Raw genomic sequence first — 446,435 nt, 5'->3', positions numbered from 1 at the left:
GTGTTAGGCCTGCCGCCAGCGTTCAATCTGAGCCATGATCAAACTCTTCAATTTAAAAGTTTGATGCTCAATGAATTAAACTTCGTAATGAATTACGTGTTCACTCGTTGAGACTTGGTATTCATTTAGTGTCCGAAGACATTAAGAATCCATGTCACTTTGAGTGCCCACACAGATTGTCTGATAAATTGTTAAAGAGCAGTGCCGCTTCGTTTTCGCTGCGGCGCGGGGTGTGCATATTACGCTTTCCCGCTACAGAGTCAAGCGTTTATTTTGCTTTTCTCTGCTGACCCGGCGGCGTGTGTGCCGTTGTTCCGTGTCAGTGGAGGCGCATTATAGGGAGTTATTCCGAAGCCGCAAGGATAAAGTGAAAATTATTTTCCAACCGCTCACTTTCCAGGCGAATCACATTCCAGACCTCAATTTTCGCCTGGTTTTTAAACAAAAACGAGCCGCAAGCGGCTCGTTTTTTGGTTTTGTGACTTACTGCACTGCCACAATGCGATCGTCGTTGGCTTCCAGACGGATAACTTTGCCTGGAATTAACTCTCCGGAGAGGATCTGCTGCGCCAGCGGATTTTCGATCTGCTGTTGGATAGCACGTTTTAATGGACGCGCACCATACACTGGATCGTAACCATTTTCGCTCAGCAGCTTCAGTGCCTCGTTGGAGATGTGAATTTCATATCCACGCTCTTCCAGACGTTTGTACAGACGCTGCAACTGGATCTGCGCAATCGACGCAATGTGTTTCTCACCCAGAGGATGGAATACCACCACTTCATCAATACGGTTGATGAACTCAGGACGGAAGTTATGGCTCACGACACCGAGCACCAGATCCTTCATATGGCTATAGTCCAGCTCACCGAAACGTTCCTGAATCAAATCGGAACCCAGGTTCGAGGTCATGATGACAACCGTATTACGGAAGTCGACTGTTCTCCCCTGCCCATCGGTCAGACGACCATCATCCAGCACCTGAAGCAGAATGTTGAAGACATCTGGATGCGCTTTCTCTACCTCGTCCAGCAGAATGACGGAATAAGGACGACGACGCACCGCTTCTGTCAGATAACCACCTTCTTCATAACCCACGTATCCCGGAGGTGCCCCGACCAGACGCGAAACAGAGTGCTTCTCCATAAACTCGGACATGTCGATACGCACCATCGCATCATCGCTGTCGAACATAAAGTTAGCCAGCGCTTTACACAGCTCGGTTTTACCGACACCGGTTGGCCCCAGGAACAGGAACGAGCCAATTGGGCGATTCGGATCGGACAGCCCTGCACGGCTACGACGAATAGCGTTGGAAACCGCTTCAACCGCCTCGTTCTGACCAATTACCCGGTTATGTAAATCCTGCTCCATACGCAGCAGTTTTTCACGCTCACCTTCCAGCATGCGCGCCACTGGGATACCGGTCCAGCGCGCCAGCACTTCGGCAATTTCCGCATCCGTCACTTTATTACGCAACAGACGCATCGTTTTGCCTTCGGACTGCGTAGCAATCTCAAGCTGTTTTTCCAGCTCAGGAATTTTGCCGTACTGCAGCTCTGACATCCGGGCCAGATCGCCCACACGGCGTGCCTGCTCAATGGCAATTTTTGCCTGTTCGAGTTCCGCCTTTATGGTCTGAGTGCCGGAAAGGGATGCTTTCTCGGCTTTCCACTCTTCTTCCAGCTCAGAATACTGGCGTTCTTTATCGTCCAGTTCTTCATTGAGCATATCCAGGCGTTTCTTACTGGCTTCATCAGACTCTTTCTTCAGCGCCTGCTGTTCCAGCTTGAGCTGGATGATACGACGGTCGAGCCTGTCGAGCTCTTCCGGTTTCGAGTCAATCTGCATACGAATGCTCGAAGCCGCTTCATCGATCAGGTCGATTGCTTTATCCGGCAACTGACGATCGGCAATATAACGATGCGAAAGCGTCGCCGCCGCAACGATGGCCGGGTCAGTGATCTGCACGTGGTGGTGCAGCTCATAACGCTCTTTCAGACCACGCAAAATCGCGATGGTATCTTCAACGCTTGGCTCAGCCACAAACACTTTCTGGAAACGACGTTCAAGTGCAGCATCTTTTTCAATGTACTGACGATACTCATCAAGCGTAGTGGCACCGACGCAGTGAAGTTCACCACGCGCCAGCGCAGGTTTCAGCATGTTCCCGGCATCCATCGCGCCGTCCGCTTTACCCGCACCGACCATAGTGTGCAGTTCGTCGATAAACAGGATAACGTTGCCTTCCTGCTTCGCCAGATCGTTAAGCACGCCTTTGAGGCGCTCTTCAAACTCGCCGCGGTATTTCGCCCCGGCCACCAGCGCGCCCATATCCAGCGCCAGTACACGACGGCCTTTTAACCCCTCCGGCACTTCACCGTTGACGATACGCTGCGCCAGCCCTTCAACAATGGCGGTTTTACCGACACCCGGTTCGCCAATCAGTACCGGGTTGTTCTTGGTACGACGCTGCAATACCTGGATAGTACGGCGGATCTCTTCGTCACGGCCGATAACCGGGTCAAGTTTGCCCTGTTCAGCACGTTCGGTCAGATCGACCGTAAATTTCTTCAAAGCCTGACGTTGGTCTTCGGCTCCCTGATCGTTCACGCTTTCACCTCCGCGCATTTTCTCAATCGCCTGAGTCACATTGGCGGTGGTCGCACCGGCAGATTTCAGCAGGTCGGTCAAGGTACCGCGTGATTCAAGCGCCGCCAGAACAAACAACTCTGACGAAATAAAGTTGTCCCCACGTTTTTGCGCCAGCTTGTCGCAAAGGTTCAGCACACGCACCAGATCCTGCGACGGTTGAACGTCGCCGCCGGTACCTTCTACCTGCGGTAAGCGGCTCAGCGCCTGATCGATGGCTGTGCGTAACTGGCCAGCATTAATGCCAGCGGACGTTAATAAAGGACGTACCGATCCCCCTTCCTGATTCAGCAAGGCGCTCATTAAATGAAGAGGTTCGATAAATTGGTTGTCGTGCCCCAGTGCAAGGGACTGGGCATCGGCGAGAGCAAGCTGGAATTTATTAGTAAGACGATCCAGACGCATAACTCCTCCCATAACAGGTCAAATTTGCTACTGGAGATTAAATGAGGTCATCCCTCAATTATTCAAGGTTAATGACCTGAATTATGTGAAAAGAAAACGGCACGTGCCGGATCGTCTTGATTCTTTAGGTTATATCAGCCAAATAAAACTTGCCATACGACCCGTCGTCTTGTCGCGGCGATAAGAGAAAAAATCACCCTTTTCGGTGAAGGTACAGCGATTGCCACCGAAGATCTGCGTCACACCGACATTATTTAGACGCTGGCGAGCAAGCTGGTAAATATCAGCCAGATATTTATCCCCCGAAGGCAGGAAGGCGTCCACTGCTTGCGGATCTTTATCCATAAATGCTTCACGGACCTCAGGCCCCACCTCAAAAGCGCGAGGACCAATGGCCGGGCCAAGCCAGGCCATGATATTGGCAGGTTCATCTTTAAAGCAGGAGACGGTCTCCTCCAGCACCCCTTCACACAGGCCACGCCATCCCGCATGCGCTGCTGCGACCTCGGTGCCTGCACGATTACAGAACAGCACAGGCAGACAATCAGCAGTCATTACGGCACAAACCGTTCCCGGAATATTACTATAAGAGGCATCAGCGCGTTTTGAAGCGTAGGGTTCTCCCGTCAGCTTCAGCACCGTTTTTCCATGAACCTGTTCCAGCCAAACCGGTTTTGACGGCAAGTTCCCCGCAGCAAACAGACGCTTGCGGTTTTCTTCAACGTGCTCCAGGTTGTCGCCACAGTGTGCACCGAGGTTCAGTGACTCCCACGCCCCCTGGCTCACACCGCCAATACGGGTTGAACTGCAGGCGGCCACACCTGCAGGCAATGGCCATTCCGGGACAATCAGTTTGGTCATAACCAGTCCACTTGATCCTTATGTTCTTCGAAATCGGCACGCATGGCGTCAATAAGTTCCACCATATCCTGCGGGATAGGTGCATGCCACTCCATCTGAATACCAGTGATAGGATGGTAAAGACGCAGCATGGTCGCGTGTAGCGCCTGACGATCGAATTTACGTAGTACGCTGATGAACTCATCCGATGCGCCTTTTGGCGGACGTGGACGGCCACCGTATACCTGATCCCCCACCAGCGGGTGGGTAATGTGGGCCATATGCACGCGGATCTGGTGAGTACGCCCGGTTTCCAGACGCAGACGCAGACGCGTATGGATACGGAAGTGCTCCATGATGCGATAGTGCGTCACCGCGGGTTTACCCATCGGATGCACCGACATATGAGTACGTTTGGTTGGGTGACGGCTGATTGGCTCTTCCACTGTTCCACCAGAGGTCATATGCCCAATGGCTACCGCTTCATACTCTCGAGTGATTTCGCGCAGCTGCAGCGATTCCACCAGACGGGTCTGAGCTGGAACGGTCTTCGCCACCACCATCAAACCGGTGGTGTCTTTATCCAGACGGTGAACGATTCCCGCGCGCGGGACATCTGCGATCGGCGGATAATAATGGAGAAGTGCGTTAAGAACTGTACCGTCAGGATTCCCCGCCCCCGGATGAACAACCAGGTCGCGCGGCTTGTTGATCACCAGAATGTCATCATCTTCATAGACGATGTCCAGTGGGATATCCTGCGGCTCGAAGCGGATTTCCTCTTCGATTTCAGCATTGATGGCGACAGCTTCCCCACCTAACACTTTCTCTTTTGGTTTGTCCCAGATCTTGCCGTTTACCAGCACGCGCTGGTCAAGGATCCATTCTTTTATGCGTGAACGCGAATAATCAGGGAACAATTCGGCCAAAGCCTGATCTAAGCGTTGACCGAGCTGATTTTCGGAGACTGTTGCGGTGAGTTCTACTCGTTGTGCCATAAACTGCTTCTTCGTTTAACGTTGGGTTTTACGGCTTTGCCGTTTAATATAGTGTGCTATTGTAGCTGGTCTTAATCGGGAGCAGGAACAGAGTTTCTCCCGGACAAACATTTGAGGAAAGTCAAAACGTCATGACGCGCATGAAATATCTGGTGGCAGCGGCCACGTTGAGCCTGGCTTTGGTGGGCTGCTCCGGTTCAAATGAACAGGTCCCTGACAATCCGCCGAATGAAATCTATGCGACTGCACAACAAAAGTTGCAGGACGGTAACTGGAAACAGGCGATAACGCAACTGGAAGCGTTGGATAATCGCTATCCATTTGGTCCGTATTCGCAGCAGGTACAGTTAGATCTCATCTACGCATACTACAAAAATGCCGATCTGCCGCTGGCTCAGGCAACCATCGATCGTTTCATGCGTCTGAACCCGACTCATCCTAACATCGACTATGTGATGTACATGCGCGGCCTCACCAACATGGCGCTGGACGACAGTGCGCTGCAGGGCTTCTTCGGCGTGGATCGTTCCGACCGCGACCCACAGCATGCACGTGATGCCTTCAATGACTTCTCCAAACTGGTGCGCGGCTATCCGAACAGTCAGTACGTGACTGACGCGACCAAACGTCTGGTGTTCCTGAAAGATCGTCTGGCAAAATATGAATACTCCGTGGCGGAATACTATACCCGCCGTGGCGCATGGGTTGCCGTGGTTAACCGCGTAGAAGGTATGTTGCGTGATTATCCGGATACTCAGGCAACGCGTGATGGTCTGAAGCTGATGGAAAATGCTTACCGTCAGATGCAGATGACCGCTCAGGCTGAAAAAGTAGCGAAAATCATCGCCGCAAACAGCAGCAACACCTGATATTGCCTCAATGTAAAACGGCAGCCCGAAGGCTGCCGTTTTTTTATTCATTCTGGATATAAGCTGAAGCGGTTTAGCCTCAACACATCCTATCAACTATGACCGCAATTTTTACCTTCCACAAGGTAAATCTCACCTCTTCCTGCCCTGCCTCACAAAAAAGATTCCCTGACAAAAACCGACAAAATAACGTGATCTAAATCACACATTTAGACATTAGGTCGGGTATGCTGGAATCACCAAGACGGAAAGACAAGAGGTAAAATTTATGACAATGAACATTACCAGTAAACAAATGGAAATTACTCCGGCAATTCGCCAGCACGTCGCAGACCGTCTCGCCAAACTGGATAAATGGCAAACTCATTTGATTAACCCACATATCATCCTGTCCAAGGAGCCGCAGGGTTTCATCGCTGACGCAACTATCAATACTCCAAACGGCCATCTGGTCGCCAGCGCAAAACATGAAGATATGTACACCGCAATTAACGATTTGATCAACAAGCTGGAACGGCAGCTCAATAAAGTGCAACACAAAGGTGAAGCCCGTCGCGCCACAACATCGGTGAAAGACGCCAGCTTCGCGGAAGAAGTTGAAGAAGAGTAATCCTTTAAATTGAGTGTACCGCCAACGCGCCTTCGGGCGCGTTTTTTATTGACAGGGTGAAAACAGTACGGGTACTTTAACGGTATCAAACACAGGATGATTTCATGAAACTAACGCCGTTTTTCTTCGCATTCTTTTTTACCTTCCCCTGAATGGGAGGCGTTTCGTCGTGTGATAAAGAATGCGAAGACGAACAACAAGGCCTCCCACCCCGGGAGGCCTTTTTTATTGATAACGATAAAACGAGACAGGCAACACTATGACACCGGAAAACCCATTACTGGATCTACGCGTTAAAATCAGCGCGCTGGATGAGAAATTACTGGCGCTGCTGGCAGAACGCCGCTTACTCGCCGTCGAAGTGGGTAAAGCTAAACTGGATTCCCACCGCCCGGTACGTGATATCGACCGCGAGCGTGACCTGCTGGAGCGCCTGATTCAGCTCGGCAAAGCGCATCACCTGGATGCGCATTACATCACCCGCCTGTTCCAGCTCGTCATCGAAGATTCCGTTCTGACCCAGCAAGCGCTGTTGCAGCAGCATCTGAACAAAACCAATCCGCACTCTGCCCGTATCGCGTTTCTGGGTCCGAAAGGTTCGTATTCACACCTGGCGGCACGTCAGTATGCAGCCCGCCATTTCGAAGAGTTTATTGAAAGCGGATGCGCGAAGTTTGCCGATATTTTCAATCAGGTTGAAACCGGCCAGGCTGATTACGCCGTGGTCCCGATTGAAAATACCAGCTCCGGTGCCATCAATGATGTCTACGACCTGCTGCAACACACCAGTCTGTCGCTGGTTGGTGAGCTGACCATTCCAATTGACCATTGTGTCCTGGTCTCTGGCTCCACTGACCTGAGCAAAATCGAAACGGTGTACAGCCATCCGCAGCCGTTCCAGCAATGTAGCCAGTTCCTGAACCGCTATCCGAACTGGAAAATTGAGTACACCGAAAGCACCTCTGCGGCGATGGAAAAAGTGGCGCAGGCAAATTCCCCAACCGTTGCTGCACTGGGTAGCGAGGCCGGTGGCGCGCTGTATGGCCTTCAGGTACTGGAACGAAACCTGGCAAACCAGACGCAAAACATTACCCGCTTCGTGGTGCTAGCCCGCAAGGCAATCAATGTGTCCGATCAGGTACCCGCGAAAACCACGCTGCTGATGGCCACCGGCCAACAGGCTGGTGCGCTGGTTGAAGCTCTGCTGGTACTGCGTAACCACAACCTGATCATGACGAAACTGGAATCGCGCCCGATTCATGGAAATCCGTGGGAAGAGATGTTTTATCTTGATATCCAGGCCAACCTGGAATCTTCCTCAATGCAAAAAGCCCTGCGTGAACTGTGCGAAATTACCCGTTCAATGAAAGTGCTGGGCTGTTACCCGAGTGAAAACGTCGTTCCGGTCGACCCAACCTAACGTTCGATAAAGCGGCTTTTCTTCATCCCTGCCACGCTGACTGGCAGGGTGAAGATGGCCCCGGAAAGCGGATATTGCGCTATCTCCGCTTCGTCCATATTTTCCCGGGTGGTCGTTATAAATAACGTCTTCATATCGTCACCGCCAAAGCAGACCATCGTCGGGCAACGAACCGGTAGTCTGTATTCCTCGAGCTGTTCGCCCTCAGGTGAAAATCTGGCGATACGCCAGCCATCAAACAGCGCGGTCCAGTAACAGCCTTCCTCGTCCATCGCTGCACCGTCAGGTATCCCCTCACCTTCCTGAAACCGTCGGAAAACGTCTCGCTTGCCAGGCTCTCCCTGTTCATCCAGCGGCGTACGATAGATAACGCCGTTTGGCGTATCAGAGGTAAACATCCATTGTTTATCCGGACTAAACGCTAAACCGTTGTGCCCGTGAATATCGCACTGGATCACTTTCGGTGTCAGGTCGTTGTCGATGCGCATCAGCAGGGCACCGTTGTAATCTCCTGGCCCCCAAAACGTTCCCGCGTAGAACCGCCCCAGATAATCGGTGCCGCCGTCGTTAAAACGTGCGAGCTGCGGGTTAGAGGGGTTATCACACACCTTGCGGCGCAGCAGGCCGTGTTTATCGGTCAGCCAGATACCCGTTCGCATCGCAACGATAAAACCACCCTGCTCGCGCAGAGCAAAACAGCCCACCTCTTCATGGAATGAAAGCACGGTGTGTTCTGCCGTCAGCAGATGATATCGGTGGATCTCCCCTTCCAGAATATCAGCCCAGTAGAGCGCACTCTCTTCGGCACTCCACGTTGGGCACTCAGGCAGATGTCCGGTGTAATTCAACAGTAGCTGCGGTTCAGCCATGACAGTTCCCCAAAATGAAAAAAGCCAGCGTTGCTGGCTTTTAGTATATACATCATCGCATTACTGGCGACTGTCATTTGCCTGACGCAACAACGTACGGCTCTCACTCTGGAAACGCTGTGCGTAATCGCCAAACCAATGCTCCACTTTGCGGAAGCTGTCGATAAACGCCTGCTTGTCTCCGTGTTCCAGCAGCGTAATGGCTTCACCAAAACGCTGATAATAGCGCTTAATCAGTGCCAGGTTGTTCTCAGACGACATAATAATGTCGGCGTAAAGCTGGGGATCCTGCGCAAACAGACGCCCGACCATCGCCAGCTCCAGCCGATAGATGGGTGAAGAGAGTGCCAGCAGCTGTTCAAGCTGCACATTCTCTTCCGCCAGATGCAGCCCATAAGCAAAGGTCGCAAAGTGGCGGAGCGCCTGAATAAACGCCATGTTCTGATCGTGCTCAACCGCGCTGATACGGTGCAACCGTGCGCCCCATACCTGAATCTGCTCCAGGAACCATTGATAGGCTTCCGGCTGACGACCATCACAGTAAACAACTACCTGCTTCGCCAGACTACCGCTGTCCGGGCCAAACATGGGGTGCAGTCCCAGCACCGGACCTGTATGCGCCGCCAGCATCGCCTGAAGCGGACCATTTTTAACAGATGCCAGATCGACCAGGATGCAATCTTTCGGTAATGGAGGAAGCTTCCCGATAATCTGCTCCGTCACATGGATCGGTACGCTGACGATCACCATTCCGGCATCTTTCATGAGTTCCGGAGCTTTTGACCAATCCTCTTTTTCCAGAATGCGCACCTGGTAACCGGAAAGCGCCAGCATTTTTTCAAACAGACGTCCCATCTGGCCGGCACCACCCACAATGACCACCGGACGCAGGGACGGACAAAGGGTTTTGAAGCCCTTGTCATTTTCACTCGAATAAGATTCCCGCATCACACGACGCAAGACATCTTCAATCAAATCCGGAGAGACACCCAGCGCCTGAGCCTCTTTGCGACGAGAGGCCAACATTGAGGCTTCACGCTCCGGCACATAAATCGGCAGGCCGTATTTGCTTTTAACCTCACCGACTTCAGCAACCAACGCCATGCGGCGCGCCAGCAAGTCCAGCAGCGCCTTATCCACTTCATCTATTTGATCGCGTAATGCGGTCAATTCAGCAACCATACCTAACCTCTTAAGCCAGACGCGTCGCCAGCTGGCCGTTTAAATCTTTATGGATCTCACGCAGCAGTGCATCGGTGGTTTCCCAACTGATGCAGGCATCCGTCACGGATACACCATGCTTCATTGCGCTGCGCGGTTGTTCAGATGATTGATTGCCTTCATGAATATTGCTCTCAATCATCAGACCGATAATCGAACGGTTGCCATCTTTGATCTGCGCGACCACCGATTCCGCAACCGCAGGCTGACGACGGTAATCTTTGTTCGAATTACCATGACTGCAATCTACCATCAGTGCAGGACGCAGTCCCGCCTGCTCCATCTCTTTTTCGCACTGCGCCACATCCGCCGGGCTGTAATTTGGTGCTTTACCCCCGCGCAGGATCACATGACCATCCGGGTTGCCCTGCGTTTGCAGAAGACAAACCTGTCCTGCCTGGTTAATACCGACAAAACGGTGCGGCATTGCGGCGGCGCGCATCGCGTTGATCGCGGTAGCCAGGCTGCCATCAGTACCATTTTTAAAACCAACCGGCATCGACAGGCCTGACGCCATCTCGCGGTGAGTTTGTGATTCCGTGGTGCGCGCACCAATTGCGGACCAACTGAACAGATCGCCCAGGTATTGCGGGCTATTCGGATCCAGCGCTTCCGTCGCCAGCGGCAGCCCCATGCTGACCAGTTCCACCAGCAGGCGACGCGCAATCTTCAGCCCCGCTTCCACATCAAACGAGCCATCCATGTGCGGATCGTTAATCAACCCTTTCCAGCCAACGGTGGTACGTGGCTTTTCAAAATAGACGCGCATCACCAGATAGAGGCTATCGCTGACCTCCTCCGCTAATGCTTTAAATCGATGAGCGTACTCAATGGCGGTTTCAGGATCGTGAATGGAGCAAGGACCACATACCACCAGCAGGCGCGGATCGCGGCCAGCGATGATGTCAGAAATGGTCTGGCGAGAATGCTCAATCTGAGCCTCCTGCGCAACGCTCAGCGGGAACTCCGCTTTCAGTTGATCCGGCGTAATTAAAACCTGTTCGTCAGTGATATGTACGTTGTTCAGCGCGTCTTTTTGCATGATGGCGATCCTGTAAAACTCGTTTGCGATAGTTGTTTTCCTCTAAGAGGTGAGACCACCATACCATAAAAAGTAAACATTTCAATCCAAAATTCGTACACTTTAATTTACACAAGCCAATTTATTGCCATTATCATGGTGCAAAAACGTAAACTTTAAATTACACGGCAACTTTCTTTAGCCAGGCTATGCTGAAGAAAAAAGGAGAATGGCTATGCGTTCAATTGCTCTCGCGCTGTTGTCGCTGTTTTTATCGGGCTGCCAGATCAATCCTTACACCTTCCAGCCCGACTGGACCAGTCCATCCTGGTTTGATGCAGGTAAAGAAGACGCCATGAACGGCCTGCCGGTTAAAGATAACCAGACCCTGGCCGATAGTTTTAACGACCCACACGTTGATCGTAGTGAATATCTCCGTGGCTATGCCGATGGTCAGAAGAAAGTCTGTGAAGAAGGTTTTATTCACGCCTGGGGATTAGCAGGCAAATCTTTTCCAGCCAGTTGCGATACTGCCGAAAACGCAGCAAAACTGCATGAGTCATGGCAAAAAGGGATGGATGAAAGTATGCGTTCCAGCAGACTAAATTAAGTCTGTTTTTATCCATCGGAAAATAAACAACAGTAGGATTTAGCTTAGGTCGGCCTCGGGTTATTTCTGACATAATGACGGCTTTGATAAACAATGGTATTCTGCCCGCAACTCTCAAGGACATCTATTTCCGGAGCGATGTGGCGGATTCTGGTGAGAAATTCATTCTTGATCTCTTTTTTCCGACTCACTCTGGCACTAATGCTGTTCCTTATGGTGGGCCCAGCGACGGCAGGCGCGCTTACGGAAACGGATAAATCGGTACGCTCTATTGTCTCAGGTATTGTGAGCTATACGCGATGGCCGTCACTATCCGGGCAGCCTAAACTCTGCGTTTATGCCTCTTCTCACTACACACATGCACTCAGCGACGAAGAAGGGCAGAACAGCGGGTTACCTTATACTCCTGTGATTGTACGTAACGATCAGGAAGCCCTGGCCGAAACGTGCTATGCTATTTATTTCGGGTCTGAATCGCCTGCAAAACAACTTGAATTAATAAGTCAATATCAGGGCAGAGCATTGCTATTAATCTCAGAGCAAAATCCGGAATGTGCTATTGGCAGTGCCTTTTGCCTGATAATCGATCGCGGTCAGGTACGGTTTTCTGTCAATCTTGATGCGTTGACTCGCAGTGGCGTGAGAGTCAGTCCGGATGTATTAATGCTTGCACGGAATAAGCAGCATGGATAAAGATTTCACGTCAACACCACGCCCGACGTTTAAAAGAACATTGAGGCGAATCAGCATGATAAGCGTCATCATAACGATGACATTAATATGGTTATTGCTCTGCTTTGCATCCGTCGTGACATTAAAGCAATACGCACAAAAAAATCTCGAATTAACCGGCGCAACAATGAGCCACAGCCTTGAAGCTTCCCTGGTTTTCAATGATTCACTGGCGGCCAATGAAACACTTGCTACCCTCGGTAAACAGGGTCAGTTTGCCGTGGCAGAAGTCGTGAACGTGCATAAAAAGCGGTTTGCTTACTGGTCATGGAATCCGGAAGATAATACCGACACGCTGGGCGCGCTGGTCAGCCGCTGGCTTTTCCCCGAACCCGTTTCGCAGCCCATCATGCACAATGGTTCGATGATCGGCGAAATTCGCCTTACCGCGCGTGACAGCCTCATCAGCCATTTTATCTGGATGTCATTTGCCGTTCTCACCGGCTGCATTCTTTTTGCTACCGTCGTCGCGCTCACCATTACGCGATCGTTACATCATGGCATGGTAACGGCCTTGCAAAACATTACCGACGTTGTTCATGACGTACGCACTAACCGCAACTTCTCCCGCCGGGTGAAAGACGGCCGTATCGAAGAATTTCACCAGTTTGGTGAAGACTTCAACAGTCTTCTGGATGAGATGGAGGAGTGGCAGTTGAAGCTACAGGCGAAAAACGCCCAGTTGCTACGTACCGCCATGCACGATCCATTGACCGGTCTTGCCAATCGGGCGGCTTTTCGTAACAGCATCGCGGCATTAATGAACGACATCTCCGCGAAAACAAACTCTGCTCTGCTGTTCCTTGACGGCGATAATTTTAAGTTTATTAATGACACCTGGGGGCATGCGGCAGGCGATTGCGTTCTAATTGAAGTCGCCAGCAGGATGGTTGAATTTGGCGATAAACGTTATCAATCATACCGCCTCGGCGGTGACGAATTCGCCATGGTGCTATACGGCGTGCATTCTGAACTCGAGGTCCAACACATTTCTGCTGCACTATCGCAGCAGTTTATCCGTCCGTTTGATCTGCATAATGGGCACACTGCATCAATGTCACTCAGCATTGGTTATGCTCTGGCGTGGGAAAATACCTCAGTAGAGGCATTACTGGAGCATGCCGACCGCAATATGTATCTGGTGAAAAACCAGCGTTCGAAAACAATATCCTAAAAGGAATACGATATGTTAAAGCGATACTTCGCGCCGTTGTTACTGGCATCACTTGTCCTGGCTGGCTGTCAGACTCCGCCAAAAGGGAAATTCACTCCAGAGCAAATCGCGGCAATGAAGTCATACGGCTTTAACGAATTAAATGGCGACTGGTCTCTGGGGCTGTCGGACAAAATCCTGTTTGATAAAAATGACGCCACACTGCGCCCGGAAAGTGAAACCCAGATCCAGACGATGGCCTCACGACTGGCAGCGACCGGCTTAAACCATGCCCGCATGGATGGTCACACAGATAACTATGGCGAGGATGGCTATAACGAGGCGCTTTCATTAAAACGCGCGAACGTCGTGGCAGACGCGTGGGCAAAAGGGGCAAATATCCCGCGCAGTAATCTCACCACGCAGGGATTAGGTAAAAAATATCCGGTTGCGAGCAACAGTACCCCGCAAGGGCGTGCTGAAAACCGCCGGGTGGCAGTCGTTATCAGCACACCATAAGGTTATTTAGCGGATGATTCGGCGAGCGACACGCCAGTTGCCGCTCGCCAGCGCAGCCAGTCAACCAGAACAAACAGAGCCAGACTCACGCCCATTACTGGCAACGCCAGCCCCAGCAGTATACTGATTATCGCCGTGACGACCTTTCCCCATCCCGAAAGCGCAAGCCAACTCTGACAAAGCGTCTGGACCGGATTTGCCGTCGATTGCGCTGGACGACGCATCCACCACATCCGGTATCCCCAGAGAATTAGCACACACAACGCCAGGCCAAACGCCACAAGAAGCAGCTGATTAACCAGCCCGAATAAGATCCCCATATGGAAATCCACCCCCCAGCGGGTGAGCTTCGCCATCAACGGGAAATCCTCGAAGCGGGTTCTGTCCAGAATCTGCATCGTATTGGGATCAACCGCCACGGCGTCGACCTGAGTCGGCCAGCTGCGATCGATTTCCGTCACAGTCCAGGCTTGACTCTCTGCTTTCGCCGGGCGGATCTCCAGCTTATTGGCCTCAATCCCTGCGTTACGTGCAGCGCTTAACACACCGTCAAACAGAGTCAAATCCATCGCCATTTCAGGCATCATCATTCCGCCGTGATGACCATGATGTTCAGCATGCTCATCCACGATCTCCTGCTGACCGGAAAGTGTCGTGTTCACCTGCGGAGTTAGCCAGTTCATCTCAGCACGCAGCTTATCAACGTTTCCCCCTGCCCACTGAGACCAGGTCAGGCCAGTCACTGAGAACAGCAGCATTCCCCCCAGCAACGTCCAGCCTAACGTCACATGCACGCGACGCCGATTCTGGAAACGATTGTTAATTCGGCGTTTTGGTCGGGTATAAAACCACAGGGCAATTCCTCCCAGCGCGGCAACCCACATCCACGAGGCCGCCAGCTCGCTATAGAGCCGCCCGACATCACCCAGCATCAGCGAGGTATGCAGATAATCAATGGTCTGGCGGAGCGGTAAAATTCCGCTGGTGCCATACACCGTCATATCGCCACGCACCGCAAGGCTGACTGGATCGATAAAAATAGCGCGGGTCTCCGATGGGCCAAGCGCAGGGTCAGCAAACATCACACGGGTGGTTTCACCCGCCACCAGGCCAGGACGAACGGCGTGTAGACGCAGATCGGTGCCAACGGTTTTTTCAGCCACGGCAATTTGTTCCGCCAGCGGCTGCGGCTCGCCCACGGAATTCGTGTGGAGCGCATGCCGGTAGAGCGCATTCTCCAGCTGCGGCGTTGCCACATACAGCGTACCTGTCAGAGCAGCGAAGAAGATAAACGGACCGACAAACAGCCCGATATTGAAATGAAGGCGACGCAGCAGGTTTCCCCATGCCGCGTGCGAGGTGCAGGTAGTCATACTTTTCCTTTTTAAGGTAAAAAGTTATCGATATTTTTTTAAAGGGAAAAAGCAGACTGATGCGGCGGCGCGCGGGTATCAGGATAAAGCCAGGGGAAAAAGTGCCAGTGACTGACCGCCTGTCGCGGTGGTTTAACACGAAGCCTCTGCAGCACCACACTGAGCAGGACGATCAGAGCCAGCATCACGCCCGGAACATGGGCTAATAGTACGCAGTAGCCGCACGCTTCCGCATGGTCGACTGGCATGGTGTGCTGCATATCACCGTGATGTTCATCCATCGACATCATGCTCATGTCATGATGCATGCCCGGCATGGCACTCATGGGATCTTTTTGCAGCGAGACAGAGATAAGCGGCGCCACCACGATCAGCAGGATCGCAAACAACGCGGTCAATGCCGCTGCGCGTTTCCAGTTGTTCTGATGCAGTACGTTATCCACTTACCCTCCACGGAAGAGGCAAGCATTGTAAATGATTTATGACAAAAGAGTTAACGCGAGAGATGCGATGAGATAAAAAAAGGGCCAGCCTTTCGGCCAGCCCTTTCTAACAGGATGTCGCTTAAGCGAATCTTAGTTCAGACGCTCTTTAATACGAGCAGACTTACCAGTACGCTCACGCAGGTAGTACAGTTTAGCTTTACGTACAGCACCACGACGTTTAACAGCAATGCTGTCAACTACCGGAGAGTGAGTCTGGAAGACACGCTCAACGCCTTCGCCGTTGGAAATTTTACGAACAGTGAATGCAGAGTGCAGACCGCGGTTACGAATAGCGATAACCACGCCCTCGAATGCCTGCAGACGTTTTTTGGAACCTTCAACAACCCATACTTTCACTTCCACGGTGTCACCTGGACGGAAGGAAGGTACGTCCTGCTTCATCTGCTCTTGTTCAAGTTGCTTAATAATGTTGCTCATAATTTAATCTCTTATCCTGGGTAAACTGATATTCGGGAGCGTATTACGCATTCCCATCATGTTCATGCTGCTGTTGCGCGTGTTCAGTTTTGAACTCGGCCAGCAACTTTGCTTGCTCTTCAGTCAGAGCCAGGTTTTCCAGAAGTTCAGGTCTTCTAAGCCAGGTTCGGCCCAGCGACTGCTTCAAACGCCAGCGACGTATCCCGGCATGGTTTCCAGACAGTAACACTGCCGGTACTTCCATCCCTTCTAACACTTCAGGACGAGTATAGTGTGGGCAGTCCAGCAATCCATCAGCAAAGGAATCTTCCGTTGCCGAAGCTTCGTGACCCAGAACCCCCGGAATGAACCGGGCGACGGAGTCAATCAGCGTCATTGCGGGTAACTCACCACCGCTGAGAACGTAATCGCCGATAGACCATTCTTCGTCAATCTCGGTTTGAATTACGCGCTCATCTATCCCTTCGTAGCGCCCACAGACCAGAATCAGCTTTTGATTCGTCGCCAGTTCGCTCACGCCCGCTTGATCAAGCTTGCGTCCCTGAGGTGACAGATAAATCACCTTTGCGCCTTCACCTGCCGCGGCTTTTGCTGTGTGAATGGCGTCCCGTAAGGGTTGCACCATCATTAACATCCCCGGTCCGCCACCGTAAGGACGATCGTCCACGGTACGGTGCCGGTCATGAGTAAAGTCACGAGGACTCCAGCTCTGGATGCTCAGCAGGCCATTCTTTACTGCCCGGCCAGTTACCCCGTAATCGGTAATCGCGCGGAACATTTCAGGAAACAGGCTAATTATGCCAATCCACATAGCGCCGTCTTTTACCGTTTATCCGGAGAATTTAAAAACCAGGATCCCAATCTACTTCAATGGTTTGAGTAGTGAGATCGACTTTCTTGATAACCTGTCCATCGAGGAACGGAACCAACCGCTCCTTGATGCCAAATGCATCTTTCAGGTTTGCCTTGATGACGAGAACGTCATTTGACCCGGTTTCCATCATATCGATGACTTTCCCCAGGCTGTAGCCTTCGGTGGTAACGACCTGGCAACCCATAAGGTCTTTCCAGTAGTAGTCACCCTCTTCCAGCGCCGGCAACTGCGACGAATCCACGACAATTTCACAATTAGTCAGCGCATTCGCGGCATCACGATCATCAACGCCTTTCAGCTTGATGATGATGTCCTGATTGTGGTGACGCCAGCTTTCCAGCTCGACCTCTTCCCACTTACCGCCTTTCTGGATAAACCAGGGCTGGTAATTAAAAATGCTATCAGCGTCTTCAGTGGAGGAAAACACTCTGAGCCAACCACGGATACCGTAGCAAGAACCCATTTTTCCCAATACGATCGGTTCAACAGGTGCTTTATTGCTCATCATGACCACCGTGACAGATTAAGCTGCTTTGTTTGCTGCTTTGATCAGCGTAGCAACGCGATCGGAAACAGTAGCGCCCTGGCCAACCCAGTGAGCGATACGATCCAGATCCAGACGAGTTTCTTCTTCTGCGCCAGCGGCCAGTGGGTTGAAGAAACCAACGCGCTCGATGAAGCGACCGTTGCGTGCATTACGGCTGTCAGTCACAACAACCTGGTAGAACGGACGCTTTTTAGCGCCGTGACGTGCTAAACGAATAGTTACCATAACATCCTCTTGTGTGAATAAAACAACCGGGCCCCATCGAGGAACGGAGCCCGGGTGTCATATTAAAAGCCCGAAAATTTTACTCATTTTCGGGCAAAAAGCAATCTCAAAAGCGATTAACGCCCTGGAAAACCGGGAGGCATCATCCCTTTCATCCCGCGCATCATCTTCGCCATGCCGCCTTTCTTCATTTTCTTCATCATGCGCTGCATGTCGTCGAACTGTTTCAGAAGGCGGTTAACGTCCTGCACCTGCATGCCACAACCGGCTGCGATACGGCGTTTACGGGAACCTTTGATGATATCCGGGTTAGCACGTTCTTTAAGGGTCATCGAGTTGATGATCGCCTCCATACGCACCAGCACCTTGTCATCCATCTGCGCTTTCACATTGTCAGGGATCTGGCCCATGCCCGGCAGTTTGCCCATCAGGCTGGCCATGCCGCCCATGTTTTTCATCTGACGCAGTTGCTCAAGGAAGTCGGTCAGATCGAAACCGTCGCCTTTTTTCAGCTTGCTCGCCAGCTTTTCAGCCTGCGCGCGGTCAACCTTGCTCTCGATATCTTCGATCAGCGACAGCACGTCACCCATGCCGAGAATACGGGAGGCAATACGATCCGGATGGAACGGCTCCAGCGCTTCAGTTTTTTCGCCCACGCCGAGGAATTTAATCGGCTTACCGGTGATATGACGAATCGAGAGGGCTGCACCGCCACGGGCGTCACCGTCCACTTTGGTCAGCACTACACCGGTTAACGGCAGCGCTTCATTAAACGCTTTCGCGGTATTTGCCGCATCCTGACCGGTCATGGCGTCGACAACAAACAGGGTTTCTACCGGATTGATAGAGGCATGCACCTGCTTGATTTCGTCCATCATCGCTTCGTCAACGTGCAGACGACCGGCGGTATCCACCAGCAGCACGTCGTAGAATTTCAGCTTCGCTTCTTTCAGCGCGGCATTAACGATGTCGACAGGTTTCTGAGCCACGTCTGACGGGAAGAAATCCACGCCAACCTGCTCTGCCAGCGTTTCCAGCTGTTTGATCGCCGCCGGGCGATAAACGTCCGCAGACACCACCAGCACTTTCTTCTTGTGCTTCTCGCGCAGGAATTTACCCAGCTTACCGACGCTGGTCGTTTTACCCGCACCCTGCAGACCCGCCATCAGCACCACGGCCGGTGGCTGAGCCGCCAGGTTAAGCACCTGGTTCTCTTCACCCATCGCCGAAACCAGTTCGTTACGAACGATTTTGACGAACTCCTGACCCGGGGTCAGGCTCTTGTTAACTTCATGACCAACCGCTTTCTCTTTAACGCGGTTGATAAAATCACGCACAACCGGCAACGCCACGTCTGCTTCCAGCAGCGCCATGCGCACTTCGCGCAGCGTTTCCTTGATGTTGTCTTCGGTAAGGCGTCCTCGGCCGCTGATGTTGCGCAGCGTGCGCGACAAACGATCGGTTAAATTATCAAACATTGTCTCTCGCCTGAGTAGAAACGTTGGGCCGCCATGAGCGACACATACACAGAATTTTGCCGGAGTATAACATGAAGGCGCCTTTGTTGTTATGCAACGGTTGGAGCAGGCGTCACGTAACGTTATACTGCTTCTCTTTCTTATTAAGACAACTGTCGATGCCTATATGCCTGTTTTCGCACTGATCGCCCTTGTTGCCTACTCTGTCAGTCTCGCGCTGATCATTCCCGGACTGCTGCAAAAAAACAGCGGCTGGCGGCGCATGGCTATTCTTTCCGCGGTGATCGCACTGATAAGCCACGCCTTTGCGCTGGAATCACGCATCATTCCCGGCGACGGAAGCGTGCAAAACCTGAGCGTCCTCAACGTCGGCTCGCTGGTCAGCCTGATGATTTGCACGGTGATGACCATTGTGGCCTCTAAGAATCGCGGCTGGTTACTGCTACCGATTGTCTATACCTTTGCGCTGATCAATCTGGCTTTAGCCACCTTTATGCCCAATGAGTTCATTACGCATCTGGAGGCGACACCGGGTATGCTGGTGCATATTGGCCTGTCGCTTTTTGCCTACGCGACGCTGATTATCGCCGCGCTCTACGCCATGCAGCTCGCCTGGATTGACTACCAGCTCAAAAACAAAAAGCTGGCGTTTAACCACGAGATGCCGCCGCTGATGGTCATTGAACGTAAAATGTTCCACATCACCCAGGTGGGCGTGGTTCTGCTGACGCTCACGCTCTGCACGGGCCTGTTCTACATGAAAAACCTGTTCAGCGTGGAGAATATCGATAAAGCGGTACTCTCTATCGTTGCGTGGTTTGTCTATATTGTCCTGCTCTGGGGCCATTATCATGAAGGCTGGCGCGGTCGTCGCGTGGTCTGGTTCAACGTCGCGGGTGCGGGCATTCTCACCCTTGCCTATTTTGGCAGCCGCTTCATACAGCAATTTGCTGGCTAAGAAACAAAGGAGTTCCCCCTGGAACACATCTCTACCACCACGCTGATCGTTACGCTGATCGTCATGGTGGTCATCTCCGCCTATTTCTCTGGCTCGGAAACCGGCATGATGACCTTAAACCGCTACCGGTTACGTCATCGTGCTAAGCAAGGTAACCGGGCTGCCCGTCGCGTCGAAAAACTGCTCCGCAAGCCGGATCGCCTGATAAGCCTGGTGCTCATCGGCAATAACCTCGTCAACATTCTTGCCTCTGCGCTGGGTACCATCGTCGGGATGCGCCTGTACGGCAATGCCGGGGTGGCGATTGCCACCGGCGTGCTGACGTTCGTGGTGCTGGTGTTTGCCGAAGTGCTACCGAAAACCATCGCTGCGCTTTACCCTGAGAAAGTCGCCTACCCGAGCAGCTTCCTGCTGGCACCGCTGCTGATCCTGATGATGCCGCTGGTCTGGCTGCTGAACATGGTGACGCGCCTGCTGATGCGGATGGTGGGTATCAAAGCAGACGTCACCATCAGCAGCGCGCTCAGCAAAGACGAACTGCGCACCATCGTGAATGAATCCCGTTCACAGATCTCCCGACGTAATCAGGACATGCTCCTGTCGGTGCTGGATCTGGAGAAGGTGAGCGTGAACGACATCATGGTGCCGCGTAACGAAATCGTGGGTATCGACATCAACGATGACTGGAAAGCCATCGTCCGCCAGCTGACGCACTCCCCGCACGGGCGCATTGTGCTGTATCGCGACTCTCTCGATGACGCCATCAGCATGCTGCGCGTGCGCGAAGCTTACCGCCTGATGACCGAGAAAAAAGAGTTCACAAAAGAGGTGATGCTGCGTGCCGCCGACGAAATTTACTACGTACCGGAAGGAACACCGCTCAGTACGCAACTGGTGAAATTCCAGCGTAACAAGAAGAAAGTCGGCCTGGTGGTTGATGAGTACGGCGATATTCAGGGGCTGGTGACGGTCGAAGATATTCTGGAAGAGATTGTCGGGGACTTTACCACCTCAATGTCTCCTTCTCTTGCGGAAGAAGTGACCCCACAAAACGACGGCTCGGTGCTGATTGACGGTAGCGCCAACATTCGCGAACTCAACAAAGCCTTTAACTGGCATTTACCGGAAGATGAAGCGCGAACCATGAATGGCATGATTCTGGAAGCACTGGAAGAGATCCCGGCTGCGGGCACGCGGGTGCGAATTGAACAGTACGATATTGATATCCTGGACGTGCAGGACAACATGATTAAGCAGGTGAAAGTCCTTCCCGTTAAACCCCTGCGCGAAAGTATCGCGGAATAATGTTGTAGTGCCGGGCAAGGCGAAACCACCGCCCGGCACTAGAGGGCGGCAAATTACGCTTTCGCTTTCGCCACGGTCACCATCGCTGCGCGAATGGTACGGCCGTTCAGGGTGTAACCTTTCTGCATCACGCCCAGCACTTTACCGGCTTCCACCTCTTCGGACTCCACCATCGCAATCGCCTGGTGAACGTTTGGATCCAGCGGAACGTTGGTATCGGCAATCACTTCCACGCCAAACTTACGCACCACGTCGAGCATGGATTTCAGCGTCAGTTCGATACCTTCGATCATCGCCGCGTTGTCCGGATTCGCTTTATCCGCTACTTCCAGCGCGCGATCGAGGCTATCAATCACCGGCAGCAGTTCGTTGACGAATTTCTCCAGCGCAAATTTATGCGCTTTTTCAACGTCCAGTTCGGTACGACGACGCAGGTTTTCCATTTCAGCCTTGATGCGCAGAACACCATCGCGTTCGCGATTCTGTGCTTCTACCAGCTGGGCTTCCAGATTCGCAATTTTTTCATCGCGCGGGTCCACCTGCTCAGCAGATGCGTCTGGCTCTACAGCCTCAACTTCATCGTGCTGTTCCGTGATAATTTCTTCAGGGGCTTGCCCCTCAGGCGTTTTCTGTTCTTTACTACTCATGAATTTCTCCGCGTTTTTCTGCATTCATCTCGCTAACTTCGCTTATTATGGGGATCAGTTTCCGGGATTCAAGGGAACAAGACAGATTGTCATCATTCATCAGGCACAAGGACCTCCAGAAAATGAATAATCATTTCAGGTGTATTGGGATCGTCGGGCATCCGCGTCACCCTACCGCATTGACGACACATGAAATGTTGTATCGCTGGCTGTGTAGCAAAGGCTATGAAGTGATGGTTGAGCAGCAGATTGCACAGGAGCTGCAGCTGAAGAGCGTCAAGACCGGCACGCTGGCGGAAATAGGCCAACAGGCGGATCTCGCCGTGGTGGTCGGCGGTGACGGCAACATGCTCGGCGCGGCCCGCACGCTGGCGCGTTATGACATCAAGGTCATCGGCATCAACCGTGGCAATCTCGGTTTTTTAACTGACCTCGACCCGGATAATGCCCAGCAACAGCTGGCTGACGTTCTGGAAGGCCACTATATCAGCGAAAAACGCTTTTTACTGGAAGCGCAGGTATGCCAGCAGGACTGCCAGAAGCGGATCAGCACCGCAATAAACGAAGTGGTTCTGCATCCCGGTAAAGTGGCGCACATGATTGAGTTCGAAGTCTATATCGACGAAATCTTTGCCTTCTCCCAACGTTCTGACGGCTTGATTATCTCCACCCCGACCGGCTCAACCGCCTACTCGCTTTCTGCCGGTGGCCCGATCCTGACCCCTTCCCTGGACGCCATTACGCTGGTGCCAATGTTTCCGCACACGCTTTCCGCCCGTCCGCTGGTCATCAACGGTGACAGCACCATTCGTCTGCGCTTCTCCCACCGTCGAAATGACCTGGAGATCAGCTGTGACAGCCAGATAGCGCTGCCGATTCAGGAAGGGGAAGACGTGCTGATTCGTCGGTGTGATTACCACCTGAATCTCATTCACCCGAAAGACTACAGCTATTTCAACACATTAAGCTCGAAGCTTGGCTGGTCAAAAAAATTGTTCTGATTTTGCATCCAGCGCTTTACTGTATATAAAACCAGTTTATACTGTATGAAAACACAGTTATGGTTTTTCATACAGGAAAACAATTATGCTGGCACAACTGACCATCAGCAACTTTGCCATTGTTCGTGAGCTTGAGATCGACTTCCACAGCGGCATGACGGCGATCACCGGGGAAACCGGTGCAGGTAAATCCATTGCCATTGATGCCCTCGGCTTGTGCCTTGGCGGCCGTGCCGAGGGAGACATGGTGCGCATGGGCGCAAACCGTGCCGATCTCTGTGCCCGCTTCTCCCTGAAAGACACCCCTGCCGCCCAGCGCTGGCTGGAACAGAACCAGCTTGAAGATGGACGTGAGTGTTTACTTCGCCGCGTGATCAGCAGCGACGGTCGTTCACGTGGCTTTATCAACGGTACGGCGGTTCCACTCTCCCAGCTCCGCGAGCTCGGCCAGTTGCTTATCCAGATCCACGGCCAGCACGCACATCAGCAACTCGTCAAACCAGAACAGCAGAAAGCCCTGCTTGATGGCTATGCGGGTGAGTACGCGCTTACTCAGCTTATGGCAGAACATTATCGCCAGTGGCATCAAAGCTGCCGTGAGCTTGCCCAGCACCAGCAGCAAAGCCAGGAGCGCGCAGCACGCGCCGAGCTTTTGGAATACCAGTTAAAAGAGTTGAACGAATTCAACCCGCAGGCGGGTGAGTTTGAGCAAATCGACGAAGAGTACAAGCGTCTGGCCAACAGCGGTCACCTGCTTTCAACCAGTCAGAACGCCCTCAACATGCTTGCGGATGGCGAAGACGTGAACCTGCAAAGCCAGCTGTATAACGTTCGTCAACTGCTCACCGAACTGGCAGGCATGGACAGCAAACTTTCTGGCGTACTGGATATGCTGGAAGAGGCCGCGATTCAGATTTCAGAAGCCGGTGATGAATTGCGCCACTACTGTGAACGTCTGGATCTCGACCCGAACCGTCTGTTTGAGCTGGAACAACGCATCTCCCGTCAGATCTCACTGGCCCGTAAGCATCACGTTACGCCGGAAGAACTGCCAAATTACTATCAGTCTCTGCTGGAAGAACAGCAGCAGCTTGACGATCAGGCTGACTCGCAGGAAACCCTCTCTCTGGCGGTGAGCCTGCATCATGAACAGGCGCTGGCAACGGCGAAAAAACTGCATGAGATTCGAGTGCATTATGCCCAGGAGTTAAGTCAGCACATCACCGACAGTATGCACACGCTGGCGATGCCGCACGGCGTGTTTACGATCGATGTCCGCTTTGAAGAGAATGCGCTGACGGCTGAAGGTGCGGATCGTATCGAGTTCCGCGTCACCACTAACCCCGGTCAGCCGCTGCAGGCCATCTCCAAAGTGGCGTCCGGCGGTGAGCTGTCGCGTATCGCACTGGCGATTCAGGTGATTACCGCGCGTAAAATGGAAACCCCGGCGCTGATTTTCGATGAAGTGGATGTTGGGATCAGCGGTCCAACGGCGGCGGTAGTCGGTAAGCTGCTGCGTCAGTTAGGTGAATCAACACAAGTCATGTGTGTTACCCACCTTCCGCAGGTGGCTGGCTGTGGTCACCATCACTTTATCGTCAGTAAAGAAACCGACGGTGAAATGACGGAAACGCACATGAAACCGCTCGATAAACGTGCGCGTCTGCAGGAGCTGGCTCGTCTGCTTGGCGGCAGTGAAGTCACGCGTAATACGCTCGCAAACGCGAAAGAACTGCTGGCGGCATAAACTTTTTCGGGATCTCAGGGTCATAGAGAACAACAAAAACGCCGCCAGACCGGTTTCAAAGTGGGGCAAGGTCTATTATCATCGGCATATTACATATGAGCCGCGTTCTGCTCGGGCCCGAAAAGGAATCAAATCACTATGCGTTGTAAAATGCTGACCGCTGCCGCAGCGGTTCTTCTGATGTTGACCGCAGGCTGTTCCACTCTGGAGAAAGTGGTTTACCGTCCTGACATCAACCAGGGGAACTACCTTACCCCTAACGATGTGTCCAAAATCCGTGTGGGGATGACACAACAGCAGGTCGCTTATGCACTGGGAACCCCGATGATGTCCGATCCGTTCGGCACAAACACCTGGTTCTATGTATTCCGTCAGCAACCGGGCCACGAAGATGTGACCCAGCAAACCCTGACGCTGACCTTCAGCAGCGCTGGTGTGTTGACCAACATCGACAACAAGCCTGCCCTGACCAAATAATCAGGCGTCAGAAATGCAAAAAGGTGCTCAATGAGCACCTTTTTTGTTTCTGAATTCTTGCACAGAAACGTAGCCCCGGTAAGCGTCAGCGCCACCGGGGAAGAAAGCGCTACTTAGCCGCTTTCTCCGCACGCTGACGACGCAGCTCTTTCGGGTCGGCTATCAACGGACGATAAATCTCCACCCGGTCACCTTCTTTCAGCACATCACCCAGCTTAACCGGGCGGCTGTAAATCCCGACTTTATTCTTCGCCAGGTCAATATCACTGCGAAGCTCAAGGATGCCGGAAGCGCGGATAGCCATCTCAACAGTCGCGCCCTCTTCCAGCGTTACACGTTGCAGATACTGCTTCTCCGGCAGCGCGTACACCACTTCCACAGCAATCTTATGCGACACTGTAAACCTCTTTGGCGCGGGTGGTGAACGCCTGAACCATATTTGAAGCCAGCTCTTTAAAGATACGACCAAACGCCAGCTCAATCAGTTTATTCGTAAACTCAAAGTCCAGATGGAACTCGATACGACAGGCGTCAGCGCTCAAGGGCGTAAACTTCCAGCCCCCCATCAGCGTTTTAAACGGACCATCCACCAGATGCATCAAAATACTCTGATTACTCGTCAGCGTATTACGCGTGGTGAACGTCTTACTGATCCCCGCTTTGGAGACATCCACCGCTGCGGTCATCTGCGTTGGACCAGACTCCAGAACACGGCTCCCGGTACATCCAGGAATAAACGCTGGATAAGACTGAACATCGTTCACTAACTGATACATTTGTTCCGCGCTGTAAGGCACAAGCGCAGTACGGCTAATCTGAGGCATAGCATTTCCCATGGTCACACAACGGACAAATAATAACATTTATCACCTGTTAAAAAAACGCTAAGCCTCATCTCGTGCTAAGATAGCGCGTTAGACCTCACAGGACGCAATGAGGTGACTTTTTGAAATCAGATTACCGACGGCTTTACGACACTTATGACGAAGAAAAAAGCACATAAACCAGGCTCGGCGACCATTGCGCTCAACAAGCGTGCTCGCCATGAGTATTTCATTGAAGAAGAATTCGAAGCTGGCCTTGCGTTGCAGGGCTGGGAAGTAAAATCGCTGCGCGCCGGGAAAGCCAACATCGGCGATAGCTACGTGATCCTGAAAGATGGTGAAGCCTTCCTGTTCGGGGCGAACTTTACGCCGCTGACCGTTGCCTCTTCACACTACGTTTGTGACCCAACACGCACACGTAAACTGCTGCTGAACAAGCGCGAGCTGGAATCCCTCTACGGTCGCATCAACCGTGAAGGCTTCACCGTCGTTGCTCTGTCGCTGTACTGGAAAAATGCCTGGTGCAAAGTGAAAGTTGGCGTTGCGAAGGGTAAAAAACAACACGATAAACGGACTGACCTGAAAGAGCGGGAGTGGCAGCTCGACAAAGCGCGCATCATGAAAAATGCAGGGCGTTGATTCTGCACACTTATTGTACTATTCAATAAGTTAGCGTTCTGGGCTGGTATCCAGGAAGTGAAATCTGGTATACTGAGTTCAACACTATTGGGGCTGATTCTGGATTCGACGGGATTTGCGAAACCCAAGGTGCATGCCGAGGGGCGGTTTGCCTCGTTAAAAGCCGCAAAAAAATAGTCGCAAACGACGAAAACTACGCTTTAGCAGCTTAATAACCTGCTCTGAGCCCTCTCTCCCTAGCTTCCGCTCTTAAGACGGGGATCAAAGAGAGGTCAAACCCAAAAGAGATCGCGTGGAAGCCCTGCCTGGGGTTGAAGCGTTAAAACTAATCAGGCTAGTTCGTTAGTGGCGTGTCTGTCCGCAGCTGGCGTGCGAATGTAAAGACAAACTAAGCATGTAGTACCGAGGATGTAGAAATTTCGGACGCGGGTTCAACTCCCGCCAGCTCCACCAAATATAACGGCCTGATTCTCTTAGAGTTTCAGGCCGTTTTTCTTTGGGCGTGTGGCACAACTGTGACTCAGGAGTGTACCATATGCCATCAAACAGCATCCCCCATTACCTCTACAAGCGTAACCACGTATGGTGGTTCAGGAAGCGTTTCGTCGCTCAGGGCAATGCAATCGAATACAGACTGAGCCTGCAAACAGCAAGCTTTCAGCGTGCTCGTCTTCTTGCCCTGCGTTTACAAACGCTTTGCCAACAGATGGTTGCTTCTTTGGGGGCCCCCAAGAAACTGAAGAATGGCGTGATGGAAAAATCAGCACAAGAGCAAATCAGAGCAAAACTTCGAGCAAAAATTGCCGAGTGGACCGCCAAGGAAACAGAACATTGGTTCTGCGGCTCTAAACGTAATGAAGGCGATCTGAACGATTATCTTGAGACATTAGATATGGTTGTCTCTGATTTGAAAGAACGCATCGCTTACGATGATAAACCATCTCTGCACCGGGCCGAAGCAAGTACCGTTCTGGACGAACTGCCACACCTCAAAGCTACTCTCAGTGAGTACGATTACCAAGTCATTGCTCCCATGGTGGCACAAGCCAAGGTCAAATCCTTACAGGATAAAGGAGGGAGATAAACGTGTCTGATCAACTCTGAAGAACCAAGCTCTGATCCATTGGTGTCGAAACGTCCAGCCCACACGGTAGTCTTACCACGGGGAGCATGTTCGGAACGCGATTCATATCGATAACCGAAGGTAGCCTCACTCTTGGTAGGATCGGGAACTGCAGATATCAATAGACCTTTGAGGGTATCGCTTAGACCTTGGAAAGCCCCTTCGATTTGAAAACTTGGGATGGTCGAATAGCGACGCACATCCTCATCTTCTGGGTATCGTTCGCGGCGTCCGCTCAATGGTAGAGTAAGTAATCTGATTGCGTCTACAACATTGGATTTTCCACCATTGTTTTCACCGACCAATACAGTCAAATCAGGGCGGAGGCTAACAGTCACATCATCACAAGACCGAAACCGCGAAATTTTTAGTCTACCTAAATACATAAATATCCTTATGTAAGTCTCTTGGATTTATTCATTCACATCAGTCTCAAACTGTATGACAACGGACGGCGCTTCAAGCAATCCACCTAACCTGATCCCATTGGTAGGGATGACATTGGCACAATTAACCGGATCAAAAATGAGCCTGATTTCATCGGTCTGGCCGGTTTCAAGCCCTGATACCAGGGCGAGAATGAAATTATTACCCCGTTCTTTTGCTCGCTGATACTCATTGTTAGACATCTCTATCTGACTCTGAGGACCACGCCCAGTGGCTTTCATCTCGATGAACAGTTTCCAGTCAATAACGCCATCGGCGCCGACGCCATGATTGCGCCGGAAGTCAATAATCCTCTGGTCGTTGGTCGTGTCCAGTGCCTGGGAAAGTAGCTCCCAACCTCTCTGCTCAAGATCCGCATTGGTATAAGCCACTGGAGTGGAAATTGACGTGTTGGTTCCTGATTTTACCGGGGGCGGTGTCGTTTTCAGTCCACGAGCGCCTTTGCTGGTGGTGGTTGTCTTGGCCGTTCCTGTACCTGTTTTGACAGAGGCACGGACCATCGCACCAACTGATGGTTTCAGCGTTCTTGGTTGTACTTGTGCAGAACGACTTTTGGGGGCCGTAACGTTAATTTTGTGTTTTAAAGCGGCATTAATATTTGTAGCGATATCTTCCATGGCTTCAGTACGTGCCTCATCACTTGCCAGCCGGATTGGCTCAGCGACTGAATCGAGACTCTTTTTCCATGCAATAGTCCACTCGGCATCAATGCGTCGACGTTCTTTCGATGGAAACAGTGAAGCGATGACTCGGCCACCGAAATCGCGGTCTCCAATAGCATCTTGATAAAAATGGAAAGCCTGAAAATTATCTAAACTCACGGCTTTGAGCGAAAGGTCAACAAATCCGCCCGGGAATTCTGGTGCTAAAGCGCGGATGGTGGCGGGTGAATCGTAAATATAGAGCGTTGTATTTTTGAACTTATCCCAACTGATAGGCAGCTTATCACGCAGATCAGGCATACTTTTTGCTAGTTCATTTGAAAGATGCTCAATTGCGTGGCCAAAGCGCAATCTTTCCTGCTCTCCACGTTCTTTCGAGTCGGTATTATCGTTGACACTCTGAAGCTGGGGATTCAGTTCCACAACACGTAGTGCTTTAACCAGTCCTGGAAAATACTGGATATCGCAAGGAGGCACCCAGCACTGGAGGTCGGGAAGCGCTTTGCCTAATTGCTCTCTGAGTTCTGGATTATCAAGCGAGTAAATGGGCCGTTGTGTCACCCAGCCTGAAGAGCAGAAGAGTGGTAACGTGCGTAATTTATCTTTTGGGCCTCGCTCCTCCTTCTCGAGCCGTGTCTCCATGTAACGATAAACGTCCATCAGTTGGGATTCTGTTTCAGTGCTATACGGCTTGTGAGACAGTTCACGGCAGTACTGAATACAATCAGCAAGGCTCGGTTCGGGAATATTCAGGGCATACCAAAGGTTCTGGCAATGCGATGTCGTACCTCCAGGTACAAATGGCCGCTTTCCATGGAAAATATCGAGTCCTCTGAACAATTCATTGGGTCTGGACCAGCCTCTGCCAGAAACATAGATTAACCCGCTCCCCTCAATAAATCGGGTCCTGAGTTCTTGGATACTCAATTCGCCGACTCGTGTTGCGAAGGTAACCGTTGCGGGGCAGTGCTTTGCAATGGCCCTGTATATTTGCTGTGTCTGTGCCTGAATAACAATTTCTTCGTTCGTTCGTATCGTTTCCAGTGCGGTCAACAAGTCCCCAATCCTGACATCCGTAATGATATTTAAAACACGTAAAAATTCCTTATCGAGGTCTTTTGCATTCACGCCGCAGATGAAGGTCTGATAAAGCGTCTGAGTTTCAGGTGTTTTCAGCACGGCGGAATGGGGTAAAACCGTTTCCCCTTTACCGACTGCAACCCAACTTACATCTCTTAACGTATTCAGCCACGCTGCGGTGACATTCGCTTTAGGATAAAAGTATTTAATGGCTTTGTGTGCGGAGGGAACCGATGAGGTTGGAACATACAGGCGTTGCCAGTTTTTGGTGAGAGTCGTGAGTAGGGCAGGACTCCGCCGTTTTGCGTGTTGTTTGCTTGTTGCTTTGATGCTTTGAATCACGCGTTCGAGATCCGGGGATTCGAAGTCGTAATAAACCAGTTCGGCACCATTAGCCCGAAGTTCTGCTCTCCGACGTTCGGTTACTCCGTAACGATGTTCATCAATTTTTTGTACCCGAGGCGAATATTCAACCCCAAGTAGTAGCAGGAACTTTCTGGCACCACGAGATTGTGTTCCATCCTCGCGCTTGCGCTTCGCTCCTCTAGTTATGTTGGTTTTTAAAATGGCTTCGTATTTTGCTCCAACCCACTGGATACCCGGCGTGTTGTCTGCTGCATCAGGCCAGGTAGAGTTTTCGCTATCCAGAGTTTTACACAGGTAGCTTTCTGAAAGCCGCACTTTTTGCCGTACGATCTTGCCGTTTTTATAGACATAACCATCCAGCTTAAGAATCGCGCCTATTTTGATACCTAAAGCTTTTGCTTCTGTATCCCGCAGTTTATCAAACATGTCCCGCAGCGAGCGAAGATCGTCTTCTGATATTTCGATGCTGTCTTGTTCATATTTTTCAGCAAAGGCTGAGAGCTCAATCACCGTGTTAGCTTGACTGACAAAGGCGGCATTAGCATCCAACCAGGTGATAACCTGTTCGCCTGCATCCCCATCCTCGTATGCCACATGCAGGCGCTGTAAAAGTTGCCAGCGTTGCGCAAATTCAGAAGGTGGGTTCAGCACCAAGGGAATGTCGGTTACATCACCAGAGTTACAAGAAATCGGCTCATTAAGATGTGAGAGTAAGAAAGCGCGGTCAAATAATTCACTCTCTTCATGATGTTCCACCAAGAGTGCGCCCGCCCGGACCCACCATGGTGCAGGTTTAAAATTGAAGAGTTTGTTCTCCAGGGAGTCAAGTAACTCATCTGTGCTGACAAGACTTGAGACGTTGAGTTCTTTAATGACTTCGCGCCAGCGGTCCTGAGTATCCCGGGCACTTCTGTGCAGAGCATGCTGTCCTTGATGGATACGTTCGACATCGTCCTCGCTAAGAAATGCTTTCAACGTTTGCGCTTCATAACTCAGTGCTGAAAAAGGGTAATGGCCAGAGGGTAACTGGACTACAGCATGCTGAGCTAACCAGGTACGGGTTTTATTCAGTGCAGTTGAAAAGCAGCGGTTAAGTACCGAGTTACGCTCTGGATCGACAAGTTCGGTGGTGAGCGGAATGAGGCGCCAGGCGGTTTTCGGGACGGTAGCGAGCATTCCCGCTGCAATATTTCCCACCACTTCGGCGGTGCGCTCAATGAGCCATCGGTTCCAGTCGTTTTCTATAATAGATTCGCGGGAGGTACTTGGATCGAACTGCGCATCCAGTGAAAAGGTGAGGGTTGTGGGAATGTCAGTACGAAAACCGATATAGACCCCGGATTGGGTTCGCTGTGACGAAATAGCAATGGAAATATCGGTGACTTCGCTGCGCGCTTTATGCGCTGGATGTAAATGTTCAGGAACTGCGACTGATGCTCGCCAGATGGTCCAGTCATTCTCTTGTGCTTTGGTGAATCGACACTGGAGTTTGTGCATTCCTGAGTGGTGTAATGTATAGCCCGTATCTGTCCAGTCTGAAAAAGTCAGTGCACGCTGGCTTTTTATGCTGCCATCAAGCTCGCACCATGTTAACTGGCTTACCGAAGCCAGAAACAGCAACCCGTCGTGGCGCCATGAATCAAACCATGCGGTGAGCTCTGACTCATCAAAGGCAGAATTCAGGTCCGCAACAATAAGCGTATGCTGCATCGGGTCGTAAAATCCGGGAAGGGCCGGTTCTGGTGGCAGGCGGTCAAAATCTAACTGATTACAGGAGAAATGATACGGGGCAGAGTGCACTGCAAGCGTGTCGGCAATACGGAGAAGGGTTTTCATACCGATACCAAAACGCCCGCGCTGATCGGTTCGATTAGTCTTGGAAGTCTGATAGGGGAGGACCATGCCGAGCACATTAAGACAGGTAACCGGGGCACCGTCGTGAACTAGCAAAAGTTGTTTACCTGTTTTCGTCTGCCTGAGTGCAAACCATACCTGTGTGGCCCTGACATCATCGGCGTTCTGTATCACTTCGATGATCCCCTGAAAGGTGGCCACGGCAAGATCTTCTGCGCCTGCTGTTGCGCGTTCAACCAGATCTTTAAATATGCCGGCCGCATTTTTAAGTTCGCTGGCCGCAGTATCCATCATGGCGTTCGCAAACTCAGTGGTTCGGGGATCGTGAATATGTACTGCTGCAGGATCATTATCAATGATAAGTCGGGCGGCATTTTCCCCTTTAAGGGTATCTGATAGGTCGGGTGCTGTGCTGGTGTGCTGGGAAAGGGACATAGAGCAAAAGACTCGCTGGAAGTGATGACAAAGGCTGTAAGCCTGTTATCAGGCCTTTGCAGCCGTACCCTGTTTGATGAGAATGATAGTGGCGTGGCGCACCGCAGACGGCACTATCAACGATGTCTCGTATTGATAAGCGAGGGGCTCGCTTGGTACTGGTTAAGTGCCCACTCTGATTGGATTAAGCTAGCTTACCATTTTGTTGTTTGCTAGTGGATGATTTCCCCAGGACGAGATAAGTGGACGTTCTTCGAAAGAAATATAGCCAGCAGTTTTCTGCATGCCCTGAGTATTCGTTAGCGAACGTGGAGCACTTACTGGCTCGAAAGCAAAGCGGCAATCATCAAATCACATGATTCTGGCACAATATTCGTAACCAGTAAGCGCATACCCTGAATCACTTAAAAGTGTAACTCTCAGGGTTCGAATGACTATATTTGGTGCAGAACGGCCTGTCAGCATTATAAAAGTATTCAGATATATATCATTCCTCTGAACATACACGATTAACGGTGGAATCTCACGATTCTGCCGTTTTTTTTATTATTTTTCAGAGGAGTAGTAATGAACAATTCTGAAGGTTTGAAGTCGTTTCAGCAATCGCTTGCTGGTCTGCCACAGTGGGTATCAGAGCGGATTCTGCAGCAAATAAACTAGTTACCAAACTACGAGCCAGTTATTGGCGTTAAGGGTAAATCCGGAGCCGGGAAATCCAGCCTGTGTAATGCACTGTTTGCCAGTGAGGTATCACCAGTCAGCGATGTGGCGGCCGGCAACCGGCTGCATTATCTGGCTAACCGGGCTAGCATCATCGGTAGATTCAGTGACGCCGAATGCCGGAAGCTGGATGAAACATTCCCGCACTTTATCCGCCAGATGGAATCGATGCTGACCATCGGTGAACTCAGCCCCCACCACGCCCACTGCGTCACCCTGTACCACAATGATTTCACCTGCGAAGCCGATACTCTTGGCAGTTGCGGCTACGTATACATCGCCATTTACCCCACTCAGAGTTAATAACCTTCACGAGAGCAAATATGAAAACTTTACCTGCAACAACTCAGCGGGGGGCGAAACCCTGCCTGTCACCCGTGGCTGTCTGGCAAATGCTACTGACACGCCTGCTGGAACAACACTATGGTCTGACCCTCAACGACACACCGTTCAGTGAGGAACGTGTTATACAGGAACATATCGATGCTGGTATCACGCTGGCTGATACTGTGAATTTTCTGGTGGAGAAATACGAACTGGTGCGTATCGACAGGAAAGGATTTAGCTGGCAGGAACAGACTCCGTATATTTCCATAGTAGATATTCTGCGAGCAAGGCGCTCTACCGACTTGCTAAAAACTAACGTGAAATGAACGATTAAATACAGAGCAGACTAAAGGAAAGCAAAATGCTAATCTCACAGACCAATAGGCTCCTGCTGTAACCTTCCCTCCCCTGCAAAAAACCTGACATTTTCTTTTAGGACCAACAATGGGACCAAAATGAAAATTGAATTGAAGGTTATCAGCTATTAAACAAAAAGTTACACAACCAATTCAGACTCCGCCAGCCCAAAATTCTCCATCGGTGATTACCAGAGTCATCCGATGAAGTCCTAAGAGCCCGCACGGCGCAAGCCCTCAATTTTTCCCGCGAAGTCCAAAGAGAACTAATTAAATCCGAATGTAAGTATCCCTGCAAAACGTACCATTCACTTTTAGAGATCTTCCGACATACTGATTATGTCCCCGGAGGAGATCGCCTTTTGATTCAGTGCCGAAATACGTGAAACGAGACATCGGGCTGAAAAAATACATGACGCTATCCACCTCGCCGGCCAATTAGCCACTCATATTGACAAACATCAACGACACCGCCCTTCCCCTATGAAAAATTAAAAAGCACACCCAGCGCTACGGATTAGCCACTCCAACCCGGAAGGAAGCCCGATATGTACAGACCCATAACCGTCATAATATTCATTCTCCTGACCCTCGCCGCCCTCGCTGAAATAGGTGTTTTATCCTTTGGATAATCCTCATGCGAAATACTCCACGTCAGGGTACGTTGATCTCATTACAGTTTTTTCCTAAAGCCACCCCGCTTCGTCTGTGCCATGCTGAATCACGCTCATAACCGATAACGTTAAATGAGGATATTATGAAAAAAACAATTATCGCATTATCTGCCGTTCTGCTGGCGTCTCCAGTATTTGCTGCGACCACACATGCAACTGACGATACCGTCGCTGCGGCGAACGCAAACGCCAACGAGGCGAAGCAAAAACTGCACGAAGAGCAGAACAAAGGTGAAGAGCTGAAGCTGAAACAAAAGCATGCTGCGGAAGGTAAAAGCGAGAGCTTTGGCAGCAAGGTCAGCGAAGATTCCCAGAAAGCCTGGCATAAAACCAAAGAAGGTACCGAGAAAGGGTGGGATGCCACTAAAGAAGGTGCTGAGAAGGGCTGGAACAAAACCAAAGAAGGTGCCAGCGAGCTGGAAAAGAAAGTCACTGAATAACCCCTTCGAAAGGCCGCAAACGCGGCCTTTTTTATTCCCACCTACTTTGCTTCCTGAAGACTAAACTTGTCACAGGGGGGCATCATCATGAGCCACAAAGAAATCGCACCAGAAACCCAGGGCGTCACCGTTGAACTACTCTCCATCGTCGATCTGGGCCCGGAGATCGCTGGCATGGACGGGCGACAACTTCGCATGCGCAGGGTGACACTCGCTCCCGGCGCGGTCTTTGGTCCGGTGCATGATCATATCGATCGCCCCGGTACCGTGTTTATCCTGGAGGGGACGATCACCGACCATCGTAATGGGATCGCCACCGATTACGGTCCCGGTGTCGGCTGGCCGGAGGATCACAATACGGTTCACTGGCTGGAAAACCGTGGCCAGGTTACCGCCGTCGAAATCTCGGTTGATATCATTAAAAATCCCGACGCATAAAAACCGAATAGATCCCTGGAGTGTCGCGTTTACTCCCAGTTCCCCAAAAGAGATCCTGAGATGCTACGACGCCTGCTTATATTGCTTGTTTTAGTCTGCCCGTGGGCGCTAGCCGTTCCGCAGAGCTACATCATCGACACCAATAACACCACCATTCGGCTATCCTGGCATGCTTTCGGCGGTATCCTCTCCTGGGCGACATTCAGTGGCGTGACGGGTGCCGTGACGCTTAACCCGAATAACGATGTCGATGACTATATTCACGTCACTATTCCCGTTGCGACCCTGGTGGCCTCAAACAGCCTGCTCACCTGGCAGCTAAAAAGCGATATGTTTTTTGAATCTGAGCGCTATCCGACGATTGAGTTTGTCAGCTCTCGCGTGGTCGCCCAGGGCGCAGGACGATTCAGAGTGTTCGGCACGCTAACCGTGCGAAACATTGCCCGCCCGGTGATTCTGGAAGCCGTTGTGGAAGACCCGCATGCGCAAGCCCTCACGCTGAATGCCACCACAGCGATTTCGCGCGCGTCCTACGGGATGGATAAATTTGCCCTGGTCGTTGACGATCGTATTGCCATCGCTATTGCGATTCAGACGAACACAATCCCCTCATCCTGAGATCAGGCGTTGCAGCTGTTCTGCGTTGCTTTGCAAGTGAGACGACGGGTTTCGGCCTATCAGGACAAACTGATAGCCCGCATCCTGCCACCACACCAGGTTCATACTGTGCCGCTGCTCCTGTTGAAGAGAAGCCGTCGTCTTCTCATCAACAGGAGAGATACAGAGCGCCATTGGGCCGTAGTCGGCGTTGATCCAGGCAATCTGCGCGATAGAGGTGGTTTCATAGCGCAGCATGCGCACCATTTTGAGTTCTGCACCCTGCAGAATAAGCTGCGACATCTGCAATTTCATGCCGATATCCTGTGCGGCCCGTTCCAGGCCGCGTTGCAGAACAGGCGGTGCGCTGTCCATATCCAGCAGTGTTTCTACGCTATACAAAGACATGTATTGCGCTTCGAGGTCACGAATATGGGCGTTTTCATCATCAGGGGCGGAGGCTGGCCGCAACAGATACCCCAGCCCGGAACCGACCATCAAAAAACTGACCGACGCAGCAATCAGTGCGCGTCTGCTTACGCCCACCGGCGTGGAAGAGTGTGGTTCGGGAAGTGCCGCCAGACGCGCCTGCATCTTCTCAAGGGGTGCGTCATCCAGCAGGGAAGCAAAAGCCCCGGAGTAGTCCTGATTGCTTTTCATTAGCTCAGCGGTTCGCCCGGAGAGGTGTTCATCACTTCTCAGCTGTTCTTCAAAGTGTTGTGCGTCTGCACGGCACATCTCGCCATCTATCCATGCCACGATAGCATCGTCGTTATAAGGCGGTGTAAAACGGTGCGAATTCAAGAGCGCTTCTCCTTTACCGGAGGCATTGCCTCGGCAGACTTCGCAAGCGTTGCCCGCGCCGTTGCCAGTCGGCTCATTACAGTACCAATCGGCACCGCCAGGGTATCCGCTGCCTCCTGATAGGTAAAACCTTCGACATAAACCAAAAAAACCGTGTTGCGCTGGGCTTCAGGTAACGCATTGACGCGCTGCATCACCTTCAGATAATGCAGGCGCGTTTCATCCTGCTCACGGGTGTCTGGTGCCAGAAGTTCGTCGCTGGCGACAAATCCCTGCCCCTGGCGGACATGTCGTGCCCGAAGCTCGGAGATCCAGATGGAGTGCAATATCGCAAACAGCCACCTGTCGATGCGCGTGCCAGGCGTATACTGGCTACTCCTTTCGAGCGCACGCACGCAGGTGGACTGAACCAGCTCTTCGGCGATATCCCTGTTGCGCGACAACACCAGCCCATAGCGCCAGAGACGCGCCAGGTGTGCCGCTAACTGTTGACGAACCTCACTGGTAGCGATGGGTTTTCCCTCCACGAGAAACTCAGGATTCCGGCTGTCCGTTGATGGCTGACTGCAGATCGCGGTACTCCTCGCAGGACTGGCCACATATGCCTGCTATTACCTTCAACTGTTCTTTCGCGAGGTCAGGCCGTCCCTTGACCATCCATGCCTCACCCAGGTATTCACGGGCTTTGGCATAATCCGGGGCGATCGCCAGCGCACGCTGGTAATAACCAATACCCTCATCTGTACGTCCCAGTTTGCGTGTGGCATAACCGCGATAGTTCCACGCTTCAGCCGTATTGCCATTTTTCAGCGAATCAAGGAGATTCAGCGCCGCCTGATACTCCCCTTTCTTAGCAAGATGGTACGCATAGTTGGTTTTGTCCTGATCGCTCAGGCTGCTGCTCTTGTCGGGTACACATTTCTGGGTTGCACTGTCATACACCTGCCCTGATGGGCAGTCAGGCGTTTTGCTCTCGGTACTATTATTGCCCATTGCCAGCGCCAGTGGGGACAGCAGGGTAAAAATCAGTACCGGGATCAAACGAAGAGAGGTCGTGTTCATATAAAGCTCCAGGGTAAGAAGGGGGTGACGTCAGTAAACGCCCGACTCACGATTTTTATTCATTCTCCCCGCGAGTTTTTTGCTGTCCAAAATCATGCTGATGTCGTCGGACTCATGACAATGAATAAGCTTATTTCACCCTTAACTTAATGTTATTGTTTGCGGGTGATAGCAGAATTTTAACTCCGCACAACAATATATTTTATCCTTCAAGCGACATAATATATCTTACATCAAAAATGTTACCCTAACTTAAATGAATATTAAGCACACTTAAACAACCACGTTTTTCATTATATTAAAAACATTCCCTACCAATTATCGCACTGTATAAACCTCATTAAAAATAACATTGCACAGCAAAAAAATAACCATCAAAAACAAATATTTACATAAATTAAATCATTGGAAACCACAATATATAAATGCCACGTTATTGTTTCGACCTTTATTTACAAAAGCCAAAGTTGCACAACCCGTGTTTTCTGTCTATATCATTTTTATATCTCAAAAATAATTCCTCTATTAATTACAGGGTTATATAAGACACTAAACACCCATAAAAACGGTTCTGTTTTATAAGTCATTAGATTCGCTCTGATGTTGCCACTCTGAATACTGGCGGGCATCGTGCGCGCTAAAAACAACGGTCAGTGCTGCGTATAACAGCGACTGCGCCGGGGCGCCCTTTACCTTCTGCAGAGATGGCTCGTCTTACTCGCCGTTCATGACACACCTGCTGGAGTAATAACTAAATGAGCCAAATCTCTGTTATATCGAAACTTACTGGCGTGGAAACGACCACGGAAGGCACACAGGTTACGCTGAGCCATTCCTCTATTGTTGAACTTCATGTAGAGCGGGCCGATGTCTCCCACTTCGCGCGCAGTGGAAACGATCTGCTGGTGACGCTGCATTCCGGCGAGGTGATCACCCTTAAAAATTTCTACGTCACTGACGCGCAGGGAGCAAGCCAGCTGGTTCTGCAGGACAGCAATGGCGCACTATGGTGGATTGAAGACCCTACCGGGGCCGCCTCGTATGAATCCATAGCCTCCACGGACGTGTTGCTTGCCGCATCAGGGAGTGATGCCGGTGGTGCCGCCATCTGGCCATGGGCACTGGGCGGCATTGTCGCAGCAGGTGGCATCGCAGCGGCGGCAAGCGGCAGCGGTGGTGGAGGTGGCGGCAGTGATCATAACAGCAGTACTGACCCCACCACGCCCACTGACCCGACGGACCCGACCGATCCAGCCGACCCGGATACGACGCCGCCGAATGCGCCTTCCAGTCTCCAGTTCTCATCAGACGGTAAAACCGTCACCGGTACCGCAGAACCCGGCAGTACAATCACCCTGAAAGATACTAATGGCAATGTGGTTGGCACAGGTAAAACCGGCAGTGACGGCTCGTTTACCGTCACCCTCGGAACACCGCTGACCAACGGGGAACAGGTAACAGCCACCGCAACGGACAGCGCCGGGAATACCAGTCAGGGCACAAATGTGACCGCACCGGATCTCACCGCACCTGATGCGCCAACGATCGGCAGCGTGATCGACGATATCGCTCCTCAGACGGGGGCGGTAACCAACGGCGGCAGCACTAACGATCAGCGGCCGCAGCTCACCGGCACCGCCGAACCCGGCTCCACCGTGACGATTTATGACGGCGGTATCGCCATTGGCACGGCGGTCGTCGCCAGCAACGGTACATGGACATTCACCCCGTCAGTCGACCTGAGCGAAAGCACCCACCAGATTACCGTCCGTGCAACCGACGTCGCGGGCAATACCGGACCCGCCTCACCGGTTTTCACCCTCACAGTCGATCTGACGCCTCCGACTACACCGACCGCGATTCTGCTGACCGACGACACGGGGTCTGTCAGAGGAGCTATCACTTCGGGCACGCTGACCGATGCGACGCAGCCGCTCCTGGCAGGAACAGGGGAGCCCGGTGGAACCATCACCATTTACGATAACGGCGTGGTCATTGGCACCACGACGGTGCTCCCCAACGGTACCTGGAGCATCACACCCAATGGACCGCTCCCGGAAGGAACGCACTCCATCACCGTCACTGAAACCGATGCCGCCGGAAACCAGAGCACGGCATCCGCGCCTGTCACCTTCACCGTAGATACCACCCCGCCGTCTGCTCCTGGAAATCTCGTGGTATCAAATGATGGCGGCACCATCAGCGGTACCGCAGAGCCGGGCAGCACGGTGACCATCCGTGAAGGCGGCGCACTCGTTGGCACTCCAGTTGTTGCCGATAGTCAGGGTAACTTTAGCGTGACGCTGAACCCACCGAAGCTCAACGGCGAAATCCTGACCGCTGACGCCACCGACACGGCAGGCAACACCAGTCCAACCACTTCCGCGGCGGCACCGGACATTACCCCGCCGCAGATCCCGATCATCGTATCGGTGATTGATGACGTACAGGCCACCACCGGCCCCGTGGGCCCGAATGGACTGACCAATGACCGGGCCCCAACCATTAATGGTACGGGCGAGGCGGGCTCGACCATTACGATTTCTAACGGCAGCGATGTTCTCGGCACGGTGGTTGTTCCACAATCCGGCCTGTGGAGCTTTACGCCGCCCTCACCGCTGGTCGATGGCACTTACGTGCTCACGGCAAAGGCGACGGATCCCGCCGGTAACCAGAGCGGAATATCTGCCTCCTGGACAATTAACGTCGACGGGACGGCACCTGCAGCCCCGGTGATTTCCCAGGTCGTGGACGATGTGCCCGGGGGAATTGTTGGCTCGCTCGGCCAAAATGCCACCACCAATGACACGACCCCAACGCTCAGCGGTACCGCTGAAGCAAATGCAACGGTCACCCTCCGCGTGGACGGTGTGGCTATCGGTACAACCGTTGCCAATGGCCTCGGCGTATGGGTCTTTACGCCGTCCTCGCCAATCGGTGAGGGGCCTCACGCTCTGACCGCTGTTGCAACCGACGCGGCAGGTAACTCAAGCGGCGCCTCCAACACCTGGACTCTGACGATTGACAGCGTCGCGCCTGCGGCTCCGGTGATTACCCAGGTGATAGATGATGTGCCCGAGCGTCTCGGTGCGCTCAACGCTAACGACAGCACCAACGACACCACGCCGACGCTCAACGGCACCGCTGAACCGGGCTCGAAGGTCACCATCCGTCTGGATGGTGCAGATGTTGACACAGTAGTAGCGGACAGCAACGGTGCGTGGACCTTTACCCCAACCACACCGCTCGGTAACGGCGCGCATACCTTTACCGTCGTCGCAACCGACGCGGCGGGTAACACCAGTCTCGCCTCAGACGGCTTCACCTTTACTGTCGACACCACTCCCCCTCTGGCAGCGACCATCGCCAGCGTGACCGATGACGTCGGCAGTATTAAAGGCCCACTCAGCAACGGGGATACCACGGATGACACCCAGCCGCTGCTGCAAGGTAGTGCCCCTTCTGGAGCAACGATCACCATCTATGACGGCACAACCCTGCTCGGCACCGCTATCCTCGACGGCAATGGTGGCTGGAGTTTTACCCCCATTACCCCACTCACCGATGGTCCACATTCGCTGACCGTTCACGCCACGGATGCCGCAGGTAATACCACCGTCTCCAGTCCGTTTGTACTGACGGTAGATACCGTGGCACCTGCCACGCCGGATACCCCGGCCATCACCGTCAACCCTGACGGCGGCGCAGTACAAACGCCGCTGAACCCGGGCGAAATCACTCGCGATACCACGCCAACCCTGAGCGGAACCGGCACGGCGGGTGATACCGTGACCATCTACAATGGCGGCGACAAAATTGGTGATACCGTGGTAGACGGCAACGGCAACTGGAGCTGGACGCCACCAGACCCGCTGCCCAGTGGAACCTATGACATTACCCTTACCGTCACCAACATGGACGGTACAGGTAATGAGAGCGCGCCTTCCCAGCCGGTCACCATCACCATTGATACAGACCCGCCGGCTACGCCTGCGCCACCGATCGTCACCGACAGCGTCACCCAGATAACCGGACCTGTTGCCGATGGCGGAACGACCAACGATCCCCGTCCGGTTCTGAGCGGTACCGGAACGGCAAACGACGTTATCACCATTTATGACAGCGTAAATGGCGGCGCGGCGTCAGTCGTCGGCACCGCCACGGTAGACAGCAACGGCAACTGGAGCTGGCGCCCTGGCAGTAATATCGCTGAGGGGAACCACGAATACACCGCAACCGCCACCGACGAAGCGGGCAACGTCTCTGGTTCATCGCCGGGGATAACGATCACGGTGGATACCGTAGCACCGGCTACGCCGGTGATTGGTGCCGTGGGCGGCGCGCTGGATGGTGGCTATACCACGGATGCAACACCACTGGTCGGCGGAACCGGCGTCAACGGTGAGACGGTAATCGTCTACAACAACGGCGTGGAGGTAGGACGTGTCGTCGTCGCGAATGGTGAATGGACCCTGACGCTACCGACACAAAACGACGGTCCGCTGCATATCACCGTTGCGGGTGTTGACGCGGCAGGTAACGTTAGCGCCCTTAGCCCGGTCTTTGACGTCACGGTGGATACCACTGCACCTGAAATACCGCTGATAGATGCCATCACCCCCAGCTCTCTTTCAGGCAGCGTGCTCTACACCAATGACGGTACGCCGACCCTCACCGGGACCAGCGAACCGGGAACCACCGTTATTGTCTCCGTCGATGGTACTCCGTCGGGGGTGCCAGTAACCATACAGCCGGATGGCAGCTGGAGCTGGACCGCCGGGAGCACGCTGTCCGACGGCCAGCACACCTTCACCGTTTCTTCCAGCGATCCGGCAGGTAATCTCTCCGGAAATTCAGCACCACTCAGCGTCACCGTGGATACTGTCGCACCGCCAAACCCGAGCAATATGAATCTGGCAACAGAAGGGACACCGCTGACCGGTACCGGTGAGGCGGGAAGCATCATTACCGTGAAAGACGGTAGTGTGGTCATAGGTACCGGCGTTGTTGCAGGCGATGGCAGCTTCTCTATTGCGCTGAGCCCCGCGCAACTGGATCCTGCCACGCTGACCGTAACCGCCACCGATGCCGCAGGTAACAGCAGCCCTGGCGCGACGTTTATCGTCACCGATTCACCGCTCGATTTGCCTCAGGTACCGGTTATTACGGCGATCAACGATGACGTTGCCCCTGTCACCGGCGACGTGAAAGACAAAACCACCAACGACACCACGCCAACGCTTACCGGCACGGCCGAAGCCGGCAGCCTGATTACCATCTACCTGGACGGCAGCGTGACGCCCGTGTCGACGGTCACCGCAGACGGCAGCGGAAACTGGAGCTATACGCCGCCCGCGCTGGGCGAAGGGCTGCATACCTTTGAGGTAACCGCGACCCTCAATGGCCTGACAAGCGGTCGCTCTCCGGCCGCTGCCGTAACCGTCGACCTCACTGCGCCAGGTACCCCCACCATTGGCTCGGTACTTGACGATGTGGGTCCCGGCACGGGCCCGCTGACCAACGGTCAGACCACCAACGACAATCAGCCGACGCTGACCGGTACGGGTGCTGTGGGAGACACCATCTCCATCTACAGCAACGGAACGCTGCTGGGCAGCGTAGTGGTTGGCAATACGGGAACCTGGAGCTATACAACGTCGCCCCTGGCGGAGGGGAATAACGTCCTGACCATCCGCGAGACCGATCCGGCCGGGAATCAGAGCGCCCCTTCGGCGGGCTTCACCGTTGTGGTGGATACGGTTTCCACCACGCCGGTCATCACTAATGTTACGGACAACGTTGGCAATACCGCCACTACCGTGATTAGCGGCGACCCCACTAACGACGCCACGCCAACCCTTTCAGGAACCGCAGAAGCAAACAGCGTGGTGACGATTTTCGACGGTGGCACGCAGATTGCCGTGGTTACGGCTGATAGCGCTGGCGCCTGGAGCTTCACTCCTGACACCGCGCTCGGCGAAGGCTCGCACAGCTTTACCGTTCGGGCGACCGATCCGCTGGGCAACGTCAGCCAGGTATCAAACACCTGGAGCGTGGTGGTTGACCTGACAGCACCGACGGTTCCCACGCTGGATACGGTGAATGACAACGTCCCGGGCGGCGTCACGGGCGACCTTACCAGTGGGCAGATCACCAACGACAACACGCCGACGATTAGCGGTACCGGACAGACGGGCAGCACCATCCACATCATGAATAACGGTACGCCGATTGGCCTGGCTACCGTTGATGGAAACGGAAACTGGTCCTTTACCCCGAGTACGCCGCTTGTCGATGGCAGCTACGCCCTTCGCGCTTATGCAACGGATGTGGCAGGCAACGCCTCGGCTAACTCGTCGGTCTTCACCTTTACTGTGGATACCACAGGACCCGCTGCGCCAGTGCTTACCAGCGTCATCGACGATGTCGGTCCGGTCACCGGTACGCTCACGACGGGCAGCAGCACCAACGACGCACGCCCGACCATCAACGGCACGGGTGAAGTGGGTGCCACGGTTCATATCATTGTCGACGGCAACGAAGTTGGCACCGCAGTGGTGAATGCTCAGGGCAACTGGACCTTTACCCCGGGTACCGATTTGAGCGATGGGCCACATGCTATCACCTTCAACGCGACCGACACGGCAGGCAACACTGGCAGCACGACGGCACCGTTTAACCTGACCGTGGATACGGTCGCGCCGTCTGCGCCGGTCATTTCGACCGCGGCAGACAACGTGGGCAGCATACAAACTCCGCTCTCTTCCGGGCAGAGCACCGACGACACCACGCCGACGCTGAACGGCACTGCGACCGCCAACGCCACGGTGACCGTTTATGAAAACGGGCAGCCGGTTGGCACCGCGCAGGCAGATGGAAGCGGCGCGTGGAGCTTTACGCCGTCAACGCCACTGGTCAACGGAAGCCATACCTGGACCGCCACCGTCACCGATGCAGCGGGCAACATCAGCCTGCCTTCACCTGGCTTTACGTTGATTGTTGATACCCTCGCGCCAAACGCGCCGGTTATCAGCCAGGCGATAGACGACGTGGGCACTGTCACCGGCCCGCTCACGTCCGGACAAACCACCGACGATACCGTACCGCGGCTTGTCGGAACCAGCGAACCGTTTGCCACCGTGAAAATCTACGAAGGCACGACGCTGGTCGGAACAGGCACCGCGGATGCCAGCGGCAGCTGGAGCATCCTGCTCACCACCACGTTGACAACCGGTCCGCACAGCTTCACCGCCCAGGCCACGGATGCGGCTGGCAACACCAGCGTGTCCTCAACAAGCTTCAGCCTGACAATTGACACCACGCCGCCTGCGCTGCCGGTGCTGACCAGTATCCTGGATGACGTGGGCAATGCGGCGACGCCGGTTGCCAACGGCGGGTTCACCAACGATGCCCAGCCAACTATCACCGGCACGGCGGAAGCCGGATCGACGGTGAAAATCTTTGATAACGGCGTACAGATCGGCAGCGTGACGGCGACCGGCGGGGCGTGGAGCTATACGCCATCTCCGGCGCTGAGCAACGGTGCACACACGCTGACCTTTACCGCCACGGATGCGGTGGGCAACGCCAGCGCGCCAACCGCCGGGTATGTGATTAACGTCGATACCGCTGCGCCAGGTGCGCCGGTCATCAGTTCAGTGATTGATGATGTCGGCAGCGTTACCGGTCCGGTGACCGGTACGAATCCGACCAACGACACGCGTCCAACGCTGACCGGGACTGCCGAAGCGAATGCCACGGTCCGGATCTACGATGGCATCACGCTGGTGGGCACGGTGACCGCCGATGGCAGCGGCAACTGGACCCTGCCGCAAACCACCACCACGCTGACGGAGGGTACGCATAACTTCACCGCCACGGCTACCGATGCGGCGGGCAACACCAGCGTGGCGTCAGCCGTGACGACGATAATCGTCGATACGACCGCCCCCACGGCGCCGACCGGAACCTTTAACGTCGACGGTAGCGTCCTGACCGGGAATGCCGAAGCCGGCAGCACCGTCAGTATCCGCCTTGCGGATGGCTCGACGGTGACCACTATTGCGGGCAGCAACGGTACATACAGCTATACCTTTGTTAACAAACAGATCGAAGGCCAGACGCTGCAGATCACCGCCACCGATGCGGCAGGCAACACCTCGCTGTCTGGTTCGGCTCTTGCGCCGGTGCTGCCGCTCTCCGCCAGCAACAACGTCGAAGAGCTGAACCTCAGTACCACGGCAACCGTCACCAATACTCAGTACAGCGATTACGGCTTCCTGCTGGTTGGCGCCGTGGGCAACGTCCTGACGCTGCTGGGGAATGACACCGCCCAGGTGAACTTCACCGTAGTCAGCGGCGGCAGCGCAGATATCGTGGTGAATGCCAACGCTACGGGCGCTGTACTCTCTCTGCTCAACACTCTTGAGCTGGTGGTGCAACACTGGAACGGCAGCACCTGGACCACCGTCGTCGACACCGGACAACCGCAGTTTGCCGATCTGTTGACCCTCGGGGCCACCGGCGTATCACTGAACCTGAGCGGGTTGGCTGACGGCAACTATCGTGTCCTCAGCTATAACACCAACCTGCTGGCAACCGGCTCTTACACCAGTCTGGATGTCGCGGTGAAAGAGACCGGCCCGGGTACGGTCACGGGTGAGACCAGCCTGAACGGGAACGTGATCCTCGATACAGACCCAACCGCTGGCAGCGACAACGCCCCGGCCGGGACCACGGTCTCCGCAGTCACCAACGCGCTGGGCGTCACCACCAGCATTAACGCCGACGGCACCGTGATCCAGGGCAAATACGGTACGCTGACCGTTAACCGCGACGGCAGTTACACCTACAATCTGACCGATACCAGCGCCGCGGTCATTGGCCGGACGGAGAGTTTCAGCTACACCATCACCCATAACGGTGCCAGCGCGTCGGCGAACCTGGTGCTGTCCCTGGGTGCCGGTACCGTCGTCAACGGTATTGTGGCGGTGGACGACACTGCCTCGCTGACCTTTGACACTACCGTAAGTGAAATCAATAACGGCGCTTCGTCACAGGGTGGTTTTACGGTGGTGGGGGTGAATCTCGGCAGTACGCTGGGGCTTAACCTGCTGGACGATATGACCAACCCCATCATCTATAACGTGGAGGAAGGCACCACTCGCACCATGACCATCCAGGCCTCCGTGGGTGGCGTGGCCCTGGCGTCGGTGTTCGATCTGTATGTCTATAAGTTCAACAACGCCACCCAGACCTTCGAGCAGGTCCGCGTTGAGCCAGGCTGGCTGCGCGCCCCGCTGTTGGGCGGTACCTCGCAGCAATTGACGCTGAACCTGCCCGCCGGGGAGTATCTGTTCCTGCTGAATACCGCATCCGGGATCGCCGTCCTGACAGGCTACACGCTGAGCGTCCTGCAGGATCACGTTTACAGCGTGGCAAGTATCAGTGAAACGACCACGGGCGACGTGCTGGCGAATGACCCTGTGCCGGCAGGCACGGTGGTCACGGAAGTGAACGGCGTGGCGGTCAACAGCAGCGGCCTGACCACCATTCAGGGTGAATACGGCACGCTGACTATTAATTCGTCCGGCCAGTACACCTATACCCTGAGAGCCGGTGTGGGTGCAGACCATATCAGCACGCCTGATACCTTCGTCTACACCGTGACCGCGCCTGACGGCTCGAAGGATACGGCATCGCTTAACATCACCCCAACCGCTCAGGCGATGGATGCGGTCAACGATGTCAGCGCCACGATGGATGTGACGTCAGTGCACCACACAACCGCCTATTCAGATACGACCGTAGGAAGCGCAAGCTGGACCACGCTTGCGCTGCCCTCATCGGGAAGTGGCAGCGGTACCTTTGTGGTGGATCCGAACACCGCCCTGCACAATGCCGTTCTGCATTTCAACGTAGCCTCGCTCCTGTCGCTGGGAGGATTGACGGTTAACTGGACGTTGTCTCTGGACGGAACAACGATCCGTACCGGTTCATTTAACGGCGGAATATTGCTGGGCGGTAATGCGGATGTCCCTTTAACAGGTCTTGACCTGAACGCAGGCACTTACACCCTGAGTTATACCGGTAGCGTGGGTGCACTAGGAATAGGAACCATCACTATCACCCCAAGCGTCACCGGCACCAGCTACTCTCTGTCACAGTTCGACGCGACAGGCACCCACACCGTCAACGGCAATATCTTTGACGGCACCGATTCCGGTGGCGTGATGGACCAGCTGCACTCGGTGGATACCCGCCTGAGCGTGACCGGCTACAACGGCGTGACCACCACGCTGGATCCGTATACCGGCAGCGCAACGGTGAACATCACCGGCCATTACGGCGTCCTGGCGATCGGCGCTGACGGCCATTACACCTATACCCTCAACAGCGGTGTATCGCTCTCATCCATGACCTCGAAGGAGACCTTCAACTACACCCTGACCGATGCGACCGGGAAGACGGACAGTGCCACGCTGACCATCAACATGGCGCCGCAGTTCATCAGCTCTGAACATAACGACGTCATCACCGGCACCGCCTACGGCGACACGCTGATTTACCAGGTGCTGAACAATACGGTGGGGAATGCCACAGGTGGGAACGTCAGCAGCACCGTGGGCGACCACTGGACCGGCTTCTCGCTGGCGCAGGGGGACAAAATCGACATCGGCGATCTGCTGGTGGGCTGGAACGGTAGCGCCTCAACGCTCGGAAATTATCTCCATGTCACTAATAGTAATGGCAATACCGTGATCTCCATCGACCGTGATGGTACAGGGAGCACCTACACTAATACTACGCTCGTTACGCTTGATGGCGTTCAGACCACCTACGACGAGCTTGTGAACCAGCAACACATCATTACCTGATAGCACCTGCAAGAGATGACCCGGGCGCACAGCGCCCGGGCATAAATAATAAAGCTGTACATATTTATTAGGGACATGACATGGGAATGAAGATGCCTTACTGGTGGCTCTCGTGCTGCCTGATATCTGTGCCCGCTCTCAGCGCGAACCCGGCGGCGACAATCAATACCGGACAACTCCGCGAAACGCAGGAACTCCCCTCACTCAATGGTCGCGTGGCCCCTGTGGCCGGTAAAGCCGCGCCCGGCTCATTGCAGCTTGGCGAAGCCGTCAACCGTGCCGTCACCTGGCACCCGGCCATCAGCGAGGCCGTGGGAAAACTCTACCAGCAGAGCGAAGAGGTGGACGTTGCTAAATCAAAATACTATCCGCAGATAAATGCCGGCGTGGACAACGGTTATTCCCATGACGGCGACCAGAACGGCTTTACGCCGTCGATGGTGCTCTCCCTCTCACAAATGCTTTACGATTTTGGCAAGGTAGCAAGTCAGGTGCGTGCCGAAAATGCCGGGGTTGCCCAGCAGCAGGCCAACGTGTTGGTCAGCATCGACACCATCGCCCACGATACCGCTGTCGCCATGGTGCAGGTACAAACCTGGCAGCAGATGGTTGAGACCGCGAAAGAGCAGCTTGAGGCTCTCTCCTCCATTGGCACACTGACCCGCCAGCGTAACGACGAAGGGGCCACGTCGCTCTCTGACGTCGTACAGACCGATGCGCGTATTGAAGGCGCTCGCGCCCAGTTGATGCAGTACCAGGCCAGTCTCGACAGCGCCCGCGCCACGCTGATGAGTTTTCTCGGCTGGAACAGCCTGAACGATATCAGCAATGATTTTCCGCAAAAGCTGGGGCGGAGCTGCGATATCGCCGAGCCGGACGACCGTCTGGTTCCCGCAGTACTCGCAGCCTGGGCACAGGCTAACGTCGCCCAGGCAAACCTTGACTACGCCGACGCGCAAATGACGCCGACTGTCTCGCTGGAGCCAGAAGTGCGCCATTATATGAACGATCGCTATGCGGGGAGCGAAACGCGGTATCGTACCCAGTATTCCGCGTGGGTGAAGGTGCAGATGCCGCTCTATCAGGGCGGCGGCCTCACCGCCCGGCGTAACGCTGCCGGACACGCGGTAGAAGCGGCGCAATCCACCATTCAGCGCACGCGTCTTGACGTCCGCCAGAAACTGCTCGAAGCCCGCAGCCAGGTGATGAGCCTGCAAAGCACGCTGCAAATCCAGGGTCGTCAGGAAGCCCTCAGCGCCCGCACCCGCGAGCTGTACCAGCAGCAATATCTCGATCTCGGCTCACGCCCACTGCTCGACGTACTCAACGCCGAGCAGGAGGTCTACCAGGCGCGCTTCACCCAGCAGCAGACCCTCGGTCAGCTGCACCAGCTGCAGCTCAACTGCCTTTATAACACCGGGCAATTGCGTCACGCGTTCGATCTTGATAACCGCACCATCCAGACCGTGGAGATCCAGCCATGAAGCAACGCGAAATCCCGCAGGGTGAAACGATGACGGATGAGGCGCTGGCCCAGTGGGCACAGGCCTTTGGTTTTGTCGCCACGCGCTACCGCGTCGCCTGCTCTCCTGGCGCACTGCTGGCGGGTGCGCCGTGGCTGAAAGGCAAAACGATGGTGCCCGCCCTCACCCAACTGGCACGAGATGCGGGGCTATCGTTTCAGTTGCTTACCGGCGGCCAGGAGGCTATCAACAGCTGGCGTCTGCCGGTGGTGGTGGCGATGAATGACGGCAGGATCGGCGTGATCGAGCATTTCAACGGCGAAGATACCCTGGAGGTCAGCTTTTTCGACGACGAGACCTACACCAACCGGCTGTCGATGACGGCGATGCTGCCCGCTATCCGCCACGTCATTGCCCTGCGTCCACTCGCCGCGCTAAAGGACAGCCGCGTGGACGCGTATATCTCAAAATACCGTCCGGACTGGCTTTACCGGCTGGTGATGCGCGACTTGCGCCCCTACAGCTGGGTGATGCTGGCCGCGCTGTTTATCAACGTGCTGTCGCTTTCCGGGATCGTCTTTTCCATGCAGGTCTACGACCGGGTGATCCCCGCCCAGTCCTACCCGACGCTTTACGTCCTGACGATTGGGGTGTTGATCGCCACGCTGTTTGGCTTTGTGCTGCGCGTGGCGCGCGGACACATTATGGATCTGCTGGGCAAGCGCTCGGATATGCGCGTTTCGGATCGCGTATTCGGCCACGCCCTGCGCCTGCGCAACAGCGCGATCCCCCGCTCCACCGGCAGTTTTATCTCTCAGCTGCGCGAGCTGGAGCAGATCCGCGAGATGGTGACCTCCTCCACCATTTCCACGATTGTCGACCTGCCATTCTTCCTATTGTTTGTAGTAGTGCTGGCGATCATCGCCCCGCAGCTGGCGTGGATCGCGCCGGTCGCGGCGGTGATCATGGTTCTGCCCGGCCTGCTGCTGCAGAAGAAGCTGGCGGAGCTGGCGAAACAGTCGGCCCATGAGTCGACCCTGCGCAATGCCGTGCTGGTAGAGAGCGTGCAGGGGCTGGAGGACATCAAGCTGATGCAGGCGGAAAACCGCTTTTTGCAGCAGTGGAACAGTTATATCCAGATCACTGCGGAATCCGGCCTGCGCACCCGGGAACTGACGCAGAACCTGATCAGTTGGGGGATGACGATTCAGAGCCTGGTCTACGCTGGCGTGATTGTGGTCGGTGCGCCGATGGTGATCGACGGCACCCTGACCACCGGTTCCGTGGTTGCGGCGTCTATGCTGGCCTCCCGCATGATTGCCCCCATGGCGATGCTGTACGGCGTGCTGGCCCGCTGGCAGCAGGTTAAAGCGGCAAAAGAGGGGCTGGACAGCATCATGCAGCTTCCCACCGAAAATCAGCGCGAAGAGACGCCGATCCGCCAGGACGTGTTGCGCGGTCACTATCTCTTCGAGCAGGCGCAGTTCCGCTATCAGCCGGACGATCCGCGCATGGCGCTGCGCATTAACCGGCTGGAGATCCGCCCGGGTGAGAAAGTGGCGATCCTCGGGCGCAACGGCGCGGGCAAATCGACCCTGCTGCAGGCCATGGCGGGGGGGATGGATCTGGCGGCCGGCGAGCTGCGGCTTGATAACTTCAGCCTGCCGCATCTCGACGTCGCTGACGTCCGGCGCAACGTCGGCTTTATGACCCAGAACGCGCGGTTGTTTTACGGCACCCTGCGCGAAAACATCACCCTCGGCATGCCGCGCGCCACCGACGAAGAGATTTTCGAGGCGCTGGAGCTGACCGGCGCGGCCGGCTTCGTGCAGAAGCTGCCCAAGGGGCTGGACTACCCGATCATGGAAAACGGCGTGGGATTATCCGGCGGACAACGCCAGTCGATTTTGCTGGCGCGGATGCTCCTGCGCGATCCGAATATTGTGCTGATGGATGAACCCACCGCGTCGCTGGACGAGCACACCGAGCGGGAATTTATCCAGCGTCTGGGGGACTGGCTCGGGCACCGCACCCTGATTGTCGCCACGCACCGCGTACCGGTGCTGGAACTGGTAGAGCGGGTGGTGGTGCTCAAAGAGGGAATGCTGGTGATGGACGCGCCAAAAGCACAGGCGCTGAGCAACAGCCGCATGCAGCAACAGCAGCAGCAGGCAGCAACCGGACGGGAGTGGAAAAATGAAAATCAGTCAGCGTGACGTCGCCGCAATGGACGATCTGGATAACGCCCTCGACTCCGAAAGCGGCTACACCGGTGCGCGACGGATCGTGATCTTCTCGCTGCTGATGTTTGTGGTGCTGGGCGTCTGGGCGTGGTTTGGCGTGCTGGATGAGGTGTCAACCGGCTCGGGTAAAGTGATCCCCAGCTCGCGCGAGCAGGTATTGCAGTCGCTTGACGGCGGGATACTCACCGAACTGAACGTCCACGAAGGGGATCAGGTGCAGGCCGGGCAGGTGCTGGCGCGGCTTGATCCGACGCGTTCCGAATCGAACGTCGGCGAAAGCGCAGCGCGCTACCGCGCTTCACTGGCCTCCAGCGCGCGCCTGTACGCCGAAGTGAACGATCTCCCGCTGAAGTTTCCCCCTTCGCTGGCAAAATGGCCGGATCTGATTGCCGATGAAACACGACTCTACAACTCCCGCCGCGCACAACTGGATGACACCCAGCGAGAGCTGCGCGCCGCGTTAGACCTGGCGAATAAAGAGCTGGCGATCACCCAACGTCTGGTGAAAACCGGCGCTGCCAGCCACGTAGAGGTGCTACGGTTGCAGCGGCAAAAAAGTGACCTGGAGCTGAAGCTCACCGATGTGCGCTCCCAGTATTACGTTCAGGCCCGCGAGGCGTTATCCAAAGCCAACGCGGAGGTGGATATGGTCTCCGCCATTCTTAAAGGCCGCCAGGACTCCGTCACCCGTCTGACCGTAAAATCCCCGGTGCGCGGGATCGTGAAAAACATCAAGGTCACCACCATCGGCGGCGTGATCCCGCCCAACGGCGAGCTGATGGAGATTGTCCCGGTGGACGATCATCTGCTGATTGAAACCCGCCTCTCGCCGCGCGATATCGCCTTTATCCACCCGAACCAAGAGGCGCTGGTGAAGATCACCGCCTACGATTACGCCATTTACGGCGGGCTGCACGGGGTCGTGGAGACGATTTCCCCGGACACTATTCAGGACGAGGCCAAGCCGGAGGTGTTCTATTACCGGGTCTTTATCCGCACCAGCCAGGACTACCTGGTGAATAAAGCGGGCAGGCACTTTTCGATTGTGCCGGGGATGATTGCGACGGTGGACATTAAGACCGGAGAGAAAACGGTGCTGGATTATCTGATCAAGCCGTTTAACCGGGCGAAAGAGGCGCTGAGGGAGCGTTAAGCCTGGAGTGCCGGGTGGCGGCTTCGCCTTACCCGGCCTACGTTCCCGCAGGTACGCGCAAGCGCAGCGCCGCCGGGCATTAAACCGCACGCCAGAAGCGGAATCCACCTCGAAGAATTTACCTTTAGTCATGCATCCCACTTCCCTTCAGCCATCACGAGGGTAATATTACCCGCAGACAAAATGCACTTGCACACAGTGCAAGAGTGCACTACTATTCACTCAGCTTCATGGACTGGAGCTCACCAGCATTATGATTAATCATTTTCGGGATCAATGGCTTGAGGATTTTTTTCTTTACGGTAGATCGAGCAATGTTATTCCTTCAAATCTGGAGACAGCGCTTGCGAGAAAGCTCGACATCATCAACGCAGCTACTTCTCACCGGGATTTGCGATCGCCACCGGGTAATATGTATGAAGCATTGAATCCTCCTCTGAAGGGATATTCCTCAATCCGGGTAAACAGGCAATACAGGCTTGTATTTCTCTGGACAGAGGGTAAAGCAGACGATCTCTACCTCTCTCCACACAGGTACACGCAACACAAGTGAGGCATCACCTATGACACTTCAACAGGCACTCCGCAAACCCACCACGCCGGGCGACGTGTTGCAGTACGAGTATCTTGAACCGCTCAATCTGAAAATCAGCGATCTGGCGGAGATGCTTAATGTACACCGCAATACCATCAGCGCGCTGGTCAATAACAATCGCAAACTTACTGCCGATATGGCGATAAAACTGGCAAAAGCCTTTGATACCACTATTGAATTTTGGCTGAACCTACAGCTGAACGTCGATATCTGGGAAGCGCAATCTAACTCCCGGACGCAGGAGGAGTTAAGCCGTATAAAGACCGTTGCGGAAGTCATGGCTAAGCGAAAATCTGGCCAGCCGGATGTTGCCTGATTCGGCATAAAATTTACCTACTCAATACTTTTTCAGGAAGAAATCATGCGCCAACGAACCATTGTCTGCCCCATCATCCAGAACGACGGGGCCTATCTGCTGTGCAAAATGGCCGACGATCGCGGCGTGTTCCCCGGCCAGTGGGCTCTCTCCGGTGGCGGAATGGAGCCGGGCGAAACCATGGAGCAGGCGTTGCGTCGTGAGATCCGTGAAGAGCTGGGCGACGCACTGGAGATCGTCTCGGTCACGCCATGGGCTTTTCGCGATGACATCAGGGTGAAAACCTACCCCGATGGCACCACTGAGGAGATTTATATGATCTATCTGATCTTTGACTGCCTCAGCGCCAACCGGGCAGTCACTTTTAATGACGAGTTTCAGGAGATCGCATGGGTTAGTCCGGAATCGTTAAAAGAGCTTGATCTCAATGAAGCCACGCGCATTACCTTCGCGCAGAAAGGCCTGCTGTAAATTCAGACCGGAACACGGGCGACATACACGCCAACATAGCGCGCAAATTTCCCGAGAAACACACCAGCAAACACACCGCCAGAGACGATCGCCAGCGCGCTCATGGCGGGCTGCTGCATCGTCTGCGGAGAAACCGCGCTCATCACGCCCAGCACATACTTCACCCCAAACGCCAGCATCATAAACGGCAGTGCGGTGTAGTCTGCCTGGCGGTAAAGGCTGCGCGGCGCCTCTGCGCGAGTGATAACCGCATGCTTAATCAGGAAATACCCCAGCGCAGCACCGGCAAGGATCCCCGCCGTCCACAATATGACAGTCTCGGGAGTCAGCGTGCGATAGACCACCAGATCGTAGATATCCCAGATAAGAAAGATCGCCGGAATGACAGCAAGCCTCTCCAGCGTGACGGTAGTCGGCTGGCGGGCTTTAATGCCGCGGGAGATAAGAAAGATAAACAGCACCCACACCCAGACGGGCGTGTGCGTAACGACACCGATCAGAAATTCAAACATGGAGATCACCATGAAAGATAGCGGCTTTGGCCGCGCTGCAAGAATGTTACGCATAACGGCGGAGACGCCATTATGCGCAGGTCTTTTACAGCGATTTTTTCAGGCGTTGAACCGCCTCTTTCAGCTCTTCATCCGTTGGCGTGACAAACGACATACGCAGCGTCGAATGGTCTGGCTCATTGCAGTAGAAAAATTCGCCCGGAACAAATACTACGCCGTTACTTAACGTTTTTTCCAGCCAGCGAGTGGTATTACTCCCATTTTTCATAGTCGCCCACAGGAACATGCCGCCCTTCGGCTTGTGGAATGACATCACATCACCCAGCTCGGCTTCCAGTTCTGTTGCGAACGTCTGGTATTTCTGGCGATAGGCTTCGCGGATCATTTTAATCTGATCGGCCAGACGACCGGTTTTCAGGTATTCGTACGTCATCAGCTGCGACAGCGTGCTGGTGTGCAGATCGGTGGTTTGCTTGAGATTCACCACCGCGCGCTTCAGCCACTCCGGTACCAGCACCCAGCCCACGCGGGTGCCTGGCGCAAGAATTTTAGAGAAGGTTGAGGTATACACCACGTTCTCTTCGTTGCCGATATCTTTGGCGTGGGCAATTAACGGGCGGAAAACTTCATCGGTGTAATTAATTTCGCTGTACGGATCGTCTTCAATAATCACGAAGTCATAACGCTTCGATAATTCCACCAGCTGTTTACGACGCGGTTCAGAAAGGGTTACCCCACCCGGGTTACCAAATGTCGGCACAATATAAACCGCTTTAATGGGTTTATTGGCCACCAGCGCTTCGAGCTCATCCACTTTCATTCCGTCAGCATCGGTACCCACGGATTCAAAATTCGCCTGCGCCAGGCCAAATACCTGCAGCGCGGCAAGATAGGTTGGACGCTCGACGACGACGGTATCGCCAGGGTTAATTAATGCACGCGCCAGCACGTCAAGTGATTGCTGTGAACCAGAGGTCACGACCACATCATCCGCCTTACAGCGGATCCCACGCCCTTCACAGATGCGCTGAATTTCTTCCCGTAGCCCAGGAACACCTTCGGTCAGACCGTACTGGAAAGCTTCGCCAAAATGCTGGGATAATACGGCATCAGCGGCCATTTTTAGGCCTTCATGATCGAACAATGCAGGGTTAGGAATACCCCCGCCCAGCGAAATGACCCCTGCCATTTTGCTATGTTTTAATAATTCACGGATGGCAGATGATTGCAGGCCCTGCGCGCTGCTGGCGAGTTTATTCACAGACATTCTTTGCTTACCTTCTTTTATTATATTGTGCCCAATCTTAGCAGAATATGGGCGATAAATTCTGTTAGCTTAGGGAGCGGTCGTAAATCCTGACGCCACAACAAATGCACCGGTCTTGGCTCTGGAATGTAATCCTCCAGCACCCGCACCAGCCGACCACTTTCCAGCTCTTCCGCGACCAGCACTTCCGGTTGTAATAACAGCCCCGCCCCGGCTCTTGCGGCCATCCGTAGCCCGTAGCCGTCGTTGCATCTTAGGATGGCATCACGCTTCCAGCGCACCTCCCCTTCGACACCCGGCAGCCGCCATTCATTGCGTGCAGTCCACACGCTGTGGGACAGGCAAAGATGATCCACCAGATCGGCAGGCGTTTGTGGCGTACCGTAGTGCGCCAGATAATCAGGCGCGGCGCAGATCACCATTCGATAAGGACAGAGGTATTTCGCGACCAGGTCGTCGTTGCGAATGTCGCCAATGCGGATGGCCAGATCGACGCCCTCCTCCACCAGATCCACCATCCGATTGGTCAGATCCAGCTCCACGCGCACTTCCGGGTAGCGTTGCAAAAAGGTGGCGGTGAGCGGTGCAATCACGCAGCCGCCAAAGGACGTGGGGGCCGTTACCCGCAGAGTGCCAGCAGGTGTTGCGCGCAGGCGCTCAACCGCGCTTTCGGCGATGGCAACCTGCTCCAGTACCCGCTTCGCCTCGTCGAAATAGACCCGTCCGGCGTCGGTCAGGCTCTGGCGTCGCGTATTACGCTCCAGAAGACGCGTACCAAGTTGAGACTCCAGCAACGCAATATACTTCCCCACCATCACCGCCGACATCTCCAGTCGCGCCGCCGCACCGGTGAAACTGCCGCTTTCAACCACGGCAATAAAGGTTTCCATGCTGCGAAGCTTATCCATATTCCAAACCTCTGGTTAGTAATCTTCTAACTTTAGCCCAGTTTATCTGCATTTTTATTTATTAAAGAATGAAGGCTCACAACATTAAGGAGTCAGCGATGAAAATTGTCATTATTGGTGCCAGCGGTACAGTCGGTCGGGCAGTGACGGAAGAGTTGAGTCGTCGTCACGAGGTTATCCGCGTAGGTCGCACGCAGGGCGACTATCAGGTGGATATCACTTCCCAGGCGAGCGTGCAGGCGCTGTTTGAGAAAATCGGCCCGGTGGATGCCATTGTCTCTGCCAGCGGGGGTTTGTACTTCGGTCCGCTCGCCACGATGAAAGACACTGATTTCAACCAGGGCCTGCAGGATAAACTGCTCGGACAGGTGCGCCTGGCGCTGACCGGCCAGCATTACCTGAACGAAGGTGGATCAATTACGCTAATCAGCGGAATTGTGGCGCACGAGCCGATTGCGCAGGGGGTGAATGCCACCACGGTAAATGCCGCGCTGGAAGGGTTTGTTCGCGCCGCAGCCTGCGAACTGCCGCGCGGGATCCGCATCAACCTGATTAGCCCAACGGTACTCACCGAATCTGCTGAAGCCTACGACGGTTTCTTCCCGGGCTTTGAAAGCGTGCCCGCCGCGACCGTCGCCCAGGTCTATCGTCGCAGCGTAGAAGGCGTGCAGAGCGGGCGGGTGTATAAGGTGGGTTATTGACCCTTTCGGGCGGAAATGAGTACCAGCATCGGACGTTCCGCCTCTTCGGCCAGTGCAGGCCAGGCGTCAATTTGAGCCTGCGTTGGCCCCCATTCGTTGATTTCGCTCAGAGTTAATCCGGCCTTGATCAACGCGTTAAGCGTGGTGCCCAGCGTGCGGTGGTATTTGATCACCCCGTCTGCCAGCCAGTTGCTGACGCGCTGGCCTTCGTCCTGATAATGGTTCACACCCCAGAACCGCTCTCCGTTATCGTCGGTCAGCCAGCCCTGACGCGTAGCGCAGGTGTAAATCGGGTGTTCCATCGAAAAGACCAGGCTGCCGCCGGGCTTGAGCGCGCGCTGAACCTTAGCAAACAGGGTGTCCAGCTCCGGCAGGTAGTGCAGCGCCAGGGAGCTATAGACCAGATCGAGGCTGTTCTCGTTAAGCGTCAGCGATTCAAGATCGCTACGCTGATAGTGGATCCGGGCGTCATGCGTCAGCTCCGCCGCGCGGGCGAGCATCTTTTCCGAGATATCCACGCCGGTCACTTCAGACGCGCCCAGTTCACGCGCGGCGCGGCAGAACCAGCCGTAGCCACAGCCGAGATCGACAATCGATTTACCGGTTAGGTCGGGCAGCATGTTTTTCAGCGCGGGCCACTCCGGCGCGCCGTCCAGACCCTGCACCGAGCGCGGAAGCTGGGCGTAGCCCTCGAAAAACGCCGGGTTGTCGTAGATGTTTTGTGCCATGGCAGATCCCTCTTTAAGAATGTGATTCCCAGTATAAAGCATTCCCTGCGGCCTGATGCCCTCACCCCAACCCTCTCCCACCGGGAGAGGGCGAAATGCACGTCAACCCACAACGCCCCAAACGAGGTTGCCATTATGGAACGTCGCGGTGCGCGGGGAAATACGCGCTACGGCTTCGGCGGAGCAGGAGGCGTCCACCAGCACAAAGCTGGCGTCGTCCTGCGCTTTCGGCCACACGCGCTCGCCTTTGTCGTTCAGCGGCAGCACGTCGCCGGTGGCGATACCGAGCGCGCGGGAGAGCGTCTGCTCGTTTGGTCGAATATAAAGCTGAGCGTACAGGTTGGCTTTTTCCAGCATGTCCCCCAGGCCATACGGAGACCAGTGGTCGATTACGCTGTCGGTACCCGTCATCACAAACACGCCTTTATCCCGCAACTGCTTTAGCGGCATATGTAGAGTGCCAATCGGCACGGTAGAGGCGATGGTTACCTGCTGTGCTGCCATGCGGGTGGCGATCTCATCCACCTGCTGTTCGTTGAGCGTGGCCAGCGCGAAAGCATGGCTGATGGTCAGTTTGCCCTTCAGCTCTGGCGTTTTCTCCACGGTTTCCACCATGTAATTCACCGCTGCCACACCCGCCGGGCTGGTTTCGTGCAGGTGAATGTCCACTCCTTTGTCGTAGTCCAGCGCAATCTGGAACATGGTGTCGAGGGATTTCTCCATCGCGCCATCCACGTTGGTGGGATCGAGTCCACCCACGTAGTGCGCGCCGGCCTGCATCGCCTCACGCATCAGTTTTTCAGAGTTCGATAGCAGCAGGCCGTGCTGCGGGAAGGCGACGATTTCGCAGTCGAAACCGGGCTTACGACGCGCCAGTACCGCCTGTAAATTTTCCAGGTTTTTCAGGCCGGAAACCGGCTCAATATTGCAGTGGCTGCGGGCGATGGTAGACCCTTTGGACTGGATCAGGTCGATCAGCTTTTCCGCGCGCTCCTGGGTGTAGGGCTGTAATTCCGGCAGCAGCTTCTGCTCAAGGCGGATCATGTCCTGAATCGTGGTGCCCGCCGGGCGGTTCAGGGAGCGCCACGGGCCGCCATAGAAGGTTTTATCGAGATGGATGTGCATGTCGCGCATCGCCGGCAGCATCAGTTTACTGCCCGCATCGTAGTGCGGCAGCGTGGCATCAGCGTGGCTTTTGTTATCCCGCAGGGTGACGATCTTCCCGTCTTTAATTTCCAGCGTTTTCAGCTCGGTGCGGGTGCTGGTCGCCACGCCGCCGTCGAAATTGAACCCGGCTTCCAGCAGGACGTTATCCAGATAATAGTGTTTTGCGGTGATGCTCATCAGTTTGCCCGTCTCGCAGGTTGGCTTCGCAGTATCCGCAGCATACGCGACAGATCCGGTCGCACCAAACAGTGCGCAGGCGGTGACCATTTTGCCGCTCTGGCTGATAAACTCACGTCGGCTTTTGTTTTCACTCATCTTATCTTCCTTCATTAACAATATGGGTGCCGGTTTCACCGCGCAGCGCCGCAGGCAGGCTGTCCGGCGAGGTGATGATCACCCGCTTGCCGCCGTGGTTTAAAAATTCCAGCGAGGCGATGATTTTGGGCAGCATGCTGCCCGCCGGGAAATGGCCTTCATCCATATACCGCGACATCTGCGCCACGTTGACGGTGTCCAGCGCCTGCTGATTTGGCTTGCCGAAGTTGATACACACTTTTTCCACGCCGGTGGTGATCGCCAGCACATCAGCGCGGATCTCACGTGCCAGCAATGCGGTGGAGAGATCCTTATCAATCACCGCATCGACGCTCTGGTAATCACCTTCAGGTGTGCGAACCACCGGAATACCACCGCCGCCCGCGCCAATCACCACAAAACCTTTCTGCGTCAGCGTCTTGATGGCATCGGCTTCGACAATCCGCAACGGCTGTGGAGACGCCACTACGCGGCGATAACCCCGGCCAGAGTCCTCAACAAAATGCCAGTCCGGGTGGGCGAGTTGCAGCTCATCGCGCTGCACTTCACTAAAGAACGCGCCGATGGGTTTAGTGGGATGGGTGAAGCCCGGATCATTTTTATCCACCTCCACCTGAGTAACGACCGTGACCGCTTTTTGCTCCCCGCGTGCGGTAAGGCGGTTATTTAACGCCTGCTGGATCAGGTAACCAATACCGCCCTGCGTATCTGCCACACAGTTCGCCAGCGGAGTCAGCGGCAGCCCTTCCCGCTCGTGGGCGATTTCGGCGCGGCGCAGATCCAGCCCCACCTGGGGGCCGTTTCCGTGCGTGAGCACAATGTCGTAGTCGGATGCCAGCATCTCCAGCACCGACTCTGCCACCGCTTTGACCGCCAGCGACTGATGTTCAATCGACTGGCTGGCGTTATCTTTGATAATGCTGTTGCCGCCGATGGCGACGACCATAAGCTCTTTCATACGTGTTCCTTCGCAACAGTAATTTCAGCGCTCGCCGCTTCCCGGCTATCAAGGAAATGTTTCACCACAAACATGCCGCCCATCATCAGATACGCCGTGACGAACATCAGCGAACTGCCTTCGGCAAAGCCCACCACCGGGGCGTGGATCACCCCAAACAGCGCCAGCAACGCACCGACAGCCGCCGCAACGGCACCGCGCAGCGGTTTATTGATGATTGCGAAGATGGCGATACAACCCCACAGCATGCTGGCAAGCGGTGCGCCATTCCCCAGATGCACCAGCCCTTCGTAGTAGATGCCTTTGCTGTGCAGCACATCGGTACCGATTTTTGCCGCGCTGGTGCCCGCCGCCCCCATCACGCTGTTCATCATGGTCAGCGCCCAGTTGGCGATCCACGGGAACAGACAGATGAAGATCACGGGCACTTCCACTTTGGGGGTTTCTCTCACCACCTGGTTGGCGGTCACCACGCCGATAAACACCAGAATCGGCACGATGGCGGTCATCGGAATGATGGCGAGCATAAACGCCCCCAGCCCGAACAGCGGCACGATGAACATGGTCACACCCGACGCCAGCGTATAGCCAATGCTGGCTCCCATCGCTTTCCAGCCCGCATGGCCAACATAGACCGTCACCGGGAACGGGTTACCCATCAGGCAGCCAAGCATTGATGCCAGACCATTTGCCAGCATCACTTTGCGGGTTGGGTATTCATCCCCTGCTGCGTGAGCACTCTCAATGTTTTCCAGGTCAAAGATGTAGTTTGCCAGCCCCAGAGGAACCGCCGAGGCAAGGTACGGCAGCGCGTGCGGCAGGCCCTGCATAAAGCCTTCGATATGCACGGACGGCGGGTTAAAGCCGAACGATGACATCGACGCCTTGATCGCTTCCGGGCTTTGCAGGCCAGAGATCCACGCCAGGGCCGTACCGGCAACCAACAGCAACAGCCCTGTCGGGATGCGGGCGAAGATCGGCTTTTTGCCAAACCAGTTGATGAAGATCAGCAGCAGCACGATGAATGACACCGTTGGCGCCTCAAACGCCTGCAGCATCGGGTTCATCGCCAGCAGCAGCAACCCTAAACCAGACAGGCACGACAGCAGCACGGTACGCGGGATCATCTTGCGGATGGTTTCTCCTAAAAATGAACCACCCGCCAGGATCATCGCTTCCACGAAGCACCACACCAGACCGATCTGGATGGCAAATTCCGCATCACCGGTCTGCTGATAAACCGGCATTAATACCAGGAAGGTCACGGTAAAAATCGACGGCGCGCTCGGGCCGGACGGCAGCGCAGTGACGTCAGTACGCCCGGTCTGGCGTGCCATCTGCAGGCCAAACCACGCATAGCAGACGCTCGCTACCAGTACCGCCAGCCCGAAGGCTGGCGCGATGCGTCCATAAACAATCTCCTTCGGGATGCCGACGACAAAAATGAGCAACCCCATCATGGTCAGCAAATTGGTTAGGTTGTTGGTCATGAGCCCGAAATAGGCCGCCCAGTCACCTCTTTTCCACTCCAGTTTCATGTTTTTCATGGATGCATGCCTTATAAAAAGTAGCGATCGCGGAAGGTCAACAGCGCCTTTTCAAAACAGCTAAACGGCGGGTGAACGATGCCCGCCCCAATCATGCCGATTCCGGCGTCCTTGTGGGCAATCGCGGTGTTGATCACCGGCAGAATGCCGCTGCCCGCCACTCTGGTGATGTCGATGGCAGTAGGAATGCCCATAAACGACAGCAGCGGAATGGTGACATTCGGGTTTTCACCAAGGGTGATTTCGCGCATCTGGCGAGAGAAGTCGATGGCTTCCTCAACCGTACCGCCCACCAGCGCCACAATCGCCGGGGCGGTTGCCATCGCAAAGCCGCCAATGCCGTAGGTTTCGGTGATGGCGCTGTCGCCGATATCCAGCCCGGAGTCTTCCGGTTTGTAGCCCGCGAACATCGGGCCAATGACCTGCTGCGCCGGGCCGGTAAACCATTGTCCGGGCAGGCCGGAAATACGCAGGCCGAATTCATAGCCGTTACGCGCCATGGTGGTCACTACGGTGCTGTATTCAATGCCGTGAGCGGCGTCCAGCGCGGCTTTACACATCGCCATCCACGTCGGGCCGGAGAAGTAGTCGCTGCTGGCAACAAACTCAAAGACCTCGCGCTGCTGCTCTACCGGGTAGCCCGCCTGAATCAACCCCGGCGTCAGCGCCTGGATCAGCAGCGTGGTGCCCGCGTTGTTACGGTTGTGGCACTCGTCGCCCATGTGCAGTGCCTGCGCCAGCATTAAGCGCAGATCGATTTCACCGATGATGTTCATGGCGTCGCGCAGCATCGGGCCGAGCACGTCGCGCATCCAGTTCAGGCGGTCAATCACGCTCTGATCATTCGCGCCCATACGCAGAATTTTCGCCATCTGCTCGCTTAAGTTGGTGAACGCGCGGTTGCCGTAGGTTTTGTTTTCGACGATGTGCATAAACATTGAGGCAGAAGTGACGCCCGCCATAGAGCCTACACAGTCGTGTTCGTGGCACGGCGAGAAGGTGATTTCTCCGGAAGCCGCCACGCGTTCGGCGTCGCGGATATCTTTTGCCAACCCTTCAAACACCAGCGCGCCGGTAACAGCACCTTTCATCGCGCCACACATGTTTTCCCACGTCACCGGTGGACCAGCATGCAAAATAGTGGTGCGGGTCATGCCTGGCACGACGTTGATCGCCTGGTCGTAACCTACCAGCACCGGATGGGACTGAATAATGCGCTCGAGGGCGAGGGTGTTGGCCGCGGCAATTTTTTCCGCCAGTGGTTTACTCGCCAGCTGGTCCAGCGCTTCCACCACCTGCATATTGCCCTGCCCCGGCGGTGTCCAGTCGAGTTGGGTGACGGGCACGTGCTGTTTTTTGAGGTCGTCACTGAACATCGCAATACCAACGTTAATCACGTTCAGCGGCTGGTTAAATAAAGTCGTCATTATGCTTTCTCCCCTTTGCAGACAAATTCACGCGCCAGTAATCCGGTATTGGTGCTGCTGCTGGCCCAAATCACACCGGCATCGGTCAGAAGCTGGCACTGCTGCACCAGCGACTGTGGATCCTGGTCAGTGCCCAGCACATAGCCCAGAATTTCCAGCGGTCGGTTGTCAGCTTTCGCAATTGCCTGCGCCTCGTTAATGGCGTCGAGCATCACCCCTACCGGATCGTCGTGTGCGCCAAAGCCCAGCACGAAGTCCATAACGATCACCCCCACCTCCGGATCGCGCGCTTCCTGCAACAGGCGGCTGATGCGGTTGGTCGGGTCGATCATCGGGTGCGGTTTGCCGTTAGTGAAGTCGTCGTCACCAAAGTCGAGGAAGGTATGGGCTTTACTGACGTTGATGTCGCTCAGGCGTTTTGTTGGATCCGGCTGAATGTTGCTGTAGACGTTGTCGAATTTCTCCAGCGCGGCAAACATGGCTTCATCGCACAGCGTGCCGCCGCAGAATAGCCCGCGAATGTACTTCTGCTGTGGAGTCAGCCGGGTGCGCACCTCTTCGATCAGCGGCCAGTTGAGAGGATGCAGATCAAGCGACTCTTTTTTGATGCCGGTGAGCAGGACAGCTTTCAGGGCGGCTTCTTTAGTGCCACGGGCAAACTGCAGCCCGTCTTCATCGGCAGGTGGTTCATTGCGGCCCAGGAAACAGACAACCACAGGCTTACGGCAGGCTCGCGCGCGGGCCAACACCTTTTCAGCGACCGCTGGTGCAGGCGGTTTGGAGATGAGTGCAATCACCTGCGTGGCGTCGTCCGCCTCCAGCATCTCAATGGCATCGAGCATCATCAGGCCGCCGATTTTCTCGCTGAGATCGCGCCCTCCGGTGCCAATCAACTGTGACACGCCGCCGCCGAATTCGTGAATGCGCACGCTCAGCTCCTGGCTGCCGGTACCGGAGGCGCCGACAATACCAATCGGTCCGCGGCGCACCGCGTTGGCAAAGCACAGCCCCGCGCCGTTGATAATGGCGGTGCCGCAGTCCGGTCCCATCATCAGCAGCCCTTTCTGGTGCGCCAGTTGCTTCAGCGCCAGCTCGTCGTCGAGTGACACGTTATCGGAAAACAACATCACGTTGAGATCGTTCTCCAGCGCCTGGCGCGCTTCGCGAGCGGCGAAGGTGCCGTTGACGGAAATCACAGCAAGGTTGCTGTCCGGACGATGGGTTTTGGCGCTGGCAATCGTCGCATAGCGCGCTTCATGGGATCCCGCGCTCTCTTTACGCGTGAACAGCGCTTCAATGGCCGCCAGCGTTTCTTCATTTGCCGCATCGCCTTTAATCACGATCATCAGGTCGCCGTTTTTGGCCTCATTTAATTCCGGCGTTAATAATCCGAGATTTTTTAAGACGCCTTTGTTCATCTCCGTCGCCATGGCCACAAAGGCCTGCTCAACGCCCGGCAATTTATTGGCTTTGGTGGAAACGGACATTAATGAAACCGAATCGAAGTAGGTATTCTTTTTTATGACGATTTTCGTTGGCATTATTTTCTCCTGAAAGAGGATAAAAGGGGGCCGCCGTCGTGCAAAATGCACACCGGTAAAATGCTTAATGTCAGGGTTGCCAGCCGGCTAAGGCTGGCCGGATAGGTTACGCGCCCGCCGCCAGCAGCAGGTCAGCGATTGCGGTGAAGCCTTTTTCTCGCGCCAGTTCGAGCGGCGTTTTTCCGTATTTATCGGTCATGTGCGGGTTCGCGCCGTGATTCAGCAGCAGCTTTACAATTTCCTGCTGCTTCGCGCCGCCGTCATTTAAAACGATGGCTTCCAGCAGCGGTGTCCAGCCAACAAAGTTGGTGTGGTTAACGTTAATATCGGTTTTCTCCAGTAATTCGCGCACTATTTCCACGTGCCCTTTTTCACTGGCGGGTGTAATACCCACGCCACCGAAACGCGTCAGACGGTCGAGATCCGGATTTGCCGGAAGGACGATGCGCAGCAGGGTTAAATCGTTCGTCAGGCAGCTAATCAGGAAGGGGTTAAAACAGGTCTGGTCTTGTTTATCAATATCCGCGCCGGCGGCAATTAATAACTCCACACAAGAATAATGCTTTTTCAGGCTGGCAATAATAACCGCGGTTCTTTTCTGACGGTTGGTGGCGTTAATATCCACGCCTTTCTCCAGGCAGGCTTTTAGCGCATCGCTATTGCCCTCTTCTGCCGCCAGCAGAAATTCAGTAACGAGTTCAGTTCCAGACATATTCAGACTCCCGATGTTTTTATTTCTGTTGACCTGAGAATAGCAACAGCCTGGTCATAAAAGAATCCGCTTAAAAATGATTCATCGACAGTCAATTCATTATTGAGTTAAATTCAACAATTCAGCCAAAACGTGCGGCCGTGCAATCTTTTCCTTATGTTTTCGCGCTTTTTAACGCGTAAGGCTGCATTCTGCTTATGCCTGACAAAGCCTTGCTATGCGCGACTTGCAGTAAAAATTCAGAACTGTGATCGGCTTCAAATGCGTTGTAACAACGCTGTTAAAATATGTTCAAAACTGATGGCTCACAGGAGCAGTGATATGAATTCTATCTTTACCGAAGAGAACCTGCTGGCCTTTACCACCGCCGCACGCTTCGGCAGTTTCAGCAAGGCCGCTACCGAGCTGGGCGTTACCACCTCGGCCATCAGTTACACCATCAAGCGGATGGAGACCGGCTTAGACGTTGTGCTGTTTGTGCGCAACACGCGCAGCATTGAGTTGACCGAGTCCGGCTTTTACTTTTATCGCAAAGCCACCGATCTGTTGAATGATTTTTATGCCATCAAACGCGGGATAGACACCATTTCTCAGGGCATTGAAGCGCGAGTACGCATCTGTATCAACCAGCTTTTATACACCCCACGCCATACCGCGCGGCTGCTGCAGGTGCTGAAAAAGCAGTTTCCCACCTGCCAGATAACCGTGACGACCGAGGTGTATAACGGCGTCTGGGACTCCATCATCAACAACCAGGCCAATATTGCCATTGGCGCGCCGGACACGCTGCTCGACGGCGGTGGCATTGATTACACAGAGATTGGCGCTATCCGCTGGGTATTCGCCATCGCGCCGGAACATCCGCTGGCCTTCGTCCCGGAACCAATAGCAGAGAGCCAGCTACGCCTGTACCCCAACATCATGGTGGAAGATACCGCCCATACCATTAACAAAAAGGTCGGCTGGTTGCTGCACGGGCAGGAGGCGATTCTGGTGCCGGATTTCAACACCAAATGTCAGTGTCAGATCCTGGGGGAAGGGATCGGGTTCTTGCCCGAATATATGGCCCGTGAGGCGGTGGAAGAAGGGTTGTTGGTCACCCGGCGCATTAATAATCCACGTCAGGACTCACGCATGCTGCTCGCCACGCAGCATGCGGCGACAGGCCAGGTCACACGCTGGATCAAACAACAATTTGGCCCTGCGGGGGTGCTGACCCACATCTATAGCGATCTCTTGTGGCGCGAAGCAATAAATTAGTTTAGCATTTGCTTAATTAAGTAAACTCTAAACTATTATGACTGAACTCGAACAACTTCAGGCCAGCGCTGAGCAGGCCGCAGGACTCTTAAAAGCGATGAGCAACCCGCGTCGGCTGCTGATCCTCTGCACGCTGTGCGGTGCACCCGGCACCAGCGCGGGGGAGCTGGCTCGCGCAACGGGACTTAGCCCCTCCGCCACGTCGCAGCATCTGGCGCGTATGCGTGAAGAAGGGCTTATCGACAGCAGCCGCGAAGCGCAGCGCATTCTCTATTTCATTAAAAACGATGCCGTGTATCAGCTTATCAGTACCCTGAAAACCCTTTATTGCCCGTAAGGAGCCGCCATGTCACTTCCTCTTCTATCACCGCAGCAGGCCAAAGCGCGCGTTGCCGAAGGTGCAAAACTGATTGATATTCGTGATGCCGATGAGTATGCCCGCGAGCATATTCCGGCGGCACAGTCCATACCGCTGGACACCTTACCCGGCGGGCTTACTACACGGGCGGGTGAAACCGTGATTTTTCACTGTCAGTCCGGCGCCCGGACGTCCGGAAATGCTGACCGCCTTGCACAGGCTGCTGCCCCCGCTCAGGCATTTGTCGTCGAAGGTGGCATTCAGGGCTGGAAGCAGGCTGGACTTCTGACTGTTGAGGACAAATCGCAGCCGCTCCCGCTGATGCGTCAGGTGCAAATTGCCGCCGGGCTGTTGATTCTCTGTGGCGTGGTGCTGGGCTATAGCGTCTCAAGCAGCTTTTTCCTGCTCAGCGGTTTTGTGGGGGCCGGGCTGCTGTTCGCAGGTCTGACAGGTTTTTGCGGTATGGCACGACTGCTGAAAGTGATGCCATGGAACCGGCGTACCTCATAAGCAGTAATCCGTGAATTACACTGTACCCGGCAGCGCGCGTGGGCTAAGGTGAAGTTCACTAAAACGATGAGGAGGTAATATGTTTTCTGTCGGTGATTATGTGCAACCGCGTAAAGGCGGTCCGAAACTGAAAGTCATTGAAGTTGAGGGTGACAGCGTTGTGGCGGTACAGGCCAGCAATGAACAAGGCGAGAAATATACCCTGAAAGCCAGCGATCTGGCTCTGTATACCGAAGACGGTGATTTCGGCGTCTGCTGAACAGACAACCGGACGGAGTGATCCGTCCGGCTCACGGATTAGATCAGAAAATCATCCAGTGATTTACCATTTGCCAGCGCACTGGCAATTGGCTTCGGCGTACGTCCCTGGCCAGTCCACGTTTTTTCTTCACCGTTCTGGTCAATAAAACGATATTTTGCTTCACGCGCTTTACGTTTTTTCGCCGTCTTTCCTGCCTGCGCCAGATCTGAACCCAACAGGTCAGTCGGTGAAATACCATCGGCTTTCATCCGTTCCAGCAGAGCGTTAATTTTTTCCTGCTGCTCAGTACGCTGCTGCTCTAATTCCGCCAGCTCACTACGTTTCTCTTCAGCAACGACCCTGACCTTTTCCAGCATTTCCTCAAGAACGTCCAGGGATAATTCACGCGCCATGGCGCGCAGAGTTCGGATATTATTAAGATTCTGTAACGTCAAAGACATATTATTTGGAAACCTTTTCTTTGGGGTAAATAGATAAATCACAGTCAGAATAATTCATTTCTGTCTAAATATCTACCCACAGGACTTTCCTGACAATAGTGTAAATATCTTTAAATATCGACAATAATAATATTCGTGCACAACCTCAACACCGACAGAAATGGTCAACGTTAAGCCAAATTACAGCATACTGCTCCAAAAAAGCTCCTCCTGGCACCACCCTTCAGACCAACAGAATCAACCATCTGATTTTTATAAAAAAATACCCCACAAAGACACAATATAACGAACCGAACAAAAAACAATCAATTTTAGAGAATTTTGTGGACAAAACGCGACTAAATAAAAATTATTCACTAGTTGTTAGTTTAAACGCAGAGATATACGCTATACACGTCAAACAAACCAACCTAAAGCACTAATCGCTGCGGGAAAATCGTTTTTATTGTGTTCTTCTCAAGGAGTTCAGACATGTTCTCACCGCAATCACGCCTTCGCCATGCGGTAGCGGATACTTTCGCGATGGTTGTCTACTGTTCTGTCGTGAACATGCTGATTGAAATATTCCTCTCCGGAATGACCTTCGAGCAGTCACTTTCTTCTCGTCTGGTGGCAATCCCGGTCAACATTATTATTGCCTGGCCTTATGGATTATACCGTGATGCGGTCATGCGCCTCGCACGCCGTATCAGCCCCGCTGGCTGGGTCAAAAACCTGGCCGACGTTCTGGCGTATGTGACATTCCAGTCCCCGGTTTACGTAGCTATTCTGCTGACAGTCGGCGCAGACTGGCACCAGATCGTCGCGGCGGTCAGTTCGAATATTGTGATTTCAATGCTGATGGGTGCGGTGTACGGCTATTTTCTCGACTACTGTCGCCGCCTGTTCAAGGTCAGCCAGTACAATCAGGCCAAAGCGTAATGTGAGGCGACTGGCGCACGCCAGTCGCTGATTTACTGTACGTCGCCAAACAGTCCTTTCAAAAACCGCTCCAGTGCCATACGTGAACTGAAGCCATGCGGAATACCATAATGTTCATGCGTCTCGCCGCCTAAATAGAGCGGAAATTGCTGATAATGATCGCAGGTTTTAATATCCGAGGCTGGCTCAGCAAATGACAAACTTCTGTCTTTCAGTGTCGGGTGAATAATGAGCGCGGTACGTCCCATTCTGGCTTCACGATTAACGTAAACATAATTCTCACCACGGCGATATCCATACGCTTTTGATGTCACCTCATCCATGGTGAATCCCTCTTTTTCAAGAACGCGCGCCACCTCATCAGGTCGTAAATACATATCTTTTCCTCGTTATCTTTTCCTGCCCGGCAACCTTACAGTATTCAGCATTAGCAGGGCTTTCAGAATATTCCATAAACTGCCGGATAACGCGTGATGCACTTCAGATATTACATTTCTGAACTAAACTAAGCGGGAACACAAAATTACGGAGGATCGTATGTTTAACAGAACGAACCGAAACGATATTAACGACGACGCTCAGGATATTCGTAATGATGTCAGCCAATTAGCTGACTCACTGGAAGAGGTATTGAAATCCTGGGGAACTGACGCGAAGGACGAAGCGGATGCCGCAAAACGTAAGGCTCAGTCTCTGCTCCGTGAAACCCGTGCGCGGATGAACGGCCGTTCACGTACGACTCAGGCAGCCTGTGATGCCGTCAGCTGTGCAAGCACCTTTGTTCGCGAAAGACCGCTCTGTACGCTGGGCACAGTAGCCGCCGTCGGTATCTTTGTGGGTGCCCTGCTTAACTTGCGTAAGTAACCCGCCTGAAAAACCCGCACAGCCCACCCTGCCCCGTTGTGCTCATCATCGGGGCAAAATCAATCTAAATTTCCCATATCTTGTATGGTTGAAACTTAAGATAACTACATCTAGTATCTCCTTTAGCAAGACACACAAATCTGACGCGTACATTCGCGCCGTGCTCTCATTTTAAATGGAAATACGAATCATGAGCATTATTATTTACACACGTAACGATTGCGTTCAGTGCCATGCGACTAAACGTGCGATGGAAAACCGCGGGGTGGCATTTGAGATGGTGAATATCGACCAGCAGCCAGAAGCAGCCGATATCCTGCGCGCGCAGGGTTTTCGCCAGCTCCCGGTGGTGGTTGCCGGGGAAACCAGCTGGTCAGGTTTCCGTCCGGATATGATCAACCGCCTCGCCGCTCAGGCCGCCAGGGCATGAGCGGACTGGTTTTCTTCTCCAGCAGCTCGGAAAACACGCTCCGCTTTATCGAGCGCCTCGGGCTGCCTGCGACCCGCATTCCGCTGAACGAGCGAGAGCGGATCCAGGTAGAGGAACCTTACATACTGGTGGTGCCCAGCTATGGCGGCGGCGGTACGGCGGGGGCAGTTCCCCGCCAGGTGATCCGCTTTCTTAACGATCCCCATAACCGACAGCGTATTCGCGGCGTGATCGCGGCGGGTAATCGCAATTTCGGTGACGCCTTTGGTCGCGCCGGGGATGTTATCTCTCAAAAATGCGGCGTGCCGTATCTCTATCGTTTCGAACTGATGGGGACACAGCAGGACGTAGAGAACGTGCGTAAAGGAGTGAAGGAATTTTGGCAACGACAACCGCAGAACGGGTAATTCAGGCAACACCGGATTACCACGCATTAAACGCGATGCTTAACCTCTATGACCGCGAGGGGCACATCCAGTTTGGCAAAGACCACGAGGCAGTGGACGCCTTTTTCACCGCCCATGTCCGCCCCAATAGCGTAACGTTTGAAAGCCAGAATGCGCGGCTCGACTATCTTGTCAATGAGGGCTATTACGAAGAACGCGTCCTCACCCGTTATGATCGCGCCTTCGTGGTGAGGTTGTTCGAACGCGCGCACGCCAGCGGTTTTCGTTTCCAGACCTTCCTCGGCGCGTGGAAGTATTACACCAGCTACACGCTGAAAACGTTCGACGGTAAACGCTACCTCGAAAGTTTTGAAGATCGCGTGGTGATGGTGGCGCTGACGCTGGCTCAGGGCGATGAAGCACTGGCTGAACGGCTGATGGCGGAGATCCTCTCCGGCCGCTTCCAGCCCGCCACACCGACCTTCCTTAACTGTGGCAAAGCCCAGCGCGGCGAGCTGGTTTCCTGCTTCCTGCTGCGTATCGAAGACAATATGGAGTCGATTGGTCGAGCGGTGAATTCAGCGCTGCAACTTTCCAAACGCGGCGGCGGCGTGGCGTTTTTGCTCTCTAACCTGCGTGAAGCCGGAGCGCCAATTAAGCGCATTGAAAACCAGTCCTCCGGCGTGATCCCGGTGATGAAAATGCTGGAAGATGCCTTCTCCTATGCCAATCAGCTTGGCGCACGCCAGGGCGCAGGCGCGGTGTATCTGCACGCGCACCATCCGGATATTCTGCGTTTTCTCGACACCAAACGCGAAAACGCCGATGAAAAAATCCGCATCAAAACGCTGTCGCTCGGCGTGGTGATCCCGGATATCACCTTTGCCCTCGCCAAAGAGAATGCCGACATGGCGCTGTTCTCGCCTTACGATATCGAGCGTATCTACGGGAAAGCGTTCGGGGATGTCGCTATCAGTGCGCTGTACGATGACCTGGTAGCCGACGAGCGCATTCGTAAAACCTACATCAACGCCCGCGATTTCTTCCAGACGCTTGCCGAAATTCAGTTTGAGTCCGGCTATCCATACATCATGTATGAAGATACGGTGAATCGCGCCAACCCGATTGCCGGCCGCATTAACATGAGCAACCTGTGCTCGGAGATTTTGCAGGTCAACAGCGCGTCGACCTATGATGAAAACCTGGACTACGCGGACATCGGCAAAGATATCTCCTGCAACCTCGGGTCGCTGAATATTGCCCACACCATGGATTCCCCGGATTTTGGCCGCACGGTTGAAACCGCCATTCGCGGCCTGACGGCGGTGTCAGACATGAGCCACATCCGCAGCGTGCCTTCTGTTGAAGCGGGAAATACCGCGTCGCACGCCATTGGTCTCGGGCAGATGAACCTGCACGGTTATCTGGCACGGGAAGGCATCGCCTACGGCAGCCCGGAAGGGCTGGATTTCACCAACCTCTATTTTTACACCATCACCTGGCATGCGCTGCATACCTCAATGATGCTGGCGCGCGAGCGCAACCAGCGCTTCGCCGGTTTTGAACAGTCGCGCTACGCCAGTGGCGAATATTTTAGCCAGTATCTGGAAGGCGACTGGCAGCCAAAAACCGGGAAAGTACGCCAGCTGTTTGCTCGCTCCGGTATCACCCTGCCCACGCGCGCGATGTGGCAACAGTTGCGTGATGACGTAATGCGGCACGGCATTTACAACCAGAACCTGCAGGCGGTGCCACCGACCGGCTCGATCTCTTACATCAACCATGCCACGTCGAGTATTCATCCGATTGTGTCGAAAATAGAGATCCGCAAGGAAGGCAAAACCGGGCGCGTTTATTACCCTGCTCCGTTTATGACCAACGACAATCTGGCGCTGTATCAGGACGCCTATGAAATCGGGCCGGAAAAGATTATCGACACCTACGCCGAGGCAACAAAACACGTGGATCAGGGACTGTCGCTGACGCTCTTCTTCCCGGATACCGCCACCACCCGCGATATCAACAGGGCGCAGATTTATGCCTGGAAGAAAGGCATCAAGACGCTGTACTACATTCGCCTGCGTCAGCTTGCGCTGGAAGGCACCGAAATCGAAGGCTGCGTATCCTGCGCGCTGTAAGGAGAAAGGATGAAACTATCACGCGTGAGTGCCGTTAACTGGAATAAAATTCAGGACGATAAAGATCTGGAGGTGTGGAACCGGCTCACCAGCAACTTCTGGCTGCCGGAAAAGGTGCCGCTCTCCAACGATATCCCGGCCTGGCAAACGCTGAACCACGCCGAACAACAGCTGACAATCCGCGTCTTTACCGGACTCACGTTGCTGGACACCATCCAGAACACCGTGGGTGCGCCTGCCCTGATGACCGACGCGCTGACGCCACATGAAGAGGCGGTGATGTCGAACATCAGCTTTATGGAGGCGGTGCATGCTCGCTCCTACAGTTCGATTTTCTCCACACTGTGCCAGACCAAAGACGTGGATGCGGCGTATACCTGGAGCGAAGAGAGCGAGTCATTACAGCGCAAGGCGAATCTGGTGCTGGCGCATTATCAGGCTGATGAGCCGCTGAAGAAGAAAATCGCCAGTGTGTTTCTGGAATCTTTTCTTTTCTATTCCGGCTTCTGGCTGCCGATGTACTGGTCCAGCCGGGGCAAATTGACCAACACTGCTGATTTGATTCGCCTGATCATTCGCGATGAGGCGGTGCATGGGTATTACATTGGCTATAAGTATCAGAAAGGACTGGAGAAAGTCAGCGAGCAAAAGCGCGAGGAACTCAAAGGCTTCGCGCTCGATTTACTGATGGATTTGTACGATAACGAGCTGAGCTATACCGAGGAACTGTATGCCGGAACCGGCTGGGAGGAAGACGTGAAGGCGTTTCTCTGCTACAACGCCAACAAAGCACTGATGAATCTCGGTTACGACGCGTTATTCCCACCAGAGATGGTGGAAGTGAACCCGGCGATCCTGGCGGCGCTGTCACCCAACGCTGACGAGAACCACGATTTCTTTTCCGGATCGGGCTCCTCGTATGTAATGGGTAAAGCAGTAGAGACAGAAGATGAGGACTGGGATTTTTAATCACCACTAACGTTCGTTAATTTAATATAAATAGATATTTTTCTCGTCACTATTTGCATAGCAACTACACTGTAATGTCCATGCCATATTCGCCTGAATTGCTCCATTTCAGGCGAAATTCCCCGATACCGCAACAAAAAAATTGAGAAAAATTCAAATCACGCTCAGCCCTTTGCTCATGGGAAATTCAGCCGTTTCGCTTATGGCAAAATTCATGCCATAAGCAAACCCAGGGTTGTCTCAGATTCTCAGTATGTTAGGGTTATGCCCGTTAACAATTTACCATGGTAATCATATCGGCATAAACAAATAACAGGACACTCTCTATTGCATGGCAATTAAATTAGAAGTGAAAAATCTTTATAAAGTATTTGGCGAGCACCCGCAGCGCGCATTCAAATATATTGAGAAAGGCCTTACGAAAGAGCAAATTCTGGAAAAAACCGGGCTATCGCTTGGCGTTAAAGACGCCAGTCTGGCCATTGAAGAAGGCGAGATTTTTGTCATCATGGGATTATCCGGTTCGGGTAAATCCACTATGGTTCGCCTTCTCAATCGCCTGATTGAACCCACCCGCGGACAGGTACTGATTGACGGCGTGGATATCGCCAGAATATCAGACGCCGAGCTTCGCGAGGTGCGCAGAAAGAAGATTGCAATGGTGTTCCAGTCATTCGCGCTGATGCCGCACATGACGGTGCTGGATAATACCGCTTTCGGCATGGAATTAGCCGGCACGCCGGCTCAGGAACGCCAGGAAAAAGCCCTTGATGCACTGCGTCAGGTAGGGCTGGAAAATTATGCTCATGCCTACCCGGATGAACTCTCCGGCGGTATGCGTCAGCGTGTGGGATTAGCCCGTGCATTAGCCATTAATCCAGACATATTATTAATGGATGAAGCCTTCTCAGCGCTCGATCCTTTAATTCGCACCGAGATGCAGGATGAGCTGGTAAAATTACAGGCCAAACATCAACGTACGATTGTCTTTATTTCCCACGATCTCGATGAAGCGATGCGTATTGGCGATCGTATTGCCATTATGCAAAATGGCGAAGTCGTACAGGTCGGTACGCCGGATGAAATTCTCAATAATCCGGCGAATGATTATGTGCGAACCTTCTTCCGCGGCGTGGATATTAGCCAGGTCTTTAGCGCCAAAGATATTGCCCGCCGTACACCGAACGGCATTATCCGTAAAACGCCTGGATTTGGCCCACGCTCCGCACTGAAGCTGTTGCAGGATGAAGACCGGGAATACGGTTATCTGGTTGAACGCGGCAATAAATTTGTCGGCGTGGTTTCCATCGACTCCCTGAAAACCGCCCTGAGCGAAAACCAGGGAATTGATGCGGCGGTAATCGACACTCCGCTTGCCGTCGATGCCGAAACGCCGCTCAGCGAGTTGCTCTCTCACGTGGGTCAGGCGCCGTGCGCCGTACCCGTCGTCAGTGAAGAACACCAGTACGTCGGCATCATCTCAAAACGCATGTTGCTGCAGGCTTTAGATCGCGAGGGGGCAAACAATGGCTGATCAATCAAACCCGTGGGGCACCACTGAGGCCGCAGACAGCGCGGCACAATCTGCCGATGCGTGGGGTTCCACGCCAGCACCTGCCGATGGCGGCGGCGCGGCAGACTGGCTTAATAGCGCACCGGCACCGGCGCCAGAACACTTCAACATCATGGACCCGTTCCACAAGACGCTGATCCCGCTGGACAGCTGGGTGACGGAAGGGATCGACTGGGTAGTCACCCATTTCCGTCCGGTATTCCAGGGGATCCGCGTCCCGGTAGATTACATTCTCAACGGCTTCCAGCAGCTGATGCTGGGCATGCCCGCGCCGGTGGCGATTGTGCTGTTTTCCCTGATCGCCTGGCAGTTTGGTAGTGCCGGTATGGGGATCGCCACGCTGATCTCGTTGATTGCGATTGGAGCCATTGGCGCGTGGTCGCAGGCGATGATCACCCTGGCACTGGTGCTGACCGCCCTGCTCTTCTGCATTGTCATCGGTTTGCCGATGGGGATCTGGCTGGCACGCAGCCCACGGGCGGCGAAGATCATTCGTCCATTGCTGGATGCGATGCAGACGACACCTGCATTCGTCTACCTGGTGCCTATCGTGATGCTATTCGGCATCGGTAACGTGCCGGGCGTGGTGGTGACAATTATCTTCGCCCTGCCGCCGATTATTCGTCTGACCATTCTGGGGATTAACCAGGTCCCTGCCGACCTTATCGAAGCGTCACGCTCTTTCGGCGCCAGTCCGCGCCAGATGCTTTTTAAGGTTCAGCTTCCGCTGGCGATGCCGACCATCATGGCAGGCGTCAACCAGACGCTGATGCTGGCCCTGTCGATGGTGGTGATCGCCTCGATGATCGCCGTTGGCGGTCTGGGGCAGATGGTTCTGCGCGGCATCGGCCGTCTCGATATGGGGCTGGCGACCGTCGGCGGTGTCGGGATTGTGATCCTCGCCATTATTCTTGACCGCCTGACTCAGGCTGTCGGTCGTGATTCACGCAGTCGCGGCAACCGTCGCTGGTATACCACCGGCCCTGTCGGGTTACTCACCCGCCCATTCATAAAATAAGGAACAACGATGCGACATAGCGTACTTTTTGCCACAGCGTTTGCCACCCTTGTCTCCACCGGCACCTATGCGGCCGACCTGCCGGGCAAAGGCATTACCGTGCAACCGGTTCAGAGCACCATTTCGGAAGAGTCCTTCCAGACCCAGATAGTCAGCCGTGCGCTGGAGAAACTGGGCTATACGGTGAATACCGCCAGCGAAGTGGATTACAACGTTGGCTACACCTCGATTGCATCCGGCGATGCCACCTTTACCGCCGTCAACTGGCAGCCACTGCATGACGATATGTATGCCGCCGCCGGGGGGGACAAGAAATTTTACCGCGAGGGCACCTTCGTGACCGGTGCGGCACAGGGTTATTTGATCGACAAGAAAACCGCCGATAAGTACCACATCACCAATATTGAACAGCTGAAAGATCCGAAGATCGCCAAACTGTTCGACACCAACGGTGACGGCAAAGCCGACATGATGGGCTGCTCACCGGGCTGGGGTTGTGAAGCGGTCATTAACCACCAGAACAAAGCCTATGATCTGGCAAAAACGGTCGATGTGAGCCACGGTAACTACTCGGCGATGATGGCCGACACCATTGCCCGTTTCAAAGAGGGCAAACCGGTTATCTACTACACCTGGACCCCGTACTGGGTCAGTGACGTGCTGAAACCGGGTAAAGACGTGGTGTGGCTGCAGGTACCGTTCTCCTCCCTGCCGGGTGAGCAGAAAGATATCGACACTAAACTGCCGAACGGTATGAACTACGGCTTCCCGGTAAACACCATGCATATCGTCGCCAACAAAGCCTGGACGGAGAAAAATCCGGCGGCAGCGAAGCTGTTCTCAGTGATGAAACTGCCGCTGGCCGACATCAACGCCCAGAATGCCATGATGCATGCAGGCAAATCGTCCGAGGCTGATATCAAAGGTCATGTGGATGGCTGGATAAAAGCCCACCAGCAGCAGTTCGACGGCTGGGTGAAAGAGGCGCTTGAGGCGCAGAAGTAATACTCCGAATTCCCTCTCCACCCGGAGAGGGAACCTAAACCGCACAATACAACACCCAACACTCCCCCAACTTTCACAATCATTGGGTATGATGGTTTCCGGAAAAATAATCACTCAACTAATGATTCCTGAAACCAATGACCAAAACAACGCAAGGGCTTAGCCCCGCACTCATCCTTTTAATGTCCGTGGCAACGGGTCTGGCTGTCGCCAGCAACTATTACGCACAACCTCTGCTTGATACCATCGCCCGCGCGTTCAATCTCTCCGCCAGTTCCGCAGGCTTTATCGTCACCGCTGCACAGCTCGGCTATGCCGCCGGGCTGCTGTTCCTGGTGCCGCTGGGGGATATGTTTGAGCGCCGAATGTTAATTGTCTCCATGACCCTGCTGGCCGCCGGCGGGATGCTGATCACTGCCAGCAGCCAGTCATTAACAATGATGATTATCGGCACCGCGCTCACAGGGCTGTTCTCTGTTGTGGCGCAAATTCTGGTCCCGCTCGCCGCCACTCTCGCCTCCCCCGAAAAGCGCGGTAAAGTGGTGGGCACCATCATGAGTGGCTTGCTGCTGGGGATTTTACTGGCTCGTACCGTTGCAGGGTTGCTGGCAAGCCTCGGTGGCTGGCGTACCGTTTACTGGGTGGCGAGCGTATTGATGGTCGTGATGGCGCTGGCCCTGTGGCGCGGCCTGCCGAAGGTGAAGCAGGAGAATCACCTGAACTATCCGCAGCTTCTGGCCTCCGTTTTCAGTCTGTTTACGCAGGATAAACTCCTGCGCACTCGTGCCCTGCTGGGGTGTTTCACCTTCGCCAATTTCAGTATTTTGTGGACGTCGATGGCCTTTCTGCTGGCCGCGCCACCGTTTAACTATTCTGAAGCGACGATTGGTCTGTTCGGTCTGGCTGGCGCCGCTGGTGCTCTGGGTGCGCGTCCCGCTGGCGGGCTTGCCGATAAGGGCAAATCCCATCTGACCACCTCCGCAGGGCTGATTTTACTTCTGCTCTCCTGGGCGGCGATTTGGTATGGGCACGTCTCGGTACTGGCGCTGATCGTCGGTATTCTGGTGCTCGACCTCACCGTGCAGGGCGTTCACATCACCAATCAGACCGTGATCTATCGCGTGAAGCCAGAGGCACGTAACCGCCTGACGGCCGGATACATGACCAGCTACTTTATTGGCGGCGCAGCGGGTTCATTAATTTCCGCCTCTGCGTGGCAGCATGCGGGTTGGTCAGGCGTATGTGGAATTGGGGCTATCGTCGCCGCGCTGAACCTGCTTGTATGGTGGCGCGGTTATCATCGTCAGGATGCGATTAACTAAGTTTTACATTGCGTTGGGCCTCTTAGGGTATAAAGAGGCCCTTCAGTCTGTTAATGTAAACGTAATCATTTATCCCAGAAATTTTAATGTGGGTGACATATTTACAATCGGCATGAATAGTTCAGACCCCCGTCCTCACATCCTCTCTTCAGCGGGTTCACACCCTACGCTTTCTGTGCTCACCGGGTCACGGACTTACCCGGCGCTTTCTGATGGTGACATAAGTTTGGCGGATATAACCGCACAAATAATTCATTTACATTATTTGTCACTATCGTTACTATATCGGCTGTAATTAATGAGGTTATGCCCAAATGGATAGTTCGTTTACGCCCATTGAACAAATGCTTAAATTCCGCGCCAGTCGCCATGAGGACTTCCCGTATCAGGAAATCCTGCTGACTCGCCTGTGCATGCACATGCAGGGTAAGCTACTGGAAAACCGTAATAAAATGCTGAAAGCTCAAGGGATTAACGAGACGTTGTTTATGGCGTTGATTACGCTGGAGTCTCAGGAAAATCACAGTATTCAGCCTTCCGAACTGAGCTGCGCACTGGGCTCCTCCCGTACCAATGCGACCCGTATTGCTGATGAGCTGGAAAAACGCGGCTGGATTGAGCGCCGTGAAAGCGACAACGATCGCCGCTGCCTGCATCTGCAACTGACCGATAAAGGTCACCAGTTCCTGCAAGAGGTGCTGCCACCTCAGCACAATTGCCTGCATAAACTCTGGTCTGCCCTCAGCACCACCGAGCGTGACCAGCTTGAGCACATCACTCGCAAGCTGCTTACCCGTCTGGACCAGATGGATGAAGACGGCGCTATTCTTGAGGCGCTGCGCTAACGCGACGACACGCTCGAACATCCAGATTTAAAAAAGAAAACTGACAGGCCAGCACGTCACACTGCTGGCCTTTCTGACAACAGGTCGGCTCAGCCGATGTGAAAATAAGAAGATCGTGGAGAACAACAATGAGCGCAAATGCGGAGAGCACTACCCCGCAGCAACCGGCCAACAAGAAAGGCAAACGTAAGAGTGCCCTTCTTCTGTTGACCTTGCTCTTTATCATTATTGCCGTGGCATATGGGATCTATTGGTTTTTAGTATTGCGTCATGCTGAAGAGACAGACGACGCCTACGTGGCAGGGAACCAGGTACAGATTATGGCTCAGGTGTCGGGCAGCGTGACGAAAGTCTGGGCTGATAACACCGACTTTGTGCAAAAAGGCGATGTGTTGGTGACCCTCGATCCGACCGACGCCCAGCAGGCCTTTGAGAAAGCACAGACCGCGCTGGCCTCCAGCGTCCGTCAGACTCGCCAGCTGATGATCAACAGCAAACAGCTGCAGGCCAACATTGACGTGCAGAAAACCGCACTCGCCCAGGCGCAGAGCGACCTGAACCGCCGTGTTCCGCTCGGTACCGCCAACTTGATTGGCCGTGAAGAGCTGCAACATGCGCGCGATGCCGTTGCCAGTGCTCAGGCCCAGCTGGATGTGGCTATTCAACAGTACAACGCCAACCAGGCGATGGTGCTGGGTACCAGCCTGGAAAACCAGCCTGCCGTGCAACAGGCGGCGACAGAAGTCCGTAACGCATGGCTTGCCCTGCAGCGTACTAAAATCGTCAGCCCGATGACCGGCTATGTCTCCCGCCGTTCCGTACAGCCTGGAGCGCAGATTAGCCCGACCACACCGCTGATGGCCGTTGTTCCGGCAGACAATCTGTGGGTCGATGCTAACTTTAAAGAGACGCAGCTTGCCCATATGCGTATCGGCCAGGCGGCGACAGTTATCAGCGATATTTACGGCGATGACGTCAAGTACACCGGGAAAGTGGTGGGTCTGGATATGGGGACCGGCAGTGCCTTCTCCCTGCTGCCAGCACAGAATGCCACCGGTAACTGGATCAAAGTGGTTCAGCGCTTGCCTGTACGTATTGAGCTGGATCCAAAACAGCTCGCAGATCACCCGCTACGAATCGGCCTCTCAACGCTGGTTACTGTGGATACCGCCAACCGCGAAGGTCAAATCCTGGCAAGCCAGGTGCGTAGCAGCCCGGCTTATGAAAGTAACGCCCGTGAAATTAGCCTCGATCCGGTCAACAAGCTGATCGATGACATCGTGAAGGCAAACGCTGGTTAATCCGAAGGTGAGCGTTATGCAACAGCAAAAGCCGCAAAAACCGTTGGAAGGCGCGCAGCTGGTCATTATGACCATCGCGCTGTCGCTGGCGACATTCATGCAGGTGCTGGACTCCACCATCGCAAACGTGGCGATCCCGACCATCGCCGGTAACCTTGGCTCGTCACTGAGCCAGGGGACCTGGGTAATTACCTCGTTTGGGGTGGCAAACGCCATCTCAATCCCCATTACCGGCTGGCTGGCGAAGCGCGTCGGTGAAGTGAAGTTGTTCCTGTGGTCGACAATTGCCTTTGTTCTCGCCTCCTGGGCGTGCGGCATGTCCACCAGCCTGACGATGCTGATTTTCTTCCGCGTCATTCAGGGGATTGTGGCCGGGCCGTTGATTCCCCTGTCACAGAGTTTACTGCTGAACAACTACCCACCCGCCAAACGCTCTATCGCGCTGGCGCTGTGGTCGATGACGGTGATCGTCGCGCCGATTTGTGGGCCTATCTTAGGCGGCTATATCAGCGATAACTATCACTGGGGCTGGATCTTCTTTATCAACGTACCGATTGGCGCCGTGGTGGTCATGATGACGTTGCAGTCGCTACGCGGCAGAGAAACCCGGACGGAACAGCGCCGTATCGACGCCATTGGTCTGGCATTGCTGGTTGTCGGCATCGGTAGCCTGCAGGTCATGCTCGACCAGGGCAAAGAGCTGGACTGGTTCAACTCCCGGGAGATCATCATCCTGACGATTGTCGCGGTGGTGTCGCTGAGCTTCCTGATTGTCTGGGAGTTAACCGACGATAACCCGATAGTCGACTTGTCGCTGTTTAAGTCGCGAAACTTCACCATAGGCTGCCTGTGTATTAGCCTCGCCTACATGCTCTACTTCGGCGCTATTGTTCTGCTGCCGCAATTATTGCAGGAGGTATATGGCTATACCGCAACCTGGGCGGGTCTTGCCTCTGCGCCAGTGGGATTGATTCCGGTCCTGTTGTCGCCGATCATCGGCCGTTTCGCCCACAAGCTCGACATGCGCAGGCTGGTGACATTCAGCTTTATCATGTACGCCGTGTGCTTCTACTGGCGCGCGTATACGTTCGAACCGGGAATGGACTTTGGCGCCTCTGCGTGGCCGCAGTTTATTCAGGGCTTTGCGGTGGCGTGCTTCTTTATGCCACTGACCACCATCACGCTTTCTGGCTTACCGCCTGAGCGCATGGCGGCGGCATCGAGCCTGTCGAACTTTACGCGTACGCTGGCAGGCTCCATCGGGACGTCGATCACCACGACGCTGTGGACCAACCGTGAGTCGATGCACCACGCTCAGCTCACTGAAGCGGTAAATCCGTTCAACCCTAATTCTCAGCAGATGTATGCCCAGCTTCAGGGAATGGGAATGACGGAACAGCAGGCTTCCGGCTGGATCGCCCAGCAGATCACCAACCAGGGGCTGATTATCTCCGCAAACGAGATTTTCTGGGTGTCGGCTGGGATCTTCCTCGTTCTGCTGGGTCTGGTGTGGTTTGCCCGTCCACCGTTTGGTGCCGGTGGTGGAGGCGGTGGCGCGCACTAAAGCGCGTTGTCCAAAACGCGACAGTTATTGTCAGTTTCGATAAAGCAGCGCTCCTGAAATCCATTCACGATAGTGAAAAGACAACAGGAGCGCATCATGCTGAACACACCCGCCGACAAATACCAGCCTTACCCCCCCCTTTCACTGCCCGACCGCCGCTGGCCGGAGCAACGCATCACCCGCGCGCCGCGCTGGCTCTCCACCGATTTACGTGACGGCAACCAGGCCCTGGCCGAGCCCATGGACAGCACGCGCAAGCTGCAGTTCTGGGAATTGCTGCTGAACTGCGGATTTAAAGAGATTGAAGTCGCCTTTCCTTCCGCCTCACAGACGGATTTCAACTTTGTTCGCCAGTTAATTGAAGAGAACCGCATCCCGGATGACGTCACCATTCAGGTGTTAACCCAGGCGCGGGAAGACCTGATCGTCCGCACCTTTGAATCGTTACGCGGCGCGAAACGGGCCACCGTCCATCTGTATAACGCCACCGCCCCGCTGTTCCGCCGCCTGGTGTTTGGCATGGAGAAAGCGCAAATCGTGGAGCTGGCAACACGCTCCACGCGGCTTATCCGCAAGCTCTGTGAAGAGAACCCGGAAACCCGCTGGCAGTACGAATACTCCCCGGAAACCTTCTGCTTTACCGAGCCGGAGTTTGCGCTGGAGATTTGTGAAGCCGTGGCAGAGATCTGGCAGCCCTGCAATGAGCGACCAATGGTGGTCAACTTACCCGCGACTGTCGAAGTCAGCACGCCGAACGTCTATGCCGATCAGATTGAGTATTTCTGTCGCCACTTCAGCCGCCGTAACGATGTCTGCATCAGCGTCCATCCGCATAACGACCGCGGTACGGGCGTCGCCAGCGCCGAGCTGGCCGTGATGGCCGGCGCCGACCGGGTAGAAGGGTGTCTGTTTGGCAACGGGGAACGTACGGGAAACGTCTGTCTGGTGACGCTGGCGATGAATCTCTACAGTCAGGGCGTTAACCCGAATCTCGACTTTAGCGAGATGAATCGGGTGGTGGAAGTGGTCGAAACCTGCAACCAGCTTCCCGTGCATCCGCGCCATCCATGGGCAGGACGGCTGGCCTATACCGCCTTCTCCGGCTCACATCAGGACGCGATCAAAAAAGGCTTTGATGCCCGCAAGCCTGGCGAACGCTGGGAGATGCCTTACCTGCCTGTGGACCCGCAGGATATTGGCTGCACCTACGAAGCGGTGATCCGCGTGAACAGCCAGTCCGGGAAAAGCGGCAGCGCGTGGCTTATTGAACAGAACCATGGTCTGAAATTACCCCGTGCGCTGCAGCAGGATTTCAGCCAGCACGTACAGCAGGAAACGGATCGCCACGGAAAAGAGATGACGCAAAATGCACTGTGGCAACTGTTCCGTACCCGTTACGGCCTGGTGGCAACGCCACCATTTGCCCTGCAATCGTACCGCAGCGACAGCCAGCAGGACGGGCAGTTGCGCTTAACGGCAAGCATCGCCACGCAGGGGGGAACACGCCAGCTGGAAGGTCAGGGTATTGGTTTGCTGTCCGCCGCTGCCAGCGGCCTGAGTCGCTGGGTCAACACGCCGTTTGTGATTAAGGATTACCACGAACATACCCTGGGTGAACGCAGTGACAGCCGCTCAGTGGCCTATATTCGCTGTTTGTTCCAGGACGGTTGCAGCCGCTGGGGCGTGGGTATCGACAGTGACGTCGCGCGCGCCTCTCTTCAGGCGCTCTTTAACGCCGTCAGTCGTTTTTAAAGTAATCGCTGGGAGAGACACCCATCACCCGACGAAACATCGCCGTAAAGGCACTGTGACTGCCGTAACCCAGTTCCAGTGCCACGCGTAGCACCGGCTGGCCCTGTGCCAGCCGCACTAACGCCTCCAGCAAGCGAGCCCTTCTCAGCCACTCAACGTAACGTAATCCTGTCTGCTGCTGAAAATGCCGGTTCATCGTGCGCTCGCTCATTCCAAGCGAACTCGCGGCCTGAAGGCTGTTCCAGCGATCTCCTGGTGACTGACGGATCTGCTGGCACAGGTGGCGTAACGGGGCGCTCTCCGGCTCAGGCAGATGAAATGGCAGCACAGGCATGATGCGAATTTCATCCAGAATGAGTTCATACACGCGCTCATCTCGACTCCCCGGCGAGTAAGATTCAGGCAGTGAGAGAGAAGCGAGGATCAGTTCGCGCAACAGTGGGGAGATCTGCACGATCTGGCACGCTGCGGGGAGATCGGCACGCGCCAGCGGATCGATAAACAGCGTGCGCGCCGCAACGTTCCCGGTGATACGAAGCGAATGACGCGTCCCCGCTGGCAGCCAGACGCCGCGGCCAGGAGGAACCACCCAACAGCCGGATGCGGTATCAACCCGCACCACCCCGCTCAAAGTATGCAGCAGTTGCGCGCAGTCATGCTCATGCCAGGGTTCGCTGTCGCCATGAACATAATCATGGGCAAAAGGAACGAGTGGACGATGGGTAAAGGTGAACGTTGAGGTTGTGGTCATGGGGTTAAACAACCCTCGCTCTCCCCTCTCCCGTATGGGAGAGGGAAAAGGTGCACTAGATGTGCAGTTCCTGCAGTTTTTCTTTCGGCAGAGCCAGCTCTTCATTGCTGTTCACGCGAACATCACGCTCAATGATGTGACGCGCAATTTCCTGTGCTTCTTCCAGGGAGTGCATCTGGTAAGTACCACACTGGTAAACGTTCAGCTCAGGGATTTGGTTCTGCTCTTTCACCTTCAGCACGTCTTCCATGGCTGCTTTCCAGGCATCTGCGACGCGTTTCTCTTCCGGCTGACCAATCAGGCTCATGTAAAAACCAGTACGGCAGCCCATCGGAGAGATATCAATGATCTCAACGCCGTTGCCGTTCAGGTGGTCACGCATAAAACCAGCGAACAGATGCTCCAGAGTGTGAATACCTTTCTCTGGCATCACTTCTTTATTTGGCACGCAGAAACGCAGATCGAAGACGGTGATCGTGTCGCCGTGCGGGGTGTGCATGGTCTTCGCCACGCGAACTGCAGGTGCTTCCATACGGGTATGGTCGACAGTAAAGCTATCTAATAACGGCATACGTCACCTCCGATAGTGATTTTTTTTAAAATAAACTGAACTCTTCTACAGAATGCGCGTCTGAGTATATGAAAGACGCGCATTTGTTATCATCATCCCTGAATTCAGAGATGTATATTTTGGCCACAGCGATGTGGCCTTTTTCTTTTCTGCTTAAGCCTGCTTCGCCAGAAACGCCTCAAACGACTCGGTATCCGCCGCTTCAACCTCTTTCTGACGCACAATAGATGCATCGCGTTCTGCTACAAAATCCGCTTCGCTCAGCACTTCTAACGGCTCCTGCATCAGCATCTCACGGTATTCTGCTCCGAGTGAACGCCCCGTGCCACCAATACCTTGATCAATCATTGAACGCAGAATGCGTGCTGAGAACGTCAGTTCCGGATTATCAAAACATTCCACCAGCTGGTCGCAGATATGTTGATATGCGTCGCCACCGTCGATGCTGTCCATTGTCCGGGCAACACGTTTAAGATCACGGAACAGATCTTTACCGACTTTCGTCAGCGGGAACTGTGCTGTTTCGCAGCCAATGCCCAGCGTCAGACCCGGTTTACGGCCTTCCAGAATTACGCGGTTCCAGTTTGTACGGGTACAAAGCAGCTCGTCTGAACTCATTTCAGGCGCATCCGCCAGAACGCACCAGACCATAAACAGATCCAGGAAGCGAATCTGCTGCTCATCAACACCAATCGGTGAGAACGGGTTGATATCCAGCGAGCGCACTTCAATGTATTCGATCCCGCCGCGCTGCAGCGCGTCCGACGGTGTTTCACCGCTGCGCGTCACGCGCTTAGGACGAATTGGCGCGTACAGTTCATTCTCAATCTGCAGCACATTGCTGTTGATTTGCAGGCGCTTGCCGTCTTTCTCAAGGCCGATTTTCTCGTACTCTTCCGACGGGGTTTTGATCGCCCGCTTCAATCCTGCCACATATTCGTGCAATTCGTTAAACGTAATACCGAGATTGCTTTGCGATTTATTGGTATAACCAAGATCGCTCAGGCGCAAGGAAGTCGCGTACGGCAGATAGTACATCCCGCACTCGGTTTTCTCGAACGGCAGCGTAGTCGGTTTCCCCTGCAGGAACGATGAGCAAATGGCAGGCGACGCACCAAACAGGTACGGAATCACCCAGCCGAAACGATAATAGTTGCGGATCAGGCGGAAGTAGCCCGCAGAGATCGCGTCCTTATCCGTTTCATCACATTTCGCCTGCCAGAACGCCATGGGCAAAGAGAAGTTGTAATGCACACCAGAGATGGTCTGCATTAACGCGCCATAGCGGTTTTTCAGTCCCTCACGATAGAGCGTTTTGAGCCGGCCAATATTTGATGTGCCATATTGAGCCAGCTCGATCTCCTGACCTTGCTCGATATAACACGGCATGCTGAGGGGCCACATACGCTCATCGCCCAGATTGCGCGCGGTATAGCGATGAATGTCGCGCAAGATCGTCAGCATATGATCAATATCACCCTCTACCGGAGTGATGAACTCCAGCAGCGCTTCAGCGAAATCGGTTGTGATCCATTTATGTGTCAGCGCCGAGCCTAACGCCTTCGGGTGACCCGTCGTCGCTAAACTGCCGTCCGCGTTTACGCGTAGCGTTTCACGCTCAAGACCACGCTGAATACCCTTCAATGCCTGAGGGTGGTTTTCCAGCCAGGCCAGCGCCTGAGATACGTCCGGGATCAAATTGACCTCCCGCCTGTCAAAGTAATGTTACTCAGCATAATTGTAATGGTTGACGATTGAAGGTCGCGTATTCATTCCACCAATTAGTGCCACCACGTCATACCCTGCAGAGTTGCCCATGCCACGAGGACATATCGCAACGCCTTGCCAAGGCACAAAAAAAAGAGCACTGGTCCCCAGGAGATGCGCATCCATCCCGCCAGCAGACACAGTAAATCACCTATTACAGGCATCCAGCTTAATAACAGCGTGGCAGCGCCATAGCGTTTTAGCCAGCCGACTGCCTTTTCCTGCCAGCGCGATTTTTCGCGCAGCGGAAAGAAACGCCCAAGAATAACGTTAGTCAGCCCTCCAAGGCTATTACCCATTGTTGCTATTAACACAAGCAACCAGGGCTGACTCACGCCGGACAACAGCATCGCCACCAGCACCACTTCCGAATTGCCCGGTAAGAGCGTGGCGCTTAAAAAACTGCTGGCGAATAATGAAGCAAGCGACAGCGCGTCACTCACAGTAAGCGCACATCCACCGCGGCCATGCCAGCATCACGTGCGGCCTGAATACCGAAATCAGCATCTTCAAACACGACGCATTTTGCCGCCGGTACACCCATTAATTCTGCGCAGAGCAGGAAGGTATCTGGTGCGGGCTTGTGATTTTTAACATGATCGGCGGCAACCACGGCAGAAAAATAGTGGCGCAGGCCAAGATGATTGAGCAAAGCCTCTGCAATAGCGCTTTCGCTGCCCGTCCCCACCGACATCGGGCGACGTCCGTGCCACGCTTTCACGACATCAATCAGCGGCAGCGGGCGTACGGTATCTAAAAGCATGGCTTTTACTGCATCGGTTTTTTCACGGGCGAGCAGGTGCGGGTCGAGATCGGCCTGATTCATTTCAATCACGGCCTGTGCAATACGCCAGGTTGGGGATCCGTTAAGGGCAATCATCGCCTGAAGGTCGAAACGCATACCGTAGCGGCCCAGGACGTCAGTCCACGCTTGACGATGCGTAGGTTCGGTATCAAGGAGGGTGCCGTCCATATCGAAGATCAGACCGTCATACTGTGCGTACATCGTGCTCTCGCTAAACGATTAACAAAGCATTACTTTATCGTAAAAGGTGATTTTTGTCGCTGACTGAGAGTGTGATTGCTGACGGAACGTCGAAGGAATAAACAAAGAAGGAGAATATGGTGCATCCGGGAGGATTCGAACCTCCGACCGCTCGGTTCGTAGCCGAGTACTCTATCCAGCTGAGCTACGGATGCATCGGGAAATGCTTTCAGAAACAGTAAAATGGTGCATCCGGGAGGATTCGAACCTCCGACCGCTCGGTTCGTAGCCGAGTACTCTATCCAGCTGAGCTACGGATGCATCAGGGTACTGCTTTCAGAAATAGTAAATGGTGCATCCGGGAGGATTCGAACCTCCGACCGCTCGGTTCGTAGCCGAGTACTCTATCCAGCTGAGCTACGGATGCATCGGGATTTACTATTGTACTACTCGATATTCATATCACTTCGAAAGCAATATGAAGTAATAGATGGTGCATCCGGGAGGATTCGAACCTCCGACCGCTCGGTTCGTAGCCGAGTACTCTATCCAGCTGAGCTACGGATGCAAAATGGCGGTGAGGCGGGGATTCGAACCCCGGATGCAGCTTTTGACCGCATACTCCCTTAGCAGGGGAGCGCCTTCAGCCTCTCGGCCACCTCACCACACAACGCCTCTTTCGAGTGCTTCGAGTAACTCGTTAAGAGCTTCTCGTCGCTGCGTGGCGCATATATTACTTTCTGGGACTTATAAGTCAAACAATTTTCCAAAAGCTTTTATCGTTTGCACAAATCACACGCAATTCGCATGTAAAAGCTGCAAAGAGGGTGTTTTATAAGCGGATTTTGCAGGCATCTTCACAGAAAACCTATGCAGAAATGGTGGCGTCAGGACGAGTTAAGAGTAACGGAGTGGTTAAAAAGAGAGCAACTGAAATTAAACGGTAACTTTGGGCAGGAAAAATGACAGGAGGGTTGCGTCTCGCCCGACAGCGAGACGCGACAATATCAGTAACTGGACTGCTGGGATTTTTCAGCCTGGATACGCTGGTAGATCTCTTCACGGTGGACAGATACTTCTTTAGGAGCGTTAACACCAATACGTACCTGGTTACCCTTTACCCCTAAAACTGTCACGGTGACCTCATCCCCAATCATGAGGGTCTCACCAACTCGACGAGTCAGAATCAGCATTCTTTGCTCCTTGAAAGATTAAAAGAGTCGGGTCTCTTGTATCCCGGCATTATCCATCATATAACGCCAAAAAGTAAGCGATGACAAACACGTAAAGTGTAAGCAGTCACGGCATCACATTCTGTTAAACGTAAGTTTAGCCGATATACACAAACTCAACCTGACTTTATCGTTATCGATAGCACAGTGAACAAGACGCCATAACGTTACCGCTATGGCGTCTGCTTGTGCTTTGTAATTATTACAGTTTCGCGCTTACCCAGCTTTCAACGCTGGCCAAAGCTTGCGGAAGTGCCGCCGCATCCGTACCACCGGCTTGCGCCATGTCTGGACGACCACCACCCTTGCCGCCCACCTGCTGGGCAACCATACCAATCAGTTCCCCTGCTTTTACGCGGTCAGTCACATCCTTAGAGACCCCCGCAATCAGAGAAACCTTACCTTCTGCCACTGTCGCCAGCACGATAACGGTAGAACCAAGCTGGTTCTTGAGATCGTCGACCATAGTACGCAGCATCTTAGGCTCAACGCCCGCCAGATCGCTGACCAGCAGTTTGACGCCCTTAATGTCTACAGCTTTGCTGGAGAGGTTTGCACTCTCCTGCGCCGCAGCCTGCTCTTTCAGCTGCTGCAGCTCTTTTTCCAGCTGACGCGTGCGATCCAGCGCAACGCGCACTTTCTCGCCCAGGTTCTGGCTATCGCCTTTAAGCAGCTGTGCGATGTCGTGCAGCTGATCGCTCTGCGCATGCAGGCTGGCAATAGCACCTTCACCGGTCACCGCTTCGATACGACGCACGCCTGCCGCCGTACCCGACTCGGAAACAATGCGGAACAGGCCGATGTCACCAGTGCGCGATGCGTGAGTACCACCGCACAGTTCAGTCGAGAAGTCGCCCATGCTCAGCACGCGAACACGCTCGTCATATTTCTCACCAAACAGCGCCATCGCACCTTTTTTCTTCGCATCCTCAAGATCCATGATGTGGGTCTCGATTGGCAGGTTACGACGGATCTGCGCGTTCACCAGATCTTCCACCGCGCGGATTTCAGACGGTTTCATCGCTTCAAAATGCGAGAAGTCGAAACGCAGCACTTTGTCGTTAACCAGAGAACCTTTCTGTGCAACGTGGGTACCGAGTACGTCGCGCAGGGCAGCATGCATCAGGTGAGTTGCAGAGTGGTTCAGACGAATGCGCGCGCGGCGAGCTTCATCCACGTTAGCCTGTACGCCCTCACCCACTTTCAGAGAACCGGAAACCAGTTTGCCCTGATGGCCAATCGCCTGGCCGTATTTCTGGGTGTCGCTTACGCTGAAGCTGAAACCATTGCCTTTCAGTTCGCCTTTATCGCCAACCTGACCACCGGATTCCGCGTAGAACGGCGTTTTGTCCAGAATGACAACCGCATCCTGACCTGCGCTGATGCTGTCTACGGCTTTACCGTCAACAAACAGGGCGGTCACTTTGCCGGTCAGTTCCAGCGCTTCATAACCTTTGAATTCAGACGCGCTGTCAACGCGGATCATCGCGTTGTAGTCTGCACCGAAACCGCTGGACTCACGCGCACGACGACGCTGCTCTTCCATCGCGGCTTCGAAGCCCGCTTCGTCAACTTTGATGTTGCGCTCGCGACAAACGTCCGCCGTCAGGTCAACCGGGAAACCGTAGGTGTCGTACAGGCGGAAAGCGGTTTCGCCGTCCAGCGTGTCACCCTTAAGTTTTGCCAGCTCTTCGTCCAGCAGCGCCAGACCGCGCTCCAGCGTACGGGCAAACTGCTCTTCTTCGGTTTTCAGAACCTGCTCTACCTGCGCCTGCTGGCGTTTCAGCTCATCACCGGCAGCACCCATCACGCCAATCAGTGGCCCAACGAGCTTATAGAAGAAGGTGTCCTTCGCGCCCAGCATGTTGCCGTGACGGATAGCACGACGAATGATACGACGCAGCACGTAGCCACGGTTTTCATTCGACGGGATAACGCCGTCGGCAATCAGGAACGCACAGGAACGAATGTGGTCCGCGATAACGCGCAGGGATTTGTTGTTCAGGTCGGTCGCGCCGGTCACTTCCGCAACGGCTTTGATCAGGGTGCTGAACAGGTCAATCTCGTAGTTGGAGTTAACGTGCTGCAGAACCGCGGCAATACGCTCCAGCCCCATACCGGTATCAACGGAAGGCTTCGGCAGCGGTTCCATGGTACCGTCGGCCTGACGGTTGAACTGCATAAAGACGATGTTCCAGATCTCAATGTAGCGATCGCCATCTTCTTCCGGACTGCCTGGAGGGCCACCCCAGATGTGGTCGCCATGATCGTAGAAGATCTCGGTGCACGGACCGCAAGGACCGGTGTCACCCATCTGCCAGAAGTTGTCAGACGCGTAAGGTGCACCTTTGTTATCACCGATGCGAATAATACGTTCGCGCGGGATACCGACTTCTTTTTCCCAGATTTCGTAGGCTTCGTCATCGGTTTCATAGACGGTAACCCACAGACGCTCTTTCGGCAGGTTGAACCAGTTTTCACCGGTCAGCAGTTCCCACGCATATTGAATGGCATCGTGTTTGAAATAGTCGCCGAAGCTGAAGTTGCCCAGCATTTCGAAGAACGTATGGTGACGTGCGGTGTAACCGACGTTTTCCAGGTCGTTGTGTTTACCGCCCGCACGTACGCAACGCTGTGACGTTGTGGCACGGGAATAATTACGCTTGTCGAGACCAAGGAACACATCCTTGAACTGGTTCATCCCGGCGTTGGTAAACAGTAAAGTCGGGTCGTTATTTGGTACCAGGGAGCTGCTGGCAACAACCTGGTGTCCCTTACTATGGAAAAAATCGAGAAACGCCTGACGGATCTCAGCGGTGCTCTTGCTCATAATTATCCTGAAATCAAGCTAACGAAATGTCGTAGCAAGCCTGTACCTGTAAACAGTTGGACAGACCAGCTACTGGAAAAAGTGGGAATAAGATAAGTTTTCTTTAGTGGGAAGTAAAATCCCGCATGCGTTCAATCGGCAAAATTACGCCAGATATCCTGAATATCTTCCATCAGGAAGCCACGGTAGAGCAAAAAGCGTTGGATTTTCACTTTTTCTGAAAAATCACGCGGCAGGGGTTCACCGTATTTCCGAATCGCCTGTTCTTTTGCCAGCTCGCACCAGTCGGTCTCGCATTCTCGCATGGCTTTTTCAATGGACTCGCGGGCTACTCCTTTCTGGTTCAGCTCCTGACGTATGCGCGCGGGGCCGTATCCTTTCCGACCACGGCTGGCGAGAAACCGGGAAGCGAAGCGCTCATCATCCAGATAGTGATGCTCGTAGCACCAGGCAATCACGCGTTCATAATCTTCCGCCGTGGCATCAATCTCTTCCGGGCCATTTTTGCTCATTACGGGAGCCGACAGTTTTCGCCGCAACTCTTGCTCACTGTGATCACGAACAGCAAGGATACGTACTGCCCGGTCCAGTAAGCGCGCGTACGCGGGTCGACGTGGGGTAGGTTCACTCATAAAAAACCTGCTGGTTCAGAAATGCAAAAAGGGCCGCATCAGCAGCCCTTCGTCTTTATACGAAGCATTAAAAATCTTCGTTGGTTTCTTCAGCATCCACGCTATCAACTGCGAAGTCGGGTGTGGAGTCCTGGTTGTTCAGCAGAAGCTCACGCACTTTCTTCTCAATTTCTTTCGCCGCAGCCGGGTTCTCTTTCAGCCAGGAGATCGCATTTGCTTTGCCCTGACCAATTTTGTCACCGTTATAGCTATACCAGGCGCCCGCTTTTTCAATCAGCTTCTCTTTCACGCCCAGGTCAACCAGCTCACCGAAGAAGTTAATCCCTTCACCGTAGAGGATCTGGAATTCAGCCTGTTTAAACGGCGCGGCAATTTTGTTCTTCACAACCTTCACGCGGGTTTCGCTTCCGACGACGTTCTCACCCTCTTTTACCGCACCGATACGGCGGATATCAAGACGGACAGACGCGTAGAATTTCAGCGCGTTACCACCGGTGGTGGTTTCCGGGTTACCGAACATTACACCAATTTTCATACGGATCTGGTTAATGAAGATCAGCAGCGTATTGGACTGTTTCAGGTTACCGGCCAGCTTACGCATTGCCTGGCTCATCATACGTGCCGCGAGGCCCATGTGAGAGTCACCGATTTCGCCTTCGATTTCGGCTTTTGGCGTCAGTGCGGCAACGGAGTCGACCACGATAACGTCAACAGCACCAGAACGCGCCAGCGCGTCACAAATTTCCAGCGCCTGTTCACCGGTGTCCGGCTGAGAACAGAGCAGGTTGTCGATATCAACACCCAGTTTGCGAGCATAAACAGGGTCCAGCGCGTGCTCAGCATCGATAAATGCACAGGTTTTACCTTCACGCTGTGCCGCAGCGATAACCTGCAGCGTCAGCGTCGTTTTACCTGAGGACTCTGGTCCGTAGATTTCTACGATACGGCCCATCGGCAGACCGCCAGCGCCCAGTGCGATATCCAGAGAAAGCGAACCGGTGGAGATGGTTTCCACGTCCATGGAACGGTCTTCACCCAGGCGCATGATGGAGCCTTTACCGAATTGCTTTTCGATCTGGCCCAGTGCTGCCGCCAACGCTTTCTGTTTGTTTTCGTCGATAGCCATTATTACTCCTGTCATGCCGGGAGAAGCAACGCTGCTTCACCGTGGATTTCTGTTCTGTTGGTGCAATTATACTGTATGGTCATACAGTATCAAGTATTTTGTAGAAATTGTTGCCAGAGCGTTTTTAACGCATATTCCGTTGCCTGACGGCGCACGCTTTCGCGATCGCCGCTAAAACACTCCCGGCGGGTGATCCCTTCACCTTTGGACGTGGCAAAACCAAACCAGACTGTGCCAACAGGCTTCACGTCGCTGCCGCCATCCGGGCCTGCGATACCGCTGATTGAAATGGCGTAATCCGCACGCGCCTCTTTGAGCGCACCAATTGCCATCTCAATCACCACCGGTTCGCTGACCGCGCCATGCTGTTCCAGCGTGGATTCACGCACGCCAATCATTTGCGCTTTAGCCTCGTTACTGTAGGTCACAAAGCCACGTTCAAACCAGGCGGAACTACCGGCGATATCAGTAATCACTTTCGCCACCCAGCCGCCAGTACAGGACTCTGCAGTGGTGATTGTCGCACCACGTTGCTTAAGCGCCAGCCCAACTATCTCGCTAAGCTGCATCAATTCATGGTCAGTCATTCTCGCTCCAGGCATCAGAAAAACGTGCAGCACAAGATAGCACTTTCTCGTCAGATATGGGGATGCGCTTCAGGTTTTACGAGGGGGCTTCAGAAAAAAGCCGATGCGGGCGCACCGGCCATTAGAGAATGTTATTTCATGCTGTCGGCGAGGGTATTCACATTGTGACGAAACGCCTTCACGTAGGTGTCTGCCACTCCGCCTTTTGCCGACAGGGCTTCCGGATAAAGTTCACCACCCGGCTGAGCGCCCGTGGCTGACGCAATCTGTTTAACCAGACGCGGGTCGAGCTGGTTTTCCATAAACCAGGTTTTCACGCCGTCCGCTTTAATCTGATTAATAATCTCAGCAACCTGCGCCGCACTGGCTTCGCTCTCTGACGACAGCCCCTGTGGCGCCATAAACGTGACGCCATAGGCCCTGCTGAAATAACCGAAAGCGTCATGACTGGTCAGTACGTTACGCTTCGCCTGTGGGATCTGGCTAAAGCGGGTTTTGGCCCAGTTATCCAGTTGAGTCAGTTGCGCGATATACGGCTTCCCTGAGGCCTCCAGTGCTGCTTTGTCTTCTGGATCGGCTTTTACCAGCCCGTTCAAAATATTTTGCGCATACAGCGCCCCGTTCGCCGCACTGTTCCACGCGTGAGGATCGGTCACGGTCTTTCCATCTTCCTCAAGCGTGTGGGTTTTCACCCCGGTTGAAGCGACGACCAGTTGGCCTTTAAATCCGGAGGCTTTCACCAGACGATCAAGCCAGCCCTCCAGCCCCAGGCCGTTCACCACCACCACATCGGCCTTGCTCAGCGCCGCGCTGTCTTTCGGCGACGGCTCGAAGGTATGCGGATCGCCGTCCGGCCCCACCAGCGTCGTCACCTTCACATGGTCACCGCCCACCTCCTGGGTGATATCCCCCAATATTGAAAAACTCGTGACCACATTAAGTGTTTTCGCCATCACGCCGTGCGACATCATCCCCAGCGCGAGCGCCACTGCTAATCCTGTACGTTTCATCGTTTCCCCTTGCGTTAAAAAAACACACGCAGGCTGCCAGCGAGCTGGCTTCGCGTGCCAAATAAAATAGAAATAAAGAAAAGTGCGCTGGCGGTGAGCACAATAGACGGCCCCGCAGGCAGGCTCACAGCCCAGGAAAGGCTTAACCCGAACCATGCACAGAAAATACCGCTCATCCCTGCCATCAGAAGTAATCCAGGTAGGGTGCGTACCCAGCATCGCGCGGCCACGGCGGGTAACATCATCAACCCGACGGCCATCAGCGTGCCAAGCACCTGAAAGCCCGCCACCAGGTTAAGCACCAGCAGCGCCAGAAACAGGCCATGCAACAGACCGGGTAACCAACGGGCATTCACCTGCAGCCACGCCGTATCAAACGCCTCTGTCACCAGCCCGCGATAAAAGACAGCCAGTACGATTAACGTGAAGATACAAACCCCAGCCACAAACAGTGCGGCATCGTTGTCCACGGCGAGAATAGAACCAAACAGCAAATGCAGCAGATCGACATTCGACCCACGCAGCGACACCAGCGTGACGCCTAATGCCAGCGATCCCAGATAGAACCCGGCAAAGCTGGCATCTTCTTTTAGCGGCGTGCGTCGGCTAACCAACCCGGCCACCAGCGCAACGGCAATCCCGGCGATAAAACCGCCGATACTCATCGCCAGCAATGACATGCCGCTGAGCAAATATCCCACTGCGACACCCGGCAAAATGGCATGAGAAAGGGCATCCCCCATCAGGCTCATCCTGCGTAGCTGAAGAAAAACCCCGAGCGCCGTGGTGCTGACCGACAGCGCCAGGCAAACCACCAGTGCACGACGCATAAAGCCGTACTCGATAAACGGCTGGAAAAAGAGCTGCCAAATCATGCCACCCTCACCCGCTCGGTTTTCCATTGGGGAACGTCAGCATCCAGCCGTAATGTCTGCGGGAAATGGCGCGAGACGCGTTCACTGTCGTGGAGTACCGCTAACAAGGTTTGTCCCTGCATATACATCTCCAGCATCAAATCCATCAGCACGTTGCAGGTGGCTTCATCGACGCCGGTAAAGGGCTCGTCAAGCATTACCAGCGGCGCCTGCTGTACCAGGACACGGGCAAAAAGCATGCGCTGAAACTGGCCGCCGGAGAGCTCATCTATGGTGGATAGCGCCATGGATTCCAGCCCGACTCGCTCAATCGCACCGGCAATCCGCAAGCGTGTTTCACGACGAAAGCCGGATAAAAGCGAAATGCCCGGCCAGCACCCCATACTGACGACATCCTGCACGGTCAACGGAAATTGCGCTTCCAGCGCGTGGCGTTGTGCCAGCCAGCCAATCACCGGGCGCTTTTCCTGCCAGCGCATACTCCCGCCCACGGGAGCGATAAACCCTGCGAGCGTTTTCAGGAGCGTCGATTTCCCGCAGCCGTTAGCGCCCACGATTGCGGTCATACTCCCGCGTTCAATGACGCCGGATAACGGCCGCGTGACGGGCTGACGTTCATAACCTGCGGTCAGTTCATTCATTACGATCATGGCAGCGCTACCGCCCAGCTCACCGCCAGGCTGAGAAACACAATAATGGCCAGCGCCAGCAGAAGGCGAACTGGCGCAGAGAGCGAAAAAAGGGAAATTGACATCTCGACACCCGAAATAATGTTATAACATAACAATAATGAAAGGTATTGACGTTGTAAATGGTGTGTTTGAAAAGGGAGTGTGGCGAAATGTTTCAGCGAAAAATAGGGGACCATCTTCAGCCCTCTCCACCAGGGAGAGGGCTGAATAAGACGAGTTACTGACTAAACGGCGACGCTGCAGGCACACGCGCCTGCGATACCGCCAGCCCCAGTTGCCACACGGCCATCGCATAGTGGGTGCTGTGGTTATAGCGGGTGATGGTGTAGAAGTTCGGCAGACCGTACCAGTACTGGTAACCGGTACCGATATCCAGACGCAGCAGGCTTGCCTGTTGCGCATTGCCCAGCGGCTGCGTTGGCGTTAAGCCTGCTGCTGCCAGCTGCGAAATGCTGTAGTTGGTTTTGAAGCCGTTTTCCAGCCCCGGCGCCTGGCCGTTAGCCTGCACCGCCACCTGGCCGCCCGGCACCCAGCCGTGCGCTTTGAAGTAGTTCGCCACGCTGCCAATGGCATCCACCGGATCCCACAGGTTGATGTGACCATCGCCGTTAAAGTCGACGGCGTATTGTTTATAGGAGGACGGCATAAACTGGCCATAACCCATCGCACCGGCAAACGAACCTTTCAGATCGAGCGGATCATCTTGCTCATTACGCGCCATCAGCAGGAAGGTTTCCAGCTCGGAAGAGAAATATTCGGCACGGCGCGGGTAGCTAAAGGACAGTGTCGCCAGCGCATCCAGGATGCGGGTTTTGCCCATCACGCGGCCCCAGCGGGTTTCCACGCCGATAATCCCGACGATAATTTCCGGCGGCACGCCGTAGACCTGCCACGCACGGTTCAGCGCATCCTCATACTGATTCCAGAACACGACGCCATTCTGCACGTTGTCCGGGGTAATAAACTGTTTGCGATAGCGCAACCATGCGCCATTTGGCCCGCTCGGCGCCTGGGCCGTCGGTGCCTGTCTGTCCATCAGGCGCAATACGTAATCAAGACGCTTCGCCTGAGATAAAATTTCGTGCAGTTGTTGCCTGTCAAAGCCGTGTTTGCTCACCATTTTATCAATGAACTGCTCGGCCGCCGGGTTATTCGCGAAGTCGCCGCCCATCTGCATCATATTGTGCTGCGGCTCCAGCAGGAATCCTCCGGAAGGCGCGCCTGCCGTTTGCTGAACGGTTTCGGTCTTAGGTTTGCTACTACAGGCAGACAGCAGAATAAGCGCAGGTAACAACGCTGCATAACGACGCTTGAACATGAGACATCCATTTAACGGGTTCGATAAGAGCTCAGTATGGTAAAGCATCCGCAACACCTCAAGGAAGCAGTACGCACCTCCCCCACGCAAATCCTCGCTTTTTTCCACCGAAAATCATTGACCCCATCAATAAACTTTCAAAATAATACATTTTTCTTTCATTGTGAGATCTAACTAACACTTTAAAACCTTTCAAGGTGATTATTATTAGCCCGGCCAGACAAAAACAAAAAAGCCCCACAGGAGAGAAGAATGATAGAAACCATCACCCACGGCGCCGAGTGGTTCATCGGGCTGTTTCAGAAAGGCGGAGAAGTGTTCACCGGCATGGTGACCGGGATCCTGCCCCTGCTGATCAGCCTGCTGGTGATCATGAACGCGCTGATCAACTTTATCGGCCAGCAGCGCATTGAACGCTTCGCTCAGCGTTGCGCGGGTAACCCACTGTCCCGCTACCTGGTATTACCCTGTATCGGTACCTTCGTTTTCTGCAACCCGATGACCTTAAGCCTCGGGCGTTTTATGCCAGAAAAGTACAAACCAAGTTACTACGCAGCGGCCTCCTACAGCTGCCATTCGATGAACGGTCTGTTCCCGCACATCAACCCCGGCGAGCTGTTTGTCTATCTCGGGATAGCCAGCGGCCTTACCACCCTTGGTCTGCCACTCGGACCACTGGCGGTGAGCTATCTGCTGGTTGGCCTCGTCACCAACTTCTTCCGCGGCTGGGTGACGGACCTCACCACCGCCATTTTCGAGAAAAAAATGGGCATCCAGCTTGAACAGAAAGTCCATCTTTCAGGAGCCACAGCATGAACCGGATCCGCATTGAGAAAGGCACGGGCGGCTGGGGCGGCCCGCTGGAGTTCGACGCAACAGAAGGCAAAAAGATCGTCTACATCACCGCAGGCACACGCCCGGCGATCGTTGACAAACTACGCGAGCTGACCGGCTGGGAAGCGGTTGACGGCTTTAAAGAGGGCGAGCCACCGGAAGCGGAAATCGGCGTGGCGGTGATCGACTGCGGCGGCACGCTGCGCTGCGGCATCTATCCTAAGCGTCGCATTCCGACGGTGAATATTCACTCCACCGGCAAGTCAGGCCCGCTGGCGCAATACATCCTGGAAGACATTTATGTGTCGGGCGTGAAAGAGGACAACATCACTCTGGTGAATGGCTCCCCTGCCCCACAAAAAGCCACACCGCGTGATTACGACACCAGCAAAAAAATCACCGAACAGAGCGATGGTCTGTTGGCAAAAGTCGGCATGGGCATGGGGTCCGCCGTGGCGGTGCTGTTCCAGTCCGGGCGCGACACTATTGATACCGTGCTGAAAACCATTCTGCCATTTATGGCATTCGTCTCGGCGCTGATCGGCATCATCATGGCCTCCGGTCTGGGTGACTGGATTGCCCACGGACTCGCCCCGCTCGCCAGCCATCCGCTTGGGCTGGTCACACTGGCGCTGATCTGCTCCTTCCCGCTGCTGTCGCCGTTTCTCGGCCCTGGGGCGGTGATTGCTCAGGTCATCGGCGTGCTGATTGGTGTGCAAATTGGTCTGGGTAATATTCCCCCGCACCTTGCTCTGCCCGCCCTGTTTGCCATTAACGCCCAGGCGGCATGCGACTTCATTCCCGTTGGGTTGTCGCTAGCCGAAGCGCGCCAGGACACCGTGCGCGTGGGCGTGCCGTCCGTGCTGGTAAGCCGCTTCCTGACGGGCGCGCCGACGGTGCTGATTGCCTGGTTTGTCTCTGGCTTTATTTATCAATAAGAGGTTCTTGTTATGACCGTGATTTACCAAACCACCATTACCCGCATCGGCCAGAGCGCGGCGGAGGCACTGAGCGACCAGATGTTGATTACCTTCCGCGAAGGTGCCCCGGCGGATATCGAAGAGTTTTGCTTTATCCACTGCCATGGCGTGCTGAACGGTGAACTCAAGCCCGGCAGCCAGCTGGAGCTGGGTGAAACGCGTTATGCCGTGACCGCCGTCGGTGAGGTAGCCGAACAAAACCTGCGCGAGCTGGGCCATATCACCCTGCGTTTTGACGGCCAGCCGCAGGCGGAATACCCCGGCACGGTTCACGTCGATGGCCCGGTTCCACAGGCTGTTACCCCAGGCTGTACATTAAAATTTGTTGCGTAATTAAGGAGAATCACATGAGTCAGGTTGCCGTTGTCATTGGTGGGGGACAAACGTTAGGTGAGTTCCTCTGCCGTGGGCTTGCCGCAGAGGGTTACCGCGTGGCGGTAGTGGATATTCAGAGTGAAAAAGCTGCCCGCGTGGCGGATACCATCAACACCGAGTTTGGCGAAGGGATGGCATACGGGTTTGGCGCCGATGCCACCAGCGAGCAGAGCGTAATGGCGCTTGCCCGCGGTGTGGACGAGATTTTTGGCCGTACCGACCTGCTGGTTTACAGCGCGGGAATTGCAAAAGCGGCCTTTATCAGCGATTTCGAACTGGGGGATTTTGACCGCTCGCTGCAGGTGAACCTGGTGGGTTATTTCCTCTGCGCCCGCGAGTTTTCCCGCCTGATGATCCGCGACGGCATTCAGGGGCGCATTATTCAGATTAACTCGAAATCCGGCAAAGTGGGCAGCAAGCACAACTCCGGCTACAGCGCGGCGAAGTTTGGCGGCGTCGGGCTGACGCAGTCTCTGGCGCTGGATCTGGCCGAATACGGCATTACCGTTCACTCGCTGATGCTGGGCAACCTGCTGAAATCGCCGATGTTCCAGTCCCTGCTGCCGCAGTATGCCACCAAGCTCGGCATCAAAGCTGAAGAAGTGGAACAATATTACATTGATAAAGTGCCTCTCAAGCGCGGATGCGACTATCAGGACGTGCTGAATATGCTGCTGTTTTACGCCAGTCCAAAAGCTTCGTACTGCACCGGGCAGTCAATTAACGTCACCGGTGGGCAGGTGATGTTCTGATCGAGCAGGCTGATGCCCTCACCCTAACCCTCTCCCTGTGGGAGAGGGAACACAACAAGGAGCCGATATGGTCACAGCACTCATCACCGTCGCCGCCCTCGCCTGGTTCTGCCAGATGGCTTTCGGCGGCTGGCAGATCCATCAGTTTAACCGCGCCTTTGATGCGCTGTGTCAGAAAGGCCGCGTGGGCGTCGGGCGTTCTGGTGGACGTTTCAAACCACGCGTGGTGGTTGCCGTTGCGCTGGACGAAGATGATAAGGTCTGCGATTCCCTCATTATGCGCGGCATGACCGTTTTCGCCCGCCCGGCGAAAATCCAGGCGATTAACGGACTGTCGTTGCAGGAATTGCAGCCTGATGTGATCTTTCCCCATGATCCACTCTGTCAGAATGCACTATCATTAGCGCTTAATCTGAAACATGGATAATTTCGTTGTGAAAGCTATAGACTTGCGAAATTATCATTTCGCAACCTAAGGAACGAAGCGCCTATGAAACCTCGTCAGCGGCAGGCCGCCATTCTCGAGCATCTGCAAAAGCAGGGAAAATGCTCGGTAGACGATCTGGCCCACTACTTTGACACCACCGGCACGACAATACGCAAAGACCTGGTATTGCTCGAAAACTCTGGCGCCGTCATTCGGACTTACGGCGGTGTGGTGCTCAATAAGGATGAAGCCGACCCGCCTATCGATCACAAAACGCTGATCAACACCCACCAGAAGGCGCTGATTGCCGAAGCGGCGGTGAAATTTATCCACGATGGCGATTCCATCATTCTTGACGCAGGCAGTACCGTGTTGCAAATGATCCCGCTACTCAGTCGCTTTAACAACATCACGGTGATGACCAACAGCCTGCATATCGTCAACGCCCTCTCTGAATTCGATAGCGAGCAAACCATTCTGATGCCGGGTGGCACCTTCCGTAAGAAATCGGCGTCATTCCACGGCCAGCTGGCAGAGAACGCCTTCGACCACTTCAGCTTTGATAAACTCTTTATGGGCACCGACGGCATCGACCTGAACGCGGGCGTGACCACCTTCAACGAGGTGTTCAGCGTCAGCAAAGCCATGTGCAATGCCGCGCGGGAAGTGATTCTGATGGCAGATTCATCGAAGTTTGGCCGTAAAAGCCCCAATATCGTTTGCAGCCTGGAAAGCGTCGACAAACTGATTACCGACGCAGGTATCGACCCGGCGTTCAAAAAAGCGCTGGAAGAGAAAGGCATCGACGTGATCGTAACCGGAGAGAAAGATGAGTGATTTTCTGTTAAACGCTGGCCGCCAGACCCTGATGCTGGAGCTACAGGAAGCCAGCCGCCTGCCCGAACGGTTGGGCGAGGATTTTGTTCGCGCGGCCAACACCATTATTCAGTGCGAAGGTAAGGTGATTGTCTCCGGAATAGGTAAGTCGGGTCACATCGGTAAGAAAATTGCGGCGACGCTTGCCAGCACCGGTACTCCGGCCTTCTTCGTTCATCCGGCAGAAGCACTTCACGGCGATCTGGGGATGATCGAAAGCCGCGATGTGATGCTGTTTATTTCCTACTCCGGTTCGGCCAAAGAGCTGGATCTCATCATTCCGCGCCTGCAGGAAAAAACGGTCGCTCTGCTGGCGATGACCGGCAAATCCCGTTCGCCGCTGGCGCTGGCAGCCAAGGCCACGCTGGATATTTCCGTTGAGCGTGAAGCCTGTCCGATGCACCTCGCCCCCACATCCAGCACCGTTAATACGCTGATGATGGGCGACGCGCTGGCGATGGCGGTGATGCAGGCGCGCGGCTTTAACGAAGAAGATTTCGCCCGTTCGCATCCGGCGGGTGCGCTCGGCGCACACCTGCTCAACAAGGTTCATCACCTGATGCGCATCGACGATGCCATCCCACAGGTCAAACTCGATACCAGCGTGATGGACGCGATGCTGGAACTGAGCCGTACCGGAATGGGATTGGTCGCCGTGTGTGACAGCGACAGCTTTGTTAAAGGTGTATTTACCGACGGCGATCTGCGTCGCTGGCTGGTCGGCGGCGGCAAGCTGGAATCGCCGGTTTCTGAAGCGATGACCCAGGGCGGGCTGACGTTGAACGCCGACAGCCGCGCCATTGAGGCCAAAGAGGTTCTGATGAAACGTAAAATCACCGCCGCGCCGGTGGTGGATGACAGCGGCAAGCTGTGCGGCGCCATCAACCTGCAGGATTTCTATCAGGCTGGAATTATCTAATCTTTGAGCCCAGGACACTTCGCCAGCCGGTGCAGGTTGGCGAAGTTCAAAAGTCTAAACGCTTTTTTTTACGCAATTTATTCATAAAGTAAATACAAATAAGATAAATCATCGCCATCAATCCTTTATTTATTATTCCCATCAATACTTAAAACCGGAACACCTGAAAAACATTGCCCTGTTTTATTCCCTAATAACAATCTACCCTGATCACACATTAACGCGAAAGGGGTATTTCATGGCACATTTCACCGAAGAGCTTAACTATCTCGCTCACTATTTTAAGCAGGTCAGAAAAGCAGAGCACATTTTATTTCGCTGGCTATGGTTGAGTCCTGAAGCTCGTATCGAGCGCCTGCGGGAGCTGATGATTCCGGTAAGCAAACGTGATAACTGAAGGTCTGGCGGCGCTTCTCCTTCAGTAAATGTGTGAAGCGCCACCAGCAAAAACCGGAACAAATAATAGAATGCATCATTGTTTATTTCAGGAATGACTCACCTGAGGAATATAATAAAAATTAATTTATATCGCATCACATTTTTATCTCCCCTGCTTCCACATTAAAATAAAAGCTGTTATTTTCCGATGTGAATTAAGTCTTTTTGGAATCCTCTCTCATGAATGCATTTAGTTATCTTCAACGTCTGGGTAAAGCCCTGATGTTGCCTATCGCCACCTTACCGGTTGCAGCCATATTATTACGCCTCGGCCAGCCTGACGTATTTAATATTCCGTTTATTGCCAGTGCCGGTGGCGGGATCTTCGACAGCCTGCCGCTGTTGTTTGCTCTGGGTATCGCCATTGGTCTGGCAAAAGACAATGCAGGTGCTGCAGCCCTCGCGGGTGCTGTCGGCTTTCTGGTCCTCACCAAAGCCACAGCGGTGATTAACGCCTCCATTAACATGTCCTTCTTTGCCGGGATTATTGCGGGTGTGGTGGCCGGTCACTGCTATAACCGCTTCTCCAATACTAAACTGCCGGATTTCCTTGCGTTCTTTGCTGGTAAACGTCTGGTGCCCATCATGACCGGGTTAATTTGTCTGTTCATCGCATGGATTTGCGGCTACGTCTGGCCTTCCGTGCAGCACGGTATTGATACCTTCAGTTTGCTGGTGTCCCGTAGCGGTGAGCCCGGCTGGTTTATTTACGGTGTCCTTAACCGCGCGTTAATTCCTTTCGGCCTGCACTACATACTGCATTCCGTCTTCTGGTTCAGCCTCGGTGACTGTCTGAAAGTGACTTACGATGCTGCCAGCGCGGTACATAACATCTGTCTCGCGCCGGACGTGGTGAAAGGTCTGGTCGTTGGCAGCGCGGTGCCAGGTATTGACGGATCCAGCATCACGCAGATTGCCACCGACTTTACCCGGGGCGATCTTAACCGCTTCTTCGCCGGTGACCCGCATGCGGGGGTCTACATGGCCTGGGCATATCCGATCTTTATGGGCGGTCTTCCGGGTGCAGCACTGGCGATGTATTTCGCCGCGCCAAAAGCACGTCGCTCAGCCGTCGGCGGGATGCTGCTCTCTGTCGCCCTGACCGCCTTCCTGACGGGCATTACCGAGCCAATTGAGTTCTCCTTCCTGTTCCTCGCTCCAGCCCTGTATGCCCTGCATGCGGTACTTGCTGGTGTGAGTATGGTAATCGCCAACAGCCTCGGCGTGCTGCATGGCTTTGGTTTTTCCGCCGGGCTTATCGACTTCGTCCTGAACTGGGGTCTTGCCACGAAGCCGTGGCTCCTGATCCCTCTGATTGCTCTGTTCTTCGCGATCTACTTTGTGGTATTCACGTTCGCGATTCGCTTCTTCAAGCTGAAAACGCCGGGTCGCGAAGACGACGACACGGTAACGGGTGATTCTGACGATCAAAGCGAGGCGATTGCCCAATACATCGCAGCATTGGGTGGCAAAGATAACCTGAAGATTGTCGATGCCTGTATAACTCGCCTGCGCTTAACGCTTACAGATAACAGCGTGCTGGATGAACCGGCGCTGAAATCACTGGGGGCGAAAGGCATTCTGAAAATGGGTACGCAGAACGCGCAGGTGATTCTGGGCCCACAGGCCGAAAGCATCGCGCTGAAGATCCGGGCGCAGATCGAAGCCTGACGCTGCACAATCCTGTTCCCTCTCTCACCGGAGAGGGAATAAAACCGGAACACTTTATATATCCCACCCTTATTTATTCCGCAAAACACCCTACACTCTCACCATTCTCCTTTTGTTACCGGTACGCCGTCATGCGCCAGCTTCAGAAAATCCGACAGTATCAACGGCTTTATCAGCACTACGGCACAGAGCCAAAGCCCACGACCATCGCGGAAGTGGCCGGTGTCGCGTTATGCAGTGAGCGCCATGCACGCACATTGCTGCGCCAGCTTACGCAAAGCGGATGGTTAAGCTGGCAGGCGCAACCAGGACGTGGGCATCGTGCCATCCTGTATTGCCTGACGACCACCAGCGAACTGAGCGCACCGCTGATGCATGCCTGCCTGGAAAAAGGGGACTACCAGAGCGCGTTGCAGCTGGCCGATGGCGACCCGGCTAGCCTGCATCACATCATTACTCCGTTTTTAGGGGGTAAATGGCTTAAACACCAGCCGACGCTCCGTATTCCATGGTATCGCCCGCTCACCTCGCTTCATCCCGCTCTCCAGCGTCGCCGTGCCGAACAGCATATTATCTGCGCGGTTCACGCTGGGTTGACGCGTTACCTCCCCGGCCACCCGCAACCGGTGGCCGATTTAGCCCATCACTGGGAGAGCAGTGACGACAAACTTCACTGGCGCTTTTACCTGCGTAGCGGTGCGCACTGGCATAACGGACAAGCGATCAGTGATGAAGATATTCTCGGCGCGCTGCACCAGTTGTTGGCCGATCCCGCACGTAATACGGGGCTAACTCACGTGAGCAAAGTGATACTTATCGCACCGTGGTGTCTGGAAATCACGCTTAACGCGCCAGACGCCATGCTGGCGCATCGTCTCGCGCATCATGTTTGCCGTTTGCCACATCCGCAACAACCGAATGTGGGTGCTGGCCCCTTTGCAATTGCTCATCATCACTCGCACTATCTGCGCCTTGAGCGTCAGCCGTGGTACTTTGCGACACATCCCCTGCTGCATGCAATTGAGTTCTGGCGAACCCGCGCCGGAACAGAAAAACCGGCATGGATAACCGTTGGTAAAGGAGAAAACGCCCAGGAGTCCATCACCACCACCAGCGGTGGGTTTTCCTGGCTGATGGTGAATGCCCGGTTACCACAACCGCTGGCCGCCTGGTTACGCCAGGAAATCCAGCATCTTAACCAGCAGTTCATCCGCCGGGATGATGTTGAAACCCGTACGGAAATACTGCCCGGGATCACGACACCCGCGTATCCTGAAGCGCCTGACGTGACGCTTCCACCAGCCCTTTCACTGGTCTGCTATCACACGCCGGTGCTGTGCGATCTCGCCGGCATGCTGCAAACTCGCCTGAAAAAGCGTGGCTGCGACGTCACGATTCACTGGAAAGATCGCGAAGAGTGGCATGCGCCTGACGCGCTGGCGCAAGCGGATATCTTACTGGGGGATTATCTTGCCGGTGAAGTACCGGTCTTTGCGCTGGCAGAGTGGTTTACTGAAGAACCCGCGTGGATCGCCGCGCTGGGTGAGAGCGCGTGGCAAAACGCAAAGCAGACGCTGATGGCGTATTGCGAAAGTGAGGAAACGCTAAGAGCACACTTGCCCGCCTTCTTTCATCGCCTGCTTGAAAGCGGCGCCTGTACGCCGCTTTTCCACTACCGCTATCGCATCAACACGATGGAAAATGTGCAGAACATTGTGCTGACTGCCAGCGGCTGGCTTGATTTCACCCGCGCCTGGCTACCGCCGGCTCAGGAGCGCACGACCAGCGCATCGTAGCCGCGCCAGCGGTAGTTGACCATGGAGATCAGCCAGCAGGCGACAAACAGCCCGACCACCACAAATCCGGCGTTGCCCAGGTTGTCGTTTACCGCGCCAATCACATCCCAGACGCCACCGCTGAGGGCGAATTTATCCATCAGCAGACCCAGCGCTTCCAGCCCGCCAATAAACAGCGCCACCACCACAGATGTCCCGGTAATGGTCATGTTGTAGTAGAGCTTACGTTGCGGTTTGTTAAACGCCCATCCGTAAGCACCGACCATCAACAAATTGTCGAGGGTATCGACCAGCGCCATACCGCTGGCGAAGAGCGCCGGGAAGATCATGATTGACCACACCGACATCCCGTGAGAGGCGCTGGCGGCAGAAATGCCCAACACGCCAATTTCGGTGGCAGTGTCAAACCCCAGACCAAACAGGAATCCGACCAGGTACATCTGCCAGCTTTTGTTGACCAGCCGGAAGGTTGCGCCAAATAACCAGTTCATGACGCCGCCCTGTGCAGGTAACTCTACTTCACTGCTTGTCGCGCGCCCCTTTTTCAGCGCCTGAAAACTGCGCCAGACGCCGCGTAAAATCACCATATTGACCAGCGCCATCGCCAGCAGGAAAGTCGCGGAAACGGCTGTTCCAATCAGACTCCCTGTCTCGTGAAACCATGCCATATTTTTCTGAAACGCCGTAGCGGTGGCAGCAATGGCAATGGAGGCCAGCACCACGATGGTGGAATGACCCAGCGAGAACCAGGCCCCTACGCCGGATGGGCGTTTGCCCTGCTGCATCATCTTACGCGTGACGGTATCAATAGCCGCAATGTGGTCGGCATCCACCGCATGGCGAAGTCCGTAACACCAGGCAAGCAGGCTTGCCGCCATCAACGCCGTGCTGCCGCTGAAGGTTTGCCATGCCCATCCCCAGGCCAGCAGGTTTGCCATTACCAGAGCCAGCAGCAGAAGCGCGGCACGAGGTTCATTGCGTAAGAGTCGTAACATTTTAAGTCCTTTGTGAACATGACCGGGCGGCGGCGACCACCGCCTGCCCGAAGGAGATCGCTCCGTCACCTGCGGGCAGGCGCGAAGGAAAAAGAAGCGTAAAGTCAGAAAGATAATGACGCAGACGCGCACGCAGCAGGCGGTTGTGTAACACCCCACCGCTGAAGCACACCGTGGAAAGTGATAAACGCATGGCATGCAATTTGACTAATTGCGCCAACCCTTTTGCCAGCGCATCGTGAAACGCCCATGCGCGTTCGCAGGGCTCCGCCTGCCAGTTCAGCCATTGCTGCCAGAAGAGGGAGAGATTATCCACCGAAAGCGTGACCGGGTGCGCGACACCGGCGCACTGTGAAGCCAGTGCTTCCAGCCGGCAAGCCGCTTCACTTTCGTAGCGTTGCGTTTCTATGCCCAGCGCGCAGGCGATTGCATCGAAAAGCCTTCCGCATGACGAGGCCAGCGGCGCATTGACGCCACGCCCGATTGCTGTCGCCAGCAGCGGCCAGTTTTGGCGCTGTACCGCACGCGTTTCCGGGTAGTGCTGCCAGTCAGGCACAAACGCCAGGCAATGTGCGAGTAAATTGCGCCACGGCTGAACGGCCGCCAGATCCCCACCAGGCAACGCCACGGCAGGTAATCCACCGAGATGCTCACAGTCGCAGTAGTTTACCCGCAGACATTCCCCACCCCACAGCGCACCGTTCTCGCCCATGCCGATCCCGTCCAGCGTCAATGCGATAACATCGCCACCGTCGAGCGGCCAGCCGTTTTCAGCCAGGCACGCCGCCGCGTGTGCGTGATGGTGCAACACGGTGTCGACCGGCAACGCCTGCTCCTGTGCCCATTGTCGGGAGTGGTAACCCGGATGGGCATCGCACACCACACGCTCCGGTTGAAAGGTGTAGATCTGCTGCATCACCGCCAGTGCCAAACGCCACTGGGCTTCGACACCCTCGTCACTGAGATCGCCAAAATGCTGGCTCAGCACGGCCTGGTTCCCGCGCACCAGGCAGAACGTATTTTTCATCTCGCTACCTGTACATAGCATGGCGGGGATATTGCTAAAACCTGCAGGCAACGTGATGGCATCCGGCACAAACCCGCGCGCACGGCGCAGCATTGTCCCGTCCTGAAGCAGGACCGAATCATCCATCCTCTGCACAATGTCGCGGTTGTGAAGCAGAAAACCGTCTGCAATCTCCCCAAGCTCGTCCAGCGCCTGCTGATTACTGATGGCGGGCGGTTTGCCGCTGAGATTGCCGGAGGTCATCACCAGCGGACGCTGGCAGTCGAGCATGAGCAAATGTTGCAGCGGGTTTGCGGGCAGCATGATGCCTACCGAGTCCAGGCCCGGAGCTATCTCGTCGGGTAACGCGGGCAGACACACCTTTGGCGTAAGCACAATGGGGGCTGCGGGTGAGCATAACAGCGTCTGAATCGCCGTCGGCAGCGCTTCCGCCTGCGGGATCATCACGGCCAGCGGCTTCGAGGGACGCTGTTTGCGCGTTCGAAGTCGCGCGACCGCCTGCGGAATGAGCGCATCACAGGCGAGGTGAAAACCCCCAACTCCTTTGATGGCAACAATGCCACCGTTTTTCAGCATCTCTACCGCAGCGCTTAACGCAGACTCGCGGGTAGTAATGATGTCCCCCGCACGCCATTCCAGCTCCGGCCCGCAGTCCGGGCAGGCGACGGGCTGCGCATGAAAACGGCGGTCTGCGGGGTTGCGATACTCCGTTTCACACGGTTCGCACAGGGGGAATGTCGCCATCGACGTGGCCGGGCGGTCATAAGGCATGGCGCGGATAATGGTAAAACGCGGACCACAGTGGGTGCAGTTGATAAACGGATAGCGATAACGGCGTTCACGGGGATCGCGCATCTCAGCCAGGCATGCCGGACAGGTAGCGGCATCCGGTACAATCTGGGTGTCCATCGCACCGCCCGCGCTGTGACGGATGGTAAAGTCCTCCGGCACACGCCTCCAGGTGAAGGGCTGCAAGTCGATCGCGTCAATACGCGCCAGCGGTGGGCAGTCCTGGCGCAGCCTCGCGGTAAAGGCCCCCCCATTACCCGCGAGCCGCACCAGCACGCCCTCTCCGTCATTGCAGACGTCGCCGGTTAACTGAAGCGACTGCGCCAGTTGCCAGACGAAGGGACGAAACCCGACGCCCTGCACTTTGCCGCGCACGCGCAGCTGTACGCCGTTACTGCACATGGCGGATCAGAACAGCAGAGATGAAGAGGTATCGAACACTGCACGACGGCGTTTTTCCGCACTCATCTGTTCGAGCTTATCGCGATCAACACACACCAGGGCGTGCGTCGGGCAGGCTTCCATGCAGGCCGGGCCCGCTTCACGGTGGTAGCAGAGGTCACACTTGTTGGCTTCGGCTTTGTCCGTGCGCACATTCAGTCCCATGCCGCTGTTACGCACAACCGGACGGACAACCACTTCCATCGCGCCATACGGGCAGGCAACCACGCAGGTTTTACAGCCGATGCAGCGCTCCTGCATCACGTGCACAAACCCTTTTTCGCGTTTAATCGCCCCGTTCGGGCAGACATTCGCGCACGGTGCGTCTTCGCACTGACGACAGATGGCGGCGGTGGAAATATTCACGCCTTTAATGACATGGATGCGCGGCAAAAAAGTATCAGGGGTAAGCGACGCGCAATCCTGCTCCGCCTGATGGGAAACCACGCACGCCACTTCACAGGTACGGCAACCAATGCACTTACTGGCATCGGCCATAATAAAACGGTTCATCTGCTTCTCCAGCATTACTGTTATGCGCGGAGATATTCATAAACCGTGCCAATTATTAAGGCATTGATTTTAAATAAATTTAAAAATTACGCTGGCACTGTCATCGTCACTTCTGACGATGACAGCTGTCGACATCAACGATGAGGGCCGTCAATGACGGAATCGCGCAGGACAAGCTCGCCGGAGAACGTTTGCTGATATTTAAACTCCCCGCCGTCGAGCATAAAGATCAGTCGGCTGATGGTTTCTTTGATCATCTCCGTCACCGGAATGCGAACGCTGGAAAGCGACGGCACGATATAAGGTGCGATGGCCACGTCGTCAAAACCGATCACCGATACCGCGTCCGGGGTGGCCACGCCGCTGTCGTACAGCTGCTTCATAGCACCGATTGCCATATCGTCGTTACTCGCCACCAGCGCCGTAAAGGTTGCCCCCCGAGCCAACAGCTCGGAAACCGCCGCGGCACCACTGGCCGGGTTCCACTTTCCCTGCGAAATCAGCTCAGGGCGTAGCGGGATCTGGTGCTGTGCCAGTGCGTCCTTGTAGCCGGAGAGACGTTCAACCCCGGTGGGTGAATCCAGCGAACCCGTGATAAATGCGATCTCTCTGTGCCCTTTCTCAATCAGCTGCGACACCGCCTCCTGACAGGAAGCTTTATGATCGGACCAGACGCTGTGGCTGCTGTTTTTCCGCAAGCGGCGGTTAAGCACCATAATCGGTTGCTCACACTTCTCGACGATCTCATCCATCTCATCCACGCTCAGGAAACGCGGGTAGATAATCACCGCATCGCAACGCATATCGAGTAAATACTGGATCGCCTCACGCTCTTCATCAGCGCTGTGCTTGCCGTCAGCAAGGATCAGCTGCCGCCCTTTTTCTTCTGTCATCCGCGCGGCGTTAAACAGCAGTTCGCTAAAGTAGACGCCGTGGTACAGGGTGTTTGTCACTACCAGCCCCAGCGTCTGGGTGCGTTTGGTCGCCAGGTTGCGCGCCAGTAAATTCGGGCGATAGCCGCTCTCTTCAATGGCCTGAAACACCCGGTCTTTGGTCTCCTGGCTGACATAGCCATTTCCCGACAGCACCCGGGATACCGTTGCTTTCGAAACGCCTGCCCGCTTCGCCACTTCAAGCATCGTGGTCATCTTGTTATTCCGTCTGAAACTGATGGAGCGCAGTGTACTGCACTGCAGAAAAATTGTCGCAGCGATGAAATCACGCTTTTTGCACCGCCTGGTGATCATCATCACGAAATGAAAAAATGGTCGAAATGTGATCTTGTTTCATTCAAAGAAACTCATGATGATTATGTGGAACCGGTTTCCTACATTTCTCACAACGATAACAGGATCTCATCCGATGGCCAAAAATTACGCTGCGCTGGCGAATGATGTCGTCAGCGCGCTGGGCGGCAAAGAGAACATCGTCGCCGTCACCCACTGCATGACGCGTCTGCGCTTCGTCCTGAAAGACGAAAGCCTCACCGACGCTGCGCGTCTGAAAAGCATTAGCGGCGTGCTCGGCGTAGTGCGCAACGACAACCAGTGCCAGGTGATCATTGGCAACACCGTTTCTCAGGCCTACCGCGAGGTAGTCAGCCTGCTGCCAGCCGACCTGCAGCCTGCATCACCGGAAGGTCCACAGAAATTGACATTGCGCCGCATTGGCGCCGGGATCCTGGATGCGCTCATCGGCACCATGTCGCCGCTGATCCCGGCGATCATCGGTGGCTCGATGGTTAAACTGCTGGCGATGATCCTTGAGATGACCGGCGTGCTGCCTAAAGGCGCGCCGACGCTCACCATTCTCACCGTGATTGGCGACGGTGCCTTCTTCTTCCTGCCGCTGATGGTGGCGGCCTCGGCAGCGGTGAAATTCAAAACCAACATGTCGCTGGCGATCGCCATCGCGGGCGTGCTGGTGCATCCGAGCTTTATCGAGTTGATGGCGAAAGCCGCGCAGGGCGAGCACGTTGAGTTCGCCTTCATTCCAGTAACGGCGGTGAAATACACCTACACCGTGATCCCGGCGCTGGTGATGACCTGGTGCCTGTCGTACATCGAACGCTGGGTCGATCGCATTACCCCGGCAGTGACCAAAAACTTCCTCAAACCGATGCTGATCGTGCTGATTGCCGCCCCGCTCGCCATTGTGCTGATTGGGCCGCTGGGGATCTGGATCGGTAGCGCCATCTCCGCGCTGGTTTACACCATTCACGGCTATCTGGGCTGGCTCTCCGTGGCGATCATGGGAGCACTCTGGCCGCTGCTGGTGATGACCGGGATGCACCGCGTCTTTACGCCAACCATCATCCAGACCATTGCCGAAACGGGCAAAGAAGGGATGGTCATGCCGTCGGAAATCGGCGCCAACCTCTCCCTTGGCGGTTCGTCTCTGGCGGTAGCCTGGAAAACCAAAAACCCGGAGCTGCGCCAGACGGCGTTAGCGGCGGCAGCCTCTGCCATCATGGCGGGGATCTCTGAACCCGCGCTGTACGGTGTAGCGGTACGGCTGAAACGTCCACTGATTGCGAGCCTGATCAGCGGTTTTATCTGCGGTGCGGTGGCCGGCATTGCCGGACTTGCCAGCCATTCGATGGCCGCACCGGGGCTGTTTACCAGCGTGCAGTTCTTCGATCCGGCAAACCCGATGACCATCGTCTGGGTGTTCGGTGTCATGGCGCTGGCGGTGGTGCTGTCGTTCGTTCTGACCCTGATATTAGGTTTTGAAGATATCCCGGTCGAAGACGATGCTGAAAAAGCGCGCGCCCTCCAGAGTGCCCCGGTACAGAGCAAAGCAGCAAAAGCATAAATTGAGAGTGAGGTAAGAATGTCTGTTTTTCCAAAAGGATTTTTATGGGGCGGCGCGCTTGCCGCCAACCAGAGTGAAGGCGCTTATCGCGAAGGCGGCAAAGGGCTCACAACGGTCGATATGATCCCCCACGGCGCGAATCGTCTGGCGGTAAAGGTCGGTAAGGAAAAGCGGTTTTCGTTGCGTGACGACGAGTTTTACCCAAGCCATGAAGCGATTGATTTTTATCATCGCTACAAAGAAGACATCGCCCTGATGGCGGAGATGGGGTTTACGGTGTTCCGCACCTCAATTGCCTGGAGCCGCCTCTATCCAAATGGCGATGAGCTGCTGCCCAATAAAGAAGGTATTGCCTTCTACCGCGCGGTGTTTGAAGAGTGCAAAAAGTACAACATCGAGCCGCTGGTGACCCTCTGCCACTTCGACGTGCCGATGCACCTGGTGACGGAGTACGGTTCCTGGCGCAACCGCAAGATGGTCGATTTCTTCGCCCGTTACGCCCGCACCTGCTTCGAGGAATTTAATGGTCTGGTGAAATACTGGCTGACCTTCAATGAAATCAACATCATGTTGCACAGCCCGTTCTCTGGCGCGGGCCTGGTATTTGAAGAAGGCGAAAACGAAGATCAGGTGAAATATCAGGCCGCACACCACGAGCTGGTGGCGAGCGCGCTGGCGACCAAAATCGCCCACGAGGTAAACACGGAAAATCAGGTCGGCTGCATGCTGGCGGGCGGGAATTTCTACCCGTACTCCTGCAAGCCAGAAGACGTGTGGATGGCGCTGGAGAAAGATCGCGAGAACCTGTTCTTTATCGACGTGCAGGCGCGCGGCAGCTATCCGGCCTACTCCGCCCGCGTGTTCCGCGAGAAAGGCGTGGTGATTGTGAAAGATCCTGGCGACGACGAACTGCTGAAAAACACCGTCGATTTTGTCTCGTTCAGCTATTACGCCTCGCGCTGCGCGTCGGCGGATATGAACGCGGGCAACACCAGCGCGGCAAATATCGTTAAATCCCTGCGCAACCCGCATATTCAGGTGAGCGAATGGGGTTGGGGTATCGACCCGCTCGGCCTGCGCATCACCATGAACATGATGTACGACCGCTACCAGAAGCCGCTGTTTCTGGTGGAAAACGGTCTCGGGGCGAAAGACGTTATTGATGAAAACGGCGAGATTAACGACGACTACCGCATCAGCTATCTGCGCGAGCATATCCGCGCGATGGGTGACGCGATTGAGGACGGCGTGCCATTGATGGGCTACACCACCTGGGGCTGCATCGACCTGGTGGCCGCCTCAACGGGTGAGATGAGCAAGCGCTACGGGTTTGTGTACGTTGACCGCGACGACGCCGGAAACGGCACGCTGGACAGGAAACGCAAGAAATCGTTCTGGTGGTATAAGAAGGTGATTGCGAGTAACGGGGCGGATCTGGAGTAGACTGTTTTGCCGGGTGGCGGCTTCGCCTTACCCGGCCTACAAAAGCGTAGGCCCGGTAAGCGTAGCGCCACCGGGCGCTGTTCAGAGCCGGGAAAATCCCCCGTCCCCACACCATCCGGCAAGCCGGGAATAAACCACTTCGACCGCCGCTTTCACCGGCGGCGTCATCGGGTAATAAAACCCAACAATGTCCGGCTGAATCCCCAAAAACAGCACCTCGCCCACGTCGTCTTTAATCTGATCGACCAGGTAGTTCAGCGGCATATTGTGGGTGGTCATCATAAACATCTCGGCGATGTCATCCGGGTCAATCAGGCGGATCTCGCCGGGGTTGAGCCCCATATCCGTGGCATCAACGATCAGCAGCCTGTCCGGGTGCAGCTCACGAATAGCAACCACGTCGTTTTCCGGCGCGCTGCCACCGTCGATGACCACCCAGTTGCCCTGAGAATTTGCCGCGCACATTTCTGCCAACAATGGGCCTGCGCCGTCATCGCCCATCATGCTGTTGCCAACACACAGTAAAACGTCAGTCACGTAATCTCCTCACCATCAGGTAGATGGCGCTCTCCTGATGAATATCGTGCAGCATGCTAAGCAGCGTTTTACTCCACGCCTGCTGCTCAGTGGTTTGCCTGTTCAGCGCCGCGTCAAACGCGTTCGCCAACATCGCAATGTGGTTGGCGTCGATAACGATCTCGCCGTACTTCGGCACGCCTTCCATCTTGCGCCGCGCCGTGCTGCCCTCCTCCAGCGTGGCGATCCACGCCAGATACTCGGGCCACGGGCAGCTTAACGCCGTTTCCAGGCAGTCAATCACCCCGAGGTGATGCCCAATCGCCAGGCTGTAATAGACCACCTGCTGCGCCGCATCCGGCGTGGCATCGTTCTCATCAATAAACTTACGGCTCAGCTGACTGAACACCACCGTTTCACTCATCGGATACGCGCCTCTTCCACGATGTTGTTCAGGTTTGCCACAATCTCATTCAAACGCGGATCGTTCTCCGCCTCCAGCCAGCGTGCCACCTGATGCTCACCCTGGCTCAGCAGACGCAGGAAATCGTCGGCAATCTGGCGACCATAGCGGTAACCCGCCAGTTTGCGCGCCGTGCGATCGACCTTCACCCGCAGCGGCTGCACCATGTCCGGGTGCAGGATGGTCGCAGGCTGGTTATCAAGCTCCCCAGGTTCACGAGCATGAATTTTCTGCTCCAGCAGGCCAAGCGCCATGGCAAAACCGTACAGCGTTGCGGCAGGTGTCGGTGGGCAGCCCGGAATGTAAACATCCACCGGCACGATTTTGTCGGTGCCACCCCAGACGCAATACAGATCGTGGAAAATGCCGCCGCTGTTGCCACAGGCTCCATACGAGATACAGATTTTCGGGTCAGGCGCAGATTGCCAGGCGCGCAGCGCAGGCGAGCGCATGGCGCGGGTGACGGCGCCGGTAAACAGCAAAATGTCGGCATGGCGCGGAGACGGTACAACTTTGATGCCGAAACGCTCGGCGTCAAACAACGGCGACAGGGTGGCGAAGATCTCAATCTCGCAGCCGTTGCAGCCGCCGCAGTCCACGCGGTAGACATAGGCCGAGCGTTTGATTTTTTTCAGCAGCGACGCCTTCATGCTGGCGATGGATTCATCCACCGTCATCGGCACCGGAATGCCGTTATCGTCGCGCGGGCCCAGTAGGTTTTCCATCAGCTGGCCTCTCTCATATGGCGGGTAATATCAATGCGGTCGGACGGTAGCAGGCACTTCTGGCGCTTACACTCCGGGCAGGTTTCAAAGCTTTCACGATGATGTTCTGCGCGAGCGTCTCCGTTGTGCTGCAACAGCGCGATGGCATAGTCGATCTCTTTTTGCACGGCGAATGGACGCTTGCAGACGCGACAGTTACACAGTTCAAAGCGCGACTGCTGGAGGAAATCTTCTTTCTTCCATACCGCCAGCTCATATTCCTGTGACAAGCGGATTGCGACAGTCGGGCAGACCTCTTCGCAGCGGCCACAGAAAATGCAGCGCCCGAGGTTAAACTGCCAGGCCAGTTCACCGGTTTTGAGGTCCGTTTCCACCGTCAGGGCATTCGACGGACAGGCGTTTACACAGGCCGCGCAGCCGATGCACTGCTGCGGATTGTGCTCCGGCTTACCGCGAAAGTTTTTATTCACCGGCATCGGCTCCAGTGGATAACTGCTGGTTACCGCGCCGGTTTTGATGACTTTTTTAATAAAGGTAAACATGACGAGTCCTTATTTCAGCGGCGAGTTCTTACGCTCAATGCTGTAGCGCTCAAGTTCTTTGTACGGCACCACCTGGCTTTTCTTCTTGCGCACATCCACCACCGTCATACGGTCGGTACAGGAGTAGCACGGATCGAGGCTGCCGATGATCAGCGGCGCGTCGGAAACCGTGTTTCCACGCAGCATATAGCGCAGGGTTGGCCAGTTGGCGTAGGTTGCCGCACGGCAGCGCCAGCGGTAGAGCTTCTGGTTGTCGCCGGTCATGCTCCAGTGGATGTCATCCCCACGTGGCGCTTCGGCGAACCCCAGCGCGAAGCGGTTTGGAATGTAGGTGAAACCTTCAACCATCAGCGGGCCGCCCGGCAGATTATCCAGACCGAAGTCGATCATGTTCAGGGCGGTGAACACCTCATTGATGCGCACTTTGAGGCGAGAGATAACGTCGCAGCCCTGCTCGCTGTGCACGGTCATCGGCAGCAGGCCATAACCGACGAACGGGTGATCGGCACGGGTGTCGCGGGCGTGGCCGCTGGCGCGCACCATCGGACCCACGTTGCTGAAATCACGGGCGATTTCAGGGTCAAGACGACCAATCCCGACGGTACGCTGCTCGATGTTTGGCGTACTGAGCAGCATATCCACCAGCTCCTGCACATCGCGACGCATCTGCTGCGCCAGCTGGCGGGTCTGGATCATGTCGTCTTTCAGCAGGTCACGGCGGATCCCGCCGATCAGGTTCAGACCGTAGGTTTTACGTGCGCCAGTGAGGATCTCCGCCATCTTCATCGACGCTTCACGCACGCGGAAGAACTGCATAAACCCGGAGTCAAAACCGACGAAGTGGCAGGCCAGGCCGAGGTTCAGCAGATGCGAGTGCAGGCGCTCCACCTCCAGCAGGATGGCGCGGATCATCTGCGCGCGCTCTGGCACCACAATTCCCATGCCATTCTCCACCGAGGTGGTGTAGGCGGTGCTGTGGGCAAAGCCGCAGATGCCGCACACGCGGTCAGAGAGGAACGTGACTTCGTTGTAGCCCATGCGGGTCTCCGCTAGCTTCTCCATGCCGCGGTGGACGTAGAACAGGCGGTAGTCGGCGTCGATAATGTTCTCGCCGTCGACGAACAGGCGGAAGTGGCCTGGTTCATCGGAAGTCACGTGCAGCGGACCAATCGGCACCACGTTGTTCTTTTTACTGCCCAGCTCGTTGATGAACTCGTAGGTTTCGCTGTCGGTGGTCGGGGCCGGACGCTGGCGGTAGTCCATGCTGTCCTTGCGCAGCGGATAGAGTTCATCCGGCCAGTCGTCCGGCAGCACCAGGCGACGTTCATCCGGCAGGCCTACAGGCACCAGCCCGTACATGTCGCGCACTTCACGTTCGCCCCATACGGCGGCGGGCACGCGCGGCGTGACGGATGGATACTCCGGTTTGTTTGGGTCCACTTCAACGCGTACGGTGAGCCAGCACTTCTCGAACTGCTCCATCGACATCACGTAGTACACCGCGTAATTGCCGCACAGCTGGCGTTCGTCGTTGCCGAACAGCACCGACAGCCAGCCGCCCTGCTGGTAATAGAGAAACTCCACCACTTCCGGCAAATAATTCACCTTAACGGTGACGGTGATCTGGTCTTTGGTTTGCCAGGACTCCTCCAGCACGACGCCAGGGAAAGCCTGATGCAACGCGGCGAGATACTGCTGACCTTTCTTTTCTTCAGACATAAAAACTCTCTTTAATCACGCCACCAGCAAGGAGACGAACGCTAAAAATGCGAAACCAAAACCGGCCCAGGTGATGCGCGATGTCGCGACAAAGCGCAGACGCGCCATGCTGTTTTCAAACAGGGCAATCACCAACACGCCGACCAGAAGTTTGAGCACCGCAACGACCACGGCCAGCACCAGACCACTCACCGAGAAATGCGTCATCTGTCCCCACGGGAAGAAGACACCGACAAACATCTGCAGCACCACCAGCTGTTTGAGGCTGATGCCCCACTTCAGTACCGCAAAGCCATAGCCGCTGTACTCCGTCAGCGGCCCTTCCTGCAGCTCCTGCTCCGCTTCCGCGAGATCGAACGGCAGTTTGCCCATCTCAATAAAGGTGGCAAACGCGCAGGCACACAGCGCCAGAACCAGCGGAATGGAACGGGCCAACGGCCAGTGATAAACGGTGTTAGTGATAAAACTGATGTGGGTAGAGTCTGCAACCTGCGCCGCCACCCAGAGCCCCAGCAGCAGGATCGGCTCGACGAGCACGCCGAGCATCGCCTCACGGCTGGCGCCAAGACCGGTAAACGGACTCCCCGTGTCCAGGCCCGCAATCGCAAAGAAGAAACGGGCGATGGCGAAGAGATAGATAAGCGTGATCAAATCACCCAGTACCGGCAACGGTGAACCCACCGTCACCACCGGCAGCGCGGTGGCGATGGTGAGCATCACGCCCACCATCACAAACGGTGTCAGGCGGAAGACCCAGCCTGCAGCATCCGGGGCCACGCTCTGGCGAGTGAGCAATTTGAAGAGATCGCGGTACTCCTGCAGCACGCCAGGCCCGCGACGGTTGTGCATTCGGGCGCGCGCCACGCGGCTCACCCCGGAAAGCAGCGGCGCAACGGCGAATAACACCAGCGCCTGAAGTAGTGCCAGTAACAAACTCATGTCAGGCTCCTCGTGAAATCACAATCACTACCAGCACCGCCAGCTCGATAACGGCCAGACGGCGGAACAGCGCAGGCACGGCAGCGCTCTGCCAGCCAGGGATCCAGGCCACCGGGTTCAACCAGTGGCGAAGCTTCAGCACGGCAGCAAAGTTCTCTTTCACCGGCATGGCAAAGCCGTGGGCGGTGATCACCATTGATTGTTCATGTTCATAACCGCAGGCCCACGCCGCACCGCGCGAGCGGGAGGCGAGTCGGTCGCGCTTGAAGAACAGCATCAGAATGAATGGCAGCAGCGGCGCGGCAATCAGCAGCAGCGCGATCATGGGCTGAGAGACGGTGGTATTCGCCACGGTCAGCGGCAGCGGAATAGCGCTTCCCAGCAGCGGCAACAGCCACGGCGCAGCGACGCCGCCCGCGATGCAGCACAGCGCCAGCGCAACCACGCTGGCACACATCAGTACCGGTGCGCAGCAGGCGTTTTCAGCTTCGCGGGTGCGCGGCGCGCCGAGGAAGGTGACGCCGTAGACTTTCGCCATGCACATCACCGCCAGCGCCCCGGTAATCGCCAGCCCGACCGCCAGAAGCGGCCCCAGTAGACGGGCGATAAACGCGTCGCTCTGGCCGAGCGCGAAGAAGGACTGATAGATCACCCACTCCCCGGCAAAGCCGTTGAGCGGCGGCAGCGCCGCCATCGCCATCAGACCGACCAGCATCGCCAGTGAAATCACGGGCATCTTTTTGCCAATGCCGCCAAGTTTTTCGATATCGCGATGGCCAGTGCGGAACCAGACGCTCCCCGCGCCCAGGAACAGCGTGCTTTTAAACAGGCTATGGTTAATCAGGTGATAGAGACCGCCGATAAAACCGGCGGCAATCAGCGCCGGTTGATTGAGCGCTAACCCGGTCACGCCCGCGCCAATACCGAGCAGGATGATGCCGATATTTTCCAGCGTGTGGTACGCCAGAAGACGCTGGATATTATGCTCCATCAGGGCGTACAGACCGCCGACGAAGGCGGTGATCATGCCCGCAATCAGCAGCACCACGCCCCACCACAGCGGCGGTTGTCCGCCGGTCAGCGTAATCGCCAAAATGCCGAACAGACCGACCTTCATCACCACCACAGAAAACAGCGCGGCAGCAGGTGCGGAGGCATTCGCATGCGCCTGCGGCACCCAGCCGTGCAGCGGGATGATCCCGGCGAGCAGGCCAAAGCCAATAACGCCCAGCAGCCAGACATCATTCCCCAGCGGATGACCGTTGAGTGCGGAGAAGTCCAGCGTGCCGAAGCGCTGCCACACCAGCCAGCAGGCCAGCGCCAGCAGCAGCGTCCCGAGACGGCCCAGCGCAAACCACAGTTTGCCGGAGGCGCTGCAGCCCGTCAGGAAGACACCACACAACGCCATGATTTCCGCCATCACCACCAGCGCCCCGAGGTTACTGGCAATAACGGTACAGACCGCCGTTGCCAGCAGCAGGTTAATCAGCAGGCCGTTGGCTTTAATATTCTGGTGGCGGTGCCAGTCAATATTGAACAGACTGATAAACAGACCGCACAGGCCAAACGTCACCAGCCAGATGGCATTTAGCGGCGTAATCTCCACGGTGTGGCGAATCAGCGGCATCACGGCCTCTACGGATTGACCACCGAGCAGGACGACACCGCCCGCCACCAGCGTCATCAGGCTACCGACCGCCCCGCCGATTCCGGCGATCCAGCCGCTCAGGGTTTTATGCAAAGAGAAGATCAGCGCCAGTACTGCGGCGGCGGTAAAGTACGCCACGGCGCTGTTGATCATGGTTATGGCGTTCATTTCGCCTCCTCATTAAGCGCCTGCAGAAGCGAAAGATCGCCAAAATCGCTATTGATGGTCAGCTCACGTTTACGCTTGCTGGTGCGGGCGATATCGCGGATGTTAACCAGAATCAGCGCTTTGGTCGGGCAGGTGCGTACGCACGCTGGACCTTGCTCATCAAAGCTGCACAGGTCGCATTTCACCGCGACGGCACGAATGCCGGGGACCCAGTCAAGCAGCGTACTTACCTTCGCGGGGGCCGGGGGCGCAGGAGGGGCTTTCGGCGTGTTGGCATTAGCCGGAATATGCAGCGGGCGGCTGCCGGAAAATTCAATCGCGCCGAACGGGCAGGCAATGCCGCACAGCTTGCAGCTCACGCACAGGCTTTCGTTCAGCTGGACAGCGCCATCAACGCGAGTGATGGCATTCACAGGGCAAACACCCGCGCAAGGGGCATCTTCACAGTGATGACAGAGCTGCGGGGCAGACTCTTTTTCATTACGCATGATGTGCAGACGCGGCATGGACTGCAACCCATGCAGGCGATGCGTTTCCGAACACGCCGCCTCACAGGTTCGACAGCCAATACAGACCGTCGAGTCAGCAATTACAAAACGGTTCACCGGGTTATCCTCTGGTGATAGTCATTTTTGACGAAAAACTGTCTTGTCGACATTTCTCGACACGTAAGAGTCAGGCCACATTCGCTGAGGCATGCCCATCCATCAACTGCGCCATATTGACCGGGAGATCGTGTTCAACGGCGGCGTATAAACCGTCATAAACTGGCGCAATTTTTTCCAGATAGTGCTCCAGCACCTGCTGGCGATCGCGGTTACTGACGTGACCATCCACCATGCCGTCTGCCATCAGCTGTGCCTTCGCAATACACTGTTTTTCACCGTCTTTTGTCTCGAGGTAGTACTCGATGGTGTGGCTGTTGAAGTTATCCGCCAGGGTAACGTTGATGGTGAAATGGCCGAAGAGGACAAAGCGCATATCACCTTGTGCCGCGCAGCTCATTGCGTGGTGAAGACGTGCTTTCGACAGGGTGATGCCCTGAACCAGAGAGTTGCAGTACAGGTGCCACTGGTCCTGTAATTGCTGATGGCGCTGCGCGATGTAATCCGCTTTTTCGCTGATTTCCCAAATAGTCATAAAAGGTATCCGGTTAATGGAGATAGCGGCTGTTAAGCAGATTCCATGCCAGTTTTTATTATGTTGATTTTAAATGATTTTCAACAAGAGACACCTGTCAACTCCACGGTGTCGACGTGTCATTTCGACAGCGTTGACATCGTCACCCCTTAACAAAAATCAAGCTGGCATTGTTATTGCATTACCGGGGCAATTCATTGAGGAGGCGTTATGCACGAAATCACCCTCTGCCAGCGGGCTCTGGAACTTATCGAACAGCAGGCAGTGCAAAACCACGCGAAACGCGTCACCGGTGTCTGGCTGAAAGTCGGGGCATTTTCCTGTGTCGAGACCAGCGCCCTGACCTTCTGTTTTGAGCTGGTATGCCGCGGCACGCTGGCGGAAGGCTGCGAACTCCATATTGAGGAGCAGCAGGCAGAGTGCTGGTGTGAACAGTGTCAGCAGTACGTCACCCTGCTTTCATCGAAGGTTCAGCGCTGTCCGCAATGCCAGAGTGCCGGGCTGCGCATCGTGGCGGATGACGGCATGCAGATCCAACGACTCGAAATCGAGAAGGAGTAAATTATGTGTAGCACCTGCGGTTGCGGCGAAGGCAACCTGTATATAGAAGGGGATGAACATCGTCCTCACTCCGCGTTTCGCTCCGCGCCCTTTTCACCCGCCCCACGCCCTGCATCGGCATTAACCGGTATCATTTTCACTCCTCAACAATCTGACGCGGGTGATCTGCATTACGGTCACGGCGAAGCGGGGACGCATGCGCCGGGCATCAGCCAGCGCCAGATGCTGGAAGTCGAAATCAACGTGCTGGACAAAAATAACCAGATCGCCGCCCGCAACCGTGCCCGTTTTGCTACCCGCAAACAGCTGGTGCTGAATCTGGTCTCCAGCCCTGGGTCCGGCAAAACCACGCTGCTGACAGAGACCCTCAAACGCCTGAACGAGCGTGTCTCCTGTGCGGTAATCGAAGGCGATCAGCAGACGGTTAACGACGCCGCCCGTATTCGCGAAACCGGCACGCCTGCCATTCAGGTCAATACAGGCAAAGGCTGCCACCTGGATGCGCAGATGATTGCCGACGCTACCCCGCGTCTGCCACTGGCAGATAACGGCATCCTGTTTATTGAAAACGTCGGCAACCTGGTTTGCCCGGCGAGCTTTGACCTCGGTGAACGGCATAAAGTGGCCGTGCTTTCGGTGACCGAAGGCGAAGACAAGCCTCTGAAATACCCGCATATGTTTGCCGCCGCGTCCATCATGCTGCTGAACAAGATCGACCTGCTGCCATACCTGAATTTTGACGTGGATAAGTGCCTGGCGTATGCCCATGAAGTCAACCCGGACATTAACATCCTGCTGGTGTCCGCCACGCGCGGCGACGGTATGGAAAGCTGGTTGAACTGGCTGGAGAGCGAACGATGTGCATAGGCGTACCGGGACAAATTCACGCCATTGACGGGAATCAGGCCAGAGTGGATGTGTGTGGATTATTACGCGATGTAGACCTGACGCTGGTCGGCAGTGTTGATGAAACTGGCGCTTCACGCCTCGGCCAGTGGGTGCTGGTGCACGTGGGGTTTGCCATGAGCGTGATTAACGAAGCGGAAGCGCGCGACACGCTCGATGCGCTGCAAAATATGTTCGACGTAGAGCCTGACGTGGGCGCTCTGCTGTACGGCGAGGAGCGATAGCAGATGCGTTACGTTGATGAATACCGCGCGCCAGAACAAGTGATGCAGCTAATCAAACACCTGAAAACGCGAGCAGCCCTGCTGGACTACAGCGCAGCAAAACCGCTGCGCATTATGGAAGTGTGCGGTGGGCATACCCATGCCATCTTCAAATTTGGTCTCGACCAGCTTCTGCCAGAGAACATCGAGTTTATTCACGGCCCTGGCTGTCCGGTGTGTGTTCTGCCAATGGGACGAATCGACAGCTGTATCGAAATCGCCAGCCAGCCTGACGTCATTTTTTGCACCTTTGGCGACGCAATGCGTGTGCCAGGGAAAAATGGCTCACTGTTGCAGGCTAAAGCGCGTGGAGCGGACATCCGGATCGTCTACTCGCCGATGGATGCCCTGACGCTGGCAGCGGATAATCCCACCCGTAAAATCGTGTTTTTCGGTCTGGGTTTTGAAACCACCATGCCGGCCACGGCAATCACGCTACAGCAGGCCAGAGCCCGCAACATCAAGAACTTTTTCTTTTTCTGCCAGCACATTACGCTCATCCCCACGCTGCGTAGCCTGCTGGAAGAACCGGGTAACGGCATTGACGCTTTTCTGGCACCGGGCCATGTCAGCATGGTCATCGGTACAGACGCCTACGGTTTTATCGCTGAACAGTACAATCGTCCATTAGTGGTGGCTGGTTTCGAACCTCTTGATCTACTGCAAGGCGTGACCATGCTGGTTGAGCAGAAAATAGCAGCCCTGAGTACGGTGGAAAATCAGTACCGCCGCGTCGTACCTGACGCAGGCAATACACGCGCTCAGCAAGCCATTGCGGAGGTGTTTAGCGTCGAAGGCAACAGTGAATGGCGCGGCCTGGGACTGATTGCCGAATCCGGCGTGCGTCTGACGCCTGCGTATCAATCATTCGATGCTGAAGCGCATTTCCATCCGCAACCACAACAGGTTTGCGACGATCCCCGGTCTCGCTGCGGCGAGGTCCTCACGGGCAAGTGCAAACCTCATCAATGCCCGTTATTTGGCAACACATGTAACCCGCAAACGGCGTTTGGCGCGCTGATGGTCTCCTCAGAAGGGGCGTGTGCCGCGTGGTATCAGTATCGCAATCAGGAGTGTGAAGCATGAGCACGGTGGAAATGGCGCATGGCAGCGGTGGGCAGGCAATGCAGCAGCTGATTAGCCGGCTGTTTATGGAGGCTTTTAACAACCCCTGGCTCGCTGAGCAGGAAGACCAGGCGCGTATTGATCTGGCAACCCTCACCGCGCAAGGCGACAGGCTGGCGTTCTCCACCGACAGCTATGTGATTGACCCGCTGTTCTTCCCGGGCGGCGATATCGGCAAGCTCGCCGTTTGCGGCACGGCAAACGACGTCGCCGTCAGCGGTGCCGTTCCGCGCTACCTCTCCTGCGGGTTTATCCTCGAAGAGGGATTACCGATGGAGACGCTCACGACAGTGGTTAACAGTATGGCGCAGACCGCTCGCGAGGCGGGAATTGCCATCGTCACAGGTGATACCAAAGTGGTGCAGCGCGGCGCAGCCGACAAGCTGTTCATCAACACCGCCGGCATGGGGGTTATCCCTGCCGATATTCACTGGGGGGCACAACAGCTTAACGTCGGCGACGTGCTTCTCGTAACAGGAACGCTGGGCTGTCATGGAGCGACTATCCTTAACCTGCGCGAAGGTTTAGGGCTGGATGGCGAACTGCGCAGCGACTGCGCGGTGCTCACCCCGCTTATTCAGACACTGCGTACCATTCCGGGCGTAAAAGCCCTTCGCGACGCCACCCGTGGCGGCGTGAATGCCGTGGTACATGAGTTCGCGGCAAGCTGCGGGTGGGGTATTGAACTTAGCGAGCGAAGTCTGCCTGTTAAGCCTGCCGTTCGCGGCCTGTGTGAATTATTGGGCCTTGATCCACTCAATTTTGCCAACGAAGGCAAGCTGGTGATCGGCGTTGAACGCCACGTCGCTGACGTGGTACTGAACATGCTGCATGCGCATCCTTTAGGGAAAGAGGCCGCCATTATTGGTGAAGTGGTTGAGCGCAAAGGGGTGCGCCTGACCGGGATTTTCGGCGTGAAACGTACGCTGGATCTGCCGCACGCTGAACCTTTACCCCGTATTTGCTAGGCCGCGCCATAAGCGGCCAGCGTGGAATTTTTGCTCGTTTCTACTGGAAAGCACTATGCCATATACACCAATGAGCGATCTTGGACAGCAGGGCCTGTTTGATATCACGCGCACACTTTTACAGCAGCCCGATCTCGGTGCGCTGAGCGATGCCCTGGCACGCCTGGTCAGACAATCGGCGCTGGCAGACAGCGCCGCGATTGTGCTCTGGCATAGCGGAACGCATCGTGCGAGCTATTACTCCACGCGTGATAATGACAAAACGTTTGAATACGAAGATGAAACCTATCTCGCTCATGGCCCGGTGCGCCGTATTCTCTCCCGGCCTGAAATCCTGCACTGTAATTTTCAGGAGTTCCGGCAGGCCTGGCCGAAGCTGGCGGAAAGTCCTCTCTATCACTCTTTCGGTCATTACTGCATGTTGCCGCTGGCCGCGGAAGGTCATATTTTTGGCGGCTGCGAGTTTATCCGCACAACCGACCAGCCCTGGAGCGAGGCGGAATACGAGCGTCTGCACACCTTTACCCAGATTGTGGCCGTCGTCGCGGAGCAGATCCAAAGCCGTGTCACCAATAACGTCGATTACGACCTGCTGAGCCGCGAGCGCGACAACTTCCGCATTCTGGTCGCTATTACCAACGCCGTGCTTTCCCGGCTTGATATGGATGAACTGGTCAGCGAAGTCTCGAAAGAGATCCACCACTATTTCAAAATCGATGCCATCAGCATTGCGCTGCGGGGGCATCGTAAGGGTAAGCTAAATATCTACTCCACACACTACCTCGATGAAGCCAACCCGGCACACGAGCAAAGCGAAGTGGATGAAGCGGGCACTCTTTCTGAGCGGGTCTTCAAAAGCAAAGAGATCCTGCTGCTTAACCTTGACGAGCAGGATCCGGTAGCACCCTATGAGCGGATGCTGTTTAACACCTGGGGCAACAAAATTCAGACCCTGTGCCTGCTGCCGCTGATGTCTGGCAATACCATGCTCGGCGTGCTGAAGCTGGCGCAATGTGAGGAAGGGGTGTTTACCACGGCCAACCTGAAGCTGCTGCGCCAGATCGCCGAGCGAATCTCCATCGCGCTGGATAACGCCCTGGCCTATCAGGAGATCCACCGTCTGAAAGAGCGGCTGGTGGATGAAAACCTGGCCCTGACCGAACAGCTCAACAACGTGGACAGCGAGTTTGGTGAAATCATCGGGCGCAGCGACGCGATGTACAGCGTCCTCAAGCAGGTGGAGATGGTGGCTCAAAGCGACAGTACGGTTCTGATCCTGGGCGAAACTGGCACGGGTAAAGAGTTGATTGCCCGCGCCATCCACAACCTGAGCAACCGCAATGGTCGCCGGATGGTGAAAATGAACTGCGCGGCTATGCCTGCGGGTCTGCTGGAAAGCGATCTTTTCGGCCACGAACGCGGGGCGTTTACCGGTGCCAGTAGCCAGCGCCTGGGTCGTTTTGAGCTGGCGGACAAAAGCTCGCTGTTCCTCGACGAAGTCGGCGATATGCCGCTGGAACTGCAGCCTAAACTACTGCGGGTATTACAGGAGCAAGAGTTTGAACGTCTTGGCAGCAACAAGCTGATCCAGACCGACGTCCGGCTGATTGCCGCCACCAACCGCGACCTGAAAAAAATGGTCGCTGACCGCGAGTTTCGCAGCGATCTTTACTATCGTCTGAACGTCTTCCCGATCTTCCTGCCGCCCCTGCGCGAACGCCCGGAAGATATCCCTCTGCTGGTCAAAGCCTTTACTGCCAAGATCGCGCGCCGGATGGGGCGAAACATCGACAGTATTCCTGCCGAAACGTTGCGCACACTCTCGTCTATGGAGTGGCCCGGCAATGTGCGTGAGCTGGAAAACGTCATTGAACGTGCGGTGTTACTAACGCGAGGTAGCGTGCTGCAACTGTCCCTGCCTGAGGTGACCCTTTCTGACATGACCGTGCCCACCGCCGAGATAGCGAAAGAGGGAGAAGATGAATATCAGCTCATTATGCGCGTACTGAAAGAGACCAACGGTGTGGTAGCCGGGCCAAAAGGGGCGGCCCAGCGTTTAGGGTTAAAACGGACCACTCTGCTGTCGCGTATGAAGCGGCTGGGAATTGATAAAGAGAGTCTGGTTTAAGCTGTCATTCCGGCGGTGTTTTCCTGACACCGCCTTTTATTACCCTGCGCAATTGTCCCTCATTGACACAAAATCGTTTCCTCTGTATAAAATTCCGCCTTAATAATGAGTTTCATTTGCATCAAAAAATAATGTTAATGATGGGTAGCATTTCATGAAAAAGATCTTCTGCGCGTTAGGCCTGGCGGTTGCGTCGGTCAGTTCTGCTCTGGCAACCACGTATCCTCTGACAATTGAAAACTGTGGCTATAAAGAGACGTTCACCAAAGCACCGGAACGCGTCGTGGCCCTGGGTCAGAACACCGTCGAAATTTTGCTTCTGCTGGGTCTGGAGGATAAGGTGAAGGCCAGCGCCTTCTGGCCGACCAAAGTGCTACCGCAGCTGGCGGAACAGAACGCGAAAATCAAAACCCTGACAGTTGAAATCCCTACCCTTGAATCCGTGCTTGCGCAAAATCCTGACTTTGTCCCCGCCCAGACGCCGCTGCTGCTGGGGCCGGAAAGTAAGGTCGCAAAACGCGAAGACCTGATGACCCTCGGCGTGAACAGCTACGTGTCACCGGGTATGTGCGCGACCAAAAAAGCCACCGGCGATATGTATGGCAGCCGCCAGAAGCTGTGGGATATGACGTATCTCTATCAAGAGATTGAGGATTTCGCCAAAATCTTTAACGTTGAAGATCGCGGCCAGGCGGTGATTGCCGATTTCAAAAAACGCGAGGCCGAGCTGCGTAAGGAATTCGGCAAGAATAAAAAAGACCTTTCGTTTGTCTTCTGGTTCTCCAGCTCATCCCCTTCTGCAGATGCTTACGTCGGTGGTAAAAATAGCCCCTCCGGGTTTATCGCCAGCCTGATGGGTGGTCATAACGCTATTACGTCCGAGACCGAATGGCCAACCGTAGGTTGGGAAAGCATTATTGCCGCAAATCCGGATGTCATCGTGGTGTCCAGCCTGGACCGCAACCGCTGGGCGCTGGATAACGCGGAAGAAAAAATCAAATTCCTGAAGAACGATCCGGCGGTCAGCCAGCTGGATGCGGTGAAAAAAGGTCATATCGTAGTGATGGACGGCCAGGCGATGAACCCGACGATTCGCACGATTTACGGGGCTGAGCAGGTCGGCGAACAGCTCAGAAAGCTGGGGCTGAACTGATGACCGTCGCTGTTCTTCAGGCCCGACAGGGCCTGGTTCTGACAACGTCATGTTTGCTCGCGTTTGTACTGTTATTTCTGGTCATCGCGCTTGGCGTCAGCGTCGGCGAGCTGTCCATCCCACTGCAAAATGTCTTTTATGCTATCAGCAATAAAATGGGGCTTACCCAGGTTCCGCTCAATCGCATCTATGAGAGTGTTATCTGGGACTTTCGCCTGAGCCGCGCGCTGGTGGCAGCCTGCTGTGGCGCGGGGCTGGCCATCTGCGGCGCAGTATTACAGAGCCTGCTGAAGAACGCGCTGGCGGAACCTTACGTGCTGGGCGTATCTGCGGGTGCGTCTACCGGGGCGGTTTCCGTCGTGGTATTGGGTATCGGCACCGGTGCGGTGTCGCTCTCTGCGGGCGCGTTTGCCGGGGCGTTTGCCGCCTTTGCCTTCGTCGCCTTCCTGACGAACGGTGCGCGTGGCGGTAATGAACGGACCATTCTGGCAGGCGTAGCCGCCTCTCAGTTGTTCAACGCCATTACCGCCTACACCATCAGCACCTCCGCCAGTGCCCAGCAAGCGCGTGATGTCATGTTCTGGCTGTTGGGCAGCTTCAGCGGCGTTCGCTGGCCTGAATTCCAGCTGGTGCTGGTGGTGGTACTGATTGGGTTAGCCGTTTGCCTCTACTATTCCCGGGCGCTGGATGCCTTTACCTTCGGTGATGATGCCGCCGCGTCCCTGGGCATTGCCGTCCCCTGGGTGCGCCTGGCACTCTTTACCACTACTGCGCTGATTACTGCCACAATCGTCAGCATGGCGGGCTCCATCGGCTTTGTAGGGCTGGTGGTACCGCATGTGATGCGTTTCCTGTTTGGGCCGCTGCACCGCACATTGCTGATTGCCAGCGCGCTGGCAGGGGCGATCCTGATGGTGCTGGCAGATATCGCCTCACGCATGCTGATTGCCCCGCAAAGCCTGCCCGTAGGCGTGGTGACCGCGCTGGTGGGTGTACCTTTCTTTGCCGTGATTATCTACCGCTCAAGGAATAAGTGATGAGCATCTGCGCTGAAAATATTACCTGGAAGGTAGGCAAAAAAGTCATCGTTAATGACGTCTCTCTGAAGGTCTCCCGGGGTGAAACCGTCGGGCTGCTAGGACCAAATGGCTGCGGTAAATCCTCGCTTTTGCGTATCCTTGCGGGCCTTCGTCGCCCGGACATCGGCAGCGTAACCCTGGACGGGCAAGATATTTCCCGGATAGCCAAAAAGCAACTCGCCCGCCGGGTCGCCTTCGTTGAACAACACGGGATGACCGATGCGAATATGCGCGTACGTGACGTGGTAAAGCTCGGTCGTATTCCGCATCACTCCCCTTTTTCAAACTGGAGCACGCACGATGACGAGACCGTCACCGCAGCCCTGCAACGCGTGGACATGCAGGATAAAAGCGACCAGGGCTGGCTGAGCCTGTCTGGCGGTGAACGCCAGCGGGTGCATATTGCCCGTGCGCTGGCCCAGACTCCCACTGAAATCCTGCTGGATGAACCGACCAACCACCTGGACATTCACCATCAGATGCAGTTAATGCATTTGATCAGTGAGCTGCCTGTCACCAGTATTGTCGCTATCCACGATCTCAATCATGCTTCGATGTTCTGTGATTCGTTGATTGTGATGCAAAAAGGGCAAATCGTGGCCACGGGAACACCGCAGGAGATCTTATCCGAAGAGCTGCTCTGGGACGTCTTCCGGGTAAAAACCAAAATTGAGATCTCGCCGTTCCATGGCAAAAAGCACATTCACTTTATCGTTTAGGGGCAAGTAAACAACGATGTCCCTTCGTCCTGCCACCACATTCTGGCCGTCCGTTTTACTGGGTAGCCAGTTTGTTTTTAACATTGGTTTTTATGCCGTTGTCCCCTTCCTGGCGATATTCCTGCGCGACGATATGCTGCTCTCCGGCGGGCTGATCGGGCTAATCCTGGGGCTACGCACGTTCTCCCAGCAGGGGATGTTTATTGTCGGGGGGGCGCTCTCGGATCGATTTGGCGCGAAAGTCGTGATCCTGAGCGGGTGCGTTATCCGCGTCGCGGGTTATCTGCTGCTGGCCTTCGGGCAATCTCTGTGGCCCATTATTCTCGGTGCATGTCTGACCGGCATCGGCGGAGCATTATTCTCCCCTTCCATTGAGGCTCTGCTGGCGAAAGCGGGCACGCACAGCGAGGCGAAAGGAAAACGTAGCCGGGCGGAATGGTTTGCTCTCTTTGCTGTCTGTGGTGAGCTCGGTGCAGTGCTGGGCCCGGTTGCGGGAGCTCTGCTGACGGGGCTTGGTTTCCGCCAGGTGGCGCTGGCAGGTGCGGGGGTCTTTATCATTGCGTTAGCGGTGCTCTACTTTTGCCTTCCAGCTTCACACCACCGTTCACAGACGCTAAACATACAGCCCTGGTGGACAACATTCCGCCAGCCGCGCTTTGTCGCCTTTATCATTGCCTACAGCTCGTGGCTGTTAAGCTATAACCAGCTTTATCTGGCGCTGCCGGTGGAGATCCAGCGTTCTGGCGGTAACGAGAAAGATCTCGGCCCACTTTTTATGCTGGCCTCCATTCTGATCATTACCTTACAGTTACCGCTGGCGCGTTTTGCCCGACGCGTGGGCGCGGTGAAGATCCTGCCTCTGGGCTTTTTACTGCTCTCCACCGCCTTTGCGAGCGTGGCGATGTTTGCCCCGATGACGCCGCCGGAAGGCTGGCTTCGCTTACTGCCCTCAGTCTGTTTTGTGACGCTGTTGACGCTGGGACAGATGCTGCTGGTGCCATCGGCAAAAGATCTCATTCCGCGGTTCGCCGTGGAATCAACGCTTGGCGCGCACTACGGCGCACTCGCCACCGCCGGAGGCATTGCGGTACTGGCAGGAAACTTGTTGTTTGGCAGCATGCTGGATCGCGCGCTGGTGCCCTCAACGCAGGCAATGTATCCATGGCTGCTGCTGGCCCTTTTCCCACTCTGCAGCGCGCTGGCCCTGAACGTGATTTGCCGCCCACTCAGAAGCTGAACCAGTCACTTTTTCGGGCGATACTTCACCGGTAGCTCCGGCACGGGACGGCGGTCATCAATCAGATGGCGGATAGTCAGAATGGGATGACGCCACAACATACGCGGGCCAGCCCAGCGCATGACCTGCTTCATCTCTTCACGTCTGGCAGGCTGATAGCAGTGCACCGGGCACTGCTTGCAGGCGGGTTTTTCTTCACCAAATACACACTTATCCAGGCGTTTATCGGCATAAGCCTTAAGCGCCTGATAATAATCCTCTTCCTGAGAAGCCTGTGGACACTGCTTTTCATACAACGCGATCATTTTCGCAATTGTCTCTTTTTCTCGTGATATGCGTTTTCCAGACATAACGACTTACCCAGCAATAAAGTGCATTAATAATACATTTTTAAACTCCAGATTTCAGTTGTTGCATTCCTTTTTCTGAAGCCTGATTCCAGTATTAAGCCTGCACCTCATGAAAATCACTGGTATTTTATACAGGCATCAGAAATGACTATTGTCCGTGCTGCCAGGAGGCCCTATGCAAGAGATCGTGATAACCAAACCCTACCGCCATTTGAAAGTGGGATATTTCAGAAAGCGTCATGAAGACCGTAAAACCAAGATACCAAAGCGTTACAGCGTACATGCAGCGCTGAGCTTAAAAGGTGACTGGCTTGAACAAGCAGGGTTTACCACAAATTCCCAGGTCAGAGTGGGCATAGAGCATGGAAAAATTGTCATTGAGTTAATGCCGGAAGGCACCTCGTAAAGCGCGACATTTTTCTGCGCCGTATCTTTTTTTCATGCGACAATAGAAGGAACAAACGGCCACTCAGCCGATCAAAACGGTTTATTTTCAAAGAAATGGACATCATAACTCCATGAGCACAATCGACAATTTCGACGCACATACGCCGATGATGCAGCAGTATCTGAAGCTGAAGGCACAGCATCCGGAAATCCTGCTGTTTTACCGCATGGGCGATTTTTACGAGCTGTTTTATGACGATGCTAAGCGTGCATCGCAGTTGCTCGACATCTCGCTGACCAAACGTGGTGCATCGGCGGGTGAACCCATTCCTATGGCAGGTATCCCGCATCACGCGGTAGAAAACTACCTGGCCAAACTGGTGAATCAGGGCGAGTCCGTCGCTATCTGCGAACAGATCGGCGACCCGGCGACCTCTAAAGGTCCGGTTGAGCGCAAAGTTGTACGCATCGTCACGCCAGGTACCATCAGTGATGAAGCCCTGCTGCAGGAGCGTCAGGATAACCTGCTGGCGGCACTCTGGCAGGACAGCAAAGGGTTTGGCTACGCGACGCTCGACATCAGCTCCGGACGTTTTCGTCTGAGTGAACCGGCTGACCGTGAAACGATGGCTGCCGAATTGCAGCGCACCAACCCGGCAGAATTACTCTATGCCGAGGATTTCGCCGAAATGGCGCTTATCGAAGGCCGTCGTGGATTGCGCCGCCGTCCGCTTTGGGAGTTCGAAATTGATACCGCGCGTCAGCAACTGAATCTCCAGTTTGGCACCCGCGATCTGATTGGCTTTGGCGTCGAAAACGCCCCGCGCGGACTGTGCGCAGCAGGTTGTCTTCTGCAGTACGTGAAAGACACCCAGCGCACCGCCCTGCCGCATATCCGCTCTATCACGATGGAGCGCCAGCAGGACAGCATCATCATGGATGCCGCTACGCGCCGTAACCTGGAGATCACCCAGAACCTGGCGGGTGGCGTCGAGAATACGCTCGCCTCGGTCCTCGACAGTACGGTGACGCCGATGGGCAGCCGTATGCTTAAACGTTGGCTGCATATGCCGATTCGGGATACCGATACGCTGGTTTGCCGTCAGCAGACGATTGCTGCGTTGCAGGATCGTTATACCGATCTGCAGCCGGTCCTGCGCCAAGTAGGCGATCTGGAACGTATCCTGGCCCGTCTGGCTCTGCGGACAGCGCGCCCACGCGATCTTGCGCGGATGCGTCATGCTTTTCAGCAGCTGCCGGAACTGCGTGCTCAGTTAAGCGACGTAGACAGCGCCCCCGTTCAGAAACTCCGCGAAACCATGGGCGAATTTACCGAGCTTCGCGAGCTGCTGGAGCGCGCCATTATTGATGCACCTCCGGTTCTGGTGCGTGATGGCGGCGTGATTGCCCCTGGCTACAACGAAGAGCTGGACGAATGGCGTGCGCTGGCCGACGGCGCAACAGACTACCTTGATAAGCTGGAAATCCGCGAGCGCGAGCGACTTGGGCTCGACACCCTGAAAGTGGGCTATAACGCGGTACACGGTTACTATATTCAGATCAGCCGCGGGCAGAGCCACCTGGCACCGATTCACTACGTGCGTCGCCAGACATTGAAAAATGCAGAACGCTACATTATTCCTGAGCTGAAAGAGTACGAGGACAAAGTTCTCACCTCGAAAGGCAAAGCGCTGGCTCTGGAAAAACAGCTGTATGACGAGCTGTTTGACATGCTGATGCCACACCTGGCCGACCTGCAGTTAAGCGCCAGTGCGCTGGCGGAACTGGATGTTCTGGTGAATCTTGCAGAACGCGCTGAAACGCTGAACTATACCTGCCCGACTTTTACCGACAAACCCGGCATTCGCATTACCGAAGGTCGTCACCCGGTAGTAGAGCAGGTGCTGAACGAACCGTTCATCGCTAACCCCCTGAACCTGTCGCCGCAGAGAAGGATGCTGATCATTACCGGTCCGAACATGGGCGGTAAAAGTACCTATATGCGCCAGACAGCGCTGATCGCGCTGCTCGCTTACATCGGCAGCTACGTCCCGGCGCAAAACGTGGAGATTGGCCCCATCGACCGCATCTTTACCCGCGTGGGCGCAGCGGACGATCTGGCTAGCGGCCGCTCAACCTTCATGGTTGAAATGACCGAAACGGCTAACATTCTGCATAACGCGACGGAACATAGCCTGGTGCTGATGGACGAAGTCGGACGCGGAACATCAACCTATGATGGTCTGTCACTGGCATGGGCCTGTGCTGAAAGTCTGGCGAATAAGATCAAGGCAATGACCCTGTTCGCAACCCACTATTTCGAGCTGACACAGTTGCCGGAGAAAATGGAAGGGGTTGCTAATGTCCACCTTGATGCGCTGGAACACGGCGACACTATCGCCTTTATGCACACGGTGCAGGATGGCGCGGCGAGCAAGAGCTATGGCCTGGCCGTCGCAGCGCTGGCGGGTGTTCCTAAAGAGGTGATTAAACGCGCGCGTCAGAAACTGCGTGAGCTGGAAAGCCTCTCACCGAATGCGGCTGCAACGCAGATTGATGGCACACAGATGTCGCTGTTAGCACCAGCGGAAGAGACGTCGCCAGCAGTAGAAGCCCTGGAAAACCTCGACCCGGATTCCCTGACGCCGCGTCAGGCGCTGGAGTGGATTTATCGGCTGAAGAGTTTAGTGTAGTTTTTTGCCGGGTGGCGGCTTCGCCTTACCCGGCCTACACAACCCGTAAGCCCGGTAAGCGCAGCGCCACCGGGCTTTTTTTTACAGCAACGGCGGAATGGTCGGCACCTGTGGTGCCTCGTCAATATCCTTCTGCGTCATGCGAAATGCTTCCGGATAGTGATCCCGACTGGTACGGCGCAGCGGTTCAGTATCACGCCAGGTATACAGGCAATGCTGGCACTGATACACAGTCCAGACCCCTTTCACGGGAGATGTCGCCATTACTTCAATGTGTTCATCGGCACAACGTGGACAAATCATCTTTTCCTCCTTATTGACGTGCAGCCAGCATCGCGGTCAGTTTTTCCGCCCAGGCTTTAGTTTCAGGTAAATCCTGTACCGGCTGGCTGTAGTGGCCACGGGTGTCCGGAGCAACTGGCGTCGTAGCATCAATAATCAGCTTGTCGGTAATACCCGCCGGGCTCGAACCAGGGTCAAGTTCAAGCACTGACATGTTCGGCAACTGCACCAGATCACCTGCCGGGTTCACTTTCGATGACAGCGCCCACATCACCTGTGGCAGGTTGAACGGATCGACATCCTCATCCACCATAATGACCATTTTCACGTAGCCCAGACCGTGCGGCGTGGTCATGGCACGTAAACCAACCGCACGAGCAAAACCGCCGTAGCGTTTTTTAGTAGAGATAATCGCCAGCAGACCGTGGGTGTACATCGCATTCACCGCCTGCACTTCCGGGAATTCCGCTTTTAGCTGCTGGTAGAGCGGCACGCAGGTGGCTGGCCCCATCAGATAGTCAATCTCGGTCCACGGCATGCCGAGGTAGAGGGATTCGAAAATCGGTTTGGTGCGGTATGAAACTTTATCAATACGCACCACTGTCATGTTACGGCCACCGGAATAGTGTCCGGTAAACTCACCAAACGGCCCTTCTATCTCACGCTTGCGGCCTTCGATCACCCCTTCGAGGATCACTTCTGACCCCCACGGCACGTCGAAACCGGTCAGCGGTGCGGTAGCAATGGGATACGGGCTTTCACGCAGCGCGCCGGCCATTTCATACTCGGACTGATCGTATTTAAGTGGTGTAGCGCCCATGAGCGTGATGATTGGATCGTTGCCAAGCGTTATCGCAATCGGCAGATCTTCCCCGCGCTCTTCCGCTTTGTGCAGATGCAGAGCAATGTCGTGCATCGGTACCGGCTGCAGTCCGAGCTTGCGCTTGCCCTTCACTTCCATGCGGTAAATACCGACGTTTTGCTTGCCAAAATGATCGGGGTCCAGCGGATCGCGCGAGACAACGCAGGCTTTATCAAGATAAAAACCACCGTCACCGTCGTTCAGGCGAAACAGCGGCAGAATGTCGAACAGGTTAATGTTTTCCCCATCTACCGTGTTTTGTGCCCATGCCGGATTAGCACGGCGCTCAGGTGCAATTGGGAATTTATCCCAGCGGCGGATAAACTCGTCGATCTGTTTTTTGACCGGGGTGTTCGCAGGCAGCCCCATCGAAATGGCGTGATTCTGCCAGGAGCCAATCGTATTCATCACGACACGGGCATCGGTAAACCCGCGAATGTTGTCGAACCACAGCGCGGGGGCACCGTCGCCAATACGTCCCGTTGCGTTGGCTGCCGCAGCCAGATCCGGCTCGGCGTTTACCTCTTCCTCAATTTTCAGCAGTTGCCCTTGCTCATCGAGCGCCTGCAGGAAGCTTCTCAAATCATCAAATGCCATCTTTATTCTCCTGTGAAAAATGTTTCGCCTCCTGCAACCCGTTCCAGCGGCGTGCCTTTTTATGCTCCAGACCAAACTGGTCAAGCACGCGGGTCACAATATGCTGGGTAATGTCATCGGCGGTTTGCGGGTGGTTGTAATACGCAGGCATGGGCGGCACCATCGCCACGCCCATGCGGGAAAGCGCAAGCATATTCTCCAGATGAACGGTGCTGAGCGGCGTTTCACGGGGAACCAGCACCAGCTTACGCCCCTCTTTCAGCACCACATCCGCCGCGCGCCCCACCAGCCCTTCGGCGTAGCCTGCGCGGATCCCCGCCAGCGTTTTCATGCTGCAGGGAATGACGATCATGCCGTCGGTGCGAAATGAGCCGGATGAGATGGTGGCGGCCTGGTCAGCCGGACTGTGGACAACGTCAGCCAGAGCAGCAACGTCCTGCGCGGCGTATGGCGTTTCCAGCTCAATGGTGGTTTTTGCCCACTTCGACATAACCAGGTGGGTCTCCACCTCCGGAATCTCCCGCAAGGCCTGGAGTAGCGCCACGCCCAGCGGAGCGCCTGTCGCCCCTGTCATTCCCACGATCAATCTCATTCAGCACCTCATTTTTTGTTCGTACACGAACATTAAAACTAAACTACTCCCGAACCATTTTCCTGACAAGATCGTTCGCACACGATCACACGAATCGCTAAAAAATGCCGCGTTAAAATCCGGAGCAATAGCGGCTATCATAGTGGGAGATTTTTTCCGTCGGAGTGTTCATGGAACTAAGACAAGAGGCGTTCCACCTGTTACGTCAGCTTTTTCAACAGCATACCGCGCAGTGGCAGCACGCCTTGCCGGAACTGACCAAGCCGCAGTATGCGGTCATGCGCTCAATTGCCGAGCATCCTGGCATTGAACAGGTGGCATTGACCGAAGTCGCGGTTAGCACAAAAGCGACGCTGGCAGAAATGCTAAGCCGCATGGAGGCGCGCGGGCTGGTCAAACGTGAACTCGATCCTGCGGATAAGCGCCGCCGGTTTGTCTTCCTGACGCCAGAAGGAGAAGCCCTGCTTGCAGGCTGTAAACCGGTTGGCAATGAGGTGGATGAGGCGTTTTTAGGACGTCTAAACAAGGCCGAGCGGGAGCAGTTCTCTGCGCTCATCAAAAAGATGATGCACGATTAATTCACGCTGGTGCGCATAAAATCGATAAAGCTGCGCACTTTTGCGGGTACATGCCGGGCATCAGGATAAACCGCGTAGATGCCCTGCCTCGCAAAGGTGTATCCCGGTAAAACCGACACCAGATTTCGCGCATCCAGTGCCTCACGCACCAGCCATTCCGGTAGTAACGCCACACCACTTCCTGCAAGTGCAAAGGCCATTAGCGCCTGCGCACTGTCCGCAAACAAACGCGGTGCTTTTTTAATCTCCAGCGTCTCTGATGCCCCGCTGGCATCTTTTACCTGCCAGTGCAATGGCGAGGCCAGACGCTCGTGAACGAGCCAGTCAGCTTGTGCCAAATGTTCCAGCGATTCAATTGGATTTTTCGCCAGCCACTCGGGCGTCGCGACGGGCAGGATGGAGAAGTGCGAGATCGCAGCTGCGTGATAGCGTGAATCGGCGAGCGTTCCCAGCCGGATGGCGACATCAAAGCGCTCTGAAATTAGGTCGGCATGCAGCGACGACGAAACATGTCTTACGCGAAGATCAGGATGCTGCTGGCTAAACCTGGCCAGCAAAGGAACCACGACCCTTGAACCATACTCCGGTGTGGTCGTGATCCGCAATTCCCCCGTGAGCCCCCCATGATTCGCGCGTACATCGTCCTGCAATTGCTCGGCATCCTTCAGAAGCGCGACGCTGCGTTGATGAAAAAGCGCACCTGCCTCGGTTAAGGTCAGACGTCGGGTGGAACGCAGCAACAGGGTGACGCCCAGCTCAGCTTCGAGCTGGCGGATATTGAAGCTAACCACGGCTTTTGTCAGCCCCATAGCGTCGGCTGCCGCAGTGAAACTGCCGGTATCAGCTACCGCTACAAACATCGCCGTCCGCTGTAAATTAATCATCGTCACTCTTTTTACTGTCAAAATGTGTTTGACAGTATATCTCGCTTTGTCGCATTTATCCGTACCTCCCGGGCCGCTACGATACGCCACCTCACGGGAGGAACCACCATGACGTATCGCAGCAAAGTCGCCGTTGTTTATCTACTGGGCTTTTTTCTTGATTTGATCAACATGTTTATTGCCAGTGTCGCCTTTCCGGCAATAGCGCACACGTTTAACGCTACGCCTTCAACGCTAGCCTGGGTCAGTAACGGGTATATTGCCGGGTTGACGCTGGTGATCCCTTTTAGCACCGTGCTGACACGCCGCATCGGGCCAAAGCGCGTCATCCTGCTCTCGCTTTTACTGTTCAGCGCAACCTCTGTTGCCGCAGGCTTGTCTTCCTCACTGGGAAGCCTGATTGCCTGGCGAGTACTGCAGGGAGTGGGAGGAGGCTTATTGATCCCCATCGGACAAGCACTGACCTGGCAACAGTATAAGCCCCACGAGCGTGCCAGACTTTCTTCAGCGGTCATGCTGGTGGCGTTGCTTGCTCCCGCTTGCTCGCCTGCAATCGGGGGAGTTCTGGTGCAGATGCTAAGCTGGCGGTGGATATTTTTTGCCACCCTTCCCGTTGCGGTGGTGACGTTTATGTTGGCCTCCCTGTGGCTGAAACACGAAATGCCACCGATGAAAGCGACCAGGCTGTTAAATCTGCCTTTGCTGATGAACCCACTTCTGCGTTTTTCCATGCTGGTCTATTTATGTGTACCCGGCATGTTTATTGGGGTGAACGTAACAGGTATGTTTTATCTTCAGAACGAAGCGAACATGACGCCTGCCGAAACGGGAATGCTCATGCTGCCATGGTCTCTGGCATCATTCATGGCGATCACAGCGACGGGCCGCTATTTTAACCGCATCGGCCCTCGGCCACTTATTGTCACGGGTTGCCTGCTGCAGGCGCTGGGCATTTTGCTGTTGCTCAACGTCAACTCAGCCACAACAGCGCTGTTACCCACCGTTGCGTTTGTATTGATGGGAGCAGGAGGCAGTCTTTGCAGCAGCACGGCTCAGAGTAGTGCTTTTTTGACGACGCGCCGGGAAGAGATGCCGGATGCCAGCGCCCTGTGGAATCTTAATCGCCAGTTGAGCTTTTTTGCCGGAGCCCTGCTACTGGCACAGATGCTGAACCTGGCCCAGATATATCTGACACCTCTCGCCGCGTGGCACGGGATGTTTATTTTTGCCGCAGGCATCACCTTATTGCCTGTACTGTATGCTTTTCGTCTTAACAATAAGCAGGTGCTAACACAACTGCGACAGGAGAATTCATGACGCTTTTCGAACAAGAGATTATCGACCTCCACATTGCGCTCGAAAGCTGGTTAGGTAATGGCGAAGGTGATATTGACGCACTGCTCGCCCGTTTCCGGCCTGATTTTTTGATGGTCCCGCCTGGGGGGACCCATATCGACTATGACGGTCTTGTCAGCTTTCTGGAAAAACAGCGCGGAAGCCGTCCCGGACTGAAGATCGTCATCGATGAATTAACAACTCGACAGACATGGAGCCACGGAGCGCTGCTTCACTACCGGGAGACGCAAACTCGTCCCGATCACCCGGTCAACGTGCGCTGGTCAACCGCCCTGCTTAATCTGGAAGGTGATTTGATCACGTGGCGTTTGCTGCACGAAACGGCACAGCCGTAGAAAAAAAGAAAAAGGCCCGTCTCACGACGGGCCTTTTTTTGACGAAAGGTTGCTTATTCGCGGAACAGCGCTTCGATATTCAGACCTTGCCCCTGCAGGATTTCACGCAGGCGGCGCAGACCTTCAACCTGAATCTGACGAACACGTTCACGGGTCAGGCCAATTTCGCGGCCGACGTCTTCCAGTGTTGCAGCTTCATACCCCAGTAAACCGAAACGACGCGCCAGCACTTCACGCTGTTTGGCGTTCAGTTCGAACAGCCATTTGACGATGCTCTGTTTCATGTCATCGTCCTGCGTGGTGTCTTCCGGACCGTTGTCTTTTTCATCGGCCAGGATGTCCAGCAGCGCTTTTTCGGAGTCGCCACCCAGCGGGGTGTCAACCGAGGTAATGCGCTCGTTGAGACGCAGCATACGGCTTACGTCATCAACCGGTTTATCGAGTTGTTCGGCAATTTCTTCTGCGCTTGGCTCGTGGTCCAGTTTATGGGACAACTCGCGTGCGGTACGCAGATAGACGTTCAACTCTTTGACGATGTGAATCGGCAGGCGGATCGTACGGGTCTGGTTCATAATGGCCCGTTCGATGGTCTGACGAATCCACCAGGTCGCGTAGGTTGAGAAACGGAACCCGCGTTCCGGGTCAAACTTCTCAACTGCGCGGATGAGGCCTAAGTTGCCCTCTTCAATCAGATCCAGCAGAGCCAGACCACGATTGCCGTAACGGCGAGCAATTTTCACGACCAGTCGCAAGTTACTTTCAATCATGCGACGACGCGAGGCAACATCACCACGCAAAGCACGACGTGCGAAATAGACTTCTTCTTCGGCCGTTAACAGTGGGGAGTAACCAATCTCCCCAAGGTAAAGCTGAGTCGCGTCCAGTACACGCTGTGTGGCACCCTGCGATAACAGCTCTTCTTCAGCCAAATCGTTATCACTGGGTTCCTCTTCTACTAAGGCTTTTTCGTCAAAAGCCTCTACTCCGTTCTCATCAAATTCCGCGTCTTCATTTAAATCATGAACTTTCAGCGTATTCTGACTCATAAGGTGGCTCCTACCCGTGATCCCTGAACGAGACACCCTGGCTGGCATGCCCCGTCAAATTATCGCTGCGGCAAGTACTGCAGCGGGTTTACGGATTTCCCCTTGTAACGAATTTCAAAATGCAAGCGTGTAGAACTGGTTCCGGTGCTACCCATAGTAGCGATTTTTTGCCCCGCCTTAACTTCTTGTTGTTCCCGGACCAGCATTGTGTCGTTATGGGCGTAGGCACTCAGGTAATCATCGTTATGTTTGATGATAATAAGATTACCGTAACCGCGCAGAGCGTTACCGGCATATACAACACGTCCATCTGCGGTCGCGATGATAGCCTGTCCCTTACTCCCTGCGATATCGATCCCTTTATTTCCACCTTCGGAGGAAGAGAAGTTTTCGATAACCTTGCCGTCAGTTGGCCAGCGCCATGTAGAAATTGGCGAACTGGACGTCATACTGCTGGCAGTCGGTTCAGTAGAGCTAACCACAGGTGCCGTCACGGGTGCTGTGACAACAGTCGCAGTCCCTTTATTATTCGGCAACATTTTGTTAGCAGTCTGATCACCTGAATCCTCAGAATACGTAATTACAGGTTGTGAAGCAACCACTGTGGTGGATTTTTGTGCAGGCTTAACGCTGTTATTTTGTGCAGTCACATCGGCCGCAGAAACGGTGTTACCTGGCGTAAGTGGCTTGCCTGTGGCGTTGCCAACCTGAAGCGTTTGGCCCACTTCCAGTCCATACGGCGCCTGAACGTTGTTACGCTGGGCGAGGTCACGGAAATCGTTCCCGGTAATCCACGCAATGTAGAACAGCGTATCCCCGCGTTTCACGGTATAGGTACTGCCGCCGGTATAGCTGCCTTTAGGAATGTTCCCATACTGACGGTTATAAACTATGCGGCCATTTTGGGTCTGGACAGGTTGTTCAACTGGCTGAACCTGCATTGGCTGTGTAACAGGATGTTGCACAGGCTGAATTTGTGGTGTTTGCTGCGGCGCAGCAGTACCCATTTTAGGTGGCGGCGTGATCAACATTCCGCTGGACGTGCTACCGGAGCCGCTGTTTCCGCCGACGGAACTGACGGGCGCAGGCGCGTTGTTAGAACTTGTACAGCCTGCCAGCCAAAGCGAAACCAGTGATAATGCCGCAACACGGCTGATGGTGAATTTAGGGCTTCCCGCGCTCATTTATCCCCCAGGAATGTGTTAACTACCAGTGACTTAAAATTTACCGTGAAGGCACGACTCTTTCGCGCCACACCATACGCTGAATTTGCCTTAATAACCCTGGATAATTCCGAGTCTCAGGCCAACTCCCCCTTTACCAGAGGCACAAAACGCACGGCTTCCACGGTGTCGATAATAAACTCGCCGCCACGTCGACGAACGCGCTTCAAAAGCTGCTGCTCGTCCCCGACAGGCAAAACAAGAATGCCCCCCTCATCCAGCTGCGACAACAGGGCTGCAGGAATTTCAGGCGGGGCCGCCGTCACGATGATAGCGTCAAACGGGGCGCGAGCCTTCCAACCCTGCCATCCATCACCGTGTCGTGTCGAAACATTATGTAAATCAAGTTGTTTCAGGCGACGACGCGCCTGCCACTGCAAACCTTTAATACGCTCAACGGAGCACACATGATGAACCAGATGCGCCAGGATGGCGGTCTGATACCCCGATCCGGTGCCAATTTCCAGTACACGGGAGTCGGGAGTCAGCTCCAGAAGCTCCGTCATGCGCGCCACCATGTAGGGCTGCGAAATCGTCTGGCCCTGCCCAATAGGCAGCGCCACGTTTTCCCACGCTTTGTGTTCAAACGCCTCGTCTACAAATTTCTCACGCGGAACCTGAGCGAGCGCTTCAAGCACGTGCTCGTCGCGGATCCCCTGCGCGCGTAGTTGTTCCAGAAGAGTTTGTACACGTTTGTTTACCATTGCGCGTTCACTCCTGCGCGATCCAGCCAGCCCGACACCACATCATGCGCGCTATACGCGGTTAAATCTACGTGCAGCGGTGTAACCGAAACATAGCCTTCATCCACGGCGGCAAAGTCGGTATCAGGACCCGCATCGCACTTATCGCCAGGAGGACCGATCCAGTAAAGCGTATTCCCACGTGGATCCTGCTGCGGGATCACCTGATCGGCCGGGTGCCGGCTTCCGCATCGCGTGACGCGAATGCCTTTAATTTCATTCAGCGGGAGATCCGGCACGTTGATATTGAGGATGCGCCCGGTACGCAGCGGCTCACGGCTGAGCGCGCGCAGGATCGAGCAGGTCACCACGGCTGCGGTGTCGTAATGCGTGTGACCGTTTAACGAGACCGCCAGGGCAGGGAACCCCAGATGTCGTCCTTCCATTGCGGCTGCCACGGTACCGGAGTAAATCACGTCATCGCCGAGATTTGGCCCGGCGTTAATACCCGAGACGACGATATCCGGGCGCGGTCGCATTAACGCGTTCACGCCCAGAAATACGCAGTCTGTCGGCGTGCCCATCTGCACGGCAATATCGCCATTTTCAAAGGTAAAAGTGCGAAGCGACGACTCCAGCGTCAGTGAGTTAGACGCTCCACTGCGGTTACGATCGGGGGCCACGACCTGCACATCCGCAAATTCGCGAAGGTGTTTCGCCAGGGTCTGAATGCCCGGCGCGTGGATCCCGTCATCGTTACTCAGCAATATTCGCATAATCACCCGATGTGTTGATAAGTTCCCTGACAACACTGGTGGCAAAGCTACCTGCCGGTAGCCAGAAGCGTAACTCGACGGTTACGTCATCCCACCAGTTCCAGCTTAACTGCTGCGGATAGAGCAGCATCGCGCGGCGTGCTGCGTCGACTTTTTCCCGCACCAGCAATGATTGTAATTCTTGTGCATTCGCAACGGCAGACTGCTCCGCAGCCAGCGCATCGCCCTGCGTCCCCCACTCGCCCGTACCGGGCAACGCGGCGGTAATCATCAGCGTTTTGGCATCCACGCGCGACTGAACATCGGCCATTTCTTCGGCCGTTGCCACAAACCAGCTTCCGCGTCCCGCTAATTGTAGCGCATCGCCAACAACAACTTGATTCGCGTCCGGTTTTTTCAGCCTTTCGCTCACAATCTGATTAAACAACGCACTACGCGCCGCAGACAACCAAAAACTGCGTTTATTCCTGTCACGGACGGGCGCATCACTTTGTGCCCAGCGCAACGCGCCCTGCAGGTTGCTGCCGCCAATACCAAAGCGCTGAGCGCCAAAGTAGTTAGGCACGCCATCGGCGTTGATAGCAGCCAAACGCTTCTCGACGTCATCGCGGTTTGTGATTTCGCGTAGCACCAGCGTAAAATCGTTACCTTTCAAGGCGCCCAGACGCAATTTGCGTTTATGGCGGGCGTACTCCAGCACCTTACAGCCTTCAAGCTCAAATTTGCTTAAATCAGGCATCGTATTGCCGGGAACGCGTGCGCATAGCCACTGTTCAGTGACGGCGTGTTTATCTTTCTGTCCGGCAAAACTCACTTCACGAGCATGAATTTTGAGGAATTTTGCCAGCGCATCGGCCACAAAGCGGGTATTGCAGCCATTTTTCAGAATGCGCACCAGGATATGTTCGCCTTCGCCATCGGGCGCGAACCCCAGATCCTCGACTACGAGGAAATCTTCGGGGCTGGCTTTCAGCACCCCGTTCCCCTGCGGTTTACCGTGCAGGTATGTCAGGTTATCGAAGTCTGTCATGCGTTCGCCTTCACCAGCAGCGCCACGGCTTCACAGGCAATCCCTTCGCCACGGCCGGTAAAGCCCAGTTTCTCCGTGGTGGTTGCTTTGACATTGACGTCATCCATATGGCAACCCAGATCTTCAGCAATAAACACGCGCATCTGAGGAATGTGCGGCAACATTTTTGGTGCCTGAGCGATGATCGTCACATCGACGTTGCCCAGGGTGTAACCTTTGGCCTGAATACGACGCCAGGCTTCACGCAGCAACGCACGGCTATCCGCACCTTTGAAGGCCGGATCCGTGTCAGGAAAAAGCTTGCCAATATCACCCAGCGCAGCAGCACCGAGCAATGCATCGGTTAATGCATGTAATGCCACGTCGCCATCAGAATGCGCCAGCAACCCTTTTTCATAAGGAATACGTACGCCGCCAATGATAATTGGGCCTTCTCCGCCAAAGGCGTGTACATCAAAACCGTGTCCAATTCGCATTATGCCTTCTCCTGATGGGTCGAACGGGTAAGATAAAATTCCGCGAGCTGTAAATCTTCAGGGCGCGTCACTTTTATATTATCAGCACGTCCTTCAACAAGCTCAGGGTGAAAACCGCAATACTCCAGCGCTGAGGCTTCGTCCGTAATGGTCGCACCTTCTTTAAGCGCACGCGTTAAGCAGTCATGGAGTAATTCGCGGGGGAAAAATTGTGGCGTCAACGCGTGCCATAAATCGACGCGATCAACGGTGTGAGCGATAGCCCGTTTACCCGGCTCAGCGCGTTTCATGGTGTCACGCACCGGCGCGGCGAGAATCCCGCCAACCTTGCTTGTTTCGCTCAGGGCCAGCAGGCGCGCGAGATCGTCCTGATGCAGGCATGGACGCGCGGCATCATGCACCAGCACCCACCGGGCATCCCCGGCGGCCCGAATGCCCGCCAGCACGGAATCGGCGCGCTCGGCACCGCCATCGACAACGGTAATCTGCGGATGATTTGCCAGCGGTAACTGCGCGAAGCGCGCATCGCCCGGGCTGATAGCGATGATCACACGCTTCACACGTGGATGCGCCAGCAGCGCCGCCACAGCATGTTCGAGGATCGTTTTATCGCCAATTGAGAGGTATTGCTTGGGACATTCTGTCTGCATGCGCCGGCCAAAACCTGCGGCCGGCACCACGGCGCATACGTCCGAAAAAGTTACTGCCATGTCGTAATCCTGGGCCTGATTATCGATTGTTTTGTGCTGAGCCCTGATTGCGTTTAGACGCATCCGGAACCAGACGATAAAAAGTTTCGCCCGGCTTAGTCATACTGAGTTCATTGCGTGCGCGTTCCTCAATCGCCTCTTGCCCGCCATTGAGGTCATCAATTTCAGCAAAGAGTTGATCGTTTCGCGCCTTAAGTTTGGCGTTTGTTGCCTGCTGAGCCGCAACGTCATCGCTCACCCGGCTATAGTCGTGCAGTCCGTTCTTACCGAACCACAGCGAGTATTGCAGCCAGATCAGCAAAGCCAGCAACAGCAGCGTTAGTTTACCCATCCTGCCCCCTGAAAAACGGCATCATCATCCCAAAACGCCCCAGGGCACTACGCCGGGGGTACAGAGATGCCGCAACATCGCGGGCAAATGTACCACATTTTTTCCGCAGAATCGCCCTGCACAATATCGTCACACAGTTGGTTACGGTTTGAATTATGGCTGAAGTTAGCCCATGAGCCACAAAAATAACAGTCCAAACATCAGGACCACCGTCACAATCGTGACCACGGCACTGTAAAGGAGTTTGCCATTGAGTAGCGAATGCAACGCAATGCCGACGACAACCGCGACGGGCATCAGCGCCAGGAAGAATGGCCAGGTGTAGAGAAAGAAGAACAGCGTATTACCGCCGTAAATGAGAAACGGGATACCCAGCGCCAGTAACCACGAGACGAAGCCGACGATGGCCCCAGGAAATGACCAGGTCGTCTCGTCGTCGGTCGCTATCGGCTCCGACCCGGTGGTAATGATGTAGTTTTCACTGTTGCGCATAGCTAATCCTGTGACCATGACTCATCGCTCGGGTAAATAGCGCCCAAACGATACCGTCTCAGGATCTGATAATATCGTCCCGTCTGAGGAGGTCTAATAATTGGCTTACTAAATTTGTTACCAATTGTTGACCTTCCAGGTGAATTTCAGGCGATTCAGGCGCTTCGTATACTGCGTCTATTCCCGTGAAATTTCGCAGTTCACCCGCACGCGCTTTCTTGTACAGCCCTTTCGGATCGCGCGCTTCACAAATCTCCAGCGGCGTATCGACAAACACTTCGATAAAGCGATCCTGCCCAACGCGCTCACGCACCATCTGGCGCTCTGCCCGGTGCGGAGAGATGAACGCAGTAAGGACCACCAGCCCGGCATCCGCCATCAGGCTCGCCACTTCCCCTACCCGACGGATATTCTCTTTACGGTCTTCGTCGCTGAAGCCCAAATCGTTGCACAGACCATGGCGCACGTTGTCCCCATCCAGCAGGTATGTGCTCACGCCTTGCTGATACAGCGCCTCTTCCAGCGCCCCCGCTACCGTGGATTTACCGGAACCCGACAGCCCGGTAAACCACAGCACAACCCCACGGTGACCGTGGAGTTGCTCACGCTGAGCGACAGTGACCGGATGAGGATGCCAGACGACGTTCTCATCATGAGCAGCCATTACTTCCCTCCCAGCAGATCGCGTGCACCCCAGTGCGGGAAGTGTTTACGCACCAGCGCATTCAGTTCCAGCTCGAAGGCGCTGAACTCAGACGCCACAGCGGCCTGTTCGTTAGGCTCGCGCACCATCCCGGCACCGACGGTGACGTTAGTCAGACGGTCGATAAAGATCAGCCCGCCCGTGACCGGGTTTTGCTGATACGGATCCAGCACCAGTGGCTCGTCGAAGGTCAGATCGACCAGGCCGATGCCGTTCAGCGGCAGCTCGGTGACGTCACGCTGGGTCAGATTGTTGATATCTACCTGGAACTGAATACCGTCCACGCGGGCGCGGGTTTTCTTGCCCGCAATTTTAATGTCGTAGCTTTGCCCAGCGGTCAGCGGCTGTTCGGCCATCCACACCACATCCACGGACGCGCCCTGTACCGCCGTCAGCGTTTCGTGCGCATCCACCAGCAGGTCACCGCGGCTGATATCAATCTCATCTTTCAGCACCAGCGTCACCGCTTCACCGGCTCCCGCCTCCGGCAGGTCACCGTCAAAAGTGACAATACGGGCAATAGCCGATTCTACGCCAGATGGCAGCACTTTGACGCGCTGACCCACTTTCACAGAACCTGATGCAATAGTGCCTGAAAAACCACGGAAATCGAGGTTCGGACGATTCACGTACTGCACCGGGAAACGCATCGGTTGGGTATCAACCACGCGCTGAATTTGAACGGTTTCCAGCACTTCCAGCAGCGTCGGGCCGCTGTACCACGGCATGTTCGTGCTCTGGGACGCGACGTTATCGCCTTCCAGCGCCGAGAGCGGCACAAAACGAATGTCCAGGTTACCTGGCAGCTGTTCGGCAAAGGTCAGGTAGCTCTGGCGGATCTCGTCGAATTTTTCTTCGCTGAAATTCACCAGATCCATTTTATTGATTGCCACCACCAGGTGCTTGATCCCCAGCAGCGTGGAAATAAAACTGTGACGACGGGTTTGATCGAGCACGCCTTTACGGGCGTCGATCAGCAGGATTGCCAGATCGCAGGTGGAAGCACCTGTCGCCATGTTACGGGTGTACTGCTCGTGCCCCGGGGTGTCGGCGATAATAAATTTGCGCTTCTCGGTAGAGAAGTAACGATAAGCCACATCAATGGTGATGCCCTGCTCACGCTCCGCCTGCAGGCCATCCACCAGCAGGGCCAGATCGAGTTTTTCACCCTGGGTGCCGTGACGTTTGCTGTCGTTATGCAGGGAAGAGAGCTGATCTTCGTAAATCTGACGCGTGTCGTGCAGCAGACGGCCAATCAGGGTGCTTTTCCCGTCATCCACGCTGCCGCAGGTCAGAAAGCGCAGCAAGCTCTTATGTTGTTGCGCGTGCAGATAAGCTTCTACGCCGCCTTCTTTGGCAATTTGTTGAGCAATGGTCGTGTTCATGGCGGCTCCTTAGAAATAACCCTGACGTTTCTTCAGCTCCATGGAGCCTGCCTGGTCGCGGTCAATCACGCGCCCCTGTCGCTCACTGGTGGTCGACACCAGCATCTCTTCGATGATCTCCGGCAGCGTCTGCGCGCTGGATTCCACCGCACCGGTCAATGGCCAGCAACCGAGGGTACGGAAACGCACCATCTGTTTTTTGATCACTTCACCGGGCTGCAGGTCGATGCGATCGTCGTCGATCATCATCAGCATCCCGTCGCGCTCCAGTACCGGACGCTCAGCGGCCAGATACAGCGGAACGATCTCGATATTTTCCAGATAGATGTACTGCCAGATATCCAGCTCGGTCCAGTTGGAGAGCGGGAAGACGCGAATGCTTTCGCCTTTGTTGATCTGGCCGTTGTAGTTGTGCCACAGCTCCGGGCGCTGGTTTTTTGGGTCCCAGCGGTGGAAGCGGTCACGGAAAGAGTAGATACGCTCTTTCGCACGGGATTTTTCCTCATCACGACGCGCGCCGCCGAAGGCCGCATCAAAACCGTATTTGTTCAGCGCCTGCTTCAGCCCTTCGGTTTTCATGATGTCAGTGTGCTTGGCGCTGCCGTGCACGAACGGGTTGATGCCCATCGCCACACCTTCCGGGTTTTTATGCACCAGCAGTTCGCAGCCATAGGCTTTGGCGGTACGGTCGCGGAATTCGTACATTTCGCGGAATTTCCAGCCGGTATCCACATGCAGCAACGGGAACGGCAGCGTACCCGGGTAAAACGCTTTACGCGCCAGATGCAGCATGACGCTGGAGTCTTTGCCGATGGAATACATCATCACCGGGTTAGAAAACTCGGCGGCCACTTCGCGGATAATATGGATACTTTCCGCTTCGAGCTGCCGCAGGTGAGTAAGACGTTTTTGGTCCATAACCGTTCCTTAAGCCAAATTTATAACAGAAGAACCAAAGCCTTCTGTGTCGGTTGTGTGCTGAAACCAGGCGAGCGTGCTGTGCAGCTGCACCACTTCCCCTACCACGATCAGGGCGGGCATAGGGGCGTCTTTCGCCAGGGTTGCAAGATCGTCAAGGGTGCCGATAGCAACGTGCTGATCGACGCGCGTACCGCGAGAAATAACGGCAACAGGTGTCTTCGCCTCGCGACCGTGCTGAATAAGTTGTTCGCTGATGTCCGCCGCCTTCATCGTGCCCATGTAAATCGCCAGCGTCTGACGGCTCTGGGCGAGGTGGGACCAGTCGAACGGCGTGCTGTCGGCCTTGTAGTGGCCGGTCACAAAGGTCACGCTCTGGGCGTAATCGCGGTGGGTCAGCGGAATACCGGCATAAGCCGTTACCGCAGAAGCCGCCGTGATGCCGGGAACCACCTGGAACGGTACCCCCGCTTCGGCTGCTGCCTGCAATTCTTCGCCGCCACGACCGAAAATGAAAGGATCGCCCCCTTTCAGGCGAACCACGGTTTTGCCCGCTTTGGCGGCCGCAACCAGCATCTGATTGGTGTCGTGCTGCGGCACCGAGTGCTCTCCAGCCCGTTTGCCGACGCAGATTTGCTCGGCATCGCGGCGAATCAGTTCGCGTATGCCGTCAGTAACCAGGTGATCGTAGAACACCACGTCCGCGTCCTGCAGCACCTGCAGGCCGCGCAGCGTCAGGAGCCCTGCATCGCCCGGCCCTGCGCCTACCAGAATGATCTCCCCGCCGGTGCTGCCGGGGTTATCCAGTTCGTCTTCAAGAATTTTCTGCGCCGCTGTCTCATTGCCTGCATGCATCAGGCTGGCAAAGCGGCCGCGAAAAACGCGTTCCCAGAAGCGACGACGTTCCGTCACGCTGGTCAGTCGGGTTTTCAGATGATTGCGCCAGTAGCTCGCTTTCTCTGCCATACGTCCGAGACTGGTTGGCAACAGCGCTTCGATTTTTTCCCGCAATACGCGCGCCAGGACCGGTGCGGTACCACCGGAGGAGATAGCGACCAGCAGCGGGGAGCGATCAACAATCGACGGGAAGATAAAGGAGCATAAAGGCTGATCGTCCACCACGTTCACCAGACGGTAACGCGCCTGAGCAGCATCTGAGATCCGTCGGTTCAGCTCGCGGTCTTCCGTCGCCGCAATCACCAGCACCACGCTGTCGATTTGTGATTCATCGAAATCCGCCCCTGCAACGACCCGCACCTGCGCCCCTGCGCGCTGCAGAAATACGATTTTGCGATCGGCAATCTCACCTGTGCCAACAACCAGCACCGGCTTATCTTTAATCGCAGCAAATAAGGGCAGATAGTCCACAGCAGCAACTCACTAACAACGAGGAATAAAGGGACTATAGGGGGCGGCTTAGACCGAATGAAATTACGAATTGGAATGAGTAGTTACTCAATGGAATAACGCCATGAAAAAGCAAATATCAAAAAGTGCTTAACACGCGAAATTTCGGGCATTTAAGAGCAATTCAAATTGTGTATGGACGATCACAGTTTCATACTAGGCGGGTTAAAATTTTGCTCTGTTTTTTAAGGACTCACTATGTTTTCCGCAACGCGCCACCGTATTGCTGCCCTGGCGCTCGGCGTTTGCTTCATCCTTCCGGCTCAGGCAAAAAATCAACCGTACGGTGAAATCGCGAATACGCAGGCGCGACATATTGCCACCGTATTTCCTGGCCGCATGACCGGTTCCCCCGCGGAAATGCTCTCCGCAGACTATATTCGTCAGCAGTTTGCCGACATGGGTTACCAGAGCGATATCCGCACGTTTCACAGCCGCTATATCTATACCTCACGCAATAAAACCAAAAACTGGCATAACGTGACCGGTAGTACTGTTATTGCGGCTCACGAAGGTAGCGCGGATGAGCAGATCATTATTATGGCGCACCTCGATACCTACGCCCCAATGAGCGACACCGATACCGATAACAATCTCGGTGGTCTGACGCTGCAGGGTATGGATGATAACGCCGCAGGTCTGGGCGTGATGCTCGAACTGGCAGAACGAATGAAGGATATACCGACTAAATACGGGATTCGTTTCGTTGCCACCAGTGGTGAAGAAGAAGGCAAACTCGGCGCTGAGAATCTCCTGAAGCGCATGAGTGCCAAAGAGAAGAAAAATACCCTGCTGGTGATCAACCTCGATAACCTGATCGTCGGCGATAAGCTCTATTTCAACAGCGGACAAAGTACGCCGGGTACCGTGCGAAAATTGACGCGCGACCGGGCATTGGCGATTGCCCGCAGCCATGGGGTCTATGCCACCAGTAACCCAGGCGGCAATCCTGATTATCCGCGAGGAACAGGCTGCTGTAACGATGGTGAGGTGTTCGATAAAGCGGGTATTCCGGTGCTGTATGTGGAAGCAACTAACTGGGCACTGGGGAAGAAAGATGGCTATCAGCAGCGGGCTAAATCGAAAGCCTTCCCGGACGGGATTAGCTGGCATAACGTGATGCTGGATAATCAGCAACACATTGATAGCGCACTGCCGCAGCGGATTGAACACCGCAGTCGTGATGTAGTGAAGGTGATGCTGCCGCTGGTGAAGGAGCTGGCGAAAGCTAATAAGGCTTAGTGCGGCCTGATGCCCTCACCCCGACCCTCTCCCACAGGGAGAGGGAGGAAATGGGATCACCCTTCGTGCAGTCCGCACTCGCGCTTGAGGCCAAAGAATCGCGTCTCTTCTTCTGCCATTCCCGGTTCCCATTTACGCGTGGTGTGGGTATCCCCCACCGACAGGTAGCCCTGATCCCACAGCGGATGGTATTTCAACCCGTGCTTTTGCAGGTACTGATACACCGTCCGGTTATCCCAGTCGATGATCGGCAGCACTTTGAACACCCCACGCTGAACCGCCAGCACGGGTAGCGTGGCGCGACTGCCGGACTGCTCGCGGCGTAGTCCTGCAAACCAGGTCTGTGCATTAAGCTCTTTCAGCGCCCGGTTCATCGGCTCAACTTTGTTGATCTCATTGTATTTCTCAATGCCCTCAACGCCCTGCTCCCAGAGTTTACCGTAGCGCGCCTCCTGCCAGGCCGCGCTTTCCGTCGCGCGGTAAACTTTCAGGTTCAGCTTGAGCTTGTCCGTCAGCTCGTCAATAAACTGGTAGGTTTCCGGGAACAGGTAGCCGGTATCGGTGAGGATCACCGGAATGTCCGGACGAATTTGATTCACCAGATGCAAACTGACCGCCGCCTGAATACCAAAGCTCGACGAAAGCACATAGTCACCCGGCAGGTTTTCCAGCGCCCATGCTACACGCCCTTCGGCGTCCAGCTTTTCCAGGTGGGCGTTGGTTTCTGCGAGCGCCAGAATGCGTTCGACTTTTGGCAGATCGTTCAGGGCGTTTAGATCGAGTACGGACATAATCACCTCGCGTTGTTACTCCCAGAAATCCCGGGCCGGGTCGAGCACCGGGCGAATGATGCCCGCACGCACCGTAAAGTCGCCGAAGCCTTCACCCGCTTCACGCTCTTTCGCCCAGCGCCCAACCAGTTCGTCGACCGAATCGAGGATCTCCGATTCAGTAATGTTTTCACGGTACATCCGTGGGATACGCGTACCGATGCGGTTGCCGCCCAGATGCAGGTTGTAACGGCCTGGCGCTTTACCGACCAGTCCCATCTCTGCCAGCATAGCGCGGCCGCAGCCGTTCGGGCAGCCGGTAATACGCATAACAATATGCTCGTCCGGAATACCGTGTTTTTCCAGAATCGCTTCTACTTTGTCAGTGAATGACGGCAGGAAACGCTCCGCTTCGGCCATTGCCAGCGGACAGGTCGGGAATGACACGCAGGCCATCGAGTTTTCGCGCTGCGGTTTCACCGCATTCATCAACCCATGATCGCGCGCCAGTTTCTCGATCTTCGCCTTCTGGTTTTCAGGCACACCAGCAATGATCAGGTTCTGGTTGGCGGTAATGCGGAACTCACCCTTGTGGACCTTCGCAATTTCCAGCAAACCGGTTTTCAGCGGACGCCCCGGATAATCCAGAATACGGCCGTTTTCGATAAACAGCGTCAGGTGCCATTTATTGTCGATGCCTTTTACCCAGCCAATGCGATCGCCGCGACCGGTGAATTCGTAAGGGCGGATCGGCTCAAATTTAATGCCCGCGCGACGTTCTACTTCTTCTTTAAACGTCTCAACGCCCACGCGCTCCAGGGTGTATTTGGTTTTCGCGTTTTTACGGTCGGTACGGTTACCCCAGTCGCGCTGAGTGGTTACCACCGCTTCCGCCACGGCCAGCGTATGCTCAAGCGGCAGGAAGCCGAACTCGCTGGCGGTACGGGCGTAAGTTTTCTTGTTGCCGTGTTCGATGGACAGGCCGCCGCCCACCAGCAGGTTAAAGCCCACCAGCTTGCCGTTTTCAGCAATCGCTACGAAGTTCATGTCGTTGGCGTGCAGATCGATATCATTCTGCGGCGGGATCACTACCGTGGTTTTGAACTTTCGCGGCAGATAGGTCTGGCCAAGGATCGGTTCTTCGTCGGTGGTGGCAACTTTTTCCTGATCGAGCCAGATCTCCGCATAAGCGCGCGTGCGCGGCAGCAGATGCTCAGAGATCTTCTTCGCCCACTCATAGGCTTCGGCGTGCAGCTCGGACTCATACGGGTTCGAGGTGCAGAGCACGTTACGGTTCATGTCGTTGGCGGTCGCCAGCGCGTCCAGCCCAACCGAGTGCAGCATCTGGTGTACCGGCTTCACGTTCTTCTTCAGAATACCGTGGAACTGAAAGGTCTGACGGTTAGTCAGGCGGATGCTGCCATAAATCGTGTTTTCACCGGCAAACTTGTCGATCGCCTGCCACTGTTTGGTGGTGATCACCCCACCCGGCAGGCGGCAGCGCAGCAGCATCGCGTGACGCGGCTCCAGCTTCTGTTCAGCACGCTCGGCGCGGATATCGCGATCGTCCTGCTGGTACATACCGTGGAAACGGATCAGCAGGAAGTTGTCGCCTTTGAAACCGCCGGTGAGACCGTCATTCAGATCTTCAGCAATGGTGCCGCGCAGGTAGTTGCTTTCCAGCTTCATGCGCTCGGCGTCTGTCAGTTTACCTTCGACCACCAGTGGCCCTGGATGTTTTTCGCTCATTAGTAGACATCTCGCTGATAACGGCGCTCAACGCGCAGCTCACTTAAATATTCATCTGCCGTTTCGGCATCCATACCGCCGAATTCGGCAATCACTTCCAGCAAAGCCTGCTCAACGTCTTTCGCCATGCGATTGGCGTCGCCGCAGACATAAATGTGGGCACCGTCATTGATCCAGCGCCACAGCTCTGCGCCCTGTTCGCGCAGTTTGTCTTGTACGTATACTTTTTCTTTCTGGTCGCGGGACCAGGCCAGATCGATGCGGGTCAGTACACCCTCTTTAACATAGCGCTGCCACTCAACCTGGTAGAGGAAATCTTCCGTAAAGTGCGGGTTGCCGAAGAAGAGCCAGTTTTTACCCGGCGCTTCATCTGCCGCGCGCTGCTGCATGAAGGCGCGGAACGGCGCAATGCCGGTGCCTGGGCCAATCATGATGACCGGGGTTTCCGGGTTCGCAGGCAGGCGGAAGTTGTCGTTGTGCTCGATAAAGACGCGCACTTCGCCCTCTTCTTCCACGCGATCCGCCAGGAAACTTGATGCCCCACCCGCGCGGGCGCGGCCTTCGATGTCGTAGCGCACCACGCCGACGGTAACATGCACTTCACTCTCCACTTCGGCCTGCGAAGAGGCGATGGAGTACAGACGCGGGGTCAGCGGACGCAGCAGGCCGATCAGCGCATCGGCATCCAGCTGAGCCGGAGAGAAACGCACCATATCGACAATTGGCGTTGACGCCGCGTAATGCTGCAGCTTCGCCTTATCACCCACGAATGGCAGCAGCGATTCGCTGCGGGTTAAGGTAGCGTAATTTTCTACAATATTCGGGGTATTCACCGTCAGTTCGAAATGCCACTGCAGCGCTTCAGAGAGCGGCTGCGTTTTGCCTTCCACAGTGACAGGCTCATCCCCTTTCAGCCAAAGCAGTTCGACCAGCTCTTTTACCAGAGCAGGATCGTTCTGATACCAGATCCCCAGCGCATCGCCCGGCTGGTAACGCAGGCCAGAGTCACCGAGATCAATTTCGATATGGCGCACGTCTTTTTCAGAATCACGGCCGGTAATTTTCTTGTTAACCGACAGGCTCGCGGCCAGCGGAGCCTCTTTAGTGTAAGGGCTGGTATGGATGTCGTTGACGGCACCCGTCGCGGTAAACGCGGCCTGTGCCTGCGTCTCTTTCGGGACGCGCGCTTTCAGCACCTCAACGATGCGGGCACGCCATTCAGCAGCGGCGGTCTGGTATTCCACGTCGGCGTCAACGCGATCCAGCAAACGCTCTGCGCCCAGTTCAGCCAGTTTGCTGTCGAAATCTTTACCAGACTGGCAGAAGAATTCATAAGAGGTATCGCCCAGGCCAAACACCGCAAAAGCCGTGCCGTCCAGTTTTGGCGCTTTTTTCGAGAACAGGAACTTATGCAACGCCACCGCTTCTTCAGCAGGCTCACCTTCCCCCTGCGTTGAGGCGACAACCACCAGCAGTTTTTCTGACGCGATCTGTTTAAATTTATAATCCCCGGCGTTGACCAGATTCACGTTCAGTCTGGCAGCCAGCAGGTCGTCACGCAGCGCTTCAGCCACACGGCGGGCATTGCCCGTCTGCGAGGCGGAAATCAACGTAATGGCCGGTATTTCTACGGCTTTTGCCGGAGCGGCAGCCACAGCGCCCGGTTGCTGATTGAGCATTCCCCAGAAATAACCGGAGACCCAGGCAAGCTGAGTGGACGAAAAATCAGAGGTGGCAGCCTGAAGGCGCGCCAGCTGCTCCGGGTTCAGGGGAAGCAAATTTGAAGGTGGGGCCTGTGTCGTCATGCGTCGTTATGTTCCAGTAGCCAAGCGGACTTTAAGCGAATAAATCCAAACTGAAGATAAGGTTAACGGTGAGGATACTAACAATTAAAGAAGGGATGGAAATAATAAATAACCAAATGGACTAACCTGTTTTAGTTATCATGCTTAACGATAAAACAGATTAATTAACTGATTGAAATATCACAACAAAGATAACAAAAAATGGCCACTTCCTGCGGTCCAGGCTTCAGAGCCGTTTTAGTTAATGCTAAAAATTGTGCTTTCCGGTACTATGCGGCGGTTTTTTCCGCATTACTGAGAGCGATCATGTCCACCACACTGTTTAAAGATTTCACCTTCGAAGCCGCCCACCACCTTCCTCATGTTCCTGAAGGACATAAATGTGGCCGTCTGCACGGGCACTCGTTTATGGTGCGTCTTGAGATCACCGGTGAAGTCGATCCGCATACCGGTTGGATTATGGATTTTGCCGAGCTGAAAGCGGCATTTAAGCCAACTTACGATCGTCTGGATCACTATTACCTGAATGATATTCCGGGCCTTGAAAACCCGACCAGCGAAGTGCTGGCAAAATGGATCTGGGATCAGATGAAACCGCTGGTACCGCTGCTGAGCGCAGTGATGATTAAAGAGACCTGCACCGCCGGCTGCGTCTATCGCGGCGAGTAAAAAAAGCCCGGTTAAACCGGGCTTTTTTTCAGGCTATATTCAGGTACTTGTGCGTCTGCATCGACAGACGCCAGTTACGCGCGATACAGGTTTCAATGCACAGGCGCGTCGCATCCTCTTTCTGGCTGATAGGCTGCAGGGCAATGACCCGCTGCTTTTCATCCGAGAGGGTTGCCAGCAGTTCATCCAGTGCTTCAATATCACGCACGCGACCTACCGGGTGTTTTATCTCATCTGCACGTTCCAGCGCCTGAGACAGGACATCGTATCCGCCGCGCATATTCACTTTGGGTGATACCGTCACCCACGTGGTGTGGGAACAACGCACTTCATGGGTACCGCTGGTTTCAATCTGGCAGCTGTAACCGTTCTTTTCGAGCAGCTCGGTTAGCGGCGTCAGATCGTGGATGCAGGGTTCACCCCCGGTGATCACCACATGGCGCGCCGTCCAGCCCTGACGACCAATAATGGCCAGCAGATCTTCTGAACTGCCCGCGCCCCACTTATCGCTCTCTTTGGTTTTCGCCAGAATGCTAAACAGCGACACTTCCCGATCTGCGAGCTTATCCCACGTATGTTTGGTATCACACCAGGCACAGCCAACCGGGCATCCCTGTAAACGAATGAAAATAGCGGGAACGCCGGTAAAGTAACCCTCGCCTTGCAGGGTCTGGAACATCTCGTTAATCGGGTACTGCATAGTCATCTCAGTAAAGGGGATAAACGATAATTATCGCAGATCCCCGCCAGATGGTCATGCTCGATCGGTGCTTTGCGCGCCAATCGCTGCCATAAACCGTTCAGTGATCTGCTGTGGACGGGTGATTGCCCCACCCACGACCACCATATGCGCTCCCAGTGCCAGGCATCTGGCCGCGCGCTCAGGGGTATCGACGTTGCCTTCGGCAACCACCGGAACCGTGACGGCAGCCAGCACATCCTTCAGGAATGCGCAGTCATTATCAGGTAAAGCATGACCCGCAGTTTCCGCCGTATAGCCGTAAAGCGTGGTTCCAACACAATCAAAGCCCAGTTCCTGCGCGGTTTCGGCTTCTTCTACGCTGGATATATCCGCCATCAGCACTATCCTGGGGTAACGTTTACGGATGTGGCTGACTAGTGTTGCCAGTGATTCACCGCAAGGGCGCTCACGCGCAGTCGCATCAAGGGCAATGATTTCCGGAGAGACGCTCATCAGCTCATCCACTTCTTTCATCGTCGCAGTGATGAACACCTCGCTACCAGGATAATCCCGCTTGATGATGCCGATAACGGGTAAAGAAACCTCCTGTTTAATGGCCGCAATATCCACCACGCTGTTGGCGCGAATGGCAGCCGCCCCCCCCTGAAGCGCAGCCAGCGCCATCCGCGACATAATAAACGGGCTATGCAGAGGTTCATTCTCCAGCGCCTGACAAGAGACGACCAGTTTTCCTTTCAGGTTATCCAGTACAGTTTTCATTACGATAAGATCTCTTCAACTTCGTTTTTAATAATCGTGACGTGCGGGCCATAAATGACCTGAACACCGTTACCGCGCACAATGACGCCGCGCGCGCCGGTGGCTTTCAATGCTGCTTCATTCACTTTGCTGCCGTCTTTCACCGTGACCCGAAGGCGCGTGGCGCAGCAGTCCACCTCGTCCAGATTGTCTTTTCCACCCAGCCCGGCGATTACCGCTGCAGCGCGCTCGCTTTGCGGCAGACTGACCTCATCTGCCATCGCCTCTTTTTCACGCCCCGGCGTGGCAAAATCAAAGCGGTTAATCAGGTAGCGGAAGGTGAAGTAGTAAAGGAAGAACCACGGTACGCCGACCAGCGGAACGAACATCCAGTGGGTTTTAGCCTCGCCCTGCAAAATACCGAACAGCACGAAGTCGATAAAACCGCCGGAGAAGGTTTGCCCGATGGTGATATGCAGCATGTGTGCGAGCATGAACGCCAGCCCGTCAAACAGCGCATGAATGACGTAAAGCACCGGCGCAATAAACAGGAAGGAGAACTCGATAGGCTCGGTAATCCCGGTCAGGAACGAGGTTAATGCCGCAGAGAGCAGCAGCCCGGCGACGCGTTTTTTATTCTCGGGTTTTGCCGTGTGGTACATCGCGAGACATGCACCGAGCAGGCCAAACATCATTGTAATGAAGCGCCCGGACATAAAGCGCGACGTCCCTTCGTAAAACTGATGGGTCGTAGGATCGGCCAGTTGCGCGAAGAAGATCCGCTGTGTGCCTTCGACCAGGTGACCGTTGACGATCTCACTCCCGCCGAGAGCGGTAGTCCAGAAAGGAAGATAGAAGATGTGATGTAAACCGAATGGGCCGAGCATACGCAAAATAAATCCATAGAGCATTGTGCCCAGATAACCCGTCGCATCCACCAGCCCACCCAGACCAAAGATCAGTTTCTGGAAATGCGGCCAGACGACGGTCATGACGGCCCCGACGAGTATTGCTGCCAGCGAGCTGATAATGGGAACAAAACGTGAACCGCCAAAGAAGCCCAGAAATTGCGGAAGCGCAATTTTATTAAACCGGTGATGGAGAGCGCAGGTCACGAGACCGATCACCACGCCACCAAACACACCGGTTTCCAGGGTCTGGATCCCCAGCGTCATGCCCTGCCCCACAGCGCCAGGATTATCATGCGCCAGTTTTCCGGTGAGGATCAGCAGCGCGTTAATAGTGGCATTCATCACCAGAAAAGCGAGTAACGCCGCCAGCCCTGCCGTGCCCTTATCGCTTTTTGCCAGCCCGACAGCGACCCCAACCGCAAACAGCACCGAGAGGTTCGCAAACACAATTGAACCCGCACTGCTCATGATAGTGAAGATGGCCTGAAGCCAGCTCACATCCAAAAACGGATATGCCGCGAGGGTATTTGGATTCGATAACGCGCCACCAATCCCCAGCAGCAGACCCGCTGCCGGCAATACGGCGATAGGTAACATAAAGGATTTGCCAAAGCGCTGCGCTTTTTCAAACCATCCCCCAGAAGAAGCCCCACTGAACATTTGCATCATTTTTTCATCCTCTCGTTTAATGATGAAAATTTTTACCACAAAAATATGAACAAGTGAAAATTACCATCAAAAACCAGGAGGATGATCATACTTTTTCGAAATGACTGGCATCTTTGCCTCGCTTTCCGCCACACTAGTCGCAGAGAAACGCATTAAGGATCTAGCATGTCAGACCATGAAAACCTGCTGCTGAAGCTACGCCAGGAGGCTTCCGGGTACAGCCCAACGCAACAAAAACTTGGCGAGTTTGTCCTCAACGATCCTACCCGGGTGCTCTACCTGACGATCACTGAACTGGCGCGCGAAAGTCGCACCAGCGAGGCCAGCGTCACGCGTCTTTGCCGCACGCTGGGCTGCAAGGGATATAACGAATTTAAAATGGCGCTTGCTCTGGATATTCAGCAGGGCCAGCCCGCGCGACAGACCGGAGATGAAATAGATAACGTTGTCGAAGAGTCGGTACAGGCTTTGCAGGATACTGCCAGACTCCTCGACCGGGCATTGCTTGAAGAAGCGGCGCTGGCGCTGCACCAGGCGCAATCCGTACAGATTTATGGCGTTGCGGCCAGTGCGATCCTCGGGGAGTATCTGCATTACAAACTGTTGCGGCTGGGCAAACCCGCACAGCTGTTTAGTGATATGCACCGCGCAGCCATGAATGCGACGACCCTTTCGAAGGAGACCCTGGTCGTGGCCATCTCCAGTTCGGGTTCAACGCGGGATCTACTCCACGTGGTGAAACTTGCACGCAAGCGCGGCGTCAAGGTGTTAGCCCTCAGCAATACCCCCCGTAGCCCGCTGGCTTCCCTTAGCGATATTCAGCTGGTTGCCGCCAAACCAGAGGGCCCCCTCAGCGCAGGTGCACTCAATGCTAAGGTTGGGGTTATGCTGCTGGTCGAACTGCTGACCACCTCTATGATTGCGCTGGATGGCCATTATGGCGACGTTAGCCAGCAAACGGCCAGCGCTACGCTCCCTCTGTTACTCTAAAAATAGTTCGCAGGCTAAATAAAACAGCCTGCGGTTTTTGGTATTCAGTTTCACTTAAATCATTTACCGGACAAATGAATGGTGTAACAAAGTATTTTGCTTATTACATTTTGAATAACTATTAATAGTAAGATTGAGCTTATAAAAGATCTTTAAAATCATTAATTTAAAATATTCTTTTTTATAATTTGAATTTTTTACCTTTCCACAATGTCAAATACATCCACCTGATTTCCTTTTCTTAAAATAAGCTTAAGAAGCCTTCATTTTCGGCGTTTTATTATTTAAATGCCGTTTACTTTTGTGCGCCTACAATCCGCCTCATCAACCATAATGAGACGGTATTAATGAAGATGTTATTGATTACAGGCGTAACAGGATTTCTGGGCGGTGCAGTACTCGAAAAAATACTGACCAATGATAAACCCGTAAAACTCCTTTTGCTCGCGCGTGCCAGCGATCCGCAGGGTGGGCTGGAGCGTGTGCAAGAGAACATGCGCAAATTCAATGTGCCTGAGAATAAACTGGCTTCTCTGAGCGTAGATAATATCCTCATTGGTGACCTCAGCCAGCCGGAAGCATTTCTGGACGATCCTCGCCTGGACCAGGTCACGCACGTCGTTAACTGTGCAGCTGTTGCGTCTTTTGGTAATAATCCGCTGATCTGGAAGGTCAATGTCGAGGGCACGCTGGCGCTGGCGCGTCGCATGGAACGGGTGACGGCCTTACAGCGTTTCCTGCACGTAGGCACGGCAATGTCATGCACGCCGGAACAGGATTCCCTGGTCGCTGAAAGCGCTGAATTCAGAGAAAATGCTGAACACCTGGTGGAATACACGTTTTCGAAGTCAACTATCGAACAGCTGATGCGCCAGGAGTGCCCGAACCTGCCGTTGCTCATCGCTCGCCCGTCCATCGTCGTCGGCCATACTCGTCACGGCTGCACGCCGTCGAGCAGCATTTTCTGGGTCTTTAGCATGGGCCTGATGCTGCAGAAGTTTATGTGCTCAATGGAAGACAGAATCGACGTTGTTCCGGTGGATTATTGCGCCGATGCGTTGTTAATGCTGCTCACCAGCAACGCTCGTCCTGGGGAAGTGGTACATATTTCTGCTGGGGAAGAGAATAGCGTTCGCTTTGCGGATATCGATCAGGCCATGGCGCAGGCGCTGGAGAAAGCCCCTGTTGGCGATCGGTATGCTCAGGTCAGCTACGAAACGCTGGTTAGAATGCGCCGCGAATTGAAAAATATTTTTGGTCCATGCAACGAACGTCTGATGCTAAAAGCAATGCGTTTATACGGTGCGTTTGCCACGCTTAACGTGCGCTTCAGCAACGATAAGCTGTTGAGCATGGGGATGCCGAAGCCACCCCGCTTTACGGATTATATCGCCCGCTGCGTACAGACGACTCAGGGGCTAACAATCCCCGAACAGATGGCAGTCGATTTTAAATAGCCAAAAAAAATGCCAGTCATTCGACTGGCATTTTCATTCTAAGGCTTAAAGGCTATTACTGGCCTTTGATCTCTTTACGACCGTTGTATGGTGCTTTTTCGCCCAGAGCTTCTTCGATACGAATCAGCTGGTTGTATTTAGCAACACGGTCAGAACGGCTCATAGAACCGGTTTTGATCTGGCCTGCAGCGGTACCAACAGCCAGGTCAGCGATGGTAGCGTCTTCAGTTTCGCCAGAACGGTGAGAGATAACAGCGGTGTAGCCAGCGTCTTTCGCCATTTTGATCGCAGCCAGAGTTTCGGTCAGAGAACCGATCTGGTTGAATTTGATCAGGATGGAGTTAACGATGCCTTTCTCGATGCCTTCTTTCAGGATCTTGGTGTTGGTTACGAACAGATCGTCACCAACCAGCTGGATTTTGTCGCCCAGTACTTTGGTCTGGTATGCGAAACCAGCCCAGTCAGATTCGTCCAGACCGTCTTCGATAGAAACGATTGGGTACTGTTTGGTCAGGTCTTCCAGGAAGTGAGTGAACTCTTCAGAGGTGAACGCTTTGTTGCCTTCGCCAGCCAGAACGTATTTACCGTCTTTGTAGAATTCAGATGCTGCACAGTCCATCGCCAGGGTGATGTCTTTGCCCAGCTCGTAGCCAGCAGCTTTAACTGCTTCTGCGATTACTGCCAGTGCTTCTGCGTTAGAACCCAGGTTTGGCGCATAACCACCTTCGTCACCAACAGCAGTGTTCATACCTTTAGCTTTCAGAACTTTAGCCAGGTTGTGGAACACTTCAGAACCCATGCGTACCGCTTCTTTCAGGGATTTCGCGCCAACTGGCTGAATCATGAATTCCTGAATATCAACGTTGTTGTCCGCGTGCTCACCACCGTTGATGATGTTCATCATTGGTACTGGCATGGAGTATTTGCCTGGGGTGCCGTTCAGTTCAGCAATGTGTTCGAACAGTGGCATACCTTTCGCTGCAGCTGCTGCTTTGGCGTTCGCCAGGGAAACAGCCAGGATTGCGTTCGCACCGAAGTTAGATTTGTTTTCAGTACCGTCCAGATCGATCATGATCTTGTCGATGCCAGCCTGGTCTTTGGCGTCTTTGCCAAGGATTGCCTGAGCAATAGGACCGTTTACAGCGCCAACCGCTTTCAGTACGCCTTTGCCCATGAAACGGGATTTGTCGCCATCGCGCAGTTCCAGCGCTTCGCGGGAACCAGTAGAAGCACCTGATGGAGCTGCTGCCATACCGACGAAACCACCTTCCAGATGAACTTCGGCTTCAACGGTCGGGTTACCACGGGAGTCGATGATTTCACGACCGATGACTTTAACGATTTTGGACATTAGATTTTCCTCAGTACAAGTTAAACTAAAACTCCAGACAAACAACGCGTACCAGGGGTACGCGTTGCCGTTCTAACTTTTTTTACTTCGCCTGACGCTTCTGGTAGTCACTGGCGGCCTTCACGAAGCCTGCAAACAGCGGATGCCCGTCACGTGGCGTTGAAGTAAATTCCGGGTGGAACTGGCAGGCGACAAACCACGGATGGTTTGGCACTTCAATGATCTCGACTAACTGATCATCCCCGGAGCGGCCCGCAACACGCAGACCCGCGGCTTCAATTTGTTTCAACAACATATTGTTGACTTCATAGCGGTGACGATGGCGTTCAGTGATGGTTGACTCGCCATACAGCTTGCGAACCACGCTATCGTCGGACAGCTGGCAGGCCTGTGCGCCAAGACGCATGGTGCCACCCAGATCGCTCTTCTCGGTACGGACTTCGACGTTACCGTCTTCGTCACGCCATTCAGTGATAAGCGCCACTACAGGGTACTTACAGTCTGGCACAAATTCCGTAGAGTTCGCGTTTTCCATTCCCGCTACGTTGCGCGCAAATTCGATCAGCGCAACCTGCATACCCAGACAGATGCCGAGGTATGGAATATTGTTCTCACGCGCATAGCGCGCGGTGGCGATCTTGCCTTCTACACCACGGTAGCCGAAGCCGCCAGGGATGAGAATTGCATCCAGATCTTTCAGGATTTCAACGCCACGCGTTTCAACATCCTGCGAATCAATCAGCTTGATATTCACGGAGACACGGTTCTTCAGACCACCGTGTTTCAGCGCTTCGATCACTGACTTATAGGCATCCGGCAGTTCGATATACTTGCCGACCATACCGATAGTCACTTCACCAGCCGGATTCGCTTCTTCGTAAATAACCTGTTCCCATTCGGACAGATTTGCTTCCGGGCAGTTCAAGCTGAATCGTTTACAAATATAATCGTCCAGGCCCTGTGATTTCAACAGGCCCGGGATTTTATAAATGGAATCGACATCTTTCATTGAAATAACGGCTTTTTCAGGCACGTTACAGAACAATGCAATTTTCGCACGTTCGTTCGCCGGGATAGCACGATCGGAACGGCAAACCAGGATGTCAGGCTGAATACCAATGGAGAGCAGCTCTTTCACCGAGTGCTGAGTCGGTTTGGTTTTCACTTCACCTGCGGCTGCCATGTAAGGCACCAGCGTCAGGTGCATGAACAGCGCGTGTTCACGACCAATATCCACCGCCAGCTGACGAATCGCTTCCAGGAATGGCAAGGATTCGATATCCCCTACAGTACCGCCGATTTCAACCAGCACCACGTCATGCCCTTCGCCACCGGCAAGAACACGTTCTTTAATTGCGTTCGTGATGTGTGGGATAACCTGCACGGTCGCGCCCAGGTAGTCACCACGGCGCTCTTTACGCAGAACGTCGGAATAGATGCGGCCAGTCGTGAAGTTGTTACGACGGGTCATTTTGGTGCGGATGAAACGCTCGTAGTGGCCAAGATCCAGATCGGTTTCAGCGCCGTCTTCAGTAACGAACACTTCCCCGTGTTGGGTTGGGCTCATGGTGCCCGGATCGACGTTGATGTACGGATCCAGTTTCATCATGGTCACATTGAGGCCACGGGCTTCAAGAATGGCTGCGAGGGAGGCTGCGGCAATGCCTTTACCCAGAGAGGATACGACCCCGCCGGTCACAAAAATATAGTTCGTTGTCATGCTGAACCTGAGAAGTTAGGGTGAAACGATGGAATAACCAGGACGGGAAAGTAGTATACCCGAACACGGCGAGCGCCACAAACTTTCATTCTCCGTCTCCATTCCAGGCCATGACAAACATAAGGAGTGAGAAAATAGCCCGTTTTGGGTAAATGTTTTTGACGCAAATCAAGCGCTTGTCATTTAAAAAATCACACAAATTGCGCTTGATCGCAAAAATCCGTTAGAGATCAGATTCCTGGCGTTTTACTTCCTGCCAGACTTCTTCCATCACATAGAGGTCTACCCCGGTCATTTCCAGGCCGCGCGAGGCCACAATTCGTTCGACTTCGCGAAAACGACGCTCGAACTTAATGTTGGCTTTTTGCAGCGCGGTTTCCGCTTTTACGCCCAGGTGGCGTGAAAGGTTGACAGTCGCAAACAGCAGATCGCCCATCTCCTCTTCCAGCTTTGCTTCATCCACCACTGCCTGCTGCGCTTCGTGCATCACTTCGTCTATCTCTTCATGCACTTTGTCCAGTACCGGGCCGAGGGACGTCCAGTCAAACCCGACTGCAGAGCAGCGTTTCTGAATTTTATGGGCACGCATCAGCGCCGGCAGACTCAGAGGAATATCGTCCAGCGCGGAGTGCTGAGATTTCTCTGCACGCTCGGCGCTTTTGATTTGTTCCCAGCGGACCAGCACTTCCGCGCTGTTCCCTGCAGTGGCATCACCAAAAATATGGGGGTGGCGGCGCTCAAGCTTGTCGCTGATGGCGGCACAGATGTCGTCAAAGTTAAAGCGCCCTTCTTCCTGCGCCATTTGTGCATAGAACACCACCTGGAACAGCAGATCGCCCAACTCGCCGCGCAGGTCGTCAAAATCTTCACGAGAGATGGCGTCCAGCACCTCATAGGTCTCTTCAAGTGTGTACGGGGCGATGGTGGCGAAAGTCTGCTCTTTGTCCCACGGACAGCCGTTTTCCGGGTCCCGAAGACGTTTCATGATGCCGAGCAGGCGGTCGATTTGAGTCATAGTGTTTTCCATTAAAAAAACAAGCCGGGTGGCGGCAAAGCCTTACCCGGCTTACAGAAGAGTGTGTTTAACCGCCGTGCAGACGACGCGCGTCAATCACATCCGGCACCTGGTTCAGTTTGCCCAGCACGCGGCCCAGCACCTGCAGGTTATAGATTTCGATGGTCATATCGATGGTGGCAAGCTGCTCGCGGGTATCGCTGCGGCTGGCGACGCCCAGCACGTTGACCTTCTCGTTGGCGAGAATGGTGGTAATGTCGCGCAGCAGGCCGCTGCGATCGTTGGCAGTAACGCGCACCACCAGCGAGTAACCCGCGGAATAGCTCTCGCCCCAGACCGCTTCCACGATGCGCTCAGGCGCATGCGATTGTAGCTCGGCAAGCTGGTCGCAGTCGGAGCGGTGAATCGAAATCCCGCGCCCCTGGGTGATAAAGCCGACGATATCGTCGCCCGGGATAGGCTGGCAGCAGCGCGCAATGTGGTGCATAAGATTGCCTACGCCTTCCACCACCACGCGACCATTGTCTTTGCTGCGCTGCTGCGGGGCATAGGTTTTCTGCTGCAACTGCTTCAGCGCGGCTGCATCCTGCTCTGCCGCACTCGGCTTATTGAACTGCGCCTGCAGGAAGTTCACCATCTGATTCAGACGGATATCGCCGCCGCCAATGGCCGCTAACAGCTCATCAAGCTCGTTAAAGTTGTAGCGCGGCAGCAGGAACTTCTCCGCCTCTTTCAGGCTGATGCCAATATGCTCCAGCTCATCATCAAGGATCTGACGACCCGCAAGGATGTTCTTGTCACGATCCTGTTTACGGAACCAGGCGTGAATTTTGGAGCGCCCACGGCTGGTCGTCACGTAACCCAGGTTTGGATTCAGCCAGTCCCGGCTCGGGTTTGGCTGCTTCTGGGTGATAATTTCAATCTGGTCGCCCATCTGCAGCTGGTAGGTGAACGGTACAATGCGCCCGCCGATTTTCGCCCCGATACAGCGGTGCCCCACATCACTGTGGATATGGTAGGCAAAATCGAGCGGTGTAGAGCCCGCAGGCAGATCAACGACATCCCCTTTCGGGGTAAAGACATACACCCGGTCGTCAAAGACCTGGCTGCGCACCTCGTCAAGCATCTCGCCGGAGTCGGCCATCTCTTCCTGCCACGCAATCAGCTTACGCAGCCAGGCGATGCGATCTTCATGGCCGGAACGCGCCCCACCGGAGGTGCCTTCTTTATATTTCCAGTGCGCGGCAACGCCCAGTTCGGCGTCTTCGTGCATCTGTTTGGTGCGGATCTGAATTTCGACCGTTTTGCCGCCAGGGCCGAGCACAACGGTATGAATAGACTGGTAGCCGTTAGGTTTCGGGTTCGCGACATAGTCATCGAACTCATCCGGCAGGTGTCGGAAGTGAGTGTGCACTATCCCCAGCGCGGCATAGCAGTCCTGCAGACGCTCCGCCACGATACGTACCGCGCGCACGTCAAACAGCTCGTCAAAAGCGAGATGTTTCTTCTGCATTTTGCGCCAGATACTGTAGATGTGCTTTGGTCGACCGTAGACTTCGGCACGCACATTCTCTTCTTTCATTGACTGACGCAAACCGCTGACAAACTCCTCGATATAATGCTCGCGGTCGATACGGCGCTCATGCAGCAGTTTGGCAATGCGTTTATATTCCGCCGGGTGCAGGTAGCGGAAGCAGTAATCTTCCAGTTCCCATTTCAGTTGACCAATCCCTAAACGGTTTGCGAGCGGCGCATAGATGTTTGTACACTCTTTGGCTGCCAGCACGCGCTCGTCTTCCGGTGCATCCTTCACTTCACGCAGATGGGCAATACGCTCGGCAAGTTTGATGACCACACAGCGGAAATCATCCACCATGGCCAGCAGCATGCGGCGAACGTTATCGACCTGTTCTGAAGAGACAGAGTCAGTGTGCGCAGCCTTAAGCTGGCGGATGGCAGCCATATCGCGTACGCCGTGGATCAGCGCCACGACCGATTTTCCAACGCTTTCGCGCAGTACGTCTTCAGTGACGACGTCCGCATCGGCAAGCGGGAACAGAAGCGCGGCCTGCAGCGTTTCGATATCCATGTTCAGCATGGATAAGATTTCAACCATCTCCACGCCGCGCCATAAGAGAAGATCGGCATCCTGATGCCCCTGCGTGGTGCGCAAACAATAGGCCCAGGTTTCGGTTAAGCGTTCACACGACTGCTGGCTGGAAATTCCCAGACTTGCGATCCATTTTTGTGGGTCAAATTCCCCAGCTTTATTAAGATGTGCACTTCTTACCGCAACCATTGTCCTCTCCTTTAGGGACCAGGGCCTGTCGAAGTCGACAAGCCAAACAAATTAGATGTGCTCGAACAACACCATCGATTCCAGATGTCCAGTGTGCGGGAACATGTCCAGCATTGCCAGACGCCGAATCTGGTAACCCGCACTGATTAATGCCTCACTGTCACGGGCAAGCGTTGCCGGGTTACAGGAAACATAGACCACACGCTTCGGCGCGAGTTTAATAATATGTGCCATGACACCCGGTGCACCAGCACGAGCCGGGTCGAGTAAAATTTTATCAAAGCCCTGCTTCGCCCACGGCTGTTGGGTGACATCTTCCTCAAGATTTTGATGAAAGAAGGTCACATTTTGCAAGCCGTTCTGCTTTGCGTTCTCCTGCCCTTTAGCCACCAGCGCCTCAACACCTTCCACGCCGACGACGCTGGCGGCTTTTAGCGCCAACGGCAGCGTGAAGTTACCCATTCCGCAGAACAGATCGAGCACCCGATCGCTTTTCTGAACATCCAGCCACGCCAGCGCTTTCTCAACCATCTGCTGGTTAACGCCATCATTTACCTGAATGAAATCCCGCGGGCTGAACGTTAAGCGTAGTCCGTTTGACGCATACCAGGGCGCGTCACCTGTAACCTGCTCAAGTATCTCGCTTTGTGGTGCCAGGAAAAGCGCCAGGTCGTGGGAATGCGAAAAGTGTTCCAGTTTTTCGCGATCTTTTTTCGACAACGGCGTGGTGTGGCGCAAAACCATCAGCGGGCCATTATTTGCCATGACCAGTTCGACATGCCCAAGGTGGCGAACACCCTCCAGCCCAGAGAGACAAATGCGCACTTTTGGAAGCAATGCCTCAAGATGGGGCACCAAAACAGGGCAATGCTTCACATCAACGATATCGCTGGAGCCGGCTTTGCGAAACCCCATCTCCAGCCGCTCAGTTTTTGGTTGAAAGCTGAGACTCAGGCGCGCACGGCGGCGATAACCCCACGCCTCACCGGCAATAATCTCGCTTACGTCATGTTTAAGCAGACGCGCCAGGGCGCTGCTTTTGCTTTTTTGCTGTAATTCTGTGCTCGCATGCTGTTGCTGACAGCCTCCGCAGATACCAAAGTGCGGGCAACGAGGTTCCACACGCTGCGGGCTATCGTTGAGGCGACGCTTCACCTGTCCACGGGCGTACTGCCGTTTATCTTCTGTCAGCGTAATTTCTGCTCGTTCTGTTGGCAGTAAACCTGTTATAAACAGAGTCTTACCATTATGTCGAGCAACCCCCTGGCCAAAAGGATCCAGGTCCGTAGCTTCAACAGTGATGATTTGACGCGTCGTCACGCGTCGTTTTGCAGAGTAGAATTGCGCCATCGCCGAGATTTTTCTCACATAAACATAATTATCTTAATTGTCCCATAACGGAACGCCATGACCAACTACAGCCTGCGCGCGCGCATGATGATTTTGATCCTCGCCCCCACCGTTCTTATCGGTTTGCTGCTGAGTATCTTCTTTGTGGTGCATCGCTATAACGATTTGCAGCGTCAACTGGAAGGTGCTGGCGCCAGCATCATCGAACCGCTGGCCGTGTCCAGTGAGTATGGGATGAACCTGCAAAACCGCGAGTCCATTGGTCAGTTAATCAGCGTGCTCCACCGTCGTCACTCGGACATTGTTCGTGCCATTTCCGTTTACGACGAACATAACCGTCTGTTTGTGACCTCGAATTTTCATCTCGATCCGGCGTCCCTGAAAATCCCTGACGGCACACCGTTCCCGCGCCAGCTCACAGTGCTTCGGCGCGGGGATATCATGATCCTGCGCACGCCGATCATTTCAGAAAGTTATTCACCCGATGAGTCTGCGCAATCCGACGCCAAATCCAGCAATAATATGCTGGGATATGTCGCACTGGAGCTGGATCTCAAGTCGGTACGGCTACAGCAGTACAAAGAAATTTTCATCTCTGGCGTGATGATGTTGTTCTGCATCGGTATTGCACTGATCTTCGGCTGGCGTCTGATGCGCGATGTGACGGGGCCCATCCGCAACATGGTCAACACGGTTGACCGTATTCGCCGGGGTCAGCTCGACAGCCGCGTTGAAGGGTTTATGCTGGGCGAGCTGGATATGCTGAAAAATGGCATCAACTCGATGGCGATGTCTCTGGCGGCGTATCACGAAGAGATGCAGCACAACGTTGACCAGGCCACGTCTGACCTGCGCGAAACGCTGGAACAGATGGAGATTCAGAACGTTGAGCTGGATCTGGCGAAAAAGCGTGCGCAGGAAGCAGCACGTATTAAATCTGAATTCCTTGCCAATATGTCACACGAGCTGCGTACACCGCTCAATGGTGTGATCGGCTTTACCCGCCTGACGCTGAAAAGCGAGCTTAACCCGACTCAGCGCGACCATCTGCACACTATCGAGCGCTCCGCTAACAACCTGTTAGCGATCATTAACGACGTGCTGGACTTCTCCAAGCTGGAAGCAGGCAAGCTTATTCTGGAGAGTATCCCGTTCCCGTTGCGGAGCACACTGGATGAAGTGGTCACGCTTCTCGCACACTCCTCGCACGATAAAGGGCTGGAGCTGACACTTAACATCAAGAACGATGTGCCGGATAACGTCATTGGCGACCCGCTTCGTCTGCAGCAGGTTATTACTAACCTTGTCGGAAATGCCATTAAGTTCACCGAAAGCGGTAACATCGACATTCTGGTGGAAAAACGTTCTATCAGTAATAACAAGGTTCAGATTGAAGTGCAGATCCGCGATACCGGCATCGGTATCCCTGAGCGCGATCAGTCGCGGTTGTTCCAGGCGTTTCGTCAGGCAGACGCCAGTATCTCCCGCCGTCATGGCGGTACTGGTCTGGGGCTGGTGATCACGCAAAGACTGGTGAATGAGATGGGCGGAGATATCTCTTTCCACAGCCAGCCGAACCGCGGTTCAACCTTCTGGTTCCACATTAATCTGGACCTCAACCCGAACGTGCTGACAGATGGTCCGGTGACAGACTGCCTGAAAGGCAAGCGTCTGGCCTACGTCGAGCCTAACGCGGCGGCGGCGCAGTGTGCGCTCGATATTTTAAGCACCACGCCGCTGGAAGTGGTCTACAGCCCAACCTTCTCAGCCCTTGCCGTTGAACACTACGACATTCTGCTGATGGGGATCCCGGTCACTTTCACCGGCGAACTGACCATGCAACAGGAACGGCTGGCGAAAGCCGCGTCAATGACAGACTATCTGCTGCTGGCGCTCCCTTGCCATGCCCAGCTCAATGCAGAAGAGTTGAAGAATGACGGGGCCGCCGCGTGTCTGCTAAAACCGCTTACCGCGACCAGACTGCTGCCAGCGTTGACGGAATATTGCCGTCTTAGCCAGAATGCTCTGCCTCCAATTGACAATGAGCAAAAATTGCCGATGAGCGTGATGGCCGTGGATGATAACCCGGCCAACCTGAAGCTCATTGGCGTATTGCTTGAAGACCAGGTTCAGCATGTTGAACTGTGTACCAGTGGCACGCAGGCGGTTGAACAGGCTAAACAGATGCAGTTCGATTTAATTCTGATGGATATTCAAATGCCGGGTATGGATGGCATTCGGGCCTGTGAGCTGATCCATCAGCTCCCGCATCAGCAGCAGACCCCGGTGATTGCGGTCACCGCGCATGCGATGGCCGGTCAGAAAGAGAAGCTATTGAGTGCCGGGATGAATGATTATCTGGCTAAACCTATCGACGAAGAGAAACTTCATAACCTGTTGTTACGCTATAAACCGGGGCATTCAGGCGGGACGTACACGCCATCTGCCGAGCCAGTTGAGATTAGCGTCAATCAGAACGCGACTTTTGACTGGCAGCTTGCGCTGCGTCAGGCAGCAGGAAAACCCGACTTAGCGCGCGAAATGCTGCAAATGCTCGTCGCGTTTCTACCGGAAATTCGCAATAAGGTTGAAGAGCAACTGGTGGGTGAAAACCCGGACGATCTGCTGGAAGCGATTCACAAGCTGCACGGCAGCTGTGGATACAGCGGCGTGCCGCGGCTGAAAAATCTCTGCCAGTTGCTGGAGCAGCAACTGCGTGCCGGTACGCCGGAATCTGAGCTTGAACCGGAATTTCTGGAGCTGCTGGATGAGATGGATAATGTGACGCGGGAAGCGATGAAAGTGCTGGGAAGCTGAGGTAAAAGCCGGGTGGCGGTTTCGCCTTACCCGGCAATCACAGCTAAAATGCCTGCCCTATTTTCAGCGCCGCCGCGATATTCCTTGCGGCCATCTGGACATTTTCACTGGCATTTTCCAGCGCGTCTTCCAGTGAGCAGATGGTGTAGATCACGCTAAACACCGCATCAATGCCGTGTTCGTGTACCACGCCAACATCCGCCGTCAGACTCCCCGCAATACCGATGACGGGTTTGTTAAAGCGTTTGGCCACTTTCGCCACACCTACCGGGACTTTGCCGTGGATCGTCTGACTGTCGATGCGTCCTTCACCCGTGATCACCAAATCCGCATCGGCTACCTGGTCGGCCAGGTGTAGCGCATCGGTCACGATCTCAATCCCCTGGCGCAACTGCGCACCGCAAAAGGCATACAGTGCTGCCCCCATGCCGCCCGCTGCGCCACCGCCAGCAAGGTTCAACACATCGATATCCAGATCCCGGGCAATGACCCGCGCATACTGAGCAAGCGCGTTGTCCAGGGTGACGATCATCTCGGGTGTGGCCCCCTTTTGCGGACCAAATACGGCTGACGCGCCATCCTTTCCGGTGAGCGGATTAGTGACATCACAGGCCACCTCAATCCGGCACTCAGCCAGGCGTTTATCCAGCCCGCTCAGGTCGATACGCGCGAGTTTTCCCAGCTCGCCCCCGCCCTGCCCAAGAGGCTGTTCACTCGCATCGAGCAATTTAGCGCCCAGCGCCTGCACCATCCCTGCACCGCCGTCATTGGTTGCACTGCCGCCAATGCCAATAATGATATGCTTAACGCCCGCATCCAGCGCATGACGGATAAGCTCACCTGTTCCCCAGGAGGTGGTTCTCAGAGGGTTACGCTGCGAAGGCGCAACCAGCTCCAGGCCGCTGGCCGCTGCCATTTCAATAAAGGCACTCTGCTTATCACCGGACAAACCATAAAACCCGTCCACGTGCTCGCCCAGCGGGCCGGTCACCGGAACATGCATAATGCTTCCCTGCGTTGCCGCAATCATCGCCTCAACCGTCCCTTCGCCACCGTCCGCGACCGGCAGTTTGACGTAAACTGCCTCGGGGAAGATCTCGCGAAAACCACGCTCTATCGCTGTCGCAACCTCAAGCGCACTCAAACTTTCCTTATATGAGTCCGGTGCGATAACAATTTTCATAAGCCATCCTTACGCATCGTTGTTACGTTAAGCATACACCACGCAAATGACCAGCAATGGGAGCGTTCCCTGCACATTTATCGCACCATGCACGGACGTTTATTATCAAATGACCAGCCCGGGATGAGATACTGCATCGCCATCGCATCATCGCGCGCACCCAGGCCATGTTTCTGATACAGCTCGTGAGCTTTCATAACCTGATCCATATCCAGCTCAACACCTAACCCCGGTGTGGACGGCACCTGCACCATGCCCCCTTTGATCTCAAACGGCTCTTTGGTCAGGCGCTGATTGCCTTCCTGCCAGATCCAGTGCGTGTCGATCGCAGTGATCGTACCCGGTGCAGCAGCGGCAACGTGAGTGAACATTGCCAGCGACACATCGAAGTGGTTGTTGGAATGCGAGCCCCAGGTCAGGCCAAACTCATGACACATCTGCGCCACGCGCACTGAACCCTGCATCGTCCAGAAGTGCGGGTCAGCCAGCGGAATATCGACAGATTGCAGAGAAAGCGTATGCCCCATCTGGCGCCAGTCGGTTGCTATCATGTTTGTTGCCGTTGGCAAACCTGTTGCACGGCGGAATTCCGCCATCACTTCGCGGCCGGAGAAACCTTGTTCAGACCCGCACGGATCTTCCGCATAGGCCAGCACGCCTTTCAGCTGTTTACCAATGCGGATCGCTTCATCAAGAGACCAGGCCCCATTCGGATCGAGCGTTACGCGCGCTTGCGGGAAACGTTTCGCCAGCGCAGATATGGCTTCCGCCTCTTCTTCGCCCGCCAGCACGCCCCCCTTCAGTTTGAAATCGTTGAAGCCGTATTTCTCATAAGCGGCTTCCGCCAGACGCACCACCGCATCCGGAGTCATCGCCTCATCGTGGCGAAGTCGGTACCAGTCGCATTGTTCATCTGGCTGACTCTGATACGGCAGAGGCGTCAGCTTGCGGTCGCCGACAAAGAACAGATAGCCCAGCATTTCCACTTCGCTGCGCTGCTGGCCATCGCCTAACAGTGACGCGACGTTAACGCCCAGGTGCTGGCCTAACAAGTCCAGCATTGCCGCTTCGATACCGGTCACCACATGGATAGTGGTACGCAGATCGAACGTTTGCAGCCCACGTCCAGCCGCATCGCGGTCAGCGAAAGTATTGCGCACGGTATTCAGCACATTTTTGTACTCGCCCAGCGTTTTACCGACAACTAATGGAATGGCATCTTCCAGCGTAGTACGGATCTTCTCCCCACCCGGAATTTCGCCTACACCAGTATGACCGGAGTTGTCTTTGATAATCACGATATTGCGGGTAAAGAATGGCGCATGCGCACCACTCAGGTTCATCAGCATGCTGTCATGGCCCGCAACCGGAATGATCTGCATGGAAGTGACTACGGGGGTAGAAAAAGTGCTCATCGTTCAATCCTTTTATCAGTGACGTCCGAAAACAGGGCGCTTACGGTCAAATGTCCAACCGGGGATAAGGTACTGCATCGGTCCTGCGTCGTTACGCGCACCACCAGGCAGTTTTTTATACGCCTCATGGGCTTTATGAACCTGATCCCAGTCAAGCTCTACACCCAGCCCAGGCGCATCCGGCACAGCAATTTTGCCGTTTTTGATCTCAAGCGGATTTTTGGTCAGGCGAGCTTCACCCTCCTGCCAAATCCAGTGGGTGTCGATAGCGGTGGGGTTACCCGGTACCGCCGCGCCAACGTGGGTAAACATCGCCAGCGAAATATCAAAGTGGTTGTTGGAGTGGCAGCCCCAGGTTAGCCCCCAGTCATCGCACAGCTGTGCGACACGTACTGCACCTGAAAGCGTCCAGAAATGCGGGTCAGCCAGCGGAATATCGACAGCGTTCAGCATCACAGCGTGACCCATTTCACGCCAGTTGGTCGCGATCATGTTGGTGGCGACTGGCAACCCGGTGGCGCGACGGAACTCGGCCATGACTTCACGACCCGAGAATCCCTGTTCGGCGCCGCAGGGATCTTCCGCATAGGTCAGGACATTCCCCAGCCCTTTACACAAGCTGATCGCTTCATCCAGCAGCCATGCTCCGTTCGGATCAACCGTGATACGCGCCTCCGGGAATCGTTTTTTCAGCGCCCGGGCCGTTTCAATCTCCTGCTCACCTGGCAGTACGCCGCCTTTAAGCTTGAAATCTTTAAAACCGTAACGATCCTGCGCCGCCTCAGCCAGCCGGACAACGCTTTCACCGGAGAGCGCTTCCTGATGACGCAGGTGATACCACTCGTGGCTGCCCGGCGAGTGAGCCAGATAAGGCAGGTCGGTTTTGTTGCGATCGCCAACATAAAACAGATAGCCGAGCACCGTCACCGCATCGCGCTGCTTGCCTGGCCCCAGCAATTCGCAGACCGGGACATGCAAGGTCTTGCCCAGTAAATCAAGCAGGGCGGCTTCCAGAGCGGCGACAGCATTGACGCGCAGTTCAAACGTCCACGCCCCTTTTCCGAAGGTATCAAAGTCTGCCGACTGATTTCCCTTATGTACCTGCTGGACCACCTTATTCAGCCGGGCGATCTCCTGACCCACCACCCGAGGTATGGCATCGACCAGCGTCTGATAAATCACCTCTCCGCCAGGCGCTTCGCCCACGCCGGTATTCCCTGCACTGTCTGTCAGCACAACGATATTACGGGTAAACCAGGCGTTATGTGCGCCGCCAATATTCAGCAGCATACTGTCCTGCCCGGCCACCGGGATGACCTTCATCTCAGTGACGATTGGGCTTGATTGCGTTGTCATCATCCACGCTCCGCAACAGGTTTAAGTTCGACGCGTTTGATATCCCCCACCAGCACCAGGTAACTCAGCACCGCCACCAGCGCATGCACACCCACGTAGATCAGCGCACCGTTGAAAGAGCCCGTCGTGCCGACGATGTAGCCGATAGCGATGGGGGTGACAATCCCGGAGATGTTGCCGAACATGTTGAACAGACCGCCGCTCAGACCACTGATCTCTTTTGGCGCAGTATCTGCCATCACCGCCCAGCCCAGCGCACCGATCCCTTTACCGAAGAAAGCCATCGCCATGAAGCCGATAATCATCCACTCGGTATTTACGTAGTTACAGAACACCATGGTCATGGAGAGCAGCATGCCGAGCACAATCGGCGTTTTTCGCGCGATGTTCAGGGAACCGGTGCGGCGCATCAGCCAGTCGGAAATCACCCCGCCGAGCACACCCCCAACGAAGCCGCAGATTGCCGGAACAGAGGCGACAAACCCCGCTTTCAGAATCGACATACCACGCGCCTGCACCAGATAAACCGGGAACCAGGTGATAAAGAAGTAAGTTAAGGCGTTGATGCAATACTGGCCAAGATAGATCCCGATCATCATCCGCGAGCCGACAAGCTGTTTGATCTGTGCCCATTTCTGACTGAACGGGACTTTTGCTTTTGCGGATTTTTGATCCATGTTGATCAGCGCTCCGCCTTCGGCAATGTACTCCAGCTCTTTCTTGTTCACACCGGGATGCTGATTAGGTTCGTGGATCACTTTCAGCCAGATGAAGCTGATGACGATCCCAAGCCCGCCCATGAAGAAGAATACGTGCGACCAGCCCACCTCATGCGTCAGCCAGCCCATGATGGGCGCGAAGATCACCGTTGCGAAGTACTGTGCGGAGTTGAAGATCGCTACCGCCGTTCCCCTCTCCTGCGCCGGGAACCATGCCGCCACAATGCGGCTGTTGCCCGGGAAGGAAGGCGCTTCCGCTAAGCCTACCAGGAAGCGCAGCGTGAAGAGCGCCACGATAATGCCGAAGCCGCTGAAGATATCGACGAACCCCTGTAGCAGGGTGAACATCGACCAGATAAAGATGGACCAGAAATAGACGCGTTTAGATCCAAAACGGTCCAGCAGCCAGCCGCCAGGAATTTGCCCGATAACGTAGGCCCATGAGAATGCAGAGAAAACGTAACCCATGCCCACCGGATCAAGGCCGATGTCTTTTGCCATTTCCGAGCCGGCAATCGACAGCGTGGCGCGGTCACCATAGTTAAAGGACGTGACGATAAACAGCATCACCACTATCCAGTAGCGGGCATTGGTGCGCTTCTCAGCGCTGCTCGCTGCGTGGCTTAATGTACTCATTGTTGCACTCCTGAAACATAGCTTTCGCCTGGTTCATTCTGTACAGCACCGGTAGGGTAATCAGAATGAGATTTGTGTTTTGTCGTTTTGGTACGGCCTGACGCCGTTTTATAGTGACCGGAAAAGTATATGAAGGAGTGACACCGTCTCTCACCGTGCAAAAACACAGTATTGAAGGGGGTGTGAGAGGTTGTTTATGGCATTAGCCCAGGGGAGTTGAAGGTGGTTCACGGAATTGGCGTTTGGTGCGGGATGTACAGCCGGGTGGCGTCTACGCCTTACCCGGCATACAGAACTATTTAAGGAGCGTCGCCCAGTGTTCAACCCATGGGTTCGACTCGCTTTCAGGCTCAGGGTGTTCGCCCGCATCAATCAGCAGCATCTCGCCGACGCGTTGGGCGCTTTGCTCTTGCAGGAGAGCATCGAACTGCTTACCGCCGCCGCAGAAGTTGGCGTAAGAGCTATCGCCCAGCGCAATGATGCCGTAGTGAACGTCCGGCTGATAGCCGAGCTGGTCTTTAATTCCCTGGAAAAGCGGCACGATGCTGTCCGGAAGATCGCCCTGTCCGGTGGTGGAGGTCACCACCAGAATGTATTTATCTTGATACTTTTTCCAGTCTGCCAGTTCCGGGTCTTCATAGACCGTGGCTTTGTGGCCCTGGCTGGCGAGTATTGCCTCAGCCTCTTCCGCTACCAGCAGCGAGTTGCCGTACATTGTGCCGACAAAAATGCCTACTTCAGCCATGATATTTTCCCATATTGAATGCGTTTACTGTTCATCCTGAACGTTGCCCGATACAAACTCAACCCTTTCATTTTCGGGGAGTTGTCCCAGCCAGCCAAACTGTGACAGCGCCTGCATCCAGACGTCGTCCAGCCCCGCGCGTATAGTCAGCGGTTCGCCGGTAAACGGGTGCGTCAGGCTCAGCTCGCTGGCGTGCAACATCAGACGATGGCAACCAAAGTGTTCGGCCGCGCTGCGGTTCTGGCGCAGATCGCCGTGTTTGCTATCGCCAATAATCGGGTGGCGCAGGTGCGCAAGATGGCGTCGCAGCTGGTGCTTACGCCCGGTTTTAGGCAGAAGCTCAACCAGGCTGTAGCGTGTGGTCGGAAATTTGCTGGTTGCCACCGGCATTTCGGTAGTCGCCATGCCGCGATAATCAGTCACCGCGGGCTGCGGGCCTTTGTCATCACGGGCAAATTTATCGGCAATTTTGTCCAGCTCCTCCACCAGCGGATAGTCCAGTGTGGCACTTTCCGTAAGCCAGCCACGGACAATCGCGTGGTAGCGTTTCTGGATCCGGTGCTGTTCGAACTGCTGCGCCAGCAGGCGGCCTGCCTCGCTGGACAACCCCATCAGCAGAACGCCGGAGGTCGGCCTGTCGAGACGATGGGCAGTGAAAACATGCTGGCCAATCTGGTCGCGCACGGTTTGCATCACCACGACTTTCTCGTCGCGATCCAGCCAGCTTCGGTGCACCAGCCAGCCGGACGGTTTATTCACCGCCACCAGCCACTCATCCTGATAGAGGATCTCAAGCGTCATGCATCTTCACCGGCAAACAGGGCATCCAGCTTTTCCAGTTCGACCAGCATCACGTCGCGCGCTGGATGCGTCGCCTCAAGCGCCATTTCATAATAGGGAGAAACAGCAAAGGCCTGTGGCAGCGGATGACCGCCTTCCAGCAGTGCGTGCATACGCGGAATTAATACCCACTGGAGCCACTCGAACGGTGCCAGCGTATCCAGGCAGAATGGCTGTGTGCTTGCGAACGCTTCTGGCTGCGGTGCAGTCTCCTGCCACAGCTGATGTTGGCGCAAAAGGGCTTCGATGGCGTGCAACCGGGCACGAACGCGATCGTGTTGCGTCATAGTAACCTCAACTGAAAAAATGAACGGCGCGCAGCATAGCATTGCGGAAGGCAGAAATAAAAAAAGGGAGCACTGTAAAAACAGTGCTCCCGGTTCGTTTCGCAGCATTCCAGCTACAATTCGTGCTCCCTGCTCATCCGTGACAACTTTTCCTGATGCCCGAAGGCCTGGTCATCCGTAAACCGATGCATCCTGCACATATCGTCCTGATATGTTTGTTTCATCCTGAAACATCCTGGCCTTCCTGACCCACCGCTCATCCTGACCGGCTCTCATTCTCCTTCCTGGAGGTGTCCCTTACACATCCTGCGTTATCCTTTTGCTTCATCCTGAAGCCTTCCTGCAGCGCCATCCTGACGTGTCCTGAGTAAGAAACGCCATCATCCTGATGTTCGTTTCTCGTGTCGGCGTCCTGTCGACGGAGATAGAATCCGCTATTCCGCTTCGTCTTACAACCCACCCTGTCAGTTGTGTAAGCCTTAAGAAAGCGCTAAAAGTCATGCAATGAACAAGTAATCCATTGAAAAACAGAGTAATATTAATCTTAATTAAATAAGGTAATACTGAATGTTCCAGCGATCTCTCACAAACCTTGTAAGAGATCTCTCACACGCGCTGTAGCATCAAGGATTACAGCAGTGGCTCAATTCGTGTAAGGAAATCCGCAAGAGAGGGGGCGAGGATTTCGCGATTGCGGGTACCGATTGTCTCTTTAACCACTTCACCAGACAAGTTACAGACGGATATTACATCCAGTTCGCTATCCAGCGTGGCAATAAAGAGTGTCGGAGAAAGCTTAAGGCGCTTTTGCGTGACCAGATGCCCAATCAGGTTTTCCTGAACACGCTGCAGATCGTCTTCACTCCAGGTCTGCAACAAGGTCAACGTAATATCAGCAAAGCGTGCAGGCATATCCCCTGCAAATTGCGTGGTATAAAACGCATGAACGGCAGATTGTATCACAATATCCATTGCCCGTTCAACCGCATTTACATTTTGCTCACCGGGATTGGGCTTCGGCTGCCAGATCACGTAATCATCCTGAGAAGAGATAATGCACGGTGACGGCACGCCATATAAATCAGTACTTTGTGGCCATGTGTCATGCTTTTCATGCCATGCATCGCAATAACGGGTCGTGAAGGTAGTGAGGGCATTTGCAGTTTCGATGTCCACCGATTTCTCTCTTCTTGTAAGACAGGATAAACTCAGGCCATAAGTGTACCTGTAAAGTGGCTATGAAACATGTCTTACGAAAATCATCAGGCGTTAACCGGCTTAACGCTGGGTAAATCGACCGATTACCGCGACACCTACGATGCAAGCCTGCTGCAGGGTGTGCCGCGCAGCCTGAATCGCGATCCTCTGGGTTTACACGCGGATGCACTGCCGTTTGTCGGCGGAGATATCTGGACGCTGTACGAACTCTCGTGGCTTAACGCTCGCGGTTTGCCGCAGGTGGCGGTGGGCCATGTTGAGCTGGATTACGCCAGCGTTAATCTCGTTGAGTCCAAAAGTTTTAAGCTCTATCTCAACAGTTTTAACCAGACAAAATTCAATAGCTGGGACGACGTTCAGCACACCCTGGAACGTGATTTAAGTGCCTGCGCTCAGGGCAACGTAAGCGTTTCATTGTATCGTCTGGATGAACTCGAAGGGCAGCCCATTGCCCACTTCAACGGTACCTGCATCGACGATCAGGATATCGAGGTGAACAGCTACGAATTCAGCACTGATTACCTCGAAAACGCGGCGAGCGGGAAGGTGGTCGAAGAGACGCTGGTCAGCCATCTGCTGAAGTCCAACTGCCTGATTACCCATCAGCCGGACTGGGGTTCCGTGCAGATCCAGTATCGTGGCCCGAAAATTGACCGGGAAAAACTGCTGCGCTATCTGGTGTCGTTCCGTCATCACAATGAATTCCACGAGCAGTGCGTGGAGCGCATCTTTAATGACATTCAGCGTTTCTGCCATCCTGAGACGCTGAGCGTTTACGCGCGCTATACCCGACGTGGTGGGCTGGATATTAACCCGTGGCGCACCAATACCAATTTTGTGCCTGCGACTGGCCGTCTGGTGCGTCAGTAACATAAATATTTTCATAATATGCGGGCGGTATTCCGCCCGAAGTGTTGTGAAATCTCATAAGCCAGGGCTATTGTAATCAACAGGGAAAGACGATAATCGTCCCGTAAGGAGCTCACTTGATTACACATATTAGCCCGCTTGGCTCAATGGATATGTTGTCGCAGCTGGAAGTGGACATGCTTAAACGCACGGCCAGCAGCGATCTTTATCAACTGTTTCGTAACTGTTCACTTGCCGTACTGAACTCCGGAAGCCTGACAGATAACAGTAAAGAACTGCTGTCCCGCTTCGAAAGCTTTGATATCAACGTGCTGCGCCGCGAGCGTGGCGTGAAACTGGAAGTGATCAACCCGCCGGAAGACGCCTTCGTCGACGGGCGCATTATTCGATCACTTCAGGCCAACCTGTTTGCCGTGCTGCGTGACATCCTGTTTGTTAACGGGCAGATCCACAACGCAGGCCGTTTCCAGCATCTCGATCTGGAAAGCTCTGTCCATATCACCAACCTGGTGTTCTCGATTTTGCGAAACGCTCGTGCCCTGCACGTCGGCGAAGCACCGAACATGGTCGTTTGCTGGGGCGGCCACTCCATTAACGAAACCGAATATCTCTATGCCCGTCGGGTGGGAACGCAACTCGGCCTGCGTGAACTGAATATCTGTACGGGCTGTGGCCCAGGGGCAATGGAAGCGCCAATGAAAGGTGCCGCGGTTGGGCATGCACAGCAGCGTTACAAAGAGGGGCGGTTTATCGGTATGACCGAACCGTCAATCATCGCTGCTGAGCCACCTAACCCGCTGGTTAATGAGCTGATTATCATGCCGGATATCGAGAAACGTCTTGAGGCGTTTGTCCGTATCGCCCACGGCATTATCATCTTCCCGGGCGGTGTGGGAACAGCGGAAGAGTTGCTTTATCTGCTGGGCATTCTGATGAACCCGGCCAATAAAGATCAGGTTCTGCCGTTGATCCTGACCGGACCAAAAGAGAGCGCCGACTACTTCCGCGTGCTGGACGAGTTCATCGTGCATACGCTGGGGGAATCCGCGCGTCGTCACTATCGCATCATCATTGATGATGCAGCAGAAGTGGCTCGTCAGATGAAAAAATCGATGCCGCTGGTGAAAGAGAATCGTCGTGATACCGGCGATGCTTACAGCTTCAACTGGTCAATTCGTATTGCACCGGACCTGCAGATCCCATTCGAACCTACGCACGAGAATATGGCGAACCTGAAACTCTACCCGGATCAACCGGTGGAAGTCCTGGCTGCCGATCTGCGTCGTGCCTTCTCCGGGATTGTGGCGGGGAACGTGAAAGAGATGGGCATCCGCGCCATTGAACAACATGGTCCGTACAAAATTCACGGTGACCGGGAGATGATGCGTCGCATGGACGATATGCTGCAGGGCTTTGTCGCCCAACACCGCATGAAGCTGCCAGGCTCAGCCTACATTCCTTGCTACGAAATCTGCACTTAACGCTTAGCGTCTTCTCTTTAAAGCCGGGTCGTCATACAACGCGTCCCGGCTTTTTTATTACCGAAGCAATTCATATAGCTCGCTTATATCTTTTACAAATCACACCAGAACGCAAACGATTACCTTGATTTTACAACCGTAAGTTATCAGCCTTAATCCAAATTACCCGCCAGAAAATACTAAAAACCCGTTTCTTTACAGCTAAAGACACCTATATCACGGGCCTGTCTTTCAGCTCACATGTCGTTAGTGGTAGCCTTCGCGCCCGTAAATTCTCTTTGATGTTTTTTTAACAGATAAATGGTCTAAAGATGCCCACATCATAAGTGGATTATTGCATTTGAGATCGCGATCACTGATAGATTCATAACGAGAATGTATCTTTCCGCCCGCCAATAGTTACGGGTGAAAATTATTAAAAAACCGTCACTGAACGAATTTCATATTACCGTCAGGCACTTTTTCATCGGATTTGACTTAAAACCTGACAATTTGCTTCCTCCAGGAGATACAGATGGAAACCACTCAAACCAGCACCGTTGCTTCGATTGAATCCCGAAGTGGTTGGCGCAAAACGGATACCATGTGGATGCTTGGCCTTTACGGCACAGCAATCGGCGCTGGTGTACTGTTCCTTCCTATCAACGCAGGCGTCGGCGGTCTGATCCCGCTGATCATCATGGCCATCATTGCTTTCCCGATGACCTTCTTCGCACACCGCGGTCTGACCCGCTTCGTGCTGTCCGGTAAAAACCCGGGCGAAGACATCACTGAAGTGGTTGAAGAGCACTTCGGTATCGGCGCAGGTAAACTGATTACCCTGCTCTACTTCTTCGCGATTTACCCAATTCTGCTGGTTTACAGCGTGGCAATCACCAACACCGTTGAAAGCTTCATGACGCACCAGCTGCACATGACGCCGCCTCCGCGTGCAATTCTGTCTCTGATCCTGATCGTAGGTATGATGACTATCGTGCGCTTCGGTGAGCAGATGATTGTTAAAGCAATGAGCGTACTGGTCTTCCCGTTCGTGATTGCTCTGATGGTACTGGCTTGCTACCTGATCCCACAGTGGAACGGTGCAGCACTGGAAACCCTGTCCCTGAGCAGCGCATCTGCAACCGGTAACGGCCTGCTGATGACCCTGTGGCTGGCGATTCCGGTAATGGTCTTCTCCTTCAACCACTCCCCAATCATCTCCTCCTTCGCAGTGGCGAAGCGTGAAGAGTACGGCAACGGTGCAGAGAAGAAATGCTCCAGCATCCTGGCACGTGCACACATCATGATGGTACTGACCGTGATGTTCTTCGTCTTCAGCTGCGTACTCAGCCTCTCCCCGGCGGATCTGGCAGCAGCGAAAGAGCAGAACATCTCTATTCTGTCTTACCTGGCGAACCACTTTAACGCACCAGTCATTGCGTGGATGGCACCTATCATCGCGATTATCGCCATCACCAAATCCTTCCTCGGTCACTACCTGGGCGCGCGTGAAGGCTTCAACGGTATGGTGATCAAATCTCTGCGCGGTAAAGGCAAGAGCATTGAAATCAGCAAGCTGAACAAAATCACCGCTCTGTTCATGCTGATCACCACCTGGGCAGTTGCGACTCTGAACCCAAGCATCCTGGGCATGATTGAAACTCTGGGTGGCCCGGTTATCGCGATGATTCTGTTCCTGATGCCGATGTACGCGATTCAGAAAGTGCCTGCGATGCGTAAATACAGCGGCCACATCAGCAACGTCTTCGTTGTTGTGATGGGTCTGATTGCCATCTCCGCTATTTTCTTCTCACTGTTCAGCTAATACCTCCTGCGCCGTCCTCGGGCGGCGCATTCTTCCTCTCTGACTGAAAGCAATGGACGCATCATGATTAGCGTATTCGATATTTTCAAAATCGGTATTGGTCCTTCCAGCTCTCACACCGTCGGACCAATGAAAGCCGGTAAGCAGTTCACGGATGACTTGATTGCACGCGGCATTCTGCACGACGTAACCCGCGTGGTTGTTGATGTTTACGGTTCTCTTTCCCTGACCGGGAAAGGCCACCATACCGATATCGCCATTATCATGGGCCTGGCGGGAAACCTGCCGGATACCGTTGATATTGACGCGATCCCTGGCTTCATCCAGGACGTTAATACCCACGGTCGCCTGCTGCTGGCAAATGGCGAACATGAAGTGGAATTCCCGGTTGATCGCTGCATGAATTTCCATGCTGACAACTTGTCGCTGCACGAAAACGGTATGCGTATCACTGCGCTGGCCGGCGACAAAGCGGTATACAGCCAGACTTACTACTCTATCGGCGGCGGTTTCATCGTCGACGAAGACCACTTTGGTCAAACCAGTACCTCTTCGGTCGACGTGCCTTATCCGTACAAAACTGCGGCGGACCTTCAGCGTCACTGCCAGGAGACAGGACTTTCCCTCTCCGGCCTGATGATGAAAAACGAGCTGGCGCTTCACAGCAAAGCGGAGCTGGAACAGCACTTTGCTAACGTCTGGGAAGTGATGCGCGGCGGTATTGAGCGCGGGATCACCACCGAAGGCGTTCTGCCTGGCAAGCTTCGCGTGCCGCGTCGTGCAGCAGCGCTGCGCCGTATGTTGGTCAGCACCGACAAAACGACAACAGACCCAATGGCAGTCGTGGACTGGATCAATATGTTCGCGCTGGCAGTAAACGAGGAGAACGCCGCAGGTGGCCGCGTGGTCACCGCGCCGACCAACGGTGCCTGCGGTATCGTTCCGGCCGTGCTCGCGTACTACGACAAGTTTATCCGCGAAGTGAACGCTAACTCTCTGGCGCGCTACCTGCTGGTCGCCAGTGCGATCGGTTCCCTGTATAAGATGAACGCGTCAATTTCTGGTGCGGAAGTAGGCTGTCAGGGTGAAGTCGGTGTGGCTTGCTCTATGGCGGCGGCGGGTCTGGCTGAGCTGTTGGGTGCAAGCCCAACGCAGGTGTGCATTGCTGCAGAAATTGGCATGGAACATAACCTGGGGCTGACCTGTGACCCGGTTGCCGGACAGGTACAGGTGCCGTGTATCGAGCGTAACGCGATCGCTTCCGTGAAAGCGGTGAACGCTGCACGTATGGCCCTGCGTCGTACCAGCGAACCGCGCGTCTGTCTCGATAAAGTTATCGAAACCATGTACGAAACCGGGAAAGATATGAACGCCAAATACCGCGAAACCTCTCGCGGCGGTCTGGCGATGAAGATCGTTACCTGCGATTAAGCCTCTCAGGAAGCCTCGTTTTGCGAGGCTTCTTCCTGTTTCCCCTCACACTATTCGTTTCATCCTGCCGACAGTGTTACCCTTTACCCATCAGATTTAAGGGAGAATCTCTGTGGCTGTTCATTTGCTTATTGTCGACGCACTCAACCTGATTCGCCGGATCCATGCGGTACAAGGCACCCCCTGTAAAGACACTTGCCTGCACGCACTGGAGCAGCTTATCCGCCATAGCGAACCGACTCATGTTGTGGCCGTGTTTGACGACGAAGCGCGTAACACTGGCTGGCGTCACCAGCGCCTGCCTGATTACAAGGCCGGACGTGCCCCGATGCCAGACGATCTGCATGACGAGATGCCCGCCATTCGCGCCGCCTTCGAACAGCGCGGCGTCCCTTGCTGGGGGGCGCATGGCAATGAAGCTGACGATCTGGCGGCAACACTTGCGGTTAAAGTCGCCAGCGTCGGGCATCAGGCGACAATTGTTTCAACCGATAAAGGCTACTGCCAGCTGCTCTCGCCTACGATCCGCATCCGTGATTACTTCCAGAAACGCTGGCTTGATGCCCCTTTCATTGCCAGTGAGTTTGGCGTCTCGCCTGAACAGCTGCCAGATTACTGGGGGCTGGCGGGGATCAGCAGCTCGAAGGTGCCGGGTGTCGCGGGTATAGGACCAAAAAGTGCCGCTCAGTTGCTAACGGATTTTCAGAGTCTGGAAGGGATTTACGCCAGGCTGGATGAGGTGCCGGAAAAATGGCGCAAGAAGCTTGAAGCACACAAAGAGATGGCCTTTATCTGCCGGGATGTAGCGACGCTACAAACGAGTTTACAGCTGGACGGGAATTTGCAGCAGTTAAGGCTGGAACGTTAATACAATTCACGATTTGTCTGCCCGGTAAGCACAGCGCCACCGGGCAAAATAAAGCACACACTATCGCTCGTCGCGACGTCCACCGACAGCGGCCCACCAGCGACGAATATGCACCGTCACCTCTTCGCGGTCGTGATACAGCTGACGCGCCTGGATCTCCGCGTTAATGCCATGTTCATCCAGTTGCTGCTGAATATAAGCCAGATTCTGCGACACTTCCTCATAGCGCTTTTTCATTGGCAACTTGAGGTTGAAAATGGTCTCACGACACCAGCCGTTCACCAGCCAGGAAGCCATCAGCGCGGCCACTTTGGCCGGTTTCTCAACCATATCGCACACCATCCAGGAGATGTTGTTACGGTTCGGACGATAGCGGAAACCATCTTCACGCAGCCAGGTAACCTGCCCGGTATCCATCAGGCTTTGTGCCATCGGCCCGTTATCGACAGATGAAACCCACATGTTGCGTTTCACCAGTTGGTAGGTCCAGCCGCCCGGGCACGCACCGAGATCGACGGCATACATGCCGTTTGCCAGACGCTCGTCCCACTCATCTGCAGGGATAAAGACGTGGAAGGCTTCTTCCAGCTTCAGCGTTGAACGGCTCGGCGCATCGGCCGGGAAGCGCAAACGCGGGATGCCCATAAAGAAGGGAGAGTTGTTGGTGGTGTATGAATACCCCGTATAGCAGCAGCCTGGTGCGATAAAGAAGATATGCACCACCGGACGTTTAGGCGTTTCGTAGTTCGTCAGGATACCCGCATCACGCAGCGCTGCACGCAGCGGTACGGTAAATTTGCGGCAGAACTTCATCAGCTCTTTGCTTTCATTGGTATCCGCCACTTCAACGCGCAGATCCCCGCCCTTCTCCACCACGCCCTGCAGCATGCCGACAATTGGGGTGATACGGTCTTCCGGCGGAAGATCCTTCAGCAGTTCACCCGCGACAAACATCTGGCGGGCAAAGATCAATGAGTTGAAAGGTAGTTCACGCGCCAGCTTATCCGCGTCTTCAGGCTGATAGCATTCAAATACCACATAACCTGCATTCTCTTTAACGCGCGCAAAGCCGAAGACCTCGCGCTTCGCCGCTTTATCGGTAATTTCCGCGGCGCACTCTTTCTCAAACCCCGGGCGACAATATAAAACAACCTTATTCATGAACAACGCCCTTGCGTTTCAGACGGATAGCTCCGATAAACATTAATACCCAACCCGCCAGGAAGCTAACGCCACCGACAGGTGTAACAAACGCCCACAGGCGTAAATGCGAAAGTGCCAGACAGTAGAGACTGCCACTGAAAAGCACGGTGCCCAACGCCATAAAGACGCTGCTCCAGTAAAACCAGATACTGATACGGCGCTGCATCGCCACCGCCAGCCCAAAAATAGCCAACGTGTGGAATGCCTGATATTCAAGGCCGGTCTGGATCCAGCCCATCTCTACTGCGCCCAAAGACTTGCTTAATACATGTGCGCCAAAAGCGCCCAGTGCAACAAAAATAAAGCCACTCACCGCGGCAAAAATCAGCATGAATCGGCTGGTCATGTTTAAGTCCTGAATTGATGCGTGCCCGGCACACAAACGTTATTGTTCATACCTGAAGCGGAATTTTTCTTGCTCGCTTGCCGCTTTCGCCAGTATCCACTGCCGGAAAGCGGCTATTTTACCCAGTTCTGCCTGACTGTCATGACAAACCAGATAAAACGCATTCTTGCTGACCAGAACATCATTAAAAGGGCAAACCAGGCGGCCGGCCTCAATTTCGGACTGTGCCATCACGTTGTTCGCCAACGCCACGCCCTGCCCGTGAATAGCAGCCTGTAACACCATCGCACTGTGGCTAAAAATGGGCCCCTGCTGCACGTTTATATGAGTAAGACCTAATTGACGGGTATAAGTTTGCCAGTCACGGCGAGACGCATCATGTAAAAGTGTATGTTGCGCCAGGTCAGCAGGTGTCTTCAGCGCCTTTTCACCCGTTAATAGCAGAGGCGAACAGACCGGCAGGAGATATTCTGCGTATAATTTCTCGACACGCAAGCCCGGCCAGTTACCGCGACCATAAAAAATGGCGACATCGACGTCATCTGCCAGCTTGTCTTCCTGACGATCGACCGCCTGGATTCGAACGTCGATCCCCGGATAAGCTGAGTTAAAGCTTGAGAGTCTTGGCACCAGCCATTGAATGGCAAAACTGGGCAATAAACTAACAGTCAGGGCACCTTTTGCACTTCGGGCCTGCAGCTTACGCGTGGCCTCCGTGAGCTGGGAAAAAATCTCTTTAATATCCTGAAAATAGCTCTGCCCCTCTTCGGTCAACAGCAATGAACGGTTGCGTCGACGAAACAGCTTAAGGCCCAGAAAATCCTCCAGGGACTTGATTTGGTGACTTACTGCGGCCTGTGTCACAAAAAGCTCATCTGCTGCACGTGTAAAGCTCAGGTGACGTGCTGCTGCATCAAAAACACGTAATGCATTAAGGGGTGGCAATCGCTTCGACATGGTTATCTGGCTTAGATGTTAACGGATTTTAACAAACAGGAAACAACGTTTAACCTATTAGTTTTTTTTATCTGAGACATTATAATTTGTCCGTTGAGGAACTACCAGCAAATACCTATAGTGGCGGCACTTCCTGAGCCGGAACGAAGAGCTTTTTTTGGAATGCGTGTTCTGAAGGGCTTTTGGCTTACGGTTGTGATGTTGTGTTGTTGTGTTTGCAATTGGTCTGCGATTCAGACCACGGTAGCAACGCTACCAATTTTTCACTTCCTGTACATTTACCCTGTCTGTCCATAGTGATTAATGTAGCACCGCCAATTTGCGGTGCTTTTTTTTCGCCTGCGATCTTAGTGCTGAATCTCAACCATCTCTTTAACATCGCTTCGGTTGATCTGCTGCTTGTTCCCGTTGGCATCTTTGTATGAAATCATCCCGGTATCATTATCAGTTGACGGTTTCCCTTCCGAAACGATGGAACGACCATCGTTGGTGTGCATCACGTAGTTGTTACCAGAACAGGCGCTCAGGGCAAAAGTAAACGCACAGGCAGAAATGATTGCAGCTGTCTTGTTCATGATTATTCTCCTTTAGCAATTAATGCTATTCAAACCTCGATTTATAACAGGCTAAAACATCCGCCTAACACTATTTAGCATAACCTGCTTTTTTGGGGTCATCAGGATAAGCAGACAATTCTGATAGATATCAACCTCCTTGCCCTGCCGCTGAAATTGCGCGACGATCTTGCTATTGAAATGAGGAATCCCATGAACGCTTTCAGTCCCGCACATTTTCGCGAACAGTTTCCGGCGCTGGCCGATGCCGGTATTTATCTTGATAGCGCTGCCACCGCCCTGAAGCCACAGGCGGTTATTGAAGCGACGCAGCAGTTCTACAGCCTGAGCGCCGGGAATGTGCATCGCAGCCAGTTTGCCGAAGCGCAGCGTCTGACCGCGCGCTATGAAGCCGCACGCGAGCAGGTAGCACGTTTGATCAATGCAGAAAGCGGGAAAAATATCGTCTGGACGCGGGGCACGACCGAAGCCATCAATATGGTGGCCCAGTGCTATGCACGCCCGTTGCTACAGCCAGGAGATGAGATCATCGTCAGTGAGGCAGAGCACCATGCCAACCTGGTACCGTGGTTGATGGTAGCTGAGCAAACGGGGGCACGTATTGTGAAACTCCCGCTGGGACCAGATCTCCTACCCGACGTGGCTCAACTGCCTGAGTTGATTACTTCACGCAGCCGCATTCTGGCCCTCGGGCAGATGTCGAACGTCACGGGGGGATGTCCGGATCTGGCTCAGGCCATTCGCATCGCCCATGCCAGCGGCATGGTGGTGATGGTCGATGGCGCACAAGGGATCGTGCATTTCCCTGCTGATGTGCAAAAGCTGGATATTGATTTTTACGCTTTCTCTGCACACAAGCTGTATGGCCCAACCGGCATCGGAGCGTTGTACGGTAAGCCGGAACTGCTGGCGCAAATGACACCGTGGCTCGGTGGCGGCAAAATGATTACCGAAGTGACCTTCGACGGCTTTAAAACTCAGGAAATTCCCTATCGCCTTGAAGCCGGTACGCCAAACGTGGCCGGCGTCATTGGTCTGAGTGCCGCTCTCGAATGGCTTGCTGAAACAGACACTGCTCAGGCTGAAAGCTGGAGCCGCGGACTGGCGACGCTCGCAGAGGAAGAACTCAAAAAGCGCCCGGGTTTCCGCTCGTTCCGCGTTCAGGATTCCAGCCTGCTCGCCTTTGATTTTGCGGGCGTTCATCATAGCGACATGGTGACGCTACTTGCCGGGTATGGCATTGCCCTGCGTGCCGGACAGCATTGTGCCCAGCCGCTCCTGGCGGCACTCGGCGTTAGCGGTACGCTACGCGCCTCATTTGCCCCATACAATACCCAAAGCGATGTTGATGCGCTGGTTGCCGCCGTCGACCGCGCCCTTGAAATACTGGTGGATTAATGACTCACGCTGCTTTAGCCGGACATCCGTTTGGCACGGTCATCACAGAAGAGACCTTAAAACAGACCTTCGCCCCTCTCTCACAATGGGAAGATAAATATCGCCAGTTAATCCTTCTCGGTAAACAGCTCCCGACGCTGTCTGACGATCTAAAAGCGCAGGCAAAAGAGATCGCTGGCTGCGAGAACCGCGTCTGGCTGGGCGTAAGCGTCGCCGACGAGAAGCTGCATTTCTTTGGCGACAGCGAAGGACGTATTGTCCGCGGGCTGTTGGCGGTACTGTTAACCGCCGTCGAGGGGAAAAGCGCGGCGGAGTTGCTGGCACACTCGCCGCTGGCGCTGTTTGATGAGCTTGGGCTGCGGGCGCAGCTTAGCGCCTCACGCGGCCAGGGTCTGATCGCGCTCAGCGAAGCGGTGCAGGATGCGGCACGTCAGGCTCAGGCCTGACGTTCTGCCTTCGCCATCATTTTCTTCAGGGCGTGGGATACAGCTATAAAACCGAAGGACGCGGTCACCATAGTGGCCGCACCAAAGCCTGAGGCACAATCCATACGTTTTGGCCCTTCCGCCGTACTTTTCATCGCACAGACAGAACCATCAGCCTGCGGGTAGACCAGCGCTTCTGTAGAAAACACGCAGTCAACGCCGAGCTTGCCTTTGCTGTTCTTCACCACGTTGAAGTCGCTCTTCAGCCTTTCACGCAGCTTGGCAGCCAGCGGATCCTGAATGGTTTTCGCCAGATCGGCCACCTGGATCTGCGTAGGGTCGATCTGCCCTCCTGCGCCACCAGTGGTGACCAGAGGTACCTTGTAACGACGACAGTAAGCGATCAGCGCGGCTTTAGGGCGTACGCTGTCAATGGCATCAATCACATAGCTGTAGCCTTTATTCATGTACTCTGCGACGTTATCGGCTGTCACAAAGTCGTCAATGACCGTCACCCGGCATTCAGGGTTGATCAGACGAATACGCTCCGCCATGACCTCAGATTTTGCCAGACCGACGTTATCACGCAGGGCATGGATTTGACGGTTGGTGTTGGTGACGCACACGTCGTCCATATCAATCAGCGTGATTGCGCCAATACCGGTTCTCGCCAGCGCTTCTGCCGCCCAGGAACCCACACCACCAATGCCCACGACGCAGACATGCGCATGCGCAAACAGCTGCAGGGCTTTTTCACCATAGAGACGTGCCGTGCCGCCAAAACGCTGACGCCAGGCATCACTGATTACCACTGACATAAAACCTCAGATGTAAAAAGGGTGAGGTTTCTCCTCACCCTGAACATGAATCCGTATTGCGCTCAGAATACCACAATCAGCCGCTGAATACGCTTCCTGCGCCCGGCGCTGCTTTGAGCACCCATACGCGTCCGTAGTGGTTATACCAGCCGGCACGGTGACCCGCATCCGGACCAATCCCCTGATAGATATCGAAGTGCTGGCCTTTAATCGCCCCACCCACATCCAGCGCCACCATCAGACGTAGCTCATACTGGCCGTTAAATTTGCCATTATTATCCAGCAGAGGCACTTCCGCGAGCAGCGTAGTGCCAGCAGGAATAATTGAACGATCCGATGCCACAGACGCACGACCAATCAGCGGTACAGCGCTCGCCCCTTTCACCGGAGCAAAGTTTTGCGGTTTAAAGAAGACAAACGACGGGTTTTGTTCCAGCAGCTCGCGCACCTCGGCTTCGCTGTGTTTTTCACCCCACTCGCGGATCGCCTGCATCGACATATCTTCTTTCTTCACTTCGCCGCGATCGATCAACACTTTACCAATACTGCGATAGGCATGGCCGTTTTTACCGGAATAGCTGAAGAAGTTAAGCGGCGAACCATCACCGAAATCAATATAACCGCTGCCCTGAACATCCATGATGAAGTTATCCATCAGTGAATTGCTGTAAGCCAGGACGTAGTTTTCGCTCAACGCACCAGAGTAGATTTCTGCACGGGACGGCAGGCGGCCGCGTTTTGGCGGCATACGATAAATTGGATACTGGAATTCGCCCTGGCGGGAGTGCCGCGCCTGAATCACTGGCGTGTAATACCCCGTGAACTGGACGTTCCCGTAGTTATCTGCCCCTTCCATCTGCCAGGCGTCGATACCAAACTGGCGCATGTTGCGCGTATCGCCGCCCGCGCGCAGCCAGTCCTGTACTGCACTGTAAACATTGTTTTGTGAGCCATACAGGCGTGGTGACGCATTGCGGATCTGATAGACCTGCTCGGAGAAATCTCCGGCGTTAATCGGTGCGCCAACAGCATCAGGCTGGTTAACTAAGGAGAAAGGCTGGGATAATTTCCCGTCTTTATACTGTTGACCGCGATCGGTCGGTTTGGAAGAGCAGGCCGCAAGAATGGCTACCATTGCGCCCGTCATCAGATACTTCGCCCAACGTCCTTTCATTATATCTCGTCTTTAAGTTGCCCATTTCCGCGTGATGAAGATAACAAACCGCCAGGGCTAATGAAATGCGATCGCATGACCTTTGGCAAATTTTGCGCAAAAAATAGTCCAAACAGAGCCATGTCGTTCAATTTGCATACAAAATCATGATTTATGTGAAAAAGGGGTTGCATCACAAACCTATCCGAGTATAGTGCGCATCCACGGACGCGGGGTGGAGCAGCCTGGTAGCTCGTCGGGCTCATAACCCGAAGGTCGTCGGTTCAAATCCGGCCCCCGCAACCAATTAAAATTTGATGAAGTATCTTCTACAACAGTAGAAAGACGGACGCGGGGTGGAGCAGCCTGGTAGCTCGTCGGGCTCATAACCCGAAGGTCGTCGGTTCAAATCCGGCCCCCGCAACCAATCAAATTTGAAGAAGTAAGTTTCTACAGAAGTAGAAAGACGGACGCGGGGTGGAGCAGCCTGGTAGCTCGTCGGGCTCATAACCCGAAGGTCGTCGGTTCAAATCCGGCCCCCGCAACCAACACTTCTTAAAACAATAAACACCCTTAAGGGTGTTTTTTTGTATCTGTCGTTTGTGAATTTGCCGGGTATTTCACCCGGCTGAAAGATTTACCCGCGTCGCGCCAGCGTCGCCCCATCAGAGAAATACGCTCGGATCCCTGCCAGAATCGACTCCGCTACCTCCTGCTGGAATTTTGCCGTCTTGAGCTTACGCTCTTCTTCAACATTACTGATAAAAGCCGTCTCAACCAGAATGGACGGAATGTCCGGCGCCTTGAGCACCGCAAACCCGGCCTGTTCTACGCTGTTTTTATGCAGCTTATTGATGTTACCCAGCTTGCCCAACACCGCTTTACCAAATTTCAGGCTGTCGTTGATGGTCAGTGATTGCACCATATCGAACATGGTGTGATCGACATAACGGTCGCCGCTTTTGCCCACACCACCGATAAGATCCGAGGCGTTCTGGGTATCCGCGAGATATCTCGCGGCAGTACTGGTCGCCCCTTTGGTTGAGAGCGCAAACACCGAAGAACCGCTTGGCTGGCGGCTGGTAAACGCATCCGCATGGATAGACACAAACAAATCGGCGCGCTGCTTCTGCGCTTTTGCCACACGAACTTTCAGCGGAATAAAGACATCTTCATTACGCGTCATATAGGCGCGCATATTGCCTTCTTTATCGATCAACGCCTTCAGACGGCGGGCGATTTGCAGCACCACGTCTTTTTCGCGGGTGCGATATTTTCCGACTGCACCCGAGTCTTCCCCGCCGTGCCCCGGATCAAGCATGATCACAATCGGACGATCGCGCCCTGCTTTACCCGGCTGTGGGCCACTTTGCGCAGGTGGAACCTGCTTCTCAAGATTGCCCTGGTTATAATCTTCCAGTAACGCCAACAGAGGATCCTGAATATCCGTCGCATTCGCCGGGTAGAGATCCATTACCAGACGCTCTTTGAAGGTCGCAACAGGCGCGAGAGCAAACAGTTGAGGCTTAACGTTCTGCTTCAGCTCAAACACCATACGCACGGTTTGCGGATCAAACTGCCCGACGCGCGCCGATTTAATAAACGGATCGTCACCGCGGATCTGCGCCGCCATCCCCTTCAGCACGGAATTGAGATTCACCCCTTCGAGATCCACGACCACGCGTTCAGGATTGCTTAAGGCAAATTGCTTATATTTCAACACGCGATTGGATTCAACCGTCACGCGCGTATAGGTCGACGACGGCCAGACGCGAACCGCCACCACCTGACTTGTGGCGGCTAATCCTACCTGACTGACGCTAAGCAACCACATTGCCCCGGCCCCTTTTAACAAACGGCGACGGCTTATTGCTGAGTTGGATCCCGACATGCTTCTCCCGAGCAAGAAAACTGACTGATATACAAAATGTCCAAATTGACCGAAAACTTTAACGAATGACGCATAAACTGTCATCTATAAAAGGGTAAACAATCATACGTTAACGCACGGATTACTTATTAATTTCTGTGGGTCGCGGAAAATTTGCGCTTGCACATGTATCCACAATCGAATAAAAATACACAAATTACGAATAAACATTCATTAAGGGTTGTGCCATGGTGAAGGAGCGTAGAACCGAACTGGTCCAGGGATTCCGCCATTCTGTTCCCTATATCAACGCCCATCGGGGAAAAACGTTTGTCATCATGCTTGGCGGCGAAGCCATTGAGCATGAAAATTTTTCCAGCATCGTCAATGACATTGGCCTGCTACACAGCCTCGGGATCCGCCTGGTGGTGGTCTATGGCGCGCGCCCGCAGATCGACGCCAACCTGGCCGCACACCACCACGAGCCGATTTACCACAAACATACCCGCGTTACGGATGCGAAAACCCTGGAGCTGGTGAAGCAAGCTGCAGGTCTGCTGCAGCTGGATATTACGGCTCGCCTGTCGATGAGCCTGAATAACACGCCATTGCAGGGTGCGCATATCAACGTCGTGAGCGGTAACTTCATCATTGCCCAGCCGCTCGGCGTGGACGATGGCGTGGACTATTGCCACAGCGGACGTATTCGTCGTATTGATGAAGAGGCAATCCACCGCCAGCTCGACAGCGGTGCCATTGTACTGATGGGCCCGGTCGCCGTTTCCGTGACCGGAGAAAGCTTTAACCTGACGTCTGAAGAGATTGCCACGCAGCTGGCGATCAAGCTGAAGGCGGAAAAAATGATTGGGTTTTGCTCTTCCCAGGGTGTCGTAAACGATGAAGGGGTGATTGTGCCCGAACTCTTCCCTAATGAAGCCCAGGCCCGCGTAGAAGCACTGGAAGCTGAAGGTGACTACCATTCTGGTACCGTGCGTTTTCTGCGTGGTGCAGTGAAAGCCTGTCGCAGCGGCGTGCGCCGCAGCCACCTGATCAGCTATCAGGAAGACGGCGCCCTACTGCAGGAGCTGTTCTCCCGCGACGGTATTGGTACACAGATTGTGATGGAGAGTGCGGAGCAGATCCGCCGCGCCACCATCAATGATATCGGCGGTATTCTGGAACTGATCCGGCCGCTGGAGCAACAGGGTATTCTGGTGCGTCGTTCGCGGGAACAGCTGGAAATGGAGATCGACAAATTCACCATTATTCAGCGCGATAACCTGACCATTGCCTGTGCCGCACTCTATCCATTCCCGGAAGAGAAGATCGGTGAAATGGCCTGCGTGGCGGTGCATCCTGATTACCGCAGCTCCTCACGCGGCGAAATGCTGCTTGAGCGCGTGGCAGCGCAAGCCCGCCAGATGGGCCTGAGCAAGCTGTTCGTCCTGACGACACGCAGCATTCACTGGTTCCAGGAGCGTGGATTCACGCCGGTGGATATAGATTATCTGCCAGAAACGAAGAAAGAGATGTACAACTATCAGCGCCGTTCAAAAGTGCTGATGGCTGATCTGGGATGATACGATGCCCTCACCGTCTGGTGAGGGCTTTCGCTTAAAGAGACTCAAATATCGCGCTCAGTCCGCTCCGGCGCTCTGTACGGGTGGCAATGGCCTGCACCAGCACACGTTCATCGGTATAGAGTGACAAGCGCTGACGCGCGCGCGTAATCGCGGTATAAATCAGCTCGCGGGTAATAACAGGTGAAAGCTGTGTCGGCAGGATCAGCGCCGCATGGTTAAACTCGGAGCCCTGGGATTTATGCACCGTCATCGCCCACGCGGTTTCATGCTCAGGCAAACGGCTGGGCTGGAAAGACTTCACGCTACCGTCCGGCAACTGGAACCAGACGCGCAGCCCCTGGCCGCGATCGAGCGCAATCCCGATATCCCCGTTAAACAACCCCAGCGCACTGTCGTTGCGGGAGATCATTACGGGTCGTCCTTCAAACCAGCGCGAATGCGGCATCCGGTTGATTTTGTGCTTCTGAACAAGAAGCTGCTCCAGCCTGTCGTTCAGCCCACTGACGCCAAACGGCCCTTCCCTCAGTGCGCACAGTAACTGGTACTCACCAAAGGCGGCAATGACCTGCTCTGGTGAGTTGCGCTGTTGGACACATGCCAGGAAATGCTGATACCCCTCCAGGGCGTCATCCAGCATTACCTGATACTCTTCTCCGCTTTGCAGTGATTTTTTCTCGATGTCGGTAAACGTACCGTCAAACACCGCACGCGTACTGTGCCGATCGCCACGGTTTACCGCGGCAGCCAGTTGGCCGATACCGGAGTCGCTGCCGAAACGATAGCTTTTTTGCAGCAGGCACAGGCTATCGCGTAGCGCTCCCGCCACCGGCGAGTTATCGGGTTCAAGTACGCATCCGGTCAAACGCGCCAGCTCCTGAGCACGCGCGGCGGTATAGCCAAAGCTGGCGTAAGTACAAATATCCCCCAGCACCGCCCCAGCTTCCACTGAAGCAAGCTGGTCACGATCGCCCAGAAAAATGACACGCGCATGGGGCGGCAGAGCATCAATCAACCGCGACATCATCGTCAGGTCGATCATCGATGCTTCATCTACCACCAGTACGTCCAGATGCAGCGGGTTACCCGCATGATATCGCAGACGCTGGCTACCTGGCTGAGCACCGAGTAATCGGTGCAGCGTGCTGGCTTCATTTGGGAAAAGCGCAAGTTGCTCACCGGTGAGCGGCAGCTTTTGCAAGGCCCCACCTAACGATTCCGTCAGACGAGCCGCCGCTTTGCCAGTGGGGGCCGCCAGACGAATACGGCACTTGTGCTCGCCCGATAGCTGGATCAACGCGGCAAGCAGTTTTGCCACGGTGGTCGTTTTCCCGGTTCCCGGGCCGCCAGAGATAACCGAGATCCGCCGCGTCAACGCCACGGCTGCCGCGACTTTTTGCCAGTCTGTCGCCTCATCAGAGGTAAACAGCGTATCCAGCACGTGCCGGAGTTGCGCTTCATCGCAAGGCAGAGGCGCATTCGTCTCGCTGAAGAAACGCGCCACCGTCAGTTCATTGCGCCACAGCCGGTTAAGGTACAAACGTTCGCCGCTCAGGATCATCGGCGTCCCGGTATCGGTTCCGCTCACGGCGGGCGAGCCGAGTAATATCGCCTGCCAGTCCACTGCGTCATCCAGCAACGCGAAACACGCCTGTAAAGCCGGAGGCATTTTCTCATCAACAACCAGACGCGACAGCGGCAGGCAGACATGCCCCTCTCCCGCGTCTTTACTCAGGATTGCGGCGGCGAGCATCACGGCGGGTTCATCGCCTGCCACCATCATGGCGAACTGTACATCGAGGTGGCGGAGTAATCGTTGTTCTACCGCTTCCAGCAATAGCGCCTGCATCGTCATGCCACCTCCTCTGTGCTTGCGGCAAACAAGTTATCCATTTTTTCAATCAGTTCCACAGCCGGACGCGTACTAAAGATGCCAGAGCGCGGGTCGCTAGCATCCACTCCGCGCAGGAACAGGTAAATAACGCCGCCAAAATGGTCTTCGTAACGATAATCGGCAATGCGATGCCGCAGGTACCGATGCAGCGCCAGGGTATAGAGCTGATACTGCAGATCGTAGCGATGTGCTTGCATGGCTGATGCCATCGCCTGCTGGGTATAGGCTTCGCTGTTTTCACCCAACCAGTTTGATTTGTAGTCCAGCAGGTAGTAACGCCCTTCGTGGCGGAAAACCAGGTCGATAAACCCTTTTAACATTCCCTGCACCTGGCGGAAGTTCAGCGCTGGGCAACCGGCAGATAACGGATCATGCTCGCGGATCAACGCATCAAGCGCGTCGGCTCTGAGGGGGCTGGCAATAGGGAGATAAAATTCCATCTCCACCTGTTTATCTTTGTTAGTCAACTGACTCAGAGAGATCCCTTGCGCCGTCAGTGGGGCGTGCAGAACCGTGCTGATCCAGTCTGTGAGAACCGGTTGCCACTGTGCGTCATAGCCTCCACTCTGCAACATCTTCAGCACCCACTCTTCAGAGACTGGCTGGGTAAAATCCAGCTCTTCAAACAGGCTATGTAAAAATGTGCCTGGTGAGGCGCCACGCGGGAATTGATGCGGAGTGAGCGCTGGCTCAACAGGTAAGCTACCGGTCCCTGCTGCATCGACGTCCAGTTTTGGCATCAGATCCTGGGCAATGCTCTGCCCGTGCTGCTGTAAACCGGAATAACTCGTCACGCGCCAGTCGTCAGCAATTGTGCGCACAACCTGACGGGCATGGAGCTCAGACTCGCGGAGCTCCGGTATTTGCCAGCGGCTATTATCGGGCTGCGACGGAATGTGCAGGGCAGTATGATCCCCACATAGTGATTCGATGCACTGGCGCAGGCCTGCTGCATCTTTGGGTTCACCGAGCTGAATAAGCCGCCCCAGCGCACTCAGATGAAAATCGCTCTCCCCGGTCTTCTCACCACGGCGACGAAACAGTGGGGCGACACCCATACTGCAGTGCCAGACCGAACGGGTCAGCGCTACATAGAGCAGGCGTAAATCTTCCGCCAGACGTTCAGCCTCTGCCAACTCAACGCTGGACTCAGCTTTACTGAGATCGAGCACCGCCTCAAATGACTCGCGATCGTGGTAAAAGGCCTGATCCTGCACGCGGTAATTGGCAATAAACGGCAACCAGACCAGCGGATACTCCAGGCCTTTCGACTTGTGAATGGTGACGATCTGCACCAGATGTTTATCACTTTCAAGACGCATCTGCTGACTGGACGAATTACGGTTCGGGTCGGCAATCTGTTGCGCCAGCCAGCGCACCAGAGCGTGTTCACTCTCCAGTTGCGTGCCCGCTTCCTGCAGCAGTTCACTGATGTGCAAAATGTCGGTCAGACGACGTTCACCGCCCGCGGTCGCAAGCATATTCTCCGCAATGTGACGCTGCGCCATGAACTCACGTATCATCGCCATTACACCGCGTCTGTGCCATTTATCCCGGTAGTAAACAAACTCTTCCACTACCGCATCCCACGCGTCTTCGTCGTTGTTGAGCGCATCAATATCACGCGCATTCAGCCCGAGCATCGTGCTGGCTAACGCGCTGCGAAGCGTGCTCTCCCTCTCCGGGGCCAGCACCGCCTGCAGCAGCCATAACATCTCCTGCGCTTCCAGCGTTTCGAAAACACTGTCCCGGTTTGAGAGGTAGACGGACGGAATGTTCAGCAATGTCAGGGCATCGCGGATAAGCGCGGCCTCCTGACGGCTACGCACCAGCACCGTAATATCCGATGCCTTTACAGGGGTTGACTCCTCGCCCCTCCAGAGCACCGCCTCGCCACGTGCCCCCGCACTGAGCCAGTCACGGATTTGCGCGGCACAGTGCTGTGCCATGGCATTTTGATAGTCCGCAACGCCACAGCCTTCTCCGTCCAGCAGCCAGAAGTTCATGGCGGGCTGAGTCGTACCGTTGAATTCGAAGCGCAATGAGGCATTTTTTGTCGCAAATTTTACCGGCTGGAAAGGGATCTCCCGGAACATAAATGCCGTATCCATGCGGCTGAAAAGCGCATTGACGCTCTCTACCATCCCGGGAGATGAACGCCAGTTGGTATCCAGTGTGTAATGTGCGTCAACTTCGCTGCGGGCTTTCATATAGGTGAAAATGTCCGCACCACGAAAAGCGTAAATAGCCTGTTTAGGATCGCCAATTAACAACAGCGCGGTATCAGGCTGTTGTCGCCAGATACGGCGGAAAATGCGGTACTGCTGCGGGTCGGTATCCTGGAACTCGTCAATCATCGCAACCGGGAAACGGTTACGAATAGCCGCGGCAAGCGCTTCACCATTTTCGCTGCATAACGCGGCATCCAGGCGGCTCAACATATCGTCAAACCCAAGTTCACCGCGGCGACGCTTTTCACGCGAGACGGTTTCACGGATCTCCACCATAGCCCGGGTGATCATCAGGTCATTGAGCGTCAACGGTTCGGCCAGCAGGGCTTCGATAGCCACAAACAGCGGATGCTCCGGCACAATGCCATCGGGTTTGGTTCGTTCAACCAGAAAACGCTGAGAGAATTTTTCAAGCGCATCCGGGAGCTGATACCCTCGCGTCTCTTCCTGTGCCCAGGCGCTGATCTTATCGATCCATTTCCCCTGATTTGCACGGTTAAATTTACGTCTGTCGATCCCGGAATTTTCGATGATCGCCTCAATCTCGCCGAACGACGTATTCCACTTTTGCTTGATGGCCGCAATTTTGGCGGTAATTTTTTCATGGCGAGAAGCGAGAGTTTCATCTACTGGCGGCGGAGATTTGATTACCGGTGCTTCACCCTGAAGATAGCGATCGATGGCACGCAGAAGCTCCTCGGGGCCTTTCCATAACGCATGTACCGCTTCTGCGATATCTCGCGGTAAGGGGTAGCAATGGCGACGCCAGAAATCCGCGCAGGCCTGATAGCGAAGCACGGATTCATCTTCAATGAGCTGCTGCTCAAACAGCATGCCAGATTCAAACGCATTCAGGCTCAGCATGCGCTGACAAAAACCGTGAATGGTGAAGACGGACGCTTCGTCCATCTGCCGTTCAGCGAGAAGCAACCACTGGGCGGCCTGTTGCTTATCAGCAATCTCTTCCAGAAGGCTCGCGTAGAGAGGGTTATCCGTACTCTGACGCAGACAGGCGATACGCAGCTCATGGATATTGGAACGAATACGGCCGCGCAACTCCGCGGTGGCAGCCTCGGTGAAGGTGACGACCAGCAGCTCTTCCACGCTTAAAGGACGTGGAAAAGCCGCGTTACCGCCAAGCCCTAACAGCAGGCGCAGATAGAGCGCGGCAATGGTGAAGGTTTTTCCCGTTCCCGCTGAAGCTTCAATCAATCGTTCACCCTGTAGAGGTAAACGTAAGGGATCAAGAGGCTCAGCGGTATCGGTCATTCTTTCTTACTCCAGGGCATAGTTTGCTGCAGCGCGCTGACGCTCTTCCAGACTTTCCAGCCTTTCGGGTTCACGTACTCCGTTTTCCCGTTCTGGCTACCGGAAACCTGAGACAGGATGGTCATTCCCTGCGGCTTAATCACCGCCTGATGAAAGAACTCGGCAACCTTCTGAGGCGTCAGCTGTTTTATCTCGGCCACTACTTTATCACGCGAATCAAAGTTCAGATTACCACGATCAAAATCTTTGCTGAGCTGTGACGCTTCTTCACCCAATGTCTGCGGTGGCTGCATCACCTGAGCGATGACGGCCTGCTGGATCTGGGCAAATTCGTCCGGTTTCATGGCGCGCAGTTTTGCTTCCACTTGTGGGAAGAAGGCCTGATAACGCTGCCAGAGATAAGCCGGTTGTTTATCGCTACTTTGCAGCAGGAAACCCAGCCCCCACTGGCGGCCAACGTTCATGGAGAACGCAAAGACCGCATAGCCAAGCTGCTCTTCTGTACGTAGCTGGTTATAGAACCACGGCTGAATAATCTGTCCCAGAACGGCACTCCGCGCTGAACTGGAGAATTCATCATAACCCGTTGGTACAAACACCGCTGCCAGCGCAGAATCCGTACTTGTGCCCGTCTTTTCAAAAATCACATTCTGTTTTTTCTCAACCAGCACATCCTGGTTGCGGCACCACTCGTCACCTTTAGAGCCAAGCTGAGTGCGTACATTCTCCGCCAGCGTTTTGGCCTGCTCTTCACTCATGTTGCCGACGATCAGGAACTCGGGACGCGTGTTGGTTTTCAACGCATCACGGTAAGCGAGGACATCTTTCAATGAGATAGAAGGCAGTAACGCGCGGCGATCTTCACGCTGGAAATAAGGAATTTGCGATAACATTTGCGCTGGCATAAGCGCAAGATCGTAAGCTTTGCCCTTCTCCGCAGAGTCCATCATCTGCGCATACCAGGATTTGGCCTGCTCAAGCTGCTCTTCCGTCGGCGTGTAACTAAAATAGCCCTCAAGCAGCGCCTGGAACAGCTGAGGCAGGCGCTGAGTGTAGCCATTTGCATTGACCATCAAACCGTTATTGGCATTGGTTGAGAAGCTGATTCCCCCCACGGCCGCCTGATTGCTGAGCTGATCGAGCGCGATGCCAGCAAGATAGTCATTCAGGGCGAACATCACCTGATTTTTGGCGCTATTCATCGCCTTAGGGTTACGCAGAACGACGCTGACATCGGCTTTTGGCTCGCTCGCAAAATACCGGCTTGGGGTATACACCACGCGAAGCGTCGGCTCATCAATAATCAGCTCCGGGTGCGGATAGTCCTTCGTGGTTTTGATCAGCGAGAAATCATCCGGAATGTAGGGGTTCAACTCCGGCAGTTTCAACGCAATCTCCCCTGCTCTTTTCTGCCAGTCGGCGAAGGTCTGGGCGCTGATTTTGTCCACCTGATACGGGGCGTCTACAAAATAGGCCGTTTTGTTATGGGGTTCGTTCGGGCTGATGTACCAGATGCGGGCATTCTGGGGGGTCATCATCGCAAGGCGGGCTTTTACGGCCTCAGCATCATACTGATCGGCGATATTGACCGCATCAAGAGTATGTTCCACCGGCACGCGGATCATGGTATCCGCCAGCCACTCCACATAGTCCATGTCGCGGGTAATAGACGGGTAACGGAAATCGAGATCCAGCACGTGAGCCAGTTCATCAAAGTAGCGTTTATCGACGCCTTTATCACGCAGCAGAGAAATGTAGCTAAAGATCGCCGCCACCACTTCATCACGGTTTGCCTGCCCTTTGTCGGTCAGGGTTGCAGATATCGCCAGCACACCGCTATTGCCGTTCACAACGGGATCGGAGTCGGCTCGAATCCCTTCCACCAGCCCTTGTTTTTGCAGCCAGTCAGAAAGCGTACCCGGGCTACGGTTGCCAATCAGATAGGTCACCAGCTCGTCGGTTTTACTGCGAAACTGTGCCGTGTTGTTATCAATGCGGAATTCAACACGTAACACCTTGCGCGGCAAGGCGGGCACGTAGTGGATAACAATCCCTTTTTGAGCGTCCGTGACTACCGGAACTGTTATCTGAGGCAAGTCGATATTTTTATTCGGCACACGACCAAACGTCTGAGCGGCCATGTTTGCCAGCTCTGGCAGCGGTTTGTTGCTGTAGATAACCGCTTTCATCAGGTTCGCGGAGTAATATTTGTCGCGAAACGCATGCAGCGCATCAAGCACCGGGCTGTTTGGCTTATCGCTTAAAGTTTCCAGGTTACCACCGGAGAAACGCGAACCCGGATGCGCCGGGTTAATGGTTTCGGCGCTCACTTGGGCCATGCGCATACCGTCTCGCGTGCGGGCAAGGGTTAACTCAGCATTAACGGCATTGCGTTCACGTTCAGCATATTTTTTATCCAGAAGCGGTGCAGCGATGGAATCAGCAAGGCGATCGACCGCCCCTTCCAGTGCATCATTTTCGACTTCGAGATAAAAAGCCGTACGGTACGGTGCTGTGCTGGCATTATGACTACCCCCGTGCATTTTCAGATATTCGGACAGGCTATCTGGCTGCGGGTATTTTTTAGACCCCATCAGCGTCATATGTTCCAGATAGTGCGCAAGCCCAGGATGGGCATCAGGATCTTCCAGTGACCCAATCGGCACCACCAGCGCCGAGAGGGATTTCACCGCCTGCGGATCGGAAACCAGCAGCACGGTCATGCCGTTATCAAGGCGTATAGCCTGATACTGCCGGGTATCTTTTTCGCTCTTACGGATAGTTTCCTGAACAGGTTGCCAACCGGAGTCTGCTTGAGTGAAGGGAGCCCAAAGGGCGACAAACAAAACCAACGCTTTAAACAAGGTGCTGCCTGGCATTACGACCTCTTTATCACGGCTACATCATTAACAAACTGCGTGCTGGGCACGCCAGCATCTCTTTCTTTGAGTACATCAGTCCGTGATAACAGGTGCATCATAAATGAACACCCTTTCCTGTGCAATTTTTATACAACACTCAGGACTGATTAAATTTGAACAACGGTAACAGGTAACGCAGTGCCTCTTCCGTGATCGTCTCGAAGTACTCTGGTTCAAGAGTGCGCCATAAGCGCTGATACCAGACATCTTCACCTTCGCCACGTACCATCATGTTTCCTTCATAGGCTTGTATAAATTTACTTCGCGCTTTCTGCAGTGACGCCTCGTCCGTTAACATTGCATCATTCTGTACGTCATAACAGGCTTTTATCCAGGCACCGCCACTCTCAGGCAGTAACAAAAGTGGTTTGTTCATGCCCTGACGGTAGCCCTCAATATACAAAGACAGATAACGTAACGCCTGTTCATACTCCATCGGCGGGAAGCGCCATTCGCCCTCTTTGCGCACGAATATCCGGCTTTCGCCTTTATTACCCATCGCACTGTAGACAAGATGTTCCAGCCAGAGTTGCAACCCTTGTGAAACGCTAAGCATAGAAGGTCGCCAGCGTAGCAGCCCGTCCGGCTGAACCTGGGTTAGCCAGCCCGTCAACTGAACGCCGTTACAGTTGAGATCAATTTCAATACTTTTACCGGGTTGTCGACACTCCCTTACGCGCTCGGCCAGCGCTGTCATCTCCTGGCACTGCGCCTCCCAGACAATTTCACCAAACGCCCCATAAGGCAATTGCCCTGCTGCGCGGTAACGGCGAAAAAGTTTGTCAGCATCTTCCTGATCAACCAGTGCATTCAACAGCTGCAGGTTTAACTGATAGCGCTCCAGCCCTTCCAGCGTAAAGGGCTCCGCATCGGGAATTTCGTTCTCTTCAGAGCGGAAATTGACCTGTAATCGCTGCTGGAAAAAGGCCCGCACCGGGTGCGCCCAAAACCGCTGAAGCTGTTCAAATGTCAGTGTGTCAATGGGCCGAGGGTCAAGCGCCTGAATGAAATCGGTATGCGCAGTTCCCTCTTTTTTCGCCGCAGGAAGCCACTCGTGAGCATAGCTCTGGTGCTCACTCACCACGTAGTTCACCGGGTCAAACGGCATGCGGCTATGACAACAGGTGATATGCGCTTTCACCCGCTTGTCACTTTCATCGCAGTTACGTTCTTCATCCCCCGGCAGGTAGTGGCTCTGTCCGATATAATCCACCAGCTCCTGCACCAGAACAGAAGGGAAACGCTCACTGTTGTCCTGAATTGAACGGCCGATGTAACTGATATAGAGCTTACTTTGGGCGGAAATGAGCGCTTCAAGGAAGAGATAGCGATCGTCATCACGACGACTACGGTCACCCCGCTTTGGATTAGCACTCATCAGATCAAACCCCAGTGGTGCCAGTGCACGTGGATAAATACCGTCATTCATGCCAAGCAGACACACCACTTTGAACGGGATAGAACGCATTGGCATCAGGGTGCAGATATTCACCGGGCCCGCCAGGAAACGCTGACTGATTCGCTCCTGGTCAAGCCGCTGCGTCAACTCATCCCTCAGCAGTGACAAGGGGATCTCTTCGTGATAATGGGAGTTCACGCCCTCGTCGACGATAGCCTGCCACTGCGTTTCAATGAGCGCCATTGCGGCTTCAGTGTCACTGTCTGGCAGGAAGAAATCATTGAGCAATGCCCTGCAAACCGGGAGCCATTCTTCCAGAGTCCGCGGTTGCATTAACTCACTTCTCCAGCGGTTAAGCTGCATCAATAGTGAAGCCAAATGCCCCACCAGTTCAGCAATTAACCCACTGGTCTCATCGTAAGGCAGTACCTCATTCCATTCCCCCTGACTGCTTTCCATGGCATATCCCAACAGCATACGTGTCAGGCCAAACCGCCAGGTATGCTGCCCGGTTGGGGGGAGTCCGAACGCCTGGACGTTATCGTCATCGATCCCCCAGCGAACACCCGATTCGTTCACCCACTGGCGAAGGTAGCGTAGCCCCTCTTCATTGATGTTGAAGCGGGCAGCCAGAACTGGAACATCCAGTAATGCCAGAACATCTTCGGAGATAAACCGACTATCAGGCAGTGACAACAGGGTGATGAAGGCCTGCAAAGCCGGGTGAGACTGACGGGCACGGCGGTCCGAGATAGCGTAAGGCAGGTATCGTTCACCCGTCGCACTGCCAAAAACGGCCTGAATGAAGGGACTGTAATTGTCGATATCCGCCACCATCACCACGATATCGCGCGGCGTCAGCTCAGGATCATCCTGCAGCATGTGCAACAGCTGGTCATGAAGGATTTCAACTTCGCGCTGCGGGCTGTGGCAAACGTGGATGGTGACACTGCGATCGTCAGGATCCAGCCTCCGCTTCCTGTCGCTGCGTTCAAATTCTTGCGCCGTAACACCCATGATGGCACGGTTCTCCAGCTCCAGAATATCTAACTGAATATTATGCAGCAGGCTATCCGGGGAGATCTCAACAAAGGCATCCACGTCGCCTTCACCTGATGAAGTGATATCAGAAAGCATGTGAATGTAATCACGCCCCAGCTTCCCCCACGAAGCAAGCAGCGGATTGGGCAGGTTCTGGATACCTTCTTCATCGAACAGTTGCCCCACAGTCGAGCCGTCTTTAAACAGCGGGATGGTTCGTTCTTCAAAAAGGCGTTTTCGTTGGCGAGTCACCAGCCGCGAAAGCCAGCGTTGGTCGAGGATATCCCCCCAATATTGCCTGCAAGGGTTGGTAAACAAAATATGAATATCAATATGTTTACCCAGCGCATTCAACGCCTTGAGATAGACTGGGGGTAATGCAGATATTCCACAGATAAACACGCGTGATGGCAGTCGGGCTGGTCGCTCCGACGTATTTTCAAGTATGGAGATAAACCGATCGTACAGATTGGCACGGTGCCACTTAGGCTGGCCAAGTTTCTCCGTATGCTCCACCAGCGCTTTCCACAGTGGCGCCTGCCAGATTTGCGCCTCCGGTAACCCCTCCACCAGCTCACCTGCTTCCCAACGAATTAACCAGTCAGAACGATAAACAAGATATTGATCGTAGAGATCGGCGGTACGCGACGCGAGCTGGAACAGCTTGCGTTTATCGGTATCGTCATTGAGATAGTGGTTCAGCATCGCGAACTCATCACGCTGAAGCATTTCCGGCAGCAACGCCATCAGCTTCCAGCTCATGCTTTGCTTGTTGAACGCACTTTGCTCCGGGATATCCGGCAACACGCGGACAAACATCTCCCAGATAAAGCTCGCGGGTAGTGGGAACTCAATGTTCGCGGCAATGCCAAATTTGCGGGAAAGCGACATTTGCAGCCACTGTGCCATACCGGTGCTCTGCACCAGCACCATTTCAGGCTCAAAAGGATCGTCAAGCCGCTCGCGCTCAACGATATATTCCATCAGTGCTTCCAGCACATCCAGACGATTTGAGTGGTAAACCCTTAACATAGACGCTCCCGACTACTGGCTAACCGGGCAATGCAGACGCGTTATCTCACCGCGCCGCCCCAGAGGAGAAATAAGTGTAACCGTGATGCTGACACATCCGGCGAGCGTTGTCTGCCCCCGGTTGGCCTGCCAGCCTTCCGGTAGCGCATTTGTTGATAGCTGGGACTGGTTCCAGGCATGGTGCCAGAGCTGACGATATTGGCTAAACAAGGTGAACCGCGTCGCCAGTGCCCGGTGGTAACCTGACAGTGCGGTCACGATTATCACCATCAGCATCATCGCCAGGAGAACTTCAACCATGCTAAACCCTCTTTCTTTGTTCATGGCAACAGGCATAACACACTCCCCTTTAGCGGACAAAAATCACTCCAACCGTGAGGCGAGAAGCGAATCTTGCCGTCGATTATCTCTCCTGTGCGCCAGAGCAGCAGGTCGTTGACTCCAGCAATGAGCAAAACATCCTTCTCACTTAATAGCCGCAAACAAACTCGCCATGACGATGCCTTTTTGCACTGAATCTGGGGCTCTGACGACCAATCCTGAACGCGTCCCCACTCAAGTGCAGATTGCACAGACGCCTGCTGCTGGAGTGAACGGCTCTCATCACCTACGAGCGCACTAAACGTTGTGAGTTGTTGGTTGAGACCGGTGAGGATCAGAGTACCGAGCACCAGTAAAAGCAAAACCAACGCCAGCGAAGACATTCCGCGTTGACGGTTCACAAGTTATACCCCGTGACCCCATATAAAGCCTGATATGGCTCCCTCTGCTCACCTTTACGACTGGCGGTCAGTTCAATATTCAACTCTGGTGCAAAACCGGCATGCTCAACTTTACGCACCATAAAGTGCAGGATCACAAGCTTGTCCGGTTCGGTGAGCTTTTCCCATCCCTTTCCTTCACACGAAGTTGCCCCACGCAGCATTTCCAGCGCTCCTGCTTCCAGACGAAAACCGGTGCTGTCATTTTCTGATGCGGTGTTATCCCAATTGCCGTTACTGTTGGCATCCCACCGTACAATGACACAGTTCCCTTCCCTGCCAATCACCAGCCCTTGTCCCTGACAGTTTCCGGCACAATATCCTGCGCGCTGAAGATGTTTACCGAGGGCGAACAGGCGCTGCCAGACCTCTTCTTCCAGCTCTCGCTGGCCGGATTGCAGTAGTACAGCCCGCTGCAACCCGGGTAAAAAACGCGATGCGCTTACCAGCAAAAGGCTGCTGATCGCCGTAGCAATCAGCACTTCAATCAGTGAGAAACCGCGCTGTCTCATTGACATGAACCGTCCCCTGAACTTTTGCACATTCTGATGCGTCCTCCATTTGAGACAATAATCAGCCATTCTCCTGCTCGACTTTGTATGCGTATCCGCCCTGCCCATGCCGTATCTCTTAATCCATAAAACCCTAATGACGGTGTTAGTTCACTCACCGTGACTTCAGGCCAGAGCGGCATCAGCACAAAGGGACTCCCCTTCTCGCAACTCTTCATAACTGAGCTCACCAGGCAGTCTCTGCCTCCAATCCGCTGAAGGGTTACCTGATGGTCGCGGTTGTGCCGGTTGGCATTGTTGCGCAGAAACACCAGGTAATCGCGAACCTGACTGGCGGTTTGCCACAGCCGCTGCTGTCGTTGCCAGCTGTCCCAGCCGTATAACCCTGACGCGCTGAGGATGACAATCAACGAAATCGCTACCAGTGTTTCGATAAGCGTAAAACCATTCTCTTTTTTCATACCGGGAGTGTGGCGAAGTGCCGTGAAGGTGACGAGCAGCGGATTGCTGTTTTCCGAGTCGTTATCCAGAGAATCGACCGAGTTGCAGCGTGTTGCACGCTTTCTGGATAACGCTTCGTGAAACGGGATGAAGGCGAAAAAAAACCGGCGCTAAAAAGCACCGGTTGTGTCACGCTTTGCTACATCAGATAGCGACGGGCGCTTTGATGCCAGGGTGCGGGTCGTAACCCTCAATCTCAAAATCATCAAATCGGTAGTCGAAGATAGACTCCGGTTTGCGTTTGATAATCAGCTTCGGCAGCGCACGCGGTTCGCGGGTCAGCTGGAGATGCGTCTGTTCCATATGGTTACTGTAAAGATGGGTGTCCCCACCGGTCCAGACGAAATCGCCCACTTCCAGGTCGCACTGCTGCGCCATCATGTGGACTAACAGCGCATAGCTGGCAATGTTAAACGGCAGGCCGAGAAACACGTCGCAGGAGCGCTGGTAGAGCTGGCAGGAGAGCTTGCCGTCTGCCACGTAGAACTGGAAGAACGCGTGGCACGGGGCAAGCGCCATTTTATCCAGTTCCCCCACGTTCCAGGCGGAAACGATAATACGGCGCGAGTCCGGATCGTTTTTCAGCTGGTTCATCACGGTGGTGATCTGGTCAATATGGCGGCCATCAGGCGTTGGCCATGCGCGCCACTGTTTACCGTAAACCGGGCCCAGATTGCCGTTTTCGTCTGCCCATTCGTCCCAGATTGAGACGTTGTTTTCGTGCAGATACGCAACGTTGGTATCGCCTTGCAGGAACCAGAGCAGTTCATGAATGATCGAGCGCAGGTGGCAGCGCTTTGTCGTCACCAGAGGGAAGCCTTCTTGCAGATTGAAGCGCATCTGGTGGCCAAAAATGGAGAGCGTGCCGGTACCGGTACGGTCGTTTTTCGGCGTGCCCTCATCGAGCACTTTTTTCATCAATTCAAGATACTGTTTCATGGTTCCTCAGGAAATTTGTTGCTGTGGACGACGACGATACGCCCAAATCATCATAATGGCACCCGCGACAATCATCGGAATGGAGAGAATTTGCCCCATGCTGATGTACTGAACCCACTCGCCGGTAAACTGTGCATCTGGCTGACGGAAGAACTCGACGATGATACGGAACGCACCGTAGCCAATCAGGAACAGGCCAGAAACAGCCCCCATCGGACGCGGTTTGCGGATAAACAGATTCAGGATGATAAACAGCACCACGCCTTCCAGCGCCAGTTCGTAAAGCTGGGACATATGGCGCGGCAGCACACCATAGGTATCGAAAATAGACTGCCACTCCGGGTGTGATGGCAGCAGCGCGATATCTTCTGCGCGGGAGCCCGGGAAGAGCATCGTGTACGGCACGCTTGGGTCAACGCGCCCCCACAGTTCACCGTTGATAAAGTTGCCCAGACGGCCAGCACCGAGACCAAACGGGATCAGTGGTGCGATAAAATCTGAAACCTGGAAGAAGTTGCGTTTGGTGCGTTTAGCAAAAATCACCATCACCAGAATCACGCCGATCAGGCCGCCGTGGAAGGACATACCACCATCCCACACGCGGAACAGATAGAGCGGATCGTTCAGGAATACCGGGAAGTTATAGAACAGCACATAGCCAATACGACCGCCAAGGAACACGCCGAGGAAGCCCGCATAAAGCAGGTTTTCAACTTCGTTTTTGGTCCAGCCGCTGCCAGGACGGCTGGCGCGACGGCCAGCGAGCCACATGGCAAAAATGAAGCCCACCAGGTACATCAGACCGTACCAGTGAAGCGAAACAGGTCCTACTGAGAAAATGACCGGATCAAATTCCGGAAAATGCAGATAACCACTGTTCATCTGTCACCACAAGATGTTGTTATTCCGCTGAAAGTGGACAGCGGTAGAAATGCGATTCTGCCGTAAGCAGAGGCTCCAAAGTTGCGAATCATAGCATAAGGCGGGCGCGGAGGATGCGCCAGAGATGTAAAAGATGTGTATAGGGTTTTATGCGCGCTGGTGCCCCCTCCCACAGGGAGAGGGAGAAAGATGATTAGCGGCCGCCGCGGATCAGGCCGCCCATACCGCGTCGTTCCATAAACGCAGCAACCTGATGACGGACTTCAGTAGCCAGTTGCGCTTCCAGGCTGCGTACAGCCAGCTCTCGGGCATCGTCGATTTCAATATGCCGCAACAGGTACTTCACACGTGCAACGGCGCGACCGTTCATAGACAGATGGCGGTATCCCAGACCAATCAGGATCGCGACGCACATTGAATCCCCGGCCATTTCACCACACAGGCGTAAATCAATCCCGTACTGTTCCGCATCACGAGCGATCATCGCTAACGCGCGGATTATCGCCGGGTGCAGGCTGTCGTAGATACTGGCGACACGGGTGTTGTTACGGTCGACGGCCAGGATATATTGCGTCAGGTCGTTCGTGCCGACAGAGATAAAATCAACCCGGTTGGCCAGTTGCGGCAACATGAAGACCATAGACGGCACTTCGAGCATCACCCCAATCCGCGGTTTCGGGATCGCGTAGCCAATCATCTCTTCGACTTCACGGCCAGCGCGTTCGATCAAGCGCCGTGATTCGTCGATCTCATCAATGCTGGTGACCATCGGCAATAAAATGCTGAGATTGCCCGTCGCGGCATTCGCGCGCAGCATGGCGCGCACCTGGATCAGAAAGATCTCCGGCTGGTCGAGCGTAATACGGATCCCGCGCCAGCCCAGACACGGGTTCTCTTCGCTGATCGGCATATAGGGCAACTGTTTATCAGCGCCGACATCCAGAGTACGCAGGGTGACAGGTTTGTCGTTAAACATCTGCAGCATTCCCTGATACTGCGCAACCTGCTCTTCTTCTGAGGGGAACCCACTTTGCAGCATGAACGGGATTTCGGTGCGGTATAAGCCGATACCATCAATGCGACTGCCAAGCTTTTCTTCGTGCTCAGGGCTTAAGCCGGCGTTGAGCATAACTTTGATCCGCTCACCGCTCTTTAGCTGTGCGGGCAGGTTAACGTCATCTTCTGCCAGCTTGCTTAATTCGTTCTCTTCACTGATAAGACGCTGGTATTCCTGGAGCAGAACCGGCTCAGGATCAACCAACAGCTCACCGCGATAGCCATCGACAACCAGCGTGCGTCGATGCAGCACTGACGGCTGGATATCTGCGCCCATCACGGTAGGAATACCCAGTGCACGCACCATAATGGCAGCGTGTGAGTTGGCGGCACCATCGCGCACTACCACACCGGCCAGCCTGTCCTGAGGCAGCTCAGCCAGCGTCGTCGCGGAGAGTTCATCGGCGACCAGCACAAACCGTTTTGGCCAGGCATTTGGCCCCTGAATGGTGTCATCCAGATGGAACAGCAGTCGTTGTCCCAGGGTTCGGAGATCTCCCGCCCGCTCTTTCAGGTAACCATCAGTCAGTGCCGCAAATTGCTCGGCAAATTTTTCGATAACCTTTTTAACGGCCCACTCCGCGACTGAGCCTTTATCCACTTCCGCAAAAAGCTCGCGACGCAAACGCGCATCGGAAAGCAGGTGTGAATAGAGATCAAAAATGGCCGCCGTCTCTTTTTGCGCACCTGCGGCAAAGCGTTTGCTGTAACGACGAAATTCATTCGCCGCCTCTTCCAGCGCAGCAGTAAGACGCTCACGCTCAAGCGCTTCATCAAGCGTTGAGGCTTCGTAAACCTGCTCCATTAACGGTAGCGTGGCGTCCATCCAGCCTTCTGCAATCGCCACACCTGGCGACGCAGGAAGGGCGCGAATGCGAGTATGCCGATATTGACCGAAAAGGGCGGCAAGCTGAGACTGAGAGAGGATCGCCGCCATCTGCGTGGCCAGCGTGACGAGGAAAGACTCTTCGCTTTCATCGTACTGACGCAGCTCGCGCTGCTGAACAACCAGCACGCCGAGCAGCTGGCGACGCTGGATAATCGGCACGCCAAGAAACGCGCGGAAGCGCTCTTCTTTTACGGAAGGGATGTATTTAAAGCTGGGGTGTTTTTGCGCGTCGGCAAGGTTGATAGGTTCAGCCAGCCGCCCAACCAGACCCACGATACCTTCATCAAATGCGAGCGTTACGGTGCGTCCGCGTGGTTTTTTCAAACCACGGGTCGCCATCAGGTAATAGCAGCGCCGATCGTGGTCGGCCAGATACACCGAACAGACCTCGGTCTCCATCGCAAGACAGATGTCAGTGACCAGAATGTTCAGCGCCTCATTGAGACGCGGAGCACTGGCCACCTTCTCGACTATTTCTCGCAAGCGGGTGAGCATGATTTGCGTAGCTTAACCTCTTTTACGTCGCCAGGCAGGTGCGCTCTGCGGCTTAGGGGGGATCTCCTGAAGCTGCATTACCACACTTGCGAACTCTTTCATCACCCTACGGTAAACATCGCGTTTAAATGACACGACCTGACGAACAGGATACCAATAGCTTACCCAGCGCCAACCATCAAACTCCGGCGTACTGCTGGTTTGCATATTGATGTCTGAATCGTTGCCCACCAACTGCAACAGAAACCACTTCTGTTTCTGGCCGATACAAACCGGCTTTGTGTCCCAACGCACCAAACGTTTCGGTAACTTGTAACGCAACCAGTTGCGGGTCGAAGCCAGGATGCGAACATCTTTTCGGCTTAAACCGACCTCTTCAAAAAGCTCCCGGTACATCGCTTGTTCTGGGGACTCTCCTGGATTGATCCCGCCTTGCGGGAACTGCCAGGAGTGCTGACCATATCGCCGGGCCCACATTACCTGGCCCTGACGATTACAAATTACTATTCCTACGTTCGGGCGGTAGCCATCGTCATCAATCACCGGACTACCCCAAACTAAACCTTATATATGAATGATTGTTTCACACTACAGGGAGGCGGTAAACCACTCTCTTACAGGCCTGCAACCTAATAACATTTGAATAACTCACAAATAAGTGCTGAGTTATAAACAGATAAGAGCCAGCAAAGGGATTTTTATTCACCTTTTCTGTGGATATAGTTGTGAAAAAGTGTCTGATTACCGATGAACAACCTCAATCCCCGTCTGCGTCCCGCTTTCATCAATATTATATAATGATATTATTTTCATGCAGTTAAGTGTGTCATCACAAACAAAACACAGAATAGCGTGACGATCATCACATCAGGGATCGTCGCGCTGATGAAAGATCGAACAGCGTCGGTTTTATCCACAGATTGTGCCAATAAGTTAGGCACAAATTGTCTGAAAATTCGATTTTCATCGCACGTCAAGGCTGTAAATTGAAACAGTAGTCAGGGTTATGCCCAGTTATCCCATTTTTCTGTGGATAACATGGTGTAAGATCCTGTTCATTGTCAGTGACCAGATTTGAACAACCGGTTTTTCTTCTCAGGTGAAACGATTTCAAACTAATAAAAAAACCTATAAATCATACACATGGAATATTCGTACAGAAAAAGTTAAACTCTATCCACAGGGGACAATTTCTTCGTTTATTTTTTAATCAAAAGGTTATCTTCATGCATCCGCTTACACCCTTGCTTTCACCTCCATCCAGCGAAGGCCAGTTGCTCCAGCAGGCTCAACGCCTGGCTGGCTTTTCGCTGGGCGAGCTGGCGGCAATGGCCGGGATTCCGATCCCGAAGGATCTGAAACGGGATAAAGGCTGGACGGGCATGCTGCTTGAACTGTGGCTGGGTGCCAGTGCGGGGAGTAAACCAGAGCAAGATTTTGCGGCTCTTGGCGTAGAGTTAAAAACCATTCCCATAGACAGCCAGGGGAAGCCACTTGAGACCACCTTTGTCTGCGTTGCGCCATTAACCGGCAATACCGGTGTGACATGGGAGACCAGCCACGTTCGCCATAAGCTGAAACGCGTGCTTTGGGTACCGGTTGAAGGTGAACGCCACATTCCACTGGCCGATCGTCGCGTTGGCGCACCGCTGCTCTGGAGCCCGAATGAAGAGGAGGAGCATCAATTGCGTCTGGACTGGGAGGAACTGATGGATATGATCGTTCTTGGCCAGGTAGAGCGCATCACAGCCCGACACGGGGAAGTGTTACAGCTGCGCCCGAAGGCAGCCAACAGTAAAGCGCTTACCGAAGCGATCGGTGCGCAGGGCGAGCCAATACTGACGTTGCCGCGCGGCTTTTATCTCAAAAAGAATTTCACCGGCGCAGTGCTTGCACGCCATTTTTTACTAAAAACATAGTTTTTTACTCATTTTGAGAGATCCCAAACATAATCATCTGGTTTTTAAGATTTTACCGCTTCCTCCTGCCGGCATATCGGGTTAATACTACACTATGATTTGATACCAGCCAGGTGAGGACGATAACGATGAAAAAATGGGCAGTGTTAATTTCAGCAGTCGGCTTAGCGTTTGCAGTATCGGGCTGTAGCAGCGATTACGTCATGGCGACAAAAGATGGTCGGATGATCCTGACCGACGGAAAACCTGAAGTGGATGATGATACCGGTCTGGTCAGCTATCGCGATCAGCAAGGCAATAAAATGCAGATCAACCGCGACGAAGTCTCACAAATTATCGAGCGATAAACAGAGAGAGGTCAGTCGCTTGCTGGCCTTTTTGATTTTTTTCTTCCCCTTTTGCTTCCCCTCTGCCATGTTTATATTCCTTTGTCGGGAAGTTCCTGACGCGGTCTACATGTCTATTGAAGGAAGCCGGCTATGCATTATCACCGTATCCCCCACAGCTCTCTGGAGATAAGCCAATTGGGGTTGGGCACGATGACATTTGGTGAACAAAACAGCGAAGCCGATGCCCATGCGCAACTCGATTATGCCGTCAGCCAGGGGATTAACCTGATTGATGTCGCAGAGATGTACCCTGTCCCCCCGCGTCCGGAAACACAGGGGCTTACCGAAACCTACGTCGGTAACTGGCTGACAAAACGTGGCAACCGTGAAAAGCTGGTCATTGCGTCGAAAGTCAGCGGCCCCGCACGTAATAACGATGCTGGGATCCGTCCAAATCAGATCCTCGATCGCAAGAATATCCGTGCCGCGCTCGATGCCAGCCTGAAGCGCCTGCAAACAGATTATCTCGACCTGTACCAGGTTCACTGGCCTCAGCGTCCAACAAACTGCTTTGGTAAACTCGGCTACAGCTGGAATGAGAGCGCCCCTGCCGTTACGCTACTGGAAACGCTGGAAGCGCTGACCGAGTGCCAGCGAGCGGGTAAAATCCGCTACATCGGCGTATCTAACGAAACGGCCTTTGGTGTGATGCGTTACCTGCACCTGGCGGATAAACACGATCTGCCGCGTATCGTCACCATCCAGAATCCGTACAGCCTGCTTAATCGCAGCTATGAAGTGGGGCTGGCCGAAGTGACGCAGTATGAAGAAGTGGAACTGCTCGCCTATTCCTGTCTCGGATTTGGCACGCTGACGGGGAAATACCTGAACGGCGCGAAACCGGCTGGCGCGCGTAATACCCTCTTTAGCCGCTTTACCCGCTACAGCGGCGAGCAGACGCAGAAAGCCGTTGCAGCCTATGTAGATATCGCGAAACGTCACGGTCTTGATCCGGCGCAGATGGCGCTGGCCTTCGTACGTCGTCAGCCGTTTGTTGCGAGCACCCTACTGGGCGCGACCACTATGGAACAGTTGAAAACCAACATTGAGAGTTTCCATCTGAACCTGAGTGAAGAGGTGTTAGCGGAGATTGAAGCGGTGCATCAGGTATATACATACCCGGCACCATAGCTGGACGCTTTTGCCGGGTGGCGGCTTCGCCTGACCCGGCAAAGAACTCAACGCCGACGCTGCCAGATCCACAAGCCAGCAATCGCCAGCGCAAACAGCCCACCAAACCCGACGCCAATCCCCACCACCGGCACGCCCACTTTTACCGCCAGCGAGTAAAGTCCCAGCATCAACAGCATCGCCAGGTTTTCACCCAGGTTTTGTACCGCAATGGCGTTGCCTGCACCGACAGTTTGCTTGCCACGTTCCTGCAGTAGCGCATTCAGCGGCACCACGAAGAATCCACCCAGAATACCAATCAGGATCAGGAGGGCATAAGCTGGCAATAGCGCGTGTTGCAGCGAGAAAATAAGCACGACTACGCCAATAAGGATCCCTGCCGGCATACAACGCGCCACCGTCTCAAGCGTCACCAGTTTCGCTGCCGCCCCCGCACCAACAACAATCCCGATTGCGACCATCGCATTAAGGTAGGTTGGAGTCGCATTGTCGGTGATACCCAGCGCCACCGGCACCCATAGCACCAGCAGGAAGCGCAGCGTGACACCCGCTCCCCAGAACATACTGGTTCCCATCAGGGAGAAGCGCGTTTCACCGTTACGCCACAGCACGCGACAGGCGTTGAAGAAACTGCCGGTCATCGGCTTAAAGCGCCAGGATTGTCCCGGGCGTGCAACTGGCAGCTTCGGGATAAACAGGTTAGCCACAACCGCCCCGCCATACACCACCGCACAGACCCCCAGAGCGGCCAGCACATGCCAGTCGGCAAGCACCCCACCCGCAACGGAGCCAAGCAGGATGGCTGCAATGGTGGAAGACTCCATCAGACCATTGGCTTTCACCAGCTTATCACCCGTTGTCAGCTCCCCGAGGATGCCATATTTCGCCGGGGAGTAAGCGGCAGCGCCAATGCCCACCAGCGTATAGCCAATGAACGGATTAAAACCAAAACAAATGCTTGCGGCACCCAGCAATTTCAGGCCGTTAGCAAACATCATCACCCGGCCTTTCGGGAAACTGTCCGCCACCTGCCCCACAAAGGGGGCAAAGATAATGTAAGCGCCCACAAACACCATCTGCAGGATCGGCTGGCTCCAGTCTGGATAAAACTCGGCTTTCAGCAGCGCCAGAGTGGCAAACAGCAGCGCGTTATCACCGAACGCAGAGAGAAACTGCGCGGCGATGACCGCCATCATGCCTTTTGATCTGAGCGATGTGTTAGTGTGTACTGACTCACGCATTTTGCTGTTCCGCCTCTTCAACCATGCCTTTCAGGGTCACGAAATCGGGCTTCCCGCTCCCCAGCACCGGGAGCTGCTTCAGGTAGCGAATATCGCGCGGCACCGCCAGTTCAGGGATACCATGTTCACGCGCATAGCTAAGTAGCCTGTCGCGCTTAAGCTCACTGTCAGTGGTAAACAGCACCAGCGCCTCACCTTTGCTGGCATCACTCTTCACCACGGTCGCATGAATCTTATCCGCGGAGACGGCCGTCGCCAGTTGCTCAACCATTTCCAGAGAGACCATTTCACCGGCGATTTTGGCGAAGCGCTTTGCACGCCCCTGGATCTGCACAAAACCTTGTTCATCAAAACGGACAATATCGCCGGTGTCGTACCATCCCGTTTCAACCTCACCCTTAACGTTTTCCGCCGTCGGCGCTTCCAGCACACCCGGGTTTTCCACGCGCAGATAACCGTTCATCACGTTTGGCCCTTTCAATTGCAAACGGCCACCATCCTCAATGCCCGGCACGGCCAACAAGCGCGCATCCATCCCCGGCAGAATTCGGCCAACCGTACCCGGTTTTGCCGCCATCGGCACGTTAATCGAAACCACCGGTGCGCACTCGGTCACACCATAGCCTTCAAGAATGCGCAAACCAAACTTGTCCTGCCAGATTTGACGCGTGCTCTCCTGCAGCTTTTCTGCGCCAGCTACCACATACCGCACGCGATAGAAATCATACGGGTTGGCAAAACGCGCATAGTTACCCAGGAAAGTAGATGTCCCGAACAGGACGGTGCAGTTACGGTCATACACCAGCTCCGGCACAATGCGGTAATGTAGCGGGCTTGGATAGAGGAACACTTCAGCACCGGTCAGCAGCGGCGTAAACAGCCCCACCGTCAGGCCAAAGGAGTGGAACAGCGGTAGCGCCGACATAAAACGGTCATTCGCAGTAAAGTCAGCAATGCTTTTGATCTGCTCAACGTTCGCCAGAATACTCTTGTGACTGTGGACAACACCTTTGGGGTTACCTTCCGAACCAGAGGTAAAGAGGATAATCGCATCATCTTCCGGCTGCTGTTTGACCTGCGCCAGACGCGGCATCAGCAGGTGAGCAAAAATCCACAGCTTATCGCCAGTGGTCACGTCTGCTTTCAGATCTTCCAGGAAGACCCAGCGCACCTGGGTGAGCTGTTCGGGAAGATGCCAGAGCTTGCCTTTATCCAGGAACTGTCGAGAGGTAAAAACAGTGTTAATCTGAGCGGCGGTGATGGCGCTGGTCAGCCCCTTCACACCCGCCGTGTAGTTCATCATCGCCGGTATACGACCACGCGAAACGGCACCAAAAATCACTGCAGCGCTGATGCCCGCGTTAGGCAGCATCAGACCAATTTTTTCACCCTTCTTACTGTATTTTTCCAGAATGCGGCCCACAAACAGGGTCTTAGTCAGCAGTTTGCGATAGGTATCCGGGGTAAAGTTGATGTCTTCGATACAGTTTTTCTTCGCCCCATAGCGGTATTGTGCGGAAAGGAGGGACTCGTAGAGCGTTTCGCGCGGACGAACGGCCATACGCGCTTCCATCATAATCTGGTGCAGCATTTCACCCGCGATTTTACGACGATCGCGGGCACGCGGTGCGTCAGGCATCGGTAACGAGGTTGGCGGCAGAATATGCAGCGTTATTTTGGGGAACAGGCGCTGCTTTACCAGTCCCTTAAGACGGCTGAAGCGGGTTAACTCCGCCCCTTCAATACGCAGTGGTACCACGGTGGCTTTTGACTTCGCCGCCACAAACCCCGCGCCGTCGTAGATTTTCATCAGCGAGCCCGTCACCGAGATGCGTCCCTCAGGGAAGATGACCACCGGACGCCCCTGCTCCACCAGACGTACCAGATGTTTAATCATCATCGGTTTAGTCGGGTCGAGCGGCACGAAATCAATCAGCGGTGTGAGCCAACGCATATACCACTGCTGGCTGATGGAGGTATAAACCGCAAACACCGGACGCACGGGCAAAAACAGCGCCAGTAAAATGCCATCTATAAAGGAAATATGGTTTGGTGTGATAAGAACGCGTTCACCGCGAAGTGCCTGGGCATCGCCAGTGACGCGGATTCGAAAAAGAATACTGAATAGTGTACGGAAGAACCCAAATAGCATCTCAACTCCCTTTGCCAGCCAGTGTGGAGGGTTGATAGTAAATGGTGGCAGATTACACGAGAAGTGATACAGGAGCGACAGCTAAAGTGGAGGCGAAAAAAAACCTGCGCATCCGCGCAGGTTGGTGCAAGAGATGAGTACGAAACCGTACTAAGAATTCTCACCAATCAATACCTCTGGGATCTCAACTCTACCAACCTCTTTCACGTCCTCGCTATCGGACAATCGCAACAGCCTGAGGCAAAGTGTAACTAAAGGTTCAGATTGACATTATTCAGACATGACTAGTCGTGTAACGATTACACCGTCAGGGTTGTGCTGCGTCACGTTTGTGGAGAACTGAAATCCACTCCCCTTGAATGCGCACCACTTTTCCGCAACACTACCGGGTGTGTAAACGCTTACCCCCACTAAGAAGGTATTTAATGGCGACAATAAAGGATGTGGCCCGTCTGGCAGGAGTTTCGGTGGCAACCGTCTCGCGCGTGATTAACGACTCGCCTAAAGCCAGTGACGCATCACGCCAGGCTGTGCAAAGCGCCATGGAATCCCTGAACTACCATCCCAATGCCAATGCCCGCGCGCTCGCCCAGCAGTCCACTGAAACCATTGGGCTGGTCGTGGGTGATGTGTCTGATCCCTTTTTCGGTGCGATGGTTAAAGCGGTGGAGCAAGTGTCTTATCAGACAGGCAATTTTTTGCTGATTGGTAATGGCTACCATAATGAACAAAAAGAACGCCAGGCCATCGAACAGCTTATCCGCCACCGCTGCGCGGCGCTGGTTGTTCACGCCAAAATGCTTCCCGATACCGAACTTATTCATCTGATGAAGCAGATCCCCGGCATGGTGATCATCAACCGTATAATTCCCGGGTTTGAAAAACGCTGCGTGGCGCTCGATGACCGCTATGGTGCCTGGCTCGCTACCCGTCATCTGATTCAACAGGGACACACACGAATTGGTTATCTCTGTTCAAACCACCCCATTTCTGATGCGGAAGATCGGCTACAAGGTTACTACGATGCCTTGCGCGAAAACGGTCTCCCGTGTAATGACCGCCTGGTAGCCTACGGTGAGCCGGATGAGAGCGGTGGTGAGCAGACTATGACTGAGCTGCTTGGCCGTGGACGAAATTTCACCGCCGTTGCCTGTTATAACGACTCCATGGCCGCCGGGGCAATGGGGGTGCTAAATGACAACGGGATTGAGGTGCCGTCAGAAATTTCACTCATTGGTTTCGATGATGTGCTGGTCTCCCGCTACGTGCGCCCGCGCCTGACCACGGTACGTTATCCTATCATCACGATGGCAACGCAGGCCGCAGAGCTGGCGTTAGCCCTGGCTGAGAAACGCCAGCCACCGGACATTACCCATCTCTTCAGCCCGACCTTAGTGCGCCGTCACTCCGTAGCATCGCCAGCAGAAGCAGGAGAGGAATAGCGATAAAGGTGTACCGTTTTATTCGGGTACTCCAGTGCATCGCCAATATACTGCCAGCCGTAACGTTCATAGAAGTCACGGCAGGCAGACCACAAATGCAGCTCGCGATGCCCGGCCTGAGCAGCATAGGTCATAACATGCTGCTGGAGTTGCCCGGCTAACCCTTTACCACGCGCCGCGTCGTCAACGTACAACGCCGCCAGCCACGGGAAGAGATCCTGCCGGGTGATCAGATCGCAACGCCAGAGCCCCACAGTACCGAGAAGCTGTTCGTTTTGCACAGCAATAAAGGTCAATGGCAAAGCACCCGGCGTCTGGCTGTGCTCAACAATGCTATGAAAAAACGCCCGGGGAAGCCCCTCACCAAAGGCGTGCCAGATCCAGTCGGTCACTTGCTCCGCATACTGCGGTGCGGCGTAAAGCGGCAGAATGTCAGCCTTATCCATGTTTTACCTGTGTTTTTCAGTTCGATGCTCAGGCCTGATGCCCCCAGCCAGTTTGTACACTATTTTATCAGAACCCGGCCATTTTCGTTGACTGCGGGCAGGCCGTTATGTCGGCGGGCGGATCGTTACCAAAAAGCGTGATCGTGGCAGAAGTTTTGCGTCCCCCGCATCGCTTATACGCTGCGAGGTCTGTGTTAAACTGCAGACCATTACGTGGAAGCAGGAATGTAGAATGGCAACAATGCTGGATGTCTCACTGCGTGCGGGCGTGTCGAAGGCCACGGTATCGCGCGTACTGAACGGCACAGGTCAGGTTAAAGAGAGTACGCGTCAGCAGGTGTTTGCTGCGATGGAAGAGCTGGGCTACCGCCCGAACTTTCTCGCGCGTTCACTGGCTAACCAGACCAGCAACAGCATTGGTCTGGTCGTCTCAACCTTCGATGGTTTTTACTTTGGTCGCCTTCTGCAACAGGCATCACGGCAGACCGAAACCCACGGGAAACAGCTGATCGTCACGGATGGACACGACGCACCAGAGCAGGAAGAACAGGCAGTGCAGATGCTGGCCGATCGCAAATGTGATGCCATTGTGCTGTACACGCGTTATATGAGTGAAAAAGCGATCATCAAACTGATGAATACCGTGCAAACCCCGCTGGTGGTTATCAACCGTGAAGTCAGCCAGGCGCCGGATCGCTGTGTGTTCTTCGAACAACAGGATGCTGCCTTTAAGGCAGTGGATTACCTGATCAATCAGGGTCACCGGGAGATCGCCTGTATCACCGTCCCGATCCATACCCCAACAGGGAAAGCGAGACTGATGGGCTACCGTAAGGCGCTGGAAAAGCACGGCATTCGTCTGGACGAACGCCGGGTAAAGTATGGCGATGCGGGAATGACGCGGGGATATGAGCTGTGTAAAGAGCTCATTGCCGATGGCGTGTCGTTTAGCGCCCTGTTTGCCTGTAACGATGATATGGCGCTGGGTGCATCCAAAGCGTTACACCAGGCGGGGCTTAAGATCCCGCAGGATATTTCGCTGTTCGGTTTTGACGATGCCCCAAGCGCGAAATGGCTGGAACCTGCACTTTCATCGGTTTATCTGCCTATCGACAATATGATTGTCACCGCTATCGATCAGGCCATCAGGCTGGCAAAAAACCAGCCTGTCGATGCGATCCCGCCGTTTACCGGCACGCTGGTACTTCGCGATTCGGTCACCACGGGGCCGTACTTTAATCAAATGAGTTCCAGCGCCAGCAGTTCCTGAATGGTCTGGCGACGGCGGATCAGCCGTGCCTTGCCGTTATCAAACAGCACTTCCGGCAGCAGCGGGCGACTATTGTAGTTAGATGACATAGAAGCCCCGTAGGCACCGGTATCGTGCAGTACAAGATAATCGCCCGGTTTGACCTCTGGCAGCGCGCGGGTTTCCACTTTGCCACCTTCCTGCTGAGTGAACACGTCACCCGATTCGCACAGCGGCCCCGCAACGACCGTCTCACGGCGCGGCGCGTGCGTTAAATCGCGTCCATCGGCAGCCAGTGCCGTTATGTGGTGATAGCTGCCGTACATGGACGGACGCATCAGGTCGTTAAAACCGGCATCAATCAACACGAAATGACGTGAGCCCATCTCTTTCACACTGCGAACCTGCGCCACCAGCACGCCGGCTTCGGCAACCAGGAAACGCCCCGGCTCAATTTCCAGCTTCACAGCGTGGCCCAGATGCGCAGCGATTTGGTCACGCGCGGCGCTCCACAGACCGTAATAGTGATCGGTATCGATCGCCTCTTCACCTTCACGGTAAGGAATAGAAAGCCCGCCACCTGCGGAGATCGCCTTCAGGTCCTGACCAAAATCGACAACCTGACGCACCATCGCCCCGCAGACCTGCTCAAGATGCGCATAATCCACGCCAGAGCCAATGTGCATATGAATGCCGACCAGCTTCAGGTTATAACGCTGCAACACGTCAAGCGCGGCTGGCATATCGGCATACCAGATACCGTGTTTGCTGTTTTCGCCGCCGGTGTTGGTTTTTTGGCTATGACCATGACCAAAACCCGGGTTCACGCGTAACCAGACGCGATGACCTGGTGAAACCTGGCCTAGCTGCTCAAGCATATCCACAGACCCGGCATTCACCGGTACCTGCAATTCATGTACGCGCGCAAGCGTCGCTTCATCGATCACATCGGCAGTGAAGACGATCGCATCTGGATCGGTTTTCGGATCAAACCCGGCCACCAGCGCACGCTCGATTTCGCCCAGTGAAACGGAATCCACTTTCACGCCCTGCTCACGCATCAGGCGCAGAATGTGAATATTGGAGCATGCCTTTTGAGCAAAGCGCACCACGTCAAACTGATGCAGAGCGGCGATCTTCTCGCGAACGATCTGTGCGTCGTAGACCCAAACCGGGCAGCCAAACTCCGCTGGCAAGCGCAGCAGATTTTCAGCGTTCAAATCGGTATCAGTCTGGTTGAGTGGGCGTGGCATGGTCTTCTCCGGATAAATTCATTTTTTTATGATTACGCCACAGCGGAAAAAGAATAAAAAATATCGTTTTATCGCGAGTCTATGCAAAAATGATATGGATACTCCTCTGCTTTCAGGTGCCCTATGCCCGCCGTCAACTTACGCCATATCGAGATTTTTCACGCTGTGATGACCACCGGCAATCTCACCGAAGCCGCGCAGATGCTGCATACCTCACAGCCGACGGTGAGCCGGGAACTGGCACGCTTCGAGCAGGTGCTTGGGTTGAAGCTGTTTGAACGCACCCGCGGCAGGTTACACCCAACGGTGCAAGGGTTGCGTTTGTTCGAGGAAGTTCAGCGCTCCTGGTACGGGCTGGACCGAATTGTCAGCGCGGCGGAGAGCTTACGTGAATTTCGCCAGGGCGAGTTGTCGATTGTCTGTCTGCCCGTGTTTTCGCAGTCGTTTCTGCCGATGCTGATACAGCCTTTTCTGGCCCGTTATCCCGAGGTGAACCTGACCATCGTCCCGCAGGAGTCACCGCTTCTTGAAGAGTGGCTTTCGGCGCAGCGTCATGACCTGGGATTAACCGAAACCCTCGCTACGCCGGCGGGAACGCAGCGCACAGAATTACTGGCGCTAGATGAGGTCTGCGTCCTGCCTGCTGGCCATCCCCTTGCCAAAAAAAGCGTACTGACCCCTGCGGATTTCCACGGCGAGAACTACATCAGCCTGTCACAGACGGACAGCTACCGGCAGCTGCTGGATACGCTCTTTACCGAGCATCAGGTGAAACGAAGAATGGTGGTCGAAACGCACAGTGCCGCATCTATTTGCGCAATGGTTCGTGCCGGCGTGGGCGTCGCGGTGGTTAATCCGCTCACGGCGCTGGATTATGCGGAAAGTGGAGTTGTGGTTCGACAGTTTAGCGTTTCAGTCCCCTTTACCGTCAGCCTGATCCGCCCGATGCATCGTCCGGCCTCTGCGCTGGTAGACGCGTTCAGCGGACATCTGCAAAGTGGGTTAAGCACGCTAACCGCACAACTGAAGAAGGTACTGGAAAAGACGCCCGACTAAGTCAGCGGGCGTCCTCTGACTCAGTTAAAACGCTTAGCCACAGCGGCAACACGCTCACCGAATTTTACTGCCGTTTGCAGATCGCCGCTGGCAATCGCGCCCGCATCCGCATCTGACGGAGACTGTACCAGCAGCCCGACAGAGCCACCGAGGTTGTTGATATCCTGACGCGTTGCAGCCTGCGTATTCGATGGCGGCAGACCCAGACTCACCCAAATCCCACCATGCTGCGATGCTAGCGTTTGCAGGTATTGCAGGGAAACTTGCTTGTCACCGTTCAGGCTCGCACTGTTACTGAAGCCCGCGAATACTTTGTCCTGCCAGCTGCGAACGAACCAGGCTTTAGAGGTGGCATCAGCAAATTTCTTAAACTGCCACGGCACACCGCCCATGTAAGTTGGCGCCCCAAAAATAATCGCCTTTGCCTCGTTCAATTTTTGCCAGTCGCTTTCCTGAATCTCACCATTGCTGTCGATGGCGATCAGTTCAGCCTGCGCGCCCTCTGCAACTGTTTCAGCAACACGTTGGGTGTGGCCGTAGCCTGAATAATAGATAACTACAACGCTCATAATAGATCTCCTGATGCAATATTGCCTTGTGAGTCAAAAGATTAAGACGGTTTTAAAATTGCTCTGCGAGCAGTTGCCATTTTCGGTTCCCTGGTATCAAATAGAAACCTTACGTCGTTTTATACACGCAAATATTCGCGGGCGTAAGAAGGCACTTTTACCTCACCTGGTTACCTCGAGGGAACCACCATGACTGAGTCTGTCGTACTGAAAAAGGAGATGCCTCCTTATAACGTGTTCGATGAGCGCTGCCCTACCCGCGACGTGCTGGCGCGTATCGCCGACAAATGGGCGCTGCTGATCCTCGCGCGTCTTGAAAACGGGCCAATGCGCTTTAACAAGCTGCAACGTGATATTCAGCGGATCACCAAAAAGGTACTGACCCAGGCATTACGCAAGCTGGAACGCGATGGGCTGGTTTCACGTGAGGTTTTCGCGACGGTACCGGTGACGGTGGAGTACAGTCTGACGCCGCTGGGACAGGCGTTAACCGAAACAGTGACCGTGCTGGCACACTGGGTGGAAAGTAATATGGATGCGATTGTGGCGGCGCAATCCGCTTATGACGCCGCCAATGCACAGACCTGAGCCGGGGCGTTCCCGACGCAAGCCCGCTCAGGAGAGCATAAACTCCACGGCATCGGCAGCATGAATCGCTGTGGTATCAAACACCGGGATTGGACTGCGCGCTACCGGAACCAGTAAGCCGATCTCAGTACAGCCAAAGATCACACCTTCTGCCCCCTGCTGTGCAAGCTTCTCGATCACGCTGACGTAATACGCGCGGGAAGGTTCACTGAATGTCCCCAGGCAAAGCTCATCAAAGATAATCTGATTGATGCGTGCCCGGTCAGCCTCATCCGGGATCAGGCTTTCAATCCCAAACTCACTGCTCAAGCGACCGCGATAGAAATCCTGCTCCATGGTATAGCGCGTTCCCAGCAGTGCCACACGCGACATTCCGGATGCAGCAATTTTACGCCCGGTCGCATCGGCGATATGCAGGAAGGGTAACGAGCAACGCTCTTCTATCCGGGAAGCAACTTTATGCATGGTGTTCGTACAGAGCAAAATTCCCTCAGCTCCCGCACGCTCCAGCCCCAGCGCCGCCTGTGCCAGGATCTCCCCGGCTTTATCCCATTCACCGCTCGACTGGCAGGCCTCGATTTCATGGAAATCAACGCTGTGCAGCAGCAAGCTTGCGGAGTGCAGGCCGCCCAGACGCTGCTTTACCCCTTCATTAATCAGGCGGTAATACGGGATTGTTGATTCCCAGCTCATTCCACCTAACAGACCGATTGTTTTCATCACCCCTCCTTATCTCTTGTCTCTCTTTTAACACAACCGACGCCAATAAAAAAAGGCGCTGTATTCAGCGCCTTGTTAACCTGCAGAGTTTATTCCGTCACCAGCTCCGGCAGCGGATTACGGGTGAGCATCGCTTCGCGCAATAAAACGCTACCGCAGGCAAACAGCCCCCCCAGAAGCGCCGCCAGAACGACAATCAATGCCTTACCCGGGCCATCTTTTTTCACCGGCATGGAGGGGGAAAGCTGGTATCTAAATGGCTCAAGTTTGACATCGGCAAAGGAGAGTTTTTTCAGCTGCGCCAGGTGGTATTCGCGGTTCTGGAAATCCGCATTCAGCTCGGTCACGTCCTTCAGATTTTTTTCAATCTGCAGCTTTTGTGCGATCCCGTCAGCGCCGAGCGAAACAGAGTAGTCCGGGTCATCTTTTACCGCCTGTCCGTTGCTGTAGACCGGCTTCTTGATGCCTGCTGCATTCGCCACTTCCAGCGAATAATTCAGTCGCTGCAGGTTAGTATTGTGAATATTGGTCAGGCGGACGCGATCCAGTTCCAGCTGCTGCTCAACAACGTTCTTTTTGAGGGCGATCTGGTTACGGATATTCTGCACCGTCTCTTTCTCGACAATAGCCGTAATATAGTCGATATATCCCTCCAGGACGGATTGAGCATCACCCGCTGTCGGCGCGGTGAAGCTTAATGTCCAGGAGACAAATGGCGCTTTGTCCGCGTCTTTTCCCTGGGCGTCATTCACCGCTTTCATTCTATCTGAGATATTGACTATCGCCCGATGCAGTTCAAGCGGATCCACCTCGGAGTCTTTAAGCTGCGACATCACGTAAGGAGAGGATTTCAGATACTCTTCAAGCAATGACTGCGACTGAAACTTTTTAATGAACAGGTCAAAGACTTCCGGACGGGTAATCTTCACGTCTACATCAAGCACCTGTAATGCCACCATCATCTGGCGCAGCGGGTTCCACTGCGATTGTTCTGCCGGGGTAATCACCGCTTTACTGGTCCACTTCTGCGGCAGTAAAAATGAAACGGCCAACCCCACCAGTGCAAAAACAAGGGTAATGGTGACAATACGCTTTTTCGCTGCCACAAGAACTGCTACCAGGCCGAGAAGATCTATCTCTTTAGCGTGTACGGCCGGGGGGGCATAATGGGGAAAATCAAGATCGGTGCTTTTTTTGATATCCATCTCAGACATATGAAATATTTTTAGGATGCAGTGCATCTTTGCTCAAACGTTAGCGGTGGTCCGATGATACCGCAACTTAAGAATTATCTTAAAATGAAATCTTTTGATTTATCTGTCCCCTGCCAAAATTAGTAGTGAATTTCACCACCTGATTATTGTGATTAAGCGCCCCCTTTATGCCCTTCCGGCATACGTTGTAAGCGCTTAAACAGGCAATACGATCACACGCCTATATTACGCAGTTTCTCTCCCGCCATCAGCTTGCGTTCAATATGTTCCAGCGTGACGCCTTTTGTTTCTGGAATTAACCAGAACGTGACGCCAATAAACGCCACGTTCAGCACCGTATAGAGCCAGAACGTTCCCGCCGCGCCAATGGCGTCCAGCAGCGTCAGGAATGTCGCGCCGATGATCATATTCGATACCCAGTTGGTGGTCGTGGAACAGGTGATGCCAAAGTCACGGCATTTGAGCGGCTGAATTTCGGAGCACAAGATCCACACCACAGGCGCGGCGCTCATCGCATACCCGGCAATACACATCATGGTCATACCGACAGAGAGCCAGGAAAGACCACTTGAGGCCGTACCGTTATCAAACTGCATCAGGCAGTATCCGAGGATCAGCGTACCGAGCGCCATTACGCTGAAACCAATTTTCAGCGCCGGCTTGCGTCCGGCTTTATCCACGGTGAACACCGCAATAAAAGTGGCGAACATAAAGGTAAGCCCCACCACCAGGGTGGCCATCATCTGCTGTTCCGTGGTAGTGAATCCCGCCATTTTGAATATGCGCGGCGCGTAGTACATGATGATATTCATCCCGGTGAACTGCTGCATTGCCTGCAGCAACATGCCGAGGAACACCGCGCGGCGCACGTTGCGGTTGATCTTAAATAACGCCCAGCCTCCCTGCTTCAGCTTCAGGCTTTCACGGATCTCGTTCAGCTCTTCCCGTGCTTTTTCCGAGGTATCGCGCAACATGCGCAGCACCTCTTCGGCCTCCACATGACGTCCTTTTTGCGCCAGCCAGCGCGGACTGTTTGGCAGGAAAACCACCAGTACAATCAGCACCAGTGCCGGTAAAGCCAGCACGCCGAGCATCGCGCGCCAGTTGCCGCTGTAGCTGAAGTAGGTATCGGACAGGAACGCCAAAACAATACCCAGCGTCACCATCAGTTGATACATGCTGATCATCCTGCCACGCACGTTTTCACTCGCCATTTCGGAGAGGTAGAGCGGTGCCGTATAAGAAGCAATCCCGACCGCCACACCGAGCAGCACACGGGAAAGCAGCAACACTTCAACGTTCGTGGCAAACGCGGAACCAATGGAGCCGGCAACAAACAGAATCGCCCCGACCATCAGGCTGTACTTACGCCCCAGGCGGAACGAGAGCCAGCCATTAAACAGTGCGCCGATGGCCGCGCCGAGCATCATGCTGCTCACCACCCACTCCTGCAGACGGCTACTCAGGGTAAAGTGATCGGTTATAAACGGTAATGCACCGGCAATCACGCCGATATCCAGTCCAAATAATAAGCCCGCTACCGCGGCCGCAATGGAAACAAACTGATTCATGCGGCGGGTATCACGCAGCGCAGCGGGCATAAGGGTAGAGTCATTTATAGATGTCATATTTTTCCTGCCTCAACAGCAAAATTCGTTAACTGAAATTACGAGAAAGCGAGGAAAAGTGTCAGGTCGGAAATCGCGAAGTTATGGATTATTCCGCTACGGCATACGGTTCTGTGATGGACATTACAATTTCAACTCGTGGCGAATAATCACGTATTTTTACTAATCAATTAATATCTAAGAAATAAAAGTGTGATTTCCGTCATTTATGATTTTTCAGTATGGATTTTTCATCTTTACCGATATGGACTAAGCCAATTTTACGTAAAAAAAACCTCCGCCCATGGGCAGAGGTGCTTAATACAGATGGAATTAACGCGCCAGCCAGCCACCGTCTACAGCCACGGTGTAACCGTTGATGTAATCTGATGCCGGGGAGGCCAGGAAGACAATCGGCCCCATAAGATCGCCCGGCAGCCCCCAACGGCCAGCAGGAATACGCTCAAGGATTTCCGCGCTACGCTGTTCATCCGCACGCAGCTGCTGCGTGTTGTTGGTCGCCATGTAGCCCGGTGCAATCGCATTGACGTTGATATTATGTTTCGCCCATTCGTTTGCAAGCAGGCGGGTCACGCCCATTACAGCGCTTTTGGACGCGGTGTAAGACGGCACGCGGATACCGCCCTGGAAAGAGAGCATCGAGGCAATATTAATGATCTTGCCGCCTTTCCCTTGTGCGATGAAGTGCTTCGCCGCTGCCTGGGACATAAAGAACACGCTCTTGATGTTCAGATCCATCACATCGTCCCAGTCGCGTTCAGTGAAGCTAATCGCATCTTCACGACGAATCAGTCCGGCATTGTTTACCAGAATGTCGATATGCCCGAATTCCGCGACAGCACGTTCCAGCAGTTCAGGAATGGCGTCGATTTTACGCAGATCGGCAGTCAGGCTCAGGAAACGGCGACCCAGTGCCGTCACGCGTTCAATGGTTTCAGTCGGTTCAACAATATTAATCCCCACAATATCGCAACCCGCTTCCGCCAGACCTAACGCCATCCCCTGACCCAGTCCGGTGTCACACCCGGAAACCACAGCCACTTTCCCCTGAAGAGAGAATGCATCCAGAATCATGTTTATTCCTTACTCTTTCAACGCCTGTCACTCACAGGCAGGTTTATGCTTCACTGCCCGCGACTAGCGCAGATCGCTGACCGCAATATGGTCCATATCATCGAAGACCTGGTTTTCGCCCACCATTCCCCAGATAAAGGTGTAGGCTTTCGTCCCTACGCCGGAGTGAATGGACCAGCTCGGTGAAATCACCGCCTGCTCGTTATGCATCACGATATGGCGCGTTTCCTGCGGCTGTCCCATCATGTGGAACACGCAGGCGTCCTCGTCCATGTTGAAATAGAAGTAGACTTCCATGCGGCGCTCGTGGGTGTGGCACGGCATGGTGTTCCACAGGTTACCCGGCGCGAGTTCGGTCAGCCCCATGCTGAGCTGGCAGGTCTCCAGCACATCCGGCACGAAGTATTTATTGATGGTGCGGCGGTTGCTGGTGAGATTGTCGCCAAGCGTCACAGGGGCAACGTCTGCCGGAGTGACCTTCCTGGTTGGGTAAGTGGAGTGAGCCGGGGCGCAGTTGTAGTAAAACTTCGCAGGCTTGCTGCCGTCGATGCTGGCGAAGATCACATCTTTCGCCCCTTTACCCACGTAAAGCGCCTCGCGATGGCCAATCTCATAGCACTGTCCGTCTACGGTGATGGTACCCGGCCCGCCGATGTTAATCACACCCAGCTCGCGACGCTCGAGGAAATAGCTCACGCCCAGCTGTTTACCGACCTCACCGCCCACGGAGACGCTGCTCGTGACGGGCATAATCCCGCCCACAATAATGCGGTCGATATGGCTGTAGACCAGGGTGTACTTGTCGGCCTCGAACACCTGCTCGACTAAAAACTCATTGCGCAGCCCTTGAGTGTCCAGCATTTTGGCGTGCGCACTGTGGATGCTTTGTCTGATGTCCACGATAACCTCCAGATGTGGTCATGCCCGAAGGCAGAAAATAAACGAAACAGCGTTCCGTTTTCTTGATGAGCACATACTATCGGCATAAAGTGGGCTTTTCAATTATATTTAAAACAACGTTTCATTTTTATTTTTGTTTGTATCGGAAATGACGTTCGGATCACGATAAATGGGGATTGAGAAACACAGCACCATAAAAAAACCTCCCGCAGGAGGTTTTTTAGAATGAGAAGAGGTTAACGTTCGATGGCCAGCGCCACCCCCTGCCCGCCACCTATACAGAGTGTGGCAATGCCTTTACGGGCGTTCCGCTTTTTCATTTCGTGGACCAGCGATACCAGGATCCGGCAGCCGGACGCACCAATAGGATGTCCCAGCGCGATCGCCCCGCCGTTGACGTTTACCCGCAGGGGATCCCACTCCAGCATTTTGCCGACCGAGATCGCCTGAGCGGCAAAGGCTTCGTTTACTTCGATCAGATCCACATCTGAGAGCTGCCACCCCGCACGATCCAGGCAGCGACGGGTAGCATACACTGGCGCGATCCCCATTAACGCAGGATCAACACCTACGCTGGCAAACGCCTTGATGCGGGCCATTACGGGGAGATCCAGCTCAAGGGCTTTGCTTTCGCTCATCATCATGACGGCCGCTGCGCCATCATTAATGGAGGAAGCATTTCCCGCCGTAACCGACCCCTGCATTTCAAAAGCAGGGTTAAGCCTCGCCAGACCTTCAGCGCTGGCGTCGGTACGCGGCTGCTCATCGGTATCCACCACGACAACCTCACCGTTCTGACGCTGCGTGCTGACAGGGACAATTTCATCGCGAAAACGGCCGGAATCAATCGCCGCGCGCGCCTTTTGCTGCGAGCTTAACGCATAAGCATCCTGCAGCTCACGGCTGATGCCGTACTCGCGCGCCAGGTTTTCCGCCGTCACACCCATATGATAATCATTGAACGCATCCCACAGCCCGTCATGCACCAGGCTATCAAGCAACTGGCTGTTGCCTAACTGTGCACCGGTACGGCTGTCGGTCAATACGTGCGGCGCGCGGCTCATGTTCTCTTGTCCGCCCGCAATGACCACATCCGCCTCACCGCACTGAATGGCTTGCGTTGCAAGATGTAGCGCTTTTAAGCCTGATCCACAGACGTCGTTAATGGTGATTGCGGAGACGGTATTGGGCAACCCACCTTTCAGCGCCGCCTGTCGCGCAGGGTTTTGCCCGGCTCCGGCAGTCAGAACCTGTCCCAGGATCACCTCATCAATTTCATGGGCTGCGATCCCGCTACGTTCCACCAGCGCTTTTACTACCACGCTACCCAGGTCAACCGCCGAGTGACGCGCAAGCGCTCCCTGAAAACAGCCGATAGCTGTACGCAACGCACCCACTATTACGACATCTTTCATCACGACCTCTGTGTTAAATGACATGACGATAGTAGAGGATTGTTACTGGCAATTATCTTAATTGTTTAAAAATAGTGAGTTTAATCACAAGGATCAGCGCGCATCCTGCAGATACTGCCGCAGCCAGCTTCCGGCAATACCTGGTGGGGATCGTTTATTCCATAGCAGATCGATCCCTGTCGCCCGCGGCCAGCCGGGGACATTTAGCTGTACCAACGATTTCGCGGCGGCAAATTCATCCACCAGTGCGCACGGCAACACGCACCAGCCAAATCCCTGTACTGCCATACTCAAGAGTAACAGGTAATTCGGCGCTGACCAGACGGGCCCGCGCGCGAGCGCCGCCTCGCGCTCAAGATAGGTGCTGAGCCGCAACTCTCGCCAGCCGTGCAGTTCGTCGGCCTGAATTTCAGGTTGACCGGTCAGAGGATGCGTGGTCGCAACATATATTGCCATGCGGGTCTGCATCGGCAGCCGTGTGAAGCCGATATCCGTAGGGTAACTGTCCCGCGCTTCCGTCAGGCCAATCTGCGCTCGCTCCTTTTGCAGCAGATCGATGACGTCCTCTTCTTCGCCAATCAGGCATTCGAATTCCGTATGAGGAAAGCGCCGGTCAAACTGGTTCATGAGATCTTCCAGCACATCCGGATTAAGGGTATCGGAAAGGACAAATGTCAGACGCGCCTCCGTTTGTGCCGTTAATGATACTGCCAGCTCATCAAGCCGCGTGCTGGCGGCGAGGATAGCCTGCACATAGCCCAGCACCTGCTCCCCTTGAGCCGTCAACGCCGGCTGGCGCGCCGAGCGGTCAAAAAGCTCGAAACCCAGATCGGCTTCAAGATTGGCAATGGACGTGCTGATCGTCGACTGGCTTTTACGCAACCGGCGTGCGGCAGCAGAAAAAGAACCCGCCGCGACGGTTTCAACAAACGCAGTAAGGGCTTCGGGGGAATAGCGCATGGTCTATCTACTTTTACGATGGATACCATCTTTAATATATCAGCTTTAGCGATAAAAATAGGCCCCATCAACGCCCATACTGGCGAATTAACGAGGTCTATGACTATGCAACATCAGGATGCACTCCAACGTAAACTGCCGGAGCGGATCTTTCATGCTGTCTGTTTTGAAGGGATTGCCACGGCGATCCTCGCCCCTACGGCGGCGTGGCTCATGCAGCGTTCCGTGGTTGAGATGGGCGGGTTAACCATTATTCTGGCCACCACCGCCATGCTGTGGAACATTATTTATAACTTCGGCTTCGACCGTTTCTGGCCAGTTCAGCGCGTCAAACGTACGGCAAAAGTCCGTGCGCTGCATGCCCTGGGGTTCGAATGCGGGTTCATCGTGATCGGCCTGTCGATTGTCGCCGCCGTGCTGGGCGTCACCCTGCTAGAGGCATTCACGCTGGAAATAGGTTTCTTCCTGTTCTTCCTGCCGTACACCATGTTCTACAACTGGGCATATGACACGTTACGTGAAAAATTCATTAAGCGTCGTCAGCAAAGACGCGCCCTGGCAGGCTAACTCCCCCCTGGCCGGACGACTGGTCCGGCCAAACTCCGTCGAAGCAACTGCGCTCTCTACGCATAACTATGGTAAATTGCACTCCATTCCGATGGTTTGATAGTTGATACGTTGCTCTAATGTCGAAAATTTGGTCAAAAGATGAGACTCTCTGGAGTTTCGCTCTCTACGGCACGGCCGTGGGCGCAGGAACGCTATTCTTGCCCATTCAGCTGGGCTCCGCAGGCGCTATCGTCCTGTTTATTACCGCCCTTGTGGCTTATCCGTTAACCTACTGGCCGCACCGAGCGCTGGCACAATTTATCCTGTCGTCGAAAACCAAAGGCAATGAAGGGATCACCGGCGCCGTATCGCACTATTACGGCAGGAAGATTGGCAACCTGATCACCACGCTCTATTTCATCGCCTTCTTTGTGGTGGTGCAGATTTATGCGGTGGCCATCACCAACTCGCTCACGGAGCAACTGGCAAAACACCTGACGGTGGATACCGCAGTTCGCGTACTGGTCAGCCTGGGGGTGGTACTGGTTCTTAATCTGATCTTCCTGATGGGACGACATATCACGATAAAAGTGATGGGCTTCCTGGTGTTTCCGTTGATTGCCTATTTCCTGTTTGTCTCGCTGTATCTGACGGGAAGCTGGCAGCCGTCGCTGCTCACCAGTCAGATGGCATTTGATCAACATACCCTGCATCAGGTATGGATTTCGATTCCGGTGATGGTTTTTGCTTTCAGCCATACCCCGATTATCTCAACGTTTGCCGTTGACCGTCGTGAGAAGTTTGCTGACGGTGCTATGGATAAATGCAAGAAAATCATGAAGGTGGCGTACCTCATTATCTGCCTGAGCGTGCTGTTCTTTGTCTTCAGCTGCCTGCTCTCTATTCCACCGTCTTATATTGTGACCGCCAAAGAGCAAGGGGTTACGATCCTGTCCGCGCTGTCGATGATGCCTTCCTCTCCGGCATGGCTGGGTATTTCCGGGATTATCGTGGCGATTATTGCGATGTCGAAATCGTTCCTCGGCACCTATTTTGGCGTGATTGAAGGGGCAACGGAGATCGTGAAGTCGTCGCTGAATCAGGTGGGCGTGAAAAAGAGCCGCGCCTTTAACCGTGCAGTTTCCATTATCGGGGTGTCGTTAATCACCTTTGCGGTCTGCTGCATTAACCCGAATGCCATTTCGATGATTTATGCCATCAGCGGTCCGCTTATCGCCATGATCCTGTTTATCATGCCGACGCTGTCGACGTATCTGATCCCGTCCCTGAAACAGTACCGTTCCATTGGCAACCTGCTGACGCTGATCGTCGGCGTGCTGTGCGTGTCGGTGATGTTTGTCGGCTAATCCCTTTCGTGCCCGTCGCTCTGCCGGGCACGCCATTCAGTCTCGTCCTGTCGTATCCAGCGGAAAAGGCCTGTCCTGAACGACCGTTTTCATGACAAGCGTCGAGCGAAGATGCTGCACGCCCGGCATCGCTGAGAGTTTCTCGTCATAGAGTTTTTGAAATGCAGACAGGTCACGCGTCACAACGTGCATCAAATAATCGGGATCGCCAAATAAACGCTGTGCCAGCACGATTTGCGGTATCTCTTCCACCGCATCTTCAAAGGCGCTAACCGCTTTTCTGTCACCCTCTTTAAGCGTCGCAAATACTATCGCCAGGAAGTTAAATCCCATTTTGGCGGGATCGAGGCTGGCGCGGTATCCCGTTATGGCTCCGCTTTGCTCCAGCGCCCGCACGCGACGATGGCACGGCGAGAGGCTCAGATTCACCCGCTCTGCCAGCTCCGTAAGTGATAAACGACCGTCAGATTGCAGCTCCGCAAGAATTTTTCTATCAATGCTATCCATGTGGAAGATTTTCTCAGTTTTACCGTGTTATGAGCATAACATTGAAAGCCTATTTCGCAGGGTTAGCGATATTCTTTTTCTCAACGTTTGACGCACTGCGGGGGGGCTTCAGGACGATGGAAATGAGTATTGTGGCCGGCTTTTGGGTGGTTTCTTTTCTGCTTATCATGACGCCGGGGGCGGACTGGGCCTATGCCATTAGCGCCGGGATTAACGGTCGACGCGTGGTCCCGGCTGTGATGGGGCTGATGTCCGGCCATCTGCTGGCTACGATGATAGTGGTTGCGGGCGTGGGCGTTTTAATTGCTCAACATCCACTGGCGTTAGCCGGGCTGACCGTGGCGGGAGCCCTGTATCTCCTGTGGCTTGGCATAACGTTATTGCGTCACCCAGCCGCACCGGAAAAGGACACCCGCCATACGGGAAACTGGACACAGTGGGCGGTGAAAGGACTCTGTATTAGCGGCCTAAACCCGAAAGTTTTTTTGCTGTTCCTGGCCCTGCTTCCGCAATTTACAGACCCAACCGGAAGTTGGTCGATAGCGATGCAGATGTCTGCGCTTGGGATGATGCATCTTATCACCTGTACGCTGGTCTACCTGCTGGTGGGGTATGGCTCGAAAGCCGTGCTGGCGACCCGGCCACAGGCGGCGCGTCTGGTGAGCAGAGCATCGGGAGGGTTGATGGTGCTGATAGCGATGGTATTGCTGTTTGAGCAGGTAAGATAAAAAACACCGGCCATCGCCGGTGTTACTTACGCCCGAATATCGTCATATTCCCGCGTATTATCAAACTCATGTTTAGCAAACGGGCACAGCGGAATAATTTTACGGTTCTCACCGCGCATCTTCTCCACCACTTTCGCCACCAGCTGTTTGCCAACGCCCTGCCCTTTCAGGCTCGGATCGACGTCGGTGTGCTCAATAATGCTCAGGTGCTCGCCGGTCGGTACGAAAACAATCTCCGCGACCTGATTTCCGTGAGCATCGTTCACGTAAAACTTGTTATGGCCTTCCAGAATATCCATGGTTCCTCGCTTATTTTTGGCGATACTTCAACGCACCGCTCGGGCAGGTATCAATCACACGTACAACCGTTTCAACGTCCACTTCATCGGGAATGATCCACGGTTTACGTTTCAGGTTAAACAGCTTAGCGCTTCCGCGTACGCAGTTACCTGAGTGTTTACAGATCCCGGTATTGAAGTAAACATCAATTTTCTCGCCGGTATAGGCCCGGTAACCTGCATCCAGTAGTTCTTTATCCATGACATTGCCTCTGTAATTATTCTGGTATGAAATGAAGCATAGCCTTACGCGATCCCGATGGCTATTACACCGAAAACGAAAATCCAGGTCACAACTCTTTTCATGCCGGATTGCGCGCCCCTGATGTGCATGTCAGGCTCCGCAAATGTCTCACTTTTAAATGTTTACCGCAGGTTGAATGAAACGCAGACTCTCTTTTCAGGTAAAGCTTTTTTTAGCGCTGGTGTGCTTCTCCTGCCTGCTGTTAGTTCTGCTGGGAACGATCCTGTTTCATTTTATTGACCGACAGCTCCATCACGATCTTGGACAGCGCGCCAGGGTTCAGGCCAGTCAGATCGCGCTGATGCCGGGTCTGGCGGCAATGGTTGCGGCCCGAGATATCCCCGGCATTGCCCGGTTAATTCAGCCGCTGCGTGCCGAAAGCGATGCCAGCTATATTGTGATTGGCGATCCCCAGGAACAGCACCTTTATCATTCTGAATCCCCGGAGCGGATTAATTTACCGATGATCGGTGGGGATAATGCCGAGGTGTTAAAAGGCAAAACCATTATTTCCGTGCGCCGGGGCGGAATCGGGGTTTCACTGCGCAGCAAAGCCCCCATCTTTAACGCGCAGCACCAGGTGATTGGCATTGTCTCCGTCGGCTATCTGACCTCATATATCGCCAATATTAATGCCCGCATTCTCTGGCAATCCGGGTTGTACGGTGCAGGTCTTCTGCTGCTGCTGTTTATTTTCTCATGGCTGTTTACCCGCAATCTTAAAAAGCAGATGTTCCGGCTTGAACCAAAGGATATTGCTCAACTGGTTTTGCAGCAAAGAGCGTTGCTGGAAGCCATGTATGAAGGGATATTCGCCATTAATAAAGAGAAGCAGTTGATTCTCATTAACCGTGCGGCACGAGAGATGCTGGATATTCGGCAAAGTGAGAAAGACCTTATCGGCAAACCGCTGAAAGATGTTCTGCAAACCTCCCCGGGATTCCTGTCTCAGCGCTACGCTTCGGTGAGCAGCGGCAACCACGACCAGATTGCGGTGCTTAATCAGCGAGAGGTGATCGTTAACCGCGTGGCGATCGAGGTTGAACCGGGTGTCGAGAGTGGTTGGGTATATAGCTTTCGCGACAAAAACGACATTAACACGCTTAGCAGCCAGCTCAGTCAGATCAAACGCTATGCGGATAACCTGCGCATTATGCGCCACGAACAGCTGAACTGGACCGCCACGCTGGTGGGGTTGCTGCAGATGAAACACTATGATGAGGCAATCCGTTACATCCAGGTGCAGTCAGAAGGGGCGCAGCGCGTGCTGGACTTTGTCTCTGCCCGTTTTGTTTCTCCGGCGTTGTGTGGGCTACTGTTAGGAAAATATGTCAGCGCACGCGAAAAAGGCATTGAACTGCTGTTTGATCCCGCCTGTCAGCTCACCCGCATGCCAGCCACCCTCAATGAAACGGAGCTGATGTCCATTATTGGTAATCTGCTGGATAACGCCGTGGATGCAACCCTGAAAGCGCCGGTGCCTGCACCTGTTGAGCTCTACATTTCTGACCGCAATCAGGAGTTATTGATAGAGGTGGCTGACCGTGGCTGTGGGGTGGATGATACGATGAAGCCGCATATCTTCCGCCAGGGGTTCAGCAGTAAACCAGACAGTGAGAACGACATTGTCGGCACCGAGCACGGTATTGGTCTGTTTCTGGTGGCAGGATATATCGATAAGGCTGGCGGCAGTATTGAGATTGCCGACAACACGCCACAGGGCACTATTTTTTCTGTGTTTATTCCGAATGGGCAACAGCATGACCCGACCACTTGATGTTGTGATAGTTGAAGATGAACCGCACCTGGCGGAGCTGCATCGCGAGTATATCGAGCAAAATTTCCTTTTGCGCGTGGTGGGCATCGCCGCGTCCATTGAGCAGGCCTGTAGCCTGATTCGTCAGCATCAGCCGCGGCTAATTTTGCTGGATAACTATCTTCCGGACGGTAAAGGCGTGGAGTTAATCGACAACCCACTGCTAAAAAGCTACGAATGCTCGGTGATCTTCATCACCGCCGCCAGCGATATGCAAACCTGCAGCCATGCCATGCGCAGCGGTGCGTTCGACTATCTGATTAAGCCCGTCTTTTTCCAGCGTCTGCACGCCTCTCTTGAGCGGTTTATGCGCTTCATCCATACCGTGCAGCAGGTGAAGGTGGTCGACCAGCATGCGCTGGATCGCCTGTTTAACCTGCCTGCCGCGGAATCGTCCGTTACACCGTCAACGAAAGGGATTGAGCCCCAAACGCTGGAACGGATGAAACAATTTTTCGCCGACAATCCCGACAGGGCGATGTCGGTGGAAGAGGTAGTGGAGAACGTCGGGATCAGTAAAACCACGGGGCGTCGCTATCTTGAATACTGCGTGGAGAGCGGGTTAATCAGCATCGAAATGCTGTATGGCAATATTGGTCATCCGCGAAGGTTGTACCGCAAAGCCGCCGATAAACCGTAATCCGAAACCGTTCACAGGCTAACGTTCGCGGATTTTATGGTGTTAATTGCTGAAACGACGGCAACAATCACACTTCGGAATCATTGCCCGCTTCACCCTATTGTGGGTGGAGCCCACTGCGCTATGTTGACAATTAGTTCCTCAAATGTAACTAAAAGGTTAACTATAATGTCGAACACGTTCCGAATTTCTCTGCTTACCGCTACTGTACTATTCTCTGCTTCTGCACTGTCTGCCCTGCCGCAGGGCTATCCTGCTGAGTATCAAAAAGTTGTTGATGCCGCAACGAAAGAGGGCAAGGTTGTTATCTACTCCACCACCGACATCAAAGCTGCCGGGCCGCTGATCCAGGGCTTCGAAAAAACCTACCCGGGCATCAAAGTTGAATACAACGACATGAACAGCACCGAGCTGTACAACCGTTTCATCAGCGAACAGGCCTCAGGTGGTGTGAGCGGCGACGTGGTCTGGAGCTCATCCATGGACACCGGTCTGAAGCTCGCCACCGACTACGCCATGGAGTACAAATCTCCGGAGCAGAGCCAGCTGCCGAAATGGGCAGTCTGGAAAGATAAGGCATACGGCACCACCTATGAGCCGGTGGTCTTTATCTACAACAAGCGTCTGATCCCGGCCGGCGACGTGCCGGACTCTCACACCGCGCTGGCGAAGCTGATTGCCAGCCAGACGGACAAATTCAAGGGCAAAGTCACCACCTACGACATCGAAAAATCGGGTCTGGGCTTTATGCTTTCAGTCCAGGATCACAACGCCGATCCTAATTACTTCAAAACCCTGGCAGACGTTGCCAAAGGTGGTTTATCGGTACAGTCCTCTACCGGTACCATGATGGAGCGCGTCTCCTCCGGTGAAAACCTGATCGGCTTTAATATCCTCGGATCTTATGCGGAAGCACGTGCGAAGAACGATCCGTCGCTCGGCATCTCCTATCCAAAAGATTACACCCTGGTGCTGTCGCGCGTGTCGTTCATCAGCCAGCAATCGCAAAACAGCAATGCGGCAAAACTGTGGCTGGACTATGTGCTGTCTGAACAAGGGCAAAACATTCTGGCAAACCAGGCTGACATTCCGTCCATTCGTAACGATATCGAAGGGAAAAATGATATCGACGGCCTGACCAAAATCCTCGGCAACGCGCTGAAGCCGATCCCGGTTGATGAAACGCTGCTGGAATACCTGCAGCCGAAAAAACGCCTGGAGTACATCAAAGAGTGGCGTACCGCCGCCGGCAAATAAGCGTCTGAGCGCGGCGCAGGCCGCCGCGCTCCCTTATCGACTGAGTTCGTTTTTCTGGGCTGCAACACCAGGGATACCCCATGAATACATTACGCAGAAAGTGGCAAAGCCTGCCGCGAGGCATCGTCGTGCTGATAACCGCCCTGGTTATCTACACGCCGCTGTCGTTTATCGTGATACAGAGCTTCCTGTCCGCCCCGTTCTTTTCGCCGTCAAAAGAGTGGAGCTTTGAATCATTTGAGTTTATTTTCACCGACCCTGATTTTTATAAAGCCCTGAAAAGTGGTTTTATTCTTGCTTTCGGGCTGGTCTTTATCTCTATTCCGTTGGGCGGCGTGCTGGCGTTTCTGATGGTGCGTACCGACCTGCCCGGTCGCCGGCTGATTGAGCCGCTGATCCTGGTCCCGATTTTCGTTTCACCGATGGTACTGGGCTTCGGCTACGTGGTGGCCGCGGGTCCGGTAGGCTTTCTCTCCCAGTGGGCTGAGGCGCTGATTGGCTTTGTGCCGTGGAATATCTACGACATGTCGAGCATTGTGGTCATCGCCGGTCTGACGCACGTCCCGCATGCCTATCTGTATATCTCGTCAGCGCTGCGCAGCGTGGGTTCCGATGTGGAAGAGGCCGCGCGCACCGCGGGGGCGTCGCCCTGGCAGGTGATGACCTCCGTTAGCCTGCCGATGGTGCGCCCTTCCATTCTGTACGCCACCGTGCTGCTGTTCTTCCTGGGGCTGGAAGTGTTCGGCCTGATGCTGGTCCTCGGCGACCCGGAAGGCAACATGGTGCTGGCGACCTATCTCTATAAGCTGACGAACAAGATGGGTACCCCATCCTATAACCTGATGGCGGCGGTTGCGGTGGTGCTGATCTGCATCACCATCCCGCTGGTGATGCTCCAGCGTCGCCTGATGCGCACCGCCAACCGCTTCGTCACCATGAAGGGAAAAGCCTCTCAGGCCCGTGCGTTACCGCTGGGTAAATGGCGCTGGGTTGCTGGCGCGGTGATTGCCTTCTGGCTCACCGTCACCATCGGCGTTCCGCTGCTCGGCGTGGTATTGCGCGCGTTTATCTCCAACTGGGGCGTGGGTGTTTCGCTGTGGGATGAGCTCTCTCTGAACACCTTCCGCACCATCTGGGCGCAGCCCAACCTGCTGCGCGCCATCGTCAACTCCATGGCGATTGGCGTGATTGGCGGCGCGCTGGCGGTGGTCTGCTACCTGTTTGTCGGCATTGCCATGCACCGTAAACCGGACAACACCACGCGTTTCCTGGACTACAGCGTGCTGGTACCGCGCGCCGTGCCTGGCCTGCTGGCGGGTCTGGCATTCCTGTGGGTGTTCCTGTTCCTGCCGATGTGGCTGGATAACGCGCTGAAATCCGGCTGGCTTTCCGGGTTTGCCTGGACGGACTGGATGCGCGAAAACGTCATCGTCTGGCTGCGTTCGCTGCGCAGCACCATTTTCAGCGTCTGGCTGGCCTATACCGTGGTGTGGATGGCTTACGGGCTGAGGCTCATCTCTTCCACGCTGCTGCAGGTGGGGCCGGAGCTTGAAGAAGCGGCGCGCAGCACCGGGGCAACGCGTGGCCAGATCACCCGTCACGTTACCATTCCGCTTTCCCGCTACGGTCTTATTGGTTCGTGGCTGCTGATGTTCCTGATCTTTGAACGCGAATACTCAACGGGTGTGTACCTGCTTTCGCCCGGCACGGAAACCATCGGCTCGATGCTGGTTTCCCTCTGGGCTGCGGGTGCCATTGATATCGTGGCGGCGCTCTCTTTCATTAACATCCTGCTGGTCGTGGTAGGTCTGGGCATTGCCCTTCGTTTCGGAGTCAAAATACATGATTGAATTAGCGGTTGACGATCTGCACTTAACCTACGGCGACAATCCTGTTTTAAATGGTGTCTCCATGAACCTCAAGCGCGGCGAAGTGGTCTCCCTGTTAGGCCCTTCCGGCAGCGGCAAAACCACCCTGCTTCGTGCAGTAGCGGGCCTGGAGAAACCCACCCAGGGTTCGATTATTATTGGCAAAAACAAAGTTTACGACGGCACGCCGCGCAGTGAGGTCCCTGCGGAAGAGCGTAACCTGGGGCTGGTGTTCCAGTCATATGCCCTGTGGCCGCACAAAACCGTTTTTGAAAACGTGGCTTACCCGCTCAAACTGCGTAAAGTCCCGGCCAAAGAGATCCAGCAGCGCGTGCAGGATGTGCTGGATCAGCTTGGTCTGGGGCATCTTGGCAAACGTCACCCGCACCAGCTCTCCGGCGGACAGCAGCAGCGCGTGGCGATTGGCCGCGCGCTGGTGTACAACCCGCCGGTGATTTTGCTGGACGAGCCGCTTTCTAACCTCGACGCCAAGCTGCGTGAAGAGGCCCGCGTGTTCTTGCGCGAGCTGATTATCAAGCTCGGGTTATCGGCACTGATGGTGACGCACGACCAGAATGAAGCAATGTCCATTTCTGACCGCATCCTGCTGCTCAACAACGGTAAAATTGAGCAACAGGGCACGCCGCAGGAGATGTATGGCTCGCCGAAAACGCTGTTTACCGCCGAGTTTATGGGCAGTAACAACCGCCTGCACGGCAAGGTCACCGAAGTACGCGACGGCAAAGCGCGCATCGAGGGGAAAGGCTGGGTGCTGTGGGGCCAGGCGGGCGAAGGGGTGCAAAGCGGTGATGAAGCCACGGCGGTGATCCGCGTCGAGCGCGTGGCGGTGGTCGAGGGACCTGGGGAAAATCAGCTTGAGCTGCCGCTGCTCACCAGCATGTATCTTGGCGACCGCTGGGAGTACCTGTTCCGCACGGCGGGGGATGATTTTGTAATCCGCGCGTATGGGCATGAGGTTCGCGACCCGCAGCACTGCCATCTTTCGCTGCCTGAGAAGCATGTTTGGGTGTTCCCGAAAGGGTGAATGGAAAAAGAAAAGGCTGCGGGATGCGGCCTTTTCTGTTTGTGTATGTGTCTTGGCTGTTGCGCCGTCGGGATAAGTTCCGCGCTAAGTATTCCGATATCACCATTAATCTCACCAGCTCGTATGAAAACCTGCAGAACGAACGCACGTCGAAAATTCAGAGAGGCGGATCAGGAGGAACGGTACAACGTTGTGTTGTTCCATAAGGCCTCCTGTGTTGCCTTTATGAGGCTGCCGGCAAAGGATGACTGCATGATCAAATATGGCCATTAGTATGCCGAAGACGAATGGGAATCTGATGTCTGTGTTACACAGGTTATCTCTGCTCAGGACCTCCTTCTTCCGCAGGCAGACAGTCATGATCTTTCCGGCCTTTCACTTTCGGACGACCGCCGGGCACCATCCCTGTAGATAGATCTCGATTCGAACAGTGTGCACGTGATGTGCTCTAAATAGGAAAGTCGGATCTCACAAAGGTAGTTGTCCGGTAATTTCATGATGTTGTTATTTGGATGATTATTATCAGGAAGGAAAGGATGGTGATAGTCAGGATCTTTAATCGAGAAATATTTCAGAGCGGAAATATTCCATATGTAAGAGACTCTTAAAAGACTGTAATCGCTGTTTTATCGAATGAAAATTGAGTTTGGAAGACGTCTGAAGAGTTGAAACTGGAGCGGGCGAAGGGAATCGAACAGAGAAGCCCAAGAGCCGCGAAAGATCTCAACATTGGTAGTTGATAGCGGAGATTTTAGAGGATCATTCTCATGTCTATCAAGGGCCAATCTTATCTTTATCCAACTTCGGAAGGGGTCTGGATGTTTCAGATCTTCATTCCGGTGTACATGCGGCACATTTTCGGCGGGAAACGCCTGTACCGGAAATCGACGGGAACCAAAGACCTTAACGCCGCTAAACACTTCCGTAATCACATGCTCATCGAGTGGAAGACACTTAAGGAACAGTATTCCCCAAACACGGAGGAACGGCGCATACAAAACGCCATAGCCGGATTGCATAAGCAAACCACGCTACGCGCCCCACTCCAGACAGTGCCAACGTTAACCGCTATCCGCGATCAATACGCTGACAAGTACCGTGAAAAGCGTTCATTCTCCACTCTCGCTAAATCAGCTCGTGCCGTAGAGGTGTTTCTTACTTCGCTTGACCGTGCAGACATTCAGATCACAGAGATCAGACGCTCACAAGTGGCAATGTTCATCAACCAGCAGGACAAGAAAGCCCCTCAAACCGTTCAGAACTGGCTAACATGCCTGGGAAGTCTGTACGAGTATGCGCGGAGGAGTTACGACGACATAACACCAGATAACCCATTTCACGGTCACAACCTCGAAGCACGAGCCAGCATTGTTAGCTATGAACCATTTGAGCCTGACCAGATGCAAAAGCTACTTGATGCAGCAGAGCCGGAGATCAGGAACATCATCATTATGGGCCTGTATTCAGGATGCCGCCTTGATGAACTGGCAAGCCTAAAGAAATCAGAGATCCAGACGGTGGAAGGTGTACGGTGTTTCTACATCTCGAAGTCAAAGACGAAAGCGGGGATCAGGCATGTGCCGATTCACTCCCGACTTTCTGTGATTGTCGATGAATACCTGAGACACGGTTACGGCGAATACCTATTCCCACACGCTAACAAGATAAACAGGAAGGATGGTAAGAAAGGGCCGTACTACTCCCAAAACTTCACAAGGCTGCGTGACAAGGTTTTGCCTACCGCTACAGACCGTCAATGTTTCCACAGCTTGCGCGGGATGTTCATCACCTGCTTAGACCGTGCTGGAGTGCAGGAAACCAGAATCGGCAGTATCACCGGACACACTGAACAGAAAGCGAAAACCGAAGCATTCCGCACCTATTCCCAGGGAGCGAGCATGGAAGAGTTATCGGGGTACGTTGAGATGGTGGGTTATGAACAAATACCGACCAACACAACCAGTTTTATCAACTGTAAAGAGCGTAAATAAAGCCACTTCACCAGCATAAAATACCGCACACTTTACCAACTGTGAATTTAACCAGTAAACTGGGTTTTCATCGTTGCAAAGCGAAGCGGTGAGAATTACCATTAACACTACATGTTGTGTTGATTCATAAACAAGATACAACATGTGCAACAATTCACTTCCTGAATAGGTGTTGAGAATGGCTAATAACTCAAAGCAAACATCAAGTAAAGTCGCATCAGTAGCAGCACAAACCTTGAACAACCCTAACGCATCTGGAATCCAAAAGAGCCTTGCTGGTTCAGCACTGTCTCAAAAAGGTTCTTCGAACCAAACAAGCGGTGCAATGGAACATAAAGCATCTGCTGCCCTTAACAACCCTCGCTCAAGTGAATTGACTAAAGAACTTGCCGCCTCTGTTCTGGCTCAATCCAACAAAGGGCGTAAATGAAAAAAGGGGCGCAAGCCCCTTTGTTAATCTTCTTCTTTGTCGAGAAGATGTATTGCTTTCCAACATAAAAAAATTGTGGCAATACTTGCACCCTCGCCAATACTTTTCTCACACGCTACAGCAAATGCTTTATTTTGAATGTCTTCCCAATCAAATTTAAAAGCATTTAATTCGTCAAGAGTAACTTTGTAATCATGCTTATGCGCATAGTTATTTCTAACTTTGTTGATCGCTTTGAATGCAGAATAGTATTTATTATTGAGTAAGCCCATAGCAAAGGCCAAATCTACCTTTAAGTCATAAGAGCGGGATGATTTAAAAAATGCCTTTGGCTCAACAAGATTCCTTGAAATTAACGTCTCCAGAACTTTCTCAATAAATAAATGCCCTTTCAAAATAGGCGACAACTCTTCTTCTTCAAATACGAGGCGTTCCATGACATGCTGATCAAGTTCATCAGAAGATAAATCATCAAAGTTCAAATTAGATTCCTTCAATTTAAATTGAGCATCGACATTTTAGCATAACCTCCATTCAGTAACATAATTTAGCCGCCTGTGGAAGATTGGCCTGATAACATTTGTAATGTCAGAGATTGCGTGAAACTTGCCTGGCTTGCTTTAGCCTGGAAATCGACATAATCCGCAAGACGTGAGGTGTCACTCTGGATGGTTAGCGGCACTTCCGGCGCTACCGTGAGGTTAAACACTGGTGCAAGATTGTACGCTGGCGCGTTACCGCTGTTTAATGACATAGCACTATCACGCAGAGAATCACCAGACAGGCTGTATTGGCTGGCTGCTAGTCCTGCATTATCACCACCAACGCCCAACCAATCCATGATCGCTGGCCCCACTGAGCGGGTATCAAAGCCCGTCTTATCCTTAATCCAATCCGCTGTAGCATTCGCAGAGCCACCCACAGCACCATCGTAGAGGGCCTGGGCCGCTGGCTTATCGCTATCAGTGAACCATTGAGGAAAACGAGAGCGAATCCCTGCATTCAGATCTGACACTACGCCGGAAATCTCACCAACAAAGCCAGTCACTTGTTTAGCTAAGTCGCCTAACCCCTCTCCGAGCATTTCAGCAGATTCAGTTATCACTTTGGTGTTCTTCACGAGGTCATTACCACCATCAGCGAATCCTTTCATAAAGCCAGTGAATAAACTGTTATCAACGCCATTCATCAAATTACCCATAGCCACAGACAGATCGCCGTAAGCGTAAGTTTGCTTGATCTGCTCGTCGTTCAACGTCTGACCACTATCAACAAGGCTTTTCAGCATCTTGTTATACTCTGCACCGTTATTCAGGAAAGCATCGGTATAGTGCGCAAGGTCATCCCCGTAATCCTCGATCAAATGCCCGATGGACGCTTGAGACATGCCACGGCGCTGACCTTCGTTTACTGTTGCCTGAATGAAATCTAACGGATTATCCTGATACTTAGCGATCTGCTCTTTGTTCCAGCCGAACTCATTCATAACGTTGTCTACCGCACCGTTGCCGCCTTTCCATTTGCCAGACTTCTGATCGAAAGTGGAATTTGTCACCGACTCGCCCAGGCGCTCGCGCACATCTTTGAAATTATCAGTGATTTTGTCTACGGACGCGCTGTCTATACCATGTTGCTGACCGTAAGCTACCAGCGCTTTTACGGCGTTCGGATTAGCCTTAACCAGTGCTGATTTTCTCACCAGATCAAGGTTTTCATTCCCTTTGTCACGGATACGGGACAGGATGCCAGCGCCGCCAGCTAAAGCCGCCGTTGCGCCAATAAAGCCAGCACCACCGCCTATCAGATTCAGTCCCTTCTCTTTGATACCCTTTGCCGCCCCTGGGTAGTCCGTACGTTTGACGTGTTTCAGCGCTGCCGCTTGTGCCTGAGTGGATGCCGTCACTTTAGCTTGTAACGCAGCCTCACGGCGCATAAGCGCTATGCGTTCGCGTAGCTCATAGTTCATCTTCTGACTGCTGATCTGACCATTACGGAATAGCTCTGTCTGCTCACGCGCAAACTTTGCAAACTGGTATTGCTTCGCCGGATCAATACCGTATTTCCCAGCAATGCCTTTCATTTGAAGGTTAGCGCTACGAAACTTGAGATCGGCTGTCTCATTACGTTTGGCTATCTTAGCCGCTTCCCTGCCTTGCGCTTTCGCCGCTTTCCCTGCAATGCGCTGTTGCTTCACGTCATTAGGCGTTTTAGGAATGGCGGATTTTGAATCCGCTATTTGTTCACGCGCTTTCTGTCTACGTTGCTTCTGAACCTGAAAACGAATCTTAGGGTTAGCGAGTTTCTCAAAGTGTTTTTGAAGGTCTGTAGCCGCCTTTTTCGCTTCGGCAATACTGCTTTTATCTACGGTGAAAGTAACAGTGTTAACAATCTTACTTGTATTAATCTCAAGCATCGCTACCGCCTTTTTTACTTACCAGATAATTGAGTGCATCAGATACACTACGCCCACGGTGTAATAGCTGGCGAAGATGACCGTGATCTATTTCAAGCACTCGACACACTCCCGCCAGATTTAATAATTCTTCTGCTGTATCGGCATTCACTTGTAGATGCACACCAGCGCTTTTTAAAATCACTTGCATAATCTTTCCTCGTTCTGGAAATAAAAAAGGGGCAAGGGCTGGCGCATTTGCTTTGCGTGTTCCAGTTCCCTACGCCCCCTGATTAAAAGCTCTTCTGTTATTTCCAGACGTGAAGAGCTAACGTCTATCGCTCATTATTCTGAGACAGTACCGAAAATGATCGCTTGAGGGATGTTTACAATCGGCAAATAACTACACTCTGTAGCCACTTCCGGGAAGCCCCAACGCTGATCTACGATCACATACTGGTGATACAATTCCGCGCCTTTGCCTTGTGTCGCATGACGAACACCAACACCGCTATGAAGCACGTAGGCATTAGACTGTTCAGACATAACAGGAATGCTAACAAATCCGTCTACACCGATTTTGTCAGTGATTAGGGAGTAGCCCGTCACGTCGATCACGGTTACGCCGTTTAGTGTCCAGGTTTCGAAAGCAGGGTTTGCACCTTTAGTGCGGGTGTAGAAGTTATCGCCAGATTCCAGCGGCAACGTATACACCATGAAATCTTTCACTGATGGGTGATAGCGTAGCGCTACGGCTGCTTTGCCAGAAGCCAGAATCACCGCGCCCTGTTTGGCCTGTGCAAGTCCTGAACCAAGTTTCACATTCTGGATGCGCCCGATCTCGCTAAGTTGCTGGAATACGTTAGCACCTGCACTAATGTCCATCGTGTATGTGGTTTTGCTACCGCCAGCAAGGAAATCAAGATCGCCCTGTCCGGCGAATTGAGAATTAACACGAAGCCCTAACAGCGCTTCTACGAGATCAGTTTCTACTGTATTACTCACCTGTGAATACTGTGCATCGCTGAAATCATTAATAGCGAGAGTAATTTGATCAGCAGTGTCAATCGTGCCACGCGCTTTATACTGTTCCAGGTCACGAGATGTAACGCTATTAAGGGAGTTTGTGTATTTAAGCTGGTAAAGGGCGTTCGTAAATTCTGGACGTTCTGCACTGTTCCAATCGCTTTGGGCATAAGGCATCTTTTCTGGTGCAACGAGATTTTTCACATCAGTGATTTTCTCAAGTGCAATAGAGTTAACGTCGTGATTCTCAATTTTGAACAACCCAAGATTGGTTACAATCTGGTTTAGCTGAGTAGAGAAATTAAACGGGCTGGAAAAATCGTACATGTTCCCAGAAAATAAATCTGAATAAGCCATTCTTGTTATTATCCTTAATTAGGTTGTGCGTAGAGCTACAGTAGAGTAGTCAGTAAAAGTAAAGCCAAGAGTTGCTAATTGTGCTTGAGCAAGGGATTTATCCAGGCTTCCAAATTCAATACCAACCAGGGCTAAAATAGTATGTTCTGGAGAAGCTACAATAAACGCCTTATCTCCAGCGCTTGCAGGTTCTACGACAACATACGCAATGCCACTAAGGGCGGCAGCTTTCGCGCCTGTAGCGTCAACAAGATCGCCAACAATAAGGGAATCAGGGATTCCTGTAGCTGTTTTAATTAGCTTATCTTGCATAATTGCATCAGAGGCGTAAGCCACCACTTTATAACGTGAAAAAGCGTTATCACCGTTCGACGGTGTGAATGTTCCAAATTGCATTAGTTATTTTCCTTTTGCTAATAGTTTTAATCGTTCCTCAAGCCCTGATGACGGGTGAGGATTCTTATTTGATTTATTAATCGTTGGATTAGGCCAGAATGCTTCTGTAGCTTGTCGAATTTCATCGACACTTACGCCTAATACATTAGCCGCTTGTTTCATCAGATTTTTAGAAAGAATAAGAGAAGCGCCTTTGTGAGTGATCACACGGTCATAACTCATAATAAACATTTTATTTCCTTCGTTGTATTAACTATTTCGTTACGATTTGAGCGTAAGAAAGGCGACCGAAGTCGCCAAGAGAGAATGCCCTTGTTAGAAAGCATTGTTAACGTCATTATTAAGGAGGAATGAGGTTAAGAATACATTCTTGAGAAGGCTTTAAAAATGAAGGGGGCAACTGTTACGAATAACAGAAGAAAGGTTCCCCCACCATGCTCCTCATTTAAAAGCGTGTTGCAGCGCCCTGGAATAAATGAGGCTTTCATTATCTATTCGACACTTTCGGGAGTGCTATTAATAGAAGATTCACCAGCTTAACGTAATTCCTGAACCTTATGATTCAAGGTAATTAAGTCTGACAAAATTCACCCTAACGGAGTGAATGAGTAAAAAGCACAATGCTTTTCCGTAAAGAAAGGAAAAGCGCGGGGATTGTTCGTTATTACCCGACAAAAAATAATAACGTCCGCGCTACCCTTCGGAACTACAAAGAAGAAAACAACCGTAGCTAAAGAACATACCCATTCTTTACGGAAAGACATTGCAGGGAGAGAGCGCCGCCTATGGGAAACGGCATTTTCTGGAGTGCGTATTGACATACGAAGGTGAAGTGATTCGAAACTCAACCCTTACTTACATAGTAACACAATAGTTATGCACTTGTCAAGCACATTATGCATAGAAAATGAATAATTATTCAATTTCACATACTGCGTATTCTTCGGCAATGTCGATTGCCAGATCCGCAAGTTCGGCGGTGAACCATTGTAATGACAGTGAAAACTCTTCGAGGTCGTTAGCCACGCGCCAGGCCTCTTCCGGGGTGATGGTGCTCCCTTCACGCTCCACCAAACGCGCTACAGACGTTTGCAGATGCTCAAGCGCTATGATTGCCTGATCCGTGTGTTTCACAGCTTCCAGAAGAGCGGAGCGCGTTCCTGATAGATGCGCCTGATTAACTAAAGATAAGGTCGGCAAATGCCAGTTATCTTCAAAGCTCAGAATCATAGTTTCAATGGTGCTGTATGTATTAATCATTATTGTTTTCCTTTTCGTCCTGGAATAAAAAATCTAAATCTTGAGTGTGATGTGATAAGCCGTTAGTTTGTGAATACCCGACCCAATCAGCATAGTTTTCTGCAAATAGTTGCCATTTTTTGAGATTGGATGAATCAACACGGTATTCACGGCGGCGGCGTGGCTTGTAATAAACACTGTCCGATGACGATAGAACATCCTGCAATAGTTCAAACTCTGATCCAGTTGGCACTGTTGGAGGGTGTTCTATTATTTCGGTATTCCATTCTCCTGGAATAGATTCTCGTGCATAATCTTTTAATGTGGTGGTGAACTTTTGTTTATTAGCTCTTGCAGCCTTTTCAATTCTGACAATGTTACTGCGTTCTCTTTTTCCCATTCATTCCTCGTATAGGGGAAACTCCCTTGTTTTCTCGTTAATGTCCATACTGCGTAAAATGCAAATAGCCAATAGATAGCGATGATCATAAAAGTTTCCCGATTGTTTGTTAGTGTTGCTTATCAGTTAGGTGTAGTGATAAAACTCACCGCATCATTAACGGTAATGTCGTAATACTTGCCGTGACGTTCCATAGTAATAACTGCGGCATCGTGCATTAATAACATCCAATACCGCGCCCCGCTTTCGCTTATTCCGACACCATCAGCAATGTGTTTAACTGTTGCTCGAATAGCTCCGCTTTCACGTTTAAGAGATGCGAGGTGATAATAAAGACGTTGGCAGGTGGTGTTACATTCGATTTGATGGTTTGAACACTCGTTCAATAGGTAAAGATTGGTCATTGTTCCTCTTAGGTTTGTTGTTGTCGTGCGTATGAATCACGCTTCATTCTCAAGTGTTGAATGGCGTATTCATTGATTAATGTTCCCTGGCTGTCAAACATCGCCAGATAAGGCAAATCAAAGTCATTAAATCCGGTAAACTGATCTGCATCGTTGTAGCGTTCCAAATACCACCAATCCCGGCTTTCATCTCGTGGCTTTTTAAACTCGAATGGGGAAACGGTTTGCTGTTTGGCTGGTGCTTTTCTTGCTGCTGATTTCTTCGTGAGCTTAGGTGTTGGCTTCACTTTTTCCGGCGCTGGCGCTTCCTCTTCCGGTGTTTCGTCAAACTCGCACATCGGATCGGCTGCTGACGTTAGTTGCTGTTCTGGCGGCGTGTCGTCTTTGGTACTGCCAAACACTGGATGTTTTAGACAATCCACCCAGACAGGATTTTTTGGCGTCCCTGCGTTACGCTCAAGCAAGAAAGAATCTGGTGTAATGTTGACTACAGTCCATTGATTAGATCGGCCTGACAGCGTGGTAACCACTAAACCAACTTGTTTTAACACCTTCAAACATCTTAGCGTTGTACTCTTCGAGATGTTGGCACTTGCTGCCAATTCTTCTACGTTGTCATGGTAGATCCCTTTATTCCCGCCACTGCTTGACGTGGTAAAGAATTGATAACGCTTGCGCATACGCGAGTATAATAATTTTGCATCGTTAGAGAGTTCCACACGCTCACCTGTTTTAAGGTTGGTTATGTGGCTTGCTTCGGATAATGCTTCTTCTGTACCAAAGTATCTGTAAATTTCTCCGTTTATAATGTCGGTCATGTTAGGGTGTATCCTTATTTGGTAGAACGTTCTCCGCTCTTGATTGATAATGAAAGTGTGATTGCAGCGTCAATTAACATCTCCTGCACTGTTACGCCTCGCGCTCGTGCCTCTTTAAATAAAGTGGTAAACACTTCATCCGGCAGTTTTACGAATGTCCCGGCTGGTTTTTTCTTTTGGATTTCGCTCATTCAGTTTTCTCCTTCTCGTTTAATTGTTAGTTGTGGTATTTGCCTGTTCAGCTTTCCATTGATCGTAAAGCTCGATCCCTTTACGTAATCTTTCGGCGTGTTCGAAATACCCTTGACGCTGTGCGGCTGCTCGCTGGCTATTAATTGCCTTGCGGGTCTTGTCTCCTGTTTTCAAAGCCTCGAAGACAAGTTCTGGATTAAAATACTTAATGTTGATTCTCCTTGCGTTAGATACACGGAAACACCATCCAGGGAGAACGTTAAAACGTTGCCTGATAGTGCGGTGTATTTTGGATTTTCGGGGTAGGCAGAGTGCCTAAGAAGATGACAGGATGAATGCTTTCATCACCCTACTTAGTTACTGTATCATGAAATGATTTAAATGTCAACAGTTATTTTTACCCATCACAGATCATAGCGCATTCTCCAGTTGTGAGCAAGCTCTAGCAATGACCATAAAAAGCGCTGTATCGCGTTACGTGAGGTTTGCATACACATGCACTACATTGGTATTACCAGCACTGTATAAAGCACCCTGCGGGCCTCCTGTAAAGCCTGGCGGCATACGGGCGCACCTCTGGCACTTACCCTACCAACCCCAAGAGCATTAGCACGAGAATAACGGTAGTTATTAGAGGGTTAATAGGTGATTGGTTGGTTGGCTTGGTGAACTGAACCGTAGCACGGTGAAAGTGAGCCTTAGCCGTGGGCTAACTTTGCATGGATGAAATGCGGAGCATGGAAGACAGGCAGAAGTTATGCCGAAAGAGATTGCGCACACGGCGCACTGATTCTGTGCCTCGTTTCACGAGGGGCGAAGCCCTGGCACAATAACAGACAGGTACGCTGTGCTGCGTCGTGAGCGGAACGGGGGGCGAACCGTAAGCCCCGTAAGGGTAGCGTAGGTGAGATTTCCCCTTGAGTGACGGCGAAGAGCCGCCAGCAAATGATCTTTGCGACAAGCGCAAAAATACAGATCCTTTAAAAGCTCTCTTTTATAAGTCGCTTTTAAAGTCTCTTTGTATAGGGTGCCAAACTGACACCAATCACAGCCCAATAAGTGTCATTTTGACACCTTTCCACTTTGAATTAGTGTCAATTTGACACCTATTCATGAGTACCATCCTGCTAAATGGTGCCATTTTGACACTAATCAACGTTAACCGTCATCCTGTACTGTCCATGCAACAACCAGAAGTAATTCTCATTAATTGGCATGTAATCCGCTGGTAATTGGCAGGTAAAGAAGCGCCATTCATACGGGGTAAAGTTGCCTAACTAACTAAGATAGTAACAATTGAAATTACCAGTCACATTGCGTAAAGCCTTGCGCCGGGCGGCTATCAGCGATCATTGTCCACAATGAGCACTTTCCAGACATGGGCAATTTTGCTTAAAGACTTTTGTTATAATGTAACAATTATTTTTCATGCCAAAACCCCGTTATTGAGAACCATTATCAAAAACTCAATTCACATCACCGCAAATGAGAATAGATCTCACTTACAGTGCAAATCCCTCCCGATTCGATACATTTTGGTAAAGTGAATTCTGTAACTTATTGATTTAAATAATTCAGTACACTTTTCCATCACCTCACTGTGCAAATAGGGGTAACTCCCCGTCATCGAAAATAAATCTCTTGACAGAATCACCGTTTCATGAATCATGGTGATAAATTTATTTTCATTTATTTTTCAATCACTTACTGATATTTGACGATTCTAGCGATTTCAGATCGGGGCCTGGCTTTTTGCCGTTAAGCGACTCAAGCAACCGCGCATCCATTTTGATCATTTTGTGCTCTTCTTAAATAAACGTATCGTGCAACATGTTGAAAATGATCAATTTCCGATCAATGATGATTTCAAGGAAACGAACATGAGGAGAAGCAACAAGATGAAAGGAATTAGCCAGGCGCTCAAGAGTGCAGACGAAGTTAAAGCAGTGGCGGCAGAGCTACAACGGAACGCCAGAAGCAACCTGTTTTATTGCTTGTGGGTGTTTATGTATGAGAGCGGCTTACGTATCTCTGACGTGCTCAAGCTCAAGTATGAGGATGTAGAGGAACAATCTCACCTCAAGGTGAAGCAGGAGAAAACCGGAAACGTGGTGAGGCCGAAGGTGACAGCCGCGATGCTCTCTGTCGTGGCACAACGCAAAGCAGAACAAGCGAAGATGCCTATAGCTACAGATTTCATTTTCAGTGCAGCCACACTACGCAGCAAAGGCCACGCTGTCACCCGTAACACAGTGTTTGCTGAATTTGGGAAGATGGGAAGGAGAGCGGGATTCTCTAACGTGGGATGCCATACACCACGTAAAAGCCGTGGGCGCGTGATGTTCGATGCTGGGGTGGCTATAGAGACAATCGCCCATTTCCTGGGACAAACAGATCCACGGTCAACGATGTATTACATCGGGTATGGTCAGGACGTGCAGGACGATTTAACAGAGGAGTTTTCTTTAGAATGGTGATCAACATGAAACGCTTGATTGTGCTGACGCTGGCGCTATTACCAACCCTCGCCCACGCAGGGATCACATTAACTTTGACGGATGAAGAGGAGACAGACAACGCGAAGATTTGCGTATACAGCAACGCCAATTACACGGAGACAGCGACGATCAGACCGTCCGAGCAGTGCAAATACACTAGGACATTCGAGGAGGATTAACTGTTTAAGAAAGAGTAACAGCCTGTCTCTTTCTGCCAATTAGTATCTGAATAGCAAAAAAGGATTCATTAATCACAGCCCCAACAAACACGGCTATTTAATGGTCTTCTCTTACAATTTGGTCATAACGTTCAACAAAAATAGAAATTTTTTCATTATTATAGGTTGCTAACCATTTATCTAACCCTTTTTCAAAAAGGGGAATGAAATCAACGTAATTAAAAAATACAATACCTGAATGAGTGCGCGTAGGGGTTCCAACTGGGGCAACGCTATAACTTATTCGTCTTTCTTTACCCTGTACAACCTTACGTGAGTTCAAGCTAGTCATGTGTAAAAGAGAGTGTCTTAATTCATAAAGTTCATTTGAACTTATGCCTAAGTGAGATAATTCACAGTATGTATCTAACCACATGGGAAACGCTTTATTTACATCACCATACTCAAGATAAGCTATAGTATCAATAAATGACATTAACAGTTTAATGCTAGATAAATAATGCTTATTGTTAAATAATAAATGTATTGGTTTGACATGATCATCAACCAATAGATCTTTAATCAAAAATTTATTTCCAACCAAATACTTGTCAAGATAGTCAGGCAAATCTTTAATCCCAGGTATGCTATTGGCCTCAAAATCACTTCGTCTAACTTCTTTGTCTGTAGAAACCGAGGCATCTACCTTAATCTGACCATCTACTACAGCAGTATAAATTACTAGAGGGTTAGCAGACGCATTCTTAGCAATTAAAGCCTGTTCAAAAACACGTATTGGATCACCCACTCTTGCCAACGCCAAAAACCTACTATTGGTAAGAAACTCAGAATCACCAAGTGATCTTGGATCTACTCCAAAATACTCACACCTTGGTAAATCAGAAAGTAGGTGGTTTTTTAGGTGCTTTATTTTTTCACTATCACTCCCACTCACTTTATGGACAGCTATACCCACATGTGTTATTTTTTCATCAGATGATGACGCAAAGTAAAATAAATTATAGATTTCTTCTAACATACTCTTCCCCATTTTAAGCCGCTCGCGCTAATTTTAATTATTCGTGCCTTATGCGTTAGCGACTGCGTACAGCACATCAACCAGCTTTACGGCGTCCACATCATTCCATGTCCAATAAGATGATAATTGATGGTGGTTATCGCTATCAGGTTTCCCTAAAACGCCTTGCACTATTGCTTGATGATCCTGGGATGCAGTAACGCGCACACTGTTTGCCATTTGTATGAAGTAGGTAATCCCTTTGAGGCCGTCACGCTCTATCTTTTTCTTATGTGTGTCTACGTTTTGGGATGTGACAGTGATCTGCATAGTCTCTTTTCTCTGATGGTTAGGATTAATCTCAGGTTATCCAGCACACTGAAAATGTGCAACTCAAAGATTCTGGATAATAGAAGCCATAAAGCCCCGTTGGTGATACAGCAACAAGCGGAGCGTAGCGACTTCATCAGACTGTCAGAGGGATCACACCTTATCAGGATAACCGTGTACCCTTGCGGGAGCGTGGCTGAAACGCTGATAGAGCCTACATGTCGTTTGTAGGTACGTTATCACCATAAACCTGTTTACGTGGCTCATAGGGCCACACATCGGGCTTGAATGCGTGTGATCAGTCTGGTGTAAGAGACAATGCCCGGATCAGGCTTTTCCTTCACGTTGTGCTATCGCGGTGTGAGGACTACAACTGCCGCCGCCGAATAGTTATACTCTTACTTCCATAGTAACTATCCGTGACAACTAACAATGTACCTTGTGTTGGTAAATCGTCGTTCAATGGTAGAACGAACACGACAACTTATGTTAAGTAAGTTGTTGAAAGCAAAACGAGTCTTATTGAAGTTTTGCCACAAGGGGAGAGATCTGGAGCGGGCGAAGGGAATCGAACCCTCGTATAGAGCTTGGGAAGCTCTCGTTCTACCATTGAACTACGCCCGCTTTGAGGTGCGTATGGCATTATAGACCTTACGCACCTTCATACAAGCCTCTTCACAACTAAATGGCGATAAAATAATCACTTAGCACTTCGGTTTGCTACCAGGAGCCGGAAGATAACGCTGCGGATCGATGGCCGTCGCCTTATAGCGGATCTGGAAGTGCAACTTAACCGAATCCGTACCGGTGCTGCCCATGGTGGCAATCTTCTGCCCTGCTTTGACGTTCTGCCCGTTGTTAACCAGCATCGTGTCGTTGTGAGCATAGGCCGTGATGTAATCTTCACCGTGCTTAATCATAATCAGATTGCCGTAACCGCGCAGCTGATTACCGACGTAAACCACCTTCCCTGCCCCAGAGGCATAAACCGGCGTACCGCGTGTAGCGGCAATATCAATACCCTTGTTGCCACCTTCAGAGAGTGAGTAAGGGGCGACCACTTTACCGCTGGCAGGCCAAATCCAGCAGCGCTGTCCAACCGGTGGCCATGACGATTGAGGCACCTGATAGGATGGCGTCACTTTGGCAGTTTTGCCCTTCGACGAGGATTTTTTACCAGAAGACGTTCCACCGCTAACCTTCAGTTGCTGACCCACCTCGATGGTGTATGGCGGAGAGAGATTATTTAACCGCGCCAGATCCTTCACGCTGGTCCCCGTAGCGCGCGAAATTCGATACAGGGTGTCCCCGCGCTTAACGGTATAGACCGAACCGGAATAGCTACCCATATCCGAAGATTTGCTCCCTGAACAACCTGCCAGCAATAGCGTTAGCATCAGGTAAATAATGGCGGTGATGGGATTTCTCGTCAGGCTTCCTGCAAACAAAACAGATCCTCGGTCAGCGTGAATGGCGCTCTATGATAACAGTCCGGATAGATATGGGTCAGCCCTTTTCCGCTCTGTGGGATAAACCGTTCGTATAAGAATGCCGTATAATGCCCCGGCTGATGGTGCTGAACCACTCGGCATTTTGGCACTGGAGCATGAATGAGTATTCAAGAACACGTTATTTTGGTAAATGACCAGGGAATGGTGATTGGCACTCAGGAAAAGTACGCCGCTCACACCTCGCATACCCCGCTGCATCTGGCTTTCTCCACCTGGCTGTTTAATGCCAAAGGCGAATGTCTGGTGACCCGACGCGCGTTAAGCAAAAAAGCCTGGCCGGGTGTCTGGACTAACTCCGTGTGCGGACATCCGCAATCGGGTGAAGAGACGGAGCAGGCTATAATCCGACGCTGCCGCTATGAGGTAGGCGCCGAAATTACCGATATCACCCCTGTCGCATCAGATTTTCGCTACCGCGAAATCGACCCTTCCGGGATAGTAGAAAACGAAATTTGCCCGGTATTTGCTGCCCGCATCACCAATAAAGTGACGATAAACGAAGGTGAAGTGATGGAGTATCAGTGGGTTGAACTGGACACGTTATTCAGCGCGCTGGACGCGACGCCCTGGGCGTTTAGCCCGTGGATGGTCATGGAAGCGACGACCGCCCGCGAAAAACTCAAAGCCTTCGCAGCACAATAAAAAAGCCCCTTTCGGGGCTTTTTTTACATCTTAACGCCTTATTTCACCGGTCGCATCGCCGGGAACAGGATTACGTCACGGATGGTGTGGCTGTTAGTGAACAGCATCACCATACGGTCGATACCAATACCCAGACCTGCAGTTGGTGGCAGGCCGTGCTCCAGCGCAGTCACATAGTCTTCGTCGTAGAACATCGCTTCGTCATCGCCTGCCGCTTTCGCGTCAACCTGATCCTGGAAGCGCTGAGCCTGATCTTCCGCATCGTTCAGCTCGCTAAAGCCGTTGCCGATTTCACGGCCACCGATGAAGAACTCGAAACGGTCAGTGATTTCCGGGTTCACGTCATTACGACGCGCCAGCGGAGAAACTTCTGCCGGGTATTCGGTGATGAAGGTCGGCTGAATCAGGTGCGCTTCGGCCACTTCTTCGAAGATCTCGGTCACGATACGGCCCAGACCCCAGCTCTTCTCAACCTTGATACCGATGCTTTCAGCGATCGCTTTCGCAGAGTCGAAGTTATCCAGATCGGCCATGTTGGTTTCCGGACGGTATTTCTTGATCGCTTCGCGCATAGTCAGTTTTTCAAACGGCTTACCGAAGTCGAACACTTCTTCACCGTAAGGGACCTGCGTGGTGCCCAGAATATCCTGTGCCAGGGTACGGAACAGCGATTCAGTCAGCTCGATCAGATCTTTGTAATCCGCATACGCCATATAGAGTTCCATCATGGTGAACTCTGGGTTATGACGAACGGAGATACCTTCGTTACGGAAGTTACGGTTGATTTCAAACACGCGGTCGAAACCACCCACCACCAGACGCTTCAGGTACAGTTCCGGCGCGATACGCAGGTACATGTCCAGGTCCAGGGCGTTGTGATGGGTGATGAACGGACGTGCAGACGCACCGCCAGGGATCACCTGCATCATTGGGGTTTCCACTTCCATAAAGTCGCGGTTAACCATGAACTGGCGGATACCGGCCATGATCCGGGAGCGAATTTTGAAGGTATTGCGGGATTCATCGTTAGAGATGAGATCCAGGTAACGCTGACGATAACGCGCTTCCTGATCCTGCAGGCCGTGGAATTTGTCCGGCAGCGGGCGCAGGGCTTTGGTCAGCAGACGCAGTTCGGTGCAGTGGATAGACAGTTCACCGGTCTTAGTTTTGAACAGTTTACCTTTCGCGCCCAGGATATCGCCCAGGTCCCATTTCTTGAACTGCTCGTTGTAGATGCCTTCTGGCAGATCGTCACGGGAAACGTACAACTGAATACGGCCGCCAACGTCCTGCAAGGTCACGAAAGAGGCTTTACCCATGATACGACGGGTCATCATACGGCCTGCCACTGACACTTCTACGTTCAGAGCTTCCAGCTCTTCGTTCTCTTTACCGTCGAAATCAGCGTGCAGTTGGTCTGAGGTATGGTCACGACGAAAATCGTTCGGGAACGGCACGCCCTGCTCACGCAGTGCTGCCAGCTTCTCGCGGCGGGTTTTCAGTTCGTTGTTAAGATCGACTACCGCGTCAGCGCCCTGTGCTTGTTGTTCAGACATGTTGGTTCCTCATAACCCTGCTTTCAAACTTGCTTCGATAAATTGGTCCAGGCTGCCATCCAGCACCGCCTGCGTGTTGCGGGTTTCAACCCCGGTACGCAAGTCTTTGATGCGGGAGTCATCGAGGACATAAGAACGGATCTGGCTGCCCCAACCGATGTCAGACTTGTTATCTTCCATCGCCTGTTTCTCAGCATTTTTCTTCTGCATTTCCAGTTCATAAAGCTTCGCTTTCATCTGCTTCATGGCCTGGTCTTTGTTTTTATGCTGGGAACGGTCATTCTGGCATTGCGTTACCAGCCCGGTTGGAATGTGGGTGATACGCACCGCAGATTCTGTACGGTTAACGTGCTGACCACCCGCGCCAGATGCGCGGTAAACGTCAATACGCAGGTCAGCCGGGTTAATTTCGATATCAATATCTTCGTCAACTTCCGGGTAAACGAATGCAGAACTAAAGGAGGTATGACGACGTCCACCGGAGTCGAACGGGCTCTTACGTACCAGGCGGTGAACGCCGGTTTCAGTACGCAACCAGCCGTAGGCGTAATCGCCAATAATTTTGATGGTCACGGATTTCAGACCCGCAACTTCACCTTCAGATTCTTCGATAATTTCGGTTTTGAAGCCGCGTGCTTCTGCCCAACGCAGATACATACGCGTCAGCATACTGGCCCAGTCCTGCGCTTCAGTACCGCCAGAACCGGCCTGAATATCGAGATAGCAGTCAGCGCTGTCATATTCGCCGGAGAACATGCGACGGAACTCAAGCTGCGCCAGCTTCTCTTCCAGAACTTCGAGTTCTGCCACGGCTTCGTTAAAGGTTTCTTCGTCGTCGGCTTCTACAGCCAGCTCCAGTAAACCGGAAACATCTTCCAGCCCCTGAGCCATTTGATCCAGCGTATCTACGATAGCTTCGAGAGAGGAACGCTCTTTACCCAGCGCCTGTGCGCGCTCAGGTTCGTTCCAGACGTCAGGCTGTTCCAGCTCGGCGTTTACTTCTTCAAGACGCTCTTTCTTGGCATCGTAGTCAAAGATACCCCCTAAGAACGTCAGAGCGCTCCGTGAGGTCCTGAATACGGTTTTTTACCGGATTAATTTCAAACATGGTCTGTTTTCTTTTATGGACTTGTCAAAATGCGGTGATAAGAGCGGGATTGTACCGAATCCACGCCCTTTTTTATAGAGATTACTGCCGCTAAATTGGCCAGATATTGTCGATGATGATCTGGAGGCTGCGGTTACCGCGAAACTCGTTGATGTCCAGTTTGTACGCCAGCTCAACCTCGCGCACGCCGTTGTCCGGCCATATCGCCGTGTCAACATTGAAGGCAATACCATCCAGCAACGGACCACCGCCCACGGGTTCAACCATCACTTTCAGATGGCGTTCGCCGACAATACGCTGTTGCAACAGACGGAAACGGCCGTCAAACAACGGCTCCGGGAACATCTGCCCCCATGGACCGGCATCGCGGAGCATTTGTGCCACATCCATCGTCATCTCAGCGGGGGCAAGCTCGCCATCAGATACTACTTCCCCTTGCAACAGGGCCGGGTCGATCCAGTCGGTCACCAGCTCACCAAACAGACGCTGGAACTCATCGAATTTCGCCTCTTCCAGCGACAAGCCGGCTGCCATCGCGTGGCCACCAAACTTGATCATGAGATTCGGGTAAAGCGTATCAAGACGCTCCAGCGCATCGCGCATGTGCAGGCCCTGAATCGAACGACCGGAGCCTTTCAGCGTGCCGTCCCCTGCCGGGGCAAACGCGATCACCGGACGGTGGAAACGCTCTTTAATGCGCGACGCCAGAATCCCGACCACCCCCTGATGCCACTCGGGGTGATACATCGCCAGACCGCCAGGCAGCGTATCGCCACTCCGTTCAAGTTTTTCGCACAAGGTCAGCGCTTCTGCCTGCATTCCCTGCTCAATCTCTTTACGGGTCTGGTTCAGAGCGTCCAGTTCATTGGCAAGAACGCGCGCTTCACCAATATTGTCGCAAAGCAGCAGAGCGACACCAACGGACATATCGTCCAGCCTTCCGGCTGCGTTCAAACGCGGTCCGATGGCAAAGCCCAAATCACTGGCCGCCAGTTTGAGCGGGTCACGGTTGGCAATCTCCAGCAAGGCCTTAATTCCCGGACGGCATTTGCCCGCCCGGATGCGGCTTAAACCCTGCCAGGTCAAAATACGATTATTGGCATCAAGCGGCACCACGTCCGCAACTGTTCCCAGCGCCACCAGGTCGAGATACTCGGCGAGATTGGGTACGGCAATCCCGCGGGAGTCGAACCAGCCTTTATCACGCAACAGCGTACGCAGCGCCAGCATCAGATAAAACGCCACCCCCACACCCGCCAGTGATTTCGACGGAAAATCGCAGTCGCGTAGGTTTGGGTTGATGATCGCTTCCGCCGCAGGGAGTGTGTCACCCGGCAGGTGGTGATCGGTGACCAGTACCGGGATCCCAAGCTTATGGGCATGATCGACGCCCGCATGAGAAGAGATCCCATTGTCCACGGTCATGATCATCTGTGCGCCGCGGGCATGAGCCTGATCGACTACTTCCGGGCTGAGGCCGTAGCCGTCTTCAAACCGGTTCGGCACAAGATAGGTCACGTTATTGCAACCCAGCGCGCGCAGGCTGAGTACACTTAATGCAGTGCTGGTTGCTCCGTCTGCATCGAAATCCCCCACCACCACGATTCGCGTTCCTTCCAGAAACGCGTTGTAGAGCATTTCCACGGCTTTTTCGATGCCATTCAGCTGTTGCCAGGGCAGCATCCCTTTCACGCTCCGCTCAAGATCTTCAGCGGTACGCACGCCACGGCTGGCGTAGAGCCGTTTCAGCAGTGGTGGAAGATCGTCTGGCAAATCAATCTGCTCGGCCACCTCGCGGCGGCGCAATTTTATTGGGGCTTTCACGCGGATTATTTACCACCAAACTGTTTCTGGTGCGCGTCGAGGAACTCTTTCATCTCTTTTGGTCCCTGGTAACCTGGAACAACATAGCCGTTGCTCAGGACAATCGCCGGCGTACCGCTCACGCCAAATTGCACGCCCAGTGCATAGTGGTTGGCAATGTCAATGTCGCAGGATGCAGGTGTAACAGCTTTACCGTTCATCGCATCATCAAACGCTTTGTTGCGGTCTTTTGCACACCAAATAGCTTTCATATCCTGCTCTGGCTGGCTCTGCACGCCTGCACGTGGGAAAGCCAGGTAACGCACGGTAATGCCCAGCGCGTTGTAGTCTTTCATCTCTTCATGCAGTTTGTGGCAGTAGCCACAGGTGATGTCAGTGAAGACGGTAATAACATGTTTTTCCTGCGCCGCTTTGTAGACAATCATCTCTTTTTCGAGCGCGTTCAGGTTTTTCATCAGCAGCTGGTTGGTGACGTTTACCGGCTGCACGCCGCTCACATCGTACATTGGCCCCTGAATAATGTGTTTGCCGTCTTCGGTGACATACAGCACGCCGCTGCTCGTCAGCACCGTTTTCATGCCAGCAACCGGTGCTGGCTGAATATCGCTACCCGTGACGCCAAGCTTAGCCAGCGACTGTTTGATTGCGGCGTCATCCGCATGGGCGAAACCGGTAAATGAGGCTGCCAGCAGGGTGAACAGCGCAAAAGACTTTTTCATATTTGATCCTGTTACAATTCGTCGGCACTCACGCACGAGGGTGGTGCTGTTGGTGTAGCTGCCGCAGGCGTTCCGTCGCGACATGAGTATAAATTTGCGTCGTGGAAAGGTCGCTATGCCCCAGCAACATCTGCACCACGCGTAAATCAGCGCCGTGGTTTAACAGATGCGTCGCGAAAGCATGACGCAATACGTGCGGCGAAAGCTTTTCACTGTCGATACCCGCCAGTGTGGCGTAATGCTTGATGCGATGCCAGAACGTTTGCCGTGTCATCTGCTGCGCGCGCTGGCTCGGGAACAGAACATCGATAGAAGCACCATTGAGCAACCACGGACGGCCATGCTCAAGATACGTTTCCAGCCAGTAAACCGCCTCTTCTCCCAGCGGTACCAGCCTTTCCTTGTTTCCTTTACCGATTACACGAACCACACCCTGACGCAGGCTTATGTCGCTCATCGTCAGGCCAACCAGTTCAGAAACGCGCAAGCCGGTAGCATACAATAGCTCAAGCATGGCTTTATCGCGTAACTCCAGCGGCAGGTCAACTGCGGGTGACTGTAATAATCTCTCAACTTGTGCTTCGCTAAGATCTTTCGGCAGCCGCTGCGGAAGTTTCGGGGATGCCAGCAGCGCGCTGGGATCGTCTTCGCGAATTTTCTCACGATAGAGGTGCTGGAACAGACGACGCATGGCGCTGAGCAAGCGCGCAGAGCTGGTCGCTTTGTATCCCCCTTCCACGCGTTCACCGAGCAGTGCCTGAAGGTCGTCGCTTTGCGCGCTCGCCAGCGAGAGCTGCCGACGGGCCAGCCACTCAACCAGCATGGTGAGATCGCGCCGGTACGCACTGAGCGTATTCTCAGCCAGGTTTTTCTCCAGCCACAGCGCGTCGAGAAACTGTTCGATCAGTGCGAGATCCTTTTCCACATCAGCCCCTTTGATTCTGCAGTCAGGCCATTATGCCTGATTGCTACAGGTTTCTGGTACACTACGCGCAAAGTCAAAGCAAGAATTGAGATAGTTACGCGATGAATATTGGTCTGTTCTATGGTTCCAGCACCTGCTACACCGAAATGGCGGCAGAGAAAATTCGCGACATCATTGGCCCGGAACTGGTGACGTTGCATAACCTGAAAGATGACGCACTCACACTGATGGAGCAGTACGACGTGTTGATCCTCGGTATCCCAACCTGGGATTTCGGTGAGATACAGGAAGACTGGGAAGCTATCTGGGACCAGTTTGATACGCTCAACCTCAGCGGCAAAATTATCGCCATGTACGGCATGGGTGATCAATTAGGTTACGGAGAATGGTTCCTGGATGCACTCGGTATGCTGCACGATAAACTGGTACCGAAAGGCGTTACGTTTATCGGCTACTGGCCAACCGAAGGGTATGAGTTCACCAGTAAAAAGCCGATTATTGCCGATGGCGAGCTGTTTGTTGGACTCGCGCTGGATGAAACCAACCAGTACGATCTCAGCGATGATCGCCTGCAAACCTGGTGCGAGCAGATTCTGGGCGAAATGGCAGAACAGTTTAGCTAACGCACTTTACTCCTGCGTCGACTGTTGCAATAACATCCGGCGCAGGTCTCGCCACTCTGAAGCATCCATACTGTCAGCCGCCAACCACAGATGCTGACAACGCCCACCGTCCACATTGCGTAACCGTAACATCATGCCGGAGTTGAGCATCCAGGGCATCCCGAGAATATCCCACTCTTTACCCTGCCAGCGCAGGCGGGAATCCATCAGGAGTTTAATTTCTCCCTGACGGGCATTAATGCGACGCTGGCTGCGTACGCTGTCAAAAACGACAAATGACAGTAACAGCAGCCACAGAGGCGTATAGCTCAACGGCCATGGCATCAGTAATACAATGGCCGCAACCAGGCCGTGGAGCAATAAAGACATCCACTGAGAACGCCACGAGACGCGAAGATCAGATTGCCACAGGACCACGTTCCCGATTCCGTGTTTGAATTAATTGCACCATCCGTTGCAACTCGGTGTCGGCGGGTTTGCCGTGGTTCATCAGCCAGTTGAATAAATCTGGATCGTCAGACTCAAGCAGGCGAACAAACAGACGCTTATCATCATCGCTTAAGCTGTCATACTCATATTCGAAGAAAGGCATGATGGAAATATCAAGTTCACGCATGCCGCGACGGCATGCCCAGTGAATACGGGCCTTGTTGTTAATATCCATGTTCTGTTTCCTGCATTACGTTTGGCACAGTCGGTACCCCGTTCAGTGTTCTTGATTTCTCTACGGGGACACCAGCTAGTGTAACGTGTTTTTGACCGTTTCTTTACTGGAATCTTGCGATCTACAAGCAGGCTTCAAGAATAAACCCCACGAAGACAGCGGATTACACTATTTTGCGTGGCGTTACGCAGAACCGGTTTATGGCACAAATGGTCTGCTGAAAGCGCTTGCATTGCCAGCAGGCTCTTTTACCATTAGGCATTATCAAAGCGTTAAGCAATTCAGGATATCGTTATGGCATTTACACCATTTTCTCCTCGCCAGCCCGCCGCCTCTGCGCGTCTGCCGCTGACGCTTATTTCTCTTGATGACTGGGCGCTGGCAACACTCACTGGTGCCGATGCAGAAAAATACCTGCAGGGTCAGGTGACCGCCGATGTCAGCCAGATGACTGAACACCAGCACCTGCTGGCCGCACATTGCGACCCTAAAGGCAAAATGTGGAGCAACCTGCGTCTCTTCCGCCGTCAGGACGGCTTTGCCTTTATTGAGCGCCGTAGCCTGCAAGACGCCCAACTCAAAGAGCTGAAAAAGTACGCCGTCTTTTCCAAAGTCACGATTGCCCCGGACGACGAACATATCCTGCTGGGTGTGGCGGGTTTTCAGGCGCGTGCCGCGCTGAAAAATCTGTTCAGCGAATTGCCCGATGCAGAAAAACAGGTGGTCAGCGAAGGTGCTAGCTCTATCCTGTGGTTCGAACACCCGGAGGAGCGTTTCCTGTTAGTAACGGATACCGCCACAGCAGAGCGCGTGACCGAGGCACTACGCGGTGAGGCTCAGTTCAACAACAGTCAGCAGTGGTTGGCACTGAACATTGAAGCAGGTCTGCCGGTGATTGACGCAGCAAACAGCGCGCAGTTTATTCCTCAGGCAACCAACCTCCAGGCTCTGGGTGGTATCAGCTTTAAGAAAGGCTGTTACACCGGCCAGGAGATGGTGGCTCGTGCAAAATTCCGCGGGGCAAACAAACGTGCGCTGTGGACACTGGCGGGTCATGCCAGCCGTGTACCTGAAGCGGGCGAAGATTTAGAGCTGAAGATGGGTGATAACTGGCGCCGCACCGGCACCGTGTTAGCAGCCGTACAGCTGGAAGATGGCCGTCTTCTGGTTCAGGCCGTTATGAATAATGACATGGAAGCCAATAGCGTGTTCCGCGTGCGTGACGATGCCAATACATTGAGTATTGAACCACTACCGTATTCGCTGGAAGAGTAATTCTGTATCGCCCGGTAGCGCTGCGCTTACCGGGCCTACAGATCCCGTAGGTCGGGTAAGGCGCCGCCGCCACCCGACAAAAACTACACCTGCCCCACGTACAAATAAATCGCCAGGAAGTGACACACGCTGCCGCCCAGTACAAAACCGTGCCAGATAGCGTGGTTGTAAGGGATACGCTTGCAAACGTAGAAAATCACGCCCAGCGAATAAACCACCCCGCCAACAGCCAGCAATGTTACCCCACCCGCCGCCAGTTTGATTGCCAACTGATAAACCACAATCAGCGACAGCCAGCCCATCGTCAGATAGGTCACCAGTGACAATATCTTAAACCGGTGGGCAATCGTCAGCTTAAACAGGATCCCCAGCAGTGCCAGGCTCCAGATAACAATCATCAGGCCGCGGGCGAGCGGTGAATCGAGCCCCACCAGCAGAAAAGGCGTATAGGTACCGGCAATAAGAAGATAGATGGCACAGTGGTCAAATTTCTTAAGCCACATCTTGGCCCGTTGATGCGGAATTGCGTGATACAGCGTAGAGGCCAGAAACAGCAGGATCATACTCCCGCCATACAGGCTATAGCTGGTAATGGCCATCGCGCTGGCATTGGTGTCTACCGCCTGCACCAGCAATAATACTAAACCGACAATCCCAAACACCAGGCCAATGCCGTGGCTGATGCTGTTGGCTATTTCCTCAGCCAGCGAATATCCCTGTGCGATTAATGGTCTGCTCGCCATACAAAACTCCGGGAAAACAAAAGATGATTATTCATCGCAAGACTATGCTAACTGAGAATGATTCCAGTGAACACCTGTTAGCTAAAATATTTTCATCATGATTTTTTGTATATAAAAATCATATACATAAATAATTTATTCACCTAACATTTGTTCACATAAAAATTTAATCATTATGAATCAATAGCATAAAATTGGATCCTGCAATCTGGCTGCATGTTATGATGGACGGATGAGGTCTGAATGAGAGTTTTGCCATTGTGACTATGTTCACCCACACCGCCATTGCCAGTCTCAATAATCTGGAGATGATGGTCTACAACTATGTCATTAAAAATCGTGACAAAGTCATGTACATGACCATCCGCGAGCTGGCGGACGCGGCTGGTGTCTCAACCACTACGATCCTGCGCTTTTGCCGCAAGCTCAACTGCGAAGGTTATTCTGAATTTCGCGTACGCTTCAAACTCTATCTGGAGCAAAACGAGCCCCAGCAGGCAAACTTCGGTACCAGCGAAATTATCAGCTTCTTTAAAAGCGTGAATAATGAAGAGTTCGATGCGTTATTAGATAACGCGGTAGATATTATTTTGTCTTCTGAGCGAATTATATTTGTCGGCGCGGGTACGTCAGGCTCTCTGGCAAAATATGGCGCACGTTTCTTTTCAAATATTGGTAAATTCAGCAACCATATCGACGATCCTTATTTCCCGGTCACCAATGATATGGCTAAAAATGCGCTGGCGATTGTGCTTTCTGTCTCCGGTGAGACTGAGGAGATCCTGCGTTTCGCCAGCCAGTTCAGCCTGCATCACTGCAAGGTGCTCTCCATTACCAGCCACGAACACTCGCGTCTGGCAAAGCTGGCAGACTTTAATCTCTCATGGCATGTCCCCCAGACGCGTATTGGGGGCGTTTATGATATCACCACGCAAATCCCCGTTATCTATATTCTGGAATCTCTCGGCCGCAAACTGGCGAAGAAATTGACAGAATAAAACACCCTGTTTTTTTGATGTGACAAATCACATTTCACACAAATTGTTATATCGTGACATTTAATTTCACTTTGCTAGACTCGAAATCAATAAGCCATATATTGAGAATAGTAATGATGAAAAAATTGACCTTACCAAAAGATTTTTTATGGGGTGGCGCAGTTGCCGCTCACCAGGTTGAAGGCGGCTGGAACAAAGGCGGTAAAGGGCCAAGCATCTGCGACGTATTGACCGGTGGCGCACACGGCGTTCCGCGCGAAATCACCCGGGAAGTGGTGCCGGGTAAATACTACCCAAACCATGAAGCGATTGATTTCCACGGGCACTACAAAGAAGACATCAAGCTGTTTGCGGAAATGGGCTTCAAGTGCTTCCGTACCTCTATCGCCTGGACGCGCATCTTCCCGAAAGGGGATGAGACGCAGCCAAACGAAGAAGGGCTGAAGTTCTACGACGACATGTTCGACGAGCTGCTCAAATACAACATCGAGCCGGTCATCACCCTCTCCCACTTCGAAATGCCGCTGCATCTGGTTCAGGAGTATGGCAGCTGGACTAACCGTAAAGTGGTCGATTTCTTTGTGCGCTTCGCGGAAGTGGTATTTGAGCGCTACAAAAACAAGGTCAAATACTGGATGACCTTTAACGAAATCAACAACCAGCGCAACTGGCGCGCGCCGCTGTTCGGCTACTGCTGCTCTGGGGTGGTCTATACCGAGCACGACAACCCGGAAGAAACCATGTATCAGGTGCTGCACCACCAGTTCGTGGCCAGCGCTCTGGCGGTAAAAGCCGCCCGTCGTATTAACCCAGAGATGAAAGTCGGCTGCATGCTGGCGATGGTTGCACTCTATCCATTCTCCTGCAAACCAGAAGATGTGATGTTTGCTCAGGAATCCATGCGCGAGCGCTATGTCTTTACCGACGTCCAGCTGCGTGGTTACTACCCATCTTATGTGCTGAACGAGTGGGAACGCCGTGGTTTCTCCATCAAAATGGAAGCGGGTGACGAAGAGATCCTGCGTGAAGGAACCTGTGACTATTTAGGTTTCAGCTATTACATGACCAACGCCGTGAAAGCGGAAGGCGGCACCGGTGATGCCATTTCCGGCTTTGAGGGCAGCGTACCGAATCCACATGTGAAAGCGTCTGACTGGGGCTGGCAGATTGATCCGGTTGGCCTGCGCTATTCCCTGTGTGAGCTGTACGAGCGTTATCAGAAACCGCTGTTTATCGTCGAAAACGGTTTTGGCGCATACGACAAAGTAGAAGAAGACGGCAGCATCAACGATGACTATCGCATCGACTATCTGCGTGCTCATGTGGAAGAAATGATGAAGGCGGTCACGCACGATGGTGTGGATCTGATGGGGTATACCCCGTGGGGCTGCATCGACTGCGTGTCGTTCACCACCGGCCAGTACAGCAAGCGCTACGGCTTTATCTATGTGAACAAACACGACGACGGTACTGGCGACATGTCGCGTTCCCGTAAGAAAAGCTTCGAGTGGTATAAAGGTGTGATTGCCAGCAACGGCGAGGCGCTGTAATTTTTTCCGGGTGGCATGACGCTACCCGGCATTTATTTCCCGCCAGCCAGCTCTATAAAACTGCCCGTGACGTACGACGCCTTCTCGCTCAGCAGCCAGACAATCGCCTGCGCCACCTCTTCCGGCTGGCCGCCGCGCTGCATCGGCAGCAACGATTTCACGCGATCCACGCGCCCCGGTTCCCCGCCTGAGGCGTGGATATCGGTATAAATCAGTCCCGGTCGCACGCAGTTTACGCGAATGCCCTGCGCCGCTACCTCGAGCGCTAACCCGGTTGTCAGCGAATCCACCGCCCCCTTGGACGCGGCATAATCCACATATTCTCCCGGCGCGCCCAGGCGCGACGCCGCGGAAGAGACATTCACGATCGCCCCACCCTTGCCGCCATGTTTGAAGGACATGCGCTTCACCGCTTCCCGGCAGCAGAGGAAGTAGCCCGTGACGTTGGTCGCCAGGACGCGGTTAATGCGCTCAGCGGAGAGATTCTCGATAGTGGATTGCTCAAACAGAATCCCCGCATTATTGACCAGCGCACAAAGCGGATCACCTTCACGATCGAGGCTGTCGAACATCGCCATCACCTGAGCTTCATCGCTGATATCTGCGCGGACGGCAAAGGCTTTACCGCCCGCTTCAACGATCTGCCTGATGACGTCCGTCGCGGCTTTAATGTTGTGATGATAATTCACCGCTACGGTATAGCCTTCGCGTGCCAGCTGCAGCGCGGTGGCTTTCCCGATGCCGCGGCTGGCGCCTGTTACAAGTGCAATACCCATACGCTTCTCCCAATAAAAAAGCCGGGTGGCGGCTACGCCTTACCCGGCCTGGGTTACTACACCAACAATATTACTGGTATTCGCTCATCGGCACGCAGGAGCAGAACAGGTTGCGGTCGCCGTACACGTCATCAAGACGCTTCACGGTCGGCCAGTATTTGTTTGCCACACCTGCCGGGAAGACCGCCAGTTCGCGGGAATAACCGTGGTTCCACTCTGCCACCATCTCATGCTGGGTGTGCGGTGCGTTTACCAGCGGGTTATCTTCCAGCGTCCACTCGCCGTCCAGCACGCGATCGATCTCCATGCGGATCGCCAGCATCGCATCAATAAAGCGGTCCAGCTCGGCTTTGCTTTCGGACTCCGTTGGCTCCACCATCAGCGTACCCGCTACCGGGAACGACATAGTCGGGGCGTGGAATCCGTAGTCGATCAGACGCTTGGCGATATCCAGTTCGCTGATGCCGCTCTGCTCTTTCAGTGGACGAATATCCAGAATGCACTCGTGCGCCACGCGACCATCACGGCCGGTATAGAGCACCGGGAAAGCAGACTTCAGGCGAGTCGCAATATAGTTGGCGTTCAGGATCGCCACCTGGCTTGCCTGCTTCAGCCCTTCTGCACCCATCATGCGGATGTACATCCAGCTGATTGGCAGAATAGAGGCGCTACCAAACGGTGCCGCAGAGACCGCACCCTGACGGGTGAGCATCCCCTCGATTTGCACTACGCTGTGACCCGGAACAAACGGTGCCAGGTGCGCTTTTACGCCAATTGGCCCCATACCCGGGCCGCCACCGCCGTGCGGAATGCAGAAAGTTTTATGCAGGTTCAGGTGCGACACATCCGCGCCGATAAAGCCCGGAGAGGTAATACCGACCTGGGCGTTCATGTTCGCGCCGTCGAGGTAAACCTGGCCGCCAAACTGATGCACCACTTCGCACACTTCACGGATTGTCTCTTCGTACACGCCGTGAGTCGACGGGTAGGTCACCATGATGCAGGAGAGCTTGTCGCCAGCCTGTTCGGCTTTTGCACGCAGGTCGGCGAGGTCAATGTTACCGTTCTTATCGCAAGCCACCACCACCACTTCCATGCCCGCCATCTGGGCAGAGGCCGGGTTGGTACCGTGTGCGGAGCTTGGGATCAGGCAGATATCACGATGCCCTTCGTTACGGCTTTCGTGATAATGACGAATCGCCAGCAGACCAGCATATTCACCCTGCGCACCGGAGTTTGGCTGCATACAGAGCGCGTCATACCCCGTCAACTTCACCAGCCAGTCGGAAAGCTGATTGATCATCAGGTGATAACCTTCCGCCTGCTCAGGAGGGCAGAACGGGTGCAGTTCAGAGAACTCAGGCCAGGTGATAGGGATCATCTCAGCAGCGGCGTTCAACTTCATGGTGCAAGAGCCCAGAGGGATCATCGCCTGATTCAGCGCCAGATCTTTGCGCTCCAGAGAATGCATATAGCGCATCATCTCGGTTTCGCTGTGATAGCGATTGAAGACCGGATGCGTCAGGATCGCATCATCACGCAGCATGCTTTGCTGGATAGAACGGCTGTCGAGGGCAACCTCTTTATCGAGCGTATCAATGTCCAGGCCGTGTGCATCACCCAGCAACACGTTAAACAGGTTCAGGATATCGTCGCGGGTGGTGCTTTCATCCAGCGTAATACCGACCGCATTGTGAATATCGCTGCGCAGGTTGATCTCCGCGGCATCCGCACGCGCCAGCACTGCTGCTTTGTCTGCCACTTCAACACACAGCGTGTCAAAGTAATGGGCATGACGCAGCTTGAGGCCTTTCTGCTGCAGGCCGCAGGCCAGAATATCCGCCAGGCGGTGAATACGGCTGGCAATACGTTTCAGGCCAACCGGACCGTGGAAGACCGCGTACAGGCTGGCGATGTTGGCCAGCAGAACCTGCGAGGTACAAATGTTGGAGTTCGCTTTCTCGCGGCGGATATGCTGCTCACGAGTCTGCATCGCCATGCGCAGCGCAGTGTTACCGGCAGCGTCTTTTGAGACCCCGATAATACGGCCCGGCATGGAGCGTTTGAATTCATCTTTTGCAGCGAAGAACGCCGCGTGTGGGCCACCGTAGCCCATCGGCACACCGAAGCGCTGTGCAGAGCCGAAGACAATATCCGCGCCCTGTTTGCCCGGCGCAGTCAGCAATACCAGCGCCATAAAATCAGCGGCGACGCTGACCACTACCTTGCGGGATTTTAGCTCGGCAATCAGTGCGTTGTAGTCGTGAACTTCACCGGTGGTGCCTACCTGCTGCAGCAGCACGCCGAAGACGTCCTGATGATCCAGCACTTTGTCTGCATCGTCGACAATCACGTCAAAACCGAAGGTTTCCGCACGGGTGCGAACAACGTCCAGGGTTTGCGGATGAACATCGGCGGCCACGAAGAAGCGGTTCGCATTTTTCAGCTTGCTTACGCGTTTGGCCATTGCCATGGCTTCTGCCGCGGCAGTCGCTTCATCCAGCAGAGACGCGGAAGCGATATCGAGGCCAGTCAGATCCAGCGTTACCTGCTGGAAATTCAGCAGCGCTTCCAGACGACCCTGAGACACTTCTGGCTGATAAGGTGTATAAGCGGTGTACCAGCCTGGATTTTCCAGCATATTGCGCAGGATAACCGGCGGTAACTGCACGTTGGTGTAGCCCATGCCAATGTAAGACTTGTAGCGCTTGTTCAGGCCGGCAATGGCCTTCAGCTCCGCCAGTGCGGCGAACTCCGTAGTGGCTTCCCCCACCTGAGGCGGCGTGGCAAGCTGGATATCTTTTGGCACAATCTGGCCGATCAGTGCGTTTAATGAATCCGCGCCAACTGTCTTCAGCATCTCCTGCTGTTGCTGAGCATCCGGCCCAATGTGACGTTCAATGAAGGCGCCACGGTTTTCAAGCTGGCTTAAAGTCTGTGTCATGAGCGATGGTTCCTGAAACGTGCAGTGAATTTAAGTTCCCTCTCCCACAGGGAGAGGGTTAGGGTGAGGGGAAGATGAGCACCCTCACCCCTGCCCTCTCCCGAAGGGAGAGGGGGATTAACAATTACTCGTCTTCTAGCAGTGCTTCGTACGCGGTCGCATCCAGCAGTGCAGCAACTTCCGCTTCGTCGCTGGCTTTGATCTTAAAGATCCAGCCTTCGCCGTAAGGCTCGCTGTTGACCAGCTCCGGGGAGTCGCTCAGCGCGTCGTTGACGGCAACGATTTCGCCGCTCACAGGGGCGTAGATGTCAGATGCCGCTTTTACGGACTCCGCCACAGCGCAGTCATCGCCTGCGCCTACGGTCGTGCCCACTTCTGGCAAATCAACAAACACCATGTCGCCCAGCAGCTCTTGTGCGTGCTCGGTGATCCCTACGGTGTAAGTGCCGTCCGCCTCTTTGCGCAGCCATTCGTGTTCTTTGCTGTATTTCAGTTCTGCTGGCACATTGCTCATTGAATTTCTCCTGATAAAAATGATTAGGCGACCGGCTTACCGGCGCGAACAAAAATCGGTTTGGTCACGTTGACCGGCATTTCACGGTTGCGGATTTGCACCACCGCCGTTTCGCCAATGCCTGCCGGCACGCGTGCCAGTGCAATACTGTAGCCCAGCGTCGGGGAGAAGGTACCGCTGGTGATCACGCCTTCACGCGGATTGCCATCAGCATCGGTAAAACGCACCGGCAGTTCACCGCGCAGTACGCCTTTCTCGGTCATCACCAGACCCACCAGTTGTTCAGTACCCTTCTCACGCTGAATTTCCAGCGCTTCACGGCCAATAAATTCACGGTCAGCAGGTTCCCATGCGATGGTCCAGCCCATATTGGCCGCCAGCGGAGAGACACCTTCATCCATCTCCTGACCGTAGAGGTTCATACCCGCTTCCAGACGCAACGTATCACGTGCGCCCAGACCCGCTGGCTTCACACCGGCTTCCACCAGCGCACGCCAGAAATCTGCGGCTTTCTCATTTGGCATCGCAATTTCGTAACCCGCTTCACCGGTATAGCCAGTGGTAGCGATAAACAAATCACCTGCCTGCACGCCAAAGAACGGCTTCATGCCTTCAGTCGCTTTACGCTGCTCGTCGCTGAACAGAGATGCGGCTTTCGCCTGGGCGTTTGGGCCCTGTACGGCAATCAACGACAGATCGTCACGAACGGTGATGTCGATGACATAAGGTTCAGCGTGTTGGGTAATCCAGGAGAGGTCTTTTTCGCGGGTAGCGGAGTTAACAACGAGGCGGAAGAAATCTTCTGTGAAGTAATAGACGATGAGGTCGTCAATCACGCCGCCGGAGGCATTTAGCATGCCGGTATAGAGCGCTTTACCCGGCGTCTTGAGTTTGGCGACGTCGTTTGCCAGCAGATAACGCAAAAACTCCCGGGTGCGGCTACCGCGCAGATCGACAATCGTCATGTGGGACACGTCGAACATACCGGCATCGGTGCGCACCGCGTGGTGCTCATCAATCTGCGAGCCGTAGTGCAGCGGCATCATCCAGCCATGGAAGTCCACCATGCGGGCGCCGCATAACACGTGTTGTTCGTACAAAGGAGTCTGTTGAGCCATCTTGTCCTCGTTGAAAAATTCACCGTGAAACCCGGTATCAGCCTCGTTTTCAGGGGCCGACGCAAACGTTCTCTTTTACCTGAACTTACCACCGAAACCGGCGATTAACCATAAGGTAAAATGGGTCATCACATTAGCTTATGACCAAAAAACGCTGAAAAGCCTACAGAGTTATTCACTGGAAAAATGCGATTAACCCCGCACAAAATTAACAATGATCTAACAGGATTTAGCACATGGTGATATTTCCTGCGGAAATATGGGCCAAATTTCCGTAACATAAAATCAGCCAGATTAGATTATCTAATGCGAAAAATGAGGTGAAATTAGAATATTTCAAACGAGGGAATTTCCCCGGCACAGAGGCCGGGAAAATAAAATGTGACGGGGTTCTAAATTAGCGTAGCCAGTCCGGTAGGTCGTTAAGACCCATCGCCTGACGAAGAAGCTGAGGTTTAACGCCGGGAAGCGTATCAGCGAGCTTGAGGCCGATGTCGCGTAGCAGTTTTTTCGCCGGATTGGCACCGGCAAACAACTCACGGAAACCCTGCATGCCCGCCAGCATCATTGCCGCGCTGTGCTTGCGGCTACGCTCATAGCGACGAAGATACAGATGCTGACCAATGTCTTTCCCTTCACGATGCAGACGACGCAGTTCTTCAACCAGTTCAGCCGCATCCATAAAGCCAAGGTTAACGCCCTGCCCGGCAAGCGGATGAATCGTGTGTGCCGCATCCCCCACCAGCGCCAGACGGTGCGCCGCAAACTGACGCGCGTAGCGTCCGGTTAACGGAAACACCAAACGCTCGCTCTCAAGCGTGCATAACCCAAGACGGTTATCAAACGCCATACACAGTGCCTGGTTGAACGCATCTGGCGTGGCCTCCTGCATCAGCTGCGCTTTTTCTGGCACCAGGGACCAGACAATCGAGCACAGATGCGGATCGCTTAACGGCAGGAAGGCCAGAATGCCGTCATTGTGGAAGATCTGACGAGCGACACCGCCGTGCGGCTCTTCAGTGCGGATTGTCGCCACCAGAGCATGATGACGATAATCCCAGAACGTCAGCGGAATATCGGCTTTATTACGCAGCCAGGAGTTCGCACCATCAGCGCCAACGACCAGACGTGCAGTCAACATGTCGCCGCTTTGCAGGGTAATAAACGCCTCGTTTTCACCCCACGCGACCTGCTGGATTTGTGCAGGTGCCATCAGGGTAACATCGTTACATGACTGCGCTTTTTGCCACAGCGCATGATGGATAACGGCATTCTCGATGATGTGACCGAGATGGCTATAGCCCATACTTTCGTCATCAAAAGCGATATGACCAAAGCTGTCTTTATCCCATACTTCCATGCCGTGATAGCAACTGACACGCTGCGCCACGATATCTGACCAGACACCAAGACGCGTCAGCAGCTTTTCGCTGGCCGCATTAATTGCCGAGACGCGGAGTTCCGGCGGCGCATCCTGTGCGACACGCTGGGGCTGCTTTTGCTCCAGCACGGCCACGCGCAGGCCGCTGCCCTGTAAACCACAGGCCAGCGCCAGTCCAACCATTCCGCCGCCAACGATGGCGACATCAACATTTTGCACGGTGATAACTCCTTAACGTGCGACCCAACCCAGGGTCCGCTGCGCCAGCACGTCACGTGCCGGAATGAATAATTCCATCGCCATCAGCCCGAGGTTACGGCCCGCAACCAGCGGCGCCCAGCGATTGGCAAAAAGATGAACCAGGCCATCAGTGACACCAATCGTCGCCTCTTTATCCGCCTGACGTCGCTTCTGGTAATGGCTTAGCACTGAGTACGCACCGCAATCTTTTTGCTCACCCCACGCTTGCGAAAGGGTTTCAGCAAGGCTCATGACATCACGTAACCCGAGGTTAAAGCCCTGACCCGCAATCGGATGCAGCGTCTGCGCGGCATTGCCCACTAGCACGACACGATGCGAGATGGATTGAGACGCTGTCGTCAGCGACAACGGATATACCGTCCGCTTGCCTGCATGAGCGATCTGTCCCAGCCGCCAGCCAAAGGCTTTTTGCAACTCAGTGCAAAAACGTTCGTCGGACCAGGACTGAATCTCTTCAGACTTACTCTGGGGATGGCACCACACCAGCGAGCAGCGTCCGTTCGACATCGGCAGCATCGCCAGCGGACCATGCTGTGTAAAACGTTCAAACGCCCTGCCGCTGTGCGCTCCGGCCGTGGAGACATTCGCGATGACCGCCACCTGACCATAAGCCTGCTGACGCCACTCGATACCACACTGGGTGCCGAGCGAAGATCGAGAACCATCTGCGGCAACCAGAAGCTGGCCTTCAAGAACAGTGCCATTTTCCAGCGTTACACTGACCGCCCCTTCAGTGCGACTAAAACTGGCCAAACGCGCCGGACAATGCAGCGTGACGCCTGGTGCATCCTGGAGCTGACGGAACAGACGTAATCCGACGTCGTGCAGCTCAACAACCTGCCCCAGGGCATCAATACGATAATCCTGCGCATCCAGCGTGACAAAACCCGCATGACCGCGATCGCTAACATGAACGGTGTTGATCGCCGTCGCACAGTCGGCAATTGCCTGCCAGATACCAATTCGCGACAGTTGCTGACATGTCCCCTGCGCCAGCGCAATGGCGCGGGCATCAAAACCGGGGTGGTCTGAAGCCTCTGGAGCAACGGCCTCCACCAGATGCACCGGGAGTTTCCCCTGTGTCATGTGCGAAATAGCGAGTGCCAGCGTGGCCCCCGTCATTCCGCCGCCAACAATAATCACGCTCATTTGTGTGCCGCTGCCATCAGCGCCTCGATATCGTCAGCATTTTTGACCACGCTGGCCGTCAGGTTCTCGTTGCCGCTTTCGGTAATGACGATATCGTCTTCAATGCGGATGCCAATCCCGCGGTACTCTTCAGGCACGTCGGCATCAGGCGCGATATACAGCCCAGGCTCTACGGTTAATACCATGCCCGGCTCCAGCACGCGCGAACGCTCTGCGCCATACGCCCCCACATCATGCACATCCAGCCCCAACCAGTGGCTCAGGCCGTGCATAAAATACGGTCGATGTGCATTTTCAGCAATCAGAGTGTCTACGTCCCCTTTCAGAATACCGAGCTTAACCAGGCCGGTAATCATGATGCGCACAACTTCGCCGGTCACTTCCTGAATGGAGGTGCCAGGACGATACAATGTGAGTGCCGTCTCAAGGGATTCGAGAACAATGTCGTAAATCGCGCGCTGTGCCGGTGAGAATTTACCGTTCACCGGGAAGGTACGGGTGATGTCCCCCGCGTAGCCCTGATATTCGCAACCGGCGTCAATCAGCACCAGATCGCCGTCGCGCAGCGCGCTTTCGTTTTCGGTATAGTGCAGAATGCAGCCATTCTCCCCGCCACCAACGATGGTGTTGTAAGAGGGATAACGCGCGCCGTGGCGGTTAAATTCGTGGTGAATTTCGCCTTCCAGCTGGTATTCGAACATTCCGGGACGGCATTTCTCCATCGCTCGGGTGTGCGCCAGCGCGCTGATTTCACCTGCCCGACGCATCAAATTCAGTTCTTCTTCGGACTTGAACAGGCGCATCTCATGCACGACCGGACGCCAGTCTGTGAGCGTGGCGGGGGCGGACAGGTTCTGCCGCGAGCCTTTGCGCAGCTTATCCAGGGCAGTAAAGACTATTTCATCGGCATACGCGTATTCGCCCTGGGCGTGGTAAAGCACATCCAGACCATTCAACAACTGATAGAGCTGCTGATTGATTTCGCTAAACGCCAGCGCACGGTCAACGCCCAGCTTCGCCGGCGCGGCCTCCTGGCCTAAGCGGCGGCCAAACCAGATTTCGGCCGTCAGATCGCGTACGCGGTTGAAAATCACGCTGTGGTTGTGGGTGTCATTGCTTTTAATCAGCACCAGTACCGCTTCCGGCTCGTTAAAGCCGGTGAAATACCAGAAATCGCTGCTCTGGCGATAGGGATATTCGCTGTCGGCACTGCGCGTCACTTCGGGCGCGGCAAAAATCAGCGCAGCGCTTCCCGGCTGCATTTTGGCGAGCAGCGCCTGGCGGCGGCGCGAATACTCTTGATTCGAGATAACCATGACACCCTCCTGTGCGTTATTTTTCTTAATGTAAGGTTGGTTTGCGGACTTCCGGCGCGGTCGGCTGTGAGCGCGTAAAGTTGTCGTGGCACAGCAACGCCGCCACGCGCACATACTCGATGATCTCTTCGAGAGACATTTCCAGCTCTTCCTGGTCTTCGTCTTCATCGTAACCAAGCTGTGCAATGTTACGCAGGTCGTCGATCGCTTCACCGGCTTCGCCGGTCACTTTATCGAGTTTAGGCTGTGTCACACCCAGCCCCAGCAGATAGTGGTTTACCCACCCTGCCAGCGCATCAGCGCGATCAAACACGCTTACGTCATCGCCCTCAGGCAGATAAAGCTGAAAAAGGAAGCCATCATCTTCCAGTGAATCACTGATGGTGGCGTGCATTTTACGCAGCGCTTCCGCCAGCTCGTGACCAAACGCCAGCCCTTCGTTCGTGAGGTCGTGGATCAGCGGCTGCCATGAGCTGTCGCTGTTTCCGCCGCACAGCATGCCACTGATCAAACCGTGCATTTCGGCAGGGGTTAAACCCACTCCCTGCTGGTTCAGTAACTGGTTTAAATCGTTGTAACCAGGCATTTCGTTCTGTATAGACATGAGCATTCGTCATCAAAGGGGGGAAGTTTCATGATATGCTACCACTTTGGACCCTGGTGATACCAGAAAAGGGCTTGTATCTTCACATCAGGGTAGCTATAGTGTCGCCCCTTCGCGGCCCCCGGGGCAGTAAGCGAAGGCAGCGCAGTCAATCAGCAGGAAGGTGGCATGTCTGCACAACCCGTCGATCTCCAGATTTTTGGCCGTTCACTGCGAGTGAATTGTCCGCCTGAACAAAGGGATGCTTTGAATCAGGCAGCGGACGATTTGAATCAGCGGTTGCAAGATCTAAAAGAACGCACTAGAGTCACAAATACTGAGCAGCTGGTTTTCATCGCCGCGTTGAACATCAGCTATGAACTGACTCAGGAAAAAGCGAAGACCCGCGACTACGCGGCAAGCATGGAGCAGCGCATTAAAATGCTCCAGCAGACCATAGAACAGGCATTGCTTGATCAAGGTCGCAATCCCGAAAGACCGGGACCAAAGTTTGAATAACACTTCTCAGTTGACTATGGTAGAGTAACTGTGAAGACAAAATTTCTCTGAGATGTTCGCAAGCGGGCCAGTCCCCTGAGCCGATATTTCATACCACAAGAATGTGGCGCTCCATGGTTGGTGAGCATGCTCGGTCCGTCCGAGAAGCCTTAAAACTATGACGACACATTCACCTTGAACCAAGGGTTCAAGGGTTACAGCCTGCGGCGGCATCTCGGAGATTCCCTCTCTTTTCTTCTACCGACTACCATGACTCAATTCCCTGAAGTTTCTGCTTCACGCCAGGACATCCGTCAGTTAATTCGCCAGCGCCGTCGTGCGTTAACCTCCGATCAGCAAGCGCATTTTGCCCAGCAGGCTGCAGCTCGCATGATGGCGTATCCGCCTGTTGTGATGGCGCATACCGTCGCCTTGTTTCTCTCATTTGATGGCGAGCTGGATACCCAACCTCTCATCGAGCAACTCTGGCGAGCCGGGAAGAAGGTTTACCTGCCAGTGCTGCATCCGTTTAGCGAAGGTAATCTACTGTTTCTTCACTACCACCCGCACAGCGAGCTGGTCGTGAATCGTCTGAAAATCACTGAGCCAAAACTGGATGTTCGTGACGTGCTGCCGCTGTCACAGCTGGATGTTCTGATTACGCCTCTGGTGGCGTTTGATGAACAGGGCCAGCGTTTAGGGATGGGCGGCGGCTTTTACGACCGGACGCTGCAAAACTGGCAACAGTATGGGCTACAGCCGGTGGGTTACGCGCATGATTGTCAGGGCGTGGAGGCATTGCCGGTGGAAAAATGGGATGTGCCGCTGCCGGCGGTGGTGACGCCCAGTAAAACCTGGACCTGGTAGAATAAAGCCGGGTGGCGCAGCCACCACCCGACACAACACAATCAGTACAGCAGACGCGCGCGAATCGTCCCCGGAAGCGCCTTCATGCTCTGCAGTGCTTTCTCGGCAACATCGTCATCCGCTTCAATATCAATCACCACATAACCCATCTGAGAATTCGTCTGCAGATACTGCGCGGCGATGTTGACGCTCTGCTCGGCAAAGATCTGGTTAATGGCGGTCAGCACACCTGGACGGTTTTCGTGAATGTGCAGCAAGCGACGACCACCGTGCAGCGGCAGAGACACTTCCGGGAAGTTCACCGCAGAGAGCGTAGAACCGTTGTCAGAATATTTGCTCAGTTTACCCGCCACTTCCAGACCGATGTTCTCCTGCGCTTCCTGGGTCGAGCCGCCAATGTGTGGCGTCAGGATCACGTTATCGAACTCGCACAGCGGAGAATTAAACGGATCGCTGTTGGTCGCAGGCTCCGTCGGGAAGACGTCGATGGCCGCACCCGCCAGATGCTTACGCTTCAGCGCATCCGCCAGTGCCGGGATATCGACAACCGTGCCGCGCGCGGCGTTGATCAGCAGTGAGCCCGGCTTCATCAGCGCCAGCTCTTCCGCGCCCATCATGTTTTTGGTGGAGGCATTTTCCGGCACGTGGAGGCTCACCACGTCGCTCATGTTCAGCAGATCAGACAGGTGTTGAACCTGCGTCGCGTTACCCAGAGGCAGCTTGCTTTCAATATCGTAAAAATAGACATGCATCCCGAGAGATTCAGCCAGAATCCCCAGTTGAGTACCAATGTGACCATAACCAATGATACCCAGTTTTTTACCACGGGCTTCATATGACCCCGCTGCCAGTTTATTCCAGACTCCGCGGTGTGCTTTGGCGTTAGCTTCAGGGATACCGCGTAGCAGCAGCAACAACTCGCCAATCACTAACTCCGCCACGGAACGGGTGTTGGAGAACGGGGCGTTGAACACTGGAATACCGCGTTTGGCGGCTGCATTCAGATCGACCTGATTGGTGCCGATACAGAAACAGCCAATCGCAACCAGTTTTTCCGCCGCAGCAATTACATCTTCAGTCAGGTGGGTACGGGATCGCAGACCAATGAAGTGGGCATCACGGATAGCCGCTTTCAGCTCTTCGGTGTCCAGCGCGCCTTTGTGAAATTCGATGTTGGTGTAACCCGCTGCACGAAGGCTATCAAGCGCTTTCTGATGCACGCCTTCTACCAGCAGGAATTTAATCTTGTCTTTCTCCAGTGATACCTTTGCCATTTACCCGACCCTGTATTTTATCTGAACTGATGTTGTGCTGGATTTAAATCCGCTATAGCCAACATATCAAAAAAAACTATTGCAGCAATATGAACGTTTGCGTCGGCACTCTGAAGAAAAGTCATACAGGGTAAAATGACAGAGGAAAATGCTACAGAAATTTGCGAATGCGGCAGGATCGGCAAAAGAGGCGTAAAAACGTGACACAAGTCACCGAATTTAGCTTTTCAAAAATTTTTTAGCGGGGGGAGGACTCCCCCCGTCAGATCATTTTACGATGGTTTTCACGCCGTCAGCGGTACCGATCAGCGCCACATCCGCGCCACGGTTGGCAAATAGCCCTACGGTCACTACGCCTGGAATGCCGTTGATGGCATTTTCCAGCGCGATAGCATCAAGGATTTCCAGACCGTGAACGTCGAGGATCACGTTACCATTATCGGTGACTACGCCCTGACGATATTCCGGACGACCGCCCAGCTTCACCAGTTGACGGGCAACCGCGCTACGGGCCATCGGGATCACTTCCACCGGCAGCGGGAAATTACCCAGGATATCGACCTGCTTGGAGGCATCCGCGATGCAGATGAACTTGTCCGCAACGGAGGCGATGATTTTTTCACGCGTCAGCGCTGCACCACCGCCTTTGATCATCTGCATATGGCCGTTAATCTCATCCGCGCCATCAACGTAAATCCCCAGACGGTCAACTTCGTTGAGATCGAAAACGGTAATGCCGAGGCTTTTCAGCTTTTCCGTGGAAGCATCGGAGCTGGAAACCGCGCCCTCGATTTGCCCCTTCATCGTGCCCAGCGCATCGATAAAGTGTGCCGCGGTTGATCCCGTACCGACACCGACAATGGTACCCGGCTGTACATACTGGAGAGCGGCCCATCCTACTGCTTTTTTCAGTTCATCCTGCGTCATGATCGTTTTGCCTGTGGTGTGAAAACTTAGGCCGCATTATAGAACACGTGAGGTGGAATTCGTCTGTCACAAAGGGAAAATTGTGTCATAGTGCAGAATAAGCCAAATTAAGGAGCCAGCCAGAGCAATGAAACGTCCGGACTACAGAACACTACAGGCACTTGATGCAGTTATTCGTGAACGAGGTTTTGAGCGCGCGGCGCAAAAGCTTTGCATCACGCAGTCCGCCGTATCACAGCGTATCAAACAGCTTGAAAACATGTTCGGCCAGCCGCTGCTGGTACGTACCGTGCCGCCACGTCCAACCGAGCAAGGGCAAAAGCTCCTCGCCCTGCTGCGCCAGGTTGAACTGCTGGAAGATGAGTGGTTGGGTGATGAACAAACGGGCTCTACGCCACTGCTGCTCTCTCTGGCGGTCAACGCCGACAGTCTGGCAACCTGGCTGCTGCCGGCCCTGGCTCCGGTATTAGCAGATTCCCCTATCCGCCTGAATTTGCAGGTTGAAGATGAAACCCGTACCCAGGAGCGCCTGCGTCGTGGTGAAGTGGTTGGTGCGGTCAGTATTCAGCCTCAGGCGCTGCCGAGCTGTCTTGTCGATCAGCTAGGCGCTCTGGATTACCTGTTTGTCGGTTCAAAAGCCTTTGCCGAGCGCTACTTCCCGAACGGCGTCACCCGCGCCGCGCTGCTGAAAGCTCCCGCCGTAGCGTTCGACCATCTGGACGATATGCATCAGGCGTTCCTGCAGCAAAACTTTGACCTGCCGCCGGGCAGCGTACCGTGCCATATCGTCAACTCGTCTGAAGCCTTCGTGCAGCTTGCGCGTCAGGGCACCACCTGCTGCATGATCCCGCATCTGCAGATTGAGAAAGAGTTGAAAAGCGGAGAGCTGATTGACCTAACGCCGGGGCTGTATCAGCGCCGGATGCTTTACTGGCACCGTTTTGCGCCGGAAAGCCGCATGATGCGCAACGTGACCGATGCGCTACTGGCTTACGGGCACAAGGTGTTGAGACAGGATTAAAAAATAAGCCGGGTGGCAGCTTCGCCTACCCGGCCTACCGGTTACTGAGCTGGCTTTTGAGTCGGTTCCAGCTGGAACACCACATCAACCTGATCGTCGAACTGAATAGTCGGCTGCTCGTAAGTTTCCTGAGCAGATACTGGCGCCGCATCGGCTTTCATCATCCGCACCATCGGGCTTGGTTGATAGTTAGAGACGTGGTAACGCACGCTGTAAACCGGGCCGAGCTTGCTGTTAAAGCCAGCGGCCAGCTGTTGCGCCTGATGCACCGCATCATCAATCGCCGCTTTACGCGCTTCGTCTTTGTATTTCTCCGGTTGCGCAACGCCCAACGACACAGAGCGAATTTCGTTCAGCCCCGCCTTCAGGGCGCCATCCAGTAATGCATTCAGCTTGTCCAGTTGACGCACCGTCACTTCGACAGTACGCACAGCACGGTAGCCTTTCAGAATGCTTTTGCCGTTCTGGTAGTCGTAATCGGGTTGAGTACGCAGGTTAGCGGAGTTGATATCTTTTTTACCTACACCGTTCTGCTCAAGAAAAGAGAGATATTGCGCAACACGATCGTCAGCCTGCTTCTTGGCAGATGCCGCATCTTTCGCAGCCACATTGACTTCAATCGCCAGGGTTGCAACATCCGGTACCGCATCCACACTTGCAGTGCCTGAAGTGACGATGTGCGGACCATCTGGCAGTTCACTTGCCTGCACCGACACCGCACCTAAACTCACTAATGCCGCCAGGGCCATCACTTTAAACTTCACTGTCATTCCTCCATGTTGCGAAGAGTGCCCCAACAACAGGGCGCATGCCAGCAAGCTTAGCGGGTCTTGTTCAGTTGTCCATAAGACAATGGCTTAGTTGAACAATTCCTGGACATGGTGAATGCACTCTTTTGCCAACTGGAAGGCGATAAACCACATCACGAGACCCACCAGCGTGTTGATGATCCGCTGCGCTTTAGCAGTGCGAAGACGAGGGGCCAGCCAAGCCGCAAGTATGGCGAGACCGAAGAACCAGAGGAAAGAGGCGCTGACCGTGCCAAGCGCAAACCAGCGTTTCGGCTCAACATCCAGCTGTCCGCCCAGGCTCCCTAGCACCACAAAAGTATCGAGATAAACATGCGGGTTAAGCCAGGTGACCGCCAGCATGGTGACGATGATCTTCCAGCGTCCCTGCTTCATAACTTCAGCGCTTGCCAGCTCAAGGTTGCTGCTCATGGCCGTTTTCAGTGCGCCAAAACCGTACCACAGCAGGAACGCCACGCCGCCCCAGGTAACCAATGCAAGAAGCCACGGCGACTGCATCAGCAATGCACTACCGCCAAAAATCCCGGCGCAGATCAGCAGCAAATCGCTTACCGCGCACAGGAGAGCAATCATCAGATGATACTGGCGGCGAATGCCCTGGTTCATCACGAACGCATTTTGCGGGCCAAGCGGAAGGATCATGGCCGCACCTAAGGCAAGCCCTTGAAAGTAATAGGATAACATGACGAAACTCTCACAGTGTTGTTCTGGAAGCAGACTATACTGCGCGAATCACATTAGAGGAAATTGATAATATTAATTGGGGATTAGTCGTGCTTATAAAAATAATGCCCGGTGGCGCTAGCGCTTACCGGGCCTGGTGGTGAAGTTATTCTGCTTCTTTGACTTTTTTGACGTTTACGTCCATCTGCGGGTATGGGAAGCTGATGCCGTTAGCATCGAACTCACGTTTGATCCGCTCCAGAACATCCCAGTAAACGTTTTGCAGATCGCTGCTTTTGCTCCAGATACGTACCACGAAGTTAATCGAGGAAGCACCCAGTTCGTTCAGGCGTACGGTCTGCTCTTTGTCTTTCAGAATGCGATCGTCTGAAGCAATGATATTGCTAATCAGCGACTTCACCTGATCGATATCGGAATCATATGCCACGCTGATGATCAGCTCATTTCGGCGCACAGGTTCGCGGGAAAAGTTGATGATGTTGCCTGCAATAATTTTCCCGTTTGGCACAACAACAATACGACCATCAACGGTACGCAGGGTGGTAGAGAAAATCTGTACCTGAAGTACCGTTCCGGCAATCCCACCAAGGTCAACGTACTCACCAGAACGGAATGGGCGGAAGGTGACCAGCAGTACGCCGGCGGCCAGATTCGAGAGCGAGCCCTGCAATGCAAGGCCAATAGCCAAACCTGCTGCACCAAGCACGGCGATTACCGATGCGGTCTGTACGCCGACGCGTCCCAGCGCTGCAATTAGCGTAAAAGCGATAATACCGTAACGCACCAGTGCAGAGAGGAAATCTGCAACCGTGGCATCAATGTTTCGGGCGCGCATCACGCGGTTGACGGTGTTTGATACGATACGTGCCACGATCATCCCGACGATGAGGATGGCAATAGCCGCTACGATGTTTACGGCGTAGCTCAGCAGCAACTCCTGGTTACGCACCAGCCAGGTACCGGCGTTATTGATGCTGTCTACGACATCGAGTTGTTCCATTTATTCTTCCTTTTGTTAAACCAAAACACAAAAATCCATCCCCCATGGAGACAGGCAGGTCAGTAAAGGGTAAACAAAAAGCACCGGTTTTGCCAAACAGATCACAAAAACCTGTATAGCAGGTTCTTGAAAAAGCATAAAAAAAGGCCCGCATTTGCGGGCCTTCAGATGCTGTTAGCAGCTCAAATTACAGAACGTCAACCGCGTTCAGTTCTTTGAAAGCCTGCTCCAGACGGGTCACCATGGAAGTCTGCGCTGCGCGCAGCCATACGCGTGGATCGTAGTATTTCTTGTTCGGCTGGTCTTCGCCTTTCGGGTTGCCCAGCTGGCCCTGCAGGTAAGCTTCGTTAGTTTTGTAGTACTGCAGAATACCGTCCCAGGTAGCCCACTGGGTATCGGTATCAATGTTCATTTTCACTACACCGTAGCTTACGGAATCTTTGATTTCCTGAGCAGAAGAACCGGAACCGCCGTGGAAGACGAAGTTCAGGCTGTTGTGCGGCAGGTTGTGTTTCTTAGACACATATTCCTGAGAATCACGCAGGATAGTTGGGGTCAGAACCACGTTACCTGGTTTGTAAACGCCGTGTACGTTACCGAAGGACGCTGCAATGGTGAAGCGTGGGCTGATTTTGCTCAGCTCGGTGTAAGCGTAATCAACGTCTTCTGGCTGGGTGTACAGTGCAGAAGCGTCCATGTGGCTGTTGTCCACGCCGTCTTCTTCACCACCGGTGCAACCCAGTTCGATTTCCAGGGTCATGTCCATTTTGGCCATGCGCGCCAGGTATTTGGAGCAGATTTCGATGTTTTCGTGCAGTGACTCTTCAGACAGGTCGATCATATGAGAAGAGAACAGTGGCTTACCGGTAGCAGCGAAGTGTTTTTCACCCGCGTCCAGCAGACCGTCGATCCACGGCAGCAGTTTCTTCGCGCAGTGGTCAGTGTGCAGGATAACTGGAACACCGTAGTGTTCAGCCATCTGGTGTACGTGGTGCGCACCAGAGATAGCACCCAGGATTGCAGCACCCTGAGGAACGTCAGTTTTCACGCCTTTACCAGCGATGAACGCAGCACCGCCGTTAGAGAACTGAACGATAACCGGTGCTTTAACTTTTGCAGCGGCTTCCAGTACGGCGTTGATGGAGTCGGTACCTACGCAGTTAACTGCTGGCAGAGCGAAGTTGTTTTCTTTAGCTACCTGGAACACTTTCTGTACGTCATCACCAGTGATAACGCCAGGTTTTACGAAATCAAAAATTTTAGACATGTTGCTTAGTCCTGTATCTTCGGCCGTTAGAAAAGGTGCGAGCTCTTAAAAGCGCGCTGAAAATTGGGCAGGTTTCCCTGCCCTTGAATGGCTTACTTCTTAGCGCGCTCTTCGAGCATTGCTACTGCTGGCAGTACTTTGCCTTCCACGAATTCGAGGAATGCACCGCCACCAGTGGAGATGTAGGAGATCTTGTCAGCGATACCGAACAGGTCGATTGCCGCCAGGGTGTCACCACCACCTGCGATAGAGAACGCTTCGCTGTCTGCAATAGCGTTAGCAACGATTTCAGTCCCTTTGCGGAAGTTCGGGAATTCGAACACGCCAACAGGACCATTCCACAGGATAGTTTTTGCGTTTTTCAGGATTTCAGCCAGTTTCTGTGCAGAAACGTCGCCCAGGTCCAGAATTTGCTCTTCGTCTTTGATGTCGTTTACAGACTTCAGGGTCGCCGTTGCAGTTTCAGAGAACTCAGTAGCAACACGAACATCTGTTGGAACTGGAATATCACAGGTGCTCAGCAGGCGTTTTGCTTCGTCAACCAGGTCTGCTTCGTACAGGGATTTACCCACGTTGTGACCTTGAGCAGCAACGAAGGTGTTCGCGATACCACCGCCAACGATCAGCTGGTCAGCAATTTTAGACAGGGAGTCCAGAACGGTCAGTTTGGTAGAAACTTTAGAACCACCAACGATAGCAACCATTGGACGAGCTGGTTCTTTCAGTGCTTTACCCAGCGCTTCCAGTTCGTCAGCCAGCAGAGGACCTGCACAGGCTACGTCTGCGAATTTACCGATACCGTGGGTAGAAGCCTGCGCACGGTGAGCAGTACCGAAAGCATCCATTACGAATACGTCGCACAGTGCAGCGTATTTTTTGGACAGTGTTTCGTCGTCTTTCTTCTCGCCTTTGTTGAAGCGAACGTTTTCCAGAACAACCAGCTCACCGGCAGCAACTTCAACGCCGTCCAGGTAATCTTTCACCAGGCGAACCGGGTTGGACAGTTTGTCTTTCAGGTAATTAACAACTGGCAGCAGAGAGAACTCTTCGTTGTACTCGCCTTCGGTTGGACGACCCAGGTGGGAGGTTACCATCACTTTAGCGCCCTGCTTCAAAGCCAGTTCGATGGTTGGCAGAGATGCACGGATACGCGCGTCGCTGGTCACTTTACCCTCTTTAACCGGTACGTTCAGATCAGCACGGATGAAAACGCGTTTACCAGCCAGATCCAGATCGGTCATCTTAATTACAGACATGGTGAATCCTCTCGTTGATTCTTAAAGTTTTGCAGACGCACGATGCGTCTTACCTGAAACCTTGAGCGGCCATTGCTAACGTAGTGTCGAGCATTCGGTTAGCAAAGCCCCATTCGTTATCACACCAGACCAGCGTCTTGATAAGGTGTGCGCCACTGACGCGCGTTTGAGTGCCATCAACGATGGCGCTGTGCGGGTCGTGGTTAAAATCTACTGAGACCAACGGCAATTCCGTATAGTCAACTATACCATGAAATGCACCCTGTGCCGCTTTTTGCAGCAACATGTTGACTTCACAGGCTTTTACCGGTTTTTTCACCGTCACACTAAGGTCAATTGCAGTGACGTTAATCGTCGGAACGCGCACGGCAATCGCTTCAAAACGGTCATTAAACTGCGGGAAAATACGTGTGATCCCTGCAGCCAGTTTTGTGTCCACCGGAATGATTGACTGGCTCGCCGCGCGAGTGCGTCGTAAATCCGGATGGTAGGCGTCGATCACCTGCTGGTCGTGCATGGCGGAGTGAATCGTGGTCACCGTACCGGATTCAATGCCATATGCATCGTCTAACAGTTTAATGACCGGAATAATGCAGTTAGTGGTACAGGAGGCGTTGGAGACAATGCGATGTTCAGCTTGCAGCTCATGCTGGTTGACGCCAAACACGACGGTCGCGTCGAGATCGTTGCTGCCGGGATGAGAGAACAGGACTTTTTTCGCACCTGCTGCCAGATGGGCTTCGCCATGTTCGCGGTTGCCATACACGCCGGTACAGTCAAGCACCACATCCACACCCAATTCACGCCAGGGTAGCCCGGTAATGCTGTTCTCATGCAGCACACGAATAGCGTCATCACCGACAAAAAGCTGATCTCTTTCCTGGCGCACATCCCAGGCAAAGCGTCCGTGGCTGGTGTCATATTTCAACAAATGCGCCATGCCCGTAGCATCCGCCAGTTCATTGATTGCCACCACGGTCATTTCCGCCCGACGTCCGGATTCATACAAAGCACGAACCACATTACGTCCGATGCGACCGAAGCCATTAATCGCTACGCGTACGGTCATAGATCTCCTGCAAAGCTATCCCTGGGTTTGAGGTGGCTGAAAGAGTAATCCAGCTACGCCCGAAGGGGAATCCTTGCTGTCACAAACTGCGATTGATTGGTCAATTGTCGAACATTTAATCGACTGAAACGCTTCAGCAAGAATAAGCGAATCGGGGAATAAAAGGAATGTCTGTCCAGATGAATAAGCGAGCTATATGACTTGCGTCACATTTTTGGTGGAATAATGACAACAAAAAAGCCGGGTGGCGCGCTAGCGCTAACCCGGCCTACTTTCGAGCCATTTGTAGGCCCGGTTAGCATAGCGCCACCGGGCGAAACGGCGATTACAGCAGTTCTTTCGCTTTCGCGACAACGTTCTCAACGGTGAAGCCGAACTCTTCGAACAGCAGCTCTGCCGGTGCAGACTCACCGAAGGTGGTCATACCGACGATTGCGCCATTCAGGCCCACATATTTGAACCAGTAGTCAGCAATACCCGCTTCCACCGCCACACGAGCAGTAACCGCTTTAGGCAGTACGGACTCGCGGTATGCAGCATCCTGCTTGTCGAACGCATCGGTAGACGGCATGGAGACCACACGCGCTTTAACGCCTTCGGCAGACAGTTTGTCCCATGCCGCAACAGCCAGCTCAACTTCAGAACCGGTAGCGATGAAGATCAGTTCAGGCTGACCTGCACAATCTTTCAGAACATAACCACCGCGAGCGATGTTCGCCAGCTGCTCTGGAGTACGATCCTGCTGTGCCAGGTTCTGGCGGGAGAGGATCAGTGCGGTTGGGCCATCCTGACGCTCAACACCGTATTTCCACGCCACTGCGGATTCAACCTGGTCACATGGACGCCATGTGCTCATGTTCGGAGTCACACGCAGAGAAGCCACCTGCTCTACCGGCTGGTGAGTTGGACCATCTTCGCCCAGACCGATGGAGTCGTGGGTGTAGACCATCACCTGACGCTGTTTCATCAGCGCAGCCATACGTACGGCGTTACGTGCGTACTCTACGAACATCAGGAAGGTAGAGGTATACGGCAGGAAACCACCGTGCAGGGAGATACCGTTAGCAATTGCCGTCATACCGAATTCACGTACACCATAATGGATGTAGTTACCGGCAGTATCTTCATTGATCGCTTTAGAACCGGACCACAGGGTCAGGTTAGAAGGCGCCAGGTCAGCAGAACCGCCCAGGAATTCAGGCAACAGTGGGCCAAATGCTTCAATCGCATTTTGAGACGCTTTACGGCTGGCGATTTTAGATGGGTTCGCCTGCAGCTTAGCGATGAACTCGTTCGCTTTTGCATCGAAGTCAGAAGGCATATCACCTTTCATGCGACGGGTGAACTCAGCAGCTTCCTGTGGGAAGGCTTTAGCATACGCAGCGAACTTCTCGTTCCATGCGGCTTCTTTCGCCTGACCTGCTTCTTTGGCATCCCACTGAGCATAAATGTCAGATGGGATTTCGAATGCCGGGTGTTTCCAGCCCAGCGCTTCGCGCGTCAATGCAATTTCCGCGTCGCCCAGTGGCGCACCGTGAGAATCGTGGGTACCGGCTTTGTTCGGTGAACCGAAGCCGATAATGGTTTTGCACATCAGCAGGGATGGTTTGTCAGCGACAGCGCGCGCTTCTTCTACTGCACGTTTAATCGAGTCAGCATCGTGGCCATCAACACCACGCACAACGTGCCAGCCATAGGCTTCAAAACGTTTAGCGGTGTCATCGGTGAACCAGCCCTCAACGTGACCGTCAATGGAGATACCATTGTCGTCGTAGAACGCAACCAGTTTGCCCAGTTTCAGGGTACCCGCCAGGGAGCACACTTCGTGAGAAATGCCTTCCATCATGCAGCCATCACCCATGAACGCGTAGGTGAAGTGGTCTACGATGTCGTGGCCAGGACGGTTGAACTGCGCCGCCAGGGTCTTCTCAGCAATCGCCATACCCACAGCGTTCGCAATACCCTGGCCCAGTGGACCGGTCGTGGTTTCAACACCAGCGGTGTAACCCACTTCCGGGTGACCTGGAGTTTTGGAGTGCAGCTGACGGAAGTTTTTCAGCTCTTCAATTGGCAGATCGTAGCCAGTGAGGTGCAGCAGGCTATAGATCAGCATAGAGCCGTGGCCGTTGGACAGCACGAAACGGTCGCGGTCAGCCCATGCCGGGTTCTGCGGGTTGTGGTTCAGGAAATCACGCCACAGGACTTCGGCGATATCAGCCATACCCATAGGGGCCCCTGGGTGGCCGGATTTGGCTTTCTGTACTGCGTCCATGCTCAGCGCACGAATAGCATTAGCAAGCTCTTTACGTGAGGACATTTTAACTCCAGATCGGACTGTTAAAGGCCATGCCCTTGACGACAGCGCGTTTTGGGCTACGCCGGAAAAAAGTGCCAACAATGTAACCCAAGCGGCATGCCATGTACATGGAGCATTCTTTTGCAGCTTAAGAAATCTCTGGATCATGCTCGCATGTTGCGCAATCTGCTCGCCCGGCCCCGTAGATATTCCTTATACTTAGCCCGACCCCGGCTTCGTTGCCGGTGTACTTTTCGGATTTTATTCAGATTAACGAGTACGGAAGCAACCTCATGAAAATGCGTGCAATAGTGCTGGCCCTGGGAACAACGCTCCTGCTGAGCGGCTGTCAGAATATGGATTCTAACGGCCTGATGACCTCAGGCGCAGAAGCTTTTCAGGCTTATTCCCTGAGCGACGCGCAGGTAAAAGCGCTGAGCGACCAGGCCTGTAAAGATATGGACGGAAAAGCCACACTTGCCCCAGCTAACAGTACCTACACGCAGCGTCTGAATAAGATTGCTTCCGCGCTGGGCGATAACATCAATGGCCAGCCGGTAAACTACAAGGTTTACATGGCCAAAGACGTGAACGCTTTCGCGATGGCGAACGGTTGTATCCGCGTCTATAGCGGGCTGATGGATATGATGACCGACAACGAAGTTGAAGCGGTGATCGGCCATGAAATGGGCCACGTTGCACTCGGTCACGTGAAGAAAGGGATGCAGGTTGCCTTAGGCACCAACGCCATTCGCGCAGCGGCGGCTTCAGCGGGCGGTATTGTTGGTAGCCTGTCGCAGTCGCAGCTTGGCGATGTCGGAGAGAAGCTGGTTAATTCTCAGTTCTCCCAGCGTCAGGAGTCCGAAGCGGATGACTACTCCTACGACCTGTTGCGCAAACGCGGCATTAATCCATCAGGTTTAGCCACCAGCTTCGAAAAACTGGCCAAACTGGAAGCAGGACGTCAAAGCTCAATGTTTGATGATCACCCAGCCTCAGAAGAACGCGCGCAGCATATTCGCGACCGTATGGCCGCAGACGGAATTAAATAATTTCAGAAGGAGGCTGTTGTGCCTCCTTTTCAAAAACACAAAAAAGCCCTCACCTGCTGGTGAGGGCTTTTACTTAACCGCTAAACTTACTCGCCTTTTTTCGCCGCCTGGATGTAAAGCATTTCCAGTGCCAGAGTCGCCGCAGCCAGAGCGGTAATTTCGGACTGATCATAAGCCGGAGCCACTTCCACCACGTCCATCCCGACGATGTTCAGATCTTTCAGACCACGAACCAGTTTGATAGCACGGTCAGAAGTCAGGCCGCCGATCACCGGAGTACCGGTACCTGGTGCAAACGCCGGATCCAGACAATCGATATCGAAGGTCAGGTAGACCGGCATATCGCCCACAATCTGCTTCACCTGCGCGATGATGTCGTCAACACCGCGATCGTTCACCTGGCAGGCGTCCAGTACGGTAAAGCCGTTATCTTTATCGAACTCAGTACGAATACCGATCTGCACGGAGTGGTTTGGATCGATAAGGCCTTCGTTTGGCGCGGTGAAGAACATGGTGCCGTGGTCAAACTCGCAGCCGTTCGCATAAGTGTCGGTATGTGCATCAAAGTGCACCAGCGCCATTTTACCGAAGTGCTTGGCATGGGCGCGCAGCAGCGGCAGGGTCACGAAGTGGTCACCACCGAAGGAGAGCATGCGCTTACCGGCAGCCAGCAGCTTCTCGGCGTGCGCCTGGAGTTTTTCGCTCATCTCACGCGCGTCGCCGAAGGCATACACCAGGTCACCGCAGTCCACCACGTTCAGGCGCTCGCGCATGTCGAAGTTCCACGGGAAGCGGTTGTGCTCCCAGGCCAGGTTAGTCGATACCTGACGGATCGCCGCCGGGCCATGACGGCCACCGGCACGACCGGAGGTTGCCATATCAAATGGCACGCCAGTGATAACCCAGTCGGCATCGCTGTCGTACGGCTGGAAGTTCATCGGAAGGCGTAAAAAACCAAACGCGTTAGATACCAGAGAGTTATCGTACTGATGACCTAAAGTGCTCATGTCCTGACCTCTTTTAAAGTCGATTCATTAAAAACAGATGAAAAAAAATCCCCTCCGCGTCGTTAAACCCGACGAGGAAGGGATTGATTCGTAAATAGCATATTGGGGCGAATTATCGCCGCTAATTCATACGGGTTCAAGAGAGTATAGGGCATTGTGCGGTCTGATGCCCTCACCCCGCCCCTCTCCCATTGGGAAAGGGAGATTTACCTTACTCGTCTTCCAGGTAGGTGTACCCGTACAGACCCGCTTCAAACTCTTCCAGGAACTGCTGCTGCAATGTTTCGTCAAGACCGGTATTTTTCACCTGGTCGCGGAACTGGGTGAGCAACGTTTTCGGATCCAGCTGAACGTATTCCAGCATGTCCGCCACTGTATCCCCTTCGTCAGACAGCTCCACTTCCACGCTGCCATCCGGGAAGACAAACACGTCAACCGCTTCGGTATCACCGAACAGGTTGTGCATGTTACCGAGGATCTCCTGGTATGCCCCGACCATGAAGAAGCCCAGCATTGGCGGGTTCTCAGGGTCGTATTCCGGCATTGGCATGGTGGTCGCAATACCATCGCCATCCACGTAGTGGTCGATAGCGCCGTCGGAATCACAGGTGATGTCGAGCAGCACCGCTCGACGTTCCGGAGCATGGTTCAACCCTTCCAGCGGCAGAACCGGGAACAGCTGATCGATACCCCATGCATCCGGCATCGACTGGAACAGGGAGAAGTTGACGTAAATCTTGTCCGCCATACGTTCCTGCAGCTCGTCGATAATCGGACGGTGTGCGCGGTTGCTCGGGTCGAGCTGTTTCTGCACTTCATGACACATGTTCAGATAGAGCTGTTCGGCCCACGCGCGCTCCTGCAGGCTAAAGTTACCTGAAGAGTAGCCAACGTGAATATCGTGCAGATCCATCTGGCTGTCGTGCAGCCACTCGCGCAGGGAACGGCGCGTGCCCGGTTCGTGCATCTCCTGCCAGGTTTCCCACATATTTTGCAGGGAACGAGGCGCATCATCCTGCGGCGGCGTGGCTTCAGAAATTTCGCTACGCTCTACGCCGATAATATTGGACACCAGCACAGTATGGTGCGCGGTTACTGCACGGCCGGATTCAGTGATCACCGTCGGATGCGGCAAACCGTGTTCTTCACACGCATCGCCAATCGCCCAGATGATGTTGTTAGCATATTCGTTCAGGCCGTAGTTCACAGAGCAGTCAGACTGAGAACGCGTGCCTTCATAGTCCACGCCCAGGCCGCCGCCCACGTCGAAGCACTGAATATTCACGCCAAGCTTGTGCAGCTCAACGTAGAAACGCGCCGACTCACGTACGCCTGTCGCGATGTCGCGAATGTTGGCCATCTGCGAACCGAGGTGGAAGTGCAGCAGCTGAATGCTGTCCAGACGACCGCGCTCGCGCAGGATCTCCACCAGTTGCAGTACCTGGTTCGCCGCCAGGCCGAACTTGGATTTTTCGCCACCGGAGGACTGCCATTTACCAGACCCCTGAGAGGCCAGACGCGCACGCACACCGAGGCGTGGGATCACGTTCAGACGCTCGGCTTCTTCCAGCACAATAGCGATTTCGGTCATCTTCTCGATAACCAGATAGACCTTATGACCCATCTTTTCGCCAATCAGCGCCAGACGAATATATTCACGGTCTTTATAGCCGTTACAGACGATAACCGAACGGGTCATGCCCGCATGCGCCAGCACGGCCATCAGTTCTGCTTTTGAACCTGCTTCCAGGCCCAGCGGTTCGCCGGAGTGGATTAGCGATTCAATCACGCGGCGGTGCTGGTTCACCTTGATCGGGTAAACCAGGAAATAGTCGCCTTTATAACCGTAGGATTCACGCGCACGTTTGAACGCGGCGTTAATCGAACGCAGGCGGTGTTGCAGGATCTGCGGGAAGCAGAACAGTGCAGGCAAACGCTGACCCTGTGCTTCGCGGGCTTTCACCAGTTTGGCGAGATCCACGCGCGCTTCAGGGACGTCAGGGTCCGGGCAAACGCTGATGTGGCCCAGTTCGTTGACGTCGTAGTAGTTATTGCCCCACCAGGCAATATTGTAAGTGCGCAGCATCTTGCTGGCTTCCTGGGAGCTCATCGCAACCTCCTGCATAGAACGTAGTACACCCTGTTCGCCCGCTGACGAAGGCGAAAAAGAAGACATGTCGTCAGACATAGCGAACCTCAACTCTTTGTATTAAGTGTAAAACAGTTGACTACTATCGCAGCGTTATACGGCGATAACAACCCATAAACGGCTCCGTTTCCCAGCAGAGTATGCTGAAATCCAGACCGTGCGACCGGTTTCTTATTCATATCATTGTAAAACACGTATCCGAACTCTGTATGACAAGGTTCGGCGAAACCACGAGAAAACTCTTGTATTAACAAGAGCGCCCTTGTTCAGTTTTCACAAAGCGTGACCGGCCCTGGAATCCTGAGAAGCGCCGAGATGGGTATAACATCGGCAGGTTTGCAGACTAGAAATGCGGGTTGCGGGAATCAAATGCGCGCCAGAACGGCTGCGCTGAATTAGCGGAAAACGATGGTTCATTATCTCGTATCACCTCCACGGCCGCCTCTGCTGAAACGGACCACAAGCCAAAGCTAAAAGTTCACTGCTTAACCCGGCTGGAAGTGGCGACACGATGAGTTCATCGAGCGCTTTTTTGTATGAGCCGCGCGCCGCGTTTTATACCGAGAACAGGGGTAAAAAGCAAAAGATAAATGTGCGTGTTGCCAGGGCCGTCAGGAATTATTGCCAGCCGTAATTTCAACTGAGTGAGAGGTTAGTCAAAAAAAACTGGAAATCGGGTGAAGAAGTGACCTAAAATAGACGTCCAGATGTTAATCCATCTATACTGATTAACACTCATACTGCCAGTGTCAAAAACCTGCAGGCCTTGGTAGAATTATCTCCTTTGGCTAATCCACACAGCAGCTTGAGCTAACCAAATTCCTCTTAGGTGAAATAAAACATGGCAAAACACCTGTTTACGTCCGAGTCCGTATCAGAAGGACATCCTGATAAAATTGCTGACCAAATCTCCGATGCAGTGCTGGACGCGATCCTGACCCAGGATCCTAAAGCGCGCGTAGCGTGTGAAACCTATGTCAAAACCGGCATGGTTCTGGTTGGCGGTGAGATCACCACCAGCGCATGGGTTGATATCGAAGAGATCACCCGTAACACGGTGCGTGAGATCGGCTATGTGCATTCTGATATGGGCTTTGATGCCAACTCCTGTGCGGTACTGAGCGCAATTGGTAAACAGTCTCCAGACATCAACCAGGGCGTTGATCGTGCCGATCCACTGGAACAGGGCGCGGGCGACCAGGGCCTGATGTTCGGCTATGCAACCAATGAAACCGACGTGCTGATGCCAGCACCTGTGACCTACGCACACCGTCTGGTGCAGCGTCAGGCTGAAGTGCGTAAAAACGGCACCCTGCCGTGGCTGCGCCCGGATGCAAAAAGCCAGGTGACCTTCCAGTATGACGACGGCAAAATCGTCGGGATTGACGCGGTGGTTCTGTCTACCCAGCATTCCGAAGATATCGATCAGAAATCCCTGCAAGAAGCAGTGATGGAAGAGATCATCAAGCCGGTTCTGCCGACAGAATGGCTGAGCTCTGCAACCAAATTCTTCATCAACCCAACCGGACGCTTTGTTATCGGCGGCCCAATGGGTGACTGCGGTCTGACCGGTCGTAAAATCATCGTTGATACCTACGGCGGCATGGCGCGTCACGGTGGCGGTGCGTTCTCTGGTAAAGATCCATCAAAAGTTGACCGCTCTGCGGCGTATGCTGCACGTTATGTTGCGAAAAACATCGTTGCTGCAGGTCTGGCCGATCGTTGTGAGATCCAGGTGTCCTACGCTATCGGTGTAGCTGAACCAACCTCCATCATGGTTGAAACCTTCGGTACTGAGAAAGTCCCTTCAGAACAGCTGACGCTGCTGGTGCGCGAGTTCTTCGACCTGCGTCCATACGGCCTGATCCAGATGCTGGATCTGCTGCACCCAATCTACAAAGAAACCGCGGCATACGGTCACTTTGGTCGTGAACATTTCCCATGGGAAAAAACCGACAAAGCCGCTCTGCTGCGTGAAGCTGCCGGTCTGAAATAATCGACTGACAGTTGTTCTTTAAAAGGCCAGCCTTCGTGCTGGCCTTTTGCATTTTAGAGATAATGGAATCGATTACACCATACTGGATATACCCTGATTTCAGAAAAATCTCTTTGCATGATCGCCTTTCTTCTGCTGTTACATCTCGTTTCAGTTAAGTCTGAAATGTCGTCTTTCGCGATGCACCTCACCCAATTTACCTCTATATTTTCAAAGTGTTAATTTTATTGACGGTCACAAGCTAGTGTAACCGATTACACCATTGTGATTTGTCTCACATATTTTTGCGGGTCGCTCACCTACCCTTAATATCAATAAAACTGATAACCCAACTGGAGGGCATAATGCCTGACAATAAAAAACAGGGGCGTACGTCCAACAAGGCGATGACTTTCTTCGTCTGCTTCCTCGCAGCCCTGGCAGGATTACTCTTTGGCCTGGATATCGGCGTGATTGCCGGCGCGCTCCCCTTCATCACCGATGAGTTTCAAATAAGTGCCCACACTCAGGAATGGGTGGTGAGCTCCATGATGTTCGGTGCAGCGGTTGGTGCGGTCGGCAGCGGCTGGCTCTCCTTCAAACTGGGCCGTAAAAAAAGCCTGATGATCGGCGCTATTCTGTTTGTGGCCGGTTCACTGTTCTCGGCGGCGGCGCCAAACGTAGAGGTGCTGTTGGTCTCCCGCGTGCTGCTGGGCCTCGCCGTGGGCGTTGCCTCTTATACCGCCCCGCTTTACCTGTCAGAAATCGCCCCTGAGAAAATCCGTGGCAGTATGATTTCCATGTACCAGCTGATGATCACCATCGGTATTTTGGGGGCCTACCTTTCCGATACCGCATTTAGCTACAGCGGCGCATGGCGCTGGATGCTCGGCGTGATCATCATCCCGGCAATTCTGTTGCTGATTGGTGTTTTCTTCCTGCCGGACAGCCCGCGCTGGTTTGCCGCCAAACGCCGCTTCGTTGATGCAGAACGCGTGCTGCTGCGCCTGCGTGATACCAGCGCAGAAGCGAAAAACGAGCTGGAAGAGATCCGCGAAAGCCTGAAGGTGAAACAGTCCGGCTGGGCGCTGTTTAAAGAGAACAGTAACTTCCGTCGCGCCGTATTCCTGGGCGTGTTATTGCAAGTGATGCAGCAGTTCACCGGGATGAACGTCATCATGTACTACGCGCCAAAAATCTTTGAACTGGCGGGTTACACCAACACCACCGAGCAGATGTGGGGTACCGTCATCGTGGGTCTGACCAACGTGCTGGCGACCTTTATCGCCATCGGCCTGGTTGATCGCTGGGGACGTAAGCCAACGCTGACGCTGGGCTTCCTGGTGATGGCGGCCGGTATGGGCGTCCTCGGTACAATGATGCATGTGGGTATTCACTCACCAACAGCCCAGTACTTCGCGGTAGGCATGCTGCTGATGTTTATCGTCGGGTTTGCGATGAGTGCCGGCCCGCTGATCTGGGTGCTGTGCTCCGAAATTCAGCCGCTGAAAGGGCGTGATTTTGGTATCACCTGCTCAACTGCGACCAACTGGGTGGCAAACATGATTGTCGGCGCAACCTTCCTGACCATGCTCAACAGTCTGGGGAATGCCAACACATTCTGGATTTACTCCGGTCTGAACCTGTTCTTTATTGTTCTGACTATCTGGCTGGTTCCAGAAACCAAACACGTTTCGCTGGAACATATAGAACGTAACCTGATGAAAGGTCGTCCGCTGCGTGAAATCGGCGCCCACGACTAATCCCCTCACGGGGAGGTGCCCCTTGCACCTCCCCGCTTCGCGTTTTATGCTCTGCCCCTATGAAAGCACCCCGTCTCCCCATTGCCATCCAGCAAGCCGTTATGCGCAGCCTGCGGGAAAAACTCGCCCAGGCGAACCTGAAGCTCGGCCGCAATTATCCTGAACCCAAACTCGTTTACCAGCAGCGTGGAACCGCAGCGGGCACAGCGTGGCTGGAGTCTTACGAGATCCGCCTTAACCCGGTGCTAATGATGGAAAACCAACAGGCGTTCATCGATGAAGTGGTTCCGCACGAGCTGGCCCATCTTCTGGTGTGGAAACACTTTGGCCGCGTCGCGCCCCACGGAAAAGAGTGGAAATGGATGATGGAAGCCGTGCTCGGTGTTCCGGCTCGCAGAACCCATCAGTTCGAGCTGGAATCAGTACGCCGCAATACCTTCCCTTACCGCTGCCAGTGTCAGCAGCATCAGCTCACCGTTCGCCGTCACAATCGCGTGGTGCGCGGCGAGGCAACCTACCGCTGCGTCAAATGCGGCGAGCCGCTGATCGCGGAATAATCAGCTGAACTTTCAGGAACTTTCCTGATCTGACTGATTGCATACAGGAACAACATTCGTTACGTTGCGGGCTCGTTTTGACACGGAGTGTAAGATGTCCCGTAATTTCTCTCTCGCGGTCGCTTTTCTGGCGACGGCGCTCTCAGGCCATGCTCTGGCCGACGGTATCAACAGTTTTTCCCAGGCCAAGGCAGCAGGTGTGAAGGTGAACGCCGATGTACCGGGCGATTTCTACTGCGGCTGTAAAATTAACTGGCAGGGTAAAAAAGGGATCGTTGACCTGGAGTCCTGCGGCTATAAAGTGCGTAAAAACGAGAATCGCGCCAGCCGCATCGAATGGGAACATGTTGTGCCAGCATGGCAGTTTGGCCACCAGCGTCAGTGCTGGCAGGATGGCGGACGTAAAAACTGCGCCAGCGACCCGGTTTATCGCCAGATGGAAAGCGATATGCATAACCTGCAACCCGCCGTGGGTGAAGTGAACGGCGACCGCGGCAATTTTATGTACAGCCAGTGGAACGGTGGCGAAGGCCAGTACGGACAGTGCGGTATGAAGGTTGATTTCAAAGAGAAAGTCGCCGAGCCCCCAGCCCGCGCGCGCGGCAGTATCGCCCGCACCTACTTCTATATGCGTGACCGTTACGACCTCAACCTTTCGCGCCAGCAAACCCAGCTGTTCAATGCATGGGATAAGCAATACCCGGTAACGGAGTGGGAATGCCAGCGTGATGAGCGTATCGCTAAAGTTCAGGGGAATCATAACCCTTATGTCCAGCGGGCTTGCCAGGCGCAAAAGAGCTAACCTACACTAGCGGCAATTCGCTTACATCGCATGACTAATGGAATTTCTGACTATGCGCATCCCTCGCATCTACCACCCTGAACTGATTACCGCAGGCTGCGAAATCGCCCTGTCTGATGAAGCCGCCAACCACGTTGGCCGCGTGCTGCGCATGGGTGCTGGCCAGGCCATACAGCTATTTGACGGCTCTAATCAGGTTTTCGACGCCGAAATCACACGCGCGGATAAGAAAAGTGTCCACGTAAATGTGCTGCGTGGCGAAGTGGATGACCGTGAATCGCCGCTGCATATTCATTTAGGCCAGGTAATGTCGCGCGGTGAAAAGATGGAATTTACCATCCAGAAATCGATTGAACTGGGTGTAAGCCTCATTACGCCACTTTTTTCTGAGCGCTGTGGCGTTAAACTGGATGCGGAACGTCTGAACAAAAAGATCCAGCAGTGGCAGAAAATCGCTATTGCGGCCTGTGAACAGAGTGGCCGCAACCGTATTCCGGAGATCCGCCCGGCGATGGATCTGGAGGACTGGTGTGCAGAAGAGGACAGTGGGCTGAAGCTCAATCTTCATCCGCGCGCCAGCGCCAGCATCAATACGCTGCCGCTGCCCGTTGAGCGCGTACGCCTGTTGATTGGCCCGGAAGGTGGCCTGTCGGCCGACGAAATTGCGATGACGGCACGTTACCAGTTTACTGATATTCTGTTGGGACCTCGCGTTCTGCGCACTGAGACAACGGCACTCACGGCCATTACCGCGCTACAGGTACGGTTTGGCGATCTGGGTTGAAGCATTAACGGAGAAGAACATGATCAAGCTCGGCATCGTGATGGACCCCATCGCAAACATCAATATCAAGAAAGATTCCAGCTTCGCAATGCTGCTGGAAGCGCAGCGTCGTGGCTATGAACTCCACTACATGGAGATGAACGATCTTTACCTGATCAACGGTGAAGCTCGCGCGCGCACCCGCATCGTTAACGTCGAGCAGAACTACGACAAATGGTATGAATTCGGCACCGAGCAGGATATTGCGCTTGCCGATCTGAACGTCATCCTGATGCGTAAAGATCCGCCGTTCGACACCGAATACATCTACTGCACCTACATTCTTGAGCGTGCCGAAGAGAAAGGCACTCTGATCGTCAACAAACCGCAGAGCCTGCGCGACTGTAACGAGAAGCTCTACACCGCCTGGTTCTCTGACCTGACGCCGGAAACCCTGGTGACCCGCAGCAAGGCGCAGCTGAAGGAATTCTGGCAGAAGCACGGCGATATCATCATGAAACCGCTGGATGGGATGGGTGGTGCGTCAATCTTCCGCGTGAAAGAAAGCGACCCGAATATTGGCGTGATTGCTGAAACGCTGACCGAACTCGGCACCCGTTACTGCATGGCGCAGAACTACCTTCCGGCCATTAAAGATGGGGATAAACGTGTTCTGGTCGTGGATGGCGAACCGGTTCCTTACTGCCTCGCACGTATTCCGCAGGGTGGAGAAACCCGTGGCAACCTGGCGGCAGGTGGCCGCGGCGAGCCGCGTCCGTTGACAGAAAGCGACTGGGAAATTGCCCGCCGTGTCGGCCCGACGCTTAAAGCCAAAGGTCTGATTTTTGTGGGTCTGGATATCATTGGCGACCGCCTGACCGAAGTGAACGTTACCAGCCCGACCTGCATTCGTGAAATCGAAGCGGAATTCCCGATTTCGATTACCGGAATGCTGATGGACGCGATCGAGAAACGTATCCAGAAATAACTTACTAATACTATTAGTGACAGCCCCACAGTTTGTCCGCATACTGGGTGCTGTCGCTTTTTAAACCAGGAAACAGTACCTCTGACAATGAATTTACAGCATCACTTTCTTATTGCCATGCCTGCTCTCCAGGATCCGATTTTTCGCCGCGCCGTGGTTTATATTTGCGAATACAACGAAGACGGTGCGATGGGTATCATCATCAACAAACCGCTGGAAAACCTCCAGGTTGAGGGGATTCTGGAAAAGCTGAAAATTTCGGCTGAAGCCCGCCTGCCGGAAATCCGGCTTGATAAACCGGTGATGCTGGGCGGACCGCTTGCAGAAGATCGTGGTTTTATCCTGCACACGCCGCCTGAGTTCTCTTCCAGTATTCGAATCTCTGATAATACCGTCATCACAACCTCACGCGACGTGCTCGAAACGCTGGGAACTGCAGAGCAGCCTTCTGAAGTACTGGTGGCGCTGGGCTACTCGTCATGGGAAAAAGGTCAGCTTGAGCAAGAGCTTCTCGATAACGCCTGGCTTACGGCACCTGCGGACATGAATATCCTGTTTAAAACCCCTATCGCCGATCGCTGGCGTGAGGCGGCGAAACTGATTGGCATTGATATTCTGACCATGCCTGGCGTAGCGGGGCATGCCTGATGAGTGGAACACTTCTGGCCTTCGATTTTGGTACGAAAAGCATCGGTGTCGCCGTGGGTCAGCGCATCACGGGCACTGCCCGTCCGCTAACGGCTCTGAAGGCCAACGACGGCACGCCTGACTGGAATCTGATTGAGCGTCTGCTCAAAGAGTGGCAGCCGGATGATGTTATCGTTGGACTACCGCTGAATATGGATGGTACAGAGCAGCCACTGACCGCCAGAGCGCGGAAGTTTGCCAATAAAATCCATGGCCGCTTTGGCGTCTCCGTGAAGCTTCACGACGAGCGTCTTAGCACTGTCGAAGCGCGTGCGGGTCTGTTTGAGCACGGGGGTTTCCGGGCGCTCAACAAAGGCAGCGTAGACTCTGCTTCTGCCGTCATCATTCTCGAAAGCTATTTCGAACAGGGCTACTGAGCACAGGGAGCCTGAAGTCGCCCCTGTGCCCGCCTCTCTGCCAGGCTCTGGTCAAAGTTCTGCATCCCCGTTTGTTGACCGGTTTGAATGATGCCGGGCAGTTGCCATGTTTTTCCTTCACGAATGAGATTCGCCGCGGCAGCGGTATTCACCAGTAGCTCATACAGCGCCACGCGACCGCCCTGTAGATCGGGGAGTAGCTTTTGCGCCAGCACCGCCCGCAGGCTGCCGGCCAGTTGATTACGCACCGGATCTTTTTCCTGAGCCGGGAACGTATCGACCAGCCGTTCAATCGCCTGGGATGCACCGCGCGTATGCAATGTTGCCAGCACCAGATGCCCGGTTTCAGCCGCCGTCAGCGCCAGGCGGATCGTTTCGCTGTCGCGCAGTTCCCCCAGCAGAATAATGTCAGGATCCTCGCGTAACGCGCTACGTAGCGCCTCGGCGAATGACGGACTGTGTTGGCCAATCTCTCGCTGCTGTATCAGGCAGCGTTCACTCTGGTACATAAACTCCACCGGATCTTCGAGCGTCAGGATATGGCCGTCAGTATTGCGGTTGAGAAAATCGACCATCGCCGCCAGCGTGGTGGATTTGCCGCTGCCGGTCGCCCCCGTGACCAGAATCAATCCGTTGTCGTTCGTTAGCAGTTCCGGCACAGCCCGTGGTACTCCCAGCGAAGAGAGTTGCGGACAGCTTCGCGGCAACAGCCGTAGCGTCACAGAGACCCCCTTCATCTGTTTAAAGGCACTGCCGCGTAAACGCTGGCCTCCTGCAATGGTTACGGCAAAATCCACCTGCCCGTTTGCCCACCAGGCTCCTTGCTGCTCATCGTTGAGCCATGCTTTTAGCAATGACTCGACATCAGGGGGCGGAAACGGTGCCGGTTCAAGACGGCCTAATCTGCGCCATCGGGGTGGTGAATCACTGCACAGGTGTAGATCGGAGACATTATGCTTTACACTAAGGGCCACAATTTCTTCCACATCCATAGACTACTCCTCGGAAAATGAACGACATTGCGCATAACCTGGCACAGGTCCGGGACAAAATCTCAGCTGCAGCAACACGTTGCGGCCGTGCTTCAGAAGAAATTACGTTACTTGCAGTCAGCAAAACTAAGTCTGCGAGCGCCATCGCAGAAGCAATTGATGCTGGCCAGCGGGCGTTTGGCGAAAACTATGTGCAGGAAGGCGTGGATAAAATTCGCGACTTCCAGGAACAGGGGGTTACGGATCTGCAATGGCACTTTATTGGTCCACTGCAGTCGAACAAAAGCCGACTGGTCGCTGAACACTTCGACTGGTGTCATACCATTGACCGTCTGCGCATCGCTACCCGCCTGAACGAGCAGCGTCCGGCTGAAATGCCCGCTCTTAATGTGCTGATTCAGGTCAACATCAGTGACGAAAACAGCAAGTCCGGCATTACTCTGGACGAACTGGATGCGCTGGCGGCTGAAGTCGCCGCATTGCCGCGTTTAACCCTGCGTGGGCTGATGGCAATACCGGCGCCTGAGTCAAGTTATGAAAGGCAGTTTGCCGTGGCACAGCAAATGGCTGTAGCATTTGAGGCGCTTAAATCGCGCTATCAAACGGTAGACACGCTTTCTCTGGGCATGTCGGATGATATGGAAGCCGCCATCGCGGCAGGCAGCACTATGGTGCGCATCGGTACGGCAATTTTCGGTGCGCGCGACTACTCAAAATAATAAGGAAACCTGAGGAACGCCATGAAGACGTTGACTTTCCTGCTCTCAACGGTCATTGAGCTGTATACGATGGCGCTTTTGCTGCGCGTCTGGATGCAGTGGGCCCGTGTTGATTTTTACAACCCATTCTCGCAGTTTGTCGTGAAAATCACGCAGCCTGTTGTCGGACCGCTGCGTCGTATTATCCCGGCAATGGGTCCCATCGACAGCGCTTCTGTGCTGGTGGCGTTTATTCTGAGCATTATCAAAGCGATTGTGCTGTTTATGGTCATCACCTTCCAGCCGATTATCTGGATTGCAGCGGTATTGATTCTGATTAAAACCGTCGGTCTGCTGATCTTCTGGGTGCTGCTGGTCATGGCAATCATGAGCTGGGTGAGCCAGGGTCGTAGCCCGGTGGAGTACGCGCTGATGCAACTGGCCGAACCTCTGCTGCGCCCGATCCGTAACCTGCTTCCGTCTATGGGCGGCATCGATTTTTCCCCAATGATCCTGGTTCTGCTGCTCTACGTGATCAACATGGGCATCGCAGAGCTGTTACAGTCCACGGGCGATATGCTGCTGCCGGGGCTGTGGATGGCGCTATGAGCGCAGTAAGCACCTGCGCTGACGGGCTGGTTTTGCGGCTGTATATTCAGCCGAAAGCCAGCCGCGACAGTATTGTTGGACTGCATGGCGACGAGTTAAAAGTCGCCATCACTGCCCCACCCGTTGACGGCCAGGCGAACGCGCATTTGACCAAATATCTGGCAAAACAGTTTCGCGTGGCTAAAAGCCAGGTCATCATCGAAAAAGGCGAACTTGGGCGGCATAAACAGGTAAAAATCCTCAACCCGCAATCTATCCCGACGGAAGTCGCGGCTCTGACAGAACAGGACTAAACCATGCAGAAAGTTGTTCTCGCGACCGGTAATGCCGGTAAAGTACGCGAGCTGGCCTCGCTATTAAATGATTTTGGGCTGGATGTGGTTGCCCAGACCGAACTCGGTGTTGATTCCGCCGAAGAGACAGGCCTGACGTTTATCGAAAACGCGATCCTGAAAGCGCGCCATGCCTCGCAGATAACGGGCCTGCCCGCAATTGCCGATGATTCCGGTCTTGCCGTGGATTTTCTCGGTGGCGCGCCGGGGATCTACTCCGCGCGCTATTCTGGCGTAGATGCAACCGACCAGCAGAATCTGGAAAAGCTGCTTGTTGCACTGAAAGATGTGCCTGCCGAACAGCGTACCGCGCAGTTCCACTGTGTGCTGGTGTATATGCGTCATGCGGAAGACCCAACCCCCATCGTCTGCCACGGTAGCTGGCCGGGTGTGATTACCCGTGAAGCAGCAGGCAATGGCGGCTTTGGTTATGACCCGATTTTCTTTGTCCCGTCTGAGGGTAAAACCGCGGCGGAACTGACCCGTGAAGAGAAAAGCGCGATATCCCACCGTGGACGCGCACTGAAATTGTTACTGGAAGCGTTACGTAATGGCTAATTTGCCACCTCTGAGTCTTTATATTCACATCCCGTGGTGCGTGCAGAAATGTCCGTACTGCGATTTCAACTCGCACGCGCTGAAAGGTGAAGTGCCACACGATGACTACGTTGCACATCTGCTGGCCGACCTGGATACCGATGTACCTTACGCACAGGGACGTGAAGTTAAGACCATTTTTATTGGTGGCGGTACACCGAGCCTGCTGTCAGGTCCGGCGATGCAAACGCTGCTGGACGGCGTGCGTGCTCGCCTGAACCTGGCAACGGATGCTGAAATCACGATGGAAGCCAACCCCGGTACCGTTGAGGCTGACCGTTTTGTCGATTATCAACGTGCGGGCGTTAACCGTATCTCCATCGGCGTGCAGAGCTTTAGCGAACCGAAGTTAAAACGTCTGGGGCGCATTCACGGCCCGGAAGAGGCGAAGCGTGCGGCAAAGCTGGCGACAGGGCTGGGCCTGCGCAGCTTTAACCTCGATCTGATGCACGGCCTGCCGGACCAGTCGCTGGACGAGGCCCTGGACGATTTACGCCAGGCGATTGAGCTGAACCCACCGCACCTGTCGTGGTACCAGCTCACCATTGAGCCGAACACGCTGTTTGGTTCCCGCCCGCCGGTACTGCCGGATGACGACGCGCTGTGGGATATCTTCGAGCAGGGCCATCAGCTTCTGACCGCTGCGGGCTACCAGCAGTATGAAACGTCCGCGTACGCGAAGCCGGGCTACCAGTGTCAGCACAACCTGAACTACTGGCGCTTTGGCGACTATCTGGGGATTGGCTGCGGCGCGCACGGCAAGGTGACTTTCCCGGACGGGCGTATTCTGCGCACGGCCAAGACTCGCCACCCGCGTGGGTATATGGAAGGCCGCTACCTGGAGCGTCAGCATGACGTCGAGGCGGCGGATAAGCCTTTTGAGTTCTTTATGAACCGCTTCCGTCTGCTGGAAGCCGCGCCACGTAAAGAGTTCGAACTCTACACCGGCCTGCCGGAAGCGGTGATTCGTCCGCAGATTGACGAAGCGCTGGCGCAGGGGTATCTGACCGAGTGTGATGAATACTGGCAAATCACCGAGCACGGCAAACTGTTCTTAAACTCTCTTCTTGAGCTGTTCCTCGCTGAAGATCCCTGAAGGCTGATTCAGGATTTTGCATCCCGTTCTGCCAGCTGAGGGAAAGGCTGGCATGTCATTCGATTCTGGAACAACGAACTCTGGAATGACGAAGAGGCGGTGTTAGAAAAGATCCCTGAAACACTGAAAATGCTGCAACCCTCACCCCGGGCTGTACACCCTGAAAGGGAGAGGGTTAGGGTGAGGGGAAATTACTTCAACGTCCCCACCAGCGCCTTCCGACTATCTTCCAGCGACACCACGCGTTTACACACGTCTTTGCCGAACTGCTGGAAATCATCTTCCTGGTTCTTCCACTCGTTCTGAATTGAGGTCTGCAGACCGCCCAGACTGCCCAGCACGCCCTGAAGCGGGTTACCGCCGCCCTTCAGCACCGCTTTAGCACCCATCTCGTTGATACTGTCCTGCAGAATGCCGCCCATCGCCTGGTTCACCAGTTGCTGCCCGTCAGCACGGACCTGATCAATCGCTTTGTAGTGGAACGTCAGGCCATCGGTGCGATGCTCAATAATACGGTTCATCTGCTCTTTCAGCTGTTTATCGAGCTTTGTCAGGCGGGAGCGCATATTACTGCTCTCACCCACTTCTTTGGTAATGATCTTGTCCAGCGCAACGCGACTTTTCTCAACGCGTGTCAGAGCGCCCTGGTCAATCCACGGCAGCGCGGTACGCAAATCGGACTGGTAGTCTTTCGCCTGCTCACGCTGCGCGGCAGTCAGGTTGTACACCTTGCCATTAAACGTCACGTTACCATCCGGCGTAATCACCAGATCGCCATTTTCGCCTTTGACCTGCACGGTTTGCGGGCTTAACACCACGTCATCACGCGGGGTGACGCTACATTTGTAATCCGCATGGGCGGTGAATCCGGTTGCCATCAAAGCAACAGCCAGCAACGTTTTGCGCATCTTAAACACTCCCTCAGACAAAATGGGCCAGCTAATGCTGGCCCTTGACTTCTTTATTAGTCCCACCAAACGTCGAAAAGTTCGCTGACGCGGACATCTTCCAGTTTGTGGTCCTCAAGCCATTTGCGTACCAGAGCCTGATGTTCTTCGGTGCATTTACCCACTTCCTGGGTGCAGATCAGACCTTCCCATGCCAGGTAGCCGCTACCGTCGAAGGCCAGTTTGTTAGGTTCGATCACGTCATTGATAAACGCATCTACGTCCTGATCGATCTGTTCTACACTGGTGCCTTCCGGGAAACGCCACGCAACGGAGAAACCCACTTCCTGGAATTCTTCGATGTGCATTTTTTTACGCAGACGACGGCTACGATTCTTTGCCATTATTTCACCCTCTCGAACATTAAGTCCCATACACCGTGGCCAAGACGATGGCCACGCTGTTCAAATTTCGTTACCGGACGCGAATCCGGACGCGGTACATAGTCATTGCTTTCAGACTGGTTTTTATACCCGTCCAGCGAAGACATTACTTCCAGCATATGTTCCGCATAAGGTTCCCAGTCGGTCGCCATGTGGAAGACACCGCCCAGTTTTAACTTACTTTTCAGCAGCTCCGCAAACGGAGCCTGAACGATACGGCGTTTATTATGACGTGCTTTGTGCCATGGGTCAGGGAAAAAGAGCTGAACCATGTTCAAAGAATTGTCAGGAATCATTTTGTGCAGCACTTCCACCGCGTCGTGACACATCACGCGCAGGTTCTCAACGCCCTCTTCATGAGCCGTTGCCAGGCATGCACCTACGCCAGGCGAGTGTACTTCAATGCCGAGGAAGTTCTGCTCAGGGCGGGCTTTGGCCATGGCCACCAGCGAGGTCCCCATACCAAAACCAATCTCAAGCGTCACAGGCGCTTCGCGGCCAAACAGCTCGGCAAAATCGACAGGCTGTTCTGTGAACTCAACGCCCATCACCGGCCAGTAGTTGTCCAGCGCATGTTGCTGCCCTTTAGTCAGGCGACCCTGACGGCGGACAAAGCTGCGAATACGGCGCAGCGGGCGACCGTTTTCATCAAATTCCGGTGAAATGACGTCGTTTTTCATAAAAGAGTTGTCTGCTTGTGAGAATGTTCGGGAAACGGGCATTATCCAAAGTTAAGGCTTCTATGCAAGCATGGGAAAGATCCGGTTTACAGCAGATTGACGCTGTGCTGCAATCTGCGTCCCTGATTATGCGAATCGATGACCATGCAAGCCTCTCAATTTTCAGCCCAGGTGCTGGACTGGTACGACAAATACGGGCGTAAAACCCTGCCCTGGCAAATTGAAAAAACGCCTTACAAAGTATGGCTCTCCGAGGTGATGTTGCAACAAACGCAGGTCGCCACGGTGATTCCTTATTTTGAGCGTTTTATGGCGCGTTTCCCGACGGTGACCGATCTGGCCAATGCGCCGCTGGACGAAGTGCTACACCTGTGGACGGGGCTTGGCTATTACGCCCGCGCACGCAACCTTCACAAGGCCGCACAGCAGGTCGCGACGCGCCACAACGGACAATTTCCGGAAACTTTCGACGAGGTGGCAGATTTGCCTGGCGTCGGACGATCAACCGCAGGTGCCATTCTCTCGTTGTCACTCGGCAAACATTTCCCGATCCTCGACGGTAACGTAAAACGCGTACTGGCACGCTGCTATGCCGTCGATGGCTGGCCAGGGAAGAAGGACGTTGAAAAACGGCTCTGGGAGATCAGTGAAGACGTGACCCCAGCCAAAGGCGTTGAGCGTTTTAACCAGGCGATGATGGATCTCGGCGCAATGGTCTGCACGCGCTCGAAACCGAAATGCGAACTCTGCCCGGTCAATAATCTCTGCGTGGCGTATGCCAACCATTCATGGGCGCAGTATCCGGGCAAGAAACCTAAGCAGACGCTGCCGGAGCGCACGGGCTATATGTTGTTGATGCAACACGGCGACGAAGTCTTCCTCGCCCAGCGTCCACCGAGCGGTTTGTGGGGTGGTCTGTACTGTTTCCCACAGTTTGAAGATGAAGATTTGCTGCGCGAATGGCTTAAAAAGCGCGGGATTGCTGCCGATAATCTGACGCAACTGACCGCGTTTCGCCACACCTTTAGCCATTTCCATCTGGATATTGTTCCGATGTGGCTTCCCGTGTCCTCATTCACCTCATGCATGGATGAAGGCACTGCTCTCTGGTATAACTTAGCGCAACCGCCATCAGTCGGACTGGCGGCTCCCGTGGAGCGCCTGTTACAGCAATTACGTGCCGGTGCAATGGTTTAGCATCGGCTAAAAAAGAGGAATGAGTATGGCCAGAACGATTTTTTGTACTTTCCTGCAGCGTGACGCTGAAGGCCAGGACTTCCAGCTTTATCCGGGCGATCTGGGTAAGCGCATTTATAACGAAATATCCAAAGAAGCCTGGGGACAGTGGCAGAAAAAACAGACCATGCTGATCAACGAGAAAAAACTCAGCATGATGAACCCGGAACACCGCAAGCTGCTGGAGCAGGAGATGGTGAGCTTCCTGTTTGAAGGCAAAGACGTACACATCGAAGGCTATACGCCGCCGGAAAAATAACAGCGCGCGGGGATGCCCCCGCCGTTAAAGCAAACACAACACGCACTCCCGGAATGATGAAAAAACTTTTAGCGCTAGCCCTTGTTGCGCCGTTGCTTGTCTCGTGTTCGTCAAAAAAAGGCGAAGATTACAACGAAGCCTGGATCAAGGACACCAACGGTTTTGACATTTTGATGGGGCAGTTTGCCCACAACATCGAGAATATATGGGGATTTAACGAAGTTCTTATTGCCGGACCTAAGGACTACGTTAAGTACACCGACGCTTATCTGACCCGTAGCCACATCAACTTTGATGAAGGTACGATCACGATAGAGACCATCGCAGGTACGGATCCGGCGGCACGGTTAAGGCAGGCAATTATCAAAACCCTGCTGATGGGTGACGATCCAGGCTCTATCGATCTCTACTCCGATGCCGACGATATTACGATCTCGAAAGAGCCGTTCCTGTACGGTCAGGTGGTCGATCAGACCGGACAGCCAATCCGCTGGGAAGGTCGCGCCACAAAATTTGCTGACTATCTGCTGCAGACCCGTCTGAAAAGCCGCTCAAACGGCCTGAAGATTATCTACAGCATCACCATCAACCTCGTCCCGAACCACCTCGACAAGCGTGCGCATAAGTACCTGGGAATGGTGCGTCAGGCCTCACGTAAATATGGTGTGGATGAGTCGCTGATCCTGGCGATCATGCAAACGGAATCTTCTTTTAACCCATACGCGGTAAGTCGTTCCGATGCTCTGGGGCTGATGCAGGTTGTGCAACACAGCGCCGGTAAAGATGTCTTCCGTGCTCAGGGGAAATCCGGCACACCAAGCCGCGGTTATCTGTTCGACCCACAGAGCAACATTGATACCGGCACAGCTTACCTGGCCATGCTCAACAATGTGTACCTGGGCGGAATTGATAACCCGACGTCACGTCGTTATGCGGTGATTACTGCGTATAACGGTGGTGCGGGCAGCGTGCTGCGCGTGTTCTCGAATGACAAGGTTCAGGCCGCAAACATCATCAACAGCATGGCGCCGGGGGATGTCTACTCAACCCTCACCACTCGCCACCCGTCTGCGGAATCCCGCCGCTATCTGTATAAGGTGAATACGGCACAGAAAAACTACCGCCGCCGTTGATCAACACACCTTCTCCTAAACGGAGAAGGTGTTCTGTTTCCCCCACCCATACGAAAATGTTATTTGCATCACAATCCAAACTGCAAATTAATGTGGATTGCATTTTTTTGCGGGAGGTAACAAAACATATCGTTGCCAACTGATAGAATTGCATCAAATAACAACCCTGAATGTTCCCAAAACAACATATCTCCCGCTCACTTGTGAGGAAAGTAACATGAACCTTAAGCTGCAGCTTAAAATATTGTCGTTTCTGCAGTTCTGCCTGTGGGGTAGCTGGCTGACTACGCTCGGCTCCTATATGTTTGTGACGCTCAAGTTCGATGGCGCGTCAATCGGTGCCGTATACAGCTCGCTCGGTATTGCGGCTGTTTTCATGCCAACGCTGCTGGGTATCGTGGCGGATAAGTGGTTAAGTGCGAAATGGCTGTACATGCTTTGCCATCTGGTAGGCGCGGGGACGCTGTTTATGGCAGCCCAGGTAACCACGCCGGGGGCGATGTTCATGGTGATCCTGCTTAACTCGCTGGCCTACATGCCAACGCTTGGGCTGATCAACACCATCTCCTACTACCGCCTGAAATCCAATGATATGGATATCGTGACCGATTTCCCGCCAATCCGTATCTGGGGCACCATCGGCTTTATTATGGCGATGTGGGGCGTGAGCTTCGCAGGCTTCGAACTGAGCCATATGCAGCTCTATATCGGTGCAGCGCTCTCCGTGGTGCTGGCGATCTTCACCCTGACGCTGCCGCATATTCCGGTCTCAAACCAGCAGAAAAACCAGAGCTGGAGTACCATGCTCGGCCTGGACGCGTTCGCGCTGTTCAAAAACAAACGCATGGCGATCTTCTTTATCTTCTCCATGCTGCTGGGAGCTGAGCTGCAGATCACCAACATGTTTGGCAACACCTTCCTGCACAGCTTCGATAACAACCCGCTGTTCTCTGGCAGCTTTATCGTTGAACATGCGTCAGTGATGATGTCCATCTCTCAGATCTCTGAGACGCTGTTCATCCTGACCATCCCGTTCTTCCTGAGCCGCTACGGCATCAAGAACGTGATGCTTATCAGTATCGCGGCGTGGATGTTGCGCTTCGGTCTGTTCGCCTATGGCGACCCAAGCCCGTTCGGTACCGTGCTGCTGGTTCTGTCGATGATTGTTTACGGCTGTGCCTTCGACTTCTTCAACATCTCCGGTTCGGTGTTTGTGGAAAAAGAGGTGAAGCCTGAAATCCGCGCCAGTGCGCAGGGCATGTTCCTGATGATGACCAACGGCTTCGGCTGTATTCTGGGTGGTGTGGTGAGCGGTAAAGTGGTTGAGATGTATACCACTAACGGCATCACCAACTGGCAGCCAGTGTGGCTCATCTTCGCAGCATATTCGCTGGTGCTGTTCTTCGCGTTCATCGCGCTGTTCAAGTACAAGCACGTCCGCGAAGCACACGGTACACAGCCGATAGCGCATTAATCGTTATCCCCTCTCCTTTCAGGAGAGGGGTAATTTCGACAACACCCATCCCACCGATAATAAATCCGCGCTGCCGCCCGGACTCAGATTGCGTTCAATCAATGCCTTATCCATTCGAAGCAACGCCTCGCGATCCCAGCCGTTCACCAGTAATTCGCGCGCATAGCCCTGCACATAGCGCAGCCCCTCAATGCCGCCACGCGACACCAGATTGCTGTCCTGATTAATCGTCATCAGGCGTAACAGCAGGCCGTGAAGTGACAGTCCGTTCCACTGCGCCAGCGCCTTACGCACCGTAGCAAAGCCGCTTTCTGCCTCACCGCGCGCGCCGGTTAAGCCATACTGCTTAAACTGACGCTCTCCCGCCGTCGCCTGTCCGCTGCGGGCGAGCAGCTCCCGCGACACCATCCCACTGCAGATGTTACTGACCTCACAGCAGAGGCTTTCTGGGGAGACATTTTTCACACGTCCGGCGGCATAGCACAGTAAACCCAGGGCAAAAATCCCGCCTTTGTGCGTGTTCACCCCGTTCGTCGCGGCGTACATCGCCTGCTCGCAGGCCATTCCCATCGGGCGAATAATCCGTAACTGTTCATCTGCGGGCCTATCTGCATGCGCGTTACCGAGTTCTGCAAAGCGCGAAAACCACGGCGTAATCGCCGCAATACTGCGGACAAACAGCGCGTGGTCCATATCGCGATGGGAACCGTTATTGAGTTTGTCCACCAGCCCCGGCTTGGGCGTCAGTTCCAGCTCCTGCCACAACGCGGCTTCGGCAAGCGCAGGCACGTCAGCCTGGCGCGGTTTAGTCGCGAGCAAACCAGTCATCGATCATCTTCTCCACGCGAGCCGTCACCTGTTCAACAGGATGATTTCGCGAACGGGAACAGGCGTGAGCAGGTTCGTCACAAATCAGGCAGCGACGCAGATTCGCGCCTAACGATACCCGTCCAACATGGCCGTTATGGGGGCAAATCACATCCAGATCCCAGAGCCTGCCAAGCGGATGCGTCTGTTCCAGCTCTGCACAGTGGGCTTTCATTTCCGCCGCCTGATGGGCCACGCACCACAGCGCCTCTGGCCCTGTCGGCAGCCATAAAACCTGACGGTCGAGCACCTGCCAGCGGTTTTCCCACAGCAGCTGGTCACACATTTGCAGTGCCACGCCCATCGTATTGCGATAACGCAGGCTGTCTTTGATTTCGCCCGGCGTGACCAGGGTGAGTGAAATCACCGGTTGTTGATAGTGTGCAAGCCAGTCCGCCTGGCGTGCTGCGCGGCGCTCTTTTGCCGCCAGCAATGCATCCAGGCTGACACCCGCCTGCACGGGTGTCGCAATGGTCATGGTTACTCCTTAACTTGCCTTACGGTGTCGATCACACTGCCGTCGCGGTAGCGGATCACACCCACAATTTTGTCGGTAAATTCAATCGCTTTTGGCACGCCTGTCAGCGAGATAGCCCGTTCGTACAGCGCGTCGATATCGACGATTTTCAGCCCGGCCTCAAGCAGACGCTCGCGAATCTCCGGGCGCGCCGGATTGACCGCAATACCGTGGTCAGTGACTAAAACATCAATGCACTCCCCTGGCGTCAGGCGAGTGGTCACGCGCTTCACCACCGTCGGAATGCGGCTTCGCAACAGCGGTGCCACCACAATCGTCAGGTTCGCCGCGGCAGCCACATCGCAGTGCCCGCCAGATGCCCCGCGCATTACCCCGTCAGAGCCGGTGATCACGTTAACGTTAAAATCGACGTCAATTTCCAGGGCGCTCAGGATCACGACATCAAGCTGGTCACAACATGCCGCTTTGCTGCCCGGATTGGCGTAAACGTTGGTGGAGATCTCTACGTGATTCGGGTTGCGCGCCAGCGATGCCGCGGCCTGTCCGTCAAAGCACTGGGTATCGAGCAGCTTTTCAATCAGCCCTTTTTCGTGCAGATCCACCAGGCTGCCGGTGATGCCGCCGAGCGCAAAACGTGCCTTCACGCCGCTGCGCTCCATCTTCTCTTCCATAAAGCGCGTGCAGGCGGTGGCCGCCGCGCCGGAGCCGGTCTGCATCGAGAAGCCTGGTTTGAAGTAGCCGGAGTGCTCAATCACATCTGCCGCATAACGGGCAATCATCAGCTCGCGCGGATTGCTGGTGACGCGCGCCGCGCCGACGCTAATTTTCGCCGGATCGCCCACGCTCTCGACCTGCACAATGTAGTCCACCTGGTCCTGCACCAGACTGGCCGGCATATTGGGGAACGGCACCAGCTCTTCGGTCAGCAGTACTACCTTGCTGGCAAAGTGCGCGTCCACCATGGCGTAGCCCAGCGAGCCGCAGCTCGATTTGCCGTGCGTGCCGTTGGCATTGCCGAACTCATCGCTGCATGGCACGCCAAGGAACGCCACGTCGATGTTCAGTTCGCCGTCCTGCAACAGCTTCACGCGCCCACCGTGGGAGTGAATTTGCACCGGCTCGTCCATCAGGCCGTGAGAGATGGCATCTGCCAGCCTGCCACGCATCCCGGAGGTGTAAATTCGGGTGATCACGCCGCGTTCAATATGTTCAATCAACGCATCGTTGCAGGTCATCAGTGAGCTGGAGGCCAGGGTCAGGTTTTTGAAACCCATCTTCGCCAACAGTGCCACGACGTTATTGATCACCCGGTCGCCTTCGCGAAACGCATGGTGAAACGAAATGGTCATCCCGTCCTGCAAGCCGCTACGTAACACGGCCTCTTCAACGGAAGCACACAGTTTACGGGTATGTTTTTCTTCTGGATTGTTCAGCCACGGCGTCGCGCTGTGGGCGGTATCAAACGGTTTTAAGTCCCGCAGATGGGGAAAATTCACATGGAGCAGTTCTGTCTGATTCATTATCTCATCCTTAACGACGCACGCCGGAAGCCGCCGCGCGTTCCAGCACCACCTGCGCGTGGTTAATAATCGGTGCATCCACCATTTTGCCATTGAGCGACACCACGCCCAGCCCGTTGCGCTCGCCCTCTTCTGCCGCTTCAATCACCCGCTTCGCGTGATCCACCTCTTCCTGCGTCGGGGCATAAGCGTTATGCAGCAGGTCGATCTGGCGCGGGTTAATCAGCGATTTGCCGTTAAAGCCCATCTTGCGGATCAGATCGACCTCGCGCAGGAACCCGGCCTCGTCGTTAACGTCTGACCACACCACGTCGAAGGCGTCGATGCCTGCCGCACGAGCGGCGTGCAGCACGGCACAGCGGGCGTAGAACAGCTCGGTGCCGTCGCCGCGCTCGGTCTGCATATCCATCACGTAGTCAAAGGCGGCCAGCGCGATACCGATCAAGCGCGGAGAGCTGCGGGCAATTGCCACGGCGTTAATCACACCAATGGCTGACTCTATGGCCGCCATCACACGGGTAGAACCGACCTCGCGCCCGCATTCTTGCTCAATGCGCTCCAGGTGGCCTTCCAGTTCGTAGATGTCATCCGGAGTATCGGTTTTCGGCAGACGGATCACGTCCACGCCAGCCCGCACGGCGGCTTCCAGATCCAGCAAGCCAAACGGCGTGCTCAGCGGGTTAATGCGCACCACGGTTTCGATATCCTGGTACATCGGGTGCTGCAACGCGTGGAACACCAGCATGCGGGCGGTGTCTTTCTCGCGCAGAGCGACGGCGTCTTCAAGGTCAAACATGATGGAGTCAGGACGGTAGATAAACGCGGTTGAGAGCATGGCGGCGTTAGCACCAGGCAGGAACAGCATGCTGCGACGGAGTTTGCTCATTTCAGCGCCCCCCAGTTGATAGCCTGTTCATCCGCAGCACGCAGGAGTGCGCTCTGCAGGCGGGCGCGGATCACGCAGTCCAGCGCCCCTTTATCTTCAATAATGATTAATCCCTGGTGCACGTTCATAGCGCGCAATGTGTCGTTGACCACCTGGCGGATCTGCTCGCCAAACTGCTTAATCACTTCACTGTGGATGACAACCTCCAGCTCGCCGTGAGCGGGAGCGATTTTCACCATCAGGTCGCTGGACTCCTGTGTTCCGGCCAGCGCCTCCCTAACAATTTTCATGATAAATTCCTGGTAATTAAGCGACTTCCGCACTCGCACGGTAATGCGTTTCGAGATGCGCGAAGGTGGAGTCCGGAACAATGTCCCGGATCCGGGAAAACTGCTGTGTCTTGAGTAAGCGGCGTACTTCTGACGCCGAAATAGCGTTACCGGTGGCCTTGATGCGCGGCATCTCCACCACCTCGATATGCGTGGCCAGCAGGTCGTGCAGCGTCTGGTTGTACTGACGGGTGATGTCGCAAAATGGCTCCGAGCCGATGAAGCGATGGGTAATCCCCAGTGCCGGAGCGATGAAGTCACGGAAGATCAGCACGTCGATTTCGCTCCACGCCTGCTGCACTTTGCCGGTCTCCTTCAGGAAATAGGCCGGGAAGGTGGCGCGGGAGATGATGTACTGCGAGCCTTCATGCACCACCACGTTCGGCAGATGCGCCACGCCCGCCCGCACCATCTCGATGCGTGCGCAGAAGGGGAAGAACGAGGCGTCTTCGCGCACCACGAACAGATGCAGGGCGTTACACTGCGCTGCCGCCTGCTCCACCAGATGGCGGTGCCCGAGGGTGAACGGATTGGCGTTCATTACGATCGCGCCAATCTTCTCCCCGTTCTGGCGTTGACACCTCAGCGAACGACAGTAGCGCTCAATCCCCTGCGGGGTGTTCTCCATCAGTACGGCGTTGTTGCCGCTCTGGGCAATCGGCCAGAAACCGCTGCGGGCAAAGCGCTCCCTGTTACACGGGCGGGTGCAGAGGAAGAGGTGAAAATGGCCGCGCTCCAGCGCCGCATTTTGCACCTCTGCCAGCAGGCGCGCGCTGAGGTTCTCGCCACGAAGCTGCTCGTTTACGGCCACACACTTGATGACGTTAGCAGCGAGCCCGGCGCAACCCACCAACTGCGAGCCGGACCAGGCTTCGACAAACAGCTCAATGTCGTTGTCCAGGCCAAGGCCGCTGTCTGCCAGCAGGTAACGGATCTGGCTTAAGCGTTCCGGGTGTTTCGCCACGAGGGTGTGGCGAAAATCAATGGGTTGCGATTGCATACTGCCGCCTTACTTAGTGTGCTACCGCAAGCCCGGTGGCTGGCGCTTCCATGATCACATTGCTCAGATGACCGATATGCTCGATCTCCACCTCAATGCGATCGCCCTCTTTCATAAACAGCGGCGGGTTACGTTTTTTACCCACACCGCCAGGGGAGCCGGTGATGATCACATCGCCAGGGCTGAGGCGGGTAAAGGTGCTGATGTACTCGATCAGCTCCGCCACCTTGTGGATCATGCTGCTGGTATTGTCCTCCTGCACCATACGGCCGTTCAGCCAGGTGCGGATCGCCAGCTGATGCGGGTCCGGGATCTCATCGGCCGTCGCCATCCATGGGCCAAATGCGCCGGTCTGACGCCAGTTTTTCCCGGCGGTAAACCAGGTGTGCTGCCAGTCGCGGGCGGAGCCGTCCATGTAGCAGCTGTAACCGGCCACATGGCGCAGGGCGTCGTCACGGCTGATGTTCTCCCCGCCTTTACCGATGATCACCGCCAGCTCGCCTTCATAGTCAAATTCGCTGGAATGGCGCGGTTTCAGTACCGGCTCGTTGTGGCCGGTCTGGGAATCCGGGAAGCGTACAAACAGCGTCGGGGCCGGGTTATGCTGGTCAAACTCCTTGCGCTTATCGGCGTAGTTCATGCCCACGCAGAGGATTTTTTCCGGTTGCTCAATCACCGGTAAGAAGGTGATGGCATTCAGAGGTACATCCACGGCATCGTTCAGATAACGGGTGGCCTGCGCCAGCCCGTTGCCCTGCAACAGCGCTTTAAGGTCGCTGTAGCGGTCGCCCAGACGGCGACCTAAATCAATCACACCTTCGGCCTGCACGATGCCGTAGCTGCGTTTTCCCTGGTATACAAAGCTTGCGAGTTTCATTGTTCTTTCCTGAAAACTTAAACGAGGAAGTTGCCCAGAATCAGCAGTGAGATAGAGACGTTAATCGCGCCGCCGATACGGGTTGCAATCTGGGCGAATGGCATCAGGCTCATACGGTTACCTGCGGTCAGGATCGCCACATCGCCGGTACCGCCCTGGCCGCTCTGGCAGCAGGAGACGATGGCGACATCAATCGGGTGCATACCAATCTTTTTGCCGACGAAGAAACCGGTCGCCACCAGTGCAGAAACAGTGCTGACGATAACTAACAGGTTGCTCACGGTGAACGCGGCCACCAGCTCATGCCACGGGGTGATCGCCACGCCAACGGCGAAGAGAATCGGGTAAGTTACTGAGGTCTGGAAGAATTTGTAGACCACCTGAGAACCTTCCAGCAGGCGCGGAGAAGCACCGTTGCACAGCTTCACCAGTACCGCCATAAACAGCATGCCAACCGGTGCAGGCAGACCAATCAGTTTGTGACCGAGCATCCCCAGCATGTAGAGCAATACCGCCAGCAGCGCGCCAGAAGCAATCGTGGTGACATCCGCTTTACCGGAGAAGGCAGGTTGAGAGACGGAGGTATCCGCATTGGCGCGGTTTGGCATCAGTTGGCCTTCACCAGTCAGGTGTGGGTAGCGTTTACCCAGTTGGTTCAGGCAGCCGGAGATAATGATCGCCGTCAGACCACCGAGCATCACCATCGGCAACACGCGACCGAGCGCCACGCCCTGGTCCATATGCAACAGGGTGGCATAACCGATAGAGAGCGGGATCGCCCCTTCCCCAACGCCGCCCGCCATAATCGGCAGAATGATAAAGAAGAAGATCTGGAATGGCTCAAGACCCAGCGCCAGACCGACGCCCATCCCCACCAGCATGCCGACGATTTCGCCGCACAGCATCGGGAAGAAGATGCGCAGGAAGCCCTGAATCAGTACCGTGCGGTTCATACTCATGATGCTGCCGACAATGATGCAGCAGATGTAGAGATAGAGAATGTTGGTAGATTTGTAGAACTTGGTCGTGGACTCGACCACCACATCCGGCAGCAGGCCGTAATAGACCAGCGCGGAAGGGATAAAGGTGGCGCAAATCGCCGCCGCGCCCAGCTTGCCGACAATCGGCAGGCGTTTGCCAAACTCGCCGCAGGCAAAGCCAAAGAAAGCCAGCGTCGCCACCATTACCACGATATCACTCGGCAGTTTCCCGCCCAGACAATCAATCGCAATCAGCGCACCAGCAAGAATGAACAGTGGCAGAGGAATAATCCCGATTTTCCAGGTATCCATAATATGCCACCAGCGCTCTTTGAGCGAAGGTCGCTGAATTTCAATCGGGTCGTGGGTAACAGAGAAAGAATCGTCAGTTGTGCTCATAATAAGCCCCTTGGTTATTTTGTGCGTTCAGCTTAGAGTCACAAAGGCTTACTTTATGTGAGGAATGGCATATTAAAAGCGAAGTTTTAATGGCAGCTATGGTTTTAATGGTTTCTTTTATTTAATGTGATTTACACCTTATTTATTATCGTGGTTTTTATGGTTTCTTTTCCGATTTGAACAAACAAATAACATTTGTTTGCGCGCTCTGAAGCGCATAAGTCTTCCGGATAAATCTTTTACAACCCCTGTTGTGCAAGGGATCACAAGTTTTCGGCAAAGCGGCCATCCACTAGAGAAAAGATGATATATTGGCTTTCTTTGTTGCTACCTCGCGTGATAGTTATGAAAGTATCTTTCCAGATCAAGCTGTTTATTTCGCTGGTTGCCTTTTTCTCAGTGCTTTTCGCGTTACTGGGCGGATATTATTATGTCGACGTCGGTAAACAGCTTTATCAGGAAATGAGTGCGCGAGCCAAAATACAGGCAGAAGAAATTGCGATTATTCCTACATTACGTGATGAAGTTGAACAAAAAGATATCAAAAGCATTCACGACTTTATGCAGAAAATAGCTTCACACAGTGACGCCAGCTTTATTGTGATTGGAGATAATAAGGGACAGCACCTTTTTCATTCCGTTTTTGCTGACAGAGTTGGTACTACGCTGGTTGGCGGAGACAACGAAGCCGTTTTGCAGGGAAAAAGTACCATCACCATCCGTAAAGGAGGGTTGGGCATTTCGCTACGCAGTAAAGCCCCCATTTTCAACGATGCCGGGCAGGTAGTGGGCATTGTTTCGGTAGGCTATCTCACCAGCTACCTTGATACCGTTACCGTCAGTAAAGTCGTCAATATCCTGATTGCCGCCGTGCTGTTGTTGATGGCCCTCTTCATCTTCTCCTGGTTCTTTACCCGCAGCATTAAGAAGCAGATTTTCTCCCTCGAACCGCGAGAAATCGGTCTGCTGGTGCGGCAGCAAAAGGCGATGATGGAGTCTATTTATGAAGGGGTGATTGCCATTGACGATCGGCGGCGCATTGAAGTGATCAACCAGGCAGCGCGCAAGCTGCTGGGTCTGAGCCAGCCGGCCCGCGAACTGCGCGGACAGCTGATAAGCCAGGTGATCGATCCGGTCCCGTTCTTCGACACCCAGACGATGCTGGCGAAAGATACCCACGACGAGATTTGCCGTTTTAACGATCTCACGGTGATTGCCAGCCGGGTGCACATCATGCTTGAGGGGTCGCTGCAGGGTTGGGTGATCACGTTCCGCGATCGCAATGAAATAGACTCGCTGAGCGCCCAGCTCAGCCAGGTAAAACGCTATGTAGATAACCTGCGCATTATGCGCCACGAGCAGTTAAACCGGATGACGACCTTGTCCGGCCTGCTGCATATGGGACGCTATGAAGAGGCGATTGGCTACATTCAGGCGCAGTCTGAACACGCCCAGGAGTTGCTGGACTTTATCTCCTCTCGCTTCAGCTCTCCAACTCTGTGCGGTCTGCTGCTGGGGAAAGCCGCCCGCGCGCGGGAGAAAGGTGTTGAACTGAGTTTCGACCCGGCCTGTCGACTGGACAGACCGTTCCTGCCCCTTGGGGAACAAGAGCTGATTTCAATTATTGGTAACCTGCTGGATAACGCCATTGAAGCGACGCAGCGGTCGCCACTGCCCCACGCGCCGGTGGAGGTACTGATTAAGCTCAGCGAACAGGAGCTGATTATTGAAGTGGCGGACCAGGGCGTGGGCATTCAACCGGAGATCCGTGACAGGATATTTGAACGCGGTATCACCACCAAAACGCGCGGCGATCATGGGATTGGCCTGTATCTGATCGAAAGCTATGTTACGCAGGCTGGCGGCGCGATAGAAGTTGCCGATAATACCCCGCGCGGCGCCATTTTCTCCTTGTTTATCCCGGCCACGGGAACCGCCCGGCAACTGGAAAACACCGACTATGCAACATGAACTTATCGACGTACTGATTGTGGAAGACGAGAACGAGCTGGCGCAGCTGCACGCGGAGCTGATAGGCAAGCATCCGCGTCTGAGGCTGGTGGGCATTGCCTCGTCGCTGGCTGCAGCCCAGGCGGAGCTTGAAAGCAAACAGCCGCAGCTCGTACTGCTGGATAACTACCTGCCTGATGGCAAAGGTATCTCGCTTATCAATAACCCTATGCTCGCCCGTGCCAACTGCTCGGTGATTTTCATCACCGCCGCCAGCGATATGGACACCTGCAGCCAGGCGATTCGTAATGGCGCGTTCGACTACATCCTCAAACCCGTCTCCTGGAAGCGGCTCAGCCAGTCGCTGGAGCGGTTTGTCCAATTCGCCGAGCAACAGCGCGTCTGGAAGATTGTCGACCAGCAAAACGTCGATTCGCTTTATCAGCTACAGGCGAAAAACTACCGCCAGGACAACGGCAGCAAAGGCATTGAGGAAAATACGCTGGCGCGGGTTCAGGCGCTGTTTAACGATCAGGCCACACACTGTTTTTCAGTCGATGAGGTGGTACAGGAAACCGGGTTAAGTAAAACTACTACCCGGCGCTATCTGGAGCACTGTGTGGAAGCGGGGTTTCTGACGGTGGAGATGCTGTACGGCAAGATTGGGCACCCGAGGAGGATGTACAGGCGTAGTGCGGTTTGATGAAATGTGCCCTCTCCCACAGGGAGAGGGTTAGGGCGAGGGCAACAGCCTGCACTATCTCAACACATACCCATACAGCCGCTTGATCCCATCGGCATCCTTCTCGCTGTACACACCCTGAAGTTCCGGCGAGAAGCCCGGCAGCAGGTTAATGCCCTCCTCCAGCGCCAGGAAGTAACGCTGTACCGCCCCGCCCCAGATTTCACCCGGTACCACGCACAGTACGCCTGGCGGGTATGGCAGCGCCCCTTCGGCAGCAATGCGTCCTTCTGCATCTCGTATGCGCACCAGCTCTACGTTACCGCGAATATACGCCTGGTTGGCATCCTGCGGATTCATCACCACCTCCGGCAGGCTCTCCTTGCGGAACATCGCCTTCTGCAAATCCTTCACGTCGAAGCTGACGTAGAGATCGTGCATCTCCTGACACAGCTGTCGGAGCGTATAATCCCGATAGCGCACCGGGTATTTCTGGAAGATCGTCGGCAGCACGTCAGCCAGCGGCGTATCGTCTTCGATATGCTGTTCAAACTGCCCCAGCATCGCCACCAGCTGCGCCAGCTTCTCGCTGCTTTCGGCGGGCGTCAGCAGGAACAGGATCGAGTTGAGATCGCATTTCTCCGGTACGATGCCGTTTTCACGCAGGTAGTGTGCCAGAATCGTCGCCGGGATCCCGAAATCCGTGTACTCCCCCGTTTCTGCATCAATGCCCGGCGTGGTCAGCAGCAGCTTGCACGGGTCGACAAAGTACTGCTCGCGGGCATACCCCTCAAACCCGTGCCATTTGGCACCCGGTTCAAAGCTGAAGAAGCGCAGCTCACTGGCAATGGCATGCGTCGGATGATCCTGCCACGGCCGCCCCGCCACCACTGGTGGGATAAACGGTTTGATCATATGACAGTTGGCAATGATTGCCTTGCGCGCTTCAATACCCAGCTCGACGCACTCCGCCCACAGCCTGCGTCCGCTTTCCCCTTCGTGGATCTTGGCATTCACATCCAGCGCTGCGAACAGCGGATAAAATGGACTGGTGGAGGCATGCAGCATAAACGCATTGTTCAGCCGCTTGTGCGGACAGAAACGAGCCTGGCCGCGGATATGGTTATCCTTTTTATGGATCTGCGACGTTTGCGAGAACCCGGCCTGCTGTTTATGCACCGACTGGGTCACGAAAATGCCCGGATCGTTCTCGTTCAGCTCCAGTAACAGCGGGGATGTTTCCGCCATCATCGGAATAAATTGCTCGTAGCCCACCCAGGCCGAGTCAAAAAGGATGTAGTCACACAGATGACCGATCTTGTCGATCACCTGACGGGCGTTGTAGATCGTCCCATCGTAGGTGCCAAGCTGAATGATCGCCAGGCGGAATGGACGCGCCTCGTCGGCTTTCTCCGGAGCCGCCTCGCGGATCAGGTCCCGCAAATAAGCGTCATTAAAGCAGTGCTCGTCAATCCCGCCAATAAAACCAAACGGGTTACGTGCAGCCTCCAGATAAACCGGCGTGGCCCCCGCCTGGATCAGCGCCCCGTGGTGGTTAGATTTATGGTTGTTGCGATCAAAAAGCACCAGGTCGCCGCGGGTCAACAGCGCGTTGGTCACGACCTTGTTGGCCGCCGACGTACCGTTCAGCACAAAGTAGGTTTTATCCGCGTTGAACACTTTTGCCGCGAACTTTTGCGCGTGCTTAGCGGACCCTTCGTGGATCAAAAGATCGCCCAGTTTCACATCAGCATTGCACATATCGGCGCGGAACACGTTCTCACCAAAAAAATCATAGAACTGTCGTCCTGCGGGGTGTTTTTTGAAAAATGCACCGTGCTGGTGTCCCGGGCAGGCAAAGGTGCTGTTGCCCATTTCCACATACTGGCTCAGGGTGTCGAAAAAGGGTGGCAACAGATTCTCTTCATAACGGCTGGCAGCAGTTTCCAGTTCCAGAAACTCCTGAGCTTTTCCCGAGATAACCGCGGTGGCGCCGTCAGGTACATCCGTTGGCTCCTGAGAGAAAATAAACACCGGTAGCTGAAAGCCCGTGCGTTTCAGCAGTGCAAGAATGCCGCTGCGACTTTCAGCTGTTGTGATGACGACTGCCGCCACATCGGTGAAATCAGTATTGTCCAGCGTCACCTTTTCACGGTGCGTAGACACAGAAGAGAGCAGCTCGCGGCTGACGGCGATTTTCATGGTTTTCATAAGCGCAGTTACCCTCACCGAGTGGTGAGACAGGGAGGAGAAAATTCGCGCAATAATGTCACCTTTTATTTTCAGGTGCAAGAAGGAATCATTATGCATTAAACCACCCAAAGCCAAGCGTAATGCAGCACTAACATGTCATAATCATGCAATACCAATGATTAAGTAACAGGAGTTAAGTGTGGTTATCGGGCCATTTATCAATGCGGGAGCCGTATTGCTGGGCGGTGTTCTCGGCGCAGTGTTGAGTCAGCGGTTGCCGGAGCGTATTCGCTCATCTATGCCTTCTATATTCGGTCTGGCGTCGTTAGGGATTGGCATTCTGCTGGTGATCAAGTGCGCCAACCTGCCGGTGATGGTGCTGGCGACCCTGCTCGGCGCGCTGATTGGCGAATTCTGCTATCTGGAAAAAGGCATTAACAGTGCGGTGAGTAGAGCCAAAAACCTGATTTCCCGACCAGGCGGCAAAGCGAAACACGGCACGCACGAGTCGTTTATTCAGAACTATGTAGCAATCATTATTCTGTTTTGCGCCAGCGGTACGGGGATTTTTGGTTCGATGCAGGAAGGGATGACTGGCGACCCGAGCATATTGATTGCGAAAGCGTTTCTCGATTTCTTCACCGCCACCATTTTCGCCACTACCCTTGGCGTCGCCGTTGCGGTGATTTGCGTCCCGATGCTGATAATCCAGCTGGCGCTCGCCACCTGCGCCACATTGATTCTCCCGCTGACAACGCCGGCGATGATGGCCGATTTCACTGCCGTTGGCGGACTGCTCCTGCTGGCAACCGGGTTGCGCATCTGCGGAATTAAGATGTTTGCCGTGGTGAATATGCTGCCTGCACTATTGATCGCCATGCCGCTCTCTGCGCTCTGGACGCACCTTTTCGCTTAAGTTTGCGGCGAAATGGTGAGAGATTGCGCAGTCTGTAACGAAAACAACAAATTTCGTTGACGACCGGGGGCAGATCGGGTTTAATGCGCCCCGTTGCCCGGATAGCTCAGTCGGTAGAGCAGGGGATTGAAAATCCCCGTGTCCTTGGTTCGATTCCGAGTCCGGGCACCACTATTCATAAGGCCTCGCTGAAAAGCGGGGCTTTTTCCTTTTCTGGCTACGGTAGATTTCTGGTCGTTGCGACACGTTATTTGTTTGCTGGATTTCTAGCCATTTTCGTAGATGTTCGTTGCTTTTAGACACTTCAACACCCTCTGATGGCCTCTTCCTCACCCCACAGCTACGGTCTTTCTACGGTCCTCTACGGTACCTTTCTCTAAGATTATTCATAATGAAGTTGAAGGCGCGGGGAATACGGGGGAATTGGCATTAAGCCTTAATCAACTGGTTTTCAATAGGATTCTGACACGGGGAATATGGTGGGTACCCCCTTCATCTAGCGGGGGAATCTAAGAACATACGTCCTCCACTAGTAGCATGAGGTCTTCACTAGTCCGTCCACCTGAAACATATGCCTCTTTCCCTTTCATTTATTATCATTACCAAACTCCCCCCTCTTCCACGTCATCGTAAAAATGATTTATGCATAGTGGCCAATGACATGCTCATTGTTGACCAATATGCCGTGGTTTTAGAAGGGGCTGTTTAACGTAAAGTTGCTTAGCCAGAGGATGCGTTGCAACCATTAAAACAACTCCATGGTATGCCCTGGGGTTGGATCCGGTTTGTTTGCAAAAACACCTTTGATCGGCTCATCAAGCAAAAGAAATTTTTCCAGTCGTAGAGCTGGAATGAATTTAAAACCGTCTTTCCCACGAGCTCTGGCTATATCTCTGGTTTCCATAAGTATTCTCCCCAGTACATTCATGCCATAGAAGTTACCATCTGGTTCACGACGAGCCCCCCAAAACAGGTCTTTCTCAGAATGTTCAACGATATTTGAGACACCGGTAGAATCAAGAAGCTGAAAAAAAACATCCCAGTTTTGACAAAGTTTTACTCGTACACACCATTTCATGATAGATACACGATTTTTCTCCCACCCACTCCGGGTCTTCGGCTCATAGTATCTGGCTATCTGTTTAGCTTCAAAAGGATTACCAAGTGTAATAATCTCTTTCTGGATTTGAGGATAATCGGGATAACGACAGGCCTGATATAGAATTTCGCTCGATTGGATAGGAAGATCATTAACAAACAGCGGATATCCCCGAGCCATGTTAGATAGCCCCCCCCATTTTTCAGTAGTTTTTCTGAAACTAGCAGACTCTTCTTTTTTATAAATTCGATAGCTCATAATTACTGATTATAACCAGTTCTGCGCATTAATGGGTACCAACAGTCTAACGCCCAATTAGGAATTCCATCATTTCCATATCTGCCCCACCAGAAAGCTAGTGGTGTATTATTTGGGCAGTTTCGGTAGGTGAAAATGGTTCCACCAAACCCGACGCCAGGAAACGTTGAAAAACCTAATGGTTTAAGAATTGGCGCAGGGTTCTGACTTTGCTGAAGAATATAAAAGCCAGCATCAATTAGAACATGTTCAAAACGGTTACGGTCATCACTGTTGGGAAAAATGTCATTTACTACAAAACCGGTCCTTGTAGAACCGTCTCGAGCAGTATAAATTTCTGGCTGTTGAATCCAATCAGGCAGAACGATACCGTTTTCACGCAACCAGAAAACCTCAGATTGCGATGAATATCTCCGGCGATTTTCGCGTGTTTTCAAAAATCCATTCTGGCGAATTTTTAATGTAATATTTCGGCCATTAAACCTTCTAGCAAGAGTTGTCTCAAGCATGTAAGTCGCATATTTATGAGTACCTAGAAAAGCTACAAAGATTGTTATATTCCTAAGATCAAAGTGCTCAACAAACCAAGATACATCGTTCAAAGCTTTATTACCGGAAAAACAAACATCATCAAAATAAATATATGAATTAAACTGTCTAACCTGATTATTAGTTGAGTCTCTCGACACCGTAGATATGTCAAGTCCGTCGATCCCTTCTGCTTGATCTTCTAAAATCTCAAGCAAATCTTTCTGGCTAGCCCCTCGATTAACTTCTTGAATATTAAGAAATGCCGAGTCTCGGATTATAATTCTATTATTTCGGTTACGAAGAATATCATTAACCTTCGAGATATAAGCAGCCTTAGATATATAAGAATTTTGTAGTAGCAACAGGGTCTGCTTAAGAATAAAACTCTGCTCAGCTGCATCAAATTGCTCTAGCCAACGACCTACATGTGCAGTATTCATTCCTTCATCAGGAGATAGTTCATAATCAGTAAGAATTTGCGCTATTTGCGCTTTCATAACATTTTTTTCGAGTTCATCATTATCCAGAGGGTTACCACACATAACTTCTCCTTACTTATACAATTCCTGTGCCCCGTTCTATAAACCAGATATATTCCGCAGTTAAAAAATTCAATTTTACATAAATTTAACATTGCTTTAACTGAAGCATTGTGTAATTTATCACTTAAGCTTCCCTGCGATCAATAACATATTGATTAAATTGAAATTACGAACATAGATCACAAAAAAATTAAAATCATAGGTTATGCATAGAAATTCTAAAGTGCCCCGCGCTCATGTTCGAGTTTCCGAGTAAAAGATGAATAATAGGTAACATTATATAATTCAAACACATATTATTTCTGTGAACTCTTCCCCAACGGCAATCTTTCCCCTTAAGACCAGAATCAGACCGTAAAGCCTGCTCTTTCTGCACTTCCCGTCTTAATTCATCCCATTTGGTGCCAGCATTCCCTTCGCCACGCCAGAAAGTCATCTCAGCGATTAACAACGCCGTAACGGGGATGGGTCAACCCTGACGTACTTAACACCAGTCACAGGAGGTAATATGTCCAGTCCGAAACGCTTCCGTTTTACCAGTCAGCTCATTAAATCCCTTCCTCCTAACTCATCAGATTCACGCAGCACCGATGCCGAATACAGCGATACCGAGATTTCTGGCCTGAAGTGCCTAGTCAGCAAAGGTGAAGGACGTAAAAAATTTTTGCTCCGCTACCTCTATCATGGACGAAAACGCGCCATAGCTATTGGTCACTGGCCTGAGGTGGATGTCACCTTAGCCCGTAAGATTGCTATGGAACATAAACGCTCACTTGCCACCGGAACTGACCCTAAGCAGGAACGCGAAAACAAGAGACAAGAAATGACATTTGATGAACTCTTTAACCAGCATTATCTGATTTGGGCAAAGTCTGCTAAACGGAGTTGGGGAAAGGATTTCCAGCGCTACCGGGATCATATCCGTCCCGCCATTGGTCAGACGCTGCTTAGCGATATCACACCAGCCAGCATTCACCGCCTCCAGCAGACGTTAAGCACTTCACTATCAGCAGCAACCTGTAATCGTGTCATTGTACTGATTAAAGCGGTGTTTACATGGGCTGGAAGGCAAAGCATCACCTCTGTTCATCCTGCCAGGGTGGTACAGCTTCTCAGGGAAAACAACGCCCGACAACGCTATTTCACCGAAGATGAAATTCGTCGTATTTTTCTCTCCGCCGATAACGATACCAGCCCCGTCGCGGCCCGCTATGTCAAACTGCTGTTACTGACCGGCCTTCGTCGTGATGAGCTGCGTCTGGCAAGGTGGGAGCATGTTGACCCGGTTAAACGCACCCTGTGGCTCCCAGAAACCAAGAATGGCTATGGACGGATTGTTCACCTTAACTCACTGGCGATGGACGTAATCAGAACGCTGCCAACGCAGCGGGGAAATCCGTGGTTGTTTATTGGTAAAAAACAGGGAATGCCGCTGAGTAACCCGGTTAAAGCCTTTCAGCGTATCGTGCGTCAGGCGGGAATTTTCGACAAAGAAGTGTGTATTCATACCTGTCGCCATTCTGTTGCCGCGCTCATCGTGTCCTACGGTGGTACCTTGTATGACGTTCAGGCCCAGTTGGGTCATCGCAGCAGTCATTCATCACAACGTTATGCGCATCTTCACCCTCAGCGCTTACAAAACACCAGTCAGCTTCTGGCGGAGCGAATCACCGCTCAGTTACCTTCCTTGCGATAACAAAAAAAGCAGAGGCAAATGCCCCTGCTTTTTTTTTACTGTTCAGCTATCAGTCAGAACGGGATATGCTCATAAGCGGTCTCATCCTCATTACTTCGGGCAAGATATCGGGCTTTATTGCGAGCCTGATCGATTGATAGTGTTGGAAATTCGCCAAGATAATCATAACGAACGTTACCTTTGAAAATATAACTGACAAAGAAACGAATATTTTCATTTCGGTTAATCATTGCTTTTAATTCAGGATACTCACTGTCTGTCACTTCCCTACAGATATCATAGAAATTGCATTTAGCCTGCGTCATGATAAGACCATGAGGCGTAAATGGTGGGCGAATAGTTTCACAGCCTGTAATAGCACCAGGAAAAGTGTGAGTTTCATTTAATTCGTAGAATTCAGTCATGGGGTTCCCCTTCTGTTAATTTACTCAGAATAATAAGTTTAAATATAAGTTTGTTAACTACATTCAGATAATGCTCTAAGCACAATTTAAATCAGCACTGATAAACCCTCGCTTAATGTGGTAGTAACACCTATCCATACCAGTAAGAGGACGCTTTTTGTAATGCCCTTTACTTTCTACCCGCAGTAGTTTTCGACGTACCAGCTCCTTAGCGACGTCACTGGCGCTTAATGAATGTTTCTGACACCACTCTTCAAATACAGGTGCGAAGACTAAAAAATCTTCACTAGCATGATGAATATACCCCCAGTGATTTGCGGGTTTACGGTTGTCCGGTTCTTTAAGACCGATAAAATGCGCACCTTCTCGCTTTACAAGGTCACGCTGAATATCAATAAGAGCCAGTAATACGGGGTTATACTGGTTAGGTTTATCATCAAGCCAGCGTCGAGCGGCACTCATTACCGCATCTGCAATAACATCCTCATCAAAGGGAAGAATATTCCATTCAGTTGCGAGAATCCCAGCGCACCAGCACAGAGCAAAACGTTCTAATGCACGCTTCTGAATATCACTGAGAGAATAGCCTTCTTTCTGCAATTCACCGTTAAGAATGCCATAGCAATCTTTTGATGCACCCTGGATGAATTTACACATCTCCTGATAAGATAAGGCCTCATCATTTTCACCCTTCAACGTTAGAAGGCAGGCAATAAATTCCTTACCCGCAGTTCCGTAAGTATCACACAACCCATGTTTCAGTCTCTCAGCTCGATTACGTACGTCTTCAGAGGTCTCACCGTCTTTACGGGCATCTTCGGGGCGGATGTTAAGACTGATGGCACGATGCTCCTGCCCTCCCTGAATTTGCTCTTTCTGCGTGGCAAGCTTCTCAGGGATAGACATTTCCCCTGACGAAAGAATAAACATTTTCCAGGTAAAGGCCTCATCTATCTCCAGATGCTGATTCATTCTATCCTTACCCTTCGAAGCAGTAATATTGTACAGCAAGGAAGCAAAATCCTTCTGTTTGTAAGCACCCAACTCATCAATACAGGCTAATATCCCTGAATACCGACTCAGGTTTTTCTCAAGCGCATTCGCTGTAGTATTCCAGCGTAAAATGTTCACATCTGGCGCACTGCCGGGTTCTCCACCATGCCCATGAACTGACATGGGAAGCTGAAGAAGAATTGTTTTTCCGGTCGTTGACCCCCCGTAAAAATGAAACAATGCGACATCCATTTTGCACAACGACAGCAGCATCGAAGCAAAAGCTGTGGATAATGCAAAGACCTGAGGCCAGCCATGAACCAGCTCAGCTACCATAGTTTTCCAGTCATCCAGCGTTCCCGACTCGACAAGCCCTCGTGGAACACGGGAAGCTGGAATCAAATAGTCAAATCCCAAAAGGTGCTGCGCGATAGGCATACTGCCGTGAAGAAATGCTTTGTTGCCGGGCACAAAACCCATCGAATCTGCGACAAGATAAGTAGGCAATTCCAGCGATTTCTTCATACACACCTGTAAGAATTGCACCAGCAGCTCTTTAGACTTTATCGTCAGGGAGATACCAAAACCTTTGCCCGCCAGAGAGGCCATGACGTGATCAGGTTTTACCATTGCATCACTTAATGAGACATCAGCACAGGCGAACTCTCCAGCATGGTTGATAGTCATCAACTCGACGCCCATATTGCGCGTTTTACAATCAGAATAATGCCTGTAGACAGGGAGAATGGGGGTCGAGCTTAACTGGTACCATTTTTTTCCTTCATAATAGAAAAGCCCTTTTGCAGTATTGACAAAGCCTTCAGGCAGACCATCACGGCATCCGCACTTAGAAATGTCATCGAGATCGATGTCGATTGCAGCAGCCTTGTTCAGGTTTTTTCTTACCACCTTCAGATGAAGAGCACGACGAGCCAGAAATGCATTTAATTTCGTGCAGACAAAACGAACGGGGGCCGTTGTAGTCAAGGGGGATGGTGTTGATTTATTATTCATTTACAGGGTCCTTTTGAATGTGAAGCACAGGCAGTAAAGCGCAGAACTCACTTGCCTGAGGGGGAATTCTGTTTAGGCCGGAAAAACATTCATCGCCCGGTTAACAGCTTCGTGGTAACGCGCCGGGGAAGCGTGCAAGTAAAGCTCTGTTACTTTGATAGTGCTGTGACCCAGTAAGTCTTTGACGGTGTGAATGTCGGCCCCGCTCTCAATGAGTTTTGTCGCAAAGGTATGGCGCATCTCATGGATGGTGAACGGTGGAATACCCGCAGCCTCACAAAGCCGTTTTTGCAGGCGACGCGGCTCAGAAACCGGATTATCGGTCCCCTTGCCCGGAAATACCCAGCCTTCATCACCCAGATGCTGACGCTGTTCTGTCAGAAGAACGAAAGCCTTATCACATACCGGTACACGGCGGAGTTTGCCGTTTTTGGTATGGCGAAGGGTGATAACCTTCCGGATCCAGTCCACATCCTCAAGACGAAGATGACGGGTTTCCCCCAGACGCAGCCCCGTCAGGGCAAGGAACATGAGCAGAGCAAGGGCTTCATGATCGGGTTTACCATTACGCCAGCGCTCACAGACGTCCATCCAGCGCTGAAGCTGGTAGTCATCCATGGCACGGCGATCTGACGTCACTTCAGGCAGCGCTTTGATATAAAGCGCCGGAGAGCGGCTGATGTATCCCATGCGTATAGCCCAGGTAAACACCGCTTTAATGAGCGCCAGATGGCGGTTGCGGGTGGCAGGCTTGAGATCGAGATTATGCAGATAGCTCAGAATATCTGCCTCCGTCATACCTGCCAGCTTTTTGGCACCGAGAAGAGGGCGCAGGTATTTACGGATCTTAGAAAGATCGGTGTTAGCTGAACGCTTAACGCCCGTGCTGAGTACGCTTTTCTCATACTCATCCACAAGCTCATTAAACGTCATTTTACTGTGAGTAAGAAAACGCTCACCATAAGTCTCAACGGAAGCCTTAAGCTCCTGAATTATTTTAAAGGCATGCTCCCTTGCGTTATTAATGGAAAATTCAGGGTAACTTCCTACGGAAACGTAAACATTCTTTCCGCGAATACTTTTGCGGACAATAAACTTAATGCGTCCGGATGAGTGGAATATAGCCTTAAGCCCGGTACATTTTGTATCGCTGGCTTCGATAGTCCGGCCAGTTTGTACTGCACGGATTTTATATTCATCAAGAAAGGCTTTAGTAAAAACACCTCCAGTATTTTTAGGTGCAACCTCTGAATATTCTATAGCATTAGATACTCCATGGTCAGAATATCCATGAATCTCCGCATCTACATTGAACGAATTTTTATGAGCAGCAGCGATGCTCTTTTCATCCAGCGCTTGCGTTATTCTATTTAAAGGGTAATTAACATCCATAATATGTACATGGTCCTCTGAAAATTCAGATGATAATGAGTAAGTTAATATGTCGGCCAACAATGGGATAAGCTTATTTATTCGTGATATCACTTTCAAGCCCATGAAAAATCAGCTCTTACATGCCCATTGACATTTAATACTCAAGTCAGAAAGACCATGATGATTCATCAGGAGTACTCCTGCTCAGGGAAAAGGGAAAATAGCGTTAAACCATATAAAAAAATTGTGTTCCGGATGCGTCGCCCAAAGTAAGTCAACTTTTGAGGCTCTGAAATAAGAAAATGGTGATACACCTCACCGATTTTGCCTGAAAAACGACCTCATAAGATATTTAAAATTAATGCTTTTTAAATCAATAGATTAAAGTAATGGTTTTGACAATATGCAGCCCAACTTAAGGGTGAATCAACCTTTCCATAATCAAAACCACACTCTATTCATTTTTTATTATTGTGACACTCGTCACATTTCACACCTGCGGGTGCTTTGATTTTGTACATTCACAAAGCTCACCCATACCAACGACTATGACCGTAAAAAACCTCTTTTTATGCACATATTATTTCCATGTAAATCAATTCATTATGGAGATAATCATGTTTAAACTCACGACCCCTACCAGTCTTCCCCTTCTCAACTTGCCCGCCTCCGCACTGGCGGCCCTGAGCAATGAAATCCTCGGCCCCGTCGATGATATCAACCTCTTTACCGCTTTTTGGAACGAAACGGGAACCCTGCTCTGGCATCTCAATCATGATGACACGCTACCTGAAGACCCGCTGCTGGCAGTGGCGCTGGCTTACCCGGAATACGTCACTGCACTTGATGATGGCTGGTACCTCCTGCTCGGTATCGTCGGCGATAGCGGTCAGGGTATCTATCTGGTGTTCCCGGGCACGACCATTATCACTGAGCTACAGAATCTGATTGAGGCTCTGAACCATGAGTAAGAAAAAAATCGCTACCGAAGCCGCCGTCACCGAAAGCTATACCGTGTTCTACAGTGGTGAAGCCGAGAAAATCAGCCCCCACAGTAAGGGGCTGCTGACGTATGAGCTGGGTAAGGAGGGTGATACCGGCAGCCTTGCCCTGCGCTTAACCGCCAATGGCGAAGGAGGCCTGTTCTCCCGTGAATGGATAACGCTTGATGCGATTCACGCCATTCTTGAACAGCAGCAGGACAGCTTTCCGTCGCGTGTGTTTCGACCACTATTTGGTCAGGGCAGCACCAACAACGCCGGGTTTCTTGCCGCCGTACTCAGAACTCCGGATATCTGCCTTATCGAAGCGGACAGCAGCAGACTCTTTATGCACCGCTGCTACGCCGACTGGCAGCACCGTCTGACGCAGCTTGCCGCAATCAGCCAGGACTAATCCCCCGCTTTTTCTGTGTTCCATACCCCTTAAAAAGGAAATTCACTATGTCATCACCCGCTATATTGCAGGGCGGCTATGTGCTGCCGCTCTCCCGGTCGTTCACCCAACTGCTTCTGGGTATCGTTGCGCAAAAACCGCCCCATCGTCACCCCATCACCGGATTAACCATTAACTTTCGTGACCCTGAATACTCACCGGAAACGGGTGGATGGCATCCGGTCGAAATACGCCTCATCCCTGCCGGAGAAGACTGGCAGCTCGATTACGTCACCGATTTTCACTATGCAGGACATCCATGGCCTGAGCTTGAAAAAGATGTCGATGTGAGCTGGACGCAACAATACACGTGGCTTTCCCGTTGTGGCGATATCTCTCATGTCGACGCCCGTGAGTTCTGGTCGCTATGGGAAAGTAACTTTATGGCTTACCACGATATGGGGGTTTTCACGGTCCGTACGTTGTGGGAAAGCTGAGTGTTCACTACGTTTCCCCCGCCTCCCCCCTCTCCCCCATAGTAAGGAACTGAATGTTATGTACCGGCTTCTGCTGCTGAACTTCGTGGATTCATTTATCGATAACTGCATTCTCTCCTGCGTCGATGAACCGGCTTACGGTGGTATCGTGCAGTGCGAACTGCTTTTTGGCCTTGCCGCACACAGCGGTATCTATGTGGGTAACGGCGATATTGTTCATCTTGATGGCGATGGAACCGTTATCAAAAGTAAGGCTAAAGGGTTTCTTGACCGGCTCGATGGCTGGAACTCCGCTATCTCGGTGTATACCGACTGTATGGATTTGACGCCTCAGGGTTGTGCGCGGGCCGCTGAACGGGCAAAGGCGGCAGTGGGTCAGCACTATCCCTACAGCCTGCTCGACTTTAACTGCCACCGGTTTACTGCCCGCTGCGTTACCGGCGATTCGTGCCCTGATATCTGGCTTGCCAGACATCTCGATTCTTTTCAGAAAGGGGACCGATGGCGCGTATGGCAACGATGAAAGCCAGCCGTTGCAGGCAACGTGTCACCGGACAGGGAGAACGGCTTATCCGGCTGACCATGGTGCTGTTTTACGGTCAGACAATATCTGTTCGCTACATCATCCGGCAGTTTGACGTATCTCCCCGGACCGCAAGACGGGACCTCGCTCAACTGGCCTTTGTGCTGGAATCTGCTGGACCTCACCGCTGGCGACTGGCTCCCTCGCTGAAACCCTGACTTTTTTATCTGCCGGTCATCTCCTGACCGCTCCGTATGGCAGGCTGTCTCCGCTTTTCAATCCATAAGGGAACATGATGAAAATTTTAAAACTGTTAACCGCCGCAATTCTGCTTTCCGCCTTCAGCCACAGCGCGTTCGCCGACGAGCAGGCTGACGCTCAGATGATAACCAACTCGACCTTCTGCGCGATGTACTCCACCCGCCTGACCCAGACCAGTGACAGCGGCCTTCAGGTAAAAGGCGTTAATCTCAATGCCCGCTTCAACGGACCGGTATTCAACCGGGTACTTCAGGTGATGAACAAAACCTATGGCAGAACCTGGCTCGAATCAAATGCCCGTAACGGCAGCATGACCGCCATGCAGCTTTCGCAGTCGGAGCTGCTCTATAACCCGGAATATGCGCGTCAGTGCGATGCCTTCGCGAATAAAGTGGAAAAGGAGTGGCGCAAAAAGTAACCGGAATACAATATCTGGTGAACAGAAACCTGCTTTCGGGCAGGTTTTTTTTACTTTTTTGTTTTTCAGGCGGACAAACCCTGTCCGGGGGCTTCCTTAAACTGTCAGGTCCAATATCTGCAATGAGGTGAAATATGGCTACCTACCGACACGACCCCGACCTTGAGTTTCTACGCCACTGCCATCGTGACGATCTGGATTTACTGGTTTCTGTGCTTATCTGCGATCCGAAAGACGGACTGGCACGCATCACGGAAACGCTGACCTATGATCCTCAGTATAAAAAACACAAGCCCAACCACCCGCGCTACTGGGATGCCATTGCCGCCGAGGTTCAGACGTTTGGGGCGAACAGCTTTGCCACGCTGCTCCGCTGGGGTAAAGGGGTGCTGTACCGGGAAATTCTCACCGATGCCTGCGATAAAATGAAGGTGAACTACAACAACAAATCCAGTGTTGAAACCATTGAAATGAATCTGCTGATGAAGATCCTGGAGAAAAGTCTTGAGAAGATGACGCCTGACCAGCTAAAGACCGTGGCGGAAGAATTGCAGACAGGCTACAGCAACCCCACGCCGGAGTTGCTGACCATGGCAATCCAGGCGGGGATAAAAACATCCGGGTTTGCGGCCTATCAGATGGCACTTGTTGTCACAAATGGTGTGGCGAAAGCCCTGTTAGGCAGAGGGCTGACCGTTGCAGGAAATGCCATGCTGACGCGTACCATGGGCGCTTTTGCCGGTCCCGTGGGCTGGGTGCTCAGTTCTCTCTGGCTGCTGATTGATTTAGCCGGTCCCGCATACCGGGTGACGCTACCATCCTGCATTTTTATTGCCTACATGCGCCAGAAGCATCTTTATTCACCTGAGAATACTGACGTTTAGCACTTACATTTAAGGTATTCAGACTTTAAAAAACTTCAGAGGGCGGACAAATCCTGTCCGCTACTGCTGGCATTATTTCCCGGCTAAATTCGGAAATGATGTATGACGCTGATAACACAAGAAAACGAACATGACAGACTGGCAACCCGCCTTTCCATCATCCTGAGCCGTTTGTTTCAGGGTGAAAAGCTGCATATCGGGACGCTGGCAGAAGAATTTGGAGTGACGACGCGAACGCTGCGACGGGATTTCAACGTCCGTCTGACGTACCTTGATATTGAACAGAGCAACGGCGTGTATCAGCTTGCCTCACATTACTTTCGTCGCCGCACGGAACGGGATATGAAGATACTGGCGAGGTTGCTGCATCTTGACCGTCTGTTACCCGCGATGGATGCCAAACTGCTGAGCCTGATGCTTGATGGGGAACGTCCCTCGCCATACAGGATTATGCTACCGGAGCCGCGCCAGAAACCCACCCTTTTCGGTGATTTCAGCAGACTGACGCTCGCCATACTTAACCAGACCCAGGTGCGTATCAGAACCGACGAAAACGTCAGCCATACCGTTCATCCCTACCGTCTGCTTTGCAGCCATGCGGAGTGGTTTCTTGCCGGATGTACGTCATCGGGCGTGTTCGTTATTTCCCTGTCCCGAGTCAGGCTGGTTGAGGTATTACCGGATACAACGTTTGAGATCGATAACACACTCATTTCGCTGATTGAACAGTCTGACTTTATGGAAGCCTTACCCCACATGAACATTATTCATCAGATAATGCATTACGGGAGTAAACAGACGAATAATCGTAATTAAAATCACAACATATTATTAGTGATGATTAAATCACATTAACATGATAATGTGAGAAAGTTATGATTATCGATAAAGAATACGCACTTGTAGATGCAACAGCAAGACTTAACACTGACCTGAGGGATTATGAACATGAAATAAACAACGCCGCCATTATAACATTTGGCAATGACCTCATTGAGGTAATCGTATATCAGTTCAGCTTTATCATCAGCATCAGGGCAGAGGGTGAAAAAATAAAGCACGGCCTTCTTGTTAACTTCGGTAAAAATATAGCAAGACAGGTTTCATCACTTTGTGCATCCGCAATGCGAGTCTACCCGAATGAAAAACACAAACCGAGCCGTCAGCTTTTCCATTGCATAAATTAGTTTGTGCAAAGACTGTACTACCGACACGCTTTAAATTAAAATAGGCCAGCTAATATAACATATGAGGTTTATGATGGCTGGCCAGTATGAAAAAGCAATAACGATAAAACAAGCGATAGATTCAATTAATTTACGCCACTATCTTCTGCCTGCAATTCAGAGGAAGTTCGTCTGGAGCAGCAGTCAAATATGTTTGCTGTTTGATTCCATCATGCGAGACTATCCGATAAACTCTTTCATGATGTGGGATATACGTAGTGCCAGTATTAAAAATGATTACAAATTCTATGAATTCCTGAAAGAATACTGTCAGCGATTTAATGAAGAAAACCCCTGCGTAGCAACAAATGCTGGATTTCATGATTTCAAGGCTGTGATTGATGGTCAGCAGCGTCTCACACCTTTATATATTGGATTGTGTGGAACGTATGCGTATAAACAACCCCGGATGTGGTGGCCTTCGGCACAGGATGATCGCATCCTGCCGCCCAGAAAGCTTTACGTGGATTTAACAGCGCCACTAAAGTCAGACGACGAACTCATGATGAAGTACAACTTCAGGTTCCTGACCGACAAGCAATATACTGATTCACTTACCGATAACAAGCATCACTGGTTCTGCCTGCACGAAATATTCAAATACGAGCAACATGATTCTCCGGATGATATTTTATTTAACGTTGTCGTACCAGAACTCGAAAAAAGAGGGCTCATGTCCAGTGAGTTTTCCAGAAAAACACTCCTGCGACTTTATACAAAAATAAGAACTGAGAACATCATCCACTACTTCAATGAGAGCAGTCAGGACATTGACCATGTGCTGGATGTTTTCATCCGCACGAACAGCGGAGGGACAAAACTTGAGTTCTCAGACTTACTGATGTCAATAGCGGTAGCGCACTGGCAGGGTGATTTCAGAAGAGAACTTGATGAACTGACGAAAAACATTTATCAGAATAATGAAATGGGTTTTTATATTGAAAGAGACTGGTTCTTAAAAACCAGCCTGATGCTTATTGACTCTGACGTCCGGTTCAAAGTAAAAAACTTCACTTCAGAGGAGGTCGGTAAGATACAACAGCAATGGTCTGAAATAAAATCCTGTATCAAGGAGACTTTTGTTCTCATCAGACGATTCGGCATCAACCCGCAGTCTTTGATATCTAAAAATGCAGTCATTCCTGTGGTCTACTGGCTTTACAAAAAGCAAACCAATGGACACCCATTATATACAACGATTAATTTCCTGAATAAAAACCACAATGAACGCTCAATAATTAGCCAGTGGTTTTACATGGTACTTCTGAAAGGGATCTTTGGAAGCCAGGCCGATGCACTACTCACGAGCATCAGAGATGTAATGAAGAATAGTCTTTCAGATATTCATTTTCCTCTTGAGAAGATTATTGACAGATATAAAGGTTCGAATAAAGATCTCAGGTTTGACGACGAATACATCGAAAGCCTTCTCAATATCAGATATGGCGAAGGTCGTTGCCGTGCACTATTGCATCTTCTGTTCCCTGAAATGAATCCAACTGAGGTGTTTCATATTGATCACCTTCACCCAAGAAATCATTTTTCAAAGAAATATCTTGAAAAATTAGATTATGTTGCGAACTCGCCAAAGAATCTCAGCTTTTATGAAAACCCGGAACACTGGGACACCATACCTAATCTTCATTTACTGAATCATTCTCAGAATATAAGTAAACAGGATACTTCCCTGAAACAATGGTTATCTCAGTCATCAAACAACTATTCGCCATCAATGCTGTTAGTTTCAGATGAAAACATTGAGTTCAGTCGCTTCCCGGAATTCTACAATGAGCGAAGAAACGCCCTGAAGCAAAGATTATTGAATCGGGTGTTTCTTACAACAAAAATAGATTCATCACCATCCACGATGGATACGGATGAAGAAATTCTCACCGACTGAACGTTCAGCCCCGATAGTGTTGGGGCTTCAGTATTTATCATCAGCGCAACGTTTCTACTGGCCTGACTGAAAGAGCGTTGACTACACAACTGGGATAACGAACTCTCAGTGCAACGCATGACATACAAAGCCTGTCATCAATATGAAATTGCGATAAAATCAGGCCAATAACAGTACTTAAGAATCATACAACAGGATACAAAATGACAAGCCTTCAGCAGCGTGCAGAGCTACACCGCCAAATCTGGGCCATTGCCAATGATGTCAGAGGTTCCGTAGATGGATGGGATTTTAAACAGTATGTACTCGGTGCACTTTTCTACCGCTTCATCAGTGAGAATTTTTCCAGCTACATGGAAGCAGGGGATGAGAGCATACATTATGCAGCACTTGATGACAGCATCATTACCGATGACATCAAAGACGATGCCATCAGGACTAAAGGCTATTTCATTTACCCGAGCCAGCTGTTCTGCAACGTTGCCGCTAAAGCTAACACCAACGACAGGCTGAATGCTGATTTAAATAGTATCTTCGTCGCTATTGAAAGCTCAGCCTACGGCTATCCGTCTGAGGCCGACATCAAAGGCCTGTTTGCAGATTTCGATACGACCAGCAATCGACTGGGTAACACCGTCAAAGACAAAAACAGCCGCCTCGCTGCCGTTCTGAAAGGCGTTGAGGGGCTGAAGCTGGGGAATTTTAACGAACATCAGATTGATCTGTTTGGTGATGCCTACGAGTTCCTGATTTCTAACTATGCGGCGAATGCCGGTAAGTCTGGCGGGGAGTTCTTCACACCTCAGCACGTCTCTAAGCTGATTGCTCAGCTTGCGATGCACGGTCAGACTCACGTCAACAAAATCTATGACCCTGCCGCAGGCTCTGGCTCACTGCTGCTTCAGGCGAAGAAGCACTTTGATAACCATATCATTGAAGACGGTTTTTATGGTCAGGAGATAAATCATACAACCTTTAACCTGGCGCGTATGAACATGTTCCTGCACAACATCAACTACGACAAATTTGATATCAGACTGGGGAATACCCTGACTGAGCCTCACTTTGGCGATGAAAAACCGTTTGATGCTATTGTCTCTAACCCACCGTACTCCGTGAAGTGGATTGGTAGTGATGACCCGACCCTGATTAACGATGAGCGTTTTGCTCCTGCTGGCGTACTGGCCCCGAAATCAAAAGCTGACTTTGCATTTGTGCTTCATGCGCTGAACTACCTGTCTGCTAAAGGGCGCGCAGCAATAGTTTGCTTCCCCGGTATTTTTTATCGTGGCGGTGCAGAGCAGAAAATCCGACAGTACCTGGTCGACAACAACTATGTTGAAACGGTGATTTCTCTGGCACCTAATCTGTTCTTCGGCACTACCATTGCCGTTAACATTCTGGTGCTGTCTAAACATAAGACCGATACCAGCGTGCAATTTATTGATGCCAGCAGTCTGTTTAAAAAAGAAACTAATAACAACATCCTGACCGATGGGCATATCAAGCAGATTATGCAGGCCTTTGACAGCAAAGCAGATACCGAGCATCTGGCGAAATCTGTTCCGTTTGAGACTGTTGCCGCCAATGACTATAACCTGTCAGTCAGCAGCTACGTCGAAGCCATGGATATCCGTGAAATCATAGACATCACTGAACTGAATTCCGAACTGAAAACCACCGTCAGCAAAATCGACCAGTTACGCAAAGATATCGATGCGATTGTGGCCGAAATTGAAGGTTGCGAGGCGCAAGCATGAGTGAGTTGAATTATCTGGAAAAACTGCTGGATGGGGTTGATGTTGAGTGGAAACTTCTTGGCGATGCTTCGTTTTTCGAAATAGCAAACAACGGAAGAAAACCAGTAAAGTCTTCTTTGCGCATTGCTGGCAAAACGCCCTATTATGGTGCAAACAACATTCAGGACTATGTTGATGGGCATACCCATGATGGTGAGTATGTACTAATTGCAGAAGATGGTTCTGCCAGCTTAGAGCGCTACTCAATACAATATGTAACGGGTAAATTCTGGGCAAACAATCACGTTCATGTAGTACGAGGTAAATCTAGAGTTAATTCCAGATTCCTGTATCACTATTTGCACATTGTTAACTTCATCCCATTTCTTACTGGTGGAGTAAGGGCCAAATTAACTAAAGGGCAATTAATTGAAATATCAGTCCCCATCCCATGCCCGGACAACCCGGAAAAGTCTCTCGCCGTCCAGTCTGAAATCGTCCGAGTTCTGGATAAGTTTTCTGCACTTACAGCTGAACTTACAGCTGAACTTACAGCTGAACTTACCATGCGTAAAAAACAGTACAACTACTATCGTGACCAGTTGCTGAGTTTTGAAGAGAGCGAGGTTGAATGGAAGACACTAGGAGATGTAACCAAAAAATGGTACTCAGGTGGAACACCTACAGCAGGAAAAGCTGAGTATTACGAAAATGGAGATATCCCTTGGTTAAGAACTCAAGAGGTTAAATTTAGCGATATTGACAGTACTGAAATAAAAATAACTCAAGTTGCGTTAAAAAAATCCGCGGCAAAATGGATTCCAGAAAATTGCGTAATTATTGCCATTTCAGGAGCAACAGCGGGACGGTCTGCTATAAATAAAATTCCTTTAACAACTAACCAACACTGTGGTTGTTTAGAAATTGATGATTCAAAGGCATTATATCGATATGTTTTCCATTGGGTAAGTTTCAATTATGAAAACATTAAGTCGCTGGGACAAGGTGCCAGGGGCGATCTAAACTCAACCATTATCAAAAATTTCAAACTGCCTATACCTTATGCAACCGATCCTGATAAATCACTTGAAGAACAAGCTCGTATTGTTGAAATTCTGGACAAATTCGACACACTGACCTGTTCAATCAACGAAGGCCTTCCCCGAGAAATAGAGTTGCGCCAGAAACAGTACGAGTACTATCGTGATTTACTGTTCAGCTTCCCGAAACCAGAAGTCGCCAGCAACTGACAGGCCATTGATACCGACAGGGTTTGTTTTCACCCGCCCGATATCAGGCTGTACGAATGCCGGTATGTATATTGTTCTGATTACTTTATCGAGCTTTGCCAGATGACGCACAGGATGCACCATGACACAACAGACACACACCATTGCTGAATCCAATAGCTTTATCGTCCTTGATAAATACACAAAAGTTCAGGATGCTGGTGACAGCTACCAAAGCGAATCGGACCTTGAGCGGGAGCTGATTCAGGACCTTCTTAATCAAGGTTATGAGTTTATCTCCGTTAAGTCACCGACTGCGATGCTGGCGAATGTGCGGGACCAGCTTCAGAGTCTTAATGGTGTGGTGTTTAACGAAAGTGAATGGCGACGGTTCTGCGAGCAGTATCTGGACAGTCCGAGTGACAGTAGCCTGGACAAAACCCGTAAAATTCATATCGACTACATCTGTGACTTCACATTTGATGATGGTCGTCTGGAAAACATCTATCTGATAGATAAAAAGAACCTGCTGCGCAATAAGGTGCAGGTCATTCAGCAGTTTGAGCAGACCGGCTCACACGCTAACCGTTATGACGTCACAATTCTGGTCAATGGCCTGCCGCTGGTGCAAATCGAACTCAAAAAGCGCGGCGTGGCTATTCGTGAAGCCTTTAACCAGATACACCGTTACAGCAAGGAAAGCTTTAACAGCGATAACTCCCTGTTTAAATACCTGCAACTCTTCGTGATTTCCAACGGGAGTGATACCCGGTACTTTGCCAGTACCACTAAACGGGATAAAAACAGCTTTGATTTCACCATGAACTGGGCGAAATCGGATAACACTCTGATTAAGGACCTGAAGGACTTTACCACCACCTTCTTCCAGAAACATACTCTACTGAATGTTCTGTTTAATTACAGCGTGTTTGACAGCAGCCAGACGCTGCTCGTCATGCGCCCCTATCAGATTGCCGCAACTGAGCGAATCCTCTGGAAAATTAACAGCTCATTTAAAGCGAAGAACTGGTCAAAACCAGAAAGCGGCGGGTTTATCTGGCATACAACAGGTAGCGGTAAAACACTGACCAGTTTTAAGGCCGCACGTCTGGCAACCGACCTGGACTTTATTGACAAAGTCTTCTTCGTGGTCGACAGAAAAGACCTCGATTACCAGACCATGAAGGAATACCAGCGCTTCTCTCCGGACAGTGTGAATGGTTCGGATAATACAGCAGGCCTCAGAAGAAACCTGGATAAGGACGATAACAAAATTATCGTCACAACCATTCAGAAACTCAATAACCTGATGAAATCTGAAGCTGACCTGCCCGTCTATCAACAGCAGGTGGTGTTTATCTTTGATGAGTGTCACCGTAGCCAGTTTGGTGAGGCCCAGAAAAACCTCAAAAAGAAATTCAGACGCTTTTATCAATTTGGTTTTACTGGTACTCCTATTTTCCCGGAAAACGCGCTGGGAGCAGAAACCACCGCCAGCGTATTCGGGCGTGAATTACATTCTTACGTAATTACTGATGCGATTCGTGATGAAAAAGTGCTGAAGTTTAAGGTGGACTATAACGATGTCCGCCCACAGTTTAAGTCTCTTGAAACGGAAACTGACGAGAAAAAACTCAGCGCAGCTGAAAACCAACAGGCATTTTTGCATCCCCTGCGTATTCAGGAAATAACGCAATACATTCTCAATAACTTCCGTCAGAAAACGCACCGAACCTTCCCGGGAGCTAAGGGCTTTAACGCCATGTTAGCAGTTAGCAGCGTGGATGTGGCAAAAGCTTATTACACGACGTTTAAAATGCTACAGGAAGAAGCAGAGAAGAAATCTGGCAGCTATAAACGTCTTCGGGTGGCAACCATCTTCTCCTTTGCTGCTAATGAAGAGCAAAGCGCTATTGGTGATATCACCGACGAAAGTTTTGATACCAGTGCAATGAACAGCAGCGCGAAGGAATTCCTGGATTCAGCCATTGATGACTATAACAACCACTTTAAAACCAATTTCAGCACCGACAGTAACGGTTTCCAGAACTACTACCGCGATTTAGCTCAACGAGTGAAAAATCAGGATATTGACCTTCTCATCGTGGTGGGAATGTTCTTAACCGGCTTTGATGCTCCGACGCTCAATACTCTTTTCGTTGACAAAAACCTGCGTTATCACGGTCTGATGCAGGCATTCTCACGCACCAACCGTATCTATGATGCCACCAAAACCTTCGGCAATATCGTGACCTTCAGGGACCTAGAGCGTCCGACTATTGATGCCATCACGCTTTTTGGCGACAAAAACACCAAGAATGTGGTACTGGAAAAAAGCTACGAAGAGTACATGCAGGGCTTTACCGATGCAGCAACCGGTGAGGCTAAACGAGGTTTTATGGCTGTTGTTTCTGAGCTGGAGCAGCGCTTCCCTGACCCGGCCAGTATCGACAGTGAAAAAGAGAAAAAAGCCTTCGTCAAACTGTTTGGTGAATATCTGCGGGCAGAAAACATCCTGCAAAACTATGATGAATTTGCCACGCTGAAAGCCCTGCAGAAGGTTGATATTAGTGACCCTGAAGCGGTAGAAACCTTTAAAGCAGAACACTATGTGGATGATGAAAAATTTACTGAATTACAAACCATTCGTCTCCCGGCAGAACGTAAAGTTCAGGACTATCGCTCAGCATACAATGATATCCGGGACTGGCAGCGACGCGAAAAAGCAGCAAACGACAGGGATAAATCAACCACAGACTGGGATGACGTGGTGTTTGAAATTGATCTGCTCAAGTCGCAGGAGATTAACCTGGACTACATTCTGGGCTTGATTTTTGACCACAACCGTCAGAAAAAAGGTAAAGAAGCCCTGACTGAAGAGGTCAGACGTTTAATCCGCTCAAGCCTGGGCAACCGTGCCAAAGAAGGTCTGATTGTTGACTTTATTCAGCAAACTAACCTTGATGACATGCCGGATAAGGCCAGTATCATTGATGCATTCTTCACCTATGCTCAGCGTGAACAGCAGCGGGAAGCGGAAGCGTTGATTAAGGAAGAAAACCTTAATGAAGAGGCTGCAAGGCGCTATATCCGCACATCACTCAAACGGGAGTATGCTACCGAAAATGGGACGGAATTAAATGAGACACTACCAAAACTCAGTCCGCTGAATCCTCAGTACAAAACGAAGAAACAGACGGTATTCCAGAAAATTGGTGCCTTTATTGATAAATTCAAAGGCGTTGGTGGAAATATCTAGCACAGAGCTAATTTGAGATAGTGATATGAAAAAACCAACTTACAATAAAAGCGATCGACTGCAAGTACGCAAAAATAATCCTCATACGTCTGAAACAAAGGAGCGGGTGATTGATGGGCTGCGAGCCTCTGCTACAGCTGATTTCGTTTTTATTGTTCGTTGGTTAACTGCTGGAAAATCTAACGGTGAACCAATACCACTGGCAAAATGCGACAATCTTCGTAACATCATCAGCAATCTTGAGACGCTAAAAGCCGGTATCCAACCCGACTGGCGTAAAGCGCTTACATTGATGTCTCAAGAAGTACATTCAAGACACAAGGTTACTAATACAGCAAAACCGCCATCAAAAATCGCAGTTGGGGTAATCAGCAATTTGAATGAAATTAGCCAGAAAATTGCATCAGGAAAAGCCACGCATGACATGCCTGCCAGACTCAATTACATGCTACAGCTTACTACGAGTCTGGAAGGCGGCAACGAACTGGCCGATAGTATCAGAGAAGTTACAAAACGTGCCGAAATGGCTTTACGTGGTTATTCCAAATCACCGCAGAAACAAAAAATATTAAAACACACCCATCACCCAACAGTATTACGTGACGATAAAGCTTTCCGGGATGAATGTGCACATCTGGCAGGTATCAGCGATATTATTATCGTAGCAAATTGTCTCATTGCTATGTCCGCACGGCTAGGGGTTTCTCCTGTCAACCTTGCAAACAGAGCCGCAGCCTTAAAAAATGTTATCAAGCCGGAGATACTCCCCGAACTTCTGGATTTGCTTCAGCAGGATGTTGATATAACTGCCTTAGCCCCCCCTCCAAAGGTCAAAGATGATAATAGTCGCAGCGATGGCGGAAAACTTGTAGGACTAACCGGAATAGTTGAAGGAGGCGCATCTATTGGCGTTGAAGCTCAGCGGATTATCACAACAGAACTGAAGAAACACATCCCCCTCACTGCTATTCAACGAATTGCTCTCGATACTGCGAGTACGAGCCTTGCACTGGAATGTGACGCATTCAACGTTATCGAAGAAATCAAACGCATCTCAGCTAACTTAAACTTGAAGCCTCTGGCTGTTGCTACCTATGTGGCTCATAAATCACCAGGAATCAGATCAGATATTGCTGGGGATGTAATTACTTTGCTTGCTCAGGATGAGGTTCTTTCATCTAATGCAACATAGGTATCAGACCTCCGAAGCTACACTGTAATAAGCCATCCGTCTCAATGGTAGATATCTGGTAGCTTCGAAACGCCTCATTTGAACCTCATTTAAGGCTTATAGCACCCAACTGCAACATTTTTCTTAAGGTAAACTAGTAAAAGGCTGTCAGTTCTAATAGATCGTTTGGTCTTTTTTTAAGGGATTGAAAATCCCCGTGTCCTTGGTTCGATTCCGAGTCCGGGCACCAAATTCAGTATTAACGGACGTCGCAAGACGTCCGTTTTTCGTTTTAAGCCCCATCATCGCTTTCATTATCGTCGCAACCACCAGAATCATTTCATCCCCAGTTACCCGATCTTTTTCAGCAGTTCTTTCCACTTTGCTAATCATGTCTTCGACAATTCTACTTCTCATGCAGTGCCTCCTTTCTGTTTGCCAAACCGAAGCTGTCATCACCTTTTAAGGCGTTACAGGGAGAGATTTTTTCTCCGCAAATAACTGAGTCACCCCGTTCAAATGACGCTGAATTTGCTGTTGCGTAACCAGTGCGGCATCGCCCTGCTGGCCCTGCATCACACGAAGTTGCTCCTCCAGAGGGATCGTCTGGTTAAAGCTGTTCATCATCTGGTAGACGCTGGATTTCAGTTCGCTGACGGTGATGTATTTGCCTTTCTGTCCGTCCAGCGTATTGAGCCTGTCGGCCAACACCTGAAGTTGATGCATGCCTTCATGCCAGCCAGTTAATGCGCTTGCAGAGAGTTTGTTTTCGGCCTGTCGTTGTTGCCACTTCTGCTGTAGTTCAGCGACTTCGGGTTTCTGGGGCCACAGCACTTTTGCCTGTGCCAGCAACCCATTGCCATACTGATATATCCAGTCAGGAGGAAGTGCGGCCAGACTGTCCAGCTGCAATGATGCATTTTTCAGCCAGCCTGTAGGGTCAAGTTTGTCTTTATCAGATTGCTGAAGTGTCTGCACTTGAGCACTGCTCAGCGCCTGAGGAAGAGGAGCCACCGAAGCTGCAAGCGCATCCGTAGCCTCATCTACCCTGGATATATAGTGCCAGCCAGTGAGTGCAATAGAACTCAACACCAATGCGGAACAGACTCCCGCCAGAAACACCGGCCAGCGCTTCGGCTGCGGTGTTGCCGCATGCACGACCTGCACATTCAACTCTGGCTCAGGACGAATAACGTACACCAGGCGGCTGGTAGAAGAGGGGTTTTCCAGGGCCGATTCCGCGACCAGCGCCTGTGGTGGCAGCGTCACCGCCTGCAGTCCACTGTCTTGTGCCGAGCTGTTTTCAAGACGTGTCAACGCACCTTGTATCTGCTGCATCAGCGGCGCAGTCAGGCAGACATGTTTCAGCTCCTGACGCACCAAAATATCATTGACGGATCGTAGCAGCCCTTCTGTCTGCACTAGCGCAGACAAATCACCATGATCGAGTGAAAATGTGCGAAAAAGCTTCTGCAAGCGCTGCAAAAGCCCGTTGAGGATTTCTGCGCGAGCATGAATCGGTTGCGGCCAGAACTGCGCCCATTGATGGCTCAGCAGGGCATTCAGGATAGCCAGCCCTTCATTCAGGCCATTGATACGGGCCAGGTGGCTACGGGCAAGCGTATACCAGGCACCGGTCTGTAACTCGACGCCATTTAGCTCAAATAATGAGAGCGACAGGGCCTCCACCTGCGACCAGTTCACGTCGGGACGTGCCGGATGGGTGAGTTTGGCCATCTCATCGCGCAGCGCAATAAAATCAGGTAGCTGACGTGGGTCACTGCCGGTTTTCACCGGGCGAGGTTGAACATCGTGCATAGTGGTCCATCCCTGAGGATAAGCAGAAAGCGAGGTTTACTCTGGTAGCAGTACGCTAATCATGTCGAAAAATGCATTTTCACTGAACACCGTTCGGGGGGCCGCCGGGCGGCCAAATGTACTGAATGACCAGTTCGCATCCTCTCCCGAACGCATAAACAGGCGGTATAACGGCGTAATGCGACCGTCACTGCATAGTGTCACTTCGATGCCCCCCGTCACACCCTGCCCGTACAAAAACACAGGGGTGAATTTCATCATTCGGTTTCCATAACGCAGAGCAATAGCGGGGACGGTGAAGGAATGGTTGCCCGCAAAGGCGTCAAGCACCGACACCGGCATCGTTTCAATGTTGATGCCTGTCCCGGTGAGCCAGGTTTCCATTGTTTCCTGAAGCTGGTTCATTCGCTCACAAAACTCGGCAATATCGGCCTGACTTTTGCTGTCAAAAACGCGACTGCGGGGCTGCTGCTCCTGCAGTTTTTTCATAAATCGTGCTTTGGCTGACATACTTTCCCTGTGGTTTTCGTCAGATAAATGAGCCCTGTATATGGGATTTGGTATCGAGATAATTCTGCTGTTTGAGGTGGCGAATCAGCACTCGCCCTTCCGGCATAAACTCCGTGCCGTAGCGGACAAGGCCGATGCCTTTTAGCTCGGCATCAATGGCGTAACGCAATTCGCCAGGGATTTCCTGGTCGAGCAGAATCACATTGATACTTTTCAGGCGCGGTTCGTATTTGAGCAGCACCCCGGAGAAGATCTGCAGCAACTGGTGTGCGGTACCCGGCATCCCCTGCAGAATTTTGGTCAAGTCAGGCAGACCATAGTCCGGCAGATGCGCCAGCGTGCCGGCACGACAGTTGAGGATCCGCTGCATGTTATCAAGCACGGACAAAATCACCTGATTTTGCTCGCTGACCTGATGGAGATCGAGACCTCCGGTAAAGTTACCGAAGAGAGTTTCATAGAGTGAAGGTGCATTATTTGGCATATATTTTTTATTAACTAGTTATGGCATTTCAGAAATTGAATTGTATCTTCAGAAAGATTGCATCGCTCAATATATTGAGTTCTTTTTTCTTCTGTCAAACTTGACCAGAAAGATCTCCAATATACATCCCACCAAAACTCCATATCTCCTTGCAAGCTGCCATAAGCCCCAAAATCTCTATCGGGGAACACACTTTCCGGGTTAGGTGGTTCTAACCCCTTCCCACAAAGGCAGGTAATAAAATCATTGTGATTAGTGATAATCCTAACAATATCCTGTTCAAACTCCTTAAACTTGTAGCAAATTATTTTTTTATCACTCTCGACAAACACGCCTTTTTCTTTTGTCAACCGTCCATTGAAGAACAATTCAATCATATGCTCAACAACGAATAAATCATCAGGCTTTACCATAAAGCAAGTTGAATATGCATATACATTGTCTTTCTCTAAAGACAAAAACAATGGATACACTGAAGAGTGATCTAAAGAAAAATCAAATTGTGCAATGGGAAAATCACTCTGCAACTCGTTTTTTTTCTAAAAAAATTAATTTTCATCGATATAATCCGCCATCCAGTCCGCACCAAAATACCCGGCAGCCCCGAATACGATTCCACTAACGAGTCCCGTCAGCACCACTCCGGGACCAGTTTCAATGCCAATAGCAGCACCCGCAACAGTTCCTATTTTAGCACCAGCAATAGCCCCCCCACCCACCAGCTTGTCTGATTACTTCAGCTGTTATCGGTTTGACGCTGCCATTTTTGATAGATTTTTCGGTCGCCTGCTCGAGAGCATAAGCCGTGAAAATGATGCCTGTAACCTGAATTACACGAGCACCACGAGTAAAATACTTTGCATATTTTAATGTGTCTGGTGTAAAAATCGCAGATGCTGGTATTTTCTCTCCATGCAACAATACTTCTTTATCTATATCTCTCACATAGTTTGAAATTCTCTCTATTTTTTCTTCAAATGAGGATTCTGGTTCCTGTAATCATCAAGGCTTTTGAGTATCTCTTCAGTAGAGATTAGTTTCTCACCTGACCTCACAGCTTTATCAATATCAACAATGATGGTCTTCCCTTCAAATCGCGGAGACCCTTCAGGAAATGCAGAACTAGTAGAGATATATGACGAAATATTATCTCCCATAACATGCTCGGCAACTGTAAATGGTGCTGAATAATTCTTTGACATTAAACCATATCGTTCAGGGTTGGTTTCTGAAAGAACTTTCAAATCTGACAAGTCCATTTTTGAAAGGTACGGAACAGTATTTGATGCGTAAATCTTCCTGACTAAAAAACCATCTTTACCGGGTTCATCAACAATAACAAAGAAAAAAGCCCTCGCAGGCATCAGTGGTCCTAAGACATCATAGTGGGAATGAGGTTTATCATTCGTCAAAGTGGACTGTTCAGACATTCCATTTCTCCAGCGCCGGGACACCCAATAAAATTGTTAATGTAGAGGCATCTTTGGTAAATACCCTATCGCAAAGCCCCTGTGAATCAGTGAACCCTTTAAATGTCTCCCCTTCTGTATTTGTAATGAAATATGGGACATTTTGAATGGGCTTACCATCATCAGCCAAAACCCTGAACTGCTCATCATAAAATCCTTTGCGCACAAGATCCTTGGCAACAGGGAAGGAATAAAACTGAACATCCTGCGAAGCACTTCCTGTCGTCGTCGTCCGCTTGATCTTTCGCGTATACGTTGTATTCGTCCCGTACTCTATCTTCCCGCCTTCGATTTTCAGGTAGCTGCCGCCACCAATCAGCGTCACCTTTTTCTTACCGGCGAACAGCATGTCGCTCGCCGATATCAGGCTCAGCTTTTGTTCCGCGGATAAGTGCATCTCGCCGTTCTGTGCCTGGATTTGTACCGGTCCTTCGCTGGCGTTCAGGGTCAGCGAACCGCTCTGGGCAAACAGGCCAATCTGTTCCCCGGCAAGAATCGCAGTATTTCCCATTGAGCCGCTGGTGAAGGCCACACCCTGCGGGCCGTGGAAGTGGATCATCTCGTTAAGCTGTTTCAGGCGCTGGTCGAACATTGCTTTCTGGCTCGCAATATCGGCTTCCAGTGCCTGCGCCTGGGCTGCTGCTGCGGTCAGGGCTTTCAGCTGCTGCTGGCAGATGTCGATTTCTTTCAGCGCCGCGTCCATGTCCAGCACTTCACCCGCCGCTTTGGTTTGCCCGTCGGCGGTGATGAACAGGCCTTTTGCCACGCGGATAACACCGTGTTCATCGGTGCGCAGCTCAAAGCCTGAGCCCCGCTGTTTGTTCTACTCATCAACGATATGGCCCTGATTAAGCTGCGTGGCACCATAAGGTGTGGTGAGCGCGATGTGTTCCTGTCCGCGCTGGTCTTCCATTCGTAGTTCGTTATCTGCCGCCGTGCGCAGAATGTTCTGGCTGCGGTTGTCACGGGTGACGATGTCCTGATGTTCTGAGTCGTGGAACGCATACGCGATATACGGGCGGTCGATATCGCCATCGTCCCAGGCGATGCCCACTTCCGTGCCGTCAGTCAGCGGCGTGTGCCAGCCGTACTTATCGCCGGAATACGGTTTGGCCTGGCGTATCCACAGGTAGCTGTAGCCCGGCTCTGCATCTTTTATTCTTACGCTTTCTGATACACCGACCCAAGGCTTCGCCATTCCTTGAAAAAATCCAATGGGCAACTACAGCTCAGTCACTAACGGCAGTACTCCAAGATCCAACAGTCTGATTTCAATATCATTTGATTTAGCAATATGCTCTTTGTTGTTACCATCAAAAACGTCCTCCGTTGAAACAACTATTGTCCCAATTTGCTTATCATTCTTTATGACAGGTACAACTCTGGCAGCTTCTGGAATCAAATTAGGTAAAAGAACCGCTGGGACAAACAACATCCAACCACACGAAATCCTGTCAGGAAAAACCTTCTTATAGACTTCATCGTAACCATTTTCTTTTGGAATTATTTCCGAGAAGCTATAGCCACCAGACTCTACGCTTGAACTTGTGCAACTACCATTATTTTTGAGAAGCAATAGAAAGAAATTGAGCATTGAATCAACGTTTAAACTTACATTGCTCATTTCCGCGTCAAAAGTGATAACTAAGTTTATAGGATTTTTTCTGCGACCTGTACTGGAATATGAAGGGTAGCAATCTATTCCTGCACTATCTTCATCTGGTCCTCCATCCCAAATACCAGTTGTCCAGTTAGGATATTCTTTTTTATATTTTTCATCCCAACGGTTTAAGATGTCAGAGGAAATACCTTGTTCAGTGAATATTTTGTGCTGAAGAGCCTGTTTTCTGGAGTAGCCTTGCTCATACCACATTTTTGTTACCCCTAACAGAATATCAAGCTGTTTAGTTGTTTCCTGGAAGATGGTTGCAAGCTCAATTGGCTTAATTGGCTCATCACGGCCAAGTTTTTGTTCCATCCTGAAATTCAATTTCATGGTTGATACCTCACGATGATGTCATTGAACCCTACAAACATGCGTTTAAAATAAGCATAACTAATCGGCTGCATAAAAAACCAAACAACTTTTAATGGTTGATTTATTGTTGAAACCGCCTGATGTCGACCTGCCTGGTTTATTGCACTTCGGTCTCCTTTCCACCATTTTTTCTTTTGCATAGAGTTAATTAAAAACTGATCATACCGTGCCTTCGCCTCCCAGAACTGGCAAAACACCTCTTTCCAGCCATCGAAAGAAACACCACAGTATTTAAACTCCTGAATCTGCTTCGTCTCCGGGTTGTAGAATGTGCCACAAATTCTTGTCTGGTAGTTTATGGTGACTTCACTCCAGCGGGAACAGCGTCTTACCATCGGCATAACTTTGCCGTCCGGCGGGCAGTTTTTGCAGGATTTTTCATCGGCTTTATCCTGCCCGCAGTCTTTGGAATCCACGCCCTCATAGCTGACCGCTTCTGAGTAGTCCATATCGTCTTCCCAGAAATCACCGTGAGTTTCGGCGCTGACAATCATCGGCTCCTGGAGAATAGAATCATACTTTTTACCCTGGTAGGTAAAACCACTATTTCCAGATGATGAACCACCTGCCGGAGTGGACATATCATCATCCCAGCCATCATTATTTGTAGACGTTGAGCTCCCCCGTGAACCTATTGCGCCACCGGCTGCACCAGCGCTTCCGCGCTATACCACCACCGATTACGATGCCAACCATCAGAGACCTCTCCTTTCCCTGTTGAACACAATATGTTTTAGATTCTCAAAACGGTGATCGGTTGAATAGCCATTTGGCGTCCTAAGCCATTTGTCCACTTCAGGCTTCAGATAAAAACCGGGATAATACGTTTCGATCAACATAAAATCACGCCGGACGTTTTTCTCTTGCAGGGGCAGTGAATTAGCGTACTCTAGCGCAATCTTCAGACGGGGAAGATAAATAATGTCTGACTCAGTCAACTTCGGATCTTTCTTTCGGATCCGGCGGGCGGTTTCTTGCCACTGGGGAATGAACTGGCGCTATAGATAAAAACTAAAGTTCAGTCATCAGCGGCGATCACCCGAGATTAAGCAATCTGATTTCAATATTATTTTATTTAGCAATACGCTATTAATTTCACCACTAAATATATATTTAGTTGAAACTACTATTATGACAATTTGTTTATCATTCCTCACAACTGGTATAACCCTTGTCGCCTTATGAATCAAATAGAAATATTATAAACCAAAGCATTGAATCAACTTTACACATTTTTAATCAGCACCGTGTCAAAACCAATAATTAATTCTAAAGGATTTTTACCACACCCAGCACTTGAATATGCACACATTGAGTTGTGATTTATAAATACAACAACCTTTCCTTTCTTCGCAATATTAATTTAAACATCTAACCATTTTGGTAAATGCCCATTTTCCGATAATTCTATCTCAACGTTATTTGCACAAATAATATCACTTTCATTCTTGCCATCAAATTCATTCTTCGTTATGACCAACGTGGATTTTCTCTCTGGAAAATGTACGATATCAGCAGCCGAAGGCACTTCATTAGAGCTAATCTCTTCCGGCAAATATAGCATCCACCCAGCAGAAAGACGGTCTTCAAAAACAGAGCGCTGCTCCATTCGATATTGCTCAGTTTCAAGACTAATATAACTATAAGTCCAGTGCTTTAGATCGGATATATCTGTTATTATTTTTTGAAATGTATTCCGATCATTTAAAGAATCTAGAGATCGAATAGCGATGGTCAAAGAATATCTATCCGGAGAAACTGCTGGAGTATTTTTGTACCAAATGACCACAGGACTTTCATCTTTTTCCTCGCTGGCTAATACAATGCTAATTGTTTTGTTTTTAGAAATCAAGCCATCCAAATAATCTAATGCTTCAGATGATACTGCTGAATTAGATAATGCAACAATTTCCTTTAAAGGATTAGCAATCAACCATTTTTGTGGCTTATTTTCCCATGCCGGTAGTAAGTTAATGATATCTTTCAATTCACCATACAAATTATGTGCTGAAAGAACCTTTTGTCTATACAAGATGCTTTGAATGATATATAACATGTCATCAACCTCTCATTTATTATGGAAAAACAGTCTTGATATATTCAACTGGCATAGGCTTGTGTATTACTTGAATTGTGAATTTTTGTTCTAAAAATTGAGTTCGTGCATAGTTGGCACTTATTGGCTGCATAAAGTACCATTCTAATCTTCCTGGAGGAATTCCTTTTTTAGCCGCAGCGTTTTGTCTTTGCGCTTGTTCAAGGAAAAGACCTTCATCGCCATATTTTATGGACATGAAAAATTTCAATAAACCATCTTTAGCAAAGAATTGGTCATAATTAGCTTTAGTTTCTTTCAGAAGACACTGTTTTGGCACAAATCCATCAAATGCAACGCCGTAGGTCCACTCCATTATTTTCATAACCTGGAAGTGAATCGGAAGCTGACAAATATAAAACTGATACGCGACGCTGATATCTGACCACCCTTCTATATTTTGTAAAGTAACCATACCTTGAGTATAGATACATTGATCACAGCCTTCCTCACTTAATTCCTTCGTGAGTGTCTGAGCTTCAGCTTTGACTTTCTCCATCTCAGCCATCCTGGCGAGATAAGCCTCTCGGGCCTCATCCAAATTTTGTATAAGACTAATTATTCCACCGAGACGCCCTCCCCGGACACGAGGAAATGTTCCTGTCCTTCCGGCTGGTATAGGAAGAGTCTCTCCCATTTCACTCATAGCGCTCCTCCAGCAACTCGCCCCATCAGATGTTCTTTAATTTGTTGATATTTAATATATTCACATTCAACAGATTCAGAACCCTTCAATAACCATTGGCTGACTGCATAGTGTTTATAGAAATATGGTTCATATGCACTGGTGATTAAAAAATCAGTCATTACTTTTTTATCATTAAATCTATAGGTCTTCACAAAATCGTCTGCATCCTTTAATCGCTGTAGCAGTTCAGGATCTTCTCTTAAAGCGGGAGAATGAGTGACGATTAGTTTATACAAACCATTTAAATACATTGCATTTTCAGTCTGACTTAATAGATCCAATTTTTCCTGCGTCAATTTAATTACCATCAGTTCGTCTCTTTCATCTTTTACCAAAATTGCGTTCATCAAGTTCAGTTCTAAGATCAAGAACTTCCCCCCTTGATGTTAAAACCCACTGTTTCACCCCCTGAATTAATCGAGAGCGTTCAGGGAGTTCAAGCCAGACACTTAAATGCTCTAACACCCTGGGATCATAAAATCTGAACAAAGCACTTTTTCCATTGGGGAGTTCAATAGTGAGAAATTCTTTAAACTTTTGAAGCAAACCTTCAGGGGACAATGGGGAAAGTAACCATGAGAGAGCAGGATACTTCATATCGAGTTCTTTCAGTCTTCCCCGATAAAATTCAGAACGGTTTAATCTGATTAGCCATGGTCCAGCAAAAGCCAGCTTAGAATCGGGGTAAAGATCAAAGAGTGGATATGTAATAGCAATTTCAGATTCGATTTCATATCCAAAATGGCGCTCAAACTGTAATCCATCTACAAGAGCATATAAAGAACACTCTGGATGACATAATAATTCACGCATGATGTAATCATATGATTTGCTCATCAATCCCCCCGAACGACAAATGCATTGCCATTCATCGCTGCTTTCATCAGGCAACTCAGGCAAATACCACTCCCTGCTACAGCCTGGAAAGGTATGGCTGCGGGCCCCGTCGTCACCGACCGCTTAATCTTGCGCGTATACGTCGTACTGGTCCCGTACTCTATCTTCCCGCCTTCGATTTTCAGGTAGCTGCCGCCACCAATCAGCGTCACCTTTTTCTTACCGGCGAACAGCATGTCGCTCGCCGATATCAGGCTCAGCTTTTGTTCCGCGGATAAGTGCATCTCGCCGTTCTGTGCCTGGATTTGTACCGGTCCTTCGCTGGCGTTCAGGGTCAGCGAGCCTGTTCTTGCAAACAGGCCGACGCCTTCCCCGGCAAGAATCGCAGTATTTCCCATTGAGCCGCTGCTGAAATCCCCACCCGCATTCATCACCACGTTCTGGCTGGCGGTCATCTGCATATGCTCGCCGCTGGTAAACGCCACCCCTTGCGGGCCGTGGAAGTGGATCATTTCATTCAGCGGTTTCAGGCGCTGGTCGAACATCGCTTTCTGACTCGCGATATCGGCTTCCAGTGCCTGCGCCTGGGCTGCTGCTGCGGCCAGGGCTTTCAGCTGCTGCTGGCAGATGTCGATTTCTTTCAGCGCCGCGTCCATGTCCAGCACTTCACCCGCAGCTTTGGTTTGCCCGTCGGCGGTGATAAACAGGCCTTTTGCCACGCGAATAACGCCGTGTTCATCGGTGCGCAGCTCAAAGCCTGCGCCCCGCTGTTTGTTCTGCTCATCAACGATATGGCCCTGATTAAGCTGCGTGGCACCGAATGGCGTGGTCAGCGCGATATGCTCCTGCCCGCGCTGGTCTTCCATCCGCAGTTCGTTCTGTGCCGCCGTGCGCAGGATGTTCTGACTGCGGTTGTCGCGGGTGACGATGTCCTGGTGTTCTGAATCGTGGAACGCATGGGCGATATACGGGCGGTCGATATCGCCGTCGTCCCAGGCGATGCCCACTTCCGTGCCGTCAGTCAGCGGCGTGTGCCAGCCGTAAGTATCACCAGCGTACGGCTTCGCCTGGCGTATCCACAGATAGTGATAACCCGGCTCTGCGTCTTCACGGCTGAAGTCCATTTTCACCCGGTAGCGACCCTGATTATCAAGATGGGCGTAGGTGTCATTCTTCTCGCGGCTCTCAACACGTGCCGTGAGCGTGCCGTTCATTTTCGGACGCGGTTTTTCCACCGGACGGAAGCAGAACTGTTCGCTGTACGGTATGCCCCACACAGACACATGCAGGCGGCTGTCGCGTGCAGCGCTGTATGTGGTGAGGGTTATCAGCACACCTTCTTTCAGGTCACTGAGATTGCTGCCGTCGGCTTCCAGCACCATGCCCGGCATCAGCCCGGCGGCGTTGCTGAACAGGTGCAGCCGGACCGATTTATTCAGCTCACGCTCATGGTGGATACAGGCGTAAAACGCCCCGCTTTCGACTTCTGGCTCAGAGGTACCGTCATCACCGGCTTCCAGGAAAGGTGCCGCATAGCGGTAATGTTCCCCGGTCGTCGTGGCGCTGTTCCGGACGGTGACGGCGGAGTCCATCGGCGTGGTCGCCGTGCGGTAGTTGTAATCGCGGGTGCGGACCAGCCCGGTCACGGTGTTGTGCCAGGTGCGCAGCCCCCATACGGATTCAGCGGCACCGTCATACAGCGCAGACGGCTCCTGATAAGGCAGATGTTCGCCAAACTGGTAGAACTGCTGGCTGTCGGCAAAGGTCACCGTATCCAGCCCGGTGACATCGTTGACGCCGGTACGGAACCAGATGCCGACTTCAGAAAGAATGCGCTGGATAAACTGCAGGTCGGTTTCCCGCCACTGGGTAATGAGCTCGCGCTGCGGATAGCTCTTCTCCAGGCGAAACTCAAAGTCCGCCCCTTCCAGACCGTGCGCACGCAGCACCTGCTCCACCAGCTCCGGCACGGAGAGGTTCTGGTACACTGCACAGCGGCGGGTATGCGAGAGCAGTGCCAGGCGTGAAGATATCGTCACGCTGTAGTGCGTCTGGTCGTCGGTCGTGCCCAGCCACTCAAAGCCCGTAATCACGCCATGCACTTCCCGTCCGCTGAGCATGCGCAGCGTGGCGTACTTCAGCATTACATCTTCTGCTGCCACATCGCTCTGCAGCGAGGTGAACGCAATGCGCCATTCAGACGGGGCGCTCAGCGCTTCGCGTCCGTGGAAGTTCAGCACATCCGGTTTGACCCGGCTGTCGTTTATCTCAAGCGTGTAACGCGTCTGTCCGTCGAACAGTGCCAGCCAGTTATCCATCGCCATTATTGTCACTCCTTAACAGGTACCAGCGTCAGGAAGCCATTGCCAAGCTCAATGGTGCGTAGCTTGTCCGGGTCAAGATCGTCGCGGCTTAACACCAGCCGCCAGGTATTATTTTTCATATCCGGGCGGTTGAACAATCCAATAACCGCGACGTACTGCGCCTCTTCATCCATCGGCATATTGAGCATCACGCTGCCTTTAGGCATCACCAGCAGGGATTTACTCGCCACAATGTCTTCTTTCAGCACGGTGTCGGCATCACGCAACAGCTTCTGGTAATCGGCGGCATCCACCTTCTGACGGTCTTTCAACTGATAGACGCGTACCATGGTCGCCAGCGGCGTCTGCGCTTCATCAGCATTGGCGGCAGAGCGCGGCTCAAAGTCGAGATGAAGCACCTTAATCTTTTTGTAGAAGATGGCTTTGGTCATGCTGACCGCACCATCGGAAACAGTCTGGGTCAGGCCGCAGCCGGCCAGCAAACCGCAGAGCGCGAGCAGAGCAATCTGTCGCAGGGAAACGGATGTCATTCAGAGGTTCCTTTCAGAATAAACAGCAGAATTAATCAAAGCGGTAACCGCCATCCTGGGCAGGAAGTAGCGGTTTGCAGTCCAGCCCTTCATAGCAGCCCAGGCTGACGGTAAGGTGGCTGCGGCCAGTACTGAGAGCTCCGCCTTTTAGCCCCAGAATGCCGGTACGGCCCAGTTGAATACGGCGTTTTTGCCCAAGACGAGGATCGGGTAACACACTCACCGGAACGGTCAGACGCAGGCGTACATCCGAGCGGTAACCGAGATACACACGCAGCAGTACCAGCAAATCTGTGTGCAGTTGACCACCGGGCAGCCAGCCTTCGGCCTCTTCAGGATTATTGGTCGAAAGTATCAGCAGGATCCGACTACAGGCTTCTTTCCCGGTTTTGCCAAGCGTGGCGCGTTGCGACAGGGCTATCCGGTTTCCTTTCCCCAGGCCGCTGCGCTGTGCCACCTGCACTTTCACCGGGTCCGGGCTGATGATGGTCGCGGTAGTCTCCGGGGCCAGTAGCCTGACGAGCTGTCGAATGCCCTCGGCATTACGGGTCGGCAGGCGCATCGCACCGAGCAAGGCCAGAAAGCGAGAAACGGGTGTGGCAACGTGTTCCGCCGTGCCGGGGATCCCGAGGCCCACCAGCCCTAACAGGCACTGTGAGGTGTCGTCGGTTCCCCCCATTTCAAATGTCGCCGGGTAAGCGTATTTACGCCAGATACGGTAATACTGAGTGGTAATTCGGTGGCTGAAGATATCGAGAAACGCCGTGGTCGCTTCATACCCCTCGCGGCGCTGGGCAATGTCGTCCAGATACGCCGTCGGCAGGGGTGAATCTACGCCATACATCCCGAGGAACGTGGTGCGCACCGTGGGCGGCAGTTCCGGGTGGTCTTCGTCGGTTTCAACGGTTCGCAGTTCACTGGCCGGAAAGCCCATCCCCGGCCAGGGACGGAAGCGCACCGGATCGGCGGTTGGCTTTTCAGCGGTACCCAGCTGGGGTGCGTCAGGATTTTCCTGTTCCAGCAACTGGCAGTAACGGTAAAAGTTAACCCGCCAGATATCCTTGCCAAGCAGCTCTGTCAGCCCGGTACGTGCTGGCTGTGATTCTCTGTCCATCTCAGTCGTTTCCCTGTCGGTTGCAGTACCAGCGTGAGCTGATTGAAGAGGTGTACATCGGCATACAGCGCAAAGAAGCGATGCAGCATTTCGCCAAAGAGATTCACATCGCCCTCTCCGGCAAAGTTGTCGGCATTAAGGGTGACTTCAATCTCCACACCGCGCAGCATGTAGCCACGCTCAAAGCGGCGTACCAGCGTGTGTTTCACCGCCACGATGGCTTCCAGGCGGCGGCGGTTCATCTCGTCGTCGGTCCAGTCGTACAGCGCCAGCGTACCTCGAAGCACTTCCGGGTTATCCATCATGCTTAAGAAACTCGAGCCCAAATGGCTCATCACCCGCCAGTGGAAACGGTCATTCGCGGGCGGATAGAGCGGCAGGCTTGGCGCAATCAGGTTCAGAACCTTTACCGGAACCTTCCCTGCTTTCACGACCCGGTCGAGCAGCGTACTTTCCAGCGCCTTACGGGGCATCTGCCCGTTGGTGCCGGTGATGCGCATGGAGAGTGATTCTGGCTTATCTGCCAGTTGTTCAATTTCAAACGAACGCCCACCGAGAATCAGCCAGGTGTCGTACAGACCAGACGGGCCGCGCTTCACTCGCGTGTGGAAGTAACGTTCCGGCGCATCGTGACGCATCATGCCGCCGCGATGACGGAAGCTGGTGAACGGTACATACGGGTGCTTACCGTTTTTCACCGCTCCGTGAATGTTATCGACGCTGTAGATTTCAGTGTGCCCGTCCTGCACGCGCATCGGGCGCAGCAGGTATTCGTTTTCCAGCGGATCGATGGTCAGCGGATCCGCTTCCAGAGTGAAAAGATTTATCACCGGTGAGCAGTGCAGGCGGAAGTTTTCAGTTTCGAACGGCATATCGGATTGCCAGCCGCCGTTGAGCACGATGTCGATTTCAAACCAGGTAGTGTCCCGATTCAGCCCGGTCAGCTCCAGCCCACGTAGCTCCAAGAACATAAACTTCTGTCGGAAGCTGAAATACTCCAGCAGCAGCTGATAGCCGCTGAATGCCGAGTCGCCTTTCGGCCACAGACGCTCATTGTCTTCAAAGCCCATCGGCTTGCACCAGCCATCAAAGCAGATGCGTTCAGTGCGCGTTGCCGCATGGCGGACATACATTGTATGCACCCGGCGGGTCAGCGCCAGATGCAGGGCCGACGCTACCGGGCTTTCGGCATCAAGATAAAGGGCGACTTTATCAATGCCACTTTTCGCCCAGTCCACTTTGCTGCTGCATTCAAAACGCAGACGAATCGCCGCGCGCCCGTCAGGCTCGGTCTGCAAACGCGCATCAGCCAGATGAATGGGTTGCAGGGTGATGTCGCGAGTGGTGCGGTACTGACAAACGGTTTTGTCCGGCCCGACCGGACGCGACAATACCGAAAAACCTTCAGGCAGCACTTCGGCCTGCTTCAGCTGTTGCCATTCCGGCTCGAAGGACACTACGGAGAGTGACGGAATGGTGCGCATATAGTGTGGCCAGAGCAGACTGACCAGCCCTTCGGTCAGTTCCGGCAAGTCATCGTCGAGCTTTTCGCGCAGACGCCCCATCAGGAAGGCAAACCCTTCAAACAGGCGCTCGACATACGGGTCGCGGGCACCGGTTTTATCCAGATTGAGCATTGCAGCGCGATCGGGGTGGGCGCGGGCAAATTCTTTACCGGCTTCGCGCAGATAGCGCATCTCTGCTTCGTAATAGCGCAGGGTTAAATCATCCATGCACGGGTTTCCTGAGTATCGTGGTAGTCAAAAAAAGTGGAAATCAGATGTGGCCTTATCAGCCACACAGCACCATTGCCCGGGCGGGGTCAATGGCAATCAGGCCAGCCAACAGCTCGTCCATTTCAGGGGCGAGGCGGGTTTTGTCGCTTTCGCTGCGGCCTGCTTTGAGGCGAAGTAATTTCAGGCGGCGGGCCTGCACTTCAAACAGCAACGCAGGTTCCCAGTCATTGAGCGTCAGTTGTGGTGCGCTGCTGGTGAGTTCGCCAAGCAGATGGAGCGCCATTTCATTGCGCCCGAACTGCTCTGCAACGCGGGCCATGAGCAGACGCAGTAACCAGCGGTTACGGGAGGACTCCATACCCGGACGACTCTGAAGCCAGCCAAGCGCCGCCTCCGGGCCATCGCTGTCACCCTTTTCCATCGCCTCCGCTTCCAGCGCGAGAATGTCATCCGTTTGCTCTCCTCCGGCAACCGCGGCAGGTTCATTACCAAATCCCGGCATGTCGTCATTCACTTTTTCGGCAATCCAGGTCAGCGTCACTTCATCGGCAAACGGCGTGCCGTCGCTCCACGAGAGCTGCTCAAGGCCATGCAGGCGGCCCAGCAGCAGCTTCAGGTCGCTGAGGATGTAATCCGCCCAGCCATCCCAGGGCTGTCCGGCGCGGGTCAGCCCCTGCCAAAGGTACCACTGCAAATCGAGCCAGAAACGGTTGCCGCCTTCACAGAACATCGTACTCGCCTGCTCCACCAGCTCCGTCCAGCTCTGCTGTAGATACAATCTTTTAAGCTGCGCGCGGTAATCCGGTTTTGGCGGTGAAAGACGCGTGCGGCCGCTGGCATCCAGCGCTGGGATCTGACCCACCGTATCCCAGCGAACCGCTTTCATCAGCCGGTGCGACGCCAGCCAGCCGTCCTGCTGGTCGGCCAGCCAGCGGGAGAGCACCTTTGACTGGCTGAAAAACTCACCTTCAGACTTCACAACAATATCCGGGGCAGACGACCTGACTGTTGAAACAGGGGTACTTTCTGCCGTACCGGTGCCCTGTGGCGTTAAGCCATCCAGCCCACCTGAGCCTGCCAGACGGATTTCCAGCGCACGGGATAAACCGTCGAGAGAAGGACGATCGCTCTCCGGCCAGCTTTCCAGCAGCGTTTCCAGCAGGCAGAGAACCGCTGCCGTCTGTGAGGTCTGTTCGCGGGTAGCATCTGGCCAAAGAGAAAGCGTGTCCTGTATCTTCGTGCTATTCAGCCACTCCAGCGCAGACTTGCGTGCATTCGGGCGACGCGGATGACAATTCTCACCGTAGCGGCTCAGCACTGCAGCCAGCAGCTGTAGCCCTTCACATAACCCTGATTCCCCCTCCAACTGCAGACGGGCGAAGATATACCAGGTGACAACCCTTAAATCCCGGGCGGTATAACAGAGGATCTTTTCAGCCAGCTGATTCAGTTTTTCTGAATCCGTTCCAGAGAGCTTGTTGATTTCCTCGCGCATTAGCTGGAAATCGTCGTCATAGGCTGGGTCTTCCCCTGCCCCATCGCCGTCCGTTAACGGCTTAAGCCAGTTATCCCATTGTGTCAGGCTGCCCTGTTGACGGGCGAGCAGCGCGGACTGCTGCGCGTCATCAGGCACGCACAGTGCCAGCAGTGCTTTTGCAGTTGCCATCTTATTCCCCCTCCGTGGATGCAAAGGTGTTATTCACAGCATCGGCGCTGACCGAGAAAATCGATGCCGGCAGGCTGAACCCCTGTAGCTTCAGCAGCGCCAGCGGACCATCTCCCAGCTCGCTGCGCATAATAAATTTCAGCGGATTGCCGTCCTGTGTGATCCATACCAGCTGGGTTCGGCTGCTGTCGAGCGGGGTGATCAGCGCTTTATCCAGCAGACGGATAAAGCCCCAGTTACCTTGGTTGTGTTCGTACAGACGCATTCCTGCGGTATTGCTGCGCCAGCTCAGGTCGACGCCTGGATAATAGGTATTCCCCGGCCAGGTGAAGCTCTGCCAGCTTTCCATCTGGTTGAAGTAATCCAGATTCTGCCCGTCCAGCGCCAGTTGGATACGTGCAACATCTCGTGAAGGACGCGCCATCAGTTCAAAATGCACGCCTGCATCCCCCTGCGCAAAGACAATATCGGAGATATCCGCCAGTTGGTTGATCGCCGCCAGGAATGCTGGGTTGACGGTCACCCCCTGACTTGCGGAAGGATCGACCACCCAGTGGTTGCCTTCCTGATGCAGGATCCCGCCAAGGTTCGTTTTGAGGAATGCCGCGATACGCCCGGAATCACCACGCAGGAACTGCGCCAGAAGAGGAAGTGAAGCATCACTTCCCGTAGCCTTAAACGGGTAGCGCCCGGCAAATGCCGTATTCCACTGCGAGACGATAGTGCTCTGCCAGCGGGCATTGAGGCTGCCTGCCGCCGGGGCCAGCACTTGGCGCCAGGCCAGCTCAAGAGGCTGCACAAACAGCGCCTGGCCAAAACCGTTCCACTCTTGTCCAAGGCTTGCCGCCACAAGGCTGCCGTAATCGCGGGTGTCGGTCAGGTCAATCGCTTTACCCTGAAACACGGTCTGGGCCAGCATCTGAGCCATCGCCTGCGGATCCGGCGCACTGGTCACCTGTTGCAGCTTGAGGCGCACCTGCGTCACACGCGCCAGCCAGGACTGGAAGCTCAGGTTGCCGTTACTGCCCGTGCCGTCTTTCCCGACCATCAGGCCATTGAGCGGGCCAAACACACCGTCCAGCGGACCTTTTGGCCCCTGAGCCTGTTCAATAAACTGCTGTGCGTTCTTTTTACGGCCCACCAGCTTCTTCGCCGAATCGACAATTGAATCCGCCAGTGCTTCGCCCTTGGCTCCCGTCTGCCCCTGCCAGGCTAGCGTGTTCATCAGCGCCACCAGCGGTGACTGACGCACATCCGCCAGCAGGTTGAGCTGGGCAATCGCTTCAGACAGCGATTCCGCCTCGTGCCACTGAATGCTGTTCGCCAGGTTCAACCAGGCATTACCGAAATCGGTAAAGTAACGCTCGGTCAGGCGCTGCTTCAGCGCTTCCGGCGAGATATCGCTACCAGCCTGATGAGTCTTATCCGTCAGCACCCAGTCGATTTCTGCGCGGCGAGTTTTCACCACTTCATCAATAGCAGTTTCAACCTGCTCTTCCCACGCCTGCCGGGTGAACATCCCCGGCACCACTTCTTCGGTACTGAACAGCGTTGAGGCATTGGTATCACTGGTCATATCTGCCAGGGTTAAATCCGGCCAGTTACGGGCGATGCGCTGCAGCATTTCCTGATACAGACCAGACTCCGCATTACGCTGACCAATCTGCTTAAGCAAAATCTGACGCACAGTCCCCACCAGCTCGGCATCCGGTTTGATTGCCCACTCGGGATGAGACGGCAGATTCTGGGCATAGAAGCCAAGCAGTTTTGGAGCCTCGGTTTGCCATGCGCTGTCGGTTACGCCCGCACGCGTCGGCCAGACTTTCAGCATGTTTGCAGCCAGCCAGGGACCATCCGCTTTATCGGGGTGCCCCAGCATCAGGTAGCCCTTGAGCAGGTTATAGGTTTTTTGGGTGGCGGCAGTACGCGCATCACTGGCAGGAGGCAGTTGCACAAAGGCGTCCAGCTGGCGGCGGAGCTCATCGGCCAATGCATCACGCATCAGCCCATGATTATTGCGGGCATACAAGGGCCAGAGTGAATTCAGCGTTTCACGGTCCTGATTCAGGCCAAACGTTGTGTACCATGGCGCGCCATGGGCTTCCCGGTCCTGCAAACGGGCGATGGCCTGTTGCAGAACCAGCTGGTTGCGCAGACGTTCTGTCAGCGGCTGGCGGGTATCGGCAGCAACACGCGCCGTTTCCTGCGCCTGATAAATCTGCGCCCGATTAACCACCAGTGAAAGCAGCGTTCCCGCGCCCCACAGCAGAACCAGCGCCAGCAACACCAATCGCAGAACTCGCGGCCAGTGGAAGCCGATTTTACGGGCATGAACATGGAGACAATCATCTTCCAGCGCCTGCCATGCAGGCGGACTTAAGCGTGCATTCGGCTGCGTGGGAGTCGCCACCTGAGCAGGGCTGAACATCACCCCACGCAGACGATAAGGTGCCGGGCCTGTCATCAGGCTGGTCAGCAGCGGCGTTAACTGCTGTTTGAGAGGCCCGCGCAGCTGATCGGAGAGTTGTAGCAGCCAGTCGTGTCGGGTATCACTCAGCAGCACGGGCATGCCCGCATCGCGTAAACGGGAAGACAGCGTGGTCAGTGATTCAACCGCCGCTTCCGGTGCAGCCCCCGGTCCGAACAATGAGCCAGTCGCCGGAACCCCCTCGCCTTCCTGGCTCCAGGCTTCCTCGCGGATAAACCACAGCCAGACCGGAGCCTGCCAGCCAAACAGCGAATCCCCTTTCTGGCGGCTGCGAACGAGCGTATCCAGCGCAGCAGCATCCGGAAGCTGGGCACAGTCCATCACCTGCACAATACCATCCAACGGGCGCTGAGGACGAACCTCATTCAGCACATCAACAAATTCAGGTTCGGGCGTGGCTTTTGCCTGGCCCGCATGGATCAGCACAATGCCGTCGTTTTCCTGCCAGTGGTCACGCTTAAGGCCCGGTACCACTTTCTCGATATGATCATCTGTGCCCTGCACCAACAGTAAGCGGACTTTGGATTTCCAGCGACGGCCGTAGCGCAGGCGGAGGTGATCGATGAGTGGTTCGGCGAGAAAACTACCTTCGATCCGTTCCTTTTCATCAACGAACGTATTCGCCAGATTAGACGCTGGCGCACTGGCAGAATCACTTTTGTTTTTCCCCCACTGCTTGCGTGCGCCACTACGACCGGCAAAGAAAAAGTGCTTTTCCAACCCCCAGGCAATCAGAAGAACAGCAACACTGATTGTTGCGCAGACTAAAAGCACCCGTTCAATGGCATAAGGCCCCAGTCCAAACTTTGATGCCATATAATCGCTGCCCGAGGTCAGCAAAAAAACAATGATGGCATTCAGAAATATGAGAGCTAAAAACGTCGCACCAAGAAGTGATTTTTCTTTGGCTTTTTCTTTTAATTTTGTCATTCCCTGATTACTTCCTTCTGTCGTTCTTCTGCTGTAATAGTGTCAAGCCAGATATCGTCACTCCTGGGGTCAGAATGGGCGGCAATAAACTGCACGCCACTTTCCTGAACAACTTCACCGGCTAATGCAACCGCTATCCAGAACGATGCGTTTCCGGGAAACCCGAGAACTTCATCTATATTTTTAATATCGTCAGTCAGGCTGAGCGTTGTTTTGTTATCTTCGCAGGCCTGATTCAACCCTGACAAAGAGGTTACCCCCTCGCCAGTCATCCATATTCTCTTTATCCCTTCCGGCTTTATTTCCGCCCAGCGCAGGGCATGCATCATATTGTGGGTCAGCGTCTCGTTACGGCTTTTTTGAGGACGGTGCAATCTGACTGCATCCGGGAATCGATGACTTTTGCGGTTACAGAGCACTATCGACGTAATGGCTTCAGCGTCGTTTTCTTCAGGCGTTGAGCGTAATGAAACAGTGAGCACGATCAATACGGAAGGTTTTTCCCAGTAGCGATCCAGCCAGTAGTCCACGCAGGCAGGTCCGTTAACAGATAACCTGCGCAGCGATCTTTCTGATTTCAGCATCACCAGTTGAAGCAATGCAGCCTCTTCTTGTTCTGATAATCCCGCATCACATTCAAACATCACCCAACATTCAAGCGTTTCAGGAAGCTGTTCGAGTACATTCTTAACGCGAATTGCCGCTTTGGTGAGCGCCTCTTCAAGGGCAGCAGGGTTAGTGTCAAATTCAGTCAATCTGGAATGTCGTACGGCAATATTTCCCACGCGAGGTTTGACGGTATCCATCACTGGCATGCCCTGCTCTATTGCCACCAGCAGGGTCCCCACACCACGACCAGCCTGAGTCTGCACAAACGCATCCAGAATCCAGGCAAAACGTCTCCCACGGGAGATCTCATCGCTTTCAATAAGATCACACTCGTAGTTAAAGCCAGCCCCGCCCTTTTGTTCAATTCTGTAGCCCACCCGCCGGAAGTTGAACAACATCCCCCACAGGCAAAAAGGCAGCCCCAGTGCGGTGAACCAGAATACAAACCCGCTTCGTTCATCCGTCCATTGCCAGAGCGTTAGCGTGGTGCCTGCTATCAGAAGAATAAACAAACAAATAACCCAGCGCAGGGTTAGAGGCCGCACGATCTTTTCAGCATCGGCGGGAACTTCATCCAGATAAACCGGCATTTTCAGCCAACCTTTCCTGCAGAAAACGAACTAATAAGCGTGCAGCCACACCCGCATTTATGGCCATGAAAGGCAACGGGGACGCCGTTATCAAGATAATTGGGGTTGCCTTCGACAATGGTTGTCGGGCCGTGCCCCTCAACCGGGCATGTCACTTTATCGCCTTTACGAGCGACACCAATGCCGCCGAACTTCATTGTGGAAGAACAGGTTAATACTGAACCGCCGTGAGTTGTTTTGTCGCCTTTACGGATAATGGGTAGCATTATGAAAACCTTTTTAAATTAAAAACCTGACAGACGAAAAAGTATTACTCTTGAATTTGGTCCAGCAAGTCATTTAAATCATCGACTCTCGAGATATCCATATCCATACGAAATACGCTATACATTGGAGAGCCAATCATAAAACCCTGAACATCACACCAGTTCTCGCGAGAAACAAGCCAGCTCTTTTGTGCCAACTCGAAATTTTTAGCGACATCGGGAACATTTCGGGATTCTATTATTGTATAAATTTTTTGATAGATGACTTTCATGTCTTTCTTTGTAGCAGCTGCTGGTAGTTAAACGGCACGCTGCTGTGGCTCATTTGCAGGTCTGCTTTTGCTGCCGCCAGCAGGGTCTCAAAAATGTTTTTCACCAGACCATCCGGCGGTGTTTTGCCGTCCAGATGGTCGAAGGTGGTGGCTTCATCGGTGATGGTTTTAAAACCCAGCTTTTCAAAATCGTACTGCGAAAGTTTTTCCACACCTTTGCCGTCAGTTGGAACATAGCCGTGGGCAAACGGCAGGTAATAATATGCCTTCTTCTTCGCATTCTGCTCTGTTTTCACCTGGCTCAGCTTCAGGATTGCTCCGCCGTCTTTCGCTAGACCTTTATTAGTGAATACGCCTGTCTTCAGCCCCCCTCAACAGCATAGTCAAGGAAGGTATTTATCTGCGCCTTCATCATCACCAGTGTCAATTTCGCACCGTGACGATGTTACCACGCTAAATGTATTAGCATTGTATTTGTAGGCAGCATTGGCGCACTTAGTTTGTTTAAAATCCCCATTTTCTGGTTTGTTCTGTCCAGATACCCATACCAAAGAACTATTTGGGTAGTATTCGATAGAAAATGAATCAGGAGATGGTGTTCCGTTGTCAATAGTAGCGAAGTATTTAGTATTGCCATTAAATTCTGGTAGAGTAGATACAACCCTTCCCGTTTTTTTATCGATAACCCATCCGCAAACCCAACCATCATTTCCGCATTCTTTTGATAATACCCCCCCCTTACTGATCACCAGACGATAATGCCCAGAAAAATTTACTGGTTTAACCAACTCATTCTCGATAAGCGAACGCCAATCAGCCGAGAAGCCTCGCTGAACTGCCGTTAGCTCAACTTTGTTCACGAATGGACCAGAGCTAATCACAGTCGAATAATCTGAAAACTTTGGACTTGAACCATCCTCAGAAAAAGCATCAAATGAGAATAAAACAAAGAAAACAAACAGAATGTTAACTACTTTCATTTTTTGACTCCTCAAGAACTCTGACCATATCATCTGGCTTGATATGTGCTTTATTTATTCCATCGCCAGAATAATAAGAAACACCCTCACTTTGAGCATAGCGCCTTACGCCTATTTTTTTATTATTCTTATCTCTTTTGAAACTACCATCATCATTTTTTTCGAACTCCGTCTTCGAGCGACTAATTTCTTTACCTTTGCGAACACCTGCTGAAGCGAACTCTTTTGCCCAATCGTATATCGCATCCTCTACGCTGCCATTCCCTTCAAGATAGTTGATTATAGCCGGGCGTTTTACTTTAATTAAATAACCCTCAAATATTCTATCTTGCATAGCCTCGTTATATAAATCATTTGTATTTAAACCCAATGACTTTATTGCTGCTTTCAATGCATCAGGTGTAATCTGGAACCTTCCAGTCGCAAATAATCCATTAGATGATGCATCATCCTGACAATCTCGTACTTGCTGTAAAGTCATTGCCGTAAGGTTTGTCTTGTAATGCGGAGTATAAGTCACATGAACATTATAAGCCGTGTAGTCATTCTTAGATTCAACATTTCCAAGAAAATCTGCAAACTTACTGTGCGCCCATCCAGTTTTGCTCTTCAGTAACGCCCCCAAAAACATCACCGGATGCATATGACATATCATCGGCCCCAGCTTCTCTTTCGCCGCCTCCTGCATCCAGACCATCTTATCGATATATCCTTCGCTGTAGGTCTTCCACTCCGGTGCATCTTTGGTCAGGTTTTTCAGGAACGGCTGCCAGATGGTATCACCCTTTTTGTAGTACCACTCACTCGGATGCTTCACGATAAGTTTGCTTCTGGCATCACGGTATGACGGGTTCTGCACGGCACTCAGATATTCCTGAGGGGAATACGGCGTCTCTCTGCTTTCTATCTTGTTCAACAGCCGCTGGTAGTTAAACGGCACGCTGCTGTGGCTCATTCTCGGGTCTGCTTTTGCTGCGGCCAACAGAGTCTCGAAAATGTTTTTCACCAGACCATCCGGCGGTGTTTTGCCGTCCAGATGGTCGAAGGTGGTGGCTTCATCGATAATGGTTTTAAAACCCAGCTTTTCAAAATCGTACTGCGAAAGTTTTTCCACACCTTTGCCGTCAGTTGGAACATAGCCGTGGGCAAACGGCAGGTAATAAAATGCCTTCTTCTTCGCATCCTGCTCCGTTTTCACCTGACTCAGCTTCAGAATAGCTTCGCCATCACTCGTTCTGCCTTCGTTAGTGAACGCACCCGTTTTCACGTTTTTCTCATACAGCGGCAGACCTGCCGGACACTTCAGCCAGAGCGGAGTTGCCTGTCCGACTTTTTCCGGGTTTTTCAGGAAAGCTTCCAGATTGTCATCCATGCTCAGACACTCGATATGTACCTGATAGCGGGATTCATATCCTCCCTCTTTCGGGGCCTGGAAATACCCGAGGTGCCCAACGGCATCGCCAGCCTTAATCGCATACGGCGTCGGGCACGCCACGCTGTCAAACAGCATGGTCTGTGTGAAAGGTGGCAGAAGCTGTGTCCACCAGGCCGGACGGGTGGCTTCTCCCTTTACCGGAATGACGTTTTTCTTGTCCACCAGAATCCAGTACTGCTGGCCCGGTTGCAGTTTGGTTTTACTTTTTGTGTCTTCCGGGGAAAGCCCCAGGAAAGTCACCAGCCCGTAACTACGCCCTGCGCTTGTCGTTCTCAGGCTTGTATCGGCATCATCCCACTCCACCCGGGAACCTTTTGGCATTGTCGCCACCCGGTACGAATCATTCACACTTTTGCTGTCAGCACCGGCACTCAGCAGCCATTCCGGCTTATAGGCCGAAAGGCTGTCGTTGACCGTCCACTGCTTTTTCCCGTCACTTGCGCTGTACGCTGACCACGGAGCCAGATGCATATAAAGCGTGTAGAAATGCAGGCCGCTTTCTTTTTTCTCTCCCGGCTGAACGTAGTGCTTTACCAGCACAAACGAACCGGAGAGTTTCATCGGCCCAGTTTCCCATGGTGCATCCACGTAATCGCGGCAAATGCGGTAAGCAACCACCTCACCATCCGCCATACAGCGCACGGCCTGTTCGCCTTTGTAAGGCACGGGGAAATCGACCGCTTCAGATGCAGCCTTGCCACTCAGCGCACACCACGGCGTAGTCGTGTTGGTAATATGAATACCGCCATGCCACATGCCGTTGCGGCCCAGCATGTAGGTTCCCGTCGGTTCGCCATCCAGGTGCGCAAGAATGTCTTCTACTGGAACAAATTCCTGACCGTTTTGTTTTTTTATCGGGTAACAGATTTTTATTTTGCCGGGTTGACTGTTTTCAGGTTGTGTTGCTGTTTGTTCCGTCGCCCCATAGCGATACATTACAAAAGCTGGTTTTGTATTCCGATAAAGCTGACCCGGATAAAATCCTCTTAGTTGCACAAAGTCCGATACCCAGTTAGTACCATTGAAGATTGCGATATGTCCGTGCGGATGACCGTCAATAGGTTGAATAACAACGACATCACCAGCTTGTTGGCCTGGAATAATTGCAGTATCAACAGAGCCGTTTCCTGAGTAGGTATATACAACCTTGAATCCTACCTCGACAAAAGAGGGGCCATAGTCACATGCTGACGCAGAATTTCCTATTCTGGGAGGAGGGATTCGAATATGTACCCCACCTGCTTCAGTTGCTCTTCTAACGTACCCAGCACATTTACCCAGACTCCTGGGCTCAGCATGACTATTGACATAGCCGATTGAACGATTTTTATCCCACATATTATCAGCCTTTTTAATATTTAGTCACACGGCTAATTTTCCAGCTGCGTTCAACAGGTACTAATGAAACTTTTAACCGCATTACAGGCTCCGGATACTTTCCTAAAGACACTTTAAAATCAGCACTAGCGTCACTTTTCTTTAGAGGAGTGATGTTAATAACTTTTTTCCAGGTAGGATAAATATCCTGAGACTTTGTAAAATAGTTAACATCGGTCTCAACCCAGACACCATCCCAATTACAGATATAATCTCCTTTACTACTTTTGCAATCTCTTTTTTTAACACACATTTTTTCCAGGTCCTCGCCACTCGCTGAATCATCAGAATCATAGTTGCACAGAGACGAGTTGTTCACGCTCTTAATAACATCACTTAGAACATAGGTAGTAACAAGATCAGAGCTCGCAGCCCCATCCTCACTAATGTAAGAGTGATAAAAATAATTCAAAACTTTCTCTGCTGAATCTAATTGAGAAGAATAAGACAGTCTCGAAAAAAGAATAAACACCACCAGAATAGCAAACTGACCAAGACATTTCTTTTTAAAAATCATAAAACCCTCTCAATAATAAAGGCCGTAGAAAATAGCCATTAGCTTTGCACCATAGGGAACTCATCTATCGTTATTTATTCTTTTATGACAACAATCTTTACTTCAAGAGTAATATCAATCACTCAGTGATTTGCTAGTGACATTTTTCATTTGCGAAATGTCAGTCACATTAAAGTCAGGTGCCTCAACAGGCAGGTTATTTCCGGAGCCCGGCACTTCATAACTTGCGGCTTTCGTAATGAAATCCCCGTTAGTCCCGTGCTCAATCCCGCTTTCACTCAGCTTGAGGTAAGACCCCCCGCCATTCAGCGTCAGGGTTTTCGGGGTGCTGATGGTGATTTCATCCTGACTGCTGGTGACCGTGAACTGCTGGTCGGCGCTCATTTCCAGCGTACTGTGCTGTGCGCGAACTTCAACATTGCCCAGGTTGGCGATAACTTTCGCCCCGGCCTTATGGGCAAACAGCCCCAGAGACTGCTCAGCGCTCACCGTGACATTTTTCATGGCCCCGATATCGACATGCTGGCCTGCGGTGACCATGGTGTTTTTTGCGCTGGTCAGCTGCAGATGCTCGCCGGAAGTCAGGGCCACCCCCTGCGGGGCGGAGGCCAGCACCACTGCCGACTGTAAATCTTTCAGGCGGCTCTGGATCAGGCTGGTCTGCGTCTGAATATCACAGGTCAGCGCTTTTGCCTGTTCGGCTGCGCCGTTCAGCGCCTGCATTTCGCTGTTGGCCTGGGTAATCTGGCTGACTGCCGGGTTCATCTCCAGCACCTGCCCCTGGCCTTTGGTCTGGGCATCCGCTGTCAGATAAATACCACGGGCGGCACGCACGGCACCAAATTCATCCGTGCGCAGTTCAAAGCCAGTACCGCGCTGTTCACGCCGGGCATCGACCAGGTGGCCGATATTGAGCTGGGTCTTGCCAAACTCCGTCGCGAGCTTAATGTGCTCTTCCTGACGTTTGTCTTCCAGGCGGAGTTTGTTGTTTGCAGGCGTTCGCAGAACGTTGCGCGTGTGGTTATCGTCAGTAACGTGATCAGGATGTTCCGAATCGTGCTGGGCATGGGCGATATACGGGCGATCGGGATCGCCCGCGTCGAACATCACCGAGACTTCGGTACCGTCCAGCAATGGTGCGTGGAAGCCGTAGTTGTCGCCGGCATACGGCTTCGCCATACGCAGCCACAGATAGGCATAGCCCTGCTCACTGCTGCTGCGGTCAAAGTCGAGCTTCGTGCGGTAGCGGCCCTGATTGTCCAGCCAGGCATAGGTATCGCCTTTCTCGGTGCTTTCCACACGCGCGGGCAACGTTCCGGCGATCACCGGGCGGTTATGCAGCGGCGGGCGGTAGCACACGGCTTCGCTGTAAGGGAGCCCGGTAAAGATCATCTGAAAACTTTTTTTGCGCGACCCGCTGCTCTGCACACCCGTAATGACGATACCGTCTTTCAGGCTGGCTGGCAGTGAGCCCTGCGGCTCAAGTACTTCACCCGGTGCCAGCACCGGGCTGGTCGTTTTCCCTGTGACCGCCTGCTGCGCATTCAGAATACGTTCATGACGCAGACGGGCATAATACGCCCCGCTTTCCGGGGTGTCGGTATCCCCTTCTCTCAGGAAAGGCTCGGCGTAGTGATATACCTCCCCCGTGGTGATGCCATCCGCCGTGCTGACTGACGCGGAACTGTCCTGCGGCGTCAGCGCTTCGCGGTAGTTGTAATCGCGGCTGGCAACGCTTTCAGACACCACCAGGTGCCCCGTTTTGATATCCCAGACGCTGAGCTGGCCGTTATCACTGGTGCGTGACGGCTGGATCAGCGGCAGGGTGATGCCAAACTGGTACTGCTCCTGGCTGTCCTGGAAAATCACCACATCCTGTTCAAGGCGGCCGTCCATTTCAAAACGCCAGAAAATCCCCACTTCTGCCAGCAGGCGCTGCACGAACTCAAGGTCGGTTTCGCGCCACTGGGTGATCAGCTCGCGTGCCGGATAAGCCTGCGACAGGCGGAATTCGAAATCAGCCCCTTCCAGCCCGTGGGAACGCAGGATCTGCTCCACGACTTCCACAACGGACTGATTGAGGTAAATCTCGCTGCGTTTTGTATGCTGTAACAGCGCGATACGCGGCACGATTTTCAGCGTGTAGTACGTTTCATCCGCCGAAGTCGAAAGACGCTGGAATGTCTCAACCACACCATAGACGGTACGCACAGGCGTGGCAGGCAGACCGTTATACAACGGAACCTGAAACATGAACGAGGCGGGTTTAAGCAACATGCTGTCGCTGGCAATATCGCCAGCGGTGCAGGTCACTTTAACGGTGTAGTGCCACGGTTCGCTGAGTTTCTCCTCCGCTTTGAAATTGAAGACATCCAGAAAGTGCGGGCACCCGTGAACGTCCAGCTTGTAGCGGGACATCCCCAGAAGTTCGTCGATTTTTTCCTTTGCCTGGGTAATCACTGAATCACTCATCCTTTTAATCCTCTCTCCCGCACTTTCCCAGTAACCAATCTCTACGTAGATAAATGACGTAAAGTTATCTCTTTAGTCATTATTTCCAGTTAAATAGGAAATTCTTTCATTCGTCATTTTCGTCTGACACAGATAGATATTCACTCGTTGCTGAACATTGATTGTTTCAGATTTTCCGTCTGATAATTTCCCGCACTTCGCTACTTTGTCATTGACCCAGGCAACCTGCTCTTTCTTCATTGAATTTCGTGCCGAGTCAGGTAATTCTTTCCATACAGCATTCAACTCACGATCGGCGCTTACATAGGCAGACTGTGCTGAACTCAATGAGCTCTGTGAAAGGGTACTGATAATCTGATCCTTATTTACTGCCAGAACGCTCATGTTAAACATGGCATCGGAAATGTCAGTTCGATTGAAATCGCTAAAGAGAATATCTTTATTATTATCAGCAAGCTTTGCGCTGTAGGTGACACCGTTCCAGGTAACACCGCCATTATTAACTTTCCCATAACCACCGGTAAGATAATGCAAGTAACTCGGCACTTTGCTCACAATCTCCAAAGTATCCTGAGGCACTTTTATCGAAATAGTGGCGCTACAATTTAGACCGTAGCTTCCATTTCCGGAGGTTGATACATTTGTAACTGCCACACCCATGCTGTCCAGCATTCCTTGATAGGTTGCAACAGGTTTATCATAATTAAATTTAGCCTTAGTAATGAAATCACCCTGCAACATACCCGACGCATCATTTTTAATGTAATCAGCAAGTGCTTTTACTGCATCGTCTCTACCACATTTGAAGTCGTTTGAATCAAACAACCCCGCATTCGCAGCACCAGAAAAAGCTACAATCACACTTAACAAAGCTAATTTTTTTAACATTTTTTATTTTCCCTTTCACAGATATTGATTTGCTTTTTGTAAATTATTTATTGCTTACTCAGTACCAAATTCCAGCTCTATCCCCTCGTCCTCACTCCACCCCAACGTCAGTGAAACCGGTTTCTGCTTCGCGGCCATGTGCGTTAAAAGCTGCTGACTCAGCACTGGCAGAATCTGCTGATTGAGCAGGCTGTCGACGTTACGCGCGCCGGTATCCGGCAGCAGGCAGGCGGAGGTGAGTGCGTCATACAGGCTTTCGTCGATATGTGTGGTCAGGCCGTAATGGCGGTGCAGGCGCTTGCTCACCTGGGCGAGCTTCATTACCACGATGGTGCGCATCGCGGTTTCAGCTAACGAACGGTAAATCACGGTCTGGAAACGGGCGAGCAGTGCGGGCTGGAAGTGGTCGCGCAGTATCGGGCGCAGCAGTTCGTGCAGGTCACCTTCGGTGGCGTCCGGCTGTTCGTCCAGCAGCTGCATCAGGTGATCGCTGCCGAGGTTGGAGGTCATGAGGATGACGGTGTTACGGAAGTCTATTTCACGCCCTTCGCCGTCACGCATAAAGCCGCGGTCAAATACCTGATAGAACAGATTCATCACGTCACGGTGTGCTTTTTCCACTTCATCGAGCAGCACCACACTGTACGGGCGCTTGCGCACCGCTTCGGTGAGAATACCGCCCTGGCCGTAACCGACGTAACCCGGAGGCGAACCCTTCAGTTGGGAAACGGTGTGAGGCTCCTGGTACTCGGACAGGTTGATGGTAATCAGTGATTTTTCACCGCCGTACATCACGTCTGCCAGTGCAAGCGCAGTTTCAGTCTTACCGACGCCACTCGGGCCAACCAGCAGGAACACGCCCTGCGGACCGTTCTCGGACGTAAGCCCGGTTTTTGCCGCACGCAGACGCTGGGCGATGGCCGTCAGCGCCACATCCTGCCCGACCACGCGCTTGCCGATTTCATTTTCCAGGCTCAGCAGTTCGGTCTGCTCGTCCTTCATCAGGGAGGAGAGCGGCACGCCCGTCCAGTCGGCAATCACGGTGGCGACGGTGCGTACATCCACGTCCACCGACAGCAGCGGGTTGCTGCGCTGCATTTGATTGAGTTCCTGTTGCAGCGCGTGGGTCTCGCTCTGGCGGGAGATGTCCTGGCGGCATTCCAGCAGTTGTTCGGTGAGTTTCAGCTCCTGACCGTACTGGGTTTCCAGTTCGTCGAGCCCGACGATAAGGTCGTTCTCTTCCTGCTCGATGGCGGTCAGGCGTTCACCGTGGCACTGATTGCCGACCGCAATATCTTCCAGCAGCGCCTGCTTCTCCATTTCAAGAGAGGTAATCTGCGCGCGAATGCGGGTCAGCTGTTCCGGCATAGTGTCGAGGCTCATGCGCACGCGCGCAGCGGCGGTGTCCAACAGATCAACCGCCTTGTCCGGCAACTGGCGGCCGGTCAGGTAGCGACGTGAAAGCGTGACCGCGGCACGGACCGCATCGTCTGTGATATGCACGTTGTGATGTTCGGCATAGCGGGATTTCAGGCCGCGCAGCATCAGGCACGCCATGTCATCGTCCGGCTCGTCGACTTTCACCATCTGAAAGCGGCGTTCCAGGGCGGCGTCGCGCTCGAAGTATTGTTTGTATTCAGACCAGGTGGTGGCCGCAATGGTGCGCAGTTCGCCACGTGCCAGCGCAGGTTTCAGCAGGTTCGCCGCATCCGCGCCGCCGGCCTGGTTACCGGCCCCAATGATAGTGTGGGCTTCATCGATAAACAGCAAAATCGGTACCGGCGACTGCTGCACGGCGTCAATGACGTTTTTCAGACGCTGCTCGAATTCGCCCTTCACGCCTGCACCCGCCTGCAGCAGGCCGAGATCCAGGGTGCGCAGTACCACTGGCTTGAGGGATTCCGGCACATTGCCCTCGGCGATACGCAGCGCCAGGCCTTCGACCAGCGCCGTTTTGCCGACGCCAGGTTCGCCCACCAGAATCGGGTTGTTCTTGCGACGGCGGGAGAGAATGTCCACCATCTGGCGAATTTCAGTGTCGCGCCCAAAGACCGGGTCGATCTTGCCCTCTTTCGCTTTGGCGGTTACATCGAGGGTGAATTTATCCAGTGCGTTCTGCAATGCCGGGCTTAGTTCGCCTTCTCTTATCTCAGCACCAACAGGACGTCCGACAAATTCCACTTCGCCACCGTGGTTTTGTGCTAGTTCAGCTTCCTGCTGCACGTCCGGGCGCTCGTCGGACTGCGCATCCAGCAGGGAGCGCAAGCGCTCCAGCTGGCTCTGACCCAGGGTAAGCAGTGGCCACAGGCCATCGCAGCGCGCCAGTTTAGGCTTATCGACCAGCGCCATCAGCAGATGCACACTGCGGATGTGCTCTTCCCCATTAAGGGAAGCAATCAACCAGGCTTCCTGCATCAGCGTCTGAATACTGTCTGAAAGCTGCGGGCGACTGCGAACAGAGCGGGGAAGTGTATCCAGCCAGCCGAGCAACTCCTGCCACAGCGCATCCATATCCCACTCGTAGCGGCGTGCCAGCACCGTCAGGTCACCTTCCCCCTGTTCGAGCAGCTTCAGCAGCCAGTGCTCCGGCAAAATTTCCGCATGGGCGCGGGTCTGGCAGAGCGACGCTGCGCTTTCCATCGCACGGGCACAGTAAGGGTTCAGACGTCGCAACAGGATGGCTGGATTTTCCATTTTTCTCTCTCTTAATGATTCCCGGGCACGCTACCGCCCCTCGCTGTTCCCTGTTCATCAGGAACCCAAAGCGCATCAGGTCAGGCAGGCAGATTGTGTGATTCTTTGCTGAGCGCCCATGCCAGCGGATGCTCAGCAAAAAACTGCGGACAGGGCCCTGTCCGCATGCGACTTACGCAGTAGCGCGTTCGTTCCAGGAATCGGAATGAATGATGTTGCCGTCTTTGTAGGTCCAGGTGATTTTTTCGTAACGCAGTTCAATCTGCTCGAGGTGGTTGTGCTTCTCGAAAGAAGGATCCTTGATGTCGTGCATCACAGGGTTCACTTTCACCACTTTCACGTTTTCCAGTTTGGTGTTGAAGTACTCCACTTCCTGGCCCGCGTCGTTGATTTTGTACCACTTGAATTCCGCAGACTTGAGGGTCTGACCGGTAGTCACAGCCTTGTACAGGTACGGGCTGGAGGAGTCGATTTCCTTGGTGAACAGGAACGGTGTGTGGATACGGGTACCGGTCAGCTTGCCGGTGTTGTTATCGGTCGGGATGTACAGGTTATGCTGCTGTGCCACCACTTCGATGCTGCCTTCACGATCCTGAACGTCCACAGAACCTTTGATGTCCGCGCCGCCGTCGTCTTTCAGCCAAAGATAAACAGGAATTGCCATGAGAGTTACTCTCCATTTGATTGTGATACGTCATCATCCTGCGATGACGCTGGGGTTTTGCCGGGTATCTGACAGGCATTGGCCTGCGGTACCAGACTGATTTCGACACGGCGGTTGAGCGCTCTGCCCTCCGGAGTGTCATTGGTTGCGACCGGGCGGCTCTCGCCATAGCCCTGCACCGCAAAACAGCTCACCGGCACGTCACCGGTGTCACGCATCCAGTCGCGTACCGCTTCGGCACGCTTCAGGGACAACGTCTGGTTCAGTTGTGGATTGCCGGTGTTATCGGTATGCCCGGACACGACAATCAGCCAGCCTGGTTTGGCCTTGATGCCCACCAGAGAGTTGACAAGCAGTTTGGTGGAGCCGTATTTGAGGTCGAATTTGCCCGAGTCGAAAAGCGACATGCTGTCGAGGCGAACAATTTTCGGCACCACTTTTGGTTTTGGCGGCGGCGGAGGTGGAACGTAGGTATCAATGGCCTGTTGAACGCTCAGCCACAGGCGATCGCCCGGATAGAGTCCCAGACCATAACGCTGCGGCTCGCCCTGGCGCTGCCAGCGTTCCAGCAGTAAAGCGTCCTGCTGTAGGGCATACAGGGACTGCGCCTTCGGTGCGTAGTGCGTCATTGGAATGGCATACCAGCGCTGCAGATCGGAGGCGATAAGCCCGATTAGGGACTGGTTATGTAGCACGGACAGGCCAAGTGCACTGACGATGCAAAGCAGCAGGAACATCACCACCCGACGCCCGTTTTTCCCGCCCTGAAGTGGCATGGCAAAAGGTGCAAGCAAAGGCAGAACAGGGTCTGCAAAGTGCCACAGTGCGGGATACGTCGCGGTTGCAACTGGAGGCAGCAATTTCGAATGGCGGAACAACCACTGCGGCCATACGGCCTCTGTCAGAGTACGAAGAGAGCCACTGCGGACAACCACCGCAAACGGCGTGACGGCCGGGCACAGACTGTCCACTTTGGTCAGCTCATCCATCACCACCTGTTGTAACATGCTCATAGCATGAGAAAGATATGGCAGACGGGTCACGTTTTGCGGAAGAGCCCGCCACTCATCCAGCGTCAGCGCCGGTTCATCCGCCGGGCAGACCAGCGGAGTTTTACCCCGGATCACAATCCACGGTGTTTCCGGGCCGGAAAACTCACCCGCCAGTACAACTGGCGGCAGGTAGCCAGAAAGATTCTTCAGCTGTTTCACCTGCTGGCGGAGCACTTTCAGGGAGGCACGCAGCAATCCTTCATCCTCGTGCAAATCCGGCAGGCAGCGAAACATCACCACCAGTTGTCCGGCCATGCGAGGCTCACGCGCCAGTAAGCGATCGGCAAATTTACTTAACTGATCCGTTGCACCGACGTTTAGATAGCAGCCCTGCGCAGTCGTACGACACCCACCTTCCGTAAAAAGGTGATCGCTGAGATCGCCGCACACCAGCAAAACTGGCCCGGTAAAACCAGATGGAGGATACACGCCCTCATCGGCTTGCTTCCCGGCAGGCTGCTGACGACGATAGCGGCGACGAATCACCAGCAAGGCTAAAATGATCCCTGCGAGCGTCAGCGCGCTTTTGAACAGCGCAGAGACATTCAGAAATCCCCAGAGAACCCAGAGTGCAGCAGCCAGGCAAATCAGCACCGGAAATACAGCCCGTAGTAGTGCAGATCTTCGCATCAGCGCAGCTCCGGAAGTTGCTGGTGCAGCAGGTCCTGCAACCACAGGTGACCACCCGCCCAGACCAGCACCGTGAGCACCACGGCCAGGATTATCCAAAACCACACTGAACGCAGAAGGTTGTAACGACGTTTTCCGGTTTTCTGTACGACCAGATCCACACCGGTCTCCAGCGGTGGCACTCGCTCATTCAGGGCAGCAATGACTTCTTCACGCTGCTCCTGCCCGACGCCGGAGAGGCTGAACTGCCCCTGGAACCCCAGCGCAAGAACACGCTGGTAGCAGGTCAGCACAGCCGGAACCGGAGACGGCTGGCGCAGCACTTCAGCAATACGGTCGTATAACGCGCCGCCCGCACGCAGCGAACCAAAGTAACGGGCCTGCAGCGGTGCAGCACGCCAGGCTTTGATACCTTCGTCCACATCGTTCTTCTGCCCCCCTTCAGACTCAGATTCACCAGCATCCGCTTCAGGATCAGCAACGACAGGTTTACGGTTCATCACCGCTTCATCCAGCAAAGCGCATTGCGCATAAGAAATATGCGTGATGCTCTCGCTGTCATAACCGGCCCGCTCCAGTGCTTCACGTACGCTTTCCACCTGCACGCAGCAGTTTTTATACAGCGCCTGCCCATCCGGTGCCCTGGCACCGTGACGCAGCTGCGCCACGGTAAGCCATGTGTCCGCCATCAGGCTGTCGATATCGATATCCTTTCTCATGAGCGCAGCACCGCAAATAGTTCAAGTTCAAGCTCACCCAGCAGTGACGGTACGTAGAACAGGCACACGCCCTGCTCCAACATGTCATGCGCAGCACGACTCTCCATATCCAGCACGAAGTACTGATTTTCCAGGCGCACCGGCAATGCCGCAGGCACGCGGCTGAGAGGGATAAGACCAATGCCTTCCATCGCCACACCGGAAATCTGCCCCACATCGTCCGGTGTACCGGCCATCGCCATTTCGGCAAACTTCTCGGCCACCTGCCAGGCAGGCAGATTCGAACGGACAGACAGGTAGAAATCGGCTTCTTCGCGCAGACGAATATCGTGCAGTACCGCCTTCCAGGTCTGCTCGTCCTGACGGGTCATGTTCACGGCAACAACACGCGACGGCAGGCTGGCTTCCAGCAGTTCACTGATCAACTCAAACAGAGGTGGGAAGGTATTTTCCGGTACCTGATGGTCGTATCCCGGGATGGCATCCAGATCGCGGTCCAGTGAGAACGTCAACATACTGCCAGCCAGGCGCACCAGTTCAGCCCAAACCTGTTCAGGATGCCGGGCCGGGAAGCGTTCGAACTCAGTCAGCACGCGGGCATGGGTATTCAGCGCATTCAGCAACCAGAACAGAGAGACGTCCGCCACGGCAAAATCCGCCATGCGATCGTTACTTTCACGACGCATTGCCATCAGACGCTGACGGCGGGAACGCAACTGGCGATTCAGCAAGACCAGACGTTCACGCAGGAGATTGCTCGCTGAGAACATTACCATCGGCGGCACAAAATCAGGATCCTGACGCCATGCACCTTGCCCGTCACGCAGCAGACGAGCGACAGCACAGGTCTGCCAGGCATCGTTACTTTCGTGATCGAAGCGGAATGCCAGATTAAATCGGGCCACCGCCATCGGCTCTTCTTCCTGTCCGAAGGCATCCTGAACCGTCACCCACTCTTCGCGATAGCGCAGCGGACGCTCCGCAGGCACCGTATCGGTCTGAACGTTCACAATCCCTGGCTGCATGACCGGCAGAGCGACAAACACGGTCACGCTGTCCGTACGGCCGGAATTCGGAGGCAGAATTTCGCGAGGCTCTGGCGACAGATCGCTACTTTGGGTATCAATCAGCGTGCCATCCGGCAACCACAGGCGCAGCGACTGCGCCTGTACTCGTCCGGAAGCCAGGAGCGCTTCATTCAGTTCCACGCGTTCGACCCCCCACGGGAAGGGGCTGGTCAACGTGGACAGGCCTGCACGGGAAAACGCCTCCCATTCAGACTGCTGCTGGAACTGTTGTGGGGCCAGCAAGGCCCCTTCGTTCCATAACGGACGATATATTTTCATCCCTGATTTTCCCTCGCCTTACGACTTGGCCTTCGGCATCTGGGAAACCAGTGACAGGTTGACGTCCATCCCTTCCACCTGGAAGTGCGGGATAGCAAACAGCTTCACGCGGAAGAAGCCCGGGTTATCCTCGATGTCTTCTACCACCACTTTCGCATCGCGCAGCGGGTGTGACGCCTGCAGCTCATCCCCCGGATCGGTCATTTCCGTTACCAGACCGCGAACCCAGGTGTTGAGCTCAAGTTCCAGCAAACGACGATCCTTAGTGGTGCCGATGTTTTCGCGCTGAATCAGCTTCAGGTAGTGCGCAATACGCGACAGCAGGAAAATGTACGGCAGACGGGCGTTGATGCGGCTGTTGGCGGTAGCATCAGCGGTGTCGTACAGCGCCGGTTTCTGGGTAGAGTTCGCAGAGAAGAAGCACGCATAGTCGCGGTTGCGATAGTAGGACAAGGGAATGAACCCCAGATTCGCAAATTCAAACTCACGAGTTTCAGGGATCATCACTTCTGACGGGATCTTGACCTGATTGCCGGTACCCAGATCGTACAGATGGATTGGCAGATCCTGCACGGCACCACCGGCCTGCGGGCCACGAATTTGTACACACCAGCCGTTGTTGATGAAGCTGCGAACCATGTTGGATGCAAAGGCGAAGGATGCGTTGGTCCACAGGTATTTATCGTGATCCGGGCCTTTCACTTCTTCCACGTAGTTGAAGCTCCGCACCGGCACGGTATCCGGGCCATACGGCAGACGACCCAGCACGCGTGGCATCACCAGGCCGATATAACGGGAATCATCCGTCTCGCGGAACGATTTCCACTTGATGTACTCCGCACGGTCGAAGTAGTTACCAATGTCTTTGATGGCCGCGACATCTTCCATGGTATCTTTCAGGAAGAATTTCGGACCTGCAGAGCCGATAAACGGCATATGCGCGGCAGCTGAGACTTTCGAGATGTTACGCAACAGGGCAACGTCCTGTGCAGACGCGTCAAATTCGTATGCGGAAATCAGCGCAGCAATAGGCTCTCCACCCGGCGTATCATACTCATCAATGTATGTCTGTTTATATAATCCGCTCTGGATAATTTCCGGGCTGTCTTCGAAGTCCTGACGCAGATCTTCTTTAGACATATCCAGCAGTTCAACTTTCACGTTCTGGCGGAAATCGGTTTTGTCGACAAGGGATTTAACGCCGCGCCACAGACTTTCTACCGCCTGAAAGTCTTCATGGTGCATGACAGCGTCAAGCTGACGGCTAATCTGGTAGTCCAGCTCTGCGATATGATGGTCAATCAGGTTTTTGTCGAGTTTTTCAACTTTTGAGCCCGATTTTGTCAGGCACTCCAGAAACACCTGCATTCCCGCCGTTAAACGCTCATCCGCAGTCGCATCCGACATCGCCTGCGCGTCCTGCCAGATATCCAGTGCACTCAGTTCAGACACCGGATTCAGATTGATTTTCTCAAACAGAGACGCGTAAACCCCACCTGCTGCAGGACGTTCAAGCACCACACTCTCGCCACTAGCGGCATTCTCATTTTTTACAGACATCAACATCTTCCTTATTAATCCGTTAAAACAACGTGACCGTTATGGCTGTTTCGGAGCCAGAGCTGACAGCTCAGTTCTGAGTTCTGCGCTTAATTCCGGGTCGAGGAGAATTTTTTCCAGCTCCTTTCGGAATGCCTGGTTATCCAGCAGGTTTGCTTTTAAATCACGCAGCAAATTACGCATGGACAGCATCGCCTTCAGCTGTGGAATTTGTCTTGAGACCTGTTCCGGTGTGAAATCCTTCATGCTCTGGAATGTCAGACTGATATTGTCTTCACTGCCATCACCGGCAAGCGTGTTTTTGACGGTCAGATTTACTTTTGGGGAATATTCGGAAAGCACAGAGTCAAAGTTATTTTTGTTGAGATTAACTTTTTTACGCTCGGATAATGACGCGGACTCCTGGCCATGACTGAAATCGCCCGCCACCAGTAATTTCAGAGGAAGCTCCGTTTTCTTACTCGCGCCACCGGTATGCAGATCCAGTTTTAGATTAATACGTGCCTTGGGAATTTCGGATTGATAGGAAGAGTTAGACATAGCTGTCCCTGTTCTATGGAGTTATAAAAACGATCAATACCAGCGAGAATTTAATAAGAATGGCAAACCCAGCCAGAACATCTTCCTGGTTCACATAATCCGACGAGAATCAAAATCCCGGAGTTAAAAGCGAGCGCATTCTATTCACCAGCATGTCGACACTGTATTTTGGGTATTTCTCTGAAATAAAAAATTTCGGATAAGACCCACTAGCGGTGAGTGTAGGAACGTTCCCTACGGGACTGGAAATGAAAATATGTAACAGAAAGTTACATATTCAAATTTAACACAAAAAGATCATCATTCTGATTTATAAGAATTTACTTTAAGACATCCATGTAAACCCCATGGGATAAGGCTGCTTAGTAAGCGATCAATTTAACTTAGGGATGAAATCGAGCAAAATCTCACCTAACTCGTGAAATATCTGATTTTGTACTTTTTTAAAAAAATGAGAGATTGGAAGGGAATGAGTATGTTTAAAATAGCATGCACACCCAGCATGGCGTGCAACATTAATTCATTTACAAGATCATTTAACACACACAAAATTATTCACAAAAAATATATATCAGTAGTCCACTACAGAAGAGTATCGAAAAAAATATAAGATAATTACCGCTGTGAGCAATGCAATCACGCTCCGGCGATGCGTTTGAATTCACCTTACTCTGACCCACCGCCATCCAATAGCCATTGTCGCCGCCACAATCGTCACTCCCGCCGCCACATGCAGCAGAAAATCCAATGGATGTACCTCCACCGGATGGCAAAATGACAGTAACGTCAGCGCCATACAGGACACCCCCGCTCCAGCGATAGCTAACGTACGTAACGGATACAACGTCCGCGTTCTGCGTAAATACGCGATCACAATCGCGACCATTGGCGTGCTGACCGCCATCATAAACAGATAGCAATTCACCTCGTCGGGATGATTGGCCTGAATATGCGTCCGTCCGAGGCTTAACACCACGCCCCCCAGCCAGAGTGCAATCAACGGTGCGAACCCTTTCCAGCCCAACAGCTTACGCCCGGCAATACTCAGCAGAAACGCATTGCGAATGGCCAGTGTCCCCATGACAAATGCCAGAATAAGCTGAAACGCCGCCAGTATTGCGCCGGATTGCGTCCAGTCCGTTGCCACACGCTGAAATACCAGACTGCTTAACCAGCCACACGGCAGTGCCATCAGCAGCCACGCGACAACGCGTCGGTTGCTTGCCCAGGGCCGACGTATCGGACTGGCATCCTGACTGAGTTTTGCAATTAAAAGATTATGATCGGCCATGGTTCGCTCCCATCCGGCGAAGGTTGGTTAGTGCTCTGTGTAGTAACGATTTCACGGCAGCAATGCTTAAATTATGACGAGCAGCAGCCTCCGCAAGACTCATTTCCTGTAGATGGATATGCTCCACAATCTGGCGCTGACGCGAAGGAAGCTGGTCTAATATCATCGCCAACTCTTCTTCCCTTTCTTCATCTTCCGGGGTGTTGTCAGAGACCTCCTCTGCAATCTGCCCATCATCCGTTTCACGTAGCCAGTGATGGCCACGCCTGCGTAATGCGTCAACGGTTCTGGCCCGGGCGATAGCCATCAACCAGGGCAAAAAAGGACAGGCCGGATCGTAGGTATGCCGCACCCGGTGAACCGTCAACAGGACGTCCTGAATAACGTCGTCCACCAGCACGCTGTCGGAAATCTGCTTGCGAACAATCGCCCTGATCGCCGGGACGATAGCCCGCAACAACTGTGTATAAGCCTCGCGTTCGCCCGCCTGAGCGCGAGCCATTAGCGCGGGCCAGGCTTCACGCGGCGCTAAACCGCTATCCATTTTTCGCCATGGCAGTTACCTCATGCTTTTTTACCGGATGCCTGATTCAGGGCGTTAACGACAATTGAGGGCGTCAGAACCTGAGGAAGCACTTTCGGTGCGCTACCATCTGCAGGGTAAACCACGTAGAGAGGTAACCCACCCTGCCCGAAGGTGTTCATCGCGTCATCAATATCGGCGTTAAACCTGGTGGAATCCGCCACCATATAGACCGTTCCCGTTTCGGCCAGGGCCTGTTTCACCGCCGCGGTTGAGAGTGACGTTCGCTCGTTCAACTGGCAGGTGATACACCACGACGCCGTAAAATCCACAAAAATGGCTTTGCCATGCCCGCGCATCTTTTCTACCGTCTGCGGTGACCACGTTACCCGCGTGATGTCTTCTGCGCTCAGCACTTCCGGCTGAGAGGACTGGGTGTGCATCACACCCGGTAGCGGGCTGATAGCCGCAATCAACAGTACTGCGGTGACCGCCAACAGCACTTTATAGGGCTGACCGGTATAGCGTCTGCGCTGTGCCATACCGTACAACCACGCCGCAAAGCTCACCACCACCGCACTCGCAAGCAGAGCCGCCAACGCCGTCGTACCTGCCTGCTGTGTAAGTACCCACACCAGCCAGGCAAAGGCACCGAGCATTGGGAATGCCAAACCACGCTTAAGGATATCCATCCAGGTACCTGGTCGGGGCAAGCGTTCGGCAATAGCCGGAAAGAGTGAGATCAGCGTAAACGGTGCCGCGAACCCGAGTGCCAGCGCGAGAAAAATACCCAGCGAAACGGCCGGAGTCTGCACCAGTGCATACCCTACCGCGCCGGCCATAAAGGGCGCTGAGCACGGTGTCGCGACCACAATCGCCAGCGCACCGGTTAATGCCGAGCGGGTAAACGCGCCGCGCCCGACCGAGATTTCCCCTGCTCGTTGAAGCGATAACCCCACCTCAAACACACCGAGCAGGTTCAGTGACGCCCCCAGAATAACCAGCGCCAGTGCAGCAATGACCAGCGGAGACTGAAGCTGGAACCCCCAGCCAACAGCCATTCCACCCGCCCGCAGCGCCAGCAGTACGCCTGCTAAGACCAGCATGGTAAAAATCACACCCAGCAGAAACCCAATCCCTTCGGTGCGCGCGCTCCGGGTATCGCCTTGATGACGTAAAATCCCTAACGCCTTAAGGGAAATGACCGGGAACACACAGGGCATAAAGTTGAGAATAATGCCGCCCACAAAGGCGGCCAGCATGGCTGTTAACATAGCAAACCCCGACGGCTAAATTACGAGTGCGAATTTGCGTATTTTTTCACGGCATCCATGGTTTTCTGGATGTGCTCGTCAGGGTTACGATCGGTATAACTCAGCAGGATTTTGCCATCCGGCGCGATAACGAATGAGGTACGGTCAGACACCGTTTTACCGTTCATCTGCATCAACGTCTGGTATTCGGCTGCCACTTTCGCGCCAGGGTCAGCCGCAACGGCAAATTTGTCGCGACACTCCAGCTTCGAGAATTCATCCACCTGATCGACATTCCCGGCAGTTACCCCCACCACGGTTGCGCCCAGTTTCCTGAAGTCATCCGTCGCTTCAGCGAAAGCATGAGCCTCAAGGGTGCAGCCTTTGGTAAATGCCGCCGGGAAGAAATAGAGCACCACCGGGCCTTTCTGCAGCGCCTGCTGAAGAGAGAAGGTGAGCGGTTTGCCGCCAAGCGCCCCCTGCAAACTGAAATCCGGCGCTTTCGCACCGGCTTCAAGGGCAGCATGGGCACTAAGGGTGAAAAGGGAAAGACTCAGAACGGCGGCGGCTAACAAGGTATTCAAACGTTTCATGGGCGGCTCCATCAGAGAAAAAGGTGCTGTATGAATAATAGTTCGCACGCTAACGCCTGAAGGTTTCGCTCACGGATAAAAAAAATCCGCAAGGGTCGCTTGCGGATCTTTGCTTACGCTCTGCGGAGGCTATTCATCTTTCACCACAATCAATGGCTCAATATCGCTCTCTTTCTTCACCACCAGCGAGTCGTCTCCGCGCAGGCAGGTTCCGCCGTAGTTACCGCCCACGGTAAAGGTACAGACCTGAATGTGCTTGCCATCAACGTTTGGCAGGCACCACAGCTGCTGGTAGATGTTTTTGCGGTCGACAAACTTGCCGCTGGATTTATCAAGCAGCTCATCCTCAGGGCTGATCAGATCGATATTGCTGCCGCAGCGTCCGGCAATCGGTTTAACGGCATAGCCGGTTTGTTTCAGCAGGTCGTTAACCTCAAAATCGGTATCAAGCAGGTAACGATGATTCGGGAACAGCTGCCAGAGTACCGGGAGGATTGCCTTGTTGCCGGGAATAACCGTCCACAGCGGTTCAAACACCAGAACTTCCGGGCGCAGCAGGACGTCAATCAGGCGCACTTCGCCTTCAGGATGTCCGGTGCGGATTGGCACGGCGGCATACTCGGTTTCGCTCACCTCGCGGATCTGTTCGATCGCGGTTTCCCACGCCCAGGTCTTCCACACGCAATTCACGTGACGGCCTTCGTCGTCAATCAGCTGTCCGGCAGCATCCCAGCTCAGTGCGCCGAGCCCATGCAGAATTTTGGTTTCAAACCCGGCCTGCAGCAGAGAACGCTGAATAAACAGCGCGTGATAATCCTCCTCGACATCGTTGTCCTGCATGATGTGCACAAACGGACGCGCATGGCTGTGTTTCCACGCCCCGGTTAGCTCTTCCAGCAGCCCTTCCGCCGGGTTATGTCCGTTGCCGCGATAGCCGTTTTTCACCCACTCTTCGAGAATTAGCCCGCCCTCGGTGTGGCAGGACGCGGAATCAGCGTTGTACTCGTAGACCTTAATGCCCCGCTCATCCATGCAGAAATCCATACGACCGGTAATCATATGGTGACGGCGCCACTGCCAGGAGAGGCGCAGACGTGGCCAGAGAATTTTAGGGATGTCGAAAAGTGCCAGTAAGTTGTCGTCTTTCAACACTTTGTCGGTCGCATGCAGGTACATCAGGTGCAGTTCGTTAGTCGCTTTGATCAGCTCCTGCTCGGCGCTTTCGGTAATGGTGAAGTACTGGCAGGGATCTTTATTGATAAAGTGGCCGTTCGCGCGGACATATGCCTGCTGCAACGCGTCGTTTTCGTTAAGCCATTTACCGTCGAACTGACGTTTGTTTTTCAACCGCGCGCCGCTGATTTTCAACAGCGCACCTTCGATTTCCGGCTGGGGAATGCTGTGTTCCGTGCCGTCCGTCTGGATCATCCAGCCGAGAATTTCAGTGTCGTTGAAGGTGTCATGAATGGTGTAGCACCCGTTCTCGACGCTCAAACGCAGTTCGCGCGTCCACTGCTGCCCAAGCGGCAATGGTGAGTGAATGACGTTCTGCTCCGCGATACGGACCTTATCGTCCAGGAGCTGGGTGATCACCGCTACGTGGCCGGTCTCATGAAACTCCCCACCCTTTTGCCAGATAAGCAGCGCTCCGGCTCGCGGCGCGCGTTTCGAACCGTTGGAAAAGGCCTGTAACGGCAGAATGTTATCGTTCACTACCTGGCGCAAAAAGCGCAGGGAGAAGATCTCCCACGCCATGCCGACATCGGTAAAAACGAAACCATAGTTGAGGAACAGGAAACGGCGGGCAAACTCAACACATTGCCACTTGTGGCCCATGTATTCATTGCCGATATAGCTGCGAAAATCCGCATCTTCCGGGTACTTACGCGGATCGAGACTGCCGTAATTTGAAGAGTAAATCGCCACGCCACCCGGCGCATAGCCTAATAACGTCCCGAATGGCGCGTCACTGCTTAACTTTCCTTTACGCATGTATCCAACCTAAAACAGGCAGGCGGCAATTTTTTGAAAGGGTTGTCGTCGTCTGCACGTTGTAATTAACCTGACAGAGGTGGATTTATCATACACCTGCAAGGCACATTAATTACATTTTAAACAACCAACATGCCGCGAAATGTCCTGGTGCAATCTCCTGCATGGCAGGCTCCTGCGTCTGGCAAACCGGCATGGCGTGCGGGCAGCGGCTGCAGAACTTACAGCCCGCGAGCGCGGACGTGGGGCCAGGAATGTCGCCGCGCAGGGTTGCATCTTCGAGATTGCGAATGCGCGGATCGGGTTGGGGAACCGCCGCCAGCAGCGCGCGGGTGTAAGGGTGCGCCGGACGCTGATACAGTTCATTCGCCGGGGCCACCTCCACCAGTTTGCCGAGATACATCACCCCAATGCGGCTGGAGATATGCCGCACCATGGAGAGATCGTGGGCGATGAACAGATAGGTTAGCCCCAGCTCCTGCTGCAGATCCTGCAGAATATTCACCACCTGCGCCTGCACCGAGACGTCCAGCGCCGAGAGCGGCTCATCGCACAGCACAAATTCAGGATGCACGGACAACGCGCGGGCGATACTGATGCGCTGACGCTGCCCGCCGCTGAATTCATGCGGGAACCGTTCAAGGTGTTCGTGCTTCAGCCCCACTTTGTAGAGCAGCGTTTCCGTACGTTCCCGCTGTTCTTCCCGGCTGTAGCCGTGGATTTGCATCGGTTCGGCCACCAGCTGTCGCACGGTCATTCCGGGGTTGAGCGAGGAATAAGGATCCTGAAAAATCGCCTGCATCCGCTTACGCAGCGGCTTAAGCTCTTTTTCGCGGGCGCGGGCGATCGCCTGCCCGGCAAAGTGGATCTCGCCCGAGGTGATATCGAAAAGGCGCAGGATGGCGCGCCCGAGGGTGGATTTTCCGCAGCCGGACTCCCCCACCAGGCCAAACGTTTCGCCAGGCTGGATATCAAAGCTCACGCCATCAACCGCTTTCACTGCCACGCCTTTACGCAGCAAACCGCCGTTGAGCGGATAGTGCTTGCGCAGATCGCGCACGCTCACTAATGGCGCCTGTTGTTCACTCATGCCTGAATCTCCTTGTCGGCCCATAGCCAGCAGGCAGCACGATGCCCCTCTCCTGCGGTGTAAAATGCGGGTTGTCGTTCACACTGGGGCGTGCGTTTCGGGCAGCGTTCCGCGAAAGGACAGCCCGGCGGCGGGTTAAGCAGGCCAGGCGGCGAACCTTCAATCGGCGATAAACGCTGATTCACCTCATCCGGGCGCGGCAGCGAGGCCAGCAGCCCCTGGGTGTAAGGATGCGCAGGGCGATAAAAAATATCTTCCACGCTCCCTTCCTCCATCACCAGCCCGCCGTACATCACCACCACGCGACTGCAGACCTGCGCCACCACGCCGAGATCGTGGGTGATCAGCAGAATCGCGGTTTGGGTTTGCTTTTGCAGGCTTTTCAGCAGGCGCAGGATCTGCGCCTGAATGGTGACGTCCAGCGCGGTGGTCGGCTCATCGGCTATAAGAAGCTTCGGGTTGCAGGAGAGCGCAATTGCGATCATTACCCGCTGGCGCATCCCGCCGCTGAACTCGTGCGGATACTGGTCGTATCGGCGTTCAGCCTCGGCAATACCCACCTGTTCCAGCATGGCGATCGCGGCTGCCCTGGCCGCTTTTTTGGTCAGTCCTTTATTGCGCATCAGGATCTCAGCCATCTGTTTGCCGATGGTCAGCACCGGGTTCAGGGCGGTCATCGGATCCTGGAAAATCATCGCGATCTCGTTGCCGCGAATGGCGCGCATCTGCGCGGGGGTTTTCTGCGCCAGATCCTCGTTCTGGAACCGGATACTGCCCCCGGCGATCCGTCCGTTGTTCCCCAGAAGCTTAATGATCGACTTACAGGTGACGCTTTTCCCGCAGCCCGACTCGCCAACAATGCCGACAAGTTCCCCCGGCTGGACCTGAAAGCTCACGCCGCGCACCGCATGAACCTCGCCCTCGCGGGTGCGGAACGTGGTTTGCAGGTTCTCAAGCGCTAATAAGTTACTCATCGCGATTCGCTCCTGGCTCAAAGGCGGTACGAAATACATCGCCCAGCACGTTAAAGCTGAACACCGTCAACAGGATCAGAATGCCGGGGAACATCGCCAGCCACGATGCCTCGCCAATGTAAGACTGCGCGTTGTTAAGCATGCTTCCCCACGACGCCGCAGGCGCCTGCACGCCCAGCCCCAGGAAGCTGAGCGTTGACTCCATCAAAATGGCCGAGGCGATATTGAGCGTGGCCGCCACGATAATGGTCGGCAGCACGCCGGGAATAATGTGGCGCATGATAATGCGCAGAGGATGCTCCCCCGACGCGCGGGCATACAGCACGTACTCGCGCTCTTTCACCGATAGGGTTTCAGCACGCACCAGCCGCGACATGTTCATCCACGTCAGCAGGCTGATAATCAGAATGATGTTATCCACGCCCGGCTTGAGGTAAGCATTCACCACCAGCAGCAGGAAGAAGGCCGGAATGGCCATCAGGATATCCACGGCGCGCATCATCAGGTTATCCAGCCAGCCGCCAAAATAGCCGCTCACCGTTCCCACTACCGTGCCGATAAGCGTGGAAAAGAGCATGGCGAGAAAACCGACCATCAGGGAGATCTGGCCGCCATACAGCGCGCGGGTGAAGTAGTCGCGTCCGTACTCGTCGGTGCCGAACCAGTGCGCGGCATCCGGTGGCAACGTGCGTGCGCCAAGCGCCATCCGGTCCGGATCGTACGGACTTAAGCCCGCACAGAGCGCGGCGACAACGAAAATAAAAAGCACAAACAGGGAGAACTGCGCCGGACGGTTGCGGCGCAGCTGGTGACGAACCTGCTGCCAGCGTCTGCTCATCCGGGTTACCTCAGCGTACGAATGCGGGGATCGGCGAAGCGATAAAGCACATCGGCGATCAGGTTACCGACGATCAGCATCATCGACGAGAGCATGATGATCGCCATGATCAGCGGGTAGTCCAGCGAAGCGATCGACTGGATCCCGAGCAGCCCCATCCCTGGCCAGGAGAAGACGCTTTCCGTCACATAGGCCCCCACAATTAGCTCACCGAACGACAGGCCGAACAGGGTGATCACCGGCAGCAGCACGTTTTTCAGCACATGTCGAAACAGAATGCTGGAGCGCGTGGCACCGTAAGCCAGTTGGGTCTGCACGTAGTCGGCCGAGAGCTGCGAGATGGTGTTGGAGCGGATGTAGCGCACGTAGCTGGAGAGGTTATAGAACGTGAGGGCAATACACGGCAGCACGCCGTGGCGCAGCAGATCCAGCCCGTTGTCCTCCATGCCGATGGTGCGCATTCCCATGCTGGGGAACCAGTTAAGCTGCACGGCAAAAACGGTGATGAGCAAAATGCCGAACCAGAAAATCGGTACCGAGATGCCGATATAGGCGAATAAATTGAGCAGATGATCCAGCCAGCGGTGCTTAAATGCCCCCGCCAGCAGGCCCAGCGGGATCGCCAGCACAATAGCCATCAGCAGCGACGCGCCCATCAGCCCCAGCGTGGCCGGAATGCGTTCGCCGATCATCTCCAGCACCGGGCGGTGGTAAATCAGCGAATAGCCGAGATCGCCCTGCAGGACGTTTTTTAGCCACAGGACGTACTGCGTGACCTGGGGCTTATCCAGCCCCAGGCTCTGGCGAATACGCTCGATATCTTCCGGGGCCATGCGCGGCGTAATGTAGGCCGCCACCGGATCGCCGGGTGCGAGTTTGACCAGCAAAAACGCCACCAGTGAAATAAAGAACAGCATCGGCAGTAATTGCAGCAGCCGACGCGTAAGAAGTGTGTTCACGACGTGCCCTTACCAAAGCCCCGACCCGACGGCCGGGGCAATCACTTATTTCTGATAGATTTTTGACAGATCCTGGAAGAGGTAGACTGGTTTCGGCTCTGCCTCCTGGGTGCCGCCGAAACGCTTGTCCACCGCGACGGTCGCATTGGTGTAGGCAATCGGGTAATAGGTCATGTCATTCGCCACCGTCTGCTGAATTTGCTTGTAGATATCGGCACGTTTCGCGGCGTCGGTTTCCACCGCGCCTTTATCCCACAGGGCATCAAACTGCGGATTTTTGTAGTGTGCGTAGTTATAGGCTTCGTTGCTCATGAACAGCGATTTGTAACCATCCGGCTCGGAGCCCATGATGTAGCCGCCCAGGTTCAGCTCCCACGCGGTATTGTTCATATCGAGGCTGCGCTGAGACATGGCGTTGGAGTCCAGCGGCATCAGCTCCACGCTCACCCCAATGCCCTTCAGCGCCTGCTGAATATAGAGCGCCATGCTCTCCTGGGTTTTGTTGGTGTTCACATACGCCAGGCGCAGCTTGAGGTTGCCCGGCGCGCCGGACGTCTTCAGCAGGTCTTTGGCTTTTTGCAGATCGAATTTGTACTGTTCAACGTCATCCGTCTTGTAAAGCGTATCGGGCGTCAGGAAGGACGTCGCCGGTTTAGCGTAGTCAAGCGAGGTAAACGCGGTCTGGGTCAGCTCATCTTTGTTGATGGCATACGCGATGGCCTGTCGCAGTTCTTTGCTCTTCATCACCGGTACGTTCTGGTTGAACGTCATATAGGCCAAACGGCCTTCCGGATAGACCACAAAGTCAAACTTCCCGGTATTTTTCAGGCGATTCACATCCTGCGGATCAACCATCTTGAGGTTGATTTCACCGTTTTGCAGCGCAAGGTTGGCGGCGTTACTGTCTTTGGCGAAACGGTAGGTGACCGAATCAAGCTTCGCTTTGCCGTTCCAGTAATCATCGAAACGGGTCAGGGCGTAATATTGTCCGGCGCGGTACTCTTTGAATTTGAACGGGCCAGAACCCACTGGTGCATCGTTTTTGCTGCTCTTTTCCAGGTCACCTTCACCGGCGAACACGTGCTGCGGGATCGGGTAGATCTGTACCAGAGTGCCGGTAAAGGCCGCACTGACCTGCGGTAACGTGAACTTAACGATGCGGTCGTCAACCTTGCTCACCTCAACGGGCTTGCCGCCCCAGGTAAACATGCTGCGGAAGAAGCTATGCTGTTTGGCATCCAGCAGCTTATTGAACGTAAAGACCACGTCGTCCGCCGTCAGCGGCTGGCCGTCCTGCCATTTCAGGTTGGGTTTTAACGTCAGGGTATAACTCAGGTTGTCGGCGGAGGGCGTCAGGCTTTCCGCCAGACCCCACTCAATGTTGCCGTGATTAAAGCTATACAGCGGGGCATAGAGCGCCTGCATGATCGTTAACGTGGTACGGTCGCTGGCATAGAGCGGATTAACGGCTAACGGGTCGCCGGAGGTTATACCAATAATCAGCGAACCGCCCTCTTTTGGCGCGTCGCTTTTTGCCGCTGAGGGCGTATTTGTCTCTTTATTTTTCGCATCATCACAGCCAGCCAGGCCTAACGCGAGCGAAACCAGCACTGCCGATAACAGAAGCTTGCGCATCTCACTAACTCCTTGCCTTATAAAGTGTTTATTACTGCATCTTTTATTTATGTTGAAGCATCATATGCAGCTTTATCGGTTTCCGCATTAATTATGAAAATGCGGTTTTCGATTAAGCTTATGCCGAATTTGATATATATAAGCGCCAGAAGGAATAGCGGTTAATTGATTGCGCTCACATCGTTAAACGGTTCACAAATCTCCTGCTACACTGCCTCAACACATCACTCAAAAGGCAGACCAACATGTCAGACAACACTTATCAGCCACCGAAAGTGTGGGAATGGAAAAAGAACAACGGCGGTGCATTCGCCAACATCAACCGTCCGATTTCCGGCGCAACGCATGAGAAAGAGCTCCCTGTGGGTTCTCATCCGCTACAGCTCTACTCCCTGGGCACACCGAACGGTCAGAAAGTAACGATTATGCTCGAAGAGCTGCTGGCGCTGGGCGTGGCGGGCGCCGAGTACGACGCATGGTTGATCCGCATTGGCGAAGGCGATCAGTTCTCCAGCGGGTTTGTAGAGGTGAACCCGAACTCGAAAATACCCGCGCTGCGCGATCACTCCACGACTCCGCCGACGCGCGTATTTGAATCCGGCAGCATTCTGCTTTACCTGGCAGAAAAATTTGGTCACTTCCTGCCAAAAGATCCGGCAGGCCGCACGGAAACCCTGAACTGGTTGTTCTGGCTGCAAGGGGCCGCCCCGTTCCTCGGCGGCGGGTTTGGCCACTTCTACAACTATGCTCCGGTGAAAATTGAATATGCGATTGACCGCTTCACCATGGAAGCCAAACGCCTGTTCGACGTGCTGGATAAACAGCTGGCCCGCGGCCGTTACGTGGCCGGTGAGGAATACACCATCGCGGATATGGCAATCTGGCCGTGGTTTGGCTGCGTCGCGCTGGGCAGCGTGTATAACGCCGCCGAGTTCCTGGACGCGGAGAAGTACACTCACGTGCAGCGCTGGGCGAAAGACGTGGCGAACCGCCATGCCGTTAAGCGCGGACGCATCGTTAACCGCACCAGCGGCGAGCTGAACGAGCAGCTTCACGAACGCCACTCGGCGAGTGACTTCGAGACAAATACCGAAGACAAACGTCAGGCGTGATAGCTGGCCGGGCGGGACACCGCCCGGCTGCAAGGATCCTTTCCCAGGGCATGATTAGCTTAAAGGCTGACCCTGTATTGCTGGCACTATTTGTCCGTTTTTCTCACACCAGACCGTGAGATACGACGAATTAACCGACAGCAGTCACAAAGGATCTGTTATGAAACTCATTAAAACAACGCTGGTTATCAGCGCTCTCATTTTTTCTACCTCGGGAATGGCCATCGACAAAACCGCTGCCGGCGCGGTAGCAGGCGCGGCCATTGGCGCAGCCACGGGCAAAGATCTGAAATCAACCGTTGGCGGTGCCGTCGTTGGCGCTGGCACGGGGGCGATGTTCAAAAACGGCGAAAAAGGCAAAGACGCGCGTAAAGGTGGTGCGGTAGGTGCTGCCGTGGGCGCAGGTGCCGCGGCGGTTACCGGCAAGAGCGTACTGAAAGGTGCGGCGGTTGGTGCGGGTACAGGCGCGCTGATTGGTGAAGCGACGCACTAAGGCTGTGTGCCACCTTGTGAACAGGCATGAATAATAAACCCAGCGATCGCGCTGGGTTTTTTGTTTTTTTGAATTAGATACAAGCCCGTTCGAATAACCGACGCGCGGCTGGCGTTAACCCTGACATATGCATGCAGGCATGCACCATTCCCGGCAACCGTTCACAGCGTACTGGCACCCCCGCCTCCTCAAGCCGCAGAGCATACTCTTCAGCCTCATCGCGCAAGGGATCATATTCACAACTCAGGATGGTTGCTGGCGGTAACCCCCTCAGCGAGGCCATATGCAGCGGCTCGGCATAAGGATGACGACATTCTCCCAGATAGTTCTCCCAGCAAAACACCATCGCATCACGCGTTAAATAATAACCTTCAGCAAATTCACAATAGCTTTGGGACGACATTTCGCGACTTAACGCCGGGTAGAGCAGCAACTGATGCTCAATGTGAGGTCCGCCGCGATCCCGGGCCAGCAGAGCTGTCGCGGCAGCAAGATTGCCGCCAGCACTGTCGCCGCCCACCGCCAGACGGGTCGCATCTATCCCCAAAAGCGCGGCCTGTTCACTGGCCCAGCACAGTGCCTGATAAACATCTTCTAACGGCCTTGGGAAGGGGAACTCCGGTGCCAGACGGTAATCAACGGAGAGTATTTTCCGACCAGTAGCATTGGCCAGTGCCTGACAGGGCCGATCGTACAGCGACAGCGAGCCCAGACACCATCCGCCGCCGTGAGCAAACAGCATTGCAGGCAGCGCGATTTCAGCGTTTGAGGCAGCAGGCGTATACGCGCGAAGACCGATAGCGTAACCATCATCAGCGATAACAACGTAATGTTGAATGCCGCAACCTGTTTCCTCCTCACCCTGTAGCCGCAACAAATCCACTTCGGTGGCAGCACGCAGGTCGGCTAACGACGCCGGTTGCGGCGCGCCCGATGACGCAGCCAGAAAGTCAGCAATGTGTTTATCAAGCGGCACGATCGGTGTCCTCTGAGAGAAAGGGTACGATTAGCCCAATAAACGCCTCATGACACTCTTCGGTAATAAAATGCCCGCAGTCCGCCACCATCTCGCCACGCAAATCAAGGGCATTGCCCTGTAGGGTTATCAACGGCGCATCGCGCGTCGCATGTTCGGCCCCCACCGTTAACACCGGCATGGTTAAAGGCGTTTGCGCACGGCGCTGGTTCTGCCGGATGGTTTCCGGTATAGCGCGATAATAGTCGAATCCCGCACGCAGCCCGCCGGGCGTTGAATAGGCGGCGATATACACCTCTGCGGCAACCCGTTCACGTCGATGAGACCAGCGGTCGAAAATATAGCTGAGATACTGTGATTCGCGCCCGCTGGTCAGGGTTTCGGGTAGATCCGCCAGTTGATTGAACATGAAGTGCCAGAGAAAGATGTTCTCTTCCGGTGCGACAAAAATCGGCGGTGGTGGTGCCAGTCCAGGGATAACCGCTTCTGTCAGCACAATTCGTTCTATTGCCTGAGGAAAATCGCTCGCCATGGCATAACCAACCCACATGCCGATATCGTGACCCACTATGCTATAACGCGCATGGCCCAGTTGCGCCATCATGGTATGCAGCATGGCACCGACACGTCCGGTATCATAGCCGTCGCGCGGTTTATCTGACTCACCAATGCCCGGAGGGTCGACCGCTATCGCCTGAAAACCCGCCGCCGCCAGCGCCTGAAGGACATAGCGCCAGGTATACCAGGTCTGCGGCCAGCCCGGTATCAGCAATACCGGTTGTCCTTTTCCCGCCACGACGCAGTGGATGCGCTGTCCGTTCACTTTCGTATAGACGTGTTCTGCCCTGAGATCCGCGTGCGCGATCTCACCGTATTGTTGTTCCATGGGGACTCCCTGTGATGTCGTGGCTTAGCGAATGCCGAGTAATGCGTTAATTTGCTGAGGGTTCACCGGTGCACCGGCGAAATCATCGAAGACTTTATCGGTGATGTGAATAATGTGGTCGCGGATGAACGCAGCCCCTTCTCTGGCACCATCCAGCGGATTTTTCAGACAGCACTCCCATTCCAGGGTTGCCCAGCCGGCATAATCGTATTGAGTCAGCTTCGAGAAAATAGCCCTGAAATCCACCTGGCCGTCACCTAATGAGCGAAAACGTCCTGCACGATCGACCCACGACTGATAGCCACCATAAATACCCTGACGCCCGGTCGGATTAAATTCAGCGTCTTTGACGTGGAACATGTTGATCATGTCCTTATAAATATCAATAAACTCCAGATAGTTAAGCTGCTGTAGCACCATGTGGCTGGGGTCGAAAAGTATCCGGCAGCGGGGATGCTCTTTCACCCTTTGATAAAACATTTCAAACGTCACCCCATCATGCAGATCTTCGCTCGGGTGGATCTCATAGCAGAGGTTAATACCCTGCTCGTCACAGGCGTTAAGCACCGGCATCCAGCGCCTGGCCAGCTCGTCAAAGGCGGTTTCAATTAACCCTTCCGGGCGCTGCGGGAACGGGAACAAATAGGGCCACGCCAGCGAGCCAGAGAAGGTACCCAGATCGCTGAGTCCAAGCCTGGCAGAGGCCTTGACCGCCATCAGCAGCTGTTGCTGTGCCCATTCGCCGCGGGCCAGTGGGTTGCCGTGGACTTCCGGCGGCGCAAAGCTGTCGCATAAGCTGTCGTAAGCAGGATGTACCGCCATCAGTTGGCCGAAGATGTGGCTGGTCAGCTCACTCACCACCAGGCCATGCTCCGCCAGCATACCGGTCAGATCGTCGCAGTAGGTCTGGCTTTCTGCCGCCGTCGCCACGTCGAAGAGACGGCGATCCCATACCGGGATTTGCAGAGCGCTAAACCCCGTTTCCGCCGCCCACCGGGCTATCGCAGGCAAATTATTGAATGGGGCCGCATCATCGCTGAACTGAGCCAGATGGAGAGAGGGACCTTTGAGGGTTTTCATCGTATACTCCTATTGTTTGTCGATTGACAAACAATAGGAGTAAAGCCGGATAACCGCAAGCGAAAATTATAAATTCGTTGGTAATCCAGATGATTTAGGCGATCCTGTTTCACTGAATTCAGGACCAACCGGAGCAACAAAATGGCAGGCAGACCGCGCCAGTTCGATCGTGACCAGGCGCTTATCAAAGCGCGCAACCTGTTCTGGCGACAGGGTTATGAAGGAACCTCAATGTCGGATCTGGTAGCAGAGCTGGGGATTGCATCGGCACGGATTTACAAGGCGTTCGGTTCAAAAGAGCAGCTCTTTCGGGAAGCTATCGCCGATTACGAAAAACAGGAAGGCGGTTTTGCGGATCGGGCCTTATCCGCAGGGGGCAACGTGCGGGATACCATCCAGACGCTGTTAATGGATGCGGTTCACCTGTACTGCCATCCGGATATGCCGCAAGGATGTATGGTGGTGGCCTCTGCAGCCAGCGTCAGTGCGGAAAATGAAACGCTCAAAACCTGGCTGGCACAGCATCGCCTGCAGCGTACGCAGCAGATCATCGATCGTCTCCACCAGGCAGTGCATAACGGTGAACTGCCGGATACGACCGATGCAGAGAGTCTGGGAGACTATTTTGCCGTCTTTTTACATGGTTTGTCGGTGCAGGCCAGAGACGGTGTTCCGGAATCTCGTTTGCAGGCGGCGGTTAAGCAAGCGCTTAGCCTGCTGCCGCATTGCTGAGTGCGAAGCATCAATGATGATCGTCGTACTGATGCTCAATCACCATCCCTTCCGCCACGCTCGCCACATGCCGCGCACGCGGGTGATAAACCGGAGCAGCCGCTGGCGCGGCATAGACAGTTTGTGACGGTGCAGGCGCGACGGTTACCGCCTGCGGAACCGTGGTGGATGACGGGACAATCACCACTTTATAACCGCTCGGGACATCCACGGTGACGCTTTGCGCCATTGCTGAATTAACCATAGCCAAGCCTGCCATGACGGCCAATACAATATAGGACTTTTTCATAGACTGTATTATTTCCGGTAAAATAAGAAAATTAATAATGTCGGGAGGAGCTTAAGGCTATATTAATTCCCATCGCCGTTACGGTGCAGAAAATGCCAAATATATTGTTACATTAACACATGAAAATAATAACGCAGGCCGGGCAAGGCGCAGCCGCCGCCCGGCAACATAAAACAATTTTAATTAATCGCGATATGACCTTCCGGCGTATTTATCCAGCGCGGCGCTTTCAGCGTATCGGCGTAATATCCCACCAGCTCACACAGCAAATCCTCTATCACGCTCGCCATCTCCTCTGGCAGGGCGCGACCGAGCAGCAACTGGGTTAAGACCTGGCAGTATTACCCGAGCCGACAAGGGGCATTCCCGGAAGCCGTCTCGCAAATCTGATTAATACTTAATATCCCGCGCTTTTTGCCGTCCGGCCTGTTTCATCTGACGCTTGTCCTGACGGCAGTCGTGATTACTCTGGTTATTGTTCGCCACGCAGGTCTGCTTCACCTGCCGTGACGCGTCGCGGGTTTCCTGCCTGACATCACGCGACATACGCCGCTCCTGCGCCTGCTGGGTCGCACTGGCAAAAACCGAGAACAGCATCAGAAAAATGAAAGAGAGAACAGGGATAACTGACAACGATCTGTTCATAGCAACACCTCATAGAAGAGAGCCCAGAACGTCAGGGGGGTTAGCAAAAGAATAGCAGTTTCAGCGCGCGCTGAATGAGGAAGGCGTTAATAATGCAAGGCCGCACAAGGCGGCCTTGCAACGTTGCGCTATGCCGTCAGGCGGAACTTTTGCACCGAGCGCTGAAGATCTTCGGTCTGACGCTCCAGCGCTGCCGCTGCTGCGGAAACCTCTTCCACCAGCGAGGCGTTTTGCTGGGTAACGCCGTCCATCTGGGTAATGGCAATCCCGACCTGCGAAATGCCCTTGCTTTGCTCCTCAGAGGCGGAGGCGATTTGCTTCATAATGGTTGTCACTTCCGTCACGTCGCGCAAAATCGCATCCATGGTGGTGCCTGTGTCGCCCACCAGCTGCGCCCCCTGCTCTACCCGATTAACGGAATCAGCGATCAGCCCTTCAATTTCTTTTGCCGCGTTGGCGCTACGGCTTGCCAGGTTACGGACTTCACCCGCCACCACGGCGAAACCACGCCCCTGCTCACCCGCGCGCGCCGCTTCAACGGCCGCATTGAGTGCCAGAATGTTGGTCTGGAAGGCAATGCTGTTGATGACGTTAGTGATTTCAGCAATTTTCTTCGAGCTTTCAGAAATGCCGCTCATGGTGGTCACCACTTCTTCCACCAGCGAGCCGCCACGGCTGGCGGTGGTCGATGCCACATCTGCCAGTTGGCTTGCCTGACGCGCGCTTTCCGCATTCAGTTTCACGGTTGCAGTCAGTTGTTCCATGCTGGCAGCCGTCTCTTCCAGTGCGGCAGCCTGCTCTTCGGTACGGGAAGAGAGATCGTTATTACCGCTGGAGATTTCCGTCGCACCGCGCCAGATATTTTCACTGCCGGAGCGGATAGTGCTGACCGCTTCGCGCAGACTGTCCTGCATCGCGCTCAACAGAGGAACCAACTGTCCCACGCAGTTGCGGCCGAAGGGTTCAATTGGCTGACTGAGATCGCCCTGGGCAATCTGGCGGAACTGCTGGCGAATGCGGTCCAGCGGTTTGACCAGCATCGCGACCAGGTAGCGGTCGGTGAAAAGCAGGATCAGCAGGCCGATAATAGTGGCGGTGATAATCACCGTACGCGTCATGCTGGTCAGGTTGTCCACCACCACGCGGGTGCTGTCGAGCGCCTTCGCGGCCGCGTTGTTAAAGTTCTCGGCAGCAGCACCAAACGCACGGCTTAGCGGCGGGGTAACGTTATTGGCCTGCTGGCGATAGCCATCCAGAGTCTCCAGCTTCGCCTGCTGCATTTGCGGCGTGATACCTTGATCAAGCAACGCCTGCCAGGTACCGATAACCTGAGCAGAAATCTGTTCGTCCATTGGTCCTGGCGAGATCGCTTTCATCTCGGCCAGTTTCTTACCCATGTTATCCAGCGCCTGTTGGGCAGAGGCCAAATCCGGCGTGCCGCCTGCGGCTTTGACTTCCATCGCACGGCTCAAACGGGTCACAAAGCGGAAATACTGATCGTTGCCCTGACTGAGTACCGTCATCTGTTTGACCAGTTGACGATCCACGTCATTGCCATCCGAAACACGCGAAAGGGACCAGGTACTGTACAGGCCAACACCCGCCCACATTAAACAAAAGATCCCGAGAATCGTCAGCATGACGAAGCGGATCGTGAAATTACGGAGCATATTCATAAGTCTTCCTTGCCGTGAGGGTGAATTCGCCCAGAGGCGAGTACTTCTCTCGTTATCGGCAGGAACCGGGGAAATTATAACGTTTTGTGATCATTTTTGATTAGCGTGACTTCATTAGTCACACAGCTGACGTTAACCATCACCTCGCGCTTAGTTATGTCATTTGTGATGTGATAAGTTCAGAATGAAAACGTTGTTTCGAAAATTCAACGATAAAAAAGGAGACATCATGTCCTGGAACCCTGACCCCGCCCGCTATGAAAATATGCAGTACCGCTACTGCGGAAAAAGCGGCTTGCGCCTGCCAGCACTATCGCTTGGTTTGTGGCATAGCTTTGGCCACGTACACCCTCTCGAATCCCAGCGCGCGCTGCTGCGCAAAGCCTTCGATCTCGGCATTACTCATTTCGATCTCGCCAATAACTACGGCCCTCCGGCAGGCAGCGCGGAAGAGAATTTCGGCCGCCTGCTGCGTGAGGATTTTTCCGCGTATCGCGACGAACTGATTATCTCCACTAAAGCGGGTTACGACATGTGGTCGGGGCCGTATGGGTCAGGCGGTTCGCGCAAATATTTGCTTGCCAGTCTCGATCAAAGTCTGAAGCGGATGGGTCTGGAGTATGTTGATATTTTCTATTCCCATCGCGTCGATGAAAATACGCCGATGGAAGAGACTGCGGCGGCACTGGCCCATGCTGTGCTAAGCGGTAAAGCGCTGTATATCGGGATTTCATCCTATTCAACGGAGCGCACCCAGAAAATGGCTGACCTGTTGCGTGAGTGGAAAATTCCGCTGCTTATTCATCAGCCATCCTACAACCTGCTCAACCGCTGGGTAGATAACACCGGCCTGCTGGATACGCTTAAGCAAAACGGGACGGGTTGCATTGCGTTTACCCCGCTGGCGCAGGGGTTGCTTACCGGAAAATATCTGAACGGGATCCCTGAAGATTCTCGCATGCAGCGCGAGGGTAAAAAGGTACGCGGCCTGACGGAAAAAATGCTGACCGAAGCCAATCTCAACAGCCTGCGTTTGCTGAGTGAAATGGCGCATGTCCGTGGACAGACGATGGCGCAGATGGCACTGAGCTGGTTGCTCAAGGATGAACGCGTTACCTCAGTGCTGATCGGTGCAAGTCGCCCGGCCCAGATCGAAGAAAACGTTCGGGCCCTGGATAACCTGCACTTCAGCGAAGATGAGCTGGAAAGGATTGATCGACATGTTGCGGACGGGGAGTTGAACCTGTGGCAGGCATCATCGGATAAATAGGTCTTTTCGCCCCCTCAGCCCGTAGGGCGAGGGGGACACGTACTTTACTTCTTACTGATCTTATCCAGATACCCCATCACAAATGCAGACAACACAAACGTCAGATGGATAATGACGTACCACATCAGTTTGTTATCCGGGACATTTTTCGCGTCCATAAATACGCGTAACAGGTGGATAGAGGAGATTGCCACAATCGACGCGGCCACTTTATTCTTCAGCGATGAAGCATCCATTTTGCCCAGCCAGCTGAGCTTCTCTTTACGCTCGTCGATATCAAGCTGGGAGACAAAATTTTCGTAGCCAGAGAACATCACCATCACCAGCAGTCCGCCCACCAGGGTCATATCTACCAGCGACAGCAGAACCAGAATCAAATCCGCTTCGGCAATGGAAAAAATGTTCGGCAGAACATGCCAGATTTCCTGAAAGAACTTAATCGTCAGAGCGATAAGCGCCAGCGAAAGGCCAAAATAGACGGGAGCCAGTATCCAGCGAGAGGCGTACATGGCATTTTCAAAAAAGCGTTCCATAAAGTCCTGTTTGCAAAAGAAACCAGCGCCCAGTATATCTCAACGGCGCTGACTGTTTGCAATAACTCAACGGTACGTCACTCAGACGTTATCCGGGTTAACCTCCGGACGTGCGTACTCAGGCCAGACAAGCGCCACCAGCTCAGGATAGGCTTCCAGACTGAACTCACGAAAGCACTGACGCAGATTTAATACGTCGAGGTCAGAATATGATACTTTCTCACCGTTCAGACAGCGTTTTTTGATATTATCATAATATTTATACACTGCTGAATTCAGGTCGCTGCAGCGACGCTGTGCCTCAAACAGTCCGGGCGTATCATTAATTTCCGACATTTTCATGCGTTTAATTGTCGCGTGTAAAAAGTCGATATATTCATGGTTCACCCGCCAGTACCAAACAGGCGTTACTGAGTTCATCAATACAGAGAAATGATCTTCCCCTTCCTCTTTTGTCATCCGTTCAGGTTGTGGAGGTTCACTGGCGTCCTTCGACACTTTCGTTTTATTGAATTCCTGCATCAATAAAAGAACACCAGCGGTCAGTAATAGTAATGTGATGACCGTAAAAAAGATGCTGTTCATGGGTAGGCTCCATTTTTTTTGATTTTAAAATTGCCTCATGATATTGTCAACGAATCTCACGCCTTTACCAACCCCACCCTGTTGAAATTAAAGGAAATTAAAAATGCTGCCCGACTATCTCGTCCCGGCTAAGTACCACATTGCGTCTGTGGAACAGCAACCCGCGGAAGCAGAAAAAGAGGCGAGTTTCACTCAGGGAAAAAGAAAGCTCTCCGATTTCGAGCCTGACATATTAATTGGCGTTTCCCAAACAGGGAAATCCCGTAATATGTTGCTGGAAGAGCACGATCGTCATATAAAGGACCGCTTATTTCGCGCTATAAAAATTGAAGCCTTTGTCCATCTGCTGAATGACCTGCAAGCCGAAGGCGAAATAGATGCCCAGAAACTAAGTCAAATAATGGCCGAAAAAACAGAAGAAATAAATGAAGCGGGCAATGAAATTTGGCTTAATCTAATTACACGAGAAAAAAACAACCCTATATTTTACACCCTGGGGGAAGATTAACGTGAAAGAAATTAAAAATAACGACGTTTATTTGACTTTAGATGATAAAAAAAGTGATGAATTTATCTTAAAGCAAAATCTCGACGCGCTGAGAAAGACAAAAAATGACGAGATGACGCGTATAACACAAGATTTGGTATCGATCCCGGCGACGCTGGTGCGTCTGAAATGGCAGAATCGCCGTGAAATTTACCCGCTACAGGTCAAAGAAGAAATTTACGGTGCCGTGGTGAATGCCATCATCGAGCAGCGTCCAGAGCTGAAAGAGAAGGTACTGGGACGTCTTGAGGCCAATTATCAGTATCTGCTTGCCAGAGAAATCGCCACCCTGCGTCTGACGCGCAAGCTGTCAGACGGTGAGTACCGTACCTCAAACGTCACCTGCGTGGCGCTTGATGAGGACGCGCTGGCTTCTCACCCGACCGCTCCTGCATCCACTGATACAAAAAAATAATCAAACCGATATGCATAAAAAAAGCCGGCTTTCGCCAGCTCTTTTTTACTTCACGGTCGCTTTCTCTTCGCCGACCAGCCCAATCTTCAGATAACCCGCCTGATGCAGCGTGTCCATTACCTTCATCATGGTTTCATAATCGACGGTTTTATCCGCACGGAAGAAGACCGTGGTGTCCTTCTTGCCACCCGTGAGCTGATCCAGCGCCGGGATGACAGAGTCGGCCGTCACCGGGTCGTTCCCGAGGAACATGGATTTATCCGCTTTTACCGAGATATAGATTGGCTTCTCCGGGCGCGGCTGTGGCTGGCTGGAAGAGGCAGGTAGATTCACCTTCACATCCACCGTCGCCAGCGGCGCAGCCACCATGAAGATAATCAGCAGAACCAGCATAACGTCGATAAACGGCGTTACGTTGATTTCATGCATTTCGCCGTTATCGTCCAGATTTTCGTTCAGACGCATCGCCATAGCATCAACCTGCGCGCAGTTTAGACGCCGCGTGCACCGGCTTAACCGAGCTGGCATTCAAATCAAGATCGCGACTTTGCAGCAGCAGAACCTGTGCTGCAACATCACCGAGAGTGGCTTTGTAACTGCCAATCATACGCGCGAAGATGTTGTAGATAACCACAGCCGGGATTGCTGCAACCAGACCGATTGCCGTCGCCAGCAGCGCTTCCGCGATACCCGGCGCAACCACCGCAAGGTTGGTAGTTTGAGACTGCGCGATACCGATAAAGCTGTTCATGATGCCCCAGACCGTACCGAAAAGCCCGATGAACGGCGAGATCGCACCGATCGTCGCCAGATAACCATTGCCACGGCCCATATGTCGACCTACAGCGGCAACACGACGCTCCAGACGGAAGCCGGTACGTTCTTTAATACCTTCGTTATCTTCACTGCCAGCGGAAAGTTCCAGCTCGTTCTGAGCTTCATTAACTAACAGGGTGGTCAGGCTTTTTACGTGGAAGGATGAGGTCATATCTGAAGCCTGATCCAGAGAGCGGGCTTCAGCCAGTTGCTGTTGCTCCCGCTTAAGGCGACGCTTCTGCGAAAGCAGTTCAGCACTTTTGCTGAAGAAGATAGCCCATGTGACAACGGACGCCAGAATCAGGCCGATCATCACAATCTTAACCACGATGTCAGCATGTTGATACATGCCCCAAACGGAGAGATCCGTCTGCATCAAATTATTACCCACTCTGTATCTCCAGGACGCAAATCACAAAATCTGAACGTAATAATATCAAAACATCGTCGAATTGATAGTAGTTCTCATTAGTATTTGCATGGTGCCGTAATTTTCGCTCACTTTCCTTGCGCTTACGCAGTAAAAATTTCTTATGCGGTTTTTTGCTAATATTTTCTGCTTATTCGATAAGCATCCGGGTGCAGTTTTTTACAATCGTGGTAGTCTGGACGTCCAGACGTATAAAAACAGGGTTAGCGAACATGACAAAGAAGCATCTTGATACCACGCTGGTACAGGCAGGACGCAGCAAAAAATACACCCAGGGATCGGTCAATAGCGTGATTCAACGAGCCTCCTCACTGGTATTTGATACCGTTGAGGAGAAAAAAATCGCCACGCGTAACCGCGCAAAAGGCGGACTTTTTTATGGTCGTCGCGGCACGCTAACCCATTTTTCACTCCAGGAGGCCATGTGCGAACTGGAAGGCGGCGTGGGCTGTGCGTTGTTCCCGTGTGGGGCGGCAGCCGTCGCCAATACTATTCTGGCGTTTGTGGAACATGGCGATCATATCCTGATGACCAACACCGCCTATGAACCCAGCCAGGACTTCTGCACCAAAATCCTCAGTAAGCTCGGCGTAACAACCGGTTGGTTCGACCCGCTGATCGGCGAAGGCATCGCAGAACTTATTCAGCCAAACACGCGTATCGTGTTCCTGGAATCTCCAGGGTCACTCACCATGGAAGTCCACGACGTCCCGGCTATCGTGAAAGCGGTTCGCAGCAAATCGCCAGAAGCGATCATCATGATCGACAACACGTGGGCGGCGGGCGTGCTGTTTAAAGCACTGGAGTTTGACATTGATATCTCGATCCAGGCGGCGACCAAATACCTGATTGGCCATTCTGACGGCATGATTGGCACTGCGGTATCCAATGCACGCTGCTGGGATCAGCTGCGTGAAAATGCCTACCTGATGGGGCAAATGGTGGATGCGGATACCGCCTACATGACCAGCCGCGGGCTCCGTACGCTGGGCGTGCGTCTGCGTCAGCATCACGAAAGCAGCCTGAAAATAGCCGAATGGCTGGCGCAACACCCGCAGGTTGAGCGCGTCAACCATCCGGCGTTGCCCGGCAGCAAAGGTCATGAATACTGGCAACGGGACTTTACGGGGAGTAGCGGTTTGTTCTCATTCGTTCTTAAAAAACGGCTGAATAATGACGAACTGGCAAACTATCTGGATAATTTTACCCTCTTCAGCATGGCCTACTCCTGGGGCGGCTTTGAATCCCTGATCCTGCCAAACCAACCGGAGCAGATCGCGGCTTTGCGTCCCGGTGGTGAAGTGGACTTCAGCGGAACCCTGATCCGACTGCATATCGGTTTAGAAAATGTTGACGATTTAATCGCGGATTTAACAGCAGGGTTTGAACGTATCGTGTAGAGTGCTGGCTGAAAATGTACTCCCTGGACGTTTTTGTGAACATTGCCACCAGAAAAGTCCGCATTAGTTGCGCCCGGGATCAAACCCGAAGCGCAAATAAAGGAGTACAATAGCTCTATATCTGCTGTTCCACAGGAAAGTCCATGGCTGTTATTCAAGATATTATCGCAGCGCTCTGGCAACACGATTTTGCCGCGCTGGCGGACCCTCACGTCTTAGGTATCGTCTATTTCGTGATGTTCGCGACTCTGTTTCTGGAAAATGGATTACTGCCAGCGTCATTTTTACCCGGTGACAGTTTGCTTTTACTTGCCGGGGCGTTGATCGGCAAAGGCGTCATGGACTTCACGCCAACGATGGTGATCCTCACTTCCGCAGCCAGCCTGGGCTGCTGGCTGAGCTATTTGCAGGGCCGCTGGCTTGGGAACACGCGCGTCGTGAAAAGCTGGCTGGCCCAGTTACCGCATAAATATCATCAACGTGCGACCTGCATGTTTGATCGGCATGGCCTGCTGGCACTGCTGGCCGGGCGCTTTCTGGCGTTTGTTCGTACTCTGCTGCCAACAATGGCGGGCATTTCTGGTCTGTCGAACCGCCGCTTCCAGTTCTTTAACTGGCTGAGCGCCCTGTTGTGGGTTGGTGTGGTCACGACGCTCGGCTACGCGCTGAATATGATCCCGTTCGTGAAACACCACGAAGATCAGGTGATGACCTTCCTGATGGTGCTGCCGATTTTCCTGCTGGTGGCAGGGCTGGTAGGGACCATTGCGGTAGTGATTAAGAAAAAGTACTGCAGTGCATAAACAAAAGCCGGGTGGCGCTACCGCTTACCCGGCCTAAGCTTCCCCTTCACGCTCCCTGCATGGTTCTTATACGTGACGCATCTTCCCCCGGCGTGACGCCGAAGTAGCGCTTAAACTCCCGACTGAACTGCGACGCACTTTCATAGCCCACCCGCATCGCCGCCGCGCTGGCCTTCATGCCATCGTGGATCATCAGCATTCGCGCCTTATGCAGGCGGTAGGTTTTGAGATACTGCAGCGGTGAAGTGCTGGTCACCGACTTAAAATTATGGTGAAACGCCGAGACACTCATATTCGCTTCTGCCGCGAGCTGGTCGACGCTCAGGTTTTCCGTGTACTGACTTTCAATACGCTTGAGCACGCGGCTTATCAGGCTGAAGTGGGTCTGTCGGCTCACCAGCGCGAGTAAAGCCCCTCCCCCCGGCCCCAGCAGTACATGGTAGAGAATTTCGCGGATAATCTGCTTGCCGAGAATACGTGCATCCAGCGGCCTTTCCATCACGTCCAGCAGGCGTTCAATGGCACAGAGGATCTCCTCCGATAGCGTTGCCGAGTTAATCCCACTTGACGCCATTGACGGCTGGAAAAGCTCGTCTTCACCAATCTCCATCAGCAGCTCCTGCAACTGAAGAATATCGACATTGACGCGAATACCCGCCAGCGGAACGGCCTCTGTCGCGAAAGTTTCACATTCAAAGGGTAAAGGTACTGTCAGCAGCAGGTATTCATTGGTGTCGTAACGGAAGACTCGTTCATTGATATAGCCAATTTTATGGCCAGAAAAGAGAAAAACGATGCCTGGTTGATACATGACCGGCGTGCGCGTTCCGGGTTGCGTACCGTAGAGCAGGCGAATGTCCGGCAGCAAATTGCTGACACCATTTTCATTATCTATCAGTCTCTTAATCTGCATTGTGAGCTGATGACAGATCGCTTCACGGTTCATATTACGTTACTCCGGGTACGGTTTCCGACGTTGATAGTGTGCGTGCTTTTCCGCGCTTTCTCCAGCGCTCTGTAGAAATGGGCAAGACATCGGCAGGAATGTGCATTGAGAGGATAGCCCCGGACAGCCACAATGTGCAGCATCAGGTAGCCTTCTGCGCCACCACGATTTTTCACCCACATAAGGGAACGAGCAATGAACAACTTTAATCTCCACACCCCAACCCGCATTCTGTTTGGTAAAGGCGCTATTGCCGAGTTGCGCGCACAGATCCCTGCTGACGCCCGCGTACTGATCACCTACGGTGGCGGCAGCGTGAAAAAAACCGGCGTGCTGGATCAGGTTTACAGTGCCCTGGAAGGTCTGGACGTGCGTGAATTCGGCGGCATTGAGCCAAACCCGTCTTACGAAACGCTGATGAATGCAGTGAAAATCGCCCGCGAAGAGAACATCACCTTCCTGCTGGCCGTTGGCGGTGGCTCAGTGCTGGACGGCACCAAATTCATCGCCGCAGCGGCACATTACGCTGACGGCATCGACCCATGGCATATCCTGGAAACCCGTGGCAGCGATGTGAAAAGCGCTATCCCGATGGGCTCGGTACTGACTCTGCCAGCCACAGGCTCTGAATCCAACAAAGGTGCCGTGATCTCCCGCAAAACCACCGGTGATAAACAGGCCTTTATGAACGAACACGTTCAGCCTGTGTTCGCCATCCTCGACCCGGTTTACACCTACACCTTGCCTGCACGTCAGGTGGCTAACGGTGTGGTCGACGCCTTTGTGCATACCGTTGAGCAGTACGTGACCTACCCGGTGGATGCCAAAATTCAGGATCGCTTCGCGGAAGGCATTTTGCTGACGCTGGTTGAAGAAGGTCCGAAAGCGCTGAAAGAGCCAGAAAACTACGATGTTCGCGCCAATGTGATGTGGGCGGCAACGCAGGCGCTTAATGGCCTGATCGGTGCGGGTGTGCCTCAGGACTGGGCAACCCATATGCTGGGCCACGAACTGACGGCCATGCACGGTCTGGATCACGCTCAGACGCTGGCCGTAGTACTGCCTGCGCTGTGGAACGAAAAACGTGACACCAAACGCGCCAAACTGCTGCAGTACGCCGAGCGCGTGTGGAACATTACCGAAGGTTCTGACGATGCGCGTATTGATGCCGCCATCGAAGCGACCCGCAACTTCTTTGAAGGCCTGGGCGTGCCAACGCGTCTCTCTGGCTACGGCCTGGATGGTAGCTCCATCCCTGCCCTGCTGGCGAAACTGGAAGAACACGGTATGACTCACCTGGGTGAGCACGGCGACATCACGCTGGACGTGAGCCGTCGTATCTACGAAGCGGCACGCTAAGCGTTTTTGTCCTCCCGACTTTCGTTTTTTGACATTTCGTCCAGACTTAATGCACACCCCATCGTCGGAGAAACCCTCCGACGATGCGCACCTGAAGGAGGAAAAATGGCAAACCAAACCGTAATCAGGCTGAAGGACGGCAACGTGATGCCCCAACTGGGGCTCGGCGTATGGAAAGCCGGTAACGACGAGGTCGTCTCCGCCATTCATAAAGCCCTGGAAGTCGGCTACAGGTCGATTGATACCGCCGCTGCGTACAAAAACGAAGACGGTGTGGGTAAGGCACTGGCCAGCGCTGGCCTGCCCCGCGACGACCTTTTCATTACCACTAAACTGTGGAACGACGATCAAAAGCGCCCCCGCGAAGCCCTGCAGGAGAGCCTGGACAAGCTCCAGCTCGATTACATCGATCTCTGGCTGATGCACTGGCCTGTTCCGGCTATCGACCATTATGTTGATGCCTGGAAAGGAATGATTGAGCTGCAAAAAGAGGGGCGGGTGAAAAGTATCGGTGTCTGTAATTTCCAGGTTCACCATCTGCAGCGCCTGATCGACGAGACGGGTATCGCTCCTGTCATCAATCAGATCGAGCTGCACCCGCTGATGCAGCAGCGCCAGCTTCACGCCTGGAACGCAACCCACAATATCCAGACCGAATCCTGGAGCCCGCTGGCTCAGGGTGGTGAAGGCGTATTTGATCAGAAAATTATTCGCGACCTGGCGGATAAATACGGTAAGACGCCAGCACAGATTGTGATTCGCTGGCATCTGGATAACGGCCTGGTGGTGATCCCGAAATCGGTCACCCCTTCGCGCATCGCCGAGAACTTCGACGTCTGGGATTTCCGCCTGGACAAAGATGAGTTGGGTGAGATTGCGAAACTGGATAAGGGCAAACGGCTTGGGCCAGACCCGGATCAGTTTGGCGGATAGATAAAAAAACCCCGGCTTGCCGGGGTTTTTATTTTACGCTTTACGTTTGGCTGGCTTCTTCGCCGTCGTCCCACCGTTTGAACGCTGGTGCACGATCGGTGTGTGCTTGGTCAACGCCGGGCGCGTATTGCGATTCTGACGACGCGCCTCGCGCATTTCATCCAGGGTAGGAGCCGGTACCAGACAGTCGCGACGCGAGCCAATCAGGTGCTTTTTACCCATATCTTCCAGCGCCTGACGGATCAGCGGCCAGTTTTTCGGATCGTGATAACGCAGCAGCGCTTTGTGCAGACGGCGCTGTTTATCCCCTTTTGGCACCACCACGTCTTCGCTCTTATAACCAATCTTACTCAGCGGGTTCTTGCCGGTGTAATACATGGTCGTCGAGTTGGCGAGCGGTGACGGGTAGAAGTTCTGCACCTGATCCAGACGGAAGCGACGCTGTTTCAGCCACAGCGCCAGGTTCACCATGTCCTCATCGCGCGTACCCGGGTGGGCAGAGATGAAGTAAGGGATCAGGTACTGCTCTTTCCCTGCCTGCTTAGAGTAGGTATCGAACAACTGTTTAAAGCGATCATAGCTGCCCATGCCCGGCTTCATCATTTTCGACAGCGGGCCTTCTTCGGTGTGCTCCGGCGCAATCTTCAGATAGCCGCCAACGTGGTGCGTTGCCAGCTCTTTAATGTAGCGCGGATCTTCCACGGCGATGTCGTAACGTACCCCGGAGGCGATGAGGATCTTCTTGATGCCTTTAAGGTCGCGGGCGCGGCGATAGAGATTGATTGTCGGCTCATGGTTGGTATCCATGTGCTGGCAGATGTCCGGATAGACGCATGAGAGACGACGGCAGGTTTGCTCTGCACGCGGCGACTTACAGCGCAGCATGTACATGTTGGCGGTTGGGCCGCCAAGATCGGAGATCACGCCAGTAAAACCCGGTACGGTATCGCGAATGGCTTCGATCTCATTGATGATCGAATCTTCAGAGCGGCTCTGGATAATGCGTCCTTCATGCTCGGTAATAGAGCAGAACGAGCACCCGCCGAAGCAGCCGCGCATGATGTTGATCGAGAAGCGGATCATCTCATACGCCGGGATACGGGCGTTGCCATATGCCGGGTGCGGCACGCGCTTATACGGCAGCGCAAAGACGCTATCCATCTCTTCAGTTGACAGCGGGATCGCTGGCGGGTTGATCCAGATATAGCGCTCGCCGTGTTTCTGCAGCAGTGCGCGGGCACAGCCCGGGTTGGTTTCATGGTGCAGAATACGCGACGCATGCGCGTAGAGCACTTTGTCAGCTTTTACCTTCTCGTAGGACGGCAGCAGTACATACGTTTTTTCCCACGGTTTCGGGCGTGGCGGTTGTACAACAATCGCCTTCGCTTCCGCTTTTTTCGGCTCAACCGGCTTGTTATCGGCACACGGCAGATCTTCGCCGTAAGGATGTGGGATAGGGTCGATTTTGCCCGGCATATCAATAATACGGGAATCGACCCCGCTCCAGCCCGGCAGCGCCTCTTTCACCATGATCGCGGTGTTACGCACGTCGCGAATACTGCTCACCGGTTCCCCCTGCGACAGACGGTGTGCGACTTCCACCAGCGGACGCTCGCCGTTACCGTAGATCAGCATGTCGGCTTTAGAATCCACCAGCACCGAGCGGCGCACGGTATCTGACCAGTAATCGTAGTGCGCGGTGCGGCGCAGACTTGCTTCAATGCCGCCCAGGATCACCGGCACATCTTTCCAGGCTTCTTTACAGCGTTGGGTATACACCAGGGTGGCGCGGTCCGGACGTTTACCCGCCACGTTATCCGGGGTATAGGCATCGTCATGACGCAGCTTACGGTCAGCGGTATAGCGGTTGATCATCGAATCCATGTTGCCGGCGGTTACGCCGAAGAACAGGTTGGGTTTACCCAGACGCATAAAGTCGTCTTTGCTGTTCCAGTCAGGCTGAGAGATGATCCCCACGCGGAAGCCTTGTGCTTCGAGCATGCGGCCACAAATGGCCATGCCGAAGCTCGGATGGTCAACGTAGGCATCGCCCGTGACCAGAATGATGTCGCAGCTGTCCCAGCCCAGTTGGTCCATCTCTTCCCGGGACATCGGCAGGAACGGCGCCGGTCCAAAGCAGGCCGCCCAGTACTGGGGCCAGGAGAAGAGGTCACGATCCGGCTGGATCAGGGAAATTGCGCTCATAATGCTTCCGAAGAAAAAATAGACAAAAGGAGCCGGATTATACGCTGTTCATCCGCCACATTTGAAGAAAAGGATGCATGAAGCAGACAGATATTCCTGGAAGTCGTTAAAATACAGCGCCCTGTTAATTTTGGATCATAATATCCACTATATCTTCCGGTGTTTTGCCCCCGGAACGTGTTCTTGCGCGGAGTTCTGCTGTGAAGTCCAACGATTCGTTACACATTTCCCAGCTGCGGGTTGTCCTTCACCTCTGCGGTTTTCTGGTTCTGCTGTACAGCCTTTCGATGCTGCCGCCAATGGTCATCGCCCTGCTGAATAAAGAGCGGACCTACTTTGCGTTTTTAACCACCTTTTTAACCTTTTTCAGCCTGGGTGGAGTGACGTGGAGGGCAACCCGTCATGCCGGTATTCAGCTGCGTACCCGCGACGGGTTTGTGATTATCGTGCTGTTCTGGCTGCTGTTTTCATTGATCAGTGCCATGCCGTTATGGATGGACGATGGTCTGCATCTTTCCTTTGCTGACGCGCTCTTCGAAGGGGTTTCCGGGATAACCACTACCGGTGCAACGGTAATCGGGGACGTCAGCGCCCTGCCTAAGTCGTACCTATATTACCGCGCCCAGCTGAATTTCATTGGTGGCTTAGGCGTCATCGTGTTGGCCGTCGCGGTCCTGCCGCTGCTGGGCATAGGTGGTATGAAACTGTATCAGTCAGAGATGCCGGGGCCGTTCAAGGAGGAGCGTCTGACTCCCCGCCTTGCCGATACCGCGCGCACGCTGTGGGTAACTTACTTCGCGCTGGGCGCGGCCTGCACCCTGGCCTACTGGCTGGCGGGCATGTCTTTTTTTGACGCCATCTGTCACGGACTTTCGACCGTGTCATTGGGCGGATTCTCTACCCGCAGCGAGAGCATTGGTTTTTACGACAGCCACGCGATTGAACTCGTCGCTGGCGCGTTTTCGCTGCTCTCCGCGTTCAACTTCACCCTCTGGTACGTCGCGATTGTCAGACGCACCCTGAAGCCGATTCGCCGCAGCCCGGAGGTTAAATTCTTTCTGGGTGCCGCCGCAGTGGTGATTGTCATTACCGCCTGGCAGGTCTGGCATGCGGGGATGTACAACGCGACGGATAGCCTGGTTCATGCTTTCTTCCTGGCCAGTTCGATGATGACCGATAACGGCCTTTCGACGGCCGATTATGCGCACTGGCCTGCCCACACCATTTTCCTGCTGTTGAGCGCCAGCTTTTTTGGTGGCTGTGTGGGATCGACCTGTGGCGGGATAAAAGCGCTGCGTTTTCTGATCATGTTCAAACAGAGTATTCAGGAAATGAATCAGCTTGCACATCCGCGCGCGCTACTGAGTATCAAGGTCGGTAAAAGCGTGGTGAATGAACGCGTCCTGCGCTCGGTATGGAGCTTCTTTTTCCTCTACGTGATGATTACGGGCTTTTTTGTCTGGGCGCTCAATCTGATGGGCTACGACCTGTTTACGTCATTTGCAACAGTCGCTGCCTGTATCAATAACATGGGGCTGGGTTTTGGCGAGACCGCGTCCACCTTCGGGACGTTAAAAGAAGAGGCCAAGCTGTTGATGTGCGCAGCGATGATCTTAGGGCGTCTGGAAATTTATCCGGTGCTGATCCTCTTCTCGCGCTTTTTCTGGCGGGCATAAAACATTCCCGGCGAACCGGGAATGTCGGGGGGTTATGGCGCAGGGTTGACCAGCATCTGCCCCACTGACCCCCTGTCCATCATCTCCAGCGTCTGGCTGTGGAACAGGAACGGGAAGTGCGGCCACGAAGGCTGACCATAGTAGACAAGCAGTTCGACCTGACCATCCACCCAGACGGTGTCTTTCCAGCCACGGTCTTCCGGGAAAGGCATCGCGCCGTTCACGTTGCGGATCAGGAATGACACACCTTCAATATGGAACGACTGCGGCATGTCGGAACGCACGGTCCAGCGCTCCCAACTACCCTGCTGCGCGGTAATGTCGATACGGTTGACGTCCCACAGCGCACCGTTGATACCCGGATCGTCGCCCAGGCTGATATCGCGGCTGCGCACTGGCGAACCGCTCATGATCTCCTGCGGCAGCAGGCGCATGGGCAGGCTGTCGGTCACCAACGGCAGCAGACCGGTTGGGCGCAGGGTCAGCACCAGGGTAGAAACAAGAATGCTCGACGGCTCAAAGAACCCTCGAATACGGTCAACAATACTTGCCGCTTCACCGCAGGTGACAGACACTTCATCCCCATTCGTCATATCAATGAGAATTTCACGACGTTCACCCGGCGACAGCGCCAGTTGTTTGACGGAAACCGGCGCAGGTAAAAAGCCCTGGTCACCGGAGATCACGTGCAGCGCGCGGCCATCACTCATTTTCAGCTGATAACGGCGTGAGTTTGAGGCGTTGAGCAGACGCAGACGCACCCAGCCACGCGAGACTTCAACGTAGGGGCTTTGCGCACCATTGACCAGCAGCGTGTCGCCGACGAAGCCACCGCTGCCCGGCTCGCTGTATTCCGGCGTACCGAAATTATCCAGACGTTTGTCCTGGATAATGATCGGGAAATCATCCACACCGTAGTGATTCGGGATCGGCAGGGATTTGCTGACCTCATCTTCTACCAGCCACATCCCGGCCAGACCGTTATACACCTGTTGTGCAGTGCGGTTAGGGGTATTGGCGTGATACCACAGCGTTGCCGCACTCTGACGAATGGGCAGCACTGGCGCCCAGTCAGCATTGGGTGACATCATCCTCGGCGCACCGCCAATCAGCGGGCCAGGAACCTGTAAACCGCTGATGGTCATGGCAACATTTTCGGACGTGCGGTTACTGTAGATGAGTTTAACGTCATCGCCATTCCACACGCGTATGGTCGGCCCAAGGTAACGCCCGTTAATGCCCCATACCGGCGCACGCGTCCCCTGGGTAAAGGACCAGTGGCTGCGCTGTAATGTCAGGAAAAGCGGTTGTCCGCGACGGGATTCAATTAACGGCGGAATGGGCAGCGGCTGTTGCTGCCCGGCGGCGCTGGCTGTCAGCGGCATCGCACCCGCACAAAGGGCGATCCCTGAAGCCTGAATAAACTGACGCCGACTGAGTGACATATAAGCTCCATCTGAAACGACTAACAACGCGGGAATTCGTTTTCCCTTTAACGCCGGATTAAATCTTACCGGCGGCTTCTCTCTCTGCGACTTCTTTGTCGAGCAGCGCAATATGCTGAGCCATCAGCTCGCGGCAGTGTGCTGCCAGCTCACGCACCTGATCTTTACCGTATTTGCTGGTATCGACGGGTGGCAGCATTTCGACAATTACCAACCCATTATTCAGGCGATTAAGATTAATCTTATTAGAAGTATTGGAAACACACACAGGAATAATTGGAACACCTGCCGCAATTGCGGCATGAAACGCGCCAGTTTTAAACGGCAGCAGGCCACGACCACGGCTGCGCGTCCCTTCCGGGAACATCCAGATGGATATTCTGCGTTTTTTAAAATGATTCACGACTTCCGCAATAGTGCTGTGCGCTTTTGCACGGTTATTACGGTCGATCAGCAGGTTACCGGTGAGCCAGTACAACTGGCCGAAAAACGGGATCCACAGGAGGCTCTTTTTCCCCACCGTCACGGTTGGTGGAAGAACGATATTAGAGGCCGTCACCATATCGTAGTTGTTCTGATGATTAGCGATAAAGATGGCATTACCGAAATTCTCAGCGCCTTCCGGCAGACGTTTTTCAACCTTCAGACCAAACAGCGGCGCAAGACGACCAAACATATGACCAAAGGTGGCAACATGCTTCGGATTACGCGGGCTGAACAGGCAATAAATAGAGCCGAAAATACAGACCAGAATGCAGTAGATAACGGTAAGAATAAGACGAACAATGTATAGCATAGCGACCTCTGAAGCCCCAACAGCTGACAATTATACTTCACCTGTGGCCAGGTAAGGACTTTATTACGAGCGCGTATTGTTAATCGCAACGCACGAATTAACAACGATTTTACGGGAAATTTTATTGAAACTCCCCCTCCGGACAGAGGGGGATATCACGACATTACTCTTCGCTGTCACCTGCGGTGCTGCGTGCAGGAGAGTCAATCTCCACGCGGTCAATACGCTGCAGGCCACGCATCAGTGAACCGCGACGGCCGCGCTCACCAACGACCTTCTGCAACTCTTCCGGACGAAGTTTGATTTTACGCTTACCGACATGAATGGTCAGCGTGCTCTGCGGCGGCAGAAGGAAGAGGTGCGCGAGACCATCTTCACCCTTCGCTGCTTCCGCCGACGGGATGTTGATGATCTTGTTACCCTTGCCTTTTGACAGTTCAGGCAGATCGCTAACCGGGAACATCAGCATACGCCCGGCGGTGGTGATCGCCAGCAGCATGTCACTCTCATTCTCAATCACCAGCGGCGGCATAACGTGGGCGTTATCCGGCAGGCTAATCAGCGCCTTACCGGCACGGTTGCGAGAGACAAGATCGTTAAAGGTACAGATAAAACCGTAACCGGCATCAGACGCCAGCAGCAGTTTCTGCTCGTCGGCTTCCATCAGCATATGGTCAACCGTGGCACCCGGCGGCAGCGTCAGCTTGCCGGTGAGCGGCTCGCCCTGCCCGCGCGCGGAAGGCAGCGTGATTGGGTCAATCGCGTAACTACGGCCCGTAGAATCGATAAACGCCACCGGCTGGTTGCTCTTCCCTTTCACGGCGGCTTTGAAGCTGTCGCCCGCTTTGTAGCTCAGCCCTGGCGCGTCGATGTCGTGGCCTTTAGCACTACGCACCCAGCCGCTTTGCGACAGGACAATGGTCACCGGCTCGGACGGCTGCATGTCGTGCTCGTTCATCGCCTTCGCTTCTTCGCGCTCGTGCAGCGGAGAACGACGGTCGTCGCCGAAAGCATCGGCATCGGCCTGCAGCTCTTTTTTCAGCAGGTTGTTCATCTTGCGTTCGGACGCGAGGATCGCCTGCAGCTGATCGCGTTCTTTTTCCAGATCGCTCTGCTCACCGCGGATCTTCATCTCTTCCAGTTTGGCAAGATGGCGCAGTTTCAGTTCGAGGATCGCTTCGGCCTGGGTTTCGCTGATGCCAAAGCGCGACATCAGCGCAGGCTTAGGCTCGTCCTCGGTACGAATGATCTCAATCACTTCGTCGATATTGAGGAACGCCACCAGCAAACCTTCGAGGATATGCAGGCGCTTAAGCACTTTCTCCAGACGGTGGTTCAGACGACGGCGTACCGTATCGCGGCGGAACGTCAGCCATTCGGTGAGGATCTCCAGCAGGTTTTTCACCGCCGGACGCCCGTCGAGGCCAATCATGTTCAGGTTGATGCGGTAGCTTTTTTCCAGATCGGTGGTGGCAAACAGGTGGTTCATCACCTGCTCCATGTCCACGCGGTTGGAACGCGGCACGATCACCAGACGAGTCGGGTTCTCGTGATCCGATTCGTCGCGCAGATCGTCCACCATCGGCAGCTTCTTATTGCGCATCTGGGCGGCGATCTGCTCCAGCACTTTGGCGCCGGAGACCTGATGCGGCAGCGCGGTGATCACCACCGCACCGTCTTCTTTGGTCCACACCGCGCGCATACGCACGGAGCCGCGACCGTTCTGGTAGATTTTACGGATTTCCGCGCGGGAGGTGATGATCTCCGCTTCGGTTGGATAGTCCGGCCCCTGCACAATATCCAGCAGCTCGTCCAGCGAGGTTTTCGGCTGTTCAATCAGGGTGATGGCGGCTTTCGCCACTTCACGCAGGTTGTGCGGCGGGATATCTGTCGCCATACCAACCGCGATACCGGTGGTGCCGTTCAGCAGAATGTTCGGCAGGCGCGCAGGCAGCATCTTCGGCTCCTGCAGCGTGCCGTCGAAGTTTGGCACCCAGTCAACGGTTCCCTGACCCAGTTCGCCCAGCAGCACTTCGGCATAATTAGACAGACGGGATTCGGTATAACGCATCGCTGCGAAGGATTTTGGATCGTCCGGCGCCCCCCAGTTCCCCTGGCCATCCACCAGTGGATAGCGGTAAGAGAACGGCTGTGCCATCAACACCATCGCTTCATAACAGGCGCTGTCGCCGTGTGGATGGTATTTACCCAGTACATCACCAACGGTACGGGCGGATTTCTTGAACTTGGCGCTGGCATTCAGCCCCAGCTCGGACATCGCATAGACGATGCGGCGCTGAACAGGCTTCAGGCCATCCCCGATAAACGGCAACGCCCTGTCCATGATGACGTACATGGAGTAGTTCAGGTAGGCGTTTTCCGTGAATTCATGTAGCGCGAGGCGCTCTGCCATATCGCTCATTACGTGTGATTCCTCAACTCAGAAACCGAAGGGTTTCAGGCAATATTGCCGCAGATACTACCTTATCTGCCGTGTTGAGTCACAAAGAAAAAGGGCCGCTTATGCGGCCCTTTCCGGGTTATTTGTTCAGCTTAATAACCTGCTTCACGTCGATTTCGAAGTCGTTCCACTCTTTATCGACCTTACCCTGGATTTCCACTTTATCCTGTGGACTTACAGTCACGCCGTTCCAGCGCTTGTGGTCAATCTCCACGTTGACCGTGCCGGTCTCATCGCGGAAGGTATAGCGATCGTCGGACAGGCGCTGGGTGATGTTCCCGCGCAGCTTCACCCAGCTGTCATCCTTCATCTCTTTCACCTTCACCGCGGTGGTGAGGTTCGCGTCATTATCGACAAAGCCGCCTGTCTGAGTTTGGGTCTGGGTTTGTGTGGCCGACGGGCCGTTAAATCCACCCTGTGCAGCAAAAACAGGGGCAGTGGTCATCATCATGATGGCGGCAATTGCAGCGAATTTTTTCATATTAACTCTCCCTTTAATCTGGTTTCGCAGTCCATTTAACAGGGTAATCCTTAACAACTTCTTAAGGGAAAAATTTATTTATTATTGCTGTACAGCAGGCGCTTACAGAGGGTTTACTGACGACATCAAGGAGGGAGCATGCGCATTTTACTGGTAGAAGATGACAGGTTAATCGGCGATGGCATCAAAGCGGGTTTAGGCAAAATGGGCTTTAGCGTGGACTGGTTTACCGACGGAAAAACGGGTCAGGCAGCACTGTATAGCGCGCCGTATGATGCCGTGGTGCTGGATCTGACGTTACCGGAAATTGACGGGCTGGAGATCCTGCGTGGCTGGCGCGAAAGCGGGCGCAGCGAACCGGTGCTGATCCTGACCGCGCGGGATGCACTGAACCAGCGTGTTGAAGGGCTGCGTCTGGGCGCGGATGATTACCTTTGTAAGCCGTTCGCCCTGATCGAGGTCGGCGCCCGTCTCGAAGCACTGGTCCGCCGCAGCCATGGACAGGCACGCAGCGAGCTTCGCCACGGCAACGTCACGCTCGATCCGACCCGTCTCATCGCCACGCTGGACGGCGAAACGCTGACGCTCAAACCCAAAGAATTCGCGCTGCTTGAGCTGCTGATGCGTAATGCAGGCCGGGTGTTGCCGCGTAAGCTGATCGAAGAAAAACTGTATACCTGGGACGATGAGGTCTCCAGCAATGCCATCGAGGTTCACGTCCATCATCTGCGCCGTAAACTTGGCAGCGAGTTTATCCGCACCGTGCATGGCATCGGCTATACCCTGGGTGACGCATGAAACTGAGCCTGAAACTTCGCCTGACGCTTCTCTTCCTGCTGCTCTCTCTGACGGCCTGGTTTGCCGCCAGCCTGGTCGCCTGGCAGCAGACGACACATAAGCTCGATAAGCTGTTTGATACCCAGCAAATGCTATTTGCCAAACGGCTGCTGACAATGGATCTTGATGAGATCCGTGCCCCCGAGCGCATGCGCGAGATCCCCAAAAAAGTGAAGCATGGTCGTCTGGATGACGACGCGCTGGCTTTCGCCATTTACGCCGTCGACGGCAAAATGCTCCTGAACGACGGGGAAAACGGGCGCGATATTCCGTACCACTATCGCCGCGACGGGTTTGATAACGGGCAGCTACAGGGCGACAACGACGAGTGGCGTTTTTTATGGCTGACCTCCCCCGACGGAAAGTACCGCGTGGTGATCGGCCAGGAGTGGGAGTACCGGCAGGATATGGCGCTGGATATAGTCAGTTCGCAGCTTACGCCGTGGCTGGTGGCACTCCCCGTGATGCTGTTGTTGCTAATCCTTCTGTTAAGCCGTGAACTCAGGCCGCTGAAAAAACTGGCGCAGACCCTGCGCTCCCGCTCGCCAGATGCCACCGAACCGCTGACGGTTCAGGGTGTCCCCACGGAAGTGCGCCCCCTGCTCGACTCGCTGAATCATCTGTTCGCCCGCACCCAGGAGATGATGACCCGCGAGCGCCGCTTTACCTCCGATGCAGCCCACGAATTACGCAGTCCGCTGGCGGCCCTGAAAGTGCAAACTGACGTGGCACAGCTCTCCTCGGACGATCCGCAGGCGCAGGCAAAAGCGCTGACACAACTGCATGCGGGTATTGACCGAGCATCCCGGCTGGTGGATCAACTTCTTACGCTGTCGCGTCTGGATTCACTGGATAATCTTGACGATGTCGAACCGATTACCCTTGCCGATTTACTGCAGTCGGCCGTGCTGGATATCTGGCATCCCGCTCAACAGGCAGGCATTGATATCCGGCTGAACATCAATGCGCCAGAGGTTACACGCACGGGTCAGCAACTGCTCCTGAGCCTGCTTGTTCGCAACCTGCTGGATAACGCCATTCGTTATAGCCCGCGAGGCAGCGTGGTGGACGTGACGCTGGACACCCGAAGCTTTACCGTACGCGACAACGGCCCTGGTATTTCGCCTGATGCGCTGGCGCGCCTCGGCGAGCGATTTTATCGACCACCGGGTCAGGATGCCATGGGCAGCGGGCTCGGATTATCCATTGTGAAGCGCATCGCCTCCCTGCACGGTATGCGTGTTTCATTAAGCAATGCGGCGGAAGGCGGTTTTGAAGTGAAGGTCAGCTGGTAAGGGATTATTGCATTTAGCGCAAAAGACTTTGCACATTTTGCTCATTTTTCCGCTCCGTCCTCGCGCGTAGAATACCCGCCATACTCTCATCATCGAGGACAAATAATGAGCAACATTCTGATTATTAACGGTGCAAAAGAATTTGCGCACTCTAAAGGCCAGTTGAATGACACCCTGACCGAGGTCGCGGACGGTTTCCTGCGCGACGCCGGGCATGATGTTAAGGTCGTGCGTGCAGACAGCAACTATGACGTGAAAGCCGAAGTGCAGAACTTCCTGTGGGCTGACGTGGTGATCTGGCAGATGCCGGGCTGGTGGATGGGCGCGCCGTGGACCGTGAAAAAATACATGGATGACGTGTTCACTGAAGGTCACGGCTCTCTGTATGCCAGCGATGGCCGCACCCGCTCTGACGCGTCCAAAAAATACGGTTCAGGCGGTCTGATTCAGGGCAAAAAATATATGCTGTCACTGACCTGGAACGCCCCGCTGGAAGCCTTCACCGAGAAAGATCAGTTCTTCGAAGGCGTAGGCGTTGACGGCGCATACCTGCCGTTCCATAAGGCTAACCAGTTCCTGGGGATGGATCCGCTGCCAACCTTTATCGTCAACGACGTGATTAAAATGCCTGATGTTCCACGCTATATCGCAGAATATCGCAAGCATCTCGCGGAAATTTTTGCTTAACTGGTAGCCTGGAATTAAAGGAGTAGTAAACATGCTTACCGTTATCGCAGAAATCCGTACTCGTCCAGGTCAACATCACCGTCAGGCGGTGCTGGATCAGTTCGCGAAAATTATCCCGACCGTACTGAAAGAAGAAGGCTGCCATGGCTACGCGCCAATGGTGGATGCCTCCACTGACGCCAGCTTCCAGGCCACCGCGCCGGACTCGATCATCATGGTTGAGCAGTGGGAAACCGTCACGCATCTTGAAGCGCACCTGCAGACCCCGCACATGAAAGCGTGGAGCGACGCGGTGAAGGGTGACGTGCTGGAAACCCACATCCGTATTCTGGAGCAAGGGGTTTAAGTTTCCCCCAGGCCCGGTAAGCGCTAGCGCCACCGGGCTTTGTTTTTAGCTGCTTTTCTTCCCCGGTTTTAATCCCCGATGAAACTCGTTGATCCGCTTCATTGATTTGATGGTGCGCTGCGGCTCGGTGGAGGCAACGGACACAATAATCATCTCCAGACACAACAGCACCGTACCATGAAGTGGGATTTTGCCCTTTTCGCCGCCGCGCGGGACGTGGATCACCACGCTGGCCTCTTTACTGAAACGCGAGTCCAGGGCGTTGGTCAGCAGGATAGTCGGGATACCGAGACGTTTTGCTTCACGCAGCGTGGTTTGACCCTCCCGGTGCGCGGATTTCTGGGCCATCATCACCAGCACGTCACCGCGCTGAAGGGCAATGAGCTGTTCGGCAAGCCCTATTCCTGTGCGGTTAAGCGGTGTGGCGGGTAATCCCATACGGCTGAACAACCTGGCGGTGTACTCGGCCAGAATACCCGAGGCGCCGATACCAAAAATCGCGACCTGCCTCGCCTGTGCCAGCAGTGAGACCGCCTGAGCCATCGCATAGCGGTTGTGGGGTTCGGATAACACGTCCAGGGTGTGCTGATGTCCCTCCAGCACAAAATCAATGCTCGCGTTGACGTCGCTGGTCAGTGTATTCACCGTGGTAGACATCTTTTCGCTGGAGCTGACCACTGGGCCAAACCACTGCTCCAGCGTCTGTTTGAGATCGCGCAGCCCGGCGAACCCCAGCGCCTGAATGGCGCGAACGACGGTGGCATCCGAGGTTTTCAACTGCGCCGCGATCTCCATTGCGGTCTGTTCCATCACCGCTTCGCGGTTCTCATTGATATAGCTTGCAACCTGCAGCACGCGCGGCGTCAACTGATGCGCACGCGAACGAAAGCGGTCACCGTAGACATCCACGCGCCCTTTCTCTTTGCGGATCACCGTGATGCCTCCGGCATTGGTCGCCCGGCGATCTGCGATTGCACCTGCGCGGCCATCAGCCCTAAAGACGCGAAGGAATTCGAGATGGCCTCTTCACGTGAGATCAGCACGTAGTGTCCGGTTCGGCAGGCGTTCAGGAACTGACACCAGCCAGGCATTACCGCCTCCATCGCTGCCAGCTCGTCCTGCGGTTTACCGCCCGTATCCCCACGCCAGGTGGCGAAGACGAAATCAGCATCCAGCTCCGGCAGGCGCTCGGCGCTGACGTCAATCCGTCCCCCTTCCGGGATGGCCTCAATTAGCGGCGGGAAGGTGAACCCGGCATCACGCAGTACACGCCCCAACGAGTGGTAGCTGTGCATGGCGTTAATCTTTCCCTGATTCGCCTGAATCACTGATACGCTAATTTTACGGGTATCCACCGTCGCTTTCAGCGCGTTGATTTGTTCCTTATAGCGGCGCTCCAGGATCTTCAGTCGCGCCTGCGTGCCGGTAAGTTGCGCCAGCTTGCGGTAGATTTCCGGCGCACCGCCGTCGAGATGATCGATGCTCACCGTCGGGGCAATTTTTTGCAGCTGTTCCACCGGCGTGTTGCGGGTCGGCTCAGTGATAATCAGATCCGGTTTTGCAGCGGCGATGGCCTCAATGTCGATATCCGCAGTGCCGATAAACTTGATGTCGGAATTATCGAAATCGACGCCCGTTAGCATGCCGCTGGAACGCAGAAAATGGCTGCCGTCCGGTCGCGTACGGCCGTGGCTGGCTACCGGCGGTACGCCAAGCTCAATGAGCGGGATGGTGATATCCAGGTCATGCAGCGAGACAATCCGTTTCGGATGAACCGGTACAACAACCTTGCGCCCCAAATCATCGGTAAATGTCTGAGTCGGTTCTGCCGCGCTCACCGCAAACCCGACCAGCAACAACATCGAAAAAAGTACGCGCATCCTCAGTCCCCTAAAATCTGTCCCGACGCTGCCAGAGCAACAGCAGGAAAAATGGTCCGCCAATCAATGAAATCACAATTCCCGCTGGCAGTTGCAGCGGGAGAAATGCCAGACGGCCAACGTTATCCGCCAGCAGCACCAGCAGCGCACCCAGCACAGCACTTCCCGTCAGGAGCGCGGTTTGCCCACCACGCAGCAGCAGACGTGCCATATGCGGGGCAATGAGTCCCACGAAACCAATACTGCCTACGCAGGAGACGCAGGCCGCCGTCAGCACCACCGGGGCGAGAACGCGCAGCAGCGCCAGTCGGGTTGTACGCACGCCCAGGCCTGTTGCGGCCTGATTACCGAGTAACGCAACATCGGCGGCACGCGCGGTAAACAGTAACAACGCAAACGCGGGAAGCGTCCAGAGTGCAGCCAGGCCCACCAGCGTCCAGTTTGCCGCATGCAGGCTTCCTGCCAGCCAGAGCATTGCCGTCTGCACGTCACGCACGTCGGCGGTGGTCATAAAGACGCCCATTGCAGCAGCAAAGGCCCATGACACGCCGATGCCAATCAGGATGAATCGCGGGCGCGAAATATCACGCGCCAGCAAGATCACCAGCATCGCAGTGAGTAGTCCCCCGGCCATTCCTGCCAGCGGACGCCAGGCCAGGCTCAACGCCGGGAACTGAAAGATCAGCACCAGCACTGCCGCACTGCAGCCCTCTTTCACGCCGATAAGACCGGGATCGGCCAGGCCATTGCGGGTGATGGACTGCATGGCCGCCCCGGCCATACCGAGCATTGCGCCGCACAGTATCGCCATCAGCAGGCGCGGCAGACGAATATCCATCACGATATAGTGCGCCTCTGCTGTCAGACCTTCAGGAGAAAACAGCGCGCGGGCAATAGCGGAGGTGGGAATGGGCAACGAACCGTGCGTCAGACCAAAGCCCAGCAGACTTAATGCCACCAGTGCTAAAAACGCCAGACATGCCAGCGTCTTCGGGCGAACCAATGCCGACAGGCGACCAATACGGATCGCGCGGAGTCCGGCCCGGTTCATTTGAACATCCTCGACGCCATGAAAATGAAGACTGGTGCGCCAACCAGGGCTGTCATGATGCCGGTTGCCAGCTCCCAGGGCGTAAACAATGTACGGGCGGCAATATCTGCCAGCAGCAGAACCAGCGCGCCACACAGGGCAGACAGCGGCACCATCACACGTAAATCGACCGACACCAGACGGCGAATAAGCTGCGGCACGACCAGGCCGATAAAGCCAATCGGCCCGGCGATAGAGACGGCCGCACCGCAGAGCAGCGCGATGGCCAGCAGGGCGAGCAGGCGAGTTTTCAGCAGCGATACGCCAAGCCCCTGCGCCATCCGGTCGCCCAGAGCCAGCATATTGAGCGACGGCGACACTCCGATAGCGAGAACAAAACCGGCAGCAGCAGCCCACAGGGCACTCCGGAGCGTTTCTTGTTTTACCCCCGCTAAATCCCCCGCCAGCCAGGTTCGCAGGGCGAGCAGGGTCTGTTCATCCAGAATCAGGACTGCGGCAGTCACTGATGAGGCAAATGCCGACAGTGCCACGCCACACAGCGTCACTTTCATGGGTGTGAGCCCGGTGCGGCCAGACGAGGAGAACATCAGCACCAGCAAAAACAGCGCGGCGGCACCGGCGGCGGCAACGAGCGGGCGACCAAACGGCAGCGTCATCCCGAGCGCACTCGTCAGCACCACCGCCAGCGCCGCCCCGGCATTCAGCCCCAGAATATGCGGTTCACCGAGCGGGTTGCGGATCACGGACTGCAGCAGGACGCCCGCCACGCCGAGCGCGGCGCCTGTCACCATCGCGGCGCTGAGGCGCAGCAGTCTTAATTTGATAATGACGTTATGATCGAAATTATGGGGATTAAAATCAAAAAACGCCTGGACCACCGTCAGCGGAGGAATAACGCGCGCGCCGATACCCAGGTGGGCGATCGCCCCCATCATCAGCAGTAACGCAAAGAGAATAAAAGCCAGCGTCGTGCGTATCATGGTTTTTCAGTGACCTGACGAAACGGCATAAAAAACGGTTTGCCGGTTAACGGGTTAACCGACATATGCACGTCGACATCAAACACCGCTTTGATCAGTTCCGGCGTGCAGGCATCGCCCTCATGCAATACGCCTTCAACTTTCCCCTGACGTAAAAAGATCAGTGAATCACCGTAGTTCACCGCGAAGTTAAGATCGTGCAGCACCACCACGACGGTGCGTCCGTGCTGGCGGGTCAGCGTATGCAGCAATTCCAGGATCTCCACCTGATAGCGGAGATCGAGAAAGGTTGTCGGTTCATCCAGCAGGATATACGGCGTTTGCTGCGCCAGGGCCATGGCGATCCAGCAGCGCTGGCGCTGGCCGCCGGACAAGCTTTCGACCGACAGATGCGCAAAC

Annotated in this window: 420 protein-coding genes, 10 tRNA genes, 2 other RNA genes, 5 pseudogenes and 1 other annotated feature (1 of these 438 cut by a window edge); of the genes and pseudogenes, 172 read left to right on the top strand and 265 right to left on the bottom strand. The window is 53.6% G+C overall.

Annotated elements, in window-relative coordinates:
* Nucleotides 1-483: 483 nt before the first annotated feature.
* The 3 genes from clpB to rluD all read right to left on the bottom strand — a co-directional run bounded on the left by clpB (nucleotide 484) and on the right by rluD (nucleotide 4,895).
* Nucleotides 484-3,057, bottom strand: a complete 2,574-nt coding sequence (gene clpB / locus JGF26_RS11755; protein WP_134707826.1) for an ATP-dependent chaperone ClpB — start codon at nucleotides 3,055-3,057, stop codon at nucleotides 484-486.
* A gap of 129 nt (nucleotides 3,058-3,186) precedes the next feature.
* On the bottom strand, nucleotides 3,187-3,918 hold the full coding sequence (yfiH, locus tag JGF26_RS11750) for a purine nucleoside phosphorylase YfiH (protein ID WP_049007923.1): 732 nt from the start codon (nucleotides 3,916-3,918) through the stop codon (nucleotides 3,187-3,189).
* On the bottom strand, nucleotides 3,915-4,895 hold the full coding sequence (gene rluD / locus JGF26_RS11745; protein WP_028016723.1) for a 23S rRNA pseudouridine(1911/1915/1917) synthase RluD: 981 nt from the start codon (nucleotides 4,893-4,895) through the stop codon (nucleotides 3,915-3,917). The genes yfiH and rluD overlap by 4 nt, the downstream gene beginning before the upstream one ends.
* Nucleotides 4,896-5,026: 131 nt before the next feature.
* Here rluD and bamD point away from each other — a divergent pair, with 131 nt between their 5' ends.
* From bamD to pheA, 4 genes are all read left to right on the top strand, one after another.
* The gene (bamD, locus tag JGF26_RS11740) at nucleotides 5,027-5,764 is read left to right on the top strand and encodes an outer membrane protein assembly factor BamD (RefSeq protein ID WP_023308867.1); all 738 of its coding nucleotides are present in this window, start codon (nucleotides 5,027-5,029) and stop codon (nucleotides 5,762-5,764) included.
* A 268-nt stretch (nucleotides 5,765-6,032) separates the two neighbouring features.
* Nucleotides 6,033-6,374, top strand: a complete 342-nt coding sequence (raiA, locus tag JGF26_RS11735; RefSeq protein WP_008502470.1) for a ribosome-associated translation inhibitor RaiA — start codon at nucleotides 6,033-6,035, stop codon at nucleotides 6,372-6,374.
* 103 nt (nucleotides 6,375-6,477) lie between these two features.
* Nucleotides 6,478-6,603, top strand: a sequence feature (Phe leader region).
* On the top strand, nucleotides 6,479-6,526 hold the full coding sequence (gene pheL / locus JGF26_RS11730) for a pheA operon leader peptide PheL (RefSeq protein ID WP_100249759.1): 48 nt from the start codon (nucleotides 6,479-6,481) through the stop codon (nucleotides 6,524-6,526). (Overlaps the previous feature by 48 nt.)
* A gap of 30 nt (nucleotides 6,604-6,633) precedes the next feature.
* The gene (gene pheA, locus JGF26_RS11725; protein WP_134707827.1) at nucleotides 6,634-7,794 is read left to right on the top strand and encodes a bifunctional chorismate mutase/prephenate dehydratase; all 1,161 of its coding nucleotides are present in this window, start codon (nucleotides 6,634-6,636) and stop codon (nucleotides 7,792-7,794) included.
* Here the strand turns inward: pheA and JGF26_RS11720 are convergent.
* The 3 genes from JGF26_RS11720 to aroF are packed head-to-tail and all read right to left on the bottom strand — an operon-like array spanning nucleotide 7,791 to nucleotide 10,926.
* On the bottom strand, nucleotides 7,791-8,663 hold the full coding sequence (locus JGF26_RS11720) for an SMP-30/gluconolactonase/LRE family protein (protein ID WP_128348890.1): 873 nt from the start codon (nucleotides 8,661-8,663) through the stop codon (nucleotides 7,791-7,793). The genes pheA and JGF26_RS11720 overlap by 4 nt on opposite strands.
* Nucleotides 8,664-8,723: 60 nt before the next feature.
* A complete protein-coding gene (gene tyrA, locus JGF26_RS11715; protein ID WP_134707828.1) occupies nucleotides 8,724-9,845 on the bottom strand; it encodes a bifunctional chorismate mutase/prephenate dehydrogenase in 1,122 nt (373 codons plus the stop codon).
* Between the two features lie 10 nt (nucleotides 9,846-9,855).
* Nucleotides 9,856-10,926 carry a 3-deoxy-7-phosphoheptulonate synthase AroF gene (gene aroF, locus JGF26_RS11710; RefSeq protein ID WP_028016727.1) on the bottom strand — a complete coding sequence of 357 codons (1,071 nt, stop codon included), beginning with the start codon at nucleotides 10,924-10,926 and terminating at the stop codon, nucleotides 9,856-9,858.
* Between the two features lie 214 nt (nucleotides 10,927-11,140).
* Here aroF and JGF26_RS11705 point away from each other — a divergent pair, with 214 nt between their 5' ends.
* From JGF26_RS11705 to JGF26_RS11690, 4 genes are all read left to right on the top strand, one after another.
* Nucleotides 11,141-11,515, top strand: coding sequence for a DUF2799 domain-containing protein (locus JGF26_RS11705; protein ID WP_028016728.1), 375 nt, complete (start codon nucleotides 11,141-11,143; stop codon nucleotides 11,513-11,515).
* Between the two features lie 138 nt (nucleotides 11,516-11,653).
* Nucleotides 11,654-12,208, top strand: a complete 555-nt coding sequence (locus JGF26_RS11700; protein ID WP_203250367.1) for a YfiR family protein — start codon at nucleotides 11,654-11,656, stop codon at nucleotides 12,206-12,208.
* Entirely contained in the window at nucleotides 12,201-13,421 is a 1,221-nt protein-coding gene (dgcN, locus tag JGF26_RS11695) for a diguanylate cyclase DgcN (RefSeq protein WP_134707830.1), read from the top strand. The genes JGF26_RS11700 and dgcN overlap by 8 nt, the downstream gene beginning before the upstream one ends.
* Before the next feature lie 12 nt (nucleotides 13,422-13,433).
* Entirely contained in the window at nucleotides 13,434-13,919 is a 486-nt protein-coding gene (locus JGF26_RS11690; RefSeq protein WP_049007932.1) for an OmpA family protein, read from the top strand.
* A gap of 2 nt (nucleotides 13,920-13,921) precedes the next feature.
* On the opposite strand, the gene JGF26_RS11685 is transcribed toward JGF26_RS11690, so the two are convergent.
* The 7 genes from JGF26_RS11685 to ffh all read right to left on the bottom strand — a co-directional run bounded on the left by JGF26_RS11685 (nucleotide 13,922) and on the right by ffh (nucleotide 19,339).
* Nucleotides 13,922-15,292 (bottom strand): PepSY-associated TM helix domain-containing protein, encoded by a 1,371-nt coding sequence (locus JGF26_RS11685; protein ID WP_134707831.1) that lies wholly within the window; start codon nucleotides 15,290-15,292, stop codon nucleotides 13,922-13,924.
* A gap of 38 nt (nucleotides 15,293-15,330) precedes the next feature.
* Complete coding sequence (locus JGF26_RS11680; protein ID WP_028016733.1) at nucleotides 15,331-15,735, bottom strand: DUF2946 domain-containing protein; 405 nt, start codon at nucleotides 15,733-15,735, stop codon at nucleotides 15,331-15,333.
* Nucleotides 15,736-15,867: 132 nt separating this feature from the next.
* On the bottom strand, nucleotides 15,868-16,215 hold the full coding sequence (gene rplS, locus JGF26_RS11675; protein ID WP_002914145.1) for a 50S ribosomal protein L19: 348 nt from the start codon (nucleotides 16,213-16,215) through the stop codon (nucleotides 15,868-15,870).
* A 43-nt stretch (nucleotides 16,216-16,258) separates the two neighbouring features.
* Nucleotides 16,259-17,026, bottom strand: coding sequence for a tRNA (guanosine(37)-N1)-methyltransferase TrmD (gene trmD, locus JGF26_RS11670; RefSeq protein ID WP_028016734.1), 768 nt, complete (start codon nucleotides 17,024-17,026; stop codon nucleotides 16,259-16,261).
* Between the two features lie 31 nt (nucleotides 17,027-17,057).
* Nucleotides 17,058-17,597 (bottom strand): ribosome maturation factor RimM, encoded by a 540-nt coding sequence (gene rimM / locus JGF26_RS11665; RefSeq protein WP_049007936.1) that lies wholly within the window; start codon nucleotides 17,595-17,597, stop codon nucleotides 17,058-17,060.
* A gap of 15 nt (nucleotides 17,598-17,612) precedes the next feature.
* Nucleotides 17,613-17,861, bottom strand: coding sequence for a 30S ribosomal protein S16 (gene rpsP / locus JGF26_RS11660; protein ID WP_003863133.1), 249 nt, complete (start codon nucleotides 17,859-17,861; stop codon nucleotides 17,613-17,615).
* A 116-nt stretch (nucleotides 17,862-17,977) separates the two neighbouring features.
* Nucleotides 17,978-19,339 carry a signal recognition particle protein gene (gene ffh / locus JGF26_RS11655; RefSeq protein ID WP_008502496.1) on the bottom strand — a complete coding sequence of 454 codons (1,362 nt, stop codon included), beginning with the start codon at nucleotides 19,337-19,339 and terminating at the stop codon, nucleotides 17,978-17,980.
* A gap of 166 nt (nucleotides 19,340-19,505) precedes the next feature.
* On the opposite strand from ffh, the gene JGF26_RS11650 reads away from it, so the two are divergent.
* Complete coding sequence (locus JGF26_RS11650) at nucleotides 19,506-20,297, top strand: inner membrane protein YpjD (protein ID WP_032666789.1); 792 nt, start codon at nucleotides 19,506-19,508, stop codon at nucleotides 20,295-20,297.
* A gap of 18 nt (nucleotides 20,298-20,315) precedes the next feature.
* A complete protein-coding gene (locus JGF26_RS11645; protein WP_028016737.1) occupies nucleotides 20,316-21,602 on the top strand; it encodes an HlyC/CorC family transporter in 1,287 nt (428 codons plus the stop codon).
* 53 nt (nucleotides 21,603-21,655) lie between these two features.
* Here JGF26_RS11645 and grpE read toward each other — a convergent pair whose 3' ends face one another.
* Complete coding sequence (gene grpE / locus JGF26_RS11640) at nucleotides 21,656-22,249, bottom strand: nucleotide exchange factor GrpE (RefSeq protein ID WP_032666780.1); 594 nt, start codon at nucleotides 22,247-22,249, stop codon at nucleotides 21,656-21,658.
* Between the two features lie 122 nt (nucleotides 22,250-22,371).
* Here grpE and nadK point away from each other — a divergent pair, with 122 nt between their 5' ends.
* The 3 genes from nadK (at nucleotide 22,372) to bamE (ending at nucleotide 25,474) form a co-directional block, all read left to right on the top strand.
* The gene (gene nadK / locus JGF26_RS11635) at nucleotides 22,372-23,250 is read left to right on the top strand and encodes an NAD(+) kinase (RefSeq protein WP_008502500.1); all 879 of its coding nucleotides are present in this window, start codon (nucleotides 22,372-22,374) and stop codon (nucleotides 23,248-23,250) included.
* 85 nt (nucleotides 23,251-23,335) lie between these two features.
* Nucleotides 23,336-24,997 (top strand): DNA repair protein RecN, encoded by a 1,662-nt coding sequence (gene recN / locus JGF26_RS11630; RefSeq protein WP_134707832.1) that lies wholly within the window; start codon nucleotides 23,336-23,338, stop codon nucleotides 24,995-24,997.
* A 138-nt stretch (nucleotides 24,998-25,135) separates the two neighbouring features.
* A complete protein-coding gene (gene bamE, locus JGF26_RS11625) occupies nucleotides 25,136-25,474 on the top strand; it encodes an outer membrane protein assembly factor BamE (protein WP_014884883.1) in 339 nt (112 codons plus the stop codon).
* 109 nt (nucleotides 25,475-25,583) lie between these two features.
* Here the strand turns inward: bamE and JGF26_RS11620 are convergent, their stop codons facing one another.
* Together JGF26_RS11620 and JGF26_RS11615 are read right to left on the bottom strand one after the other, a co-directional pair.
* The gene (locus tag JGF26_RS11620; RefSeq protein WP_108090949.1) at nucleotides 25,584-25,871 is read right to left on the bottom strand and encodes an RnfH family protein; all 288 of its coding nucleotides are present in this window, start codon (nucleotides 25,869-25,871) and stop codon (nucleotides 25,584-25,586) included.
* Nucleotides 25,861-26,298, bottom strand: coding sequence for a type II toxin-antitoxin system RatA family toxin (locus JGF26_RS11615; RefSeq protein ID WP_195757727.1), 438 nt, complete (start codon nucleotides 26,296-26,298; stop codon nucleotides 25,861-25,863). The genes JGF26_RS11620 and JGF26_RS11615 overlap by 11 nt, the downstream gene beginning before the upstream one ends.
* Before the next feature lie 156 nt (nucleotides 26,299-26,454).
* On the opposite strand from JGF26_RS11615, the gene smpB reads away from it, so the two are divergent.
* The 3 genes from smpB (at nucleotide 26,455) to JGF26_RS11600 (ending at nucleotide 28,021) form a co-directional block, all read left to right on the top strand.
* On the top strand, nucleotides 26,455-26,937 hold the full coding sequence (gene smpB / locus JGF26_RS11610; protein WP_008502505.1) for an SsrA-binding protein SmpB: 483 nt from the start codon (nucleotides 26,455-26,457) through the stop codon (nucleotides 26,935-26,937).
* An 89-nt stretch (nucleotides 26,938-27,026) separates the two neighbouring features.
* Nucleotides 27,027-27,390, top strand: a transfer-messenger RNA (tmRNA) gene (ssrA, locus tag JGF26_RS11605).
* 82 nt (nucleotides 27,391-27,472) lie between these two features.
* A complete protein-coding gene (locus JGF26_RS11600) occupies nucleotides 27,473-28,021 on the top strand; it encodes a hypothetical protein (protein ID WP_134707833.1) in 549 nt (182 codons plus the stop codon).
* Here JGF26_RS11600 and JGF26_RS11595 read toward each other — a convergent pair.
* On the bottom strand, nucleotides 27,952-28,446 hold the full coding sequence (locus JGF26_RS11595) for an AAA family ATPase (protein WP_238934191.1): 495 nt from the start codon (nucleotides 28,444-28,446) through the stop codon (nucleotides 27,952-27,954). The two genes, JGF26_RS11600 and JGF26_RS11595, sit on opposite strands and share 70 nt — an antisense overlap.
* 27 nt (nucleotides 28,447-28,473) lie before the next feature.
* The gene (locus tag JGF26_RS11590) at nucleotides 28,474-32,904 is read right to left on the bottom strand and encodes a DUF3883 domain-containing protein (protein WP_134707834.1); all 4,431 of its coding nucleotides are present in this window, start codon (nucleotides 32,902-32,904) and stop codon (nucleotides 28,474-28,476) included.
* A 567-nt stretch (nucleotides 32,905-33,471) separates the two neighbouring features.
* Here JGF26_RS11590 and JGF26_RS11585 point away from each other — a divergent pair.
* From JGF26_RS11585 to JGF26_RS11560, 6 genes and pseudogenes are all read left to right on the top strand, one after another.
* A pseudogene (locus JGF26_RS11585) lies at nucleotides 33,472-33,678 on the top strand (hypothetical protein); the annotation flags it as partial.
* Nucleotides 33,679-33,927: pseudogene (locus JGF26_RS11580) on the top strand (type IV toxin-antitoxin system YeeU family antitoxin); the annotation flags it as partial.
* A gap of 20 nt (nucleotides 33,928-33,947) precedes the next feature.
* Nucleotides 33,948-34,277, top strand: a complete 330-nt coding sequence (locus JGF26_RS11575) for a TA system toxin CbtA family protein (protein ID WP_134707835.1) — start codon at nucleotides 33,948-33,950, stop codon at nucleotides 34,275-34,277.
* 787 nt (nucleotides 34,278-35,064) lie between these two features.
* Entirely contained in the window at nucleotides 35,065-35,421 is a 357-nt protein-coding gene (locus tag JGF26_RS11570; protein WP_008502540.1) for a hypothetical protein, read from the top strand.
* A 66-nt stretch (nucleotides 35,422-35,487) separates the two neighbouring features.
* A complete protein-coding gene (locus tag JGF26_RS11565) occupies nucleotides 35,488-35,859 on the top strand; it encodes a cupin domain-containing protein (RefSeq protein ID WP_238934190.1) in 372 nt (123 codons plus the stop codon).
* A gap of 60 nt (nucleotides 35,860-35,919) precedes the next feature.
* A complete protein-coding gene (locus tag JGF26_RS11560) occupies nucleotides 35,920-36,477 on the top strand; it encodes a YceI family protein (RefSeq protein WP_134707836.1) in 558 nt (185 codons plus the stop codon).
* On the opposite strand, the gene JGF26_RS11555 is transcribed toward JGF26_RS11560, so the two are convergent.
* The 3 genes from JGF26_RS11555 to JGF26_RS11545 are packed head-to-tail and all read right to left on the bottom strand — an operon-like array spanning nucleotide 36,469 to nucleotide 38,322.
* Nucleotides 36,469-37,260 carry a membrane protein gene (locus tag JGF26_RS11555; RefSeq protein WP_028016765.1) on the bottom strand — a complete coding sequence of 264 codons (792 nt, stop codon included), beginning with the start codon at nucleotides 37,258-37,260 and terminating at the stop codon, nucleotides 36,469-36,471. The genes JGF26_RS11560 and JGF26_RS11555 overlap by 9 nt on opposite strands.
* Entirely contained in the window at nucleotides 37,257-37,787 is a 531-nt protein-coding gene (locus JGF26_RS11550; RefSeq protein ID WP_108090989.1) for a sigma-70 family RNA polymerase sigma factor, read from the bottom strand. The genes JGF26_RS11555 and JGF26_RS11550 overlap by 4 nt, the downstream gene beginning before the upstream one ends.
* Before the next feature lie 7 nt (nucleotides 37,788-37,794).
* On the bottom strand, nucleotides 37,795-38,322 hold the full coding sequence (locus tag JGF26_RS11545) for a tetratricopeptide repeat protein (protein ID WP_108090990.1): 528 nt from the start codon (nucleotides 38,320-38,322) through the stop codon (nucleotides 37,795-37,797).
* A gap of 755 nt (nucleotides 38,323-39,077) precedes the next feature.
* Here JGF26_RS11545 and JGF26_RS11540 point away from each other — a divergent pair.
* The 7 genes from JGF26_RS11540 (at nucleotide 39,078) to nudI (ending at nucleotide 55,440) form a co-directional block, all read left to right on the top strand.
* Nucleotides 39,078-49,199: a BapA/Bap/LapF family large adhesin gene (locus tag JGF26_RS11540; protein WP_134707837.1), complete on the top strand. Its 10,122-nt coding sequence runs from the start codon at nucleotides 39,078-39,080 to the stop codon at nucleotides 49,197-49,199.
* Between the two features lie 80 nt (nucleotides 49,200-49,279).
* Nucleotides 49,280-50,683, top strand: a complete 1,404-nt coding sequence (locus JGF26_RS11535; RefSeq protein WP_134707838.1) for a TolC family outer membrane protein — start codon at nucleotides 49,280-49,282, stop codon at nucleotides 50,681-50,683.
* Nucleotides 50,680-52,878 carry a type I secretion system permease/ATPase gene (locus tag JGF26_RS11530; RefSeq protein WP_134707839.1) on the top strand — a complete coding sequence of 733 codons (2,199 nt, stop codon included), beginning with the start codon at nucleotides 50,680-50,682 and terminating at the stop codon, nucleotides 52,876-52,878. Before JGF26_RS11535 ends, JGF26_RS11530 begins: the two co-directional genes overlap by 4 nt.
* 10 nt (nucleotides 52,879-52,888) lie before the next feature.
* The gene (locus tag JGF26_RS11525; RefSeq protein WP_108091060.1) at nucleotides 52,889-54,058 is read left to right on the top strand and encodes an HlyD family efflux transporter periplasmic adaptor subunit; all 1,170 of its coding nucleotides are present in this window, start codon (nucleotides 52,889-52,891) and stop codon (nucleotides 54,056-54,058) included.
* A gap of 253 nt (nucleotides 54,059-54,311) precedes the next feature.
* The gene (locus JGF26_RS11520) at nucleotides 54,312-54,611 is read left to right on the top strand and encodes a type II toxin-antitoxin system RelE/ParE family toxin (protein ID WP_108090994.1); all 300 of its coding nucleotides are present in this window, start codon (nucleotides 54,312-54,314) and stop codon (nucleotides 54,609-54,611) included.
* Nucleotides 54,612-54,621: 10 nt separating this feature from the next.
* Nucleotides 54,622-54,969, top strand: a complete 348-nt coding sequence (locus JGF26_RS11515; protein ID WP_047650330.1) for a HigA family addiction module antitoxin — start codon at nucleotides 54,622-54,624, stop codon at nucleotides 54,967-54,969.
* Nucleotides 54,970-55,014: 45 nt separating this feature from the next.
* Entirely contained in the window at nucleotides 55,015-55,440 is a 426-nt protein-coding gene (gene nudI / locus JGF26_RS11510; RefSeq protein WP_049008716.1) for a nucleoside triphosphatase NudI, read from the top strand.
* A gap of 2 nt (nucleotides 55,441-55,442) precedes the next feature.
* Here nudI and JGF26_RS11505 read toward each other — a convergent pair whose 3' ends face one another.
* The 3 genes from JGF26_RS11505 to JGF26_RS11495 all read right to left on the bottom strand — a co-directional run bounded on the left by JGF26_RS11505 (nucleotide 55,443) and on the right by JGF26_RS11495 (nucleotide 58,127).
* A complete protein-coding gene (locus tag JGF26_RS11505) occupies nucleotides 55,443-55,952 on the bottom strand; it encodes a DUF6622 family protein (RefSeq protein WP_134707840.1) in 510 nt (169 codons plus the stop codon).
* 85 nt (nucleotides 55,953-56,037) lie between these two features.
* The gene (locus JGF26_RS11500; RefSeq protein WP_108090996.1) at nucleotides 56,038-57,219 is read right to left on the bottom strand and encodes a PLP-dependent aminotransferase family protein; all 1,182 of its coding nucleotides are present in this window, start codon (nucleotides 57,217-57,219) and stop codon (nucleotides 56,038-56,040) included.
* Between the two features lie 20 nt (nucleotides 57,220-57,239).
* Nucleotides 57,240-58,127, bottom strand: coding sequence for a LysR family transcriptional regulator (locus tag JGF26_RS11495; RefSeq protein ID WP_028016777.1), 888 nt, complete (start codon nucleotides 58,125-58,127; stop codon nucleotides 57,240-57,242).
* Between the two features lie 98 nt (nucleotides 58,128-58,225).
* On the opposite strand from JGF26_RS11495, the gene JGF26_RS11490 reads away from it, so the two are divergent.
* Nucleotides 58,226-58,828, top strand: coding sequence for a short chain dehydrogenase (locus tag JGF26_RS11490; RefSeq protein ID WP_134707841.1), 603 nt, complete (start codon nucleotides 58,226-58,228; stop codon nucleotides 58,826-58,828).
* Here the strand turns inward: JGF26_RS11490 and JGF26_RS11485 are convergent.
* The 7 genes from JGF26_RS11485 to JGF26_RS11455 all read right to left on the bottom strand — a co-directional run bounded on the left by JGF26_RS11485 (nucleotide 58,822) and on the right by JGF26_RS11455 (nucleotide 67,223).
* Nucleotides 58,822-59,556: a class I SAM-dependent methyltransferase gene (locus JGF26_RS11485; RefSeq protein ID WP_108090997.1), complete on the bottom strand. Its 735-nt coding sequence runs from the start codon at nucleotides 59,554-59,556 to the stop codon at nucleotides 58,822-58,824. The genes JGF26_RS11490 and JGF26_RS11485 overlap by 7 nt on opposite strands.
* 102 nt (nucleotides 59,557-59,658) lie before the next feature.
* The gene (locus tag JGF26_RS11480) at nucleotides 59,659-61,038 is read right to left on the bottom strand and encodes an amidohydrolase family protein (protein ID WP_134707842.1); all 1,380 of its coding nucleotides are present in this window, start codon (nucleotides 61,036-61,038) and stop codon (nucleotides 59,659-59,661) included.
* Nucleotide 61,039: 1 nt separating this feature from the next.
* Nucleotides 61,040-61,996: a carbamate kinase family protein gene (locus JGF26_RS11475; RefSeq protein WP_134707843.1), complete on the bottom strand. Its 957-nt coding sequence runs from the start codon at nucleotides 61,994-61,996 to the stop codon at nucleotides 61,040-61,042.
* Nucleotides 61,993-63,543, bottom strand: a complete 1,551-nt coding sequence (locus tag JGF26_RS11470; RefSeq protein ID WP_028016782.1) for a hypothetical protein — start codon at nucleotides 63,541-63,543, stop codon at nucleotides 61,993-61,995. Before JGF26_RS11470 ends, JGF26_RS11475 begins: the two co-directional genes overlap by 4 nt.
* 11 nt (nucleotides 63,544-63,554) lie before the next feature.
* Nucleotides 63,555-64,970 (bottom strand): DUF1116 domain-containing protein, encoded by a 1,416-nt coding sequence (locus JGF26_RS11465; RefSeq protein ID WP_028016783.1) that lies wholly within the window; start codon nucleotides 64,968-64,970, stop codon nucleotides 63,555-63,557.
* A complete protein-coding gene (gene fdrA / locus JGF26_RS11460; protein ID WP_134707844.1) occupies nucleotides 64,970-66,511 on the bottom strand; it encodes an acyl-CoA synthetase FdrA in 1,542 nt (513 codons plus the stop codon). Before fdrA ends, JGF26_RS11465 begins: the two co-directional genes overlap by 1 nt.
* 106 nt (nucleotides 66,512-66,617) lie before the next feature.
* Nucleotides 66,618-67,223, bottom strand: coding sequence for an ankyrin repeat domain-containing protein (locus tag JGF26_RS11455; RefSeq protein WP_028016785.1), 606 nt, complete (start codon nucleotides 67,221-67,223; stop codon nucleotides 66,618-66,620).
* Nucleotides 67,224-67,544: 321 nt separating this feature from the next.
* Here JGF26_RS11455 and JGF26_RS11450 point away from each other — a divergent pair, with 321 nt between their 5' ends.
* The 4 genes from JGF26_RS11450 (at nucleotide 67,545) to JGF26_RS11435 (ending at nucleotide 69,610) form a co-directional block, all read left to right on the top strand.
* Nucleotides 67,545-68,483, top strand: coding sequence for a LysR substrate-binding domain-containing protein (locus tag JGF26_RS11450; RefSeq protein WP_114978685.1), 939 nt, complete (start codon nucleotides 67,545-67,547; stop codon nucleotides 68,481-68,483).
* A gap of 37 nt (nucleotides 68,484-68,520) precedes the next feature.
* A complete protein-coding gene (locus tag JGF26_RS11445; RefSeq protein ID WP_108091004.1) occupies nucleotides 68,521-68,820 on the top strand; it encodes a metalloregulator ArsR/SmtB family transcription factor in 300 nt (99 codons plus the stop codon).
* Nucleotides 68,821-68,829: 9 nt separating this feature from the next.
* A complete protein-coding gene (locus JGF26_RS11440; RefSeq protein ID WP_028016788.1) occupies nucleotides 68,830-69,351 on the top strand; it encodes a rhodanese family protein in 522 nt (173 codons plus the stop codon).
* Nucleotides 69,352-69,430: 79 nt separating this feature from the next.
* Complete coding sequence (locus JGF26_RS11435) at nucleotides 69,431-69,610, top strand: hypothetical protein (protein WP_028016789.1); 180 nt, start codon at nucleotides 69,431-69,433, stop codon at nucleotides 69,608-69,610.
* A 38-nt stretch (nucleotides 69,611-69,648) separates the two neighbouring features.
* On the opposite strand, the gene stpA is transcribed toward JGF26_RS11435, so the two are convergent.
* Complete coding sequence (gene stpA, locus JGF26_RS11430; protein WP_028016790.1) at nucleotides 69,649-70,053, bottom strand: DNA-binding protein StpA; 405 nt, start codon at nucleotides 70,051-70,053, stop codon at nucleotides 69,649-69,651.
* Nucleotides 70,054-70,524: 471 nt separating this feature from the next.
* Between stpA and alaE the strand changes: the two genes are divergently transcribed.
* Nucleotides 70,525-70,974 (top strand): L-alanine exporter AlaE, encoded by a 450-nt coding sequence (alaE, locus tag JGF26_RS11425; protein ID WP_028016791.1) that lies wholly within the window; start codon nucleotides 70,525-70,527, stop codon nucleotides 70,972-70,974.
* Nucleotides 70,975-71,006: 32 nt separating this feature from the next.
* On the opposite strand, the gene JGF26_RS11420 is transcribed toward alaE, so the two are convergent.
* On the bottom strand, nucleotides 71,007-71,351 hold the full coding sequence (locus JGF26_RS11420; protein WP_006811693.1) for a DUF2002 family protein: 345 nt from the start codon (nucleotides 71,349-71,351) through the stop codon (nucleotides 71,007-71,009).
* Nucleotides 71,352-71,511: 160 nt separating this feature from the next.
* Here JGF26_RS11420 and JGF26_RS11415 point away from each other — a divergent pair, with 160 nt between their 5' ends.
* The 13 genes from JGF26_RS11415 to leuA all read left to right on the top strand — a co-directional run bounded on the left by JGF26_RS11415 (nucleotide 71,512) and on the right by leuA (nucleotide 86,141).
* Nucleotides 71,512-71,838 (top strand): DUF883 domain-containing protein, encoded by a 327-nt coding sequence (locus JGF26_RS11415; RefSeq protein WP_028016792.1) that lies wholly within the window; start codon nucleotides 71,512-71,514, stop codon nucleotides 71,836-71,838.
* A gap of 190 nt (nucleotides 71,839-72,028) precedes the next feature.
* A complete protein-coding gene (nrdH, locus tag JGF26_RS11410) occupies nucleotides 72,029-72,268 on the top strand; it encodes a glutaredoxin-like protein NrdH (RefSeq protein ID WP_134707845.1) in 240 nt (79 codons plus the stop codon).
* Complete coding sequence (gene nrdI / locus JGF26_RS11405) at nucleotides 72,265-72,675, top strand: class Ib ribonucleoside-diphosphate reductase assembly flavoprotein NrdI (RefSeq protein ID WP_028016794.1); 411 nt, start codon at nucleotides 72,265-72,267, stop codon at nucleotides 72,673-72,675. The genes nrdH and nrdI overlap by 4 nt, the downstream gene beginning before the upstream one ends.
* Complete coding sequence (gene nrdE / locus JGF26_RS11400; protein ID WP_134707846.1) at nucleotides 72,648-74,792, top strand: class 1b ribonucleoside-diphosphate reductase subunit alpha; 2,145 nt, start codon at nucleotides 72,648-72,650, stop codon at nucleotides 74,790-74,792. The genes nrdI and nrdE overlap by 28 nt, the downstream gene beginning before the upstream one ends.
* Nucleotides 74,793-74,801: 9 nt before the next feature.
* On the top strand, nucleotides 74,802-75,761 hold the full coding sequence (gene nrdF, locus JGF26_RS11395; RefSeq protein WP_134707847.1) for a class 1b ribonucleoside-diphosphate reductase subunit beta: 960 nt from the start codon (nucleotides 74,802-74,804) through the stop codon (nucleotides 75,759-75,761).
* Nucleotides 75,762-76,092: 331 nt separating this feature from the next.
* Entirely contained in the window at nucleotides 76,093-77,295 is a 1,203-nt protein-coding gene (proV, locus tag JGF26_RS11390; protein WP_028016797.1) for a glycine betaine/L-proline ABC transporter ATP-binding protein ProV, read from the top strand.
* Nucleotides 77,288-78,352 carry a glycine betaine/L-proline ABC transporter permease ProW gene (proW, locus tag JGF26_RS11385; protein ID WP_028016798.1) on the top strand — a complete coding sequence of 355 codons (1,065 nt, stop codon included), beginning with the start codon at nucleotides 77,288-77,290 and terminating at the stop codon, nucleotides 78,350-78,352. Before proV ends, proW begins: the two co-directional genes overlap by 8 nt.
* A gap of 9 nt (nucleotides 78,353-78,361) precedes the next feature.
* Entirely contained in the window at nucleotides 78,362-79,357 is a 996-nt protein-coding gene (gene proX / locus JGF26_RS11380) for a glycine betaine/L-proline ABC transporter substrate-binding protein ProX (protein WP_134707848.1), read from the top strand.
* Nucleotides 79,358-79,494: 137 nt separating this feature from the next.
* Entirely contained in the window at nucleotides 79,495-80,679 is a 1,185-nt protein-coding gene (locus JGF26_RS11375; protein WP_028016800.1) for an MFS transporter, read from the top strand.
* 314 nt (nucleotides 80,680-80,993) lie between these two features.
* Nucleotides 80,994-81,524: a transcriptional repressor MprA gene (gene mprA, locus JGF26_RS11370; protein ID WP_028016801.1), complete on the top strand. Its 531-nt coding sequence runs from the start codon at nucleotides 80,994-80,996 to the stop codon at nucleotides 81,522-81,524.
* A 128-nt stretch (nucleotides 81,525-81,652) separates the two neighbouring features.
* A complete protein-coding gene (gene emrA, locus JGF26_RS11365; protein WP_028016802.1) occupies nucleotides 81,653-82,825 on the top strand; it encodes a multidrug efflux MFS transporter periplasmic adaptor subunit EmrA in 1,173 nt (390 codons plus the stop codon).
* Between the two features lie 16 nt (nucleotides 82,826-82,841).
* Nucleotides 82,842-84,389, top strand: coding sequence for a multidrug efflux MFS transporter permease subunit EmrB (gene emrB / locus JGF26_RS11360; RefSeq protein WP_049006031.1), 1,548 nt, complete (start codon nucleotides 82,842-82,844; stop codon nucleotides 84,387-84,389).
* Between the two features lie 96 nt (nucleotides 84,390-84,485).
* Nucleotides 84,486-86,141: a 2-isopropylmalate synthase gene (gene leuA, locus JGF26_RS11355; protein ID WP_134707849.1), complete on the top strand. Its 1,656-nt coding sequence runs from the start codon at nucleotides 84,486-84,488 to the stop codon at nucleotides 86,139-86,141.
* Here leuA and JGF26_RS11350 read toward each other — a convergent pair.
* From JGF26_RS11350 to mltB, 19 genes are all read right to left on the bottom strand, one after another.
* A complete protein-coding gene (locus tag JGF26_RS11350) occupies nucleotides 86,128-86,892 on the bottom strand; it encodes a helix-turn-helix transcriptional regulator (protein WP_108091010.1) in 765 nt (254 codons plus the stop codon). The genes leuA and JGF26_RS11350 overlap by 14 nt on opposite strands.
* 55 nt (nucleotides 86,893-86,947) lie before the next feature.
* A complete protein-coding gene (luxS, locus tag JGF26_RS11345; protein WP_008499539.1) occupies nucleotides 86,948-87,463 on the bottom strand; it encodes an S-ribosylhomocysteine lyase in 516 nt (171 codons plus the stop codon).
* Between the two features lie 153 nt (nucleotides 87,464-87,616).
* A complete protein-coding gene (gshA, locus tag JGF26_RS11340) occupies nucleotides 87,617-89,161 on the bottom strand; it encodes a glutamate--cysteine ligase (protein WP_049006036.1) in 1,545 nt (514 codons plus the stop codon).
* An 83-nt stretch (nucleotides 89,162-89,244) separates the two neighbouring features.
* The gene (locus JGF26_RS11335) at nucleotides 89,245-89,673 is read right to left on the bottom strand and encodes a YqaA family protein (protein ID WP_008499541.1); all 429 of its coding nucleotides are present in this window, start codon (nucleotides 89,671-89,673) and stop codon (nucleotides 89,245-89,247) included.
* Entirely contained in the window at nucleotides 89,670-90,236 is a 567-nt protein-coding gene (gene yqaB, locus JGF26_RS11330) for a fructose-1-phosphate/6-phosphogluconate phosphatase (protein ID WP_049006038.1), read from the bottom strand. Before yqaB ends, JGF26_RS11335 begins: the two co-directional genes overlap by 4 nt.
* Nucleotides 90,237-90,353: 117 nt before the next feature.
* Nucleotides 90,354-90,430, bottom strand: a tRNA-Arg gene (locus JGF26_RS11325).
* 29 nt (nucleotides 90,431-90,459) lie between these two features.
* Nucleotides 90,460-90,536, bottom strand: a tRNA-Arg gene (locus tag JGF26_RS11320).
* Nucleotides 90,537-90,565: 29 nt separating this feature from the next.
* A tRNA-Arg gene (locus JGF26_RS11315) sits at nucleotides 90,566-90,642 on the bottom strand.
* Nucleotides 90,643-90,706: 64 nt separating this feature from the next.
* A tRNA-Arg gene (locus tag JGF26_RS11310) sits at nucleotides 90,707-90,783 on the bottom strand.
* A gap of 4 nt (nucleotides 90,784-90,787) precedes the next feature.
* Nucleotides 90,788-90,880: transfer RNA gene (locus tag JGF26_RS11305), tRNA-Ser, on the bottom strand.
* A 342-nt stretch (nucleotides 90,881-91,222) separates the two neighbouring features.
* Nucleotides 91,223-91,408 (bottom strand): carbon storage regulator CsrA, encoded by a 186-nt coding sequence (csrA, locus tag JGF26_RS11300; protein WP_000906486.1) that lies wholly within the window; start codon nucleotides 91,406-91,408, stop codon nucleotides 91,223-91,225.
* Between the two features lie 241 nt (nucleotides 91,409-91,649).
* Complete coding sequence (gene alaS / locus JGF26_RS11295) at nucleotides 91,650-94,277, bottom strand: alanine--tRNA ligase (protein ID WP_108091013.1); 2,628 nt, start codon at nucleotides 94,275-94,277, stop codon at nucleotides 91,650-91,652.
* Nucleotides 94,278-94,408: 131 nt separating this feature from the next.
* Nucleotides 94,409-94,909 carry a recombination regulator RecX gene (gene recX, locus JGF26_RS11290; RefSeq protein ID WP_134707850.1) on the bottom strand — a complete coding sequence of 167 codons (501 nt, stop codon included), beginning with the start codon at nucleotides 94,907-94,909 and terminating at the stop codon, nucleotides 94,409-94,411.
* 67 nt (nucleotides 94,910-94,976) lie between these two features.
* Nucleotides 94,977-96,035, bottom strand: coding sequence for a recombinase RecA (gene recA / locus JGF26_RS11285; protein ID WP_028016810.1), 1,059 nt, complete (start codon nucleotides 96,033-96,035; stop codon nucleotides 94,977-94,979).
* Between the two features lie 89 nt (nucleotides 96,036-96,124).
* Complete coding sequence (gene pncC, locus JGF26_RS11280; RefSeq protein ID WP_049006085.1) at nucleotides 96,125-96,622, bottom strand: nicotinamide-nucleotide amidase; 498 nt, start codon at nucleotides 96,620-96,622, stop codon at nucleotides 96,125-96,127.
* 131 nt (nucleotides 96,623-96,753) lie between these two features.
* The gene (locus JGF26_RS11275; RefSeq protein ID WP_028016812.1) at nucleotides 96,754-97,632 is read right to left on the bottom strand and encodes a metal ABC transporter substrate-binding protein; all 879 of its coding nucleotides are present in this window, start codon (nucleotides 97,630-97,632) and stop codon (nucleotides 96,754-96,756) included.
* 14 nt (nucleotides 97,633-97,646) lie between these two features.
* A complete protein-coding gene (locus JGF26_RS11270) occupies nucleotides 97,647-98,507 on the bottom strand; it encodes a metal ABC transporter permease (protein WP_134707851.1) in 861 nt (286 codons plus the stop codon).
* Nucleotides 98,504-99,157, bottom strand: coding sequence for an ATP-binding cassette domain-containing protein (locus tag JGF26_RS11265; RefSeq protein WP_028016814.1), 654 nt, complete (start codon nucleotides 99,155-99,157; stop codon nucleotides 98,504-98,506). The genes JGF26_RS11270 and JGF26_RS11265 overlap by 4 nt, the downstream gene beginning before the upstream one ends.
* Nucleotides 99,158-99,416: 259 nt before the next feature.
* A complete protein-coding gene (mltB, locus tag JGF26_RS11260) occupies nucleotides 99,417-100,517 on the bottom strand; it encodes a lytic murein transglycosylase B (protein WP_203250366.1) in 1,101 nt (366 codons plus the stop codon).
* A 252-nt stretch (nucleotides 100,518-100,769) separates the two neighbouring features.
* Between mltB and srlA the strand changes: the two genes are divergently transcribed.
* The 10 genes from srlA to JGF26_RS11210 all read left to right on the top strand — a co-directional run bounded on the left by srlA (nucleotide 100,770) and on the right by JGF26_RS11210 (nucleotide 109,585).
* Complete coding sequence (gene srlA / locus JGF26_RS11255) at nucleotides 100,770-101,333, top strand: PTS glucitol/sorbitol transporter subunit IIC (protein ID WP_028016816.1); 564 nt, start codon at nucleotides 100,770-100,772, stop codon at nucleotides 101,331-101,333.
* Nucleotides 101,330-102,289 (top strand): PTS glucitol/sorbitol transporter subunit IIB, encoded by a 960-nt coding sequence (locus JGF26_RS11250; RefSeq protein ID WP_028016817.1) that lies wholly within the window; start codon nucleotides 101,330-101,332, stop codon nucleotides 102,287-102,289. The genes srlA and JGF26_RS11250 overlap by 4 nt, the downstream gene beginning before the upstream one ends.
* Nucleotides 102,290-102,301: 12 nt before the next feature.
* Nucleotides 102,302-102,664 (top strand): PTS glucitol/sorbitol transporter subunit IIA, encoded by a 363-nt coding sequence (gene srlB / locus JGF26_RS11245; protein WP_049006091.1) that lies wholly within the window; start codon nucleotides 102,302-102,304, stop codon nucleotides 102,662-102,664.
* 14 nt (nucleotides 102,665-102,678) lie between these two features.
* The gene (gene srlD, locus JGF26_RS11240; RefSeq protein ID WP_023294411.1) at nucleotides 102,679-103,458 is read left to right on the top strand and encodes a sorbitol-6-phosphate dehydrogenase; all 780 of its coding nucleotides are present in this window, start codon (nucleotides 102,679-102,681) and stop codon (nucleotides 103,456-103,458) included.
* A 67-nt stretch (nucleotides 103,459-103,525) separates the two neighbouring features.
* Complete coding sequence (gene gutM, locus JGF26_RS11235; protein WP_049006093.1) at nucleotides 103,526-103,885, top strand: transcriptional regulator GutM; 360 nt, start codon at nucleotides 103,526-103,528, stop codon at nucleotides 103,883-103,885.
* Nucleotides 103,886-103,948: 63 nt separating this feature from the next.
* On the top strand, nucleotides 103,949-104,722 hold the full coding sequence (locus tag JGF26_RS11230; RefSeq protein WP_028016820.1) for a DNA-binding transcriptional repressor: 774 nt from the start codon (nucleotides 103,949-103,951) through the stop codon (nucleotides 104,720-104,722).
* Entirely contained in the window at nucleotides 104,715-105,680 is a 966-nt protein-coding gene (gutQ, locus tag JGF26_RS11225) for an arabinose-5-phosphate isomerase GutQ (protein ID WP_134707853.1), read from the top strand. The genes JGF26_RS11230 and gutQ overlap by 8 nt, the downstream gene beginning before the upstream one ends.
* Nucleotides 105,681-105,918: 238 nt before the next feature.
* On the top strand, nucleotides 105,919-106,077 hold the full coding sequence (locus JGF26_RS11220) for a hypothetical protein (RefSeq protein ID WP_164881322.1): 159 nt from the start codon (nucleotides 105,919-105,921) through the stop codon (nucleotides 106,075-106,077).
* A gap of 221 nt (nucleotides 106,078-106,298) precedes the next feature.
* Entirely contained in the window at nucleotides 106,299-107,789 is a 1,491-nt protein-coding gene (gene nagE / locus JGF26_RS11215; protein WP_134707854.1) for an N-acetylglucosamine-specific PTS transporter subunit IIBC, read from the top strand.
* Between the two features lie 131 nt (nucleotides 107,790-107,920).
* Complete coding sequence (locus tag JGF26_RS11210; protein WP_134707855.1) at nucleotides 107,921-109,585, top strand: SgrR family transcriptional regulator; 1,665 nt, start codon at nucleotides 107,921-107,923, stop codon at nucleotides 109,583-109,585.
* On the opposite strand, the gene JGF26_RS11205 is transcribed toward JGF26_RS11210, so the two are convergent.
* The 4 genes from JGF26_RS11205 to JGF26_RS11190 form a co-directional block, all read right to left on the bottom strand.
* Nucleotides 109,558-110,580 carry a HoxN/HupN/NixA family nickel/cobalt transporter gene (locus JGF26_RS11205; protein WP_108091020.1) on the bottom strand — a complete coding sequence of 341 codons (1,023 nt, stop codon included), beginning with the start codon at nucleotides 110,578-110,580 and terminating at the stop codon, nucleotides 109,558-109,560. The two genes, JGF26_RS11210 and JGF26_RS11205, sit on opposite strands and share 28 nt — an antisense overlap.
* 1 nt (nucleotide 110,581) lies before the next feature.
* Nucleotides 110,582-112,798, bottom strand: coding sequence for a carbamoyltransferase HypF (gene hypF, locus JGF26_RS11200; RefSeq protein ID WP_134707856.1), 2,217 nt, complete (start codon nucleotides 112,796-112,798; stop codon nucleotides 110,582-110,584).
* Between the two features lie 6 nt (nucleotides 112,799-112,804).
* The gene (hydN, locus tag JGF26_RS11195; protein ID WP_049006101.1) at nucleotides 112,805-113,350 is read right to left on the bottom strand and encodes an electron transport protein HydN; all 546 of its coding nucleotides are present in this window, start codon (nucleotides 113,348-113,350) and stop codon (nucleotides 112,805-112,807) included.
* A 134-nt stretch (nucleotides 113,351-113,484) separates the two neighbouring features.
* Nucleotides 113,485-114,498: a LacI family DNA-binding transcriptional regulator gene (locus JGF26_RS11190; protein WP_134707857.1), complete on the bottom strand. Its 1,014-nt coding sequence runs from the start codon at nucleotides 114,496-114,498 to the stop codon at nucleotides 113,485-113,487.
* Nucleotides 114,499-114,712: 214 nt separating this feature from the next.
* Here JGF26_RS11190 and ascF point away from each other — a divergent pair, with 214 nt between their 5' ends.
* Both ascF and JGF26_RS11180 read left to right on the top strand, forming a co-directional pair.
* Entirely contained in the window at nucleotides 114,713-116,164 is a 1,452-nt protein-coding gene (ascF, locus tag JGF26_RS11185) for a PTS cellobiose/arbutin/salicin transporter subunit IIBC (RefSeq protein WP_049006104.1), read from the top strand.
* Between the two features lie 18 nt (nucleotides 116,165-116,182).
* On the top strand, nucleotides 116,183-117,607 hold the full coding sequence (locus JGF26_RS11180) for a 6-phospho-beta-glucosidase (protein ID WP_134707858.1): 1,425 nt from the start codon (nucleotides 116,183-116,185) through the stop codon (nucleotides 117,605-117,607).
* Between the two features lie 81 nt (nucleotides 117,608-117,688).
* Here JGF26_RS11180 and hycI read toward each other — a convergent pair whose 3' ends face one another.
* The 9 genes from hycI to hycA all read right to left on the bottom strand — a co-directional run bounded on the left by hycI (nucleotide 117,689) and on the right by hycA (nucleotide 125,467).
* The gene (gene hycI, locus JGF26_RS11175; RefSeq protein WP_028016830.1) at nucleotides 117,689-118,144 is read right to left on the bottom strand and encodes a hydrogenase maturation peptidase HycI; all 456 of its coding nucleotides are present in this window, start codon (nucleotides 118,142-118,144) and stop codon (nucleotides 117,689-117,691) included.
* Nucleotides 118,137-118,547 (bottom strand): formate hydrogenlyase maturation HycH family protein, encoded by a 411-nt coding sequence (locus JGF26_RS11170; protein WP_134707859.1) that lies wholly within the window; start codon nucleotides 118,545-118,547, stop codon nucleotides 118,137-118,139. The genes hycI and JGF26_RS11170 overlap by 8 nt, the downstream gene beginning before the upstream one ends.
* Nucleotides 118,544-119,311 carry an NADH-quinone oxidoreductase subunit B family protein gene (locus JGF26_RS11165; RefSeq protein ID WP_134707860.1) on the bottom strand — a complete coding sequence of 256 codons (768 nt, stop codon included), beginning with the start codon at nucleotides 119,309-119,311 and terminating at the stop codon, nucleotides 118,544-118,546. The genes JGF26_RS11170 and JGF26_RS11165 overlap by 4 nt, the downstream gene beginning before the upstream one ends.
* On the bottom strand, nucleotides 119,311-119,853 hold the full coding sequence (locus JGF26_RS11160) for a formate hydrogenlyase complex iron-sulfur subunit (protein WP_049006115.1): 543 nt from the start codon (nucleotides 119,851-119,853) through the stop codon (nucleotides 119,311-119,313). The genes JGF26_RS11165 and JGF26_RS11160 overlap by 1 nt, the downstream gene beginning before the upstream one ends.
* Nucleotides 119,854-119,862: 9 nt before the next feature.
* Nucleotides 119,863-121,572: a formate hydrogenlyase subunit HycE gene (gene hycE, locus JGF26_RS11155; protein WP_028016834.1), complete on the bottom strand. Its 1,710-nt coding sequence runs from the start codon at nucleotides 121,570-121,572 to the stop codon at nucleotides 119,863-119,865.
* Between the two features lie 15 nt (nucleotides 121,573-121,587).
* Nucleotides 121,588-122,511, bottom strand: coding sequence for a respiratory chain complex I subunit 1 family protein (locus tag JGF26_RS11150; protein WP_134707861.1), 924 nt, complete (start codon nucleotides 122,509-122,511; stop codon nucleotides 121,588-121,590).
* Between the two features lies 1 nt (nucleotide 122,512).
* Nucleotides 122,513-124,327 (bottom strand): formate hydrogenlyase subunit 3, encoded by a 1,815-nt coding sequence (gene hycC / locus JGF26_RS11145; protein ID WP_134707862.1) that lies wholly within the window; start codon nucleotides 124,325-124,327, stop codon nucleotides 122,513-122,515.
* Entirely contained in the window at nucleotides 124,324-124,932 is a 609-nt protein-coding gene (locus tag JGF26_RS11140) for a 4Fe-4S dicluster domain-containing protein (RefSeq protein WP_028016837.1), read from the bottom strand. The genes hycC and JGF26_RS11140 overlap by 4 nt, the downstream gene beginning before the upstream one ends.
* A 70-nt stretch (nucleotides 124,933-125,002) precedes the next feature.
* Nucleotides 125,003-125,467 carry a formate hydrogenlyase regulator HycA gene (gene hycA / locus JGF26_RS11135; protein ID WP_134707863.1) on the bottom strand — a complete coding sequence of 155 codons (465 nt, stop codon included), beginning with the start codon at nucleotides 125,465-125,467 and terminating at the stop codon, nucleotides 125,003-125,005.
* 210 nt (nucleotides 125,468-125,677) lie between these two features.
* Between hycA and hypA the strand changes: the two genes are divergently transcribed.
* The 10 genes from hypA to JGF26_RS11085 all read left to right on the top strand — a co-directional run bounded on the left by hypA (nucleotide 125,678) and on the right by JGF26_RS11085 (nucleotide 135,606).
* Nucleotides 125,678-126,028, top strand: a complete 351-nt coding sequence (gene hypA, locus JGF26_RS11130) for a hydrogenase maturation nickel metallochaperone HypA (protein ID WP_049006121.1) — start codon at nucleotides 125,678-125,680, stop codon at nucleotides 126,026-126,028.
* Between the two features lie 3 nt (nucleotides 126,029-126,031).
* Nucleotides 126,032-126,895, top strand: a complete 864-nt coding sequence (hypB, locus tag JGF26_RS11125) for a hydrogenase nickel incorporation protein HypB (protein ID WP_134707864.1) — start codon at nucleotides 126,032-126,034, stop codon at nucleotides 126,893-126,895.
* Nucleotides 126,886-127,158, top strand: a complete 273-nt coding sequence (locus tag JGF26_RS11120; protein ID WP_028016841.1) for a HypC/HybG/HupF family hydrogenase formation chaperone — start codon at nucleotides 126,886-126,888, stop codon at nucleotides 127,156-127,158. Before hypB ends, JGF26_RS11120 begins: the two co-directional genes overlap by 10 nt.
* A gap of 3 nt (nucleotides 127,159-127,161) precedes the next feature.
* The gene (hypD, locus tag JGF26_RS11115) at nucleotides 127,162-128,283 is read left to right on the top strand and encodes a hydrogenase formation protein HypD (RefSeq protein ID WP_134707865.1); all 1,122 of its coding nucleotides are present in this window, start codon (nucleotides 127,162-127,164) and stop codon (nucleotides 128,281-128,283) included.
* The gene (gene hypE, locus JGF26_RS11110; protein ID WP_134707866.1) at nucleotides 128,280-129,290 is read left to right on the top strand and encodes a hydrogenase expression/formation protein HypE; all 1,011 of its coding nucleotides are present in this window, start codon (nucleotides 128,280-128,282) and stop codon (nucleotides 129,288-129,290) included. The genes hypD and hypE overlap by 4 nt, the downstream gene beginning before the upstream one ends.
* Nucleotides 129,291-129,345: 55 nt before the next feature.
* The gene (gene flhA, locus JGF26_RS11105) at nucleotides 129,346-131,418 is read left to right on the top strand and encodes a formate hydrogenlyase transcriptional activator FlhA (protein ID WP_134707867.1); all 2,073 of its coding nucleotides are present in this window, start codon (nucleotides 129,346-129,348) and stop codon (nucleotides 131,416-131,418) included.
* Nucleotides 131,419-131,572: 154 nt separating this feature from the next.
* Nucleotides 131,573-132,571: an ABC transporter substrate-binding protein gene (locus tag JGF26_RS11100; RefSeq protein ID WP_028016845.1), complete on the top strand. Its 999-nt coding sequence runs from the start codon at nucleotides 131,573-131,575 to the stop codon at nucleotides 132,569-132,571.
* Nucleotides 132,571-133,608 (top strand): iron ABC transporter permease, encoded by a 1,038-nt coding sequence (locus JGF26_RS11095; RefSeq protein ID WP_028016846.1) that lies wholly within the window; start codon nucleotides 132,571-132,573, stop codon nucleotides 133,606-133,608. Before JGF26_RS11100 ends, JGF26_RS11095 begins: the two co-directional genes overlap by 1 nt.
* A complete protein-coding gene (locus JGF26_RS11090) occupies nucleotides 133,608-134,369 on the top strand; it encodes an ABC transporter ATP-binding protein (RefSeq protein WP_028016847.1) in 762 nt (253 codons plus the stop codon). Before JGF26_RS11095 ends, JGF26_RS11090 begins: the two co-directional genes overlap by 1 nt.
* Nucleotides 134,370-134,385: 16 nt before the next feature.
* On the top strand, nucleotides 134,386-135,606 hold the full coding sequence (locus tag JGF26_RS11085) for an MFS transporter (protein WP_134707868.1): 1,221 nt from the start codon (nucleotides 134,386-134,388) through the stop codon (nucleotides 135,604-135,606).
* Nucleotides 135,607-135,611: 5 nt separating this feature from the next.
* Here JGF26_RS11085 and JGF26_RS11080 read toward each other — a convergent pair whose 3' ends face one another.
* On the bottom strand, nucleotides 135,612-135,956 hold the full coding sequence (locus tag JGF26_RS11080) for a nitrous oxide-stimulated promoter family protein (protein WP_108091032.1): 345 nt from the start codon (nucleotides 135,954-135,956) through the stop codon (nucleotides 135,612-135,614).
* A 175-nt stretch (nucleotides 135,957-136,131) separates the two neighbouring features.
* Here JGF26_RS11080 and JGF26_RS11075 point away from each other — a divergent pair, with 175 nt between their 5' ends.
* Both JGF26_RS11075 and mutS read left to right on the top strand, forming a co-directional pair.
* Entirely contained in the window at nucleotides 136,132-136,362 is a 231-nt protein-coding gene (locus JGF26_RS11075; protein WP_028016850.1) for a SymE family type I addiction module toxin, read from the top strand.
* 112 nt (nucleotides 136,363-136,474) lie between these two features.
* A complete protein-coding gene (gene mutS, locus JGF26_RS11070) occupies nucleotides 136,475-139,036 on the top strand; it encodes a DNA mismatch repair protein MutS (protein WP_128347330.1) in 2,562 nt (853 codons plus the stop codon).
* Between the two features lie 81 nt (nucleotides 139,037-139,117).
* On the opposite strand, the gene JGF26_RS11065 is transcribed toward mutS, so the two are convergent.
* From JGF26_RS11065 to JGF26_RS11055, 3 genes are read right to left on the bottom strand one after another with little or no spacing between them, the layout of a single operon-like run.
* Entirely contained in the window at nucleotides 139,118-139,339 is a 222-nt protein-coding gene (locus JGF26_RS11065) for a non-oxidative hydroxyarylic acid decarboxylases subunit D (RefSeq protein WP_028016852.1), read from the bottom strand.
* Nucleotides 139,340-139,349: 10 nt separating this feature from the next.
* Entirely contained in the window at nucleotides 139,350-140,777 is a 1,428-nt protein-coding gene (locus tag JGF26_RS11060; protein WP_134707869.1) for a non-oxidative hydroxyarylic acid decarboxylases subunit C, read from the bottom strand.
* Nucleotides 140,767-141,369 carry a non-oxidative hydroxyarylic acid decarboxylases subunit B gene (locus JGF26_RS11055; RefSeq protein ID WP_134707870.1) on the bottom strand — a complete coding sequence of 201 codons (603 nt, stop codon included), beginning with the start codon at nucleotides 141,367-141,369 and terminating at the stop codon, nucleotides 140,767-140,769. The genes JGF26_RS11060 and JGF26_RS11055 overlap by 11 nt, the downstream gene beginning before the upstream one ends.
* A 170-nt stretch (nucleotides 141,370-141,539) precedes the next feature.
* On the opposite strand from JGF26_RS11055, the gene JGF26_RS11050 reads away from it, so the two are divergent.
* On the top strand, nucleotides 141,540-141,947 hold the full coding sequence (locus JGF26_RS11050; protein ID WP_049007385.1) for a MarR family transcriptional regulator: 408 nt from the start codon (nucleotides 141,540-141,542) through the stop codon (nucleotides 141,945-141,947).
* Here JGF26_RS11050 and JGF26_RS11045 read toward each other — a convergent pair.
* Nucleotides 141,944-142,831, bottom strand: coding sequence for a LysR family transcriptional regulator (locus JGF26_RS11045; protein ID WP_134707871.1), 888 nt, complete (start codon nucleotides 142,829-142,831; stop codon nucleotides 141,944-141,946). The two genes, JGF26_RS11050 and JGF26_RS11045, sit on opposite strands and share 4 nt — an antisense overlap.
* A 108-nt stretch (nucleotides 142,832-142,939) precedes the next feature.
* Between JGF26_RS11045 and JGF26_RS11040 the strand changes: the two genes are divergently transcribed.
* Together JGF26_RS11040 and JGF26_RS11035 are read left to right on the top strand one after the other, a co-directional pair.
* The gene (locus JGF26_RS11040) at nucleotides 142,940-144,148 is read left to right on the top strand and encodes an MFS transporter (protein ID WP_134707872.1); all 1,209 of its coding nucleotides are present in this window, start codon (nucleotides 142,940-142,942) and stop codon (nucleotides 144,146-144,148) included.
* Nucleotides 144,145-144,522, top strand: coding sequence for a DUF4440 domain-containing protein (locus tag JGF26_RS11035; RefSeq protein WP_028016858.1), 378 nt, complete (start codon nucleotides 144,145-144,147; stop codon nucleotides 144,520-144,522). Before JGF26_RS11040 ends, JGF26_RS11035 begins: the two co-directional genes overlap by 4 nt.
* A gap of 53 nt (nucleotides 144,523-144,575) precedes the next feature.
* On the opposite strand, the gene rpoS is transcribed toward JGF26_RS11035, so the two are convergent.
* From rpoS to cysG, 13 genes are all read right to left on the bottom strand, one after another.
* The gene (rpoS, locus tag JGF26_RS11030) at nucleotides 144,576-145,568 is read right to left on the bottom strand and encodes an RNA polymerase sigma factor RpoS (RefSeq protein ID WP_008499600.1); all 993 of its coding nucleotides are present in this window, start codon (nucleotides 145,566-145,568) and stop codon (nucleotides 144,576-144,578) included.
* 59 nt (nucleotides 145,569-145,627) lie between these two features.
* Nucleotides 145,628-146,752, bottom strand: a complete 1,125-nt coding sequence (gene nlpD / locus JGF26_RS11025) for a murein hydrolase activator NlpD (RefSeq protein ID WP_028016859.1) — start codon at nucleotides 146,750-146,752, stop codon at nucleotides 145,628-145,630.
* Between the two features lie 116 nt (nucleotides 146,753-146,868).
* Nucleotides 146,869-147,495: a protein-L-isoaspartate(D-aspartate) O-methyltransferase gene (locus tag JGF26_RS11020; RefSeq protein ID WP_023333224.1), complete on the bottom strand. Its 627-nt coding sequence runs from the start codon at nucleotides 147,493-147,495 to the stop codon at nucleotides 146,869-146,871.
* Nucleotides 147,489-148,250 carry a 5'/3'-nucleotidase SurE gene (surE, locus tag JGF26_RS11015; RefSeq protein ID WP_028016860.1) on the bottom strand — a complete coding sequence of 254 codons (762 nt, stop codon included), beginning with the start codon at nucleotides 148,248-148,250 and terminating at the stop codon, nucleotides 147,489-147,491. Before surE ends, JGF26_RS11020 begins: the two co-directional genes overlap by 7 nt.
* A complete protein-coding gene (gene truD, locus JGF26_RS11010; RefSeq protein WP_134707873.1) occupies nucleotides 148,231-149,280 on the bottom strand; it encodes a tRNA pseudouridine(13) synthase TruD in 1,050 nt (349 codons plus the stop codon). The genes surE and truD overlap by 20 nt, the downstream gene beginning before the upstream one ends.
* Nucleotides 149,277-149,756, bottom strand: a complete 480-nt coding sequence (gene ispF, locus JGF26_RS11005; RefSeq protein WP_114978621.1) for a 2-C-methyl-D-erythritol 2,4-cyclodiphosphate synthase — start codon at nucleotides 149,754-149,756, stop codon at nucleotides 149,277-149,279. The genes truD and ispF overlap by 4 nt, the downstream gene beginning before the upstream one ends.
* A complete protein-coding gene (ispD, locus tag JGF26_RS11000) occupies nucleotides 149,756-150,466 on the bottom strand; it encodes a 2-C-methyl-D-erythritol 4-phosphate cytidylyltransferase (RefSeq protein ID WP_128347324.1) in 711 nt (236 codons plus the stop codon). The genes ispF and ispD overlap by 1 nt, the downstream gene beginning before the upstream one ends.
* Nucleotides 150,467-150,485: 19 nt before the next feature.
* A complete protein-coding gene (gene ftsB, locus JGF26_RS10995; protein WP_008499609.1) occupies nucleotides 150,486-150,797 on the bottom strand; it encodes a cell division protein FtsB in 312 nt (103 codons plus the stop codon).
* 165 nt (nucleotides 150,798-150,962) lie between these two features.
* Nucleotides 150,963-151,289 carry a DUF3561 family protein gene (locus JGF26_RS10990; protein ID WP_028016864.1) on the bottom strand — a complete coding sequence of 109 codons (327 nt, stop codon included), beginning with the start codon at nucleotides 151,287-151,289 and terminating at the stop codon, nucleotides 150,963-150,965.
* Between the two features lie 58 nt (nucleotides 151,290-151,347).
* Nucleotides 151,348-151,953: an adenylyl-sulfate kinase gene (gene cysC, locus JGF26_RS10985; protein ID WP_049007380.1), complete on the bottom strand. Its 606-nt coding sequence runs from the start codon at nucleotides 151,951-151,953 to the stop codon at nucleotides 151,348-151,350.
* On the bottom strand, nucleotides 151,953-153,377 hold the full coding sequence (gene cysN / locus JGF26_RS10980; protein ID WP_049007379.1) for a sulfate adenylyltransferase subunit CysN: 1,425 nt from the start codon (nucleotides 153,375-153,377) through the stop codon (nucleotides 151,953-151,955). The genes cysC and cysN overlap by 1 nt, the downstream gene beginning before the upstream one ends.
* Before the next feature lie 9 nt (nucleotides 153,378-153,386).
* Nucleotides 153,387-154,295: a sulfate adenylyltransferase subunit CysD gene (gene cysD, locus JGF26_RS10975; protein ID WP_006811770.1), complete on the bottom strand. Its 909-nt coding sequence runs from the start codon at nucleotides 154,293-154,295 to the stop codon at nucleotides 153,387-153,389.
* Between the two features lie 9 nt (nucleotides 154,296-154,304).
* Nucleotides 154,305-155,654 (bottom strand): siroheme synthase CysG, encoded by a 1,350-nt coding sequence (gene cysG, locus JGF26_RS10970; RefSeq protein ID WP_164881325.1) that lies wholly within the window; start codon nucleotides 155,652-155,654, stop codon nucleotides 154,305-154,307.
* Between the two features lie 246 nt (nucleotides 155,655-155,900).
* Here cysG and JGF26_RS10965 point away from each other — a divergent pair, with 246 nt between their 5' ends.
* Entirely contained in the window at nucleotides 155,901-156,944 is a 1,044-nt protein-coding gene (locus tag JGF26_RS10965; RefSeq protein ID WP_049007377.1) for an aminopeptidase, read from the top strand.
* 56 nt (nucleotides 156,945-157,000) lie between these two features.
* Here JGF26_RS10965 and cysH read toward each other — a convergent pair whose 3' ends face one another.
* From cysH to cysJ, 3 genes are read right to left on the bottom strand one after another with little or no spacing between them, the layout of a single operon-like run.
* Nucleotides 157,001-157,735 carry a phosphoadenosine phosphosulfate reductase gene (cysH, locus tag JGF26_RS10960; protein ID WP_023308999.1) on the bottom strand — a complete coding sequence of 245 codons (735 nt, stop codon included), beginning with the start codon at nucleotides 157,733-157,735 and terminating at the stop codon, nucleotides 157,001-157,003.
* Nucleotides 157,736-157,750: 15 nt separating this feature from the next.
* The gene (gene cysI / locus JGF26_RS10955) at nucleotides 157,751-159,463 is read right to left on the bottom strand and encodes an assimilatory sulfite reductase (NADPH) hemoprotein subunit (RefSeq protein ID WP_049007375.1); all 1,713 of its coding nucleotides are present in this window, start codon (nucleotides 159,461-159,463) and stop codon (nucleotides 157,751-157,753) included.
* On the bottom strand, nucleotides 159,463-161,268 hold the full coding sequence (gene cysJ / locus JGF26_RS10950; RefSeq protein ID WP_134707874.1) for an NADPH-dependent assimilatory sulfite reductase flavoprotein subunit: 1,806 nt from the start codon (nucleotides 161,266-161,268) through the stop codon (nucleotides 159,463-159,465). Before cysJ ends, cysI begins: the two co-directional genes overlap by 1 nt.
* 306 nt (nucleotides 161,269-161,574) lie before the next feature.
* Between cysJ and queD the strand changes: the two genes are divergently transcribed.
* On the top strand, nucleotides 161,575-161,937 hold the full coding sequence (gene queD, locus JGF26_RS10945; protein WP_010434567.1) for a 6-carboxytetrahydropterin synthase QueD: 363 nt from the start codon (nucleotides 161,575-161,577) through the stop codon (nucleotides 161,935-161,937).
* 28 nt (nucleotides 161,938-161,965) lie between these two features.
* Here the strand turns inward: queD and queE are convergent, their stop codons facing one another.
* From queE to JGF26_RS10930, 3 genes are read right to left on the bottom strand one after another with little or no spacing between them, the layout of a single operon-like run.
* Nucleotides 161,966-162,637 (bottom strand): 7-carboxy-7-deazaguanine synthase QueE, encoded by a 672-nt coding sequence (gene queE / locus JGF26_RS10940; protein WP_028016873.1) that lies wholly within the window; start codon nucleotides 162,635-162,637, stop codon nucleotides 161,966-161,968.
* A gap of 54 nt (nucleotides 162,638-162,691) precedes the next feature.
* Entirely contained in the window at nucleotides 162,692-163,399 is a 708-nt protein-coding gene (locus JGF26_RS10935) for an N-acetylmannosamine-6-phosphate 2-epimerase (protein ID WP_134707875.1), read from the bottom strand.
* Nucleotides 163,399-164,958, bottom strand: coding sequence for a maltose/glucose-specific PTS transporter subunit IIC (locus tag JGF26_RS10930; protein ID WP_049007371.1), 1,560 nt, complete (start codon nucleotides 164,956-164,958; stop codon nucleotides 163,399-163,401). The genes JGF26_RS10935 and JGF26_RS10930 overlap by 1 nt, the downstream gene beginning before the upstream one ends.
* 165 nt (nucleotides 164,959-165,123) lie before the next feature.
* Here JGF26_RS10930 and JGF26_RS10925 point away from each other — a divergent pair, with 165 nt between their 5' ends.
* Entirely contained in the window at nucleotides 165,124-165,948 is an 825-nt protein-coding gene (locus JGF26_RS10925) for a MurR/RpiR family transcriptional regulator (RefSeq protein ID WP_134707876.1), read from the top strand.
* A gap of 347 nt (nucleotides 165,949-166,295) precedes the next feature.
* Nucleotides 166,296-167,405, top strand: coding sequence for an SDR family oxidoreductase (locus JGF26_RS10920; protein WP_028016877.1), 1,110 nt, complete (start codon nucleotides 166,296-166,298; stop codon nucleotides 167,403-167,405).
* 55 nt (nucleotides 167,406-167,460) lie between these two features.
* On the opposite strand, the gene eno is transcribed toward JGF26_RS10920, so the two are convergent.
* The 5 genes from eno to rlmD form a co-directional block, all read right to left on the bottom strand.
* Entirely contained in the window at nucleotides 167,461-168,756 is a 1,296-nt protein-coding gene (gene eno, locus JGF26_RS10915; protein ID WP_028016878.1) for a phosphopyruvate hydratase, read from the bottom strand.
* A gap of 82 nt (nucleotides 168,757-168,838) precedes the next feature.
* Nucleotides 168,839-170,476 carry a CTP synthase (glutamine hydrolyzing) gene (gene pyrG / locus JGF26_RS10910; protein WP_028016879.1) on the bottom strand — a complete coding sequence of 546 codons (1,638 nt, stop codon included), beginning with the start codon at nucleotides 170,474-170,476 and terminating at the stop codon, nucleotides 168,839-168,841.
* A 223-nt stretch (nucleotides 170,477-170,699) separates the two neighbouring features.
* Nucleotides 170,700-171,491 (bottom strand): nucleoside triphosphate pyrophosphohydrolase, encoded by a 792-nt coding sequence (gene mazG, locus JGF26_RS10905; protein WP_134707877.1) that lies wholly within the window; start codon nucleotides 171,489-171,491, stop codon nucleotides 170,700-170,702.
* A 67-nt stretch (nucleotides 171,492-171,558) separates the two neighbouring features.
* Nucleotides 171,559-173,790 (bottom strand): GTP diphosphokinase, encoded by a 2,232-nt coding sequence (relA, locus tag JGF26_RS10900; protein WP_028016881.1) that lies wholly within the window; start codon nucleotides 173,788-173,790, stop codon nucleotides 171,559-171,561.
* Between the two features lie 51 nt (nucleotides 173,791-173,841).
* On the bottom strand, nucleotides 173,842-175,140 hold the full coding sequence (gene rlmD, locus JGF26_RS10895; RefSeq protein WP_134707878.1) for a 23S rRNA (uracil(1939)-C(5))-methyltransferase RlmD: 1,299 nt from the start codon (nucleotides 175,138-175,140) through the stop codon (nucleotides 173,842-173,844).
* Between the two features lie 57 nt (nucleotides 175,141-175,197).
* Between rlmD and barA the strand changes: the two genes are divergently transcribed.
* Nucleotides 175,198-177,957, top strand: a complete 2,760-nt coding sequence (gene barA, locus JGF26_RS10890) for a two-component sensor histidine kinase BarA (RefSeq protein WP_028016883.1) — start codon at nucleotides 175,198-175,200, stop codon at nucleotides 177,955-177,957.
* A 43-nt stretch (nucleotides 177,958-178,000) separates the two neighbouring features.
* On the opposite strand, the gene JGF26_RS10885 is transcribed toward barA, so the two are convergent.
* The 8 genes from JGF26_RS10885 to syd all read right to left on the bottom strand — a co-directional run bounded on the left by JGF26_RS10885 (nucleotide 178,001) and on the right by syd (nucleotide 186,314).
* The gene (locus JGF26_RS10885) at nucleotides 178,001-179,140 is read right to left on the bottom strand and encodes a glycerate kinase (RefSeq protein WP_028016884.1); all 1,140 of its coding nucleotides are present in this window, start codon (nucleotides 179,138-179,140) and stop codon (nucleotides 178,001-178,003) included.
* Nucleotides 179,141-179,217: 77 nt separating this feature from the next.
* Complete coding sequence (gudD, locus tag JGF26_RS10880; RefSeq protein ID WP_134707879.1) at nucleotides 179,218-180,555, bottom strand: glucarate dehydratase; 1,338 nt, start codon at nucleotides 180,553-180,555, stop codon at nucleotides 179,218-179,220.
* Between the two features lie 15 nt (nucleotides 180,556-180,570).
* Nucleotides 180,571-181,911 (bottom strand): enolase C-terminal domain-like protein, encoded by a 1,341-nt coding sequence (locus JGF26_RS10875; RefSeq protein ID WP_134708027.1) that lies wholly within the window; start codon nucleotides 181,909-181,911, stop codon nucleotides 180,571-180,573.
* Nucleotides 181,911-183,266, bottom strand: a complete 1,356-nt coding sequence (gene gudP / locus JGF26_RS10870; protein ID WP_028016887.1) for a galactarate/glucarate/glycerate transporter GudP — start codon at nucleotides 183,264-183,266, stop codon at nucleotides 181,911-181,913. Before gudP ends, JGF26_RS10875 begins: the two co-directional genes overlap by 1 nt.
* 295 nt (nucleotides 183,267-183,561) lie before the next feature.
* Nucleotides 183,562-184,011, bottom strand: coding sequence for a flavodoxin (locus JGF26_RS10865; protein ID WP_028016888.1), 450 nt, complete (start codon nucleotides 184,009-184,011; stop codon nucleotides 183,562-183,564).
* 24 nt (nucleotides 184,012-184,035) lie between these two features.
* Complete coding sequence (gene truC, locus JGF26_RS10860; RefSeq protein ID WP_108091051.1) at nucleotides 184,036-184,812, bottom strand: tRNA pseudouridine(65) synthase TruC; 777 nt, start codon at nucleotides 184,810-184,812, stop codon at nucleotides 184,036-184,038.
* Complete coding sequence (locus JGF26_RS10855) at nucleotides 184,809-185,138, bottom strand: YqcC family protein (RefSeq protein WP_028016890.1); 330 nt, start codon at nucleotides 185,136-185,138, stop codon at nucleotides 184,809-184,811. Before JGF26_RS10855 ends, truC begins: the two co-directional genes overlap by 4 nt.
* Nucleotides 185,139-185,768: 630 nt before the next feature.
* Nucleotides 185,769-186,314, bottom strand: coding sequence for a SecY-interacting protein (gene syd / locus JGF26_RS10850; RefSeq protein ID WP_134707880.1), 546 nt, complete (start codon nucleotides 186,312-186,314; stop codon nucleotides 185,769-185,771).
* A gap of 69 nt (nucleotides 186,315-186,383) precedes the next feature.
* On the opposite strand from syd, the gene queF reads away from it, so the two are divergent.
* The 5 genes from queF (at nucleotide 186,384) to xni (ending at nucleotide 192,810) form a co-directional block, all read left to right on the top strand.
* The gene (gene queF, locus JGF26_RS10845) at nucleotides 186,384-187,226 is read left to right on the top strand and encodes an NADPH-dependent 7-cyano-7-deazaguanine reductase QueF (protein ID WP_028016892.1); all 843 of its coding nucleotides are present in this window, start codon (nucleotides 186,384-186,386) and stop codon (nucleotides 187,224-187,226) included.
* Between the two features lie 116 nt (nucleotides 187,227-187,342).
* On the top strand, nucleotides 187,343-188,707 hold the full coding sequence (gene ppnN / locus JGF26_RS10840) for a nucleotide 5'-monophosphate nucleosidase PpnN (protein WP_108091054.1): 1,365 nt from the start codon (nucleotides 187,343-187,345) through the stop codon (nucleotides 188,705-188,707).
* Between the two features lie 514 nt (nucleotides 188,708-189,221).
* A complete protein-coding gene (locus tag JGF26_RS10835; protein WP_028016894.1) occupies nucleotides 189,222-190,511 on the top strand; it encodes an HAAAP family serine/threonine permease in 1,290 nt (429 codons plus the stop codon).
* Nucleotides 190,512-190,574: 63 nt separating this feature from the next.
* Entirely contained in the window at nucleotides 190,575-191,942 is a 1,368-nt protein-coding gene (locus JGF26_RS10830) for an L-serine ammonia-lyase (RefSeq protein WP_108091055.1), read from the top strand.
* Nucleotides 191,943-192,054: 112 nt separating this feature from the next.
* The gene (gene xni, locus JGF26_RS10825) at nucleotides 192,055-192,810 is read left to right on the top strand and encodes a flap endonuclease Xni (protein ID WP_134707881.1); all 756 of its coding nucleotides are present in this window, start codon (nucleotides 192,055-192,057) and stop codon (nucleotides 192,808-192,810) included.
* A gap of 60 nt (nucleotides 192,811-192,870) precedes the next feature.
* On the opposite strand, the gene rlmM is transcribed toward xni, so the two are convergent.
* The 4 genes from rlmM to JGF26_RS10805 all read right to left on the bottom strand — a co-directional run bounded on the left by rlmM (nucleotide 192,871) and on the right by JGF26_RS10805 (nucleotide 195,891).
* A complete protein-coding gene (gene rlmM, locus JGF26_RS10820; protein WP_049005912.1) occupies nucleotides 192,871-193,971 on the bottom strand; it encodes a 23S rRNA (cytidine(2498)-2'-O)-methyltransferase RlmM in 1,101 nt (366 codons plus the stop codon).
* Complete coding sequence (locus JGF26_RS10815) at nucleotides 193,964-194,359, bottom strand: DUF423 domain-containing protein (protein WP_028014272.1); 396 nt, start codon at nucleotides 194,357-194,359, stop codon at nucleotides 193,964-193,966. The genes rlmM and JGF26_RS10815 overlap by 8 nt, the downstream gene beginning before the upstream one ends.
* 39 nt (nucleotides 194,360-194,398) lie before the next feature.
* Complete coding sequence (gene gcvA, locus JGF26_RS10810) at nucleotides 194,399-195,316, bottom strand: glycine cleavage system transcriptional regulator GcvA (protein ID WP_028016898.1); 918 nt, start codon at nucleotides 195,314-195,316, stop codon at nucleotides 194,399-194,401.
* Nucleotides 195,317-195,663: 347 nt separating this feature from the next.
* Nucleotides 195,664-195,891, bottom strand: a complete 228-nt coding sequence (locus JGF26_RS10805) for a YgdI/YgdR family lipoprotein (RefSeq protein ID WP_028016899.1) — start codon at nucleotides 195,889-195,891, stop codon at nucleotides 195,664-195,666.
* 192 nt (nucleotides 195,892-196,083) lie between these two features.
* Here JGF26_RS10805 and csdA point away from each other — a divergent pair, with 192 nt between their 5' ends.
* Nucleotides 196,084-197,289, top strand: coding sequence for a cysteine desulfurase CsdA (csdA, locus tag JGF26_RS10800; RefSeq protein ID WP_134707882.1), 1,206 nt, complete (start codon nucleotides 196,084-196,086; stop codon nucleotides 197,287-197,289).
* Nucleotides 197,289-197,735: a cysteine desulfurase sulfur acceptor subunit CsdE gene (gene csdE, locus JGF26_RS10795; RefSeq protein ID WP_134707883.1), complete on the top strand. Its 447-nt coding sequence runs from the start codon at nucleotides 197,289-197,291 to the stop codon at nucleotides 197,733-197,735. Before csdA ends, csdE begins: the two co-directional genes overlap by 1 nt.
* Here the strand turns inward: csdE and tcdA are convergent.
* On the bottom strand, nucleotides 197,726-198,532 hold the full coding sequence (gene tcdA, locus JGF26_RS10790; protein WP_028016902.1) for a tRNA cyclic N6-threonylcarbamoyladenosine(37) synthase TcdA: 807 nt from the start codon (nucleotides 198,530-198,532) through the stop codon (nucleotides 197,726-197,728). The two genes, csdE and tcdA, sit on opposite strands and share 10 nt — an antisense overlap.
* Nucleotides 198,533-198,608: 76 nt before the next feature.
* The gene (gene mltA / locus JGF26_RS10785) at nucleotides 198,609-199,706 is read right to left on the bottom strand and encodes a murein transglycosylase A (RefSeq protein ID WP_028016903.1); all 1,098 of its coding nucleotides are present in this window, start codon (nucleotides 199,704-199,706) and stop codon (nucleotides 198,609-198,611) included.
* Nucleotides 199,707-199,914: 208 nt separating this feature from the next.
* Here mltA and JGF26_RS10780 point away from each other — a divergent pair.
* The 3 genes from JGF26_RS10780 (at nucleotide 199,915) to JGF26_RS10770 (ending at nucleotide 200,233) form a co-directional block, all read left to right on the top strand.
* A tRNA-Met gene (locus JGF26_RS10780) sits at nucleotides 199,915-199,991 on the top strand.
* Between the two features lie 44 nt (nucleotides 199,992-200,035).
* Nucleotides 200,036-200,112: transfer RNA gene (locus JGF26_RS10775), tRNA-Met, on the top strand.
* Between the two features lie 44 nt (nucleotides 200,113-200,156).
* Nucleotides 200,157-200,233 (top strand) — tRNA-Met (locus JGF26_RS10770).
* 89 nt (nucleotides 200,234-200,322) lie between these two features.
* Here the strand turns inward: JGF26_RS10770 and amiC are convergent.
* The gene (amiC, locus tag JGF26_RS10765; protein WP_028016904.1) at nucleotides 200,323-201,576 is read right to left on the bottom strand and encodes an N-acetylmuramoyl-L-alanine amidase AmiC; all 1,254 of its coding nucleotides are present in this window, start codon (nucleotides 201,574-201,576) and stop codon (nucleotides 200,323-200,325) included.
* 227 nt (nucleotides 201,577-201,803) lie between these two features.
* On the opposite strand from amiC, the gene argA reads away from it, so the two are divergent.
* Nucleotides 201,804-203,135: an amino-acid N-acetyltransferase gene (gene argA / locus JGF26_RS10760; RefSeq protein WP_028016905.1), complete on the top strand. Its 1,332-nt coding sequence runs from the start codon at nucleotides 201,804-201,806 to the stop codon at nucleotides 203,133-203,135.
* Between the two features lie 34 nt (nucleotides 203,136-203,169).
* Here argA and recD read toward each other — a convergent pair whose 3' ends face one another.
* From recD to rppH, 12 genes are all read right to left on the bottom strand, one after another.
* Nucleotides 203,170-204,990, bottom strand: a complete 1,821-nt coding sequence (gene recD / locus JGF26_RS10755; protein WP_134707884.1) for an exodeoxyribonuclease V subunit alpha — start codon at nucleotides 204,988-204,990, stop codon at nucleotides 203,170-203,172.
* Complete coding sequence (gene recB / locus JGF26_RS10750; RefSeq protein WP_134707885.1) at nucleotides 204,987-208,529, bottom strand: exodeoxyribonuclease V subunit beta; 3,543 nt, start codon at nucleotides 208,527-208,529, stop codon at nucleotides 204,987-204,989. The genes recD and recB overlap by 4 nt, the downstream gene beginning before the upstream one ends.
* A complete protein-coding gene (ptrA, locus tag JGF26_RS10745) occupies nucleotides 208,526-211,408 on the bottom strand; it encodes a pitrilysin (protein WP_134707886.1) in 2,883 nt (960 codons plus the stop codon). Before ptrA ends, recB begins: the two co-directional genes overlap by 4 nt.
* Nucleotides 211,409-211,547: 139 nt before the next feature.
* The gene (recC, locus tag JGF26_RS10740) at nucleotides 211,548-214,922 is read right to left on the bottom strand and encodes an exodeoxyribonuclease V subunit gamma (protein WP_134707887.1); all 3,375 of its coding nucleotides are present in this window, start codon (nucleotides 214,920-214,922) and stop codon (nucleotides 211,548-211,550) included.
* A 12-nt stretch (nucleotides 214,923-214,934) separates the two neighbouring features.
* Entirely contained in the window at nucleotides 214,935-215,258 is a 324-nt protein-coding gene (locus JGF26_RS10735; protein ID WP_128347306.1) for a prepilin-type N-terminal cleavage/methylation domain-containing protein, read from the bottom strand.
* Complete coding sequence (locus tag JGF26_RS10730) at nucleotides 215,243-215,644, bottom strand: DUF2509 family protein (protein ID WP_028016911.1); 402 nt, start codon at nucleotides 215,642-215,644, stop codon at nucleotides 215,243-215,245. The genes JGF26_RS10735 and JGF26_RS10730 overlap by 16 nt, the downstream gene beginning before the upstream one ends.
* Nucleotides 215,641-216,201, bottom strand: coding sequence for a prepilin peptidase-dependent protein (locus JGF26_RS10725; RefSeq protein WP_028016912.1), 561 nt, complete (start codon nucleotides 216,199-216,201; stop codon nucleotides 215,641-215,643). The genes JGF26_RS10730 and JGF26_RS10725 overlap by 4 nt, the downstream gene beginning before the upstream one ends.
* Nucleotides 216,192-216,656, bottom strand: coding sequence for a prepilin peptidase-dependent protein (locus JGF26_RS10720; RefSeq protein ID WP_028016913.1), 465 nt, complete (start codon nucleotides 216,654-216,656; stop codon nucleotides 216,192-216,194). Before JGF26_RS10720 ends, JGF26_RS10725 begins: the two co-directional genes overlap by 10 nt.
* A gap of 184 nt (nucleotides 216,657-216,840) precedes the next feature.
* Nucleotides 216,841-217,635, bottom strand: a complete 795-nt coding sequence (gene thyA, locus JGF26_RS10715; RefSeq protein WP_013098550.1) for a thymidylate synthase — start codon at nucleotides 217,633-217,635, stop codon at nucleotides 216,841-216,843.
* Nucleotides 217,636-217,641: 6 nt separating this feature from the next.
* Nucleotides 217,642-218,517 carry a prolipoprotein diacylglyceryl transferase gene (gene lgt / locus JGF26_RS10710; protein WP_023309046.1) on the bottom strand — a complete coding sequence of 292 codons (876 nt, stop codon included), beginning with the start codon at nucleotides 218,515-218,517 and terminating at the stop codon, nucleotides 217,642-217,644.
* A gap of 193 nt (nucleotides 218,518-218,710) precedes the next feature.
* Nucleotides 218,711-220,957, bottom strand: coding sequence for a phosphoenolpyruvate--protein phosphotransferase (gene ptsP, locus JGF26_RS10705; RefSeq protein WP_049006181.1), 2,247 nt, complete (start codon nucleotides 220,955-220,957; stop codon nucleotides 218,711-218,713).
* A gap of 12 nt (nucleotides 220,958-220,969) precedes the next feature.
* On the bottom strand, nucleotides 220,970-221,500 hold the full coding sequence (gene rppH, locus JGF26_RS10700; RefSeq protein WP_013098553.1) for an RNA pyrophosphohydrolase: 531 nt from the start codon (nucleotides 221,498-221,500) through the stop codon (nucleotides 220,970-220,972).
* 683 nt (nucleotides 221,501-222,183) lie between these two features.
* Between rppH and mutH the strand changes: the two genes are divergently transcribed.
* From mutH to JGF26_RS10685, 3 genes are all read left to right on the top strand, one after another.
* Entirely contained in the window at nucleotides 222,184-222,876 is a 693-nt protein-coding gene (gene mutH, locus JGF26_RS10695) for a DNA mismatch repair endonuclease MutH (protein ID WP_028016915.1), read from the top strand.
* A 128-nt stretch (nucleotides 222,877-223,004) separates the two neighbouring features.
* On the top strand, nucleotides 223,005-223,223 hold the full coding sequence (locus tag JGF26_RS10690) for a YgdI/YgdR family lipoprotein (RefSeq protein WP_028016916.1): 219 nt from the start codon (nucleotides 223,005-223,007) through the stop codon (nucleotides 223,221-223,223).
* Between the two features lie 132 nt (nucleotides 223,224-223,355).
* Nucleotides 223,356-224,396: an NADP(H)-dependent aldo-keto reductase gene (locus JGF26_RS10685; RefSeq protein WP_108090393.1), complete on the top strand. Its 1,041-nt coding sequence runs from the start codon at nucleotides 223,356-223,358 to the stop codon at nucleotides 224,394-224,396.
* Nucleotides 224,397-224,443: 47 nt separating this feature from the next.
* Here JGF26_RS10685 and lplT read toward each other — a convergent pair whose 3' ends face one another.
* A complete protein-coding gene (gene lplT / locus JGF26_RS10680; RefSeq protein WP_028016918.1) occupies nucleotides 224,444-225,637 on the bottom strand; it encodes a lysophospholipid transporter LplT in 1,194 nt (397 codons plus the stop codon).
* Nucleotides 225,630-227,789: a bifunctional acyl-ACP--phospholipid O-acyltransferase/long-chain-fatty-acid--ACP ligase gene (aas, locus tag JGF26_RS10675; RefSeq protein ID WP_108090394.1), complete on the bottom strand. Its 2,160-nt coding sequence runs from the start codon at nucleotides 227,787-227,789 to the stop codon at nucleotides 225,630-225,632. Before aas ends, lplT begins: the two co-directional genes overlap by 8 nt.
* Nucleotides 227,790-228,214: 425 nt before the next feature.
* Between aas and galR the strand changes: the two genes are divergently transcribed.
* Complete coding sequence (gene galR, locus JGF26_RS10670; RefSeq protein WP_134707888.1) at nucleotides 228,215-229,231, top strand: HTH-type transcriptional regulator GalR; 1,017 nt, start codon at nucleotides 228,215-228,217, stop codon at nucleotides 229,229-229,231.
* Here the strand turns inward: galR and JGF26_RS10665 are convergent.
* Nucleotides 229,192-229,677: a GNAT family N-acetyltransferase gene (locus tag JGF26_RS10665; protein ID WP_134707889.1), complete on the bottom strand. Its 486-nt coding sequence runs from the start codon at nucleotides 229,675-229,677 to the stop codon at nucleotides 229,192-229,194. The genes galR and JGF26_RS10665 overlap by 40 nt on opposite strands.
* Nucleotides 229,678-229,909: 232 nt before the next feature.
* On the opposite strand from JGF26_RS10665, the gene JGF26_RS10660 reads away from it, so the two are divergent.
* Complete coding sequence (locus tag JGF26_RS10660; RefSeq protein WP_049006174.1) at nucleotides 229,910-230,947, top strand: LacI family DNA-binding transcriptional regulator; 1,038 nt, start codon at nucleotides 229,910-229,912, stop codon at nucleotides 230,945-230,947.
* Here JGF26_RS10660 and lysA read toward each other — a convergent pair.
* The gene (lysA, locus tag JGF26_RS10655; protein WP_134707890.1) at nucleotides 230,917-232,179 is read right to left on the bottom strand and encodes a diaminopimelate decarboxylase; all 1,263 of its coding nucleotides are present in this window, start codon (nucleotides 232,177-232,179) and stop codon (nucleotides 230,917-230,919) included. The genes JGF26_RS10660 and lysA overlap by 31 nt on opposite strands.
* Before the next feature lie 123 nt (nucleotides 232,180-232,302).
* Between lysA and JGF26_RS10650 the strand changes: the two genes are divergently transcribed.
* Entirely contained in the window at nucleotides 232,303-233,235 is a 933-nt protein-coding gene (locus JGF26_RS10650; protein ID WP_128347300.1) for a LysR family transcriptional regulator, read from the top strand.
* A gap of 20 nt (nucleotides 233,236-233,255) precedes the next feature.
* Here the strand turns inward: JGF26_RS10650 and JGF26_RS10645 are convergent, their stop codons facing one another.
* Nucleotides 233,256-233,807 carry a flavodoxin family protein gene (locus JGF26_RS10645; RefSeq protein WP_200871036.1) on the bottom strand — a complete coding sequence of 184 codons (552 nt, stop codon included), beginning with the start codon at nucleotides 233,805-233,807 and terminating at the stop codon, nucleotides 233,256-233,258.
* A 186-nt stretch (nucleotides 233,808-233,993) separates the two neighbouring features.
* Between JGF26_RS10645 and JGF26_RS10640 the strand changes: the two genes are divergently transcribed.
* On the top strand, nucleotides 233,994-234,392 hold the full coding sequence (locus JGF26_RS10640; protein WP_203250365.1) for a helix-turn-helix domain-containing protein: 399 nt from the start codon (nucleotides 233,994-233,996) through the stop codon (nucleotides 234,390-234,392).
* 27 nt (nucleotides 234,393-234,419) lie between these two features.
* Here the strand turns inward: JGF26_RS10640 and JGF26_RS10635 are convergent, their stop codons facing one another.
* The 7 genes from JGF26_RS10635 to JGF26_RS10605 form a co-directional block, all read right to left on the bottom strand.
* Complete coding sequence (locus tag JGF26_RS10635) at nucleotides 234,420-235,112, bottom strand: aspartate/glutamate racemase (protein ID WP_134707891.1); 693 nt, start codon at nucleotides 235,110-235,112, stop codon at nucleotides 234,420-234,422.
* Nucleotides 235,113-235,201: 89 nt separating this feature from the next.
* Nucleotides 235,202-236,326 (bottom strand): LPS O-antigen length regulator Wzz(fepE), encoded by a 1,125-nt coding sequence (gene wzz(fepE) / locus JGF26_RS10630; protein WP_128347299.1) that lies wholly within the window; start codon nucleotides 236,324-236,326, stop codon nucleotides 235,202-235,204.
* A 212-nt stretch (nucleotides 236,327-236,538) separates the two neighbouring features.
* Nucleotides 236,539-237,954, bottom strand: a complete 1,416-nt coding sequence (locus JGF26_RS10625; protein WP_108090399.1) for a sugar porter family MFS transporter — start codon at nucleotides 237,952-237,954, stop codon at nucleotides 236,539-236,541.
* Nucleotides 237,955-238,266: 312 nt separating this feature from the next.
* Nucleotides 238,267-239,028 (bottom strand): 2-dehydro-3-deoxy-D-gluconate 5-dehydrogenase KduD, encoded by a 762-nt coding sequence (gene kduD / locus JGF26_RS10620; RefSeq protein WP_028016930.1) that lies wholly within the window; start codon nucleotides 239,026-239,028, stop codon nucleotides 238,267-238,269.
* Nucleotides 239,029-239,091: 63 nt separating this feature from the next.
* The gene (gene kduI / locus JGF26_RS10615) at nucleotides 239,092-239,928 is read right to left on the bottom strand and encodes a 5-dehydro-4-deoxy-D-glucuronate isomerase (RefSeq protein WP_128347298.1); all 837 of its coding nucleotides are present in this window, start codon (nucleotides 239,926-239,928) and stop codon (nucleotides 239,092-239,094) included.
* A 236-nt stretch (nucleotides 239,929-240,164) separates the two neighbouring features.
* Nucleotides 240,165-241,343, bottom strand: coding sequence for an acetyl-CoA C-acetyltransferase (locus JGF26_RS10610; RefSeq protein WP_028016932.1), 1,179 nt, complete (start codon nucleotides 241,341-241,343; stop codon nucleotides 240,165-240,167).
* A gap of 93 nt (nucleotides 241,344-241,436) precedes the next feature.
* The gene (locus JGF26_RS10605; RefSeq protein WP_134707892.1) at nucleotides 241,437-242,303 is read right to left on the bottom strand and encodes a LysR family transcriptional regulator; all 867 of its coding nucleotides are present in this window, start codon (nucleotides 242,301-242,303) and stop codon (nucleotides 241,437-241,439) included.
* Nucleotides 242,304-242,408: 105 nt separating this feature from the next.
* On the opposite strand from JGF26_RS10605, the gene JGF26_RS10600 reads away from it, so the two are divergent.
* Together JGF26_RS10600 and JGF26_RS10595 are read left to right on the top strand one after the other, a co-directional pair.
* Nucleotides 242,409-242,870, top strand: a complete 462-nt coding sequence (locus JGF26_RS10600) for a multidrug/biocide efflux PACE transporter (protein WP_028016934.1) — start codon at nucleotides 242,409-242,411, stop codon at nucleotides 242,868-242,870.
* Between the two features lie 119 nt (nucleotides 242,871-242,989).
* Nucleotides 242,990-244,219, top strand: coding sequence for an amino acid permease (locus JGF26_RS10595; RefSeq protein WP_028016935.1), 1,230 nt, complete (start codon nucleotides 242,990-242,992; stop codon nucleotides 244,217-244,219).
* 36 nt (nucleotides 244,220-244,255) lie between these two features.
* On the opposite strand, the gene JGF26_RS10590 is transcribed toward JGF26_RS10595, so the two are convergent.
* A complete protein-coding gene (locus JGF26_RS10590) occupies nucleotides 244,256-244,726 on the bottom strand; it encodes an Lrp/AsnC family transcriptional regulator (RefSeq protein WP_028016936.1) in 471 nt (156 codons plus the stop codon).
* A gap of 116 nt (nucleotides 244,727-244,842) precedes the next feature.
* On the opposite strand from JGF26_RS10590, the gene JGF26_RS10585 reads away from it, so the two are divergent.
* Nucleotides 244,843-245,454, top strand: a complete 612-nt coding sequence (locus tag JGF26_RS10585) for a LysE family translocator (RefSeq protein WP_128347297.1) — start codon at nucleotides 244,843-244,845, stop codon at nucleotides 245,452-245,454.
* Nucleotides 245,455-245,480: 26 nt separating this feature from the next.
* Here JGF26_RS10585 and JGF26_RS10580 read toward each other — a convergent pair whose 3' ends face one another.
* Together JGF26_RS10580 and yjdI are read right to left on the bottom strand one after the other, a co-directional pair.
* The gene (locus JGF26_RS10580; protein WP_028016938.1) at nucleotides 245,481-245,753 is read right to left on the bottom strand and encodes a GNAT family N-acetyltransferase; all 273 of its coding nucleotides are present in this window, start codon (nucleotides 245,751-245,753) and stop codon (nucleotides 245,481-245,483) included.
* A gap of 10 nt (nucleotides 245,754-245,763) precedes the next feature.
* Nucleotides 245,764-245,994: a 4Fe-4S mono-cluster protein YjdI gene (gene yjdI, locus JGF26_RS10575; RefSeq protein ID WP_008499689.1), complete on the bottom strand. Its 231-nt coding sequence runs from the start codon at nucleotides 245,992-245,994 to the stop codon at nucleotides 245,764-245,766.
* Nucleotides 245,995-246,172: 178 nt separating this feature from the next.
* Between yjdI and JGF26_RS10570 the strand changes: the two genes are divergently transcribed.
* From JGF26_RS10570 to JGF26_RS10540, 7 genes are all read left to right on the top strand, one after another.
* Entirely contained in the window at nucleotides 246,173-247,813 is a 1,641-nt protein-coding gene (locus JGF26_RS10570) for a sensor histidine kinase (protein ID WP_134707893.1), read from the top strand.
* Complete coding sequence (locus JGF26_RS10565) at nucleotides 247,797-248,492, top strand: response regulator (RefSeq protein ID WP_134707894.1); 696 nt, start codon at nucleotides 247,797-247,799, stop codon at nucleotides 248,490-248,492. The genes JGF26_RS10570 and JGF26_RS10565 overlap by 17 nt, the downstream gene beginning before the upstream one ends.
* A gap of 168 nt (nucleotides 248,493-248,660) precedes the next feature.
* Complete coding sequence (locus JGF26_RS10560) at nucleotides 248,661-249,749, top strand: ABC transporter substrate-binding protein (protein WP_028016941.1); 1,089 nt, start codon at nucleotides 248,661-248,663, stop codon at nucleotides 249,747-249,749.
* An 80-nt stretch (nucleotides 249,750-249,829) separates the two neighbouring features.
* Nucleotides 249,830-251,599, top strand: coding sequence for an iron ABC transporter permease (locus JGF26_RS10555; RefSeq protein ID WP_028016942.1), 1,770 nt, complete (start codon nucleotides 249,830-249,832; stop codon nucleotides 251,597-251,599).
* Nucleotides 251,592-252,662: an ABC transporter ATP-binding protein gene (locus JGF26_RS10550; protein ID WP_134707895.1), complete on the top strand. Its 1,071-nt coding sequence runs from the start codon at nucleotides 251,592-251,594 to the stop codon at nucleotides 252,660-252,662. The genes JGF26_RS10555 and JGF26_RS10550 overlap by 8 nt, the downstream gene beginning before the upstream one ends.
* 767 nt (nucleotides 252,663-253,429) lie before the next feature.
* Entirely contained in the window at nucleotides 253,430-254,653 is a 1,224-nt protein-coding gene (locus JGF26_RS10545; RefSeq protein WP_134707897.1) for a tyrosine-type recombinase/integrase, read from the top strand.
* A 178-nt stretch (nucleotides 254,654-254,831) separates the two neighbouring features.
* Entirely contained in the window at nucleotides 254,832-255,083 is a 252-nt protein-coding gene (locus JGF26_RS10540) for a hypothetical protein (RefSeq protein ID WP_071603011.1), read from the top strand.
* 23 nt (nucleotides 255,084-255,106) lie between these two features.
* Here JGF26_RS10540 and JGF26_RS10535 read toward each other — a convergent pair whose 3' ends face one another.
* The 11 genes from JGF26_RS10535 to JGF26_RS10485 all read right to left on the bottom strand — a co-directional run bounded on the left by JGF26_RS10535 (nucleotide 255,107) and on the right by JGF26_RS10485 (nucleotide 262,306).
* Nucleotides 255,107-255,565, bottom strand: coding sequence for a hypothetical protein (locus JGF26_RS10535; RefSeq protein WP_134707898.1), 459 nt, complete (start codon nucleotides 255,563-255,565; stop codon nucleotides 255,107-255,109).
* A 65-nt stretch (nucleotides 255,566-255,630) separates the two neighbouring features.
* Nucleotides 255,631-257,496, bottom strand: coding sequence for a hypothetical protein (locus JGF26_RS10530; protein ID WP_134707899.1), 1,866 nt, complete (start codon nucleotides 257,494-257,496; stop codon nucleotides 255,631-255,633).
* The gene (locus JGF26_RS10525; protein ID WP_134707900.1) at nucleotides 257,489-257,686 is read right to left on the bottom strand and encodes a hypothetical protein; all 198 of its coding nucleotides are present in this window, start codon (nucleotides 257,684-257,686) and stop codon (nucleotides 257,489-257,491) included. The genes JGF26_RS10530 and JGF26_RS10525 overlap by 8 nt, the downstream gene beginning before the upstream one ends.
* Nucleotides 257,687-257,820: 134 nt before the next feature.
* Entirely contained in the window at nucleotides 257,821-258,858 is a 1,038-nt protein-coding gene (locus tag JGF26_RS10520; protein WP_134707901.1) for a major capsid protein, read from the bottom strand.
* A gap of 18 nt (nucleotides 258,859-258,876) precedes the next feature.
* On the bottom strand, nucleotides 258,877-259,254 hold the full coding sequence (locus tag JGF26_RS10515) for a hypothetical protein (protein ID WP_134707902.1): 378 nt from the start codon (nucleotides 259,252-259,254) through the stop codon (nucleotides 258,877-258,879).
* A gap of 3 nt (nucleotides 259,255-259,257) precedes the next feature.
* A complete protein-coding gene (locus JGF26_RS10510; RefSeq protein WP_134707903.1) occupies nucleotides 259,258-259,485 on the bottom strand; it encodes a hypothetical protein in 228 nt (75 codons plus the stop codon).
* 684 nt (nucleotides 259,486-260,169) lie between these two features.
* On the bottom strand, nucleotides 260,170-260,514 hold the full coding sequence (locus JGF26_RS10505; protein WP_134707904.1) for a hypothetical protein: 345 nt from the start codon (nucleotides 260,512-260,514) through the stop codon (nucleotides 260,170-260,172).
* Nucleotides 260,507-260,893, bottom strand: coding sequence for a hypothetical protein (locus JGF26_RS22395; protein ID WP_238934189.1), 387 nt, complete (start codon nucleotides 260,891-260,893; stop codon nucleotides 260,507-260,509). The genes JGF26_RS10505 and JGF26_RS22395 overlap by 8 nt, the downstream gene beginning before the upstream one ends.
* Before the next feature lie 122 nt (nucleotides 260,894-261,015).
* Nucleotides 261,016-261,297: a hypothetical protein gene (locus tag JGF26_RS10495; RefSeq protein WP_134707905.1), complete on the bottom strand. Its 282-nt coding sequence runs from the start codon at nucleotides 261,295-261,297 to the stop codon at nucleotides 261,016-261,018.
* An 8-nt stretch (nucleotides 261,298-261,305) separates the two neighbouring features.
* Nucleotides 261,306-262,115, bottom strand: coding sequence for a winged helix-turn-helix domain-containing protein (locus JGF26_RS10490; protein ID WP_134707906.1), 810 nt, complete (start codon nucleotides 262,113-262,115; stop codon nucleotides 261,306-261,308).
* A gap of 14 nt (nucleotides 262,116-262,129) precedes the next feature.
* The gene (locus tag JGF26_RS10485) at nucleotides 262,130-262,306 is read right to left on the bottom strand and encodes a hypothetical protein (protein ID WP_167587183.1); all 177 of its coding nucleotides are present in this window, start codon (nucleotides 262,304-262,306) and stop codon (nucleotides 262,130-262,132) included.
* A gap of 1,899 nt (nucleotides 262,307-264,205) precedes the next feature.
* Between JGF26_RS10485 and JGF26_RS10480 the strand changes: the two genes are divergently transcribed.
* Nucleotides 264,206-264,784, top strand: a complete 579-nt coding sequence (locus JGF26_RS10480; protein ID WP_134708029.1) for a tyrosine-type recombinase/integrase — start codon at nucleotides 264,206-264,208, stop codon at nucleotides 264,782-264,784.
* Entirely contained in the window at nucleotides 264,778-264,984 is a 207-nt protein-coding gene (locus JGF26_RS10475) for a hypothetical protein (RefSeq protein WP_134707907.1), read from the top strand. Before JGF26_RS10480 ends, JGF26_RS10475 begins: the two co-directional genes overlap by 7 nt.
* A 97-nt stretch (nucleotides 264,985-265,081) precedes the next feature.
* Here the strand turns inward: JGF26_RS10475 and JGF26_RS10470 are convergent, their stop codons facing one another.
* From JGF26_RS10470 to actS, 4 genes are all read right to left on the bottom strand, one after another.
* The gene (locus JGF26_RS10470) at nucleotides 265,082-266,002 is read right to left on the bottom strand and encodes a hypothetical protein (protein ID WP_134707908.1); all 921 of its coding nucleotides are present in this window, start codon (nucleotides 266,000-266,002) and stop codon (nucleotides 265,082-265,084) included.
* A 48-nt stretch (nucleotides 266,003-266,050) separates the two neighbouring features.
* Nucleotides 266,051-266,311 carry a hypothetical protein gene (locus tag JGF26_RS10465; RefSeq protein WP_023300783.1) on the bottom strand — a complete coding sequence of 87 codons (261 nt, stop codon included), beginning with the start codon at nucleotides 266,309-266,311 and terminating at the stop codon, nucleotides 266,051-266,053.
* A 550-nt stretch (nucleotides 266,312-266,861) separates the two neighbouring features.
* Nucleotides 266,862-266,935 (bottom strand) — tRNA-Gly (locus JGF26_RS10460).
* An 80-nt stretch (nucleotides 266,936-267,015) separates the two neighbouring features.
* A complete protein-coding gene (gene actS / locus JGF26_RS10455) occupies nucleotides 267,016-267,759 on the bottom strand; it encodes an amidase activator ActS (RefSeq protein WP_108090410.1) in 744 nt (247 codons plus the stop codon).
* A 162-nt stretch (nucleotides 267,760-267,921) separates the two neighbouring features.
* On the opposite strand from actS, the gene idi reads away from it, so the two are divergent.
* Complete coding sequence (idi, locus tag JGF26_RS10450) at nucleotides 267,922-268,464, top strand: isopentenyl-diphosphate Delta-isomerase (RefSeq protein WP_128347292.1); 543 nt, start codon at nucleotides 267,922-267,924, stop codon at nucleotides 268,462-268,464.
* A 38-nt stretch (nucleotides 268,465-268,502) separates the two neighbouring features.
* Here the strand turns inward: idi and lysS are convergent, their stop codons facing one another.
* From lysS to xerD, 5 genes are all read right to left on the bottom strand, one after another.
* Nucleotides 268,503-270,020, bottom strand: a complete 1,518-nt coding sequence (gene lysS / locus JGF26_RS10445) for a lysine--tRNA ligase (RefSeq protein ID WP_028016946.1) — start codon at nucleotides 270,018-270,020, stop codon at nucleotides 268,503-268,505.
* A 9-nt stretch (nucleotides 270,021-270,029) separates the two neighbouring features.
* A protein-coding gene (gene prfB, locus JGF26_RS10440; RefSeq protein WP_134707909.1) for a peptide chain release factor 2 occupies nucleotides 270,030-271,128 on the bottom strand; the annotation gives its coding sequence in 2 pieces (ribosomal slippage) (nucleotides 270,030-271,052 and nucleotides 271,054-271,128; 1,098 coding nt in all).
* A gap of 90 nt (nucleotides 271,129-271,218) precedes the next feature.
* Nucleotides 271,219-272,952, bottom strand: a complete 1,734-nt coding sequence (recJ, locus tag JGF26_RS10435; RefSeq protein ID WP_134707910.1) for a single-stranded-DNA-specific exonuclease RecJ — start codon at nucleotides 272,950-272,952, stop codon at nucleotides 271,219-271,221.
* A gap of 5 nt (nucleotides 272,953-272,957) precedes the next feature.
* Nucleotides 272,958-273,671, bottom strand: a complete 714-nt coding sequence (gene dsbC, locus JGF26_RS10430; protein ID WP_134707911.1) for a bifunctional protein-disulfide isomerase/oxidoreductase DsbC — start codon at nucleotides 273,669-273,671, stop codon at nucleotides 272,958-272,960.
* 28 nt (nucleotides 273,672-273,699) lie between these two features.
* Nucleotides 273,700-274,596: a site-specific tyrosine recombinase XerD gene (gene xerD / locus JGF26_RS10425; RefSeq protein WP_024906583.1), complete on the bottom strand. Its 897-nt coding sequence runs from the start codon at nucleotides 274,594-274,596 to the stop codon at nucleotides 273,700-273,702.
* Nucleotides 274,597-274,697: 101 nt separating this feature from the next.
* Here xerD and fldB point away from each other — a divergent pair, with 101 nt between their 5' ends.
* Nucleotides 274,698-275,219 carry a flavodoxin FldB gene (gene fldB, locus JGF26_RS10420; RefSeq protein WP_134707912.1) on the top strand — a complete coding sequence of 174 codons (522 nt, stop codon included), beginning with the start codon at nucleotides 274,698-274,700 and terminating at the stop codon, nucleotides 275,217-275,219.
* 6 nt (nucleotides 275,220-275,225) lie between these two features.
* Here the strand turns inward: fldB and JGF26_RS10415 are convergent, their stop codons facing one another.
* The gene (locus JGF26_RS10415) at nucleotides 275,226-275,636 is read right to left on the bottom strand and encodes a protein YgfX (RefSeq protein WP_028016951.1); all 411 of its coding nucleotides are present in this window, start codon (nucleotides 275,634-275,636) and stop codon (nucleotides 275,226-275,228) included.
* Complete coding sequence (gene sdhE, locus JGF26_RS10410) at nucleotides 275,617-275,883, bottom strand: FAD assembly factor SdhE (protein ID WP_010435322.1); 267 nt, start codon at nucleotides 275,881-275,883, stop codon at nucleotides 275,617-275,619. Before sdhE ends, JGF26_RS10415 begins: the two co-directional genes overlap by 20 nt.
* A 294-nt stretch (nucleotides 275,884-276,177) precedes the next feature.
* On the opposite strand from sdhE, the gene ygfZ reads away from it, so the two are divergent.
* On the top strand, nucleotides 276,178-277,158 hold the full coding sequence (gene ygfZ, locus JGF26_RS10405; protein WP_134707913.1) for a tRNA-modifying protein YgfZ: 981 nt from the start codon (nucleotides 276,178-276,180) through the stop codon (nucleotides 277,156-277,158).
* Nucleotides 277,159-277,241: 83 nt separating this feature from the next.
* Here ygfZ and JGF26_RS10400 read toward each other — a convergent pair whose 3' ends face one another.
* Nucleotides 277,242-277,901, bottom strand: coding sequence for a hemolysin III family protein (locus JGF26_RS10400; protein WP_028016953.1), 660 nt, complete (start codon nucleotides 277,899-277,901; stop codon nucleotides 277,242-277,244).
* Between the two features lie 266 nt (nucleotides 277,902-278,167).
* On the opposite strand from JGF26_RS10400, the gene JGF26_RS10395 reads away from it, so the two are divergent.
* Together JGF26_RS10395 and bglA are read left to right on the top strand one after the other, a co-directional pair.
* The gene (locus JGF26_RS10395) at nucleotides 278,168-278,899 is read left to right on the top strand and encodes a MurR/RpiR family transcriptional regulator (protein WP_028016954.1); all 732 of its coding nucleotides are present in this window, start codon (nucleotides 278,168-278,170) and stop codon (nucleotides 278,897-278,899) included.
* Nucleotides 278,900-279,015: 116 nt separating this feature from the next.
* Nucleotides 279,016-280,449, top strand: coding sequence for a 6-phospho-beta-glucosidase BglA (gene bglA / locus JGF26_RS10390; protein WP_028016955.1), 1,434 nt, complete (start codon nucleotides 279,016-279,018; stop codon nucleotides 280,447-280,449).
* 32 nt (nucleotides 280,450-280,481) lie between these two features.
* On the opposite strand, the gene JGF26_RS10385 is transcribed toward bglA, so the two are convergent.
* From JGF26_RS10385 to JGF26_RS10350, 8 genes are all read right to left on the bottom strand, one after another.
* The gene (locus tag JGF26_RS10385) at nucleotides 280,482-281,225 is read right to left on the bottom strand and encodes an SDR family oxidoreductase (RefSeq protein ID WP_134707914.1); all 744 of its coding nucleotides are present in this window, start codon (nucleotides 281,223-281,225) and stop codon (nucleotides 280,482-280,484) included.
* A gap of 70 nt (nucleotides 281,226-281,295) precedes the next feature.
* Nucleotides 281,296-284,169 carry an aminomethyl-transferring glycine dehydrogenase gene (gcvP, locus tag JGF26_RS10380; protein WP_128347291.1) on the bottom strand — a complete coding sequence of 958 codons (2,874 nt, stop codon included), beginning with the start codon at nucleotides 284,167-284,169 and terminating at the stop codon, nucleotides 281,296-281,298.
* Between the two features lie 124 nt (nucleotides 284,170-284,293).
* A complete protein-coding gene (gene gcvH / locus JGF26_RS10375; RefSeq protein WP_049004940.1) occupies nucleotides 284,294-284,683 on the bottom strand; it encodes a glycine cleavage system protein GcvH in 390 nt (129 codons plus the stop codon).
* 23 nt (nucleotides 284,684-284,706) lie between these two features.
* Nucleotides 284,707-285,801: a glycine cleavage system aminomethyltransferase GcvT gene (gene gcvT / locus JGF26_RS10370; protein ID WP_134707915.1), complete on the bottom strand. Its 1,095-nt coding sequence runs from the start codon at nucleotides 285,799-285,801 to the stop codon at nucleotides 284,707-284,709.
* 397 nt (nucleotides 285,802-286,198) lie between these two features.
* Complete coding sequence (gene ubiI, locus JGF26_RS10365; RefSeq protein WP_028016960.1) at nucleotides 286,199-287,401, bottom strand: FAD-dependent 2-octaprenylphenol hydroxylase; 1,203 nt, start codon at nucleotides 287,399-287,401, stop codon at nucleotides 286,199-286,201.
* A gap of 12 nt (nucleotides 287,402-287,413) precedes the next feature.
* Entirely contained in the window at nucleotides 287,414-288,592 is a 1,179-nt protein-coding gene (ubiH, locus tag JGF26_RS10360; RefSeq protein WP_128347287.1) for a 2-octaprenyl-6-methoxyphenyl hydroxylase, read from the bottom strand.
* Entirely contained in the window at nucleotides 288,589-289,902 is a 1,314-nt protein-coding gene (pepP, locus tag JGF26_RS10355) for a Xaa-Pro aminopeptidase (RefSeq protein ID WP_134708030.1), read from the bottom strand. The genes ubiH and pepP overlap by 4 nt, the downstream gene beginning before the upstream one ends.
* Nucleotides 289,903-289,933: 31 nt before the next feature.
* The gene (locus tag JGF26_RS10350) at nucleotides 289,934-290,512 is read right to left on the bottom strand and encodes a YecA family protein (RefSeq protein ID WP_134707916.1); all 579 of its coding nucleotides are present in this window, start codon (nucleotides 290,510-290,512) and stop codon (nucleotides 289,934-289,936) included.
* Between the two features lie 168 nt (nucleotides 290,513-290,680).
* On the opposite strand from JGF26_RS10350, the gene zapA reads away from it, so the two are divergent.
* The 3 genes from zapA (at nucleotide 290,681) to JGF26_RS10335 (ending at nucleotide 291,856) form a co-directional block, all read left to right on the top strand.
* The gene (gene zapA, locus JGF26_RS10345; protein WP_006811891.1) at nucleotides 290,681-291,010 is read left to right on the top strand and encodes a cell division protein ZapA; all 330 of its coding nucleotides are present in this window, start codon (nucleotides 290,681-290,683) and stop codon (nucleotides 291,008-291,010) included.
* Nucleotides 291,011-291,051: 41 nt separating this feature from the next.
* Nucleotides 291,052-291,235: non-coding RNA, 6S RNA (gene ssrS / locus JGF26_RS10340), on the top strand.
* A gap of 24 nt (nucleotides 291,236-291,259) precedes the next feature.
* Entirely contained in the window at nucleotides 291,260-291,856 is a 597-nt protein-coding gene (locus tag JGF26_RS10335) for a 5-formyltetrahydrofolate cyclo-ligase (protein WP_028016964.1), read from the top strand.
* Nucleotides 291,857-291,897: 41 nt separating this feature from the next.
* On the opposite strand, the gene serA is transcribed toward JGF26_RS10335, so the two are convergent.
* The gene (gene serA / locus JGF26_RS10330; RefSeq protein WP_028016965.1) at nucleotides 291,898-293,130 is read right to left on the bottom strand and encodes a phosphoglycerate dehydrogenase; all 1,233 of its coding nucleotides are present in this window, start codon (nucleotides 293,128-293,130) and stop codon (nucleotides 291,898-291,900) included.
* Between the two features lie 267 nt (nucleotides 293,131-293,397).
* Entirely contained in the window at nucleotides 293,398-294,057 is a 660-nt protein-coding gene (gene rpiA, locus JGF26_RS10325) for a ribose-5-phosphate isomerase RpiA (RefSeq protein ID WP_003860091.1), read from the bottom strand.
* Between the two features lie 127 nt (nucleotides 294,058-294,184).
* Between rpiA and argP the strand changes: the two genes are divergently transcribed.
* The gene (gene argP / locus JGF26_RS10320; protein ID WP_008499727.1) at nucleotides 294,185-295,078 is read left to right on the top strand and encodes a DNA-binding transcriptional regulator ArgP; all 894 of its coding nucleotides are present in this window, start codon (nucleotides 294,185-294,187) and stop codon (nucleotides 295,076-295,078) included.
* Between the two features lie 41 nt (nucleotides 295,079-295,119).
* Here argP and JGF26_RS10315 read toward each other — a convergent pair whose 3' ends face one another.
* The 7 genes from JGF26_RS10315 to tkt all read right to left on the bottom strand — a co-directional run bounded on the left by JGF26_RS10315 (nucleotide 295,120) and on the right by tkt (nucleotide 303,480).
* Nucleotides 295,120-295,842: an oxidative stress defense protein gene (locus JGF26_RS10315; protein ID WP_134708031.1), complete on the bottom strand. Its 723-nt coding sequence runs from the start codon at nucleotides 295,840-295,842 to the stop codon at nucleotides 295,120-295,122.
* A gap of 93 nt (nucleotides 295,843-295,935) precedes the next feature.
* Nucleotides 295,936-296,571, bottom strand: coding sequence for an arginine exporter ArgO (argO, locus tag JGF26_RS10310; protein WP_134707917.1), 636 nt, complete (start codon nucleotides 296,569-296,571; stop codon nucleotides 295,936-295,938).
* A 145-nt stretch (nucleotides 296,572-296,716) separates the two neighbouring features.
* On the bottom strand, nucleotides 296,717-297,571 hold the full coding sequence (locus JGF26_RS10305; protein ID WP_028016968.1) for a small-conductance mechanosensitive channel MscS: 855 nt from the start codon (nucleotides 297,569-297,571) through the stop codon (nucleotides 296,717-296,719).
* Nucleotides 297,572-297,758: 187 nt separating this feature from the next.
* The gene (fbaA, locus tag JGF26_RS10300) at nucleotides 297,759-298,838 is read right to left on the bottom strand and encodes a class II fructose-bisphosphate aldolase (protein ID WP_028016969.1); all 1,080 of its coding nucleotides are present in this window, start codon (nucleotides 298,836-298,838) and stop codon (nucleotides 297,759-297,761) included.
* Nucleotides 298,839-298,930: 92 nt separating this feature from the next.
* Nucleotides 298,931-300,094 carry a phosphoglycerate kinase gene (gene pgk, locus JGF26_RS10295; protein ID WP_028016970.1) on the bottom strand — a complete coding sequence of 388 codons (1,164 nt, stop codon included), beginning with the start codon at nucleotides 300,092-300,094 and terminating at the stop codon, nucleotides 298,931-298,933.
* Between the two features lie 49 nt (nucleotides 300,095-300,143).
* Nucleotides 300,144-301,163, bottom strand: coding sequence for an erythrose-4-phosphate dehydrogenase (gene epd / locus JGF26_RS10290; protein WP_049004947.1), 1,020 nt, complete (start codon nucleotides 301,161-301,163; stop codon nucleotides 300,144-300,146).
* Nucleotides 301,164-301,488: 325 nt separating this feature from the next.
* Nucleotides 301,489-303,480, bottom strand: coding sequence for a transketolase (gene tkt / locus JGF26_RS10285; protein ID WP_134707918.1), 1,992 nt, complete (start codon nucleotides 303,478-303,480; stop codon nucleotides 301,489-301,491).
* Nucleotides 303,481-303,752: 272 nt separating this feature from the next.
* Here tkt and JGF26_RS10280 point away from each other — a divergent pair, with 272 nt between their 5' ends.
* Nucleotides 303,753-304,511, top strand: coding sequence for a M48 family metallopeptidase (locus JGF26_RS10280; protein WP_021242066.1), 759 nt, complete (start codon nucleotides 303,753-303,755; stop codon nucleotides 304,509-304,511).
* Between the two features lie 86 nt (nucleotides 304,512-304,597).
* Here the strand turns inward: JGF26_RS10280 and speB are convergent, their stop codons facing one another.
* The 4 genes and pseudogenes from speB to JGF26_RS22530 form a co-directional block, all read right to left on the bottom strand.
* Nucleotides 304,598-305,518, bottom strand: coding sequence for an agmatinase (gene speB, locus JGF26_RS10275; protein ID WP_025757725.1), 921 nt, complete (start codon nucleotides 305,516-305,518; stop codon nucleotides 304,598-304,600).
* 211 nt (nucleotides 305,519-305,729) lie between these two features.
* Nucleotides 305,730-307,706 (bottom strand): biosynthetic arginine decarboxylase, encoded by a 1,977-nt coding sequence (gene speA / locus JGF26_RS10270; RefSeq protein WP_028016973.1) that lies wholly within the window; start codon nucleotides 307,704-307,706, stop codon nucleotides 305,730-305,732.
* 8 nt (nucleotides 307,707-307,714) lie between these two features.
* Nucleotides 307,715-307,846, bottom strand: coding sequence for an acid stress response protein YqgB (gene yqgB, locus JGF26_RS10265; RefSeq protein ID WP_127312443.1), 132 nt, complete (start codon nucleotides 307,844-307,846; stop codon nucleotides 307,715-307,717).
* 94 nt (nucleotides 307,847-307,940) lie between these two features.
* A pseudogene (locus tag JGF26_RS22530) lies at nucleotides 307,941-308,030 on the bottom strand (hypothetical protein); the annotation flags it as partial.
* Between the two features lie 478 nt (nucleotides 308,031-308,508).
* On the opposite strand from JGF26_RS22530, the gene metK reads away from it, so the two are divergent.
* The 8 genes from metK (at nucleotide 308,509) to ruvX (ending at nucleotide 315,579) form a co-directional block, all read left to right on the top strand.
* Nucleotides 308,509-309,663 (top strand): methionine adenosyltransferase, encoded by a 1,155-nt coding sequence (gene metK / locus JGF26_RS10250; RefSeq protein WP_028016974.1) that lies wholly within the window; start codon nucleotides 308,509-308,511, stop codon nucleotides 309,661-309,663.
* Nucleotides 309,664-310,007: 344 nt separating this feature from the next.
* Nucleotides 310,008-311,405: a galactose/proton symporter gene (galP, locus tag JGF26_RS10245; RefSeq protein ID WP_028018377.1), complete on the top strand. Its 1,398-nt coding sequence runs from the start codon at nucleotides 310,008-310,010 to the stop codon at nucleotides 311,403-311,405.
* 59 nt (nucleotides 311,406-311,464) lie between these two features.
* Nucleotides 311,465-311,962, top strand: coding sequence for a SprT family zinc-dependent metalloprotease (locus JGF26_RS10240; RefSeq protein WP_134707919.1), 498 nt, complete (start codon nucleotides 311,465-311,467; stop codon nucleotides 311,960-311,962).
* 94 nt (nucleotides 311,963-312,056) lie between these two features.
* Nucleotides 312,057-312,764, top strand: a complete 708-nt coding sequence (gene endA / locus JGF26_RS10235; protein ID WP_134707920.1) for a deoxyribonuclease I — start codon at nucleotides 312,057-312,059, stop codon at nucleotides 312,762-312,764.
* 52 nt (nucleotides 312,765-312,816) lie between these two features.
* A complete protein-coding gene (gene rsmE, locus JGF26_RS10230) occupies nucleotides 312,817-313,548 on the top strand; it encodes a 16S rRNA (uracil(1498)-N(3))-methyltransferase (RefSeq protein WP_134707921.1) in 732 nt (243 codons plus the stop codon).
* Between the two features lie 19 nt (nucleotides 313,549-313,567).
* Nucleotides 313,568-314,515 (top strand): glutathione synthase, encoded by a 948-nt coding sequence (gene gshB / locus JGF26_RS10225; RefSeq protein WP_028018380.1) that lies wholly within the window; start codon nucleotides 313,568-313,570, stop codon nucleotides 314,513-314,515.
* Nucleotides 314,516-314,602: 87 nt separating this feature from the next.
* Nucleotides 314,603-315,163, top strand: coding sequence for a YqgE/AlgH family protein (locus tag JGF26_RS10220; protein WP_028018381.1), 561 nt, complete (start codon nucleotides 314,603-314,605; stop codon nucleotides 315,161-315,163).
* Nucleotides 315,163-315,579, top strand: a complete 417-nt coding sequence (ruvX, locus tag JGF26_RS10215) for a Holliday junction resolvase RuvX (protein WP_006811925.1) — start codon at nucleotides 315,163-315,165, stop codon at nucleotides 315,577-315,579. The genes JGF26_RS10220 and ruvX overlap by 1 nt, the downstream gene beginning before the upstream one ends.
* Here ruvX and JGF26_RS10210 read toward each other — a convergent pair.
* Complete coding sequence (locus JGF26_RS10210) at nucleotides 315,573-316,571, bottom strand: type IV pilus twitching motility protein PilT (protein WP_128347280.1); 999 nt, start codon at nucleotides 316,569-316,571, stop codon at nucleotides 315,573-315,575. The genes ruvX and JGF26_RS10210 overlap by 7 nt on opposite strands.
* A gap of 17 nt (nucleotides 316,572-316,588) precedes the next feature.
* On the opposite strand from JGF26_RS10210, the gene JGF26_RS10205 reads away from it, so the two are divergent.
* The 6 genes and pseudogenes from JGF26_RS10205 to JGF26_RS22390 form a co-directional block, all read left to right on the top strand.
* On the top strand, nucleotides 316,589-317,290 hold the full coding sequence (locus JGF26_RS10205; RefSeq protein WP_134707922.1) for a YggS family pyridoxal phosphate-dependent enzyme: 702 nt from the start codon (nucleotides 316,589-316,591) through the stop codon (nucleotides 317,288-317,290).
* A 21-nt stretch (nucleotides 317,291-317,311) separates the two neighbouring features.
* On the top strand, nucleotides 317,312-317,878 hold the full coding sequence (locus tag JGF26_RS10200) for a YggT family protein (protein ID WP_028018384.1): 567 nt from the start codon (nucleotides 317,312-317,314) through the stop codon (nucleotides 317,876-317,878).
* Nucleotides 317,875-318,171 (top strand): DUF167 family protein YggU, encoded by a 297-nt coding sequence (yggU, locus tag JGF26_RS10195; RefSeq protein ID WP_014885193.1) that lies wholly within the window; start codon nucleotides 317,875-317,877, stop codon nucleotides 318,169-318,171. Before JGF26_RS10200 ends, yggU begins: the two co-directional genes overlap by 4 nt.
* Before the next feature lie 3 nt (nucleotides 318,172-318,174).
* Complete coding sequence (locus JGF26_RS10190) at nucleotides 318,175-318,768, top strand: XTP/dITP diphosphatase (RefSeq protein WP_028018386.1); 594 nt, start codon at nucleotides 318,175-318,177, stop codon at nucleotides 318,766-318,768.
* Nucleotides 318,761-319,903, top strand: coding sequence for a radical SAM family heme chaperone HemW (gene hemW / locus JGF26_RS10185; protein WP_134707923.1), 1,143 nt, complete (start codon nucleotides 318,761-318,763; stop codon nucleotides 319,901-319,903). Before JGF26_RS10190 ends, hemW begins: the two co-directional genes overlap by 8 nt.
* A 42-nt stretch (nucleotides 319,904-319,945) precedes the next feature.
* Nucleotides 319,946-320,053 (top strand): annotated as a pseudogene (locus JGF26_RS22390) (DUF559 domain-containing protein); the annotation flags it as partial.
* Between the two features lie 41 nt (nucleotides 320,054-320,094).
* Here the strand turns inward: JGF26_RS22390 and JGF26_RS10175 are convergent.
* Genes JGF26_RS10175 through trmB form a run of 3 tightly spaced genes read right to left on the bottom strand, consistent with a single transcriptional unit; the run spans nucleotide 320,095 to nucleotide 321,913 of the window.
* Nucleotides 320,095-320,811 (bottom strand): DUF2884 domain-containing protein, encoded by a 717-nt coding sequence (locus tag JGF26_RS10175; protein WP_028018389.1) that lies wholly within the window; start codon nucleotides 320,809-320,811, stop codon nucleotides 320,095-320,097.
* Nucleotides 320,812-320,867: 56 nt separating this feature from the next.
* The gene (locus tag JGF26_RS10170) at nucleotides 320,868-321,194 is read right to left on the bottom strand and encodes a YggL family protein (RefSeq protein WP_014885198.1); all 327 of its coding nucleotides are present in this window, start codon (nucleotides 321,192-321,194) and stop codon (nucleotides 320,868-320,870) included.
* Entirely contained in the window at nucleotides 321,194-321,913 is a 720-nt protein-coding gene (trmB, locus tag JGF26_RS10165; protein WP_049004955.1) for a tRNA (guanosine(46)-N7)-methyltransferase TrmB, read from the bottom strand. The genes JGF26_RS10170 and trmB overlap by 1 nt, the downstream gene beginning before the upstream one ends.
* A gap of 144 nt (nucleotides 321,914-322,057) precedes the next feature.
* Between trmB and mutY the strand changes: the two genes are divergently transcribed.
* From mutY to JGF26_RS10145, 4 genes are all read left to right on the top strand, one after another.
* On the top strand, nucleotides 322,058-323,110 hold the full coding sequence (gene mutY / locus JGF26_RS10160; protein ID WP_176691075.1) for an A/G-specific adenine glycosylase: 1,053 nt from the start codon (nucleotides 322,058-322,060) through the stop codon (nucleotides 323,108-323,110).
* A 25-nt stretch (nucleotides 323,111-323,135) separates the two neighbouring features.
* A complete protein-coding gene (locus tag JGF26_RS10155) occupies nucleotides 323,136-323,408 on the top strand; it encodes an oxidative damage protection protein (RefSeq protein ID WP_023309138.1) in 273 nt (90 codons plus the stop codon).
* A 56-nt stretch (nucleotides 323,409-323,464) separates the two neighbouring features.
* Nucleotides 323,465-324,541, top strand: coding sequence for a membrane-bound lytic murein transglycosylase MltC (gene mltC, locus JGF26_RS10150; RefSeq protein WP_128347275.1), 1,077 nt, complete (start codon nucleotides 323,465-323,467; stop codon nucleotides 324,539-324,541).
* Nucleotides 324,542-324,758: 217 nt separating this feature from the next.
* Complete coding sequence (locus JGF26_RS10145; protein ID WP_028018393.1) at nucleotides 324,759-326,015, top strand: nucleoside permease; 1,257 nt, start codon at nucleotides 324,759-324,761, stop codon at nucleotides 326,013-326,015.
* Nucleotides 326,016-326,033: 18 nt separating this feature from the next.
* Here JGF26_RS10145 and citG read toward each other — a convergent pair whose 3' ends face one another.
* Genes citG through JGF26_RS10105 form a run of 8 tightly spaced genes read right to left on the bottom strand, consistent with a single transcriptional unit; the run spans nucleotide 326,034 to nucleotide 333,351 of the window.
* A complete protein-coding gene (citG, locus tag JGF26_RS10140; RefSeq protein WP_134707924.1) occupies nucleotides 326,034-326,843 on the bottom strand; it encodes a triphosphoribosyl-dephospho-CoA synthase CitG in 810 nt (269 codons plus the stop codon).
* A complete protein-coding gene (gene citX, locus JGF26_RS10135) occupies nucleotides 326,821-327,360 on the bottom strand; it encodes a citrate lyase holo-[acyl-carrier protein] synthase (RefSeq protein ID WP_134707925.1) in 540 nt (179 codons plus the stop codon). Before citX ends, citG begins: the two co-directional genes overlap by 23 nt.
* Nucleotides 327,361-327,362: 2 nt before the next feature.
* Nucleotides 327,363-328,880, bottom strand: coding sequence for a citrate lyase subunit alpha (gene citF, locus JGF26_RS10130; RefSeq protein WP_134707926.1), 1,518 nt, complete (start codon nucleotides 328,878-328,880; stop codon nucleotides 327,363-327,365).
* A gap of 10 nt (nucleotides 328,881-328,890) precedes the next feature.
* Nucleotides 328,891-329,766 (bottom strand): citrate (pro-3S)-lyase subunit beta, encoded by an 876-nt coding sequence (citE, locus tag JGF26_RS10125; protein WP_023306921.1) that lies wholly within the window; start codon nucleotides 329,764-329,766, stop codon nucleotides 328,891-328,893.
* Entirely contained in the window at nucleotides 329,763-330,056 is a 294-nt protein-coding gene (gene citD, locus JGF26_RS10120) for a citrate lyase acyl carrier protein (protein WP_025760234.1), read from the bottom strand. Before citD ends, citE begins: the two co-directional genes overlap by 4 nt.
* Nucleotides 330,057-330,072: 16 nt before the next feature.
* A complete protein-coding gene (citC, locus tag JGF26_RS10115; protein ID WP_134707927.1) occupies nucleotides 330,073-331,095 on the bottom strand; it encodes a [citrate (pro-3S)-lyase] ligase in 1,023 nt (340 codons plus the stop codon).
* A gap of 13 nt (nucleotides 331,096-331,108) precedes the next feature.
* Nucleotides 331,109-331,972, bottom strand: coding sequence for a fumarylacetoacetate hydrolase family protein (locus tag JGF26_RS10110; RefSeq protein ID WP_128347270.1), 864 nt, complete (start codon nucleotides 331,970-331,972; stop codon nucleotides 331,109-331,111).
* A gap of 17 nt (nucleotides 331,973-331,989) precedes the next feature.
* A complete protein-coding gene (locus JGF26_RS10105) occupies nucleotides 331,990-333,351 on the bottom strand; it encodes a 2-hydroxycarboxylate transporter family protein (RefSeq protein ID WP_128347269.1) in 1,362 nt (453 codons plus the stop codon).
* 345 nt (nucleotides 333,352-333,696) lie between these two features.
* On the opposite strand from JGF26_RS10105, the gene JGF26_RS10100 reads away from it, so the two are divergent.
* Both JGF26_RS10100 and JGF26_RS10095 read left to right on the top strand, forming a co-directional pair.
* A complete protein-coding gene (locus tag JGF26_RS10100) occupies nucleotides 333,697-335,322 on the top strand; it encodes a sensor histidine kinase (RefSeq protein WP_049004964.1) in 1,626 nt (541 codons plus the stop codon).
* Nucleotides 335,312-336,004 carry a response regulator gene (locus JGF26_RS10095; protein WP_134707928.1) on the top strand — a complete coding sequence of 231 codons (693 nt, stop codon included), beginning with the start codon at nucleotides 335,312-335,314 and terminating at the stop codon, nucleotides 336,002-336,004. The genes JGF26_RS10100 and JGF26_RS10095 overlap by 11 nt, the downstream gene beginning before the upstream one ends.
* 54 nt (nucleotides 336,005-336,058) lie before the next feature.
* On the opposite strand, the gene JGF26_RS10090 is transcribed toward JGF26_RS10095, so the two are convergent.
* Nucleotides 336,059-338,194, bottom strand: coding sequence for an ornithine decarboxylase (locus tag JGF26_RS10090; RefSeq protein ID WP_134707929.1), 2,136 nt, complete (start codon nucleotides 338,192-338,194; stop codon nucleotides 336,059-336,061).
* A gap of 181 nt (nucleotides 338,195-338,375) precedes the next feature.
* Here JGF26_RS10090 and JGF26_RS10085 point away from each other — a divergent pair, with 181 nt between their 5' ends.
* Nucleotides 338,376-339,092, top strand: a complete 717-nt coding sequence (locus tag JGF26_RS10085; RefSeq protein ID WP_028018403.1) for a DUF554 domain-containing protein — start codon at nucleotides 338,376-338,378, stop codon at nucleotides 339,090-339,092.
* Between the two features lie 95 nt (nucleotides 339,093-339,187).
* Nucleotides 339,188-339,263: transfer RNA gene (locus JGF26_RS10080), tRNA-Phe, on the top strand.
* Nucleotides 339,264-339,837: 574 nt separating this feature from the next.
* On the opposite strand, the gene JGF26_RS10075 is transcribed toward JGF26_RS10080, so the two are convergent.
* Nucleotides 339,838-340,449, bottom strand: a complete 612-nt coding sequence (locus JGF26_RS10075; RefSeq protein ID WP_134707930.1) for an NADAR family protein — start codon at nucleotides 340,447-340,449, stop codon at nucleotides 339,838-339,840.
* Between the two features lie 2 nt (nucleotides 340,450-340,451).
* Nucleotides 340,452-341,522: a hypothetical protein gene (locus JGF26_RS10070; protein WP_134707931.1), complete on the bottom strand. Its 1,071-nt coding sequence runs from the start codon at nucleotides 341,520-341,522 to the stop codon at nucleotides 340,452-340,454.
* Between the two features lie 508 nt (nucleotides 341,523-342,030).
* Here JGF26_RS10070 and JGF26_RS10065 point away from each other — a divergent pair.
* Nucleotides 342,031-343,218 (top strand): site-specific integrase, encoded by a 1,188-nt coding sequence (locus tag JGF26_RS10065; protein ID WP_134707932.1) that lies wholly within the window; start codon nucleotides 342,031-342,033, stop codon nucleotides 343,216-343,218.
* 53 nt (nucleotides 343,219-343,271) lie between these two features.
* On the opposite strand, the gene JGF26_RS10060 is transcribed toward JGF26_RS10065, so the two are convergent.
* The 3 genes from JGF26_RS10060 to JGF26_RS10050 form a co-directional block, all read right to left on the bottom strand.
* Entirely contained in the window at nucleotides 343,272-343,622 is a 351-nt protein-coding gene (locus tag JGF26_RS10060) for a DUF4102 domain-containing protein (RefSeq protein ID WP_134707933.1), read from the bottom strand.
* A gap of 75 nt (nucleotides 343,623-343,697) precedes the next feature.
* On the bottom strand, nucleotides 343,698-345,629 hold the full coding sequence (locus JGF26_RS10055; RefSeq protein ID WP_134707934.1) for a DUF927 domain-containing protein: 1,932 nt from the start codon (nucleotides 345,627-345,629) through the stop codon (nucleotides 343,698-343,700).
* 72 nt (nucleotides 345,630-345,701) lie between these two features.
* Nucleotides 345,702-347,126 (bottom strand): tyrosine-type recombinase/integrase, encoded by a 1,425-nt coding sequence (locus tag JGF26_RS10050; RefSeq protein ID WP_238934185.1) that lies wholly within the window; start codon nucleotides 347,124-347,126, stop codon nucleotides 345,702-345,704.
* A gap of 494 nt (nucleotides 347,127-347,620) precedes the next feature.
* Here JGF26_RS10050 and JGF26_RS10045 point away from each other — a divergent pair, with 494 nt between their 5' ends.
* The 14 genes from JGF26_RS10045 (at nucleotide 347,621) to JGF26_RS09980 (ending at nucleotide 361,505) form a co-directional block, all read left to right on the top strand.
* On the top strand, nucleotides 347,621-347,974 hold the full coding sequence (locus JGF26_RS10045; RefSeq protein ID WP_134707935.1) for a hypothetical protein: 354 nt from the start codon (nucleotides 347,621-347,623) through the stop codon (nucleotides 347,972-347,974).
* The gene (locus JGF26_RS10040; protein WP_134707936.1) at nucleotides 347,967-348,398 is read left to right on the top strand and encodes a hypothetical protein; all 432 of its coding nucleotides are present in this window, start codon (nucleotides 347,967-347,969) and stop codon (nucleotides 348,396-348,398) included. The genes JGF26_RS10045 and JGF26_RS10040 overlap by 8 nt, the downstream gene beginning before the upstream one ends.
* Before the next feature lie 47 nt (nucleotides 348,399-348,445).
* Complete coding sequence (locus tag JGF26_RS10035) at nucleotides 348,446-348,874, top strand: DUF2787 family protein (protein WP_101778740.1); 429 nt, start codon at nucleotides 348,446-348,448, stop codon at nucleotides 348,872-348,874.
* 58 nt (nucleotides 348,875-348,932) lie between these two features.
* The gene (locus JGF26_RS10030) at nucleotides 348,933-349,397 is read left to right on the top strand and encodes a lecithin retinol acyltransferase family protein (RefSeq protein ID WP_047603611.1); all 465 of its coding nucleotides are present in this window, start codon (nucleotides 348,933-348,935) and stop codon (nucleotides 349,395-349,397) included.
* Nucleotides 349,376-349,615, top strand: coding sequence for a DeoR family transcriptional regulator (locus JGF26_RS10025; protein WP_042080396.1), 240 nt, complete (start codon nucleotides 349,376-349,378; stop codon nucleotides 349,613-349,615). Before JGF26_RS10030 ends, JGF26_RS10025 begins: the two co-directional genes overlap by 22 nt.
* Nucleotides 349,616-349,689: 74 nt before the next feature.
* Nucleotides 349,690-350,076 carry a hypothetical protein gene (locus JGF26_RS10020; protein ID WP_238934184.1) on the top strand — a complete coding sequence of 129 codons (387 nt, stop codon included), beginning with the start codon at nucleotides 349,690-349,692 and terminating at the stop codon, nucleotides 350,074-350,076.
* A 134-nt stretch (nucleotides 350,077-350,210) separates the two neighbouring features.
* The gene (locus tag JGF26_RS10015) at nucleotides 350,211-350,960 is read left to right on the top strand and encodes a DUF3944 domain-containing protein (protein ID WP_000257250.1); all 750 of its coding nucleotides are present in this window, start codon (nucleotides 350,211-350,213) and stop codon (nucleotides 350,958-350,960) included.
* Between the two features lie 102 nt (nucleotides 350,961-351,062).
* Nucleotides 351,063-351,776, top strand: a complete 714-nt coding sequence (locus tag JGF26_RS10010) for a DeoR family transcriptional regulator (protein WP_134707937.1) — start codon at nucleotides 351,063-351,065, stop codon at nucleotides 351,774-351,776.
* Between the two features lie 59 nt (nucleotides 351,777-351,835).
* The gene (locus JGF26_RS10005; protein WP_000582609.1) at nucleotides 351,836-352,147 is read left to right on the top strand and encodes a hypothetical protein; all 312 of its coding nucleotides are present in this window, start codon (nucleotides 351,836-351,838) and stop codon (nucleotides 352,145-352,147) included.
* A gap of 70 nt (nucleotides 352,148-352,217) precedes the next feature.
* Nucleotides 352,218-354,086 (top strand): DUF262 domain-containing protein, encoded by a 1,869-nt coding sequence (locus tag JGF26_RS10000; protein WP_238934183.1) that lies wholly within the window; start codon nucleotides 352,218-352,220, stop codon nucleotides 354,084-354,086.
* Nucleotides 354,087-354,289: 203 nt separating this feature from the next.
* Nucleotides 354,290-355,846 carry a type I restriction-modification system subunit M gene (locus tag JGF26_RS09995; protein ID WP_134707938.1) on the top strand — a complete coding sequence of 519 codons (1,557 nt, stop codon included), beginning with the start codon at nucleotides 354,290-354,292 and terminating at the stop codon, nucleotides 355,844-355,846.
* Nucleotides 355,843-357,075 (top strand): restriction endonuclease subunit S, encoded by a 1,233-nt coding sequence (locus tag JGF26_RS09990; protein ID WP_134707939.1) that lies wholly within the window; start codon nucleotides 355,843-355,845, stop codon nucleotides 357,073-357,075. The genes JGF26_RS09995 and JGF26_RS09990 overlap by 4 nt, the downstream gene beginning before the upstream one ends.
* 121 nt (nucleotides 357,076-357,196) lie before the next feature.
* The gene (locus JGF26_RS09985) at nucleotides 357,197-360,313 is read left to right on the top strand and encodes an HsdR family type I site-specific deoxyribonuclease (protein ID WP_134707940.1); all 3,117 of its coding nucleotides are present in this window, start codon (nucleotides 357,197-357,199) and stop codon (nucleotides 360,311-360,313) included.
* Between the two features lie 25 nt (nucleotides 360,314-360,338).
* Nucleotides 360,339-361,505 (top strand): hypothetical protein, encoded by a 1,167-nt coding sequence (locus tag JGF26_RS09980; protein ID WP_134707941.1) that lies wholly within the window; start codon nucleotides 360,339-360,341, stop codon nucleotides 361,503-361,505.
* A gap of 153 nt (nucleotides 361,506-361,658) precedes the next feature.
* On the opposite strand, the gene JGF26_RS09975 is transcribed toward JGF26_RS09980, so the two are convergent.
* From JGF26_RS09975 to JGF26_RS09755, 46 genes and pseudogenes are all read right to left on the bottom strand, one after another.
* Complete coding sequence (locus tag JGF26_RS09975) at nucleotides 361,659-361,901, bottom strand: hypothetical protein (RefSeq protein ID WP_134707942.1); 243 nt, start codon at nucleotides 361,899-361,901, stop codon at nucleotides 361,659-361,661.
* 45 nt (nucleotides 361,902-361,946) lie between these two features.
* Nucleotides 361,947-363,302: a VasL domain-containing protein gene (locus tag JGF26_RS09970; RefSeq protein WP_134707943.1), complete on the bottom strand. Its 1,356-nt coding sequence runs from the start codon at nucleotides 363,300-363,302 to the stop codon at nucleotides 361,947-361,949.
* Between the two features lie 36 nt (nucleotides 363,303-363,338).
* Nucleotides 363,339-363,791: a hypothetical protein gene (locus tag JGF26_RS09965; RefSeq protein ID WP_229255550.1), complete on the bottom strand. Its 453-nt coding sequence runs from the start codon at nucleotides 363,789-363,791 to the stop codon at nucleotides 363,339-363,341.
* 40 nt (nucleotides 363,792-363,831) lie between these two features.
* Complete coding sequence (tssE, locus tag JGF26_RS09960) at nucleotides 363,832-364,296, bottom strand: type VI secretion system baseplate subunit TssE (protein WP_028018565.1); 465 nt, start codon at nucleotides 364,294-364,296, stop codon at nucleotides 363,832-363,834.
* A 14-nt stretch (nucleotides 364,297-364,310) separates the two neighbouring features.
* Nucleotides 364,311-364,823 carry a hypothetical protein gene (locus JGF26_RS09955; RefSeq protein WP_134707944.1) on the bottom strand — a complete coding sequence of 171 codons (513 nt, stop codon included), beginning with the start codon at nucleotides 364,821-364,823 and terminating at the stop codon, nucleotides 364,311-364,313.
* A 163-nt stretch (nucleotides 364,824-364,986) separates the two neighbouring features.
* Nucleotides 364,987-365,241 carry a hypothetical protein gene (locus tag JGF26_RS22385; RefSeq protein WP_238934182.1) on the bottom strand — a complete coding sequence of 85 codons (255 nt, stop codon included), beginning with the start codon at nucleotides 365,239-365,241 and terminating at the stop codon, nucleotides 364,987-364,989.
* A 17-nt stretch (nucleotides 365,242-365,258) separates the two neighbouring features.
* The gene (locus JGF26_RS22380) at nucleotides 365,259-365,726 is read right to left on the bottom strand and encodes a hypothetical protein (protein WP_229255551.1); all 468 of its coding nucleotides are present in this window, start codon (nucleotides 365,724-365,726) and stop codon (nucleotides 365,259-365,261) included.
* Nucleotides 365,719-366,918, bottom strand: a pseudogene (locus tag JGF26_RS09945) (type VI secretion system Vgr family protein); the annotation flags it as partial. The pseudogene JGF26_RS09945 and the gene JGF26_RS22380, both read right to left, overlap by 8 nt.
* A 69-nt stretch (nucleotides 366,919-366,987) precedes the next feature.
* A complete protein-coding gene (locus JGF26_RS09940; RefSeq protein ID WP_134707945.1) occupies nucleotides 366,988-367,761 on the bottom strand; it encodes an Imm52 family immunity protein in 774 nt (257 codons plus the stop codon).
* A complete protein-coding gene (locus tag JGF26_RS09935; RefSeq protein WP_032666933.1) occupies nucleotides 367,758-368,384 on the bottom strand; it encodes a Tox-REase-5 domain-containing protein in 627 nt (208 codons plus the stop codon). The genes JGF26_RS09940 and JGF26_RS09935 overlap by 4 nt, the downstream gene beginning before the upstream one ends.
* 782 nt (nucleotides 368,385-369,166) lie before the next feature.
* Complete coding sequence (locus tag JGF26_RS09930) at nucleotides 369,167-369,859, bottom strand: Imm52 family immunity protein (protein ID WP_134707946.1); 693 nt, start codon at nucleotides 369,857-369,859, stop codon at nucleotides 369,167-369,169.
* Between the two features lie 19 nt (nucleotides 369,860-369,878).
* The gene (locus JGF26_RS09925) at nucleotides 369,879-370,544 is read right to left on the bottom strand and encodes a restriction endonuclease fold toxin 5 domain-containing protein (protein WP_134707947.1); all 666 of its coding nucleotides are present in this window, start codon (nucleotides 370,542-370,544) and stop codon (nucleotides 369,879-369,881) included.
* A complete protein-coding gene (locus JGF26_RS09920) occupies nucleotides 370,541-370,894 on the bottom strand; it encodes a hypothetical protein (RefSeq protein WP_152546602.1) in 354 nt (117 codons plus the stop codon). Before JGF26_RS09920 ends, JGF26_RS09925 begins: the two co-directional genes overlap by 4 nt.
* Before the next feature lie 13 nt (nucleotides 370,895-370,907).
* On the bottom strand, nucleotides 370,908-371,423 hold the full coding sequence (locus tag JGF26_RS09915; RefSeq protein ID WP_072032723.1) for a DUF4123 domain-containing protein: 516 nt from the start codon (nucleotides 371,421-371,423) through the stop codon (nucleotides 370,908-370,910).
* Nucleotides 371,423-373,741: a type VI secretion system Vgr family protein gene (gene vgrG, locus JGF26_RS09910; protein ID WP_134708035.1), complete on the bottom strand. Its 2,319-nt coding sequence runs from the start codon at nucleotides 373,739-373,741 to the stop codon at nucleotides 371,423-371,425. The genes JGF26_RS09915 and vgrG (JGF26_RS09910) overlap by 1 nt, the downstream gene beginning before the upstream one ends.
* An 11-nt stretch (nucleotides 373,742-373,752) precedes the next feature.
* Nucleotides 373,753-374,277 carry a type VI secretion system lipoprotein TssJ gene (gene tssJ, locus JGF26_RS09905; RefSeq protein ID WP_134707948.1) on the bottom strand — a complete coding sequence of 175 codons (525 nt, stop codon included), beginning with the start codon at nucleotides 374,275-374,277 and terminating at the stop codon, nucleotides 373,753-373,755.
* Between the two features lie 31 nt (nucleotides 374,278-374,308).
* Nucleotides 374,309-375,391, bottom strand: a complete 1,083-nt coding sequence (gene tssG / locus JGF26_RS09900; protein ID WP_108090441.1) for a type VI secretion system baseplate subunit TssG — start codon at nucleotides 375,389-375,391, stop codon at nucleotides 374,309-374,311.
* Nucleotides 375,355-377,124: a type VI secretion system baseplate subunit TssF gene (gene tssF / locus JGF26_RS09895; RefSeq protein ID WP_108090442.1), complete on the bottom strand. Its 1,770-nt coding sequence runs from the start codon at nucleotides 377,122-377,124 to the stop codon at nucleotides 375,355-375,357. The genes tssG and tssF overlap by 37 nt, the downstream gene beginning before the upstream one ends.
* 58 nt (nucleotides 377,125-377,182) lie before the next feature.
* Nucleotides 377,183-378,793, bottom strand: a complete 1,611-nt coding sequence (gene tssA, locus JGF26_RS09890) for a type VI secretion system protein TssA (RefSeq protein ID WP_108090443.1) — start codon at nucleotides 378,791-378,793, stop codon at nucleotides 377,183-377,185.
* A 1-nt stretch (nucleotide 378,794) separates the two neighbouring features.
* Nucleotides 378,795-382,211, bottom strand: coding sequence for an ImcF-related family protein (locus JGF26_RS09885; protein ID WP_134707949.1), 3,417 nt, complete (start codon nucleotides 382,209-382,211; stop codon nucleotides 378,795-378,797).
* Nucleotides 382,208-383,410, bottom strand: a complete 1,203-nt coding sequence (locus tag JGF26_RS09880; RefSeq protein ID WP_129324637.1) for a PrgI family protein — start codon at nucleotides 383,408-383,410, stop codon at nucleotides 382,208-382,210. The genes JGF26_RS09885 and JGF26_RS09880 overlap by 4 nt, the downstream gene beginning before the upstream one ends.
* Before the next feature lie 2 nt (nucleotides 383,411-383,412).
* On the bottom strand, nucleotides 383,413-383,676 hold the full coding sequence (locus tag JGF26_RS09875; RefSeq protein WP_129324638.1) for a PAAR domain-containing protein: 264 nt from the start codon (nucleotides 383,674-383,676) through the stop codon (nucleotides 383,413-383,415).
* A 44-nt stretch (nucleotides 383,677-383,720) separates the two neighbouring features.
* On the bottom strand, nucleotides 383,721-383,948 hold the full coding sequence (locus JGF26_RS09870) for a DUF1311 domain-containing protein (protein ID WP_134707950.1): 228 nt from the start codon (nucleotides 383,946-383,948) through the stop codon (nucleotides 383,721-383,723).
* Entirely contained in the window at nucleotides 383,945-384,244 is a 300-nt protein-coding gene (locus JGF26_RS09865; RefSeq protein ID WP_129324640.1) for a hypothetical protein, read from the bottom strand. The genes JGF26_RS09870 and JGF26_RS09865 overlap by 4 nt, the downstream gene beginning before the upstream one ends.
* 87 nt (nucleotides 384,245-384,331) lie before the next feature.
* Nucleotides 384,332-384,928, bottom strand: a complete 597-nt coding sequence (locus JGF26_RS09860; RefSeq protein WP_129324641.1) for a hypothetical protein — start codon at nucleotides 384,926-384,928, stop codon at nucleotides 384,332-384,334.
* Nucleotides 384,915-387,701, bottom strand: coding sequence for a hypothetical protein (locus JGF26_RS09855; RefSeq protein ID WP_203250364.1), 2,787 nt, complete (start codon nucleotides 387,699-387,701; stop codon nucleotides 384,915-384,917). Before JGF26_RS09855 ends, JGF26_RS09860 begins: the two co-directional genes overlap by 14 nt.
* A 13-nt stretch (nucleotides 387,702-387,714) precedes the next feature.
* Nucleotides 387,715-388,257 (bottom strand): DUF3828 domain-containing protein, encoded by a 543-nt coding sequence (locus tag JGF26_RS09850; protein WP_134707951.1) that lies wholly within the window; start codon nucleotides 388,255-388,257, stop codon nucleotides 387,715-387,717.
* Nucleotides 388,258-388,371: 114 nt separating this feature from the next.
* Nucleotides 388,372-390,729, bottom strand: a complete 2,358-nt coding sequence (gene vgrG, locus JGF26_RS09845; RefSeq protein ID WP_134707952.1) for a type VI secretion system Vgr family protein — start codon at nucleotides 390,727-390,729, stop codon at nucleotides 388,372-388,374.
* Nucleotides 390,730-390,801: 72 nt separating this feature from the next.
* Complete coding sequence (locus JGF26_RS09840) at nucleotides 390,802-391,617, bottom strand: lysozyme inhibitor LprI family protein (protein WP_134707953.1); 816 nt, start codon at nucleotides 391,615-391,617, stop codon at nucleotides 390,802-390,804.
* Between the two features lie 54 nt (nucleotides 391,618-391,671).
* The gene (tssH, locus tag JGF26_RS09835; RefSeq protein ID WP_134707954.1) at nucleotides 391,672-394,311 is read right to left on the bottom strand and encodes a type VI secretion system ATPase TssH; all 2,640 of its coding nucleotides are present in this window, start codon (nucleotides 394,309-394,311) and stop codon (nucleotides 391,672-391,674) included.
* Nucleotides 394,312-394,483: 172 nt separating this feature from the next.
* Nucleotides 394,484-394,975 carry a type VI secretion system effector Hcp gene (gene hcp, locus JGF26_RS09830; RefSeq protein ID WP_028019678.1) on the bottom strand — a complete coding sequence of 164 codons (492 nt, stop codon included), beginning with the start codon at nucleotides 394,973-394,975 and terminating at the stop codon, nucleotides 394,484-394,486.
* A 5-nt stretch (nucleotides 394,976-394,980) separates the two neighbouring features.
* A complete protein-coding gene (locus tag JGF26_RS09825) occupies nucleotides 394,981-396,657 on the bottom strand; it encodes an OmpA family protein (protein ID WP_134707955.1) in 1,677 nt (558 codons plus the stop codon).
* Nucleotides 396,657-397,376, bottom strand: a complete 720-nt coding sequence (gene tssL, locus JGF26_RS09820; protein ID WP_028019676.1) for a type VI secretion system protein TssL, short form — start codon at nucleotides 397,374-397,376, stop codon at nucleotides 396,657-396,659. Before tssL ends, JGF26_RS09825 begins: the two co-directional genes overlap by 1 nt.
* Nucleotides 397,373-398,722: a type VI secretion system baseplate subunit TssK gene (gene tssK / locus JGF26_RS09815; RefSeq protein WP_028019675.1), complete on the bottom strand. Its 1,350-nt coding sequence runs from the start codon at nucleotides 398,720-398,722 to the stop codon at nucleotides 397,373-397,375. The genes tssL and tssK overlap by 4 nt, the downstream gene beginning before the upstream one ends.
* A gap of 18 nt (nucleotides 398,723-398,740) precedes the next feature.
* Nucleotides 398,741-400,288 carry a type VI secretion system contractile sheath large subunit gene (gene tssC, locus JGF26_RS09810; RefSeq protein ID WP_134707956.1) on the bottom strand — a complete coding sequence of 516 codons (1,548 nt, stop codon included), beginning with the start codon at nucleotides 400,286-400,288 and terminating at the stop codon, nucleotides 398,741-398,743.
* 33 nt (nucleotides 400,289-400,321) lie between these two features.
* Nucleotides 400,322-400,822 carry a type VI secretion system contractile sheath small subunit gene (gene tssB / locus JGF26_RS09805; protein WP_028019673.1) on the bottom strand — a complete coding sequence of 167 codons (501 nt, stop codon included), beginning with the start codon at nucleotides 400,820-400,822 and terminating at the stop codon, nucleotides 400,322-400,324.
* Between the two features lie 661 nt (nucleotides 400,823-401,483).
* On the bottom strand, nucleotides 401,484-402,113 hold the full coding sequence (locus JGF26_RS09800; RefSeq protein WP_134707957.1) for an NrsF family protein: 630 nt from the start codon (nucleotides 402,111-402,113) through the stop codon (nucleotides 401,484-401,486).
* Nucleotides 402,100-402,657 carry a sigma-70 family RNA polymerase sigma factor gene (locus JGF26_RS09795; RefSeq protein WP_028019671.1) on the bottom strand — a complete coding sequence of 186 codons (558 nt, stop codon included), beginning with the start codon at nucleotides 402,655-402,657 and terminating at the stop codon, nucleotides 402,100-402,102. The genes JGF26_RS09800 and JGF26_RS09795 overlap by 14 nt, the downstream gene beginning before the upstream one ends.
* Nucleotides 402,658-402,677: 20 nt before the next feature.
* Nucleotides 402,678-403,910 (bottom strand): thioredoxin family protein, encoded by a 1,233-nt coding sequence (locus JGF26_RS09790; protein WP_134707958.1) that lies wholly within the window; start codon nucleotides 403,908-403,910, stop codon nucleotides 402,678-402,680.
* 20 nt (nucleotides 403,911-403,930) lie between these two features.
* Nucleotides 403,931-404,482, bottom strand: coding sequence for a peroxiredoxin (locus tag JGF26_RS09785; protein WP_028019669.1), 552 nt, complete (start codon nucleotides 404,480-404,482; stop codon nucleotides 403,931-403,933).
* Nucleotides 404,483-404,611: 129 nt separating this feature from the next.
* Nucleotides 404,612-406,474, bottom strand: coding sequence for a bifunctional glutathionylspermidine amidase/synthase (gene gss / locus JGF26_RS09780; protein ID WP_134707959.1), 1,863 nt, complete (start codon nucleotides 406,472-406,474; stop codon nucleotides 404,612-404,614).
* A 112-nt stretch (nucleotides 406,475-406,586) separates the two neighbouring features.
* Nucleotides 406,587-407,564: an ABC transporter ATP-binding protein gene (locus JGF26_RS09775; RefSeq protein WP_134707960.1), complete on the bottom strand. Its 978-nt coding sequence runs from the start codon at nucleotides 407,562-407,564 to the stop codon at nucleotides 406,587-406,589.
* Nucleotides 407,561-408,538 (bottom strand): ABC transporter ATP-binding protein, encoded by a 978-nt coding sequence (locus tag JGF26_RS09770; RefSeq protein WP_134707961.1) that lies wholly within the window; start codon nucleotides 408,536-408,538, stop codon nucleotides 407,561-407,563. The genes JGF26_RS09775 and JGF26_RS09770 overlap by 4 nt, the downstream gene beginning before the upstream one ends.
* Nucleotides 408,531-409,376: an ABC transporter permease gene (locus JGF26_RS09765; RefSeq protein ID WP_028019665.1), complete on the bottom strand. Its 846-nt coding sequence runs from the start codon at nucleotides 409,374-409,376 to the stop codon at nucleotides 408,531-408,533. Before JGF26_RS09765 ends, JGF26_RS09770 begins: the two co-directional genes overlap by 8 nt.
* Nucleotides 409,377-409,381: 5 nt before the next feature.
* Nucleotides 409,382-410,335, bottom strand: a complete 954-nt coding sequence (locus JGF26_RS09760; protein WP_134707962.1) for an ABC transporter permease — start codon at nucleotides 410,333-410,335, stop codon at nucleotides 409,382-409,384.
* A gap of 45 nt (nucleotides 410,336-410,380) precedes the next feature.
* Nucleotides 410,381-411,970 carry an ABC transporter substrate-binding protein gene (locus JGF26_RS09755; RefSeq protein ID WP_134707963.1) on the bottom strand — a complete coding sequence of 530 codons (1,590 nt, stop codon included), beginning with the start codon at nucleotides 411,968-411,970 and terminating at the stop codon, nucleotides 410,381-410,383.
* Nucleotides 411,971-412,215: 245 nt separating this feature from the next.
* Between JGF26_RS09755 and yghU the strand changes: the two genes are divergently transcribed.
* Together yghU and JGF26_RS09745 are read left to right on the top strand one after the other, a co-directional pair.
* Nucleotides 412,216-413,082 carry a glutathione-dependent disulfide-bond oxidoreductase gene (yghU, locus tag JGF26_RS09750; protein WP_134707964.1) on the top strand — a complete coding sequence of 289 codons (867 nt, stop codon included), beginning with the start codon at nucleotides 412,216-412,218 and terminating at the stop codon, nucleotides 413,080-413,082.
* Nucleotides 413,083-413,242: 160 nt separating this feature from the next.
* On the top strand, nucleotides 413,243-413,575 hold the full coding sequence (locus JGF26_RS09745; RefSeq protein WP_028019661.1) for a glycine zipper domain-containing protein: 333 nt from the start codon (nucleotides 413,243-413,245) through the stop codon (nucleotides 413,573-413,575).
* Nucleotides 413,576-413,648: 73 nt separating this feature from the next.
* Here the strand turns inward: JGF26_RS09745 and JGF26_RS09740 are convergent, their stop codons facing one another.
* The 3 genes from JGF26_RS09740 to JGF26_RS09730 are packed head-to-tail and all read right to left on the bottom strand — an operon-like array spanning nucleotide 413,649 to nucleotide 416,517.
* On the bottom strand, nucleotides 413,649-414,551 hold the full coding sequence (locus JGF26_RS09740) for an alpha/beta hydrolase (RefSeq protein WP_134707965.1): 903 nt from the start codon (nucleotides 414,549-414,551) through the stop codon (nucleotides 413,649-413,651).
* Nucleotides 414,541-415,437 (bottom strand): alpha/beta hydrolase, encoded by an 897-nt coding sequence (locus JGF26_RS09735; protein WP_134707966.1) that lies wholly within the window; start codon nucleotides 415,435-415,437, stop codon nucleotides 414,541-414,543. Before JGF26_RS09735 ends, JGF26_RS09740 begins: the two co-directional genes overlap by 11 nt.
* A gap of 24 nt (nucleotides 415,438-415,461) precedes the next feature.
* Nucleotides 415,462-416,517, bottom strand: a complete 1,056-nt coding sequence (locus JGF26_RS09730; protein ID WP_028019658.1) for a sugar phosphate isomerase/epimerase family protein — start codon at nucleotides 416,515-416,517, stop codon at nucleotides 415,462-415,464.
* 141 nt (nucleotides 416,518-416,658) lie between these two features.
* Here JGF26_RS09730 and JGF26_RS09725 point away from each other — a divergent pair, with 141 nt between their 5' ends.
* On the top strand, nucleotides 416,659-417,249 hold the full coding sequence (locus JGF26_RS09725) for a TetR/AcrR family transcriptional regulator (protein WP_134707967.1): 591 nt from the start codon (nucleotides 416,659-416,661) through the stop codon (nucleotides 417,247-417,249).
* 10 nt (nucleotides 417,250-417,259) lie between these two features.
* On the opposite strand, the gene JGF26_RS09720 is transcribed toward JGF26_RS09725, so the two are convergent.
* From JGF26_RS09720 to JGF26_RS09710, 3 genes are all read right to left on the bottom strand, one after another.
* Complete coding sequence (locus JGF26_RS09720) at nucleotides 417,260-417,538, bottom strand: hypothetical protein (protein ID WP_134707968.1); 279 nt, start codon at nucleotides 417,536-417,538, stop codon at nucleotides 417,260-417,262.
* A 390-nt stretch (nucleotides 417,539-417,928) separates the two neighbouring features.
* The gene (locus JGF26_RS09715; RefSeq protein ID WP_134707969.1) at nucleotides 417,929-418,183 is read right to left on the bottom strand and encodes a hypothetical protein; all 255 of its coding nucleotides are present in this window, start codon (nucleotides 418,181-418,183) and stop codon (nucleotides 417,929-417,931) included.
* Nucleotides 418,184-418,311: 128 nt separating this feature from the next.
* On the bottom strand, nucleotides 418,312-419,859 hold the full coding sequence (locus JGF26_RS09710; RefSeq protein ID WP_028019655.1) for a methyl-accepting chemotaxis protein: 1,548 nt from the start codon (nucleotides 419,857-419,859) through the stop codon (nucleotides 418,312-418,314).
* 229 nt (nucleotides 419,860-420,088) lie between these two features.
* Between JGF26_RS09710 and JGF26_RS09705 the strand changes: the two genes are divergently transcribed.
* Nucleotides 420,089-421,129, top strand: a complete 1,041-nt coding sequence (locus JGF26_RS09705) for an aldo/keto reductase (RefSeq protein ID WP_134707970.1) — start codon at nucleotides 420,089-420,091, stop codon at nucleotides 421,127-421,129.
* A gap of 44 nt (nucleotides 421,130-421,173) precedes the next feature.
* Here the strand turns inward: JGF26_RS09705 and JGF26_RS09700 are convergent, their stop codons facing one another.
* Nucleotides 421,174-421,662, bottom strand: a complete 489-nt coding sequence (locus JGF26_RS09700; protein WP_023309169.1) for a TIGR00645 family protein — start codon at nucleotides 421,660-421,662, stop codon at nucleotides 421,174-421,176.
* Between the two features lie 81 nt (nucleotides 421,663-421,743).
* A complete protein-coding gene (locus JGF26_RS09695; RefSeq protein ID WP_028019653.1) occupies nucleotides 421,744-422,247 on the bottom strand; it encodes a hypothetical protein in 504 nt (167 codons plus the stop codon).
* A 103-nt stretch (nucleotides 422,248-422,350) separates the two neighbouring features.
* Between JGF26_RS09695 and JGF26_RS09690 the strand changes: the two genes are divergently transcribed.
* Together JGF26_RS09690 and JGF26_RS09685 are read left to right on the top strand one after the other, a co-directional pair.
* The gene (locus tag JGF26_RS09690; RefSeq protein ID WP_028019652.1) at nucleotides 422,351-422,755 is read left to right on the top strand and encodes a hypothetical protein; all 405 of its coding nucleotides are present in this window, start codon (nucleotides 422,351-422,353) and stop codon (nucleotides 422,753-422,755) included.
* A 1-nt stretch (nucleotide 422,756) separates the two neighbouring features.
* Complete coding sequence (locus JGF26_RS09685) at nucleotides 422,757-423,209, top strand: hypothetical protein (RefSeq protein ID WP_028019651.1); 453 nt, start codon at nucleotides 422,757-422,759, stop codon at nucleotides 423,207-423,209.
* A gap of 45 nt (nucleotides 423,210-423,254) precedes the next feature.
* Here the strand turns inward: JGF26_RS09685 and exbD are convergent, their stop codons facing one another.
* On the bottom strand, nucleotides 423,255-423,680 hold the full coding sequence (gene exbD / locus JGF26_RS09680; protein WP_028019650.1) for a TonB system transport protein ExbD: 426 nt from the start codon (nucleotides 423,678-423,680) through the stop codon (nucleotides 423,255-423,257).
* A gap of 4 nt (nucleotides 423,681-423,684) precedes the next feature.
* Nucleotides 423,685-424,416 carry a tol-pal system-associated acyl-CoA thioesterase gene (gene exbB / locus JGF26_RS09675; RefSeq protein ID WP_028019649.1) on the bottom strand — a complete coding sequence of 244 codons (732 nt, stop codon included), beginning with the start codon at nucleotides 424,414-424,416 and terminating at the stop codon, nucleotides 423,685-423,687.
* Between the two features lie 251 nt (nucleotides 424,417-424,667).
* On the opposite strand from exbB, the gene metC reads away from it, so the two are divergent.
* On the top strand, nucleotides 424,668-425,855 hold the full coding sequence (metC, locus tag JGF26_RS09670) for a cystathionine beta-lyase (RefSeq protein WP_134707971.1): 1,188 nt from the start codon (nucleotides 424,668-424,670) through the stop codon (nucleotides 425,853-425,855).
* A 143-nt stretch (nucleotides 425,856-425,998) separates the two neighbouring features.
* On the top strand, nucleotides 425,999-426,658 hold the full coding sequence (gene yghB / locus JGF26_RS09665) for a DedA family general envelope maintenance protein YghB (RefSeq protein WP_028019647.1): 660 nt from the start codon (nucleotides 425,999-426,001) through the stop codon (nucleotides 426,656-426,658).
* Between the two features lie 46 nt (nucleotides 426,659-426,704).
* Here the strand turns inward: yghB and JGF26_RS09660 are convergent, their stop codons facing one another.
* Entirely contained in the window at nucleotides 426,705-427,604 is a 900-nt protein-coding gene (locus JGF26_RS09660) for an AraC family transcriptional regulator (protein WP_049005046.1), read from the bottom strand.
* Between the two features lie 195 nt (nucleotides 427,605-427,799).
* Here JGF26_RS09660 and yqhD point away from each other — a divergent pair, with 195 nt between their 5' ends.
* Complete coding sequence (gene yqhD, locus JGF26_RS09655) at nucleotides 427,800-428,963, top strand: alcohol dehydrogenase (RefSeq protein ID WP_028019645.1); 1,164 nt, start codon at nucleotides 427,800-427,802, stop codon at nucleotides 428,961-428,963.
* 105 nt (nucleotides 428,964-429,068) lie between these two features.
* Nucleotides 429,069-429,896: a 2,5-didehydrogluconate reductase DkgA gene (dkgA, locus tag JGF26_RS09650; protein ID WP_049005047.1), complete on the top strand. Its 828-nt coding sequence runs from the start codon at nucleotides 429,069-429,071 to the stop codon at nucleotides 429,894-429,896.
* A gap of 33 nt (nucleotides 429,897-429,929) precedes the next feature.
* Here dkgA and JGF26_RS09645 read toward each other — a convergent pair whose 3' ends face one another.
* Nucleotides 429,930-432,101, bottom strand: a complete 2,172-nt coding sequence (locus tag JGF26_RS09645) for a YgiQ family radical SAM protein (protein ID WP_049005048.1) — start codon at nucleotides 432,099-432,101, stop codon at nucleotides 429,930-429,932.
* 200 nt (nucleotides 432,102-432,301) lie between these two features.
* Between JGF26_RS09645 and JGF26_RS09640 the strand changes: the two genes are divergently transcribed.
* Nucleotides 432,302-433,777, top strand: coding sequence for a TrkH family potassium uptake protein (locus JGF26_RS09640; protein WP_028017173.1), 1,476 nt, complete (start codon nucleotides 432,302-432,304; stop codon nucleotides 433,775-433,777).
* Nucleotides 433,778-433,809: 32 nt separating this feature from the next.
* On the opposite strand, the gene ftsP is transcribed toward JGF26_RS09640, so the two are convergent.
* The 4 genes from ftsP to JGF26_RS09620 form a co-directional block, all read right to left on the bottom strand.
* Nucleotides 433,810-435,222 (bottom strand): cell division protein FtsP, encoded by a 1,413-nt coding sequence (gene ftsP, locus JGF26_RS09635; protein WP_028017172.1) that lies wholly within the window; start codon nucleotides 435,220-435,222, stop codon nucleotides 433,810-433,812.
* A 58-nt stretch (nucleotides 435,223-435,280) separates the two neighbouring features.
* A complete protein-coding gene (plsC, locus tag JGF26_RS09630; protein WP_049005051.1) occupies nucleotides 435,281-436,018 on the bottom strand; it encodes a 1-acylglycerol-3-phosphate O-acyltransferase in 738 nt (245 codons plus the stop codon).
* A 163-nt stretch (nucleotides 436,019-436,181) separates the two neighbouring features.
* Complete coding sequence (gene parC / locus JGF26_RS09625) at nucleotides 436,182-438,440, bottom strand: DNA topoisomerase IV subunit A (protein ID WP_134707972.1); 2,259 nt, start codon at nucleotides 438,438-438,440, stop codon at nucleotides 436,182-436,184.
* A 118-nt stretch (nucleotides 438,441-438,558) separates the two neighbouring features.
* On the bottom strand, nucleotides 438,559-438,960 hold the full coding sequence (locus JGF26_RS09620) for a NirD/YgiW/YdeI family stress tolerance protein (RefSeq protein ID WP_134707973.1): 402 nt from the start codon (nucleotides 438,958-438,960) through the stop codon (nucleotides 438,559-438,561).
* A 138-nt stretch (nucleotides 438,961-439,098) separates the two neighbouring features.
* Here JGF26_RS09620 and qseB point away from each other — a divergent pair, with 138 nt between their 5' ends.
* The 4 genes from qseB to JGF26_RS09600 all read left to right on the top strand — a co-directional run bounded on the left by qseB (nucleotide 439,099) and on the right by JGF26_RS09600 (nucleotide 442,125).
* Nucleotides 439,099-439,758 carry a quorum sensing response regulator transcription factor QseB gene (gene qseB / locus JGF26_RS09615; protein WP_028017168.1) on the top strand — a complete coding sequence of 220 codons (660 nt, stop codon included), beginning with the start codon at nucleotides 439,099-439,101 and terminating at the stop codon, nucleotides 439,756-439,758.
* Nucleotides 439,755-441,092, top strand: a complete 1,338-nt coding sequence (gene qseC / locus JGF26_RS09610) for a quorum sensing histidine kinase QseC (protein ID WP_134707974.1) — start codon at nucleotides 439,755-439,757, stop codon at nucleotides 441,090-441,092. The genes qseB and qseC overlap by 4 nt, the downstream gene beginning before the upstream one ends.
* 105 nt (nucleotides 441,093-441,197) lie before the next feature.
* On the top strand, nucleotides 441,198-441,779 hold the full coding sequence (locus JGF26_RS09605; RefSeq protein WP_023616895.1) for an NAD(P)H-dependent oxidoreductase: 582 nt from the start codon (nucleotides 441,198-441,200) through the stop codon (nucleotides 441,777-441,779).
* Between the two features lie 31 nt (nucleotides 441,780-441,810).
* Nucleotides 441,811-442,125, top strand: a complete 315-nt coding sequence (locus tag JGF26_RS09600) for a putative quinol monooxygenase (protein ID WP_128347235.1) — start codon at nucleotides 441,811-441,813, stop codon at nucleotides 442,123-442,125.
* A gap of 45 nt (nucleotides 442,126-442,170) precedes the next feature.
* On the opposite strand, the gene JGF26_RS09595 is transcribed toward JGF26_RS09600, so the two are convergent.
* The 5 genes in view from JGF26_RS09595 to JGF26_RS09575 are tightly spaced (at most 10 nt apart) and all read right to left on the bottom strand, a layout consistent with a single transcriptional unit that may run on beyond the window.
* A complete protein-coding gene (locus JGF26_RS09595) occupies nucleotides 442,171-443,058 on the bottom strand; it encodes a MurR/RpiR family transcriptional regulator (RefSeq protein ID WP_134707975.1) in 888 nt (295 codons plus the stop codon).
* Nucleotides 443,055-444,005 carry an iron-siderophore ABC transporter substrate-binding protein gene (locus JGF26_RS09590; RefSeq protein ID WP_134707976.1) on the bottom strand — a complete coding sequence of 317 codons (951 nt, stop codon included), beginning with the start codon at nucleotides 444,003-444,005 and terminating at the stop codon, nucleotides 443,055-443,057. The genes JGF26_RS09595 and JGF26_RS09590 overlap by 4 nt, the downstream gene beginning before the upstream one ends.
* Before the next feature lie 10 nt (nucleotides 444,006-444,015).
* Entirely contained in the window at nucleotides 444,016-445,056 is a 1,041-nt protein-coding gene (locus tag JGF26_RS09585) for an iron ABC transporter permease (protein WP_128347233.1), read from the bottom strand.
* Nucleotides 445,053-446,036: an iron ABC transporter permease gene (locus JGF26_RS09580; RefSeq protein ID WP_028017162.1), complete on the bottom strand. Its 984-nt coding sequence runs from the start codon at nucleotides 446,034-446,036 to the stop codon at nucleotides 445,053-445,055. The genes JGF26_RS09585 and JGF26_RS09580 overlap by 4 nt, the downstream gene beginning before the upstream one ends.
* Nucleotides 446,033-446,435 carry the 3' portion of an ABC transporter ATP-binding protein gene (locus tag JGF26_RS09575; RefSeq protein WP_129324665.1) on the bottom strand. 410 nt of this gene lie beyond the right edge of the window, so only the last 403 of its 813 coding nucleotides appear in the window; its start codon lies off the right edge, out of view — the gene reads right to left on this strand; its stop codon occupies nucleotides 446,033-446,035. The genes JGF26_RS09580 and JGF26_RS09575 overlap by 4 nt, the downstream gene beginning before the upstream one ends.

The sequence above is a fragment of the Enterobacter sp. E1 genome, from assembly GCF_016809815.1.
Taxonomy (GTDB): Bacteria; Pseudomonadota; Gammaproteobacteria; order Enterobacterales; family Enterobacteriaceae; genus Enterobacter; species Enterobacter adelaidei.
This window is presented reverse-complemented; position numbering and strand designations above follow the sequence as displayed.

Excerpts from the sequence above, each read along its gene's own strand:
- JGF26_RS11595 (WP_238934191.1), bottom strand. The coding sequence starts at position 28,446 with ATGTATTTAGGTAGACTAAAAATTTCGCGGTTTCGGTCTTGTGATGAT.
- JGF26_RS09600 (WP_128347235.1), top strand. The coding sequence starts at position 441,811 with ATGCTTACCGTTATCGCAGAAATCCGTACTCGTCCAGGTCAACATCAC.
- ispF (WP_114978621.1), bottom strand. The coding sequence starts at position 149,756 with ATGCGAATTGGACACGGTTTTGATGTACACGCCTTTGGCGGAGAAGGC.
- JGF26_RS11515 (WP_047650330.1), top strand. The coding sequence starts at position 54,622 with ATGACACTTCAACAGGCACTCCGCAAACCCACCACGCCGGGCGACGTG.
- JGF26_RS11275 (WP_028016812.1), bottom strand. The coding sequence starts at position 97,632 with ATGAAACGTACAGGATTAGCAGTGGCGCTCGCGCTGGGGATGATGTCG.
- tssJ (WP_134707948.1), bottom strand. The coding sequence starts at position 374,277 with ATGACATCCGTTTCCCTGCGACAGATTGCTCTGCTCGCGCTCTGCGGT.
- JGF26_RS10045 (WP_134707935.1), top strand. The coding sequence starts at position 347,621 with ATGTTTAAACTCACGACCCCTACCAGTCTTCCCCTTCTCAACTTGCCC.
- csrA (WP_000906486.1), bottom strand. The coding sequence starts at position 91,408 with ATGCTGATTCTGACTCGTCGAGTTGGTGAGACCCTCATGATTGGGGAT.
- galR (WP_134707888.1), top strand. The coding sequence starts at position 228,215 with ATGGCGACAATAAAGGATGTGGCCCGTCTGGCAGGAGTTTCGGTGGCA.
- JGF26_RS11615 (WP_195757727.1), bottom strand. The coding sequence starts at position 26,298 with ATGCCTCAGATTAGCCGTACTGCGCTTGTGCCTTACAGCGCGGAACAA.
- JGF26_RS09840 (WP_134707953.1), bottom strand. The coding sequence starts at position 391,617 with ATGTTAAAAAAATTAGCTTTGTTAAGTGTGATTGTAGCTTTTTCTGGT.
- ygfZ (WP_134707913.1), top strand. The coding sequence starts at position 276,178 with ATGGCATTTACACCATTTTCTCCTCGCCAGCCCGCCGCCTCTGCGCGT.
- rsmE (WP_134707921.1), top strand. The coding sequence starts at position 312,817 with ATGCGCATCCCTCGCATCTACCACCCTGAACTGATTACCGCAGGCTGC.
- gutQ (WP_134707853.1), top strand. The coding sequence starts at position 104,715 with ATGAGTGATTTTCTGTTAAACGCTGGCCGCCAGACCCTGATGCTGGAG.
- JGF26_RS10555 (WP_028016942.1), top strand. The coding sequence starts at position 249,830 with ATGAATACATTACGCAGAAAGTGGCAAAGCCTGCCGCGAGGCATCGTC.
- JGF26_RS10480 (WP_134708029.1), top strand. The coding sequence starts at position 264,206 with ATGAAAGGAATTAGCCAGGCGCTCAAGAGTGCAGACGAAGTTAAAGCA.
- recN (WP_134707832.1), top strand. The coding sequence starts at position 23,336 with ATGCTGGCACAACTGACCATCAGCAACTTTGCCATTGTTCGTGAGCTT.
- JGF26_RS11040 (WP_134707872.1), top strand. The coding sequence starts at position 142,940 with ATGACGTATCGCAGCAAAGTCGCCGTTGTTTATCTACTGGGCTTTTTT.
- hypE (WP_134707866.1), top strand. The coding sequence starts at position 128,280 with ATGAGCACGGTGGAAATGGCGCATGGCAGCGGTGGGCAGGCAATGCAG.
- lysA (WP_134707890.1), bottom strand. The coding sequence starts at position 232,179 with ATGCCACGCCCACTCAACCAGACTGATACCGATTTGAACGCTGAAAAT.
- JGF26_RS09980 (WP_134707941.1), top strand. The coding sequence starts at position 360,339 with ATGAAAAAACCAACTTACAATAAAAGCGATCGACTGCAAGTACGCAAA.
- JGF26_RS09930 (WP_134707946.1), bottom strand. The coding sequence starts at position 369,859 with ATGTTATATATCATTCAAAGCATCTTGTATAGACAAAAGGTTCTTTCA.
- mprA (WP_028016801.1), top strand. The coding sequence starts at position 80,994 with ATGGATAGTTCGTTTACGCCCATTGAACAAATGCTTAAATTCCGCGCC.
- argP (WP_008499727.1), top strand. The coding sequence starts at position 294,185 with ATGAAACGTCCGGACTACAGAACACTACAGGCACTTGATGCAGTTATT.
- hycA (WP_134707863.1), bottom strand. The coding sequence starts at position 125,467 with ATGACTATTTGGGAAATCAGCGAAAAAGCGGATTACATCGCGCAGCGC.
- lplT (WP_028016918.1), bottom strand. The coding sequence starts at position 225,637 with ATGCGTGAGTCAGTACACACTAACACATCGCTCAGATCAAAAGGCATG.
- JGF26_RS11055 (WP_134707870.1), bottom strand. The coding sequence starts at position 141,369 with ATGAGATTGATCGTGGGAATGACAGGGGCGACAGGCGCTCCGCTGGGC.
- JGF26_RS10635 (WP_134707891.1), bottom strand. The coding sequence starts at position 235,112 with ATGAAAACAATCGGTCTGTTAGGTGGAATGAGCTGGGAATCAACAATC.
- proW (WP_028016798.1), top strand. The coding sequence starts at position 77,288 with ATGGCTGATCAATCAAACCCGTGGGGCACCACTGAGGCCGCAGACAGC.
- JGF26_RS11575 (WP_134707835.1), top strand. The coding sequence starts at position 33,948 with ATGAAAACTTTACCTGCAACAACTCAGCGGGGGGCGAAACCCTGCCTG.
- JGF26_RS10200 (WP_028018384.1), top strand. The coding sequence starts at position 317,312 with ATGAAGACGTTGACTTTCCTGCTCTCAACGGTCATTGAGCTGTATACG.
- JGF26_RS09725 (WP_134707967.1), top strand. The coding sequence starts at position 416,659 with ATGGCAGGCAGACCGCGCCAGTTCGATCGTGACCAGGCGCTTATCAAA.
- srlB (WP_049006091.1), top strand. The coding sequence starts at position 102,302 with ATGACCGTGATTTACCAAACCACCATTACCCGCATCGGCCAGAGCGCG.
- JGF26_RS09705 (WP_134707970.1), top strand. The coding sequence starts at position 420,089 with ATGTCCTGGAACCCTGACCCCGCCCGCTATGAAAATATGCAGTACCGC.
- JGF26_RS10210 (WP_128347280.1), bottom strand. The coding sequence starts at position 316,571 with ATGGATGTGGAAGAAATTGTGGCCCTTAGTGTAAAGCATAATGTCTCC.
- yfiH (WP_049007923.1), bottom strand. The coding sequence starts at position 3,918 with ATGACCAAACTGATTGTCCCGGAATGGCCATTGCCTGCAGGTGTGGCC.
- JGF26_RS10580 (WP_028016938.1), bottom strand. The coding sequence starts at position 245,753 with ATGGATATTCTGGAAGGCCATAACAAGTTTTACGTGAACGATGCTCAC.
- JGF26_RS11165 (WP_134707860.1), bottom strand. The coding sequence starts at position 119,311 with ATGGAAAACCTACTGGGCCCGCGCGACGATAACGGCATTCCGGTGCCG.
- flhA (WP_134707867.1), top strand. The coding sequence starts at position 129,346 with ATGCCATATACACCAATGAGCGATCTTGGACAGCAGGGCCTGTTTGAT.
- gcvP (WP_128347291.1), bottom strand. The coding sequence starts at position 284,169 with ATGACACAGACTTTAAGCCAGCTTGAAAACCGTGGCGCCTTCATTGAA.
- JGF26_RS10060 (WP_134707933.1), bottom strand. The coding sequence starts at position 343,622 with ATGACTGAATTCTACGAATTAAATGAAACTCACACTTTTCCTGGTGCT.
- csdA (WP_134707882.1), top strand. The coding sequence starts at position 196,084 with ATGAACGCTTTCAGTCCCGCACATTTTCGCGAACAGTTTCCGGCGCTG.
- JGF26_RS10595 (WP_028016935.1), top strand. The coding sequence starts at position 242,990 with ATGTCGAAAATTTGGTCAAAAGATGAGACTCTCTGGAGTTTCGCTCTC.
- JGF26_RS09660 (WP_049005046.1), bottom strand. The coding sequence starts at position 427,604 with ATGAACCGTGAAGCGATCTGTCATCAGCTCACAATGCAGATTAAGAGA.
- srlA (WP_028016816.1), top strand. The coding sequence starts at position 100,770 with ATGATAGAAACCATCACCCACGGCGCCGAGTGGTTCATCGGGCTGTTT.
- JGF26_RS10855 (WP_028016890.1), bottom strand. The coding sequence starts at position 185,138 with ATGACGCAACACGATCGCGTTCGTGCCCGGTTGCACGCCATCGAAGCC.
- JGF26_RS11520 (WP_108090994.1), top strand. The coding sequence starts at position 54,312 with ATGATTAATCATTTTCGGGATCAATGGCTTGAGGATTTTTTTCTTTAC.
- dkgA (WP_049005047.1), top strand. The coding sequence starts at position 429,069 with ATGGCAAACCAAACCGTAATCAGGCTGAAGGACGGCAACGTGATGCCC.
- queD (WP_010434567.1), top strand. The coding sequence starts at position 161,575 with ATGTCCACCACACTGTTTAAAGATTTCACCTTCGAAGCCGCCCACCAC.
- JGF26_RS09730 (WP_028019658.1), bottom strand. The coding sequence starts at position 416,517 with ATGAAAACCCTCAAAGGTCCCTCTCTCCATCTGGCTCAGTTCAGCGAT.
- JGF26_RS09885 (WP_134707949.1), bottom strand. The coding sequence starts at position 382,211 with ATGACAAAATTAAAAGAAAAAGCCAAAGAAAAATCACTTCTTGGTGCG.
- trmD (WP_028016734.1), bottom strand. The coding sequence starts at position 17,026 with ATGTGGATTGGCATAATTAGCCTGTTTCCTGAAATGTTCCGCGCGATT.
- JGF26_RS10030 (WP_047603611.1), top strand. The coding sequence starts at position 348,933 with ATGTACCGGCTTCTGCTGCTGAACTTCGTGGATTCATTTATCGATAAC.
- JGF26_RS09800 (WP_134707957.1), bottom strand. The coding sequence starts at position 402,113 with ATGGCCGATCATAATCTTTTAATTGCAAAACTCAGTCAGGATGCCAGT.
- pncC (WP_049006085.1), bottom strand. The coding sequence starts at position 96,622 with ATGACTGACCATGAATTGATGCAGCTTAGCGAGATAGTTGGGCTGGCG.
- cysD (WP_006811770.1), bottom strand. The coding sequence starts at position 154,295 with ATGGACCAAAAACGTCTTACTCACCTGCGGCAGCTCGAAGCGGAAAGT.
- JGF26_RS10815 (WP_028014272.1), bottom strand. The coding sequence starts at position 194,359 with ATGACCAGCCGATTCATGCTGATTTTTGCCGCGGTGAGTGGCTTTATT.
- truD (WP_134707873.1), bottom strand. The coding sequence starts at position 149,280 with ATGACAGACTTCGATAACCTGACATACCTGCACGGTAAACCGCAGGGG.
- serA (WP_028016965.1), bottom strand. The coding sequence starts at position 293,130 with ATGGCAAAGGTATCACTGGAGAAAGACAAGATTAAATTCCTGCTGGTA.
- JGF26_RS09785 (WP_028019669.1), bottom strand. The coding sequence starts at position 404,482 with ATGAAACGTTTGAATACCTTGTTAGCCGCCGCCGTTCTGAGTCTTTCC.
- JGF26_RS09605 (WP_023616895.1), top strand. The coding sequence starts at position 441,198 with ATGAGCAACATTCTGATTATTAACGGTGCAAAAGAATTTGCGCACTCT.
- JGF26_RS09790 (WP_134707958.1), bottom strand. The coding sequence starts at position 403,910 with ATGTTAACAGCCATGCTGGCCGCCTTTGTGGGCGGCATTATTCTCAAC.
- JGF26_RS11120 (WP_028016841.1), top strand. The coding sequence starts at position 126,886 with ATGTGCATAGGCGTACCGGGACAAATTCACGCCATTGACGGGAATCAG.
- JGF26_RS11700 (WP_203250367.1), top strand. The coding sequence starts at position 11,654 with ATGTGGCGGATTCTGGTGAGAAATTCATTCTTGATCTCTTTTTTCCGA.
- JGF26_RS10830 (WP_108091055.1), top strand. The coding sequence starts at position 190,575 with ATGATTAGCGTATTCGATATTTTCAAAATCGGTATTGGTCCTTCCAGC.
- JGF26_RS11440 (WP_028016788.1), top strand. The coding sequence starts at position 68,830 with ATGTCACTTCCTCTTCTATCACCGCAGCAGGCCAAAGCGCGCGTTGCC.
- dsbC (WP_134707911.1), bottom strand. The coding sequence starts at position 273,671 with ATGAAAAAGTCTTTTGCGCTGTTCACCCTGCTGGCAGCCTCATTTACC.
- JGF26_RS09755 (WP_134707963.1), bottom strand. The coding sequence starts at position 411,970 with ATGCGCAAGCTTCTGTTATCGGCAGTGCTGGTTTCGCTCGCGTTAGGC.
- tssG (WP_108090441.1), bottom strand. The coding sequence starts at position 375,391 with ATGGACAGAGAATCACAGCCAGCACGTACCGGGCTGACAGAGCTGCTT.
- JGF26_RS10525 (WP_134707900.1), bottom strand. The coding sequence starts at position 257,686 with ATGCAAGTGATTTTAAAAAGCGCTGGTGTGCATCTACAAGTGAATGCC.
- JGF26_RS09935 (WP_032666933.1), bottom strand. The coding sequence starts at position 368,384 with ATGTCCACTCCGGCAGGTGGTTCATCATCTGGAAATAGTGGTTTTACC.
- mltA (WP_028016903.1), bottom strand. The coding sequence starts at position 199,706 with ATGAAAGGACGTTGGGCGAAGTATCTGATGACGGGCGCAATGGTAGCC.
- JGF26_RS10875 (WP_134708027.1), bottom strand. The coding sequence starts at position 181,911 with ATGACAACGCAATCAAGCCCAATCGTCACTGAGATGAAGGTCATCCCG.
- nudI (WP_049008716.1), top strand. The coding sequence starts at position 55,015 with ATGCGCCAACGAACCATTGTCTGCCCCATCATCCAGAACGACGGGGCC.
- tssH (WP_134707954.1), bottom strand. The coding sequence starts at position 394,311 with ATGGAAAATCCAGCCATCCTGTTGCGACGTCTGAACCCTTACTGTGCC.
- JGF26_RS09875 (WP_129324638.1), bottom strand. The coding sequence starts at position 383,676 with ATGCTACCCATTATCCGTAAAGGCGACAAAACAACTCACGGCGGTTCA.
- JGF26_RS09990 (WP_134707939.1), top strand. The coding sequence starts at position 355,843 with ATGAGTGAGTTGAATTATCTGGAAAAACTGCTGGATGGGGTTGATGTT.
- citC (WP_134707927.1), bottom strand. The coding sequence starts at position 331,095 with ATGCAATCGCAACCCATTGATTTTCGCCACACCCTCGTGGCGAAACAC.
- JGF26_RS11210 (WP_134707855.1), top strand. The coding sequence starts at position 107,921 with ATGCGCCAGCTTCAGAAAATCCGACAGTATCAACGGCTTTATCAGCAC.
- ruvX (WP_006811925.1), top strand. The coding sequence starts at position 315,163 with ATGAGTGGAACACTTCTGGCCTTCGATTTTGGTACGAAAAGCATCGGT.
- JGF26_RS11060 (WP_134707869.1), bottom strand. The coding sequence starts at position 140,777 with ATGGCATTTGATGATTTGAGAAGCTTCCTGCAGGCGCTCGATGAGCAA.
- JGF26_RS09825 (WP_134707955.1), bottom strand. The coding sequence starts at position 396,657 with ATGCGAAGATCTGCACTACTACGGGCTGTATTTCCGGTGCTGATTTGC.
- JGF26_RS10600 (WP_028016934.1), top strand. The coding sequence starts at position 242,409 with ATGCAACATCAGGATGCACTCCAACGTAAACTGCCGGAGCGGATCTTT.
- JGF26_RS09580 (WP_028017162.1), bottom strand. The coding sequence starts at position 446,036 with ATGATACGCACGACGCTGGCTTTTATTCTCTTTGCGTTACTGCTGATG.
- mutH (WP_028016915.1), top strand. The coding sequence starts at position 222,184 with ATGCATCCGCTTACACCCTTGCTTTCACCTCCATCCAGCGAAGGCCAG.
- JGF26_RS11160 (WP_049006115.1), bottom strand. The coding sequence starts at position 119,853 with ATGTTTACCTTTATTAAAAAAGTCATCAAAACCGGCGCGGTAACCAGC.
- JGF26_RS11350 (WP_108091010.1), bottom strand. The coding sequence starts at position 86,892 with ATGACCACAACCTCAACGTTCACCTTTACCCATCGTCCACTCGTTCCT.
- hypD (WP_134707865.1), top strand. The coding sequence starts at position 127,162 with ATGCGTTACGTTGATGAATACCGCGCGCCAGAACAAGTGATGCAGCTA.
- rlmD (WP_134707878.1), bottom strand. The coding sequence starts at position 175,140 with ATGGCGCAATTCTACTCTGCAAAACGACGCGTGACGACGCGTCAAATC.
- JGF26_RS09920 (WP_152546602.1), bottom strand. The coding sequence starts at position 370,894 with ATGGTAATTAAATTGACGCAGGAAAAATTGGATCTATTAAGTCAGACT.
- JGF26_RS10090 (WP_134707929.1), bottom strand. The coding sequence starts at position 338,194 with ATGAAAACCATGAAAATCGCCGTCAGCCGCGAGCTGCTCTCTTCTGTG.
- pheA (WP_134707827.1), top strand. The coding sequence starts at position 6,634 with ATGACACCGGAAAACCCATTACTGGATCTACGCGTTAAAATCAGCGCG.
- JGF26_RS11720 (WP_128348890.1), bottom strand. The coding sequence starts at position 8,663 with ATGGCTGAACCGCAGCTACTGTTGAATTACACCGGACATCTGCCTGAG.
- JGF26_RS11080 (WP_108091032.1), bottom strand. The coding sequence starts at position 135,956 with ATGTCTGGAAAACGCATATCACGAGAAAAAGAGACAATTGCGAAAATG.
- trmB (WP_049004955.1), bottom strand. The coding sequence starts at position 321,913 with ATGAAAAACGACGTCATTTCACCGGAATTTGATGAAAACGGTCGCCCG.
- barA (WP_028016883.1), top strand. The coding sequence starts at position 175,198 with ATGACCAACTACAGCCTGCGCGCGCGCATGATGATTTTGATCCTCGCC.
- JGF26_RS11020 (WP_023333224.1), bottom strand. The coding sequence starts at position 147,495 with ATGGTAAACAAACGTGTACAAACTCTTCTGGAACAACTACGCGCGCAG.
- JGF26_RS11180 (WP_134707858.1), top strand. The coding sequence starts at position 116,183 with ATGTCTGTTTTTCCAAAAGGATTTTTATGGGGCGGCGCGCTTGCCGCC.
- JGF26_RS09915 (WP_072032723.1), bottom strand. The coding sequence starts at position 371,423 with ATGAGCAAATCATATGATTACATCATGCGTGAATTATTATGTCATCCA.
- nadK (WP_008502500.1), top strand. The coding sequence starts at position 22,372 with ATGAATAATCATTTCAGGTGTATTGGGATCGTCGGGCATCCGCGTCAC.
- JGF26_RS10935 (WP_134707875.1), bottom strand. The coding sequence starts at position 163,399 with ATGAAAACTGTACTGGATAACCTGAAAGGAAAACTGGTCGTCTCTTGT.
- JGF26_RS10510 (WP_134707903.1), bottom strand. The coding sequence starts at position 259,485 with ATGTTTATTATGAGTTATGACCGTGTGATCACTCACAAAGGCGCTTCT.
- yqgB (WP_127312443.1), bottom strand. The coding sequence starts at position 307,846 with ATGAATAAGAAACCGGTCGCACGGTCTGGATTTCAGCATACTCTGCTG.
- recX (WP_134707850.1), bottom strand. The coding sequence starts at position 94,909 with ATGAGTGAACCTACCCCACGTCGACCCGCGTACGCGCGCTTACTGGAC.
- JGF26_RS10335 (WP_028016964.1), top strand. The coding sequence starts at position 291,260 with ATGACTCAATTCCCTGAAGTTTCTGCTTCACGCCAGGACATCCGTCAG.
- JGF26_RS10885 (WP_028016884.1), bottom strand. The coding sequence starts at position 179,140 with ATGAAAATTGTTATCGCACCGGACTCATATAAGGAAAGTTTGAGTGCG.
- luxS (WP_008499539.1), bottom strand. The coding sequence starts at position 87,463 with ATGCCGTTATTAGATAGCTTTACTGTCGACCATACCCGTATGGAAGCA.
- alaS (WP_108091013.1), bottom strand. The coding sequence starts at position 94,277 with ATGAGCAAGAGCACCGCTGAGATCCGTCAGGCGTTTCTCGATTTTTTC.
- JGF26_RS10025 (WP_042080396.1), top strand. The coding sequence starts at position 349,376 with ATGGCGCGTATGGCAACGATGAAAGCCAGCCGTTGCAGGCAACGTGTC.
- JGF26_RS11035 (WP_028016858.1), top strand. The coding sequence starts at position 144,145 with ATGACGCTTTTCGAACAAGAGATTATCGACCTCCACATTGCGCTCGAA.
- JGF26_RS11485 (WP_108090997.1), bottom strand. The coding sequence starts at position 59,556 with ATGGCACAAAACATCTACGACAACCCGGCGTTTTTCGAGGGCTACGCC.
- cysI (WP_049007375.1), bottom strand. The coding sequence starts at position 159,463 with ATGAGCGAAAAACATCCAGGGCCACTGGTGGTCGAAGGTAAACTGACA.
- nrdI (WP_028016794.1), top strand. The coding sequence starts at position 72,265 with ATGAGCGGACTGGTTTTCTTCTCCAGCAGCTCGGAAAACACGCTCCGC.
- JGF26_RS10965 (WP_049007377.1), top strand. The coding sequence starts at position 155,901 with ATGTTTTCCGCAACGCGCCACCGTATTGCTGCCCTGGCGCTCGGCGTT.
- JGF26_RS11705 (WP_028016728.1), top strand. The coding sequence starts at position 11,141 with ATGCGTTCAATTGCTCTCGCGCTGTTGTCGCTGTTTTTATCGGGCTGC.
- cysN (WP_049007379.1), bottom strand. The coding sequence starts at position 153,377 with ATGAACACGACCATTGCTCAACAAATTGCCAAAGAAGGCGGCGTAGAA.
- nagE (WP_134707854.1), top strand. The coding sequence starts at position 106,299 with ATGAATGCATTTAGTTATCTTCAACGTCTGGGTAAAGCCCTGATGTTG.
- qseB (WP_028017168.1), top strand. The coding sequence starts at position 439,099 with ATGCGCATTTTACTGGTAGAAGATGACAGGTTAATCGGCGATGGCATC.
- JGF26_RS11540 (WP_134707837.1), top strand. The coding sequence starts at position 39,078 with ATGAGCCAAATCTCTGTTATATCGAAACTTACTGGCGTGGAAACGACC.
- tssK (WP_028019675.1), bottom strand. The coding sequence starts at position 398,722 with ATGAAAATATATCGTCCGTTATGGAACGAAGGGGCCTTGCTGGCCCCA.
- JGF26_RS11545 (WP_108090990.1), bottom strand. The coding sequence starts at position 38,322 with ATGAACACGACCTCTCTTCGTTTGATCCCGGTACTGATTTTTACCCTG.
- JGF26_RS11465 (WP_028016783.1), bottom strand. The coding sequence starts at position 64,970 with ATGACGACTTTATTTAACCAGCCGCTGAACGTGATTAACGTTGGTATT.
- JGF26_RS10470 (WP_134707908.1), bottom strand. The coding sequence starts at position 266,002 with ATGTTAGAAGAAATCTATAATTTATTTTACTTTGCGTCATCATCTGAT.
- thyA (WP_013098550.1), bottom strand. The coding sequence starts at position 217,635 with ATGAAACAGTATCTTGAATTGATGAAAAAAGTGCTCGATGAGGGCACG.
- JGF26_RS10205 (WP_134707922.1), top strand. The coding sequence starts at position 316,589 with ATGAACGACATTGCGCATAACCTGGCACAGGTCCGGGACAAAATCTCA.
- JGF26_RS11075 (WP_028016850.1), top strand. The coding sequence starts at position 136,132 with ATGCAAGAGATCGTGATAACCAAACCCTACCGCCATTTGAAAGTGGGA.
- JGF26_RS09940 (WP_134707945.1), bottom strand. The coding sequence starts at position 367,761 with ATGAAATTGAATTTCAGGATGGAACAAAAACTTGGCCGTGATGAGCCA.
- emrA (WP_028016802.1), top strand. The coding sequence starts at position 81,653 with ATGAGCGCAAATGCGGAGAGCACTACCCCGCAGCAACCGGCCAACAAG.
- tssB (WP_028019673.1), bottom strand. The coding sequence starts at position 400,822 with ATGTCTAACTCTTCCTATCAATCCGAAATTCCCAAGGCACGTATTAAT.
- JGF26_RS10280 (WP_021242066.1), top strand. The coding sequence starts at position 303,753 with ATGAAAATGCGTGCAATAGTGCTGGCCCTGGGAACAACGCTCCTGCTG.
- JGF26_RS10105 (WP_128347269.1), bottom strand. The coding sequence starts at position 333,351 with ATGAGCACAACTGACGATTCTTTCTCTGTTACCCACGACCCGATTGAA.
- amiC (WP_028016904.1), bottom strand. The coding sequence starts at position 201,576 with ATGTCGGGATCCAACTCAGCAATAAGCCGTCGCCGTTTGTTAAAAGGG.
- exbD (WP_028019650.1), bottom strand. The coding sequence starts at position 423,680 with ATGGCGATGCGTCTGAACGAAAATCTGGACGATAACGGCGAAATGCAT.
- leuA (WP_134707849.1), top strand. The coding sequence starts at position 84,486 with ATGCTGAACACACCCGCCGACAAATACCAGCCTTACCCCCCCCTTTCA.
- JGF26_RS10490 (WP_134707906.1), bottom strand. The coding sequence starts at position 262,115 with ATGACCGACATTATAAACGGAGAAATTTACAGATACTTTGGTACAGAA.
- rpiA (WP_003860091.1), bottom strand. The coding sequence starts at position 294,057 with ATGACGCAGGATGAACTGAAAAAAGCAGTAGGATGGGCCGCTCTCCAG.
- gshB (WP_028018380.1), top strand. The coding sequence starts at position 313,568 with ATGATCAAGCTCGGCATCGTGATGGACCCCATCGCAAACATCAATATC.
- grpE (WP_032666780.1), bottom strand. The coding sequence starts at position 22,249 with ATGAGTAGTAAAGAACAGAAAACGCCTGAGGGGCAAGCCCCTGAAGAA.
- hypF (WP_134707856.1), bottom strand. The coding sequence starts at position 112,798 with ATGTGCAGTAACGGCGTACAGCTGCGCGTGCGCGGCAAAGTGCAGGGC.
- JGF26_RS11450 (WP_114978685.1), top strand. The coding sequence starts at position 67,545 with ATGAATTCTATCTTTACCGAAGAGAACCTGCTGGCCTTTACCACCGCC.
- JGF26_RS10925 (WP_134707876.1), top strand. The coding sequence starts at position 165,124 with ATGTCAGACCATGAAAACCTGCTGCTGAAGCTACGCCAGGAGGCTTCC.
- JGF26_RS09620 (WP_134707973.1), bottom strand. The coding sequence starts at position 438,960 with ATGAAAAAATTCGCTGCAATTGCCGCCATCATGATGATGACCACTGCC.
- lgt (WP_023309046.1), bottom strand. The coding sequence starts at position 218,517 with ATGAACAGTGGTTATCTGCATTTTCCGGAATTTGATCCGGTCATTTTC.
- relA (WP_028016881.1), bottom strand. The coding sequence starts at position 173,790 with ATGGTTGCGGTAAGAAGTGCACATCTTAATAAAGCTGGGGAATTTGAC.
- tyrA (WP_134707828.1), bottom strand. The coding sequence starts at position 9,845 with ATGGTTGCTGAATTGACCGCATTACGCGATCAAATAGATGAAGTGGAT.
- JGF26_RS11220 (WP_164881322.1), top strand. The coding sequence starts at position 105,919 with ATGGCACATTTCACCGAAGAGCTTAACTATCTCGCTCACTATTTTAAG.
- gss (WP_134707959.1), bottom strand. The coding sequence starts at position 406,474 with ATGCGTAAAGGAAAGTTAAGCAGTGACGCGCCATTCGGGACGTTATTA.
- hcp (WP_028019678.1), bottom strand. The coding sequence starts at position 394,975 with ATGGCAATTCCTGTTTATCTTTGGCTGAAAGACGACGGCGGCGCGGAC.
- JGF26_RS09880 (WP_129324637.1), bottom strand. The coding sequence starts at position 383,410 with ATGCCGGTTTATCTGGATGAAGTTCCCGCCGATGCTGAAAAGATCGTG.
- tkt (WP_134707918.1), bottom strand. The coding sequence starts at position 303,480 with ATGTCCTCACGTAAAGAGCTTGCTAATGCTATTCGTGCGCTGAGCATG.
- sdhE (WP_010435322.1), bottom strand. The coding sequence starts at position 275,883 with ATGGATATTAACAACAAGGCCCGTATTCACTGGGCATGCCGTCGCGGC.
- mltC (WP_128347275.1), top strand. The coding sequence starts at position 323,465 with ATGAAAAAACTTTTAGCGCTAGCCCTTGTTGCGCCGTTGCTTGTCTCG.
- yghU (WP_134707964.1), top strand. The coding sequence starts at position 412,216 with ATGTCAGACAACACTTATCAGCCACCGAAAGTGTGGGAATGGAAAAAG.
- JGF26_RS11455 (WP_028016785.1), bottom strand. The coding sequence starts at position 67,223 with ATGTCTGGAACTGAACTCGTTACTGAATTTCTGCTGGCGGCAGAAGAG.
- JGF26_RS10005 (WP_000582609.1), top strand. The coding sequence starts at position 351,836 with ATGATTATCGATAAAGAATACGCACTTGTAGATGCAACAGCAAGACTT.
- lysS (WP_028016946.1), bottom strand. The coding sequence starts at position 270,020 with ATGTCTGAACAACAAGCACAGGGCGCTGACGCGGTAGTCGATCTTAAC.
- JGF26_RS22380 (WP_229255551.1), bottom strand. The coding sequence starts at position 365,726 with ATGTCTGAACAGTCCACTTTGACGAATGATAAACCTCATTCCCACTAT.
- rimM (WP_049007936.1), bottom strand. The coding sequence starts at position 17,597 with ATGATGAGCAATAAAGCACCTGTTGAACCGATCGTATTGGGAAAAATG.
- zapA (WP_006811891.1), top strand. The coding sequence starts at position 290,681 with ATGTCTGCACAACCCGTCGATCTCCAGATTTTTGGCCGTTCACTGCGA.
- JGF26_RS10725 (WP_028016912.1), bottom strand. The coding sequence starts at position 216,201 with ATGTCAATGAGACAGCGCGGTTTCTCACTGATTGAAGTGCTGATTGCT.
- JGF26_RS10735 (WP_128347306.1), bottom strand. The coding sequence starts at position 215,258 with ATGCCTGTTGCCATGAACAAAGAAAGAGGGTTTAGCATGGTTGAAGTT.
- JGF26_RS10690 (WP_028016916.1), top strand. The coding sequence starts at position 223,005 with ATGAAAAAATGGGCAGTGTTAATTTCAGCAGTCGGCTTAGCGTTTGCA.
- JGF26_RS09695 (WP_028019653.1), bottom strand. The coding sequence starts at position 422,247 with ATGAACAGCATCTTTTTTACGGTCATCACATTACTATTACTGACCGCT.
- nrdF (WP_134707847.1), top strand. The coding sequence starts at position 74,802 with ATGAAACTATCACGCGTGAGTGCCGTTAACTGGAATAAAATTCAGGAC.
- JGF26_RS10050 (WP_238934185.1), bottom strand. The coding sequence starts at position 347,126 with ATGGGCTTGAAAGTGATATCACGAATAAATAAGCTTATCCCATTGTTG.
- JGF26_RS10015 (WP_000257250.1), top strand. The coding sequence starts at position 350,211 with ATGGCTACCTACCGACACGACCCCGACCTTGAGTTTCTACGCCACTGC.
- JGF26_RS10075 (WP_134707930.1), bottom strand. The coding sequence starts at position 340,449 with ATGAGCTATCGAATTTATAAAAAAGAAGAGTCTGCTAGTTTCAGAAAA.
- JGF26_RS11570 (WP_008502540.1), top strand. The coding sequence starts at position 35,065 with ATGAAAAAAACAATTATCGCATTATCTGCCGTTCTGCTGGCGTCTCCA.
- speB (WP_025757725.1), bottom strand. The coding sequence starts at position 305,518 with ATGAGCACTTTAGGTCATCAGTACGATAACTCTCTGGTATCTAACGCG.
- JGF26_RS09700 (WP_023309169.1), bottom strand. The coding sequence starts at position 421,662 with ATGGAACGCTTTTTTGAAAATGCCATGTACGCCTCTCGCTGGATACTG.
- JGF26_RS11065 (WP_028016852.1), bottom strand. The coding sequence starts at position 139,339 with ATGATTTGTCCACGTTGTGCCGATGAACACATTGAAGTAATGGCGACA.
- JGF26_RS11535 (WP_134707838.1), top strand. The coding sequence starts at position 49,280 with ATGGGAATGAAGATGCCTTACTGGTGGCTCTCGTGCTGCCTGATATCT.
- JGF26_RS11650 (WP_032666789.1), top strand. The coding sequence starts at position 19,506 with ATGCCTGTTTTCGCACTGATCGCCCTTGTTGCCTACTCTGTCAGTCTC.
- yqaB (WP_049006038.1), bottom strand. The coding sequence starts at position 90,236 with ATGTACGCACAGTATGACGGTCTGATCTTCGATATGGACGGCACCCTC.
- JGF26_RS10720 (WP_028016913.1), bottom strand. The coding sequence starts at position 216,656 with ATGAAAAAAGAGAATGGTTTTACGCTTATCGAAACACTGGTAGCGATT.
- JGF26_RS11100 (WP_028016845.1), top strand. The coding sequence starts at position 131,573 with ATGAAAAAGATCTTCTGCGCGTTAGGCCTGGCGGTTGCGTCGGTCAGT.
- stpA (WP_028016790.1), bottom strand. The coding sequence starts at position 70,053 with ATGTCTTTGACGTTACAGAATCTTAATAATATCCGAACTCTGCGCGCC.
- JGF26_RS09860 (WP_129324641.1), bottom strand. The coding sequence starts at position 384,928 with ATGAAAGTAGTTAACATTCTGTTTGTTTTCTTTGTTTTATTCTCATTT.
- yggU (WP_014885193.1), top strand. The coding sequence starts at position 317,875 with ATGAGCGCAGTAAGCACCTGCGCTGACGGGCTGGTTTTGCGGCTGTAT.
- ptsP (WP_049006181.1), bottom strand. The coding sequence starts at position 220,957 with ATGCTCACCCGCTTGCGAGAAATAGTCGAGAAGGTGGCCAGTGCTCCG.
- JGF26_RS11190 (WP_134707857.1), bottom strand. The coding sequence starts at position 114,498 with ATGACCACGATGCTTGAAGTGGCGAAGCGGGCAGGCGTTTCGAAAGCA.
- JGF26_RS10805 (WP_028016899.1), bottom strand. The coding sequence starts at position 195,891 with ATGAACAAGACAGCTGCAATCATTTCTGCCTGTGCGTTTACTTTTGCC.
- JGF26_RS10865 (WP_028016888.1), bottom strand. The coding sequence starts at position 184,011 with ATGGCTGAAGTAGGCATTTTTGTCGGCACAATGTACGGCAACTCGCTG.
- JGF26_RS10610 (WP_028016932.1), bottom strand. The coding sequence starts at position 241,343 with ATGAAAGATGTCGTAATAGTGGGTGCGTTGCGTACAGCTATCGGCTGT.
- JGF26_RS22395 (WP_238934189.1), bottom strand. The coding sequence starts at position 260,893 with ATGGGAAAAAGAGAACGCAGTAACATTGTCAGAATTGAAAAGGCTGCA.
- JGF26_RS10565 (WP_134707894.1), top strand. The coding sequence starts at position 247,797 with ATGACCCGACCACTTGATGTTGTGATAGTTGAAGATGAACCGCACCTG.
- citX (WP_134707925.1), bottom strand. The coding sequence starts at position 327,360 with ATGACCATTGCGACACCCGTGCAGGCGGGTGTCAGCCTGGATGCATTG.
- JGF26_RS09775 (WP_134707960.1), bottom strand. The coding sequence starts at position 407,564 with ATGAGTGAACAACAGGCGCCATTAGTGAGCGTGCGCGATCTGCGCAAG.
- ftsP (WP_028017172.1), bottom strand. The coding sequence starts at position 435,222 with ATGTCACTCAGTCGGCGTCAGTTTATTCAGGCTTCAGGGATCGCCCTT.
- JGF26_RS09965 (WP_229255550.1), bottom strand. The coding sequence starts at position 363,791 with ATGAAAAAACTGCAGGAGCAGCAGCCCCGCAGTCGCGTTTTTGACAGC.
- JGF26_RS09715 (WP_134707969.1), bottom strand. The coding sequence starts at position 418,183 with ATGAACAGATCGTTGTCAGTTATCCCTGTTCTCTCTTTCATTTTTCTG.
- metC (WP_134707971.1), top strand. The coding sequence starts at position 424,668 with ATGACAAAGAAGCATCTTGATACCACGCTGGTACAGGCAGGACGCAGC.
- JGF26_RS10040 (WP_134707936.1), top strand. The coding sequence starts at position 347,967 with ATGAGTAAGAAAAAAATCGCTACCGAAGCCGCCGTCACCGAAAGCTAT.
- JGF26_RS10625 (WP_108090399.1), bottom strand. The coding sequence starts at position 237,954 with ATGACATCTATAAATGACTCTACCCTTATGCCCGCTGCGCTGCGTGAT.
- JGF26_RS11095 (WP_028016846.1), top strand. The coding sequence starts at position 132,571 with ATGACCGTCGCTGTTCTTCAGGCCCGACAGGGCCTGGTTCTGACAACG.
- hycC (WP_134707862.1), bottom strand. The coding sequence starts at position 124,327 with ATGAACGCCATAACCATGATCAACAGCGCCGTGGCGTACTTTACCGCC.
- tssF (WP_108090442.1), bottom strand. The coding sequence starts at position 377,124 with ATGGATGATTTAACCCTGCGCTATTACGAAGCAGAGATGCGCTATCTG.
- eno (WP_028016878.1), bottom strand. The coding sequence starts at position 168,756 with ATGTCCAAAATCGTTAAAGTCATCGGTCGTGAAATCATCGACTCCCGT.
- JGF26_RS09970 (WP_134707943.1), bottom strand. The coding sequence starts at position 363,302 with ATGCACGATGTTCAACCTCGCCCGGTGAAAACCGGCAGTGACCCACGT.
- JGF26_RS09735 (WP_134707966.1), bottom strand. The coding sequence starts at position 415,437 with ATGGAACAACAATACGGTGAGATCGCGCACGCGGATCTCAGGGCAGAA.
- JGF26_RS10095 (WP_134707928.1), top strand. The coding sequence starts at position 335,312 with ATGCAACATGAACTTATCGACGTACTGATTGTGGAAGACGAGAACGAG.
- JGF26_RS11415 (WP_028016792.1), top strand. The coding sequence starts at position 71,512 with ATGTTTAACAGAACGAACCGAAACGATATTAACGACGACGCTCAGGAT.
- JGF26_RS11685 (WP_134707831.1), bottom strand. The coding sequence starts at position 15,292 with ATGACTACCTGCACCTCGCACGCGGCATGGGGAAACCTGCTGCGTCGC.
- JGF26_RS11480 (WP_134707842.1), bottom strand. The coding sequence starts at position 61,038 with ATGAGTGAAAACAAAAGCCGACGTGAGTTTATCAGCCAGAGCGGCAAA.
- JGF26_RS10650 (WP_128347300.1), top strand. The coding sequence starts at position 232,303 with ATGCCCGCCGTCAACTTACGCCATATCGAGATTTTTCACGCTGTGATG.
- JGF26_RS11170 (WP_134707859.1), bottom strand. The coding sequence starts at position 118,547 with ATGAGTGAAACGGTGGTGTTCAGTCAGCTGAGCCGTAAGTTTATTGAT.
- JGF26_RS10155 (WP_023309138.1), top strand. The coding sequence starts at position 323,136 with ATGGCCAGAACGATTTTTTGTACTTTCCTGCAGCGTGACGCTGAAGGC.
- nrdH (WP_134707845.1), top strand. The coding sequence starts at position 72,029 with ATGAGCATTATTATTTACACACGTAACGATTGCGTTCAGTGCCATGCG.
- JGF26_RS10100 (WP_049004964.1), top strand. The coding sequence starts at position 333,697 with ATGAAAGTATCTTTCCAGATCAAGCTGTTTATTTCGCTGGTTGCCTTT.
- kduD (WP_028016930.1), bottom strand. The coding sequence starts at position 239,028 with ATGATTCTGGATGCATTCTCTCTTCAGGGGAAAGTGGCTGTGGTTTCC.
- qseC (WP_134707974.1), top strand. The coding sequence starts at position 439,755 with ATGAAACTGAGCCTGAAACTTCGCCTGACGCTTCTCTTCCTGCTGCTC.
- JGF26_RS10220 (WP_028018381.1), top strand. The coding sequence starts at position 314,603 with ATGAATTTACAGCATCACTTTCTTATTGCCATGCCTGCTCTCCAGGAT.
- yghB (WP_028019647.1), top strand. The coding sequence starts at position 425,999 with ATGGCTGTTATTCAAGATATTATCGCAGCGCTCTGGCAACACGATTTT.
- JGF26_RS11525 (WP_108091060.1), top strand. The coding sequence starts at position 52,889 with ATGGACGATCTGGATAACGCCCTCGACTCCGAAAGCGGCTACACCGGT.
- pgk (WP_028016970.1), bottom strand. The coding sequence starts at position 300,094 with ATGTCTGTAATTAAGATGACCGATCTGGATCTGGCTGGTAAACGCGTT.
- mutS (WP_128347330.1), top strand. The coding sequence starts at position 136,475 with ATGAGCACAATCGACAATTTCGACGCACATACGCCGATGATGCAGCAG.
- ptrA (WP_134707886.1), bottom strand. The coding sequence starts at position 211,408 with ATGCCAGGCAGCACCTTGTTTAAAGCGTTGGTTTTGTTTGTCGCCCTT.
- JGF26_RS10990 (WP_028016864.1), bottom strand. The coding sequence starts at position 151,289 with ATGCGCAACAGTGAAAACTACATCATTACCACCGGGTCGGAGCCGATA.
- fldB (WP_134707912.1), top strand. The coding sequence starts at position 274,698 with ATGAATATTGGTCTGTTCTATGGTTCCAGCACCTGCTACACCGAAATG.
- JGF26_RS10585 (WP_128347297.1), top strand. The coding sequence starts at position 244,843 with ATGGAAATGAGTATTGTGGCCGGCTTTTGGGTGGTTTCTTTTCTGCTT.
- JGF26_RS09850 (WP_134707951.1), bottom strand. The coding sequence starts at position 388,257 with ATGATTTTTAAAAAGAAATGTCTTGGTCAGTTTGCTATTCTGGTGGTG.
- JGF26_RS11495 (WP_028016777.1), bottom strand. The coding sequence starts at position 58,127 with ATGGATAAGCTTCGCAGCATGGAAACCTTTATTGCCGTGGTTGAAAGC.
- citE (WP_023306921.1), bottom strand. The coding sequence starts at position 329,766 with ATGAGCAAACTCCGTCGCAGCATGCTGTTCCTGCCTGGTGCTAACGCC.
- hycE (WP_028016834.1), bottom strand. The coding sequence starts at position 121,572 with ATGTCTGAAGAAAAGAAAGGTCAGCAGTATCTCGCCGCGTTGCATCAG.
- JGF26_RS10505 (WP_134707904.1), bottom strand. The coding sequence starts at position 260,514 with ATGATTAATACATACAGCACCATTGAAACTATGATTCTGAGCTTTGAA.
- nlpD (WP_028016859.1), bottom strand. The coding sequence starts at position 146,752 with ATGAGCGCGGGAAGCCCTAAATTCACCATCAGCCGTGTTGCGGCATTA.
- mutY (WP_176691075.1), top strand. The coding sequence starts at position 322,058 with ATGCAAGCCTCTCAATTTTCAGCCCAGGTGCTGGACTGGTACGACAAA.
- JGF26_RS09770 (WP_134707961.1), bottom strand. The coding sequence starts at position 408,538 with ATGAGTAACTTATTAGCGCTTGAGAACCTGCAAACCACGTTCCGCACC.
- rlmM (WP_049005912.1), bottom strand. The coding sequence starts at position 193,971 with ATGAATAAGGTTGTTTTATATTGTCGCCCGGGGTTTGAGAAAGAGTGC.
- tcdA (WP_028016902.1), bottom strand. The coding sequence starts at position 198,532 with ATGTCAGTGGTAATCAGTGATGCCTGGCGTCAGCGTTTTGGCGGCACG.
- JGF26_RS11050 (WP_049007385.1), top strand. The coding sequence starts at position 141,540 with ATGGAACTAAGACAAGAGGCGTTCCACCTGTTACGTCAGCTTTTTCAA.
- JGF26_RS10605 (WP_134707892.1), bottom strand. The coding sequence starts at position 242,303 with ATGCGCTATTCCCCCGAAGCCCTTACTGCGTTTGTTGAAACCGTCGCG.
- JGF26_RS10570 (WP_134707893.1), top strand. The coding sequence starts at position 246,173 with ATGAAACGCAGACTCTCTTTTCAGGTAAAGCTTTTTTTAGCGCTGGTG.
- epd (WP_049004947.1), bottom strand. The coding sequence starts at position 301,163 with ATGACCGTACGCGTAGCGATTAATGGCTTCGGTCGCATCGGACGTAAT.
- JGF26_RS10930 (WP_049007371.1), bottom strand. The coding sequence starts at position 164,958 with ATGATGCAAATGTTCAGTGGGGCTTCTTCTGGGGGATGGTTTGAAAAA.
- JGF26_RS10920 (WP_028016877.1), top strand. The coding sequence starts at position 166,296 with ATGAAGATGTTATTGATTACAGGCGTAACAGGATTTCTGGGCGGTGCA.
- queF (WP_028016892.1), top strand. The coding sequence starts at position 186,384 with ATGTCTTACGAAAATCATCAGGCGTTAACCGGCTTAACGCTGGGTAAA.
- JGF26_RS11045 (WP_134707871.1), bottom strand. The coding sequence starts at position 142,831 with ATGATTAATTTACAGCGGACGGCGATGTTTGTAGCGGTAGCTGATACC.
- bamD (WP_023308867.1), top strand. The coding sequence starts at position 5,027 with ATGACGCGCATGAAATATCTGGTGGCAGCGGCCACGTTGAGCCTGGCT.
- proV (WP_028016797.1), top strand. The coding sequence starts at position 76,093 with ATGGCAATTAAATTAGAAGTGAAAAATCTTTATAAAGTATTTGGCGAG.
- mltB (WP_203250366.1), bottom strand. The coding sequence starts at position 100,517 with ATGTTCAAGCGTCGTTATGCAGCGTTGTTACCTGCGCTTATTCTGCTG.
- JGF26_RS10545 (WP_134707897.1), top strand. The coding sequence starts at position 253,430 with ATGTCTATCAAGGGCCAATCTTATCTTTATCCAACTTCGGAAGGGGTC.
- JGF26_RS11435 (WP_028016789.1), top strand. The coding sequence starts at position 69,431 with ATGTTTTCTGTCGGTGATTATGTGCAACCGCGTAAAGGCGGTCCGAAA.
- JGF26_RS10640 (WP_203250365.1), top strand. The coding sequence starts at position 233,994 with ATGACTGAGTCTGTCGTACTGAAAAAGGAGATGCCTCCTTATAACGTG.
- rluD (WP_028016723.1), bottom strand. The coding sequence starts at position 4,895 with ATGGCACAACGAGTAGAACTCACCGCAACAGTCTCCGAAAATCAGCTC.
- gcvT (WP_134707915.1), bottom strand. The coding sequence starts at position 285,801 with ATGGCTCAACAGACTCCTTTGTACGAACAACACGTGTTATGCGGCGCC.
- JGF26_RS10350 (WP_134707916.1), bottom strand. The coding sequence starts at position 290,512 with ATGTCTATACAGAACGAAATGCCTGGTTACAACGATTTAAACCAGTTA.
- dgcN (WP_134707830.1), top strand. The coding sequence starts at position 12,201 with ATGGATAAAGATTTCACGTCAACACCACGCCCGACGTTTAAAAGAACA.
- recD (WP_134707884.1), bottom strand. The coding sequence starts at position 204,990 with ATGACGATGCAGGCGCTATTGCTGGAAGCGGTAGAACAACGATTACTC.
- JGF26_RS09585 (WP_128347233.1), bottom strand. The coding sequence starts at position 445,056 with ATGAACCGGGCCGGACTCCGCGCGATCCGTATTGGTCGCCTGTCGGCA.
- JGF26_RS09745 (WP_028019661.1), top strand. The coding sequence starts at position 413,243 with ATGAAACTCATTAAAACAACGCTGGTTATCAGCGCTCTCATTTTTTCT.
- JGF26_RS10540 (WP_071603011.1), top strand. The coding sequence starts at position 254,832 with ATGGCTAATAACTCAAAGCAAACATCAAGTAAAGTCGCATCAGTAGCA.
- cysH (WP_023308999.1), bottom strand. The coding sequence starts at position 157,735 with ATGTCCGTACTCGATCTAAACGCCCTGAACGATCTGCCAAAAGTCGAA.
- JGF26_RS10560 (WP_028016941.1), top strand. The coding sequence starts at position 248,661 with ATGTCGAACACGTTCCGAATTTCTCTGCTTACCGCTACTGTACTATTC.
- JGF26_RS10395 (WP_028016954.1), top strand. The coding sequence starts at position 278,168 with ATGTTCACCCACACCGCCATTGCCAGTCTCAATAATCTGGAGATGATG.
- tssL (WP_028019676.1), bottom strand. The coding sequence starts at position 397,376 with ATGAGAAAGGATATCGATATCGACAGCCTGATGGCGGACACATGGCTT.
- fbaA (WP_028016969.1), bottom strand. The coding sequence starts at position 298,838 with ATGTCTAAAATTTTTGATTTCGTAAAACCTGGCGTTATCACTGGTGAT.
- JGF26_RS11505 (WP_134707840.1), bottom strand. The coding sequence starts at position 55,952 with ATGTTTGAATTTCTGATCGGTGTCGTTACGCACACGCCCGTCTGGGTG.
- gcvA (WP_028016898.1), bottom strand. The coding sequence starts at position 195,316 with ATGTCGAAGCGATTGCCACCCCTTAATGCATTACGTGTTTTTGATGCA.
- hypA (WP_049006121.1), top strand. The coding sequence starts at position 125,678 with ATGCACGAAATCACCCTCTGCCAGCGGGCTCTGGAACTTATCGAACAG.
- JGF26_RS10590 (WP_028016936.1), bottom strand. The coding sequence starts at position 244,726 with ATGGATAGCATTGATAGAAAAATTCTTGCGGAGCTGCAATCTGACGGT.
- vgrG (WP_134707952.1), bottom strand. The coding sequence starts at position 390,729 with ATGAGTGATTCAGTGATTACCCAGGCAAAGGAAAAAATCGACGAACTT.
- aas (WP_108090394.1), bottom strand. The coding sequence starts at position 227,789 with ATGCTATTTGGGTTCTTCCGTACACTATTCAGTATTCTTTTTCGAATC.
- speA (WP_028016973.1), bottom strand. The coding sequence starts at position 307,706 with ATGTCTGACGACATGTCTTCTTTTTCGCCTTCGTCAGCGGGCGAACAG.
- JGF26_RS09925 (WP_134707947.1), bottom strand. The coding sequence starts at position 370,544 with ATGAGTGAAATGGGAGAGACTCTTCCTATACCAGCCGGAAGGACAGGA.
- JGF26_RS11470 (WP_028016782.1), bottom strand. The coding sequence starts at position 63,543 with ATGAAAAACATGAAACTGGAGTGGAAAAGAGGTGACTGGGCGGCCTAT.
- csdE (WP_134707883.1), top strand. The coding sequence starts at position 197,289 with ATGACTCACGCTGCTTTAGCCGGACATCCGTTTGGCACGGTCATCACA.
- rpsP (WP_003863133.1), bottom strand. The coding sequence starts at position 17,861 with ATGGTAACTATTCGTTTAGCACGTCACGGCGCTAAAAAGCGTCCGTTC.
- citF (WP_134707926.1), bottom strand. The coding sequence starts at position 328,880 with ATGAATCAGACAGAACTGCTCCATGTGAATTTTCCCCATCTGCGGGAC.
- JGF26_RS09985 (WP_134707940.1), top strand. The coding sequence starts at position 357,197 with ATGACACAACAGACACACACCATTGCTGAATCCAATAGCTTTATCGTC.
- clpB (WP_134707826.1), bottom strand. The coding sequence starts at position 3,057 with ATGCGTCTGGATCGTCTTACTAATAAATTCCAGCTTGCTCTCGCCGAT.
- JGF26_RS09995 (WP_134707938.1), top strand. The coding sequence starts at position 354,290 with ATGACAAGCCTTCAGCAGCGTGCAGAGCTACACCGCCAAATCTGGGCC.
- bglA (WP_028016955.1), top strand. The coding sequence starts at position 279,016 with ATGAAAAAATTGACCTTACCAAAAGATTTTTTATGGGGTGGCGCAGTT.
- srlD (WP_023294411.1), top strand. The coding sequence starts at position 102,679 with ATGAGTCAGGTTGCCGTTGTCATTGGTGGGGGACAAACGTTAGGTGAG.
- queE (WP_028016873.1), bottom strand. The coding sequence starts at position 162,637 with ATGCAGTACCCGATTAACGAGATGTTCCAGACCCTGCAAGGCGAGGGT.
- JGF26_RS11530 (WP_134707839.1), top strand. The coding sequence starts at position 50,680 with ATGAAGCAACGCGAAATCCCGCAGGGTGAAACGATGACGGATGAGGCG.
- galP (WP_028018377.1), top strand. The coding sequence starts at position 310,008 with ATGCCTGACAATAAAAAACAGGGGCGTACGTCCAACAAGGCGATGACT.
- JGF26_RS10465 (WP_023300783.1), bottom strand. The coding sequence starts at position 266,311 with ATGCAGATCACTGTCACATCCCAAAACGTAGACACACATAAGAAAAAG.
- plsC (WP_049005051.1), bottom strand. The coding sequence starts at position 436,018 with ATGCTATACATTGTTCGTCTTATTCTTACCGTTATCTACTGCATTCTG.
- JGF26_RS11250 (WP_028016817.1), top strand. The coding sequence starts at position 101,330 with ATGAACCGGATCCGCATTGAGAAAGGCACGGGCGGCTGGGGCGGCCCG.
- ftsB (WP_008499609.1), bottom strand. The coding sequence starts at position 150,797 with ATGGGTAAACTAACGCTGCTGTTGCTGGCTTTGCTGATCTGGCTGCAA.
- cysC (WP_049007380.1), bottom strand. The coding sequence starts at position 151,953 with ATGGCTGCTCATGATGAGAACGTCGTCTGGCATCCTCATCCGGTCACT.
- hypB (WP_134707864.1), top strand. The coding sequence starts at position 126,032 with ATGTGTAGCACCTGCGGTTGCGGCGAAGGCAACCTGTATATAGAAGGG.
- JGF26_RS10000 (WP_238934183.1), top strand. The coding sequence starts at position 352,218 with ATGATGGCTGGCCAGTATGAAAAAGCAATAACGATAAAACAAGCGATA.
- JGF26_RS10110 (WP_128347270.1), bottom strand. The coding sequence starts at position 331,972 with ATGAAACTCGCAAGCTTTGTATACCAGGGAAAACGCAGCTACGGCATC.
- JGF26_RS10190 (WP_028018386.1), top strand. The coding sequence starts at position 318,175 with ATGCAGAAAGTTGTTCTCGCGACCGGTAATGCCGGTAAAGTACGCGAG.
- JGF26_RS10240 (WP_134707919.1), top strand. The coding sequence starts at position 311,465 with ATGAAAGCACCCCGTCTCCCCATTGCCATCCAGCAAGCCGTTATGCGC.
- JGF26_RS10145 (WP_028018393.1), top strand. The coding sequence starts at position 324,759 with ATGAACCTTAAGCTGCAGCTTAAAATATTGTCGTTTCTGCAGTTCTGC.
- JGF26_RS10495 (WP_134707905.1), bottom strand. The coding sequence starts at position 261,297 with ATGACCAATCTTTACCTATTGAACGAGTGTTCAAACCATCAAATCGAA.
- JGF26_RS11265 (WP_028016814.1), bottom strand. The coding sequence starts at position 99,157 with ATGATCGTAATGAATGAACTGACCGCAGGTTATGAACGTCAGCCCGTC.
- JGF26_RS10055 (WP_134707934.1), bottom strand. The coding sequence starts at position 345,629 with ATGAATAATAAATCAACACCATCCCCCTTGACTACAACGGCCCCCGTT.
- yqhD (WP_028019645.1), top strand. The coding sequence starts at position 427,800 with ATGAACAACTTTAATCTCCACACCCCAACCCGCATTCTGTTTGGTAAA.
- JGF26_RS11560 (WP_134707836.1), top strand. The coding sequence starts at position 35,920 with ATGCTACGACGCCTGCTTATATTGCTTGTTTTAGTCTGCCCGTGGGCG.
- JGF26_RS11690 (WP_049007932.1), top strand. The coding sequence starts at position 13,434 with ATGTTAAAGCGATACTTCGCGCCGTTGTTACTGGCATCACTTGTCCTG.
- JGF26_RS11205 (WP_108091020.1), bottom strand. The coding sequence starts at position 110,580 with ATGTTACGACTCTTACGCAATGAACCTCGTGCCGCGCTTCTGCTGCTG.
- JGF26_RS10530 (WP_134707899.1), bottom strand. The coding sequence starts at position 257,496 with ATGCTTGAGATTAATACAAGTAAGATTGTTAACACTGTTACTTTCACC.
- JGF26_RS11490 (WP_134707841.1), top strand. The coding sequence starts at position 58,226 with ATGAAAATTGTCATTATTGGTGCCAGCGGTACAGTCGGTCGGGCAGTG.
- JGF26_RS11150 (WP_134707861.1), bottom strand. The coding sequence starts at position 122,511 with ATGAGTTTGTTACTGGCACTACTTCAGGCGCTGGTGTTATTCGCCGTT.
- bamE (WP_014884883.1), top strand. The coding sequence starts at position 25,136 with ATGCGTTGTAAAATGCTGACCGCTGCCGCAGCGGTTCTTCTGATGTTG.
- JGF26_RS11500 (WP_108090996.1), bottom strand. The coding sequence starts at position 57,219 with ATGTCTGTGAATAAACTCGCCAGCAGCGCGCAGGGCCTGCAATCATCT.
- recC (WP_134707887.1), bottom strand. The coding sequence starts at position 214,922 with ATGTTAAGGGTTTACCACTCAAATCGTCTGGATGTGCTGGAAGCACTG.
- argO (WP_134707917.1), bottom strand. The coding sequence starts at position 296,571 with ATGTTATCCTATTACTTTCAAGGGCTTGCCTTAGGTGCGGCCATGATC.
- JGF26_RS10685 (WP_108090393.1), top strand. The coding sequence starts at position 223,356 with ATGCATTATCACCGTATCCCCCACAGCTCTCTGGAGATAAGCCAATTG.
- gutM (WP_049006093.1), top strand. The coding sequence starts at position 103,526 with ATGGTCACAGCACTCATCACCGTCGCCGCCCTCGCCTGGTTCTGCCAG.
- rplS (WP_002914145.1), bottom strand. The coding sequence starts at position 16,215 with ATGAGCAACATTATTAAGCAACTTGAACAAGAGCAGATGAAGCAGGAC.
- truC (WP_108091051.1), bottom strand. The coding sequence starts at position 184,812 with ATGACGCTTGAGATCCTCTATCAGGATGAGTGGCTGGTGGCGGTGAAT.
- surE (WP_028016860.1), bottom strand. The coding sequence starts at position 148,250 with ATGCGAATATTGCTGAGTAACGATGACGGGATCCACGCGCCGGGCATT.
- gcvH (WP_049004940.1), bottom strand. The coding sequence starts at position 284,683 with ATGAGCAATGTGCCAGCAGAACTGAAATACAGCAAAGAACACGAATGG.
- JGF26_RS10010 (WP_134707937.1), top strand. The coding sequence starts at position 351,063 with ATGACGCTGATAACACAAGAAAACGAACATGACAGACTGGCAACCCGC.
- JGF26_RS10665 (WP_134707889.1), bottom strand. The coding sequence starts at position 229,677 with ATGGATAAGGCTGACATTCTGCCGCTTTACGCCGCACCGCAGTATGCG.
- raiA (WP_008502470.1), top strand. The coding sequence starts at position 6,033 with ATGACAATGAACATTACCAGTAAACAAATGGAAATTACTCCGGCAATT.
- JGF26_RS09855 (WP_203250364.1), bottom strand. The coding sequence starts at position 387,701 with ATGTGGGATAAAAATCGTTCAATCGGCTATGTCAATAGTCATGCTGAG.
- JGF26_RS09710 (WP_028019655.1), bottom strand. The coding sequence starts at position 419,859 with ATGAATATGCTCCGTAATTTCACGATCCGCTTCGTCATGCTGACGATT.
- JGF26_RS11475 (WP_134707843.1), bottom strand. The coding sequence starts at position 61,996 with ATGAAAGAGCTTATGGTCGTCGCCATCGGCGGCAACAGCATTATCAAA.
- ascF (WP_049006104.1), top strand. The coding sequence starts at position 114,713 with ATGGCCAAAAATTACGCTGCGCTGGCGAATGATGTCGTCAGCGCGCTG.
- JGF26_RS10550 (WP_134707895.1), top strand. The coding sequence starts at position 251,592 with ATGATTGAATTAGCGGTTGACGATCTGCACTTAACCTACGGCGACAAT.
- JGF26_RS09645 (WP_049005048.1), bottom strand. The coding sequence starts at position 432,101 with ATGAGCGCAATTTCCCTGATCCAGCCGGATCGTGACCTCTTCTCCTGG.
- JGF26_RS11230 (WP_028016820.1), top strand. The coding sequence starts at position 103,949 with ATGAAACCTCGTCAGCGGCAGGCCGCCATTCTCGAGCATCTGCAAAAG.
- JGF26_RS11375 (WP_028016800.1), top strand. The coding sequence starts at position 79,495 with ATGACCAAAACAACGCAAGGGCTTAGCCCCGCACTCATCCTTTTAATG.
- JGF26_RS11600 (WP_134707833.1), top strand. The coding sequence starts at position 27,473 with ATGCCATCAAACAGCATCCCCCATTACCTCTACAAGCGTAACCACGTA.
- JGF26_RS11270 (WP_134707851.1), bottom strand. The coding sequence starts at position 98,507 with ATGATTTGGCAGCTCTTTTTCCAGCCGTTTATCGAGTACGGCTTTATG.
- idi (WP_128347292.1), top strand. The coding sequence starts at position 267,922 with ATGAGTATTCAAGAACACGTTATTTTGGTAAATGACCAGGGAATGGTG.
- parC (WP_134707972.1), bottom strand. The coding sequence starts at position 438,440 with ATGAGCGATATGGCAGAGCGCCTCGCGCTACATGAATTCACGGAAAAC.
- gudD (WP_134707879.1), bottom strand. The coding sequence starts at position 180,555 with ATGAGCACTTTTTCTACCCCCGTAGTCACTTCCATGCAGATCATTCCG.
- JGF26_RS09590 (WP_134707976.1), bottom strand. The coding sequence starts at position 444,005 with ATGCGCGTACTTTTTTCGATGTTGTTGCTGGTCGGGTTTGCGGTGAGC.
- JGF26_RS09975 (WP_134707942.1), bottom strand. The coding sequence starts at position 361,901 with ATGAGAAGTAGAATTGTCGAAGACATGATTAGCAAAGTGGAAAGAACT.
- JGF26_RS11085 (WP_134707868.1), top strand. The coding sequence starts at position 134,386 with ATGTCCCTTCGTCCTGCCACCACATTCTGGCCGTCCGTTTTACTGGGT.
- tssA (WP_108090443.1), bottom strand. The coding sequence starts at position 378,793 with ATGGCAACTGCAAAAGCACTGCTGGCACTGTGCGTGCCTGATGACGCG.
- recA (WP_028016810.1), bottom strand. The coding sequence starts at position 96,035 with ATGGCTATCGACGAAAACAAACAGAAAGCGTTGGCGGCAGCACTGGGC.
- endA (WP_134707920.1), top strand. The coding sequence starts at position 312,057 with ATGTCCCGTAATTTCTCTCTCGCGGTCGCTTTTCTGGCGACGGCGCTC.
- mazG (WP_134707877.1), bottom strand. The coding sequence starts at position 171,491 with ATGACTCAAATCGACCGCCTGCTCGGCATCATGAAACGTCTTCGGGAC.
- JGF26_RS11445 (WP_108091004.1), top strand. The coding sequence starts at position 68,521 with ATGACTGAACTCGAACAACTTCAGGCCAGCGCTGAGCAGGCCGCAGGA.
- emrB (WP_049006031.1), top strand. The coding sequence starts at position 82,842 with ATGCAACAGCAAAAGCCGCAAAAACCGTTGGAAGGCGCGCAGCTGGTC.
- smpB (WP_008502505.1), top strand. The coding sequence starts at position 26,455 with ATGACGAAGAAAAAAGCACATAAACCAGGCTCGGCGACCATTGCGCTC.
- JGF26_RS10065 (WP_134707932.1), top strand. The coding sequence starts at position 342,031 with ATGTCCAGTCCGAAACGCTTCCGTTTTACCAGTCAGCTCATTAAATCC.
- JGF26_RS11420 (WP_006811693.1), bottom strand. The coding sequence starts at position 71,351 with ATGTATTTACGACCTGATGAGGTGGCGCGCGTTCTTGAAAAAGAGGGA.
- hemW (WP_134707923.1), top strand. The coding sequence starts at position 318,761 with ATGGCTAATTTGCCACCTCTGAGTCTTTATATTCACATCCCGTGGTGC.
- JGF26_RS10175 (WP_028018389.1), bottom strand. The coding sequence starts at position 320,811 with ATGCGCAAAACGTTGCTGGCTGTTGCTTTGATGGCAACCGGATTCACC.
- JGF26_RS09765 (WP_028019665.1), bottom strand. The coding sequence starts at position 409,376 with ATGAGCAGACGCTGGCAGCAGGTTCGTCACCAGCTGCGCCGCAACCGT.
- ispD (WP_128347324.1), bottom strand. The coding sequence starts at position 150,466 with ATGGCAGTAACTTTTTCGGACGTATGCGCCGTGGTGCCGGCCGCAGGT.
- ffh (WP_008502496.1), bottom strand. The coding sequence starts at position 19,339 with ATGTTTGATAATTTAACCGATCGTTTGTCGCGCACGCTGCGCAACATC.
- rpoS (WP_008499600.1), bottom strand. The coding sequence starts at position 145,568 with ATGAGTCAGAATACGCTGAAAGTTCATGATTTAAATGAAGACGCGGAA.
- JGF26_RS10660 (WP_049006174.1), top strand. The coding sequence starts at position 229,910 with ATGGCAACAATGCTGGATGTCTCACTGCGTGCGGGCGTGTCGAAGGCC.
- fdrA (WP_134707844.1), bottom strand. The coding sequence starts at position 66,511 with ATGCCAACGAAAATCGTCATAAAAAAGAATACCTACTTCGATTCGGTT.
- JGF26_RS09690 (WP_028019652.1), top strand. The coding sequence starts at position 422,351 with ATGCTGCCCGACTATCTCGTCCCGGCTAAGTACCACATTGCGTCTGTG.
- JGF26_RS10475 (WP_134707907.1), top strand. The coding sequence starts at position 264,778 with ATGGTGATCAACATGAAACGCTTGATTGTGCTGACGCTGGCGCTATTA.
- JGF26_RS09795 (WP_028019671.1), bottom strand. The coding sequence starts at position 402,657 with ATGGATAGCGGTTTAGCGCCGCGTGAAGCCTGGCCCGCGCTAATGGCT.
- proX (WP_134707848.1), top strand. The coding sequence starts at position 78,362 with ATGCGACATAGCGTACTTTTTGCCACAGCGTTTGCCACCCTTGTCTCC.
- JGF26_RS11590 (WP_134707834.1), bottom strand. The coding sequence starts at position 32,904 with ATGTCCCTTTCCCAGCACACCAGCACAGCACCCGACCTATCAGATACC.
- citD (WP_025760234.1), bottom strand. The coding sequence starts at position 330,056 with ATGAAAATTGTTAGGGAGGCGCTGGCCGGAACACAGGAGTCCAGCGAC.
- JGF26_RS10835 (WP_028016894.1), top strand. The coding sequence starts at position 189,222 with ATGGAAACCACTCAAACCAGCACCGTTGCTTCGATTGAATCCCGAAGT.
- JGF26_RS10385 (WP_134707914.1), bottom strand. The coding sequence starts at position 281,225 with ATGGGTATTGCACTTGTAACAGGCGCCAGCCGCGGCATCGGGAAAGCC.
- vgrG (WP_134708035.1), bottom strand. The coding sequence starts at position 373,741 with ATGGATAACTGGCTGGCACTGTTCGACGGACAGACGCGTTACACGCTT.
- hydN (WP_049006101.1), bottom strand. The coding sequence starts at position 113,350 with ATGAACCGTTTTATTATGGCCGATGCCAGTAAGTGCATTGGTTGCCGT.
- JGF26_RS10020 (WP_238934184.1), top strand. The coding sequence starts at position 349,690 with ATGATGAAAATTTTAAAACTGTTAACCGCCGCAATTCTGCTTTCCGCC.
- citG (WP_134707924.1), bottom strand. The coding sequence starts at position 326,843 with ATGACTGGTTTGCTCGCGACTAAACCGCGCCAGGCTGACGTGCCTGCG.
- JGF26_RS10520 (WP_134707901.1), bottom strand. The coding sequence starts at position 258,858 with ATGGCTTATTCAGATTTATTTTCTGGGAACATGTACGATTTTTCCAGC.
- JGF26_RS10485 (WP_167587183.1), bottom strand. The coding sequence starts at position 262,306 with ATGAGCGAAATCCAAAAGAAAAAACCAGCCGGGACATTCGTAAAACTG.
- yjdI (WP_008499689.1), bottom strand. The coding sequence starts at position 245,994 with ATGGATAAAGAACTACTGGATGCAGGTTACCGGGCCTATACCGGCGAG.
- recB (WP_134707885.1), bottom strand. The coding sequence starts at position 208,529 with ATGACCGATACCGCTGAGCCTCTTGATCCCTTACGTTTACCTCTACAG.
- JGF26_RS10035 (WP_101778740.1), top strand. The coding sequence starts at position 348,446 with ATGTCATCACCCGCTATATTGCAGGGCGGCTATGTGCTGCCGCTCTCC.
- JGF26_RS10305 (WP_028016968.1), bottom strand. The coding sequence starts at position 297,571 with ATGGAACAACTCGATGTCGTAGACAGCATCAATAACGCCGGTACCTGG.
- JGF26_RS11090 (WP_028016847.1), top strand. The coding sequence starts at position 133,608 with ATGAGCATCTGCGCTGAAAATATTACCTGGAAGGTAGGCAAAAAAGTC.
- pyrG (WP_028016879.1), bottom strand. The coding sequence starts at position 170,476 with ATGACAACGAACTATATTTTTGTGACCGGCGGGGTCGTATCCTCTCTG.
- alaE (WP_028016791.1), top strand. The coding sequence starts at position 70,525 with ATGTTCTCACCGCAATCACGCCTTCGCCATGCGGTAGCGGATACTTTC.
- JGF26_RS10070 (WP_134707931.1), bottom strand. The coding sequence starts at position 341,522 with ATGTGTGGTAACCCTCTGGATAATGATGAACTCGAAAAAAATGTTATG.
- cysJ (WP_134707874.1), bottom strand. The coding sequence starts at position 161,268 with ATGACGACACAGGCCCCACCTTCAAATTTGCTTCCCCTGAACCCGGAG.
- ubiH (WP_128347287.1), bottom strand. The coding sequence starts at position 288,592 with ATGAGCGTGATTATTGTTGGCGGCGGAATGACGGGGGCCACGCTGGCA.
- JGF26_RS10515 (WP_134707902.1), bottom strand. The coding sequence starts at position 259,254 with ATGCAATTTGGAACATTCACACCGTCGAACGGTGATAACGCTTTTTCA.
- JGF26_RS09870 (WP_134707950.1), bottom strand. The coding sequence starts at position 383,948 with ATGAAAGTCATCTATCAAAAAATTTATACAATAATAGAATCCCGAAAT.
- aroF (WP_028016727.1), bottom strand. The coding sequence starts at position 10,926 with ATGCAAAAAGACGCGCTGAACAACGTACATATCACTGACGAACAGGTT.
- JGF26_RS10170 (WP_014885198.1), bottom strand. The coding sequence starts at position 321,194 with ATGGCAAAGAATCGTAGCCGTCGTCTGCGTAAAAAAATGCACATCGAA.
- tssE (WP_028018565.1), bottom strand. The coding sequence starts at position 364,296 with ATGCCAAATAATGCACCTTCACTCTATGAAACTCTCTTCGGTAACTTT.
- JGF26_RS09720 (WP_134707968.1), bottom strand. The coding sequence starts at position 417,538 with ATGAAAAAGTCCTATATTGTATTGGCCGTCATGGCAGGCTTGGCTATG.
- JGF26_RS10400 (WP_028016953.1), bottom strand. The coding sequence starts at position 277,901 with ATGGCGAGCAGACCATTAATCGCACAGGGATATTCGCTGGCTGAGGAA.
- metK (WP_028016974.1), top strand. The coding sequence starts at position 308,509 with ATGGCAAAACACCTGTTTACGTCCGAGTCCGTATCAGAAGGACATCCT.
- tssC (WP_134707956.1), bottom strand. The coding sequence starts at position 400,288 with ATGTTGATGTCTGTAAAAAATGAGAATGCCGCTAGTGGCGAGAGTGTG.
- argA (WP_028016905.1), top strand. The coding sequence starts at position 201,804 with ATGGTGAAGGAGCGTAGAACCGAACTGGTCCAGGGATTCCGCCATTCT.
- gudP (WP_028016887.1), bottom strand. The coding sequence starts at position 183,266 with ATGAGTACATTAAGCCACGCAGCGAGCAGCGCTGAGAAGCGCACCAAT.